The organism is Neobacillus ginsengisoli, from assembly GCF_030813055.1.
The window spans coordinates 115344-576716 of the sequence record NZ_JAUSTW010000004.1; the positions used below are offsets into that span (position 1 = coordinate 115344).

Below are 461373 nucleotides of genomic sequence, written 5' to 3' on the forward strand. Positions count from 1 at the left end.
AAACATATTCTAATGTATTTGCTACTTTTTTTGACCTTGATTCCGTAAAAAATGAGGATGTAGGTTGTCTTTCTCAGTTTTATATAAGAGAGGAATATCGAAATAGTGGAATTGGTTCCGTTTTGTTTAATAGGTCTATGGATTGGTTAAGTTCATTTAAGTCAATAAAAGATTTGTTTATCTTTGTATCAAACGGGAACGATAATGCGTTAAAATTCTATCAAGGTAAAGGCTTCAAAGTTAGTCACCAGATACTTGATGGGTTTATTACAGTGTTAAGGAATACTTAATCCCTGAATAAATATATGAGGATCATTTCTCTACTCAAATACAATAGTCCATTCCATTGTGGAATGGACTATTGTATCTGTTTTTACCTACCATGCATTCTTTTACTTACCTCTTCCCCTTTAAATTCAAGATATTAAATCCTATTGATGGTTTCCCACTACCTTTTTGATCTTAAGGGAACGTATAAATTGCTCCATTCTATCTAAAGCTATTTTTAGCTTTTCCATAGAAGTTGCATATGAAATTCTCACAAAACCTTCCCCAAATTCAGAAAATCCATCACCCGGCACAACTGCAACTTTAGCTTCTTGTAATAGGTTCACGGTAAAATCAAACGAATTCATGTTTGTACTTTTAATGGAAGGAAAAACATAAAAGGCCCCTTCTGGTTTGACAACATCAAGTCCCATGTTAGTTAATCGTTCACAAACATAATCTCTTCTTTTCCTATATTCGACAACCATATAATTGGCATCATTAATTCCATGTGTGAGAGCTTCAATTGCTGCGTACTGGCTTATCGTGCTTGCACAGACGGAATTATAAAGATGTACTTTCAACATTTCTTCAGATAAATATGCAGGCGCAAAGATAAAACCAATTCTCCACCCTGTCATCGAATGAGACTTAGCCAGGCCGTTAATAACGATCGTTTTTTCCTTCATTCCTGGAACAGAGGCAATGGAATAATGGTTTTTATCAAAAGTCAGTTCACTGTATATTTCATCTGAAACAACGAAAATATCCTTTTCCTTCAAAAGCCTGGAAATTTCAATAATGTCTTCTTGATCTAACACGATCCCTAAAGGATTCGATGGAGAGCAAAGAACCAGACAGCGAGTTTTTTTCGTTATTTTCCTTTTAATTAACTCTGCATTGATCTTGAATCCATTTTGAGTCACATCTATAAATATTGGTACTGCTCCACACAAACTGATAAGCGGTTCGTACCCTGGATAAATAGGGGCTGGGAGAAGAACTTCGTCTCCTTCTCTCAAAATAGTACGAAAGGTTGTATCAATTGCTTCTGTTGCTCCGTTAGTAACAATGGTTTCCTTTTCTGCATCATAGGAAAGACCATATTTCCGGTGCACAAAGTCACTTGCAGCCTGTCTAAGACTGAGTAAACCAGCATTATGTGTATAGGCCGTTTGATTCTGTCTTATTGCTGAAATTCCTGCTTCTTTAATATGCTCCGGAGTAGGAAAATCAGGCTGACCCAGGGTAAGATTAATAGCATCAGGATAAGCGGTAACCATATTGGAAAATTTTCTAATACTGGGAACCTGAATTTTTGTTACTCTTCTATTGATCGAATTTTCCATTTTTCTCTCCTTTTTAGTTTTACATTCTATTAATGGTTTCCTATTTATTTTCCAATGAAACTAACGGACGGTCCGGCTTAATCAAGAACCATAACAAGCCTGCAAATACGACAGGAATAATGTTGATTAAAAGAGTGGTATTCCACCCCATTTCTTGTGCAAACCATCCACAGAGAATTGGAGATGTGATCCCTCCAATGGATCCCCATGTATTCATCCAACCACTGACGGACCCTGAGAATTCTTGACCCAAGTCGTTTGCTAATGCCCATGAAGCAACGATAGGAAGTCCTAGCGCACCGAGTGCAACTGTTAACCAGACAACGTTTGACCAAGGACTACCGGAGTAAGCAGCTAGATATAGTCCTAAAATGAAAAAGATGAACCCGACTATGGCCATACCTCCGCGGGCAATCATTCGCGAGTTTGTTTTTTGTAGGATTTTGTCTGAAACAGCACCACCGATTAGAACTGAAAAACAGATAGCTAACCAAGGAAAACTTGCGGCAAATCCCATTTCTTTTAAGGAAAAATTACGAACTTCAATTAAATAGGTGGGTAACCATGTTAAAAAGAAAGTGTTCATATAAATCACAACAAGATATTGTACACCTACTGCCCAAAATCGGTAATTTCTTAAATACTGCTTCCAAGGCGCTGATTTTTTCTGACTATTCGAAATACTGCGATTTTCAATAATAAGCATTTTTTCACCTTCGGAAATCCATGGGTGTTGTTCCGGCTTGTCCCGTCCGACAAAATACCAAACCAATGCAACGGCAACACCCATAATACCAAAAATATAAAATACTCCGTGCCAACCAAACCATACCATAATGGCTACTGATATCCCGGGTGCAATAACCGGTCCGAAGAATGAACCAGCCAACAACGCACTGGAAGCACGACCCTTTTCATGCTTTTGAAACCAGTAAGAGTTGAAAACAGCATTCCCCGGATACATGGGCCCTTCACCTGCTCCAAAGAAAAATCTTACAATGCACAATACTATATAATTGGAAGTGACAGCTGTTAATGATGTAAATATCGACCACCATGTAACCGCTACGGTTACAATTTTCCGTGCTCCATACTTTTCGGCTAACAGTCCCCCAGGAATTTGCGCAAAACAATACCCTAAATAAAAGAGTGATGATAATAGTCCAAATTCAACTTTATTCATTCCTAATTCTTTCATCATAGGAATAGCTACAATTGAAATATTAGAACGATCCATGTAAGCAATAAAGCCAACGATGAAAAAAATAACAGCAAGTCCCCAACGCAACCCTATTTTCTTTTCTTTTGTTGGTAACATTTCCAATTGTTTTCCATCTGCTAATCTTCCCATAATAGCCACTCCCTTTTTTAGGATAAATCGTAGAAAAACAGTATAAAAAAATAGTAAATCATTATATCTTCTCTTTAATACTAGTTGATTTTTTCTCCATTTTATCCCATAGTGGATCGAAACGGCGTAGATAATTCTCTGCACCTATCTGTTCTAAATCTTGACGGCGTTTTTCATCTGCTTCTTGTTCATTTTTTCCGATTTCCAGATAGGCTATTGCTTCTTTTTTTGGAACCACTAACAAGCCATCATTGCTTCCGACAATAATATCACCGGGGTTTATAATACAACCTGAAATGGAAACTGGAACGTTAACATCTCCACCAAGACTGTAGACTTTGGTTGTTAAAGGGGAAACAGCATAAGAAAAGACTTTAAATTGTAAATCAATGATCATTTTGGTATCGGTAACCGGACCGTTAATAATGGCAGCAATTGCTCCTTTTTCCATAGCTAGTTTAGTTGTAATCTCCCCCCAGCATGCAAAACGTTCCTCTTCATTCATATCAACCACAACAACATCACCAGGTTGCACAAAATCTAAAGCCTTGTTGACTAATAAACCATCATTTGGAGGAATTCTTACCGTAACTGCCGGTCCTGCAAAATTTCCCTCAATTAGAAATAGCGGTTTAATTTTTCTTGCACTAATTAATTGGAAATTGATACTGTGCCCGAAATCACTTGGTGAAATAGCTCCCAATTTCTTGATCACTTGAGGATCTGGTCTTTGAATTTCAGAAATAATCTTCATCGGCTAATTTTTACCCCTTTCTTCTGTTGTATACAAGTACAAATACATTATATATACAAGAAAGATTAATTGTAAATACTATTATGAAAATTTAGTGAAATTTCAGATTTCGACAAAAACCTCTTAAATTCATTATCGAAACCGATGCATAAAATTTCCCATAAATATAACATTTAATTAAATATGGAAGCATACTCTTCAATTTAAGGGGGGTTTATGCAAAAGGAATTTTCAAATAACAATTCCTCAAAAGCTAAATGTATTTATAAAAAAAGCCATCCATGAATCGGATGGCTTTTTCACATGCTGTATGGTTATTTCCCATCCACCACTTCTTTCAATATTTCAAACGAACGTTTTTGTTTTTCAGGATCAAAAATATAAGACACAGCCATGATTTCATCTACAGCATAGATTTCTTGGAACCGTGTTAATTGCTGGCGGATTGTTTCTTTGCTTCCCAACAATGTCACACTTGACATCGATGACGCCATTTCTTTTTCCATTGGGTTCCACAGCTCGTCCATGTTTTCTACAGGCGGCCGTAACGGATTTTGCGAACCGCGTACGACATTCAGGAAGAATTGATGCTTCGTTGTTGATAAATAGTGCGCCTCTTCATCGGTTTCCGCAGCAATGACATTTAAACAAACCATCATATACGGACGGTCCAAGTATTCAGACGGCTGAAACTGTTTACGATAAATCGAAATCGCTTCCTCCATGAATCTTGGTGCAAAATGGGAAGCAAATACATACGGCAGACCCAAACTGGCCGCTAAATAAGCGGAATCTGTGGACGAACCTAGAATATAAACAGGAATATTCGTGCCGACACCGGGATGGGCCTTCACATAGCCTTGTTGCTCCTCCGATCCGAAATACGTAAGCAAGGCCTTGACATCCTCAGGAAATGTATAAACAGAATCAGCTTTTGATCGTCTTAGGGCATTAGCGGTCATCATATCAGTACCGGGAGCGCGGCCAAGACCTAATTCCACACGATCGGGATAAATTGTTGCCATTGTGCCAAATTGTTCGGCGACAACTAAAGGAGAATGGTTTGGCAGCATGATTCCGCCTGAACCGACACGAATCTGGTTAGTATGTTCTAACGTGTGTTTTATTAATATAGATGTTGCTGAGCTGACAAGTGTCGGAGTATTATGATGCTCGGCAATCCAATATCGTTGATACCCCATTTTCTCTGCCGCTTGCGCAAGCTCCACCATTGCCTCAATGGCTTGTTTAGCAGTCTGTCCTTCACGTATTGGGGCTAAATTTAAAACCGATACAGGTATATGAATAGTTGCCATTCTACATTTTTCCTTTCGTGACGAAGATATACTACTATAGTAACAATCGTAATAAAGAAAACAAACTTAAATGACTTGGTGAATTTTTATAGTTTTACAAAAATGCGCAAAAAGAAAGTGCCGTGACTCTCCGAATGAGGATTGGTCCCAGCACTTATTTAATGATCTATTAACTGTTATTATTAGTGGAGCTTCCAGCTTGTCCATTACCTGTCCAAGGTTTTTGCACTCTAATACTTTTAATTGTCTTTCCATCAGTATCATAATAGATTGATAACGTACTGCCGGTTGTTACTTCATTCAAGCTTAAATTACTTTGAGTCATTCCATTTTGTCCCCTAGTCATTGTCGTCAATGTAACACCATCAGGGATTACAATCGTTTTCTCTTCACCGGTATATTTCTTCACTCTCATTCCGCCTCTTCCGGAACCGCCATTACCGCGACCGGTATACCCGCCATTGCCTGAACCATTACCGCCGCTGTTACCTGTCCCGTTGCCTCCGTTGTTACCTGAACCGCTACCTCCGCTATTGCCTCCATTTTGTCCATTCCGTCTGGACATTTGTGGCATTTCCAGAAGCTTTAAGGTAACTTTATTTCCATTAATTGCAGAGACTTCACCGTAAACATCCGGTTTCTGAAAACCATTCCTATTCGCATTTGCTCCGTTTCCGTTAGTATTGGATGCAGTAGCCGTTTGACTTGAGTCTTGAGAATTGGAACAACCCGCAATAACAAAAATCATCAAGATTGAAACTAATGTTGTAAAAATACGTTTCTTTTTCATTTTCAATACTCCTTTTTTATGTGGTTTTTCAGTAACCTATTATCGTAGATTAATCTTAATTTATCCTTAAAAAATGAAAAAAACCTATTAATCTTACAGATTAATAGGTTGATCATTTAAAAAGGAAAGAATTATATGGTTGTTTCAGAATTTTTTCTAAATAAGTGAACAATAAAGGTTCCAAAGAAAATCGTAATGATTACACTGAATAATACCATTTCATCCATATGGAAACCGAATGCCGACACAATCATTTTTACCCCAATAATGGCAATTAGGACAAACCCAGTGGTTTCGAATTCCGGTACTTTTTCAATCAATGCCAGGAATAATTGAGCGACCCCTCGCATCATTAAAATCCCCAGAATTCCTCCTATAAATAACACCCATTCTTGATTTGATACACCAAAGGCCGCCATTACACTGTCAAAGCTAAACGAAATATCCATTAGCTCCACAGTTAAGACAGTTCTCCAGAAGCTCATTATTTGATTTTGAACCTCGTCTTCTTCATCCTTTTTTAGAAATAAGTTTTGAAAGACAATCAAAAGCAGATAGTGACCGCAGACGATTTTTATCCAAGCAATATGAATTAACGAAACCCCTAAACCAATAACAATCAAGCGAAAAAAATAGGCGCCAAATATCCCATAGAATAGTGCTTTCTTTCGTTGGGCGTTTGGCAGATGCTTCACCATCACCGCTAAAACCAAGGCGTTATCTGCTGATAATAATCCCTCAAGAATAATAAGCGTACTAATAACTCCCCAGCTGGCAGGATCATAAACTACATTTTTAAAAGCCTCTAGTGAAAAAAATGTACTGTAATTATTCATTATTCCTTGTAGGAACTCCATCTGGATTTATATCTCCTTTTTCATTGGTTGATTTACTTCCTGCTTTTATAAGCTATTGCAATTGAAAACTATAAATTGTTTTAGTGCTTGTCCCGGTTTCGTCTTAATTGGATTATTGTTCTCCTTAATCTAAATATATGAAAGGCCATTGAATATATGTGCTAAAAATATTTTCTAGAGATTTTCAGTTAGTTTGAAAGTCCCAAAACTTTGGCATTCAGTTTTCCCTTTTTCTTGAAAAGATTAACAAAATAGGTTCAGTCTGCCGTATTACGAAGTGTGGAGGAATTAAAGCTTCTTTTTCCAGATAAAAAAATTACAACCAATGTGGTTTATGAATGGTGTAGGGTGATTGGGTCTAAGAAGATAATATATAGGATTTTACAGAGAAATTTTAAAATTGTAGGGGCTCGAAATTATGCCTTTTACGAGTGAAAGGCGGCCTGTGTGGTAAACAAACTCTGTCTTTGCTGTTTTGAAGGATAGTTCTTTCTTTAGGTATATGAGTTTTGTCCTTCAAATCCATTTTCAAGGACAGCTCTTCCTTTTCCAAGAACAGTTTTGTCCTGCAAATCCATTTTCAAGGACAGTTTTTCCTTTCCTTAAAACAACTTTGGTCTTCAAATCCACTTCACTCATGAAATCCACAAAAACTCTACATTATAATAAAATGTTTTTGGAAAGAATAGAATTAAAATAAGGCATGACCATTTCGCTGAAAAGAGTGATATTAATGAAGGCAATTACCTTTAAAGCATTTGCCATCACGAATGAAATTGATTTAAACAAAATCGCGATTGACTTCGGGATTCCCAAAAAATTCACCTGGGAAGAGCCATTAATCCTGAAAGGCAACATTTTAAAAAAAATCCTTAATCAAGAGATGGACGAATCGCAAATGGTTCTGGTTTTCTCCTTTGGCAGTGTTGTCTTTATTAATCACACGCACACCGATGAGATTACCAACTTTTTAAACTACATCCAATCCTTCGAACCGGACATTGATTTCAAAAATACAGACAGATATACGGATGATTACAGTCTTCACATCAGTGAAACCGAAAACATCGAGTTGACAGATGAATATGTCGTTGTACCTGAATTTGAGATTTTCTACCCTGAATTAATTTCAACTGTGCTTGCTAAATCGGTGGCACTTGAGAAAACGGAAGAACAACTCGGAAAAATTCACGATAAACTCGAAACCATGATCGACCGGCTGGAAAAAGGCAAGCTGAGAATCGGAAATAAGGAATTGGCAAGGACGACTGCAAAAATTGTAAGGCACGAGTATAACACCCTAGCGTATATCATGATTCTGGATAAACCTGATATTACATGGGCCAGCAGTAATGCCAGCGAATTTTACGACAGGATGACGGAATTTTTTGAATTGAACGATCGGTATAAGATCTTGAAAAGCAAAACAGAAATTTTATATAACATAATGGATGGTTTTTCCACAATCAGCCATTCGATCCGAGGGTTATTTGTTGAATGGATCGTCGTGATTCTCATTGTCATAGAGATTGCTTTGACTATTTTACAAATTGTTGGCTGGTTTTCATGAAAACCGTATAGGTTCAAGAGAAATGTTGCTATTTCATACGAAAACGACCCCCGTTTGAATGAATCCGGGAGTCGTTCTGGATTTCTTCTATTCCGCTACTCTGTGTCCCTATCCGGCTTTTCCTGCTAAGATTCGTGATTTGAATATGGACAGACAACTAAATTTTCTTTTTTACGTCCTCGCGAATTGATTCAATCAAATCTACTGATAGGTCTGCCGGAAGTGATGTGCCATCCTGGAAAACCCAGCTATTCATTATTTCAAGGTCTGCTTTTTTAAATGTGATACTATACTCTTTATGATTATGAGTAAAATCAACTGTCACATATTCTTCACTGGCAAAATCATCATCGATAATCAAGTGATTAATATCATATAGCTTCACACTGTTTTCTCCTTTAATCGTTCATTTATAAAGTATAGAATTTACTTTTTATGAAGGTTTATTCACTTTTAAGGAAGGAATCCATTAAAATGTAAAAGAGGTCCAAGCAATGGACCTCCTAATAATAAATGTAGTTCTACAAATCTTTCTGAATATATTGCTATTTAAATAGTTTTTATCAAACAAAAGCTTGGCGAAAAATTTTTACTCCTGCATTTTGACGCTAACCTTCCTATTTCGCTTTCCTTCCATTTCATTTTCTGACTTTCCGTTATTTTTAATAAAAAAGGAAAGGATGAGACCCAGTAACGAAAGAATCGAAACCACCATAAAGGCCACATTGGCTCCGTACATTTCCGGATAGGAAATCTCCGGGCGCTGCTTTGCTGTTTCGGCCGTTGTTGTCATGACCGTGACAAGAATAGCAGTACCCACTGAGGCAGCGATCATTTTCATCGTATTATCCATGGCAGCTCCATGTGGAATTAACCGTTTTGGCAACTGGTTTAATGCAGATGTTGCGACAGGCATCATGACCATTGAAAGACCAAACATTCTGATCCCGTATAAGGCTGTAATGTAGGTCATTGTAGTGGCAGGGCCTAAATTTGTAAAAGCAAACGAAGAAGCTGTTAAAATCGTTAAGCCGATCATCACTAACCATCTTGCGCCGACTTTATCAAACACTCTCCCTATAATAGGTGCCATCAGCCCGCTAATTAGCGCACCGGGTAATAGTGCCAGACCGGCCTCGAATGCAGAAAATCCCCTCATGTGCTGCATAAATAAAGGTATTATCGTCTCTGCCCCAATTAATCCCATAAAGCCAATCATTCCTATGATAATCGCGAAAGGGAAAATTGAGTATTTAAATACTCCAAATTCAAGCATTGGATGGTTCAATCGTAACTGCCTGAAAATAAACAAGACCAGTGACAACCCGCCGATGCCAAGAGAAAGAAGCGTAGACGAATTTGACCAGCCATAATTTCCTGCACATGAGAATCCATAAAGAAGTCCGCCGAAACCAACCGAAGATAAAAGAATGGAAATAACATCGACTTTTGGTTTGGAAACCTCTGTTACATTTTTTAAAGCGAAATAAGCGACAAAAATATCGATTAGTGCAATAGGAAAAATAATAAAAAATAAAACTCTCCATGAATAATGCGACGTTACCCATCCGGACAATGCCGGACCAATTGCCGGGGCAAATGAAATGACAAGGCCGACCAACCCCATGGCTGCTCCGCGTCTGTTCTTAGGAAAAATCATCAAAAATACCGTTTGCATTAAGGGAAGCATGATCCCTGCTCCGCAAGACTGAATGACCCTTCCAAGTAAGAGTATTTCAAAATTGGGAGCAAATCCCCCCACCAATGTACCGACCGCAAAAATACTCATAGCTGATAAAAACAGCTGTCTTGTTGTAAACCGTTCTAATAGAAATGCACTAACAGGAATCATGATTCCGTTCACCAACATAAAAACAGTTGTAAGCCATTGCGCACTATTGGCAGTTATGTTCATTTCATTCATAATCGGAGGTATTGCTGTGATCATCAGTGTTTGATTCAATATCGCAATGAAAGTTCCTGCAAGCAATAGCGCCACAATTGTGGACTGCTTATTACTTGGTATTGCCATACATCCAACCCCCTAATTCTTTTTCATTTTCATTTCTAAAATGAGAACAAGCATCATCCCTAGCCTTCATTGCTATCGTACTTTTACAGATTACTTGATTTTGCCTTTAAATTCCAATTAAATGCTTTGAAACTCATTCCTTATTTTTTCCGGAATCCAGGATAACTTATTCGAAAGTTTCACAACTTCTCCGATTACAATCATCGCCGGATTGGTAATTTGATTGCTTTTTACCACATCTACGATCGTTTCAAGGGTACCGATAACCGTTCGTTGATAATCTGTTGTTCCTTGTTCTATAACAGCGATAGGAGTATGAGCATCCTTTCCGCAGGATTGCAGCTCACTACAAATATAGGGAAGGTGTTTGATTCCCATGTAAACAGCAAGAGTATCCACACCATTAGCTAAATAATCCCAACGGATGTTATTCGGTTCACCGTTCATACAGTGACCTGTGACCATCGCAAATGAACGGCTAAATTCGCGGTGGGTGACAGGAATTCCCGCATAAGCCGGGACGGCAATTCCTGAGGTAATGCCGGGAACGACTTCAAATTCAATTCCATATTGGACCAGCACTTCCGCTTCTTCACCGCCGCGGCCAAAAATAAACGGGTCCCCTCCTTTTAAGCGTACGACTGTTTTTCCTGCCAATGCTTTTTCCACTAATAATTGGTGAATAGCGTCTTGGGAAACACAATGGTCTCCTGGAGTTTTCCCGCAATAAATGACTTCGGTCTTAGATCTCCCGTATTCCAGCAGTACCGGATTAACCAGTCGATCATATAAAATCACGTCTGCCCGGGCGAGACATTTCATGGCTTTAACAGTAATTAACTCCGGATCGCCGGGACCGGCGCCAACAATATATACTTTTCCCTTTTTTTGTTCCATTTCTTTCTCCGCTCCTCGCTGATGATTATTTGGGTAGACTTTTTACGAACTAACAGACCTATTCCGATAGCGCATAAATGATGAAAGGATGCCCAAATGCTCTTGCTTGGACATCCTCTTTTCTTACAACTCTTCAATAAGAAGGTAAACTTCATCTCCATCTATTATTATTTGATAGGTTTTCACGCAGCCTGTATCCGGCTCCTGAACCTTTCCGTCATCCAGACATATCTTCCAATCGTGCATCGGGCAAAAAACAAATTCGCCGCTCACTATTCCTTCGCTCAAGACCCCGCCTTTATGAGGACAGCGGTTTTCAACCGCACGGATGCTTCCGTTTGACAATTTAAATACTGCTACTTCTATATCTCCAACCCGAACGGTTTTTCCGATCCGATCTTGGAACTCATTGATGGTACCGATGGATAATTTTGTTACGCTTTTGTTAATCATCTGCGGATTTCCCCCTTTAAATGGTGTTCCTTATGACATTACAAGACTCTCAAACAACTCTTTTTTCACTTTTTCATCTTCGACAATTTCCTTCCACGGATCTTTTAGAACCGATAAAGCTTCTTCCATACGGGTACTCAATTCTTTGCGTTTTTCCTGATCATCCAGGACAGAACGGACATGTTCTAATCCAACACGCTCTATCCAGGCTGATGTACGCTCTAAATAGTTGGCCGATTCACGATAATATTGCAAGTAGGCTGATGTAATCTCCATTGCTTCTTCTGCAGTTTTCACTTTGTATAATAGGTCTCCGCCACGGACATGCGTTCCGCCGTTTCCGCCAATATAAATCTCCCAGCCGCCGTCAATCCCGATAAAACCAATATCCTTGAATCCTGATTCAGCGCAGCTTCTCGGGCAAGCGGATACTGCCATTTTTACTTTATGCGGAGTTTGCAGCCCTTCAAATTTCTTTTCCAAATCTATTCCAAGTCCCATTGAGTCTTGAGTTCCGAACCTGCAGAACTGTTCACCAACACAGGTTTTGACAGTACGAAGCGATTTTCCGTAAGCAAACCCGGAAGGCATGTCCAAATCCTTCCATACTTTCGGCAAGTCTTCTTTTTTGACACCCAATAAGTCAATCCGTTGTCCTCCTGTTAATTTGACTAACGGAATTTCAAATTTATCGACAACATCGGCAATGCGCCGTAAATCCTGTGAATTGGTCACACCGCCGTACATACGCGGCACAACAGAGTAGGTACCGTCTTTTTGAATATTTGCGTGCATACGCTCATTGACAAATCGGGATTCTCTTTCATCCTCATATTCTGTTGGATTGACCATTCCTAAATAGTAGTTCAGTGCCGGGCGGCATTTTGAACAGCCCTCCTCCGTGCTCCATCCTAGGACATTCATTACTTCTTTTATATGGGTCAAGCCTTTAGCCCTAATTTCTTCGACAACTTCATCCCGCGATAATGTTGTACAGGTACAAATCGCTTCTTTTTGAACGCTACCATCAAACGTTGAGCCGAGGGTAAGCTGTAATACTTCCGCTACTAGCGGCTTACATCCCCCGCAGGACCTGGAAGCACTTGTACATGCCTTAATTTCATCAACGGATGAACAGCCTTTTTGCTGGATTGCCTGGATAATTGCCCCTTTTGATACACCATTACACCCGCAGATAATTTCCTCATCGTCCATGGCTGCAACTAAGCTTCCGCCTGTTTCTTGTCCGAGCGGCTGTAGAATGGAAACCTTCATCGTATCGGAAATATCTGCTTGTTTTTGAATCATCGAGAATAAACGATTTCCATCACTGCTATCACCGAACAGGACAGCACCGACTAGTTTGTTTCCGCGTAAAACCATTTTCTTGTAGATGTTTTCTTGATCATCAAAGACTTTAATGGCTTTTTTGTCTTCTTCCTCCATAAAGTCCCCAGCTGAAAACACCTCAACACCTGAAACTTTCAATTGTGTGGATAAAACGGAGCCTTGATATGGATTCGTCTCAACCCCGCAAATGTATTTCGCTAACACTTTTCCCTGTTCATACAACGGCGCAACCAACCCGTAAGGTATTCCATTATGCTCGGCACACTCTCCTACCGCGTAAATATCAGGAACATTGGTTTGCAGGTAGTCATTCACAACAATCCCGCGATTAACGGTTATGCCGCTTTGTTTTGCCATTTCTACGTTTGGCTTGATCCCGACGGCCATTATTACTAAGTCCGCTTCCAGTTCCGTTCCGTCGCTAAACCGTAATCCTTCTACGCGATCAGCCCCAAAAATTTCCTTCGTTTGTTTTTCTAATAAAAATGCCATCCCTTGTTTCTCTAATTCTGTTTGTAATAGTTTCCCTGCAGTTGGATCCAATTGACGTTCCATCAAATACGGGGCAAGATGAATGACTGTAACCTCCATACCTAAGTTTAATAGACCCCTTGCTGCTTCCAGCCCAAGCAATCCGCCGCCGATCACTGCCGCTTTTTTATAGTTCTTCGAGGCTTCCAGCATCACTTCGGTATCTTGTATATCCCGAAATGCCGTTACTCCATCCTTATCCGCTCCCGGAATCGGAAGAATAAATGGCACAGATCCTGTTGCTAAAATCAACTCATCATACGGTTCCATTCTTCCTAAGTCGGTTACGACCAGTTTCTTCCCTGAATCTATTTTGATTACCGTTTCTTTGGTTTGTAATTGAATGTTGTTCTCCTTATACCAATCAAAGTCATTTAAGGTAATATCTTTTACATCTGTATCACCTTGCAATACCTTTGAAAGCAGAATTCTATTATAATTCGGATGCGGCTCGCTGCCGAAAATAGTAATCTCAAATAACTCTTTAGATATGTTCAATACCTCTTCAATAGCTCTGACACCTGCCATACCATTTCCTACAAGAACCAACTTTTTCTTCTCCACTTGTCGTTCCTCCCTTAGAAAGTTTCTTTAAAAAATATAGCACAGTTCCTCAAATATATTACCTATCACGTTAGGTTTCCTGACACAGTATTTTTCACTATCTTTAAAATGTTTTGAAAGTTTGAAACCGTCTATTTTTCGGTGACGGCTTTATTACCTTTTATTGATTGGGTTTTAACTTTTCTTCATTAAAAATTTAAGTTCTTTTCTAAAAGATTCTTGATTTTTGTAATAGTAAAGGCTATCCGCAAATAAAAGCGGCCTTTTCGCAAATGAAAGCAGCCATAATTTAAAAAGCCTGAATCCAAACGTTTATTGGACCCAGGCCGATTAGAATATGCTTTTTCTATACAGCTTTAATTTGAAGATAAATCCATTACAGGACTCAATTTCACAGCACTCACTTTAAATCCCGGCATTCTGCAGGTAGGATCCAATTCTTTTGATACAAGATTATTGACATTTTGCGAGTCCGCCCAATGGAAAGGAACAAAAACAGTATCCTGGCGGATGGTTTCCGACCATTTGCTTCTAACGGTAATGCTTCCTCTTCTTGATTCAATTTTGACCAACGTATTATCTTGAATACGGTATTTCATTGCTGTTGACGGATGAATTTCCATAAACGATTCAACATTTCTGGCAGCTAATGCAGGGCTTTTTCTCGTTTGCACTCCCGTTAAATAATGTGACATGACTCTTCCGGTTGTTAAATAAAGCGGAAACTCCTCGCACGCCTGCTCCTTTGGAATAACCGGTTTATTTGGGACTGCAACCATAGCCGCCCTTCCATCACGATGGGCAAAGGAGGCTTCAAACAGTCTTACTGTGCCCTTATGGTCTAAGTCCGGACACGGCCATAAAAGCCCTCCCTCTTTTCTCAAACGATCATACGTAATGCCATAATAATCAGCAAATCCACCGCGGCTGGCCACTCGCAATTCATTAAAAATTTCTTCAGCAGAGGAAAAGGAAAAGTACTCTCCCTTTCCAAGGACGCGAGCGATATCACAAATAATTTGCCAATCATGTTTCACTTCTCCCGGGACGGGATAGTTCGCTTCCCTAAGCGTTACCCGTCCCTCTACATTCGTCATCGTCCCTTCATCCTCTAAATAAGAGGAAGTTGGTAAAATTAAATCTGCTAATCTTGCCGTTTCTGAAACAAACAGATCAACCGCCACAAGAAATTTTAATTTTTTCATAGCTTCTCTGACGAATTGAGCGTTCGGATTGGAGACAACCGGATTTGAACACATTAAAAACATACCGGTAATTTCTCCCTCATGGATTTTCTCCATCATCTCATATGCCGACACACCCTTTCCGGGCAATTCGTCCTTATTTACTCCCCACACACTTGCGACATAGGCTCGATGTTCCTCGTTATCAATCGAACGGTATCCGGGAAGCTGGTCTGCTTTTTGGCCGTGCTCCCTTGCTCCTTGGCCATTTCCCTGTCCTGTAATCGCTCCAAAGCCGCAATTCGGCTTTCCAATTTTTCCTGAAGCAATAAGAATATTCAGGAAATTACGGACAGAAATCGAACCATCTGTTTGCTGTTCCACTCCACGCGCCGTAAAAATCATTCCCGTTTCTTCTTTTCCAAACCTTATCGCCGCTTTACGAATTTGCTCTATCGGAACTCCAGTCATTTCTTCAATTTCTTCTAACTTTAGAGACAATACATAGTCTTTAACTTCTTCAAATCCATTTACCCGTTTTTGAAGAAACGCTTCATCTATATAGTTTTCTTCAATGATTACCTTCAATAACCCGTTGGCTAAAGCGGCATCCGTTCCCGGTTTAAGTTTTAAATGCAAATCGGCTATTTTCGTAGTAGCTGTTTCACGAGGATCAATGGCAATAATATAAGCACCATTTTCTTTTGCTTTCTCAAAGTAGGGCATGATTGTCGGCTGGCATTCTGCGATATTTGTTCCTGCTAAAATGATACAACCCGTAAAAGGAATTTCCGCCAAACTGTTTGTAAATCCTCGATCGATTCCAAACGTTTGAATGGCTGCTGAAGCCGCCGCTGACATACATAATCGGCCATTATAATCAATGTATTTGGTTTTTAAGGCAACACGTGCAAATTTACCCAACAAATATGCTTCTTCATTTGTGATAGATGCGCTCCCGTATACGGCTAATGCATTCTGCCCGTCCTTCGATTGGATTTCGACAAAATTTTCTTTGATATGTTCAAATGCTTCCTCCCAGGAAATACGAACAAATTCCCCATTTACTTTTAACAACGGATATTTCAATCGCTCCCTGCTAAAGGCATGCTGGTGTGCATTCATCCCTTTAATGCATAAACGTCCTTCGGTAGTTGGATTATCCTTCCCAATTGTCAGATATTTTTTTCTTGTTACAAACGACTGTTCAATCAATTGCATTTTACATTGCATGCTACAATATGGACATTGCGTATCATACGTTTTTTCCAATTGCACTTTTTGCTGCTGTGTACGGTAATACTTTAAAAACAACTCAGTCAAGTACCTCACCTATTCTCATTCATTTTTGTGTCCTTTTTCACCCTTAGCAAAAATGTTTAGCAAGTCAATTCATTTCGAGTAGTATTCTCCAAAAAATTCATGCTCAACGACACATCCGAATCCAATCTCTCCAGCAATTGCTGGCGAAGCTCTTGATCAAAAACTACCTCTCTTACATGCACTAAGCCAACTCGTTCCATCCATTGCCAAGTCCGCTCAAGGTAATTGGCTGTCTCGCGATAATATTGAATAAAGCCGCCGATAATCTCGATCGCTTCCTCTGCTGTTGGTGCTATACATAATAACTCCCCTGCGCGCACATTACGTCCGCTGCTGCCACAGACATAAATTTCCCAGCCTCTTTCCATCCCAATGACTCCAATATCTTTTGTAGTTGAGCCTGCAGCGTTATGAATACATGCGGATACACCTATTTTTATACGATAGGGTGTTGTGAGAAATTCCAAACTTTTTTCGAGATTAACAGCAAGCTGTAGAGAGGGTTGTTTATTGCATTGACAGATATGTTCCCCAATACATGTTTTGACGTTTTGAACCACATTCCCATACGTTGAGCTTAACGGCATATTCAAATCGGCCCAAACACCTGATAGATCTTCTTTTTTAACACCCATCAAATGAATTCTTTGTTCACTTGTTACAGCCATATCCGCTATCCCGTATTTATCGGCCACCTCGGCGATTTTTCGTAATTGTTCCGCAGTCGTTTTGCCGCCGTACATTTGCGGAATAACAGTGTACGTCCCGTCATTTTGAACCGTCGCATTCATTCGTTCGCTTACGAAAAGAGTTTCTTGCTTGCTTTCATATTCCGGATAGATCATTCCTAAATAATAGTTAATCGCAGGACGACAGGTTGAACAGCCTTGCTTGTTCTTCCAATTAAGCATTTCCATTACACCTTGTGTAGTCGTCGATGCGTGCAGCTGCATTTCATTAACTACTTCATCTTCCGTTAACGTTGTACAGGAGCACATTGATTTATGTTCAATCACTTCATCAAATTCATCACTTTGGATATATAATAGAAGATCCTCCACTAACGGCTTACAACCTCCGCAAGAACCTGACGCCTTTGTGCATTTTTTTATTTGTTCAACGGTTGTCAGTCCTTGCTTTTGAACCGCCTCGATGATGGCACCTTTTGTCACGCCGTTACAGTTGCAAACCATCTCACCGGAAGAAATGGAAGCAACCGAATGACCGCTCTCATTTTGAGATTGAAACAGCGTAACTTTTTCCATGTCCGACACATCTTGTTGCTTCAAAATCATATCTAGCAATTTTGTACCTTGTTTCGTATCACCAAACAACACCGCACCAATCATTTTATGATTTTGAAAGACGACCTTTTTATAAACGCCATCTAATTCATCATAGATTTTAATGGACTTCGCCGTTTCAGATTCATCGAACCTACCCACCGAAAACACATCAACACCTGATATTTTTAATTGGGTCGAAAGAACAGAGCCTTCATAACCTTTACAGTCCAAGCCGCAAATCCGTTTAGCCAGCACCTTTCCTTGTTCATATAGAGGCTTTACCAATCCATATACGGAACCTCGATGTTCGACACATTCTCCGACAGCGTAAATATTCGGGATGTTTGTTTCCATATAGTCATTAACGAGAATCGCACGGTTTGTGTCGATTCCGCTTTCCTTGGCTAGCTGGACATTCGGCCTAACCCCTACAGCCATCACAACCAAATCAGCTTCTACTTCTGTTCCGTCGTTAAAACGTAAACCTTCTACCCGATTGTTTCCGATAATCTCTTGTGTCCCTTTTTCTAAAAGAAATTTCATACCTTGATCTTCCAGCTCTTTTTGCAGCATTTTCGCCGCTGTTTCATCAAGTTGTCTTTCCATTAAGAAACTAGCAATATGAACAATGCTCACTTCCATCCCAAGATTGAGCAGCCCCCTCGCGGCTTCTAAACCTAATAATCCGCCGCCAATCACTGCTGCTTTTTTATAGTGCTTGGAGGTTTCAATCATTTTCTGACAATCTTCTATTGTCCGGAATGTGATCACTCCATCCTTATCAGCCCCCGGAAGCGGTAGCAAAAACGGGACCGAACCCGTAGCTAAAATGAGTTGATCATATGAAACTTCTCGATTTTTATCTGTTTTTACAACTTTATTCTCTTTATCAATTTGGATAACCGTTTCCCCTGTAAACAACTGAATATGATGTTCCTCATACCAATCACGATCATTGATCGTAATATCTTCAATCTTTGTACCGCCCTGCAGCACGCTCGACAAAAGAATTCGATTATAGTTTAGGTGTGGTTCACTGCCGAAAATAGTAATCTCAAATCTCTCAGGATCATTCTTTACTATTTCCTCAAGGCAACGTACCCCTGCCATACCGTTCCCTATCAATATAAGTTTTTGTTTCTCCATTCTAAAACCTCCAGCTAGAAATAAAGGATATTACTCAACCTTGAATAACATCAATTATTACATAAGACTTATAAAAAGAAATTAATCATGTCATGTTTTCTCACATAGGAATTTGTATAGGATATAAAAATTTCCATGTGAGAACACCTGACATAGTTTGTGACAAAATTATGAACAACAAATTATTCTTAGACATAGCAAAGGAATTCTTAAAATCCTTAAACGTTATGGAGGTATAGTGATGAAACAAACGATTAATTTGTTTTCATTTTTGTTTTTACTTGTAAAAGTAATTTTTTCAAAATCCCCTAATATCGGCTGGTAAACAAGGGAATGCATACTTAAATACTGTCAAGCGTTAAAGCAAGCCTACACATTAAGTAAAAATTGGTTTCTAGGAAGGAGCAATATCATTATGAAGTTATCAAATTTAAGAAAAAGCGGTCATGCGCCGTCATTATTTGCCTCATTTTTATACTTTGATGTCAGTTTCATGATTTGGGTTATGTTGGGAGCACTTGGGGTATATATTACAAAGGATTTTGGTCTTTCACCCTCTCAAAAGGGTTTCATTGTCGCTGTTCCAATTCTCAGTGGGTCGTTTTTCCGTCTTATCCTCGGTGTCTTAACGGATCGGATTGGTCCTCGGAAAACAGCCATCAGCGGTATGCTGGTCACGATGGTCCCCCTGTTATGGGGATGGTTATTCGGTAAGACGTTAACTGAGCTATACTGTATCGGGATCCTTCTCGGCGTAGCGGGTGCAAGCTTTGCAGCTGCCATACCACTGGCAAGCCGCTGGTATCCGCCTCAACTACAAGGATTGGCGATGGGAATTGCAGGGGCAGGTAACAGCGGAACGCTATTTGCTACTTTATTCGGCCCGCGTATTGCAGAACAGATTGGCTGGCATAATGTGATAGGACTTGCACTTATTCCTCTTTCAATTGTTTTTATCATTTATGTCCTGATTGCAAAAGATGCCCCATCACAACCTTCGGCAAAACCGGTTATGGAGTATTTCAATGTGTTTAAACAAAAGGATACATGGTATTTCTGTTTGCTTTACAGTGTCACTTTCGGAGGTTTTGTTGGTTTATCAAGCTTTTTAAGCATCTTTTTTGTTGATCAATATAATTTATCAAAAGTAGGAGCAGGTGATATTGTTACGCTTTGTGTGGCAGCAGGAAGCTTTTTCCGTCCTGTCGGTGGATACATAGCTGATAAAATCGGCGGCGTCCGCCTTCTAACCTTTTTATTTATCGGGGTGGCACTCAGCATGTTCGGTGTGAGTCAACTTCCAATTTTACCGGTTGTAACTACCTTATTGTTCATCGGAATGCTTTTTCTTGGGATGGGAAATGGAGCGGTCTTTCAATTAGTTCCGCAACGATTCCAAGAGGAGATTGGCATGATTACCGGTATTGTCGGGGCAGCGGGCGGGGTTGGCGGATTTTTTGTCCCAAATATACTGGGAACACTTAAACAAATAACCGGAACTTATTCTACAGGCTTTATGGTTTATGCAGGGATTGGAGCAGCGGCGCTATTAGTGTTGGCATTGGCACAACTTTCATGGAGAAAAGCTTGGTCGTCAAAGCAAACTTCCGTTAAAATTTAATAGGAAGTGAAACTATCCATGTAAAGTATTCCGTGGAAAAAAAGTCTTTTCTTTAACTGGGAGGATAGTAGTTGGAATGCAAGGAGGTTGTCAAGAAAAGCACTTGACAACCTCTTCAACCAACTAAATAAAATTTTCGTCCCATGGATAATTCGTTGTTAAAAACTCTGCTAGTTCTTTACTTTTTTGTTTTCTTTCTTTACGCATTTTTGCCCGGTCAGGTGCTGTTTCATGTAATTTTTTCTCTTCCAGTGTTTCTGGAATGATTTGTGGAACACGCGCCGGGCGTTTATTTTCATCAAGTGCGACAAAAGTTAAAAGAGCTGTTGCTGCCACTTTACGGTCACCGCTTTTTAAATTTTCAGCAATAATCTTTACGAAAACTTCCATTGATGACGTGCCTGTCCATGTTACATATGATTCAAAATGGACGGAATCAGTTGTTCGGATAGGATGTAAAAAGTCAACAGAATCAGTTGAAGCTGTAACACACTCACTTCGACTATGGCGTCCAGCAGAAGTTGAAGCAACTTGATCCAGATGGTCCATTAACCGGCCGCCAAATAACGTATTATGATTATTAACATCGTTCGGGAAAACACGACTTGTGCGTATTACACGTGAATCTCTACAAAATTTTGCTTCCATTTAAACACATCCTCAAATAAATGAATCCGTTCTATTTTTATCTCCATCCCCTTAATGCTTTTAACCTTCTAATAATAAGGTTTCAGGGTCCTCTAAAAGCTCTTTAACTGTAGCCAGAAAGCTTACTGCTTCTTTTCCATCAACGATTCGATGATCATAAGACAAGGCGATATACATCATTGGACGGTTTTCCATTCGTTCTTCATCAATAGCTATTGGTCTTGTTTGAATTTTATGCATGCCTAGAATTCCTACCTGAGGACTATTTAGAATTGGCGTTGACATTAAAGAACCAAAGACTCCGCCGTTTGTAATCGTAAATGTACCACCTTGTAGCTCTTTTAAAGTGAGTTCATTGTCACGTGCTTTTTTGCCAAGGTCGCTTATTTCTCCTTCAATTTCAGCAAAACTTTTTTGATTTGCATCGCGGACAACCGGAACGACTAACCCCCCGGGAGCAGCAACCGCGATTCCGATATCATAAAACTTTTTAACAAGCACTTCATCATCTTGAATCTCCGCATTTAATAGCGGGTATTGTTTTAAGGCTGCGACCACGGCTTTTGTAAAAAAGGACATAAAACCGAGACGTACCTCATGTTTTTCGAAAAACGCATCTTTCCTCTTTTTCCGTAAGTTCATAACTGCTGACATATCGACTTCGTTAAACGTAGTTAACATTGCGGCAGTATGCTGGACTTCCACTAGGCGTTTTGCTATGGTTTGACGGCGGCGAGACATCTTCACACGTTCTACAGGCTTTTCGAACTCTGATTGAACTTGAGCTGAGGCCGTACTAGGAACCGCCTTTTCCATTTTTGGCTCATCCGTTTTCGCAGGAGCTTGAGTGTGTGCTTTTACGTCATGTGGTCTGATTCTTCCAAGCGGATCGCTGCTGCCTACTTGTTGTAAATCGATTCCTAGTTCTCTTGCTAGTTTTCTTGCAGCCGGAGAAGCAATCGGGCGTTCTGCTTTTGGAAGCTCGGATGTTGCTTGGATTGTTGGCTGGGTAGACGTTTCTTCTGCTTTTCTTTCCGGAACTTCTGTTGAAACAGTTGTGGCAGCTGCCGCTGTCTCATTTTCTTCCAGTATCGCGATTACTTCACCTACTTCGACCGTATCACCCGGTTCTTTTAAAACCTTTGTTAACACACCTGTGAATTCTGCACCCACTTCTAAGTTAACCTTATCTGTTTCCAGTTCAACTACGCCTTCGCCTTTGTTTACTTTATCGCCAATGTTTACGAGCCATTGTAAAACAGTTCCTTCTGAAATTGATTCTGCCAGTTCCGGTACTTTAAGTTCAATCATCCTCGATATCCTCCCTGTTCTATTAAAACTTTCCATAAAATGATTTCTTGTAATTGTTTTTAGCTATGCACGAAAACTTTCTCATATTTTTCTTTATCTAGTAATTGATTAAAATTCAACGCTTGTTGAACAATTTGTTCTTGCTCTTTCTTATGAATAGTCGGGTCGCCGCCTGCCGGACTGGAACGATCCGGACGACCAATATAAGAGACTATTAGTCTACCAGCAGCAATTTCAGACAGGATCGGCAAGACAAAATGCCATGCTCCCATATTCTTTGGTTCTTCTTGAACCCAGACAATCTCTTCTAAGTTCGGATACCGCTGTACGATCACTTCCACTTTTTCCTTAGGAAATGGATATAATTGTTCAATGCGAATGATGTGTACCCCACTCAAGTCTTGATCTTCTTTTCTTGATTCGACTTCTGCTGCTAAATCAATCGCCATTTTACCAGTTGTTAAGACTAAACGCTTCACTTTGTCTGCAGCTTTTCTAAGCTGCGGCTGTTCCACCACTGTATGGAAATGACCCTCGCTAAGATCTGTGCCAATAGAAGCAGTCAGCGGATGACGCAACAAACTCTTTGGTGTCATGATGACTAAAGGTCGTATAAACTCTGTTCCCAGAGCTGCAGCTTGGCGGCGTAAGATATGAAAATATTGGGCTGCGCTTGTTAAGTTCGCCACCGTCCAATTGTTCTCAGCTGCCAGTTGTAAAAAGCGTTCCGGGCGGGCACTTGAGTGCTCCGGACCTTGTCCTTCATAACCGTGAGGCAGAAGGAGTACAAGCCCGGATTTTTGCCCCCATTTGGCTCTTCCGGCTGAAACAAACTGATCAAATAGCGCTTGAGCGGTATTTGCGAAGTCACCGTATTGTGCTTCCCATATCACAAGTGTTTCAGGAGCAAAGACATTATACCCATACTCAAAGCCGACAACCGCAGCTTCAGAGAGCGGGCTATTATGAACAGCAAACGAAGCACTGGCTTGCGGAAGACCTTGCAAAGGTGAAAAGGTATCATTCGTTTCCGCATCATGAAGGACAATATGGCGGTGCGCAAACGTTCCACGCTCAGAATCTTGTCCTGTTAGTCGAATCGGTGTGCCTTCTTTTAACATTGTAGCGAAGGCTAAACTTTCAGCTAACGCCCATTCTACTTTTCCGTTTTCATCCAATGCATTTTTCCGGCGCTCAAGAATGCGCTTTAATTTCGGATAAACATGAAAACCTTCCGGCCATTTAAGTAATTCGAAGTTTAATTCACGAAGTGTATCGAGTGATACACTTGTGTCAATTTTTGGAATACCTTTAGCAATAACTTCAGGTACCTCAACCTCATTGGCCGGAGCATCCTTCTTATCGGATACACTGTCATACTCGGATTGTAATGTCACTTGTACACTAAGAGTGATTTGTTCGATTTCTGCTTGACTAAGAATACCTTTAATTTGTAATTGATCCGCATAAATTGCTCTGACAGTTGGATGATGTGCCACTTTTTTATACACTTTCGGCTGGGTAACCGCAGGATCATCCATTTCATTGTGTCCAAAGCGCCTGTAACCGACTAAGTCAATTAAAAAGTCCTTTTGGAAACGAACCCGGTATTGGTAGGCAAGAAGGACAGCTGCCAGGCAGGCTTCCGGGTCATCTGCATTCACGTGCACAATCGGGATTTCGTATCCTTTCGCCAGGTCACTAGCATATCTCGTAGAACGAGAATCTTGGCTGTCCGTTGTAAAACCAACCATATTATTTGTAATAATATGAATAGTGCCCCCTGTTTGGTATCCTTTTAATCCCCCTAAGTTCAAGGTTTCAGAGACAATTCCTTGGCCGGGAAATGCAGCATCACCGTGGATTAAAATCGCAAACGCTTTCGAAGCATCTCTTTTTGGGAAGCCAGGTTTATTTCGATCTTCCTGGGCGGCTCTTGTAAATCCTTCAACCACCGGATCGACAAATTCAAGATGGCTTGGGTTATTTGCTAATGTAATACGAGTACGATTTGCCCCAGTGCTTTCGATGAATCGATCATAGCCTAAGTGATATTTCACATCGCCTGACCAGCCCTCACTTAACTCGACAAGACCACTCGGTTCGCCCTGCTGTTTTGTAGAAGCGTGTAAAAACTCAGCGAAAATCTTGTTGTATGGCTTTTCTAAAACATGTGCCAGCACACTTAAGCGTCCGCGATGTGCCATTCCAATCATTACATTTTGTGCACCATCCCCGACACTTTTACGAATTGCTTCATCAAGCATTGGGACAAGCATGTCTACTCCTTCAATGGAGAACCTTTTTTGACCAACAAATGTTTTATGTAAAAACTGTTCAAAACCTTCAACCTCTGTCAGCCGTTTTAAAAGAGTGGACCGCTCTTCCTTTGAAAGTGCACGATGTAGAGAACTCGTTTCTACCATCTGACGTAACCATGTTCGTTCTTCAGTATGATGAACATGGTCAAATTCATAGGCTAAGGAAGAGGTGTACATTGCATTTAATTGATTTACCGCATCCCATGCCGTTTGGATTTCAGTTGGCGCCTCTTTCCAAACTAATTTGGCAGGAATCGCTTTCAAATCTTCATCACTTAATCCATATTTCTCCAGATTAAGTAAATCATGGTCTTTTTCTTTCTCCGCTAAAGGAGTGATTTTAGCTGATAAGTGACCGTATGAGCGCAAGTCGCCCAGCAGTTCAGCTGTTTTAAGGACTTTTTCCATATTTAGTATATTAATAGGACTGGTTTTTAACGAATCACTCGTTTCTTCCGTATGATTGATTTCGAAAGGAAGAGGTGAGCCCCATTTTAAAAAAAGCTCTTTTAATTCTGAATCAATTGGATCTATACCATTCAAGTACAGTTCATATTGTTCCATCACATAGCCAAGGTTTGGACCAATGAAATTTTCCCAAGGCTTTTGTTGGTTATTTTGATTTCCCATTCACCATTCCTCCATGATTGTGTTTCATCCTAGGTCTTGTGTCCTCAATTTATTGATTTTTAGATTGCTTACGGATAAGGATAATGTAATAATGGTAATAAATAAAATGCCAATAAATTATATTTACTTATAAGAAACTTTTATATGGAAAAAATAGGGTGAAAACAATGGATTACCGTGATTGGGAAATATTGAAAGTGCTTCATAGTCAAAAAAATTTAACGAAAGCAGCTAAGCTTTTGTTTATTACACAACCTGCATTAACCAATCGTTTAAAGCATATACAAGAGGAATTAGGTACTGCAATTGTTACCCGTGAAAGCCGGGGAATTCATTTTACCCCGCAAGGAGAATATCTTGTCCATTGTGCGGAGGAGGCCCTTGCGCATTATCAAAAAATAAAAGAGAATATTTTCAATATGAGTCATAACAAAGATAATGAAGTGGTTGGAACGTTGAAGTTGGGGGTATCCAACTTTTTTGCTAATTATAAACTTGCTCAAATTTTGAAATTATTTAAAATGCAGTATCCTCATGTGGAATTCAAAGTGATCACAGGATGGAGCAAAGATGTTTCGCAGCTTATTCACAACAAAGATGTTCATATCAGCTTTGTTCGAGGAGATTATAGTTGGCGGGGATTATTGAAACATCTATTATTCGAAGAAACCATTTGTGTCACGTCCAAAAATGAAATTGACATCACTGATCTACCCCACCTCCCGAGAATCGATTATAGAGGGGATTACTTATTAAAATCAATAATCGATAGTTGGTGGACCGAAAACTACACACAACCACCTTTTATCAGTATTGAAGTCGATCAAGTTGATACTTGTAAGGAAATGGTTAAAAATGGTTTAGGTTATGGTATCTTGTCCAGCAGGACACTTACCGGAATAGAAGATTTATATAAAATTGATTTAATTGATGAACAAGGGAATCCTATATTGCGACGAACGTGGATTTATTATCATGAGGAATCTCTGGAATTGAATGTCGTGCGAGCCTTCGTACAATTTATCAAAAGTTTGAATTGGAAAGACATTTAAATAATAGTGTAAAGGACAAAGCGCTTAAGCCTTGTCCTTTTTGCATCGTCGGATCAATGGTTTTTTAATACACAAAATTTTATAAGGTTAAGGCAATCTCTTCTTTCTTTTTAAACTCCGGGAGCCATTCTCCATGTGCCTCGATTAAATCATCACAAAGAGAAACAATTTCATCCAGCGACAATTCTGCAGCTGTATGCGGATCGAGCATTGCAGCCTGATAAATATATTCACGCTTACGGGTAATCGCTGCCTCAATCGTTAACAGCTGTGTATTGATATTGGTGCGGTTCAAGGCAGCAAGCTGCTCAGGAAGGTCTCCTACATAGGTTGGCGTAATGCCGGTTCGGTCTGCTATACAAGGAACCTCGACACATGCTTTTTCAGGTAAGTTACTGATCAGTCTGCCGGTATTCAGGACATTTCCGCCAAATATAAATGGGATATCGGTCTCAATCGCTTCAATAATTCGGGAACCGTATTCTTTTGAACGTATATGGTCTAATGCCTTATTATTGACTAATTCCTCCCGCATGGTTTCCCAATTCTTGATTTGCTGCTCACAGCGGCGCGGATATTCATCCAGCGGAATATTGTATTTCTCGATTAATTCAGGATATCTGGATTTGATAAAGTATGGATGATATTCAGCGTTATGTTCAGACGATTCCGTGACATAATAGCCAAACTTATCCATCAATTCAAATCTTACCATATCATGATGTTTCGTTTTTTGCTTTTCTCTTGCCCTTCTTTTAATCTCAGGATAGAGATCTTCACCATTTCTTTTTACTTCAAGCAGCCAAGCCATATGGTTGATGCCTGCAATCTTTTCTTGAATCCCTTCAGGATCCATATCCAATGATTTAAATAATTCTTTTGTACAAACTTGTACGCTGTGGCAGAGACCAACGGTTTTTATCGGTGTAAAACGATTCATCACGCCTGTTAACACGGCCATCGGGTTTGTATAGTTTAAGAACAGTGCGTCCGGGCAAACCTCTTCCATGTCCTTTGCAAAATCAACCATCACAGGAATCGTTCGCAGGTTTCGAAAGATCCCGCCGATTCCCACCGTATCGGCAATGGTCTGCCGTAAACCAAATTTCTTGGGAATTTCAAAATCAATTACCGTGCTTGGCTTATAACCGCCCACTTGAATGGCATTAATGACGTATTTAGCATCCTTAAGGGCTTCCTTTCGATCTAAATAGGCATGGATTTTAATATTTTTATTCAAGCTTTCTTTCAAATTGGTCAACATATTCTCGGAATCTTTTAATCTTTGTTCATCAATGTCATATAGTGCGAATTCAAAGCCTTCCAACGTTGGGACGAGCATACAATCCCCAAGGACATTTTTGGCGAATACCGTGCTGCCGGCACCTAAAAATGTTATTTTTGACATCTTACATCCTCCTCATACACTTTTTTTATCGTTTGAATTAGCAACTACGATAGGCTTTTTAGTTTAAATATCTGTGAAGTAAAGTCGCCCCATTGCAGTGATCCTGAAACAGCTTGATCCAGCTGAATCCCTGCATTCATTAACTCATCACCGTAAAACGAGCACGCCATTCCTTCAATTTCGTATTTGTGCTCTTCATTTAGACCTTTTAACAGCAACCGTTTATAGCCTGCATTCGGTTTTCCTAAAACTTGATAGCGCCCGGCAATTGCTTCCTTTTGATCCTCCGAAACAACCATCCAGCTGGTTACATTCCCTTCATTTTCAAACGGGCTTTGTAGTCTGAAAAACGTACCCTTTTGCAAAAGCTTACGATTTTCTTTGTAAAACGCTATTTGTTTCAAAACTGACTCTTTTTCTTGCTCAGTCATTTTTGTCACATCAAGCTCATAGCCAAATGCACCAAAATAAGCGACATTTGCTCTTGTATCGATGCTGGTGATCCTACCAACTTGATGATTCGGTATGGCAGAGACATGAGCACCGATTGAACTTAACGGATAAACAAATGTTGTTCCATACTGAATTTTTAATCGCTCGATTGCATCGGTATCATCACTCGTCCAAGCTTGCGGTGCATAATAAAGCATACCCGGGTCAAAGCGGCAGCCACCGCTCGCGCAGGATTCAAAAAGGATTTCAGGAAATTCGGTGGTCAGCCTTTCGTATAAGTCGTAGACACCTAGAATGTAACGATGTGCCACCTCACGCTGCCGGTCTACAGATAATTTAGCCGATCCGATTTCGGTCATATATCGGTTCATATCCCATTTCACATACGAAATCGGTGCATCACGAAGGATTTTTGCCATCAACCCGTGTATGTAATCCACGACGTCATTGCGCGAAAAATCTAGGACATATTGATTTCTACCGTGGGAGGACATGCGATTCGGAACATGAATGATCCAATCAGGATGATTTTTGTATAGCTCGCTTACTTTTGAAACCATCTCCGGTTCAAACCATAGACCGAACTCTAAGCCTAACTCCTTGATTTTTTCCACAAGACCTGTAATTCCATTCGGTAGCTTGCGTTCGTCCACGAACCAATCACCGAGTGAGGTTGTATCATCATCACGCCGGCCAAACCAGCCATCATCTAAAACAAACAACTCTGCACCTAATTCTTTCGATGCGCTCGCCATTTCAAGAATCTTCTCTTCATTAAAATCAAAATACGTACCTTCCCAGTTATTGATTAAAACCGGTCTCTCCCGATCGCGCCATTTCCCTCTCGCCAGTCTCGTCCGATAAAGCGTATGGTAGGTTTGGCTCATATCATTTAATCCTTTTTCGGAATAAACCATGACCACTTCCGGCGTTTGGAAAGTCTGGCCGTTTTCAAGCAACCAATTAAAATCAAACGGGTTGATTCCCATCGTGAGACGGGCAACATCATATTGGTCGACCTCCACCTGGGCGAGAAAATTGCCGCTATAAACCAGACTAAAACCATATACTTCCCCTTGATGTTCATTTGTACCGGGGCGTTTTAATGCAATAAACGGATTTTGCTGTCCGCTTGCTCCTCTTGTACTGGAAATACTTTGAATTCCTGTCTCAAGCAATCTTGTTTTCACATGCCGTTCTCTTGCCCAAGAACCGGATAAATGAACCATTTCAAAATCAGAATCAACGAAGTCTACACACGCACTCATCGCTCTTGTAAGATTAAGCGGTTCGTTTCCACGGTTCATAAACTTTGCCGTGCGGGTGATGACATTTAACTGTTCATAAATGGTATATTGCAAAATAATTTCTGCATCAAGTAACTCATCGACTAATGAAATTTCCACGGTGGCAGCTTCATGAGCCCGCTCAACGTAGGTGGCAGGAAGTCCTTCCAGCTTCGGCTTCCCTTTAAAAATGTGGTGGCCTTTATAGACAAAATTAGTGATACGGCTTCCATTTTCCTGCAGAATTTGAAAGGCCGGCTCCCGAAAATCTGTTGTCCCGTAAGCGGGGAATTCTTGTTTGGATGTATCAAGTGAAAAAGTTAAATCACCTTCAAACACACAAGCGACGTTAGACTTCGCCTCAGATGTGTACAAGTGAGAAAAGGATTCTCTGTGCCGAAGCTTTTTCCCATAATATAAATGTCCAAGTTGATTGTTTTTTAAAATAGTAAAGATATAACTGGTGTTTTTTGACTGAAGATGAAATTCATTTGATTCCTTATTAAAAAAAATAGGCATTGGTGACGACTCCTTCAACGTTTATTAACCTTTAACAGAACCTGAAGCTAGACCCTGAATGAAGTGCTTTTGTAAAAATAAGAAAAGGATCACCATTGGTGCTACTGCCATAATGGCTGCAGAGGCAACCAGATTTAGGTTGTTTGCATTTTGGCCAAAGAATCCTGACAAGGCAACCGTAAGCGTTTTTACTTCATCTGCCTGGAGGAAGAAGATCGCAAATTGATAATCATTCCAGATAAAGACACAAGAAATAATGAGAATGGATGCTGTGATTGGTTTCAATAATGGAAACACAATTCTAAAGAAGATTCCGATTGTACTGGCTCCGTCAATCTTTGCCGCTTCCTCCAGTTCCTTTGGAATCGTAGAACGAATAAAGCCTGTGTACAAGAAGATGGTTAACGGCATAAAGGCCGCCACATTATTGAAGATTGCAATCGCATGAGTATTCATCATCCCGATATTCACAACCAGTTTGTACAAAGGTACTAAAGCGGTTAACGGGGGAATCACCATAACGGCGATAAAAACCATATAAACAATCTTATTTAATTTTGTTTGCCGTCTGGCAAGCGGGTACGCTGCCATCGATCCAAGGAAAATTAGCAACAACGCCGAAAAAAACGTGATAATCGCCGTATTGATAAAGGCGTGACCTAAATTCGCCTGTTCCCATGCCTCTTTGAAATTTGCGAATGTAAAATAGTTTGGAAATACCCACTTGGAGCTGAAATCACCTCTTATTTTCAATGAAGTGGTAATTAAAATATAGAATGGTATTAAATGAAATAATGCGATTATGACAGCGGTAATAGTTAATACCGTTTTCTTTCGTTTATTCATGTAATCCATTAGGCTTCGACCTCCTTGCGTTTAAAGAACAATAATGCTCCAAGGCTGATGACTAAGATAATTACCGCCATTAAAATACCTTGAGTAGCGGCATAACCAGCATCCTGTCTATTAAAATATAAGTCATACATATAAGTAGACATTGATTGAGAGGAATTACCCGGTCCCCCGCCTGTAAGTGCGATAATCACATCGAATAATTTCAAACCGCCGATAATATTCAGAACCATATTGATGGTAATCGAAGGCATTAATAATGGTAAGGTGATATTTTTAAACTGTTGAAGAGCTGAAGCACCGTCAATTTGTGCCGCTTCATAATAGTCTTTTGAAATACTTTGCAGACCCGCCAGGTAAATAATCATGGCGATCCCGACAAATTGATACGTATTAACAAAAACGATCAGCCATTTATTCATGGTTGGATCCCCTAAAGCGTTTACTTTATGTAAACCTAAAAACAGCAATACATCATTTAATGCGCCGCCTTGAAAGGCAAAGAAGAAATACCAGATGTAACCCATGATTAATGGACTGATGATAACCGGCAGATAGACAATCGTCCGTGTAATGGCCCGCATTTTAATACTCTGATTCAGTAATAGCGCATAAAGCAACCCGACAATATTTTGAAAAAGTGTACTTCCGATTCCGTAAAGCAGGGTATTCCTTACGACAAGCCATGTGTCCGGGTCTTTTAGTAATCTCGTATATTGTTTAAGTCCGACATAATCAAAGGTTTGTGAAAAACCGTCCCAGTTTGTAAAAGAAATTTTTAACCCATTAAGGAATGGGTATAAAATGAAAAAACAGACAGCAGCGAGGGCCGGAAGATACATCCACCATAGAGATGACTCTTGCCATTTCCCAAGTTTACTTCTTTTTCCCTTCGTTTTTACGAGTGTATTTTTTGCAGTTTCGGCTCCAATCATCTGCATTCAACTCCCTAATATCATCTATTAGCGTTAAGAGAATACGGGGCAGCCAAGTTACCTGCCCCAATTATCGGTTGCATTTTTACTAAATTATTTCTGATTACTTAAACGTTTGAATTCTGCGCCTACTTTTTTCGATACTTGATCCGGAGTCATTGAACCTGATAACAATTCTTGTCCGGTTGACCCTAGCACATCCCACATGCCGCTTGGCAAATAGAGACGGTCAAAATACGGCTGGACTTTCGAATCCTTAAATTTTTCATAATCCTTAGAATAGTAGTTTTTCGCATCCGTGTTGGTTAACCCTGAAGGTAAAGATGTTCCTTCGGCAATTTCTTTGACCATATCCGGCTGTGAAATAAACTCAATAAACTTTTCGGCTTCTTTCTTATGCTTGGAATCCTTCCACACAGCAAGGGTATGGCGCTCTCCGCCGATCCAAACCGGTTTGTCACCTTTTTGGATCACCGGCATTGGGATGATCCCGAGATGAACATTTGGATTTAATTGTTCAACAGATGGGCCGAGCATACCGCCGCCGATAATGAAACCGATTTTATTTTGAGCCATTAAATCGGTCATTTGCGGAACTTGGGCTGTTAATACATCTTCATTTAACAAGCCCTTGTCTTTCATTTCCTTAAGCTTTTCAGGTAAAAACGTATAATTTGACCAATCGAATGTTCCATCCAATAGTTGTTTTTCGTAATTTTGTTTTGGATCTGTGACTAATAAAGGTGTTAAAAATTGGTCAAAATATTGGCCGAATGAAGATTTATCCGAACCGGCAAACCATAACGGTGTCACTTCTCCTTTGCTTTTCTTTTTAATCGTTTCCAGTGCTGTCATAAATTCTTCAAAGGTTGTCGGCGGCTCGATATCGTATTTCTTCAATAGTGTTGCATTGTATGTAATCCCGTCTTTAGCCTGATTTAAAGGATATGCATATACCTTCCCTTTATCGTCTTTAAGGATCGGATCCATAGCAGGATCAAGATTTTTAACCCAATCCATTTTACTTAAGTCTTCCACATAGGCTCCGTACCGTTTTTTCGCCCATCCATGGGTATCAAATAAATCCGGCATATCATTTGCGGCCATTTTGACACGTAGCATTCCTTCATATTTATCAGCGGGATAATTATATTTAATATCAATCGTTGGATTTTTCTTTTCGAATTTTTGGATCACATCTGTCAGAGTTTTCTGATCAGCTTCATTGGTTACTGTTGAAAAAAGTATAAGTGTTACTTTGCCCCCGGCACCATTGGTTGATGCCGCATTGCTTCCGCACCCCGTTGCAATGGTCGTTAAAGCAGCCGTAATGACTAAAGTTTTGAATAACTTCTTCATAAAATATCCCCCTCAATTTCCAGTAGTAGTTGATCGATAAACTAACAAAAACAAATTTAATAGATAAGGAAGTTTAAAGACATTTCTTATTGACACAAGGAGGAGGTGCTATATAATTTATAGGTACTCCTTCTTATTTGGGGAGTCAGGGGTTTATTCGTCCTATGTAAAAGTGATTAGCCGTCACATCTCTTTACCTATAAAACAATATAGGTAGATTACAAGGCGAATAGGCCTTCCCTATCATCCTCTCTAAAAAATCGGAAACGATTTTGATGCAACCTGGTTATGTTTTATCCGTGAATCACCTCCTTCAAGTTTTGAAAATGCCGTTATTCAACAGCCGCTGCTTTGTCTCACGACCAATTTAGTAGGAACGGTTACTTTTATGGGCAGCTTCCTTCCGTTAATCCGTTCGACCAATAGTTTAACCCCGGCATGGCCCATCTCTTTTGTATACACTCTTATCGTAGTTAAAGGTGTACTAGCAAACTTTGCCATCTCAATATCATCAAAACCTACTATCGCTACATCATTTGGGACGGTAAGCTTCGCTTCCTGCAGAGCTCTTAATGCCCCGATTGCCATTGGATCACTTGCGATAAAGAAAGCTTCCGGTAAATCATTTTCTTGAAGCGCTTTCTTCATCAATTCATACCCTTGAGTCATCGTATATTCGCCAATAAATGTGTAATTTGGGTTGAATAATCCCTCTTTTTCCATTATCCGTTCAAAGGTGGTAAGGCGCTCATCCTCAATGACCATTTTTTGATTATTTAAATGTTCCCGTTCAATTCCGCCGATGTATCCAATCCGTTTGTAACCCTTTTCCAGCAAATGACCCACTACTTTTTCTGTCGATTTCACAAAATCAATGACTACCGAGTCGTAAAGATCGTCATTTGGAGAATGGTTAATATAAACAACATTTTCAACGTGACCACTCACCGTTTTTAGTGCCTTTTCACTAATTCTTCCAATTACGATTAACCCCTCTAAATCTCGAACCAGTTGATTTTGACCGGTATCATGCAGCCTAAACATACCAGTTGATGTAATCCCTTGATTCAGTAATTCTTCCTCGACTCCTTGACGAATAGACAGGAAGTAGGGGTCGCTCAACTCTTCCTCTACGGTCTGACAAAGTAAAATCCCCACACCCGGTATAGCTTTGCTTGATTCGAACTGTTGTTCAACCCGGCGCTCCAGAATCGTCTTATAACCTAATTCCTTTGCAGCTTGGAAGATTCGATCACGGGTTTCTTCTAATACCGATATTGTCTGGTCATTATTTAAAACTCTTGAAACGGTAGCCGGTGATACTTTAGTCAATGCTGCTATATCCTTGATTGTTGCCATCTTCAATACCTCACCACTAATTTATTTACTTACTTCTTTTATTTATTTACTAAAATATTTACTTGCTTAAACGTATCTTAACAGGTTTTGAAAGTGTTTTCAACAATATATTTGATTTTTCTAAAAATTTTAGTAAAAATATTACCTTTTATAATCCAATAATATTCTTCCAAACCAATCTAACTGCCAATAGAAAACCGCCCGGTTAAGAGGCGGTTGATCTTACATAACATAGAGGTGCACCCCAAAGCGGCACACTTTTTGAGTACCAAAATCTAACGGAATAGTCAAACGGAGCTTACAATCCGATTATCTTCTAAAGAATTTTCCAAAAATCTAATGAGCAGTTATTGAAAGATTTGTTTAAAGGGAATTTTATTCGAAAAAGGAGGAATCAATCTTTATTCTTAAAATCAGTGAAGGACATTGTAGGTTAAAAAATTTTTTCAAGCAACAGTAAACATACAATTAAACAACGATCTCTTTAATTGATTTAATAATCGCCGTCCGGAATACCCAGATGATATCTGACAAAATATCAATATCAACCATAATTTCTTTAAGGTCCCAATAAAGTTCATTTTTTCGATGGTAAAAATAGTTTCCATTTTGAGACTTCATAATCGTAAGTGTCCCTTTCGGATTTTCGGTTTCTAAAGTGAGATAAAATTTTTCACCATTCCAATAAGCGAATGTTTCAAAGTTTGTAAGAAAATCTGATACTTCCAATCTGCTCTTAATCATTGTATTCCTCCTTTTTTTAGTGAGTGTATAAAGTGTATGATAAGAGATTCTAAATCATTACCTAATATCGAAATAATATTGGTTTAATTATAGGAAGAAGACGATTTCAATTCAATCTTGTTGTTAGTAAAACTAACTTGGTTTCGAAATAAACGCTGAGCTTTGATTTAACCTCTTAGAAAACCAAAATGAGTACCCATTCAATGACTGAGTACTCTTTCTGTTTGATTCATTAATTTAATAGCCTTTATTCACATCCACCTTATTAGGAAGCGGTTTATTTTCTTCAATATTTTTCAGTGTTTCAAGAAAACACGCAACACCCTCATCCGGTGTGGTCACAGCTGAAATATGGGGGGTGATATGGACATTGGGATGTTCCCAAAATGGGTGCTCCTCCGGAAGCGGTTCTTGTGAAAATACATCAAGTACAGCAAATCTTACATGGTTATCACTTAATGCCCGCAGTAATGCTTCTTCATTAAGTGAGGCCCCTCTCCCTACATTGAAAAATCCTGCGCTTGATAAATGTCGAAAGATACTCCCATCAAATAAATCAGCTGTTTGTTCCGTTAACGGTAAAGTATTGATGATATAATTCATTCCACTTAATCGTGAAAAATGCAAATCAACTGTCATGACTTCTTTAAAAAATTCTTTTTCTTTCCCGCTTAAGGATACCCCGTAAACATCTACTCCCAATCCGGTGAGAATCTTAGCCGTTGTTTGGCCAATTTCACCTGTTCCATAGATCATGACCTTTTGTTCATTTAATAATTTAGGGGTATTGGGCCGCCATGTTTTTTGGTGTTTTAATTCTTGAAATTGCTCATGAAATTGTAAGTCTTTAAGGATGTAACTCAAACAATACTCTGCAATTCTTTGACCAAAAGAACAAATAGTCCTTGTCAGTAAAATATCCTCATTCCAGTCCTTCTTAAATAAAAACCTGTCAACTCCCGCACCCAGTGAGTGAACCCATTTTACATGACTGTAGTCATAAGTTGATTTTATATTAAAAGAAACGAAAGCATCGGCCCATCCTAAATCCTCCTGAGTCATCTCCTCTCCAGACATAAAGCGAAAATTTTTATGTAATTCTTCCTTCCCAATTAACGTTTTGAGTTCTAGATAGATGGGGCTGGCAACCAGAATATTATTTATTATCATTTTTTCTCACCTCTTATTTTAGTTAGAGTTAACTTAGGTCATATATTTCTCTTATAATCATACCTTAAATAAAGTTGTAGGTTAATTTTAACTAAATTAATATTTTTTTAAATTGGCCAAATCCCCTTGAACCAAAAGGAATTATCTGTTATATTTACATTCAATTAAATATTTTCTTACTTCAAACTTTTTGAAGTGAGGATAGAGGCGCAAAAACCATTAGTACACAATGGGAGGATAATGAGATCCAATGACAATTGTGGAAAGGGGAATTTGCCGAAGCTTCAATGTTTCTCATTGATCTTGAAGCTGGTTCTGCTATTGAAAAAATACAGAACTGTCATATAGGAAACTATATGGAGGGCTATCTTCGCATAGGAACTAGTTTTTATAAATGTTTCTATTGCAACAGCGAACCCTCGTTGTTGCTTTTTTGCGTTGATTTTTGAATGGCCTTAACCACACCTCTTATTTTTTAAAAAACTATTAAAAGGGTGAGAAATGATGAATTTTGGCCAAGTCTTAACTGCAATGGTAACGCCATTTGATCAAAATGGTGAGGTTGATTTTAACGCTACGAGATCATTAGTCAATCATTTAATTGCGAATGGAACGGATGGATTAGTGGTGGCCGGTACAACCGGAGAATCTCCTACACTAACAACCGAAGAAAAAGTAGCTTTATTTAAATTCGTTGTCGAGGTTGTCGATGGAAGAATTCCCGTAATTGCCGGAACCGGATCAAACAACACGAGAGCCTCCATCAGCTTAACTAAGCTTGCTGAAGAGGTTGGCGTTGATGGGATTATGCTCGTTACCCCATACTATAACAAACCATCTCAAGAAGGACTATACCAACACTTTAAAGCGATTGCCGATTCAACACGATTACCTGTTATGCTTTATAATATCCCGGGCCGCAGTGTTGTCAACATGACTGTCGAGACCATTGTCCGTCTCGCTAAGATTACGAATATCGTGTCAATAAAAGATGCAAGCGGCAACTTAGATGCCATGGCTGACATCATAAGCCAAACTCCTAGTGACTTTTCCTTGTATAGCGGAGATGATGGATTAACTTTACCGAGTATAGCCATCGGCGGCGCAGGAGTTATTTCCGTTGCTTCCCATATCATTGGCAATGAAATGCAAGATATGATTAATAGCTTTAAAAATGGTAATCTACAGGCTGCTGCTTCGGCGCACCGCAGCCTTCTCCCGATTATGAGAGCCTTATTTGCTGCACCGAGCCCATCACCGGTAAAAGCCGCATTAAATATGAACGGGATCCATGTTGGCGGTGTCCGCTTACCATTGGTACCATTAAACAGTGAAGAAAAAGATGCACTGGAAAGTATTTTAGCAGCTAACAAAACAGTTGTGTTGAACTAACCTAAAACTAAAAAAGCGGGCGTCCCCCGCTTTTTTAGTTTTAGCAATGTTCTAAAATTACTGCTATTCAAATTTCTTTCTATATTATATTTATCTTTCAGAATTTTATAGGTTGATATTTTTTCCCCTATGAATTTTAATTCGAGTTAACATAATATTATTATAGTAATACTGATATATATAACTTTTGGGTTTATTTAAAAAAATAACCAGGCGAATACTTTAGTGGTATTTACACCGTTTTACTAAATTCACTATTAACCTTATTTCCTTATCCTTTTTTTGCTGCCAGTTGATAAGCAATTAACTAAAAAGAAGGAAACCTATATGATAAGTTCCCTCTCGGTAATTCTTCACTGTTTCATTTGTCATCTACTTTCCCTTTTTACATGATGAATTTTCCTTTTCATTTCTTTTTCCGCTTCTTCGAAAAATTTCTCCAAACTCTTGTTAGCTCCACCCTCTAAAACACGCTTACCAACAAATGCAATCTTACCGGTTACCTCTACTTCACCCAAAAATGTTACCTCGGAAGTCCCCTGTACGTCATTGATAAAAAGGTCCGCGTTACCCTCTATCTCACCAAGCTTTCCTTTACCTTTCAAAACTAAGTGATAAAAGGAAGGTGACTTTTCTTTTTCCCGCTTTAGTTCAAGTGCAATCAAATCTTTTATTGGACCTAGGCTAATTTCTATTTCGGCTTGGTAAATTCCACCTGAGCTTTCAATGAATGTTTTGCAGCCTGGCAATGAGTTTTTAAGGACCGTTTCATCCTTTATGTATCTCCATACAATGTTCCTTGGTAATCCGAAAGAATAATTGTATTCGATTTTCAAAGCTGTACCTCCTATGGTTTCCCCTATTTTGAAAATGATTTTATTGGATATTCATATTCATATTCATTTTTCCAACTAATTGTACCCACTTTTTATTCAAAAATTTTCATAACCACTTTGAGCTAGATATGTTGAAGCGGAGTGATTCTTTATTAAGTGTAAATTTCATATTAAAAAAGTCTTATTTGATTGATTCTTGTATGTGCATGGTTTATCTTGGATTTATTGGAAATAAAAAGAAGGCAAAATGACAGGATTTTTTGGAGCTGTTTTCGGGTTATCGAGCATCTTCATTTACGAAAAATTAGCTTCTATTTACGAAAACACCACTTTCATTTGCGGATAGCTGTTTTCTATTTCAAAAGCCACAATCATGAAGAAAAGAGCCATTATAAAAAAGCTTGTAGCATCAGTCCTGGCAAGACTTTGTCTACAAGCTAAAAAACAATTTTATAAAAGCTTTATTTGCTAGTTTGATTGATTTAACGCAGGTACCAAAATATCTGCTTTAGGTGAACCGATACCCGTAACCAAATCATATCCCGCTTTTGAAGTAAATCCCCCGTTGCTACCAGTAATAATATCGTGATAATTAGTTGAGTATCCAGTAGAGTTTGTCGTCCCTGCAATCGTAAACAGCTGGGTAATTGTATTAAAACTAGTCAAATGAGTCTGACGTCCTTGGTCAGCAAGGGCAATCAGGGCTGCCCAGCTTGGAGAGCCGAAGCTCGTACCACCAACTTGGAACCATCCTTTTTGGCCGCTGTCGAGCGTACTGCTATAAACAGCTACACCGGTGTTTGGATCGGCATTCCAGGATACATCCGGTGCTCCGCGATGTGTTCCGACAACGCTTTGCCAACTATTTTCGTAACTTGGTCTTGATTCATAGGTACTCGTACCGCCACCCGAACCGGACCAAGCGCTCTCGCCAAGGTAGTTCCCACTCGAATCGAGTTGGAGATTTGTTCCGCCGACGGACAGGACATATGGAGACGAAGCCGGCCAGGACATACCGGAGCCATTATCACCGGAAGAAGCGACGTAGACTACACCTGTATGTTGAAAATGGGAATCATAACTTGCCTCGGTGGAAAACTCAGAACCGCCCCAGCTGTTGGAAACAACCTGAGCACCATGAGATGTTGCATAGTCCACTGCCGATAGCAAATTGGAAATAGATGCTGACTTTGCAACGACCAGCAAAATGTTTGCCTGAGGTGCTATCGCATGTGCCCATTCCACATCCAGAGCAGTTTCCAGCGCCCAGCCGCCATCTGTTTTTGCCGGTTTTCCGTTTGGATAGGCAATGGTTAAGTTTGCTGCAGGGAGCCCGAACTGATTACTAAATACTTGGAGATCGTTTGCAATTGTCGGGCTTCCAAACGCATCAACGATCGCAATCGTTTGTCCCGCACCGGTGGATGTAATCCGATCTAACCCGTATGCTTTTTTAATTTGATAAGGATTGTAGCCGTTTAGATAGGTTGGAGTCGCGCCGTTATTTTTAATGTGAATGGGCGGATGCGCATCCTTAAGCTTTTCCTGCGGTGAAAAACCGGCAGCAGGGATAAGACAGAGAACAGCGGTAAACATGAATAACAGATTACGGATCATCTTCTTCATTTTTGACCCCCTTTTTTAAATTTACTATTACCATACCAGTCTATTCTCTCAAGCTATAAAAATCCCTATTTCATCTTCAAAACAGGATTATTTAACAGCCAATTTTTCCATTTCAATTATTCTCTTTAAATATTCATATTCTTTCTGATCGAGAATATCAATTTCCTTGTTCGTTGCCACTAGGATTTGATCTCTGCATTTGGAAATTCGTTGGATCATTGGGTGGATTGTCAGACTTGATAGATTAACAAAGTCATACAAGTCAGTTAAACTTGCAGGTAATTTATAGCCTTTATTGCTGCTTGATATTAATAGCCCCTGATCACGCAACTTGGAAACAATCGTTGACCGAAAGTAATGTTGATTGATTTTGATCTCGCGAATCGCATTAAGATTATCTAAGATTTCTTGCGTAAAGACATATTCATCAGGGTTTTCCTTCAAATTAAACAAGAGAAACTTCAGAAAATCAATTCGGATTTTCTCATCCTCTTCATCGCTTTTTCTATTTTTATCAATATATTGATAGGCCAAGTTTACAGCTTGTTTGATAATAACCTCGTCGTACTTAGCGTCAGGCTTTTCTGATTTGTATTCGTATAGAAAGTGTTTATAGTCGTAAGGCCAGAGATGGATGCCGATCATTTTATCTTTTATGATTTGATAAAAAGAGCGGTACTGCTCAGAAAACAATGTTCGATCATAGCCTTGGGCAATCGTCGCTGCGAAAAGATTAGCTAATTGAAGAAGGAGATTGGATTGACTTTGATTGAAGCCAAATGAGGAATAATTAAATAAATCCGGGATACTCGTTGTCTTAACGTAATTTTTAAATTCATCCATAAACTCTTTTGATCCGTGTTCGTCCATCACCAGATCAAGCTGATCAAAGGTACGATATAGGTCATCATACACCAATCTATTTACATATTTAATAAACGTCTTTTTAAACGTAATGCCGCTATCTTCTCTTATTTTTCTTTTATCGATAACATATGCGTAAACGGTAAAAGGCAAATCCTTTAGTTCATTTAATAGTTGTATTCTCAGATGATCCTCTACTTCGCCTGATATCATTTCTCCGCTGTGAAAGTATTTTTGTCTTATTTTCTCTACTTCTTGTTCCAAAAACTCTTTATTCGATTCTTTTACGAGAATGGAAACGATTATAAAGTGGGTCGAAACTCCCTGCTGCTCAAAATCAAAACCGTAATTACCATACTCTTCAATAAAAGCACATTGTATTTCGTTCAACTCTCCCACCTCATTCAAAGAAAGAAATTTTATATACTTAATTCGTCAGCAATTTAACAAAACCTCTAAAAGTTACTATTTTCCTTATTAAATAGGCTTATTACATAAAATATATGATAAAAAATAGAGGGACCATCCATGATTGGAATGGCCCCTCTTTATTTTTTTCTTCAAAAACTATTCCGGATTTACCTCTGGTAATTCTTGACGATTGTCGCCATTCAGTTGTTCATATAGGTCCTCAATCTCCTCACCCGTTAGATCGCCCCGAATCAACAATTCCTTAGCAATCGAGTGAACGAAGTCTGAGTTGTCGAGTACGAGCTTCTTTACTTTCGTCATCTCATCCTTAAGCAATACGTTGATCTTTGAACGGAGTGCTCTGAGACCATCTGCCTGAGAGCCGATCGAAAGCCAACTAAATAGCTCATCGCCCATGCCGACAGCACCGAGGTAAGCACCTGCTAACAGCGTCGCCTGCCTCAGATCGGAGGTGACCCCGTTTAATTTCTTCCCGAGGAACTCTTCTTCGACCGCCCTGGCAGCCAAGCAGACTTGGATTTCCGCTAAAATCTCACTGTCGCTTCGATTATAGCGCTCATGCGTCGGCTTAGTAGCGGCGAGACCAAGTGCACCCCCCCTTCGGATAATTGTCACCTTCCAAACCCGTTCGTGCGGTTTCAGCAGGTACTGGGCCACCGCATGACCGGCCTCATGGTAGGCAACGTTCCGCTTCTCATCCTCGCTCATGGAACGAAGCGGCTGTTTAAGTCCCCATTCATACGTCTCCATGGCGGCCCGGAAGTCCTCGTAGTTAGACACCTGAGCTCCCCGCTGGTGAGCAATAACAACCGATTCATTAACAATGTGTTTAATTTGCGCCGGGCTGTAGCCGATCGTGTCGAGTGCCGCCTTTTCCGGCGTCAATGTAGAGTCCCGCTTGACTTTCTTGAGGTAGTATTGGAAGACGTCCACCCGGCCATCATAATCGGGGGTATCGACCCATAGCTTCCTGTCGAAACGGCCCGGTCGGAGCAGCGCTTGGTCAAGTACGTCCGGCAGATTGGTCGCGCCGATCGTCAGAACAGCAGGACGATCGGCCTTCTTCTTCCTCAGCCCGAGCGAGCGAAGCAGCTTGGTAAACCAGTGGTTGTCGATGTTCGGCGGGTCCATCTGCAAGAGCAGCTCGTTGAGGAGCCCGGAGCCGCCCATGCCCATTAGTCCTCCCATCATTCCTCCACCGGCTCCACCTGCTTGCCGGCTCATCCCGATGGCGTCAATCTCATCAATGAAAATGATACAGGCGCCGTATACATTCGCCAGCTTCCTAGCCTTCTTATAAATGCCCATTACCTTTAGATTGCCGACACCGAAGAACATGTTTTGAAAGCTTGGGGCAGAAGCATATGCAAAGGGTACCTGTGCTTCATTAGCAATTACCTGGGCGAGGTAGGACTTACCCGTGCCGGGGGGGCCGCAGAGCAGCAATCCTCGGATAGCCTCCCCTCCCATTTCTTTAAACTCTTTAACGCCCTTAAGCAGGGTCACGATTCGCTCGGCATTTTCAACGATTTCGGGATTCCCCCTGTAATCGTCCCAGGTGGAGCCGGTTTCACCCGGCAAAATCCAATAGGTACGCCCCCGGGCTAGGAACCAAAAAAGTGCAACGAACTGAATGATCATGAACAACATCGCGAAGAGCAGCTGCAGCAAAAGACTGGCAATACTCAATGCAATATTCCAAGCTGTCGGTCCACCTGTCCACAACAGCACGCCGAGAAAGACGATTACCGCCACCCAGAGAAGGAATTTACGCCACTTGATCCACCGATATGCCCTCATGGACTCACTCCCTTTATACTATTCTAATGAATATCACGAATTTAACCTTAGTAAGAATACACTTAAAAGGAGAGGAAAAGCCTTTTGATAATAAAAAAGAAGTTTTTTTTACCTTTGAGGAGATCAAATGAGGAAGCGGAAACTATTTTTTTTAAGCCTTCCTAATTAAAATTACCTTTTCATAATTTTTATTCACGGTTTCACATTTTAGAACTGATTAATAGGAAATCTAACCTATTTTTAATTTTCGTTCGGTCAAACGCGTTAACGAAAAAAGAGAGCCTACGCTCTCCATTTAGTTATGATTCCGCTTATATAATTCCAAATTACAGCTAAACCGCCAATATAGTAAAATATTAATAATATCCAGCCTGTAGGATCAATTGCCATGATGTTCAAAATGAATACTAATGGGAATACATAATATAAAATATCTTTCAAATAATCTAATACCATTTTCGGTGAGAAAGACTTTGTCACCAGTGACTTAAATAGACCAACAATAAAATCAAGCATCATGAGCCCCAAAACAGCCCACATCGTATAAAGAATCCAACCGTCTATGTTGTTCCCCCCCTTTCTTTTCGTACTTTATTTTATGCTGTAGGTGACCATTTTGCTTGTTCTTTTTAATTGAATTTTCATTTTATTTTGACATTTCTATAATAAAAATTAATCTTAAATTCTTCCCCGTACATCGAATACGTTGTCATAAAAACAGAGGGAAGTTCCCCTGACTAAAAAAGGGCAGAAATCTTAAGAAAAGATTTCTACCCTATCCATTATTTATTTCAATTTGAAAAATTTATAAAAGTGATTGAAAAAATAGATGTTATAAACAATTATTTAAATGCATTTTTTTCTTATTAGCTTAATCCATACTCTTTAATCTTATTATAGAGTGTTCCTCTTGATATACCGAGTAAATTTGCTGCTGCACTCTTGTTTCCATATGTTTTACGTAAAGCCTCTTCAATCATCTCTGCCTCTTCAATTTTAGGACCCATTTCCTTATGTGAGGTTTCGTTTCGGCTTTGGTCATCGTCATGATGGACGGAATAAGCGTCAAGAATGTTTTTTGGAAGATGATTGAGTGTAATACTATTTTCATTATTTAGAAGGATAAAGCGTTCTACGATATTTCGGAGCTCACGGACATTTCCCGGCCAATTATAGTTCATTAATGCATTCATTACACTCGAATTAATTTTTGGAATCGGTTTCTTATACTTAGAACTGAATTCTTGCACAAATTGTTGAACGAGTTTAATAATATCCTCTTTTCTTTTATGTAAAGGGGGAATATCAATATTTATTACAGTTAACTGGTAATAAAGGTTTTCGTTAAATTTCCCTTCCTTGACTATTGCTTCTAATGACCTAGAAGTAGAGGCAATAACACGCACCTGTGTTGTAATCAATTCAGTTCCGCCTACACGATAAAATGATTGGTGTTCCAAGAAGTTTAGGAATTTTTCTTGAATTTCGAGTGCCATTTTGTCAATTTCTTCGACAAACAACGTTCCATTAGACGCTTGTTCAATTTTCCCCGCTTGTCCAATCTTCTTATCAGATGTAAAAACTCCTTCATGGTATCCGAATAATTCAGCCTCTAAAAGGCCTGAAGGAATCGTTGAACAATTAATAGATACAAAAGGTCCGGTGTTTTTTGAACCGCCATAATGGATAGCCTGTCCCAGCATCTCTTTTCCTGAACCGGGCTCACCGGTTAATAGAACAGGAATATCAGCATAGGCGACTTTTTGTGCAATTTGTAATGCTTGTTGAATTTCTGAACTTACTCCAATGATAGAAGCAAAAGGTTTTTCATGATGAATAAGTAATGGTAACGATGAGTCAAGTTCTTCATTTAATCGAACAATTCCAGTAATATCGCGTTCAGTTGCGATACCCCCTATAATTTTATTATCTTTTAAAATTGGTGAAGCATTGATCAGTACGTGAGTATCGTTATTAGGGCGATGATAAGCCCCGCGAACGCTGCGACCCTCATTTAAAATACGGTGCAATATAATAGAGTCTGTATGAAAATGCTCTCCAATTTTTTGACCTAGGATATTCTCGCGTTGAATCTTATAGGTTCCCTCAGCTACAGTATTCCAGTAAATAACATGACCTTCTTGATCTACTGCTGTAACTGCATCATTTATCGTTTCTGCTAATGTATAAAAGTAAGCGGAAAGCTTCTTATTTTCCTTATCTAGTTGCTGAATCCATTGATTGGCAGTTATAATCCCGATAATATCTTCTTTTTCTTTATTCTTAATCAAGACTGGCCGAATCCAATCAGTTTTTGATGCAGAGAGTTCTACGATTGTAGAGACAAAAGAAGAATGCCAATTTACCTTTTCAATCCATTTGATTATAGGCAGTGAATCATCATCTAATTGTACCAAGTTGCATTCACTATTTGCGATAATATAGTAGGTTCTCCCTGCAACAACAACAAAATCATATTCTAAAAGTTTGTTTTTTATATGCATTATAGGTGTAAGGGGTTCAACTAAGGTAAAGGAGCTATTAAAATGAATCTGCTCATGTTGCATAAAGTAACCCCCTTCCACACTTTTACTTTATTGTATCATATTCTATACAGTATCATCTAGAGAATTAAACAAATGTGTTTAATAAAAATGAACAGTTTTAATACAATTCAAAAAGTGATCGTTTTCTCCATCATACCTTCAATAATGACTGGCTATTTCCAGCTTTTACTTGGAGAATAGTCCTTTAAGAGCAAAAGCAACATTTTGTGGTCTTTCTGCCAACCTGCGCATAAAATAGCCAAACCAATCATTGCCAAAAGGAATGTAAACACGCATTTTGTACCCTTCTTGAACCAAACTTAGTTGTATGTCTGTTCTAAATCCATATAACATCTGAAATTCAAATTGATCACGTGGTATATTATTTTTTTGCGTAAATTCTTTTACCTTTTTAATAATATGGTGATCATGGGATGCAATCGCCGTGTAGCTTCCGCTCAGCAGATGCTCTTCAATGATTCTTATATAATTTTCATCTACCTTCTCTTTCTCTTGATAAGCGACTTCAGAAGATTCTTTATAAGCTCCTTTGACTAAGCGAAGAGGAATCCCTTTTAACTCTTTCACGTCCTGGTGAGCTCGAAATAAATAGGCCTGAATAACGGTTCCTACATTATCATAGGTTTGGCGTAATTCACTCAGGATATCTAACGTGATTTGACAATGGGCGTGATCTTCCATATCGATTCGGACAAAATTGTTGTGTTTTTTGGCTGTATCAAGAATTCGACACATATTTCTCACGCAAAAATCCCTGTCAATATCCAGCCCCAGTTGGGTCATTTTAACAGATAAATTACTATTTAACCCGGCTTTTGCGATGGCTTCTAACGTTTTTACATTATATTCAGTTGCTTCCGTCGCTTCTTCTCTGCTTGAAACGAATTCCCCTAAATGATCCAGTGTACAAACCAAACCTTTTTTATTTAATTCTTGAACTTTTTTAACGGCACTCTCGATCGTATCTCCTGCCACCACTTGGGAAGCTCCAAATCGAAGGCCCCATTTTTTCGCAGCCTTATTTAACCCTTTACTTTGGGAAGCGAAAAGAAAAACATTTTTTGAAACCTCTGCTAACATTGATTATCCCCTCCTGAATGATATGTTCTTGTTTCTGAATTTTATAATGGGCAACTGAAAAAAGTTGCCCACCTTTTTTTAAAGTGTTTTGCTAGTTGTTTTCGCTTGCATGTGAAGAAGAAGGTAATCGGGGCCTCCTGCCTTCGAGTCCGTTCCTGACATATTAAACCCGCCAAACGGTTGGTACCCGACAATCGCTCCCGTACAACCGCGATTGAAATAAAGATTTCCTACATGGAATTCTTCTTGTGCACGCTCAATATGATCACTATTGTTAGTAAGTAACGCACCGGTTAAGCCATAATCCGTGTTGTTTGCAATTTCCAGCATATGATCAAAATTCCGAGCCTTGCAAACAGCGAGAACCGGTCCAAAGATTTCTTCCTGCATGAGACGTGCTTTTTCATCCACATCAGCAATGATGGTTGGTTGAATAAAGTACCCTTTGGAGTCGTCCCCTTCTCCGCCTGTCATCAATTTGCCTTCTTCTTTACCAATTTCGATATAATTCATGATTTTATTGTAAGACGCCTGGCTGATCACCGGTCCCATATAGGTATTAACATCTTCAGGACAGCCAACCCTTAATGTTTTGGTTAATGCGACTGCCTTTTCTACTACTTCATCATAAACATCTTGGTGGATCACTGCGCGGGAACCGGCCGAACACTTTTGTCCAGAGAATCCAAAAGCAGAGTAAACAATCGAAGAGGCCGCTAAATCCAAATCCGCGTCTTTATCGACGACAACTGTATCTTTTCCGCCCATCTCGGCGATCACACGCTTTAACCAAATTTGACCTGGATGTACTTTCGCTGCCCGTTCATAAATGCGGCAGCCGACTTCACGGGAACCTGTGAAGGAGATGAAGCGAGTTTTCGGATGGTCAACAAGGTAATCACCTATTTCCGCACCTTCTCCCGGAATATAGTTCAGCACACCTTGAGGAAGACCTGCTTCTTCCATGACTTCCACAAACTTTGCTGCCACTACCGGCGTATTATCAGATGGTTTTAGAAGGACAGTGTTTCCCGCCACGATAGCGGCCGTTACCGTTCCTGCCATGATTGCTAACGGGAAGTTAAACGGTGAAATTATGACGCCTACGCCAAGTGGTATGTATGAAAACTTGTTACTTTCCCCCTCCCGGCTTTTTACCGGTACTCCATCCTTTAATTGCACCATCTGACGGGCATAAAATTCAAGAAAGTCAATGGCTTCTGCTGTATCCGCATCAGCTTCTTTCCAAGGTTTCCCCGCTTCTTTGACAAGGTAGCCGGAGAATTCATGTTTGCGGCGGCGAATGATTGCCGCTGCACGGAATAAAATGTTTGCCCGTTCTTCCGGATCTTGCTTTTTCCACGTTTCGAAGGTAGAAAGTGCGACTTGCATCGCTTTTTCAGCTAATTCTTTATTTGCTTTGGAAACCGTACCAATGACTTCTGCCTTATCACTCGGGTTAATCGAGATCGTTTGTTTATCTGTTTTAATGCGGTCGCCTCCAATGATAAGCGGATACTCCCCGCCTATTTGTGACTGGACTAACTTTAATGCTTCTTCAAATGCGTGTTTGTTTTCTTCGATTGTAAAATCGGTAAATGGCTCATGTTGATATGGTTTAATTGTGTTCTTAAATTCTGTGATCATGTGAATCTCTCCCTTTTCACTATAATTCGAAAATTTTCAATATATATAATTTTCGGAGTTGATATAAATATATTATAAATGATTTTTAACACTTTTGTATATTATTTTATTTTATTTACAACAAATTTGTTCAACGAATCTATTAAATGAACAAATTTGCTCATAATGTAAATCAATTTTACAATTTTGAGAAATCGATTTACAGGATAGGTAGACTTTGATCGATCTCTCTTTTAAAGATGTGCATAAAAAAACCTCGAATTCTAAATTCGAGGTTTTTTAAACAATATACAGATATATAATTTTTTACGCCCTTTCGTTGTATTGAAGATTTATTTCTTTCTTTTTCTCTTGTAATAAATTAGTTGATCTTTTATTCCTGATGACAAAGAATGAACCGACAACAAACACAGCAATGAGTAGCGTTAAAAAGAATTGTGAACGCATTGAATCAATAAATGCCATCATGATAAAAAGAGTAATAATAACAAGTATAGTAGCGTATGTCAAATAAGGAAATAACCACATTTTTATTTTCAGTGCTTCAGGTTTTTCTTTTTCATATTTTCTTCTCAGGCGCAGTTGGGAGAAGGCAATCACTAGATAAACAAGAAGCGCTACACCTCCGGAGGCATTGACTAAAAAGAGAAATATTTTATCAGGAGATAGGTAATTAAAACCAACGCTAATATAAGAAATAACAGTACATCCTAAGATAGCATATAATGGTACTCCCTTCTTGCTTACCTTTAAAAATAAACGGGGCGCGTCACCACTTTGGGCCATAGAGAACAACATACGCGAGCTCGTATAAAGACCTGAATTCAAGCAAGAAAGTACGGCTGTCAAAACAATAAAGTTCATGATTTGAGCCGCAGCCGGTATGTTTAAAACATTAAGAACGGAAACAAAGGGATTTTTTAATAGAGTATGAGAATCCCATGGAAGAATAGTAACTAGAACTAAAATGGATCCAAGATAAAAAATGATGATCCGATAAATAACACTGTTTGTCGCAACAGTAATGGCTTTTTCAGGATGTGCGGTTTCTCCAGCTGCGATTGCTACAATTTCGCTTCCCATAAAAGAGAACATAACAACAGCAATCCCTAAAAATATCGAGCTTACTCCATTGGGCATAAATCCTCCTCTATGAAGAAGATTAGTTGTCCCTGGCGAATGTACACCTGGTATAAGGCCGAATATAATGGCCCCTCCAAGAATCAAAAATAAGACAATACTTACAACTTTGATAAGTGAAAACCAATACTCAAACTCACCATATGATTTAACAGAATATAAGTTAGTAAGAGTTAATAAAAAAGTGAGGGCGAGGCTGACAGACCAAGATGGCAGAGAAGGAAACCAGTATTGAATGATGTTTGCACCCCCAATCGCTTCAACAGCAATGACGATTACCCAAAAAAACCAGTATAACCAGCCAATTGTATAGCCAGCCCACGGCCCCAATGCTTCTCGGGCATACGTAGCGAAGGAACCACTGGTAGGATTGACGATTGACATTTCTCCCAGCATCCGCATCACCAAAACCACAAGAAGTCCTGCGAATACATACGAGAAAATGGACGCCGGTCCAGCTACGTTAATAAGAGAGCCACTCCCCACAAATAAACCGGCTCCTATGATTCCTCCCAGAGAAATCATGGTAATATGACGAATTTTCAAGTCTTTCTTTAACTCAGTTGGTTGATGATTCATATCCTACTCCTCCTCTATAAAATACATGCTATCCAGAAATAAATAAAAATCCTCTTATTATTGGAAACGTTTTCATTCATAACTAGAAAATGTAAGTCTATCACGCCCTTTGTCTGATTCGCTTTTTGGATAATCCTAAAAAAACCAATTGAAACGCTATGCTAACCATCAAATATTCTAAAAATTTTACATATATATATAATTCATAATTATATATATACATATTTTATTCATTCTTGTACACGTTTGTCAATTAGATTTAAAAAACTTTAAACATTTAAACAATTCTGTTCATTTTATAATAATGGGTATTATTTTTAAAAGAATCAATTCGATTCTTCACTAAATTGTATTTTGGACATGAAAAATCAAATCTAGCTAATTGAATGAAAATCAATGACTAAAAATAAAAATGCATTGAGGAACTAATCCTCAATGCATTTTTCATACTATGTTATTAAAATGGAACCTTTTTATATTATCTTCTCTTTGTTAACGGGTGGTTTCTTTGCTCTTCCAATGGCAGCTTATTCTCTCAAGCAAGGTAGTATATTAATCGAGAATGGTGAAAATTGTAAATAGAGTCATAGTATAAAATATGGAAATTTTATTCGGCAGTATCTCCAGAAAAATCTGCTTTTTAAAAATTAACGTTAATTAATTTACAATAAATTTACAACTACACTATACAGACTAAATAAAAAACTTATATTATTATGGTATTAAATCAATTCCAAAAGGAGTTGTTTCCATGCTAGAGTGGTTAACTAGACTAGTTATTTTGACACCTCTGTGCACTCTACTATGTCCTTAAACCTTTAAAAGAATATATTTTGGCCATTCAACATCCTTTGGATGTTTTTTTATTTGGCTTTTTTCAGCCTCAACCGCCATTTACAATTAATTGACCAACTGCATAAGCCAGGTTATTTAGAAATTGTACTCGTATTTTTTCGTCATGTAGAAAATGATCATAAGAAATTTCATTCTCTAAAATGGAGTAAATGAACGAAATATCTTCTTCCAATTTTTTCTTTTGATTCTTTGCTAGATAGTCTGATATTTGTCTTTCATAGTATTCGACAGTTCCATACAAAACAGCCACTAATCCTCGTCCCTTCGATCGTCCTAACGTAGTATTTTCCAAAAATCCCTTTATTTACAAAGATACTTTTTACACTTAGTCAAGATGATAATAAAATGTTGAAGTACATATCTCAACAAATTCCAACAATTTTAATAAAAAAGTTAGATTCGTTATGATTGAAATTAATTTTTAATATAAATTAAATAGTCTGGTAAAACTGTAAAGTTTTATCTATGATAAATTGAAATTAGTATTGTTAAAAGGAGATATCCACGATATATAGAGTGAGTTGAGCATATGTTAAATGTTAAAGAAGTTACAGAACAACTGAAGTCGGAGGGCATAACTGATAGTGAAAATACAGTCATACGCTGGATTTTGGAAGGGAAAATAAAGGCGAAGAGGACCAAACATTTAAATATTGACTACCTGATCACCCCTAGTGATTTAGCAGTATTTATACTGGAAAAGAAAATAGAAGAAAAAAGTAAACATTTCGGTGTTGATTTTCTGCAATGGGAAAAAACATTTCATGACAATCAGAAATTAAAAGAGGAAATCGAAGAATTAAAAACTTCGATTCGCATTGAACAAGCAAAAGTCCGTTCATTAAAGAGAATGCTGCAAGCAGAATATGCTCTTGCAGATTCAAATCCCCTAACCTATAACTCTTTATTAGGCTTAGATGCTGCAGCTGATCAAGAATTAATTAAAAAAGAGTTTAAAAAGCTGCTCAAAGCCCTTCATCCTGATCGAGGCGGAGATGAACGACTTTTTAAAGTGTTTTATGAACATTACAAAATGACAAATTGAGATTATGATAGGATTGATACTGTCGAGTTCATTTTATGTACTTACTTAAGAAGCCTAAAGCTTTGGTACTAATTTTTCTACAATTAAATTTAAACCCCTTCCAGTTTGCTGTCGTTATTTGTAAGAAAAAGAAAAATTACTACTATTCCTTAAATAATCTAGGGAGAAATGTAGATAAGTTTTTTACAGTGATGGCAGGAAAAAATCAACTCTTTTTAAAATTATTAAGAAAGACGCTACAGATGTCTACGAAAAAGTTGAAAGGTGGTCATTGGCTTGAGCATGGAATTAACCCTACAACAAATCGTCGAAGGTATACCAAAATCCTTATTAAATGCATCTGATAGAGATTTGGAAGGATTCCAAAAAATCCTCGAAGAAACAATTAGATTACGGGAAGCTCATAGAAATTTGCAGAAAATGGTTAAAAACTTCTCTTCTTCTGCGATTCAACGATCTTAAAAATGGAAATGGGAAGGTGAAATCACCTTCCCTTTATTTTTAAAAGATTAAAAGAACAGCTAAGAGGCTATCACTTTTTTAGTTGAAAAGGTTTTGTATGCAATGAAGCATAAACAACCGGCAAAAGAAAAATAGCTTAAGAGTCTATATAAAATGACACCGCCAAATATGGATATAGCAAATGGTTAACACCAATACGCGACAGGATTTGTCCGCCTAATAATGATGTTAGTGCAAAACCAATTGACCCCCACATTCTTATTCTGCCAAACGAAGTTCCGACTAATTGTGATGTGTTTAACGCTAAGCTGTCCCCTAATGCTCCGACTGGCAACATAAAGGAAAAAAAGATCGCGCACAGTAGTAAGAGTATCCAAAAAGAATTCACTTGAAATAATACAATGCTGCTAATCAATACACCTAGTAACAGATCATCATCACTTTTTTTATCGTTTTGTATTTATCGCTGATGTAACCCCAAAAAGGTTGTGACAACAGCGAAGAGAATGGTCCAACTGCCATTAATCAACCGATTTTTGTACCTGATAGGTCATGTCCCTGAAAATATAATGGTAGAAAAGTAGATATAACTGTTCCAGATGATTGAAAGAAAAAAAGAAAAATACATAAATACATGAATGTCCTTTTATTCAACACATTAATCCCTCTTTAGCAAATAAAATTGTCGACCATTTGTATGATGAAGTTCTTTATAGTTAAACTAATACAATGGACAGAAAAGCACAAATTACTTTTTCAGGTGTATATGAATAAAAAATAGATTAATACAAATAATATATATCGGGTTAAAAGAAGAATATGATAACAATTATCTTTTTAGATGGGATGGTTACATTGGGGCAGCAAATTGATTATCTTCTAGGGCGATTCGGGTACTTCGGAATCATTTTGGCATTAATAGGCGGAATTATTGGACTCCCTATACCTGATGAGGTTCTTCTTACGTATGTTGGGTTTAACGTTTACCTTGGAAAAATGGCGTATATCCCATCTTTAGTCAGTGCCTATACTGGAGCGATAGGGGGCATTTCGCTTAGTTATTTTTTGGGAATCAAATTAGGGTTACCATTTTTAAAGAAATATGGTCCAAAATTGCATATTAATGAAGCAAAAATCAATAGAACTAAAAACTTGTTTAACAAATTAGGACCTTTTTTGCTTATAATCGGTTACTTTATCCCAGGTGTCCGTCATATCACAGCTTATCTAGCCGGGATCAACAATTATTCCTATAAAAAGTTTGCTTTATTCGCCTATATTGGCGCCCTAATATGGAGTTCCACTTTTATTACATTAGGAAATACACTTGGGGATAAATGGAGTAACGTAATATATTATATTGAAAGGTATAGAATGTTTGTTATTCCCTTGGTTGTTCTTATTGTAATTGTTGGTGTTTTTGTTTTTTGGAGAAAAAGAAAGAGTACTTCTGAAACTAATGAGGTTTATGAATGACATTTCAGGTAATTCCATGACTCAATTTTAAGTAAAGCCGAAGATTATTCTTCGGCTTTCTTACTTATTAGTCTTAAGATAGTGTTTACTTTGTCACCCCATACTCAGTAATCTTTATTTTCACATTCGTTTTAATTGGTATCTCACGATAATAACTTTTATATTTATTGATATTAAATGAACGATCTTGACTTTTTATGATATCGCCTAAACCAATTGGGTCTACATTTAGTTCTTGCATTGTAGTGATAATCTTTTTGTAATCTTTCGTGATTTGCTTTTCCATCTCTTTCTCAAGAACCTGTACCATTTTTTGATTATTTATCGTTCCTTTATATTCTCTTATCACACCATCGATTGAGATATCAATGTTAACTTTGGGAACTGATCTTGATGTGTCCACTGTATAATGCCTTTTTGCCCTAACATTCTCAACAACTGCAGATTTATCCCCATTATGGATTGGGAAAATACCTGAATCAAAGTTTTCTACGAGCGTTTTAAATGCAAAGGTTTGCTTAAAAGGAATTTTTCCAACATATTTATCGTCTTTAAATAAGGCAATGCCATCTATTTTTACTTTTTTATTTTTCATCTTTAATAAGGGAAGAAATGGATCCCCGCCTTTTGAGAAATACATATACATCATTTGATGAAGATTCGTCTTAGGAATCGTCCCTTTTTTAATGTGTTTCTCCAATAGACTTGAATAGTAGAGACCAGTGTCTGTTGTGGAAAATTTTTTTTTGATTAAATCTTTTGCATTGCCTTCGACCACAGCAATGAGAACCCGTGAACCTACACTTGGTTCTCGATTGAGATAATCAATAAATTGATAAATTCCATGCTGCGCCAGCTCTTTACTGTACAATGCAACTTCCAACTTTCCACTAAATAAAGGTTTATCGGCCTCGGAATCAAGTTTTGCCCGGTTCTCCCGAATAAGGCTGGAAACGTCTGAAAACGTTTCAGTACTAATAGATTTATCTGGTCTAAATACAGGTATAGAAACCGTCCCCATTACATTATGGCCATCTACATAATCATAGCCTACAGCAGTAACAAGATCGATATCATCAATAATTTTTTCTTCTGAGGCACATCCTGCTAATAAAAGGATGAAACCAATATTGGTAAATCTTACTCGTAGTTTTTTCATTTGTTTTTTTTCACCTTACTGTAAATAAAATGGCTGATAAAGATGAAAGGAATGTAACCAAAAAAGACAAAATATCCTGCGAAAGAAAGTGATTTTTCTAATAGTTGTATTTGGTTGTGGGTTTTAATAAACGGAACAACAAGCAACGTAACGAAAAGCGAAAACAACAAGGCTTTTCGCTGCTTTACTCCAAACACTCGTTTCGCCCCTCTCATAAATGCCCAGAATGCTAATGTAATGTTAGGTAAGATAACTAATGCCCAGGAGCTAATCCCTATATACTCAAATCTTTCAACAAAGGGCATTTCGATAATCTTCCATAAATCTAAAGTTGGCCAAAGTGTTGTTTTCAGCTGCTCCTCACTATAGAATACGATGGATACACTATAAGTGGCGAGATAGAGAAAAATACTAAAAGCAACTCCAACTTGTGCCCATTTTTGTGATTTCTCCGGATTCTTAATAAATGGATAATAGATAAACAAGGTGGAGAATCCTATATAACTAAGTGACATTTGTTTCGCCGACAACATGATTTCATTTATTGAGTGGTGAAAAATCGGTAGTAAATTGTCATAATGAGCAAATTCTAGTGGAAAAAGTAAAGTTAGAATTAAATAAAGCGGGAGCATTACTCCGAAAAAGCAAATTCCTGTTACAATTCTGAATCCACCTTCTACGATATAATAAAACAAAGGAATAAATATAATACATAACGAAAGTAGACTGACTTTCGGAAACATCCATACATGAATAACTTCAAAATATGAGCTTATGACAACTATTGATATTAATAGGAAATACACTAGAAGAAAAATATTAAAAATATTCCCAAGCCACTTCCCAAATATGTTTTTGTTTATCGAAATGATATCTGTCTTTTCCTTGTTTAACACACGATACATCATCCAAATTAAAATATTAATATACAGGCCTGATATTATGATCGAAATCCAAGCGTCATTCCCAGCCCATTTGACGATTTCAGCTTGAAAAGTAAGAACACCAACCCCCATTTGGATTTTATGTATTAAGAAAAAAACAAGATAAGGAGAAATTTTAAATCTTTCCTCAACTGTAGATTGCATCACTTCACACACCAATCACTCATCAACATCTTTTTTTTCCTTTGCTTTTTTAGGATTAAAACGCAGTGAATTTCCCGTTTGCAGTTTTATTGGTCTATTGGGGTTAGCTGAAAACGAAAACCTAAAAAATGCGTCTTTTAAATCTTGCAAACGGGCTGGATAAATCGGTTCTAAAAATGGTCTTCCTAAAGAGGTCAACCTCAGTAAATGAGCAATCATATAACAAAAACAAACAACGACTCCTAACATGCCGTAAAAGTTTGCAAATAAAAGAAATGGAAAACGTAATAAACGGATCGTGTTACCCATTTGATAAACAGGAGTTGTAAAGGAAGCCAGCGCCGCCAAAGCTACAATAATCAGTAACACATTACTTGTTAGACCAGCTTCAACTGACGCCGTTCCGATAACAATCCCTCCCACGATACCAATAGTTTGTCCTACCTTTGTCGGCAGCCTGGCACCCGCTTCTCTTAACAGCTCAATCGTTAATTCAAGAAAAATCGCTTCTAAAATCGGCGGAAGCGGAACCTCACGTCTGGATGTAATGAGCGTTCCCATTAAATCCTTGGGAATTAATTCATAATGATATGTTAACGTCGCAACGTAAATTGGTGTTACAAGGATCGAAAAACTTACGGCAAATAAACGAATGATTCGAAAAGCTGAAGCGATAATTGGGTTTAAAAAATAATCTTCAAAGGCTGCAAAAAATTCAATCAGAGATGTTGGCCCAATTAAAGCATGGGGAGAACCATTTACTAATACCACTACCTTCCCTTCTGAAAGAACGGCAGCAACACGATCCGGTCTTTCCGTATCCACTAACTGTGGGAATAAGGATAAATGATTATCGGAAATCATTTGAGTTATATATGAACTGTCAATGACTTGGTCAAAATCAATATCTTTTACACGTTGAAGAACCGTGTTTACATTTTCTTCATTTGCGATGCCTTCAATAAAAACAACAGATATAGATGTTTTCGATAAACTGCCAATTTCAAATTGTTTTACAGTTAACTCAGGGATGGGTATCCTTTTTCGGATTAAATTTAAATTAATCGACATAGACTCCACGAAGGATTCTTTAGGCCCTACGACAGAAAATTCAACTTCAGGCAGTGAAATGGCACGTGATTGATGGGATTCTGCCTGCACTAATAAACATATTTCATCGAATTCATGTAATTGAATGACGACATTACCTGTATGAATTTTTGAATTAATAATATTAACATCGCTTGTAATAATAATATTTTCAATTGGTAAAACAGATTTTATATTCTCTAAGGTAGTACCTCGAGCCTTATCTAAATGACACATTATGTCCTTATGTAAAACATCAGCATCTACAAGGGACTGATTGTACGAAATCCAATACTCATGCTCTAATATCGGATAACAGTAGTGAATGAAATCATCCGATTTCATCGATTTCTTAATTAATTCAAAAAGATTATTAAATGAAGTTAATTCATTTTGTTCCTGTGATGTACTATCCCTCAGCTTAAATTTAGGTTTTCTGAACATATTTTTGCGTCCTTTTGTAAGTACCTTTTGTAGGATTCATTGTTATTATTTTCTACAAATAAGCTTATTTGTAAACTAATAAAGTGATATTGAAATTTAATTTCTTAAAGAAGCTTTCCCCGGTATTACTCATGGAAAAAATTAGTAAAAAAAAGGCTAGCTCAATAGGTTTTTTTAATCACCATTTGAGTTAGCCTCATTGCATTAATACTTTTAAAAGACTTTAAATAAACAAATCTATCCATTTACAATTGCTTTAGCAGCGACATTACATTTTGAACAGACTCAACTGACCTATCCAATGCCTTTTTTTCTTGATCGCTCAAAGGAATCTCGATTATTTTTTCAATTCCTTCTCCCCCGATTACAGTAGGAACGCCCAAATATAGATTTTTATATCCATATTCTCCTTCCAAGTATGCTATGGCAGGCAAAATTCTCTTTTTGTCTTTTAGTAGGGCTTCAGCCATTTGAACAAGGGAAGCAGCAGGAGCATAATAGGCGCTGCCATTTCCAAGGAGATTGACAATCTCGCCCCCGCCCTTTCGAGTTCGTTCCACTATCACATCTAACCGTTCTTTAGGAATCAGCTTTTCAAGCGGTATGCCTCCTGCATATGAGTATTGAACCAATGGGACCATATCATCACCATGACCACCTAGCACGAATCCAGACACATCTTCAACGGAAACGTTTAATTCTTGGGCAACAAACGTGTTAAAACGTGCAGTATCCAATACCCCCGATTGTCCCAATATACGATGTTTAGGGAAACCAGTAGTCGTAAAACACACATAGGTCATAGCATCCACTGGATTGCTGAGGACAATAATATAACTGTTGGGAGCATATCGCTTAATATTTTCTGATACATCCTTGATAATGCCTGCATTAATACTTACCAAATCATCACGGCTCATTCCTGGTTTTCTAGCTATACCTGCCGTTATGATCACTAAGTCGGCATCTTGAATATCCTTGTAATCCGATGTTCCAATGATGTTCACATCGAATTTTTGCACTGGTCCTGCTTCGAGCAGATCTAAAGCTTTTCCAAGGGTTGGGTTTGTTTGATTCGGAATATCAAGAAGGATGACATCCCCTAATTCTTTCTGTGCCAGCATTAACGCAGTGGTAGCACCGGTAAAACCGGCACCGATGACAGCAATTTTTCTCCTTTTAAAGCCCATAGATATTCTCTCCTATACAGTTTCATTTGCCTCTATTTGGACGTCTCTATTATTAAGCCGGTTGTTTACATGAGCATACGTTCCTAAATGAGGACCTTGGTAAGAACGCCGTGCAAAGGAATAATACAATAAGACAATTAACACTATAATGATTAAAAATGCTTTCCCGGTTGTGTAATGCATTGTATAACTACCAAAAGTCACGTCATTTGGAGCGACGACAAACAAAATATCGAAAAAGACAATCCACAATAGTGCGATGACGTTAACAGGAACACTCCACTTTCCTAAATGCCAAGGTCCGTTATCTTCTTCTGTCCAAACTTTTCGAGAGATTGCACGCAGCTTATAGAAAATTGGTAATAAGTAGGAAGTGTGTAAGCCCATTACGGAAATTGCCGTAACAGCTGCATAAACACCAGGTTGAAGTCCTAACAAAAGCGCCACTACCACTGAAAGATAGATTGCCGGAGCAGGTGTCCGGAATTTCTGTGATACTTTTCCCCATATTTTCGAAATAGGAAGTCCATTATCACGCGAAAAAGCGTAAATCATCCGCGATGTTGAAGTCGCAGATGCGAGACCGCAGAACCACATTGCTACAGAAACCATCCAGGAGAGGAAAGATCCAAATTTGGTTCCCAACCCTTGTTGAACGGCTGTGAGGAACGCATTAGGGGCAGCAGCAACCGCAGTTTGATTTGTGATTGAAACCGTAACCATAGCAAGCATTAAGAATCCAAAAATTCCAGAAACCACTACGGACATATAAACACCCCAAGGAGCTCTTATACGGGGATCGAGGGTCTCCTCACTAATATGTGCGGAAGCATCATACCCCGTAATGGTCCATTGCGCTTGTAGAAGCCCAAACATAAAAGCAACTCCGTATGGGATATGAAGACTATTGGATTGGGTAGAGAAGTTTGTATCAAATAGGTATGAAATAGAATGATGACTAGGTGCAAAGAAAGCTAATGCCGAGACAATTATGGCAACACCGACCATATGATAAATAGCTGAAACATCGTTTAGCTTAGCGACAAGATGAATGCCAAAATGATTAAGTAGTGCATGACTTAACAGGATTCCTGCACAAAGAAGATTTACCTCAGTTGGTGAAGGATTCGACCAAATTAATGCAGCTACAAAACCGGCCAAACCATAGTCGATTCCAGCTAATGTTGCAATTTGTCCTATCGTATTAAGGACAGCAGAAAACCAGCCAGTTGTACGATTACCAAGGATAGATGCCCAATGATAGACACCTCCGGATGTCGGAATCGCAGAAGTTAATTCCGCTAACGATGCAGACATAAACAAACAGAATAAAGTTACCAGCACCCATCCAATTCCGATTATTGCCGGTCCACCATTACTAAAACCTAAACCATAAAGAGTGACCCCTCCGGTAAGAATTGAGATTACAGAAAACGAAACAGCAAAGTTTGAAAAACCACCCATATCGCGTAATAATTCTTGCTTATACCCAAACGCATTTAAATCGTCCCCGGTATTCCCCTTTTTACGAGCTTTCTTGATTCCCTGATTGGCTTTCATAAAGATTCCAAACATAAACAACAAGGTAACGATAATTAATATAATCCCGATTGCCATTCATCCCTGCCCCCTATGGTAAATATTTTGAAAACGCATTCATTTCATCTGAACTGCTTAATCTTTCTCACGATCTCGTTTTTGAGAATATTGAACTCCACTACACTTCAATTTTAACATGTCCTCTAGTAGGTCTGATAGATAGGCTCCCGCTTCAACAGAAGACAGCCCGCCTCTATGAATATTAGAGATAACGGTTCGATCGGCTTCAACGGTTTTTACATTTGGACGATATACCATGTACGCGCTTAGGCTTTCATCTGTAGCTAAACCAGGCCGCTCACCAATAAGTGAAATAACCAGATCGCAATTTAGAATAGAAGCGACATGATCCTGAACCCAGACGCGTGCCCGTTTAACGAATAAAGGTGAACCGACGCGAATATTTTTGAGCTGAAGTCCCTGCATCAATGCCGGTAAAAGGTCGGGCAGATTAGCTTCTATAGCGGAAGAACTTAACCCATCACATACAAGAATCTGAACCTGATTGTCTTTTTCTCCATTCCGCTCAAGCCAGTCAATTGAGGAAGGGCTAAGCCTCCTTCCGGCATCCAGACTCATTAGGTAGGTATTCATATCATCTGCAGCTGTTTTCAAGATTGGTAGATTTAATTGATTTAAAATTTCACCGCTCACATCTTTTCTAACGGCATCCTGTGCAGCAGCATGATCAATCCGAAAGCGGAGATAGCTGGATGTACGCATCCGTGTGCCTGCTCTTCCAATCCCAATTCGAGCAGGAGTAGCTGCTTGTGCCCGTTCTATAGAAACACGGTTGCGAGGATTGATTACACCTATACCTTGATTTTCAGAGAACGTAATGATTTTTTCATCTGAAGGAATGACCGTGTCTCCTTCGGTAAACAAAAACTTCTGATCTTCAATTGCTTTGATCACAAGCGCAGCGATTTTATCTGTAGATAACGATTTCATCCGTTCACCCTCTTAATCGAAGATACTAAGATCACCGGCAATATCTGTGAGTTTGCCGTTTTCCATGATTCCCATTCGTTCCAGCCATTGTTCAAATTCACGCAATGGCCTTAATCCGAATAGTTCACGCAAACTCGCATCGTCATGGAAGCTAGTGTCCTGGTAATTTAACATCACATCATCCCCTCCAGGAACACCCATGTAAAAGTTCGCACCAGCTAATGTGGTAAGCATTCCTGCGATTTCTTGATCGTTTTGATCTGCAAGCATATGATTTGTATAGGTAGGAGCAATTCCCATTGGTAAACCATGCATTTTCCCCATAAATAAATCCTCTAAGTCCGCCCGAATCATTTGCCTGCCATCGTATAACGTTTCAGGACCAATAAATCCTGATACGTTGTTGACCATGAACGGTTTCCAATGCCTGGCGAACCCGTATGTGCGGGCTTCAAGTGTCTGCATATCAACCCTGAGATGCGCATTCAACGAAACCTCGGACCCTTGTCCTGTTTCAAAGTACAAAAGATTCGGTCCAGCTGCGGTTCCATATCGTTTCATTAACTCGTGTCCTTCATCTAATAAGCTTTTTGATACGCCAAACGCCTCATTTCCTTTTTGCGTACCTGCTAAGCTTTGAAACATTAACGCTAGTGGGGCCCCTTGCTTTAAAGCTTCAATTTGAGTTGTAATATGGGCTAAAACACAGTTTTGCGTGGGAATCTTCCATTTTTCCATAAAATCATGTGTCATATGAAGCAGACGCGTTACCGATTCAACCGTATCGACATTCGGATTGATACCAATCACTGCATCCCCCGATCCATACGATAATCCCTCTTTCAAAGAATATAGGATCCCTTCAGGGTTGTCGGTCGGATGGTTTGGCTGACAGCGAAAAGCCAACCTTCCCACCTCACCGATCACAGTATTGCATCGGGCTTGATATCTTATTTTTTGTGCTGCCATAACAAGGTCGATGCTGGACATCAACTTTGCGGCACCTGAAATCATTTCACTCGTCAATCCCTGAGAAATCCTTGATAGTTCATGAAGACCATTCGGCTTTGAGAGAATATACTCACGAAGTTCACCAACCGTCCATTCACAGATTTCCCGATATATGGACTGATTCAGGTCATCGTATATGACACGAGTGACTTCATCTTTTTCATAAGGGATAATAGGATTTTCATAGATTGTTTTTAACTGGATTTCACTCAGAACAACTTTTGCTGCCATTCGTTCCATGGAAGATTCTGCTGAGATTCCGGCCATTATGTCCCCGGATTTTTCCTCACTCGATTTAGCAAGCACTTCATTTAATGAAGAAAATTGAAAATGTCGATTTTTAAGGGTTAAGGACCAATTCATCGATTATTCCTCCCCTTTAGCTTCTGTTATTCCCTCTCCCTCTTGGATTAGAGGATGAACACCTGCATCGTTTTGAACATGTGTTTCAGCTTTTTTATCTGCTATTGACTCTTGGTTCATTTTTTTTTTAAACACGGTACTAACCTCATCATAAGGCCGGGGAATTACGTGGGCTGATATCAACTGCCCAACACGCCGCGCCGCTGCTTTTCCAGCATCAACAGCTGCTTGAACAGCACCAACATCGCCCTCGACGAGGACTGTTACCAATCCCCCATCAATTTTTTCTTGATTCACTAATTGGACGTCTGCGGCCTTTATCATCGCATCGGCTGCTTCGATGGAACCGATTAATCCTCTTGTTTCAATCATGCCTAGCGCTTTTCCCATCCTTATCGCCTACCTTCCACATCAATTGAATCTATAATCCCGATTATCACTGCATCAATCGGCAAATCCTCACTTTTAAAAATAAAACGGGCTGCACTTCCTCTTGTAACCATTACTCGGTCCCCAATCCCAGCACCGATGCGGTCAGCAGCAATTAAAGGAGTTTCCACAGGCACTCCTTGTGGATTTTCTAGCTGTACAAATAAAAATTTAAGTCCAGTCAAGCCATCCTCTTTACGTGTGGCCCAAACATTTCCAGTAACTTTACCGATTTGCATTATATTTGCTCCTCGTGATCGACTCGAAATTGGATTCCTTTTTCTTTTGCGGCATCCCGAGCTAAATTAGTAATAATGGTAGTTGATGCTACCCAAATTTCAGAAGTATTTATTTTCTGGATGTCTCTTTCCGTTAGCAACTTACGATCATAAACATGCTGGGACGGTCGCAAGTATTCTACGAATCCAAACCAAACCCCAAATTCATGCAATTTTTTCTTATACTTAAGTAATTGTGCCTGGTAACGCTTGACTCGTTCGGGTATCGAAGACTGATCCCGCTTTTCCAAGAGCCATTGTAAATCTTTCGCAGGCTCAAAAAAGATTGACTGTCCATGCAGCAAGGCTTTCGCGAGCAGCGAGCTTGAAAGGGTATCCGTTAATCCCATTGCACCTCTGGCAAGTAAATCCTGGTTTACATCCAAAAAAACAAGCTGCTGATAGTCGGATTGCTCTTTGAGGCGGGCATCGTCAGCGTTAAATACCTCTACCCGCCAATGTTCCTTAAACTTCGAGGTGAGATATTCGATTTTTTCTGTCGTTGTTGTAGTTTCGTAGACTAATAAAAGTTTTGGTTTTTCAGTTAACCTGCCAGCAACTTCGAGAATAATTTGTTCTAACAGCTGTTGATCAATTTTCATACTGGTACACTCGGATTAAGAAGAATCGCATTGTCACCTGTCATGGACAATGAAGCATTGGCCTCATCGGTGTCAATGTGCATTTCTAATTGATAACGTGGAGAAACTCGGATGAGAACCCGGTCAAACAGAACCGGACGCTGTCCTTGTATTTTGACTTTTACATATTGGCCATTTTCTACGTTAAATTGCTCGGCATCCTTCGGTGTCATATGAATGTGGTTTTGAGCAATAATCAGTCCTTCCGATAAAAAAACACTCCCTTTTGGACCTACAATCGTTGCTGCAGCTGATCCCTTAATATCGCCAGATTCACGTAAGGGCGGGTTTAATCCTAATTTTACTGAATCGGTTTTACTTATTTCGATCTGTGTTGCCCCCCTAATGGGTCCAAGGATGCGGACTCTTTCGAGACTTCCTTTCGAACTAACTACAGTTACCGTTTCGGTGGCAGCAAATTGACCAGGCTGAGAAAGGTTAGCTTTTTTTGTTAGCTGATAATTTTTTCCAAACAACATCTCGAGATGCTCTTTACTTAAATGGATGTGCCTGGCGGAAACGCCGATCGGAATCGATGGCGTTTCCATTTCCTGTTGTAATTTTCTAAGCACTTTTTCAACAATTGATTGAATAGCATGGGAATTCATCCCTTACCCCTCACTTCCTTACTCTGCTTGAATTTTCGGCAAAATGCTTTCCAATTCGTTATGTGGACGTGGGATGACATGAGTGGATAATAGCTCTCCAATTCGTTCTGCAGCAGCAGCACCGGCGTCGACAGCCGCTTTTACAGCTCCAACATCTCCTCTTACAAGGACTGTTACCAGACCGCCTCCGACATGAACTTTCCCAACTAAGTGTACATTTGCTGCCTTCACCATTGCATCTGCAGCCTCAACGGATGCTACCAACCCTTTTGTTTCGATCATTCCTAATGCTGTAAGTTCTCTTGACATGTTTTATTCCTCCCAATATTTTAATTTTAGAAATATATATTTTTATTTAGCTTTTAAAGCTGAGCTAATACCTTGCTGACCATTTGCGTAATGGTCTGTTGATTTACTGAAGCTCCACTGCCGACCCCGGCAAGAACCTTTTCTACTACCAATTGGATTTGGTCCGGGGAAAAAGAAGTGTTTTCCAATTGTTCAGTCTTTCGTGTCATCGGAACTTCAATGTCTTTTATCCCATATGCGACGCGTTTGATATTCATTAAGTGTTCGGCACTAATGTTATCGCTCGTGATATTTCCGCCAAAGGAACCGCATCCAAGCGTTAATGAAGGCTTTAACGCTGTTGTTCCGCCCACCGCACCGATAGAAGATGGTGTGTTTATCAGTAATCTTGAAACCGGCATTTTGAGTGAAAAGGTACGAATTACTTGTTCATCTTCCGAATGAAGCGCTAATGTATGCCCTCGACCGCCGATTGCCAATAACTGCTCGCAAATTGATAAAGCTTGGCCTGCCCCATCAACTGTATAGAATGGAAACACGGGTGCCAGCTTTTCAATCGAGAGCGATACTTCTTTTCCAACCTTTGTTTCTTCCGCAATCAGAATCCGGGTATCCGCCGGAACAACAATTTCAGCCATTTTTGCAATTACTTGTGCATGCCTGCCGACAATTTTCGAGTTTAATTTTCCCGGCACCGGTGATACAACCTGTTCAAGCTTTCGTTTTTCCTCTTCATTAAGGAAATAAGCGCCATTTTTCTTGAATTCACGGATTACGTTCTCCCGAATGCTTCGATCGACCACCAATGCTTGTTCCGTCGCACAAATCGTTCCATTATCGAAGGTTTTACTATCGACGATACGTTTAACCGCTTTAGTAATATCAGCTGACTTCTCGATATAGCAAGGGACGTTTCCAGGACCTACTCCATACGCAGGTTTACCAGAAGAATATGCGGCCCGGACTAAAGCTCCTCCCCCGGTTGCCAGGATTAAGTTCACATCGCGGTGATGCATTAATTCTTGTGTTGCGGCCATTGTCGGCTTCTTGATCCACCCAATGATTCCCTCAGGTGCACCTGCACGAATAGCGGCTTCCAGACATATTCTTGCGGCTTCCACAGTGCATTTGGCAGCAGATGGATGGGGGCTGAAAACAATCGCATTTCTTGTTTTAAGAGCAATTAAACTTTTAAAAATTGCCGTTGAAGTCGGATTGGTCGTTGGCACAATCCCTGCAATGATTCCGAAAGGACTGGCCACTTCTACGACCTTTTCTTTTTTGTTTTCCCGAATGACTCCAACCGTTTTCAAGTCGCGGATTGAATCATACACACCTATGGAGGCCACTTCGTTTTTAATGGCCTTATGCTCAAAGACTCCCATTCCGGTTTCATCTACAGCCATTTGAGCAAGCTCATCCTTTTTGCTAAAGGCTGCTTTAGCTGCGGCTTGCACGATCCGATCGACAGATTCCTGAGAAAATTCTTCATATTGTTTTTGTGCTTCTTTTGCTTCATTGACTGCATCTCTCATCTCTTGAAGTGAGAGTAAGTCCTGATCGAGCTGCATTTGTGTCGCTCCTTTCTGAGTTAATATGCGATAGGATTCCTGGCGATATCGAGAATGCTTTTTCGAAAAGCATCAGCTGCCGAACGACAGGCGGACTGGGTTCCTGTTACTAGTCCGCCACCAAAGTTAGTTTCAGATGGCGGACCGTAAAAAGCAGCTAATTGAACATCTGCTGCTTTTAACGCTGCATCTAGGCCATACATCGCTTCTAATGGAGGTGCAATTAAGTAAGCTAGAGGGGCACCTTCGTCGATGTTTGCAAGTTTTGATAAATAACTTCCTGTTCTTGCTACGACATGGGCGTACATAGTATGCGTCTCCTCTGGATTAATCGCTTCAAAATAGGCTTCATTTTCGATGACATTTCTTATAGCATCAACACCGCTGATCACCTCATCTGGAGAAGGTCCGGCAATAATACCGATAAACTCTCCTGACAATGGACCCGAGGCATGACTTGCTCCTGCATAAAATGACCTTGCATATACAACCTCTACATCAGCTCTTTTGGTCGCTTCATCTATTGCTGTATAGCCTACGTCATCAATGGTGCAGGTGATGATTGCCAGGCTGCGCTGATGAAACTTTAGTTGAAACTGATCTGCGAGTGCCTGGTCTGCATTCGGGATGATTCGAACGGCTAGTATCTCCGCCTTAACGGGCCGAAACTCCATAGGTTCCATCCTCCTAACTTTCTTTGCTGACCAGCGAGACACCGCTCGCTTGGTACTTTAGAATCTTTTGGACAACACTGCCAAGGTAAGCTCCTGCTTCCACTGGTGGTATCCCGCCAGTATGAATGTTGGAAATAACCATGCGATCCGCTTCAATTGTCCCTTTTCTCGGTTTATAGCATAGATAGGCGCTAAGAGATTCGGAGCTGACGAGTCCGGGACGTTCGCCGATAAACAAAACCACCACTTCAGGCTGTAAAATCTCTCCGACTTCATCCATTGATGCGACCCGTCCCTTCTCTATGTAAAAAGGATTCCCATACTCAATCCCTAAATGGTCAAGAGATTGTAAGAATGATAGATAAGCATCTTCCAAATTTTTTTCAATAGCTTGCGAGCTGAGACCGTCTGAAGCAATTATTTGCACCCTTGGTTTAAGCTGACATTTTTCACGGATCTTGATTTTCGCTTCCTCACTTAACTTTCTTCCTAGGTCAGGCCGGCGGATATATTCCTCTTTATGTTCAACCATTGTACTAACGGAAAAAAGTTTAAGAGCGTCAAGCAGCTTTTCAGGAACCGTTCCATATACGGCATCTACAGCTGCTCCGTGATCCAGCCGAAATCTTAGCCATGTTTCAGTTTTAGGACGAAGACCAGCTCTTCCTACTCCAACTCTTGCTGGTGTTTTGTTTGCCCACTCCTGTAATGCATCTGGATGATTCGGGGAGGTGACACCAATCCGAGTTTGTAGTTCTGGAAGAATTGAATCCTCGTAATTCAAAGGGCTGCATGGAATGGATTCCTTTGAATTCCCTACATGGTCCCATAATTTCACCGGCTTTTCATCATCCAGTGCAGGAACCGAATCTGCCTGCTGTTCCGAACCTGCTACCATAAACTGCGGGGTGGTTGATAAATGGTCCCATAGCTTGACCATTCCGCTGCTTGATGCTGTTGGTTTAGTTATTGTTGCTTTTTCGACCGAAGGCTCCCGAATCTGTTCTAAAATCAGGTTGGTAATTGTCTCAATGAGTTCTTTGTTCATCCTCTCACCTCCTTACTTATGGAACACGGTTAAGTCGCCGGCAAGGGCAGTAAGTTTACCGTTTTGCATTATCCCGACATCTTCAAGCCATTCTTCAAACAGAGGAGCCGGCCTGCGGTTCAGCGTTTGCCGTAATGTTGCAACATCGTGGTAACTCAATGATTGATAATTTAACATACAGTCATCCCCCATCGGAGCAGCAATGATAAAGTTAACTCCAGCGGCGGTCAAAAGCACTCCCAAATCTTCAATATCATTCTGATCTGCCTTAATATGATTGGTATAACAGATATCGACCCCCATTGGGATACCATGCATTTTGCCCATAAAGTGGTCTTCCAGCCCGGCGCGAACCACCTGCTTGCAGTCATATAAATACTCCGGTCCGATAAACCCGACGACCGTATTCAAGATATATGGATCATACCGCCTGGCAAAACCGTAATTTCTGGATTCCATCGTTAATTGATCGATTCCGAAATGCGCTTCAGCAGATAGTTCTGAGCCCTGGCCTGTTTCAAAATACAAACGCTGCGGACCCGCAGATGTTCCCAGCTCACGAATCATCACGTTCGCCTCATCTAATAATGAAGCATTGATGCCGAATGATTTATTGGCAGCCTCGGTTCCAGCAATACTTTGAAAAATCATATCCGCTGGTGCTCCTTGCTCAATCGCCTTCATTTGCGTCGTGACATGTGCGAGCACACAATTTTGTGTTGGGATTTTCCATTCCTGGATGAAATCATGTGTTGCATGGAGCAGGCGTTTCACACTTTCCACAGAGTCATCAACCGGATTAATTCCAATCACCGCATCGCCAATTCCGTATGAGAGTCCCTCTTTTAAAGAGGCTAGCATTCCATTTACACTGTCTGTAGGGTGATTGGGCTGTAGACGGGATGCAAGCGTACCCTTGTGACCGATGGCAATATTGCATTTCGTCACAATCTCCAATTTGTTAGCAGCGTGAATCAAATCCAAATTAGACATGAGCTTTGTAACTGCCGCAATCATTTCACTTGTAAGCCCCCGGCATAACCGTAAAAGGTCTTCTCCAGTCGTAGTGTCATCGAGGATGTATTCCCTTAATTCTGCAATCGTCCAGTTTTGGATCTTACGATACGTTGGTTCATTTATTTGTTCTTCAATGATCCGCGAGACTTCATCTTCCTCTGCTGGTATCAATGGATGATTGCGAATATCACTGACTTTGAGGGAAGCTAATACTTGTTTTGCAGCAATTCTTTCTTGTACTGATTCTGCTGAGATTCCTGCCAGCCGGTCTCCAGACTTTTCTTCATTGGCTTTAGCAAATAGATCTTTCAGATGTTTAAATTGGTATACCTGACCTAACAAACGAGTCTTCATTATCACAATGCCTTTCCCCCTTTCCTACGAATGAAATGCAAGTGTTTTGATTACTACTGGTACTACCTCCGATTTCAGCTTATTGCCGATATCCAAGTAATCACCTTGTTCAACAAGAATCTGATCGATACAGATAACATCCCGCTCAGGCTGTAATGTCTGAAGAGTTTGCCCGAGTACCTTCGCCACGTCATCAGCCAGGACGATCACAATTGGATCATCTGAGTTTGGTTGTAGTCTGTAAGCATCAAGCAACCATTTCCCCAAATGATGGACATCCTTAAAGCGAAGGGATGGGATCTCAGTTATGTAAAGGGCGAAGTTTCTTCCTTCAAGCCCTGGGTCATATACTTGAATCGCTTGCTGGACAGCGTCCCTCACTTTTTGGGCTCCGTCGTTGAGTGTTCCATTCAATCGAAGTTGATAAACCGGCAAATTTTTCAACGGCAGACGAGCAGGATCTACCTGGATAGTAGCACCACTGATATGTGTGGTTTGTGTTCCCGCACCTAGCACCGTTGCCCGGACTGTTTCAGCTGGTGGAATCCATTCCCAGCTTTTCAGTTCAGGATTATCCTGGAGCGCTTTTGCCAGATAGACGCCAATATCAGGATAATTAATAGAGGAGAATTCCTGAGCATATATGCATTCGCTCACCCCGCCTGAAAACATGATTTGATCAATTGGAACATCCCAATCCGGCAGATGTCCAAGTAGCAATACCTCGTCTTCAGCAGTGACATTCCGCTGCAAAACATGAACTAATATCCTCGACATGGCCTGTGTAACAAGTCGTATGCAGTCCGAATCTCGCGGATCGCCAACCGATAAAGCAACTCCTAATTGCTTCAATAATTCACGGACTGGAGGCGAAATATTCTTCACCTTATCTTTATTAAATTCGATTAGTCGTCCACCGATATGAAGGGTGCAGGTTCCCTGCAATTGCCCCCTTTGGAAAACTGCGATATTCGCTGTTCCACCGCCAATATCGATATTGGCGATTGTTTTCCCTGTATCCTTGGAACGCTGGTACGCACCAGAGCCTTTTGCTGCAATAATCCCTTCTAAATCAGGACCAGCAGTTGCGACTAAAAATTCACCCGCTTGGTCGGACAAATGATGAAGCATTTCTTCAGCATTTTCCTTTGTTGCTGTTTCACCTGTTATAATGATTGCACCCGTTTGAATATCCTGCGGACGAACACCTGCTTTTTTGTACTCTTGCTCCACCAACGCGAGAACGGATTCCATATCAATCAACGTCTCACCTCGAAGTGGAGTCCGATAAATCGAACTTTTATAGAGAATTTCTTTTTCGGTAATCTCAATTCGCGGCACATGGGTTGAACCAGCTGTATTCACCAGCGTAAATCGGCTCAAAATCAACTTGGTGGTACTTGTGCCTATATCGATTCCAGCACTTAGAATGTGTTCCTTCCTTTGCAACAGTTTCACCCCCTATAAAAACAAAACGGCGCTTAAACAACGATTGATATAATCGTTATTTAGGCGCCGTTGCCCTATTTTATTCTTTTATTAGTTAGCCGACTGAAGCATTAGAGTCTAATTCTCTGTGGAGAATAATGTAATCAGCCACTGACTTCAGGGTCTTTCCATGGTTCATACTATAGGATCTCAACATTTTAAATGCTTGCTCTTCACTAACCTGATATACTTCCATTAGGATTCCTTTTGCCCGCTGGATCGTTTTCTGGTCTTCTATTTTTTCTTCCATTTTCTTTATATCATTTGTCAAAGCTTTCAAGCGATTTGCTTGTGCCATCGCAATCTCAACCGCAGGAATTAGATCCCTCTCAGAAATGGGTTTTACCAGATAACCGAGAATATGAGCATTCTTTGCTTCTTCTACCAAATCACGCTCACTATATGCTGTCAAAAGGAGGACTGGAATTTGGTAAGCTTGATAGATGATTCGGCCCGCCTTAATGCCATTCATCTTCGGCATTTTGACATCCATAACAATCAAATCAGGTTTATGTAGAGCGGCTAACTCTATCGCAGTATCGCCTGAATTCGCCTCCGCAACAACATCAAAGCCTGCTTCTTTTAACATTTCTTTGATGTCCATGCGTAGAATAGATTCATCTTCCACAACCATAATTCTGGATTTACCCATGTCCAATCATTCCTCTCTGTCCGGGAACGTTACCCAAGCCATTGTCCCTTGCCCGTTTTTTGGCAAATATCCAAATTTCCCATTTAGGTCATAACTCGTGAGATTTTTTACAATCTCAATCCCTAAGTGATTCGTATCGATGTAATCATCCAACCCATTTCCATCATCAAAGACACCTAGTTCAATCATTTGACCATTTCGCTTGAAATGAATCGTTATATTCCCTTTAGAACGCCCAATAAAGGCATGTTTCATACAATTTTGTATCAATTCTGTCACGATTAAGGCTAATGACACTGCTTGTGCAGAGTTTAACTCGATATCCTCTTCCGTATGTATATCAATCGAAACTGAACAATCCGGTTGGTAGGGAAAGAAAACCTGCCCAGTCGTAATTTTCTTGATAATATTGACCATGTTTACCTTTTCGATCCCGCTGTTAGAAAGCACATCATGTACGGCAGCAATACTCGCTATTCGATTGAGGCTTTCTTGATATAATTGTTTCGTTTCCTCCGGCACACCCCGTCTCATCTGCATCCGAAGCAGACTAGCTACCGTTTGCAGATTGTTTTTGACCCGGTGGTGAATCTCCTTAATTACGACCTGATTTACCATTAGCTGACGCTCCTTATCCCTTAAATCTGTTATATCACGGATATAGAGCAGCATACGTTTGGAATCCGCCTTCTTATCGAGTAAACAGATTGACCTAAGAATAAAAACCTTATCCATACTTCTCACTTCACGTTGAGCGATCCCTCGATGGGAAAAATCTGTTTCGTCTACGAACGGCAGGACCTGCAGAATGTCTCGATTCGTTAAATTTTGGGTTTGATTCAGGCTGTGTTCTCTTATTAGTCCAATTGCAAAGTTATTGGCATACTGGATTGCACCGTCTTCCCCTAAAAGAATTAAAGCTTCTTCAAGATAATCAGGTATCATTTGGTCTTTTAGAACGATATCCCATGTTCGCCCAAATTCTGCGGTTGTTTCAGACAAGATGGCAAGCTCCTGTTCCTGCTCCACTTGGGGGGTAATGTCTGTTTCCAAAATCAATAGTCCAATCGTAAGCCCTTCTTGATTTTGAATTGGAGTTACATTCTGACAAACATGTGACCCTTCGTGCGTTAAAGCCCGGTTCATCATAACAGGTCTACCTGTTCGATAGGCTTTGAAAACAGCAGGTTCATAGGATGCTAGGATCTTCTTCTCCACCACCCGATATCTGTATAGCGACGGAGCCGTAGATGGTACTGCCTCCGCTATAACTACAGCTGTTTGAGGATCTTCTGTTACACAGTCAATAAAAACATTCCCTTGGGCGAGATCTGCAATCATCTGCAGCGACTTGCTTTTCTCCACTAAAATCTCAATATCTTTCACAGTTAATGAAGTATGCAGCTTGCAAAGTCTGTTAATCTGTTGTTTAACATCGGTCATTTTTGGTGCCCCTTTAGATAAAAAAAGCACCAATCTACATAGACCATCTATGTGGATAGGCGCCTTTGCCTATATTCCTATTAATTTGTTAAAACAATTATATAAAAAAATCTATTATTTGAAAAGGCTCTCATGATAAAAAAGTTTTGAATTTTTTTTCAATTCTAAAAATTCCTTCATCTCGTTATAAGTCGAACAGGTTACCAATTCCCTTAACTCTTCAATACCATCGTTTTTAATAGATGATGTGACAACGATAGGCCCCTGAACGATTGCCCTCTTTAATTGAGAGATGGCATGTCCAATATCTGCATGGTCAGCATCCGCTTTGGTGACCACTCCAATTGTCAACTTTGGCATTCCCGAAGAAAAGCTGGGAGGAAACGTAATTTTTCGATTTGTGGCGTCTTGAATAAACAAGACATGCGTTACCTCTAATACTGTAGCCATGATTGATTTATAGAAGTAGGGATTTTCTACGTATTCACCTGGTGTATCGACAATCCAATCATAATAATGAAGAGATTGTGTTTTCACGGCCTCAACATTGCGCCCTAATAATGCATTTGTCAACGTCGACTTCCCTGCTCCAATTGATCCAATGAGCATCGCCCGATTCGATGTGGTAAACATTAAGATACTCCTTCCTAAGATTTTGTAATAGCAGCAGGGGTATAGCCAAGATTTTCAGATAAAAAGGTATTAATCCTTTGCATTGCCATATCCACTTCAGATACGCTGCCTACTAAAACTAGGCTTCCAGTAAATCGATCAAGGAATCCAAGCGAAACATTGGCAGCCTTGGTTGCTAAATCACCAGCTATAATGACGGTTTCACTTGGGGTCAACGTTAATATCCCGATAGACCCCGACCTTTGTATCCCTAACTTATCAAATAACTCTTCATCTGGATTGGCAATCAAATGGCTTAGGGTAACTTGTTTTCCAGGGACAAATTCTTGAATAAATCGCTTTTTTTCATCAGCCATGTACAATACCTCCTAAAAAATAAAGCCCACTTCCAAAAGGAAATGGGCTTCGCTGCCTAGATTATTTTTGTAATTATTATATCATAGGTATTTCGAATTTGCTTAATTTTTAAAATATTTTTTATTACATTTAGCTGAAAACATTTTTAGAATTTATTTCTTAACATGCCATAAATCTGATTATTCACTACTCCAAGTGATTTCACCCCGTTTTGGACATTGGAAAGCAACACGACGAATTCATTTCCGTTTTTGCTGAAGCTATTGAGCGCGTTCCAACCTGGAAGGACGCCGTGATCAGAATAGCTTCCAGGATCCCGATATAAACCAAGACCATAATTATGCTTAAATGGCGTGAAAAACTGCTTTAAGCTTTCCTGAGTTAATAATTTTCCAGAATACAACGCTTTATCGAATAAATACATATCATATGGAGTTGTATAGATATCACCGCAGCCAAATAACTCGGACATATCGGGAAGTGCGGGTGAAATCATTTCATTTTCTTTTTGCTTGTATCCTTTTGAGGGAAACGGTTGGTCGTAATATGAATCTCCAAACCCTGTATGTTTCATGCCTGCTTTCGTAAAAATATGTCCATTTACATAGCTTTCGAGCGGTTCTTTCGTTATTTTTTCAACGATGTAAGCAAGGATGGAATAGTTAGAATCACTATAATACCAGTTTGTTCCGGGTTGAAATTTTAATTTCCCTTTTTCAATCTTCTTTATTAAATCTTCGTGGGAAATTTTCTGTACTGTTTCCGAATGTTCAGGTATTCCCGAAGTGTGCGTTAATAAATGATAAAGCTTGATTTGATTCCCATTTGGAAAATCAGGAATATATTCGGATAAAAAATCATTGATATTCAGCTTCCCTTGTTCTTGCAGCTGCATGATAGCTGTAGAAATAAACACTTTTGTAATCGACCCAATATAAAAAACTGTTTCCGAATTATTCGGAAGTTTGTTTTCAAAGTCAGCTAACCCATATCCCTTATTTAGAACAACCTTATTATCCTTTACAACCAGCGCGGTACCGTTAAAGTTTAAACTCTTTAAATATTCGTCAACTGCTGAGTCGTTATTCACATCTACTACCTTGGGAACCACAGCCTTATCCCGTGGCGGATCTTTTTTCAAAACGCGATGGACAATTTTGTTGATCTTAGCAGTTTTAGGAGCCTGTAAAAAATGGTGGGTAATATTCGTAATAAAAGTGATCATTGCAGCAGAAATAAATAAAAGTAAAAATCGCTTTATAGAACGTTTTAACTTCCTTTTCGGCCACACTTTCGATCGCGTATTCAATTCATCTGGTCGGAACTCCGCCATATTCATCACCTTTCCATTACATTCACATTATTAAATCCAAAAACCATACCTACTTGATTCGTGATGAATCGAAAAAATTCCTCCATAAATTAGGTGCCTGTCACCGTTCGTGGACATTTTTCGGACTTTGTCCTCTCCAAGTGGACACTCTCAACATTCACGATTATCGGCATATTTTCCATGAAATAAATATATAACAACATTTATCGTTTATAAATAAATATTTTTTGAATATCATTGAAAAAATATTGTTTAAAATAAAAAACAACCAAATTAAAGACAAATAAAAGAGCCCGATCAGCTTTCTAAAACCAGCTAATCGGGCTTCATCTTGCATTACATTCAGAGTTCTTTATTTTTGACCTTGAAGAGCCAATTGGAGCCCTAGTCCAATATAGATGGATCCTACTACCTTTCCTTGCCAACGGGAGAGTTTGCCGGTCTTTGGTTTGAATCGATTTCCTATTGAGCTTACTATAAACGCAAGTAAGGTTGTATATAAAATACTCATTAACACGAACGTGAGGCCAAGGGTCAAGAGCTGAAATACTACGGGAGTCCCGCCGTTGTGGACAAATTGCGGTAAAAACGCCAAGAAAAACAGAGCCGTTTTCGGATTAAGCAATTCAATTAATAATGCCTGGCGAAATGACACAGCAGGTTTTGCATTACTCTCAACAGGTTTATCTTGTTTTTTCGATTTTTCCAGGAGGGATTTAATGCCTAAAAAAATTAAATAGGCAGCTCCTAAATATTTAACAATTTCAAAAGCGAGTGCTGATGTCATTAAAATAGCTGAAAGTCCAAGGACAGCTGCCACAGTATGGATTAAGTCACCAACGGCAATTCCAACGCCCGTAATAATCCCACCTTTCCTTCCCCCTCTTACCGTTTGAGATATTGTTAATAATACAGCCGGTCCCGGGATTAGAAATAACACCAATACCACCAATATAAATGCCGCCATTTTCTTCTCTCCTATTTACCTTTTATTTTTGTAGTTCCATGAACATTTCTTTAAGCTATTTTATCATACTATTACAAATATTCCCTCTGAAAATCCCACTATAAAGATTTTGTCTTTTGAGTTATATACCGTGGTATGAATTTATTTATATAGAAATAGTTACACTATATAAAAAATGGAGCGTATCTGGATGGAGAAAAAAATAGCAATATTAACCGATATTCATGGGAATCATTCTGCATTAAAAACAGTTTTGGAGCAAATCGATAAAGCCAAGGAAGTAGAACACATCTATTGCTTAGGTGATTTAGTAGGAATTGGCTATGAAACAAATGAGGTACTTGAGCTGCTGTTTTCCCATGACAATATTTCTTTCGTTTTGGGGAACCACGATGAAGCAATCCTGGATATTATCGCAGGCCGCCAACCATACAGCAAGGGGAAGGAAAAAGCGCATCATGAGTGGATCGCATCACATTTAAACCCAAAATTTATCTCTTACCTATCTGAAATTCCAACAACATTGAATGCCAAATACAACGGAAAAGAATTACATTTTACACACTATCATTTAAACGGACAAAATGAATTTTATTCAGTTGATAAAGAACCAACAGAGATGAAACTTGACGAGTTATACCGAACATCAACCGCTGATATTGTTTGTTTTGGTCATCATCATGTCATTCATCATTTTAAAACAAAGGAACGACTTTATCTAAATCCGGGCTCTTTAGGCTGTAACCTCAAGCCTCTGGCACCATTTGCGATTTTGAGCATTGGTGAGTGTGGAGAAATAAATGTATCTTTCCTGGAAATACCATATGATAATAAAGAGTTTTTACTGGGGTACAAAACACTTAATGTACCTGATTCTGATTATATTTTGAAAATTTTTCATGGGAATCAGCATTTAAAATATCTGTAAAATTAATAAAAGCCCTTCTCTATTGAGACGGGCTTATTCATTATTTTAGAATTTGTACTTTAACTGTTTTTCTTCCCCAATTAAGCGCTTCCTTTTGTGTAGGAACGAATACATCTATTTTATTCCCCTTCATGGCGCCGCCTGTATCAGCCGCAATCGCATAACCATAGCCTTCTACATAAACCTTTGAGCCTAATGGAATCACTTTAGGATCAACAGAGATTACTTTTTGATTTGGATTTTTCTTTAGGTTGATACCGGTTGCTGTTATACCGGAACATCTTGTGCAATTCATGGTATAAGCAGAGGCACTTACCGTGATTTCCTTAACAACACTAGAATTTTTAGAAACTGCTGCAGTCGCCGGTTTAGAGATAGATAAAGATTGCTTCGGATGAATGTTATCAGATTTAAGATTATTCCATTGTTTTAATTGAGTTACTGTTATATGGTATGTTTTCGCGATTCGTGACAGTGTATCACCACTTTTAACCGTATATGTATTGGATGCTGCAAACACTCCACTGGAACTACCAAATAGCAAGGCAGCGGCTGTACCAAAAGTTATCAGTAATTTCTTCAAAATACAAAACTCCCCTCTATCGATATATTTAAAATACCACAGAAATATTACAGGAGTATTTCAAGAGATTACTAGTTTCGTTACAAATTGTCGGATAATTGTTTTTGTTGGATTAATTTAGGTTAAATCGCAAATATTGTTATTTTTTGGAACAAGAAAAATGCATAAAGGTCATTTAAAAAAATGAGGGCTAGTCCGATGTTGACTCGGACCAACCCTTTATTGGTGTTATCCTCTACGGGACTGTTATTTTTCCAAAATGTCCTTTATCTTCTTAAGGTCTTTATTGTTTGCTTTTTTCATCATAGAGGAAATAAACGGAGTAAATAGCTTTGAAAAACCTGTCGGGTTACCCTTATTACGTAAGGTCATTCTCGTATTATATTCGTCAATGGCTTTCCAAGTATAGGTGGTCTCCATTGGAAACGGTCCATCTGCTGTTCTCATTACCATTTTTTGACCCGGAATAAATTCGACAATTTTGTATACATACGCAAGTTCTCTTCCCAAAAATTTTGCTTTAAATGCGATTCGTAAACCAACGGTCAACGGTTTATCAGTTTTCCACTCAGCTGAATTAATATTTACATACCATTTAGGAGCATTGTCAGGGTTTGCTGCATAGGTAGAAACCTTGTCAACCGGACACTTAATTTTTATTTCCGTAAAAACGTCAACCATATCATATCCTCCGAATTTTTCAGCAGATTTCAGTTTTCCTGTAGATAAATTAATGGGAGTATACCATAAATTATTACCATTTTAACCTTTTTCTATAATAATGGAGAATTTATCTGACGTAAACAAAAGGGGCCTGACTCCCAAAGCGTTAATGGGAGTCAAGACCCTTTTTTCAATAAAAAAAAGACTCTGAGTAAGAGTCTTTTTTATTAACGTAGGTTATTATTAAGCTTTACGAACGTTAGTAGCTTGGGGTCCGCGTTGACCTTGTTCTACTTCAAAAGTAACTGCTTGACCTTCGTCTAAAGATTTGAAGCCTTCGCTTTGGATAGCTGAGAAATGTACGAATACGTCGTCTCCAGCTTCGCGTTCGATGAATCCAAAACCTTTTTCTGCATTAAACCATTTTACTTTACCTTGTTCCATTTGTGTTTCCTCCTGTTGTGTGCTGTGCACACATTGTGTTACTATCCTTGCTCAAATCTTCAAGACAAAAAGCAGAATCACTTTTAACATCCTTACCGAACAAACAAAAATAATTCTCCTTTAATATAACAGAATAAATTTGGAAAAGCAAGCGACCGGAAAATATCTATTTAAATGCTATTATTCTTTTGGAGTAAAATAGTTCCTACTTTTTACCGCCGGCCAATTCCATTAGCTCTTTCAATTCATTTGTAAAGCCTTTTACCGCTCGATTTTCTACAACGGTGACAGGAAGCCCCAAATAGCCGAACTTCTCCACTTCCTTTCGATAATTTTCGTTCGTCGAAACATCCCTGACTTCAAATGGAATCCCCTCTTCAGTCAATACTTTTTTTACTAACGTGCATTCTATGCAATCGTTTGTCGTATAAACAATAATTTGTTTGATCATTAGTGATTTCTCCTCTTTCATATTTCTTTCATTTTAATCAAGATTATTCTTCTATTCTACATGAAAGAAGCGGATAGAATGCGAATTAACCTATTGGTAGAGAAAATTCCAAAAGAAACTCGACAGGATTGTATTACAACCTGATTCAATGGTATGCTTTAGATCCAATATCTGTTCGAAAATGAGCACCATTAAAAGAGATCTTTTCTACAGCAAGGTAAGCTAAATCCCTTGCTTCTTTCAGATTGTCACCGATAGCGGTAATTCCTAGAACACGGCCGCCATTTGTAATGGTATTTCCATCCTTTTCCGTAGTACCGGCCTGGAATACAAAAGTCGGATATTTGACTTCGTCCAACCCTTGAATTACTTTGCCAGTTTCGTATGGACCCGGATATCCAGCGGAAGACATTATCACGCAAACTGCAGACTTATCTTTCCATTTCACCTCTAGTTTTTTTAATTCTCCTGAAAGACTTGCCATCAATATATCAAGCAAATCCGTTTCTAAAAGGGGCAGCACTACTTGTGTTTCCGGATCGCCAAAGCGGGCATTATATTCAATCACCTTTGGACCGTCCTTCGTCAGCATCAAGCCTGTATAGAGAATCCCCTCAAAAGGACAACCTTCTATTACCATGGCCTCAGCCGTTGGTTCGACTATTTCCTTCATAATCCTTTCGACCATAGAAGAATTAATTTGCGGCAAAGGTGCATAGGTTCCCATTCCTCCTGTGTTTGGCCCTAGGTCGCCATTAAACACGGGCTTATGGTCTTGTGCAGGAATCATTGGCTTCACAGTCGACCCCATCACAAAAGAGAGCAGAGTCATCTCTTCTCCTTCCAAATATTCCTCGACAACTACTCTTGACCCTGCCGAACCAAACTTGACTTCCATCAGCATATTTTTAAGAGCCTCTTCAGCTTCCGTTTCGGTTTTTGCGATAACCACACCTTTACCTGCAGCTAACCCATCTGCTTTTATAACAATGGGTGCTCCATTCAAACGAACATAGGCTAGCGCTTCCTCAAAGTTGGTAAACGTAGCATATTTCGCTGTGGGAATGTGATACTTTATCATTAATTCTTTGGCGAACGCTTTACTTCCCTCAATCATGGCCGCTTCCTTTGAAGGTCCAAATATCTGTAATCCCTGCTGTTTAAAATAATTGACAATGCCCTTCGAGAGAGGCTCTTCTGGCCCCACAAAAGTAAGATCAATTTGCTCTTTTTTGGCAAAATCGGCTAATTTCTCGATTTCTGTTACAGAAATCGATACGCATTCCGCTACTTCAGCGATCCCAGGATTGCCAGGTGCACAATATAGATGATTGATTTTCGGACTTTGAGCTAATTTCCAAACAATTGCATGCTCGCGGCCGCCTCCCCCTACGACTAAAACCTTCATTTTGCTGCCTCCTTATTCGCAAGACTTTGTATCACTTCCGGCAATAATCTGTGTTCCTGCTCTTGGATCTTTTTTATTAATGTGTCTCTTGTCTCACCTGATACAATTTCAACAGTCTGCTGGGCAATGATTGGACCTGTATCCATCCCTTCATCCACAAAATGTACCGTAACACCGGTTACCTTTACACCATAATCGAGCGCTTGTCCAATCGCATCTTTTCCTTTAAAAGCTGGCAGCAAAGATGGATGTACATTGATGATTTTTCCATCATACGCATGTAGCAACACCTGCCCTAGCAGTCTCATATATCCAGCTAACACGATAAAATCTACTTGTTTTTGTGATAATTTTTCAAGAATCAATTCTTCATAGGCTTGTTTGTTTGAAAAATCTTTTACCCTAAAAGTAAACACCGGGATGGAAACATCCTTTGCTTTTTGTACTGCAAGGGCTTCAGGATTGTCACTGACGAGTATAACTATTTCTACATCTGTGATTTGTTTTGATTTGATGGATTCCAGAATCGCTGCAAAATTACTACCTGTTCCAGAAGCAAAAACGGCAATTTTCATGCTTACTCCTTCTTGATCACGACGTCATTGTTGCCTTTTTGAACCGTTCCGATCACGTATGAATCTTCCTCTAACGATTGAAGGTGCTCTATAATAGCCCTGGAATTAGCGGAATCAGCAATTATAATCATACCAATTCCCATATTAAATGTACGAAACATATCATAATCTGAGATTTTTCCTACTTGTTGGATAAATGAAAAAATCTTATGTTTTTTCCATGATTCATCGTTAATTTCAGCCTGTAAGCCTTTCGGAAGAATACGTGGAATGTTATCGTAAAAGCCACCACCTGTCACATGTACCAACCCATAGACAGGAAATTGCTTCAATACAGAAAGAATTGATTTAACATAAATTTTTGTTGGCTCCAATAACACTGCACCCAGTTCAGCACCCAATTCATCCACATATTCACGTAATGAAAGTCCAGTATCCTCCAATAGAACTTTACGCACAAGTGAAAACCCGTTGCTATGTACCCCACTCGAAGCTAGACCAATCAGTACATGACCTTCTTTTACTTTCGTTCCATCAATAAGGTGTTTTTGATCCACCATGCCTACTGTAAATCCAGCGATATCATATTCTTCATCCTGATACATACTAGGCATCTCAGCGGTTTCACCGCCAATTAGTGCACATCCTGCCTGTAGACAGCCATCAGCAATTCCTTTTACAATGGCTTCAATTTTCTCTGGTATAATCTTACCGCAGGCAAGATAATCTAGAAAAAAAAGCGGCTCTGCCCCTTGGACAATTACATCATTAACACACATAGCAACTGCATCGATTCCAATGGTATCGTGTTTGTCCATTGCAAAGGCAATTTTCAATTTGGTTCCAACACCATCTGTACCCGACACAAAAACGGGTTCCTCCATCTCCGTTAAATTTGGTTTGAAAAGTGCCCCAAACCCACCTAATCCGGTTAATACCTCCGGACGGAAGGTTTTTTTTACATGTTTTTTCATTCGTTCAACAGCTTCATTTCCCGCATCTATATCGACTCCAGCTTGACGGTACGCATCGCTCATTAGTTTCCACTCCTTTACTGTAAATTTGCAGTGATTTCCTTCATGTTTAACTTTTCATATACTTTCGAACGCATAATGTCTGGAATGGCCTTCCGCCAAGCTGTTTCCAATGCGGAAACCGGTTGAGAAATCACGGTTTTTCCATTATGTTCAATAGACAGTTCTTTACTTTTAACATGGCCAATTTCCTTTATTGGGACCTGAAGTTGGTTCGCATATTCCTTTACCTTCACTAAGTGTTCTGAGGACACAGAAAGAATAATTCGTGATTGGGATTCACTAAATAGATTAAAGTCCGTTCTTAGTTCTTCAGTAAGATGGATTTCCGCTCCCAGATTTCCACCTATACAGCATTCAGCTATAGCAACAGCTAAACCACCTTCTGCAGTATCATGGGCTGACTGTACCAATCCCTCTTGAATCACTTTTAGCGTAAAAGCCTGGACATTTCGTTCTAAATCAAGACTTAACTGTGGTGGACGGCCTTCAATTCTACCTGTCATTAATTTTTGATATTCAGAACCGCCGATTTCTGCTTTGGTTTCACCAATCAAAAAGATTGAATCTCCTTCTTTTTTAAAGTCTTGAGTTGTGATATGTTCGACATCTTTTATTAACCCGACCATTCCAATTGTTGGAGTTGGAAAAATGGCTTCCCCTTTTGTTTCGTTATACAGACTGACATTTCCACCAATAACAGGAGTATTCAGCTGACGGCATGCTTCGCTAATCCCCTCTGCCGCTTTTTCAAACTGCCAGAAGATTTCAGGTTTTTCCGGGCTCCCAAAGTTTAAATTATCAGTTATTGCAAGTGGCTCCGCACCAGAACAAACAACGTTACGTGCCGCTTCAGATACAGCAATGGCTCCACCCATGAACGGGTCAAGATAGACATATCTTCCGTTGCAATCCGTCGTCATCGCCAATGCCTTTCGTGTACCCCGGATGGCAACAACAGCAGCATCCGATCCTGGTATGACCGCAGTATTCGTTCGAACCATATAGTCGTACTGCTGATAAACCCATTCTTTGCTTGCAATCGTTGGTGATGCTAACAGTTGCTGCAAAATGGAATTATAATCCTTTGGCTCTTCAATGGCTGAAGCAGTATCCAATGATGAATATTGTTCATAATATGGAGCTTCTTTAGATGGCTTACAATACACAGGCGCATCTTCTGCCAGCTTATCTGCAGGGATTTCAGCTACTACTTCGCCTTTATGAAGTAGGCGAAGTTGGTTATCATTTGTAACCCGTCCAATAACAGCCGAATGGAGTCCCCATTTGTCAAAAATCCTTTTTACTTCTTCTTCTTTTCCTTTTTTCGCTACCACCAGCATTCGTTCTTGTGATTCCGAAAGCATCATTTCGTAGGCACTCATCCCTTTTTCTCGTTGCGGAACAAGGTCAAGATCCAATTCAACGCCATTTCCTGCTTTACTTGCCATTTCAGAGCTGGAGCTAGTTAATCCTGCTGCCCCCATATCTTGAATCCCAACAACATGACCAGAGGCAATTAATTCAAGGGTCGCTTCGAGTAACAATTTTTCCATAAACGGATCGCCTACTTGTACAGCTGGTCGTTTAGCCTCCGAGTTTTCACTCAACTCTTCTGAAGCGAATGTCGCACCATGAATACCGTCTCTTCCTGTGGCAGCACCGACATATATGACAGGATTATCAATCCCTTTTGCTAAGCCTTTTTGAATTTCATCGTGATTGATTAAACCGACACACATCGCATTCACAAGGGGATTTCCTTCATAGGAAGAATCAAAATAAATCTCTCCTCCGACAGTTGGAATCCCCATACAATTTCCATATCCAGCGATTCCCGCAACCACATTTTCAAAAATATATTTGGTTTTTGGGTTATCTAATTCTCCAAAACGCAGTGAGTTCAATAGGGCAATTGGTCGGGCACCCATGGAGAAGACATCACGAATAATTCCTCCAACACCCGTAGCCGCACCTTGATAAGGCTCAATCGCAGATGGATGATTGTGACTTTCAATTTTAAAAACAACCGCTTGATTATCCCCGATATCCACAATACCTGCCCCTTCTCCCGGTCCTTGCAGAACGCGGGAACCAGAGGTAGGAAAGCGCTTGAGGACTACCTTCGAATTTTTATAACTGCAATGCTCAGACCACATCACACTAAAAATACCAGTTTCCGTATAATTAGGTTTTCGCCCAAGTATTTCAATTACCTTTTCAAATTCTTCATCCGTCAATCCCATTTCCCGGTATACCTTCTGGTCGACGATTTGTTGAGGAGTCGGTTCTTTATACTGTTCCATTTTGTTCCCTCCAGAAACGTATAATAGATGAAAACATCCGTTTCCCATCATCTGTTCCAAGCCATTTATGTACAGCGCGTTCAGGATGGGGCATTAATCCTAAAACATTTCCTCTCTCATTGATAACCCCTGCAATCTCAGAAATCGAACCATTTGGATTCGTTCCTTTATACCTGAAAACAATCTGATTGTTCTTTTCTAATTGATTTAATGTCTCTGGATCACAATAATAGTTTCCGTCGCCATGGGCGATAGGAATACGAATTGTTTCGCCTTCCTGATAGTCTAATGTAAACGGTGTTAGGTTATTTTCTACTTTTAAATCAACCGTTTCACAATGGAACTTTAAGCGTTGATTTCTTCTTAATGCACCTGGCAAAAGATTAGCTTCGGTCAATATTTGAAATCCATTGCAAACCCCAAGAATCAATTTTCCCGCTTCTGATGCTAGTTTGACTTCCTCCATAACGGGAGACAAACTTGCTACAGCACCTGGCCGCAAATAATCTCCATAGGAAAAACCGCCAGGTACAAGAATAGCATCATATTTTGATAAATCTGATTCTAGGTGCCATACATACTCGACAGGCTGTTCAATTGTATCTAACACAGCTTTATACATATCTACATCGCAGTTTGAACCAGGAAATACTAGAACAGCAACGTTCAATTTATTTCTCTCCCTTCCTTCAATACTTGTTTAGGTCAAACCTATAGTCCTCAATTACGGTGTTGGCTAACAGTTTCTCACACATGTCCTTCACTCGTTCTTCTGCATTTTTTTGATCATTACTATTTATTTCAAGCTCCATGTATTTACCGATTCGAACTTCTCCCACCTCGTCATACCCAAGTGAATGTAACGACTCGTGCACAGCATTCCCTTGAGGATCTAAAACACTTTCTCTTAAGGTTACATATACTATTGCTTTAAACATCTACTCTACCCCCAATTCTACGTAAAATTTCATGATAGGCTTCTTCCACGTTTCCTAAATCTCGTCTAAACCGATCTTTATCTAATTTTTCCTTTGTACGTAAATCCCAGAAACGACAAGTATCAGGGGAAATTTCATCAGCTAAAATAATATCGCCCGCTGGTGTTTTACCGAACTCCAATTTAAAATCAACTAAAATGATCCCTTTTCTCAAAAGAAAATCCTTTAGGATTTCATTGATTGTTAGAGCTTGCTTACGGATGTAAACTAAATCTGATTCGGTTGCAAGCCCAAGTATTTCAATGTGATCATTATTAATAAAAGGGTCACCCAGCTCATCATTTTTATAGTAGAATTCCACTAACGTACAGGGGAGCGCCTTCCCTTCCTCCCACCCCAACCTTTTCGTAAGCGAACCGGCTGCTATATTTCGAACAACCACCTCAATGGGGATAATAGCCACTTGCTTTACAACCTGTTCCGTGGCAGAAATTCTATTAATAAAATGGTTTTCTACCCCTTTTTCCTTCAACAAACTAAGTAAAATGGCACTAATCTCGTTATTTAGTGTTCCTTTTCCAGCAATTTTTCCCTTTTTTTCGCCATTAAAGGCAGTGGCATCATCTTTATACTCAATCCAATATGTTTCAGGTTCTGATGTTTTGAACACTTTTTTAGCTTTACCTTCATACAGTTGATCTAATTTCTCCATATTTTTTCTCCTTTACTAAAGAAGATCTGAACATAGCTCTTCATGCAGACATGTTTAAAAATATATATCAAAAAGCTATTCGTTATCTATCCCCTCTTATTTCCAAATTTGAAGATTATTGATTTGTTGGAGCACTTGCTCGTGAGTTGAACCTAAAAAATTAATATGCCCCATTTTCCTATTTTCAACTGATTCCTTTTTACCGTACAAATGAAGTTTGGCTGTAGGTGGAAGCTGATCTATTTTATCTAACACTTTGCTCAAATGCTGACCTAAAATATTGACCATGATAATCGGACTTAAAAGAGAAGTATCTCCTAAGGGTAGACCACATATTGCTTTAATATGTTGTTCAAATTGTGATGTTACACATGCATCCATGGAAAAATGACCGGAATTATGTGGTCTTGGTGCTAACTCATTCACGATCATTTCACCATCATTCGTAAGGAACATTTCAATTGCCATTAATCCAACTGCTTGTATGGATTCTGCAATTTTCAATGCGATGGTTTCCGCCTGCGCCCATTGTTCCTTGCTAATTCTTGCAGGAACGATGGATTGATGGAGGATATTATTAACATGGATATTTTCAGCTATTGGAAAGGTCTTTGATTGACCAAGTATATTTCGTGCAACAATGACTGATAATTCTTTGCTGAACGAAATAAATTTTTCAATGATCATTTCCACACCGGTCTTATTCCAAGCCACTATAGCCATTGATATATGGTCTTTGCTGCGGATAACCCATTGTCCTTTTCCATCGTAGCCTCCTGCTGCTGTTTTCATTACACAGGGTAGACCAAAACGATCAATAGCGATATGAATGTCATTTTCAGATTGGATCTCCATGAAAGGAGCAACAGGCACAAAGTAAGATTGTAAGGTGGATTTCTCATGGATTCGATTTTGTGTTATTTTAAGGAGCTCGCTTCCTTGTGGAACAAAGGATGTTGTTTCTAAGATGGAGGCTATATTAGAATCAACATTTTCAAACTCATAAGTTATAACATCCGAGGAATCTGCTAAATCTTTAGCAGCAGTGAGATCAGAAAAGGGAGCGGTGATTTGGCGATCCGCTACTTGTCCACATGGAGAATCAGGTGTTGGATCCAAAGTAATGAAGCGGTATCCCATATTTCTCCCAGCAATTGAAATCATTCTCCCCAGCTGCCCTCCCCCTAAGATGCCAATTGTTGAGCCGGGTTTAATTACTGTCATTGTGTTTTCCTCCTTCAAACAGACAATAGGGTTTTATCGATTTAATATCACTTTAGGTTATCCCGTATTACTCTGATTTACTTTTAAGAACTCCAGAAACTTTTTGTTAATGTCACCATTAACCAACACTGCAATTAAAAAGGATAGAAATTCTTCTTTCGCCAAAAATAATATGGGAATATCAAGGGGAGGCGGACATAAATGGATTCAGAAATGCAGGAAAAATGCGGTGTATTTGGGGTGTTTAATCACCCACAAGCAGCCGACTTAACTTACTATGGACTTCATGCACTTCAACATCGCGGCCAGGAGAGTGCAGGAATCGTAGCTAGTGATGGGAATACATTCAGACATCACAGGGGAATGGGATTAGTTACTCAAGTATTTTCACGTAAAATTCTTGATGGATTAAGAGGAAATATGGCAATTGGCCATGTGCGATATTCTACTTCTGGTGAAAGTTTACTACAAAACGCACAACCCCTCGTTTTTAAATATAGCGAAGGGGACTTGGCTGTTGCTCATAATGGCAACCTCGTTAATGCAAGGATTGAAAGAGATGTGTTGCAACAGCAAGGAAGTATATTTCAAACTACCACTGATACCGAAATTATTGCTCACCTAATAGCCCGTTCAAGTAAAAAGCATTTTGCTGAAGCGGCACCTGATGTTCTAACCCGCATCGATGGTTCATTTGCCTTGGTTATTATGACGGCAAAACAAATGCTAATAGCCCTGGATCGTCATGGGTTACGTCCACTTAGCCTTGGGAAAATTGGTGAATCCATCATCGCCGCTTCAGAAACATGCGCTTTAAATGCTGTTGATGCTACTTTCTGGCGTGACGTTGAACCTGGTGAATGGCTGATTGTCGACGAACGTGGAATTCAAACGGGAAGATTTGCCGCAAAAGGTGAAGTTTCTCTTTGTTCCTTTGAATTTGTTTATTTTGCCCGTCCAGATAGTGTTATTCAAGGAAGAAGCGTCTTAGCAATCCGGAAAGAATTAGGTCAAATTCTGGCGAAAGAAAATCCAACACAAGCAGATGTTGTCGTGGCCGTTCCAGAATCGAGCGTCCCTGCTGCCATTGGCTTTTCCCAACAATCAAAAATTCCATATGAAATGGGGATTATCAAAAATCCATATGCCGGTCGCTCATTTATTGAGCCTACTCAAGAATTGCGCGATTTGGCTGTACGACTGAAATTAAGCGCTGTACAAGAAGTTCTTGAAGGAAAAAGGGTAGTGTTAGTTGATGATTCGATTGTCCGGGGAACGACAAGCAAGCGAATCGTTCAATTGATACGTCAAGCAGGTGCCAAGGAAGTTCATGTACGTATTAGCTCTCCTATGGTAAGAAATCCTTGTTTTTATGGAGTGGATATGCCAACAAAAGAAGAACTATTTGCCAACAAACATGAACATGAACGAGCAATGGGACAAGTCATCGGTGCAGATTCATTAGCCTTTTTAAGTACCAAGGGATTATTGGAGGCAGTAGATTTAGACCTTGCGGAGACAAGCAGTCGCTGTATAGCTTGCTTTAGTGGGGCTTACCCGACTAAGTTGTATTTGAAGTGATCCAGAGATAGGCACCACACTAAAGATGTTTTTTGTGTGATGCCTTTACCTTATTACCTAATATTGAACCTTTTGGATTTTGTTATCAATGTTATATACTAATATGGTTTTTCCGGCAAGTTCTTCTCCGATCTCCTCCCCTTTTTAATTTTTAAAAAAATTTTATGTTTTTATAAAATAAAAAGTATTTTGTAGAATTTCGGATTTCGAATTATAATATCATTAAATAAAAAAATGAAAACGGTGGAACCTCATGCGTACCTATAACGAAAAAATTAGTATTTATCACGGGATGGTTTCGACAATCGCTGTAAACCTTGCAAGTAACTTTTTTCCCATCTTTGCCATTTCGATACTTGGTGCTACCAATTATCAGGTAGGCTTAATCAGTTCCCTGCCGCCCTTGGTTGCGCTCATCATGACGATTCCCGCAGCCATTATGTTAAATCGCCTCGAGCTGCAAAAGAAAACGGTCGCCATGTCTGTGTTATGGGCCCGGGTTTTATTCTTATTGATCATAGGTGTGGTATATCTTACTTCAACCTATCAAACTTGGACATTCTTAATTATTATTGCCCTAATGAATGTGCCAGGAACCATTTCAACTATTGGCTGGCAAACCCTTATTAGCGGAATGATTACGGATGAGCGAAGAGGAACATTTTTCAGCGACCGGAATCGGCTATTAACAGTGGTCGGAATGATCACAACCCTTTTAATCGGTATAATTATGAAAAATCAGACAAACAACCCAGCCGCCTACCAGTGGTTGTTTTTTAGCGCATTTGGTTTTGGATTATTAGAAGTGTTTTTCTTATTGAAACATAAGGAAACCGTTCAACCGAAAACGAACACACAAAATAAAAACTCGTTTATGAATTGGTCTATTTTTAAGGATAATGGATATAGATGGTTTCTCATTGCAGCTTTATGCTTCAATTTCACATGGCAGATGGCATGGGGAATATTCAACATTTATAATGTAAAATATGCCCATGCCACCATCCTTTGGATTAGTATTTTTTCCGTTGGAAATCAATTAGTGCAAATTTTCACCTTTCCATTATGGAAAAAATGGGCGGAGCACAAGTCAAACACATTAATGCTTGTTTGGGCAGCAATGGGCATGGCACTTGCACCCGTTTTAACGATTTTGTCTACTAATCTGGTATACTTAGCTTTTACACAAATGCTTTCAGGATTTTTTGTATCCGGTATCGTCCTTCTTTTGTTTAATTTATTGCTAGAGCAATCTCCTCAGGAAACTAGAACTTATTGCATTACAACCTATAATGTCCTTTTATCGTTTGTTGCCTTTATCGCACCGCAAATAGGGATCTGGCTGTTAGATGCTACAGGTATACAAAGATCGATGGAAATAAATTCCTTTTTGAGGTTTATAAGTGCCTTCGGCTTCCTTCTTATGTATGCTAAGTGTTTTAAAAATAATAAAACTGCTTTATTGAAAAGCTAGGCGTTTGCCTAGCTTTTTGTTTTGGATGAACTTTTTGTCTTCGGGCGGATTAATTTGTTATTTATGATAATTGATTTCTCCATAAATTCAAGTTATCTTGATGCCGCCTCTTAAAAACGGTTATAAAGTGATAATTTTTTTCAGTCAAAAACTCATTAAATCGCACATCACTTGGTTCATTTTTAAGAAGATGTAAGTAATCTATGGAATCATCGATTCGTTTTTGGATGTCAGTCGCTTCATCTGTCACACTGCCGTGACTTGTCACCAGGATGAGATTCTTGTTCACATTTGCCAGCTTCTGTAACGTATTTAATGTTTTTTCGTATTCACTAAAACTGTAATAAATAAATGGGAATTCGATATCAGAAAGGTAATCACCTGCAATTAATAAATTCATTGATTCGATCACCGCTAATAGACCGTCATTATTGTGGCCAAAAGCATGATAAAACGTAATAACAGTCTCGCCAATGACGATCTGTTGCCCATCACGTGTAATCACATGATTGATTTCAGGATATTTAATGGCATATGACCGGTTTAAATAAAACTCATCGTCATACTTAATTAAATCTTTAATTTGTGTTTCCATTAATGGACTTTCAACAAACTCCTTACTTGCAATGGTTTTGGCATCAGGGAAAGCCCCATAACCCGCAATATGATCATAATCAGAATGAGTAAAATAGAGATAAATTGGCCGGTCTCCCCTGATTTTGTCTACGAAGAGACGAATTTCATCGACCTCAAGAGGAAGATAACCCGGGTCCACAACAAGAACCAAATCTTTAGTAGCTACAACAGTAGTATTCAATTGAAACATCGCACTCTGAAAAACCGTGACATCTTTCGTTTTATAAATGATCATTACAAGACTCCTTTTTTCCGACACTTTTTTGGTGACAGGCACCGTTTGTGGACATTTACCCAAAAATGTCCTTACCAGATGGACAAATAGTCACCATTACTAATTTTCACAAGGAATATTCTTCCAGGTTTTTCTTTTTGCTCGTTAATTTTTCTACAGTTTTCTTGTATTCTTGCAGGTTCGTTTCCAGTGTTTGCTTTCTTTCTCCTATCATTCTTTTGACCTCTTTTGGACTTGGACCGCCTAGAATGCTTCTAATATCAACGAAATACTCTGGAGAAATGATTTTCTTCCATTCTTTTTCATTCAACGACACATCGACAAATTCGCGGATCATGGTGTTTATTTCTTCGATTTCCCACTCATATAATTCTTTTTGAGCCAGAATGGACTTTTTAGAGATATAACTTGAAATGGAATGAGCTTTTCTAAAGGAAACGTTATATTCCCTTACTAGAGTATCTGCCAGTTCGGTAATTGTAGTGCACGATTTTCGGGCCATTTTTTTAGTATGGTCCTTGTTAACCTTTAAAGTGGCTATCACTGCATACATAAGTTTCATTACCCGGTTTGCATTCGTAAACGCCCGGTATAAATGGGGCTGCAAATCGTCTTCTGTGTCCACAATATCGCCAAAGGGTGTATTATGAATCATATTTATGGCGGCCAATGCATCACCAGTGGCACTGCTTGCAATTGAACGTGAATGTTCAATCGATACCGGATTTCTTTTTTGTGGCATAATGCTGCTAATTTGAACATAAGGGTCTGCAACATTAAATGAACCGAATTCTCTGGTCACGTGCAAGAGGAAATCCTGTATCCACCTACCAGTGTTCACCATACAGGTCATCAGGGCTGTGGCCGTTTCCAGTAAATAATCCGCTCCGCCGATAGAGTCATAGGAATTTTCAATTACTTTATCAAAACCTAAAAGCTCACAGGTACGTGACCTGCTGATTGGGAATCCTGTCGTTGTCAGCGCTGCTGCCCCGAGCGGCGATTGATTTACTGTGTCATAAGCAGACCATAAACGCTTCAGGTCCCGTTGCACGACGTCATAGATTGCCAAAAAATAGTGACCTAACGTAGTTGGCTGTGCAGGCTGTGTATGTGTATAGCCAGTAATATAGGTTTCGGTATGTTTTTCCGACTGCTCTAATAACGCCTCACTTAAGTGATAAATATTTTTAAGCAGCTGTAAAAGATGCCTCCTCAGCGCCAATCGGTACATCGCTACGCCCATATCATTTCGACTGCGTCCGATATGGATTTTCCCTGCAAGATCCTCACCGATTTCCTCCCCTATTTTTGCCTCCATCATGAAAAATAGATCTTCAAATTGCGGGTCGTAAGAAATAGTGGAAATATCCGTTTTCGCTACCTTATTTAAACCCTCCAGCATTACTTTCGCTTCATCGTGCTTAATAATTTGCTGTTCATTGAGCATGATAACATGGGCACGATGTATATCAAACATACTTTCAAATAAGAAATCCCTTTGATCATTAAAAACAGGCTTTAACAGCTCTTCTACATAGGTTTTCCCGGGAAAATCCGTACCTTCCTCTTTTATAAATTCTTCTCGTTTGTTCATATTTTCAACTCCGTTTTGTTGACCATTTCCATTTAAGTAATGGATCGGGAACCCGTTTCTTATCTGACTGTCCTCACTTCTAATAAAATTCTTGAAGTGTGATATTTTTATTCAAAATAGGTTTATTTATTTCCTGTTTTTATACATTTTCCAATAGAACATACTTATCATGATAATGCAAATAAAAGGTAGCGCGGTTTTTCATTTTGTAATGTCCACACAGAACGGACAAATCCAACAAAATGTCCATAAACGGTGCCTGTCACCAATTTTCGCCGGGTTTAATAAGTTAGTAGTATGTATTTTAATGTGAAGGCTTGGAAGGAGTTTTATAGGAATGACGGTTAAATTTTGGAAGTTTATTTCTCGAAAATGCCAGCGCCTATAGCAGTAAAAATCTTTCTCTTTGTAAAAACATACAAATTCTATCTGGAATTTTTACAAACGGAAAACGGTTGGATTGAGGATGAAATAACGGCCTATGGAAGAATTGCAGATTGCTATGTTCAATTAGGTAACATCAATCATGCGATTGAAATTGCCTTAAAATCATGCATGATTGGGGAGGCCACGGCATAAAACAGTTAAAGCACTCCCAAAAATCATGGAGCATCTCAAACAAAAAGGCTATTCTTGGCGATTACCATAAAGCATATTCCCACATTGAAATTGCACAATCTTTTTGCCCGAAACACGAATTAATTTTAAAAAATAAATACTTATTTTTCAGTAAATCACAAATCCATGCGGTAAACCTTGAGAAAATATTCCTGTATTGTCAAAAAGTCTATGAAATATTGGGGTCCGGAGGATTTTTAATAACTTCCAATACCCCGGGAGTAAAGAAATTATTCCAACCAGGTGAAGACTTGATTGTCATTCAAACCCTATTGGATGAAGGGATTTTGTGAATGGTGGTGACAGGCACCGTTCGTGGACAAACCTCTAAAACTGTCCATGTGGGAGGGACAGATCAGTAAAACGACAGTTTAGGATTTGCATATAAATTGAAGGAGTTTCATATTTTTTATGAAGCATTCATGTTTCAATCAGGAGGCAGAACATGATTAAAATTAATGATCGAATTGTCAAACCTGAGGAACTCTTTCATAAGATATCAAAAAACGAACAGAAAACCATCCTTAAACAAATGGCTGCCTTTAAAGTCATTTTCCAGTATGAAACGCTAAAGCAATTGAAATTCGAACTTATGTTTAGAACCAACACGCTAAAAGCTGCAACTGAACTTAACAAAAGTGGTGCTAAGTTTACAACATTTCAATATGCATTTTGCAATCCAAAGTATTGGTATCGGTTGGGTAATGGGGGATTTCTGCTTAAAAATAATGTGAAACCTTCTGCAGCGATTTTAGACATTCTTAAGAGTGGATCCCTATATGCATTTGAGTGTTCCACTGCTATTGCCATAGTTTTATATATTTCATCTCTTTACTCGATCGGTTCCAGACTATTCGATGCTTATTTCGATAAGCTTTATTTAATGGATTGGCAATTTGATGAGGATTTGCCTGTCTACCAAAAAGAAAGTAACGATTTTTTACCAGGTGATGTTTTACATTTCAAGAATCCTGATTTTGACCCTAAACAGCCACATTGGCGCGCAGAGAATGTCATCTATTTTGGTAATGACAAGTACTACGGCCATGGTGTGGGCATAAGAAATGCGAGTACGATTATTAAATTTCTTAACTCGAAAAGAAAACCAAAACCCGTCGAATCAGCCTACCTAATGAGACTTATATCTAGGCCTAATTATCAAACGATTTTCTCGTTAATGAATGAAGGGACAATTTGAAAAAGTTTGGTTTCAGCAAATCTGGGCAAACTTAATATTAAAAGGTATGTTATAATGGAGCGTCAGATTAAGGGTAAAAATATTTTACCGAAAACAGGAGCGATTCTTCATGATAAAAATTGAAACACCAACCCCGGATGTTGTTATTACCAAGCAAAAGAAATTAGGAGAGCCGGTAGAGGCCGAGATAAGCAGTGTTTACGGGTTTACCGACTACCATCGAATACCACGCGATAAAGGTGGTTTAATTCTTTTTTACAACAATAATGATGAACTTTTATATGTCGGGAAAGCACGAAAATTAAGACCGAGAATTAAAAAGCATTTTGAAGATAATGTTTCACCGATTAAATTGCATCGAGACGAAGTTTACAAAATTTCAGTATGTGTTGTTGAAGATCCAATGGAAAGAGAAATTTATGAAACTTTTCTGGTAAATAAGCTTCAAGCAAAATACAATATTGACAAAGTGTTCTATAAATAAGCTACTATCCAATTTACCGATTCATTCACATGAAAACGCCTCATTAAAGGCGTTTTCTTTTATTCCAAGAAAAGATATGTCAAAAGAAGGTGCCTTGCACCCTCCGCGGACAAATCAACGAAACTGTCTTTTAATGGTGCCTGACACCACCGTGCTCATGTGATACGACGAACGATTTATGAACTCGAAAAAACGTATTCCCTCATTGAGGTAATACGTTTTCGTCCGCTAACACAGGGGGTTAGGCTTGCTTTTTTGTTTGAGTGTCCAACCAGTTCAATAAATCATCCAAAAACTGTGCACGTTCCAAGTCATCGAAAGGTCGGTGTCTTGCCGTTTCGTATTCTAATTTCTGTTTCTCTTGTGAGCCAACCGAAAGAAAGAATTCCCTAAGTTTCTCTGGGGGTGTAATCTCATCCGCTAGCCCATACTGTAACAGAAATGGCATCTGGATTGATTGAGACTGGTTCATTATGCGCTGTATAGCTCTCATTAACCCACTACCTAATCCGGGAGTTACCGTATTGTGACGTAAGGGATCTGAATCCAGTTTCTTTATTATTTCATGATCCTGTGTTAATAACTCAGGATTACCTGGTTTATTAATGGTGTAATCCGGTTTTACTTTACTCATCAAAGTAATCAGGATTTTCTCTGTAGGTGTTACTTCATAGGAAATCGCAGGAGAAATGGACACTACACCAGAAATGCCGCTGCCATGAAATAAACTATAGTCCAGGCATATTACCCCTCCGAGGCTATGACCTAAAATATATAAGGGCTGCCCGGGATTCAGAGTGCAAACTAATTCTCGAAATGCATGCAAATCACCTCGATACTCCTCCCACTTCCGAATATGCCCCCTTACTCCGGGACTTTTTCCATGACCGCGCAAGTCAAAGGTATACGCAAGATAATCATGTTCTAATAAGCGTTCTGAAATATTTTGCAGGCCACCGCTATGATCCCCATGGCCATGTACCAAAATAACTACCGCTCTCGGCTCTGATGGCTTGAAAACTCGATAAAACAATTCACGGCCCCCCAGGCCACAAAACGTCCCCTCTCCCTTGATCAAGAACATCTCTCCTTTTTTGGTCTGAATAACCTAATTAAACCAGAAAAAAGCACTTCTGATAAGAGCGCTTTATCCGTAATATAAATAACTGATCTTAGTTAAACTGCACTATACTGTCCGCCTGTAGTGGACAAAACGACCAAAATGTCTTTTAACGGTGCCTGACACCAATTGTTCTTTCGTACCCCGAAATACCGTGTTATAATAAATTATGTTCTAGCATAAAACATCTTAGGATTGTGGAAAGGTTTGTGTTTATCCTTATGTCAGGTAGTAATACTAAGGCTTTAATTAGCTTATTTTTGGTGTCGGTTTTATGGGGCTGTAATTATCCCGTGAGTTCTTATTTGCTTCAAGGCTTCTCTCCTGTCTTTTTATCAACAGTCAGGATTTGTTTTACTTCACTTTTTCTAATCATTGTCGCTGTTGTCCATAAAGGAATGAAGCGGCCAACAACCTCGGAATGGAAATACCTTGTTGGTGTTGGTATCTTTGGTACGCTCTTAAACCAAACTTTTTATTTTACAGGTCTTCACCATACAACACCTGCGAATGCATCTTTGATCATTGCGATGTCACCTATTGCCACGATTCTATTGGAACGGATTATTTTTAAAGTGAAATTCACGATGAAAAAAGCTTCCGGAGCCATTATCAGCTTTATCGGTGTATTTTCGATCATTGGCGTTGCAAATGGCTCCTTTGGGATATCCTGGGGAGATTTTAATATCTTGATCGCGATGCTTTGTCTGTCGATTAGTCTATTATTTATTCGCGGCTTAGCGAAAACCATGCCATCCTTTGTGATTACGATTTATGCCACGGTCCTGGGAAGCGTCCTGATGATCCCAGCTGCGGGAGTGGAAAGAATCGTTAGTGGTACGGTTGTAAGTCATTCTCTTTTCATGTGGATATTGTTAATTTGCGCAGGGGTCCTCGCACAGGGAGTGGCCGGATTTTGGTGGAATGGCGGTGTGGCAAAAGTAGGTGCCGGAACAGCCTCCATGTTCATGAATATCCAACCATTCGTCGCCATCCTTGCTTCTCATTTTATATTAGGAAATCATATCATGTTAACTCAAATAATCGGCGGAATGCTCGTATTACTTGGCGTTTTTATAGCCAATATGCCTACTGTTAAGCCAATTATGTCCACCGGAGCCAATAAGAGTGCCTAAAAGTCAAAATCGAAGAGTCCTCAAAAAATGAGGACTCTTTTTATGTACCTGAAATACTCCCTTCCACAATAGCATTTTATTATCTGATTTAAAGGGGCAATGAATATATAAGTACCAAGTAAATAGTAATTTTAATATTCTAAAAAAATATTGTACGAAAACTTTCATGTTATAATCCCAATAACGCAGGTTTAAAAATACATATGTACACGGGGGATGGACATGAAAAATGAAGCACATTTGAAGAAAAATATTGGCTTTGCTGTTGCTACATCTTTAGTCGTTGGTACAGTGATTGGGTCGGGAATCTTTATGAAACCCGGAATCGTAATATCAGACACGGGAAATTCTACCCTTGCTCTTTGGGCGTGGATTATTGGCGGAATTATTACATTAGCTAGCGGGTTAACCATTGCAGAGGTAAGTGTTAAAATTCCAAAAACAGGCGGTCTGTATGCTTATATTGAAGAAGTATATGGCAAGTTTTGGGGATTTTTGTGCGGTTGGGTTCAAACACTCATATACGGACCCGCAATTATGGGTGCTCTTGGGCTATATTTTGGCTCGCTTGTAGCCGGTTTTTTTGGAATATCAGAGAGTTATAAGATTTTAATAGGGATTGGCACGATTCTCTTTCTAGGCTTTATGAATTTATTAGGCACTCAGTATGGCGGGTTAATCCAAAATATCTCAACGATAGGAAAATTAATCCCAATTATACTCATTGCTTTTTTTGGAATTTTTAAAGGTGATGTATCTGTTCTCGATATGGGCAGTGGAGTTACTCATTCTTTTAGCATGGGCGCTGCTGTATTAGCAACTCTTTGGGCATATGATGGTTTTATGAACGTCGGTTATATGGCTGGAGAAATGAAAAATCCCGGCAAAACACTACCGAGAGCGATCATTTCCGGAATCCTCATTGTCATTGTTGCCTATTTAACCGTAAATATTGCAATGCTCCATGTCTTACCTGCCAGTAAAATTGTCGAATTAGGGCCGAATGCAGCCAGCACAGCTGCTTCGCATCTTTTCGGAAGCATGGGTGGAAAATTGATCACGATCGGTATTCTCATTTCAATTTTTGGCTGCTTAAATGGAAAAGTGTTGACATTCCCTAGAATCCCATTCGCGATGGCAAAGGACGGTTTCCTACCGGGAGCAAAAGCATTATCATGCATCCATCCAAAATATAAGACACCTGTTGGGGCCACTTTGGTGCAGCTTGCCATTGCGATCATCATGATGCTTGTCGGAAATCCTGATAGACTTTCGGATATTGCTATTTTTACAGTTTTCACATTTTATGGGTTATCGTTTTTAGCTGTTTTTATACTACGTAAAAAAACAGTGGAAAATAAAAATATGTATCGGGTGCCTTTATATCCGATCACTCCGCTTGTCGCTGTTCTTGGAGCAATCTACATCATTGGAAGCACATTAATCAATTCTCCACTGGACGCATTATTTTCTATTGGTATAACAATTATTGGTATACCGGTATACGCAAAACTTAACGCAAACAAAAAAAGGGAATCTCTTTTAAAAGCCAGCTAGATATATAAGTTGAACTTCTTGACGGGGTTCCGTCCTCCCTTGCTTTGACGCAAAACTGACCAGATGCAAGTCCCTCAGTTAAAAAGGTAAAAAAGACAAGAAGGTAACTAAATTCCTTCTTGTCTTTTTTTGCAATGCACCTTTTTACCCTACCTGTAATCCAAAATCGGTAGCGATGCGGCCTAGCCCGCCTTGATAGCCGGAACCGATCGCTGAGAATTTCCACTCGCCATTGTGTCGATAAAGTTCTCCCACAACAATCGCCGTTTCAATTGAGAAATCTTCGCCTAAATCATAACGAATAATTTCTTGGTTTGTTTCCTCGTTCACGATTCGGCAGAATGCATTAGACACTTGTCCGAAATTCTGACCGCGCGCTTCGGCATCATGAATCGTAATAACAAAGGTAACTTTCTGAACTTGAGACGGAACAGCAGTTAAATTTACTTTCACTTGCTCGTCATCACCATCCCCCTCACCTGTCCGATTATCACCTGTATGTACAACGGAACCATTTCCGCCTTCAAGTTGGTTATAGAATATGAAATCCTTTTCAGATGCACACTTGCCATTAGCATCCAATAAAAAAACGCTGGCATCTAAATCAAAATCATGCCCTCCGTCATAGCGGTTCGTATCCCATCCCAAACCAACTACAACTTTTGATAAACCCGGATTTGTTTTCGTAAGGTCAATTTTTTGACCTTTTGATAATGAAATAGCCATATTAACACCCTTTCAAATAGAATAGAAAGCTATTAATTTTTGTACCATCATTTAAATTATATCGCAATCGTTAAATAATGACTAAATTTAACCAAAAAAAATTGATTTGATTACTGCTGTAGAGTTTTTTAAACTATTGCATGGGGTTCTTCAAATCATTAATCAAAATTCGCACTTCATCCCCTTCAAAAATTTCACCGGGCCGCTCAACTGCACAGACAATCCCTCGGCGCTTATAACCAGAGCGGACAAAGTTTGCGGCTAGTTTCGGTTTCGTTTCATAATGCTTCTGAATTTCCTCACCCGGGAAAATGCAAGGTTGATTTTCTCCCATACAGATTAATCCTGTACCATTTGGAAACAGGATTCGGGATCCCATCGGCAGCTTCGTTAGTTCAGGGTAACCGTTCAGAAGTATATTCGCACCCAGCCATTCAGGTAAAATATATTCTACCCGCAGCTCGTCCGCAATTTGTTGACACTCTTCTTCTGAAACAATCGTGATCTGCCGGCGATTTAAAATCTCCGTCCCTTTTGGATACATGGGCTGCCGTGAATCAGAAGGATATGTCATCCCAAAGTGCCGATCACCTTTCATTCCGCCAAATTCAAGTCGCACTTCGGGAATTCTTCTTGTTACAAATGTTTCATGAGTGTCGGCTATTAGGATGGCGTTAATTTTGGCATTCGCATTTTTCATAAAAAACCTCTTTCTTTTTTCATGGTTAAAAAAATTTAATATCAGCTTGTGTCCGTAAATCAACCAAACTGCTTCGGTGAAACCATTAACTTCTGTCAGCAAGTAATTATGGGGACAGAGAGGATTACCCATACTCTGTTATGGACATTCACCTATATCAATTATCCTTCATATCCTATTGCGATGGGAGGAGCGGTAAAGATGTTGTATACAGAAGAATCCATTATTAATAGTGTTCTTGAACAATGGAAAGTGGACGCAGTTGCTAGATTCTCGGCAAAGCTGACCGATAAAAACTTCCTATTTCCCTGTATACCCGCTACTCAAGGGTATAGACTAAATCAATTCCGTTATGGATTTGTATCTGATCCGAGAAATATCTCCTCTGCTGATGAACTTGCCAAAATCCTAGAAGCGTATTCAAACTGCTTTCGAAACCTCGGAAATTACACCTCCTTGATTATATTTTACGACACATCCGAAGAATTAAAAGATCGTACGTGTGTGGAAACATTTGAACAATTGTTTTGGAAACAAGTCAATCGCCTAACAGAGATCGATTATAAAGAATGGCCGCGACAGATCCACATAATCCGCTCTGGGAATTCTGTTTTCACGGGGAACAATATTTCATTTATTGCGCCACCCCTGCTCATAAAAAGAAAATGAGCAGGCATTTTCCTTATTTTATGCTTGCCATTACCCCAAGATCTGTATTAGTGGAATTCCACTCATCCCACGACTATGCTGCAAAAATTAAATCAAACATCCGCAAACGATTGGCGGACTATGATACTATCAGAATTCACCCGGACTTGAATAGCTATGGAAATGAGGATAACTTCGAGTGGAAACAATATTTTTTACATGATGACAACTCCGCTATTTCAAATTGCCCCTTTCATAAAACAATTAAACAAATAGATGAAAATATTAACAATAAAGGGCATTTATACAAATCACAAAACTGACCATCGAGCATGGCCAGTTTTCTCTTTTAATAATAGAAATAATTTCAACAATTCCCTTTTTCTTATAGTACAATTAATATGAACAAAACCTTTGTCAGGAGGTAAAACATGGATCGTCTCACAGACCATTTAATTGTCATTTCCTTTGATTGCCTTTCTGCTTTAGATTTGCCTTTACTTGAAACTCTCCCCTACTTCCGGACACTTCTTCAACAGGGTGCAATTGCCCCGAATGTCGAATCTATTTATCCTTCAATTACCTATCCTTGTCACGCAACGATTGTAACAGGAAATTATCCGAATCGTCATGGAGTGATTAATAATACGCTTTTGCAACCCGGTAGGCTTTCTCCCGATTGGCATTGGTTTCGTGACTCTATCAAGTGGACCACTTTATATGATGAAGTAAAAAAGGCAGGCATGACGACAGCGGCCTTACTATGGCCTGTAACAGGAAAAGCGAATATCGACTACAATATGCCGGAAATTTTTGCGAATCGGCCTTGGCAAAATCAAATTGTTGTTTCCCTCTTAAGCGGAAGCCCTCTTTTTCAATGGGACTTAAATAAACGGTATGGTCATATCCGCAAGGGTCTGAACCAGCCTGAATTGGATAACTTTGTACTGGAGTCAACAGTTGATACGATAAAAACTAAGAAACCGAATTTATTATTAGTTCACTTTACCGACTTAGATACACAGCGACATTATCACGGTTTTTCTTCCGAGGAAGCAACCGCTGCGATTCACCGCCACAACGAACGGCTCAGAAGGATTATCGAAGCCCTTAAAGACAGTGGAATCTATGAAAATTCAACCATAGTGGCCTTAGGTGATCATAGTGCATTAGATGAAAACAAAGTCTTAAATCTTAATGTTCTTCTACATAAGCATAATTTTATTACGACTAACTCAAAAGGAAAGCTGAATAATTGGAAAGCCTATTGTAAAAGTTGTGATGGGTCTGCATATATTTATCTAAAAGATCCACACGATTCCGCAACATTTAATGAAATTGCCCAACTTTTACATTCATTAAAAGATAATCCTGAATCAGGAATCGAACAGGTGCTATCAGGAGAAAAGGCTGCTGAAAAAGGCGCTGACGGAACGTGTGCTTTTATGGTGGAAGCGCAAAAAGGCTATTACTTTTTGGAGGATTTTCAAGGAGATTACCTGAAGACGATTACCCAAGAGGATGTTACAGCAGACAAAAAGTATACGTTAGCAACTCATGGTTATTCGCCGGAAAAAGCGGCCTATTCAACCATTTTTATCGCAAGTGGTAAAGGGATTCACCCCATCACTCTCCCTTCAATCCGCCTGATTGACGAGGGGCCGACGCTGGCGAGGCTTTTAGGTGTTAGCCTGGGTGAAACGGATGGAAGGGTTTTGGAAGAGATTTTAACAATATAAAAAAAAGGGGGAAAACGGATGAACAAGTTGTCTAAACCGGAAAAAAGCTGGGTCTTTTATGATTGGGCTAACTCAGCATACTCCTTACTGATCACCACGGCCATCTTTCCATTGTATTTTAAAGCGGCCGCTAATAATGCCGGACTTGCCGCGACGACATCTACTGCCTATTGGGGTTATGCTAATTCGATTGCCACACTGCTTGTTTCCATTTGTGCGCCGATCCTCGGTACAATTGCGGATTATCAAGGATTCAAGAAAAAATTCTTCACTTTTTTCTTCACACTCGGCATTGTGTTCACGACCTTTCTGGCAGTTGTGCCCAATAGTCAATGGTCTATTTTGCTAATTTGTTATATGTTTACCGTCATCGGTTTTGCCGGGGCCAATATCTTTTATGATGCCTTCCTTGTTGATATAACCACGGAAGAACGGATGAATCGGATTTCATCCAGAGGATTTGCCATGGGTTATATTGGCAGTACCATCCCCTTCATCATTAGTATCGCGCTTATTATTTTATCCCAGCAACATGTTATTCCGCTTTCTGTTACAGTAGCGAGTCAAGCCGCTTTTGTCATTACAGCACTATGGTGGGGGCTATTCACAATCCCGATGCTTAAAAATGTCCAGCAGGTTTATTATATTGAACGGGTGCCGAACCCGGTTACCAGCAGCTTCAAACGTATGTATGCAACCTTTAAACATATTAAGTCATACCGTCCGCTTTTCCTATTTCTACTTGCCTATTTCTTCTACATTGATGGGGTTGATACGATTATTACCATGTCCACCACCTATGGAACAGATTTAGGCATCAGTTCCACCAATCTTCTGATTATTTTATTTGCCACACAAGTTGTGGCCGCTCCGTTCTCCATTTTATATGGCAAACTTGCCGAGAAATTCAGAGGGAAAACGATGCTAATTGTAGGGATTTTCGTTTATATCATCATATGTACCTATGCATATTTCATGAAAACCACGTTGGATTTTTGGATTTTGGCGATGCTGGTTGCATCCTCCCAAGGTGGGATTCAAGCATTAAGCCGTGCCTACTTTGCACGACTTGTCCCAAAAGAAAATGCAAACGAGTTTTTTGGCTTTTATAATATCTTTTACAAATTTGCAGCCATTTTAGGACCTTCCTTAGTCGGCCTTACTGCATACATGACAAAAAACACCAATAGCGGTGTATTCAGTCTCATCATTTTGTTCGTCATCGGAGGCGTTATTCTCCTACGGGTTCCCGAAGCGACCAAGAGCTCTCAAATAAAAGAAGTCTAACACATAAAAGCGTCAGGGGAAGGATCCTCTGACGCTTTATTTCTCTACAATTTTTCCATCCTCGGTTAGAAAATAGACCTTCTCATTAAGGTGCATTTCTTTTTCAAAATATCTGATTTCTACTAAAATAGGAAAATGCTCCTCTTTTAAATAGCTGCTAAGGTCGTGGATTTTTTGTTTTTCAACCTTCATGTTCATTTTTTCCCAATTGGCTTTCATATTGATCGTTAAGGAGCATCCCAGCTGTGAAGCATGAACCTCTTCGTAGGTTGGGATATTCGGACCATAGAATTCACCCCTTTCAACAATTCGCAGGGCTTTGAATGTTGGTACATCCAGGTTGGGAAAAATCTGTTTTATTTTCGCTTTCATTTTGCTTGACCCATCACTTTCCCACAATACTTTTGGATACGTGTCGGAATAACCCGCATAGGCATCCTGATCCTGTTCGACACTAAATAATAGGTCCGGATTCTCTTTCGGAAATGCATAGGATTGATAGGTTTCACTTAAATGGTTATATTTTGTTTTCATAATAACAAAATCGGTTCTGTATTTTTTTGTTAAGTAGGATTGGATATTGGCTTCTTGTGCTGCTTTCTCCCACGGTGTGCCAAAAAGACTAGCATAAACATAAAAGCAAATAAATAGAATGAGTACAGCTAACAACCATAAAATTACTTTCGTTGCTTTCAGACTCCCTCACCCCCAAAAATTGAACATTTCAGGTGTATTTATCTACCGGTTCCCATTTGGTTTTGAGATTAATCGATTGTTCCCACAGCTAAAATTTCAGAATATTTATACTATTTTATTCGACATCTTCTCAATGTATTCCTTTAGCGACTGCAAGAAAAAATGGTAGAATCAGTGAATGATTCTACCATTTAATAAATTTATATTTTATTTAATCCATTCACCATTTTTGCTAATTTTGTATCCATTGATGGTTGTGTTAGCGGCCATGCTGCCATCCTTGTTATACCATCCAACATGTTTAACATCAAGCTGTGGTAAACCGGAGATGTAACCGACACCACCTTTTTGATCAATACCAATGCCGTCTTGCATCGCTTTTTCTAAAGCTGCTTTATCTACTGCTGTCCCTTGCCAATTTTGAAGTTCATCTCCGGGATGCTGATAGTTACTCAATATATAAGAGAAGCCGTTAAAGTTATCGATAACACGTAAACCCGTGGCTTCTGCACCTGCAGGAACGGAAAGGACACGTGAAAGCTCTTTTGTATCAACATTAAATGCCCAAACAAAGTTATTGGTATGCTCGGCGCCATCCTCACCAATAAATAATGTTCTCATTTTCTCAGAATAGCTTAGATTATCCGGCTTGGATACTTTATCTGGATTTGCTTTATTACCATAAGCATCAGGTGTTGCAAGATCTTCTCCCACAACTAGTGCTTTCATGGAAGAAGCTACATAGGTACTTGCAATTTCGTCTCCCTCTAAATCTATTTGATTACCCGTTAATCTTAATTCAAACGTAGCACCTGCTAGGATTTGAGGCAATCGAATATCATCCACCGGATCTGCACCCTTAGAATCTAACATACCTTTTCCAAGTTCAGAAATAGCCATATACACTTTTTTATCTTTTGCGTTTACAGTAATTCCTTCCATTTTACGGAATTCTGCTGTTGCACCTTTTAAGGCTGCATAGCGACGTGATTCTAAGAATGCCGCTGCCAGCTCCATTCCAGGTTTAACTTTTAAATATTCAATTTTTGCAGCACTAGAATCGGTTTTTATGGCTGTAAAACCTTCTGTTGGCTTGCTTGCTGTTTCAAAAATATCGCTAAATTTCGTTCCTTTGTCGATAATGGTTCTAATTTCTTTGTCAGTTGCATGGCCCAGCTTGATCCATACAAGATTACCTGCCCCGCCATTTTTTGTGCTTGTTTGAACGAATTTTGCTGCATATAAAGTACCCGCAGATAAGTCTTTTTCTTTATCAGCAACATACATAAAAGAGACTGTATAGTTACCATCATCACCGAAAAATGCTGTTTTATTATCCGGCATAACCGTCATCAATTCATGAGAAAAACGACCCGTACTATAGTGTTTGACAACGGAAGCATCACCATTAGGTTTAACTGTTACTTCAGGAATCCACCCGTAATTATATGGATTTGCCTTTGACTCATCACCAAAATAGAGCTTGGCAAAAGCTTTTACATTTGTAGTATCTTGATTCGTACCCATTTCAGCCTCAAATTGACGTGCATTGGGTTCATATTCTTCAGAGCCTAAATGAGTTCCCCAAGGTGTCGTAGAGCCATTACACGGAATCCATAAGCCATTTACACTTGAAAAATCAATTTTTTTCGCGCTTTTAACAGATAATTCACCAGTCTTTTTATTTTGATTTAATGATGTTAATGTCATGGAAGCAGGAACTTTCCCATATGCAGACTGACCTGAATTATCAAGCGTATCATATTCAAAATGAGATACCATATAAGGATTTCCGCCAACATTCATTAAGCTATTAGAATCTGGAGCATCAGAAATAAAGTATGATTCCTTTCCGGGAACACTTTTATCGACAATCGGATTTCCGTTAACATCAATCGGAGTGCCTGCAGGAATTTTAATTCCTTTGTTTGTGACGATTTTTTCATCCGAAAGAAATAATTGCTTGTATGTAAGTGGGAAGTTTTTCTTTGAACCGTTGTTGTAGGTAACATCCATTGATGCACCGGTATAAGTTTTCACCATTTCTTCAATACTAGTCGGTGCTTTCATTGAGTTAAATTTAAAAGAATTGATAGTGGTACCCTTCCCTGCCGCAGCTGCCGGCGTTACCGCCGGAATCATCAATCCAAGTACTAATGCCATGGTCAATCTCTTTTTCATGTTTTACCCCCTAGTAATTTTTATACAAACTCTATTAAACATGAAAAATGTTAAGTTATCATGAAGAAAGCATTTAGATACTATTAAGATTAAAAATGAATGAGAATTGAATTAGAACTGAATTAAAAAAAGACATCTCTATTGAGACACCCTTTTTAAGAACATATGCTTCAGCGAACAGTGCAGGCACTGTTCGCTTTTTATGTTGAAATTCATTTTACATCGTAGCCCTGGTCATCGATGGTTTCCTTAATTGTGCTTAAAGTGACCAATTTGTCGTCGAATTCTACATCAACTTTGCCATTAGAAAGATCCACTGCAACTTTTTTTACACCATTGAGTTCGCCAACGCTGCCTTCTACTGCTTTCACACAGTGTCCGCATGACATGCCGCTTACCGTTAATGTTACTTTTTCCATGATAAAACCCCCATTACTTTTTCATTAATTTTTGTATAGTGACAAGAACTTCATCCAAAACTTCAAAATCGCCCTCTTTAATTCGATCTACTACACAGGTCTTCAGATGACCCTCTAATAAAACCTTCGCTACACTATTTAATGCCGATTGAGTCGCGGAAATTTGGTTGATCACGTCATCACAATATGTATCCCGTTCGATTAAACCTTTTAACCCGCGGACTTGACCTTCTATTCGGTTTAGGCGAGCGACTAAGTTGCTTTTAATTCGTTCCGAATGATGGCTTTTCCGCACATTTCCTTCATCAAAACAACAGGATTCATCGATTAATTCATCCTCAGGTTTTTTATCAAAAGACATGTCAACACCTCCATATAATCTATTATATAATACCCCCGTATCGTAAACGATGGTCAAATCTTTTTGTAAAAAAAGTTCACATCTATGTTCAGCTTCGATTCTATTTCACTTCATTATACGCGGTTTTATAGCAATCGCATGTCATGATATGGTCATTCACCATCCCGGTAGCTTGCATAAAGGCATAACAAATGGTGGAACCGACAAATTTAAATCCGCGTTTCTTAAGATCCTTACTTAATTTATCACTTATTTCTGTTGTCGCGGGAACATCTTTTAGCTCTTTGAAGTGATTTTGAATGGGCTGTCCGCCGACAAATGACCATATATATTTATTAAAGGAGCCAAACTCCTCCACCACTTTTAAAAATGCTTTTGCATTTGTCATGACCGCATTAATTTTCAGCTTATTTCTAACGATACCTTCATTATGTAACAATTCTTCCACTTTTTCTTCATCATAGCGGATGATTTTCTCAGGTTCAAAGTTATCAAACGCAGCCCTGTAGTTCTCCCTTTTCTTAAGAATCGTATACCAGCTTAAACCTGCCTGGGCCCCTTCGAGATTTAAATACTCAAAAAGCAAGCGGTCATCATGGACAGGCACACCCCATTCTTCATCATGATAGCTTATATACAACGGATCCTGATTTACCCACCCGCACCTATTCATCTTAAATAACCTCCATTTTAAAACAAAAATAAGGGGTTTCTACCATTTCTTTAACGGATTCACGCCTCTGAGGTCAGTTCCTCTCCCCCTTAAAGTGTTACCTAAACTGAACCTCTTTACGTTAAATTGTAAAAGAATTTTGTATTTCGAATTAATATTCCAGCCACTTCATCATTAGATCGTTTTTTTAGTTTTGCGATCATTTTTATTGATTCCATCATCATGTTTGGATTTGTCATTTGTCCTTGAAATGGTCCTCCGAAGGGCCATGGGCCATCTGTTTCAACCATCATTTGCTCTAATGGATATCTCCGAACTAATTGTTGGATTTCTTCTTCGTAAACCACGTCAGGGGTAACCGAAATAAAGTATCCTTTTCCCGCCATTCTCTCGACTGTTTTATCGTCACCTTTAAACCAGTGAAAATGCGCCTTCCTTACAGAATGTTTTTCTAAGAGGTCACATACGATTGGTGCATCATCATAAACAGCATGGAGAACTATCGGTTTCTCCCAAATTTTAGCTTTTAGAATAAAACTCTCTAACAGCTTCATATATTGACAATAATCCTGTTTAGATACTTTTTGATCAAGTCGCTGGTAGTAGGGAAGGCCAACCTCTCCAATCGCAAACATCTCTTCACGATGCTTCTCCATCCAAACAAGTAGTTCGTTCAGATCTTCCCCTGTAGGCAGAGGCTGCTCGGGGTGGAAACCGAAAGCTGGTTTTACCCTAGAAAATCTTCTAGATAAATAAAGATTTCTTTTACACGATTCTAGATCAAAAGAAACTGACACCAATATTTCAATTTGAGATGAACCACCCATCAGACTATTAATTTCTTCATCTTTATAATGATCTAAATGAATATGAGCATCAATCATTTTCAAAAAACCCCCTCCTTTCCTGAGGCCGACCAAACAACAGATAATAATAGAACGAACCACTTTTTCATTTTTAAAGCCCCTATATGTAAAAAAATAATATCTCTTCCTGATAACATCCGGATGTAATTATACCAGAAGCGTTTAAAGATGCTAGCCTAGTATAGAATTCAAAAAATATTTTTCTAAGATACAAGAGGGATAAGCAGGAATTAAAGATCATTTTTCCGAATTATATTGTGTAAAAAGGAAGGTGAATAGGTAATAAATTGGTTCCGAAAAAAGAAACATTTCTCAAGTTAGTATCATAAGATGAATTATTACTATTTTTTGCGAATACGTATTTCTTTAATTATTTGTTTTTCATCCTTTTATAATATGGTCATATCTAACTTTGGAAGGTGTGAATAATTTGACAACCAATTCTGAAACGAAAAAAATTGATGTTAATTCAACCATTTCATTAAAAGGAATCGTGAAAGCCATATTTAATGATACCATCCATGTGCAAATTGGTGGAAAGATTATTACCTTGCCCAAAGGGGATTTTTTCCTAGACAAACCAATGAATTAAATTGTATGGCTACTAGAACGAGCCAATCTTATATTTACACGTTACTAAAACCCACCTCTAAAATGGCGGGTTTTCTTTTGTTACTAAAGCTATAAAACTATCTCTTTTTCATTGATTGCTAAAATTTTTTTCCGATATATTCTTCAAGAAAGTCGGCCACCTTCGTATACGTAAAAATTTTATTTTTTCGTTTTTCGAAGGAATGGCCTTCATCTTCAAAACGGAAGTACTTTACCGGATGGTTTCTTTCCTTTAATTTATATACGATTTGTTCGGATTCTTCAATTGGGACACGCGGATCGTTTGCACCATGAAAAACCATAAGAGGGCTTATAATTTTATCCGTATGGTTTAATGGGTCAATCTGATCGAAAAACTCTCCATCCTTTTCAATCGTTCCATATTCAAACTCACGAAGTTTTTGTCTCCATGGGTTCGTATTTTTAAGAAAGGTTCTAAAACTTGAAATTCCTACAATATCAATCGCTGCGGACCATAAATGCGGATAGTGGCTGATTGCTGCAAGAACCATAAATCCTCCATAACTGCCGCCCATTAACGCAATTTTACGTTGATCAACGCTCCCTTCTGCCTTTAGCCACTCTACTAACGAAACCAAATCTTTAACGGAATCCATTCTTTTTCTAACATCATCAAGATGGGTATACGTCTTTCCATATCCAGTACTGCCGCGAACATTCGGAGTACAAACAGCAAAGCCGATGCTTAGTAAGTATTGCAGGATAGGATTATAAACGGCACGAATTTGACTTTCTGGACCACCATGAATATAAACGACAACAGGATGTTTTTTTGAAGTATTTACAGGCTTGTAAAAAAATGCAGGCACATGAAGGTTGTCAAAAGATTTATAGGTTATAAGCTCCGGCTTAACCAATTTATTTTTCCCACCCGGTGACCGAGAAGAGTAGGTAAGACGTTCTGTGTGTATTGTCTTTATGTCAAGCTCCCAAATATCAGAAGGATTTTCGGGCCCATTGAAAACATAGGCCAATTTTTGATTATTAGGTGAAAAAGTAAGATCAGATATCACTCCCATCGGTGTTTTCCATGAATAAAGATTACTATTTTTTAAGTCAACAATAACACCACTTGAAATCCCTCCCTCGTTCATTGAATATGCTAACATGTTTTTTTCCTTGTTCATCGTGAGTTCCTCGAAATCCCAATCTCTCCTTTCCAGCCAAGTGAGATCTTTTGAATAAAGATTTATCATCGCTAATCCAAAGTGCTCTCTATCTTTGTTTGTTAATAAATAGAGATGATCCCCATCCTTATTGTAGTAAGGATCCTTAAAGCTCGCTTCTCCAATATGAGGTGTTACCCAGTCCACATCACCTGTGTTAATCTGCAATATACCCAAATCATTGTCCTGATGTGTATTTGTTTTTCGAATTAATAAAGACTGCCCATCAGGAGACCACTTTATCGAAGAATACATACCATCATCTGAAAATAAGCGGCGTATTTCAAGTGTTTCTAAGTTTTGGATATAGATATCAAAAAAGGCAAGATTACGGCGATTACTTGACCAGGCAATCCATTTTCCGTTAGGAGAGCTGCCACCATAATGATGGATATGGTTTGGAGAATCGGTCAGCCTAATTATGTCATGATCACGTTTTAATAAAAATAGTTGCTGCTTTTCATTACCAGCAACATCCATGCTTATGATGCGTGTCGAGGTATGTTTTATATATTTAACGACTTTTATACTCTCATTTGTAAAGGAAGCTTGTAGGACAGACCTCCCTCCCCCAAGATTCAACTCCCAGACCTGTGGCAAGCCGGAATAGTCAGCAATAAAGCTTAATTTATGACCATCAGGCTGATAAACGGGTTTTCTCGCTGACCGAACGTCCAAAAAAGGCTTAATTCCGAAATTCTCCATAATCAATCCCCTTTAGTTGCTAACATTATCGATGAAATATAATTGGATCTAGGTATCAATCTTAATATAATTTAATCCTCATTAACTTCCACATCCTATCTAAATGTTGTTCCTCCAATTAATTAATATGTAATTCTTCTATTCATATGCACATCCATCCACCATCAGAAAATGACCCAAAAAGAATTAATAATCACAAAATTTGAAAAATACTCTTTTATTCCGTATTTAATTATGTTAATGTAAAAACAATAAAGAAGTTTTTAATGCATCATAAATAATAAATGAAGGATTTACTTCTCCAAAGGAAGGATGATGGAATGGAACCACTTCCTTTTCAACAGTTAGTAAAAGAAAAATTCCCCGTTTTATCAGCAGGTCAAAAAAAAGTGGCCAATTATCTGATTGAAAATCTCAATCAAGCTGCCTTTAAAACGGCCTTTCAAATCGGCCGGCAAGCAGCAGTTAGTGAAACCACCGTGATTCGCCTTTCGTATGCATTGGGATTTGAAAGCTTTAGTGAAATGCAAACGATCATTCAAGAAGAACTGCTCCAGCAAAGCAAGCCAGAGTACAGAAATTTCAGTATGAAGCAATACCGTTCCGCCGATCCATTTAAGAGAGTCATATTAAATGAGATTCAACTATTAAAACAATTAATTAACCAAAGCAACGTTCAGGAAATTTGGAAAGCAGTCGATTGCCTGATAAAAGCAGATCAAATTTTAATTGCGGGCCATATGCTTTCTCACGCGGCCGCTTACTGGTTTTCCTATATGCTTAGTTCAATTAGGGATAATGTAACACTTTGCTCCCCCACCGGAGAATTTTTCGAAAAATTTTGCAATCTTACCGAAAACTCTGTTGTCGTTGTTTTTTCCTTACCGCGCTATTCAAACGATACAATCAAGCTGGCGGAGTGTGTTGCAGAGCATGGGATTTGTCTAATTACCGTTACAGATCGGCTGCTTTCCCCTGTTGGAAGGATTTCAGATATTGTCCTTACGACTGAAGAAAATGCCCAAACAGGCTCCAATTCCATCGCTTCTGTTATAAGTTTAGTAGATTTGATTATAGAAGGGATTCATGAAAAGGACCAAGAGCGCATCCAGTCCCATCAACAAAAATTAGAAAAGCTGTATTCAAGCTTTGATGTATTTAATGAATAAAAAGAAGGTGTACCGTTATGAACCCGCTTCAATTTATTGAACAAAACAAAGAAATAGTGCAAAACACCTACCATGAACTCCACGCGATTGCCGAGCCAAGCTGGGAAGAGAAGAAAACATCAAACTTTATTGCAGAACGTCTTAAAAATGCCGGTTTAACCGTTAAAACCTTCCCTGGCCACTATGGAATCATTGCAGAAATCCCCGGCTATTCTGACAAAGTTGTAGCCTTAAGGGCTGATATGGATGCCCTAGTCCAGGAAGTTGATGGAATCGTAATGCCGAATCATTCGTGTGGCCACGATGCCCATAGTACGATGGTTTTATATTCAGCGCTGGCGCTCGCTGCCGCTGGAAACCGGCCGAAACAGACCTTGCGTTTTATTTTTCAACCTGCCGAAGAAAAAGGTGAAGGTGCCCTGCAAATGATGAAAGATGGCGCACTGGAAAATGTTTCTTATTTATTTGGTGTTCATCTTAGACCGGCTATCGAGGTCCCTTATATGAAGGCCTCCCCTGTTATTGTCCACGGATCAGCGGGAACGTTTAGAGGTACGATTAAAGGTGTACAAGCCCATGCTTCCCGTCCTCAAGATGGGCTGAATACGATTGATGCGGCGGCATTATTAGTTCAAAAATTAAAACAGATCCGATTAGAAAGCGAGATGCCCTATTCGATTAAAATGACGCAGCTTCAAACAGAAAATGGCGCTTCGAATGTAATCCCGGAAACCGCCAATTTTGCAATCGATGCCAGGGCCCAATCCAATGAAGTTATGAATGAACTTAGAAAATTAACACAGGAAATTATCGAAGAAACAATGGAGGAAACAGGAACGACTATTCACTGGTTTGTGGAAGAATTAGTACCTGCAGCCACTTTACATAAAAAAGCAATGGAAATAGTTGTAAGCGCTATCACGGATATTCTTGCTGAAGAAAATGTTCTGTCTACCTGTGTCTCTCAAGGGGGTGAGGATTTTCACTTTTATACGGCTAAGAATCAAGGATTAGCTGCAACCATGGTTGGATTAGGCTGCGGTCTCTCCCCAGGTTTGCATCATCCGCAAATGAAATTTAATTTGGATGCACTTATTTATGGTACTAAAATTTTAACTCGCACTCTGTTACTGGCATCAGAGGAGTAAAATTTTTCAAAAATAAAAAAAGAGGTGTTTTATGCAAAATACTGCTCAAAAATCCGAAGTTACCTTAAAAGTAAATGCTCCTACTGAAGAACATCTGGAACGAAAGCTTAAAACCAGACATTTAACGATGATTGCCATCGGCGGGACGATCGGCACAGGGCTATTTTTGGCGAGTGGAACCACGATTCATGATGCCGGTCCCGGTGGTGCACTTGCCGCCTATCTCATTGCCGGAATCATGGTGTATTTCCTAATGACAAGTCTTGCAGAAATGGCTGCCTTTATCCCGATTTCCGGTTCTTTCAGCACTTATACATCAAGGTTTGTTGATCCTTCCTTAGGTTTTGCTGTCGGCTGGAACTATTGGTACAACAATGCGATTATCCTTGCCCTGGAACTATCGTCATCATCATTAATTATGAAATATTGGCTTCCACATGTTCCGGGTATTGTTTGGAGTGCAAGCTTTCTTGTAATCATTTTTGCCTTAAATATTTTATCCGTTAAGGGATACGGAGAAGCAGAATTCTGGTTCTCAATTATCAAAGTCGTGACGATTGTTGTTTTCATCGTAGTCGGATTATTAATGATCTTCGGAATTATGAGCGGTCATACCGGCGGATTTGCGAACCTGACAAAAGGTGAAGCGCCTTTCAAAGGAGGACTCTTATCCATTTTCAGTGTTTTTATGGTGGTCGGTTTTGCCTTCCAAGGAACGGAAATGGTTGGTGTCGCTGCCGGTGAAAGTGAAAATCCTAGTAAGGACATGCCTAGATCGATCAGACAAATCTTTTGGCGAATTCTACTATTTTATGTTTTAGCGATTTTCATCATTGGTTGTTTAATCAGCTATAAAGATCCGAATTTACTAAGCTCAGATGTATCGAATGTTGCAGTGAGTCCGTTTACCTTAGTTTTTAAACATGCAGGTTTTGCTTTTGCAGCAGCTGCAATGAATGCGGTTATTCTTACATCCGTTTTATCTGCAGGAAACTCATCTTTATACGTTGGTTCTCGTGTCCTTTGGACATTGGCAGAAGAAGGTAAAGCACCGGCGTTCTTGAAAAAAGTTAGTAAAGGCGGAGTTCCGGTTAATGCAGTTTACTTAACTACAGCAATAGGAATGCTTTGCTTCCTTACCTCTCTTTTCGGTGACGGAACAGTTTATTCTTGGTTATTAAATGCTGCCGGTTTAGCTGGTTATATCTCTTGGTTAAGTATTTCGGTTACACACTTTCGCTTCCGTAAAGCATATGTTGCCCAGGGAAGAGATTTTAAAGATTTGCCATATGTAGCAAAATGGTTCCCATTAGGGCCAATTTTGGCAACAGTCCTATGTTTAGTCGCCACACTTGGAACAAATTATGGAGCATTTATTGGATCAAAGATTGATTGGTATGGAATCGCCGTATCCTATATTGGATTGCCATTATTCATAATCGGTTACTTAGGCCATAAGTTTGTCAAGAAAACAAAAATGGTAACCATCCAAGAGGCTGATTTCAGCCGCGAATAAGGTTATTTTTTAAGGGGGAATTGACTTATGACTTATACCAAAGAGATTAAAATTCGTTCTCTTCTGCATATCGAAGAGCTAGAGGATGTAAGAAGGCTCGAATGTAAAGTTTGGGGTGAAAACGACTCAATTCCTACCCATCAAACCATTACCGCCGTCAAAAACGGCGGTTTGGTTTTGGGTGCTTATTACGAAGGACAATTAGTTGGATTCCAATACAGCTTCCCAGGATTCAACGGGAAATCGGTCTATCTTTGCTCCCATGTTTTAGCTACCGATGCTGATTTTCGTAATAAAGGAATTGGTGAGAAATTAAAACTGGCTCAACGTGAGGAAGCACTAAAACTTGGATATTCACTCATTACCTGGACGTACGACCCATTAGAGAGTGTAAATGGGTACTTAAATATCGCAAAACTTGGCGGTGTTAGCTCTACATATATTGCCAATTGCTACGGAGAAATGGACGACCTGTTAAACAGCGGGATCCCAACTGATCGCTTTCTGGTCGAATGGCACCTTGAGCAGGAAAAAAGTGAGAGTAAAAAGGAGATCGAGATCGATTTTGCCATTGCAAACTCACTCGTACAATGGGATTTGAATAGGGAAGGATTCCCTATCCCTTCATCTACCCTTCCCCTTCCTAATCAAGATGTCAAACTTACCTTTGTGGCAGTTCCAAAGGCTTTCAGGGCAATAAGAAAAACAAATATCGAGGCAGCCGTTGAATGGCGCATGAAAACAAGAGAGATATTTATACAACTGTTTCAACAAGGATGGGAGGTTACCGGTTTTATAAAGAATACTCAGCCTGACAGTCCCGTTCATTTCTATGTCTTGACGAAAAAATGAACCTAACGTGGAAAAGGAGAATTGTTACATGAAAATTAAGCAAGTTGTTTTACGGCATATGAAGATGGATCTGCTTCACCCTTTTACGACGAGCTTTGGCACGGAATATGATCGGGATTTTATTCTTGTTGAAGTGATTAACGAAGATGGTGTTTCGGGCTGGGCAGAAAATGTGGCCATGCCTACCCCTTATTATAATGAAGAAACAGTTAAAACTAACTGGCATATGCTGGAAGATTTTTTAATTCCGATTTTATTAAACAATGAAATTCAGCATCCCGATGAACTTACAGAAAAACATTTCTCCCATATCCGCGGGAATTATATGGCGAAGGCTTCCTTGGAAATGGCTGTTTGGGATCTGTATGCAAGAGAGCAAAACGCTTCACTCTCAAGCATACTTGGCGGGACAAAACAGACAATTGATGTCGGCGTCAGTATCGGCATTAAAGATTCCATCGATGAGACGTTGGAAACAATTGAAGACCGTCGTTTAGAAGGCTATAAACGTTTTAAATTAAAGATTAGGCCGGGCTGGGATGTTGAATTAATCGACAAAGTCCGGAAAGTATATCCGGATATTCCGCTCATGGCCGATGCCAATTCCGCCTATACGTTAGAAGACATGGACATGTTGACGGCTCTCGATGATTATAACTTAATGATGATTGAACAGCCTCTGGCTTACAACGATATTATTGATCACGCCGATCTCCAGGCCAGATTAAAAACACCGATTTGCTTGGATGAAAGCATCCATTCATTAGAGGATGCCAGAAAAGCACTTAAATTAGGAAGCTGTAAGATTATCAATATTAAAATTGGCCGTGTGGGCGGTTTGACGCAAGCTAAGAAAATCCATGATTTTTGTCAGGAACGGAACGTGCCGCTTTGGTGCGGCGGCATGCTCGAGTCAGGCATCGGCAGAGCCCACAACATTGCGATCACTACCCTTCCTAACTTTACTCTCCCGGGTGATACGGCAAGCTCCGCTCTCTATTGGGCAGAGGATATTATTGAACCTGAAGTAACAGTTGAAAAAGGGATCATTACTGTTCCTACCTCACAGGGAATGGGGTACGAACCAAGTTTAGAAAAAATCAAAAAGTATACAGTATACAGTAAATCTTATAATCTATAATAAAAGCCAGGTTTCCTTTTTGGAGCCTGGCTTTATCGTCTTCCTACATGACCCACTTTAATTCCTTCCGATTATGATTTATGAGTTATATGAAGGAATCTAATGAAAAACCATTTGTTTCAAAAGTTTGCCGCATGCGGAGAATCGCTTTGGAATGGATTTGAGAAATCCTTCCTTTAGTAAGATTCATGACTTCAGCTATTTCTACCTGAGAAAGTCCCTCGTTATAAAATAACGAGATAACCAGCCTTTCTTTTTCAGACATCTTATCAATACATGAAGCGATCATTTTCCGAAATTCTACCATTTGAATTTGTCTTTCCAGCGTTATTAATTTATCATCTGTAATCAGATCGAGTCTGCTTTCCTTTTTCCCTTCATCTTCATTTGCATTCAATGGTTCATTCAGAGAGAGCAAAGTTGACATTGACAAAGCAGATATTGCTTGATCTACTTCTTCCAGCGGCAAATTTAAAAAATGACTAAGTTCTTCTTCGGTAGGTGATCTCATCAAAGTTTGTTCCAAACTGCGAAAGGCATTATTTAATTTTTTGGCTTTCTCTCTTACCCCGCGCGGTATCCAATCCATCTGGCGAATTCCATCCAACATCGCTCCTTTTATCCGCCACAGTCCATAGGTTTCGAATTGAAACCCTTTCTGATAGTCGAATTTTTGAATCGCCTCGATTAAACCAATATAACCTAATCCAATCAAGTCCTCCTTAGGAATTATCCGGTGTGGGATACTTAGGCTCAGCCGTCTGGCCATTTGCTCTACCAAATGTACATATTGTTTTACGAGATTTTCCTGTGATTTTAAATCGTGGTTCTCCCGATACGTCCTCCATAAAAAATAATGCGGAATAGTCTCTTTGATAGCAGGTCTCAAGTGTTATCCCTCCTGGTTTTCCGATGTCCATGTTTGGATGGCTTTTGCGATTTTTTCAGGTCCTAATGTACGGTCGCCATTATGTAACAAGTCTAGAGGGAGTGATTGGAATGATTGTTCGCCCAATTCCACTTTCTCAATTGGGGATTTCCCATCTCCCACTTTGCTTGTTTCTACTTCATTTTGTTGTTGAACTAAATCGGAGTTTTTCTTTGTTACCATATGCTGCAAAACCAATTGCAGCATATTGCCCACTATAAAGAAGAGGAGAAAACCTATACCCGCTCTGATCAAGGACGTTAGCAAAGTATTGTTCATAAACGAAAAAATGTAGGTTAACAAAAATGCGATGAAACCTAATATTGCATTAACTCCCCAATTCGCTTTCATATGGACCTCCAAATATCACGATTTACCCAAAAACAAAATTTTTTCAAAAAACCCTCGAATCCCTTTTGTAGCAATAGAAGAAGTTTCGTCAATATCAGGCAGATAAGAACACACAATTTGTTTGATGTTTTTTGATGCTTCACAGTAAGGATAGGAAACGATAAATGGGATTTGCAATTTTACGGACTGCCTTACATGGACATCCTCCATTAGAAACCCGATTGTTTTCAACTTCAAATTTAAAAAATTACTACATGCATTTTTTAAAGCTCTAGAAGTTTCTACCGCTTCTCGGTAGGTATGAGAGCGATTAACTACCAAACGGAATATTGGCGCTTGTTTGCTAACCTGAAATACAGTCTTCATCACGGCGTAAGAATCGGCAATGGCAGTTGGCTCTGGTGTGGTGACCATAATGGTTTCGTCTGAAGCTACAATAATATCAACAAGCTCCTTTGAGATTCCTGCACCAGTGTCAAGTAATATATAGTCAACATAAGATTGAAGCTCTTGAATCTGAGCCCAAAAAAAGGAGATCGTTTCTTGATCTAATTTCACTAGATCTTGAATCTCGATTCCTCCGGATATATATTCAATACCCTCGGTGCCTTTTTCCAAAACACCCCATATTGATTTCTTCTTATATAGGACATCTGCTAGACTGCTTCTCGGTGAATTTCCCATGAGAATATTTATATTGGCGGTTGACAAATCTAAATCCAACACGATGACTTTCTTGCCAACGGCTTTTAAGCCTAAAGCAAAGTTAAGGGTAAAATTTGATTTGCCAACTCCCCCTTTTCCACTCGTAATCGTAATCACTCGAGAGGAATGAATTTCTTGCTGTTGAACATTAAATCGATGCATATATTCTCTTAGACTTTGTGCTTGATCCATTTTCTTATTCCTCTCCTACTAGGTATCTCGCAAGCAATGCAGCATCGATTAATGTGATATCCTCTGGAACACTTTGTCCATTGGTGATATACGCTATTTGATAGGGATATTTATAAGCAATATTGAGAATTGAACCATAACTAGTAGTTTCATCAATTTTAGTCAAAATAAGTTTTTTGATAGGGCTATCCAAAAACTCATTCAACATAATTTGCATATCTTCAAACTTTGTGGTCAAGCTTAAAACCAAATAATTATCACTCTTAAGTGGATGATTTAAAAATTCATTAATGGATTCGCGGTTTTTTGCTTCTTTGTAATTTCGCCCTGTCGTATCCATATAGATTAGATCGTAGTTTACTAGTTTATTTAGTGCCTTCTCTAGTTCATCCGCAGAACGAACCACTTCAATTGGCACATTCAAAATCCCTGCATACGTTTTTAGTTGTTCAACCGCAGCAATTCGATAAACATCAGTAGTAATCATCGCTACTTTGCGCTTTTGTTTTAACACTTGTTCTGTAGCAAGTTTAGCGATTGATGTGGTTTTTCCGACACCAGTAGGTCCAATCACATTGATCATTCGCGTGAGCTCGTGGACCGTGTTTGAAACAGGAATTCGCTTTTCAATAATTCCTTGAATAATAGAGTAAATTTCTTTTTTTATCACGTCATCTTGTAAATTGGTCAACGACTCATATTTTTTTATTACCTCGCCGATAATATGTTCGATAACTTCATCATCAACACCCTGTTTTTTCATACGGTTCACGCTAGATGCTAATCCAGAAGGCAGAGCATTTTCCTGTTTAGATTCCATCATAAATGTCATCATTATTTTCCGCATATGCTGTAGTTCATCAAGTAATACATTTTCGTTTTCCTTTTCCTTGGTCACAGATGTTGAAGAAACGGTTTTTTCCGTTACTCCTGACGATTTAGAATAATAATTATAAAGGTTTTGATGCTTCTTATGAAAAACAGATGGATTATTCTCAATCTCTTTGGTAATCCTCGTATTATTCTTTAGCTCATGGAAGTTATTTCTATCATTCTCTTTTTGTTCTAATCCAAAAGTAGTTCCCTTTTGAGAACCTCCATTTTCAATTGAATAGGCTGTAACTTCATATTTTTGTTTCGTAAATAACCCAAACACCCCGCCTGTTTTTATCGCTCTGGTGTTCACGATAATGGCATTCTCCCCTAATTGCTGCCGCACCATTTTTAAAGCATGGGGCATGGTATCGCCAATGATTTTTTTTGTTTTCATATGTTCACCACTCCTATACTTTGGATCTCAATATCAGGCTCCAGCTCTGTATATGCAAGAACTGGTACAGATGGCATGATTTTATCCACAAACTGTTTCAAATACATCCGAATCGATGGCGAGGTTAGAAAAATAGGCTGACTACCAGCTTTAACAACCCGCTCAATTTGTTCTTTCAATACCTCTGTAATCTTCCTAGACATTTGTGGATCCATCGAAAGATAATAAACCCCTGCTTCGGTTTGTTGAATAGAATCGGAAATACCTTTCTCCAAAGTGGCACCCGCTGTTAAAACATTAATAACGCCTTCCTCGACATATTGCTCCGTAATTTGCCGAGTTAGAGACTGTCGCACATATTCGGTTAAAACTCTCGGTTCCTTTGTATAGACTGCGAAGTCTGCCAATGTTTCAAAAATTGCCGCTAAATCCCGAATCGAGATCTGTTCACGAAGAAGATTCTGAAGAACCTTCTGGATTTCACCTACTGACAATAAGTTTGGAACGAGCTCATCCACTAAATTAGGATGGGTTTCTTTTAGGTTATCAACTAATTCCTTTGTTTCCTCTCTGCGCAACAGCTGGTAGGTATATCGTTTTAATACCTCTGTTAGATGAGTCGCAATTACGGATGGCGGGTCAACAATCATATATCCTAAAAGCTCTGCTCTCTGTTTCACCTCTATGCTCACCCAAATTGCAGGAAGTCCAAAGGCAGGCTCAACCACCTGAATCCCCTCGATACCTTCATCATCAACACCTTGATTCATGGCAAGGAAATGATCGAGATAGACTTCTCCGGAAGCGATTTTGTTGCCCCGGAATTTTAAAACATACTGATTTGGTGGTAATTGTAAATTATCCCTAATCCGGATAGTGGGGATGACTATACCTAATTCAATGGCAAATTGCCTGCGGATCATCACAATACGATCGAGAATATCTCCGCCTTGTTTTTGATCAGCCAATGGAATTAACCCATACCCTATCTCCAATTCCAACGTATCAAGTTGAAGTAAGTTAACCACTTTTTCTGGGTTACGAATATCTTCTTCCACATTCTCCATTTCTACTTGTTCCTTGCGGAGATCCTCTTGTTTCATATTCCTTTGCATGGTATAGGAACTAAACACTAGCACACCGGCCACAGGCAGCGTCAGGAAAATTCCAATCGGTGTAAATATACCAAGCAGCATGATCATTCCTGCAACGATATATAGCAGCATAGGGTTATTAAAGAGTTGCTTCGTAATGTCTGAACCCAAATTACCATCAGAAGCGGCACGGGTAACCGTAATCCCTGTCGCGGTCGAAATGAGTAAAGCTGGGACTTGGCTAACCAGTCCATCCCCTACAGATAAAAGCGTGAAGGTACTTGCAGATTCAGCAAAACTCATACCATGAATAACGATGCCGATTGCGAATCCACCAATTACATTGATTAGAAGGATAATAATCCCAGCAACGGCATCCCCTTTAACAAATTTACTGGCTCCATCCATCGCTCCGTAAAAATCGGATTCCTGCTCGATTTTTTTGCGGCGTTCACGGGCCTCTTGCTCACTTAGTAATCCAGCGTTCATATCGGCATCAATACTCATTTGCTTTCCTGGCATTGCATCCAATGTAAAACGGGCAGCCACTTCCGCTACCCTTTCCGACCCTTTGGTTATTACAATGAATTGAATAACAACAAGAATCAAGAAAACGACAAAACCAACAACTGGGTTTCCTCCAATTACAAATGAACCAAACGTCTCGATTACTTTTCCCCCATCCGCTTTTGATAGGATGGAACGAGTCGTAGACACATTTAGGGCTAAACGAAATAAGGTTGTAAGTAATATTGCTGTTGGAAAAATAGAGAAATCCAACGGTTCTTTTGTATTCATGGCTACCAACAAGATCATCATTGATACACTTATGTTAATAATTAATAGAAAATCCAATAGTATTGTTGGCAGAGGAATGATCATCATAGAAACAATTAATATAACAACAATAAGTACGGAAAAATCCTTTGTTTTCATGCCATCATCCCCTTATACCGACCTTCTTGATAGTAAACATACGCCAAAATCTCTCCTATCGCATTGAACATCTCTTCAGGAATCGGCTCCCCGATTTCCACTGCTGCAAACAGTGTACGAGCCAACGGTCGATTTTCTACCGTCATGATTTTATGTTCTTTTGCGATTTCTTTTATTTTTAAGGCTATATGGTCTTTTCCTTTTGCGATTACTTCTGGAGCATCCATCGTATCAAAATCATAGCGAATCGCGACTGCAAAATGGGTAGGATTGGTAATTACCACATCAGCCTTTGGCACCTCTTGGATCATTCGATTCATGGCCAATTGCCGTTGTTTCGCTCTCCTTTTTCCTTTGATTACGGGATCTCCTTCCATTTTTTTATGTTCATCTTTGATTTCCTGTTTAGACATTCTGAGTTTTTTTTCGTAATCAAACCTTTGATATAAATAATCTGCTACCGCTAGAACAAACAAACAGCTGGATACTACGATTCCTATTTGAATTAGAAGAGAGCCTATAAGTCTAGAAGAATCCCAAATGTTTTTTTCGCCTAGCAAAAACAATTCGTTTTTCTGGTTCCAAATCATCAAACCAGCGATGCTGGAAGTAATCACAATTTTCAATATTGATTTAATTAATTCAACCACTGACCGAAGGGAAAATAGGTTTTGTGCACCTTTTAGTGGATTAATTTTATCAAAATTTATTTTCAAGCTTCCGAGATTGAAGATAAATCCAACTTGCGCAAAATTTGCAATAAGACCAGCTGCCAGTACTACAGCAAAAATAGGTGCAATCAGCTTAGTAACATCCCATAATAATTGATTAAATAGGAGCTGGGTGCTTGAAATTGAAATATTCCATAGCAAATATTCCTGAAAACAATGACGATATATATTCATGCACCCTTCTATTAGATTTTTTCCACCGATCAATAAAAAAGAGAAACATAACAGCAATGTTAGAGAAGATGAAACCTCCGAACTCTTTGCGATTTGCCCTTTTTTTCTTGCCTCTCTCCGTTTGTGGGGGGTTGCTTTTTCCGTTTTTTCTCCAGACATGTTTACACCCCCATAATTTTCAAAATTGAAGACATAGATCCAAACATGTTTTCAAAAAGTACGTTTAGCAAGTAAAAAAAACTAGGCAAAATTAATATATATATCAAAAAATGGATCAAAATTTTTACCGGCGGCGAAATAGCAAAAATATTCATTTGAGGCACGGTCCTAGCAATAATACCTAAGGCAATATCCACTACGAAGAGTGTGCCAATAATAGGTGTTGCCATCATGAAGCCAATAATGAACATCTGCTTGATACATTCAAGCAGAAAAGTGGACAACCTGCCATCCATCCACGAGGGCACTGACGCTTGCAAAGATACCCAATCAAAACTAGCTAATATCCCCTGGATTAGTAAATGGTGACCATCTGTAGTAAATAAAACAAGAATGGCTAAAATATTTTTTAAACGACCAGTTAGTTGGGTATTCGCTCCAAAGGTAGGATCAAAAAGGCTGGCCATCGAAAAGCCAATTTGGACGTCTATCAATGTCCCTGCTAGCTGGACGGAGTAAAGAATGATAGTAGCTGCCAAGCCCAACGCAATACCCACAATAAACTCTTTGAGTATTAATAGAACAGTGAAGCCCAATGACATAGATTGGATAGGTTCTTTTACTACACTGGCGCATAGGATACTAAGCAAAATACTAAAACCGATTTTGTAGATGACTGGTATTTGACGGCCTGAAAATAATGGAGCCGTTAGAAGAAATGAAGTTATTCGAACAAAAATAAGTAAAAAAGTCCACCAAGAATAAGCATAAATAGCCATCGCTTACCCCACATATTGAGAAAGATTACCTAACAAATGTTGGGTGAAATCTACCACGCGCTGTAACATCCACGCTCCGAAAATGAGAATCGTTAAAAATACCGCTACAATTTTAGGGACAAACGCAAGCGTTTGTTCTTGAATTTGCGTTGTCGCTTGGAAAATACTAACCAATAAGCCAACCACTAAGGCTACACCGGCCACTGGCGCTATGACAATAAGTATTGTATACACAGAATCTTGTGAAATCTTTAAGATCATTTCAGTGATCATGGTCAACACTCCTTTCTTAGAAACTCATGAGCAATGATTTGACAATTAAATGCCAACCATCGACCAAAATAAATAACAGGATTTTAAATGGCAGCGAAATCATAACCGGTGGAAGCATCATCATCCCCATGGACATTAAGACACTTGAAACTATCATGTCGATGACAAGAAAAGGAATGAAAATTATAAAACCCATTTGAAAGGCTGTTTTTAATTCGCTAATGGCATAGGCAGGAACTAGGGCGGTTAAAGGTATATCCTTTACCAGTTCAGGTCTTTTTTGGCCTGAATAGTCCAAAAACAGCTCTAAATCTTTCTCTCGTGTATGTTTACTCATGAATTCCTTTAAGGGCACACTAGCAGATTGGAAGGCTTCATCCTGGGTGATTTTTCCAGACATCAACGGCTGCAGTGCATTCTGATTTATTTGTGAAAAAGTCGGACCCATGATGAAAAATGTCATAAAAAGAGCTATCCCGATCAAAATTTGATTTGGCGGCATTTGCTGAGTTCCTAGGGCATTACGAACAAATCCAAGCACCACGATAATTCGAGTGAAACATGTCATTAAAACAAGAATGGAAGGTGCGATTGATAGCACGGTAATCATTAAAATAATTCGCAGCGTATTTGATACATTCCCTGGATTGCTGGAACCCAAATCAATTCCTGGGAGAATTGTATCGGTAGGACTCGCGGCATGTGCAATCGTAAAGATTCCTAGGGAAAGTAAAGGAACTAGTAATGCCAATTTTCGTAACATTGTTCCTACTCCCCTCCATTTTCTTTCTGCATCTTTTCGATATGTTTTCGAAAAACAGAATTCCACATTTTTTTTGGATCCTGAGGAATCCACTTTGATGAAAGCCCTTCCGCTTGATTTTCATAGCTTTCTAGTAAATGCTGATATTCTTCACCTTGGGATATTGAACGAATCAATGAAATGGTTTCACCAACCCCGATAATATAAATTGTCTGACCAATGAGGACAACCTGCAGAGAACGGTTATTCCCCAAAACGTGACCTCCTAAAGGAAGAATGGGGCCATTGGATTGCATTAAACGATTTTTTTTTGATAGGAATCGTAATAACACAACTATTAAGACAATGACCAAGGCAAATGAAACAATAAATTTTATCAATAAGGGAAATAATGAAGGCGACTGACTATCCACGACTTTTTGTGAGTGGGGTGACGTTTTTTCCGTACTTTTATTTATCGTGTCATAGACAGAATGATCGCCGGAAGATGTGGTACCTGCGGCAAAAATTGTGGTTTGAAAAGAAAAAAGGGAAAAGAACGCTAGTAAAAAAAATAGGGAGTATTTCATGATTTTCTCCTTCCTTGGAGTTATTTCTAGTTGTTTAAGTTGGTCGTTATTTGGGCGGCTAGTTTAGCATCGATTTTCGCTATTTCCGTTAAAATCTGGACACGATTTCCAGTGCTGATATTTTTCATAACATTCATTGCTACTTGAGAGTTCGTTCCCATCATGGATTGAATAATACCAGCAGACTGTGCCGGCGGCATTCCTGAAATCGTATCGGCTAAGGTTTGGGTTGGATTTTCCTGATTTTGGATTAGATCATGTATCTGCCCTTTTAAAGAAGTTGGATCGGTTTCATTAAGCGCTGGTATTTCACTGAGAATCATGGTAATTTGAGCGGCTTTTTTGGCGTCTTTCATGCTCCCAAGGATATTGCTTTGAAGGTTCTGGTCTAGTTGAGAAAATGTTAATGCAGCATCCTCTAAGCTCATCGATTCAATCATTACAGCAGCTTTAGATGGATCCAGGTTCGAATAAATAGCCGCTATTTTCTTCATCCGATCTTGATATTCTTGGGATAGCTTTTTATCCTGCTGTTTCTGCATTTCTTGATTGCTTTTTTTAAAATTATCAAAATCTTTTTGATTAGAACTTAGTTGTTTGTTCAATTCTGATATTTTTTGGTCTTTCTCTTTTAGCTGTGCATCGATTTTTAGATATTGCTGTTTCCAGACGTCCTGATTATCATTGCTTGTTGTTTGAACTGGTTCTGGAGCATGAATAATTTGGTTAATAACAGGAACTTTACTTCCCCATTCTTGAAATGTTTTCCACACGGGAATATCTAAGAAATTTACAATGATAACGACAAGTATGACGGTAAAAATTATTGGAATACCCCAAAAAAAAATGGATCCCAGTTTTCTATCTTGTTTCTCTTCCATCTGTTTCTCTCCTCATATCCTTCGAGAATATCGCAAGACCGCCATTTCATCCAACATGCCTTGTTCTTTGCGCTCAAGCTGCTTTTGAAAAGAGTCCTTGGACTTCACTTTCCATTGCTTCCACATTTTAGCTTCTTGTGTTTTTTCAATAAGCACCTGATGTTTTTGTTCTACTTCCTGAAAGATTTTCTTTGATTGGTTCTCCAACCGTTTTTTTTGCACGGATACATGATCAATCTCTTGTTGTAACTGCAATATCTCCCATATTGACTTTCGGTCAACTTCATCATATTGGTTAAAAAACTTGTCTTTAACCGATTCTAACTCTTCTATTTGCTCCTGAAGTTCCAATTGTTGAAGTTTGATCGTGCCAAATTCTTCTTGTGCCAGATCTTTTTCTTTTTCTTTGAAATCAAGGACTTTTTGAAAGGAAAACTGAAATTTCATCGCATCATTGCTCCAAACTGTGATATTAAGAAGGATCTCGTATCCTCTAGCTGTGCAGTTTCAAAAATACCTTGACGTAGGAAGTGATCCATTTGGGGCTTGAGGCGCATGGCTGTATCGATGTCACGATTCGAGCCTTTTTTATAAGCCCCAATATTGATTAAGTCTTCAGTCTCGTTATAAGAGGCCAGAATTTTCTTGAAGTTTCGCGCCGCGTTTAGATGTTCATCAGAGGTAATTTCCGTCATAACCCTGCTTGTACTATTTAAAACATCTATGGCCGGGAAAATTCCTTTCCCTGCAATGGAACGGTTTAGGACAATATGTCCATCTAAAATACCTCTAACTGCATCTGCAATTGGTTCGTTCATGTCATCTCCATCTACCAAGACCGTATAAATGGCCGAAATGGACCCTTTAGGCCCAGTCCCTGCCCGCTCCAATAGCTGTGGAAGCATAGCAAACACTGATGGAGTATACCCTTTAGTTGTAGGAGGTTCACCAATGGCTAATCCAATTTCCCTTTGCGCCATCGCAAAACGGGTTACTGAATCCATTACAAGTAATACATCCTTTCCTTGATCACGGAAATACTCAGCTATAGAAGTAGCAGTCAGGGCACCTTTAATACGGATTAAAGCAGGTTGATCCGATGTTGCTACAATGACAACTGATTTTTTCAGCCCTTCTTCACCTAAATTTTGTTCAATAAAATCAAGGACTTCGCGTCCTCTCTCTCCAACTAAGGCGATAACATTTACTTCTGCAGTCGTATTTCGAGAGATCATTCCTAGAAGTGTGCTTTTACCCACTCCACTACCGGCAAAAATCCCCATCCGCTGCCCCTTCCCCATTGTTAATAACCCATCAATTGTGCGAACTCCTACACCCAAGGGGGAATGGATTCTTGGTCTGCTGAGCGGGTTAGGCGGTGGAGAATAAGTAGGCACTTCATCCAAACCGAACGGCAATGGTTTTCCATCAATAGGCTGACCCAAACCATCTAAAATACGGCCAAGCAATTGGTGACCAGCCTTTACCATCATCGGTTTGCCACTAGCGACCACGTCACATCCCGGTCCTATAGCCTGGACCTCACCGAGAGGCATTAGTAATACCTTGTTTTCCCTAATACCTACTACTTCAGCTTGAATAGGGGTGTGAGATTTAGATGGGTATATCGAACATAATTCGCCAATTCGTACATCCGGACCTTGAGATTCAAGGGTAAGTCCGATAATTTGGGTAATTTTCCCATTTACTCTTACTGGGTCAATGCTGCGAATGATTTGCACATATTTATCAGCTGCTAATACCACTTCCGGTCTCCCTTCTCGCCTCTAAAATAGCGGTTTTGATTTCCTCGATTTGTGTATCGATTCTTGCATCAACACTTCCATATGCAGTTCGTATGATACAACCCTTCGAGGAAACGGAATGGTCGGGTATAATTTTGATTTCCGTTTCTCCATTAACTACAGCCACAAGGTGAGCACGCTGTGATTGAATAAAACTAAAATCATCAGGATGTACACAAACTATTATTCTCTCTTTCTCTTTAAAGCGGAGAATATGCTGTTTTATTAACTCTACAAATTTCTGAGGATAACTTTCTAATTCCTGTTTGACAATTTGCGAAGCAATAGCAGTGCTTAACTCGAGCAAAAACGGTTCAGCTTCTGAGATTATCTCTTCCTTTTGTTCATATGCTAGTTGTAATAAATGCTTAACTTGATCTAATTTACCTTGATACTCATCTTCCAGCTTGGACTGCGCTTCAAGTTTCCCCTTTGTAAACCCTTCTTCAAAGCCTTGCTGTTGGGCTTCAAGAGACATAGAATCTAACTGCAATTTGTTCTCTTCCCACCATTTGTTGATTTTTTCAGCGGCAGTGGATTCTATCAAACTGGCGTTTTGCTCCGCCCTATTGATAATCGCTAGAGCTTGCTCTTTTGCCTCCTCAATCAATTGCTGGATAGGGGGAGCCATGACCCCCTCAATTGATTCTTGACAGGCATCTAGATTCGATTCGTCTGCCTCTTTGTAAATTGAAATAGGTGGCTGGGTGATTACTTTTACTTCCTCTACTAAAGAAAGATGGGATGATTTAAAAACTTTAGAGTAAGATTTCATCATTTCCACCTCGGGCAATGACAATTTCACCTGCATCCTCTAAGCGGCGAATGACAGACACAATTCTTCCTTGAGATTCCTCAACATCTTTGACTCTTACTGGTCCCAGATATTTCATTTCTTCTTCAAATGATTCGACCATCCGTTGAGACATATTCTCAAATATAACCTTTTTGACTTCTGGACTGGCAGCTTTCAATGAAAGTAATAAATCTTGATTTTCCACTTCTTGAATAACACGCTGGATTGCACGTCGATCCAGATTGATGATATCTTCAAAGACAAACATCCGCTTTTTGATTTCTTCCACCAATTCTCGGTCTTTCATGCCTAGCTGCTCTAAAATACTTTTCTCTGTGCTTCGGTCCACACCATTAAGGATACCGACAATTGATTCTATTCCCCCTACCACACTATAATCTTGACGGATGGTAGACGATAATTTTTGTTCTAAAATAAGCTCCACTTCTTTAATCACTTCTGGTGAAGTTTGTTCTAACAATGCTATTCGTCTAGATACGTCCGATTGAAGTTCATCAGGCAAGGACGAGAGTATTGTCGACGCTTGTTGTTGCTCTAAATGAGCTAATACGAGAGCGATTGTTTGGGGATGCTCATTTTGTAAGAAATGATAGATTTGCATAGCATCAACTCGGCGTGCAAAATCAAAAGGTTTAACTTGAAGCTGTGTTGTTAATCTTTGAATGATTTGTCTAGCACGGTCTTTCCCTAGAGCCGATTCCAAAACATCCTGTGCAAAACTGATCCCACCTGTAGCTAAATAATCCTGTGCGATGCACATTTCATGAAATTCTTTCAAAACTTCCTCTTTTTCCTTGGAATCAACTTTATGAATATTGGCAATTGAAAGAGTAAGCTGATCAATCTCATCCTCTGGCAAATAATTGAATATTTTAGAGGAAGTCTCCTTCCCCATCGAAATGAGTAAAATTGCTGCTTTTTGTCTTCCATTCAATCTTAGTGCAGTAGCCATGGGAACTATGCCTCCTCCTCATTCAGCCATGTTCTGATAACTTTAGCAAAGTCTTCAGGCCTTTGATCAAGCAATTTTTTCAATTGACTTTCGACAGTCATATCTTGCTCAACAAAATAGTCTTCTTCTAAAACTGACGATGTTTCTTTTAAGTCCTGTTCCATATTCAGGCGATTTTGGTTTCTACGGCGTACCAGCAGCCATATTAAACCGCCAACTAAAAGCGTACCTAAAGCTGAAGCCACACCAATATATAGTCCGTTGTTTTTTGATTGGCTTGCCATTGATGTGCTAGTCGCGAACGAATGGGGGAAAATGGTAATCCGTTGATCAATTTCTTTTTGAGATAAATTCGGATGTCCCAGAGCAGTTCGAACAGTATTGGAAACAATATTACGAATACTATCCTGTGTTGCCTTTGGCAACGAATTAGGATTTGATGGGCTGCCTTCCACACCAACATTGATCGTGATATCATCAATTTGATAAGGGCTTTTAATGATCTCGTTATTAATTCGATTAACCTCATAGTTTACTTTATTTTGACTTTCATCGTAATTACTATCCCCACTTGAGTTAGCACCCACATAACCAGGAACATCTGTAGACCCAGTTCCCACAACCCCACCAGGGCTTGTTCCCTTCCCAGTGTATGTTTTGGTATCCTTTTCAGAGCTTATTACGATTCCGTTATTATTCTTATCCGTCGGTTTCACTAATTTTTCTTCCGTTTTGACCTGATCAAAATTCATTTTGATAAACGTATTGACGTATACTTTATCTGTTCCAAGAATGTTACCTAGCAAACTTTGTAGATTCTGTTGGATATCACGTTGAATATTTTGTTGGATTTTTTGCTGTTGGTCATATTTATCAAGAGCCTGATCCCCATTGTTTGAATCTTGCAACGCTAAGGTCTCACTGTACTGATTCATGATGGTGATATTTTCTACTGGAAGATTCGGAACACTACGTGATACTAACGTATAAAGTGCCCGAATTTGCTGAGGGTTCAGTTGTGTCCCCGGCTCCACTTCTACCATCACGGAAGCACTGGCTTTTTGCTGTTGATCCTGTTTAACAAACACAGAATTTTCAGGTAATGTCAAAATAACATCAGCATTCTTAATCCCATCAACATTCTTAAGAACTTCTGCCACTTGATTTTGCATGGCTTCACGTTCAAGTATGTTATATTGACGGTCTGTAGCTCCGAAAGAAAGATTTTGACCAAAAACATCGTAATTAATTTTGTTGTCTTTTGGATAGCCTTTTGAAGCAAGACTAACGACTAAACTGGGTGCATCCTTTCGCGGCACAAGCAACATCGTCCCATTTTGGGAAATTTGATAATTTGTAAATCCTTGTTTGTCCAATTCTGCTTTTATGTCTCCTACTTCCCGCTGGCTCAATTGACCCGTATACAATGGTACATATTGAGGGCGTGACGCAAAAAAAATAAACGTAGAAATGGCAATGAAAAGAAATAAGAATGTACCAATGATGAACCATTTTTGTTTCGAGCTTCGTGCACCCCAGTATTTATTAAAACTCTCTCTTGATTGTTTGATTTGATCTATCCATGATCGATTCATTTCTCACCCTGCTCAACTTTCCTAATTCTTAAAATTGCATCCTCATGATTTCTGAATAGGATTCCACGGCCTTGTCCCTCACCGCAACCGTCATTTCCAGTGCTAACTTCGCTTTTTCCGAAGCAATCGTAACATTATGTATATTATCAACCTCACCAGCAGCTGCTTTCGTAGTGAGATCCTCAGCCTGCTTTACTGTTGAATCTACATTTTGCAAATATCCTTGGAGCACGTCAGCAAACGAAGATTTTGATTCTGTTTTTTGAATAGAATTTTGATTGAAATTGATTGAGCTACTACTTACACTTGAAACATTCATCTATATTCCTCCTAACGACCTATTTCTAGAGATTTTAACATCATCGATTTCCCTGAATTAAATGCTGTGACATTCGCTTCATATGCTCTTGACGCAGCGAGTAAATCGACCATTTCCTTAGATAAATCGACATTGGGCATCATCACATATCCATCCGTATTAGCATCAGGGTTTGAGGGATCGTAAACCATTTTAAATGGTGTCTGATCATCAACAATTCCTGTTACCCTTACACCTTGTAGGTTGGATTGAGACTGTGTTTGTTTTTGAATTTCACTTTGTAATACCTGATCAAACGCTTTTTCCCTTGGTTCCATTTCAACCATTTTGCGGCGATATGGTTCCCATTTTCCATTTACCAATGTTGCACGAGTTGTGGAGGCATTGGCAATATTTGAAGAGATGACATCCATCCTTAAACGCTGTGCAGATAAGGCGGATGCATTTATATTTAATGAATCAAACATCGCCCTTAACCCCTTCCAGTAATCGCAATCGATAATTGTTGAAATTCACTGTTCAGCTGCTGCGTTAGTGTATAGTACCACAAAGCATTATTTGACATGCTGGTCATCTCTTGATCGACATCAACATTGTTTCCGTTGTTTTGCATAACAGTTTCCGTATTTTCCATGGTTTGTGCAGTGGGTATGTCAACTGTATTACCAATCACTAAATGTCGAGAGTCTGTTCGGTTTCCAACAAAATTTGTTTGATTGGATAAGTGTTGTTTTAAAATATCCTCAAAAGCTACTTGTTTTGCTTTATATCCAGGGGTTTCTGCATTCGCTAAATTATTGGATATGACTTGTTGGCGTAAACTTGAGGCATCTAATGCCGATTGTAAAAGGCTAATATTGTTCAAAATAATCCTCACCTTTCAGACTATTTATTTGATTTTTTTTGATAAGCATCAAAATAAAAATCATACTAAATCAATATACTAAATAAAGGGTTTTTTATCCATAATTTTTTTAAATAATATATGAATTCATCCTACACTCGAAGTTGATCAAAATACTTAGTCACACCGGTTACCCAATGATTATTTAAACCAATAGGATCATTTTCTGCACCAATTGGTGCATACTTGGAACCAATCATCGATATTGTATGTAAGCCAGAGCCGAGATAATTTTTACTTATATTATGAGCCATATCCATTATGCTTTGTTCAATCGAGGAATATGATTTCAAACCATTAACACCCATCATGCCCGCAATATTGTTTTTTTGTCTTGCAGCATTGGACTGACCATTACCGGTTTCATGTTGTGCGATAGCAGCAAGAAGGGCAGGATCGATATTAAATTGCTGTCCAGCTTGAACAAAGGTCTTTCCCATACCTTTTAATTTGCCATTTAACACTTGATCAATTTTATCAGGATTTATAGACTGGTAGCTTAACGGTTTGCCAGATTTTATGAGCAAATTTTGATTACTGTTACCGATCAATGGATTTATTTGATTGAGGTTCATGGATTGGAAGCTTAGCGGGTCATTAATATCCATGCTTTGACCACTCAAAGAGGAGTTATTTCCTAAATCTATATTTGGATCAAGGGTATCAGTACTAGTGTCTTCGGCCATTTGTGATTCCAATTGCATCAATAATTGATTTAAAACTTCGGCAAAAGGATTGCTGCCCTTTGAAGGGGTAATTCCTTGCTGGCTTTGGAGATTTTCATTTTTAGATAGTGTATTTACAAGCATTGTTTTAGTAAACCAATTATCTCCTGTTATCAATGGATAGCATCCTTTCTTATTATGTATTCTAAAATTAATAAAATTTATTTTACCTTTATCTTATTTTAAATTCGATCTCTAATTGGCATTTAGCATTCCTTCAAACATCCAGCTGATGCCTCCGATAAAATCATCTGGGAGCCGAGATATTTTGATAAGTTGACCGTCTTCGATTTTTGCCTCTACCAAAACAATCATGTTAGAATCTTGTTCTTTTTTTAAGGCAAGAATCTGCTTCTCATTGTATACAATATTTTTCAACATATAATAGGTATCATTTAATGGGTTCCCTATCGTTATTTTAATTGGATTTTTAAAGAAAGGTTTTTTCTTTTTAAATTCCATAAAATTATAGAGCATGCCTTGTATAGGCTCGTCTGACAATAGATGCTGGTAGATCATGATATCTTCCTCTCGGTCAACTTAAAATTTAAGAGTAAATTTGTTTTTCTTTTGCAAAAATAAAAAGTTTACTACTATAATAAATAGTCTAAATTTTAAGAATAGAATATTGCACCGCTGGACAAAAAAAATTAACCCCGCATTTATCGAATGCGGGGTTAAAATCATAAATCATTCACGAAGGCTTTGATGCCAAATGAAAATATAGATTATTTAAAACACCCTTATCATTCGGCAGCTGGCTGACATAGTGCAAAAGCACCTTAGCCCCTTTAGCTTTGTGTCACTGATTTTCATCAGTTTTACCCTTATCGAGACTTTTAGAGGTTCCTTTTGCACTGGTCTCTAACTCTCATGATAGAATGTTTTAACAATGTCGAATATCCTACTAATTAATCATTTGTTGTCGAAATTAATGGGTAATTTGACCTAATTTTATTTTCTACCCCAATATTTCTTATGTCAATAACGAATATAATAATTTTATGTAAAAATAATTAGGTCCTTTCCATTATTTTTTTGAATCTATAAATACTCCATCAGTTTGTTTCAGATAAGGTTGATAAATTTTAGCATACTGTTTATTCTTCTTAATTTGATTTAGAATGGTTTGGATTTTCGTCATTTTTTCTTTTAATTGAAGTTCTATACACTGATCTAATTGTAAAGTATCTTTCAATAAATTTGTTTCTTTAGTAGTATATTGATAGCTCGGGTAATCTGCTTTAAAGGTATCAATTCTTTTCATCGCTGTATGTCGAGCTAAAAGCAGTTTTTCAAATTCCTCAAAATCTCCGTCATTAAGTACGTGCTGCATTGCGGCTGTGATTTTATAAATGGTTTCTGCCATTTCTTCTATGATAAAAACAGATTTAGTCATTGGCTTTTTGTTTGATAGCAGTCGCCCAGGTTTCAGATAGTTCAACAGCAAACCCTTCTACTTCATCTAGAATTTCGACATTTTTTCTCATATTCGCTTCAATTAAACGGGAATTCATATAATTGTATAATGAGAGTAGAGAATCTGACATCGCATAGCCTGGTTTCAATGTGACGATTAACTCACTAAGAATATCTTGAGCTTTTAGATTATAACTGTGGGAATCCGCTAATTTGTTAGTTTGCAAAGCCATTTTGGACATGCGGATGAATTTAACCATTCCTTGGTATAACATATTAGTCAACTCTTCCGGCTTCGAAGTGGTGACTGCTTGTCTTTGATAGGCTTGATAAGGATTACTTAAAGTCATACTGATATTACCTCTTTCCATTTCCTAAGATTCATTAGTAAAAAAATTCAATTCTTATATATTTTTATCAACTAGTAAACCTAAAAATTTTTTCATTTCCGAAAAATAATCTAACATTTTTTTTGAAGGAATTTCACGGATGACTTCATTGGTTTTTGAATCAATCATCTTTACATAATATTCTCCCGATTTATCATGCAATTTAAATTCTAAGAAGACTTGTGATTGTTCGGCCATTATATTTAGCTGTCGCACCGAATCCTGTATCTGTTTGTCTGTTTGTTCAGATCTGCGTTTAATTGGTGTTTGATCACGGGTTGGATTATTCTGGCGTTGATCTGAAGCAGTTTGATTTTGAATTGAAGGGATTTTTGAAATCTCCATCGCCATCCTCCATTTCCTGCTTTTTTATATTTATCGGATGGAAAGAAAATAAGTTAAGGAAAAATTAGAAAAAAACTAAAAAAAGCTATTCAAAGGAATAGCTTTTAACTGCCGACTTGAAGGACAAGACCAGACCCATCAATTATATAGTTTAGTCTTTGATTATGTTTCTTTAGATTTTGAATTTTTGCAGCATCGCCTAACTGGTTAAAGGCAGAAATTTCATTTACAATCTTTGCAATTTCTAATTGCAATTCATCATTGCGTTTCTTCTCCTGCATCAATTGCTGATCTTTTTTCCTTAATTTTTCTTGCAAAACTTCTTTCTCAAGATTGGTTTCAGTTTTTATACTCTCCAACTGTTGAACGGCATCCTGATTCTGAAGGGCCAAATTGGTAAGTTGATATAAACTTTTTAAAAGTTCATTTAAATTGATCCCTGGAAGTTGTTGAACGTTTGTAATTAAGCCTGACAAAATGTCTAATAAATCATCATTTTGAGCAGAATTACTTGGATTCAATTGAGGAGCTTGTGTTGTTTCACTAATTGGCTCAACTGAAATAACCGGAATCTCTGCCTCTTTGATCGTAGTAAAAATAAACTCATTTTGATTAGCTTGTTGTTTTTTTTCTTTTGACTTTACAAGGGTATAATATTTATAGTTAACTGATTGATAGCCACGGTTTAATAATTGGGCAATTTCATTCAATATCTCTGTAATATTTAGGGCACCTTCATCTTGGCGTTCCTTAATATATTGAAACATAAAATCAATCTCATTTTTGCTCCATTTTCGATTGACTTTTTTTGAATCATCAGAAGTTTGGTTTTCATGGTCAGAGTTATTTATGCCTAACAACATCAAATTATTAAAATAATAAACCAATGTTCCTGCACTTAAATGATTTTTTGCTTCCAACTCATGAAAATAATTCTCATCTAACCGTACAGCTCCACTGCTTACCAACTCATCTCTCATCTCAAATAGTGCTGATTTTAAACTCACATAAATCCCTCCAATCTGATTTAATTATAAAAAACTTGATTTTAATACCGAAGTAATTTTAAACTATCTATCTTTCCCTACTATAGGTTACGTTCAAATGTGGTTTTTTTAGGTTATATTATCAAAATAAATCATTAATTTTTTTATTTGATTAAGGATAACCTCAAAAAGTAATGGATATCCCTTTATCATTTAATTATATATAATCTGTTAAGATTTGTACATGTTAATGTATGGTATTCAATACAAATCTCATGTATATGTTATAAATAAACCCTCTTAATTTAAAGAGGGTCAGCAATAAAATCTTGTTATTTTGATAGTTAACTATCGTTCCTTCAATCGATTTTGTCTTTGTTTTTCAAAAGAAAATTGGATAATTTTGTTTTGATTCCGTTCATCAATCTGATTAAATTCAAGGGCAACGTTTTTTCGTTCAGCATTGATTATGTCGATTCGGTTGATTAGTCCAAGAAAAGTGATCATTTCAGTTGTCTTCTTTAACATGTTAGGTATATACAAAGTCCCTGAAACCTTTTCCCCTTCTTTTAATTGACAATCTATTTTACTAGAAAATAAGATCCCACCTGCACTAATATTGAGCGTATTTGTTTCGAAATCGTTTATGACAAGACGTAAATTTGCATTCACACGAAAATTATTCCTAAGTTGAATCCTTTTAATCTCATTTGTTTGCGGTTTCGCAACTCGAATTAAAGGTATTTTATCTTCAGTTCTTCCAATAATCTCAGTTTGGAATAGGTACTTATTTTCACCTGAAATAAAGGAAACATCCAATAATGTTCCAACTGTTAACATCCCAACAATATTTCCGTCCATTGGCAAACTAAGAAGAATTTCTTTGGTGCCCACTTCCGCTACAATAGATCGAGATATTTTGTCGTGTTCCTTCATTTCAATGATAATGTTCTGATTTACTTTTGGATACATAGGCTCCTCCCAGCACTTTTTTATGATTGATAAAAATGTCTACTATAGCTAACAATTAGTTAGATGGATAGGATTTATAAAGAAATAAACTGCATAGAATATACGCAGTTTCTCATCGATGTATTAAAAAAAAAAATTAACGTAAAAAATCAAGTAAGCTAGGCTGGATAATTTTAGCACCAACAGACAATGCTGAGCGATAGACATTTTGTTGTGCTGAAAAATCGGTCATGGCCTTAGCAATATCCACATCGGCTTCCTCTGACAATAAATTGTTTGTGGAAAGCTCCAGATCATCTAAACGGGAACTGCTTAAATCCATCCTGTTCACTCGTGCTCCTAATTCTGAACGGTGTGTCAAAACATTATCAAGTTGTTCATCTAAATTGTTCAATTGACTGTTGGGATTAATTCCTCCCTGTATATCACCTACAATGGTATCAATTAACTTAAAAACACCACCGTTATGATTAAACACATCCACTCCACTCACATTGATCTGAACAGAGGAACTCTTTCCAACCTGGTAATTGATTGGTTGTTGATTTGTATTGGTAAATTGCTTTTGAGACGTATCATATGGTGGGGTCTTTGTGTCAGTTCCGGCAAAAATAAATTTACCGCCGATCTCAGAATTTGCCACCTCCCCAAGATGGTCTTTTAATTGTGACATTTCTGCTGCGATGGCATTACGCGCATTTTGATCATTCGTATCATTTGAAGCTTGGACCGTCAATTCTCGAACCCTTTGTAATACCTGCGTGACCTGGTCTAATCCTTCGTCTGTTGTCTGCATCCAACTTGACCCATCACTGGCATTACGTTTATATTGATCAATTTCATTTAACGAGCTTTGATAGTACATGGATCGTACAGCTGTCACAGGATTATCTGAAGGCTTATCTATTTTCTTACCTGAAGATAATTGTTTTTGGGTTTGATCCAACGCCCGATAGTTTGATTGTAAATTTGATAACATCGTTTGATTCATCATATTTTGTGTAATACGAAAACTCATTTTGCACCTCGCATTAACTTATTCATCCTTAATGGCCTGCTCCCATGCCATTAATGACCTTATCCAACACTTCATCCATGACTGTCACCACACGTGCTGCGGCATTATATGCTTGCTGAAAGCGAATCATATTGGACATTTCTTCATCTAATGATACGCCCGAAACGGACTGGCGACGATTATCAACCTGGTTAACAATTGATTGCGTGTTATCCTGCATCCGCTGAGCCTGTTGTGAATCTACACCCAGCTGCCCAATAATGTTACGATAATAATCATCTACAGTTGAATTTGAATTGTTAAAATTAATAATAGCTGTACCAATATTAGCAATCGCCTGCGCATTGGTTCCATCTCCGACAGAAGCTTGGGTGGCCGCTGCAATTTTATTAAGGGATTGCATAATCTCTGGATTCACTACCCAATTTCCAGCATTTTGAGTAAAAAACGGCAATTTTTCGGTAGTGACAGCTGGATTGTTTGTAGAATTGGAAATATCGTCTAAATTCCACCCTTGCTGATGGATGGTATTGACTTGATTTACAAATCCATCAGCTAGTTGATTGATACTGTTTTGCAAGTCAGGGATGATTTTTGTTGCTGCTTCGATCCTTCCCAGTAATTCTCCTGATTGTAAGCTAACTGGGTTATTGCCTGTAGTCGAAGGATTTTGACCGGCGTCAATGGAAATTTGATTTGACCCACCGTTTTGTAAATATGTAACAGTATTAGCTGTTTTCCCTTGTACCAAAGCTTGTCCACTAACAAAAATATCCACCATTCCATTGTCTGAAGGCTTGGTATCTACATTGACCAGTTTAGATAGTTGGTCAATAAGTAGATCCCGTTTATCATACAAGTCATTGGGTTGATAATTGTTTGGCACCAATCGAGATATTTGATCGTTTACATCCCCAATTTGCTTAGCAAGGGAATTCACATCACTAACATTAACGGAAATAACATTGTTAAGATCCGTTTTCATTTGATTTAAGGAATCATTAACATATTGAAAAGATTCGGTTACAGCAACCCCTCTTTGACGAACCACTGCTCGTGTGGCAGCACTGTCAGGATTCTTGGAAAGTTCCTGCAAACTTTGCCAAAATTGATCCATTGTCGAAGCAATCCCTGTATCAGATGGCTCTTTAAGCAGTTCCTCAATTTTTGTATACGTGTCAGATTTTGCTTCATAATATCCTAAATCTTTGTTTTGCCCACGGAATTGAACGTCCAAATAATCTTCACGTAAGCGTACTAATTTATTAACCTCGACTCCTGTTCCTAATTGAGCAGGGGAAACATCTGTGTTTATTCCCGGATAAGGCATTGCCGGGGTAGCCTGCATCTCTGCCCGTTGACGGGTGTATCCCGCTGTGTTAGAATTCGCGATGTTTTGACCTGTTGTATTTAAAGCGGCTTGTTGGGCAAAAAGGGCTCTCTTTCCCAATTCCAAGCCATGAAACGTGGAACTCATAATCTCCCCTCCGTTTATATAAAAATATCAAAATTAAACTTTTGCATCCAAAAACTTGATAGAACGAACCGATGATTTCATTCCGTAACCTATTACCGGCTCTTTAGGCATAAGAATGTTAACAGAGTACTGAATATATGATAAAGCCATTTCAATAAGATGCTGATTATTCTTATTCAACTGGCTGACCTCATGAACGATTCCCCTAAGCTGTCCCGTAAGCTTGGTGAGAAATGATCTCTCCAGTGGATCATCTACCAGTTTAATTAGTTGATCCATGGTAACCGAATGAATAGTAAGGCCAATCTCCGACAAAAATTCTCTAACTTCCTGCTCTCTTTGTTCTTCGAGATGGCGAATAAGATCCGTATATTTACTTTCTTTACCAATGGCAATTTGGAGTTTAGGAACCTTTCCTTCAACTAGAATCGCTCTTTTTTCTTGAGCTAATTGCAGTAACTGTTGATGCACATCTACCATGTTCGATAATGTTTGTTTGATTTTAGCTAAAGCGTTCACATTTATCCACCTTTGAAATCAAATTACTTTTTCCAGAAATCAAGCATTTTATTCGCAATTTGCTGACTATCAACATGATAGGTTCCGTCAGCTATTTGTTGCTTTAATTTTTCGATTTTATTCTGGCGCTCCACTTGATCCGATTTCAATGCTTGAGAAATTTCCAGCCCTTTGGATGAAATCGTTACAGTATCTGCGTTAGATGGTTTACTTGCATTTGGCTTTGTACGATTCGTTTGATTTTGGTACATATATAAACCGTATTTCACGTCATTTATTCTCATAAAAGGTCTCCTTTTTTCCGTCCTTTTTATATGTTATCGGTTAAGCTGAAAAAAAGTTTAATAAATTCGCCATAAGTAAAATTATACATTAAAAACCAGCACAGAATTATGCTGGTTTTTAGGTTGATATATTTTTTTATTTATTTAAAAAGCACTAGTTTAAAATTAACACTATCATTGAATGTCTACTTTCCTCCCATGCCCAGTTGTTGAGCCAGCCAGGAACTTTGAGAATTAAATTTAGATACTGCTGTTTCCATTGCGGCAAATTGATTATAATATTGCGTTTCTTTTTGGTTTAGTCTGTCATTTTGAGTATTAATTTCTGTCTGGATACTTCCCAATAACTTTCCAATCACACTTTGATCATAAGGGGAATTACCTATTATCCCTGCTTTTACAGTTAAACTTTGAATCCCTTGCTGAAGATCATCACTAAGATGATTTAGTAATCCATTTGTTCCAGCAGCTGTACTTCCTATTTGGGTAAACAAATTCCGTACTCCATCTGGATCAGTTTGAATGGCGGCTCTTAACTTTGTTTCATCTACATAGAGCTTTCCCTTATCCTGATAACTCTTTGACGCGATACCAATAGAAGCCAATGAATTATATTTACTTCCGGTATTCACAGTGGAACCCATATCATTCCTCAAATTATTAATCAAACCATTTATAATGCTGTCTCCATGTAATAAACCGCTCTTTGCTTTTATTTCCCATTGTTGAATTTGTGTATCTGACATAGCACTTCGTTGATCATCAGTAAGTGGCTGATAATCTTTATAAACCGGCTCATTGTTAGCGCTATTTAGTTTATTCAAAATGTCGTTATATTTACTAATGAAATCTTCGATATTTTTAACTTCTAAGTCTATATTCTGGGAAACATTAACACTTGTTGTTGTTGGGTTACCAGTGACATCCACTGTTGGGCTCTTTAAAGTCCAATTGATGCCCATTAGTGTCACATTGTTAGAAGATAAAGTATTAATTTCATTACCGTTAAAGATTATGTCTGCATTTTGTCCACTCGCTGTTAAAGTTCCAATTGTACCTGTACCCGTAGATGGCGCATTTAAACCTAAGGAAGAAGTTCCATTACCATTAACAGTTATAGAACTTTGTGTCCCAGTTGTGCCGGATGCTAGCGTGATTTTTCCAGTGGCATCTAAAGAAGCACTAACTTTAGTTGCCAATGTCAAGTTCTTTCCTATTTGATTATTGATTTCCTGAACTAACGATTGTGGTGTAGAGTATGTCCCTTGGGTCAAGTTTATATTAGAGCTGATACCCCCACCAAGATCGATTGAAAGACTATTACTCGATCCAATCGTTACTGGGTTTGTAATCGCAGTTCCTGTTACAGATGCATTCGTTCCTACTCCTAGTGTATTGCTTAAGAACGATTGACTTAACGTATCCGTATTTGAACTTAGATCAATTCTTGCTGCTGTTCCAGTTCCCTTTGTCTTTAAAATAAATTGCTGTAGGTTTGAATCATACATAGCCTGTAAACCTAAACTTTTGCCGGAGGAATCGGTAGCACTATTAATCCTAGTAATAACGTCATTAATAGTATCTGTCGTGTTGATAGCAATGGGCGCTGACGTTTGGGCCGCTGACGGATTCTGCGGATCGTTATAAACGGTAATGGAAATAGATGTATTGGCAGTGAGTTGACGCGCACCTTGAGCTGTATCACCTAGAGTTTTTGTTGGATCTAACACTACTTTATTTCCAGTAAAGCTTGCAGATTGAGCCAACTGTTTTACTGCAATATTATATGTTCCTGCTACCGCGCCACCCCCAGCGGTTCCTGAAACCGAACTTGGTTGAGTTGATGTTACATCAAATGTATTGAACGTTGAAGAAAGCTTCGTGTTTAATAAAGTAGTTGTTTTAAAGGAATATAAATCTGAATTCCATTGACGGTAGCTATCACTTAGCCACGTTTCTTTTTGTTGTTTTTGTTTTAATTGATTAAGTGGAATCTTCTCCGCATCCATTAATTTTTTGACTAGAGAATCCGTATCCATGCCTGTAGCAAGTCCCGTAAGCCTTGGTAAAGATGATGCATTCATTACCATACTCATTTCCTCCATTCTAAGATTTTCCTTTACCGTACTGTCTTAAAAAATTCAATGTGCTTAAGAAAATGATTAGTTGAATCATGGTCAGTGCTGATTATTATTGGATAAAGTGTAAAAAAGTTAAGCCAACACGAATTGAAATGGTTTACTATCTTTATTAATTTAGGAAAGAAGAAGACCCAAATCCTAGCAACCGTGGATTCGTTTCGTTCAGTATATAAATATAAACGTAAGCAGCACACTAGAAAAAGAAACGTATCACGGTTAGGATTAAAATTTGTGTTGTTTCACCATTTACTCACTCAGTATCCAATCATTATTTCATTAATCTACTAATTCTTAATTAATATAGACATGTAAGCCATCGTTGTATATCCGTTATCTTTAAGAAGATTAAATACACCTCGAAGAAATAGACTGTTATGCTCTATGGTTTTCGCAAAGGATTGAATGAGTTTTATTACTAGCTGAGTTGTTAATTGTTTGTGAAAGCTAGCCATACCGATCAGGTGAAGCTTGATCATTGCATAATGAACAATCATCATTACATAGTCGTCAAATACAGATTGAAACCCACCGAATGGGAATAAATTCTTGTACACATAATTTACAAGATAATTCTCTAAAATATAGTCATGTTCGTTCATAAAAGGCTGATAGTATTCATTAAACGCATCCATATAATATTTGATGGTATCATCAGTAATAACATCTGATGAATATTGAAGACCTTGCATCATTTCAATATAACATTCCATGAAACGATGGTTACTTATACCCTTGTTATACCGTGCATCCGCCAATTGCTTCGCTAATTTCATTTGAATCTCATATCGTACCGGAATGTTAGCTAAGTTTACTCGTAAAGAACCGTCTTGAATAACATTCATATAAGAAGCGATATGATGAGGAATGAGATCCAACTGTTGAGATTGAACGATCTCTTCAACTCTTTGGTAGAACATCCCCAAAATTATTAATCTGTCCCCTAAGGTGTAAGTTCGATTTTGTAGGATTTGTATAGTAAAAATACGAAGTTCCCAAAAATACTTTTCTATTCCTTCCATATGTTTTGATTTCAAGCTTTTTGCAATAACGGTATTGATGCCTACTTCCTCTTCAACTTCATCAAATTGAATTCCATCTAGGTTAAGTAATGCTAAACGCGCCGCCTCAGGACAAGACAACGTAGCTGATCGCTCAAAGATGCCATTTACTTGATTTAGGATTCTTGGATATGAATTACAGGTTTCAGATAAATATCCCTCCCCTAATTTCAATTGGATGTTACACAGTTTTTCTTCAGATAGAAAAGGGCAACATTCATTTTTGTTCATGCTAATTTTCCCAAAGTTATTTGGATTGCTACTGGATCGGACACGAGTAATATTTTTTTGAAAAAGTGGGGATAGGTCTTGGTTACGAACCCGTTTATACTTCTTAAATGTTTTTTCATCTATGCTTACTTGCCAGCCAACACAACAACTATCTTCACATTCTGATCCTATACAAGTAAATGTTCTCATATACTGTGGTACAAGCATGGTTCTTTTCAACGTTGTAGACTGCAAATTCATGGTTGATTTCCTTCTTTCGATGAATTTTGGAAAATTGGGGAGGTAAGTGAAAATTTTAGGAATTTTAACATCAATAGATGCTGATTAATCTATTTTGTTATAGAAGAATTTATATGTATATGAATACAACTACAATTATTCCTTGATATATTCGGTTTGAGTAACCTAAAAGTATGGATTAAATGATCATTTCAGCATATAAAATTGGTTTCAAACAACTACCGATTAATTTATCAATTGATACATAATTTGTATTAAACCGCCCATTGCTATTTTCCAGTAATTGCGAAAAAATAGACCTTGAAAAAAATCCAAGGTCTATATGAGTTACTTCTAGAAAAATTAACGTAATAATTGAAGAACCTGTTGTGGCTGTTGGTTTGCTTGAGCAAGCATAGCTTGAGCAGCCTGAGCAAGGATACCATTCTTTGTATTTTCCATAACACCTTTTGCCATATCAACGTCACGTATACGTGATTCAGCACCAGAAATATTTTCAGAAGCTGTGCCTAAGTTGTTAATTGTGTGCTCCAAACGGTTTTGGTATGCACCAAGGTTAGATCGCTCTAACGAAACAGTATTGATTGCACTATCAATGGTAGTAATCGCTGCTGTAGCTTTTGCAGAAGTAGATAAATCAATACCTGCTTTTGCTACTGCATCTCCACCGTTATTTGCGACAGACCCAGTACCATCGTCTACACCGAGAGATTTAGCATCCATCGCATGAATGGTTAATTGGATAGTTTGGTTTTCATTTGCGCCAATTTGGAAAGTTAAATCTGCAGCATTTTTCACAAGAGACTTAGAATCTTGAGATCCATCAAGTAATTTCTTAGTGTTAAACTCAGTAGTGTTGGAGATACGAGTGATCTCTTTTGCAAGTTGATCAGTTTCACCCTGGATTGCAGTACGATCTGTAGCAGTGTTTGTATCGTTCGAAGATTGAACAGCCAATTCACGCATACGTTGTAGAATATCGTGAGTCTCATTCAACGCACCTTCAGCTGTTTGAATAAGAGAGATACCATCTTGAGAATTACGGCTAGCTTGATCCAAACCACGAATTTGTCCACGCATTTTTTCAGAGATTGCTAGACCTGCAGCATCGTCACCAGCACGGTTGATGCGAAGACCAGATGAAAGTTTTTCCGTAGATTTTGCTTGATTGGCAGTGTTTACACCTAACTGACGAAGTGAGTTTGCAGCCATAGAATTGTAGTTAATAATCATAATGTAATTTCCTCCTTGATTTTTTGTGAACATAAAAGTTCACTTATTATTATTTATATAAAAAGCCTAAGGCTCTTTAAGCGAAGTCAGTATTGCTCTTTACATTTGAATTACACTGATAATGTTTTGATTATTGCAATCAAATGCCATAAAATTTTGGTTCTCAATTTGATTTAAACCACGTTTTTTGTTTTGATAAATCTCTTCACGAAAGACATTAATTTCTTTAGGTGCATCGATCGCAAAGCGGAGCAATCCAGATTCTGTTTGAAGAATGCTGACTTTTATCACGTCTCCAATTAACATCGTCGTCCCAACTTTTCGTGCGCCATTTTTTAAGTTACCAATCTCGTTTTGACTCTGTTTTACTCTTTTAATTTTAGTGTTCATTGGTGAATCGATAACTAAGCGGGGTTTTGAACCTACTTGCAGAACGGTAACTTTTATTTCCTCACCTATAATTACAGACTGACCTATCTCTCTGCCCACAATCAGCATGGTTACCATCCTCCTATGGTTCAAATTGTTTTCCTTGATTACTATTATCGGAATATCAAACAAATGGTTTAGCAATTCAATCAAATTTAACCAATAATTCTTTTTTACACCAATTGAGGATTTCATTGGTAGTAACTATTATCGGTGAATCAAAATTTTTGTTTAGCATCTTCTGAAAAAATTTGATAAAGATAGATAATCTTTTTCTAAATTGCTATCAAGAAATCCTTTGTACTATTTATTATCGGTTAGGCCATTTATAGGTTTAGTCTTTTTTACAAAATTCATCGAAATTTCTAACAGTCAATTAGGAAATAAAAAAAGAGACGCAATGCGCCTCAAAAACTCAAATTCATTATTTTAATATGCTATTCGCTATCCCCATCATCTGATCCGCATAGGAAACTGCTTTTGCATTCATTTGAAAGCCCCTTTGAGAGGTCATCAAATCCGTCATTTCTTTCGTCAAATCCACATTTGAACCTTCTAAAACACCGGAAGAAACCTGAGCCTCACCAGGCTGCATGTTTCTTACATAGTTCGCAGCAGTGGTACCATTAGGTAAAACAGTAGTATCAAAAGTAAATTCATTATCACCGACATCTTTTAATAGATGGGGATTTTGGATATCAACCACACCAACCCGCTGTGGTGAAAGGAAAGCAGTCCCCTGGACGTTTTTATTTTTCAGTTGAATTTGCCCTGTAGAATCAATGTTTACATCAAGATTTCCATCCAATTCTATCGGAGCGCCATTTTGGTCCAGCAATAATCCCCCATTTGGATTTACTAGATTATAGCTTCCCGGTTTAAGAGGATCAGGACTAAGATGGAAATTTCCGTCCCTTGTGTACCTAACATTTCTTGCTGCCCCTGGATTTCCAGAAGGATCGCTGACCTGAAAAAATCCCTTACCTTGGATCATTATGTCAAAAGGATTACCTGTTTGGATGGCTTGCCCCTGTTCCATATCGAGCTGGGTTAGTCCTGTACGTGTACCATAACTTACCCGAATCCCATTGGGAGTGAGCCTGCCGATTTCCTGATCAGTACGGCCCTGGTTATTAATTTGAGAAGCTAAAATTTCCGAAAAGCTTTGGTCCTTGCGTTTAAAACCATTTGTGTTCACATTGGCAACATTGTTTGCTGAAGTATCAATTTTCTGTTGGAACGCTTGTAAAGCACCGGAAGAAATATATAATGATGTGTTCAAATCCATGTTCTCCTTTTAGTGATGAATTAGCCGTTAAGCTTACCAACAGAGTATAGTTGTTGTAATGATTGATCATATACACCTAATACCTTTTGATTTGCCTCGTATCCCCGCACCGTCATCATCATGTCCGACATTGTTTGCCCTGGATCGACATTTGACTGTTCAATAAATCCTTGTTGCAGTGAAATTCCAGGATTTATAGCTCCCGTGTTTTGGATGAACGGCAGAGGATTTGCAGACTGATATACATTTCCTCCAAGCCGGCGAAGTTCAAATGGATTTTTTTCCAAAGCTAATCCAACCTGACCAATATTCTTGGTTTTGGCAGGATCACTAGGATAAGCAATGATTTTGCCATCCGAGTTAATTTGCAAATCCTCTTTGCTAATACTATTGGTAATTTTGATAGGTTGGTGATCAGCGCCAAGCACAAGATAACCCTCTGAAGTCACTACATGTCCATTAGCATCTAAATCCCATTTCCCATTTCTCGTGTATCCAACCGTTCCGTTTGCGAGCTGAACGGCAAAAAATGCGGACGGCTTTACTTGTTTGCCATTGATTACCTGAGAAGGAATCGCTTGATCATCTATAGCAATGTCCAGTGGATTATCAGTTTGGACTAGAGTCCCTTGATTGAAGCTTGGAATATTTTCCTGCGCATAGACACCATTATAGAGATTCCCGATTGTTGTAACTTGTCCCGGTAATAGCGGTGCACCAGCTACAGGTATTGTTCCATTTTCATTAAAATCCTGGATTCTTTGGATTAATAATTTTGGGAATGCTCGAAGGACCGTATCATCCTTCTTATATCCCGGTGTTTGAACATTGGCGAGATTATCAGCTAGCGTTTCTTGTCTTCGCTCCAGTGAAAACATTCCTGAAGCTGCAGAGTACAACCCTCTTAACATATTAAACCCCCATTCTTAGTTCCGGGCTTTGGCTGCTAATTGTAAAATGAACGATATTTCGCCACAGCCTTTTTCTAATTTTTTAGCAATTTGTTCAGCAGATAGACCCTTTTTCTGCAAATCAAAAATCTCTTTGTAACGGTCATTTAAAAACAATTCTTGCTCTCGCTTCGAATTTGTTACAGTTTGAACGGATGCTTCAAAAACTTGTCGCTCTGCCCTCTGGCGTTCGGACTCCTGCAAAAATATAGTTTGATAATCTTCAATTGTCCGTTTTAATACAGTCATTTCTCGGGATAATTTTTTTTGGTCGTCAATTATTTTCAGCTGCAGTTCCTGACCAAAAGAATTTTTCCGCTCGAATGTACCACGAACAACCAAAATAACCACCCCAAGCAAATTAAGGCCTAAAAGTGTTGCATTTAAATAGTTAAGCACCTGATTCTTCCTTTCACGTATAGAGGTTAATCAACAATCCTTTGATTTCTCCGACTCGTTCCAATATCGACAATCTATCATTTTGTTGGTTTAGTAAGTGATCGGTTAATTCTATTAATTTACGGTCGAGCACCTGGGTAGTCTTTAAGGTCTTGCTACCGCTATAAGGGTCCCAGTTTTCTGTTTGATACAAACCTAATCCGTTCTTTGTTACTTCACCCATAAATTGTTTAACCAAGTCCTTGTACTTGCGTAATTCAAGTAATGTTCGATTCTCGCTTAACTTTTGCCCTTGTTGATCAATTCCTTGCAACATCTGTTCGAGGAGATCCTGACTAAGCTCTTTGGAATATGAGTTAATAATTTTTTGAAAAGATGCTGAGTTGACATACGTCCTGTCGGTTGTTGATAAACGTGGATCCATATTAATTCTGATCGGGTCCTGTATTTTCAAATGGATTCACCTCCACATTTTTGATTAAACTAAATCAATCAAAATCAATCAAAATATGTAGTCATTATACCCCAATTTTTCCTAAATTCCCTTAAATCCCTCTGCCTATTTCGGCAAAATCGTCTTATCCTTAAAATTCATTATTTTAATTTAATAATTTGTTTATTTACGTCAGTAATAGCCTGTGCCACCTCTCCTACTTCCTTGGTTTGAGTTTCTATACTGGTATTTAATTCTTCAGTTTGTTTAAGAACATTTTCAACTTCAAGTGCAATTTCTGTCCCATATTTTGCTTGGTCACTCGTAGCAATTGTCATTTGTTGGACCATATCTTTAATACTGGTGATATTACGAACAATTTCTTCAGCTGTAAGGGATTGTTCCTTTGCTGCGTTAGACACTGAACCTGATTGGTTTGTTACGTTTTCAACTGCTGATACGATTGCATGACTGCCCTTTGCTTGTTCTGCCGTTGCAATCGAGATTTGCTGTACCTGTCCTTTTATAGTAGTGATTCCTGTTAAGATTTCTTCAGCTGTGATTGATTGTTCTTTTGTAGAATGAGTCATTTCAGTTGCTTGCTTTGATACATTCTCAACCGCTTCTGCGAAAAATTCACTATTCTTTTTTTGTTCTTCCGTTGCCTTGGCAATTTGATCCATTTCCTCTGTCACTTGGGCGATACCTTCAGTTATTTTCTTGATGGCTTGGTTCGTTTTATCCGCTAATTGATTACCAACTTTCACTTTAATGGCTCCGTCTTTAATAGAGGTTACAGCAACAGCTGTTTCGTTTTGAATTCCTTTTATCAGGCCGGATATTTCTTTGGTAGCTTTAGCAGATCGTTCTGCTAATTTACGCACCTCATCAGCAACTACCGCAAAGCCTTTTCCATGCTCACCAGCACGTGCAGCTTCAATAGCAGCATTGAGTGCCAATAGATTGGTCTGTTCAGCAATATCATCAATGACTTCAATAATACTGCCGATTTCTTCAGAGCTTTTTCCCAAGGTTTCCATAACATAACTTGCTTGATTGATAACCTGAGAAATTTCTTTCATGCCATTCAATGTTTCATTAAGTGCCAAAGTTCCTTCAAGAGCATCATCCTTAACCGAGTTGCTAAGCTGGTTGACTGTTTGAGCGCTATCTGCAATTTGCTTAATCGACATAACCATTTCTTCTACGGAATTAGAAGTTTGACCAGCTTGATCAGTTAAACTTTCTGCATGTTCATTAACACCTTTAATGGACGTACTCATTTCTTCAATTGCAGCTGAGATTTGTTCTACACTTGCCCCCGCATTCCCAACGCTAACTGCTACTTGTTCGATAGAAACCATCATTTCCTGAATAGCTGAAGAAGTTTCTTCAGCAGAAGCGTCTAAATGATCTGCACTTGCCGAAACCATATTAATAGAAGCGCTCATTTGTTCAACGGCCGCGGAAATTTCATCCACTCCAGAAGCAGCAATTGTTGTATTTCCTGCCACCTGTTGAATAGATATAACCAGTTCACTTACAGAATCGTTTGCTTTGTTCATGGAAGCATCTAATTCAAGTGCACTATTCGCTGTTTTGTCAATCGATTTTTTAATTTCAGAAACAGAATTAGTCGTGATGTCAACGTTTTTTACAACCTTTGAAACAGAACGACCAATGAGCCTTGTCATTAAGATTGAGATTAAGATGCTAAATAGAGCAGTAACAACGGAAACAATAATAATTTCATTGGTGGAACGAGTTGAATTTTGCACAGAATCACTTATTGTGGCATTGGTGTTTTTCATTATATTACTATCAAGTTTTTTAAGGGAAAGAACGGTAGTATTGCCAAGCGTTTCCAAAGCCCCCATCTCTCCGTTTAAAGCATTATAATTATTAGCTGAAGAATCTGCAATAAACATTGGAATAATCCCTACGTAGTCCTCAAAGTTTTTGCTGAATTCTGCCAATAATTTTTTGTTATCAATCGAATTGGTTTGTTTTCCTAATTCTTTGATATTATCTCTTACATTTCTAATATCTTGAGTAATCAACGTTGCCACTTTTGATTTTTCATCTGAGTCCTGCTCGAACGCGTGCTTGGTTGTATATAAACGGAGAAGTGCGACCTCCTCTTTTACGTTACCTATTAATTGTATCTGCGGCATTTGAGTTTGTCCTAATTGTAGTAATTGATTTTTTAAGTTATTGATATCCTTGTAGGAAACAAACGTTATCGATCCAAATAATAAAATAACGAGCATATAACTGCCCCATAGTTTCCAAGCCATTGAAAATTTACTGGATGATTTATTTGTTTTTTTACTTGATGGTTTTTTTACCAGTTTATCAAACATCTTTTAAACTCTCCTTTTTTGAAATAGTTAAATTCCAACTATGATTCTTCATTTTTGAAGGAATCTATCATATCTTTTAATGCATCTAAATTGGTTGTGTCTTGAAGTAATTCTTCAATATCCAATAAAATTAACAAGCGGTCGCCAATTTTAGATATGCCCTGCAAAAAGGTTACATCCTTTGTTTCCAATAGATTTGGATGTTGAATCATATCAGGTGCAATATCCAACACTTCCGTAGCTGTATCAACCACTAGTCCAATTTCTCGTTCTCTAACATTAACGAGAATAAGTCTTGTTGTTTCAGTTGGTGGCAAGAGTTTCCCAGTAAGGGCTGAACGCAAGTCCACGACAGGCATCACTATATTTCGGATAGAAGTTACTCCTAACACATGCGGAGGCATATTAGGGTAAATCGAAATCGAGTTCATCCGTTCTATGGAAACTACATTACTGATTTGAATCCCATACTCTTCCCTACCTACTTTAAAAACGAGCATTTTGAAATCCTGAAACTTCAGATTGTCCATTAAAGGTTCCTCTCTCCTTCTTACAAAATGGTATATGTATAACGATGGGAAAAAAATTAGTTGCTAGTAACACCCACCAACTCCGCTAATTTTATTAGACTGATCAATCGTCCCTGGACTTTGGCAATTCCACCAATATAATTAGAATCGATACCACCAGCAGAAGGTGCTTCAATATCTTGAGGATCTATATCGATAACATTACTCGTTTGATCGACAATCAACCCCAATTCAATGTCATCAAATTTCGTGATGATCACTCTTGAATTTTCAGTATAATTTGCCTCTCCTTGGCTCAACATACTGCGAAGGTCAATAATTGGTGTGACATTTCCCCGAAGATTAATAACACCTTTAACATATTCTGGTGCATTGGGAACCCTTGTTACCTGATGGATTCGTTCAATAGACTTTACATATTCTATCTCTAATCCATATTCTTCTTCTCCTAATTTAAAGGCTACTATTTTGAATAATTCCATTAAGAAAGTTCACCCTTCCTAGTTAAAAAATTTATTTGAATCTATAATTAACGCTACTTCACCATTACCAAGGATGGTCGCTCCAGAAATTGCAAATAAATTCTTTAAAAAACCTCCCAATGATTTCAATACAACCTCTTGTTGTCCGAGAACCATTGAAACCAGTAAGCCAGCAATCTTATTTTCTTTTCGAACGATGACAAGATATTGCTGTTTAGTAGTAGTCACCGCTTTGACCTGTGGCGTGTTAAAAACCTTTTTTAAATAAACTAACGGCACGACCTGTCCACGAAATTGAATTACCTTTTTTCCTTGAAGGGTATACACCTGATCCTCAGATACCATCGTAATTTCCACAATCGAACTGAACGGAATTGCGTAGGTTTCCTCTTCTACTTTTACGAGCATGGTATGAATAATAGATAATGTTAATGGAAGCTGGATGCGAAAAATCGAACCTTTTCCTAAGGTTGAATCGATACTTATTCCACCACCCAGAGATTCGATTTTAGTCTTAACAACGTCAAGGCCCACGCCGCGACCAGAAATATCCGAAATTTTATCTGCTGTACTAAAACCAGAAGAGAAAATAAGTGCATTTACTTGCTGATCTGTAAGAGTTTTAGCTTCCTCTAATGTAACTACTCCACGTTCAATCGCCTTATTCAGTACTTTTTCACGGTTAATGCCCTTTCCATCGTCAACCACTTCGATAAACACATGATTTCCACTATGGTAAGCTTTCAACAAAATTTTGCCTTCTACAGGTTTATTGCTGAATGCTCTTTCTTCCATGGACTCAAGCCCATGATCTAAGGCATTTCGCAGAAGGTGCACTAGGGGATCACCGATTTCGTCAATAACGGTACGATCTAATTCAGTTTCTTCGCCTTCTACCACCAATTGAACTTTTTTATTAAGATCCTTTGCCAGGTCTCGGATCATCCTGGGAAACCGGTTAAATACCTGGTCTACCTGTACCATTCTCATATTCAAAATGAGTTCTTGCAGATCGGTAGATATCCGTGTCATATGTTCAACGGTCTCCCTTAGTTCAGAAAGTTGAAATTTTCTTGCAATCTGCTCTAGTCTACCTCGATCAATAATTATTTCACTGAATAGGTTCATTAACTGATCAAGTTTTTCACTGTCTACCCGAATTGATTTTGAACGTGTTTTTTTCTTTTGTGCACCAGAATTTTCTTTTTCTGTCGGTATGTTGGTTTGTTCATCTATTGTTTCGTTTGAGAAGCTGGTACTTCCTGAGCTCTCTTGATTCATACTCTCAAACACTTTCACATTTATTACTTCTGAGATATTGCCTATCTGTCTATGTATTTCTTGAGCGTTTTGATTAGACAATAGCAAAAGGGTAAAAGAATCTCCAAATTTCTCTTCTTCTATTTGTTCGATAGTTGGATCGGTTTGTATGATTTCTCCTAATTCTTCAGCAGTTTGAAAGATCAAGTAGGCACGAACCGATTTCATTACACATTTTTCATCCAGCGTAACCGTGATTTGATATACCTTATTTCCTAGCTTTTTCGCCTCATTGATAACGGACAATTGAAACTCGTCAATCACAAATTCCGCAGTAACAGCTACTTCACGAGACGCATCCAAAAATTCCGATTGAAATGAAAGGGAGGGATTTTGTATCCGTACTAGCTGAGCAACGATGTCAGTAACATTTACTTTACCATCACCGCCTTGCTCGATGTTGTCTACCATTTTTTCAATGAGGTCTACACACTTAAAAATAACATCCATAATTTCTGGAGTAATCGTTAATTTAGAATTACGAAGAAGATCCAATACATTTTCCATTTCATGAGTCAATGAGGCTAGGTCTTCAAAGCCCATTGAACCAGCCATTCCTTTAAGTGTGTGTGCCGAACGAAAGATTTCGTTAACAATAGCTGTATTTTCTGGTTCCGTTTCTAGTTTTAAAAGTTCGACGTTTATTGCTTGCAAATGTTCTTTTGATTCTTCAATAAACATCTCTATGTAATTACTTAAGTCCATTACAAACTCCCCTCGCTAAATAGCATACAAAAGACTTATATATATTCTTCATATTAGCATAGTTTTTGATTTTTCACTCAAAACTTTTTGATAGTTTTTTAGTTTTTGATATATTTTTATATCCTTATTAGGTCAAGACAATAAAATAAACCATTTGATTTCATATGGAAAAATAAAAACGCCTTCCCATAGTTTGCGAAAGCGTTTCATTCCAAAGCCAATTACTTTAATTTTTTAATTTGTATATTTACATCAGTGATAGCCTGCACTACCTCTTCCACTTCTTTGGTTTGAATATCAATACTGGTATTCAACTCTTCGGTTTGTTTATGAACATTTTCGACCTCTAAAGCTATTTCTTGACCATATCTTACTTGATCACTTGCAGCAATCGTCATTTGTTGGACCATTTCCTTAATGCTGTTAATATTGCGAACAATTTCTTCGGCTGTTAGGGCTTGTTCCTTAGCTGCATAGTTCACAGATCCTGATTGGTTTGTTACGTTTTCTACTGCAGTTACGATAGCATGACTACCTTTCGCTTGTTCAGCCGTTGCTACAGAGATTTGTTGAACCTGTTCTTTAATCGTAATAATACCACTTAAGATTTCTTCAGCAGTAATCGATTGTTCTTTTGTTGAATGGGTCATTTCAGTTGCTTGCTTTGCTACATTCTCAACTGCCTTTGCGAAGAATTCACTATTCTTTGTTTGTTCTTCCGTTGCTTTTGCAATTTGACTCATTTCGTTTGTCACTTGGGCGATACCATCAGTTATTTTTTTGATGGCTTGATTGGTTTTATCCGCCAATTGATTTCCAACCTGTACTTTTTTAGCCCCCTCTGTGATAGAGGTGACAGCAACAGCAGTTTCATTTTGAATCCCTTTGATTAGGACAGCTATTTCTTTCGTTGCTCTTGCTGAACGTTCTGCTAATTTACGCACTTCATCTGCTACAACTGCAAATCCTCTTCCTTGCTCTCCAGCACGTGCAGCTTCGATAGCAGCATTTAGTGCCAATAGGTTAGTTTGATCAGCAATATCATCTATAACTTTAATAATCGATCCGATTTCTTCAGAACTTTTTCCTAAGGTTACCATAACATTACTTGCTTGGTTTATAACCTGAGAAAGTTCTTGCATTCCATTTAAGGTTTCTTTTAGTGATAGAGTTCCTTCAAGGGCATCATTTTTAACAGAGTTACTAAGCTGGTTAACAGTTTGAGCACTGTCTGCTATTTGCTTAATAGACATAACCATTTCTTCAACGGTATCAGTAGTTTGTCCAGCTTTATCGGTTAAACTTTCTGCATGATTGTTAACCCCTTTAATTGACTTGCTCATTTCTTCAATTGCTGCCGAAATTTGTTCGACACTTGCTCCAGCATAACCAACATTTACAGCCACTTGTTCGATTGAAGTCATCATTTCCTGAATTGCAGCTGATGTTTCATCAGCTGATTCATCTAACTGATCAGCACTTGCCGCAACCAGATTAATAGAAGCGCTCATTTGTTCAACAGCTGCAGAGATTTCATCTACTCCCGAAGCCGTTACATTGGTGCTCCCTGCTACCTGTTGAATAGAGGTAACCAATTCGCTAACCGCAACGTTTGCCTTGTTCATCGATGCATCTAATTCGTTTGCACTCAAAGCAGTTATATCAATTGATTTTTTAATTTCTGTAACAGAATTCGTAGTAATGTCTACATTTTTTACAACTCTTGTAACAGAGCGTCCAATCAGTCTGGTGATCATGAAAGCAATTAGAATACTAAAGATAAGAGCAACTATGGACACGATCATGATTTGATTCGTAGAATTGGCTGAATCCTGCTCTGATACTTTGATGATTGCATCGTTGTTTTTTTGAATACCGTTTGCAAAATAATCAAGAGATACGTTGGTTTTACCACCCATAATAGCCAAAAACACCAATTGTGAATGCACTGAGTCATAATTGTTACCTCTTGATTCTTTAAAGAAAAATGGAATGATATGAACATATTTATCAAAGTTGTTGCTAAACACCTCTAATAATTTCTTATTTCCATCAGATTCGTTTAATTTTTCCATTTCTTTTATATTTGTTCTTATTTTAGTAATGTCCTGATTAATAAGTTTCTCCATTTTTTGTTTCTCTGCCCCGTCGCGCTCGAATGCGTGGTTGGCGGCATAAAGACGAACACTTGTTAACTCTTCTTTCAAATTTCCTATTATATCAATCTTTGTCACCTGAGTTTTCCCTATGTAGTCCATTTGATCAATTAAATGCCTGATATTTTTATAGGAAATAAACGATATTGACACTAAGAAAATAAGGATAAGGATAAAACTACCCCATTGTTTAACCCCCATCGACATTTTACTTGAAGTATTCTTGAACAATCTACTTAATGTGTAAGCTGACTCTTTATCCAACATTATTATTGCTCCCCTTTTCAATTAATAGATATCTGTGGATTGAGGCATATATAACATATCTTAGCATAGTTTTTGATTGTATTTCAAAATTTTTTGATAGTTTGTACTATTAATTAGTGCATTTTAATAAATCTTAACTGTCTTTTTGATGGAATTGATTGATTATCAAAAAAATCAGATAGAATACCTTTAATCATTTTCAAACAAAAAAAACGAGAGTAAAAGGAAACAACCAAATTGTTCCTTACATCTCTCGCTCCTATTTCTTACAAATAGTTTTTTATATAGCCGCCCGTTTTCCCATTCCGTTCCTGATTGATTTCATTTTTTTCATTATTAATCTGAGAAGCCAGTTTATTTAGTGTCTCGATGCAGGTTGAGCATGTCCTTCCAGCTCGTATCATATTCCCGCATGTTTCGCAGGGGTAAGATAAGTTTGGTAAATCACTGACTAGAATACGGCCATCCCAGATAAATTGACGAATTTGAGCAACGGTAACTTTTGTGGCTTCATTTACTTCTTGAATCGTACTTCCAGGAAAGTCACGAAGGAAAGCTGCTGCCTTCAAAAAATCATCTTCTTGTTTCTGATAACATTCGTCACAAAAATTTCTGATGCGTAAGAATAGCTTTCCGCATCTGGAACAATTCCCTAATTTAGGAGTACCCAACCGTTTCCCTCCTTTATTAGCTAAATTTTATAGTCTATTAATAAGATTAATCCGTATATCTATATTCCCAAAACTTTTTTAATAGATTCCATAACTCGATCTGGTTGGAAAGGTTTCACAACAAAATCTTTCGCACCCGCTTGAATCGCCTCTAATACCATTGGCTGCTGCCCCATTGCAGAACACATAATGATTTTAGCCTGGGGATGTATGGCTCTAATTTCCTTAACGGCCGAGATCCCATCCATTTCAGGCATAGTAATATCCATCGTCACTACATCGGGCTGTATTTCACGGTACTTTTCAATAGCATCGGCACCATTCACGGCTTCACCAGCAACTTCAAGTCCATTTTTAGTCAAAATATCTTTTAACATCATTCGCATAAATGCTGCATCATCTACAATTAATACTTTAGCCATACGATTCTCCTCCTATATGCTGTTGAAAATTATGTGGTCATTTTTGTTAATCGATCAATTTGGCTCATGATGTCTGTAATTCGAACACCAAAGTTTTCTTCAATTACGACCACTTCTCCTTTAGCTATCAGCTTGTGGTTAGCTAAAATATCCACTGGTTCACCCGCTAATTTTTCTAGTTGAATAACAGCACCTGGTCCTAATTCAAGGATATTTCGAATTTGCATTTCCGTACGACCGAGCTCTACGGAAATTTCCAACGGAATATCATATAACAGGTTAATATTACCTAGACCTGTACTGACCACAGGAGGTTCAGTAAAAGTGGTATATTCGACCTTTTGGACATTGGCATTTGCCGAAGTATGTGTGGAACTTTGTTTATTTTCTTTTCCATCAACCGGCGAAACTTGTACTGTTTGGGTAACAACTTTCTCCGTTGGCATTACCAAGAATTCCTTCGTTGCTGTCCCACTTGATGTTGAATTTCCTGTAAGCAGGGAATGAATCATTTCCTTACCAAAAGAAAGTGGAATAAACTGTTTCATATTTGAATCAATGAGGTTTCCTACCTTTAAACGGAATGACACACCGATTATTATTTCGTCCTCGAGATCTTCCAATTTTTTTGGAGGAAATCCAAGAATGTCAATAGATGGCGGAGAAATGTCTACTTTTTGATTAAACATTGTCGACATTGAAGTGGCCGCCGAGCCCATCATTTGATTCATGGCTTCTTGAACAGCGCTTAGGTGTAATTCCGATAATTCAGAGTCCAACTCAGTGCCATCACCGCCCATCATCAAATTAGCAATGATTTTAGCATCCACTTCTTTAATCATTAACAGGTTTTTCCCTCGGATACCTGTCGTATAATCTACGTGCACGGCTACATGTTTTTCTTGTATCAATTCTTCCATTCGTTCCTGCTCAATTACTGATAGAGTCGGTGTCGTAATTTCCACCCGTTGGTTCAGCAGCGTAGAAAGAGCAGTAGTAGAACTTCCTAAAGAGATATTTCCAATCTCCCCTAATGCATCCTGTTCTATAGAGCTCAAAAAATCATCGATATCTAAAGTGCGTTTTACTTCTGCTTGATTGAACAGTGCGTTGATCTCTTCTTGAGAAAGTGAACCCTCACTCATTTTATAGTTCATCTCCTTCGGTGTGGATTACTTGGTCAATTTGGACTGCATAACGTCCTTTTTGAAGACCCGGGTTTCCAAGAAACCTTGTCAATTGCCCTATTTTTACCTCTAGTTTACCTGTTTCAATTCCAATGACATCTCCTATTTGCAGGTTCAGAAGATCAGAAACGGGTAAGGTAGCCCTACCTAATTCCGCAATCACAGGAATATGGACAGTATCCAGATTGTGTTTTAAATGATCCTGTTGAGGGATGTTACTTTTCGTCATAGCAGAAAGCCATTGATGTGTAGATAATTTAGGCATTACTGGTTCCACGATTAAATGTGGCAGACAAAGTGTCATCGTTCCCGTAACCTCTCCGATAGTTGTACGGAGTACAATGACAATAACAGTGTCATTTTGGGGGGCAATTTGAATAAATTGTGGATTAGATTCGATTGCTTCCCATTTCACTTTAATATTTTCAATGTTCTTCCATGCATCTTGATACATGTCAAATGCGCGGGTAAACACCTTTTGCATTAGCACTGTTTCAATTTCCGTCAGTGTTCCGTTACGTGCTGACGGATCCCCTTGCCCTCCTAATAAACGTTCAATGACTGCGTATGCCACTTGGGGATTAATTTCCATGACCATTTTTCCATCCATCGGTTTAACCTCAAAGACGTTCAAAATTGTTCGCGAGGGGATTGACGCGATAAATTCATGGTAGGTAACTTGATCTACCAAATCGATATCAATTTGAACGAACGTTCTAAGTTGCGCTGAAAGATAGGAAGTCATAAGCCGAGTAAAATTTTCATGAATTCTGGTGATACTGCGTAATTGTTCCTTGGAATACCGCATCGCCCGTTTGAAATCATATACTTTTACTTTTTCCTGCTTCTCCACTACATCGGCTGCTTGCAGTTCACCGTTATTTAAGGCTGATAAAAGGGCATCGATTTCTTGTTGAGATAATACATCTGCCAATTGAAATCCCCCTAATTCTTCCTTTTTTTATTGAATCATGTAACTTTTCAAATAAAGTTGCACCAATACCGTTATAAGGATTTAAACGTTTCTCTCGCTTTTACGAAGTGGTTGAGACTAATTATCAAAATATAGCTTTACTATCTTTTCAAATTGACAATCTCATCTAAAATTGAATCAGATGTTGTGATCGTTTTCGCATTTGCCTGGAAACCACGCTGTGCCACAATCATTTCGGTAAATTCATCAGTTAAATCAACATTCGACATTTCAAGAACACCCGTGTCAATTTGACCTCCCTTGTTATCTAGTATGCGTCCAGTATTAGCAAGTCCAGAGTTTCCAGTTTCCTCAAACAAGGTATTTCCTACCTTTTTTAATCCACCTGGATTAGGTACGACGGAGGTAGCCAAAGAAATGTTTTCATTTTGATTCGCGGTCGTCGAATTGTTCAGATAATATTGGTTGGTAGTAAGATCCATTGCTAATTTTCCGCTTTTTCCATCTTCACGGACCACATTAATATAACCATTTGAGTCGATTGAATAGGAGGTGAATTTCTGATTACTCTTTTGGTCATCTGATATAGTAATCGGAATCTGATGTTGTACGCCATTGTTATCCACTGCAACTCCAGCAACATAATATCCATTGGAGTTGACTAGACTCCCATTTGCATCAAGCGTGAAATTACCAGCTCTTGTCAAGTAGCTTACACCTCCGCCAGTTTGTGGAGTCACGACAAAAAATGCATCTCCATCAATGGCTAAATCCGTCCCTACATTGGTTGTCATTGGACTGCCTGGGGTATGTATCGTATCAATGGAAGCTACTTTTGATCCAAGACCAATTTGCTTAGAATTCACACCTCCGCTTATACTAGTTGGTGCGGTTGCACCTGAGATATTTTGATTGATAATATCTTGGAACATGACACGGCTTTTCTTGAATCCTACTGTATTGACATTAGCAATATTATTTCCGATGACATCAAGTTTCGTTTGAAACCCCTTCATTCCTGAAACCCCTGAGTAAAGAGACTTTAACATCTTTGAGTTCCTCCTTATTTTCATGTCTATTTGATTGAGTTAGTTTAATTATGGTGTAGTTTGCTTAATTTCGGTAACTTGTTCCATTGGGACTTTATCATCCCCAACCATATAAAAATAATTTCCATCCTGAGAAGAAACACCATTTACCACACCTGTTTCTGGGGATATCGCTCCTTCTGGTGTCCAGCTAATCTCTTTTCCAATCGAACCAGCATACTGACTCATTTGAAGGTTAGCAAATTTATCAAATGAATTATTTAGATTCGTCATTTGTTCTAACGAACTAAAAGTAGCCATCTGCGCAATAAAGTCTTTATCCTGAAGAGGACTAGAGGGATCTTGGTGTGACAATTGTGTCGTCAGAATTCGAAGAAAATCATCTTTTCCAAGAATGTTTTTTTGTACAGAAGTCTTACTATTTTTATAGGTTGAGTTATTTGCAGAAACATTGTTTACATCCACCCAATTACTCATTTACCTCAGTTCCTTTCTATGCAGTGAAATCGATACTTGATGTTGTCTTAGAAGTGGTTCCGTATGTATTTGCTAACTGCTCTATCTCTATGTCATTTTGATCAGACTCATTCTGTTTTTTTGATAGATTCTGAGCTGAAGAAAAGGGTCGTTGTTCATAGGAGGAACTGGATCCACCACCATTTGAAAATGACAAACTTGCTGGATTGGAATCCACAGATACTGGCGTTTGCTGTACTATATCTAGCTCTTGAACTATTAAACCATGCTGTTGAAGTGAATGCTTCAACTGCTGAAGCTGGCCTTCTAACGCATCTTTTGCCATTGAAGTTGCCGTCACAATTTGTGCTGATATGAATCCTTCCAGGGAAGTAATTTTGATTTCAACTTTGCCCAAATGTTCCGGATTTAAAAAGAATCTGGCCTCGGCTTCTCCTGATTGATGATTTGTCATCATTATATTGCGGCCGATCCACTCTCTCATTTCTGGAACAAATTCAGAAATTGAAAGGACGGGTGGCAATTGTCCTGCCTCTAAATCATTTGATCCGTTAGATGATTGCATGTGGTGATTAACGATATTTATCATCCCATTGGATGTTGTTTGATCAATCACCTTTTGTGAAAATGGAACTCGTTCCACCCCTGCTCCTTCGCGTATACTCGTTGCCGGATTGGGTTGGACCATAAAAACAACTTGAGATTTGTCCATACTTAATAGAGGTTTCGATCCAAGACTACCAACTTGCGTTTTTCCTTTTGATAAATCCTGATTTTCATTTTTTTGTTTTTCAACCATTGTTCTATCACTAAGATTTTTTTCCATTTTTAGTTCATTAAAAATTATTTGAATTTTATCTTTAATATCATTGGGAACTTCAAATGACTTTTGTTCTCCATTTGACTCTAAATCACCGATTAACTTTGCTAACCCATCCAATAACTGATTTTGGTCTCCAGTTATTGATTGTTGAATTCCTTGTGCTGTTTGTAGCCACTTGGTCAATTCCTTGCTTATGTTTATTGAAGTCTTTTGAAGTTGTGGATTTATGAAATTAGACATAATTGGTTGTGTAGACCCTCCTCCTGAAGAAGGGTTTACTGTTAAATGTTCTGTTTGTTGAATTCCTGAAAACCATGAGGACAGAATAGAGTTTAACTGTGACAAGTCTACTGGTGTCGGATCTGGTTGGTCATTGTCCATCTTTTCGGACATCTTTTTCAATGATGTCACATTTGTCTGCCCGTCTGATTCCGAAGATTGACCTAATAAATTAACTATCGCTAATAATTGATTAGTGAAATTAACTGATGGTTCGGTTTGTGATGAGGCTGACATCTTCTTTTCTCTGTCCGAGAAAGTTTTTTGATTTATTTTGATATCAATTCGTGTGACATCCAAACAGCTTCCCCCTCTCATTTGGAAACTATCACAATTACTATACATTATAACTCATGCACCTGTTTTCGTCATGAGATTTTTTGATTACAAACAAAATTTTATTTCGATTTTCCGGATAATATTTTGATAGTTTTTGCTACATCATTTATATAAAAGACATGATTTTCTGATACATTTGTGAAAGCTCAAATTGTCCATCTGCATATCCAGCTTCCATAACCGCTTTTGGCATTCCATAGACAATACAGGATTTCTCCGCTTCAACCAATACACTTCCCCGGTATTTTTTCACTGACCCACACCCTTGCATCCCATCTACCCCCATACCTGTTAAAATTACAGATAAAAGCCTGTCTGTAAAGATTGGTGCAGCAGAATGGAGCGATATATCTATGGAAGGCCTATATAAAGCTTGGGCCGAATTATCGATATCAACTTTGAAAATCACATCACCCTCTTGGTCTTTTTCAAACGTTGTTTGATATCCAGAAGGAGCGATATAAATTGTCCCAGCCTTCACTTTTTGACCATTTTGGGCTTCTTTTACTTTCAATTGACACAAGGTATCAAACCGTTCTGCCAAAGGCTTAGTAAATCCAGGCGGCATATGTTGAGCAACGACAATAGGCAATGGTAAATCCATAGGGAATCGCGGCAATATTGCTTGTAGGGCTGACGGACCGCCTGTTGAACATCCTATGAAAATAAGATCGGCATGACTGTAATTGCAGCTTATTTTTTTTTCAGGAGTGTACTCTACTGGATAGGTGCATGGAATTTTAGCTTCCACACTACTCTTTAACCGATGTAAAAATTCTTGAGTTTGATCTGAACTTACTTGATTCCTAATTAAATTTTCTTTTAAAAAGAAATCAACAGCACCGTACTGAAGAGACTGAAAGGATTCCTCAGCACCTTCCCGAGTATGGGAGCTTAACATTACCACAGGCACTGGTGAAAGTTTCATAATTTCTTCCAATGCTCTCAGACCATTCATTTCGGGCATTTCCACATCCATTGTAACTAGATCAGGTTGAAGTCTTTGAACCTTTTCAACAGCTTCAATGCCATTCCTTGCGATACCAACTACATATAACTGTGGGTCATTTTCCAGTATTAAGCTAATTGCCCTCCTCATAAAGGCGGAGTCATCAACCACTAATACACCGTACTGTTTCATCCTTATCTGGTTCCTTTCGATAGTAAAAAGTCTTTCCTGAGTCCACTTTTTGAAACCCTAAAGCCATATCAGTAATAGATTCAGCATGACCAAGAAACAAGAAGCCGCCAGGTGTTAAATTCCGATGTAAATGATGGATTACCTTTTTGGTCGTATCCTGATCAAAATAGATCAAAACATTTCTACAGAAAATTACGTCAACCTTACCAATTTGTTCTACCGTTTCATGATTTAAAAGGTTCAAATGCTGAAACTGTACCATTTTTTTAGTTGTATGATTGATTTGGTAACCACCATTTTGGTCTGAGAAATATTTCTTCAAAAGGTTTTCAGGGATTCTCCGAAATGCAAACGATCCATGATGGTACCAGCCATTTTTGGCTTTTTGGAGAACCTTTTTATTTATATCCGTTGCAATGATCTCGACTGAACCTGGTGGAAATACCCCTGTTTCTTGTATCAGCATTGCCAGTGTATAAGGTTCCTCTCCAGTCGAACAGGCTGCACTCCAAATCCGTAGAGGACGATCACTTTTTTTCTCTTTTATCTTGGGCAGGACAAGCGAACAACACTCATTTAATTGGTTTTCCTCCCGATAAAAATACGTTTCATTAATCGTTAATAACTCTACAAGAACCTCCCATTCCAGAGGCTTCATATTCAAGTATCTGCAATATTCCCAATACGTGAGACCGAGTTCGGTAAGCCGTTTTGAAATTTTTTCTTTTAACATTGGAAGTCGATCAGTGTAACTCAGTCCGCAATAATCATGAATAATTTGGCTTAATTTTACTAGTCCGTTTTCTTGCAAGATCATCACCTTTTATCTCATCTCCGCTTCTTAACAAAACTTGTCCTAATTTTATAGCTGGCAGTTTCTAAATTATTTGTTTTTTATTTATCGCATCCCTTCAAACGTACATTCATTTTTTTGTTTTAGTGGAAATATCCAAAATAAGGTTAGGATCGTTCTCTTTTGTATAAAACTACTGGATAATTAGATTCAGGTCAAACAAAAATTAATCATTTTTTGAATCAAAAATTATCAAAAAAACTTTATTGTTCATTTCTACTGTTTAACGTACAATGAATTTATAAAACTATTTTTTGATTATAAGGAGAAAAAGATGTCTAGTATTTTTGGAATATTGTTAGCACTCCTAGCGATAGGTATTGGGATGGTTTTAAAAGGGGCTTCTTTATCTGCATTAATCAATCCAGCTGCATATCTGATTATATTTGGAGGTACAGCAGCAGCAATTTTGATCGCCTTCCCATTTAGTGAAATTAAAAAGATTCATATTCTACTAAAAATTGCCTTGTTTGAACCAAAATTACCTTCTAAAGCTGAACAAATTTCCAGTTTAGTATTATGTGCAGAGATTTCAAGAAAAGAAGGAATTCTTGCACTTGAGGAATTTGCAGTTGATACAAAGGATCTTTTCTTCAAAAATGGACTTGAAATGATCATTGATGGGCATGACATTGAGTTCGTCGAAGAAGTACTATTAGACGAGGTCGCTGCGATTGATAAACGCCATAAAACAGGGGCACTTATTTTTACACAAGCAGGAACATACGCTCCAACTTTGGGTGTCCTTGGTGCTGTAATCGGCCTTATAGCCTCACTTGGAAATTTAAATAATGTCGAAAAACTTGGACATTCAATTTCAGCTGCATTTATTGCTACCCTGCTGGGGATCTTTTCTGGATATGTATTGTGGCATCCAATAGCCAATAAATTAAAACGAATTTCTAAGAAAGAACAGGAATTGAAGCTTCTTACGATTGATGGATTACTCGGAGTCTATCAAGGGCTTTCTCCTAGCGCACTAGAAAAGAAATTATCAGTCTACATTGCACCTTCAGATCGTAAAAAGTTTGAGAAAAAAACAGAGGACAAAGTTCATGAGAAATCAGCGTAAAAAGTTTGAAGAAGAGCATGAAGAGCATATTGACGAATCATGGTTAATCCCTTATGCAGACATTCTAACTCTTTTATTAGCCTTATTTATAGTTTTATTTGCATCAAGCAGCATCAATAAATATAAGTATGAAGGACTCATGAATGCTCTAAAAGCGGAATTGACAGGTGCCAAAATAGAAAACCATCAATCCGGTCCAACAACCTCAGTAAAGAATAAGCAAATTAAAATTCAACAACAGCCACAACAGCAACCTAACAGCAGTTCAAATGTTGTCGTTAAAACCACAGAAGACATCGAGCTGGACCAACTAAAACAAAAACTAGAGAAATATATCATTGACAACCACTTACAAACAGTTGTAACGCTTCAGGATTCAAAACGAGGAGTGGAGGTTACCTTAAAGGAAGTCATCCTATTTGATTCTGGAAGTGCTGTCTTAAAGGAACGTTCTTTTCAAACATTAGACGGGTTAGTTGGATTAATCAATACTGTTTCGAATCCTATCAGCATTGAAGGACATACTGATAATGTGCCAATTATTTCAACTACATATCCTTCAAACTGGGAGTTGTCCTCTGCAAGAGCTGCTAGTGTTCTTCATTATTTTCAATCCAAAAATATTGCAGCAAACCGCTTGCAATTTACTGGATACGGCGAGTACAAGCCACTCTTTCCAAATGATAACAATGCTCACCGCCAAGCAAATCGGAGGGTGACAATCGTTATTTTACGTAATAGCTAAGCCTTATGAAAAATTATTTTTCATAAGGCTTTTTTCCAAATAAAAAGGCCGTTGAATTTAATAATAGGCCTTAAGGGAGGAGTTAAATAGTTAAATTCGTCCTAATCGAGATAAATGACGGCAATGACTTCAATTATTAAAGAAACAATACCATATACTCGTCATCAAAGTAGCGACCATCGATTTTTAATGCTTTTTGCTCAATCCCGAAGGTTTTAAAGCCCAATGATGTATATAATTTTTTGGCTGACATATTTGTTGACACTACACATAGGTTAATCTGCTCGATTTCTTCAGCGTCTTTTGCCTTTTGAATGGCGGCTTGCATTATTGACTTTCCGATACCCATTCCCCGTTTCAGAGGAGAAACATACATCGCCACGATATTGGCCCGATGCTTGAGTTTCGATTTTTGTTCTTTTAGCAAGGTACCAACGCCAATCAATTGTTCTTTTTCAAATACACCAAAAGTGAACGAAACCTCTGATTGTAATCTACTCTCATAGTTTTCAACAGGAAACTCTTTTTCCTCTTCAAAACTCGAAGAGAATGCTTCAGGATTGTTTTTTAAAGCTTCTAATCTAATTTTTCGGTATTCCTTAGCATCTTCTTGATTTAAAAGTCTGATATCCATGTTTTCCCCCTATTTATTTAATTTTTCTGATATTGAATTAAAAATATTTTATCATATCAACCTATTAAAAATGTAGAAAGCAGTAAACTTCCATAACCGGAATTTACTGCTTTCTTATTATTACTTATGTATCGGCAAGTTTTTCTCGATCATCAAATGCCTTCTAGTAAAATCTTCCATGCCCCTTTTTTTATCTAAAGACCTATTTTTCCAACAACATCGGCTATTTTAAAAAACATAAATTTAAACAGCTCACTCCAAAGATAATAAATTATTTTTTAATCCTAAAAGCCCTTCTTTCTGCATACTGCGAGCAGGGGATACAAATCTTTACAGTCTCCCCTTTATCATTAATATATTTTCGAAGAGGTTTGACCTTTCTTTTGCAAATTGCACATTTATTATTAAAAAAACCAAAAATAGACATGTTTCTCACCCTCAATACCTAGTAATTTAGCTATATTGCTGTTAGCTAATAAAATTCTTTTCCTTTATAATATGTCAAATATTACTAATATTGCAGGAAACCAAAAAGAAAAGACCATCCACTGATGATCTTATACTATTGATAATAAAAAATTAATTTGTTTGGATTGGGGGGATGATTTTGATAGTCTTAGCTGGTGATAAAATCCTCCAAGCGGAAGAAGGCAATTTTATAAATTTGGTTAAGCGATTCTTTTAATTCGTTATCAGGAGAATTGTTCACACGCTCCTTCAAACTTGCACGAATGGACTCTTTATTTTGACCTTTAACTGCCATGATAAAAGGGAAACCGAATTTCCTAGTGTACGTCTCGTTGAGGGATAAAAATTCTTCATGTTCTTCTTTGGAGAGTCGATCAAGACCTGCCCCGGCTTGTTCCTTGATCGAGGCATCGGCCATTTGGACACGGCCGGCTAAATCAGGGTGCGCTCTTAGTAAAGCTAGTTTTTCCTCAATCGAAGACTGTTCGACCACATTCTTCATTACGTGATGAAGATCGTTAACTGTAAGAAATGGCTGTTTTACCCATGCTCTTTCTGCAACCCAGGGCGAATGTTCAAACACCCAGCCAAGAGCTTTAGTAAATTCAGCTTGGTTCAGCTTATAAAGTTCCAATAATGGGAAACTCATGGCATCACTCATTTCTACTCGGGAGATATTTATTAAGGTTTTTGTATTCATTGAAGCCTATTTTTCAACAAATTGTTCTCAGCTGGCAAACTATTTTTTGTATTGTTTCAATCTTCGAGTTTTGAATAAATTATCCATCCGTGAAGACAATGGAACCTTTCACAATCGTTGTTACATTCTTCCCTCTAAAAACCTTACCAATATAGGGTGAATGTGGATGACGGTAAAATAGGTCTTCTTTTTTCAATGTGAATCGCTGATTTAAATGTATAATTGCTAAATCTGCATCGCTCCCCACAGAAATCGAACCCTTAGTTGGAAACAATCCAAATCGTTTCGCCGGATTAGTAGACACAGTTTGCACAATTCTTTGTAAAGGTATATTTCTTTTCCAATACCCTTCCTCTAAGAGCACAGATAAGGTGGACTGTGCTCCGCTGATTCCTCCCCACGCTCTAAATAAATTGCCGTTTAAGGCTTGCTTCATATTAGGCGGAGCCGGGGAATGGTCAGAGCCGATGACATCAATTTCACCATTAGCAAATGCTGCCCATAAGAATTCAACCTCTTCCGTGTCTCTTAAAGGTGGTGCACATTTAGCAATTGGGCCCAGTTCGGTAAAATCCTCAACGGTTAATGACAAGTAATGAGGACAAGTTTCAACCGAAACATCGATTCCTCTTTGCTTTGCTTCAGTTACGAGTTTAACAACCTTACTGCTGCTTGCATGAACAATATGAAGCTTACAACCAGTTGCTTCTGCGTAAGAAAGGACCCTTCTTACTGCTTCCAATTCTGAGATGATAGGTCGTGATTCACAAAAGTCTTTTGCTGAAACCTTTCCCTCATTTTGCTTTTGGCAAGCCAATTGGTCTGTAATTACGGTGCTTTCGGCATGAACAGCCAAAATGGAACCGAGTCTTGCAATTTCATTCATCCCCTTAAAAAGGGTAACATCATCAGAATGATGAAATTCATCAATCCCGCTTGGTGACATAAATGCTTTAAATCCGATGACACCACAATGATGTAATTCTTCTAAATTACTTACGTTTTCAGGGACAAGCCCGCCCCATAGCCGATAATCGGTAACCGATTTCATATGAGCTTGTTCTTGTTTTAATTCAAATCCTACCTTATTAATTGTAGGGGGATTGCTATTCAATGGCATATCAAAAAAAGTAGTGACCCCGCCTGCTGCTAAACTTTTACTGCCAGTAGAAAACCCCTCCCATTCTGTTCTGCCTGGTTCATTAAGATGGACGTGAGTGTCAATCAATCCAGGAAGAATATGGTAACCAACTGCATCTATTTCCTTTTCTGCTTTATCTTTAATAGGAGCTTGAGCTGTTATTTCAATTATTTTTCCTTCTTTTATCCCAATATCACCTTTAAAGCAATTGTCAGAGGTTACTATGATCCCATTTCGGATTATTAGATCATAATCAGACATACTATGCTCCTTTTGCTCTTAATATGAGCGGCCCTTTTAGATTTGTTTATGCAAAAGATCGTAAAGTGCTAAAGCAACTATTTTAGTAGATTTTACTAAATCATCAATCTTTACATGTTCATCCGCACGGTGTCCATTTGCTTCTAATAATGTCCGTGGACCGGCTCCAAATAAAACAACAGGAATACCGGCCTCGGCAAAATGGCGTGCATCTGTATACAATGGTGATCCCCCAACCGGCAGCTCTCCTCCGATAATTTCTGTCCAGTTAGCTGAAATCGATTGTACCAATGGAGAGTCAACAGGTACCGGTCCAAAACTGCGTGCCAGTAAAACCTGTTTGATTTCTGCTTCAACGCCCGGATAATTTTCAAGCGCTTCAGCAATCACATTTCGAATTTCTGTTTCTGCAACCTCCGGATTTTCTTCTGGAATCAAACGTCTGTCAAGTCTGATAACAGCTGTATCCGGTACCACATTTGTATTAATACCACCGGAAATTAAGCCGACAACTAAACTAGGGGATTCAATTCCAGGCACTTCTGATTTCACTTTTGTAAATCCTTTTCTGTATTCATAAAGAGCACTCAAGACTCCTGTCATAGCTTCCAGAGCATCATGTCCATATTGCGGTTCAGCAGCATGTGCAGACTTCCCTTTCAGTTTTACTTCCAAATGAAGGCATCCGTTATGGGCATTTACAAGGGAATAGGTAAAACCGGGGCAAATCGCCATATCGGGATTAATTAAGCCTTTTTCAAGTAACCATTTTGGACCAATACCACCGCCAGTTTCTTCATCAAAGGTAAAGGCTAATGAAATTTTACCGTTTAATTTAGCTTGTATCTGTCTTAAAGCCAATACCGCGAATGTATAGGAAGCAATATCAGATTTTGATACGGCCGCTCCACGGCCATATAGTTTTCCATCTAAAACCTTTCCACCGTAAGGTTCTTGCGTCCAGCCAAGCCCCGGAGGGACCACATCTCCATGAGAATTCAAAGTTATCTCAGGACCTTGCCCGTTGCCAAAGGTAGTGAAGCCAATAACGTTTGATGCTTTAATCATTCCCGTTGCTTTCACTTTTTCATCTTCGACTTCATTAATTGAAACGTTTTCAAATCCAAATTCATCAAGACGTTTAAAAATATGTTCAGCGATTTTTTGGCAATCCCCCGGAGGGTTATCAGAAGGGATCGAGACGAGCTCTTTTAAGAACGTAATCAATTGTTCCTGTTGCTGTTCAATATTATTGATTAATTGCTGTTTTTCATGGCTTAATGTTTTTGCCGTCAAATTACTCTCTCCTTCAATATATTTTTATCCTTAACGATTAATTGAATAACTGTATCCAGTAAGACTTTAGCGCCAATTTCCATATCTTTAACGGAAGCGAATTCCTCTGGATTATGACTAATTCCCTCTTTGCAGCGAACAAAAATCATTCCTATTTTTGTTAAAGCAGCCATTGCCATTGCATCATGACCGGCACCGCTAACTAAAAAGATTGGTTTTATTCCATTTGCTAGAATAGCAGATTCTATCGCAGCCGTAATTCCGTTATTACAAAGGGTTGGAGCTGTTTCCATCATTTTTTCTACGTGAAAAGTTAATTTGCGTTTTTCACAAATTTCTTCTGCTGCCCGAAAGATTGATTTAATTACTTCATTTTTCCTCTGTACATCTGTATCACGAATATCTAATGTACCATTCACTTCACCCGGTATAACATTGCTTGCTCCGGGAACAACCTGCAACTTTCCAACAGTGGCCACAATCGGAACGTTTTCTTTTGCTAATCGTTCAATTTCAATGATCCATTCTGCGGTGCCTGCAAGAGCATCTTTGCGGAGTGTAACAGGGACAGTCCCTGCATGGCCTGCAAATCCCGTAATTTTAAATGAATACCTTGAAGCTCCGGCTATTCCTGATACAATTCCGCAAGGGAGACCTTCTGCTTCTAGAACCGGGCCTTGTTCAATATGTAGCTCTAAATATCCCAGTACGTTTTTGGGGTCCAGTGCAGCTGATTGATAGTTATGCGGCGCTAATCCCAATTGTTGGAGAGCACCGGCCAAAGATACACCCTGTTCATCCTTTACTGCCAAAGTTTCTTCTGAAAAAGTACCAGCTATCGCCTTACTGCCTAAGAAAGTTGAATGAAATCTGACGCCCTCTTCATCACAGAAACCAATAATCTCGATCGGATTTTCCAATCTGGTATCATTTTCAAAGAGTACGTTAACAATTTCAATTCCGGAGATTACCCCCAACATTCCATCAAATTTCCCGCCATTAATTACGGTATCAAGATGTGATCCTATTAGGATTACGGGTGCATCAGGTTTTGAGCCTTCATATCTTCCAATAATATTATTGAGGTTATCGATTCGTACAGTCATTCCCGCGTCAATCATCCATTTTTCAACCAGTTTTTGACCTGATTGAAATTCTTTTGTAAATGATAACCGTGTCACCCCTTTTGACGGCTCGGAGCAACTTGCCAGCTCCTCAATTCTCCTTGCAATTCTTTGGCCATTGATTTGCAGTTTGCAGTCAGCCAACTGACATCCTCCTTGTCGCAATTGTTAAGGTAAACTTGTGATATCTGTACTATTTAAAATTTAAAGATTTTTCTGATAATATTTTACCATAAAAAACCTCTATATTAATCTATATGTGTTCATACGGATACAATTATAATAAGTTTTTTCGTAAGTTTTATAGTATGATGGTAGTTATAAATTTGAATTGAAAGGAATCATCGGAAATGACATATAAAATGATTGTACTAGATTTAGATGATACATTATTAACGGACGATCTTACCATTTCACCGCGTACCAAGCAAGCATTAATGGATGCACAAGCTTCGGGAGTCAAAGTGGTGTTAGCATCCGGCCGCCCTACCTTTGCCATGTATTCTATTGCTGAAGAGCTCCGATTAAAGGATTACGGTAGTTTTATCCTTTCGTATAATGGTGCAAAAATTACAAACTGCCAAACAGGTGAAGAGCTTTTTAGCAGCACATTACCGCCTGAAACGGTACATCGCTTATATGACCTAAGTCGACGGGAGAATGTATGGATCCACACATATATCGGGGATACCATTATTACAGAGTCTGCAAACCAATATACAAATATTGAAGGTGAGATTACCGGTCTTGAGATCGTTAAAGTTGACAGTTTTGTAGATTCAGTTACAGATCCTGTTGTCAAAGTGTTAATGGTAGAGACGTCTGCAAAGCTCGAAGCAGTTGAAAAGAAACTGCAACAAGAACTGGCAGGAGAATTAAGTATCATGCGTTCTAAGCCTTTTTTCTTGGAATTTTTAGAAAAAGGTGTAACAAAAGGGTCAAGCCTGCATCATTTAATCGGAAAGCTGGGAATTAAACGTGAGGAAGTCATTGCAATGGGAGATAGTTACAATGATCTGGCAATGATCGAGTTTGCCGGCCTTGGAGTTGCTATGGGTAACGCACCTGACGACATTAAGCAAAAAGCAGATTACGTAACTGACACGAATATGAATGATGGAGTAGCAAAAGTAGTTGAAAAATTTGTATTGAAATCAAAGGTCATTATATAATAAGAAAACTCGCCGCTTGGCGAGTTTTCTTTCTTTTATTATAGTCCTTTGTTAAAAATGTCTGTTAACACTGGGACAATTTGTTTTTTACGTGATACAACGCCTTTTAAGGTTGCAGTATTATTAGAAAGAGTAACATTATAAGCTTTTTCAACAGCAATGGTTTTATTTCCTAATGCCAAAGCGATTGAATCATTTGTTAGAATGTCAGTAACAACAAATAAGAATAGGTCCAGGTTCTTATCGGCAATCACTTTAGAAATCGTTGCTTCCAATTCTTCTTTACGGGACAGCACATCATTTGTATCTACTGCATTCACCTGTGCAATTTCAACTTTGCTAGAACCCATTTCAAATTCTTTTGCATCAAGGGAGATAAGCTGTTGTACTGTTTTATCACTTAAATCCGCACCGGCTTTGAGCATTTCCAAACCATATGTATCTGCATCAACACCGGCAATGGCTGCTAATTCACGTGCAGCAGCCACATCTTCTGCAGTACATGTTGGGGATTTAAATAGCAAGGAGTCAGAAATGATGGCAGATAGCATCAGACCGGCAATTTCTTTCTTAATTTGTTTGCCATTTTCTTTATACATTTTATTTAAAATTGTTGCTGTACATCCAACTGGCTCGCAGCGGTAATATAAAGGATCGCTTGTTTCAAAATTAGCAATACGGTGATGGTCGATTACTTCTAAAACACGTACATCCGCAATGTCATTCGCGCTTTGTTGACGCTCATTGTGGTCTACCAAAATGACAGAATTCACTTCACTCGCAACTGCTTCAACCAAACGCGGAACTTCTGCATTGAAATGGCTAAGAGCATATTCCGTTTCGCCATTAATTTCTCCAAGCCTAACAGGTTCAACATCCAAGCCTAATTGTTTTTTCAGGTCTGCATAGGCAATCGCAGAACAAATCGTATCTGTGTCGGGATTCTTATGACCAAAAATAAGTACTTTTTCCATTTGAATGACTCCTTAATCGAATAAAATATACGGACCTACCCATAAATGTGAATGACCCTATGGCAAATTATATATTAATCCGATAAAGGTTTCAAAAAAAACTTATCAATTATCATCTTTTTACCATCTGCACCTGTTCGGTTGTTTTCGTAAAGCCATTGTTTAGTAAGTATTGGGTTGCAACGTTTTTCATAGAAGCATTGATTGTGATAACGTTTACCGGATTGTTTTCCCAATCGGTTATTTTTGCAAAAATTGCTTGTATCGTTTCTTCTTTAAAATCTTGAATTAGCTCAAGTTGATATAAAAGTACTTTTTCAATATTGCCTTCCTGATCCCAAACTCGTTTAAATAAAGCATAACCTAATGGATTATGGTCATGATCAAAGTAGATTTGCGCTTCTCCTGATTTAACGCTTTGCCACTGACATTGCCACGCTACGTTTCCATTATAAAACGGCAATGCCGGAAGCTGTTCAGGACGAATTGTCCGGGAAAGGATACCATCGCCGCTATCGCTTTGGATTTCCGGAGTTCCGCTTAAATAAACGAGGGAGTCAACGACTTGATAACCGAACTGTTCATATAAACGGATCGCTCGTTCATTTTCTTTAATGGCTTCAAGTGTAGCGACCTCCGCTTCCTCTTCTTGATAAATTTTTAAAATCTCCTCCATTAGAAGTTTAGAAACCCCTTTTCCGCGATGCTCTGTTGCTACTCCTGTTCCGCCATTCCAGGAAATTTTTTTGCCGTCAACAATCCGAAATCCGTTTAAGACAATCCCAACCGGATTCTCTTGATCAAATGCAATGATGGAATGGTTCATCGATAAGCCCTCGTTTACCAACCGATTGAAAAAAGTTTCAGGGGTCATTTCCAATTTTACAAAATAGCCTTCAAACCCTTTATTCCAGGCTGTAACCGCTTCGTTAATTGTGCAATCAGTTAATTTTTTAATCGTAATGTTCATTGGAATTCTCCTCACTTAACAATAATTAGTTTTAACAACTGGCAAGCTGTTTTTTTAATGAAGTAGATAAATAAATGGTTCCTAATGATAGGAATACTGTAAATAGGACCGTACCATGCATGATCAACACCATTAGATTTAACGGAAACACTTTAATTAACAGCGGTGTAAAAATAAATCCTACGGTAAATCCTAGTCTATTGACCAGCGTGGAAACGCCAAATACTCTTCCACGAATCCGATTCTCACTCTTTTGAAAGATAGAAGAATTTAGGATACCAACAACGCCATCTAAAACGCCTGTAACAAAGCCAACTGGAAAAATAACAGGATAACTGGTTGTTGATAACAGAAGGATAAAGGAAAGTGATAGGAAAAAGGAAAGATAGAAGTAAAGATGCTCCATCCTATTTTTCAAAAATGGCAGCTTTGGCAGTACAAAAGTTGTCAGGACATTACCGCATGCCCAGCTTCCCCAAATTAATCCTTGAAGGAGTGTAGTTTCTTTCGGATTTAAGGTCGATGCCAAAATAGGTATTCCGACATTTTGGGAGCTTGCAGCAAACGTTTGCACAAGAAATAGTACAAAAATGATGAACAAAATGGGTCTTGTAGATAAGTATGCTTTTATTTCCTTTAAATCGATTACCCAATTTTGTAATTCTTTAAGCATACTTAATTTCCTTTCCTTTTTAATTGCACTAATTTGCCTTTCCCATTTCAACATTATTAAAGTAACTCCACATATAAAGTACGAAATGGCATCAAGCAATAAGATAAATTTATATTCAACAAACGAAGATAAAATACCGCTTCCAATAAAGCCAACAACCATACATATCGAAGTTATTCGCGTAATGAGTGAATTTATTTTAATAATTGATTCTTCCTTAAAAAGTTGAGGTAATTCGGAACTAAAACTGACCTGAAAGAAACTGGAAAACAGCCCCAAGGAAGAAAGAGATAACTAGAAACATAATTGGTTCCGGGTCAATCAATAAGAATACGAGTGTCGTCCCGCGAAGGAGATCACTAATCACCATTAATTTCTTCCGATCATATCGATCAGCAACCACTCCTGCTATTAGACTTGAAAGGACTCCCCCAAAGACACGTGCTCCTAATACAGCAGATAGCCATGTTGGACTATTCGTCATCGATAAGATTACTGTATTCATGATCATCATATCCATCATCGAGCCAAGTTCAGAAAAACCTTTAATGTAAAGGAATAGTTTTTTTGACAAATCGACCTCCACTTTTTCAAAAAAACTGACTGTTTAGTCAATTTAATTAAATCAAAATTCTGTTTTTTTATCAATAGGTTTTTTGAAATAAAAAACCATTTTGATTTTGTAAAGTACAATGATCAAAATGGGTCCTTTTTATGAGCACTCTATTTTACAACTTCCTTCGTCTCTTGCAACGGCCAGGACGGTAGTTTTTTAGACAATGGCTTGTCCTCCCGGTAGACTAAGACATACTCCCCTCATATCATTAGGTTATTCCACAATCAAGACCCCAGCCAGCCAACAATGAACCGGCTGGGGTTTATTCCTACTTAACTTTCAAAGGTACGACCTTTTGCCCAATTGCAGCGATCAATTCTTTTGGCATTGGGAAGCTCAATGCAGCAGGATCTTTCATAACTGCCGGAATCGTAAGCTGCAATTGTTCTTCCGATATGTTGTAGGCTGTAAAATCAGCAGGCAATCCAACCCTTTGCTGCAGCAAGCGAATTTTCCCAACGACTTTTGCCAAAGCCGTTTGTGCTGAATCATCCTTTGTATCAACATCTACCGCAGCCGCTAGCTCATAAACTTTGGGTAGATATAGATTCGGAACACATTCCATTACTACCGGTAAAAAGACAGCATTAGCCAAACCATGTGGGATCCGGAACAATGCTCCATAGGCATGCGCCAAATTATGGACAGGAATCGCATTCAACGCAAAACTGAAGGCAGTGATTCCCATCAAACTGGCATGAAGTAAATCCATTCTTGCCGCTAAATTCGAACCATCGCTTACCGCAACAGGCAGATTTTTTTCAATTAAACGAATGGCATGAAGCGCCTGAGCGTCTGTTAAGGCGGTTGCTGTAGGTGAAGCTAGAGCTTCAATCGCATGGGTTAATGCATCAAATCCGGTAAAGGCGGTGATGGCAGGCGGAAGACCCACTGTTAAATCGGGATCCAAGACAGCCATATCAGCATTAATAAACGGATGAATAATATTTGTTTTCATTTGAATGTCTTCATTAAAAATAACTGCAATAGGTGATACCTCAGAACCTGTTCCCGCAGTTGTCGGGATGGCGATATGCGGAATCGGAATAAAGCCTGCCTTTGGAAATGCTTCATATAAAAGCCCTCCAGGAATCGCTTCTTTAATATCGGATAAGCCCTTGTGAAGTGCGTATTTCACCCCTTTGACCGTATCAAGAACGCTTCCTCCCCCTACAGCTAATAGCGCATCCGCTCCAACCTCTCGTGCATAACGAACCGCATCATTAATGCATTTGCTTTCAGCATCCTGGGCAATATCAAGGTACTTTCCCACTAGTTCCGGTCCGCTGCCATGTCCTGTCAATGCAAAAATCTCCGCAACCTTTGCCACCACTCCGGCTTCTTCTAATCCTCTGTCACTAAAAAGGACCACCCGTTTGGCACCAAGCCCTTGAAACAAATTTGGCACCATTGCCCTTGAGTTCGAACCACTGTAGATTCCCGTACGAAGCATAAACTGTGATAAAGAAGTTTTCATCATCTTCACCTCATTATTAGTTTTGGCCAAACAGAATTCCATACCAGTTCCTTCTCTCTAGCTCCGGAACCATCGAAGTGTGAACATGCTTTACCTGTGTATAAACATCAAGAGAATGACGACTCATTTCTCTGCCGATTCCGCTTTGCTTATAACCGCCGAATGGTGTATCACTTCGGAGCATATGCCAGTCATTAATCCACACCACTCCTGCTTGGAGCTTTCTTGCGACATCATACGCTTTATTGACATCACGAGTCTTTCGGATTCATAGATTTCCAGCCACTATTATCAAACGCATCCCTAGCAGCCTTAACTGCCCTATCGACATCTGCCTTTGTTCCTTTTGCTACCTTTGCAACCAGCTGACCGTTTGCGGGATTAAACACATCAAATGTTTCACCGCTGCAGGCCTGCTCCCATTTTCCATTAATAAAGAGCGGAAATGTTTGCACATCAACATTTACTATCATCGTAAATCCTCCCTTTTATAAAACCTTATAAGACACCTAACTCACTTTCTGTAAATCTATAAATCTCTTCAATTTTTTTCCCTTTTGCCCTAGCTAAAATTTCCATCCGGACAGATAGCTGTTTCATGGTAAAATTCCTAATATCCTCCGGGTTTCCGCCGAATGAGCTTACCTCCCTTCCTGCAATTCCTTCTTCATTTAACCTGAGGGCTAACGGAGTTAGTTCAGCCATTCTTGCGGCAACAAAATCAAAGAGATGCGGATGTTCGCAAATTAATCGTTGAAGCAGGAATGTGCCATAACCGATATGTCTTGATTCATCCCTTTTTAAGTTACCGACACCCTCTAAGAGCCCCGGCATAATTCCGGCTTTTTCTAATGCTTGATAGAATGAATAATATCCCGTTTCTGCCAATACTCCTTCGACAAACATGTTGTAAACGACTGAAGCTTCAGCAATCGCCTCCGGGGATTGATCCGTCACGAGGTGCTGCATCGTTGTTGGAAGAATTTCATAGAATATCTTCTTATACGTTGGAGTATGACAGTAGGATAAATCTCCTCTCTCGCCAATCGCATTTAATACTAGACGGAAAAATTCTGTATGTTTGGCTTCTTCGTACAAGAACGTTGTTAAAAACATTTCTTCTTCTATTCGTCCTTCTTTTGCAATCGCCATAATTAGCGGAAGAAGATCAAGGGTTACTGCTTCTTCACCTGCCTGAAATTGTGAGATCAAACGCAAAATATCGGCTTGTTGCTCTGAATTTAATGTTTTCCAATCCCGTTGATCCTTACTGAAATCGATATCTGCCGGATTCCAGGTTCCAACCCGCTTTGCCTTTTGGTATAAGCGATACGGAAAAGAATCTTCGAGTAGGCCTCTCGTGCTTGTCGTTAAAATCTTTCGTGTTTCCATAATCATTCTCCCTTCGAATTTTCTTTACGTTAAAGAATTCCTAATTCAGTTGCCGTCTTCCGTAAATGTGTTTTTAATATTTTGCCAACCCCATTTCTTGGCAGTGCATCAAGAAAGACAATTCTTCTGGGTGTTTTGTTTTTTGCTAACTGGTCTTGGCAATAGCGAATTAACTCTTCTTCCGTCACTTCGGTGTCGGGTTTCTTCACTACACAAGCAACCAATTCTTCTCCCATCCGCTCATCGGGAACACCGACAACTGCGGCTTCGAAAACAACTTCATGGGCATTAAGAATTTCTTCTATATCACGTGGATAGACATTAAAGCCGCCGCGTATAATCAAATCCTTCTTGCGATCGACAATATAAATATAGCCTTCATCATCGACCCGGGCCATATCGCCTGTAAATAACCAGGAATTTTTTATTACTCGGTTCGTTTCCTCCGGGTTTTGGTAATATCCGGATGTTACATTTTCACCGTAGATAATTAGCTCTCCAACCTCCCCTTTAGGAACTTCATGACCAAGATCATCAACTATTTTTACCGTTACCCCGGGTATCGGAAATCCGACAGAACCCGGTTTAATTGGGAATCCTTTACGGTGCGCGGTTACAACAGGGGCCGCTTCAGATAACCCGTATCCCTCATACACCTTCGCCGCAAATTTTTGTTCAAACGCCTTCAGCAATGCAACCGGTAATGGAGCAGAACCTGATCCGACAGACTCAAGGCTTGCCGTATTATAGTTGTCTGCATAGGGATACGAAACTAGCGCATGAATCATTGCAGGCACGGCTGAAAAAGATTTTACCTGATACTTTTCAATCGTCTCAAAAACTTCTTTTACATCAAATTTTGGAAATACAACAATCGAACTCCCCGTTAGAAAGCAAACATTAGATACCGTAAGCCCATAGACATGGGCAAGCGGCAGGACCCCAAGTGTAGTCCCGCGTTCATACTCGTTATGTTTAGCTGAGTTTGCGGCATTTGAATAGAGATTTTTATGGGTTAATAGCACGCCTTTTGGACTCCCTGTTGTCCCGGAAGTGTATAAAATAACTGCGGTGTCCCCCGCCTTCACATCTCTTTCATCCAAATGAAGATCATTATCTTTTGACAAGACATCATAAAAGTTCCTCATATTATCACTAGTTGGCTGATCCACTGTAATCACTAATGGTTTGCCCGGTAATCCTTCAAGTGCTTTTTCGACAGTTTGGCAAACATGAGAAGAGGTAATCACTGCTTTTGCCCCTGAATTTAAGGCAATATAATGGATCTCTTTTGGGTGAAGCGTGAACATAACTGGCACAATGACTGCTCCCGCACCGGTTATTCCCTGATAGGTAAAAATGACTTCGGGACAATTGGGCATACATACGATAATGCGATCACCAATCGAAATTCCAAGGCGCCGAAGTCCATCGGCAAATTGATCTGCAAACTCCTTCGTCTCTACATTGGTGTATTGTTTCTCTTTGAAAAATAAAAAAGGATATTCACCATACAGGTCAATATTTGTTTCAAGCAGTTCCTTAAGCTTCAAAAAATCACCCCTTTTCATTCATTCATCAAACGATACATCAGAATCGAACCCCGTTTTTCAGAAGCCAACAGATTTCTGGTTTCCAGCAAATCGATATGGCCTTGAATTTGCGATAACCCTAAAAATATCATCCTATCTTTTAAACGCGGATACATCTCTGTGCAAATCTCAAAAACACTTTTTGCACCTCTTGATAAGATATTTACAATTTGCTCACAGCGATTCTCCTGTTCTAGTAATCTTTGTTGAATTAACGATAGATGGTCGCTAAAGGATTCTCCATGACCGGGATAGACCCTTTTTAGCGGCAAGCGGCTAATTTTACTAAGTGACCGGCGGTACTGTAATAATGGCATTGTGCGGGTAATAGTACCAGGAATCGGTGGCTCGATGAACGCATTTACGGAAAAAGCCTTCACTAAATGGTCACCGGCAAATGTATCCCCTGTTTCCTTATCCCAAAGCAAAATATCAGTCTGGCTGTGCCCGGGAACATAAACAACCTCAAAATTTTGCCCCCCTATTTGAATCATATCCCCCTCCTTTAAATAGGAAACATTCCGCCACTTTTCCTCTTTAAAGCTGCGCTTCACGATATGATTCAATGGATCTGCTCCACATTGTTCCATGAATTGACGAAAGAAAGACATATCCCGCTCAAAGTCACCGAAACTAGCGTTTAACGTGCACCTTGCCATCTCATGAACATAAATAGGGACATCCACCTCGTTCTGAATTAAGGGGACTCCACCGGCATGATCAATATGGATATGGGTAAGAATAATTTGATCAATATCTTTAAAGTCAATATTATTCTTATGTAGTTTTGTTTTAAGTTGTTGAAAGGATTCTTTGCCAGGGTTTCCCGTATCAATTAAGGTGATGGTTTCACCAATCACCAGAAATGCGTTAACGGTCCCTTCGGCAAAATGTGTTTCCAGTTCAATAGGCACAATCTCAACCATATCCAAACACTCCCTTCTTTACTAATTCACGCTTAACCATGTTTGACCAACTTCTAACAAAACTATATTTCAGTAAAACAATGAATATGTATAAGTTCTTTCCAATAATTGAAAATACCTGGTAAAAAATTTAAAAATTTCTGACAAATAATGACAACTAGAGGATATATACTACCAATGGTCAGTCCGTTAAAAAGCTACTGGATCAAAATCTCCATCTCTTCCCCCCTTTGACTAAAAGCCCCAGCGTCTAAGGAATACCCTTGGGCGCTGGAACCGGACTCTTTTTGACTAATTGTCCTACTTAACCTTATTTTCAGCTTTTTCCTTTTCCTCCTCCTGAAGCGTACGCCAAAGGATCTTTCCGCTGCTAGTCATTGGGAATTGTTTGCGGAACTCAATTAATCGGGGATATTTATAGGCAGCCATATGCTCCTTTGACCACTCGATAATCTCTTCCTTACTTACCTTTCCTTCGTAACCTTCATTTAAAATAACAAATGCCTTTACTGTTTCCCCTCTCCTTGGATCAGGAGCCCCAACGACACAGGCTTGTTGAATAGCAGGATGCTTATAAAGATATGATTCCACCTCGGTCGGCCAAACTTTAAATCCTGATGCATTGATCATTCGTTTCACACGGTCGACCATAAAGAAATACCCTTCTTCATCATACCGACCGATATCACCTGTTCTAAAAAACTTTTTACCGTCAATTTCCATGAAAGAATTACGGTTTTCATCATCACGATTATAATAACCAACCATGACCTGTGGACCATTAACAATGATTTCTCCCACTTCTCCGATACCAAGTTCTTTGCCTGTTGCAGGTTCAATAATCCTAGCATCGACATCAAAAGAAGGTACACCAAGGCATTGCATTTTCGGGCGTTCTGCCGGATTGAAATGTGTCTGGGCAATGGTTTCTGATAATCCGTAGCCCTCCACGAATCGCAAGCCTGAAATGTTAAATAATTTTTCACCAACTGCTTCAGGCAGTGTAGCTCCTCCCCCGGAAATCGAAGTTAAGGATGCAATATCGTCAGCCTTTAAAGCCGGATTGGCTAAGAAGTCAACGATCATAGTGGCAATTGTGACCCAGTGGGTACATCTTTGATTTTTTATGTGCTCCACTGCGGCTTCTCGATTCCATCTTGTCATGATAACAATGGTACTTCCGCTATAAATCGGCATATGCATGCTGTGAACCATACCCGTAACATGGAAAAGCGGCAAAGTCATCAGATGAACTGCATTCGGAGTAGTATTTGACCAATGGTAGCAGCCAACCGTGTTCGCATTGACAGTCCGATTTGTATGCATACAGCCTTTTGGAAGTCCTGTTGTCCCTGACGTATAGGGTAATATGGCAAGATCATCACCCTTTGCCGTATGTTCACTCGGAGGATAGTTAGCCTGTAGCGCCTCACTCCAAAGGTAATGGCCAGATTCGGATAAAATTACCCTGGGAGCTTTTGCTTCTACCGGAATTGATCCTTCGAACTTACTGCCAATATAGTCGGAATAGGCTGCTATAACCAGATTATCAAGTGTCGTTGTTCCAATTAATGGTTGGACTCTCTCATACAATTCCTGACCCACAAAGGCAGTCTTAATTCCACAATCGCGAATGTAAAACTCCAATTCATTCGCTGTAAACATTGGATTTATTGGAACGACAACGGCATTTGCCCTTAAAATCGCATAATAGCCAATGATAAATTGCGGGGAATTTTGCATGAACAGCAATACTTTATCACCGGAAGACACCCCAAGCTTATGTTGCAGATATCCTGCCAATGCAATTACTTCATCATCTAATTGTCGGTAGGAGATTTTATTTCCATAATAGTAAATAGCATCTTGATCAGGATAACGGGTGGCACTAACTTTCAGGTTGTCATATAACGATGTAGCTGGAACTTTAAGTGACTTGGATATTTTTGGTCAATATGGATAATGAAGAGTTAGCATCGTATATCTCTCCTAAAGTTTGATTTCGAATGTAACCGCTGTCATTTTTCGACATAATGAAGAAATTTCCTCTATTCACGTTCAATAATGGTAGCGATTCCTTGTCCTCCGCCAATACATGCTGTAATAAGAGCAAATCTCCCGCCTGACCGTATTAATTCATAAGCTGCCTTCGTCACAAGAATGGCACCTGTGGCTCCAAGCGGATGCCCGTGGGCAATGGCGCCGCCGTTTACATTAATTTTTTCAAGACCAATTTCAAGCTCCCGATTACAGGCAAGAACCTGAGCGGCAAATGCTTCATTGATTTCAATGAGATCTATTTCCTCCAAAGATAGTCCTGACTTTTCCAGCACTTTCCTAACCGCCGGAACAGGTCCTATACCCATAATGTTCGGATCAACACCGGCTACAGCATACCCCCGAATCACTGCTAACGGGGTTAGGTTTAGTTCCTCTGCTTTTTCACGGGACATAACCACAACTGCCGATGCCGCATCATTTAAACCTGAACTGTTTCCTGCTGTAACTGTACCGCCCTTTAAAAATGCCGGCTGAAGCTTTGCTAATGCATCGATAGTCGTTTGTGGACGTGGATGCTCATCTGTTTTAAAAACGATTGGATCCCCTTTTTTAACTGGAATTGTAATTGGGACAATTTGCTCATCGAAGCGTCCCTTTTCCATAGCAGCCGCCATTCTCTGCTGACTGCGCAAAGAAAATTCATCCTGCTCAACTCTTGTAATCTTATATTTTTCAACAAGATTTTCAGCGGTAATTCCCATTAGCGGATCGCCGATTTCTTTAGGAGATAACTGCGATTTTCTAAAACTTGGAGGTGTTGGGCTAAACGATTTTTCCGGTCGGTCCATCAAATAAGGAGCACGGCTCATACTTTCAGTACCGCCCGCTATGTAGACATCTCCATCACCGGCTAGAATGGCCTGTGCTGCAAGATTAATGGCATTGATTCCTGAACCGCACTGGCGGTCTACGGTAAAACCCGGTATTTCAAGTGATAAACCGGTTTGCAATGCTGTTAATCTGGCAATATTTCCGCCACCTGATAAAACGTTTCCAAAAATGACATCGTCGATCATGTCCGGTGTAATTTTTGCTCTCTTTACCGCTTCTTTAATGACTTCTGCTCCCAACACATGTGCCGGAACAGTTGCTAGAGCACTTCCTTGTCTGCCAATAGCTGTCCGTACCGCTGAAACAATGACTGCATCTCTTTTCATTGTTCATCCTCCCGGAAATTTGGGTTATTTGGAAAATTACATTGCATGTGCCCCGCCGTCAACAACGACAACATCACCTGTTACAAAATCAGAAGCGGGTGCTGCTAAGAATAATGCAACCCCTTTTAGGTCATCGTCAGAGCCAAATTTCCGTAAAGGAGTACCCTCTAATATTCCTTCACCGCCTTGTTCCAGCAAGCCTTTTGACATTTTCGTCGGAAAAAATCCCGGTGCAATTGCATTAACATAGATTCCTTGCGGCCCCCATTTTACAGCCAAATCCTTTGTAAAGGTGATAACTGCACCCTTACTAGAGTTGTAGCCAATTGCGTTCATGTATTTTGGATTCGAACCTTTTAAACCGGCAACAGAGGCTATATTAATGATTTTTCCGGATTTTTGCTCCAGCATTACTTTACCCACTGCCTGCGACATTAAAAACGTGCCAGTCACATTGACATTCATGACCTTTTGCCATGCTTCAAGCGGCATTTCCTCTACCGGAGCACCCCATGAAGCACCGCTATTGTTGACAAGAATGTCAATTCTTCCAAACCTTTCGATCGTCCGTTCAACGACATTTTTTACATCCTCAGGATTGGTAACATCACATTTTAACGCAATGGAGTCCACACCGATTTTCTTTAGGCATACACTTACTTCCTCACAAGCTTCAAGCTTTCTGGAACAGACCACAACATTCGCGCCTGCCTCGGCAAATCCTTCTGCAATTTGCTGCCCAAGTCCCCTACCACCGCCTGTAACAATAGCAACCTTACCTGTTAAATCGAATAAATCTTTGATATGCAAGATACATTCCTCCCAAATTAATCGGCTTTACATACTAACTAGTTGGTATGTGACTTAAAATAATAGTATACGTAATTTTTTGAATATTCAACCTAAATTTTATCCATACTCGTACGTAACACCGGCATGTTCTTCAGCTATTAATACAGGCGTCCCTGCTGACTCTGCGAGTAATTGTGCTTGGCAGGATCGCTCCATGGTAATAAACCACCAAGCCGCTTCATCCACGGATTTCCCCACTGTCAGCAGTCCATGATTGCGTAATATACACGCTTTATGATTTCCCAGGGCTTTGCCGATGCGTTTTCCTTCCTCGATGTCTAATACAACTCCAGTGTAGTCATTGAAAAGTGTGTGATCATTATAAAAGGAGCAAGCATCTTGGGTGATTGGATCAAGGAGGCGGCCAAGTGATGACCATGATTTACCATATACAGAGTGGGAATGTGCAGCGGCAATGACCTCTGGCCGCGCCGCATGAACTTGGGAGTGAATGGCAAAGGCAGCCCGATTAACTGGGTAATTCCCTTCAACAACAACACCTTCATGGTTACAAAGAATTAAGTCAGAGGCTTTAATTTGACTAAAATGCATCCCAAATGGGTTCACCCAGAAGTGATCCTTTTTTTCGGGGTCACGGGCCGTAATATGACCGGCAACACCTTCATCAAAGCCAAATTTTGAAAAAAGGCGAAAGGCAGCAGCTAATTTTTGTTTTAAATGAAGCCTTTCTTCTTCCACTTTTGAGAACACCGGCGGATTATAGCTTAACACCATTTTTACGGACATTTACCCATCACCTTCATTTCCTTTTTTTTAAATAAGGAGTTAAGATAGTAATAAACCCAGCCCTAGGAACGGAATCTTCTCTTGTGCCGGGTAAATATATTTCATCTGTAATTAGTATTGGTGATACAAAACTTCCCCCTTTAAAACTTCAACTCCCTGTTGATTAACTGCCTTAACATTGAAACGAAGGTTTTGATCCTTTTTTTCAATCAATGTTCCCTTCAGTGTAATCACATCATTCAAAAATACCATTCCTTTAAAGCGAATGGAGTAATCCTGAATAAAGCCTTCTTCATAATAAGGAGTAAACAGTTTCGCTAGATTGCCCATCGTCCACATACCATGTGCAATAATTCCTGGTAAGCCCGCTTTAGTTGCTTCCTCATCGATCGTGTGGATAGGATTAAAATCACCTGATGCACCTGCATACTTGATTAAGTCAAGCCTTGTAACAGGCTCTAATTGAATTTCTTTTAGCGATTCACCGGCTTGCAACTCTAAAATTTCACTCATCGTGACAACACCTTCCTTACTGCTTCAGAGATGACAACAGTTGATGTTGAACTGAAGATTATATTTCCTGTGATATCCTCTCCATAATTTTCAAGCAACAGGAAGCCCATTTCACCAAAGTTGCCTTTTTTCTCAAAGTAATTCTTCACTTTTGTATAGCAGTAAATTTCTTCACCAACCAACAATGGCCGCACGTAGTGAAATGTTTGTTCTCCGTGAATCAAACCCTTATTAGGCAGGTTTAAACCTTCGATCACGCCATATTCAAATGTCCTTGGAAATGTTGGCGGGGCAATATTGTTCTTATATCTAGAAAGATGGCCTGTTTCCTCATCAAAATAAATTGGATGAAGGTCCCCGATAGCTTCAGCAAATTTCTTTACCGCCCCTCGTTCAACGACATTTTTTACCTTTCCCGATTGTTTGCCAATTTGTTCTTTGAACAATTCCTCATCACCTCATTACAATTAATTTTTTGGTCCGCCTGCAACGTAAATTACTTGACCATTAACGAATGATGATTTTTCATCAGCAAAAAAGGCAACAGCATTGGCGATATCAGCAGGCTTACCGCTTCTTCCGACAGGGATATTCGCTACGCTTGCTTGAATCATTTGGTCGAAAGTAATGCCGAGTCTGGCAGCCGTTTCTTTGGTCATTTCGGTTTCAATAAAACCAGGGGCTACCGAATTAGCAGTAACACCATACCTGCCAAGCTCAATGGCAAGTGTTTTCGTAAAGCCCTGCAAGCCCGCTTTTGCTGCAGCATAGTTAGCCTGACCGCGATTTCCAAGGGCTGAAGTGGATGAAATATTGATAATACGGCCATATTTATTTTCTACCATGTATTTTTGAACAGCACGGGCCGAATTAAAAGAGCCTTTTAAATGGACATCCATTACCGTTTGCCAATCTGAATCAGTCATTTTGAATAATAGATTATCACGGATAACACCGGCATTATTGACAAGAATATCCACTGAACCAAATGTTTCATATACCTCTTTAACAGAAGCTTCAACTTGCTCGGCATCTGTGACATTGGCAACCTTGGAAAATACTTCATAGCCTTTTTCTTTTAATTCGCTCGTTGTTGCACTCAATGCTTCTTCATTTAAATCGATTAAAGCAACTTTTGCACCTTCTTCTGCAAAAAGCTCGACAATCCCCTTCCCAATTCCGCGGCTTCCGCCCGTTACAAAAGCGACTCTTCCTTCAAATCTCCCTGCCATTCTATTTCCTCCAAACATTTTATAGTAGTTTATCATTTTAGTTAACGCTTACAAATAATTTTATACGAATTGACCAACCTTTACATGCCCTTTAATTAAGTTTCGAGAAATAATCATACGCTGAATTTCATCTGTACCATCATATATTCTCCAAAGTCTTGCTTCCCGGTACCAGCGTTCAATCGGCAATTCTCTTGTATACCCCATTCCACCATGAATCTGCATGACACGGTCAACGACACGATTACCCATATTTGCTCCATATAATTTTGCCATGGAAGCCAGGTGGCGGTTATCTTCACCGGTATCAAGTGTAAAGGCGGCGTTTAATACTAACCATCTAGCTGCTTCGATTTCAACTGCTGAATCTGCTATTTGCCACTGAATGGCTTGTCTTTCTGCAATTGGTTTACCAAAGGTAATCCGTTCCTTGGAATAATCAATCGCCATCTGCAACAAGCGTTCAGCTGCTCCAACAGCTCTTGCTCCGACTACCCATCTTGCAAAACCTATCCATTCAAGTCCAAGATTATAGCCTTTGTGTAATTCACCAAGAATATTTTCCTCAGGAACTCTGACATTATCAAACACTAATCCGGCCGGACCCCATTCTCCCATTGTATGGATATACTCAGATTTCCAGCCCATATCACGGTCTACGATAAAGCAGGTAACTCCTTCACGACCTTGTGTAGATTGATGTCTTTCCTTATCAGTGATTGCAATCGCCATAACAAAGTCCGCTTCGTTTCCTCCAGTGATAAATGTTTTTTCGCCATTTAAGACCCATTCACTGCCATCTTTAATAGCCGTCATTTTAATATTTCTTGTATCAGAACCTGCCCCCGGCTCAGTCATCGCAAAGCAAGATTTCTTCTCACCATTAATGGTTGGGATCAGATATTTTTTCTTTTGTTCTTCGTTACCATAATATAGGATATTATCTGCTCCACCGCCAAATGAAAATGGTACAAAAGTTTTAGAAACTTCCATTAACACAATCGCCATCATCATTTGCCCAAGGTTAGCACCACCGTATTCCTCCGGTGTGTTAATTCCCCAGAAACCCGCTTCCTTTGCTTTTAATTGAAGTTCTTTAAGCTTACCCTCGGGTAAACTCGGTTTGCCTTCTCTTTCATTTCTAAGAACATCATTTTCTAATGGAATCAATTCTTTTTCTACAAACCTTCTAATTGTTTTTTGCGCCATTTTTTGTTCAACTGTTAAACGCAAATACATACCATTCACTCCAATCTTATTCTTGTAATCTAGTTATTTTTTCCGCTCCAAAAAAAAATGCATCTATTTCAGCTAACATACCAACCGGTAGGTACGTTACTTCTATTTTATTCTGAACTTTCAGATAAAACAAGTTTTTGTTTAAGAAAAGATTATATTAAAAATAAAAAAGTCCTTTGCTTTCATACCAAAGGACTTTTTTATTATATATGACGAATTGCTTTGTTTAATGCACGCTCTTTTAAAGAAGAAATGGCAATTGAACTGCCAAGCCATGCGATAAGGCCGATTACAATACTAAAGATCCAATTATTTGATGCTTCCAGAACAAGTAATACGGTTGTCACACAAACCATGCCGCCGATCATCCCATAGACTGAGCCCTTCGCAATATTTGTTGCTTTCTTTGTCCCTGCAGCAATACCGACCATAATCACGGCTGTTAGCATAACAGCCGGAAATGCCGCAAATATACCGGCCAGAATCTTCCATGGTGAAATGATTGTTATAAGATAACTTAGTGAGACAGCTGTCCCTCCAAGTAAAAATCGAATAAATAAGTCCTTTTTATTCACGTAGTTCACCTTTTTCTTTAATGAGATGTAATAAATACAACCACAATTGATACAACAAACCAGCAGGCCATTGAATGGATAATTCCACGTTTCCACCCAATTTTCGGAAGCAGATATCCGGCAATAATGGCAACCAGAATATTAATCGCCATACCAAAAATTGCTCCTTTTGAGATGATGATTGAATGTGTAATTAGTTCACCGCCGTGGAAATCAAGACCGATCGTTAGCAAGGCTGCTAGATAAACTGCCGGAAATGCCGCAAATATTCCTCCTGCCTTTTCCCCCAGCTTCCTCGCAACTAAGGTACAAGCAAGTACTGCTGAGCCTCCCATTAGAAATCGAATGATTAGGGCGCTTAAAGATAAATGCATAGTTTGTTCGCCTCTTTTTTCTAAAGTTTGTGCTTTTATTCACAAATTATTTTATATAGGTATTATACCTCTAATTGACATGGACACCTGTGAACTTTTTATTAAGGTTTTTGAAGCGGTTTCAGAAAATCGGGATTTCTTTTTAAAAAACCTTAGCAAAGGCCAGACCAATTCCCGAAGCACCACCGGTAATTAAGATTGTGTTTCCTGACGTTTTCATACGTTTTATACCTGTCCTAAAATTTTAAATCCTTTGTCTTATTTTAAACAAGCTTCCTAAAAGCTACAATTTTGAAATAATGATTCAATCTATTATTGAAATTATTTGAATTGAAAGTTAAGATGAAAGCTAGCGAACTAACGATTAAAAAGGATGTCGAAAAAACATGTATGAAGATATTACTATTAGAGATGCCGTATTAAATGATTTACCAACCATTGTTGACATTTACAATTCAACCATAGCAAGCAGAATGGTGACCGCCGATACAGAGCCTGTTTCTGTTGAAAGCCGCGAGCAATGGTTTAACATCCATTCTTCCTCGGCCCGTCCATTATGGGTTGTTGAAAATCAAGGGGAAATTTGCGCTTGGGTAAGTTTTCAATCCTTCTATGGACGACCGGCTTATAATGCTACTGCCGAAATCAGTATTTATATTCATCAGGATTCCAGAGGTAAGAGACTTGGAAAATATCTCATTCAAAAAGCGATCGATGCATGCCCCCAACTTCAAATTAAAACATTGCTAGGGTTTATTTTTGGTCATAATGAACCCAGTATTAACCTTTTCAATAGTTTTGGGTTTGAAAAATGGGCCCACCTTCCAAATATAGCCGAATTAGATGGAATCGAAAGAGATTTACTAATCCTTGGAAAAAGAATTTGGTAATGATCAGGATAATGAAAGTCATATTTTTATGATAAAATAGTAGAAAAGCATTCAACAATGAAAAGGAGCACTGACCATGAGCGTACATAAAGCAATTACCCAACATGTTAATAAACAAAATCATAGAATCAATGACTTTTTAGCACTGGATCAACAAAGAGAATATTATATTGAAGAAGCATTGGAATTATGTAAGCAAGGAAAAGCTTTTTCTACCGATAAAATTAATGAAGTGACCAAACGAATAAACGAGCTTGCAAAACAAGGGATTATTCCATCCCGTAAGCAAGTGACCAATGAGATGATCCAAGAATATGCCTCTAAATTAAAAGAATCTAACTAAAACAACTAACAAAGCAGCGGAATCCCGCTGCTTTTTCCTTATTTCTTCAAATGATAGGGAACTGTCGTTATAACCATATCCTTATGTGTTAACACCCAAAAGCGAAGTAATAATGCATAATAAATTATGCCACCTGCATTCATAGAAAAGGTATAATGTCTACATGGACAAACCCGTATTGTTGCTTTTGTTCTTTCCGTATACCATCGGTAATCCACAATATACAAAACCAATCCCTGTTAACAAAGCACCAATTGCCTCGAACCACAATTGCGCAGCTCCAACAAAACTGGCAATTACAAATAGTAACGTACCCAAAATCAAAAATAAACCGCCACGTCCAGATAGTTTTTTCGTTAGAATTGTTGAAATACCCATAATAAGCATTCCGATAACAAAGAGTATTGGACCTATTGAAAAAATCAGATTGGAAACAGGTGCATGGAACACCAAGTCAGTATTTACCCCTGAAAAACCGGCAATCTCAACAAAAACGATTCCGGAAACGAATGAAGTTCCTAAGACACTCAGAACCAATCCGATCAAACCGAGAGATTTTGATTCGGCAGCCTGAAAAACATATATCGCAAAAAGAGCAAATATTAGAATTACATGAGCTGCTAACACTATACTACTTCCAAGAATAGTGCCTTCATTGGATTCTCCGAAAAGGTTTACAAAATGGGCAATAAAAAGTAACAGACCTGAAAGAATACATGACCAGCCACCTAAAGTTCTGAATGAATTTGGTAACATTTATTCCCCTCCAAAAGATCAACTTCTTCTTTGGATGACAGTCCTGATGCAATTTTATTTTACCGGATTTCCCATAACTTTATATAATATTTTGAATATTAAATATTTTTTCAAAAAACATGAATGTAAAGTAAACTATTTTTAAACAGCCTGATCGTTTCCCCGGGCAGCAACCATAAGATTCTTTAAATGCTTAATTGCACGGTGCTGTGTCGTTTTAACCTTACTGTCTTTCCATCCTAATACCTCCGCTGTTTCAACAATGGAAAGTTCCTGAATATAGCGAAGGATTATCACACATCTTTGGTCAAACGTGCAACTTTCGAGACATTGGTACATCAATTTTATCTCTTCCCTCAGATAAATAATTTCTTCAGGCAAAGGTGATTCGTCTTTCATTTGTAGGGCTGGATTTTCAAATGAATCGACAACCCGTTTTTTCCAACTATTTTGTTTTCGAAAAAAATCAATCGCCACATTTCTAGCAATGGCAAATAGCCATGTTTTCTCACTGCATTCTCCCTTAAAATGCTGATATGATTTTAAAACCCGTATATATACCTCCTGTGCAAGGTCTTCTGCATGTTCACGGTCATGAACCATATAGTAGATAAAATTAAATAGATCGCGATGATATTTTTTATATAACTCATTAAACATCTGTTCCACTTACTTTTTTCACCTCTTAAATATTCATCACGAGATTACACGAAGGTATTTACTCCCTATTTCTATCATATGAGTCTTAATTCTTCCTTAAATTTAGTCGAATTTAAGATTTCCAGTAAAGCATTATTCCAAAAGTATGCAATATCTTGTACTATATGTATTGGAATGTATTTTTTATGTTAATAATTATGGAAAGATCAATTTCTTAAATAGAGCAGGAGATATCATATGAATAAAAAAAAGCTAGTATTCCTGTACTTTATTGCTAGTTTAGTTTGGATATATGGAACAAATTTTTTGATAGAGCAGTTTATCCCTTCATCGCTAATTTACATAGTTGAGCGGTTGAAGGAGATTTTCTATTTGTTAGTTACCGGCGGAGTCATTTATTTTTTCCTTAACAAAACAGAAGAATTACATGCTTCTCAAAAAGATGAAAAACGGCTTTCTACTTTAATCAATTCCATGGTTGATTTTGTTAATTTCAAAGATGGTGAGGGCAGATGGATTGAAGCGAATGAGTTCGGGTTACAATTGTTCCAGCTAGAGGGAGTTGATTTCAGAGGAAAAAAAGACTCCGAATTAGCCGAGTATACCGATTTTTATGCTGATGCACTCCGTTACTGCGAAATATCAGATGAAGAAACATGGAAAAACGGAAAGGTCACACACTGTGAAGAAATCTTACCTGTACCTGATGGATCAACAAGAATATTTGACACGATTAAAGTGCCACTTTTTCATGATGATGGCAGCCGTCAAGGTTTAGTCATCATTGGAAGGGATATTACTGATAGAAAAAATATGGCAAGGCAATTAGCGGAAAGCCAGCAGCAATACAAATCTTTATTTGAATTCAATCCGGATATCGTCTATATGCTCGATTTAAATGGTGTGATTACCAATTTGAACCCTCAATTCGAATTGACTACAGGGTATAAACCTGATGTGTTTATTGGTAAAAACATTGCAGGATTTATTCCCGAAAATCGAAAAAAAGAAGTTTTAAAGGTAATTTCAACGGTCCTTACAGATAAAAAAACGTGCATTTATGAAATCGATTTTCCGCACGCTAATGGAAGCTTCATCACCATTCACTGTACTTCACTCCCAATTGTTGTGGATGGACAAATTGCTGGAATAATTGGTTATGGAAGAGATGTAACAACCTTAAGGCAAACGGAAGAGCGATTGAGAAGGACTGAAAAGCTCTCAGTCGTCGGAGAACTTTCCGCTAGTGTAGCCCATGAAATTCGGAACCCGCTAACCTCTTTAAAAGGTTTTGTCCAGATTTTGCAGGTCGAAGATGAAAAGCACCAATATTATTATCAAATCATGTTAGATGAGTTAAATCGGATAAATCATATTGTCGGTGAACTTTTACTATTAGCTAAACCCCAGCATTTAAAATATATAAAAGCAGATATACAAAAAATACTGTTCGATGTCATTTCATTGTTGAGCACAGAAGCAAGCCTTTATAATGTGCAAATTAATTACAGTTTTCCTAATAAAGAATTGTGGATTGAATGTGAACCAAATCAACTCAAGCAACTCTTTATTAATTTAATAAAAAACGCCATTGAGGCATCCAATAAAGGAGGATCCATTTGGATTACCCTTGGTCCATTAGATACTGATCGGATCTCGATAACTGTCAAAGACAACGGCTGCGGGATTTCGAAAGAACGATTAACAAGAATTGGCGAACCTTTTTACTCGTCAAAAGAAAAAGGTACAGGCTTAGGTTTAACGGTCAGTTTCAAAATCGTTGAATCCCATAACGGAACGATCCAATTTGACAGTGAAATAAATCAAGGAACATCTGTTCATATTGAATTACCTGTACAACAAGGCCGCACGACTGCTGATGTTCATTCAAAAAAATATGCTGTTTAATTAAGAAATGCTCCAGCGCCTGTTTAGCAGCGCTGGAGCTAGACCGTTATCGAAGTTCAAAGATATAAATTCTGTTATTACGAGAAAAAACCTGCATTTATTTATAATGCAGGTTTTTCCATTGTTCCCGGCATGATATCCTCCGTGACCCCTACAGGAACTACAATTTTCCAGGTACGAGATTGCACCCTTGCTTTATCACTATCTAACAGTTGCAAATGGGCTGCACGAAAAAATAGCCCGTCTCAAGACGAGCTTGATTGCTTTTTTCGATTGCGAAAAAAAGCAATCATCAGCAAAATACAGGGAATAATAATTTGAAAAGGCCAATGTAAATAAACCGTAACAAATTTCAAACCTTCTTTAATATGCTCCGCATAACTAGAGGCTATTGTCATTGAAGCAAATAGGATGATAACTCCAATTGGAAAACCCAGTTTACGTTGGTTTTTGAAGTTAAAGATATCTGCTGCACCGGCTACAGCAGCATAATATAAAATCGCCACTTTAAAAAACCCGCCAATTATTAAATAAAGCATAAATAATACATCGAGCCGCTCAATAAAACCCAACTGAATTTTGCCAATTGTGGTTAACAAGGGGAAATTAGACCGTACAAAAAGATCTACGCCTAATGCAGTAATATTAATTACTGCCGTAATGGTTATATTAACACCGCTTAAAATCATCCCGCCTAGGCAGACGACCTTAACTTTTTTGGGATCGTTTATGAACGGAAGCAGCATCGTAAAGACTATCATTTCTCCAAACGGAAAGGTGATCGTGTCGCGTAAAAAGGTTTTCATTACAGGCTTCCATCCATTTTCTAAGATAGGTAGAATATTTTCCAGGTGAATTAACCCTGAAAAAATCACCAATAGCATTCCTAATAACGCCAAAAAATAGACAATACCAAAATATACTTGAGCGACTCTTGCAATCACTTCAATCCCCTTATGTATGGCATAGATTATCGTTAGAATCATCAAGGTATTAATGACAAACATCGGGGTACTGGAATATATGGTAGTTGTTAATAATTCACCAAAATCACGTAAAACCCTCGTGGCACCATACATAAAATAAACAATATATAATAAACCAGTAAATCTTCCCAACCACTTCCCTAAAATTTTTTGAAGATAACTTGTAAGGGGTAAATCCGGATAGTATTTATACAGTTGGTAATAAACGAAAAAGAGACAAAGACCTGCCGACATCCCTAACAAGATTGCAATCCAAGCATCCTGTTTAGCATCTGCCCCAAGTCCTACAAGGATAGCACTGCCCATTTCAAACAATACTACCAAGACAAACAGCTGGGAAGGGTTAATTTTTGCCTGTTCCATATCCTTCACTCCCCTTTACACTAGGGTCATTTATTTATGTTTGACCAAAATGGTTTCGTCCTGACCCCTTCCCTGCGTGTATAAGAGTCAACCTTGACATTTACTTGAAGACTGGCGAATTCGTTATCCCAATTCCCTTTTATTTTTTTCCAGAGCTTAGGATCTGCCCGATGAACCCTTTCACCAAATCCGAAAATATCGCTCTTTTGCTTTTGAGCAGCCTTTATCGAAGATACTACTTGTTTTTTTATTTCTTTTTCAACAACCTTGTCAATTTTTTCGATTATATCCGGATCCGTTAAATCAATAGCCGTATTTGCTTCACTGAGCCAGCCTTCGTCTGCTATGAGGATATTGATAATCGGTTTTCCATTTTTTACATTGGCAGAGACTTTGGTCTTTGATCTGATTGTGACGAAGTTAAGAACATTTTTTTTTCCATTCCAACTCACGTTAATATCCGTGCCTTTCACTTTATTTAGGATCCAAACCACTCCACGGGCTTTTTCATGATCAATCCAACCGGTTAATTTACCATTTCTAAAAACTGCCAAACCATCCGCTTCAAGTACCGCGTCCGTTACCGTTTTTTGCAGAAATGATGCATTTTTAGACTCGCTTATTTTTCCTTTCATCATATAGCCGCTCAAAACAGATTCCTTCCCCGTGCTAATCACACCGCTTATAAAATCATCGATATTTACGCTTAAATTTTCACCTAGCATATTTTCTGTTGTCTTTATCTCTTTGGTAATTTTATTTACAGGCAGTTTATCTAAAAGTGACAAGGAGCTAACCACTTCTTCTGCTTTTGTATCTCTACTTATTACAACTTCCGTGGTCGTTCTAAATTCAGGATCCCTTTCTAGGGAATCAAAGATCTTAAGCATATCTTTTTTTGCAATTTCTTCACTGATTACCAATAAATTCGTATGAGCGTAGTATAGACGCCGTGATACTTTTTTCGTAGTTAATCGGGCTGCCTCCGTTATCGTATCACCGGAGCTTTTAAAAACAGCTATTGGTAACCCTTGGCCTCCTCCGGTTTGTCCTGCCGATACATTCCCCGGATTCACGATTTGAAACGATACATCAAACTTTTTTGTTTTTCCCTTGTCAATTCCCATTGCCATTATAAATGCTAAGTCAGTAAGTTCCTTTTGGTTCCAACAGGCACTTAAGATTGGCAAAAACAGGACCGCAATCATCATTCCTAAAAGGCATTTTTTCATCACTGCTCACCGTTTGTAGGTTGATTATCTTCTTGTTTAGGGGGTTCCGGTTTTTGATTTTCACCTGTTCTGGCCATATTCCCTTTACTAATAAACATCGGCCGATTTTTCATCGCCCATATTGGAAAACGAACAAATATATCTTGTTGATTTCGAATATTAAATGGGGCTAAAGGCGACATATAGGGAATTCCAAATGAACGTAACGAACATAAATGGATGGTCATAAACATAAGACCTAGCATAATACCATAAAAGCCCAATATTGTAGCCAATCCCATTAAAACAAAGCGAAGTAGTCTTGCAGCAATGGCCATGGCAAATACAGGCGTCGAAAAATTCGCTATTGCTGTTATCGAAACAACGATAACCATTACTGGAGATACGAAACCAGCTTGGACTGCTGCCTGTCCGATTACGAGTGCACCAACGATAGAAACCGCCTGACCAACCGCTCTTGGCAGTCTTAATCCCGCCTCCCTTAAAATTTCGAATGTAACTTCCATTATTAGCGCCTCCACAAAAGCAGGGAACGGAACACTTTCACGTTGTGCTGCGATGGCGATTGCCATCGTCGTTGGGATCATTTCCTGATGGAAGGTTGTTGCCGCAATATAGGTAGACGGTCCGATCAAAGCGATAAAAAATGCTAAAATCCTTAATAAACGAATGCCGGTTGAAATATCAAAGCGTGAATAATAATCATCCGCGGCCTGGAAAAATTGAATAAAGATTGCCGGGGCCGTCAGTACAAACGGTGTCCCATCCACGATAATCGCAATTCTTCCCTCGAGCAAATGAGATACCACTACATCCGGTCTTTCCGAATGAAAAGTAGTCGGAAATGTTGTCCATGTTTGATCTTCAATTAATTGCTCAATGAATCCCGAAGCAATGATGGAATCGATTTCGATCCGATTTAACCTTTCTTTTACTTCTTTAACGATTTTTTCGTTTGCAATCCCTTTAATGTACATTAAACCGATATCGGTTTGTGAAACCGTACCAATTTTCATCGTCTCAAGCCACAGATTCGGGCTTTTTATCCGGCGGCGTATTAACGCAGTATTCGTTCGGAGTGTTTCTGTAAATGAATCCTTCGGACCACGGATAGATAATTGGGTAGTTGGTTCAGAAATCGCACGCTTTTCCCATCCCTTTGTTTCTACGTTAATCGCTTTATTATAACCGTCTAAAAAAATAACCGTATTTCCTGATAGGATGGCATCATAGACGTCATTCCAATTTTTAATGGTCTTAACGCTGCCTAAACCCGTAGCCATATTAAGCATCCATTGAAAAGAATCTACTTCTTCTATTTTTGTATCTTCGGTTAAGGTTTCAAGAAAAAATTCACTAATCATTTGATTATCAGCTAATCCATCTACATAAACAATCGTTCCTCGATCTTTCGAAAATCCTATTTCCCTGAACACGATATCTGTACTGCTGCCAAACTCTTCCTTTATCCTGGAGATATTCTCTTGATAATCGCGCAGAATTGGCAATTCCTCCGGTTTTTGCGGATCTTGCTGCTGCCTTAAATTATCATTTTGTCGCTTTTTTTGTTTCTTTTTTAACATATTTGACAAAATCGACACAATCTCCGCCTCACTTGTAAAAATAATAATTATTTTTTATCCAATCTTGGGTATTTTACCCAATACAATTGGTCTTATCCCTTCCATGAATAAGATGTTATGATAAAACGAACAATAAAGGAAATGTCGATTGAAGGTGAAACTGGTGAAGATATTTTTTGTGACGCTTTTATTGGCTTTTATTTTATTTCTCTTAAATAGTTCAATTGACCTTATAATGGGAGTTAATTTTCATGGGTTAATATGGAAAGAATTGAATCCTTTTCGGGTGATGGAACCTGCAGAATATATTATTTTAATATTTTTTACGCTTTTTTTCATCTTCGATTCCATTGGAGCTTACCTCAATAAGAAGAAAGGAAATAATCCCTCCTCCAATTGATAAGTTATTTCAGAGTAATATCTCCCCTTCGTTTTTCAATCTAATGGGTTATTTTTCTTGTAAAACCAAATTGTAGACATGGATTAAGAATTGTAGTATTTTTATTTTGGATTACGAAGTTTTCAGGGAGGGATTTTGATGGAATATCGGCGCTTAGGAAAAACAGGATTAAAGGTTAGTGAAATCAGTTTAGGCAGCTGGCTTACATATGGGGGCTATGTGGAAGAGCAAAATGCCGCCGCTTCTATTGATAAAGCCTACGATTTAGGAATTAACTTTTTCGATACGGCCAATGTTTACATGCGTGGAGAAGCTGAAATTGTTGTGGGTAAAGCATTAAAGAACTATGCACGTGACTCTTATGTTCTTGCAACGAAGGTATTTTGGCCGATGGGAGATGGTCCCAATGATCGAGGCCTTTCACGTAAACATGTAATCGAACAATGCCATGCCAGTCTAAAACGCCTTAACACGGATTATGTGGATATCTATTATTGCCACCGTTTTGACCCTGAAACACCTCTTGAAGAAACATTACGTGCCCTTGATGATCTTGTCCGCCAAGGAAAAGTCCTATATGTGGGTGTAAGTGAATGGACCGCTGAACAAATTACCGAAGCTGTTCATCTTGCAGATAAAAAGCTTTTGGACCGCATTGTTGTCAACCAGCCGCAATATAGCATGCTTCAGCGTTATATAGAAAAAGAGGTCCTTCCGGTCAGTGAAAAACATGGCATCGGTCAAGTCGTTTGGTCTCCGCTTGCACAAGGTGTCCTAACAGGTAAATACCAAAAAGGAGAACAAGCTCCCGCGGGCAGCCGTGCATCACAGGAAAAATTCAGTAATCTTTTTGGATTGTTAACAGAGGAAAATCTCGATAAAGTGGAACTTTTAAAAGAAGTTGCAAAGGAAAATGAACTTTCTTTGGCGAATCTTGCCCTAGCTTGGATCTTAAGACAACCAAATGTTGCAAGTGCCCTTGTCGGAGCAAGCCGCCCTGAGCAGGTTGAAGAAAATGTGAAAGCTTCCGGAGTAAAGTTAAATGAAGAAACTCTCGGTCGAATTGAAGATATATTAAGATAAGAAAAGCGGAAGCGCCCGTTTAGCGCACGACAGGACTAGAGCGCTTCGACTGAAATAAAGAAAACACGAATCGCGTTTTTGGCGATTCGATGTTGACTTATCGTAGTAAGAAGAGCGAAGTACACTAGCCGCTGGGCGCAGGAGCTGGACAATTCTCAAAGATTAAAATTTAATATTTTCTTATTCTTAAAAAATGCCTCCGGTAGAAAATACGGGAGGCATTTTTATACAAAGTTACAAAACTTTTTCCACACCTGGCAATTTCATCTTAATAAACGCTTGGTTTCCAATTTGGAAGAAAAAGATTCCGCCAAGTGTAACGATACTAATCGTCCAAAACATGATTTGTCCATGAAAATGACTTAAAAGATAGCCTCCAAAAATTGGCCCAAAGAAATTTCCAATTTTACGAAACTGACCTGCACCAAAATAGGTGCCTCGTAAGTGTTCAGGGGCTAGTTGATCGATCACCAAACTGCTTGAAGGGAAAATTAATATTTCTCCCAACGTTAAAAAAATCATCGAGATAATGGCGATTAACCAGCCATTGATAAAGCTGCATGAGAATAATCCGGCCGCCATTAAAAGAGCGCCAATAACCATCGCTTGCATCGGCTTAAACCTTTCAGCAAAATGACTAATCGGCATTTGTAAAACGACTACCATTACCGCATTTACCGTAAGGAGAACAGAGAATATGACAACACCATTTTCAAGCTTCCCTTGTAAAAATTGTGGTAAATTGGAGTCCATTTGGACATACCCCATATTAACGATAATTCCCCCTAATATGAGATAACGAAGCGCACGATCTGTTTTGATAATCCTAAACGCAGAACCAACTGAAACCGACTTTTTATTCGTTTGTTCCACTTGCGGTACAACTAGCTTACTCAAAAAGAATACTAAGACGAAGGCATAAAGCAAATAGGTAGTACCTGTTAATGTGAACGATAATTTTGCCGATGCAGTAGCAAGATAAGCACCTACTAATGGTCCTACCGAAGCACCGATGTTGATGGCTGTATACCGTAGAGAGTACGCTTTCATTCGATTTTTCTTTTCCGTTAAATCTGCCATTAGTGCCTGTGAGGTTGGCTCAAAGAAAGAATTGCAAAGTCCATTCAAAGCATTTAAAAGGATAAACCATCCTTGGCTCTGGGCTATCGTGAAGCCGTAATAGACAAATGCCAAGGTGAACAAGGAAATTAGCATCACCCGCTTACGGCCAAAGCGATCCGACAGGTGGCCGCCGACAAATCCACCTACTGTTCCCATTAACGGACTCATCCCGACAGTTATTCCGATAATGAGAGGTGGAAGGTCCATGTGTCTGGATAAATAAATTGATAAAAACGGAAGTGTCATGAATGCAGAGCCTCTTGATAAAACCGTCCCAATCAATAATACCCATATAATGGTATGGAACTGCCCGATATAATTTTTAATTTTGTTCATAAATTTGCCTCATTTGTGTTAGATTTCTTTCTATAGTAAACCAATTTGTTGAAGGAATGTAAAGAATTTACCTATTCTTCTATTATAAAAAAAACCATCCTGACAGTATGAACAGGATGGTTTTTTTACTAAATATTTCCTTTTAAGTTTTGGGCTGCTTCCTTAATGTTTGCAGCATGACTGATTGCGGTAATGACCGCTACGCCATCCGCCCCTGCATCTACTACTGATCTGGCATTCTCAACCGTTATCCCGCCAATTCCAACAATCGGGATATCCATCCCTTTTGTTCTTAGCTCCTTAATAAGAGTAGTTCCGCGGACCTCTTTTGCATCTTTCTTTGTTTTTGTAGGAAAAATAGGCCCTAAACCCAGGTAATCTGCCCCGCATGCTGCAGCGAGCTGTGCCTCATCATATGAATGAACAGACACACCAAGAATTTTGTCCCCGATTTTTTCGCGGATATTTTCTATCGGCTCATCATCCTGGCCAATATGAATGCCGTCCGCATCCAATTCGATTGCCAGCTCTATATCATCATTAACAATAAAAAGAATCCCGTTTGTTTTACATACCTGTTGAATTTCCTTTGCTAATTGATATTTTTCCTGACCAATTAAAGCTTTTTCCCCCTTTTCGCGGAATTGGAAAATGGTAATGCCGCCTTCAATTGCTTCTTCTACAACTTCCAGGGGATTTTTCAGACAATTATTGCTGCCAACAATAAAATAAACCTTTAACGCATCTCTTATTTTCTTACTATCGATTCTTGCCATTTAAGAACGACCCCTTTTTCGATTGAACGCCCAGTGGTTTGTCGGTCCGTGGCCCGCACCGATGGTTAATTCCTCTTCAATTGCAGCTTGAATAAAGCTTTTTGCAGTGGTTACAGCATCATAAATAGAGGATCCTTTTGCCATTTCAGCTGTAATTGCTGCTGAGAACGTACAGCCGGTCCCATGGGTGTTTTTTGTCAAAATTCGTTTACTATTAAAATAGTAGAATTCCGCGCCATCATAGAGAAGGTCAACCGATTCATTTGTATCTTCATCGTGCCCTCCCTTAATCACCACATTCTGTACACCTAAATCAAGAAGTCTTTTAGCGGCTTCCTGCTTATCATCCATAGTAGTAATCGAAAGTCCCGTTAACACTTCTGCTTCAGGAATATTAGGTGTAACCACCATTGAAATTGGTAAAAGGTATTGCTTTAATGCGGAAATTGCTTCCTGTTGCAATAACGAAGCGCCTCCTTTTGCGATCATTACCGGGTCGACTACTACTTTCTTCCAGTTGTAATCCTTTATTTTCTCAGAAACCACCTGAATGATTTCTGCATTAAAAAGCATTCCCGTTTTCAATGCATCTGCCCCGATATCCTCCCCAATGGATTCCATTTGCTTTATAACGGCTTCAGGTCCCATCGGATAAACAGCCTGGACACCCAAGGTATTTTGGGCGGTAATCGCTGTAAGAGCCGACATCCCGAATATCCCCAGTTCTTGAAATGTTTTTAAATCAGCCTGAATCCCGGCACCGCCCCCTGAATCAGACCCGGCGATCGTTAATGCTTTTTTTATACTCAAAGCAAATCACTCCTTACACTTGCTCGATTTTTTCAACATTACTGTATTTGTTTATTTGATCATTTGAAACAAGAGCCAGTTGATTAAGCAATTCAATTTGGAAACTGCCTGGTCCTCGCTGTGCTGTCTTTTCAGCGGCCATTTCTGCTGCAACACCATAGAAAACCAGTGCTGATGTTGCTGCAAGGACTAAATCTTTTTCAATTGCTGCAAATGCTCCAATCACCGATGTCAACAAACACCCAGTACCCGTTACTTTTGTCAATAATGGATGCCCATTATGAACCACATAGGTGGTATGTCCATCTGAAATCACATCGTCCTTACCCGTAATCACGACGACTGTTTTTAATTTTTTTGCTGTCAGAATGGCGAGTTCCACGGTATTCCCGTTTGCTTCTCCCGCATCGACACCTTTGATATTCCATTGATATCCGGCGACATTGGCGATTTCTGCTGCATTTCCCCGCAAAACAGAAACCTTAACTTCATTCATAATACGCTTCGATGTTTCGGTACGGAAGAGGGTCGCACCTGCACCTACCGGGTCAAAAATAACTGGTACGCCATGCTCGTTGGCAGATTTTCCGGCAATGATCATCGATTCAATTTCGGTCGAGTTTAATGTTCCAATATTTAAAACAAGTGCTCCGGCAATTTTCGCCATATCAGCGACTTCTTCGGCCGCATAGGCCATTACCGGCGATGCACCAAGTGCAAGCAGCCCATTGGCTGTAAAATTTGTGACCACAACATTTGTAATATTATGTATCAGTGGATTTACCTCTCTTACTTTTTTCAACAATGTGCTTATGAAATCTTGATTCATTTTCTTTTCCTCCTATTATTAAGCCTCCATTGACAGCTTATCCTTTAAAAGAATAAAAGTCAGATCCATAACGGACCTGACTAAAGAGGTAAGCGAGGAGAAAAAAGTATATTTCCGCTACTTTCCTACGCTGGTACGATCCAGATCAGGTCCAAAGGGTCGACAACGGAATTGTTTTTCTCTCAGCCCTTTCCCGGGCACCCCTAGTAGTTATTAATCCTATTCTTTTAAAATAATAATATCGCTTCAGAACCGTTTCGTAAATAGAAATGTATGGCTATTCGTTTCTTTATTTTGGTTCCTCGTATTTTAATGCGTGGTCACTGTCCCTATATCCTTTTGTAGTTGGATCCTGTACGATACCAAGTAATGAAAGGATTACAAAGACTCCATTTATAAAGGTTAATATAGAATTTTGAATTGCACCTGTAAGTTGAAAATGTGTTACTCCCAATGTATTTAATCCTGATAAAATGAGTTCGGCAACAATCATAATTTGTGATATAAATGCAACGACCCACTTCTTGTTTTTTAAGCGGACCTTCCAGTTAATCATCATCTCATCCCCTTCATATGTTGTGATTTCTTTTTATTAACATATGCATGAGTATTAAAATGATTGTCCACGAATATCATGAGTGAATCTTCAATTTGGTAATTTTTATTATTAATGGGGATATTAGTATGAAAAAGAGCTATTATTGGTCTTTTTCAAGAAGAAAAATTATAATTGATAAAATAAAATTCCCTTTTGAAAGTAAGGAGAGAAAATGAAACTATTTAAACCCATTTGGGAAATGTTCGTTCGATTTTGGAAAAAGAAACATTTAACTCAAATTTTCTTATTAATTATTCTTGTTTTAGTACTCGGAACCATCCTGTATTTTGCCTGGCTCGCAACAAGAGCCAATGTTCAGTCATTGCAGGAAGGCCTAAGCCAGCCAACAGTAATCTATGATAAAGATGGAAAAATAGCCAGCAATGTCTCGACCAATCGAACGAAAGGCGTTCAAATTAAAGAGCTTCCGAAATATGTTCCGAATGCTGTGGTTGCCATCGAGGATGAGCGTTTTTATGAACACGGCGGCTTTGATATTAAAGGGATTGCCCGCGCCTTCTTCGGTAATTTGTTAAAAGGACACATCACGGCCGGAGGAAGTACACTTACTCAACAGCTTGCCAAAAATGCGTTGCTTTCTCCTGAAAGAACCTATACCCGCAAGGCAGAGGAATTATTTCTGGCAGTTAAAATGGAGCAGGTTTATACGAAAGAAGAAATCCTGCAAATGTATTTAAATCAAGTTTATTTCGGAAGCGGTGCCTGGGGAATCGGCAATGCCTCGAAGAAATATTTTAATAAGAATATCAGTAATATTTCGATTAGTGAGGCGGCAATGCTTGCGGGACTTTTACATGCGCCGAATTACCTGGACCCATATAGAAACTATGATCTTGCCATGAAGCGAAGAGATACTGTTTTAGCAAAAATGAAAGAGCTTAACATGATTAATGCAGCACAGTATAACACGGCGATAAAGGAAAAAATAAAACTTCAAGATGGCGGCGGCAGTTATGTCGACCGAAAATATCCTTATTATGTCGATGCCGTTTTGAACGAGGCAATATCCAAATATGGCTTAACACAGGATGAAATTATGACAAGAGGATACAGGATTTATACGGAAATGGACCAAGGTATTCAAACTGGTCTCGAAAGGGTATATAGCAGAAATTACCTATTTCCAAGAGGAATGAGTAATACACTTGTTCAAAGCGGAGCTGTATTGATGGACCCTGCATCAGGCGGAGTAAGGGCTCTTGTTGGCGGTCGTGGAGAACATGTTTTCCGCGGATTTAATCGGGCCACACAACTTCAGGCACAGCCCGGCTCGACAATGAAGCCGCTCGCGGTATACACACCTGCACTTGAAAAAGGTTATGATTATTCGTCACAGCTTATCGATCAACCTATTTCGTTTGGAAATTACAAGCCGGAAAACTTCTCTAAAACCTATTCGGGCCAAGTACCTATGTATAAAGCGGTAGAAGAATCGTTAAACATTCCCGCTGTTTGGCTATTAAACCAAATTGGTTTAGATAACGGAATCGCGTCATTGAAGCGCTTTGGGATTCCTGTTGAAAAGGCTGATAAGAACCTTGCGATTGCCCTGGGAGGGATGAGCAAAGGGATTTCCCCATTACAATTGGCTGAAGCCTATACTGCTTTTCCAAATGGCGGAAAGCGAGAAGACAGTCATTTGATTACAAAAATTGTTGGACCTACAGGTAATATTATTGCCGAACGAAAACCGGCGACGACAAAGGTTACTTCTAAAAAGGTAACAGACGAGATGACCTCAATGCTTTTAAATGTAGTCGAATCGGGTACAGGTAAGCTGGCCCGAACTCCCGGAGTCGAGATTGCCGGGAAAACAGGTTCGACCCAGCTGCCATTTACAGTAAATGGAACAAAAGACCAGTGGATGGTAGGTTATACAACGGATATAGTTGGGGCCATTTGGATTGGCTACGACCAAACCGACCAGCAGCATTATCTGCCTAGCAGCAGTTCGACAAATGTTGTTCCGCTTTTTAAAGAAATAATGAAGGCTTCACTTCCATACACGAAGCACGCTGACTTTAGTGTTGATTCCATCAATACACAGCTGGCTCAGCAAGGACAGGCACAGAAAAATTTTCAGGAAAAGGCGAAACAAATCAGTAAAGAATTAAATGATAATGCCCAAAAACTCGGGGCAACGATTAAAGAGCATGCACCTGCTTGGAAAAAAGGCTTTGAACAGGCTGTAAATGCCATTGGCGGAGCGGTAAATTCACTTGTAGAAAAGCTTCAAGGCTTAAAGCATTAATAATTTCACGTAAAAAACCAAAATTGATGTTTAAAATAAATGGTTCCGTTTCAGGGTGCAAAATAGTTAAATGACATAGAAAATGGCGTGTAAACTACTTTAAGTTTTAACACGCCATTTTCAATATTATATGGACTAAATGACAATCAAATTAAAGTTCCTCCTAATCCACCAAAGCACCCGTTGTGCATTAAGAAAAAACAGCTGATAACTAGCCAATCATTATGTAGATTTGTCTGTTGACAGTCTGAATGCGGAGCTTATTCGGACAGGACTGTACAATAAGTATTGTCATTGTAAAAAAGTGTGAAATTTCTAATGCCAATTAACCTTAAAAACTGGAATATTCTTTTGTTTAAAAGAAAGGCTCTGTTAAAGGTAAATGTTGATAATTGAGGACACAAGTTGTTGATCGCTCTTAAAAAAATGGATTTTGAGCGTTTTGAGGGTATAGTCGAGGTCGACGAGACCTATTTCTTATACTCCCACAAAGGTCAACGTGGCATTTTTGGGCGAAAACCTCGTAAATGAGGAGGCAGCTCCAAACACAGAGGAATAAGCCACGAGCAATTTTGCATTCTTGTTGCAAGAGATCGTACAAAAGCTACTGTCTCCAAAGTTGCTTGTATGGGGCGTGTTGTTAAAACCAGAGTAATCTATATTAAAGGAAAATGGAAATCAAATACATATCTGATTAATCTAATAAACGGACAATTAGAAAAATCATTTAAATATCATAAGGAGTGTATTACTATGAACAAAATTTTAGAAAACAATCTTAATTTAGAGTGCAAAAAAAATCTTTTAGAAAATCACATTAATTTTCTATCAAAACATAGAGGAATAAAAGAGTGTCTTGAATATGCTAAATATATTCACAGCGATAATCCAGATTTCAATATCTTTTTTCCTTTTTCAAATGAAAGTTTAGAGAAAATGAACAAGGAATACACTATTTACTTGCCTCAATGGATTTTAATGAATGAACAAATGAAATTAAAATATAATAAAATTGGTAGTCTTACCTATATGGTTTTAGCCAATGAAAAAGCAAGATGGGAAATTAACAAGAAAATTATTATAAAAAGAGCAAATTCTCTTTCTGACATAGAAGATTTTAGCGTTACACAGACATGGGGATTTTGTGAAACCGAAGAAAAATTTAACCAAGCGTATTCATGGATGATGCAAAAAAATATAGAAAATCTTGATGACAACACTCAAAATTTTTATGTTGCTTATGATAATGAGAAGCCTATTGGTGTTACATTGTGCATATATTATAAGAATATAGCAGGAATTTATGCTGTTGCCACACTACCAGAATATAGAAAAAAAGGGATTAGCACTACTCTAATACAAAGAGCTGTTGATGATGCCAATATTAATAATATGGCAGCAATTACTTTACAAACATATTCTGAATCATATGCACATTCTTTTTACAAAAAACTTGGGTTTGAGGATGTATTTGATTGCGGTATTCTTAAACCTATAAATTAAATTTTTATAACCCTGTGAAGCTTGACATATAATACTCACAGGTTTTTTTTAGCTCAACATAATCTAAATTTTGTTGTTTTTATTCTCTATAAGTAGTTGGACAATCGGATTATTGCTTTTTTATTTGTTGAGATATATTCGCAAAATGTCAATTCAGGAACTCCTAAAAGTAGTTTCTTAAAAAATGGTGCACTATCAACACTTATCTTTAACATAACCAAAAGAAAATAGCGTGAGTCAATTCTCGCGCTATTTTATGTGTCATTTTATACTTATGCACCCGAAAACGCTCAGGTCGCTTAACACTCTACTATCCGCATAGGTTTGGTGTGCAAAAAACAGGCAGGTTTCCTGGCTCATGGTCATGGCTCCCTATGTCTTCCCATCGATTTGACAGTGACATCTTATAGGTTGCTATTTACAGTGGCGGGACCGCGTTGGCTTTTACCAAACTTCCCTATTAAGCTAAGAATCTTTATTAAAGACTCCAGCACCTATTAGCAATCTATTTTTTTATGATATTACTTATTAAATAAACAGGAAATTTTGAATATACTTTTTCAATCCGTGAGCATTTATCTTTCTATTTGCACTGAGTGGAAAAACCTCCCCGCAAACTTCTTTACTACTCCATCCTGATCTGGAGGGTAAGCAACAATTATACACGTCGCTGGGCCAGATGATTTTAACAAATCTACGTTAGTTGTAACGAATTCTGGTGAAAATCTTACGTTTTGAAACATTTGATTCATCTCAAATAAAATTCCTTTTGAGCCAACAGGCCAAATCATTATATCCTTTATCTTGGTGATTTCCTGAAAAATGGATAGAGGTACGATGTTGTTTTTGTTTTCTATTACACCCATTCCAACCAGCGGCAAACCGATTACTGCGTATTTCAGTTGTTCAGAGAATTTTATCTCAGTTATTTTATTCAAAGGCTTTTTGCCCAAAACAATTACACCAACAGCAGATTGCAATAAAGAAAAATTACTTTCTGTACTACCGGTAATAGAAACATCCTTCAAACCAAGTTCATCTAACCCCGTTTGGATTCCTCTAACTAATTCTTCCCATGGTCCATTTCCACAAAAGTTTTGTAGAATTACGGACATGGGTTGCCCGCCGGCTGCTATACATTCCATGACCGCAACTCTAAATGAATAATAGGCAACCGTATCGTACGGTACTGCAACAAGGTCATGATCCTTCAATCCTATGGCTCCGCTATTATCACTAGCGATAATCAGAGAATTGTCTTTATCAAAAGGAATGGTTAGTACGTCTCTCATGGCTTTACCTCTTTTTTGGATATTCCCTGTTTAACCAGAAAGGATAGACGTGGAATGACAAACAAAGCAATTCCTGTATTGAGGATGGAACCAATTAGCAGTGACGGAACAATTGAGAAATAAAAAGCTTTATTTATTAAAAAAATAAATGGCACTGGTGCAGCAAAAGAATTGCCAAGGATAAACACTGCAATAGCTGCAATCTTTTGGTTATTTTTATTAAAAACTCCAAAAATCCATACAAGTAAAGCCATTTCCACAGCAATTAAAAAATGCATAGGTCCTAATGGAAAACCACCCAACAACGCCGATATCAAATGACCGAATGCTGCAACCATTGCCCCGCCCCGGCTGTTAATTAATGCAGCTGCGAGCAGTGCCGGAAACACATCCAAAGCTACACTTCCAACGATAGCGGGTATCTTTATCGAAGCACCGACAACAGACAATGCTGTGAACATGGCCAGCCAGCTTATTATTTTTCCATTCATTTTATTTTTCATCATTACGTTTTCCTTCCCTGAATACTTTCGCACTGCGTAAGTATTCCACGTCTTTTACATTTAGCCGGTGGTTAATAACCCTGGCTAAAGCAAAAAAATAGTCAGATAAACGATTTAAATATTGCAGCGCTAATTCAGATGTTTTTGAGTCTGCCTTCAATAGCTTGACTACTAATCTTTCCGCTCTTCTTGTTACAGTTCTAGCAATGTGAATCGATGCCGATGGCTTTGTCCCCCCTGGTAATATAAACCGTTCGAGCTCTGGTGACTCCGAAATGAATTCATCGATTCTCTTTTCCAAGTAGTCAATTGATTCTTTTTGAAGCTTTAACTCCCGCTTTTCTGATACATTTGCAAGATCGCCGCCACAATCGAATAATTCATGCTGAATTTTTTCAAGATCATCCAGTACATCCTTGAATATTTCCGTATCTAGTTCCGTGATCGCCTGACCGACAAAACAATTTACTTCATCAATTGTTCCATAAGCTTCTACCCTTGTGTCATCTTTGTCCACTCTGCCGCCAATAATACTTGTTTTTCCCTTATCACCTGTTCGCGTATAAATTCTCATTGAGTTTTCCCCTTTATTTAATAGTTTGATTGATTCCATACCAAATTAGGTTTACTTTTTCTGCTTTTGCCGCACTATCTTGATAGGCCCATCCAGTTACATCCCGCCACAACCTATTTGCCTTCTCCAATGGAACAATCCCTTTTGTAATATCCGTTCCAATTACCACTACTTTTCTAGTTAATTTTGCTTTTTCCCAACTAAGCCAATTATCTAGGCAGCTATTCCAGATAGTGCGGCATTTGTCCGAATCAAATTCTTCCGTTAAACCTTTCAGCCATGTTTCTACTCCTTCAAGGATGATCAATTCTTGGTTAATTTTATTTAAATCTGTTGGGAGGGGACAGTTTTCATAAGCTGATAACCAACGGTAATCCACTGTTCCCATGTATCTGTTCTTTACCCATGATCTTTTCCCGTTAAAGGCACCTCCAATAATAAAGTGCACCGTTTACCCCTCCTTAACGCGTCTTTATCAAACATAAGTTCAAGCCCTTGATCATGAGGGGTCTGCCAGCTCCAAAAATCTTTCTGTTCTGGTGCTAATTCCGATAATAAATATCTTATTACCCCGCCATGTGTCATCACCGCACAACGTTGAATGCTATGAGAATGCATCTCTTGAATTATCCTTTGCCATCCAGCTTGAACTCTTTTGGTGAATCGGTAAAAAGATTCTCCCTCTGGCGGACAAATATGAAAAGGATCTGATAACCAGCGTTGATAAAGAAGATCTGCCTTAAGCTCGTCGTATGTTTTCCCTTCCCATTTACCGAAATGCATTTCTCTTAATTCTTCTATCAGAAATGGGTTAGTATTCGGAAATAAAAGTTGAACTGTAGAAATACATCTTTGTAAATCACTTGAAAAATAGTATTCGTACCTCGTACTTATTGAAAGATCTTTTGTTTCAGGACATAAGGGAGAATCATTCCACCCTAAATATGCTTTTCGTTTATTTTCTACTGTTAAGCCATGGCGAAATAATGCAATAACCACACGGTCATCCATAGAATTAACTCAGTCCCTTCTACAGAAGCTCCTAAGACGTCTCCGGTAATCCCGCCAAACCATTTCACGGCTTTACGTTTACAAAAATACAAACAACCAGCAGCTACGATAATCACTATTCCTGCTAGTAACATATCTTTATTTACTAGAAATAGAAAACCAATTATGTACACTAGGTAGATCCATAATGCTCCAGGTGAAGCTGCACTTTGAAACAATGAACCGAGCCCTTCATTTTTAGCTGACTTAACGGTTAACAGAAGGACGCCCATCACACTTTTACTCAAAAAAGGAATCGCTGTAATAAAGATGTAGGATAAAGCTTCAACATTCAATGTGCTTTCATAAATAAAAAGAAATCGACAGCTTAATAAAACAATAATCGATAGAACGCCAAACGCTCCTGTTCGAGGATCCTTCATAATTTCGAGTCGTTTTTCTTGATCCCGATATGAAAAATAAGCATCGCACGTATCCATCCAGCCATCTAAATGGATTCCACCTGTTAGAAGAATCGTTGCCAGCCATAGTATAAATGCTATAGCTAGATGGGAAAAAGGAGTCCATAGCAGTAATCCCCAAAAAAGGGATGAATAAATGATCCCTTGAAATAATCCTAATAGAGGAAAGGTTTGAATTGCCTTTCTAAGATGATCCTTATCCATTGGTATCTCTAGCGCAATTGGAATCGCCGTAAAAAATTGCAGGTTAATCAGAAAACCTTTGATGAACTTCATTATTTTGAACTCCATTGATTTATTATGTTTTTAAGATTCCCGTCAATCGTTACATAGGAGTTATTAGACATGTTTTGCGATTTAAATGGTACGACCTTTACACCTTCCTTAAAAAGAATTCGGCATAGTGCGGTAGCGATTAAACTTTTTCCAACATCTGAAGCTATCCCCTGAATCATTAATCCCTTCATCGGCTCACTCCCTTCATCACGAGTGGAATCCCTGCTTCCACTAAAAAGGCTTGATCTGCTTCTTTCACCAACTGCTGATGGATTTGTCCCAGTAATCTTCCATAAGTAAAAACCAGCTGATTTCCATGCAACGGCTCGTATAACACTTCATTACTTACTACAATCATAACGCTGACTCGATTTTTTATCTCAAATATACCTGTCACAACACTTTCTCTAACCTTATCTAAAAAGGGCTGATCCCATTTTTGTTCAGAAGAAAACAGTTCATTATTTAATAGCGTTGTGACACAATCAAGCAGAATAATATCCTCGTGGCTGAAATGATCAGCAAGCATTCCGATTTGAACAGGCTTCTCGACCGTTTTCCACCCATACATGCCTTCGACTCGATCCCGTTGGTGTATATTGATTCGTTCCATCATCTCTCTATCAGAAGGAACACCAGTTGCAAGGTAGTGAAGTTGTCCCCCTGTTTCGTTTGAAATCTGTTCTGCTTTCTTTTCAGCAAAGCTGCTTTTCCCGCTTCTTACCCCGCCGGTTATAAAGATGAGTGATGATGCTGCCTCCACAGGGCCAACACCTCCATTAATTGATTGTTTTCCTCATAGGACTTAATGGCAAAGCGGAGCCATCTTCCTTCCAAGCCGGGGAAATTAAACGTATGGCGAGGTATAATTCCCGAGTGCAGAAGAAACTCAAATAAAGCAAACTGATCTTTCAAATAAGGATCCCGCAATAAATAGAAATTTACAGTCGAAGCCGTCACAACAAAGTCTTCTTTTTTACAAAAATCAAAAAGCCTTGTTCGTTCGTTAAAAATATAATTCTGAGTCTCTTTTATAAAAGATTCATTTTGTATGCATAGCTCTCCTGCTAATAAGGCAATCGTGTTGGTACTCCAATGTGATTGCAATTGACTAAGCTCAGTAATAATCTCCGGCTGAGCGGCTAAATAGCCTAAACGAATACCCGGAATCGCAAACATTTTGGTCATCGACCGAATAATGATTAAATTTGAAAATCTATTTATGTATGGAATAAAAGAATCATATTTTACTAAAAAATCATAAAAGGCTTCATCCAAGATGACTAAGCAATTTTGCTTTTCACATTCTTCAATGATAGAAATAACCGTAGATTCAGGATACTCTAAACCCGTTGGATTGTTTGGATTACACAAAAACAAGGCATCCGCCTCAACTAGACTAGAGCGTAATTCTACAATATTTAATTCAAAGTCAGGTTCGTGCAATTGGTGATAGAAAATTTCACATTTGTTGGCTCGACAGGTTTTTTCATATTCTGAAAAGCCTGGCTGGATGATGACGACTTTTTTGCCTGTGAGCATACGCGCAGCCAATGTAATCAGCTCTGCGCCGCCATTTCCAATCAAAATCGACTCCATTGAGATCTGTTCCTTTTTTGCAATCCTTTCCTTGAGTTTGACAGCATATGGATCGGGATAAACGTTAATTTCTTGATAAAAGTCAGCCCACTTTTCTTTTAAATCTGGCGGGGGACCCATCGGATTAATATTCGCACTAAAATCAACATACTCCCTTGGGAGTGATAGCCCCATTGCCTCATATAAATAACGAGGATTGGATCCATGTGAAGGCCAAATCAATGATCATTCCTCCTATCCATAATAATAGTAAAAATAAAAAGACTGTTCTTGCTAATATGGAATTCACCTTTTTTATTTGTTCTGCATCGATAGGATATAGAGGATCACCCATTTTTGCCCGGTTCGAAACCATTCCTTTGTAATAGTTAATCCCGCCTAGTTGAATCCCTATAATAGCGGCAACAGCCGCTTCACCCCAGCCGCTGTTTGGACTTGGATGCTTTTTAGCATCACGGAATAAAATCATCCATGCCTTTCGGTAACTCCTTTTATCCGGTCTGTTTCCTAAAAGCATGATCATTCCCGTCAGCCGGCTCGGAATCCAGTTCATGACATCATCCCATTTTGCAGAAGCCCAGCCGAATTCTTCAAATCGATCATTTATATGACCCACCATCGAATCACATGTATTCGCTGCCCTGTAGACCATTGCAAGGGGCGCGCCGCCAATAAGTGCCCAAAATAGTGGAGCTGTTACCCCGTCACTCGTATTTTCTGCGACTGTTTCTATCACTCCGCGGGCAATTTCGCCCTCATCTAAGGAATCAGTATCCCGGCCAACAATATAGGATAATTTTTCTCTTGCTTTTACCAGATGTCCTGCTCTTAATGGGTGGTACACCTCAAGGGCTGCTTCCTTCAAACTCTTTTGGGCAATCGTAGTAGCTATCATGATGCTTTCTAGTAAAATTCCCACAAAAGGATGAATCTTATATCCTATTAATACGATTATGAAAACAATGGAAAAGACAATGAGTAAAACAAAAAGGAGCATTGCGACCCCTTTCCTCTTTTTAGACTCACCATTATTCCATCGCTTTTCCAAAAATGAAATCATCGCTCCCATCCATTTAACAGGATGGGGCCACTCAGGAGGGTCTCCTACAAGCAGATCAATGATATAAGCAAGGGTAATCGAGATTAAGTGATAGACAATCACGGTTGTTTCCTCTTTTGTGATTTTTTAATCGCTTCTGTGGTGCACTGATAAACGGCTTTACTAATAAGTTTTCCTAAAGGAGTTATCGTCCCGGCATATTCCAATACTTTTCCGGTTTGTGTAGCAGCAATTAATATACTATCAGTTGAAGTACCCGTCGCAATAGTTCCCGTAACTGAGTCCAAAACCTTTAAGTCATGTATCGCCTTTACCTTTGCCTCAGTAGCAGTCATGATACTTTGAATAAAAGCCTCCTCCGTCAGCTCACCGCTGACAAAAACCCAGGTATTGATGGTGCCTGGTGTCATTTCATATGAATGCAGTTCACTTTTTGATGCATCAATTGCATTTCCAACCCCTGCTGTTACGACAACAAATAGGGAAAAGTCACTCTGTTCAAACCTTTGATACACCACATCCTCAAGTACGACAGCGGTCATCATTCCGACTGTTTCTGAGGGTTCAAATCCCTTTGAACGTAAAAATGAAGCCATTTCTAATCGATGATCACTACAATCATAATTCTTATGAACATGTCGATTCACAAATGTATGATGCCATCCCGTTCCTGAACCAATCACACCAGAAGACATCGTCCTTAATGGAGTGGGTGTTTGTAACTCAATAATCTCATTTGAAACAATTAACATCGATTCATTAATAACATAATGATTTACTTCCCTATTCACTTCCGGCAGCAAAACCATTTGCGGTGCTGCGACTTTCGGATGGGGGTGTTTCTGAATGTCTGTATGATACACCTCCCTTATTCTTTCTTCCCTCAGCACCTCATTCGGAATATGATTAATATTAATCGTTCCTTTTTCAAGCAGAAGCAATCGATCACAATATAGCCCTGCAAGGTTTAAATCATGAAAAATAGAAATAACGGTCAAACCATTTTCTGATGTCCATTGTTTTAGTAAATCCAATAATTCTTTCTGATACGATAAATCCAAGTGGTTGGTTGGCTCATCTAAAAGAAGAATTTCAGGCTCTTGGGCCAAAGCTTGGGCAAGAAATACTCTTTGTTTCTCGCCGCCCGATAACTCCTGAATATTTTTATTTTGAAAGGGGGAGATTCCAGTCTGGTTCATTACTCGTTGGACGATCTCCTCATCCTCTTTAGACCATGACTGAAACCAACCCTTTTGATGAGCATACCGTCCTAGCGAGACTGTTTCTCTTACATTGTAAGAAAAAGATTGCGAAGAGTGCTGCGAAAGGACGGCAACAATTTGGGCAAGCTGTTTTACCACGTATTCCTGAATTCTTTTTCCCCTGATCAAAATTTCACCTTGTTGAATCGGCAGGATTCCACTAAGCATTTTTAAAAGGGTTGTCTTACCGCTTCCATTCGGTCCCAAAATGCCGAATAATTCCCCTCGTTCAACTTCAAAGGAAATGTCTGTCAGAACCGTTTCACCTGAATAACCACCTGAAACTTTTTGAACGCTAAGCATTCGTTAACCACTTCTTTCCATCCTTTTTCTCTGCAGCAGGATTATTGCAAACACGGGTGCACCAATTAAAGCAGTAATGACACCAATCGGTAATTCGGTAGGAGAAATAATTGTTCTAGAAACAAGATCAGCAAGAATTAGAAATCCGCTTCCGGTTAAAATCGATAAGGGGAGAAGATGCTTATGATCGGGCCCCCATAGTAATCTCGATAGATGCGGAATCACCAGCCCGACAAAACCAATCGTGCCTGATACCGCAACCGCTGCTCCTGTTAAAATAGAACCGGCTGTTAAGATGATCAACTTTCTTCTTTGAACGTTGACCCCTAAGTGGTGTGCTCTTTCTTCCCCAAACGACATAGCATTTAATTCTTTCGCATTAAAAATAAGGATGGCAGATCCAATAATAAAAAAAGGCAAAATAATCTTTATGTATTCCCAGCCTCTCATTGAGACACTACCTAAGAGCCAGCCAATAATCTGTCTTAATTCATCCCCTGTCAGGGCAATCATCAGGGAAATGAGTGCTCCCAGAAAGGAACTAAAAATAATCCCTGTTAAAATAATTGTTTCTACTCTCATCGACCGCTCTATTTTCCGAGCGAACGAAAGCACTAAAAAGATGGTAATAAATGAAAACAGGATACTTAGTAATGGTAATGTGAAGGAACCTATATAGGGAAGGGAAAGTTGAAAAAATAATGTAAGGACCGCCCCCACTGATGCTCCTGAGGATACTCCTAAAGTATATGGATCTGCTAACGGGTTTCGTAATAGACCTTGAAAGGCCGCTCCCGCAATCGCAAGAGCTGCCCCTACAAGACCTGATAAGATTACTCGAGGTAAGCGAATGTCAAAGACAATACTCGAATACATTGGATCGATAGACCCAATTGTCGATCCAGATAGTTTTGCGCCTATCAGTTGAATGATCGTAAGCATTGGAACAGAAACAGTTCCAATCGAAATACCTAATAAAATAGAAAGTACAAGGAAAATTCCTGCTAGTATATACGCAAAATACTTATTATTTAAAAACTTCTGGATAAACGGCCTTTGCAAGATCTTCTACTCCTTCAACAATCCTAGGACCTGGGCGAGTTACACGATCAGAATTTATATCGATAACTTGCTTATTTTTTACAGCGGTAACATTTTCCCAGCCTTTTCTGCTTAACACTTGCTGAGCTGGATTTTTCACATAGTATCCATATGTAGTAACAATAACATCTGGATTTCGTTTAATCATTGCTTCTTGATCAATCTTAACCCATCCTTCTTGGTCACTTGCGATATTTTCAGCGTTAATAGAACGAATCATTTCATCCATAAAGGTATTTTTTCCAGGTGTATAAATTTCTGGAGCTGGTGATACTTCTACAAACACCTTTTTCTTGTCTTTTATTTCTGCTGCCTTTGCTTTTATATCAGCTAATTTGTCCTTCATACCTTTGACGATCTCGTTCGCTTTCTTTGTTTCACCAGTAGCTTTTCCAACCATATTAATCGAATCATATACTTGGTCAAAATTTTCTGCATCATTAACCACCAAAACTGTGATGCCTGCATCCCTTAATTGTTGAAGCCCTTCTTTTGAATTATGGGCTGAAGAGGCTTGTGCTAACACTAAATTTGGCTTTAATGAAATGATTTTTTCCAGATTAATTTGTTGCCCGCCAATTTTCTCTTTTTTCGTGACATCTTCCGGATAGTTATCAAAATCAGAAACACCGACAACTTCCTTTCCAAGACCTAACGAATAGGCAATTTCTGTATTACTTGGAATCAGTGACACAATCTTATCAGGTTTCTTCTCTATAATAACCTTTTTGCCTAAAGCATCTTTAATCGTGACTGGAAATGCACCTTCCGATTTCTTTTCGACACTTGCTTTATTGTCCTCTTTAACCTGTTCTTTCTTCTCAGCACAACCTGCTAATGCCGCTATTGTTAATAGTACTACTAATAATAGCGAATATAATTTCTTCATTTTTGTTTCCCCCTGCTTTTTTATGTAGATAGATTTTTGTAACAAAAAATAATTTCTGCTTGTGCAAAACAAAAAAACATCTCCAAATGACGTGGAGATGTTGGTAAGATTAGATTCATTTACTATCATAAAGTAAAAGGTGTCTAGCCCTCCACACCTCCCTATCCTCGTAGGTTTTTTTGGCGCGCGAGAATAGGCAGGTTTCCTGGCTCATGATCATCACTTCCTATGTCTTCCCATCAAATCGACAGTGACATTTTATAGGTTGCTCCCATTTACAGTGGCGGGACCGCGTTGGCTTTTCACCAAACTTCCCTTTTAAGCTCAAAATCTTTTTTTAAAGATTTTAGCACCTAATTTCTTCAACTATTTTTCATTAATTTAATTATAGAAAAGTTAGAACGATTTGTATATGTTTTTTTACGATAATAGTCCCTAAAGTAACCAGGCCTTAAATTCTTTAATAAATGAAGAACTTTATTGTTCTATAGTTCTGCATAAATTAGCCATTTCAATGGCTGCTGTTGCTGAATCCCATCCTTTATTTCCTGCCTTTGTTCCTGCCCGTTCTATCGCCTGCTCTATGGAATCAGTAGTTAATACACCAAAAATAACCGGAATTCCACTATTCAGAGCAGTAACCGATACCCCTTTTGCTGCTTCATTGCAGACATAGTCAAAATGTGGAGTAGCACCGCGAATTACTGTTCCGAGTGTAATAACGGCATCATATTTTTTGCTATTCGCCATCTTTTGGGCGATTAATGGGAGTTCAAACGCACCGGGTACCCAAGCAATATCAACATCTGACTCGCTTACCCCGTGTCTTTTAAGCGCATCCTGCGCACCGTCTAATAATTTTCCGGTAATAAACTCATTAAAGCGTCCTACCACAATACCTACTTTTAACCCTGATCCAACTAAATTACCTTCAAAAATGTGTCCCATGATAAATCCTCCATATTGTTAATAATTTTATTATTCCTCTTTCGAAGTTTTTGAAAAGAGCCTAATTAATAATGCAAAAGATGCCCCAGTTTGTCATGCTTTGTTCGTAAATAATTTTCATTTTCTGTTCGCATTTCCATTTGTAGCGGCACCCGCTCGATGACCTCAAGATCATATCCTTTAAGTCCCTTAATTTTTCGAGGGTTATTGGTTAATAGCCTCATTTTTTTAACGCCTAAATCCCTTAATATCTGTGCCCCTATCCCATATTCTCTTAAATCTGCTCCAAAACCGAGCTTTTCATTTGCCTCAACGGTATCATAGCCGTCTTCTTGGAGCTTATAAGCCTTCAATTTATTTAGGAGACCAATTCCACGCCCTTCCTGGCGCATGTATAATAGAACCCCGTGGCCCTCTTGATCAATCTGTTTTAAAGCTGCATGCAATTGCGGTCCACAATCACAGCGATAGGAGCCAAAGACATCCCCTGTTAAACACTCCGAATGAACCCTGACAAGGACAGGTTTTTCAGGGTCAAGATCTCCCTTCACCAATGCAACATGCTCTTTATGATCGACAATGTTCGAATACCCTACCGCTTTGAAAGTCCCAAATTCGGTTGGTAAGTTAATTTCCACTTCACGTTTGACCAGTTTATCCTTCTTGTTGCGATATTCAATAAGATCTTTTATGGTAATCATTTTCACATTTAAATCATCGGCGATTTTCCGCAATTGCGGGACACGGGCCATTGTCCCATCTTCGTTCATGATTTCGCAAATAACCCCGGCCGGCTTCGCCCCGCATAATCGAGCTAAATCCACCGCTGCTTCCGTATGACCTGTTCTTCTTAGGACCCCTCCTTTTTTCGCAATTAAAGGAAAAACGTGTCCGGGTCTTTTAAAATCATCCGGCTTTGATTCGGGATCGAGCATGCTTAATACCGTTGCCGAACGTTCAAAAGCAGATATTCCCGTTGAAGAATATTTATGGTCAATACTTACGGTAAAAGCCGTTCCATGTGAATCGGTGTTTTTTGATACCATCGGGAATAAATCAAGCTTTTGAGCCAATTCTTCCTCAACGGGAACGCATATTAAACCTCTGCCATGTGTCGCCATCAAATTAATTACATCCGGTGTTGCTTTTTCGGCTAAAGCAATAAAGTCACCTTCATTTTCTCGATCCTCATCATCACAAACAATAACGACTTTGCCTTTCTTTAACTCATTAAGGGCTTCTTCAATAAGATTAAACATGCTGCATCTCTCCTTACATTTTGAAAAACCTTTTTATTACTTGATACCGGTGAAAATAAGCTTTTCCTAGGCAAAGCCATTATCTTGTAAAAATTGCGAGGTGATCCCGGATGGAATCTTATTGTTAGAATTACCTGAAACACCGGTTAGAAAATGCCCGACATATTTCCCAATCATATCGCATTCTAAATTGACCGTGTCACCCTGTCCTTTCAATCCTAAAATCGATTCAGACAGCGTGTGGGGAATCAGAGATAAAGTAAAACTTTTTTCTCCCGTTCCAAAAACTGTAAGGCTTGTCCCGTCAACAGCAACAGATCCCCTTACTATTACATACCTTAAAATTTCGGGACTCGCTTCTATTTCATAGTAAATGGCATTTTCGAATTGCTTTTTACTTTTGATGATCCCTGTCCCATCAATGTGGCCGGAAACAAAATGGCCGCCAAATCTGCCGCCTGCTGCCATGGCCCTCTCAAGATTCACTTTGGAGCCACGTTTAACATCATTTAAACTGGTTGCTCTTACTGTCTCCGGCATAACATCTACAGTAAAATACGTTTTCGTAAATGATGTAACTGTAAGGCACACCCCATTAACCGCAATACTATCCCCAAGATGAACATCTTCAAGAATTTTTTTAGCTTCAATAGTCAGAACAATTGATTCACCAGTCCGGCCAATATTTGATATCTGTCCTATCTCTTCAATAATACCTGTGAACATGATTTAATTCTCCTTACCCGGATACCTATGATTTGATATCATTTCCAGATCAACTTCTTTAATTGCTTCTACTTTAAAAAGAAAATAAAAGGACCCTAAAGAAATTCAATCTTCAGGGTCCTTTAAAAGGCAATAAGAAATTAAGGCTTAAAAATAAGTGTATTTTTCACCTATCTCTAATCCTGTTATTTCCTTCTCCCATCCAGACTTTAACTGTCGGCTCTGGAGTTTCACCAGATCCACCGTTAAACTTAACAAGTAAGTTAAACGGGTCACGGACTAAGAAGCTTATCGCTTCATCACCGCCGGTTAGGAATTTCACCTGACCCCGAAGGAATTATTCAAATATATTAATGAGTACATTATACTTTATGATTAAAGTAAAGTGAAATTTATTGAATCGAAATCTTCAATTAAATTTCTTTATACTTCTTCACAGGCAAATAAATATCATAATGAAGATGCCCGGTAGAATTAAACGGTTTATGTTCTTCTTTATAAATTTCTAAGCTTAAAGCATGTTGGTCCAATTCATAACCATACTCTTTCATCCATTTGAACATTTGGAGATATGTATTTTCAACTTCCTCCGACCGTCCTTTATGGGTAGCGAAAACGTAATTTTTACGGGGAATCGTGAAACCGATCATACCTTCAGGAACATCTTCAATTTTTTCAACAGGCGTTGTTACGTAATAGGTAAACTCTGTTTCCCTGCTATGAAAAGGTGCAATCAAAACTGATTCCCTTGTCTGGTTTGCTACTTCATTAATTCGTGCTTCCATTTCTGTAAAGATTTCAGGAATGGAGTTCGTTTGTGCATAAGTTCCATTCCATGAAATCCCCACTACTTTTATCTCATTCTTTTCAACCACTTGAACATCCATACAAATTCCCCCTTTTACAACAATCTTATTTCTATTATTCTGGTTTTATCCCTTAAATTCCTGTAAAAATAAATAGATTTATTAATAAAAAAGCAACCTTTTGCAAAAGGTTGCGAATTTCGGTGTTATTTTAAAATACTTTGCGAAATACCAAAAATATTCCATAAAAAAGTGGCAAATATTGCTGACAGGACCCAAGCCAATAAAGGATATTTATAGTGAATAGCTAGAACGGTAAACATAACAAAGCTAAAAAGTGCAGACCATCCAAGATGCCATCCATGTTTATGGATCATTGAACCGATTTTTAAATCAAAATATTCGTTCAGTACATAACCCAGTGTCCATGCAAGGATATACATTAATTTTTTCCAGTGAACCTTTGGTAAATGGCCAAGGAAAATAAGGATAGTTGCCGGATATTTTATTAGCATAATCAAGAAAGCTATATGGGTGTGCTTCGCCCAGCTCTTATCACTGCCAACGGGTACATACTCCCACATACTGTATTTATAAAATAAAAATTGGTATACAAGGTCCCCAAGCATTAAAAATAGAAATGTTGGGTAGTAGGCTTTCCAGTTTTTCCAATCTCCCCATTTAATTGCGGAAAAAATAAAAATAGCTGCGTACAATACATTCAGGTTCACTTGAAGTAGACCCCTTTGCGCTTATCTATTTTTATTATTTTCCTTTAATTGTAAAAAAATAACAATTCGTTCAAAATATTAAACGACAATTTTTGTCGTTTTTTGTCAAATAATCACAGTTTCCATTATTTCTACACCGTTTACCCGATAAGACAATTTTCTGCCTTTAGAGTAATAAAAAACAGATTCCTGCAATGGGAATCTGCTTTTTTTCATAAAATTCCAGACTATTATTTTACTTCTTGCGGTAGTGCTAAGCCTAAGCCTTTGGCGATGCGCTCACCAAATTCTGCATCAGCTTTATAGAAAATTAGTGTTGCCCGAAGCTTAATATCTTCTCTTTCAACAGGCTTCATTGCCCCAACGATATTTTCAACTGTACGGGTCTTTTCACCGTCATCCATTAAACGATAAAGATCTCCTGCTTGTGTATAATGATCAGCTTGATCATATGAAACCTGTTCAGCTACACCGGAAACCTGGAATGGTGTTTGTTTATGTTCCGGTGTTTCTTTTGGGCCGTCAAAGCTGTTTGGTTCGTAATATACTGAACCTCCGCCGTTACCATCAAAACGCATTTGACCATCACGTTGATAGTTATTTACATCAACTTTTGGACGGTTGATCGGTAATGCAGCATGGTTTGCACCAACACGATAGCGATGGGCATCGGAATAGGCGAAAATTCGGCCTTGAAGCATTTTATCCGGTGAAGCCTCAACACCGGGCACCATTGTTCCAGGTGAAAATGTTGCTTGCTCCACTTCTGCAAAATAGTTTTCAGGATTACGATCCAATTCCATCGTACCTACTTCTACTAAAGGATAATCTTTGTGAGACCAAATTTTTGTTACATCGAATGGATCAAAGCGGTACGTATTGGCATCTTCAAATGGCATAATTTGTACATAAAGCTTCCATTTAGGAAAGTCGCCATTTTCAATAGCATTAAATAGATCTTCAGTATGATAGTCCGGGTTTTCACCGGCAAGCTTTGCAGCAACTTCATTAGTCATGTTTTTAACGCCTTGCTCAGCTTTGAAGTGATATTTCACCCAAACAGCTTCGCCTTCAGCGTTTACCCATTTGAATGTATGGCTTCCATATCCATTCATATGACGAAGTGTTGCCGGAATACCGCGGTCACCCATTAGATATGTAACTTGGTGAAGTGATTCCGGAGAATGAGACCAGAAATCCCAGATCGCTGTAGGGTTTTTTAAATGTGTTTTCGGATCTCTTTTTTGTGTATGGATGAAATCAGGGAATTTGATAGCATCGCGAATAAAGAAGATCGGTGTATTGTTACCAACGATATCATAGTTTCCTTCTTCAGTATAAAATTTAACAGCAAAACCGCGTGGGTCACGTACAGTATCAGCTGATCCAAGCTCACCAGCTACAGTTGAGAAACGAATAAAAAGTGGAGTACGCTTTCCAACACCGTTAAATAATTTAGCCTTTGTATATTTTGATAAATCATTTGTTACTTCAAAATAGCCATGTGCACCGGCACCTTTAGCATGGACTACACGCTCAGGTACACGTTCGCGGTTAAAATGTGCTAATTTCTCAATTAGATGGAAATCTTGAAGCAATGTCGGACCGCGGGAACCAACTGTCATTGAATTTTGATTGTCGCCAACCGGGGCTCCGTGGCTGGTTGTCAAGTGTTTGTTTTCGTTTTTCATGTGATCACCTCTTAAACTATTTTTCTAACATTAAGTAAATTATAATATAAATATATTTAAAATCAATATTTATTTATAATCATTTTAAATAAGTATTGATTTTATATAAATATTTAATCCAATTTTACTTGGTTTAAAAAAATGTACTTTCGGTGGAATTGTTTAAGGCGACTCATCTATCTTAATACTAACATTATTCATTATTGATAGGAAATTTAAAATGTTTTGAATAACGAGAATTTATAGACATATTTCGACGATTATCTTTTGGTTTTCCTAATAAATCTTCTCAATCGGAGCAGCGATCGATTTCTAATATGAAGAAAAATAGATTATACTGTAGATATGTTATCAATTAGTTAGGAGGATTTTTTATGACGGAAACAAATGAAGAATTGGGTAAAAAGAAAATGAGTCTGCAAGATGCAATTAAAAAACAGCTTGAAAATAAAAAAAATCAAGCAGCAGCTGGTAATTCAATTTCAAACAATGCGCAATCAACAAAAAAGATGAAAAGTCAGCAAACTAAAAAAGTAAGTAACTCCCGCCGTAAAATGGGTGTATAATGAATGGACAAAACAGAAAGGAACTCATCCCGGGTACAGCAGTTGATATTGTCCTTAAATCTGACCAGAGAACCGGTAAACTCACCAGCGGCATTGTAAAAGATATTTTAACTAAATCGAGCTTCCATCCACATGGCATTAAAGTTAGGCTGACGGATGGTCAGGTTGGAAGAGTCAAGGAAATAAGGGGTAAATAGTTCTTTTATAATAATTATTAACCATTATGTCCTTTGTTTAATTAAAATGTTTTAATCATTCATGAATTATGGTATTTTTTTCCGGTATTTACCCTATACTACTACTAACCATTTTACTTTTCACATATTTATGAGACTGACACGATACATCTTGTCAGTCTTTTTTTTTCACAAAAAAACAGACTCCCGAAATTGGAGTCTGTTTTACTCGAAGGTAACTTATGCTTTTCGAACGTTTACCGCTTGTGGTCCACGTTGACCATTTTCGATTTCAAACGTAACTTCTTGACCTTCATCTAAAGTTTTGTACCCTTCGCTTTGAATGGCAGAGAAGTGAACGAATACATCTTCGCCGCCTTCACGCTCAATAAACCCAAAGCCTTTTTCACTGTTAAACCATTTTACTTTACCTTGTTCCAATTTGAAAGCCTCCTAGCATGTAACAATACATGAAATTGCAATTTATACTTGCCCAATTATTTTTACCAATAAAAATTTTTTTAATACCTATTTCATAAAAAACATCTCTTTTTTTAAGTAAATAAGAAAATTTCTTAATATGTATTCGCGATATTACCAATGTACTTTATTTATACTTTTTGATCTTCAATTTTTCAATACCCATTTACGGATTGCTTTTGCAACTCCGTCTTCATTGTTCGTTGCGGTAACCCAGTCTGCTGCTTCCTTTAGAACTTCCTGGGCATTTCCCATGGCCACACCGATTCCTGCTTCCTTAATCATTGCCATATCATTTAGACTGTCCCCGACGGCCATAACATTTTCCATATCAATGCCAAGTTTCCTACAAACGATTTTAAGTCCATTTGCTTTGTTGATTCCAATCGGGTTTACTTCAATATTTTTTAAACTGGAATTGCTAAGTTCAAATTCTCCTTTTTCCTGGAGTTCCTTTAAAATAATCTCTCTGACATCATCATCATCTATATCAAACCCGAATTTCAACCATTCCCGATCATGGATGTCGCCCGGCATTTCATCAAACCACATTTTGTCGGTACTGATTGCCCAAAATCTTGTCTCATGCCGTTGAGATAACTCCCACATCCATTGAATAAACTCAGATTTCACGATATTTCTTTCAACAAGGTCTCTTTTTTCATCCCAAATCTCACTGCCATTAACCGTAACTAAATAGGAAGTCAGCTCGAGTGAATCGGCATGCTCACCGCAAGTCATAATGGACCTTCCGGTACTAAGGACTACAAATATTCCTCTTTCTTGTACTTCTTTAATGGCTTCCCGATTACCAATCGAAATCTGGCGATCATCATTAAATAATGTTCCGTCCATATCCAGTGCAATTAATTTGATTTCATGATCATTTACAAAATTGTCCATATGCCATTCCTTTCTCCCATCTTTTTTTCTTTTTAGATTAACATCTTCTATATTAATTAATCAAAAAAGATGTTTATATATACATTAATATGCACTTAATGGGGTTTTGAGGAAAAATCGTTTGCATTTTCAATAATTTTAAGCCGCTTTAAAAATAAAAACGCTTAGATACAAATCCGAGCGTTTAATAGTTGGTTTAATGATGATCCCATTATAATTCAAATTTAGAAACTTAACGATAATACGGATTGAAGTCGCTTCATTTCAATGGACTTATTTTATCATGAAGCTATTTCCAAGGTTTTCTATATTTAGATTTTAAAACCTTAACAAATTTGTCACAAATATTTTCAAAAACCTATATTAACATCATCGCCATGTTGTTAATATAGGTTTAGGATGAACGAATCTATTTTTAATTTTGAACAGGTATTTTAAAAATTACTTATTTGTTCACATCTTTGAAGAATTATAGTATTATACTTTGGTTGAGTTTGTGAACGAATTCACGAACAATTATGGTGAAAAACAAACATTTAAAAAGGAGAGGAGCAGGAGAAATGTCCAAAAAGGGCTTTTTAATTCCACTATTAGCAGTATTACCTGTTTTACTATTGAGCGGCTGCGATACCCACATGGTTGTTTTTGAACCGAAAGGGCCTGCTGCACGAGACATTCTTCACTTAATTAACTGGTCATTGATTTTCATGGCTCTTGTAGTCGTAGTGGTGTTTGGTCTATTTGGTTATATTGTTTGGAAATACCGCGCTACTAAGGAAAATAAAGATTATGAGCCACCTGAAGAGCACGGCAGTACCAAATTAGAAATTATTTGGACTGTTATTCCTATTATTATTGTAATTGCTTTAACTATTCCTACAATCAAAACAATCTACAGCCTTGAAAAGGTACCAGCTGGTTATAAAGATAAGAAACCAATCACCATTAACGTTACTTCAGCTGATTGGAAGTGGATTTTCAGTTATCCGGATCAAGGAGTTGAGACGGTTAACTACCTTAACATCCCTGTAGGTACACCAGTTAAATTTAAGTTAACATCTGCCGGTACAATGAATTCATTTTGGATTCCTGCATTAGGCGGTCAAAAATATACAATGGCTAAAATGGAAACTCAATTGTACCTAGTTGCTGATCAGACAGGTGAATATATTGGAAAAAATACAAACTTTAACGGTAAAGGCTATGCCGATATGGAATTCACGGTTGAAGCTCAATCACCTCAAGCATTTGCAAAATGGGTAAAAGATGTAAAAAACAAAGCACCAAAGTTAACAGAAAAGAGCTATATCAACCTTTTAAAGCCATCTAATCTTGGCAGGGAAACATTTTCGAACACGCATTTAGCTTTTGTTAATCATGCTGACATGAATTCGAAAACCTACACCTTCCCTGAATTGTACAGAAACCATGACTATCCGGGTCAGATTTTTAAAGAACCGGATAACCAAAACCATACAATGAAAATGGACGGTCAGGCTGAAGGCAAATCAATGGATATGAGTAAAATGAATATGAAAAACATGGATATGAAAAACATGAATATGAGCGGAAAATCTACTGGAGGTGAAAACAATGGGAATTAAATGGGATAAGATTTTAATTACTGGCGACCCTCTAATCTTAGGATCACAAATAGCCATTCTCTTAACAATGATTGGAATTGTTGTTGGGGTAACCCTTTTAAAAAAATGGAAATATCTTTGGACAGAATGGTTTACAACCGTTGATCATAAACGAATCGGGATTATGTATATTATCGTTGGTGTGTTAATGTTTTTCCGCGGTGGTATCGACGGATTATTGATGAAAGCACAAACGGCAACACCGAATGAAAAGTTCCTTGATGCACAGCATTATAACGAAGTATTTACGACTCATGGTGTCATAATGATCTTGTTCATGGCTATGCCATTATTAATTGGTTTAATGAACGTTGTTGTACCACTGCAAATTGGTGCACGAGATGTTGCCTTTCCGCAATTGAACGCAGTTAGCTTTTGGCTTACTTTTGCAGGCGCGATGCTGTTTAATATTTCGTTTGTCATGGGTGGTTCGCCTGATGCGGGTTGGACTGCTTACTTCCCTCTTGCCGGTAAAGAATTTACGCCGGGTATTGGGAATAACTTCTACGCGGTAGCGATTCAGATTGCCGGGATTGGTACCTTAATGACCGGGATCAACTTTATCGTAACGGTTTTAAAAATGAGAGCACCCGGCATGACGCTAATGAGAATGCCGATGTTCACATGGACGTCCTTTATTGCTTCAGTAATTATCTGGGCATCATTCCCAATTTTTACTGTTGCCCTTGCTCTAATGACATTTGACCGTATCTTTGGAACTCACTTCTTTACTGTCGGCGGCGATGGTAACCCAATGATGTGGGCGAACCTTTTCTGGCTATGGGGCCATCCAGAGGTATATATAGTTGTTCTTCCGGCATTTGGGATGTTCTCTGAGATAATTTCTACCTTTTCCCGAAAAATGCTTTATGGGTACAAATCAATGGTATTCTCCATTGTCGGAATTGCGTTTTTAAGTATGCTTGTTTGGGTTCACCACTTCTTTACAATGGGGGCTGGACCTGCAGTAAACTCTATTTTCTCCATTACTACCATGATGATTGCGATCCCAACGGGTGTTAAAATCTTTAACTGGTTATTTACGATGCGAAAAGGACGAATCGAGTTTACAACTGCAATGCTTTGGGCACTTGCATTCGTACCTTGCTTTATTATCGGTGGTGTTACCGGAGTAATGTTAGCGATGGGTGCAGCTGATTACCAATATCACAATACCCTATTCCTTGTAGCCCATTTCCATTATGTATTAATTCCAGGTGTTGTGTTCGCTGTATTTGGAGGACTTTACTATTGGTGGCCAAAAATGTTTGGCCATATGTTAAACGAAAAACTTGGAAAACTTCATTTCTGGTTCTTTGTTATTGGTTTCAATATGACGTTCTTGCCAATGTTCTTCCTTGGCCTAGATGGTGCGGTTAGACGTGCTTACACCTACTCCGCATCAACAGGATTTGGTCCATTAATGCTTGTTTCTGCCATTGGTGCAGGAATTTTGGCCATCGGTTTTGGTTTCTTATGCTATAACATTTATTGGAGCGCGCGCTATGCTGATCGCAATATTTCTAGCGATCCTTGGGATGCAAGAACACTTGAATGGGCAACTGCTTCACCGGTTCAGTTTTACAACTTTGCAAAAGTACCTGAAGTGAAATCAATTGATGCTTTCTGGTACATGAAGAAGCATAACGAAGGATTAGAGTTAAACGAAGATGAGCTTGAAGAAATTCACATGCCTAACAATTCAGGACTTCCATTTGTTATGGCTGTAGTAATGGGCATTGCCGGCTTCTTCTTAATTTTCGAATGGAAAATTGCCGCTCTTGTTGCTTTATTAGGAATCTTTGCATGCTTGATTGCTCGCTCCTTCGATACTAAGGATGGATTCCATGTGCACATTGATGAAATTAAAAAGATCGAAAAAGCATGGAGAACAGTAGATAAAGAGGTGAAAAATCATGTCAGCTAATGTGAATACAGCATTGCCACTTGAGTATCAAACAGAACAAAGCAGAATGAATATCTTTGGTTTCTGGATTTTCTTAGGTGCGGAAATCATTCTTTTTGCGACGCTCTTTGCTACTTATTCGGTTATGAGTCACCGATTTGCCGGTGGCCCTACCCAACATGATCTATTTGAAATAAAAGGTGTAATGATTGAAACGATCCTCCTGTTAACGAGTAGTTTCACTTGCGGTTTAGCCATATATGAAATGCACCGCTATAATAAAAAAGGGCTGTTAGCTTGGATGGTTATCACTCTTTTACTAGGTGCAGGCTTTGTCGGAATGGAGATTACGGAATTTATTAACTATGTCCATGATGGAGCAACTATGCAAACCAGCGGATTTCTTTCAAGCTTCTTTGTCCTATTAGGTACACATGGATTGCACGTTAGTATGGGGATTGGCTGGGCTATAATGGTTATGATCCAGATTGCTAAAAGAGGACTTACTCCTGTTACAGCTCGAAAAGCCTTTATTATCGGTTTATATTGGCACTTCCTTGATGTTGTTTGGATCTTTATCTTCACATTTGTCTACTTAAAAGGGATGGTGTCTTGATATGGATAAACATTCACACGGAACTCCAATGACACAGGTATTTGGATTTGTCTTGTCATTGGTATTAACCTTCGCAGCTCTTTTTGTTGCATTAAAAACATCAATGTCATTTAACGTAATTATGTGGATCATTGGTATACTTGCAGTCGTTCAAGCTGCTCTTCAACTCTTTATGTTCATGCACTTAAGAGACGGTGAAGATAGTAAAGCCCAAACAATTAACGTTGTTTACGGAGTGTTTATTGCTGCAGTTACAGTTTTTGGTTCTATCTGGGTTATGAATTTCAGTGGTATGTAAAATAGAAAAGCCAGTCCACCCTTTCAAATAAGGTGGCTGGCTTTTTTTATTTTTATGATTAATTCTACAGCTTTATGGGCACATTAACTAATTGATGAAATCACTCAAAAAGGATGTAGACAATGCAAATATATTATACTTTACTACTAAACGCTTTTTATCTCCTTTTCAGTATGATTGGCGGTCTTATTCTTTCATTTTCAAGAATTCCAATTGCCTGGATGCTTGGAAGCCTAATCTTTGCTGTACTTTTATCCTCATTCCCTAAAAAATGGTTGAAATCAAAATATGAGATGAACGGCATCCATCCTTATTGGCGGCAAATTGGCCAAGCTATTTTAGGAATTGAATTAGGTCAAAGCTTCAGTGTTTCGATAATGGTTACTTTTGAAGATTATTTTTTTATTATTATCGTAATGGTTATTTTTTCAATAGCTATTGCTTTTCTTTCCGGGATAATGTTATGGCGTTTTAGTAATGCAAATATGATGACCAGCCTTTTTGGCACCACACCGGGCGGCATTTCAGCGATGCCGACAATTGCTGAAGAAGTAGGGGCAAATGCCTTTGTTGTGAGCATAATTCAAACCCTTCGTATATTACTTGTTATAGGTGTTATTCCCTTTGTAGCAGGGAAGCTTAATTCAACTACTGTACCGATATCTTTAGAAATCCATCCAATAACCCTTGATCATTTAACTTTGATTTTTACTGGAATTCTCATAATCGGTGCACTGGCCGGAGCGAATGTTTGCAAAAGAATCAAAATGCCAGCACCTTGGCTCGTTGGAAGCATGCTGGGAGCAGTAATTACTCAAATGTTCTTCCCTCTTTTGTTTGGCCATATCGGTAAAGCCTATTGGCCTCATGGGCTCATCATTTTTGCGCAAATATTGATAGGAACGAGTATTGGTTCTCGTGTAAATAAGGACATGTTCACTGGTTTAGGGAGAATTGTAGGAGCCGGATTACTTTGCTCTCTTTGCCTGGTAATCTCCATGCTTGTCTGCTCCTTCCTAATCGCTGATATTACGCATATTCCACTTGTCACCTGTATACTCGCCTTTGCACCCGGAGGAGTGGCTGAAATGGCAACGGCGGCGATCGCCCTGCATGCTGATTCTACTTTTGTCGTTGCTGTACAATCATTAAGGTTAATTACAATCTTAATACTATTACCACCATTATTCCGCTTTTTAAACAGGCGTGAACTGTTTCAACCAATTCAATTAAGGAAATAAAAAAGAAAGAAACTTTTTTCAGTTTCTTTCTTTTTTATTAACTGCTGTTAGTTATCTTTTATTTATTGCTTTTCTTTTTGCTCCTCACTAATTGATATCCGATAAAGGAAACATATAATGGTATCGCAACATAAATAAAATAAGGAAATCTGTGGTGCTCTTTGCGAAAAACAATATATATGGCATAGCCTAAAAAGGCGGTTATGAGAATTCCATATTTCGGAAGCGGAATTTCTTTCAAGCTTGGAATTTTCACTTTACTGACCATTAAAAAGCAAATGACAAAAAAGGCTATTGGGAGAATGATATGCGGCATTCTGCCATGAAACAAAGTTAAAAGAGTTAATAGGCCGCCGCCTGCAGTGATCGGTACGCCAGTAAAATAATGTAGAGACGATTTCACTGCATTTATGTTAAATCGGGCTAAACGATAAGCACCGAATAACGGAAAGAGACCGGCTATTGCCATTCCTGCTACCCCCAATTTAGAAAAATAGGAATAATAGGCCATCATCGCAGGTGCAACGCCAAAGGTAACAATATCAGCTAGCGAATCCAGTTCTTTCCCAAGGTCACTTTCCACATGTAACATCCTGGCAATCCGGCCATCCATACTATCAAGCATCATCCCAATTAATATTAATATGGCCGCATTCTTGTAATCCCCTAAAGCAGAATACATCACAGATAAAAACCCAAAAAATAAATTTAAAAGCGTAAAAAGGTTAGGAATACTGTTCTTTATAATATGTATCACTCCAATTTCCAAAAAGCGAATCGTTCTATTTTTCATGTAACTGGCAATTACTCAACCGGTTTTTTATTTTTATTATACCGTTTTTCTTTGTAAAACTGAAAAACCCAAATAGCTATTACCAGCCAAAAACCACTTGCAAAATACCCTCCGATAATATCGCTTGGATAATGAACTCCAAGATATATCCTGCTGATTCCAATCGCAAGAATCATTAAGATGCTCAAGAATACTAATATGCTTCTACCCAATTTACCGGGAATATGCCGCCATAGTAAGAAAGAAAGAATAACATATACGGTAAAAGCATTCATTGCGTGACCGCTTGGAAAGCTGTAGCCTGATACATCTATTAGCCTATGTAAATTTGGACGGACCCTGTGAAAAATACTTTTTAACACTTGATTGATGACGGAAGAACCTGCAATTGTAGCAATAAATAAAATAAGTTCTAAGCGATGATGTAATACCTTATAAAGGAAAAATAAAAGCAATAAGCTAAGAATGATAACAAATGGTGCAGAACCGATAAAGGTAAAAAATTTCATCACATTAGTTAACATCGGTGATTCTTGCCCTTGAATACTTGCGATTATCTTACTATCAAAACTGATAATTTTATGGTCACTGATTAGCAGTGATATAAAACTAAACCCTATTATGCATACAAGTGTTAAGATGAATGCAATAACAAGGTTACTTTTTAAATTCATAAACAAAATCCTTTCAATTTGAAAATTTATCCACTATAAAACTTACCATAAAATCGCATCATAAAACAAAAAAATAACGAAAAATCATGGAGCAGACAAACTTTTTTATGCACTATAATAGCGGATGACTATAAAAAAGAAGTCATCCGCTAATTATTCATACCTATTCTAATTAAGCACAGCCTCTTTTTGATGCTGTTCCTTAACATGTGATGAATATAAGTCTTTTTCAATCGCATATCTTGGACGTCTTTTTACTTCTTGATAAATTTTCCCTATATATTCTCCAATAATACCAATCCCCATTAATTGTAATCCTCCAACAAACCAAATGGAAACAATCAATGATGTCCAGCCTGAAACAGTGTGCCCTAATAATTCCTGTATAAGAGCATATCCGCCGGCTATAAGGCTTATAACTAAAGCAAGAAATCCTATCAATGTAACCAAGCGAATAGGGGCAACACTAAAGGAAGTAATTCCATCAAAAGCAAATGCCAGCATTTTTTTTAAAGGATATTTCGATTCACCTGCGGTCCTTTCTTTTCGATCATAGTAGATTTTCGTTGACTTGAATCCTACAAGAGGAACAAGTCCTCTCAGAAATAGATTAGTCTCTTGATATTTAAACAGTTCCATAAGGGCACGATTACTCATTAGCCGGAAATCAGCATGGTTAGGAACGAGTTTAATTCCGATTCTATTCATAAATCGATAGAATCCCAAAGCAGTTGTCCGCTTGAAATAAGTATCCGTTTCACGGCTGCCTCTTACTCCGTAGACAATTTCGAATCCTTCCCAATACTTTTCAATAAATGAAGGGATAGCATTTATGTCATCCTGCAGGTCAGCATCAATGGAAATTACACAATCTGATTGTTTCGAGGCCGTTTCAAGTCCTGCGATGAGAGCATTTTGATGACCTACATTCTTAGCCAGCTTTAAACCTTTGACAAATGGTCTTTTTTCACATTCTATCTCAATGATTTCCCAAGTCAGGTCCTTACTACCATCATCCACAAAAAGGATGGTACTACCCTTGGAAACGAGTGCATCATCGATTAAATTGTTTAACAGATTTGATAATTGTATTGAGGTGTCCGGTAAAACCTCTTCCTCATTAAAACAGGGAACTACAATTGTTAAAACAGGTTTATTCATATGGAACGACTCCTTTAACACGTTATTTTACTTGATAAAGGTAAACTCTCCAGGCAGAATCTTTTTGGTCGAATGCCTTTTTAAATTCCAAACCATTTTCCGCGGCATTGATTATTGGAACTGCTGAGAAGATATATCGTCCTCCCATGCTTTTAAATACCTTCGTATTAAGTTGTAAATGATGAATCTTTACCTTTGACGTTTTTTTAAATTCATAATTTTGACCGAGCTCAGCGACAAATATATAGCATCTTCCTCCCCATTGATCAAAATACTTTTTCAATGAAGGGCTTTTGTTTAATTCCTTTGCAATGATTTTCCTAAACTCATGCTTATAAGATAATGGATAGAAATTATTGTACGTATCCAGCGTGTAAAATCCATTATATTGGGCGATTGCAGGGTGTAAACCAATACTTGCGACTCGATAACTGTTTTTTGGTTTCCCAATATATTTCGCAATCTCTTTAAATTGCTCTGTAGCATAAAATTGTTTAAATGTCGGAGTTTTTGCATCCCGATAATAAATTTCATTATTGGCAATAAAAACGACAACTAATTGAGCAACCAGACATACTTTAACGAGATGCTTCCAGCCCTTGCCCCTTCGCCATAGAATGTATGAACCCACTGCAAACATCAAATAGATAATTAATGGTCTGAGAAAATGAAATCTGGAAAAATTAAATGTATTTAATAAAGAAACTTTTTCTTTTAAAGGCTCCCAGCCTTTAAAGAACCAAAATGCATACCAGACAGATAAAACAAAATTCAAGATAAATAGATATAAATATCTTTTTTCGAGTGATCCCCTCTTTTTATAATTTATAGCCAAAAAGACGATAAAGGAAAGCGGGACAATGATGTATGTGTGCAAGGTCATTACATGGGTATGACCTATGAAATAATTTTTAAATACTAATTTTACCGTGCTCCGAAGTCCAAGATTAGATTCGACAAACTCATTCCTGTTTGTCGGTGCTTCAGGAAAAATCAATGAGTAAACTAATCGATACTCTATCAAAAGGAAAATAAAGGTCATCAGGGCAATGCTGCCAAGGAAAATCCAATTATATTTCTTTTTAACAAGTAAATCCCGTAGCCATAAAAGGCCCATGGCAACCAAAAAGAAGAAAAATCCTAATACAAAACTTGAATAAAGCGGCAGTAAAATGAGTGTAACCCACTCTTTCCATTTATGGTGTCCATTTCTAATATTCAAAAAAGCCCAAAGTGCAAGCGGCATACCCAATGTACTTAACATACCTGAAGGCCAAAAAGGCGTTAGTGCAAAAGCTAATGATACCCAGACTCTTATTAGGTATGCATCTTCAGATTTAACAAAGTGGTTTTTGAGCAGTAAGTACATTCCTATAAAGGCAAAAATCCTTGTTATCGTTTGGCTTATTGAAAAAGCAAGCATCGATGGTAAAAGGGTATGTAACCACTGTATCCCGCTGAATTCTGTTCCAAATGCATTTCGTTCCAGTTGGCCATTGATAATTTGCGGGATACTGGAATTTACACTACCAAATAATTGACCGCTATCCTTTAATACTTTATACCAGGCAATGTTTGAATCCAGGTTATCATGAACCCGTATATGGGCATTTTCCCCAAGGATAAAAAGGGGAGAAACAAATAGCACCAATAAAATGGATGCAAAGCATAAGTGCTTTTTTTCTTTATTCCAAGATTTCCACAAATTTTTCATTTGTACACCACACGAAATTCATTAAATTAGCTAAAAAATAGCTGTTCCATAAAATGTAATGGTACCAATATATTATTGGTACCTTCAAACCTTTTTATAAGGGTATATGGATTTATTTAAAAGCTTTATACAAATTTAAACCAACATTTCATCAATTCTTACACAGGTATAACTTTTGGCAGTCAGTTCTTTTATTACATCATGCAATGCATTAATCGTATTCAATGGTGCATCTTCATCTGCTCCAAATGTTTCTCCGCTATCATGTAAAAGAATGACATCGCCATGATTAATTTTGTTCAGAAGCTTCTTCTTTACTTTTTCACTTCCGCCTTTACTTTTCCAGTCCTCGGCCATAACAGACCAAAGGATAATCTTATAAGGTTTAATAATGAAAAAATCAAACAAATTCAGTAATCCCCATGGTGGACGGTAGTAGATCGGTCTAACACCCGTAATTCCTTCTACAACTGAAGCGCTATAATCCAATTCACGTCGAATGGTCCACGGAAGCATAATCCAATTGGATCGATGGACATAATTGTGAATTCCGATTAAATGTCCCTCATTATGCATCCGAAGGATCAATTCGGGATTCTTTTCTGCCTTCGATCCCAAAACAAAAAACGTAGCCTTAATATTGTGTTTCTTCAATAAATCTAAAAGTGTGGGTGTATACTTCGGATCAGGGCCATCATCAAAGGTAAAGGCAATTTTTGAGGGATCGTCACTGCGTCGAAATACCCCCTTGCCTAATCCAGCCGTAAGTAGAAAAGGTATAATCGTATAGATTACATACAATAGAATCATTCCTGCTATAATCTTAAACATTATTTATTTTCACCTCAACACGATCCGTCCAACCTTTACAAAGGTTTAACAATCCATTTACCTACATTACATGCTTTGTTTCATTTCCATTGGTAAAAACGCATGGTCTTGTTTTTTTACACGGTTGATTGTACGAATAATTACCTCAAGAGCATCGATTGATGAAGTCTTGGATTGATATTGCTTGGATCTTTGTTTCATATAAGCTAATGGTTTCGAATCCTTCATAACACTCTGAATTTTACTAATTAAATCACGATTATTTTCAGCTAAAATTGCTAAACCGGATTCCAATAAAAAATTTGCATTATCTTCTTCTTGTCCGGGAAGAGGATTAAAGATAAAAATTGGCAGTTCCATCGCCAATGCTTCTGATGTCGTAACTCCTCCCGGCTTTGAAATCATTAAGTCGGAAACAGCCATCAATTCATGGACATGTTCGCAAAATCCCAAAAGAAGAATATCATGCTTCGAGTCCTTAAGCTCCTCCGCTAACTGTTTGTGCAATTTCTTATTCCGTCCACAAATGATAATTAATTGCATGGATGTTGGTACCGATTCAAGTGCATGAAAAGTTGATAATCCTTTCCCGATAAAACCGTCACCTCCACCCATAATTAATAAGGTGAATTTTTTTGGATCCAGATCATATTTTTTTGCTAACATCTCGCGGGAATGATGCAGCATGAATTTCCGACGGATAGGAATTCCTGTATATTTAATTTTGAAGCTTTCAATTCCGAGGGCAATTAGTCGATCTCGTACCTGCTTTGATCCAACAACATATTGGTCAGTATATGGATGGATCCAATATGAGTGATCGGTATAATCGGTAATAACAGTAACAGCCGGGATATCAACTAAACCTTGTTCTTTCAATTGCGACATAATTCCTGCTGCAAAAGGATAAGTGCTAACAACCACCGATGGTTTCAGCTCTTGTAGAATCTCAAGCAATGACCGCATTCCGAGTGAAAATAAGGCATTTAACTTTATCGAGAAGGAGCTTTTTTCACGTGTCTTTCTATATATATAGCTATACAGTTGCGGAAACTTTTTAAGACTCCGTTTATAAACGTAATTGCTAATTGGATATAAGTAGGGATGAATCCATTCCATGATATCTACAATAATGGGTTCTGCGTCAGGAAGAGTATAATCAACGGCTTCACTTATTGCATTTGCCACTTGCTTATGTCCATCCCCATATGTGGCTGAAAGAATAAGAATTTTATCCTTGTTTTTAAAGTTCATACCTTCATTAACTCCTCATTCTTGGTTTGTATGTTTCGCCAATCACCTTCATTATTTGATCATAACAATGTTTATTAAACCATTTCCCTTTGGATCACATTGTATTTGTTTTATTCATTATTTTATTTTCTGCCTTTTCATACTGTTCAATTAAATAATTTAATGGACGGTTGATAAATTTTAAACGTGTTAAGAATCTATGGGTTACAAATGCAATCGTAACACCTATGAACATCCCGCCAATTACGTCCAAAGGATAGTGTACCCCGGTCCAAACACGTGAGAAGGCAACTACAGCAGCTAAAACTAACCACAGCCATCCATCACGCTTTCTCCACATCCAAATTGTTGTTGCTATGACAAAAGCAGCTGTAGCATGGTCACTTGGGAAGGATGCGTTTTTTGCATGTGAGATTAACAAATGGACATGATGGGCAACGAATGGTCGATCACGATAAAACGCAAGACCAATTACCATATTGATCAACATCGCGACACAAGCAGCTAAAACAGCTTCAACAACCATTTGTCGATTAGTAGGTTTTTTATAAAACCAATAAAAAATGATGGCAGCAAAGAATAGGTATTCTGCCCTTTGAGCTATAATTTCCATAAAAGAATTTAAAAAACTGTCACTCACTGCCAAGTGATTGATCGTTTGAAATAGTGAATAATCAAAGTTAGACATCATTAACCTCCAAAATTTTCTGTTGAATATACGTACGTTTCACTTTTTTATCGTTCTATTTAAAAACAAAATATAACATAAAAAATCCTACCTTAAAAGCAATTCCAATCGGGAGCCTACCCTTTAAAACGGTATCCGGCGCCCCAAACGGTCTCGATATATTGAGGATTGGATGGATCCATTTCAATCTTTTCTCTTATTTTTCGGATATGGACGGTTACGGTTGAAATATCTCCTAGAGAATCCAAACCCCATAAGCGTTCAAATAACTGTTCTTTGCTGAAAACATGGTTAGGGTGAAGGGCAAAAAAGGTTAATAGGTCAAACTCTTTTGCGGTGAAAATTACCTCATGGTTGTTAACAAAAACCCGTCTTGAGCCTTTGTCTATTCGCAACCCCCGAACCATAATGCCATCGCTTTGGGATTCTTTCCCGATTAAACGCTGATAACGAGAAATGTGTGCTTTCACTCTTGCTACTAATTCGCTAGGACTGAATGGTTTCACGATATAATCATCTGCACCCAAACCCAATCCACGAATTTTGTCAATATCCTCTTTTTTAGCAGAGACCATTAGAATCGGGATATCTTTTTCGATTCTAATTGCTTTGCATATTTGAAAACCATCTATTCCGGGAAGCATCAGATCAAGTAACACTAAATCTACTTCTTCCTTTAATGCCGTGTTTAAACCAGCATTCCCTGATAAAGCAATCACAACCGAAAAACCTTCAATTTCCAAATAATCACGTTCAAGTTCCGCAATACTTTTATCATCTTCAATGATTAATATTCTTTTCATGATTCCTCACCTGCTTTTTTTAACGTAAAGAGAATCGTGGTCCCTTGACCTTGCTTACTTTCAGCCCAAATGGCCCCTTTATGGCCTTCAATAATTCTTTTGGCAATAGACAACCCTAGGCCGCTTCCGCCTTTTTCTGTTCCTCTTGCTAAATCAGCACGGTAAAAACGACCAAAAATCAATGGGAGATTTTCTTCCGCAATGCCCGGTCCGTTATCCTCCATCTTAAAAAGAACATATGAATCTGATGATGAAAGATGAAAGGAAAGCTTTTTGACTTCTTTATCAATATATTTCAAGGAATTATCGACAATGTTCGTTATCACTCGTTTCAAATGTTCACGGTCGCCTGTTATCAAATAATCCCCGTTTTTTTCAATATTTAGGTTTATTTCTACCTTCATTTCCTCTAAATCAAAACGTAGCTCTTCGACAAAATCCCGGAGGTAATGTTCAAAATTAATCCGTTCAAAATAAAAAGGAAGACGTTGTAGATCTAATTTCGAATATAAAAAGAGCTCATCAATCATCCGGTCCAAATTTATGGATTTTGTATAAATCGTCTGGATATACCGATCCATTTTTTCAGGACTATTTGCTACTCCATCTCGAATTCCTTCCACGTAGCCTTTGATTGTCGTGATCGGTGTCTTTAAATCATGTGAAATATTCGCAATTAATTCCTTGCGGTTTTCTTCATACGCTAATTGTGTTTCAATTGATTCTTTTAACCTTATTCGCATTTCATCAAACCCTTGAGCTAATTGACCCAATTCATCCTTTGACATCGCTTCAATCGGAATATTTAAGTTTCCTTCCTTCATTTGGTTTGCAGCCTTTTGCAATTCTCTAATCGGACGGATAATACTCTTCGAAACAAAATAGGTTAGCAATCCATTGGTTACAATTAAAATGAGTATCAATCCGATAAATAAAATCGGGTAGGAAGAACGGACAAAGTTTGCTAAGCTATTCGCATTTGTCACGAAAAATAACGAACCCTCCGAATTATCAGGATAGAAAAAATCCAATTTTTTTATCGAAATAAATTGATTGTTATTCCGTTCTAGGGGATCCACTTCACTGTAAAAACCAAACGCAGGCAGGTCTTCCAAATCCAAGCCTTGTAGAAATGATGAACGATAAATAATCTTGTTTCCTTTTCGAACTAAAAGAGCTGTTTTTGACTTGCTTAATTGGCTATCAAGTTTTTTTAGAAAGGATTGATCCGCAAGCTGTCCCGGATTTTTCAGCGACCTCCGTTGCAGGTCAATGAATAGTTGATCTTTTTCCGATAGTGTGTGTTGATGTTCAGGCGGCAAATAGATGTTTCGCAATTCTTTAATATCCCCTCTATAGAGCAATGCCACCAATAGTGCTGAAACTACCACGAAAAAAATGGGAACAAGGACCATTGCGAGATAGGATATTAAAAGTCTTAAACGAATTGACATCTATTTCACTACTTTCTTCTTTAATATTCTTTCCGGGTAAACCTATAGTAGCCCAAAGTGAAGAACAATGCACAAAAAGATAAAAGATAAATCGATCTACCCATGATCACAATGTTAAACCCGCTATTAATCCATCGTTGATACCAATTGCTATCATATGCAGGCAGCCACTGCGCGATTGTTGGGAACAGATAAGTTAATACAACCATAACAACGTATAGGAGAATGGAAAAGGTTAAAGCTTTGCTGCTGGAACCAAACCATTGAACAAGAAAGACCAATAGAACACCAATTGCCATTAATGGAAACCATGATAATAAAAATGCTGAGATACCAAGTAAAAGCCCATGGAAAGTAAAATTCTCTAACCAGATAGCTCCTGTTATAAGTGAAGATATCCATACGATTAGTAAAAGAACAAGTAAATAAATACCGGTACATGCAATTTTAGAGGTAAATAGTTTAAACCTTGAAATCGGACGAACGAGAAAATAGGAAAGGGTTTTTTGTTCTTGTTCTCCCGCAAACATATCACTGACACCTAAAGCCAATAATAATGGTAAATAAAAGGAAACAGCTAAACTTAAAATGACAAGCGGAAAGCTTTCACCATCGAATGCCGTAAAACCAAATCTATTTTGCATCATTTGAACAGTCGGACCAACAATTAATGGAAACAACGCTGAGAGGCAAAACAGGACGATAGTCGAGCGTTTACGTAATAATTTATTCCATTCATTTTTTAAGTTCAGCAACTTTGTTCACTTCCTTCCCTTTACGAGTACAATCAATATAAAAGGATTCAAACGATTGACCCTCGGCTAATTCATTTTTTGCTACTTCCCCGATGATTTTCCCCTTTGAAAGAATGGCAATCCGATCACATAGACGCTCTACCTCATCAATCAAATGGGTAGAAAGTATGAACGTGACGCCCTCGTTTTTAGCTAAACGGTTTATAAGTTCTAGAAAATCCAGTTTCCCTTCAATATCAAGTCCGTTTGTCGGCTCATCTAAAATGACAAAGTTAGGTTTCGAAAGTAATGCGGCTGCTAAATATAACCGCTGGCGCATTCCGGTTGAAAAAGATTTTACTTTTTCATTCTTATGGGCTTCCATACCAACCCACTCGAGCACTTCGTCAATCCTTGACATCTCAAGTCCTGGATAAATCCTTGCCGCAAGCATTAGGTTATCATAAGCAGTAAGATAATCAAAGGCTTCTACCCCGCTAATTAGAGTTCCGACTGATTCCATCGCTTGTTCAAAATGTTCCCTGACATTATGCCCGTTAATATAAATTTTTCCATTTTCAGGTCGACATAGGGCGACAATACATTTCATTAACGTTGTTTTCCCCGCTCCATTTGGACCTAATAATCCAAAAATCTCACCCTTTTTTACGGAAAAACTAATATTCTCCACGCCTCTGCCGTTTTTATACCGCTTTGTCACGTTTTGAATCTCAAGAACATTCACACATATTCACTCCATTCTTGACCCAAACTTGATTGGGGTTACGTGGGTTTATTGCTTGCTTCTATGCCGTTTATCAAGCGAAAGGCAGAGAAACTTCTCTGCCTTATTTGATTGATAATCTCTCAATCGAATTATTGAGATTGGCTGAACTAAACTTAATTAATCTTCATGACGTTTATGGTTGTCCTGAACAGTAACAACCTTTTTACCTTTTAAGTCAATTGTGTTTACTTTTGAATTATTGATATTATCAAATTGGTTTTTAATCGATAAAACAAGACTGTGTGTTGTACCCTTTACATCGGTACCTGTTACATGGATGGTTGCATCTTGTTCCATTAAGTAATTGTTTTTATCCACGATTCCGTTAAGGACTACTTTATCAACGGAAATGCCGCTTGTAAGCTGTGGAAGCACCGGTTTTAAGTCGGCAATATTTAACGAGCCGAATTCACGATTTCCAAAATGCTCCTTATTTTGGTCGATATTCTTCAAAAAGAATGAGACAACCGCTTGACCAACTGCCGGTACTTGGTCTTTTGTAAGTTCAAACGATAAACCGGTATTACCATTACCTAAGTCTGAAGAATTGATTTTATCCTGATAATTTGTTGTTATCGCATCAAATATAGCTTCAACATCCTTTTGCATTTGCGGAGAAAGCTTGTGACCATTATGATTTTCATTTTTTTGCTGCTCATTTTTTTCTACATGTCCCTGACGAACATAATAGTTAGTATCATTACTGCTCTTAACGATTGTCTGATGATTTTTGGAATAGTAGTTTAAATTTGTGGTTTTTCCGCCCTTTGTTACATTTACATTACTACTTGCTGCTTGGGCTGTTAAATTTTCAGAGCTTAAGGAATTAACCGAGTAAAGCTTTTTACCATTATCCGTTAATGATGCTTCTACATGTGAAGTAAAGTTGGTTAACGTTTGCGTTTTTTTGACAGAATCTTTGAAAAGTTGATATCCGTTTCCTGAAGCTGAAGCTGAAGCTGATAAAACACCACCAGCCATTAACAAACCACTAATTCCAACAGCTGCCAGAACTTTCTTTTTCATCATCTTTCCTCCTTCAAACCTAATTATGTAACAAGATAAGAATAGACAACCAGCCTAAACATTATCTTAATGAATTATTAATTATTTATTAAATTTTTGAGGTAAAAATTTGAACGATAATAAAAGATAAAAAAAAAGAGAAAGGCTTCAGCCCTCCCCTCCAATTAACTTATAACCCGTATACCTCGGAATATTTTTTCTCTAGATACTGGACTAAATATTCGGCATTTAATTCTTCGCCTGTTACTTTAACAATTAATTCATTCGGAGTATATAGCTTACCGTACTGATGAATCTTTTCCTTTAACCATGCTTGAATGAGATCAAATCTGCCATTCGCGATTATTTTATAGAAATCAGGGATATCCTTTTGGATGGTCCGTAATATTTGCGCTGCATAAAGATTTCCCAATGAATAGGAAGGAAAATAACCAATCCCGCCAAAGGACCAGTGGACATCCTGTAGGACTCCTTCAGTATCAGAGCTTGGAGTTATCCCAAGATAATCTTGCATTTTTTGATTCCAAATAGCCGGAAGGTCCTTCGCTTCAAACTCTCCCGCCATGAGTCCTTTTTCAATTTCATAACGGATCATAATGTGCAGATTATAGGTCAATTCATCTGCTTCCACGCGGATAAACGAAGGTTTAATCGTATTTACTGCACGGTAAAACTCATCGACTTCAACATTTTCAAGTTGCTTAGGAAAATATTTTTTCAAATGAGGATAAAAATAATGCCAGAATTCCTTGCTTCGTCCGACCATATTTTCTAAAAATCTGGATTGGGATTCGTGAATTCCAAATGATGCGCCGCTTTGCAATACAGATTCCTCAAATTCCGGATTAACATGCTGCTCATAAATTCCGTGCCCGGCTTCATGAATGGTTCCAAACATCGCGGAGCGGACATTATTTTCCAAATACCTAGTGGTTAACCTCACATCTCCGGTATTCACAGACTGGGCAAAAGGATGAACCGTTTCATCCAGGCGGCCGGCTTCCATATCAAAGCCAATGATCGGCAGGATAAAGCGATTAAATTCCTTTTGTTTCTCGATTTCAAAAGATTGGTTAAAAATTTCATCAGGAGTTCGTTTACCCGCCTGTTGAATTCTATCTAAAAGATTAACACTTGATTCTCTTAATTTAGCAAATAACGGATCAAGTTTTTTAACCGTTAAGCCCGGTTCAAATTCGTCCAATAAGGCATCATATGGATGTTCCTCATAGCCATAGATTTCGGCAAATTTTCGCTTGAAATCAATGATTTTTTCTAAATATGGCAGGAAACGAGCGAAATCGTTGTTTGCCCTTGCTTCTTCCCATGCATCATTTGCTTGTGCGGTCAAGATTGAGTATTCCTGAAAAAGATCTGCAGGAATGCTTTTAGATTTTTGATAATAGGCTTGATACTCTCTAATCTTTGCTTTTGATACTTCGTCCAATGCACCAACATTTTCCCGGGATGTTAAAACGGCTAAAAGATTGCCCATTTCCTGTGATACCGATAACTTAAATACTTCTGTACGCAATGTTCCGGTTGCTTTGGCAAAGACACTTCTACCTTTTTTCGGCGCCATGACTTTTTGATCCCAATCGACTAAACCGATTACACTTGAAAAATGGGTGATTTTTTCATCTAATGCTTTAAATTGTACTAATGCCTTTTGAACGGTTGGATCCAATACCTTTTGTTCCATAATATGTAGACCTCCTAATTCTTTTTCTATAAAGATGTTCGGTTATGAAACTACCACATCCCTCACCTATTATAGAGTAAAAATTCCAATTAATGAAAGAATTCATAATTTTTTCGATTGACAAAATTCTCAGGATTTAAAAAAAATGTCGATAACCCGAGTTTTATAAAACTGTAAAGGTGAAAATTTACAGTTATGTAATTCTAATCGTAAAAATTAAATAATTAACTAAATTTCCAGCAAATTATAGGGGTATAATAAAAAAATAGTTCATGGTTTGGTGAAAAGGATGTGTGTAAAGGTTGGAAAAGAAGAAAAAGTCTCATTTCCCCATTCGCCTAAATTTACTTTTTTTCAGTATCTTTTTGTTATTTTCTTTACTCATTTTAAGATTAGGTTTTGTACAGATAGTTTATGGAGAGAATTTCAAACGGGAATTAGAGAGAAAAGAAAATATTACCATTAATAATCCGGTTCCAAGGGGAAAAATACTCGACCGTGATTTAAAAATCATTGTGGACAATGTACCGAAATCTGCCATTACCTATATGAATTCAGGGGCCAGCCAAAAGGAAATGCTGGAAACGGCAAAAAAATTGGCCACATTAATTGATATAAAGCCCGAAAAAGTTACAATTAGGGACAAAAAGGATTATTGGCTCTTCAAATATCCTAAAATAGCTGATGGCAAAATCACAAAAAAAGAAAAAGACTTATATAAGGCAAAAAATTTGGATGATAAGGATTTATATAAGCTAAAACTAGATCGGATCTCGAATAAAGAATTAAAGCAATTAAATAATGATGACCTCGAAGTGATTGCGATTTACCGGGAATTTACGAGTGCTTATAAACACGCTCCGGAAATCGTGAAGAATGACAACGTTTCACAAGAGGAATTTGCCATTGTCAGTGAAAACCTTCAATCTTTACCGGGAGTAGATACTACCACTGATTGGGAACGTATGTATGCTTTTAATCAAACATTAAAGTCCGTTTTAGGCAATGTAACAAACTCAGACGAGGGACTTCCGGCAAATCAACTCAATTATTTTTTATCAAGGGGTTATAGCCGGGACGATCGCGTTGGCAAAAGCTATCTGGAATGGCAATATGAAGATATCCTGCATGGTCAAAAATCGAAAGTCCAAAATGTTACTGATAAAACAGGAAGTGTTCTGGATAGGAAAGTGATTTCAAATGGTCAAAGAGGTAAAGATCTTGTATTAAGCGTGAATATGGATTTGCAAATAGCCGTTGAAAAAATCATTGAGGAAGAGTTATGGGCAGCTAAACGATCTCCCGGAACAACACTTTTGGACCGTGCATATGTTGTTTTAATGGACCCTCATACCGGTGAAGTATTGACAATGGCAGGCAAGCAAATCGTTCGAAACAAAGAAACAGGGAAAAAAGAAATAGAAGATGATGCTCTCGGAACTTTTACCACTTCATACAATGTCGGTTCGACTGTTAAAGGAGCCACCGTACTTACCGGTTATAAAACAGGAGCCATCACTACGGGTACGGTTTTTGATGATACAGGAATTAAAATTAAAGGAACGCCTTTAAAAAAATCTTATGCCTATTTAGGGAAATTAAATGAAATTAATGCGTTAAAAAAATCTTCAAATGTCTATATGTTTCATACAGCGATAAAAATTGGAAAAGGGCAATATGAATATAATCAGCCGTTAAACTTTAATCATAATGCATTTGAAACGATCAGAAATTCATTTGCCAGCTTCGGTCTCGGAACTAGAACAGGTATTGATCTTCCAAACGAACAAACCGGGTTTAAAGGACCGAGCAAATTGCCGGGTTTTTTACTCGACCTTGTTATCGGTCAGTACGATACCTACTCACCTATGCAGCTGGCACAATATGTTTCAACCATCGCAAATGGCGGATACCGGATGCAGCCTCATTTGGTAAAAGAAATTCGTGAACCAATGAAGGATACGACTGAGATTGGGCCTGTTTTTAAAGCTATTAAACCAACTGTCTTAAATAGTATTGATGTAAAAAAAGAATGGATGCGTCGGGTACATCTTGGGTTCCGAAAGGTCATGCAGGAAGATGGCGGAACGGCCTATAAGTTTTTTGGAGATGCACCTTATTCTCCGGCAGGAAAAACAGGAACTGCAGAGGCCTTTTATGATGGACCTGAACGAAGCAAATATGGACATGAGCCCCCTCCAGTTATGAATTTAAGCTTGGTTAGCTATGCACCAAGTTCGAATCCGGAAGTTGCCATGGCTGTACTGGTTCCATGGGCCTATCAAGGAAAAGAAGATACTAAAACAAATCTTAAAATTGGCCGCCGGGTTATGGATACTTATTTTGCGATGAAGAAACACTAACTTTTCCTTTGTATAAATTTGAAAAGGGCTCTCGCTGTGCGGAACCCTTTTTTTGCTTCTTAAACGCGACCAAGTCTTTTCAGTGCTTCTCTAACACTGATTTTACTGCCCTCTCTATTTCGGCATACCCTGTACAGCGACAAATATTCGATGAGAGCCACTCGCGAATGGTTTCATCATCGGCATCAGGATGCTGCTCGATTAGCGAATGGCAATTCATGATAAAACCAGGTGTGCAGTATCCGCATTGAAAGGAAAAATTTTCTATAAACGCCTTTTGTATGGCTGTATCCTTCAATCCCTCGATGGTCGTGATTTTTTTTCCAATGGCTTCAACCGCAAGCATTAAACAGGATTTCATCGGCCAGCCATCGATATTCACTGTACAGGCACCGCAGTCACCGTTTAAACAACCGGGCTTTGCACCGGTTAAGCCAAGCTTACCCCTTATTGCATATAGAAGGGTATCAGCTGACCTTACCGTTAACATCCTAATTTCACCATTAACATTTAGGACAATTGTGCGGGATTTCAAGTTTCACTTCCCCCTTTTAAACTCATACTCTATCAAACCTCGGCTCCTTCTAATGCCTCCAGAACATCGGGCAGTAAATTCCGTAAGACAAATTTTCGATACTCAGCCGATCCTTCGACATCATCTAAGATAGAACTAGGCAATTCCTCAAGAGCACGACCCACCCTTTGTGAAATTGGTATGTCCCAATTATTCAAAGACGCCTCTACGCTTTTTGACCTGAATGGAAATGGACATAGTCCGCTTAATGCAAGACGTATTTCATTATCTTTTTTTAGCGCAGCAACAGTGATCAATGGATAACCGGTATCCCATTGCTGGCGGCGTTTTATGCTAACATATGGAGCTTCAAGATAGTGCCTTTCCGTTGCAATTTGAACGAGAAACTCACCTCTTTTAAGGAGAAGTTTTTCGCGAAAAATGTCATTTATCGATACTACTTTTATTCCTTCGGGACCGATAATCACAACTTGGCTGTCAGCTAACAAAAAGGGTAAAACCGTTTCCCGATAAAAAATTTGTGCGCATATATTCCCCCCGAGGGTAATTTTTTCACGAGCTGTATGATCCGCTACCTCTCTTGAGGTTTGAGTTAATAAAGGGAACAGGTTAGCCTCTTCGATTTTTGTAAGTGGTAATGCACTGCCAAGGACAAGGTGCTCTCCACTCATTTGCATTACCTTGCATTCGGCAATATCCTTCAAATCAATTACAGCTTCGGTATAGGCAAGATTAATACGACCTAGCGTGATTAATTCTGTTCCACCGGAAATAAACATCGGCTGTGTCCTTTGACGGTCCAACGTTTGATATAAATCCACAGCCTCTTTCAGTGTTACAGGCTTATAATAATCAAAATCAAATGGTAGCACTCCCTCTCCCCTCCTTTGTTTTCCAAATTAGCTCTGGAATTAGAGGAAGATGATGGAGCGAAACACCTGAGGCAACTGATAAAGCATTACCTAGTGCTCCCGGCATTCCCATAAGACCATGTTCCCCTACCCCTCTCGCGCCATATGCTGCTTGGAGATCGGGAGTATAAACAAAATCGACGAGGTATTCGGGATTTTCACCATAACGAAGAGGACGATAGGTTCTTAGCTGCGGATTTAACACCCGCCCAAGCTCATCAAAATAAAACGTTTCTCTTCCAGCGAAGGCAATTCCCATACTCATTGCCCCCATCACCTGTCCGCGTGCCGCTTTTTCATTTATTACAGTACCGATATCAACAACCGTTGCCGCCTTCACAACTCGATACGTATAATCGCGGCGGTCAAATTCAACTTCAACCCCATATGCTGCAACCGTCCACTCAGGACCAGGATTCCCTGCCCCGGTTTCCGGGTCCAGCCCTGTTAGATGACGTAAAATAAAGTTTCCTCTGCCAATAATTTGACCGCCAATCGCGTTCCCATTGGGATACTTATAGCCATAACAAATATCTTTAAAATGAACCCCAAAGGAGGGATTATCACGGAAAAATACACGGCTATGAGCAACAGTCAGATCTTCCTTTGGAGCCCTTAATACAGTTGAGGCAACCTCTATCAGCTGATTGATGACATCTTCTGCAGCTGCTAATAAAGCTCTGCCGGCCATATAGATTCCCCTGCTTGCCACAGTCTTCCAATGTTCAGGTGTTGTTTGGGTATCCACATCCATCCGTACATGGATTTTATCTACATCCATCTTTAGCCTCTCAGCCAGGATTTGCGCAAGTGCTGTTTTTGTCCCTGTTCCGATTTCAACAACCCCGGACATTAAATTAATACTTCCATCGCGATTAAAAGTTAAAATCACTCCCGAGGGTGCGTTCGGGTCAATCGTTGACGTTTTCCAGCTGCAGCTTACTCCTTTCACCCGAATGTATCGCTCATTCAACTCTTTAATCGGCCCTTCATCCCAACGGAATAAACCTCTTAATTTCTCGATACATTTTTGTAAGTTTCCTATATTGCTATTATTTAATAGCACCCTTGTTGGCGTGGTATGTCCAGGCATAAGGGCATTTCGATAGCGCAACTCCAGCGGGTCCATCTCTAATTTCCCAGCCAACAAATCCATTGTCCTTTCAATAGCAAAAGACAGTTCTGAATGGCTAAACCCCCTAAAAGGTGAAGCATAAGGGTGATTTGTGTACATGCAGTACGAATCACACCAGAGATTTTCAATATTATAGGGACCTGTACAATCAACAGCCCCTGCTCTTGTCAAATCAATTGCCTTATCCGAAAAAGCGCCTCCATCCCATAAATAGCGAATTTCTGCTACATGGATTTTGCCGCTTCGGTCGGCGCCAAGTTTAATTTTGGCATCCAAGCCGATATGACATGGCGACATTAGAATATCTTCTTCTCTAGAATTTAGGACCTTCACCGGCAAACCGCCAACTGCCTTCGATCCCAAATAGGCAAGAATTTCAAGATGGACCGGTGCCTTGCCCCCATATGCCCCTCCAACAAGCGGCGTCTCGACAATGATTTTCCCTATATCCTCATTAAAATAATCGGAGATAAGCTTTTTAACCATAAAAGGTGCTTGCGAGGATGTGGTTATCTTAATCGTGCCCTCAGGCAAAATTTCGGCGATTGAGCATCTGGTCTCCATCGCCACATGATCGGAAGGTGCCAAGGAAAAACTTGCTTCGACAACCGTATCACTTTCAGCCCAGCCTTTTTCCATATTGCCTTTACGGATTTTCACATGTGTAGCAATATTGGTGCCTGGAACCGGATAAACATCGGATTCTTTTTTATATTCTCCCAACCGCTCATGTACTAGTGGGGCACCTTTTTGAAACGCCTGTGTGGGTGAGTTGACAACCGGTAGCAATTCATATTGGACTTTGATTTTGTCTGCGGCTGCTTTGGCCTGTGTCGGTGTATCAGCAACCACAAGGGCAACCGCTTCACCATGGTGACGAACCTTATCTACTGCAATGGGCGGTTTGTCGCGGATCGCTTCCCCTGTAAGCGGAAAATGTTCTCCCGCAAGGATGGCCCTTACCCCCGGCATTTTTGCCGCTTCTGTAGTATCAATCGCGACAATTTTAGCGTGACCGTATGGACTAATGACCACTTTGCCCGATAGCATCGTCACAGAATGATGGTCATGCGTGTATCTCGCCTTGCCTGTGACTTTTTCAAACGCATCTTTACGAATAATGCTTTTTCCGATTATCTCCAAGTTCATCCCTCCAGTCGCAAAAGAGTTTTTTGGAACTTTTCAACCGTTTTGAAACAGCCTTTTCCATTCTCCTGTTTTTTCTATCTTCCAAACAATTGCAATTAATCGGGAATGGCCCTTAATTTTTCCACAGGTTCTCGGGAAAAATTACGCCAAACTTCGATCATTTGAGCGACAATACTAACGGCGATTTCCTCCGGCCCTTTTGCTCCAATTGATGCACCAATTGGTGAAGAAATCCAATCCGGAATACTTTCAACCTTAAGCAACCTTTTCGTTCTAGCCCGTGGACCTAAAACACCTAAATACCTTAGGTCTTTTTGCAGCAATGACAGGAGGATTTCTTGGTCCCTCTGAAAATGATGCGACATGATAACAGCAAAATCATTGGGAGAAAACGATATTTTCTTTAAAAACTCATTTGGAAAGCCTATTATAAGCCGATCAGCGGACGGGAAATTCTTTTTCCGGCAAAACTCTTCACGCCAATCACATACGGTCACCGAGAAGCCTATATTCGCAGCCAATGAGACAACCGGCATTGCATCAGGCCCGGCACCGAAGACAAACAAACGGGGTTTCGCTTGAAATAACTGTTGGAAAATGGGCAAATCGGGCATCATACCACATCTCGTTTCGAAAAGAAAAGTTGGCACTTCTCCTTTCCATTGCCCAAATGGACCGCCTTCACTCGGGATAAAAAGGTACTCTCCTGTATTTCCAAGTTTTTTTAATGCTTTTACTTGGAGATTAGATTCTAGTAACCTCTTAATTTTTAATAAATCATCCTGAAGGGTTTCTGTCACCGGTTCGAGTAAAATATCAATCGTTCCATTACACCCTGCCCCCTGCCCCCATGCTAAGTCCGTTTCCTCGCGCATATCATATTGCAGAGTTTTTACCTTCCATTTTTGAAAAACTTCTTGAGCTTGTAATGCCAAATCTGATTCTAAGCAGCCTGCACTCAACATCCCGATTCGGGACTCATCTTCGAATAATAACATCATGGAACCTTCTTTTTTATATGCCGATCCTGCAACGGCAATAATCGTTGCTAACACTTTTTTCCCCGGTTGTTCAAGACATTCAAGAATTCGATATATATCCTCCATTCCGATCCCCACCTTAGACACAAAAAATTCCTACTCTATTTATATTTATGATGAGGCTATTCCTAGAAGAGATAATTATTTTTTACCGGCAATCATATTTATATTGAAAATGAATGTTGTAAGGGGCGGTAACGATGAAGTTGACAAAATTTAAAGACCCGCTGCCTATTCCACCTGTTTTAAAGTCGAAGTGGCGAACAGAGGAATACACCTATTATGAAGTATTTATGCAGGAAACAAAGCAGTCATTTCATAGTGAATTACCGAAAACAACTATTTGGGGATATGAAGGGATTTATCCCGGCCCTACAATTGAAGCAGAGATGGGGGAAAGGGTATTTGTCAAGTGGATGAATGACCTACCGGAAAGGCATCTTTTTCCGATAGACCATACTGTTCATGGTGCCGAAAAGGAAAAGTCTACTGTCAGAACCGTTGTCCATTTACATGGCGGCCGAACAGAGCCGGCCAGTGATGGCTATCCTGATGCGTGGTTCACAAAAGGGTTCGCATCACAAGGTCCCTTTTTCGAAAAAATGATTTATGAATATCAGAATAGGCAAAGTTCCCGTACTCTTTGGTATCATGACCACGCCATTGGGGTGACCCGGCTGAATATTTATGCCGGCTTGGCAGGATTTTACCTTATTAGGGATTCTCAAGAACGTTCCTTAAATCTGCCAACCAGCAAGCATGAAATTCCGTTAATGATTCAGGATCGTTCCTTCCATGAGGATGGTTCTTTGTTTTATCCGGAGCAGCCTGAGGATAATAAGTCCGGAATAACCCCTTCTATCATTCCATCTTTTTTTGGTGACACAATTGTGGTGAATGGGAAGGTTTGGCCCTATCTCGAAGTTGAACCGAGAAAGTACCGTTTCCGGATGTTAAATGGTGCAAATGCCCGCTTTTTTCGGTTGAACATGGATTCGGGGCAGCTGTTTTTTCAGATTGGGAGTGATAGTGGTTTTCTTGAACAGCCTGTGGGTGTAAAATCGTTGCTGCTTGCTCCTGCTGAGCGTGCTGATGTCATTATTGATTTTTCTAATCTTGGAGGAAAATCCATCACATTAAAAAATGATGCACCAACACATTTTCCGATTGGTGACCCAGTTGATCCTCAAACTACGGGGATTGTCATGCAGTTTCGCGTGACAAAGCTACTTTCTAGTATTGATACGAGCGTAATTCCAGCCAACATGGGAACCATTAATCGTCTACCTGTTCAATCTGCAGGCCAACACCGATTTTTAGAATTAAGCGAGGAGAAGGACTTGTACGGAAGATCCTTTTTTCTCTTAGATAAAAAGAAATGGGATGACCCGATTACAGAAAATCCCTGGCTTGGTTCAACTGAGATTTGGAATTTTGTTAATACAAATGGGGATGATCATCCGATCCATGTTCACCTTGTCCAATTTCAAATTCTCTTGAGACAGCCCTTTGATGTGGATCATTATAAAAATACAAGACAAATCAAATACACCGGGCCACCGGTTCTTCCTGAATTTGGTGAGCGCGGCTGGAAGGATACGGTTAAATGTCCCCCATCCCATGTAACAAGTATCATCATTCCGTTTTTCCCTTTTACAGGTCAGTATGTTTGGCATTGCCATATGCTTGAACATGAGGATTATGAAATGATGCGCCCTTATCAGGTACTGCCTCCGAGCTAATCTTTGTTTCTCGGAAGTTCATTCATTTTTTTCAATAAACTAATGGTTTCATGATATAAAGCGACTTGAAATTGTTGTTTCTCGAGTTCCTTTTCAAGGGACACCAGTAATGTTTCACCTGGCGGATTAAGCTCTGCCGGGTTTTTTTTGTATAAAAAAATGGACTCAATGCTTTAAGCTGCTTTGCCCATTGTGTTTGCTGAAACGGTGTCATGGTCCCGGCATTGGACCATGACATTAAAATGTCTACTATCGAAGATAGGTAGGAATACCCCTGTGTTAGGAAATAAATTCGTTGTTTGCATTCCTGCAGCTCTTTTTCGCTCCTAGTTGCCCACGGGTTATATTTTAGACTATCCGTTGCATCCATAATATAATTTTTCACTTGATGAAGTTCCTGAAGCAGCTTCTTCGTTTCAATTTGAAGATTGTAACCTTCGTTTTTTTCAAGACCGGATTGGACCCATTCTGAGACTTGGTTGAAGGTTTTTGTTAAATGAGTGCAGAAATGTTGAATACTTTTTGAAGCCTGTTTTGTAAAATTAGGCGGAGAGAGGAGCATATGAATAAGGACAGCAATGATAGCACCAATTAAGGTATCACGAAAGCGGTCGATTGGGTATTCACCTGATTTATGCCCCATGACAAACACAAGCAAAACGGTTAATGCAACCTGATGAATCGCTGTTTCATCGCGTTTTAACCATTTTGCGATAAAGCTGCCTATGAGGATTAATAAGCCAAGTGTCCAACCATTTACTTTTAATTGTGGAGCAAGTAGTACGACCACCGCAATGCCAATAATGGTTCCGACCATCCGGTGATAAGAAAATCGAATCGAGCTATTTACGGTTGTTTGTAAGCAGAGAATGACAGAAATTGGTGCTAAATAAGGATGGTGTGACCCCGCCAACCTCGCTATTTCCCATGACAGGGCAGAGGCAATGGCAATCTTCCATATTAAAATTGTTTTATTTTCCATTTGTTTTTTTAGTTGGTTATTTTTTTTCACTAATTACCATCCCCATGATAAAAATTCAGCACTTTTTACCTAGCTTTACCCTTCCCGTCAAGAATATCCGAAATGTACGAGAGAAATCCATTAAACCCTTTTTGACTAGACCTTTTCAATCAATCGGCAGCAGTGCTATTTACCCTTCAAGAATAGCTTTTCGGGATTCAAATTTTTAAAAATGGAGCGCGGGTAGACCCGCGCTCCAAAAATTTAGTTGTTTTTATGTCTGTCTGGGTGCCCACAACATAACGGTAACTCCTATTAAACAAATGATTGCACCTATCCAGTCATATAGGTCAGGTGTTTTTTTATCGACTCCCCAGCCCCATAGAACCGCTAAAATGATAAATACACCGCCGTAAGCAGCATACACTCTTCCGAACGATGGGAAGGTTTGCAGGGTCGGGATAATCCCATAAATTATTAAGATAATGCTTCCCAAAATGCCGTACCAAAAAGGCTTACTCTCACGGAGCCAAAGCCACACCAAATACCCGCCGCCAATTTCAGCAATACCGGCCAAAATAAAAAATACCATTGCTTTAAACATAATCATCACTCTTTAAATTAAATTAAAAATGTCCACCGACGGTGACTGTCACCGCATTAGTTTTTTAATGTTTTCTTTTGGGTCCCAACAATTGAATTTGTAGTTGGTTTTTGTTTCGTAGCCTAAACGGCTGCAAAAATAAGACATTCCTTGCGGTTTTTTCTCTATGGTGAAGTGCTTGCATGTTGCACAGCAATGGAAATTTTTCATCGTAATCCCCATTTCTATTTTCTTAAACTATTAAATGTTCTTTCATAAATTGTTCATATTTTTTCGTTAAGCTAAAGACAGGTTCAGCAACGAGCCTCACTTCCACCCCCTTTTAATATAGATATTGTTGGACCCGGCAGGTTGCCGGGTAATTTTTTTGTTCCCCAAACTTTTTATCTTTATGTCTCCTAATCTTTCTTCTCCATATAAATTTCCGGATTATCGATCACTTTAAAACCAAACTGAGCATAAAGTCCATGAGCATCATTTGTACATAACAGCATTTTCTCTACATTTATAAGCTCAGATTGCTCTGTCACTATTCCCATCATCCATTTCGATAATCCCTTTCCACGATATTCATTGACAATAAAAACGTCCATAATATACGCAAAACGGACAAAATCGCTAGCAGCACGAACAAACCTCACTTGCTTTGCCTTCCCGCTTTCCGGATTCCCCTCGTACACGCCAAAACAAATGGAAGAATGATCAATTGATTTTCTGACAGACTCTACTGAAATCCCTTTGGCCCAGTATGAGTCCACACTCAGGAATTGATGAATGACATCAATATCCAAGTATTGTTTATCCGTACTAATTGTAAAACCATCCTTCTCCCAAAAAGACATGATTTTATCACCTTTCTATTTTAAAAAATAAAATATATAAATTTTTGACTTTGAGAATTGTCCTGCTCCACAAGAGTAAGCTTCTGAAACGCTCCAGTCCTGTCGTTCGCTAAACAGGCGCTACCGCTTTTCTTTGTATACTTCTCGTCAACCATGTCAATAACAATACCATATCACGATGAAGGCCGGTGTTTATCATAAAGGGTATTTATTTTATCAATGAACGTATTTGCCTAAATGAATTATCCAAGGAAGAAAGTTTTTCCATCCAAGCACAATCCATCCAACATTATATTCAAGCTCAAAACATTCAAGTCGTAAAACTTAATCCGTATCAACTAAAAGACTATTACACCATCCCTCATGCACTTTTATATGATTTAAAACAGACTAAAGTACAACTTGATTGTTTAATTTTCCACTCTACAGAAGTAATTGAGGATTTTATCTATTCCTATCCAGCAAAATGGATTATTTTAAAAAGTTATTTTACAGAAGTAATTACACTAATTAATGATCATGCAAGAAGAGTGGTCTAACTGGTTTTAGACATTCTCCGATAAACGATGACAAAATTAATCAGGAAGACAATGACTAAATAAAGACCGTATAAACCGACAGAGTAAAGCTTGTTGCTGCTAAATGAAGCTCCCACATAGGATAAAAGGAGAATATTTGGAATTTTCCCAATAGTAGAGGCGGTAAAGAATGTCAACCATCTGACCTTACTTAAACCGCAAATTGTATTAACAACAGGTGCCGGAATCACAGGAATTAAACGCGATGTTATAATCGCAATAAAGGAATTCCGGTTGAAAAAGCCTTCGTACTCCTGGACTTTTGGGTATTTCAGCAGTTTTTCCCTGGCAAAATCCCGAAAACCATACCTGCTTAAAAAGAAGAAACCCATCGTACCAATCATTGCACCTGCCAAAGATACAACCGCCCCTTGAGTTGTCCCAAATACTGCGCCAATGATTCCTGCTAAAACCGTAAATGGAATGATTGGAAAAAAAACACAGATTGCGACGAGGAGCATACTAATAAAAATTGATAAGGTTCCTCCTTCTTTGATAATGTGTAATAGTTCATCCTTTTGGAGGAATCCAATGGCAATTATTAATATTAAAATACATATACTTGCTATTCTTTTAAGCATTGTTGTTTCCTTTCCACTTCTTTTTATTTGATTTAATATATCCATAATACTACATTAATAAAATTAAAATAGGGAAATCCCCCCCTAAAAATAACACCATTTATCTAATATTTTAAAAAAAGATTAGGCCCTTAATCGATTGATAAAAGGGCCTAATCTTTTTGCCTATTAAAAAGCTGTTCTTGCACCTAAATAAATTGGTTTCCAGTAGGTTGTGGATATGTCAGCAATTGTAATTCCTTTAGAACCGGCATGAATCATTTGGTTATTGCCTAAATAGATTCCGACATGTGATACTCCAGTTCCACTTGTATTAAAAAATACAAGGTCGCCTGGATTCGGGGTGGTAATAGATTTCATCCCTGCCCATTGAGTAGATGTTGTCCGCGGTATGGACACCCCCACTTTTGCATACACGTATTGGGCAAAGCCGCTGCAATCAAAACCAGACGGGGTGCTGCCTCCCCATAAATACGGTGTACCTATGTATTTTTTTGCTTCTGTGATGATTGCCTGTCTTTTTGCAGCAGTTGGCGCTACCAATGAAAGGTTCTGATTTACATAGATTGTATCACTTGTTAGATGATTCCATAGTTTTAGATTAGCAATGGACACTTTGGTTGTTTGCGAGATTTTCCAGAGTGTGTCCCCGGATTGGACCGTGTAGGCAGTTCCTTGTGCACTTACTTGTGCACCAAAAGCAGTAAACAAGATACCAGCAGTTGCAACAGCTGTTAGTAGATGTTTTTTCATTGAAGAGCTCCTTTAATATCGTGGTGTAACTTCATCTTAATGGAGGTTGCCCTATGAAAAAAACATCCAATATGTGGTTACGATGGAAGTACATTCCTCATCAGGTAACGAAAGCCCTTAATGTAACAAACAATAGAAAAGTGACCAGCCCTTGTAACAAAAGGGAAAACTAATAATTATTTTGATAAATATTTGATAGTTTGTAATGTTACCGTAATATAATTGTAATAATCTATCTTAAAGTAGTTTTTACCAAATGATTAAAGGCACTTGAATGGAATGTAGAAATATTGTAACAACCCCTCCAAGCACCAGAGGCAGGCAAAATTATAATTAACCTATAGAAACAATTTTAATGGTTTTAAAAATAATAACGAATCATGGTGATGAAGATGCAAGGAATAAGTAAAGGGCATCCACATGGAATGGGCCACCCACACGGACATGGAAAAGTAATTGATTATGATGTAAACCCTTTTATTGTCATTTGGGAGGTTACAAGAGCCTGCCAATTAAAATGTGTACACTGCAGGGCAGATGCACAAATCACTCCTGATCCACGGGAATTAACGCATGAAGAAGGAATTAATTTAATCGATCAAATCTATGAAATGGATAATCCGATGCTCGTTTTCACCGGCGGGGATTGCATGTTGAGAGAGGACCTTTTCGAGCTTGCTGATTATGCCGTTAAAAAAGGAATGCGGGTCTCGATGACACCGAGTGCAACTGCAAATGTAACAAAAGAGAAAATGGAACGAGCTAAGGAAGTGGGGCTTTCTCGCTGGGGCTTTAGTTTGGACGGTCCAACACCGGAAATTCATGACCATTTCCGTGGAACTCCAGGTTCATTTAATCTTACACTCGAAAAAATTAAATACTTAAACGAATTAGATATGCCGCTTCAAATCAATACAGTTATTTCCCGTTATAACTATGATCACCTTGAGGAAATGGCAAAATTGGTAGGAGAACTGAAAGCCGTCATGTGGTACATTTTCTTGCTAGTACCAACAGGTAGAGGCCAATTAGATGCTTGTATTAGCCCTGCCGATCATGAAAAAGTGTTTCGCTGGTTGTACGATTTAAGCAAAACTGCACCGTACGACATAAAAACTACTGCAGCACAGCATTATCGCCGTATTGTTTTGCAACAAAAAACACGTGATCATTTAATTGAAAAAGGCGAAATTCGTTACGAAGATTCCATTACAACTGATTTTGCCTCCTTGCATGACGGCCTGAAACGCGCTCCAAAAGGAGTGAATGATGGAAATGGCTTTGCCTTCGTTACTCATATTGGCGATGTTGTGCCAAGCGGATTGCTCCCGATTGTCGGCGGAAACGTTCGAGATACCCCACTGGCAGAGATCTATCGTGAAGCAAAAGTTTTTAAGGATTTACGTCAGCCTGAAAACTATAAAGGAAAATGCGGTGTATGTGAATATAACAAAATGTGCGGCGGTTCCCGATCACGAACCTATGCAGTAACGGGTGATTATATGGAAAGCGAGCCTTTCTGCGTTTATATTCCACAATCGATGCGGAATAAAGAAACTGCGCCAAGCGTGTAATTTTTATATTTTTCCTATAATTTTATAAAATTAAAGAGGCTGAATTTTCTCAGCCTCTTTTTAATGAAGGAAATGATCCAATCGTTTATCAATATACAATGAACCATCCTTTTGAAGTTCAGCATAAAAAACTTCTGAAAGTGTCGTACCTGATTGGCTTAACTGGTCATCTAACCAGCTTCTGTTTAAGTTTATTTGAGTTAAATTTTCCTCAAAGACTTTTCCATATTCCCCTTATCAACTGTTTTTTATTCCCTTTTAAATAAAAATCTCCTACGTATACACAGCAGAATTTACTACATTTCTAGTTATCCGTTTTTGTTTAAGTATTAAGTAAAACGGGAATCTTGTTTTTAGACATTATTTATCTATGAAAGGAAATTTTTTTTATGGAGAGAATTGAGCTTAAAGAAAAAACAGTATCTACAGCCATTTTTCAATTTATTTTTCCTTTTTTTATTAAAGATGATAGCGACCGGAATATATCATCCTTTTTAAAGAAGCAACACTTTTCCGCTTTTCGTTTAGGCCGTATTGAAGATGAATCCGCCTACTACGGAAAATATCAAATTTCCCATCGCGACCTAGAAGCCTTCTTTCCGCCTTTTACAAATAGAATTCTTTTCCCGCTTTCTGAGAAGGATAAAGGTTTTCAAAGGTTTTCTAAAGCACTTAAACTAAATGGGAAGTTAACAACGGTGCATTTCCACCATCCTTTCCAAATCCATTCAATTGATATTACTTTATGCCCTTTTCAACTGGGTTTTCTAACCATCCGAACTGAAATAATGTGCCCCGAATCCCTTTCATTTTCCCAGGCACTTGAGTTTGCTGCATGTTTTCGAGAACTTGGTTTCCAAAACTTTAAACAAAAGCAGCTGCAAATTGAGATGGACGGCAATACAATCACTCATTTAGAGAAATTATTGTTTGAAGTGTTAGTTCCGGATTTGACTCGGTTCATAAACAAGGAGCATGTACGTGGAGCTTATTTTAATACGATTCCATTTATTGAAAAGGAACGAATGTATGTTCAATCATTAATAGCTTTTACTGAAAAAGAATCCATTGAGCTAGTAGATGTATATCGTTCAGCGAATCTCTCCGGGTTAACCCCAGATGGAAAACCGTTTGTAACGGCAAATAATCCCGATTATATTCAGCAAAAATTTAAGCAACATGGGTATGACCGCTTAGCACCGAATACGTATTATTTTATAGAAGAGAATTGTTTTTCCTGTATCACCAATAAGAATAGGGATTTAAATAATGAGTTAACAAAGCAACTATTTGGGGAATTTTATTATCTACTCCTATTAAACCTCTTTCATAAATTTGTGTTTTTTAAAGTTGCCAATGTTTATTCGAAAGTTATTATTGAACAGGATTCTAAGGAAATTAAGGAGTTGATTTATACGATTAACTCCTTTACCTCCAATTATTTCTTTTCGGTATTTCCTGCACAGTCACAAGGCAAAGAACTTTTCACCCTATTAAGAACTGCTTTTTCTATTGACTTCTTCTATAATGAAACGAAAGAAACACTGTTTAGTTTATTTAAATATGAAGAAAACACCGTAACCAAAAGAGACAGCTTTTTATTGCTTATTTTGACTATGTACACAGTCATCTGTGGAATTTTTAGTATGAACCTATTTACTGATGATTTAAAAGGGAAAATTAAATGGCAACACATGTTGTCTTACAATCCATTTGAATACTTTGCCGTTTTTGTTGCTTTTAGTGGATTAATCGTATCTATTATCCTTGGGATTCAAAGTTTCATCCAAGGAATGAAAGATCGAAAAAACAAGAAAAAATGGGTTCGGCAAACCGTTTTATCAAAAAAGAAATAATCGGTATTTCAAACTGTTTTTTCTCTTCCAAATCGTTTATATTTTATTTTATGATTGATTTGTGAATTAAGGAGTAACTATGATACGAACGATTGCTGTAAGTAAAGATTATAAACTAATAAAAGATGTTAAAATCCCTGATTTGGTCGCCGGAGACTATCAATGGTACTGGGTTGATTTCTATCAACCTGAAGAAAGTGAAATTGAGTTTTTAACAGAACCACTTCATTTTCACCCTTTAGCAATTGAGGATTGTATCTATCATTTACAACGTCCAAAACTTGATTACTATGAAGGTTATGCTTTTTTAGTTACCCAAGCATTGAATCCAAAAACGATTACAAGAGAAGAAGTTGATTTTTTCCTTAGCCGGAACTTTATTGTAACTTTCCATCACCAACCTTCAACTGAAATTGATGCAGTTTGGCAACGATTAAGCGAAGCTGAAAAAGTTAATAAATGGGATCCTTCTCATGTGTTATACGCTTGTATGGACAAAATGGTGGACAATTATTTTCCGCTTGTTTATCAAATTGAAGATACGTTAGATGAAATTGATTCCAACTCCAAAGGAAGATCGATGGAGGCTTTGCTTAAAGATTTATTTGATACCAGGCATGATCTTTTATCCCTAAGACATACGATTACCCCTATGAGAGACCTATTATATAGGATTCTTAATTCTCAACGGCTGACAAGTCTTGAAGGGAAAATTGCTTACTTCTCTGATATATATGACCACTTACTAAAATTAACAGAAATGATTGAGGCCAACCGGGAACTGACCACTGATATACGTGATAGTTACATATCCATCAATTCCCATGAGGCTAATCATGTTATGAAGGTGTTGACTGTCATCACAACCATCTTCATGCCTCTGACATTCATAGTCGGTGTTTATGGAATGAATTTCCATTTTATACCCGAGCTGACATGGAAATATGGCTATTTCGGCGCACTCTTACTCATGTTTATCATTGCTCTGTGGATGACACTATGGTTTAAGAAAAAGGGATGGTTTAAATAAGAAAAAGCGGAAGCGTCCGTTTAGCGCACGACAGGACTGGAGCGCTTCGACTGAGATAAAGTCAACACGAATCGCGTTTTTGGCTTTTTCGTGTTGACTTATCGTAGGGAGAAGAGCGAAGTACACTAGTCGCTGGGCGCTGGAGCTGGACAATTCTCAAAGATAATTATTATACACGCTTATCTATAATAAAAGACTAGCATTGGCTAGTCTTTATTTATTTCCAATTTTTATATTCAATGGTTCCGCCTGTTAAATCAATCGTATTGGATTCCCCTTTATAATAGGTCTTTCCATCTTTTTCATAAATCAAATTTTCATACGTATAAACCTTTTGATCATTTGGAAGCAGAATTACAACTTTACGTCCCAAATTTTCTGAAGGTGCCTCAATCCGAATTGTATTTTGGTAATAATAACGAAAAACAAAGAAACCTACTGTTATCAAAATGCATGCCAATATGAAAAAAAATGGACCCTTCCAGGAAAATTGCTTTGGTTTGTCGCGGTATAGTTCTAATCTGGTCATCTTTCTTCTCCCATTTGTCTGTAAGTCACTAATTGTTAATTTCCCCTCACTTTTTTAAATAGTTAGAATAGTTCCATTTATGCCCAAATTTTCACAAATTATCCTTGAAACTTACTAAAATTTCATCATTAGATAGACTATGCCGGACCAATGAAAAAGTTGACCGGAAATGCAAAAAACGTTTTTACACATGGTATTTAAGATTAGATGTATAATAAAAAAAGATGAAAATTTGAGAGGAGAATTCATGTTGAGTTACCCAAATACCGGTGAAACGATTGAATTAATTGCGGATTTGGTATCCATTCCCAGTCCATCAGGTAATACCAATGAAGTAATTTCCTTTGTAGAAAAATTTCTAGCTGAACTTCAAATTGAAACAAAAAGAAACCGGAAAGGTGGATTAATCGCTACTATAATAGGGAAAGATTCAGCCCGACATAGGATGCTTACCGCACATGTAGACACATTAGGTGCAATGGTGAAGGAAATTAAAGCAAATGGCAGACTCAAGATAGACTTAATTGGAGGATTTAAATACAATTCCATTGAAGGTGAGTACTGCCAAATTGAAACGAGCAGCGGAACGAAATATACAGGAACGATTCTTATGCACCAAACATCCGTTCATGTTTATAAGGATGCCGGAAAAGCGGAACGAAATCAGGAAAACATGGAAATCCGCTTAGATGCAAAAGTACATAACGCAGAAGATATTAGAGCACTGGGAATTAAAGTAGGAGATTTTGTATCATTTAATCCACGGGTGGAAATAACTCCGAGTGGATATATTAAATCCCGCCATTTAGATGACAAAGCAAGTGTCGCGATTCTCCTTCAATTAATCAAGCAAATAAAAACTGAAAATATCCTTTTGCCGTATACGACCCACTTTTTGATTTCAAACAACGAAGAAATCGGCTATGGCGGCAACTCAAATATTACACCTGAAACCGTTGAATATCTGGCAGTTGACATGGGAGCAATGGGAGATGGGCAGTCAACAGACGAATACACTGTCTCTATTTGTGTAAAGGATGCTAGCGGGCCCTACCATTATGAATTGCGGAAAAAATTAGTGCTGCTGGCTGAGGAAAATAAAATCGATTATAAATTAGATATATACCCATACTATGGTTCAGACGCTTCCGCAGCCATTCGATCCGGGCACGACATTGTCCATGGATTAATCGGGCCTGGAATTGACTCTTCCCATGCTTTTGAACGAACGCACCAATTATCCATAGAAAACACTGCAAAGCTTTTATTTCATTATGTACAAACGGAACTAGTATGTTAAAACCGGGCAGCGCCTGGTTTTTTCATGTCCGAATCTGTTGAATTTTATTCCACCAACTTAAAATAGTTCTTGCCCTTGTTTTATTCCTCTATTATCCTATTAAGAGAAAGAAAACAAGTAATAAAATTTAATAATTTTCTCATCATTTTTTAATGCAAAGATTGGTAAACGGCATTATGATAATTAAGTCAGTTAAACTAGGGGAAGAATAAGTGTGAATTCAGCACTTCAATGCCCTCTCTAAATGAGTGATTTTTATATTCCTTTACTGGGACACTTAATCTTTTAATGATAAGTTCAAAATTTAGACAAAATTATTTTTGCGGGGTTAAAAACCATGATTGAAAAAATAAAGGCTTTTTATTCTAACCAAAAGGTTAAATGGTTTAGCAGATTTTTGTATTATTTGTTAATCCTCCTTTTTTTATTTTTTATGTATGGATTTAATGATGCAAGTGCGGGGACCTATATTTATAATGATTTTTAATGACGGAGGTAGCCTCAAATGAAATTGATATCTGCTATTAAAGACTTAGCAAATACAAAACCGGAAACATTAGCATATATTTCACCTGATAAAGAAATATCTTACGGGGAATTATGGAAGCAATCGGAACGCATCGCTTCGTATCTTTTAAACCAAAATTTTCAGCCTAAATCACCGATTTTGGTTTACGGGCATATGGAGCCCGAAATGCTCATCTCCTTCTTAGGCTGTGTGAAGTCGGGGCATCCATATATACCCGTTGATACGTCCATTCCTTTGGAAAGAGTGGCAAAAATCATTGATAGTGCTAAAACTGAATTGATCATCAATGTGTCTGATAAACCTTTATTGCTCGAAAATCAAGTGATTCCAGTGATGTCAACAGATGAAATCATACTTTCGCATGCAGCTGAAGTAGTGGTTGACTCTTCCAACTGGGTTGAAGATAATGATAATTTCTATATTATTTATACGTCAGGCAGTACTGGTAATCCAAAAGGTGTGCAAATTTCCGCAAATAATTTGCAAAGCTTCGTCGATTGGATGGTAAAGGACTTTCCGATTAACGGTCAGTTGCGTTTTTTAAACCAGGCACCTTATTCCTTCGACCTTTCTGTTATGGACCTTTATCCTGCCCTAGCAAGCGGTGGGAATGTTTTTGCGATTACGAAAGAAATGATTGCCAGACCGAAAATTTTATTTGAAGCATTAAAAAATTCTAAAACACAAGTATGGACGTCTACTCCTTCTTTTGTGCAGATGTGTTTAATGGATCCATCATTTAATGAGCAATTGCTGCCGGAAGTATCCGTATTTCTTTTTTGCGGTGAGATTTTACCCGTTTCAATTTCCCGGCAGTTAATGGAGAGATTCCCAAAAGCATCTATTTTTAACACCTATGGTCCAACTGAAGCTACGGTGGCTATTACAATTGTTGAAGTTACCCCTGAGATAGCCGATACCTATCAAAGCCTTCCTGTTGGAAAGCCGAAGGAAGACACCAAACTTTTACTGGTTGATGAAGATGGTAATGAAGTACCAGAAGGAGAAAAAGGAGAAATCATTATAGTTGGCCCCAGTGTTAGCAAAGGTTATTTAGGCCAACTGGAGCTGACGAATAAAGCTTTCTTCCAACTTAACGGACAACAGGCTTATCGAACAGGTGATGCCGGCTATATGGAGAAAGGTCTCCTCTTTTATAAAGGCCGAATTGATTTCCAAATTAAACTGCATGGCTATCGAATGGAATTGGAAGAGATTGAACATCATATTGCAAAATCAAAATATGTAAAAGCAGCAGTTGTCATTCCAATTTATCAAAATGAAAAAATTGAGTATTTATCTGCCTCCATCGTCCCGACGGAACATACATTTGAAAAAGAATATCAATTAACAAGTGCAATTAAAAATGAGCTTGGTGAGGTGCTTCCAGCATATATGATTCCAAGGAAATTTACCTATCATGAGGAACTGCCAATGACACCTAACGGCAAGGTTGACCGAAAACAAATTAGAGATAAGGTATTGCTATGACACCATATGGTTCTTTTACATTCTTTTTTATAATCGCTCTTTTATTAGTACCAACGGTTATCCTAGGTTTGCGAGGGAAAAGATTTCATACCTATAACATGATTGTAACGGTCATTGTGCTTGCAATCATTTTTTCTACCAAGTTAAATGGAGCTATCGCCCTCATTCTATTTACGATTTGGCAAGTACTTTTAATCAAGGGGTATCTTGCTTATCGAAAAAAAGCTAACAAGGATTTAGTTTTTTATACAGCTGTAATTATGTCCATTCTTCCTTTGGTCATATCTAAATTGTTACCTTATTTTCATCAAATCAACTTTGTTGGATTTTTAGGTATTTCCTATTTGACCTTCAAAGGAACGCAATTAATCATGGAAACAAGGGATGGATTAATTAAACAGGATATCCCGATTGCCCGTTTACTCTATTTTATCTTGTTTTTTCCGACGATTTCTTCCGGTCCGATCGATCGGTACCGCCGGTTTGATAAAGATTTACAAGCTGAAGTAACTCCGGAGCAATATAAGCTGTTCCTTTATGATGGGATTAATAAAATTTTTCTTGGTTTTTTATACAAATATATCATTGGCTATTCGATCAACCACTTTTTTATTGCAAATATAGGGTTTATTGCCAACAGTTATTTTGAAAACCATCTTTATTACATGTATGCCTATAGTCTGTACTTATTTTTCGATTTTGCAGGATATAGTAATTTTGCAATTGGCGTTAGTTACATTATGGGCGTCAAATCACCGGAAAACTTTAATAAGCCTTTTATCAGCCGCAATATTAAAGACTTCTGGAATCGCTGGCATATGAGTCTCTCCTTCTGGTTTAGAGATTATGTATACATGCGCTTTGTCTTTTGGATGACAAAGAAAAAATATATAAAAAATCGCAATATTGTATCCAATCTTGGTTATATTTTACTATTTTTATTAATGGGACTATGGCACGGATTGGAAATTCAATATATAATTTATGGTGTATACCATGCCCTGTTAATGGTAGCCTACAATTCATTTGAACGTTTTAATAAAAAACATAAATGGTGGCCGCAAAATAAATTTACACATGTTGCAGCAGTTATTATTACGTTCCATTTTATTTGTTTTGGGTTTTATATTTTTTCAGGACAACTAATTCATAAAGGAGTTTAACTACAATGGAATTTAGAAATGAAGTAATCAACTTATTAGCAGAAATTTGCCAGGATGATGTCGTAAAGGAAAATCCGGATATTGATCTATTTGATAATGGTCTTTTAGATTCTTTTGGAACAGTAGAACTTCTTGTTCAAGTTGAAGAGCGATTTGGCATTACCGTTCCAATCACCGAATTTGACCGCGATGTATGGAATACTCCTAATAACATCGCTATGCAGTTGGCTGATTTGAAATGAAAAAACCTTTATTTTCGCCGATAATTATGGCATTTGTCGCTCTTTTTATTTTGGCGATTATACCGAATAAATGGATTGAGAATTTTATTCCAAAAAGCAGAATCAGTCAGTCCGCAACAGAATTAAATCCATTCATGTTTCAAGGTAAATATGTACAAGAAAAAATGCTTGAAGATGCTCATTACTTGCCGATGTATGGTTCGTCTGAACTAGCTAGGCTTGACCGCTTCCACCCTTCTAACTATTTTCAGGTAACAAAAGCCGGATTTACTCCGTTTCTTGTTGGACGAGGGGGAACGGAATCATTGATCCACTTTATGAATTTTTCGGAACATATTGATTCGCTTAAAGGGAAAAAAATAGTTTTTGTTTTGTCACCTCAATGGTTTCAACCCAGAGGTACCGATGAATCACATTTTGTACCGAATTATTCATCCTTACAGGGGTATGATCTTGCTTTTAACAATAAGGTTAATCCGGAAGTAAAAAAACTGGCTATAAAACGGTTATTACTATTTACACCAGTTAAAAATGATCCAATCCTTTCTGCTCTCTATAGAGCAGAAATTACTAACGATCCATTGACAAAACAGAAAGCATCCTTAGTTCGCCCTTTTGCATTTGCTTATCGAAATTTATTAGAAAAGAAGGATCTTTTTTACACCTTTGCCGGCGGTGTGCCGCGCAGCCGTGAGATTAGCCCCCTTGTTAAGCATCAATCATGGGATCAATTAGCTAAACAGGCTGATCAAGTCGGCGCAAAAAGTGCTACAAACAATCAGTTTTATGTAATAAATTCACAGTACAATAAATTCAAGAAAGATCTGCCTTCCTTAAGAAATTATCGACCTCATGCCACATATAAAAATTCCCCTGAATATCAAGATTTTCAACTGGTACTTGATGTTCTTAAACAAGCCGGAGCAAAACCATTATTCATTTCAGTTCCGGTAAATGGGAAATTTTATGATTATACTGGCTTTCCAAGATCAGGCAGAATGGTTTATTATCAAAAAATTAAAAACCAAATTGAAGCAGAAGGCTTTCAGGTTGCCGATTTCTCCAATCATGAATATGATCCATATTTTATGAAGGATACAATTCATATCGGATGGAAAGGCTGGGTATACACTGATAAAGCCATTGAAGATTTTTTGAAGGAAAGCAAAAACAAAAACAAAGATGAAGTCGTTCGGGCTAAATAACCCGAACGATTTTTGTTTTATAAACTGTTAGTTACTCTCTGTTTTCATCATTCTATATTACTTACCTTAAATTTTCCTTAATTTTTTCTTAAATGGCAATTTAGGGGTACTTGTTTCTCTTTTTTGCGAATTTGTTAACATATAGGCAAGAGAATGCATAGAAGAAACGTAATAGATGGTATATAATCAATAGGGTAACTTAACCGAATAATATTCGTTGTTAAAGAGGTGTACATCTTGTCTGAAAAAGAACTTAATTTGATTGAGCACATGGATGAACTAAGAAAGAGACTTATCATTACCGCAGTCGCTTTCATTGTCTTTCTTGCAGTTGGCCTTATTTATGTAAAAGAAATATATAACTATTTTATGGGCGGTCTGGGTTATAAATTAATGGTTTTAGGGCCGAGTGATATCATCTGGATTTATTTTCATATTGCTACTATTTTTGCGGCAGCCGGGACGATTCCGGTGGCAGCATGGCAATTATGGATATTTGTGAAACCTGCTTTAAAACCAATGGAAAGAAAAATAACCCTAGCATATATCCCAGCGTTGTTTTTCCTTTTTATCGGTGGTTTGGCGTTCGGTTATTTTTTCATTTTTCCAAACATCATGCGGTTTCTTGTGAATTTAGGTAAGGATTTAATGACCACTTCGTTTACCGCAGATAAATATTTCAGTTTTTTAATTAACATGACCTTGCCTTTTGGCTTTGCTTTTGAATTACCGCTTGTGATGATGTTTTTAACCACTTTAGGAATTGTTAATCCATTTAAAATTGTGAAGCTTAGAAAATATGCCTATTTGCTTCTGGTGATAATTGCTTCCATGATCTCACCGCCTGAATTAATGTCACATATTTCAGTAGCTATACCGCTGATTCTAATTTTTGAAATTAGTGTCTTATTGTCAAAAATCGTTTATAAAAAGAAACAAAGAAACGATCAGCTTTTATATGCAGAAGAAGAAAATGCAAATTAAAATTAAAAGGAACTCATTCAAGAGTTCCTTTTAATTTTAATAGTCTTATTATCAGAATGAAATGATAGAACGGTTACTATTCCATCCTTCTACCTGGATTTGCATGAAAGGCATTTCCGAAAAAACTAGAACAATTTTAGAGAAAAAGTTATAATAGATGTGCCATGAAATTATCACTCATCGCTAGGAGATGAAATTATGTTTTCAAATATTGGATTTCCAGGTTTAATATTAATTCTCATTGTTGCCTTAGTAATCTTTGGTCCTAATAAACTCCCTGAAATTGGTCGTGCATTCGGCAAATCACTTCGTGAATTTAAGAAAGCTACTGAAGGAATAGCAGATGATATAAAGCAAGAAATTAAGGAAGATATCAGCGAGGCAAAACAAGAAAAGATCGACTTAAAAAAATAGTTCTCCGATCAAAAGGAAATGCAAGATGCCTCATTCATCTTGCATTTTTTTTATTATTGTTTTATCTTTTTAATCCAAACTTCCAAAGGAGCCAAAAAATTCGTAATGGATGTGTTCTTCCGAAATTCCCCATTGCTTTAACGCTTTATTAATCACCTTCATGAACGGTTCCGGTCCACAAAAATAGAAATCAGCACCTTTTGTTGGTAAAATCTCTTTAAGCCACTCCAGGTTAATAAATCCATCCTTATCGTAGCTTTTCATTTCTATATCCTCTGCCGACGGCTTTTCATAAACTACCAAGGATTTAACAGTTTTATGATCTTCAGCAAGGTTATTTACATGCTTTTTAAAGGCATGGAGTTTACTATTGACCGCCGCATGTATATAGTATACCTTTCGGTCGGGTCTTTCCTGCACCGTTGTGTTAAGCATGCACATCATTGGCGTAAGCCCAACCCCTCCACTAATTAAAACTAATGGAAGATCAGAGTCCATATCCAAATAAAAATCGCCTGCAGGTGCAGTTATTTGAATCATATCTCCTTCATTTATATTAGCGTGTAAAAAGGAAGAAACTACTCCTGCCGGAATTTCTCCTTCCTTTTCTTCTTCTCGTTTAACACTAATACGATAGTAGTCCAATCCTGGGCGATCCGATAAACTATATTGCCGTAAATGGGTAAACTTTTCACTGCCAATGTCCATTTTAATCGTAATATATTGCCCCGGAATAAAATCTGCAATTTGCTTCCCATCTTTGGGTTTTAAATAAAAGGAAGTAATAACCTCACTTTCTTTCACTTTTTTATCAACGACAAAATCCCGAAAACCTGCCCAGCCCCCCGGCTTGGCTTCGGTCGTTTTATACATACGGTCTTCCATTCTTATAAATACATCGGATATCACGCCATAGGCGTCCGCCCAGGCATCAATAATTTCATTTGTTGCCGCATCACCCAATACTTCTTTAATAGCAGCTAACAAATTTTCTCCAACAATCGGGTAATGCTCAGGCTTTATTTGCAGACTTCGGTGCTTTTCACCGATTCTCTCTAATACAGGCATTATTTGGCTGAAATCTTCAATATTCGCTGCAGCACCATAGACGGCATCAGCTAATGCTTTAGGTTGATGGCCGGTTATTTGATGAGTCTGATTAAAGATATTTAAAAGTTCAGGATGCTGTTTAAACATTCGCTTATAGAAATGTTTCGTGATAGCTTCACCGTGCTCTTTCACAATTGGTAACGTGGCTTTAATAATTTCCAATTTTTGTGGATCCAGTGCTTTTACTGTTTCCAGAACTTCTTGCCATGTTTGTTGTTCACTTACTTTCGTAACTGTCATTTTTAAAATTTCCTCCTCTTCTCTTACAAATAAAGTATGTCCTCCACAAGAAAGGACTAATGGAGGTAATTTCTGTTATCCATTCCATTTTTAAATTCCAATTGAAATAGGCATTTGAATAAAAAAAACGCCAACCCTTTTTAGAATTGGCGATTTTACTTTACTTTTTCATCATGTCAGTCATCATTTGGTTATGCTGTTTGTAATGAGCTAAGAGTAAATTTAAATTTTCCGCTGCTTTCTTTTTATCCCCTGAATCAACAGCTGTTTTTAAGTCATGGAAGGTTTTCCAGTGCCCAAAATCTTTATCCCCATGAATCTTTTTAAAAAATTCCTCTTTCGTTAATTTACCGGCATCATACTGCTTCTTAAGCGCCTGCATTTTTGCCAATTTTTGTTTTTTCCATTCCTCATGTTTTTTAGCAAATTCAGGACTATGCCATTTTTCGTGAAGTGCCTTTTTTTCCGCCAATACTTTCGTCCACTCAGCCTTTTTCTCAGGGGTGTACTTATCGACCCATGTAAGTAATTTTTGCTCCCTCTCCGCCATTTTTGCCTGCCAATCGCGGTGCATATCATGTCCATCATGACAGTCACAAGGAGCCTTTTCTGCTTGTCCCTTACTAGGATCCGGCGTGGTTCCGGTTGCAGAAGCAAAGCCCGGGATCGATAGAAATAACCCTAAGGCTAAAATCATCATTTTCATTTTCATTATTCATTTCTCCTTTCAAAATTTACCTAGAATATTTTGTTAAACAAATTGGCACGAATTTAGCATGCCCGGTTTTTCAAAAAAAAATTTACCAATTTGTCAAAAATTTAGTTTTAAAATACTTGAGAAACATAGCAATTTATCGTAAGCTAAATACATAAAATATTTGTAAAATATTTCACAAATATTTTACAGTCAAACTAAACAGAAAACAAGTTAATCCATGGTCGGTAGGAATTCCCCTCCCATAACCGTCTAGGGATTAGAATATCCAACAATGTATTAGCCTTAATTCCCCCTTTTTTTAAGGCGCAAGCCCCCTTCCGTTTTGGAAAGGGGCTTATTTCTGCCTCTTTTTTTACACCCACTCGAGTAATTCCAAGCGGTTTCCAAAGGGATCGTCCACAAAAATACGAGTTGCCCCAGGAAGATTATCATCTTCTTTATAGGTAATATTTTTTTCTATTAGGTGTGATTTTAATTCTTCAATGTTTTCAACAACAAATGCGGGATGCGCTTTTTTAGCAGGAGTAAATGGATCGTCCACTCCGATATGAAGTTGAAAGGTACCAAATTCAAACCACACCCCGCCACGTTTTTTTAATTCCTCCGGCTTTTCAACTTCTGTCAACCCCAGGATTCCATTAAAAAATTCCCTCGCATCTTCCTCACAGCCCTTAGGTGCAGCAAGCTGAATATGATCGATTTTTCTAATTGTAAAAGCCATTAATATCCCCCCATCAATTAAATTTGATTTACAATTCTATTTTATAAAAATTATAATTTTCAATCAAATTTAATTCTTCCTTTCTTTTTTGTACAAAAAACAATCAATGATTTTCACTAATGCCAAATTCGCTAAAATAACAATAAACCTTAATAAACTACAAAATGACGTGTACCAATTCACACGTCATATTTTTAGTATATTTTTTCAACAAGGAAGAGCTATTCCTCAAATTTCAGGAATAGCTCAACATATTATTTACCTATAAACATTTGCGACCAGTAATTTCCACTTTGAGTAAAGCCTACACCAATATTGGTATAGTTAGGACTTAGAATATTTTTTCTATGTCCTTCGCTGTTCATCCAGGCCGTTACTACTTGCTGGGCAGTAGTTTGTCCCATCGCGATATTTTCACCAGCTGATTTATAAGTAACACCAAAGTCTCTCATCATGTCGAATGGTGAGCCATATGTTGGGCTTGTATGAGAGAAATAATGTTTAGCTTGCATATCATTTGATTTGACCTGTGCCACTTTACTTAGAGATGAATCTGCTTTTAAAGCGGGCAGACCATTTTTTCTTCTTTCATTATTCGTTAGTTCAATCACCTGTAAAGCCATCTGACTAATACCTGCTGTTGATGGGGCGGCAGGTGCTGAAGGCTGAGTTGCTTTTGGAACTGCAGGTGTCGTTATTCTTGGTGCAGTCGGATTGACAGGTGCTGCCTGTTGACCTGTTTGTGGAGTAATTGATTGCTGAGGCGTTTTAGCTCCAGACTGTCCAGTTGCAGGCCCAAATGTGTAATACCAGTAATTCCCCTGTTGTACCCGCTTGCTATGAGGATACATGTGACTTGGTGTTGCCGTACTATATGAATTCGGGTCAATCGTTATAAACCCATAATTCATTGGTTGAATTTCAGAAGTTGAAAAATCAAAGTCGTTTGAAACGTTTTTTGTGTTCAATGTACTATTGTTCAATGAACCCAAGTGCCCTGATGTATTGTTTCTGTTGGTCCCAAGGTTGTTACCATACTGATAATTCGTCGTATCGCTGCCATATAGACTCCAATTGTCCCTCGTACCGACGTCCCCTGTGGATACATTCATGTTGTTCAATCGGTTTGTATCACGGTAGGACACGTTATTCAACCGATTCATATCACGATAGGAAACATTTCGATAGTCCGGCGTTCTTAAGTCCCCTGTGGAAACATTTCTTGTACCTGTATAATCAACATTGCTTTTGTTTGTGGCACATGCCGTTAACGAAGCTAACATTAGTGATGCTACAGCAATTTTTGTTTTTTTGAAGCCCATCTTGTCATACCCCCTTCTTGAATTAGAAGATACGTTAATTATCTTCTCCGTTAAAAATGAAAGTATTGATGGGAAATTACGTGAAAGATGGATGGAAAAACTTTTAATACACATCCTTTTTAGTAAAAACAAAAAAGGAAACCACTAAGGCAATAGCCCACCAAACTAAAAGAACCATTAATGAAAACGACAAAGTCATTCCTTGTATTGGCGGAGCATTCCCTCTTATATAATCGGTTAACGTCAAATTTACCATAAAAAAGTATTTTGCTGATTCCCAAGATGAAACCATATTATTTAAAATTGCCCCAGATATTAATGCCGCGAGCATAACACCCATTCCTGCGGCAGTACTTCGAATTAATACTGAAAGCATAAACGATAACGTTCCGACTACAACTGCTACAAACCAAACGAGTCCAAAATCCATTAACAAATACTGCCATAGCTTAAGAAGCTTTACACCCGAAGTGTTTAATCCTGATTCCGTTACATTAAATCCAGTTAGAATCGGTGTTCCCCAACCTTTGTAGCCAAAAACAAGCCCTGAAATTAAGTAGGAAAGAATCCCCGCTATCGCGATAATTAATGATATCGCTAAGCAAAGTGTAAAGTATTTGCTTAAAAGAACTTTCCACCTTTTTACCGGCCTCGTTAAAAGGAGTTTTATCGAGCCCAGGCTATGCTCAGACGATACTAAATCACTTGCAATGACCATAACCATTAATGGGATAAATAAATCAATTGAGTTTTCAAAAAATACTCTTATAAATGTTGGCGCACCGGGTTCTGACGGATTAATATCATGATCAAGGTAATACTGTTCCTGCTGTAAGGTGATTTGCAGCTGCTTTTTCCATTCGTCCTGCATCCGGCTGCTGCTTAGGCGATTTTGCGTATCAATGATTTGCTGCTGTAAAATTGTCCTCCAGTCATTGGTGCCTAATTTTTCTCTTTGGGTTTGTACGGTTTTATACTGGGCATATGTAAATAGTACAACGAGAACGCCAATTATGATGGCAATAACAATAAGCCGTTTTTTTGCAATAAGCTTCATCATTTCATTTTGGACCAGTTTATTCAATCGTGTCACCCCCCGTCAATTCGAGGAACAAATCTTCTAATGCAGGTAATTTGCGGTTCATTTCAATAACAGAAACACCCGCTTCCACCAGCTGTTTATTCCATTCAGCGGTTTTCATTTCATCAAATTCAGTTAGAATTGTACCGTCCTCTTTTTCCTCAATTGCGGTTAACGCACTCAAGATTTCTTTCCCCTTATTAAATGGCTGGAAATGCCAAACCACTCTTTCACGATTGGAAAGTAACTGATGAACAGTATCAATTCGGATGATTGTACCTTTGGAAATAATCGCTACTCGGTCGCAAAGAAGCTGAATTTCACTTAATAAATGGCTTGATACGAGGACACTTAGGCCCTCTTCGACAGCAAGGAAACGAATAAATTGGCGCATCTCACGAATTCCGGCAGGATCCAATCCATTCGTTGGTTCATCGAGGATTAGCACTTTTGGTTTTCCCAGTAAAGCTTGTGCAATCCCGAGACGCTGCCGCATCCCTAGGGAATACGTTTTTACTTTATCATGAATCCTTTCTGTTAATCCGACAAGTTCCGTGACTTCTCGAATCCGTTCCTCGCCAATTCCATCAAGCATGCTGGCGAAATGGAGCAAGTTGTCATAGCCTGATAAATAAGGATACAACTCCGGATTTTCTACAATACATCCAAGATTCTTCATGGCATCCTGAAAATGATCGGAAATATTGTAGCCGCAAATCTGAATCGTACCTGATGTAGGTTTGATTAAGCCAACGAGCATACGGATGGTGGTGGTTTTCCCTGCACCATTTGGTCCGAGGAAGCCGAATACCTCGCCTTCTTTTAATTCAAAGCTTAAACCTTTAATAATTTCTCGTTTCCCAATAATCTTTTTAAGATTTTGAACAGATAAAGTTATTCTTTCCATTAATTCTTCTCCTTACCAGGTGAGCAACGAGGCAACTCGTTCAGCAATTAAACGATACCCTTTTGTATTTGGATGAAATTTATCTGAATACAAATAATCGTTTACCTTTAATTCAAATAAATCGAACGTTGGAACAAACACAATTTTCGGGAATTCTGCACTTATTTCCGCACTATCATAATTCCAGTGGCGGATCAGCTTGGAAATATCCTTTCCCTGATTTAAATCAATAAAAGGGTTATATAAGCCAATGAAAAAAACAGTTGCATTGCTATTAACCTGCCGAATTTGTTGAAAGACGAATTTTAAGTTATCCAAGTATTTCTTCTCGATGACCGGAATGTCTCCTGCTTGAAAATCTTCTAATCCTTGTCCGCCACGAAACAAATCGTTTCCGCCAATTGTCACCAACACCATGTCAGCTTTTTGAATTTGCCGCTGCACTTCGCTTTGGCGCACCTGCTGACGTAATTGGGCTGAGCGTTGTCCGTTAATACCAAGATTCGTAAGCTGAATCTGACGCTTTGTTTTTGTTTTGATTTCATCAATCAAATCACCTACATACCCTTTTCCGGTCTCATCTCCCGTTCCCCTAGTCAAAGAATCACCTAATGCAACAATCGTTAATCCTTTTTTAGATTCTACCTTTGATGTAACAGTCGTTTTTTGCGGTATTTTTTCTGGTTTGCCTGCATAATATTCTTTCACAGTCCAGCCGAGACCTATTAACCAGAGAAGACAAAATAGAACTCCTGTGACAGTAATAAAGCGTATGATATCCTTATTCAAAAATCTCATCCTTTCTGGCTTACTCTCTTTCAATTTAATCACAATAACATATAGATTCAAACTTTCCCTTCTTATAAAATAAGGTGGACAAAGCAAGGTTCGATAATTCTTAACATTTATTTATAAGATTCTCTTTTAGAAAAATTAAGAGGCTAGCTCAATTTTTGAACTAACCTTTTACGTTCTATTTATTCAGTCCTAACACGGGATTTCCTTTTAGGAGCATCCATATTCGTTAGCACTCGGAATATTTCCAGTAATAAAGTGGTTAGACCTAACCAAACCCCGCCAAACACATATCCTGCTGCCACTTGGCTCGGATCCTGGATATGGAAGTAAATCCGGCTTATACCTAGAAACAAGAGAATAATCACCCAACTAAAAATTAGCAATGTATGTACTCGGATGTATTTGCTATGACGCACCAAAATAAAAAAGAAAAATCCATAAATGACAAACGCCATTAACGATTGTTCGCTTGGAAAGCTATATGGAAAACGTTCTAATAATGAAGGTTCATTCGGTGATAGTCTATGAAAAATATTCCGTAGCAATTCCTCATAAAATTCTCCACCTCCAACCGCGAGAAATAGAAACGATAATTCAAGAAACTTATCCTTCCCTTTCCATATAATCCAAATGAGTGTGTAAAAAATAATCCCAAGAAGAAATGTTGCAGTCCCGAGGTTTAAAAAAGCATGCATCAATAAATCGGTCCGACCTTTAAATACAACTGAGACCAATAAATTGGTTACCTCATCAAAGTCCTGAATTTCATGCGTAAGGTAGTCTTGTATGAATCCAATCATCAGAATAATAAAACCCAACGTTATAAGTGAAAGTGTTGCCAGGAAGATTTCAGCCCTTCCGCGGGATCGAAAAATTTCAAATGTTTTTTTACCGAATTTTGTTCCTAATTGAATGATTTTATACTTGAATTTTTTAATCAGAAAAACAACAATCAGGACAATTGTAAGGATAATACTTCCAACAACTAAATATTTTTTTATTAATTCTTGAAAAATATTCCATCGGGGTCCAAGCATTTTTCCTAATATGATAAAGGTAGAAACCCAAATGACCGACCCGATACTAGAGTAAAGAGAAAAGATTTTAAATGGCAATCGGGTAACCCCGGAAAAATAACCTGTAATATGCCTGACGCCCGGTATGAAAAATGCCACAATCAAAAGCTTGTTTCCATATTTTTTAAACCACAGTGTGGTAGAATTCAGTCGTTCCGGTCCTAAATGAAAACGCGCCCCATATTTTTCAAAAAAGGGCATTCCTAGCCTAAATCCTATTCCATAAGCGAATATCATGCCAAGTGTACATCCTGCTGCAGAAGAAAGAATACTGCCAATCCAGCTTATGTGACCTTGAAATGACATTAAACCGGCATATCCCAATAAAGCTTCTACGGGAATTGGAAGTGCCATGATCCCTAAAGTTAATGAAAGAAATAAGACTAGATAACCGTAATCATTCATGAAAGCTGTTAAATAATGCAATTCGTTTCACCTCTCTCCACGATGCACGATTCGTCTGATTGTTTAAGGTTTAACCCTTGATGTAATTTGTATTTATAGGGTATATTGTCATAGTGATATTTATCCGTTTATCTTAACGATAGTAATTCTTTTAATTTTATTCAAAATTAATTTTCCAACACAGAGTAGAAAAAAACCGATTTCCAGTGTAGAAATCAGTTTTTGGAACTACATTATTTTTCTTGGCTACAGTTTTTTATTCACTGATAAATTTCCTTCCTTCATGATTCCAGATTGTAATAACGCGAATAGTGTTTTAAGTTGGTTTGTCCATTAATGTCTTAGAAATGTGTGGACATCAACTCTAAATAGTATCGTTTATTAGTGTAATTGTGGTATCGTCATATTTTATTAAAATATATTTTCTTGCAAAGCTACTTCTCTTTAAGAAGTATACTCACCGTTTATTTTCACATAGTCATATGTTAAATCACACCCCCATACTGTTGCATGAGCATTCCCTAAACCAAGAGAGACATTAATATTTATATCTTTGAGTCCTAAGTAGCTTCTAAGTTTTAGTAAATCTAATGTTTCATGTTGTTGTCCATCTTTAAAAACGATTAAGTTATTAAAAGCAATACTTATTTTTGCCGGGTCAATACTTGGGTCTTCTGTTTTTCCAATTGCCATGGCTATTCTTCCCCAGTTCGGGTCAGTGCCAAAAATAGCTGTTTTCACTAAAGGCGAATTAACAATTGATTTTGCTACTTTTTTTGCCTGAAGAAAATCGCTTGCTTCATTTACATTAACCTCTATTAGCTTGGTTGCTCCTTCGCCGTCACGTGCAATCTCTTTAGCTAACTCTATTGCCATAGATTTTAAACTTTGTTCAAATTGTTGTAAATCAACAGTACCCGCAAGACCATTTGCCATAATGGCGACAGTGTCACTTGTGCTAGTATCTGTATCAACGCTTATCATGTTGAAAGAAAGATCAACTGCTCCTTTCAGAATTTTATATATAGAGTCTTGAGGTATATGAGCGTCCGTTACAAAATAACAAAGCATTGTAGCCATATTAGGTTCAATCATGCCGGATCCTTTAGCGATACCAAGAAGTGTTGCATCACCTATCTTGCACGATTGTATTTTACACTTTGTATCGGTGGTTAAAATCGCTTTGGCTGCTGTGTGAAATCCACCATCCACCATCTCATCTTTTAGATTTGCAATTCCATATAATATTTTTTCCATTGGAAGTTGATAACCAATCACACCTGTGGATGATGGCAAAATATCAGTTGCACTGATATTCAACTCCTTGCTTAATACTTCAATTATTTTTTTAGCATTCTTTAACCCCTGTTCTCCTGTTGCTACATTCGAGTTCCCGCTATTGATAACAAACGCTTGTAATATATTATTTTCTATGTTTTGTTTCCCGATTTGCACTGGTGCAGAGCAAAACCTATTCTTAGTAAACACTGCTGCCGCTGTTGCAGGTATTATTGATTGTATTACAGTAAAATCCAAATCAACTTCTTTAATACCTATATTTTTAGAAGTAGTTTTAAAACCTTTTGGTTCGTAAATTTCCATTTTACTCAGCTCCCCGTGCAAGGAGAAATGCGCTATCTACCCCTACGGAAAATGCCACTAGGACCATTCCCATTTCTTTCAACACATTTCCAAGCACCTTATTTTTTTGCCTCATTTGTTGTTCCATTTCCCTCAACTCCCTTTTAAAAAAATCGAACCATTCAGACTTTCTCTATGAAAAGCTGTGCAACTGTCGTTCCATTCCTTACGTCCTTAATGCGCAACCCGTCTGTTTAACGTTTGCAGGTTGATGGCATACGGCTGTGTAATGACACCCTTTTCGGTGATAATTCCCGACAGGTAACCGTTTGGTGTAATATCAAAAGACGGATATAACGCCTCCACTCCCATCGGTGCAAGGCGTTGTGCATTCAGAGAGGTCACTTCTTGAGCGTCCCGGAATTCCACTTCAATACCGGCCCCGCCCTGAATGGAAAAGTCGATCGTATGACTGGAGGTTGCTGTATAAAATGGGATATTATGCTCTTTAGCCGCGAGGGCGTGCATATATGTTCCGATTTTATTGGCCAAATCTCCATTTGCGGCCACCCTGTCGGAACCGACGACAACCTTTTGCACCATTCCTTTGCTCATGCAATAACCCGACATATTATCGGTAATTAATGTAACCGGTATTCCGAACTTTTGAAGCTCATAAGCGGTTATTCTCGCACCCTGTAAATAGGGCCTTGTTTCACAAGCAATCACTCGAATGTTTTTCCCTTGCTCATAAGCCTTGCGAATCACCGACAGCGCTCTTCCTCCATAACCGGAACCCGCCAATGCCCCGGAATGGCAATGGGTGAGCACCGTTTCACCATCATCAATCAAATTGGCACCATAGCTTCCAAGGGAATGCTCGAATTGCAGTTGCCGCTCTAAAATCTCGATTAGCTTCGCTTCCATTCTGTCAATCGGCATCTTTTCGACGCCATTTACACCACTCAACATTTCGTCAATCGTTTTCATCAAATTTACTGCTGTCGGGCGAGTGCTTTTGAGCAATCTTGCCGCCCGTTGCATTTCTTCCCGCGTTCCACCGGAATTTAGGGCCGCCAGATACAGGCCCCACGCTCCTGCTATCCCGATCGCCCCCGACCCTCTAATGGTCATATTCCTAATCGCTTCGGCCAGATTCTCCACTTTCTTAATCGTGAGAATCTCTTCTTTGTGCGGCAGTTCTTTCTGATTGATCAGTTTTAGGGCTCCCTTTTCAAACCAAATTGGAAGTAAAAGCTGCTGATCTTTTAAATTCTGAACAAATTGTTCGAGCTTACTCATTGTATGGCCTCCCTTTTATTCATCTGAGATAGGGCTCTTTGAATTTGCATTTTTATAAAAGCCTGCTTCGCTGTATCCTCCACAAGTGTGGCAATGTTATACGCAGCTTCGAGTGAAGGACCCACGGCGCATATCCCATGATCTTTCATTAAGGCCGCTTTAATATTGGGGTACTTTTCAAACACTTCCGTTACATAATAAGCTAACTCTTGGGATCCTGAAGGAGCTGCTTCCGTAACCGGAACGTGACCAAGAATTTTTTGAGCCGTTACAGTGGGAAGCGGGAGCTCGATCCCTAAACAGGCATAGCCGATCGCATAATTTGGATGACAGTGAACCACCGCCTGTACATCAGGCCGTGTCCTGTAAATTCCTAAATGGAAGCGGTACTCTTTAGAAGGAGTTCCATATCCTTCTAATATGTCTCCTTCCCTTGATAAAAGCAATGCGTCCTCTTTCGTGACTTCTCCAAGGCTGATTCCCGACCTTTTTATGAGAATCGCATCTCGGCCTGGAACTCGAACACTGATATTTCCGCCTGTTGCTTGTGTCAATCCCCGTTTGTATACTTTATGAGAAATATGAACCAATTCTTTTTTCAAAAGCTCCTCATTCACACACCATTCCCCCTATGTTAAATGATAGTCTAATAGAATCGTTTCAAAGTGCGGTCGAAGCCGTTCTGCCCGCTTTAATGGTTCCTGCCATTTTTCCAGCAAACCTTCCCGTCTTTTTCTCACCTCAAGAAAGACTTTTTCTTCATCGATCGTTACCGTTGTCCCCTGTCTCAACGTCCACTGGCCATTCACGAGTACCGAATCGACTGACGACCCATTTTCCTGATGAACCAATTGAGACATTGGGTCGTTTAATGGGGCCCAAAACGTATTTTTCGTCTTCAACAACACGAAGTCTGCTTTTTGGCCTGAAGCGATCCTGCCCAATTCGCGCTCCATCCCTAACACTTTTGCACCTGATGTTGTTGCCATGTTAAACACCGCTTCCGGCGTCATCCAATTGGAATAGTTGCTTTCTTGAGGACGATGTATCATCGCCGTCAGGCGCATGGCTTCAAATAAATTGTGAATCGTTCCACAGTTAGAGCCATCCGTTCCAAGCGCCACATTCGCCCCCTTTTTCCAAAAGGATGGAATGGGTGCAATGCCGCTTCCGAGCAGCAAATTGCTCGCCGGGTTATGAACGATCGATACGTTTCGATCTACTAATAGTTGGATTTCTTCATCATCCAGCCAGACGGCATGGACGCATGATATTTTTTCATTCAATAAACCTAAACGGTCGAGATGACGGACAAGGCCGCCTGGAAAGTTCTTCTGGCATTGTTGATATTGTGCTTTTGTTTCAAGCAGGTGCGTATGAATCCGCAAATTTCCCTTTTCACTGAGTTCTTTGCATAATTGAAGTATGTGTTCTGAACATCGCTGCGGGGCATTCGGGCCAAGTTGGATAGAGATTCGCCCGTCTTTTTGATGCCAGATTGAGATAATCGATTGATAAAAGGATTTCATTTCTTCGATTGAAGTAGCAGTTTTTTTTGGCCTTTGTTTCTGAATGGATGGTGGAAAAGCGATTTGAAAAAATTGTTCGTCTGGCACATCATGCAGCATCGGGGCAAAGGCCACTCTCATTCCGGCTTGGTCATAGGCTTTTAGCGCCGCCTCAGATGTCCAAATATGCGGAAAGTGGTCTACGCAGCTTGTCACACCTGCTTTCATCATCTCGATACAGCCTAGAAGGACAGCATAATAAATATCCTCGTCTTCAAGAGCATAACCATATGCCATGGTATATAGCGCCCAAATCTCAAGCGGTAGATTGTTGACCGTACCCTTTAGTAAATTCGTATAGGAATGGTAGTGACTATTAACCATTCCTGGAATTAAAACCATGTTTTCAGCGTCGATGATTTCATCTGCATGGGATTCAAGATCCTTTAGAAGATTCTCTTGGTGATAAAACACATCCGTGATGGTCTGCCCTTCTACAAGTACAGTACCCTTCTTATTTCCAACAGAAGGCACATTCGAAACAATGAGAGGGTTTTTAATGAGTGTTTTCTTAGCAATCATGTCCTTGCCAGTACAGCCCGTTCATAAGCCTCATGGCACAAGCAGGTTTTCCTTTCATCGGCTAGCTTAATCGCTTCCAGCATAAGAGTTCTCACCGTTTCCCGTTTGCGTTCCCCTACTTCTTTATGTGCTTTTAAGGAAGGTTTGTGGTCAGTTACGCCTGGAGCCATGTTTGTCGCAAGTGTGACCACGGAATAGCACATCCCTAGCTCTCGTGCAAGCGCCGCTTCTGTTGCATTTGTCATCCCGACAACATCCATTCCCCATTTTGAAAACAGTTGTACTTCCGCTTTTGTTTCATAACGTGGACCTTCCACACATACTAATGTTGTTTTTTCTCTGAGCGGTTCATTGATTTCCGTAGCCGCCTGCACAAAAACTTCTTGTAATTCCGGACAAAACGGTTCTGTGATGTCAACGGAATATTTTCCATATGTTTTCACCCGGGTAGTCAGATCGACAAATTGATCGAGCAATGAAAGGCTGCCGACTTCAATTTCAGGATTAATAGCGCCAACCGCCGACACTGACATGATTCGTGTAACCTCTAACTCTTTTAATGCCATTATATTGGCACGATAGTTGACAAACGGCGCGAGCGTGTCATGATGCTTTCCATGCCTTGGAAGAAAATACACTTCCTTACCTTCGGATACTGCATGAAGGACAGTGACATCGCCATATTCCGTATGAACTGTTTTTTCAACCATTTGTTCAAACAGCTGATAGAATCCCGTTCCACCAATAATTCCTATTTTCATATTTCCACCCCAAATAATCAGTTATTTTTTTAGAAACATATAGTCGTTATACGACTTGGCACATTGACAGCTCTTTTGTTTTGGAAGGAGAGAAAGAGCTTTTTCTACAAGCGCTTTCACTTTCTCTTTGTTTTCTGCTGCTACCTTTTTATGGGTCGCCAAGTCAGGAGGTATAGAAGCAAATCCTGTCGCCAAATCTGTGGAAAGCGTGACGACCGAAAAACAGATTCCAAGCTCTCTTGCAAGGGCCGCTTCCGTTGCGTTCGTCATGCCTACGATATCCATTCCCCATGAAGAAAACAGCTGCAGCTCATTGCGCGTTTCATAGATTGGTCCATCCACACAGATAAGTGTTGTATTTTCATATAGTTTCTGGCCATTTTCTTGTGCTGCCGATCTCACTGCCTGTTGAAGATCCGGGCAAAATGGAAGGGTCATATCAGCTGAAAATTTTCCGTATGTATTCTCCCTTCTTCGTGTGAAATCCACTAACTGATCAGGCAATGTTAATCCGCTAATCGGAATGTCCGGATTGACTGAACCAACGGCGGATACGGCGATGATTTGATCAACCCCGGCTTTTTTCAGGGCCATCAAATTCGCTTTATAATTCACATAAGGGGCCAGCACCCCATGTACGGTTCCATGCCTTGGCAAAAAATAAACTTTCTTTCCCTCATACTCCCCCTTTAGGAGGGGAACTTGCCCGTATTCCGTTTCGATACATTGCTCGGTAAGCAGGTGAAACAGATCATACAATCCTGTTCCGCCTATCAATCCGATCTTCAAAGGCGTTTCCCCCTTTATCCGAATATTGTTTCAAGTTCAGGACGTAAAAAGTCAAAGTCACATCCTTCATCCGCCTGCAGCACATGCTGACGGAACAACCAGCCATAGCCGCGTTGGTAATCGGAAAACTGGGGCGGATTCCACTCTTTTCTCCTCTTTTCCATCTCAGCTTCTGAAATCAGCAGCTCCAGCGAACGTTTTTCAACATCCAGCTCAATCCAATCACCGTCTTTAATTAAGGCGATTGCCCCGCCGACTGCAGCTTCCGGAGAAGCGTGAAGAACCACGGTCCCAAATGCGGTCCCGCTCATTCGGCAATCCGATAAACGGACCATATCGCGAACCCCTTGCTTCAAAAGCTTATTCGGAATGGGAATCATCCCGGCTTCCGGCATCCCCGGCGCTCCGATCGGACCCGCATTTTGCAGAACAAGGACATTGTCCCGATTGACCTCAAGATTCGGGTCGTTCACCCGCTTCTCCATATCTGAAATAGACGTGAACACAACCGCTTTCCCGCGGTGTTTAAGCAAGGTTTTGTCAATGGCTGCTTTCGGTTTCATAATCGCGCCATTCGGAGCCAGGTTGCCGCGTAAAACCGCGATGCCTCCTTCTGGATGCAACGGTTCTTCAATTGGCCTAATAATATCTCGATACACCTCGTCCACTTCAATCCTGCTCAAATTCTCGCCAATCGTTTTGCCATTAACCGTTCGCTCTCCAAGGTTCAGTAGCGGGGACAGTTCTTTTAGAACGGCAGGGATGCCGCCTGCATGGTATAAGTCTTCCATTTGATATTGGCCTGCAGGTCTTATATTGGCAATGAACGGGGTGGTTCTGCTGAGTCTCTCAAAGTCTTCTAACGTAAGCTTGATTCCCAACCTTCTGGCGATGGCAATCAGATGGATCACAGCATTCGTCGATCCCCCTACAGCCATCAAGGTGCGAACTGCATTTTCAAAAGCTCCCCTTGTCATGATGTCCGAGGGACGAATATTGTTTTCCACCATTTGCACAATGGCTTTTCCGGTTTCCCTTGCCAGACACATCCGTTCATTCACGGTCGCAGGTGCTGCGCAAGCGCCCGGAAGCATCATTCCTAACGCCTCTGCGCAAGCGGCAATTGTGCTTGCAGAGCCCATTACCATACAATGACCGGCAGTCGGTGCCAATTGCGCATTAATGTTTTTAATTTCTTCCTCGCTCACGGTTCCAGCCTTATACTCTTGCCAAAAAAAGCGGCAGTCAGAGCACGCTCCCAGCGTTTGTCCTTTATATTTGCCGTTGTTCATCGGCCCGCCCGTGAAAGCAATAGCCGGCTTGTTCGCGCTTGCTGCTCCCATCAGCTGGGCAGGCAGCACTTTGTCGCAGCCCCCGATTAATACCACACCATCAATCGGCTGGGCAGTAATCATTTCCTCCGTATCCATCGCTGCCAAATTGCGGTATAGCATGGTGGTAGGGCTTGTAAACATCTCTCCAAGAGAAATAGTCGGAAACTCAAGCGGTGTTCCACCCGCCATAATAACCCCTTGTTTAATAGCCTCCACAATCGGTTTTAAGTGGCTGTGGCAACGGTTCACTTCGCTATAAGTATTACAAATTCCAATGACCGGCTTTTCAAAATCGGCTTCTTCATGGCCAAGATGACGCTGAAATGCCATGCGGAGAAATTGGCTGAAACCGGCATCCCCGTAGGAAGTTTGTGTTTTTTTCATCTTCTTCCCCCTCTCAATGAACTTTTGTGTCGAGATTAAGCGCACCATCATTCGTGAATGGTATATCAAAAGGTGCTGACTGAATGTCAGCCTTGTCCTTGACCTCGTCCACCATGTTTTCCGATACATACAAATGTTCAAGCTCAAGTGTATTTTCGATCACCGCAACCCGTAAAGATGCCGGGTTGTCGATCCCAAGACTTTGGACTGCCGCTGCAATCGCTTCCTGATCACTTGGCAAGACAAGCGGAATCATTCCTCTTTGGACGTACGTACTCGTCAGACAATTCAAGTATGTTTTTTGCTTATCCAGTTTTTGATATAGTCTTTCTGTTGTTAGATCGGCCAGTCCAATACCTGTCGCATTTCCGTGTGAAGCTTCATCAAGATCAAGCACAACAATTCTTTTATAAGAAGGTTTCTCTGGCTCTGGTGACCCGAATATTTTGTTACGGCCGATTACGTTTGTGTCCATACCCGTGCCGCTGTAATTTTTGCCCATTGTTTTAATGACGAGGAGATCAAGTTCTTCAATAGGAATTCTTGGAAAATACGACTTTGCTATTTCTAATAGCTTTTGCTCTTGCTCAATGACCTCATCAGGAAGAATAACCTCCAGATTGGCCGCTTCATCAAAGCTGTTTTCCACAATCCCGATTCCTGCAATCACTTTCCCGGTTTTAAGAAAGTCTCCACCCACTTCACGAATCGTTTTAGACATGTTGGAAGGCCCTTGACGATGCAGCTGGTTTGCGCCTTTCACCTTTCCCAAACCAACTGTTATCATTTTTAACAAGCCACTTTCATTCGGTCCGCGAAATGCCGTATGCAGTTTAATGCGATTCATAACGATAATCCCATCTGCTTCCCAGGCATATTTGTCACAATACAGCGTAAAGCCGTTTTTTGTTTTACCGACTTCAAGAACTTCAGAAGAAGTAACGATTGGACAGCCGACCGTTTCCTCAGTAAAACCAAGACTGTGTAATACATCCAGCTGCCCTTCCGGCGTACCCCCTCCATGGCTTCCCATTGCGCCAATGATAAAGGGAGAACATTCCATTTCTTTTAAGTGATCAACGACCGTTTTCACGATTAAAACCCGGTCGCTGATTCCTCTACTTCCAACGGTTATGGCGATCGATTTCCCCTTAGGAATGGGAGGTAAATTCCGTTTTAGCTCTTCCTTTAAATGAAGTTCAATATTTTCTAATTTGGTTTGCGGAAATCGTTGCTTCACATGGACCAGTTTCGGTAAATTCATATCATCGGCCTCATTTGTTCCTTATAATTCTTTAATGGCAAGGGAAACATATTTCATCTCAATGAATTCCTGAATGCCCTCATGTCCGCCTTCACGGCCGAGACCTGACTCTTTCATACCGCCAAACGGAGCTTCCGCAGTTCCAGGGAACACATCATTGATGCCGATAATGCCATACTCTAGCTTTTCCATTATGTTAATGGCCTTCGATAGGTCATTGGTAAATAAAAATGCTGCTAGCCCGTAATCCGTATCATTTGCTGCTTTAATGGCTTCATCAATACTTGTAAACGGCACAATCGGTACAACAGGTCCAAACGTTTCTTCTTTCATAATTTTCATATCATTTGATACATTTGTAAGAATGGTAGGTTCATAGTAATATCCGCCCGGGCCATTCCATTCCTTTCCTCCTGCTGTAACAACGGCTCCTTTCGAAACGGAGTCCTCTACTTGTCTTTTCACTTTCTCCAGTCCGCCTTTATCAATAAGCGGACCAATCGTTACCCCTTCCTCTAACCCATTGCCCAAGTGTAACTGTCTCACTTTTTCCTGCAGTTTTTGTGTAAATGTGTCCTTTACATTCTCGTGAACGAAAATCCTGTTTGTACAAATACATGTCTGACCGCAATTTCGATACTTGCTTGCGGCAGCCTGTTCTGCTGCAAGATCCAGATCTGCATCGTCCAATACTAGCAACGGGGCATGGCCGCCTAATTCCAACGACAATTTTTTAACGTTTTGCGCGCTTCCTTTCATTAGAAGCTTGCCGACTTCCGTCGATCCTGTAAAGGTAATCGAGCGAACATCAGAGCTTTCCATCAACACCTTGCCGATTTGGACCGGATCTCCCGTCACAAGGTTAATGACGCCTTTTGGCAAACCCACTTCTTCGAATACTCTGACAATTTTAATCGCACTAAGCGGTGTCTGTTCCGCCGGCTTCAGGACAACCGTGCATCCCGCGGCAATCGCTGGCGCGACCTTTCGTGTAACCATCGCGGAAGGAAAATTCCATGGTGTGATGGCCGCCACTACTCCAATCGGTTTTGGGACAACCCATAAACGCTTGCCTTTTTTGGCAGCAGGAATCATCTCGCCATACACTCGATTGGCCTCTTCGGCATACCACAGTAGGAAACTGGCCGCAAATTCGATTTCACCACGCGCTTCTTGAAGTGGCTTTCCTTGCTCCATTGTCAATAATCTTGCCAGCTCTTCTTTTCGTTCGATCATTTTGTGATACGCTTTATATAAAAAACTGGAACGTTCTCTTGCCGTTACATTCGCCCATGCCTCAAAAGCAGCCTGTGCTGATTGAACAGCCAGTTCCGCTTCTTCCTTTGAACAGCTGGGGACCTCTGCAATTTTTTCACGTGTCGCCGGATTGAATACTTCAATAACCTCGCCTGTGGCAGCGCTTAGCCATTCTCCGTTAATGTACATGCCATGTTTGGTACCCACTAACATCTAAATCACTCCTATTATTATTTTGCGGTAATTTTCCCTGCTTTCGTAAGAGACGGGAACCAATATTTTTTCCCCTGAGCCTTCTTAATTTCGTCCCATTCCGCCAGGATTTGAGTAGCTAAATTCGCAACATGTACGCTTTTTTCGATGCCCCCATAAGTAAACTCATCTGTGATCCGGTTTGCGACAACCGTACATACAGAACCAGTCCGAAGCCCGTAAAGTCCTCCCAAGGTAAAGACAGTTGCTGCTTCCATTTCGAAATTCAACACATTCGCTTTCCTTAAATCTTCTACTTTATTAGCAAAAAAAGATTGATCATACCCTTTAAATCCTTTTCTCCCTTGCCCGCAGTACCAGGAAGCAGATGAGCAGGATACTCCTATGTGGTAAGTATATTGAAGCTGTTCGGCAGCCTCTACAAGTGCCGCTGTCACTTCATAATGAGCACTGGCCGGATAGCGTTCATCCACATAAAATGGGCTTGTTCCATCATGGCGCACAGCACCCGAAGAAATAATTAAATCTCCCGGCTGGATATAGTCTTGAATCGCTGCCGTTGTGCCGACCCGGATAAAGGTTTCCCCGCCGAGCTCCGCAAGTTCTTCAAATGCGCTGGCAGTAGAACCACCCCCGGCACCCGTTGAACAAGCGGTAATATCTATTTCGCCGATTTTTCCGGAAAATGTACGATGCTCACGATAATTCGCCACTTTTCTGCACTCATCCCACTCTTCGCCAATCATATCCACACGTTCCGGATCACCAGGGAGCAGCACAAATTTTGCAATATCACCTTCCTTGCAGCGGATATGATACTGAAGTCCCTTATCCATTACCGGTTTTGATGCGTTCGATTTCCACTCTGTCATTTAGAGATCACCTCATTAGAATTTTTTACTTTAAGCCCATCCTCTTTTGAAAAATATATTTCAGGCACACATCTTGAGATGTTTTCTTCTGTGCTAAGCTTGATATCTTCCCTGCAATTTATCCTTCTCATTGTCTCTCCACTACCGGAATCTTCAAAAGCCAAGAGAGTATTTGAATAAACGGAAAGTAAATGGTGACTAATTTTAGCCGAATCCTTCAACAAAGGGACCAAATTTTGAGCCTTTGCCGCTTTCTCTCCGTATCGTAAAAGCACCCCTGCACAATAGGCATCATCCAGTGCCGCGATTTGACCGTTTTCCCTTCCCGCGCACACAATGGTAACGCTTCCATTTAATTCTTTTGCCTTACTGACTGCTTTTTCCATAACTGCTTTTGCGTTATGAAGAGATCCAATCAAAATTTCTTTTATACCGGAATTCCAAAGCGTCAAGCCAGCAAGTGTACCGTTTGTCGTACGCATGACGACTCTTTTCCCTGTAATCCCAACAGAACGAATTGAGCTAAGTGACGGACTAAGTTGCGCATGCGGAGAAATTTTCCCATCATGGTCCTCTGCACATACAAGTGTCCCATCATGAACATAATCGATACGCTCATTTATCGTTTTCTCTTCATCATCTGTTAAAACGATTTCAGTACAACCTTTTTCAAACATTGTGACTATAGCCGATGTAGCTCTAAGCACATCCACTAGCACACACACTTGCAATTGTGTCGTTTTAATTTCTTTCGGCATAAATGCAACCTCAAACTTCATCTCATTCATTCCATTCCCCCCGCTTATTTACATAAACTTCAAAACTATTAAATAAACTGTGAGCGCCATCCAAAGCGCAACAAATCCAATTCCTTTTTTACTAATCTTGATCGACCTAATGTATGTTCTGTCGGAGTAAGCCCCATATCCTTTCGCTTCCATAGTGTTTGCAGTAATCCGAACCCTTCGAAGTGCGCCCATTAATAGCGGCAAGCTGAAGCGCTTTATGTTTTCCACTTTATTTTTTAGCCCTTTTTGTTTGCCAACACCGCGAATTGTTTGTGCTGCTTCAATGACTCTAGCTTCACTTTCAAGCGTAGGGACAAAACGAAGTGCGACAAAAATAGAGTAGGCGTACCTGTACGGAATTTTTAGTTGCTTCGTCAATGAAATGACAATATCTCTCGGGTCACTTGTCGCTACAAATACGAGAGAAGTTGTAAAGATCGTCAAAATTCTGAATGTAATGGCTGTAGCAAAGTCGACTGATTCCATGTAAATTCGTAAAGGCCCAAGCGAAAAAAGTTGTGTCCTCCCCGGAACGAATAATACTTGAAGGATAAAGAATCCGATGCTAAAAAGGAGCATAATCCAAATACCGCGTAACACAAATTTTGGACTGAGCCTTGCTAAAATGAATGCAGTAGCCAATGTAATTACGAACAATACCAATTGTGGTATAGCTGTTTCATAGATGAAAACGAGTATTGAAATGCATATCATCCAGACGATTTTTGTGATTGGATCTACGTCATGCATGAACGATTTTTTTTCCTGATATTGAAAGGCCATGCTCATAGCGTCTGTTTTACCCCCTCTCTTGTCTGAATGAATTGTTCAATTGTAATGATACCTTGCTCAAGATTGTCACCTGCCAATCGTTTCGCTAGCTTTGAAATCGGTGGTTCAATCAAGGAAGCCTTCTTTAAGATGTCTTCCTGTAAAAAGAGATCACTTGTATCACCGTAATAAATTTTTTCTCCATTATGCATAACAATTGCAATGTTTGCCCATTTACACATGAGACGAATATCATGTGTAATCATAATGACGGTTTTTCCTAGCTGCTGTAAGCGATGGCACAATTCAAGAAGCTTTGTGGCACTGGCATAGTCTTGCCCTGTTGTCGGTTCGTCAAGAATGACAATATCTTGACCGAGAATTAAAGATGCCACAACACTTAGCCTTCGCTTCTCACCACCACTCAAAACGAATGGGTGCTTATCTTTTGCTTCGAGTAGGTTAATACTTTTAAGAGATTTGATACCTTGTTGAACAATTTCCTGGGGGATGTCATCATCTTTTCCAATACCATGCTGTACTTTTAGACTGTAAATTGTTTCCTCAAACACATTATCCGTCACAAATTGATGCTCTGGATTTTGAAACACATATCCAATATGTTCTGTCATATCAAGCAATTGTTTATAATGGATGTCCTCCCCATTTAAGAAAATGGTATTTTTAGGAGACCTGATAATTCCCATAAGATGCTTAACTAAAGTGGTTTTTCCGGAACCATTCGTTCCAAGAATTGCGACAAAATCTCCTTTTTTAATTGAAAAACTGACATCTTTCAACGCATACGTGCCATTTGGATAGTGATAATTTAAATTTTTCACAGTAATACAGTCAGGTAATTCGGATTCATAACGGAAAGAACGACTTGACTGCAAGAAAGCTTGATTCCACTTTCCTTGCAATTCTTCAGTAGCTTCTTCTACGGTGATGGGAAACTTTTCAAATGAAAAGCCTATTTGTTGAAGTTTGACCGCTAATTCCGAGATTTCAGGGACCCATAGTCCCATATTTATCAAGTGGTCAAAAGAATGTTTAAGAATTTCTCGAGGAGTACCTTGTGAGACAACCTGCCCATCTTCAATTACAATGACACGATCGGCTAAATGCATTAAATCATCAATTTTATTTTCGACCACCACGATGGTATGACCATATTCGGTATGAAGCAGCTGCAGTAAATCAAAAATATCTTTCGTGGCTTGAGGATCAAGATTTGCTGTTGCATTATCCAAGACAAGAATTTTAGGCTTCATTGAAAGCACGGAAGCGATTCCGACTTTTTGCTTCTGTCCTCCGGAAAGTTCAAAAACCTTTCTTGCTTCAAATCCCTGCATCCCCACTTTTTCTAATGAATCTTTAATACGAAGACGGATTTCGTTAGGATCGACCTTTAAGTTTTCAGGAGCAAAAGCGATTTCATCTTCGACATAAATATTACATAGCTGAGCGTCCGGATCTTGAAATACTAATCCCATACTGGTTGCTAAATCTTTCAACTCAAGCTTAAGCACATCTTTACTATCAACGATGATTTCTCCTTCGATTTCCCCTTCAAGGACATTTGGTATAATTCCATTAAAGGTTTGACAGATTGTGCTTTTTCCTGATCCGCTTGGTCCTACTAGTAAAACGAATTCGCCTTCAAATATTTCAAGAGATAGATTTTTTAAGACTGGCTCTATTTCATCTTCGTACGTATAAGTCACATTTTTAAGCTGAATGATTGGTGCCACTTGTTTTCATCCTTTCCGCTTTACGATCTTTCGCAATCATAAAGCCTTTTAAAATCTCTGTTTTAACAAGTAAATCACCAATTACCTTGCTCAGCCATCCAGATAAAACAATTCCGCTTACACATCGTACGGCAAAAGCGATGAATAAAATCGTCCAGCCCCACTTATAATATCCGAACCAAAATGCCGCGATCACAAACCATACCGGTACGGCAAATAACCCCGAGAATGCTGTACTAAGCCAGTTCCAGCGCTTATAACGGAACAATGCAAATCCTATTTCTGCCCCTAGTCCATCCGATAATGCAGCAATAATTGAAATCAATCCATTCGGGTTTCCAGACAATATTTGCACAACCCCCGCAAGTGTTAAGGTAAAAAATGCAGCTCCGGGTTTCCGAATAATATAAGCTGCCAGTACCCCGGAAATACTGTAAAGCCCTAGTGTAATTGATGTTAATACTGGACCGCCGAGCGCAGTTAACATTTGATTTAACATCGCCAAATACGTCATTGCAACCCCGTTCACAATTGCCAAAATACACATTAAGACAATATCAACCGTTGTAAGCCTTTTTGTTTTTTCTTTTACCATACTGCATTCCTCCCTTTTTTAGTTATTTCTATCTTTAAATCTAAACTCTCCCCTTCCTCACCTCCTTAATAAGGTTCATGTCCCTATGCTCTTTTTCGAACAACATTAAATTCAAACTTATCACTCAAATAATAGCTGTCCGAATAAAGAACCGGCACGCCTACAGTAGAATAGTGAATTTGTTTAAGTAACAGAAGAGCACTTTTTTCATTCAAATCAAGTTTCTTTTCTGTTTTCTCGTCGCTTATGACGGCTTTAAGAGTACAGATCGAAAAAGACACCTTGTAATCGAACTTCTCTAAAAATTCCAATAAGGATTCATGGTACGTTTCTTTGTATTCAAACTCCATGCCGCTTTGATAAGGAATATAATCTTCTACATAAACAACAGCTTCCCCATCAGCTGTACGAACACGCTCGATATAAAATACATCTTTATTGTCTTCAATCAAGAGTTGAGCTTTCACATCTTCTGGAATTTCTATCACTTTAGACACAACATTTTTTGTCCCTGGGATATAACCATGAGCCTTAATAATGTTGGTTGAACTTTCCAAGGTGGTGATAGCCGTTTTCAAACTTTTCTTAGAACCGATTACAAAATTCCCCACTCCATGCCGGCTTAGTAATACACCTTCCTGTTCCAGTGTCCTAATAGCTTCCCTAACTGTATTTCTGCTCACACCCAGCTGCTCAGATAGCTTTTGTTCTGATGGAATTTTCTGCATTGGTTCAAATTCGTTATTGATTAATTCATAAATCTTATCCCTCACCTGAATATATAAACTTCTATGCTCCAACTTCACCTGTCAGTTCCCTACCTTCTGTTATTTTTTGGATGAACACCTACGTTGGTCGTCCAATGACTTAAGTTGATTTTATCCGGTAGCACTTAAAATATCAAGAGTTATTTTCATATTTTTTAAAATTTTCTGTTAATGAAATTTGACCACCTAGTTTAAAAAATTCTATGTCCCTTGTTATAAGGACTGCGTAATATAAAGGAATCTCTTAAACTCTCATATCCTAGCTCGCTCTTAAAATGCCCATAGCAAACTAACACCACTGGTTTGAAGAACAGGCCTGGTACACAAAAAAACCGACCTCCAGATTTGGAAATCGGTTTTTAAAGCAATTATGCCTCAATGGATGCCTTTGGTCCAAAGAATTCAAAGTGAATGCGTTCTTCATTTATTCCTAAATCTTTTAACGAACGGTTGATGGCTCTCATAAATGGAACAGGGCCACAGAAATAGAAATCTGTATCTAGTGTTGTGACATTTTCTTTCAGCCATTCGCCTGTAACATAACCTTCAACGTCAAAGTTATTGTTCAGGCGGTCTTCCTCAGTTGGAGAATCATAAAAGAAAAAGGATGTTATATTTTCAAGTGCTGATAACTCCTCAACTTCTTCTCTTAATGCATGAACATTACCATTTTGAGCCGCATGAATAAAGGTTACCTTTCGTTCAGGCTGAATTTCACCAACTGTTTTTAACATACTCATCATTGGAGTTAATCCTACACCGCCACTTAAAAGGACAATCGGTGTTTCTTTTTTCGTATCCAGGACAAAATCGCCCGCAGGAGCACTCACATTAAGAATGTCTCCTTCTTTCACATCATCATGCAAATAATTAGATACCATACCGTCCGGATTAGCGGTCCCTGCTTCACGTTTAACACTAATACGGTAATAATCCTTCCCTACTGCATCGGATAGGCTGTATTGGCGAATATGTGTATAATGTTCACTTTCAATTTCCAGCTTAATACTAATATACTGACCCGGAATAAACTCAGCAATCCCTCTATTATCTACAGGTTTTAAGTAGAAGGATGTTATGACATCACTTTCGACTACCTTTCGATCCACTATAAAGCTGCGGAATCCATCCCAGCCGCCTTTTTGGTTAGCTGCTTCTTCATACATTTCGGATTCAACACTGATAAAGGCATCAGCAATTACGCCATAAGCCTGTGCCCATGCATCAATAATTTCATCCGTTGCCCCGTCGCCTAATACATCTTTAATCGCAAGTAAAAGATGTTTTCCGACAATCGGATAATGCTCAGGCTTAATACCAAGGCTTCTATGTTTGTGAGCAATTTGGTTCACTACCGGGAGAATCGCTTCTAAATTATCAATATACATGGCTGCCGCATATACCGTTCCCGCAAGCGCTTTTTGCTGTCTCCCTTGTTTTTGGTTCGCATGGTTAAAAATATTTAATAATTCAGGATGGTTTCCAAACATTAATTGATAAAAACGTGTTGTAATTTTTTCTCCATGTTTTTCTAATACCGGTACGGTTGATTTAATAATGTCAATAGTTTTTTGATCTAACAATATAAACACTCCCTATACATTTTCAATCTCTGCATAGTGATTATATGAAAAAACGCATAAAGAGATAGTGATTTAAATCACGCTTTCTTTTATTCGTAAAAATCAGAATAATCAGTCAAAATAACGATTTTAACTATGTTAATCCCTTTATTTCAATAAAGAGTGAAGAACATGAAATAGTATCAGATTTTCATCCGACACTCTTTCAGTTAGGCTTTGGCATTATTTTTCCGCTTTCAGCTGTCAAAATTGATAACCCATAACAAAGGAGCATGAAAAGACAAATGGCACAAACGAGGCCGAGCCAATGAAAATCAATCCAAACAAAGCCGCCTGCCCATCCAATTACACTGGAACCCATATAATAAAACAGCAAATAAAGTGATGATGCCGTTGCTTTTCGATTCGTAGGCGCCGCTACTCCTACCCATCCGCTGGCTGTTGTATGGGCACCGAAAAAGCCAAAAACAAAAACAGTGATTCCCATGATCTTTATCCATATACTTGGAATAAGTGTTAGCAATGCGCCCAACACAAAAATTCCACATGACACCCCCATTAACCTTTGGCGGGAATGCTGATCGGCCAACCTTCCAAACATCATCGAACTCCAAGTGCCGATTAGGTTGACAACAAACAAAAATCCAAGAACGGTTTGACTCAAGTTATATGGCGGTTCAGTTAATGGGTAACCAATGTAATTAAAAAGCATGATATACGATCCCATAACTAAAAAGCCCATACAGTACAAAAGAAATAACCGTTTGCTTTTAAGGCCTGCACCTAATGCTTTCATATACTCAAAAACCGAAATTTTTTCAGATTCGAAATTCCGCGATTGAGGAAGGTAAAACCAAAAGTATAGACTGCATAAAAAGCAAAGAAACCCTAAGACAAAAAAAGCAACCTGCCATGAAAACAAGTCGGTAAGCGGGCCAATTGCCACGCGGCCAACAAATCCACCTACAGCGGTTCCGGCAACATACGCCCCCATTGTTCCGCCGATACTGGCTGGTGAGATTTCTTCGTTTAAATAGGCAATTGCAATTGCGGGAAAGCCTGATACACTGATTCCTTCAAGTAATCGTATGAATAGAAAAAATCCAAAATTGTGACTAAATGCAGAGATCACGGCAAGAACAGATGTAGCGAACAATGAAATTCCCATGATTCTTTTCCGACCGATACGCCTGGATATTAGAGGGATAAATAATAGACTTACAGCGAGGGCAAGTGTAGGTAACGATATGGAAGCACTCGCGGTCGCGGGGGATACGTGGTATTGCTTTGAAAAAACATTAATTAATGGCTGGGGTGCGTACAATACCGCAAACGTAACAATGCTGCCAAGCAGCATGCATGTTAATACACGACGGTAAGCTTTGTCTTTTTTTTCAATATACTCCATCTCTCTCATTTCCTTTCGTAAATACTTTAGTACTATAAAGAGAGAAAGTCAAAATAATAATACTTTATGTAAAAAAGCGAAAACGAGCATTGAAGTTTCCGACGCTCGTTTTTTAATATTAAATATTATTCAATTTTTGCATAGACACATGTATCTCGTAAACTACTTCCATCGGCAGAAATTCCTTCATTCTTTAGGATTCCTTCCAAGCTGTAGCCTAATTTTTCTGGAATAGCCCTGCTTTTTGTATTGGCAGTGTCACAGCGAATTTCCACTCGCTTTGCCTTCAGCTCATGAAAGGCAAAATTCGTAATAGCCGTGACCGCTTCGGTAATATAGCCTTTTCCGCTGTAGCGGGTATCAATCCAATAGCCAATCTCAAACTTAGGAAGATCCCAGTTAATCCTATGCAAGCCGGACGAAGCAATAAATTCCCCTGTATCTTTTTTAAAAATATGAAGTCTTAAATCCTCGCGGGTTAAAAACTTTGCATAGGCTTCACGAATAATAGCTTCCGTTTCCTCATTCGTTTGCTCTTTTTGTGCCCAAGGCATCCATGCCTTCAGTTCCATTACTGATGCCCGCATTGCATCATTTACCGCTTTCCCATCTCCCGGCATCGGCTTACGGATGAGCAATCTTTCTGTGAAAAATTCATCGGGAAAATCGATTAATATTGGTTTCATTTTTTAGACCTCCTCCTTCCTAAAAAAATTCGCTTCAATCCTTAGAAATCCTTTTTTAAAATATAAAAGAGACTCTTCCAGAATGGAAGAGCCTCCTCGGATAAAATATTTTTAGTAAGCTTTTGCCCAATAAACCATTTTTTCCGCCTTTTCACCGCAGCAGACACATTTGTTTGAAATCTGCTCTTGTTCAAATGGGATACAACGGGAGGTTGCCCCTATTTCTTCTTTAATTTTTTCCTCGCAGGACAATTCCCCGCACCACATCGCTTTAATAAACCCGCCCTTAGCTTCAAGCGTTTGTTTAAATTCAGCAAATGTTTCGGCAACAGATGTTCTTTCTTCACGATGATTACGTGCTTTGTTATATAAATTTGCTTGAATATCATCAAGTAACTCAACAAGCTTGGTCTCAAGCTGATCCACTGGAACAATCACTTTCTCCAGGGTATCTCTTCTTACTAATACGACTTGCTTGTTCTCAATATCCTTTGGACCTACCTCGAGGCGGACTGGGATACCTTTCATTTCATACTCATTGAATTTCCAGCCCGGCTTTTTATCACTGGCATCAATTTCGACACGAGCAACTGATGAAAGAGATTTTTTCAAATCATAGGCAAAATCAAGGACGCCTTCCTTATGTTGGGCAATTGGGACAATCATCACTTGGGTTGGCGCCGCTTTTGGCGGAATGACAAGACCGCGGTCGTCGCCGTGTACCATGATTAACGCACCGATAATTCTTGTTGTGAAGCCCCATGATGTTTGATGGACATATTGAAGCTTTCCTTCTTGGTCGGTGTATTGAATTCCAAACGCTTCAGCAAAACCTGTACCAAAGTGGTGGGAAGTTCCGGATTGTAATGCTTTTCCATCATGCATTAAGCTTTCAATTGTATAAGTAGCTTTAGCACCTGCAAACTTTTCCTTTTCAGTCTTTTGCCCTTTCACAACCGGGATTGCAAGGATTTCTTCGCAAATGGTCGCATATACATTCAGCATTTTAATGGTTTCCTCAAGGGCATCTTCATCTGTTGCATGTGCAGTGTGACCTTCCTGCCATAAAAACTCTAAAGTTCTTAAGAATGGACGGGTTGTTTTTTCCCAGCGGACCACATTTGCCCATTGGTTATAAAGCTTTGGTAAATCCCGATACGAATGAATAATGTTTTTATAATGCTCGCAAAACAATACTTCAGATGTAGGGCGAACAACTAATCTTTCTGTTAACTCTTCAGAACCGCCGTGTGTTACCCATGCCACTTCAGGAGCAAACCCTTCAACGTGATCTTTCTCCTTTTGAAGTAAGCTCTCCGGAATGAACAACGGCATATAGACATTTTCATGCCCCGTCTCTTTAATACGGCGGTCTAGCTCATTTTTTATATTATCCCATAGGGCATATCCATATGGTCGAATAATCATTGAACCGCGAACACTTGAATAATCAATTAAGTCTGCTTTTGTTACGACATCTGTATACCACTGAGCGAAATCCTCGTCCATTGCGGTTACATCTTTTACAAATTCCTTTGCCATTTTGACACCTCATTATTTTTTAAAATATAAAAAGGCCCTAATCCCTAAAAAGGGACCAAGGCCTGGCGGTACCACCCTAAATTCATAAAGCAAATGCTTTAGCTCTTTCCATGATAACGGATTTTATCCGCATGTATCTTCAAAAGATCCGATACAGAACTCAGAGGCAGGTTCAAATGATTATCTTAAGAAACCTTCCACCAAATGGTTTCCTCTCTTGGTAAGACACATTCATTTTACTAATCCCCGTCATCGTTTCAAATGTGTTTTTTGAAAATTATATATTTCTATAGAATAAAAGTCAATTCTTACTTTGGCATATTTTTCTTAGCTTAATTCTATATTAAAGAAAAACCACAGTAAATGCAAATTCCCTTTTATTATTGATTGGAATTCGGGTACAATCATTTAAAGTATATACTGAGGTGATGTCAATGAAAAATGAGGAAAAGGATGATTTAACTTTAGAGGAGGAAGAAAAAAAAGCTTTGCTTGAGTTAATAAAAATGCAAAATGAAGCATTAAAAAGAGTTTATAATAATACGCTTAATAAGGAAAAAGAAGATTAAACCTCCCCTCCTAACAATCACCACTTCGGACGTTGCCAACGTCTTTTTTATTGTGCCCGCTTCCATGTTAACTTTTCTGAAACGTTCATAAAAACTACCCAATTCGAAAGCCGGAATGCAGTCTTTACATTTATAATATCAATATATTGCTTAGTTATGATGGATCACAACCTATGTTTAAACCATTTTTGAGGAGACAAAAAAATGAATATTTTATCAATTATTTCAATTGCAGTTGTTGCCTTAATGACTGGAGCCTCCCTTTTCCTTGTTCACAAAGACAAAAACAAATTCTCCCGAATGTCAGGAATGATGGTGGCTATGGCCGTAGCAATGATGGCAGGTCTTCTTTCGGGATATATAATCGGAGTATCTTCCGGTGATATGTTCCTTTCCTCCGGTCTCAGTTTGATTATTGGCTTTATCATTGGATTCATAGCAGGACAGCCAATCGGGATTATGGCCATTCTTGATGGTGCCATTGCCGGATTAATGAGCGGCCTTATGGGAGCGATGCTTGGGGTTATGCTCCAAATTGAAAATCCATCTGTCATGCTGGGAATTTTATTGGGCTTATATGTAATCATTCAGGGTCTGGTAATTTTATTTATCTTTGTAGAAACAAATGAAAAAATCACCCTTGATACACAGGCCATTTCACCGTTTGCTATTTTATCAGCAGGTGTAGTTCTTGTTACCTTGTTTTTATTTCTGTACAGTAGTGATATCGTCAAAATTCCCGGGAATACGGCTTCTGCCGAGGCACCAACTGGTCAGAATACAAGTAATCCAAGTACTGTCAAGACTGAAATTGATGTGACAAAGGTGAGTTCTCCAAAAATTAAGATGGAAGTAACGCAAACTGGATATTCACCCAATGTTATTCGCGTAAAAAAAGGCGTACCTATTGAGTTGCAAATTGAGAATCCACTTGAAAATAGCTGTTTATCAACCTTTACCATGCCTGAATTTAACATTAATAACGTCAACTTAAAAGTTGGTACAACAAATTTATCCTTCACTCCTGACAAAACAGGCGAATACACTTTTAGTTGCGGTATGGGGATGTTTAAAGGAACGGTTATTGTTGAATAAAAAATACATGAAGCCCACTGATGATTAATGAAGTGGGCGTTTTGTTTTTCCCCTTTAAATAAGGCGAATAATAAAAAAATAGCAACCCACTAAATAATGCAGGGTGCTATTTTTATGAATGGGCTTCCTTAAGATTTTCTTAACTTTTTTGCGCATGTGGAAAAATAAGTTCAATCATTGTCCCTTTACCCAATGTACTCTCAACTTTTGTTTTCCCATGATGCTTTTCAATAATCCATTTAGCGATGGACAACCCTAATCCCATGCCTTCAGCTTCAGTCCGGGCCCTATCGCTTTGGTAAAAACGATCAAAGATTTTTGGAATATCCTGTTCAGCAATTCCTATTCCATTATCTTTTACCCGAAGGATAATCGAGGAGCTGGTCTTTTGGCAGCAAAGCCAAATTTCGCCGCCTTCCTTCGTATATTTCATCGCATTGTCCAATAAAATAACGATTAGCTGATGGATTCTTTCTTTATCGGCCATAAATTTAACCGACTCGGGCGCATCCAAATGAATTGATTTTCCTTGATAGGATACAATCTCCTCATAATGCTGGGTTATTTCTTTCAAAAGCTCATCCAGGCGAAATGCCTGTTTCTTCATTTCAATTTGGTCGGAATCTGACCTTGCAAGTGTTAGTAAATTAGCAACTAATTTCGATAGGCGCCTTGATTCCGTTGAAATCGTGGAAACGTCATGAATCTTATCCTTTATTGTTGCCGATGGGGCCCGAAAAAGTAAATCGGTTTTTGCTTGGATTACTGCTAATGGGGTTCTTAACTCGTGTGAAGCGTCAGAGACAAACTGCTGCTGCTTTTGCCAGGCTTTTTTGATTGGAACAAGGGACCTTCCTGCCAGGAAATACCCCGAAGCTATCGCACAAAGCACGCCAATTCCACAGCCAATTGCCATAATCAATAAGAGTCTGTTCAGCAATTCTTTTTCCGAATTTACATTCCGAATGACTTGAACGGTAAATTGACCATAACCGGGAATATCTACATGTGTAGCCAAATAGCGAAATGAAAAGTCATTAACAACAACATCCTGTAAGGTATCCAATTTTTGGGGACGAATAAGCTTTTCATTCCCATTAAACAGTTCAGATTCCCGATTTTGCTCCCTCAAAAGATTATTCTTACTATCCCAAACCAAAGTTAGAATCCGCGGGTCCCGGTGCATAAATCTTAGGCCGGTACCATTATTTATAGGCCCTGGTTTTTGCTGCTGTTCCGACTTTTGCTGTTGCTGTAGCGGTTGATTTTCAAAATGATTAACGGCATCAAGTAAGGATAGATTAACATCCTTGTATAATTGATTTTGGGTATAAAAATAGATGATGCCTCCCAGAATACTTATCAAAATGATAAATACCAATGAATTTAAGACGGTAAGCCGTATATGTGTTTGCCGAAACATAAGCTGACCCCTCTATTCGTCATTTAGCATATAACCGACACCACGAATGGTTTTTATATCCGTTTGATAACCAAAGGGTTCGAGTTTTTTTCGAAGATGATGCATAAAAACTTCAACAATGGCAATCGTCGTATCAGAATCAAACCCCCATACACGATCATAAATTTGTTCTTTTGTTAAAATAGCTCCCTTGTTTTGAATCATGTATTCCAACAGTTCATATTGTTTCGATGTCATCTTAACATGTTCCCCGTCTACGTTGATTTCCCGTTCTTTTCCTAACATCTCGATACCGCGATATTGAATCGTTTGATTGGTTGTTAAGCTTCCGCTTCTGCGGAGTAAAGCACGAATCCTTGCCTTTAATTCAGCAGCTTGAAAGGGTTTAACCAAATAATCATCGCCGCCGCTATCCAAACCCTTTACACGGTCTTCCAAGGAATCCCTCGCTGTCAAAAAAAGGACAGGTGTTTTGGAACCTTCCTTTCTGAGGGTCTTAAGTACTTCAAATCCGTCAATTTCCGGAATCATCACATCCAGCACAATAGCGTCATGAATATTTTGTAATCCTAAAAACAAAGCATCCTCACCATTTGTTGCTTGATCGACTTCAAATTCATCCGATAACAGCTGAACTATTGACTCCAGTAAAGAGATATTATCCTCCACTACTAACAACCGCAACTAAACCCGCTCCTTTTTCTAAAAAAATCCAAGTCTTAGATCTCTAACCATCATTATATAGCAATTAAGGCGGATGCAGTAGGTGATGGTAGTTGAAATCCAAAAATCAAAAATGTTTTAATCATCTATTATGAAATCTAAATATTATTTTCGAATTAATAAAACCGTTTATAAGTTATCCGGTAAACTAAAATATGTTTGATATATAATGTTTCAACATTTTTAGTTTAAGCATTTTTGGTGTCTTTTGCCTTAAAAAGTCAAGATTTTTCATCATTTGCTTTCTAACATCCTTGAGTGGCTTCCCTTTTAAAAATCTATTTATAGAAACGTTTAAATCAGGATATCTATCAAATAGAATTTGAGCAGACTCGCATTTTAACTTTTCCTTTTCCAGTCCTCTCGAGGTGCCGCCCATAATGTGAAGATACGTATCCTTAGTGATAACAAGTTTAAACCCTTTTTGTTTTGCTCTTAAGAACCAGTCAGTTTCATCTCCATACCCTCTTTTAAAGGATTCATCAAAGATCCCAACAGAATTTAATGCATTCCTCTTTAAATACATGCAAAATCCTAATAATACGGGTGCATCAACTACCCCATGCTGTTTAGACTTATTAAATGCATCTGTGTATTCTTCAAATGTGAATAAATCATTGATTTGGGAATTGCTTGTAGGAATACCTGAAATAAAACCAAAATTACTCATTGGATTGACTGCAGCAATTATCTCTTCCTGGTAAGCTGCTTTTCTTAAGGCAGTTAACCATGAGTGTGTAACTAATGTATCACTATTAATAATAACCACGTCATTTTCACTCATGGATAACCCTTTATTAATATTTCCTATTAATCCACATTGTTTTTCTTTTCTTAACAAGCCAATATTGGAATATTTATTGACATAAAAATTCATTAACTCTTCTATTCGAGAGTCCTGACTACCTTCATCTAACAAATATAAATTCATTAAGTCCATATCTGTATTTTGTAATATGCTAACAATACAATTTCTCGTTTCTTCGAAGGAACTATTAATTGGTAGCAATATATCGACTTTTTCCATACTACCGACTCCCGACTGCTGTTACTTGAACAAACCTTACTATATGAATTAAAATCTTATAAAACAAAGCGACCGAAAAACACGGCCGCTTCTCTTTGGCTACTCATAGCGGAGAGCTTGAATTGGATTTAATTTAGATGCTTTATTTGCCGGGAACACTCCGAATACAACACCGACTACAACTGAGAATAGGAATGACATGACGATTACAGACGTCGAATTAGTGACTGTCATACTCAAAGCAGAAGATAGAACTTTTCCTAATCCAAGTCCTACTAAAATTCCGATAATACCGCCCATTGAGCTTAAGACAGCAGCTTCAATTAGGAACTGAAGTAAAACATCCCGTCGTTTGGCACCAATCGCTTTGCGGATACCAATTTCCTTTGTTCTTTCTGAAACGGATACAAGCATGATATTCATGATTCCAATTCCGCCAACAAGTAGGGAAATACCAGCGATTCCACCTAACATCATCGTCATTGTATTGGTAACCGAACTCATAGTGTCCATTAAATCCTTCTGATTCATGACAGTATAGGAATCAGTTTTATTCGGAAACATGGATGCCATTTGAGCTTCCACCTCAGCCATCACAAAATCCAGTTGATCTTGGCTTTTTCCTTGAAGATATACTTGATTAATATTGATATTTTTCACTAACCGTTCTCCGGTACTAAGTGGAACGATGACCACATCGTCGCCGCTTGAGCCAAGCGAGCTTCCTTTCGATGCCAATACACCAACTACTTTAAAGGAAGTACCATTAACCTGTATATATTGGCCTACAGGATTATCCGTACCAAAAAACGTTTGAGCAGTAGTTGCCCCTAGAACGGCAATCTTTTGCCTGTATTCGCTATCAAGGTCTGTTAAAAACCGCCCCTGACTAACACTGGCATTACGAACAGTTGAATAATCTGCATTTGTTGCTGCTAAGGAAACCTGAGCCGAGGTTCGGTCCCTTTTTACACTGACACGTCCAGATACAACAGGAGAAACTGCTTTCACGCCATTTAATTTACTCAGTTTAGCAATCTTATCCTCTGTTAACGCTAAATCTGTGCCAAAGGTATTCACAGTTAATAGGTTTGTTCCTAATTGATTGATTTGGTTGGTTACGTTAGTGGTAGATCCCTGGGCCATTGATACCAAAACAATGACCGAGGAAACACCGATAATAATTCCAAGCATCGTTAAGACCGAACGAAGCTTATTACTTTTTATACTGCGGAGCGCCATTTTAATAGATTGAAAGATGCCCAACCAGCTCACCCCCATTCTCTAACAACTGCCCATCTTGGATGCTGACCATTCTGCCTGCCTGCTTAGCAATCTCTAAATCATGGGTAATTAAGATGATCGTATGACCTAATTCATTTAATTGCTTCATTACCTGAAGGATTTCCTTGCTTGTTTTACTGTCTAAGGCTCCGGTTGGTTCGTCAGCCAGTAGGATCGCGGGATTTCCAACAAGTGCTCTGGCAATCGCTACCCGCTGCTGTTGTCCACCTGAAAGCTGGGAAGGCAAGTGACCTGCACGTTCTGCTAGCCCAACTTTTTTTAAGCCTTCCAGTGACATTTCCCTACGGGCTTTTGCAGAAACTCCGCCATATAACAGCGGCAGCTCCACATTCTCAAGTGCAGTTAGTTTCGTTAATAGGTTAAAATTTTGAAAAATAAAACCTATTTTTTGGTTTCGGATCGTTGCTAACTGGTTATCATTCATTTTTCCAATTTCTTTCCCGTCCAGCAAATACTCTCCCGATTCCGGCCGATCAAGACAGCCAATCATATTCATTAGGGTCGATTTCCCGGACCCGGAAGGGCCAATGATTGCTAAAAATTCGCCCTTCTTTATTTCAAGTGAAACATTATTTAATGCATGAACGGTTTCTCCGCCCAGCTTATAGGTTTTCATCAGGTTTTTGATTTGAATAATCGGTGTGCTCATTAGTTACCACCCTTTCCGCTAGATGACTTGTTTCCACCCCCATTTCCATTTCGGAATTGACGGCCCATGCCACCACCCATGCCTCCAAATCCGCCAAATCCACCTTGCATCATTTTTGAATTTGTTGATGAGTTTCCGATGACTAAGTTAGGTAAACGAACAGTTTCACCTTCTGTTAAGCCCTCTGTGATTTCTACATAATCTTCATTGGCAAGCCCTGTTTTTACAAATTTACGTGAATTTGCACCCCATTGATTACCTTGTTTATTTTGATTACCTTGATTACCTTGATTATTTTGGTTGTTTTGATAACCTTGATTGTTTTGGTTTGTTTGATCCGCACTTGTAACCATAACGAATTTTTGACCATTCATCGTATGGACTGCATCCACCGGTACAAATAGAGCATTATCCTTACTTGCTGTTAGAATACTAGATTCTGTACTCATACCTACTTTTAAGCCGGTAGGTTGGTTAATATGGATGGTAACATCAAATGTAGAAACACCGTTTGTTGATGTTCCTTCATTGGCAATCGCAGTTACAGCTCCAGTAAATGTTTGATCAGGAAGAGCATTTACCTTAACTGTTACCGTTTGACCAATACTAATTTTTGGAATATCCAGTTCATCGACTTGAGCTACTGTCTGTAAATCTGTGTAATTGGTTAAATGGGCAACAGCTTGTCCGATAGATACACGCTCTCCTGCTTGAACAGCAATTGTGGTAATTACCCCGTCTGCAGGTGCAGTTATCGGATCACTGCCATCGGTAAATGTAATAATGCTTTCCCCTTTTTTTACAGTTTCACCGGCAGAAACTAAAACTTCTGAAATACTGTTATTATTAATCGTTGACTTAATATCCTCTGTGGTAACTGGTTGAACCGTACCAGACCCACTAACTTTTACTTCAAATTTACCTTTTTGAACGATCGCCGTTCGCATTTGAGTTGCTGTTCCCTGTTGTGCAGCACTCGTTTTTGAGCCATACCATTGATAGCCGACAAAACCTACTACAATGACAATAATGATAGTAATAATCCATTTCTTCATTTGCACTTTCTCCCTTTCTGACTCTGGTTTTTCAGTAATTTGCCAACCATAAAAAAATTTGTGCAACAAGCCTATTATTATGTTCTTTCCTTAACTTTTCCTTAAAAAAATTAAGGCAGGTTAGAAATTATTATTTTTTTGTTACAAATTTAGCACGATTAGATGCTTCATAGGAGACCGGTTTCTCTTTTTCTTGCCTGTTCGGTCGCTTACAAACCATGATGAAAGCTTTTTTTCCGTTTACGTGGGACTATCCCTTTCCTTTTGTAAATTCCTAGAAAACAATAAAAAAGAAACTAGACCCCGTATGCTGATCTAGCATCTTTTGATAGATTAATAAATTTCCTAAATTTCCCCTTCAGTCTCCACCCAATAACGCCTAACAGCACAAAATTCACGTTCATAAACCGTTCCTCTTAAAGGAATAATCTCAATCGTCATACCGGTTTTCGGTGCATGCAGCATTCTTCCATTCCCATAATAAATCCCTACGTGGTGTACCCGTCCTTTGCCTTCCTCATGGGCAAAAAACAGCAAATCACCTGGTTTAATTTCTGTTAAATTTACTGCGACACCGGCAAGAGCCTGGTCACGTGCATCCCGCGGAATCAAATAGCCATTTGCTTTACACATCATATAGCAAAAACCTGAACAATCAAAACCATAGCTGCTCAATCCACCCCATAAGTATGGTAGATAAAGAAACTGTACTCCTGTGGATACAATGTCACACCCGTTACCTTTTGGATTTGCTGACTCTGATTCAAGTACCACAACATCCTCCAATTCCAACATACCTGTCCCAATAGGCGTTTTGACATAAACTTTCCCGTCATGATCATTTAAAAATGGTAAGGTAGTTTGAAAGGACAATTCCATAAGAAACTGATTAGTCTCTGAGAATAAATTTGCTTTCGGACTCGTTACGACGGCAACAGGGCACTTTAGAAAACTCCAATTATCTTCACATTTCACCAGCTGAGACTTAGGTACCCAGCCGGGATATCCGCGTTCGTCCTTGGATGTTGGTTGATTAGGAATGATAATATGGAGCCAATCCGCCTTTTCTTCAATTATCCAAACCTCTTGTCCGAATAAAACTTGAGTTTGAATAAGGTTTTGGGCAAATAAGCCAAGCCTGGTTTGATAGGTCAATCCCTCTAACCACGATTCTATATGAGCTGGATTGGAAACGGCCTCCATGTCAATTTCTCTGGCTGAATCATAAGATGTCCAAACAGTCGCAACCGGGACATTTACAAGCCATCTATCCAACAGAAAATCCCCCCTCAATTTATCCCCGAAAACACAGCTTCTAACGTGATTTTTAAATAATGCCACTTTCAACCTTCAGTTTTTTTTCAAAAGTATTAATGATGGCCGGTACACCAAGTGGTACTGAAAAATGCGGATTACAATGGCCGATTAAGAATCCTTTTAATGCAGGTTTATTGGCAAGCTTAACATAATGATTGATTACTTCATCTAACGATAAAGATAACCCCTTTTTTGGCGTACAATCACAAAAGTCGCCTATTAGAATTCCACTTACCGTTTCAAGCTTTCCCGCTATATAAAGCTGATTTAACATCCGGTCCACTGCCCGCGGTTCTTCCCCGATATCTTCAATCAATAACAGCTTGCCTTTGGTGTCGATTTCGTAAGGGGTCCCAAGCGTGCTAACTAAAAGAGACAAGTTACCTCCAACAAGCGGACCGCTTGCCACACCCTCGACCAATGTTTCAAGCGGTGAGATTTCCTCTGTATAGGTCAAATTGGTTGGTTCGAATAATTGTTTATATCCTTCTTTTGATAAAGGGTGAGTATCTGCTTTACCAATGTCTGAAGCCAGCATTGGACCGTGGAAGGTTACGAGGTCTGTTTCTTGGCGGATGGAGGTATGTAAAAAAGTAATATCGCTGTACCCCCAAATGATTTTCGGATTTGATTTAATCATTTGATAGTCAATTTGCGAAGCAATTCTCCCCGTTCCATATCCGCCGCAAGCAAAAAATATGGCTTTAACTATAGGATCAAAAAACATTTTCTGTAAATCTTCTAGTCTCTCATTATCGGTTCCAGCCAAATAGCCAAATGTTCTCGTTACATTTTTACCAACCTTTACTTTAAGTCCTAACTCCCGTAAAAATTCAATCCCGCGATCCAGGTTTTCTTGATTGGGCGGACTGGCCGGAGCAATCACACTGACAGTATCTCCCGGTTGAAGCCGCTTGGGTTTAATTGTACTCATACACTTTCCTCCAAAATAATCTTCTGTTACCACTCTATGTTTGTTGGACAATAGTAATGTTCAAACAGTTTAACCTAAATAAAAAAAGAAGCTGGACCAGGTGATCAAGCTTCTTTTTTATATACTTTTTTTATTAAGGTAAATTTTCTTTAACATTGTTGTTTTTACAAATTTTCAGGTCGATAGAATGGATTAATTGCCGTATATCCTGCCGTTACTTGCGGATATTCCGATTTCATTTGTGAAAAAGCCACTTTTATTTGCGAAAATACCGATTTCATTTGCGAAGAAGCCAATTTTATATTGCGGATAGGAGTTTTCTAATTCTAAAAGCTACAATCTTTAAGTAAAGAGCCTTTAATGAATAGTAGATTTTAAAGTTTCGGATAAAGGATCTCATCAATGATCCCATATTCTTTGGCTTCTTCTGCGCTCATAAAGTAATCCCGGTCTGTATCTTTCTCAACCTTTTCAACTGGCTGCCCTGTTCGCTCGGCAATGATTTGATTAATATGCTCCCTTAATTTTAGAATTCTTCGTGCGGATATTTCAATTTCAGTCGCCTGTCCCCGCGCTCCTCCCAATGGTTGATGGATCATGATTTCACTATTCGGCAGGGCATACCGTTTTCCTTTTGTTCCCGCTAACAATAACATGGCCCCAAAGGATGCTGCCATTCCGGTACAAATAGTTCTAATATCGGGCTTAATATATTGCATCGTATCAAAAATGGCGAATCCTGCAGAAGTAGAACCTCCCGGGCTATTAATATAGAGGGAAATTTCTTTATCAGGTGCATCCGCTGCTAGAAATAGTAATTGGGCAACAACGCTGTTTGCTGTATTGTCATTAATTTCATCACCAATAATAATAATTCTGTCTTTTAAAAGCCGAGAGTAAATATCATATGAACGTTCACCACGGTTGGATTGTTCAATAACATACGGAATCGTGCTCATTATAAAAATCCTCCTTAAAAGCGATATTTGGCTATGCTGCCATACAGAGAGTGCTTGAAGGAGTGTGCGTTTTAAGCGATCGTAAATTACCCATGATGGGCTTAGGAAGTTCAGCAACAGATTTTAATGAAGGAATCCAATCGATCAGGACAGTTGGATCTTGGTCTTTTAATGCATGATAAAAAAGATCCGCCAGTAACTCCCGTTCTTCCTCATCCCAGAAAAATTCTAAAGAAAATGCTTGCTCCTCTTGGTCATTTTTTTCCAGGCGTTTTTTTGCTCGATGTAAAATTGACTTTACAGCCATTTCAGTAGTACAAAAAATTCCTGCTATTTCCTTCGCCTGATATTGAAACGCTTCTTTGAGTAAGAAGATGATCGCTTGCTTTGGTGTAAATAGCTTTAGTACTAACAGAGCGGTATCATTAATACCACCAAGCTGATTCATTGACTTATTACTTGCTACTTCAAGATCTGCTTCTACCTGTTCCATTCGTCTTTTTCGAAGGATATCGATCCAGTGATTGTAGGCAATCTTATTCAATAAGGCAGAGGTCAATTGGTGCTTATGATCGGCATATTTTTTTGCTTTTAGAAATGCTTCTTGTGCAATATCGTCTCCATCCCATTTATTTTGGGTAAGAAAGTGACAGTATCGCTGTAACTTGGGATAATATTCCATCCAAAAGGAATCCTCAGACCTTTCATCCTGCAGAATGCTTTCTGAGGTGTGCCTGCTAAGTTTGTAAGACATTTTGTTCACTCCTTTGGCAACTCTCTACACTTTAAACGATTTAAAAGGGATAAAAAGATACGGGGTCAATAAAATTTTTTAAAATTAATTATTTCATTTATATTAATTCAAATATAATTGATTCGTTGAAACTTTTCATTCAGTTAGCCGTACTTATAACTGGAGAAAATACTTTTTAAACCATCTAGAAATTTTTCCCTTTTATTAATTAGATTTATACTAAAGTATACGAAGATAAAAATGAGGAGTGAAAAACGTGGGTGTAACGCTTAGTAAAGGGCAAAAGGTGGATTTAACTAAATCCCACCCGGGCCTGCAAAATGTCGTGGTCGGATTAGGATGGAATGTGAGTAATCTTGGCTCTAATTTTGATTTAGATGCTTCAGCCTTTCTTTTAGATGAGACAGGGAAAGTGCAAAGTGATTTGGATTTTGTCTTTTACAACAACCCTTCCGGCGGAAATGGCTCGATAGTTTACAGCGGTGACAACCGTGTCGGTTCCGGTGTGTGTGACGACGAACAAATTAGGATTGATTTAAACAAGGTTCCTGCCCACATCCACCGGATTGCCTTTACAATTACGATTCATGATGCACAAGTGAAACGGCAAAATTTCGGACAAGTCTCTGACTCCTATGTGCGAATTTTCAAAGAAGGAACCAATGAGGAACTGATAAGATTCGACCTGGGAAAAGATTTTACGGTTGAAACAGCGATTGTGGCAGCCGAACTTTACCGACACAATGGGGAATGGAAATTTAATGCGATTGCCAGCGGCTTTCAAGGCGGGTTGGCAGCTTTATGCAGTAACTTCGGGGTTAGAGTGGATGATGTCCCGGCAAGCGCTCTATCACCCACACCAACACACCAGCAGCAATACCAAAGTTCTTATAATCCATATCAACAAAATCAGCCATATTCGCAGTCGCCCGTCACATCTTATCAACAGCCGTCAGCTACCTATCGGCAGCCTGCCTATGGTTATCCAACACAAACCTATCCATCCTCACCGAACGCCGGTCGTACATATGGAGGGGAAGAAATTATTTGTCCACGCTGTCATTCATCCAATGTCCAAACAGGTCAAAAGGGCTTCGGCCTCGGGAAAGCAGCTATTGGCGGCTTGATTCTAGGTCCGGTCGGCTTGCTTGGTGGGTTTATTGGGAAAAATCAACTTAAGTTTATCTGTAATAGTTGTGGAAACTCCTGGTCCCCATCACAAACGGATTATGCCGAATGGGCAAGCAATCAAAAAAGGCGTGCTCAAGAGTTATTTCAGCGGTATAAAGGCCAAGATACATTGGATGCCGTGGTGGCGGGCTGTGCATTGGTTTCAATGGCTGATGGCTATTTGGATGCAGCTGAACGCCAAAAGATGCTTGAATTTGTTAACCATAGTGAAGAATTACGGGTATTTGACTCTCAAAAAGTGATTCAGAAATTTAATTTATTTGTATCCCGGATTGAACATGATTCAATTATGGGCCGTGCCGAAGCATTTAGGGCTCTTGGAAAAATGAGAACAAAGCCTGAGATTGCTAGATTAATCGCCCGTTATTGCGTTGCAATCGGATATGCTGATGGCAATTTTGACCCTGGGGAAAAGCAAATGGTAAGCGATATTTGTCGTGAACTTGGCTTAAACCCGACTGAATTTTTATCATAACAAAATAAAACCTCAATCCGAGCCGAGGATTGAGGTTTTTCTATTATTGCCAAACCCGTTTATTTTCTAAACGTTTTGTAAGCCCTAATGCATCCAATTGTTCTAAAAACGGAATCATGTATTTTCGTGAGAGGCCGAGGGTTTCTTTAGCTGCTCCCACTTCAAACTCAGCTCCGGTATGACTGCGGAGTTTTTCGATTGCTGCGTTAAATACCTTGCCATGGTAGGCAAACTGTTCGTCTAACAATACAATTAGTTCTTGATCTTTGAGAAAACGTTTTAAGTCGGTCTCCAGATTGCCCGGAATGCCTGCTTCTATAAAATAATCCTTTAAAGACCGGACTTTTAGGCCGTCAGCGTTGATTTTTTCGAGCATATTTTCAGTCCGTTTTTGCCAGCTTTCCGGAACATGGGGAACAAAACCCGCCAAAGAAACAAATTGGTCTTTCCGTTTAAAAATTCTTTTGGTAATTCCATTTTCAAGAACAAATTCAAGCAGTGATTTTGGAAATCTTTTTTGCAATAGTTGTAAAAGCTCTGCTTTGTTAACGCCGATTTTCATTGGGTGAAATTGATGAAATCCTTGTAAGCGGTCATAAATGTCTTCTTCAATTGAATGAATGAGCACCGGAAGTGTATATTCTTTACCATTATAGAAAACAACATCTTCCTCCGTTAGATGCTCTTTTAAGGTAGATTCATCAAGTGCCGTCCGCTTAATCAACTCAACTAACGGCAGACTTTTAGCTTCAATTAAAGCCGCAGTAATCCGTTCCTTTGGTGAACCAGCCTTTTTCTTTTCAAGCTCTTCAATTGTTTGGTCACCAAATCGATACTTATTTCCGCGAGGATCTATTACCCAGCCCCCGCCAATCGTTTTTTGCGGACTTGGGCGCCTTAAAATAAAACGATCGCCTCGTTTCGTGAGGACTTCCTCCTCAAGTCTAAGCTGACAAAGAATTTCATCATTTTCTACTTTAAGCTCATTGCGGTCAAAGAAAACGATACGACCCATTACCTCAGCTGTTCCGATATGGAGCTTTATTGGCATCCGCTGTTTGACTAAGTGATCTAAATCTTCAACAACCCGAACTGCGACATCCAGCGTCTTCGTCACAATGAAATGTTCTGACGAAACAAGAACTTCACCGCGCTCTAAATCCTCTTTTGCGACCCCTGAGAGGTTAATGGCCGCACGCTGTCCCGCAAAGGCTTTTTGTGCAGGACTATGGTGAATCTGTATTTGCCGCGCACGTACCTCGTGGCCTTTTGGCATAATTTTAAGCGTTTGGCCTTCCTCAACTGATCCCTCATAAACAGTTCCTCTAACAACCGTCCCCTGCCCCTTCACTGTAAACACTTGGTCAATCGGCAGACGAAAAGCACCTTTGGCATCACGCATTTCTTGCTCTTTCAGGGTCTTGATAATTAAATTTTTAATTTTATCGATCCCTTTATGTGAAAGGCTGTCAACTAACACAAAGGGGGCATCTTCAAAAACTGTCCCAGTTAACTCTTCTAAAATATCATCTTTGACCAGTTCGATAAATTCTTCGTCCACCCGGTCAATTTTTGATATGGCGATTATGCCGGTTTTTACACCGAGAAATTTAAGGATATCCAAATGTTCTCTTGTTTGCGGCATGACACCTTCATCGGCGGCAACGACTAACACAACCAAGTCAATTCCGGCAACACCGGCAATCATTTGCCGGATAAATCGTTCGTGTCCCGGCACATCAATGACAGAAATTTGAATTTCATGATCTTCATATAAGGGAGCAAATCCGAGTTCAATAGAGATTTGTCGTTCCTTTTCTTCCTTTAACCGGTCAGTATCAACGTTGGTAAGCGCTTTTGTTAATGACGTTTTCCCATGATCGATATGTCCTGCCATTCCTATGGTAAAATATCTTTTTTCCAAGATTGCCACCTACTTTATTGTCTTCCATTTAAATGTAGCTTGAATGGAATAAATGTTCAAGGAAACATTTTTAGACAGAAAAACAAGCACCCGCTGCCCCGCAGAACTCTCCATTTTGTAAAAACCTTGAAGTTAAGCCGAACATACCGGTATATAACTCTAGGTTTTTCTTTAATGACTGATTGCCAACCAGTGTGCTTCCAATATAAATTACATTGTTGATCCGGTGAATAGCTCCTGCCTGCAATGTAAGCAAAACGACAGTCTCGGCAATCATATTCGTAAGTGACGCCATCCGGTCGGAATCCGTATGCTTTACGTTTCTTCCTTTCGCAAAATTGGCTGCGGTTAAATTGCCATCGATTGGCGGTTCTGCCATTTCATAAATATCGCGAACGAGTAAATCAACATTGCCCTTTTCTCCTTCATTCGCAAGGATGGTCAGCTGATGAAAATCCTCTTCCTCCGTTAAGATAGTTCCAAGCCCGGTGAATGTTCCTCCACCTACCCCGCTGCCAAGAATCCGTTCATACGTATCACCGTTGACCACATGCCATGACGTACCGGTGCCGATGTTAACGAGTAAAAAGGGATTTTCAATTTTCTTGTTTTCCTCGAGCAAGAATAACCGTGCACCATCACACGTTGCTTGGAATTCAGGAATGATGACGCCTCTTGGAAAATATTTTTTTTGAATGATATGGGATTTCCCTCCGGTTAACGCAACAGTTACACTAGGGGCAACTAGTTTCAACCAGGAAATAGCAGTGTCCAACTCCTCGATCGAAAACTTTTTATAATGCATCTGATGATTTTCCAGATAAGCTATTTTAATTAATGTACCTCCGGCATCAATTCCCGCTTTCATTCATTCCACTCCTTTCGATAACAACCAGGTTTTCCTTATGTATTTGACAGTCAGCTATTTTTTCCTGCATATCTTTTCATGATTCCTCATGAAAAGAGCGTCGCTCGGCTACCCGATTTGCTCTTTTTATATAAAACCGATTTTATTTTAAAAATAAATATCAACTTTTTTAAGCAAAAATGTACACAAATACTCGGAAATTTAATATAATGAATTTATAAATTTGCATTAAGGAAACATTTATTGACGAACGAACAAAGCTTGCTTATACGAAAGTATTAACAAGAAAGGATGGTGTCTTATGAGCCAAGCGAATTCAATGGCTGTTGAACGGTCTATAGCAGCAGAACACCGGACAGTTTCGGCGGCTAGAGATGCCATTAACGGGAAAGTTAAAGGCATCCGTGCACTACTTCCATTTCTCGGACCTGCATTTATTGCCTCAATTGCTTATATAGATCCAGGAAATTTTGCAACTAACATTCAAAGCGGCGCCCGTTTCGGCTATAAAATGCTTTGGGTGATCGTTTTAGCCAATTTGATGGCAATGCTACTTCAAAACATGTCTGCTAAACTCGGAATTGCAACAGGAAAAAGCCTACCGGAGGTTTGCAGAGATAATATGCCGAAATGGCTTACCATCACAATGTGGGTGGTATCTGAGCTGGCGGCGATGGCAACTGATCTTGCCGAATTTTTAGGGGCTACACTCGCCTTAAATTTACTTGCAGGTATTCCGATGTTGTATGCCACAATCATTACTGGTATCGTTACCTATCTGATTTTAATGTTAGAAAAATACGGATTCCGACCGTTGGAAAAATTTATTGCGGCGTTCGCAGTCCTAATCGGCTTATGTTACTTGGTTGAAACGGTTCTTTCAAAACCAAATCTATCACTTGTCGCTTATCACAGTGTCGTGCCATGGCTTGGAAACAATGAAAGCATTATTCTCGCCGTCGGGGTAATTGGTGCAACTGTAATGCCGCATGCCATCTATCTGCACTCAAGCTTGACGCAAGGACGGATCATTCCACGTAATGATATGGAAAAAATCAAAATTCAAAAATTCAGTACAAAAGAGATTCTGATTGCAATGACGCTCGCCGGATTTGTCAATCTTGCTATGATGTATATGGCAGCATCTGTTTTTAATACATCAGGTCATAGTCAAATCGCAGATATTACATCTGCCTATCATACGCTAACACCACTGCTTGGATCTGCGGCAGCAAGTGTATTCTTGATTTCTTTACTCGCATCAGGAGTTTCAAGCTCAGTGGTTGGAACGATGGCGGGGCAAGTTATTATGCAAGGCTTTGTAGGCTTCACGATTCCATTATGGATTCGCCGTTTAGTAACGATGCTTCCAACTGTTATCATCGTCGCAATGGGTGTCGATCCAACCAGAACACTCGTTATCAGCCAAGTGGTGCTAAGTATCGTGCTACCATTTCCGGTCATTGCGTTAATCTATTTCACGCAAAAGAAAGACTTAATGGGGGTTCTCACAAATAAGCGGATTACAACCCTAACCTCCACCCTATTTGCCATCTTAATACTAGGCTTAAATCTTTGGTTAATTTTCCAAACGTTCTTTGGATAAAATTGGGGCTATTACCACAGTCTTTGATTAAGACTGTGGTATTTTTTTATCATTTGGGTGGAATTTTCTGAGATTTTATCTACAAATTCTCGATTTCAGTTCTTCCTTTCTTTTTCAAAAAGACTAATAAATAAGCCCGGCACGACCTCCACGTTACGAGCTAATCGAAAGCCATTTTTTAAATAAAGCCTCTTGGCAGGAGTATTGTCCTTTCCTGTTGATACTTTTAAAACCGTTATTTCAGGATGAATTTCTTCTAATGCACTCAACAATTTTTGCGCAAATCCCTTGCGAAAATGCTTCGGGTGAACGACCATGCGGCAAATCGCGAGCTCCTTATTTTCAATTTTATAAGCAAGCGCACCGGCAAGATCTTCCCCTTCAAAATAGCCCAGGAAGGTTTCACCGCACTCCTTTAGCTCCTCCAAGGACTCTTTAAGTGGCGGAATATCAAAAAAACGAATCAAATTTGCTTCAACGAGATAGGAGGCCTTCTGTAATTTAAACAATTCTAGAACTAACCTCGTATTTTGAAAATCTATTATTTTAATCAAGATCAAATTTCCCCTTTGATTATTTGAACGACCAATTTTATCCCATTTGAATCAGTTTTTTTCAATAAGAACATAATAAATGCAAATATGAAATGAAGGCTCAGAAGAACTGGAGTTGTTAATTTGAAAAAGTTGCTATCATATATTTTGAGGATACTTTCATTAATTGCCATAGTAATCTTAACAATAGCTTTTTATGTATTAATTGGATTTGTTCAAGAAAAGCTCTTTGCACCTAAAGAATATTTACTATGGATTTTTAAATATCCTGTTTCGAGGTTGGTATTTATATATGAATTGTTTATTGGATTTGGTTTTTTCTACCTTTTTAATAAGGGATTTAGGGAGTCATTTTCAAATAATGTCTTTTTTAAGCGGCATCGAGTATCCTTACTCTCTGCATTTGTACTGTTTAATATAATTCTTTTATACACCATAATCACGGATGTTACAGTTATTACAAATAAAAAAATAATTGACTATTCATTTCTCTCCCCTCAGGGCAAGGAACACAGTTACCATGATGTTGCGGGGATAAACACAGGGGTGTATGGAAAGAAATTTTATGTACCATTTACACATTCCAAAGGTGATTTTTATTACATAATAAAATTAAATGACGGAACTAGGATTGATTTAACTGAAATGGGCGGGGCAAAAAATGATATCGACGAACGTTTTATTATTGAGAAACTTGACATTCAATTTGTAAATATGGGAATTCCAAAAACATCAAGTATGGCTAATTTCAAGTACAGTACCTTAGGTAAAATTTATAACGATAAGATACGAAATATATTACAAAATACCAAGTGATTCCTAACAAAAGCAATCCCATAAGTTCTATGTTTCCCATAAAAAAAATAACCTTTAGGTGAGAATATCACTTTTTCCTTAAAGCTAATTTCCATTCACCAAGAACCTAAAGTTATGTAAAAATTTTATAATGAAAACATTTACTACATAAGTTATTACTTGAAATGAAATGATAATAGCAAAAACAATGAGGGTTATATTGTGAGAAAACTATTGATCAGTTTATCTGTACTAATTCTTCTTTGCTTAAATTGTATAAATCCCGTGATTTTATTTAGCACGGCATATGCCCAACAGAAACCGATCCCTCCATATGCTAAGTGGGGTGCTTTAGCAATGAAGATGACTAAGGAAAAATATCCGAATGCCCGGATCATTGATTACCTTCATATCGGTAGGATAAGCGGACCAAATTCCTCAACAGAGAAATTCAAATTATGGTTAAAAGATAACAGCAAAGAATTCGGTGTATTCGTAAATATTGAATTTAACAACGAGACAGAAAAAGTCATTAAAGTGACTTTTACGGAGACAGCAAAATAAACCTTTTCCCTCATCATAATTTTTAGATAACGTAAATTAAATTTCAAAAAAATTATCTCTTTCAACTTTACAAACTCTAAGAGAGAATTTTTTGTACCATATTCTTTTCCCTTTATCTTGTGCAATTTTATGGGCAGCATTTTCCTTCCATTCCTTTATTGAATCTAAAGAATCCCAATAAGAAACAGTAATTCCTAATCCCTCATCACGGGCAGATTCTACACCTAAAAAACCCTTCTGTTGTGAAGCTAACTCTACCATTTTGTCTGCCATCATCCCGTACCCATTTTCACCGTTTGTTCGCTGTGAAGTAAATATAACGGCATAATAGGGCGGACGAGGAGTTTTTGCTAGACCGCTCATTTTATACATCCTCCCTTTTAGTTCTAGCGCCCGGCGACGTGACGGATTCGCTAAACGGGCGCTTCCGCTTTTCTAAGTCTTAATTCGTAAAAACAAACTCCGTCCTGCTTCCTGTTTGACCGGCAATAACCTCAAGTCTCACATCAATTCGTTCTTTTAGTTCAGGGACGTGTGAGATGATTCCAACTAAACGGCCGCTGCTTTGAATGTCCATTAACGCTTCAATTGCCTGGTCCAGAGATTCAGGATCAAGTGTGCCAAAGCCCTCATCAATGAACATCGTTTCCAAAGATACGCCACCGGCATAATTTTGCACCACATCAGCCAAACCTAAAGCTAGAGACAATGCTGCTTTAAAGCTTTCACCGCCCGATAACGTTTTGACATGACGCTCCTGTCCGGTGTACTGGTCAAAAACGAGGAGCTCCAAACCACTTTGGACATTCCCTTTTGAACGATCAGTTTTTCGAAGAAGTTGGAAGCGACCCGAGGTCATTTTCCTCAAGCGGCCATTCGCTTCACGTAAAATATCGTCCAAAAACGCAGCAAGTACAAAACGTTCAAAAGTAATCCGATACGTATTCTGTCCTCTCGAAATATCATACAGATGGCCGATGAGGTTATATCTTTCTTCGAGCACCTTCATCTGCTCATTCAATCGTTCCACTAGATGATAAATATCTTCATTGTCCCGCTTTTTTACAAAAACATCCGTACGCTCCTGATTTAAGGTCTCAATTTCTGATGCCAGGATACCAAGTAAAGACTTCAATCCATCCACATCAGGCGTTTTCACATCTGCTAAAAGCTCTGTTAACTCTTTCAGGCGGTCCGAAACTGAGCGTAAATCCTCGTGATATTTGCGGATTTCTTTTTCTAGCGAAAGGATTTCCTCTTCCGATTGCTTCGAAGCATGGTACACTCCGTAGTTTTCAAAGCCCTTCTCCGAAAGCTGCTGTTTAAAAACTTCCCGCTCTGTATCAAGTTCACTTTGTTTATCCAAATGGTGTTTCTCAGCATCAATTACTCTAGCTGTTTCCGCTGAAAGCTTTTCTTTTACGGTCTGTATACGTTGCTGAATTTCCTCCAGCTGTTTTACTAAGATTTCATGCTCCCTTTTTGCAGCCGCGTATGCTTTTTCGAATTCTGCTTCCGAACGGAGATTTTCGGGAATCAGATTGATCATTCTCGTCAAATTCGTTTTCTTTTCAGTAAAATGAACCATTAATTCGTTTACTTCACCCATATACAGTTGAGTGGCTTTTTGTACCGCCTCTTTTTCAGTTTCTATTTTCTCTAATTGGAGTTTAACGGTATCAAGCTGTTTATTTTGTTCCAAAAGTTTTCGTTGCCATTGCACAAGATGATTTCTTGCTGTTAACACCTCTGATTTCACATCACCCAATTCGGTTACACTAAAATCTTCGCGCTGAATGCGAATTTCATTTAATACTTCAACCATCACTTCCCTCTGCCTTTTCTCAGCAGATTGGCCATCGTAATAAGCGGATTCGGTTTTGGACTTTTCTTTTTCCAACTGTTCAAGTTGATTCTTAGCGGCTTTCAAGTCCTCCTCATTCGGAATCGCACCTTCATTAAATGGCGCCGGAGAAGGATGGTGCTCGGAACCGCAAACCGGGCAAGCCGCTCCCGTTTCAAGCCTTGCTGCAAGAAGTGCTGCTTGACCATGAAGCCATTTCTTTTCCAGGTTTTCATTTATCGCTTTCGCATCCAAGTATCTTGCAACCGTAGATTCGTAGCGACCTTTAATTAAATTAAGGTTTTGCTCAGCTTTTTGATGCTGCTCAAGCAATGATTCCAATTTTTGAAAACGATCATACTCAACCTGAAGTTTTTCCACTTGTCGCTCATTTTCTAAGAAGGTTAACTGACCCTGTTCAATTTCCGCCTTTTGTTGAAAAAGAATTTTTTGTTTTTCTTCCATTAATAGTTGATTTTTTTCGGCAGAGCGATGTTTTTCCCTTGCACAATTAAGGGTAGATTCAACAGTTGCAGTTGCTTTTACCAGTGCTGCAAATGAATAGACATCTTCTTTCATATTGGAAAGACGATTGATACGCTCGAGAGCAGCTTCACGTTCTCCTTCTCGCTCAAGTTCTCTTTGCAGCTGCTGCTGAAGCTGCCTCAAAAGTCCGTCCAATTTTTCGATTTCCGCTTTGATTGCCGTAACATTTGCTTGTAATTGGTCAACTTCCCGCTTTAAGCGGTGGCAGAGCTCCTCCTGTTTTGCGAGGAGGGCAGCTTTTTGAGCCATTTGCACCTGCTTTTCTTTTTCCGAAAACAAATCCTTCTCTCGATCAAGCCCGGCTTTTTGCAGCTTCAGCTCTTCTTTTAATTGAAGCTGCTTGAGGATTGCCTCGGCCTCAAAAAGCTGCCCTTTCAGTCGATCCTGCTCTCGTTCCTTTTCTTTTATTTGGCTGTTCAAATGGTCAAGTAATTCTGACATGCCGGCTATTTCAGCTTTTAATAACGGCATGACAATTGTATCATTGACGCTGCCGGCATCGAGGTAACCCGCAAGTTCTTCGTTCGTCATCGTCTGTATTCGGCGAATCGCTTCACTTCTCGCTTGCACTTGATCCTCAACTGATTTTTTCAACTCTGATGCTTCTGCCTTCAGTTTATCTTCTACAAATTTATAGATTTGTGTATGGAACAGTCGCTGCAAAATGACTTCCTTATCTTTGCTATCAGACGTTAATAGCTTGCGGAATTCACCCTGCGGAATCATTAAGATTTGTCGGAATTGATTGCTGTCGATGAGCATGATTTCTTTAATTTTTTCCTCAACTTCGTTGACCTTAGAGGCAATCAGTTTTTTTTCACCATTTTCATCCCATATATATAATTCTGCTTTAGCACCAATTTGGGTATAACCCTCACCTTTTTCTTTCCTTTTTTGTTGCTGTGGTGACCTTGTGATGGAATAAACTTTATTTCGAAGTGAAAAATCAAGCGAAACCTCTGTTAACAATTCTTCCTTGGCAAATTGGCTTCGGAGTTCGGGACCATTCCGATCCTCACCGCTCGCTTTTCCGTATATCGCGTAGCTGATGGCGTCGAAAATCGTGGTCTTTCCAGAGCCTGTTTTTCCGGAAATCACAAACATCGTGCGGTTTCCAAGGTTAGAGAAGTCAATCGTCTCACTTCCTGCATAAGGTCCGAATGCTTGCATCGTTAATTTTAACGGCTTCATTTAATCCCCTCCTCATTCAGCACTTTTTCGATCACAGTAACCATCGCATCCTTTTTCTCAGCGTTGAATTCCGAGGTAGTCATTTCTGTGTAAAATTGTTCAAACAGCTCAATTTCCGATTTTTTCTCACTTTGGGAAGCATTAAAGGACTGCTTTTTCTTCATGTCGTTGATATCGATTTTCCGTTCAAGGTGAAGAACATTCGGATATACCTGGCGCAGCTTATTGATGGGATCGATTAATGCTCCTTCATCAAGCAAGGTAATTTTCAAATAATCATGCAATCTTTCTTTTTCATAAAAAGTTGGGTCAAGTAATTCTTGAAGATGTCCTTCTAACTCACGCATATCATGAGTCGGGGTAAGTGATCGGTACCGATGCGTAAACTGACCTTTCTGATCCATTTCAATGATGGAGATGGATTTTTTTTGCTTTGCTTCGGAAAAAGAATATTTTAAAAGCGAACCGGAGTATTTTACCTTTTCATGGTTAATGGCATCAGGGCTATGCAAGTGACCGAGCGCTGTATAAGAAAAAGGTTCAAACAGCTCGGCACCGACGCATCCGGAACCCCCAACCGATAGTATTCGTTCAGAATCTGAAGTTTGCCCACCCAGTACAAAGGCATGTCCAACCAAAACGTTCGGCTCATTTGGTTTTAACGTTTCTTCCATTTTCCCAATTAATGCTTTCATTGCATCCTGATGGGAATGAATCGAGTCATCCCCTAGCAGTTGACGAACAATCCCCGGTTCCGCATACGGTACAAGATAAAAATTGACTCCGTTAATCTGTACGGGCTTGAAGCTATTATCAAGCTTCCCTGAAAGATAGAATTGGCTGTGTTTATACCACGAGCTGCCGAAAGAAAGCCGTTCGGCACTATCATGGTTTCCCGCGATGGCAACAATCGGCGTTTTCAACTCAATATTAATTCTAAACAGAATTTCATCTAACAACTCAACGGCATCCGTTGGCGGTACAGAACGGTCATAAAGGTCCCCTGCAATTACAACTGCATCCGGCTGTTCTTCAGCAACAATGGAAACAAATTGCTCAAGCGCTTCCCGCTGATTCTCCGTCATATAGACACCATGAACTAATTTGCCTAAGTGCCAATCTGCTGTATGGATAAACTTCATATTCTTCACCTCTTCATTTATAAACTTTCGTTTTACAATAATACTATTATAGCAAAATACTATTGATTAAGGCCTTGGAAAACCAAGAAATTACAGGGAGTATAAATGAATTTATTCCAGTTGGAGGATTAGACAACAAAAAACAGCCCGGCAATTAACCGGACTGTTATCATTAGTTTCGTCAAATTACTTTTTAGTTACGTTAGCAGCTTGTGGTCCACGAGCTCCTTCAACTACTTCGAAAGATACTTCTTGACCTTCTTCTAAAGTTTTGAAACCTTCTGTTTGGATAGCAGAATAATGAACGAATACGTCGTTTCCATCTTCAGCTTCGATAAATCCGAAACCTTTTTCTGAGTTAAACCATTTAACTTTACCGTTTTTCATGTAAAAAAATCCTCCTATTGGCTTGACCATAAGCCATGTGTAAAATTCACCAAATCACAACGTAGATAGCTTTACTTTCATTTCCTCATCCAAACTTCGGTTAAAACTTTGAACAAAGCGTGTAACATAAATCTAATCTCGTGCAACGGCTGCTTAAAATTTAACATTTATTATCTATTCTGTCAAGAAAGCCAAGACGACAGAAAACGACAAAATTCATGTTCTTTCCCTCATTCGCTCGGGCATATTCTGTATCGATTGAACCACCATATCAAGCTTTGTTTCAATCCGATAAAGCAAGTAAAAGGACACAACAATTGGGGAATCCTACCTGGCTGATGAGAGGTATGAGCTCATCCACGGATCTATCTACTTTTCAGCTGTAATAAATTCCTATAAAAAGAAAGACCGGCTTCAAGGTGAACCCGGTCTTCCCTCTATTTATTAAGCAAGTTCATAATCTGTTATATTACGCACTACGATTCTAGCACCTTGAGGGGAGACTAAATTGCCATTTGCTGTATTAATTATTCCCGATGCGATAATTTCTGCCATCGATTGCTTGACAACCGCTTCATCCACTGGTTCTTTTGGATTAACAACAGTCAAGCGGGCAGTTTTCCAAAAAGGACATGGCAGTTAAAAATCTTTTTTACCATTCAGCAGAAAATAATTACCCCCATTTATCCGGGCTTGTCTTATTTTGTAGAAAAATTTAGGGGTAAATTTTTAAAAAATCCGAAAAAGAATTGGTACTAACAAACCAGAAAAAATGGAGCATTGGTATTGCCAAAGTACAGCAATAAAACGGAAAAGAAAAAGCCGAAGACATTAATTCTTCGACAGAGTAGTTATTTCATCTTCTTCATCTTTAAACTTATCCAATATCGTTATCGTATCTACAAGATGATTATTAAAGATTTGCCGAGCAACGGCTAAAAGTCCAATAATCATAGGATCTTTAAGTGTGTAAACGACTTTATTCCCATCCTTTGTGCCGGAAACGATATTCTTAGCACGTAACACCGTTAGTTGCTGCGAAACGGCAGATCCTTCACTACCAACGAGGGTTTGAATTTCATTTACATTTTTATCTCCTTCTGCTAATAGTTCCAGAATACGGATTCTCAAAGGATGTGCAAGAGCTTTGAAAAATTCCGCTTTAAATTGCTGTATTTCAAGATTCAATTTGGCCTCTCCTTTACTGTTAAAAAGTAGGCGAAAGCTTCTGTTGTTTATCCGCCGTCTCCGAAACAGAAAGCTTTTGACATTCTCTAAAAGCAAAATGTTTGCACCCCAGGCATTTATTATTATCCAGTTGGGAAAGCGCATATTGAATTGCTTCGCCTGTGTGTTCAAAAAAATGTTCATCGCCGATAATTTGATATAAGCCTGTTTTTTTCAAAACATTTTCCGGTTGTACATTAAGTCCCGATATGATTACTATACCATTTTTCGAAAAATGTCGTACAATACTTGCTAAATTAGCTTCACCTGTTGTGTCCATTAAAGGAACCTTACTCATACGCAATAACAGAATCTTAGGCCGATAGTTAATGGTATTCATAATGGTTTTCTCAAAGGTTTGCGCGGCTCCGAAAAACAATGGACCTTCAACATTATAAATACTTATTTGCGGGCAATCATGGGTGTCCGTCACCATTTGGGTTTCCACTTTTTCATGTTTATGACTCCTATTAGGCAAGGCCTTCGCCGTCACCATGACGTCACTCATCCGTTTAGTAAATAGAATGGCCGACATTACTAAACCGACTTCAACAGCTGTTGTTAAATTCACAAACACCGTTAATAAGAACGTTACCAATAGTACAAGAGAATCCGTCGATTTTGTTTTTAAAATATGGGAAAATACTTTTCTTTCACTCATATTCCAGGCAACCACCATTAAGATCGGTGCCATACTTGCGAGCGGTATATACGATGCATATGGAGCAAAAAACAGTAAAACAAGCAGGACCACAATGCCGTGAATAATTCCCGAAAAGGGAGAAACAGCACCATTTTTAATATTCGTCGCTGTCCGGGCAATCGCACCTGTTGCCGGAATCCCGCCAAATAATGGGGTAACCATATTGGCGATCCCCTGTCCGATTAGTTCTCTGTTACTATTATGGCGGCTATTCGTCATCCCATCTGCCACCACTGCGGAAAGAAGCGATTCTATCCCGCCAAGCATGGCTATGACGAATGCCGGTCTCAACAACTTAACAATCACATCAAAATTTACATTTGGTATACGTAGTTGAGGCAACGAGCTCGATATTTGCCCATAGCTGGTTCCGATTGTCGCCACATGAGTTGGGTAAAAAAATGTGGCAATGAGTGACGATATCACTAAACCAATTAATGGGCCGGGTACTCTCGGTGCCACTTTAGGAGTCAGGATGACCGTCACTAAACAAATTACAGCCGTTAATAGGCTAAAAATATTTACTGAACCAAGATGTACGAAGATTTCTTTAAGGTTTAAAATGAACTCCTCATGCTTTTTTAAACCTTCCAATCCTAAGAAACTAGCCATTTGACCTGCGAAAATTGTGATTGCAATTCCCGTGGTAAAGCCAATTGTAACAGGTCTGGGAATATACTTAATCAAAGAGCCTAAGTTAAAAATTCCCATCAACAAAAGCATAACACCTGCTAAAAATCCTGCTATAAGGAGGTTTTCATAGCCGTATGTCATCACAATTCCAAACAAAATTGGGATAAATGCCCCTGTAGGACCCCCAATTTGATATTTCGACCCGCCGCATAGAGAGATAAGAATTCCTGCAACAATGGTTGTGTAAATCCCATACTCAGGTTTAACCCCTGAAGCAATTGCGAATGCCATCCCAAGCGGAATCGCGATAACACCAACAATCAATCCTGAAAGCAGATCCTTTTGTACGTTTTTTACAGAATAATGATGAAATCTCTGGTCAATAAGCATATGAACCCTTCTCACTTTATATTTTTGTATATCTGATTATTTGAATATAGAATAATAGCAATTAATAATCAATACTTTTCTTCAAAAAAATTCACTTGTTTCATATTATATAAAGTGATATAATAATTGAGCGATGAGCTGAGTTGTGTAAGCCGAGAAACATTCCTTTTTGGAACGCACTATGTGGAGTGTGGTTTCTCGCCTCAATACGCAAAGAGACGCCTGTGTATACAGGCGTCTCTTTTTTTGTAATCTTTTCCAATTAGTATTAGCACTTTTCATTCGAATCTTTTAAAATGAAGGTAGAGAGACATTGATTTTAAACATATGGAGGGGACCCGTGATGAATAACCACGATATCGATTATAAAATCTATGGCGATGATATGCAGTTCGTTGAGATTGAGCTTGATCCTCAGGAAACAGTAGTAGCTGAAGCAGGCGGCTTTATGATGATGGAAGATGACATACATATGGAAACCATTTTTGGTGATGGATCCGGCGGAGGCGGCGGTCTGATGGGCAAACTGTTCAGTGCCGGTAAGCGCGTTCTTACAGGAGAAAGCTTGTTCATGACCACCTTTACCAATCAAGGTGTTGGTAAGAAGCGGGTTTCTTTTGCAGCTCCATATCCAGGGAAAATCATTCCGTTGGATTTAAGCGAATTAGGCGGTAAAATCATCTGTCAAAAGGATGCCTTCCTTGCTGCAGCCAAAGGCGTTTCGATCGGAATTGAATTCCAAAGGAAAATCGGTGCCGGTTTCTTCGGCGGTGAGGGATTCATCATGCAAAAACTTGAAGGCGATGGCCTCACTTTTGTTCATGCGGGTGGTACCATTACAAAAAAAGAACTTCTTCCCGGACAAAAGCTACGAGTGGATACAGGCTGTCTTGTTGCCATGACTAGTAATGTCAGTTACGATATTGAATTTGTAAAAGGAATAAAAACGGCAATGTTCGGCGGCGAGGGCTTATTTTTTGCTACATTAAGGGGCCCTGGAACTGTCTGGATTCAATCACTCCCATTTAGCCGACTAGCAAGCCGGGTATTTGCCGCTGCACCATCTCGCGGAGGAGCAAAGGATGAAGGCAGTATTGCTAAAGGGATATTTGATATGTTAAGCGGGGATTGATAGGTTGGCCGTTTTCGGTTAAGGCTAATTATAGCAAGCGGGATCATTGTGATCCGGCTTTTTTTAATTGGCTATTTTCGTAAACATTCCCCCTGATAAATCAGTAAAACCGGGCTAAGCCCGGTTTATCCTTACCTTATCCATGTTTCCTGCGAATTTTTTCAATCACATTCTCAACATCATCTGGCCGTAAAAATTCAATCGGTGAAAATCCTTTTTCAAAAACAACTGAATCTGCTTCCACCATTAATAGATACTTTCCATTTACCTTCGCCAAATGAATAGTATCGCCAAAATCAGCAAGCAGCCCTTTTACTGAAACATGGTCCAACTTCATTTTCAATTCCAGCTCCGGGGTGTGCTCGATAATTTGTGCCGCGGCTTCGATAACTTGCTCGGTTTCAAAATGTTCCTGAAGCTCCCGTTTTTCGCTTGCAGCCCAAATCTCCATTGCTCCCTCAAATTGCTGCCGTTCTTCACTCTCCGGCTCAAATACTTCCTCCACATGACCTCTGACCATCTCTAGTACCTGCGTTTTTACAATTTCAGGCATCGATTGCGCATATTCCACATACTTGAGGAAATCCTCAAAATAACGGGCATGTGAGGACTGATTAATTTTCAATTCATTTTCCTCTAAAATCCCTTCTTCCGGCATATAAGGATATTGAATCGATTTCATATTTTTTGTCGTTATTGCCATTTCCACGTGCCGAATGAGAGTTGACTCATCTGAAATGGATGCCACCTTCGGCTCAAAATCACATTTTAAAATAAACACAAACGGATCATCAAAATAGCGGGCTAGCTTTGCTGTTGCTACTAAAAAAACCCCGCCACGTACCGCACTTGTGTTTAAATAAGTATTCACAAACTTTTCAGCCTCTTCTTGAAAGGCTCCCTTGGATTCTGCAAAACGGGTACGATAAAAGAGATTAAAATTCGGGTTCGATGTTAAATCATGCCCTTCTTCTACAACAAAATAACCGATTTTAGTCGGAACTTCTTCTGCCTTCGGATGTCGTTCTACCTTTCTTTTAACAATCTTGGCAAATTCACCGTCAAGAAATTCCTTCAAAGGACTATTTTCATATTCCACTTCATCCATTGTTTGAAAATGTTTGTAGTGTTTATCCGCCTGTTCGCCTTTACCCTCCACTTGGATCACAAAAAAAGATAAGTATTGTATTTGAAAATCCATCACATTCACCTTGTTTCTATAAATAGATTTCACAAGTATAAATGAAAATGCGTCGATTAGCGAGCCCCTATAGGGCGAAGACAGATGCGCAGTTAAATAGTTAAAAATCTAACTTCCTTAATTTTTCATATGCCTGGGCTTTTTTCCAATTGTAAGACTGCCACGGTCGGTAGACCTTCAATGCTTCCTCTTTCCGTAATAGTAAAATCCCTTTCAAATCCATTACATGCGGATTTTTTTCATATAGGTCTATTAATCCAAGGACACCTGAATAAGACAAATTATTAAGGTAATGAAGATCAATTTTTCCACTTGTCTCAAATCGGTTTATATTTTCTTTCACAACTATTTTGTCCAAGTCAATTACTGTAATAGCCGAGTAATAAATTAATGATGCAATAAAATAAAAATGGAAAAGTGACAGCTTTTCAACCCAAATTTTCACCAAGGTGTACGCAAAGATAATACAAAGAAAAATCATAAACGAATGAACAAGTACCCTTAGGAATGTAAATCCATAGGCTTCCTCATACATGCCCATACGCAAAAATGCCGAGAAGAGCATAATGGCACTTGAAAGGACCAGGATGGTCAACATAAATTGCGTTAATCGCTTTAAAACACCGGTTACACGTTCAACAAAAGTTAATACCAAAACAGTAATCGATAAATTGATTAACGTAACAAACAAAAGCTCAAAAAATCCTTTTCTTGCATATTGAGCATAGGTAAAATCCCCTTGCAATGTACCGCTAAAGAAATATTTGAATTGTACTATCGTAAATAAGATATACACCGCATTAATAATGACAAGAACAGTTAAGGAAATAATCGAATCAATTTGCGGGATATTAAAATTGATATTCGTTTGATTGGCCTTTAACTGTTTATGCAGTAGTGTCTGCATAAAACCGAAAAAAGCAAAAGTATAGATTAAAATGATAATTATTCTAAAAACACTTACAGCATTAATCACACGGAACCATTGCGGAATTCCGCCAATTAATCGGTCAAATTGACTGTCTGCAGACATGAGCAAATTAAGTACAACCGCAAGGACAGGAACGGAAATCAAAATTCCGATGAATATTTTTTTCCATAGCAGGGACTTATTTTGATCCACCCCCTGATTGAATATTTTTCCAAAAATCATAGTGAAGGCTGCATTATATTTCACCGAATCTACCAGCCTTGAGAGCAAATAAGAAAGAAAAACCGGGCGATTCCACTGCCAGCTTTTTGGACTCGTTACCAAAACAAGGTGGAAAATAACCAACCCTGGAATCACTAGTAAATTTAGGACGTAAAATAGCTGACTATTATTAATAAAATAACCGGCTGAAAGGAGCCAAATACACATTAATACTAGGTACCCTAATCTTTGATGTGAAAAAGGATAATGACGATATCTCCAAAAAAACACAGAATAAAATGCAGCAATAAATATGAAATATGAAATTCCAATTTCACCGCCGAAGAAAAAAGCTTCCTCGGCTAAAATCCCGAGAAGTAAACATAAGAGTAAAAAGAGCCAATCTGATTTACCAATTTTCGTTTCCATCTTCATCCCTCTTTTGCACAGATTTTCTATATACATAGTTTTACTAGGTAAAAAAGCAAAAAAAACTGCTTATATCGAAGCTTTTTTCCCCCACCGATATCCAAGCAAACTTACGGGATATAGAATGATGGTAAAAATGATACAAGCGATTATAAACTGCTTTGTTAATAATGGTTCAAACCATTCGTGTGGAATGATCCGAAAAACCGTTAAGACCATTAACAGGATATTAGGTATCAGCGAAAGTAGGAAGGTCTTTTTTAAAAGCCTTCTGCCACTATGACCAAAACCTTTGCCAATTTCATATCCAAGTAAAGCCCAGAAGAACATATATAAAATGGCAATTATGGTTGGAATGGCTGTTAAGTGACCCCAGATCGCCGATAACCAATCCCATTGATAAAGATTATGTGCCAAGGTTAGCAGGCTGCCTCCACCAAAAAAGAGGATATTGAGGAGGATAAACAGCCATTTCATATTACTGGGAGTAACCGATAATTCTTCCCGCCACAATTCAGCGATTTCTTCCGGACTGCCAAGTCTGGAGATGATGAGTTCCATAAGGTCATCCTCATGTTGACAATCAAAGGATTCAATCAGGATTTCATCAATATGCGTCTCATATTCAGCTATAATATTCTCTTTATCTTGGTGGCTTCCAAGTCCTTTAGCCAGTCGTTCAAGAAACCTATTCTTTGGCCGTTCCATGCTTCGATCTCCCTATCACCTTGTTCATAACTTGAACAAAATCCTGCCACTCACTCACTTTTTCGTCCAACAATTCTTTCCCGGCATGCGTAATTCGATAATACTTACGTGCAGGGCCTTTTTCCTGCTCCTGCCAATAACATTCAATGTACTCCTGCTTTTCCAGCTTGTGGAGTGCAGGGTACAAAGTCCCCTCTTTAACGCTTAAGCCATTATCACTCCGTTTTTCTAACTCTTTTACCAACTCATAGCCGTACATATCTTTTTCGGTTAATAATTGAAGCAGAATCAGGGACGTACTGCCTTTGACCAATTCGCGATTAAACATTTTATCACCTACCTAGTTTTATTAGGTATATAGAAAGTCTACACCATTTAATTTCCATTGTAAACTATTAGCAAAAAAATAGTGACGATTTTCTTTCGTCACCGGGAAATAACACTATTTATTTTTCGAATCATTCCGTTGCCGCTGAATAGAACGATCACGTTCTCCGCCATCTGCCAGTTCTTCTGAAAATTCATGGTTGGCCTTCTTTCCTATTAACATTTCAGAGGATCTGATTGTACTCGAAGGTAAATTATTATTTGGCGCTGCCTGCTCATTCCATTTTCCCATTAAGATCAACTCCTTAAGATTTCTTACTGTTATTGTTTCCTTTCAAATTTCTATAAATGCAAAAAAACGCCTGGAAACCCAAGCGTTATTTAGAAACTAAATGATCATTTTCTTATTAGATTGTAATTGCAGTTCTTGTTCATTGTCTCCATCCTGCTCACGATTCTTTTTGATTCTGAAATGATAAATTAAGTAGCAGGCAACAACAAATGGTACTCCGCAATATAGGGCAATCCGTTGATCAGGGTCAAAGGCTAAACTTAAAAGAACGATACAGTTTAACGTTAATCCTAAAATCGGCAGGAATGGGAATAGCGGAGTTTTAAATTTAAGTTCCGATACCTTTCCTCCTTCACGGATGAATTTCCGACGGAAGGCGATTTGCGATGCCGTAATTGAAATCCACCCTACTTGAGCACCTAATCCCGCAACTGAAATCAGCCATACAAAAACGGTTTTAGCAGCTACAACACTTGATAATAGTGATAATAAAGCAATTCCGATTGTTAAAACAAGGGCATTTAACGGAACCCCACTTTTTGTAACCTTCGTTAACATTGGACTGGCCATTTTCTCTTTAGACATTGCGTATAACATCCGGGTTGCTGCATAAAGCCCGGAGTTTGCGACGGAAAGTAACGCAGTTAGGACTACAAAGTTCATAATATCAGCTGCGTAAGGAATTCCGATATTATCAAATACAACAACAAACGGACTTTCAATTACTCCTGCTTTCGACATTGGAATTAAGCCGGATAAAACAAAGATTGCTAAAACAAAGAAGAAAAGGGTACGCCAAACCGTTTGGCGGATTGATTTTGGAATTGTCTTTTCAGGATCCTCACTTTCACCGGCAGCAATCCCGATTAACTCAGTACCTTGGAACGAAAAGTTAACCGTAATCATTGTCATCAATAACGCGGTAATTCCGTTTGGTAAAAGACCGTGTGCTGTAAAATTTGAGAAAAACGGTGCTGCTTGTCCACCTTTCATATGGATCATTCCAAACATGGCAGCTCCGCCTAGTAAAATGAATGCTAAGATTGCGAAAATTTTAATACTGGAAAACCAAAATTCTGTTTCTCCAAAAGCTCGAGCTGAAAGTGCATTCAGCGAAAACAAGACGGCTGCAAAAATCAGACACCAGATCCAAACAGGTGAATGCGGAAACCATCTTTGCATTGACTGGCCTGCAGACAAGAGCTCCAATGCAACCGTTACGGCCCAACCTAACCAATAAAGCCATCCAAGGGCAAATCCGGTTCCGGGACCAATAAATTTGGTTGTATACGTTTGGAAAGAGCCGGAAATTGGCATGGCTACGGACAATTCCCCGAGACAAAGCATTGTTAAAAACATGATAAAGCCGCCAACAATATAGGAAAGAATTGCTCCAGCCGGTCCCGCCTGGTGAATGGTGTAACCAGAACCTAAAAATAGGCCAGATCCAATTACCCCTCCAAGTGAAATCATAAATAAATGCCTAGTCTTCATCGTTCTTTGTAATTCATTGTTATTCCCAGGTAACTGCATTTAATTTCCCCCTTCATACCCCTTTGAATTGAAGACGCTTCCAAAAAGATGAAATAATACTATTATGATAATTTTTTTGCTAAAAGGTACAGTTTATACTGATAATAGCAAAAAGAAGAACTAAATGGTATACCAAATAATGGCGTCAGTCAATACTTCATAAATTATCATTATTTTCACTAATTTTATATGCAATTTCCATGCCAAAGTGCAAATGCCTATTTGTGAACATTTTTTGAATTTTTACTGCCAAAATTTTTTGCGCAATAATAAAAAATTTTGCAGGTGTTGTGCAAAAAAATTTTATCCAAAAAAGAAAAAGGCCTAACCCTCGATTGCAACTTAAAGTTTGAATCAAAAGGGAAAGACCTTTTTATCCTTACTATTTTGTTTTAATCGCTTCCAGTTATTAATAAATCATCTTGGATGGTAGCTAATATGGTCTCTGAATTTACTTTTTGACCTGTCTCTACACGTAAAGACCTAATATATCCGCTTATGCCGATCGAAATCTCTTCAATCCTACCGCTGTTTGTTTTAATTAAAAACAATTTCTCCCATTCATATACATGGTTGTTTTCCCTCGTTAAAACTACCTCGACGGTGCCGGACCAAGGACTATAAATCGTTTCTTCCTTTACTAGCAAGTTCTCCACTCCTTTATAATGATTTCAAACAGTCATAAACGGTTAACCTTAAATGTGATTGAAATTGGATTTCAACCCATACTGCCATCTATTAGGCACTTTATACCCAACCACGGAAACGGGAAGCTTCAGCGACTTTCCTGATTCCAACCATATAAGCTGCTAAGCGCATATCCACATGATGGGCCTCAGCAGTTTGATAAATGTTTTCAAATGATTGAACCATAACTTTCGCTAATTTTTCTTCTACTTCTTCTTCAGACCAGTAATACCCTTGATTATTTTGTACCCACTCAAAATAAGAAACCGTTACCCCGCCGGCACTGGCAAGAATATCCGGAACAAGAAGAACTCCGCGTTCTGTTAAAATGCCTGTTGCTTCAAGTGTAGTTGGTCCATTCGCCGCTTCGACGATAATCGCCGCCTTGATATTAGCCGCATTTTGGACCGTAATTTGGTTTGAAATAGCAGCGGGAACAAGAATGTCACATTCTAATTCAAGCAATTCTTCATTCGTTATTGTATTTTTGAAAAGTTGCGAAAATGTTCCGAAACTATCTCTTCTGTCTAATAAGTGGTCAATATCCAGTCCGTTTGGATCATAAACACCACCGTAAACATCAGAAACAGCGACAACCTTTGCGCCTGCATCATGCATGAATTTAGCTAAATAGCTTCCTGCGTTTCCAAAGCCTTGAATGACAACACGCGCACCTATAAGATCGATTCCTTTTTTCTTTACTGCTTCTTCAATACAAATGGTAACTCCGCGTGCAGTTGCTGTTTCACGTCCCTGAGAGCCACCTAAAACAAGTGGTTTCCCTGTAATAAATCCCGGTGAATCAAATTCACGTAAACGGCTGTATTCATCCATCATCCAGGCCATAATTTGCGAATTAGTATACACATCTGGTGCGGGAATATCCTTTGAAGGGCCAACAATTTGACTGATGGCACGAACATATCCGCGACTTAAACGCTCCAGTTCTCTAAAGGACATTTTCTTAGGATCACAGATGATACCGCCCTTTCCTCCGCCATAAGGAAGATTGGTAATCCCGCACTTTAAGCTCATCCAAATAGACAGTGCTTTTACTTCTTCTTCATTTACTTCAGGATGAAAGCGGACGCCGCCTTTTGTAGGACCAACTGCATCATTATGCTGGGACCGGTAGCCGGTAAAAACTTGGACAGTACCATCATCCATTCTTACAGGGATGCGAACTGTTAACAGCCTAATCGGATCCTTTAAAAGTTCATACATTTCATTTGTATATCCTAATTTTGATAACGCCTTTTGAATGACCGTTTGAGTCGAATAAAAAAGATTCAATGACTCTTTTTCTTCTTTTTGTTCTTTTGTCATAGTATCAAGCGCAGTGTTACCGGACATGACAGACACCTCGTCAAATTAGTAGATTTGTTGTTTATTAATGAATTCTTAAGATAAAACTTTTTGAATTTTTTCGAAAGCCCAATCAATTTCTTCCTTTGAAATGATTAATGGCGGTGCAAAACGAATTACGGTATCATGTGTTTCTTTGCATAGTAAGCCTTTTTCTTTTAATTGCTCACAATATGGCCTTGCTGCTTCTGTCAATTCAACCCCGATAAACAGGCCTCTTCCTCTTACTTCTTTTATCATTGGATTATCAATTGTTTTTAATTGATCGATGAAATATTTACCCAACTCAAGAGAGCGCTCTGAAAGTTTTTCTTCCTCGATTACATCTAAAGCCGCAAGAGATACGGCACAAGCAAGTGGATTTCCACCGAAAGTCGAACCGTGAGATCCTGGATTAAATACTCCTAAAACATCGGAATTAGCGACAACACATGAAATAGGGAATACTCCACCGCCAAGTGCTTTACCCAAAATGAGCATATCAGGTGTTACTTCTTCCCAGTCACATGCAAACATTTTACCGGTACGTGCTAAGCCGGCTTGGATTTCATCAGCAATAAACAAAACATTATTTTCTTTACACAATTCAGAAGCTGCTTTTAAGAACCCTTCCGGCGGAATAATAATTCCTGCTTCACCTTGAATAGGCTCGATTAAAAACGCTGCTGTATTCGGAGTAATCGCTGCTTTTAACGCTTCAAGGTCACCGTAAGGAATTAAATTAATTCCAGGTAACATTGGCCCAAAGCCACGCTTATATTCAGGATCAGATGATAAAGAAACGGCACCCATTGTCCGGCCATGGAAGTTTCCTATGCATGCAATAATTTCGGCTTGATTTTCTGCAATTCCTTTTACATCATAGCCCCAGCGGCGAGCTGCTTTAAGTGCTGTTTCAACGGCTTCTGCACCCGTATTCATTGGAAGCACCATATTTTTATTTGTTAACTTACTAACTTTCTCATACCATGGACCAAGTTGATCACTATGAAAAGCACGGGAAGTTAACGTTACTTTATCGGCTTGGTCTTTTAATGCCTGAATGATTTTGGGATGACGGTGCCCTTGGTTAACAGCTGAATAGGCACTAAGCATATCCATATAGCGATTTCCTTCAGGACTTTCTACCCAAACACCTTCCGCCTTCGCAATAACGATTGGCAGTGGATGGTAGTTGTTCGCACCAAATTTCTGTGTTTGTTCAATAATAGTAGTGGATTTTGTTGTTGTTCCATTCATTGGTGATTTCCTCCTTTAGTTAATTACATACTTTTTCGGATATTAGAGCATTTCCGATGTTGTTTTAGCTTGCATATGCAGTAATAAATAATCAGGGCCGCCTGCTTTTGAATCTGTACCTGACATATTAAAGCCGCCAAATGGCTGGTAGCCCACAATTGCACCTGTACATGTACGGTTAAAATAAAGATTTCCTACATGAAATTCTTGACGGGCACGCTCAATATGCTCGCGGCTATTGGAAATAAGTGCTCCTGTAAGACCGTAATCAGTGTTATTAGCGATTTCCATCATGTGGTCAAAATCACGTGCTTTACAGAATGCAACAACCGGTCCAAAAATTTCTTCCTGCATCAGGCGGGATTTTTCATCCAAATCGGCGAAAATCGTTGGTTGAATGAAGTAACCCTTCGAATCGTCTCCTTCTCCGCCTGTGACGAGTCTGCCCTCTTGTTTACCGACCTCAATATAATTCATGATTTTTTTGAATGATTTTTCATCAATCACCGGTCCCATATATGTGTCAACATCTTCAGGGTTACCGAGTGATAGTGTTTTCGTTAATGCCGCTGCTTTTTCAAGTACTTCCTCATAAACGTCCTGATGAACAACTGCACGGGAACCTGCTGAACATTTTTGACCCGAGAAACCAAACGCTGAATAAACAATGGAAGAAGCTGCTAAATCTAAATCTGCATCCTTATCGACAACCACAGTATCTTTTCCGCCCATTTCAGCAATTACACGCTTCAGCCAAATTTGGCCCGGCTGAACTTTTGCCGCACGTTCATTGATTCGGCAGCCGACTTCACGTGAACCAGTGAAGGATACGAAACGAGTTTTTGGATGATCAACTAAATAGTCACCGATTTCCGCTCCGCTGCCCGGAACAAAGTTTAATACTCCTTTTGGAAGCCCAGCTTCATGCATAAGTTCGACAAACTTCGCTGCAATGATAGGCGTTGAGTTTGCAGGTTTTAAAAGAACGGTATTTCCTGAAACGATAGCTGCAACAGTTGTTCCAGCCATAATCGCTAATGGGAAGTTAAATGGTGAAATAATTATCCCTACTCCCAGTGGAATGTAATGGAATTGATTGAATTCCCCAACCCGACTTTGAACTGGCATACCATCTTTGATTTTCATCATTTGGCGACCATAATACTCGATGAAGTCGATTGCTTCCGCTGTATCAGCATCGGCCTCTTTCCATGGCTTTCCTGCCTCTTTTACGAGGTAGCCTGAAAATTCATGCTTCCGACGTCTAAGAATAGCAGCTGCACGGAATAAAATATTAGCACGGTGTTCCGGTTTCCAATTTTTCCATGTTTCAAACGTAGTTAGTGCAGCCTGCATTGCTTTTTCCGCTAATTCTTGACTTGCCATTGAAACAGTTCCAATTATTTCATCTTTATTTGCTGGATTAATAGATACGATTTTTTTATCCGTAGTAATCTCTTCTCCGCCAATGACTACCGGATAATCCTTCCCTAGCTGTGATTGAACGAATGATAATGAATCTTGAAAAGCTTTTTTATTATTTTCATCTGAAAAATTTGTAAATGGTTCATGAGTGTAGGTTAGCAATCTTCTTACCTCCTAAATTTGAATACACCATTTACTATGCAATTAACGTGCCAACTTTAAATATATGAATATTTTGCGGTTTTTTATGGTGATAACGGTTTCATCGCATAATTATTTTGCGCCAAATTTTTTATTTTTTTGTTTAACGCAAAATTTTTTTGCAGTATTTTGGTTTTAATGATTAAATAGTAGTGAATCATTTTGAACAAGGAAGAAGGTAAACTAAATGGAACAACCCAAAGATGTTCACTATTTACAATATATAAACCAAATATATGAACGGATTTTAGACGAGGTGGATGTAGGAGTCCATGCCGTTGATGAAACGGGCAAAACAATTATCTACAATAAAAAAATGATGCAAATGGAATCCATGGATATTCAGGATGTACTAAATAAAAATCTCTTGGAAGTGTTTATGTTCAAGGACGATCAAACTAGTACGTTAGTAAAAGCGTTACAAGAAGGTAAAGAAACCAAAAATGTTAAACAAACATATTTTAATAATAAAGGTCGGGAAATTACGACAATTAATAATACCATTCCTATTTTTGAAGAAAATAAAATTAATGGTGCCGTGGAAATTGCCAAAGATGTTACGAAACTTGAAAGACTCATGAAAGGAAATATAACCAGTAAAGGTACGACTAGATTTACCTTTGATAACATTACCGGTAGCAGTCCTGCGATAAAGGAAGTGATTGAAGCGGCAAAACGTGCAACAAGAACCTCCTCCTATGTATTAATTGTCGGAGAAACCGGCACCGGCAAAGAGCTTTTTGCTCAAAGCATTCACAACGCCAGCAACCGTCTTTCAGGTCCATTCATTTCACAGAACTGTGCTGCACTGCCGGATAACTTGATTGAGAGCCTTCTTTTCGGTACAAAACGAGGGGCTTTTACAGGTGCAGTTGATCACCCGGGTTTATTTGAACAGGCAGAAGGCGGTACCTTATTGTTAGATGAAATCAACTCGTTAAATTTGAGTCTCCAAGCCAAGCTGCTCAGAGTGCTTCAAGAAAAAACTATAAGGCGGATTGGTGATACGAAGGATACACCTGTTGATGTCAGGGTCATCGCCAATATGAACGAGGACCCCATTGATGCGATAGCCAATAATCATATGCGGAAAGACTTGTACTACCGCCTTGGAGTTGTCACTGTTTTTATTCCTCCATTAAGGGAGCGTAAACAAGATATTCCCCTTTTAGTCCAGGATTTTATTAAAAAGTATAATGAGCGGTTCAATATGCAGGTAAAAGGGTTGAGTGATGAGGTCAAACAGTCCTTCCTTGAGTATGATTGGCATGGAAATGTCCGTGAGCTTGAACATATTATCGAGGCTGCGATGAACAATATGTTGGACGAAGAAGTGATTATGTACACACATCTGCCCTTCCAATATCGAAATAAAATGCAATTGAAAGAGCGTATGATTCCAATTTCCTCCGTTGAATCGTTCATTAATGAGAGTGTTGAGGTCGCTGTTCCGCTTAAGGATCAATTGGAGATATTTGAAAAATCCTATATTGAGCATGTCCTGAAAAAGAACGATTCTAATATTTCCAGAACAGCTAAATTACTCGGTTTAAGCCGCCAAAGTTTACAATATCGAATGAAAAAGTTAAATATTGATTTAAAATAAGAGGGTCTTCACTGGTACCTTCCAAAACCTGCTTATATCGAAATCTATCTTTTTTTGTTTGTACAAAAACGCTTCGGAGCGTCCGGCGAAGACGAAAGTCTTGCCGGATTTCTTATTTTTTTAATAATAACGTTTTGAAAAAAAGCCCAAATTTTTTTCACAAACTCCAGCAATTTTACATAAAATATTACATAGATGGATTATATTCTAATCGAAAAAAACTATTTTAAAAAAGCAATATAGCGAATGAATGGGACCGGATTTTCTTATAGATTCCCTTTTTTAAAAGAAAGATACCAGCATAAAAATTCCATTTTTTCTCCATACTAAGAAGAAAAGATGAGGTGATTGAAATGGGATTACTCAACTCTTATAACCAATGGAAAGAGACAAGATATCAAAATCATATTTCCAATATGAAAGATCAAGGCAAATGCCCGGATTGTCAAGGCCGTGGATACACTGTTTATCCCTACAATGAATTTGCCTATTTTAATTCGTTTGAATGTCCCGGCTGTCAAGGCAGCGGTTCCTATACTGACTGGGAAGAAACCCAATAATCCTTTTGAAAAAATAACCCCTTCATATAGCTGGTAAACCATGCTAAATGAAGGGGTTTTTGTTGTGCTTCTCGTTTTAACCGTTTATAGTATTAGTAAGCTATGAAAGTGGGGGTGACTTGTATTGAAGAAACTCGTCTTTCTCTTTTTATGTATTGTTGGATTTTCTTATCTTTCTAAGCAAAACATGCTTCCTTCGGTAGAACAACTAAAAAGTTATCTAAACCTTAATGGCAGCCAAGAAACGGGGCTTACAGCTACTCCGGCACAACAGGTTCCTTCGCCGCAGCTAACTGCAAATATCAATTCAAATAAAACCACTAATGCCGCCCTGTCTTCATCCAATGAAAAGTATACACCTACAGACATTCAGACCTATCGGGTCTCGGTGGAAAATGGGAAATTAGCGGTAACCGGAGAACCGACACCATATGGCAAGTACAATCACGCTAACGGTGTTATTTTATATATCCAAGAACCGCGGGCCAATAAGACAACAACAGTGAAGGTTCCCTTTACCAACGGGACTATCCATTATGTGTTCCCTCTTCAGTACACAGTTGGGGACGTTGTCCTCAACCTTGATGAATATTACAATGGGAAAGCTAATGACCCAAATACGGTATTAGGCTATGCGCAATATCACTTAACAGACGGAGATCCATACTTACTCCCAAGTTTTATGGTCCAAAGCGATAACCCTATTCTTAAACTACTTGCTCAAGAAATAACGAATGGGAAACATACGGATGTAGAAAAATCCCGGGCCATTTTCCAGTGGGTTGCAAAAAACATTGCCTACAATGCACCATTGGTAAATAGTACAAATCCGCCTTTGTATTCTGCCCTCCAAACCTATCAAACCCGTGTCGTATTATGTTCGGGTTATGCTGATTTAAGTGCTGCCCTTCACCGCGCAGTGGGGATAGAAGCCAAAGTGGATTATGGGGAAAATCATGCATGGAATGAAATTAAACTAAATGGTGTGTGGCAATCAGAAGATCCCACTTATGGTTCAGGATTCATAAATTTAAACACTAATAAATTTGTTCGCAGTTATCATCCCGCTTACTTTGCTAAAACGGATAAACATAAAGAAGGAGAATATAATTGGTAAAGCTGCCTCTCCCCTGTCGAATTAACAGGGGAGTTTTTCTTACCGTTTTTACCGAATTAAAGACAAGGGACTTCCCGACGCTTTAATAATCTAAAACGTCGGGAAGTCCCAACTAAACGAACTATTTCAGTGCCCCCGGCATTAATGCCCTTTCTTAATAAGGCTATGATATGCTGCCGATGTTCTTACTTCAACTGTGATTGTCCCTTTTACTACTATTGCTTTAAGGAGCAAAGGTACGCCCGTTGTATTTTGAAATCTAAAGTCGACACCTCCATATGAAACCGTTGCATCTCTTCCTGTCGGCACATATCCTACATGAATGGAATGATGATGCTTTTCTACATATGTAACTCCTAATTGATCAACGGCATTATATAATGTTGAGGATGTCTGACAAATACCGCCGCCAATCCCGGGGACCAGCTTCCCTTCTACCGCTTCCGGGGCAGATTGGTATCCATGCGCTGCGTCACTCGGACCGACAGTCGTATTAAAAGAGAATATATCCCCTGTTCCGACGATTACATTATTAATGGCTTGAGCTGATAGTTCGATATTTTTCGTTCTTCCTATCACCCCGCTATTAAAATGTGTGGAATAGGTAGCGACTACCACTTCTGCTAAATAAGCAACGTCTACAGGCTTATATCCGCTTGGCGAAACTTGTAGTGGTAACTCCACATCTCCACCTTTTGCGGAAGCAAGAATTACTTTTTGAGATAACTGGGTCTCGTCTAAGATAATTCTCGGTGTTCCCTTTATAAGCTGACCATTGGCAGCGATCCGATCAGGATTTATTCTTTGGTCATATCCCGGAGTAGTTTGTGTACCCCTTGCAAGGTCCTTCGCCCATTTCTCAATATCCTCTTTATATTTTGCATCATTCGTACCATACCCCATATCTTTCGGAGTAAAGGTTTTAATAACTTTCTTCGTGTTTGGATCTATCACATTTACCACTATTGGTTTTTGTTCTTCTGCTTTCTTTTGTTCTGCTGCTTTCTTTGCTTCATCTTGTGCTTTCTGGTCAATCATTTGAGTGGTTACTTTTTTCTCTACAGGAATTTCCTTCGTTGTTTTTTCTGCACATCCCGCTAATCCTATTAAACTACCAACTAATAATACTGAAATTACCCAAGTTCGCATCTTTATTTTTCCCCATCTTTTCTATGTAGTTTTCTAAAATCTTGTCCTCGACACTTAGATTCTTTTCTTCGATTCCTAAGGAATCATAATCATTCTCCTATTCTATTCCATTTTTTATTCCATATTCCTCCAAAAATGAAACTTGAATTTTTTAAAAAAATAATCAATTCATAAAATACAAAGATTTATTTATCTTAATATTATGACTTCTACAATAACGTAGAAGTGACACTTTTTAAGTAAATATTTTTACAAAAAAAACAACATTTTTTTACAAATTTATACAAAAAAAGAAATCACCTTGAAAGATGAATCCTTTTTTGGCTTTGTTATTCTAAAATGTCGTTTTATCATTAAAAGAAGGTATTTAGCAATAATGCTCCCCCAAAAGCGATAAAGGAAAGAAGCGTTTCTAATACCGTCCAGGTTTTAAATGTTTCGGGAACAGAAAGCCCTAAATATTCCTTTACCATCCAGAAGCCGGCATCGTTAACGTGGGAAAACATCAAGGATCCTGCACCCGTTGCAATGACAAGCAATTCCAAATTAACGCCTGACATGTGTTGAATAACCGGTGACACGATACCTGCAGCTGTTGTTAAGGCAACTGTTGCTGAACCTGTCGCAATTCGAATTAGACCGGCGATTAAAAAGGCCAGCACCAGAGGCGATAGCGATAAATTTTGGGCCATTTGTGCAATGGTATTCCCAACTCCACTTTCAATTAGGATTTGTTTAAATCCTCCGCCGGCACCGATAATTAAGGCAATAGAACCTACCGGAAGCAAACATGATTCCGTTAATTTTTTAACAGCGTTTCTATCCATCCCTTTTCGGAAACCAAGAAGGTAATAGGCCACGAAAACGGAGATAAGAAGAGCAATCAACGGACTGCCAATTAATGTTAGAAATTTTAATAAACCCTTGGAAAGCGAAAGATATGGTGCAACAGCTGATAAAATCATGAGTAAGACCGGGAGTAAAATAACAAAAAATGAAACGCCCGTCCCTGGCAAGAATTTTGCCTTTGTCGTTATTCGGATTAATTCCGGCTCACCTTTAGGAATAACTCGTTTATGAACCCACATGGCGAACAATGGACCTGCGATAATCGATGCAGGTATGGCAATAATAAGTGAATACAAGAGAACTTTTCCAAGGTTGGCCTTGTAAATGCTGATTGCAGCCAGTGCCCCTGGATGTGGCGGTACAAGACCATGAACGATAGACAACCCGGCAATAAGCGGTAAGGCAATTAATAAAATATTTTGTTTTGATGATTTATGAACGGAAATCACTAGCGGTAATAAAATTAATATTCCAACTTCAAAGAATACGGGAATACCGACAATAAAACCTGATAGCAACATTGCCCATGGTAAATTTTTAACACCAAAAGCCCTCATGAAGAATTCTGCAATTTGCATCCCTGCTCCTGAGTCTGCCATCATTTTACCTAGAATTGTACCCAATGCCAAAATCCCGATTAAATGCCCTAAAACACCTCCAACCCCTGTTTCATATGCAACCACAATTTTTTCTAATGATAATCCCGAAACGATCGCTAAAAACAAACTTGCTACAAGCAAACTAATAAATGCATGCCACTTGAACAAAGATACACCCAAAACGACTAATACGATTGCTATTAAGGTCATAAATAATAAGTACGTATTCATTTTTCATTCACCATCCAATCATGCTCTGAAGTTACTTAAATCCGTGAAATCAAACGGCAAAGACACTTAGATTTAAGTGTATTGTTTACCAACACTTCAATTGGAATGCAAAGATTATCAATTTATGTATTTCATCGCTATTTATTTTGTTGATGAAGATGTCATGTTTTGGGAAAGTATAAAAAAGATAATCCAGGAATGATATATCTTTATGGGGGTGCAAAGGATGCCTGTTATTGTTTATCAAACGTTTGAAGTGAGGCAAGATAAATTTAAAGAGGGTATCGAAAATTTAAGGGATATTAAAAAATTCAGAAACGAAAATTATGACCATAAGGTTGAAATTCTAACGCCAATATCAGGAGAAGACCACAGGTATTCACTTCTTTCAACCTACGAAGGATTAGCAGAAATGGAATTACAAAATAAAAAAATGTTTGATGATGAGGATTATTTAAAACTGATAGGGGATTTCTTTTTACAAAATATTATCCAAGGCAGTATGAATACACAAATTTTTCGGACATTAAGTGAAAAGAAACAAGCTTCGAAATAAGAATACATATTGCCCCGCCGAGAACCTGCTCAAAGCTTAAAAGCCAGTCTGCAGACTGGCTTGAGTAAGGTGTTTTTTTTAGCATATATGGCGTAACAGAAAGGTCCACTTACCTTTCCAGGAAAGACCGATTGTATTTTTTCAAAAGTTGTCCAAATAATTGACGTTCTTCATCCGACCAACCTTTTAGAATATCTGCAATTTTTTCAAATCGGATCTGTTGATATTCATTAAATTCTTTTGTTCCCAATTCCGTGATTTGCAGGGAATATGCTCGCCCATCCAATGGATCAGGTATTCTGAACACATATCCCTTTTGCTCCAATGAGCCCACTTGCCTGCTTACTGTAGATATATCCAATTGCAATGCATCCGCAAGAGCCTTAACTCCTGTAGGGCCATGAGAGGTTATCTGATGGAGTAAAAGATATGCGGACCGATCTAGATTGCCGAGTTTTTTTGTTGACATTGACGTAATTCTCCTTACCAGAATTGCCAATTCAAGATCAATCGTTTCCAAGGAAAGTTCATCCATGTTCTTACTACCTCACTTTATCCAAACTTCTATGACCAATCGTACCACACTGAAATCAATTTTAGAATGAATGTTAAACAAATTGATAATACAGAAGTAAACTCAATTTATTGTATCCTTATCTTAATGATCGTTATTATATAGAATAAAACTCTTGACACATCGGAATTTGGTTGTATAATACAATTATATACTTTCACAATACAACTTTAGGAGAATCAGGAGGGTAATTATGCAAGCACATGAAGTTATGATTAACCAGGTGCATAAAGTTAAAGAAACTGACACGGTACGATCTGTTATTGAAAAATTCATAAACTATCGAATTAGCGGACTTCCTGTAGTAAACGACAGAAATGAAATTGTCGGTTTTGTAAGTGATGGGGATATCTTACGTTTTATCGGCAAGAACGAGGATCGTGTGGTCGATTCTTTCTACTTTGCATTTGTAATCAAGGGTGATGATGAAGAATTTGAAGATAGAGAAAAAAGATTGCTCGATTTAAATGTTCTCGAAATCGCCAAGAAAAAGGTCTATAAAGTTTCATGGGATGAAGAAATGGAGAACATTGCTGCTATTTTAGGAAAAAAACAAATTAAAAAAGTTCCCGTTGAACGTAATGGGGTATTGGTTGGAATCATCAGCCGCGGAGATGTGATAAGGAACTCTTTTAAAGAGATATTATAATAAATTTTTATAAAACGAACAAAGGGGAATGAGAATGTCATCGACACCACAATCTGTGGCAACATCGTCATCAAAAACAGCTTCGTCTTCAGAAGAAAAAAAAGGTTTATTAAGTCAACCCAGATCTGTCTGGGCCGTCTTTTTCGCGTGTATCATTGCTTTCATGGGTCTTGGCCTGGTAGACCCCATTTTACCGGCTATAGCGAAACAATTGCATGCCACACCCAGTCAAGTAAGCCTGCTTTTCACCAGCTATAATGCTGTAATGGCAGTTGCAATGCTCATTACAGGTGCAATTTCGTCAAGGCTCGGCATCAAGTGGACATTGCTAACCGGTATCATTATTATTGCATTATTTTCGGCATTAGGAGGATTTTCTAACAGTATTTGGTCTCTCGTAGGCCTTCGCGGCGGATGGGGTCTCGGAAACGCACTCTTCGTTGCAACTTCCTTAGCCGCAATTGTATCACTTTCCAATAGCGGTACCGCAAAAGCTATCATACTTTATGAGGCGGCAATTGGATTGGGGATTTCAGTTGGCCCTCTGCTTGGCGGCTGGCTGGGAGGTATGTCGTGGAGAGGACCATTCCTTGGAGTTGCGACTTTAATGGTAGTTGCCTTTATTGGTTTAATTACATTAATGCCGAAAGCCAACAAAAAAAATACTCTAAAAGCTAAAACATCTTTACTTGACCCGTTTCGGGCTTTAAAGCATCGTTCCCTGCTCGTTTTCGGGATTACGGCTTCACTCTACAACTTTGGATTTTTCACCTTACTGGCATACGCCCCATTTGTAATGGGATTAGATGAACACGGACTGGGTTTTGTCTTCCTCGGTTGGGGTATATTACTGGCGATAACATCCGTTTTCATGGCTCCAAAACTTCAACAAAGGTTTGGAACGATAAAATCTATGTCCGTAATGCTGTTCTTATTTGCACTTCTTCTACTTGTTATGGGGATCTGGACATCAACACAATGGGTAATTATTGCTGCAGTTATTTTAGCAGGTGCCATGTTAGGGAATAATAATACATTGATTACAACAGCAGTTATGAATGCTGCCCCTGTTGAACGCTCAACCGCTTCAGCCGCTTACAGCTTCCTTCGGTTCATCGGTGGTGCTATTGCTCCATATCTTGCAGGAAAATTGGCAGAGTGGTACAATCCACAAGTTCCATTCATTGTCGGAGCCGGATTTGTATTTGTCTCTGTTTTGTTTATCTGGATCAATTACAAGCATGTAAATCATGTCGATCATGCTGGATCAGGGCATTGATTTTAAGTGGAGATTTGTCAATTGGTAACAAACAAATAACCGCACAAGTGATTAGTTCACTGTGCGGTTATTTGTTATCCTCTTAAAAAAAATGAGAAAAGAAGCCGGTTTTCGTTTCAACCGGCTTCCTTTCAATCATTTTATTAAACTAAAATATATTTCAAAACCATTTCTTCCGTTACACTAAAATGTTCTTTGTAGGCATAATCTTCCCATAGGACCGAATAGTGAAGACAAATACCATCAATCATTGACCAAAATAGGCTGGCGACGATATCCACTTGGACTTCTGGTTTAAATTCACCGTCAGTCTTTCCTTGTTCAATAATTCCTGCTAAAAAATCGCGGAATTGACTTTTATATCTGGTGTTCATAAATTCCCGTAAGTATTCTTGCCTGGAAGAATAAATCCAAAACTCCAAATGAACACGGATAAAACTCCGCCACTCTTCAGTTAATGCTGCTTCCCGATAGATTCGAAAAAATTCTTTTACTTTTTCTTTGGCGGTGGGGATTTGTTTAAACCGGTTACTTAGATGTTCAAGTGTGTTCTTACTGCGCTCATCCATTAAAGAAATATATAGTTCTTCTTTACTTTTAAAATAGTTATAAATTAATCCTTTGCTCATATTTGAATAAGCGACGATATCATCCATTGTCGTTAAATGATATCCTTTTTCCCCAAAGCATTTCAAAGCACTTTCCATGATCGTTACTCTTTTGCGCTCTTTATATTCTTCTGAAACCTTAGGCATCAAAACAGCTCCTCTTAGGTAAATACAGACTAAACTGACTATTTAGTTTAGCAAAATTTCATATGTTCATCAAGAGCTGCTGTTCATATAAACCATACTGGAGCATACACTCAAGCTGTTTTCGATTAATTTACTGCATTACTTAAATTGGGTTTACCTAATTTTCCTTCTTTAAACACCTTTCCAAGTTTTTCTTCGCCCTGTGCAAACGTTGCATTCGCTTTATCAAGAGATGGTGTATCCTTTTTTAGCTCCTCTGCAATGGCTTGATAGGAATCAGCAAAATCTTTAATCGCCGCTCCAATTTCCGTTTTTTGATTTTTTAGGTCACTTGGAATTTGAATTTGATTGAGTTGTTCGGAAACAGCAGCTGCTGCCAGACTAGCTTTGGCCTTCATTTCAGGAGTCGGTTGATCTTTTGATTCGTATACATTAAGGTCAGCATCTTTTTCATTGATTTTGTTTGAGAGATCCATAAAGAACTTAACCAGTGGCCGCTTTAAATCGGTTTGTACAGCAGCGGAAGCATCTTTTCTCTCCTTCTTTTCTGAATTTCCTTGACTGGTTGAACAAGCAGTTAACCCAATAGCCAAAGTTACAAATGGAATTAAAATCATATTTTTTCTCATTTTTATTCCCCCATTTTCTTTTAAAAAAACTGACTAGATAGTTTATATGAAAATTATAGCCTCTAATTTTTAAAATGTAAAGTTAAATAATTCATATTTTTGTTTATTGATTATTGTTTAACACAAAAAAGCGAACCGTGCCGGGCACGGTTCGATAAAAGCCAAGTTCTACAATTTGATCGCGGCTTCATTTATACTTTGAAAGCATTTTAAGTGAATGGTATAGTCATAATTTTGATACTTTATCTAACTAAATATTTGAATAAGTAAAACAATGACACCAATTATTATCGCTAACCATGCTAGAACCTTTTGAGGGCTAGCCAAGCTTATTAATCCTAGAACCACAGCAATAATACCTAGCCATATAGGGGCAAAGAAAAATCCAACTACACCTACAACGATCCCTAACCAGCCAAGTAATTTACCTGTCATATCGCTCATTCTTAACAGCTCCTTATTGTTCAGTTTAGAAACTGCACCGAAACCTTCAGAATCAAATTAACCCTACCACTATAATGAAAATGAATGCATGGGAAATTATAATTCATTGAACACCTCCTTGTATCCTCAGGAAATAATAAACCTGCATTGATATTTCCTGTATACAATTTTTTAATGCTCACAATATATCCTATGCAGAGTTTCAAAAGAATAACACAATCAGTAAGGTCTTGAATGAACATTTGTTAAATTAATGTAGTATTTTGATGACATATTTTTAAATAAGCAATATTTACTACCGAACGACTAAAATTTTATCATTTATTTTCTCCGCACTAGCCTAGACCGATTTTGTAAACTTGGCATAAGGTAAACTAACCCATTTGAAAGGTGGTGTAATTATGTACGGTTATGGTGGTTTTGGAGGCTGTTGCGGTTATGGTTACGGCGGTTATGGCGCCGGTTGTGGAGGGTTTGCTTTAATCATTGTACTATTCATTCTATTGATCATTATCGGCTCGGTAATTTGTTTCTAATTCAAATTAACAAGCCATACCCTAGATTTCCTAATTAATTTACTACCGGGCTAGTCTCATGCTCAAATTAGTAGTACACCTATAAAGGACGCTGGGGCAGAAATTCTGTCCCAGCAAAATATTAATCCGGAACCCAATCTTTTTCGCTCTTTAAGATGCCTTATTGTTTTTTTAATTTTTCTATTTCTGTATTAATAAAAAACTAGCGCCATTCTCCACTTTGATAAAGATATTCTTAATCTAATAAGAGAGACATATAATAATTGAAAAAGATAAACAGACAGGTGATGGGTATTTTTCAAAAATTAATCGCTACTCTCGTTGGCAGCTTATTGTTAGGAATCGGAATTAATGGGTTTTTAATACCGAATCATTTAATAGACGGCGGTATAATCGGAATAGCTCTAATTCTTCACTATTTCTTCGAATTTCAAACAGGAATGATTATGCTGTTATTAAGTCTACCTATATGCATCTTTGCCTCTATAAATGAACGAGGGTATTTTTTTAGCAGCATTCAGGGACTCTTAATCTCTTCATTATTTATTGACTTACTTTCTCCACTAAGAACACAATTTTCAGTTTCCCACTTAATGGGGGCTTTAATTGGAGGAACTTTAATTGGAACAGGAGTAGCGCTTATGCTTCAATATGAGACAAGCACCGGGGGAACTGACTTGCTCGCCAAAATAATTTCAAAGGCTATTTCATTAGATATAGCACTTGTAATCATAATGATCGATGGACTGATAGTTGTGGCTGGATTTGCTGTATTGGAGCTACAGAGCTTTTTATATTCTTGTATTGCAATAGTTATTATAGGTCTAACAACCTCCCTTCTAGGAAAAGCATTAAAATAATTGAGATTCAAAAAGAGCTGCCACAAGACAGCTCCTATTTATTTCACTATACACTTTATTCTACACCATTATTTTACAGATATTATTAGTAAACTCGACAGGGTCTTGGATTGGCAAACCTTCAATCAGAAGTGCTTGATTATACAATAGGTTTGTATATAGATTTAATTTGTTTTTATCATTCTCAAAAGAATCTTTTAACGATTGGAATACCTCATGATTGATATTAATCTCTAACACTTTATCAGCCTTAATATTTTGGTTGCCCGGCATAGCTTTCAGTATTTTTTCCATTTCAATGGTTACTTCGCCATCAGTCGTTAAACATACAGGATGGGACTTTAATCTTTTTGACACTCTGACATCTTTAACTTTGTCTGAAAGAATCCCTTTCATATATTCAAAGAGGTCTTTGTTTTCAGTCACTTCGGAAGCAGTATCATTTTGCTTTTCATCAGCTTCAATCCCTAAATCACCGCTTGATACAGACTTGAATTCCTTATCTTTATATGTCATTAACATTCTTATAGCGAATTCATCGATTTCATCTGTGAAATATAAAATTTCATAACCTTTTTCTGATACTAATTCTGTTTGTGGCAGCTTATCAATTCGGTCATATGATTCGCCGGATGCATAATAAATATATTTTTGCTCCTCTGGCATTCTTGAAACATATTCGTCAAAGCTAACCATCTTCTTCTCTTTAGAAGAATAGAACATTAATAAGCCCTGTAATTCTTCTTTATGCATTCCGTAGTCACTATAAACGCCATATTTTAACTGTCTGCCAAAGGACTTATAGAATTCCTCGTACTTTTCTCTTTCATTTTTCAACAAATTTTCCAGTTCGCTTTTGATTTTTTTGTTAATATTTTTAGCGATTAATTTCAATTGACGATCATGCTGCAGCATTTCTCTTGAAATGTTAAGCGATAAATCCTCCGAGTCGACCATACCTTTTACAAAGCTAAAATAGTCAGGAAGTAAGTCAGAGCATTTGTTCATAATTAATACACCATTGGAATATAGCTCTAATCCTTTTTCATATTCCTGTGAATAATAATCAAAAGGTATTTTTTCCGGGATATAAAGAATCGCATTATATCTTACGGCACCATCAACGCTGATATGGATATGTTTAATCGGTTCGTCAAAACCGTAACGTTTTTCCGCATAAAAATTGTTATAATCTTCCGGAGTTAGCTCACTTTTATTCTTTCTCCAAATTGGAACCATGCTATTAATGATCTGTTCTTCCTGATTTTCCTCGTATTCGTTTTCGCTGCCTTCTTTAAGTCTTCTTTTGATAACATCCATTTTAATTGGGTAGCGAATGAAGTCAGAGTATTTTTTAATAATCCCTTTCAAGCGATATTCATCTAAATATTCATCATAATTCTCTTCTTCTGTGTTCTCTTTGATTTTCAGAATGATTTCCGTTCCTACTGAATCTTTCTCAGATGGGACAATTGTGTATCCATCAGCTCCCATGGATTCCCACTTGTAAGCATCTTCACTGCCTAAGGATTTACTGATAACAGTCACAACATCAGCTACCATAAAAGCTGCGTAAAAACCGACCCCAAATTGACCGATGATTTCATGTCCATCCTTTAGCTCATTCTCATTCTTGAATGCTAATGAACCACTTTTAGCAATCGTTCCAAGATTATTCTCAAGTTCATCTTTGCTCATACCAATCCCGGTGTCGGTGATTTTTAATGCTCTGTTTTCCTTGTCAACCTCCACTTTTATGTAGTAACTATCTTTATCAAAACTTAAAGAGTCATCAGATAATGCTTTATAATATAGTTTGTCAATGGCATCACTGGCATTGGAAATTAACTCTCTTAAGAATATTTCCCGATGCGTATAAATTGAGTTAATCATCATGTCTAATAATCTTTTTGATTCGGCTTTAAACTGTTTTGTTTCCATAAAAATCTCTCCTTTCAATCTAAAACAACATTACATAGGATTACAGAAAATATAACGTTAAAGATGTTTCTAATATTACTTAATGCAGAGATTAGCACTCGATAGATTTGAGTGCTAACAATATCTTAAATAACATATAAAGTAGTTTCTCGTCAATACCTAACAGACCTTTATTACAGTTTAAATATTTATTTGCTGGAAATTAGGAGATTCACAAATTATATGATACACTTTGCTTACCATTTGATTTACTGTTTTCATGTTCCCTACTCATTCGTGAGTAGGGTTTTTTTGTGTTTTGTAAATAAAAAACAGACTCCAAAAAAGAGTCTGTCAATTTTCGAACATATAATTTAAGCTTTACGAACGTTAGCAGCTTGTGCTCCGCGTTGACCTTGCTCAACGTCAAAAGTCACTTCTTGGCCTTCTTCTAATGTTTTGTACCCTTCGCCTTGAATCGCTGAGAAATGAACGAATACGTCCTCTCCACCTTCACGTTCGATGAATCCGAAGCCTTTTTCGCCGTTAAACCATTTTACTTTACCTTTTTCCATGTTTGTTGCCTCCTAATGTGTTAACACACATATATTTCTATCCTTGCTCTCAGTGATCATCAAGACGAAAAGTTGATACTTATACTATCCTTTACACCGAACAAAAATAATTCTACATTAGAATAGCATTATCTGAATGTGTTTGCAAGAATGCTTAATAGTAAGTTGAATTTCCCTTTAACATGTTTTTTCCATAATACTAAAAAAGGATTTGACATTGTGGAAAATCCGATATAAAACAAGATTAATAAGCCGCTCATGAAAATAAAATATCATTAAATAAGGGAGACTGAGTTATGACAATTTATCCTTTTCAAGTAAAAACGATAGATGGAGAAGAAATCTCTCTCAGACAATTTGCAGGAAAAGTTCTGCTCATTGTTAATACTGCCAGCAAATGTGGCTTTACACCTCAATATAAGGACCTTCAAGAACTTTATGAATCCCATAAGGAAAAAGGGCTTGAGATTCTGGGATTTCCTTGCAATCAATTTATGAGTCAAGAACCGGGAAATGAAGAAGATATTAAAACGTTTTGTGAATTAAATTACGGTGTAACCTTCCCGATGTTTGCCAAAGTGGATGTTAACGGAGTCTATGCCCATCCTTTATTTGTCTATCTTCGGAAGCAAACACCCGGTTTATTAGGCTTTAACACGATAAAATGGAATTTTACCAAGTTTTTAGTTGATTCAAAAGGGAATGTCGTTAAACGGTACAGTCCTACTACGAAACCATATGAAATTTTGAAAGATATTGAGGCTTTACTGGATGTGACAAACCCAATTAAATAAAAAGAAGAGCATTCTGAATAAGGAATGCTCTTCTTTTTATTTAATTGGAAAATTAAGATCTTTTATATTGGTTAATGCCAGTTAATGAGAAAAGTTAAGGATTGAGATAAAATTTAAGAAAATGTTAAGGTTCTAATTCTACAATATAAAAGTTCATTCACCTATTAAGAATTTTTAAGCCTGAATGGCTTTAATAACGAGTTAAAATCAATACATTTGGTGTTTAAATCACAATTTGAAATAGTTTTAATTAGTAATAATCCAGTATTTTAGAAAAACATCATTTAATTTGAAAAGCAAAACTAAACATATAAAACATATATATTAAGAATGGGGATTTAAAATGAAAAAAGTAATTACTTACGGAACATTCGATTTATTGCATTACGGGCATATCAACCTTTTAAAAAGAGCAAAGTCTTTAGGTGACTATTTAATTGTCGGACTTTCTACTGATGAATTTAATAAAACAAAAGCAAAAAGGTCATATTTTTCCTATGAGGAAAGAAAAGTACTTTTAGAATCCATTATTTATGTCGACGAAGTTATTCCAGAAAAAACCTGGGAACAAAAAAAAGAAGACATTGTCCTTAAAAATGTGGACACCTTTGTAATGGGGAATGATTGGGAAGGGAAATTTGACAGTCTATCTAATTTTTGTAAAGTGGTTTATTTACCTAGAACAAAGGGTATCTCAACAACAAAAGTTAAAAAAGATTTATATAAACTTAAAGCCGCGTCTCACTAAACCACTAAGAGAAGACAAAAAAAGACTAATCGAAAATTTTTCAGCGTTGGCGATTTTACAACTTTTAAACTATGGGTTGCCGTTGGTTTCACTTCCTTACCTAGTAAGAGTGCTAAATTCAAAGGGTTATGGTTATGAAAAAATTTAATCATGTTCCTGTAACGGATGTATAAAAGAGAATGGCTCTTGATCATGGAGGATTTTGGATAATGGATTTAAAAAATAAAATGAAACAGTCTGTTAATTTTTTCTTTTTTCTTATTAGCCTGATGGTAAAAAAGAAGAATAATCGTATTGTTTTTGGATCTTGGTTTGGTGACAGGTATGGTGATAATCCCAGATTTCTAATTGAGTGGTTGGCAGAGCATCATCCAAACGAATTTGAATTAATCTGGATTGGGAATACCTCTGTTTTGGACCAAATAGATATAACTGATAGAATAAAGTTTTTAAAAAAGAATTCCTTACTCGGGCTGTACTATTCTATAACGGCTAAATATGCTTTCTTTTCTCACTCACATACGGATATTTCTAATTTAAATATTTTCGGAAATTGTATCACAGTTCAGCTTTGGCACGGCATTCCATTAAAACAGATAGGTGACGACGCGATTGGCCACGAAAGTCAGGATGATCTCTTTAGCAACATTAAAAAAGAAACTATGGACAACTATACTTTTTATGTTTCTTCTTCATTAGAAAATGCAAAAAAACTGTTAAGCGCATTTCAAAGTTTTGGAATTACGGAGGAAAAAATTTTGACGATCGGCCAACCGCGAAATGATTTTCTATTAGTACAAAAAGAGCATTCAATTATTTATAAAAATAAACTTTATGATCTTTTTCCTAAAATTAAAGGTAAAAAAATCATTACGTATATGCCCACTTTTCGTGATAAAACAGGGAATAATTTTTCATTTAAATCAGTAAAGGGACAAGAACAAGAAAAGTTAGTGATGACCCTAAAAAAACACAATGCTGTAATACTGGAAAAAAACCATTATGCGGAGCCCGATTCGGACCATGATGAACTAACGAGTTCTCAATTTATTATTTCGCTAACTGATGTCCCTTTTGATACACAGGAATTGTTGCTTGCCACTGATATTCTCATAACCGACTATTCCAGCTGCTATTTTGATTTCTTATTACTGGATAGGCCGATTATCCATTATACCTATGACTACCAATCGTATGGAAGTATTGATAGGGGATTTTATTATCAGTTGGAGGATGTTTGCGGAGGATCACTTGTTAACACAAAGGAAGAACTCATTGAATCGATAAATGATAATTTTAATACCCCTGAATTACACAGGAATGAACGGTTAAATACCCTTGCTTTTCTTTTAAACGATGAAAAGGGAATAAGTAATCAGGAGATATACAAGCGTATTTTGAAGAAAAAAAATTATATCTAAAATACCATTCATATCAGCTAAAAAAAATCAAAAGGCCTTTCTTTTCGGAAGGGCCTTTTTCACATGAGATTTTATAACTAATTTCATTAAGTGATGGGCATATTTTTACGCTGCGATTCTTTATTACGTCTTTTATTTAATCTTCTGGTTTTTTCTTTTTCATATAAATAATGAACAATAAAGTAAGCAATAATGCCAAATACAATCCCGAAAATAGTCATACCAATTAAAACATGCACTCCCCCGTGAAGGATGCTCAATAAACTGTGGAAATCACCGTGCATTAGATTTTGAAAAGAAAAAGGTGTACCATGTGCTACATTAACTTTCATTGGAAAAATTATTTTCCCAATTTTTCTTGCAAACGGCAAAAGAATTACCGGGAGAAAGGTTAGTTTTCCAATAACGTTCCCAATTATTGAAGCTGGTAATGAGCCTTTAGCTAAGCGCACTATCGGCACAAACAATATATAAATTAGAGAGGCTGTTGATATTACTAACATTTCTAAGCCGAATCCAATTGCAAAACCTAATGATACCTTTTTTGCTCCCCCTGGAGAACGAAGAAGTTTAACAAAATTAAACTTAAACGTCCGTCCGATTTTCTGAAAAAAATTGTACTTTTTATGTTTGATACCCATTTTGCACCTCATAATGACAACAGATATTATAATTATATTCTATTTATGGAATAACTTCTAAACTTTCTGTTACTTTTATTTCTTAAAAAATCATTAAATCTGAAAAATGTTTCATTTGAGCTTAGTGGAAAACAAAAACCCCTTCCATAATTAGCTTACGGAAGGGATTGAAAGGATATTTCAATTTGATTAAAAATTTTTTCAGAAAGAAAAAAAGGATGATAAATTCACCCTTTAATCACGTTCCATTCATAAAGATCTTCAATCGTACAATTTAATTCTTTAGATATTGTCATTGCATTATTTAAAGTCATAACCTTCTTACTTAGATAGTCATTTAAGGTGGATTTTTCGATTCCGGTGTTAGTAGCTAACACATCAAGCTCAGTGTTATTTTTTGATAAAAGTATTTCAAGATTACTTTTTTTTGCTTTGTAATTAGTCAAAGTGACACCTCGCTTTTATAATACCTTAACATATTCCATTGGAAAAATAAAGAAGGACACTCACCAAGCATTAATGTTGCGCAGTGGCCCCTTTTCACTTCAGTCCGGGAAAATAATCACACTAGTATGTATAGGTATAAACTATCAGTTCCACTTATTATTTAAAATAAACATAAGGATCACGAAGTCTTGGAACCTTTTCAATTTTTACTATTTTTAAGGAAGGTAACACACTGCCTTGATAGGTTGATTTTTCAATTATACCGTCTACTTTTACCCATTCATCCTCAATAACATTACTTACACTTCCAGAAGACAGCATTCCTACAATATCTGAATCCGCTACGCAGCATGTAACTCCGAATCTTGCGATAACAATTTGATTTTTAGGTACCCCCTGTTTATATACAAATCCTTTTAACTCAATTTCTTTTCCTATAAACTTATCCAATTTTTGCTCAATCGTGTTCATCGTAAAGATAAAATTGTCATCATTGACAATAATTTTTTTACTAGATAACAATTCTTTCTCTAAAAGATCATATTTACTTAGTGAATTATTCGTATTTCCCGTGGGTTTCACATTCCGGGGTGTCTGATTACCATTTAGATTTGGATCATTCGGATTGCTTTGATTAGTTGAAGAATTAAGTTGTTGATTTGCAGTGTTACTATTTTGGGTTGTATTTAAAGAATTATCATTTATGTTACTAGTCTTTTCTCCAAAGTTTACCCCTCTTTTCCCTGCTACGGCACTATCAAGCGTATTGGTCGAAAAAAACATTCCTGTTAAAATTGGAATGATAAACATTGAATAAGTTAAGATAGACTTCTTTCGAGAAAAGGAGGTCCCATGATCACTCCCGCAATCACAATCAACTTCATCATTTTTATTTCTATTTCTCCAGAATTGACCGATGCCCATTAATAGAAATGCAGCCAATGAAAAATAGGATAAAGGAGCCATTTTAGGAGCAATAAAATACTTTAAATCCCCGGCAATAATCAGCCGCACTAACAATAAAGTAAAGCCTATTAAAATTACCCCTCTAATAAAGATATGATTGATTTTCCCCTTTTCTTGTTCCATCCTATCACCCCCAAACGAAAGATTGAAAAATATAAACAGCACTTAAAACCACAATAGTAGTAATTAGCATAAAAACAAGGACAAACTTTGTTTTAAAGTAGCCGAAAAGCATCAATGTATTTTTAAAGTCCACCATTGGACCAAATAGAAGAAACGCCAAAATAGATCCCTTTGAAAAGGTATGCAAAAAGGATGCAGCAACAAAAGCATCTGCTTCGGAACACAATGATAAGATATAGGCGAATCCCATCATAACAGGCGGCGATGTCAAATTATTCGAACCTAAATGAAGGAGAATACTTCGATCAAAATAGGTTTGAAATAAACTGGCGATAAAAGCACCGAAGATTAAATACTTCCCCATTTGGAAAAACTCATCACTTGCATGATAAAGAACCATTTTTAGACTTTTAGATTGGACAATTGGTTCTTTTAAGGTGGAAACGACAAGGTCTTCTTTTGTCCATTTTAGCTGATCCTTGTTTTCAAATAATAAATAGATTAATAATCCAATAATCATGATGATCAAAAAAGCTAGTCCAAGCCGCACATAGGCCATTTGAACATCCATACGAAAAGCAACGTATGTTGATAAAAACACGATGGGATTTAATATGGGTGCACCGACAAGTAAAACCATCCCGACATGCAATGGCATTCCTTTTTTAATCAATCTTCTGACAACCGGCACAATTGCACATTCACAAACAGGGAATAAAACACCCAAAAGGGCGGCCGGAATAAGCGCAAGGAATGGATTCTTCGGAATTAATTTCTGAATTCTTTCTTCAGATACATACATTTGAATAAGAGATGAAACGAAGACACCGATTAACACAAATGGAATTGCCTCTAGTAAAATACTTATAAAAATCGTATTTAAGTTACTAACCATTTTGGGAAGATGGAAAGTAAAACTGCCGGAGTTAATAAACGCAAACAATTGGAATAATATTACTAATAATACTAAACCAATAGTAAACCACATTATTTCTTTCATAAAATGATGCATTGCTCTCATCTATTCACCTGCTTTACTAATTCAGTACATATTTCTAAACAATACCTTAAATAATATCATATTTTTTTGATTAATTAATCATTGTTTAGGTGTAAGGTAAAATTTGAAAAAAGTTATTATCCCTTGTTTATTTGGGATATTTATTCTATATTTTAAAAGTGTTTAGAGCTTTCTCACCATTCGATTATTGGCGTGGTGGATGCTAGTAACTATTTAGATCATGATCAAATACAAGCTATAAGATTGAAAAACATACCGATGGTAGATCGAAGAATGTTTGAAGATTGGTTGAAAGGTATGCCTAGGAATATTGTAAGAGGAAAAGGAAATAGTTCATATTAAAGATGATGGTTTATTTTATGATTTTCAGTATTCTCCCAATCAATTACTCTTTAATGAAATAAAATCTGATAGGAATACTGAAACATCTCTAATCCTAATAGGACATGCATTAGACAAAAAACTAATCCAAAATTATTATGAGTCTTCCCAACTTTTCAAAGTAAATGTGTAATGGTGTGTATCTCTATAAAAAGAATGCACCCGAATAAAGGGATCCTTTATTCGGGTGCATTCTTTTGTTCATAACTTTCAAGTAAAAACCTATTATTTTATTAAACTAAACAATAATCATTAAAGTAAATTATCTCAGTAAGGATTTTACAGCCTTGAATTTTTCCGAAAGCTTCTTTTGCTTCTTTTTCAGTGTCAAACTCAAACATGTTAAGGTTGTTTTTTGAATGGACAGTGATGATCCACACGAAAATTGACTCCTTCCATAAAGTAATAGAAAATCTTATATTTTATACCCAGCCCCGGTAATGCGAAGCTTCTGCCACTTTTCTGATTCCAACCATATATGCTGCTAAACGCATATTAACCTGATGGGACTGTGCTGTTTGATAAATAGTTTCAAAAGAACCGACCATTACTTTTCGTAATTTTTCAGCAACCTCTTCCTCTGACCAATAATATCCTTGATTATTTTGAACCCATTCAAAGTATGATACGGTGACACCACCGGCACTTGCCAGTATATCCGGAACAAGGAGGACGCCTTTTTCATCCAAAATTTTTGTTGCTTCAAGAGTTGTAGGCCCATTTGCTGCCTCTACTATAATCGAAGCTTTTATTCGATCGGCGTTTTGTGCCGTAATTTGGTTTGAAATGGCAGCAGGTACAAGAATGTCACATTCTTTTTCAAGTAATTCTTGATTCGTAATAACATTCTTAAATAAAGGGGTTACTGTGCCAAAACTATCACGTCGATCTAGTAAATAATCAATATCAAGCCCTTCTGAATCATAAAGTGCACCATGAGCATCCGAAATACCAACCACTTTCGCTCCAGCATCATGCATGAATTTGGCCAAAAAGCTTCCTGCATTCCCAAAACCTTGAATCACAATACGAGCATCTTGTAAGTTAATGTTTTTTTTCTTTACCGCTTCTTCGATACATATTGTTACACCGCGAGCTGTTGCCGTTTCACGGCCTTGTGACCCTCCTAAAACAAGGGGTTTCCCCGTAATGAAACCGGGAGAATCGAATTCACGAAGGCGGCTGTACTCATCCATCATCCATGCCATGATTTGAGAGTTTGTATACACATCAGGTGCCGGTATATCTTTTGTAGGGCCGACAATTTGGCTGATGGCACGAACATAACCACGACTCAATCTTTCCAATTCTCCAAACGACATGTTTCTTGGGTCACACCTTATGCCGCCTTTTCCACCGCCGAAAGGAAGATTTGCAATCCCGCACTTTAAACTCATCCAAACTGACAAGGCTTTTACCTCTTCTTCATCCACATCAGGATGGAAGCGTACGCCTCCTTTTGTCGGACCTACTGAATCATTATGTTGGGAACGATAACCGGTAAATACTTTTACCGTACCGTCATCCATTTTAACTGGTATACGAACAGTCAGCATTCGGAGAGGCTCTTTTAATAATTCAAATAATTCATTTGAAAAATCTAATTTATTCAACGCCTCTTTTATGACTGTTTGTGTTGAAAGAAATAAATCCAATGATTCCTTTTCTTTTTTTTGTTTCTCGGATAAGCTCTCTATAGTCTTTGTCAATGACATTATATCACCCCATAATTAGAATTATAATAGTATCCTATCCATCGGTTTATGAGTGGATTTTTTAATCACCCTATAAAATCACAATGGAGGAATCATATTTTTACAGAATTCGAAGATTACATTCAATCTGATTTTTATACAGCTGTTTCTTTATATGGTTCTGATGTAATTTCTTCCTCTCTTACTCTCATTTCTTCATTCACCTTGCAGGCTTCTTGCAGATATTCTGTTTCAAACCCGCTTTTTAAACCCCAAACATAAAATACAAGAGAAAGACCTGAAATGATGAGCATATCCCAACCATATGGAATGATGTTTTTTCCGCCAAACTTTTCACTTCCTAAGTACGAAACTAGCATCATACATAATAAGTAAATAACCATCCAAAGCCCTGCTCGGAAGTTCTTTCGGAATCCCTTCCATTTCACTTTTGCTTGATAATAAAAGTAAATAGGTAGACCGCCCATAATAATGAATAATACCTCTCCAGTTAGAGGCCATCGCGCCCAATATAGAGTTAAAGAAGCGAAGACAAACCCGCATGGTGCAATGATACTTAGTCCTTTTAAACGTAATGGCCGATACAAAAGCTTACCGGTACGTCTTAAGGTCATAACAGTAACAGGCCCGGTAATATAGGATATTAGGGTAGCAACTGAAATAACCTCTGCCAATGTTCCCCATCCTCTAAATATGAACAAAAATAGTAAAGATACAGCTAAGTTTAGAAACATGGCTGGACGCGGGATACCATAAATAGGATGAAGTTTTCCGAACACTTTTGGCAAATATTCATTTTTTTGCATCCCATATATCATCCGTGATGTTGTAGCTGTATAGGTTATTGCTGTACCGGAAGGAGAAATAAAAGCATCGGAATATAATATAATAACCAGCCAATTTAGATTTAGAGCGATTGCCAAGTCAGCAAACGGGGAATTGAAATTTAACTGATGCCAGCCGTGAACAAGCAGTGAAGGATCCACAGATCCAATAAAAGCAACCTGCAATAAAACGTAAATAACGGTTGCAATCAGAACGGATCCGATTACAGCAATAGGGATAGAACGACTTGGATTCTTTACCTCACCAGCCATATTTATCGGACTTTGAAAACCATTAAATGCAAAAATAATACCTGAAGTTGCTACAGCAGTAAATACACTCGCCCAACCATTGGGTGCTACGCTATGATGGTACGTAAAGTTCCCACTATGGAAACCGGCAAATAGAAGTGCGCCAATCGTAAGTCCAGGGATAATAATCTTGAATATGGTAATGAAAGAGTTCGCTTTTGAAAAAAAGCTAACCGTCCAGAAATTGATGAAAAAATAAATAATTAGTAATAAAGAAGCAATACCTAAGCCTTTTCCTGTTAGACTTCCGTTTAACACTAGACCATGTGTCCACTGGGCCCATTTCCAAGGAAGTGAACTCATATATTGAACAGAAGCGATTGCCTCAACCGGAATTACAGAGACAATTGCAATCCAGTTTGCCCATCCTGCAAGAAACCCGATAAAAGAACCATGGGAGTACTGTGTATATTTAACCATCCCCCCGGCTTCAGGGAACATGGAGCCTAATTCACTATAAGATAGTGCAATAAATAAAATGACTATCATACCGATAATCCAGGAGAAAATAGCAGCCGGTCCAGCAATTTGTGCAGCTCTCCATGCTCCGAATAACCACCCTGATCCAATAATAGACCCCATCCCTACCATTGTTAATGCAAACGTACCCATCCGTCTTTGCAATTTATTCATCTATTCAACCTCTTTCATGTAAGACGTTTTAGAAAATACTTAGATCCCATTCTTTTGCTATATGTTTCAATAACATAACACCCGTCAGACTATTACCATACTCATCAATAGCCGGTCCATAAATACCGATACCACATCCATCTTGAAAAGGCAGTTCTCTTTTAATTCCCGGGGGAACTAATGTTAAAATTCCTCCAGACACTCCACTTTTGGCTGGCACCCCAACAAACGCTGCAAATTTACCTGAAGCATTGTACATTCCACACGTAAGCATTAAGGCTTTGGTAAGCCTAGCCACATTTTTAGGAAAAACTTGTTCTTTTTGAATCGGATGATATCCATCGGACGCAAGAATCATTCCAATCAAAGCTATATCTTCTGTGTTTACTTCTATAGAACATAGCTTTAGATAAACCTCTAATGCTTCTTCCACCTCCGATTCCAAAAAACCCGTCTCTTTTAAATAGTAAGCTAAAGCTCTATTTCGATGGGCCGTCTTCCATTCTGATTGGAACACTTCCTCATTGATTCTCGGACGTTTCCCTATCATTTTTTCAATTAATTCGTAAACAAACTCTAATTTAGCCCGTGATGATTCTCCTGGGAGCAGTGAAGCGATGGTAATTGCTCCAGCATTGATCATGGGGTTAAACGGCTTTCCCGGTTTATGCATTTCTAACCGAATAATGGAGTTGAAGGCATCCCCGGTTGGTTCCACATCGACCCGATCTAACACATAGGGAATCCCACGACTTATACAAGCAGCTATAAAGCTGATCACTTTTGAGATACTTTGCAAAGTAAAAGGGACTTGCCAATCCCCTGACTTTATCACTGATCCCTTTGGTCCTACTATACAAATACCTAACTGTGATGGGTCTGCCTTTCCCAAAGCAGGAATATAGCTGGCACATCGTCCTTCAGTGGCATAGGAACGATAATGTCTCACCCATTCATCTACGCAATCCATTCTTGGATACTGGATTTGATCTTTATCTTCTTTTTTAATCCCTTGAACCAAACTCTTCTAATCCTCCTTCACTATTTTCAATTTATTACAAAAGAGCATTTTGGCATTTGAGTCCCAATTTGGTAACTTCAGATTAATACTATCTTTTCAATTAATGCCTTAAAAACTACAGACTATTTCAAAAACTTTTCCTAGGTTTACCTAACCCTCTCTTTCTAAAAAATTGTTTAATGAAACGATACATAATAAGAACTAAGAAAACGCTTTCTTTTTTAAAAAGAAAGCTAAAATTAATTCTATATTCTGAACTACAAAAGAAAACAAAAAACTACAGAAAATTTTTAATTTTTCTTATAATTTTTTTTTAACAAGGTCGGATATAAGATAAAGTAAGGATTGTGTTAAGACGAATCTAACTGTATACTGTTTTTCAGACAAATTAGGAAGTGACATTCATGATCATCAACCCTTTAATGAAAAAAGACATCTTCATTCTTATTTTGATGATGGTAACGGTCCCAATAGCAGGTGAATTAAACTTTTATCCGATTAATGAAACCTTTCGGATCAGTTTTGCTGTACCGACATTTCTATTCTTTTTGTTATTGTTCCGAAAAATCCCAGTAGTTTTGCCTGGTTTATTGACAGCTATACTTGTTGTCGGATTTCGTATTCTAATTGAATGGATCAAACAGGAGAATTTTAATTGGAACGCCTCTTTTGAATCCAATTTTTCTAGTTTTTTCTTTTATTTGGCATATTCCTGTTTCTTTTATTTGGCAAAGGTCTCCCGTTTTAATAACCGACTTATTATAATTGGATTTATCGGCATCACAATCGAAATATTGTCTGATATAGTAGAGTTAACAATGCAATATTTCGTACTAGGAACAACAATTAAGTTAGCAGCACTGAGCGATATACTGATTATTGCAATTTCTCACAGCTTTATTGTTCTCAGCTTTTTCACTATGATCAAACTGTATGAAGCGCAGGCAAGAGAAAGACAAATTAGAAAACAAAATGAACACATGCTCATGCTAATTTCCAATTTATATGAAGAATCCATACATTTAAAAAAAACGCTGGTAAATGCTGAAAACATCACAAAAAAATCATACGATCTATACAAAAGCCTAAACGGTTTGAAAAACGAATGGATGACTGCCGATTCTATCGAGGAAATCCGTAAAAAGGCATTGAAAATCGCCGGGGAAGTTCATGAAATAAAAAAGGATAACCAACGTATTTTTGCAGGACTTTCAAAACTCATATCCGTTGAAAGTTTTACAGATTATATGAACCTGCACGAACTTGTTTCCATTATTAAACGTACAAATGAGAAATATTCCAGTTTACTAGGAAAAGATATTCAAATTTTGTATTCAATTAAAGGAGATCATCCTCATTACCATGTTTTTACCCTTTTATCGATCATAAATAATATCGTTACAAACGCAGTAGAAGCAATAAATGATGTGGGAACCATTACGATTAACATTGAAAGGAAACAGAAATCGATTGAATTCCGAATAGGAGATAACGGCCCAGGTGTTGCGCCGAAGCATAAAAATTTAATTTTCAAACCTGGGTTTACTTCTAAATACGATCGTTCCGGAAATCCATCAACTGGTATGGGATTATCCTTTATAAAAGATATAGTCAAACAACTTGAAGGTGATATTACCGTAGAGGATAGGATAGGCGGACCAGGATCGATTTTCATTATTACATTGCTAGTTGATCATTTAATTGAGAAAGGGTGATTCGATGCTTTTTTATTTAACAGACGATGATGAAGCAGTTCGTTCGATGTTGGCCCAAATCATCGAGGACGGTGGGTTAGGAGAAGTTGCCGGGGAAGCAGAAGATGGCTCATTATTAGATGGAAACATGCTAAACATGCTAAACATAGATATTTTATTAATAGATTTGTTAATGCCAATTCAAGACGGGCTTGAAACGATTCGTCAAATTAAACCCTTATTCAATGGGAAAATCATCATGATATCTCAAGTAGAATCGAAAGAGTTGATTGGTGAAGCCTATTCACTCGGCAGTGAGTACTATATAACAAAACCGATCAACAGGATCGAAGTAATGGCTGTTATTCAAAAAGTCATTGAACGAATCCGATTAGAAAAATCGATACAAGATATTCACAAATCACTCAATTCCGTGCTTAACTTAGATAACCCGCAAGATAAGCAACAAAAATCCTTCAACGGAAAAAATATAAGAATTTCCGGCCATGTTTTATTATCTGAATTAGGGATTGCCGGTGAAAACGGGAGTAAAGATTTATTAGATATGTTGGATTATTTATATCAAAATGAACAAGTTCAGGCGTTAAATCAAGGGATTCCTACCCTTAAAGAAATTTTTGTCTATCTGGCTCAAAAACGACTTGGAAATTCCGCAACAGAGTCAGAGTTAAAAAAAGAAATAAAAGCTTCTGAACAACGGGTGCGCCGAGCTATTTATCAATCATTGAATCATTTGGCGTCCCTCGGGCTTGCAGATTTTTCAAATTGGAAGTTTGAAACTTATGCTTCAAAGTTTTTTGATTTTACATCCGTGAGGAAAAAGATGACGGAAATAAAAAATGGCTCAACACCATCCACCTCACTTACTCGCATTAATACGAAAAAATTCATTCAAGTTCTTTATTTTGAAGCTCAACGTGTTCATTCAGATTCTCAATAACTAATCTCGAAGCGGTTATTATAAATGACGTAACCGCCCCAAAAGCCCCAATCGAAAGCAACCGGAGGAATTAACCAAAGAAGTGCATGAGATCTTTTTAGTATCCAGGGAGCTATATTTGCGATTGGGGCAAATATTTATTTAATTGAATAATCGTTTCTTTTATATTTTGAGGAATTTTGGAATGTAAGAATAAATAAATCGCATTTGTAGTAAAAAATTCGGAGGGATGCCAGACATCAAATAGGATGTTTGAGGGCACCCTCCTTTTTAGTATTTCGCAAAAAAGATGCTGCAATAGCAAATAAGGTTAGGAACAACATCATCAAAAATGCAATCCGATACCCAGTTACAATCAGGTGGGTATCTTCCTGTACAAGGTGCGCACCTGCCCCAGAGTAGATAGCCTTTTTTAAATGCAATGGCAATACACTTGTAACAATCATTAAGGATAATGCAGTACTAATGACAGCGCCCATATTTTGCAGCATAGAACGAATTCCGTTTGCCACCCCGCGTCTTTCGTGTGGAACAGTCAACATAATGGACTGCGTATTTGGCGTCTGGAACACACCTGTACCTATTCCGATTAGTAATTGTCCTAGACTTATCCAAAATAGTGATGCATGAATACCAATTTTCCATGTAAGTATAAGCATTCCAATACAAGTACCGAATAGACCTAAGGTTGACAACAACCGTGCACTGTATTTAGCAGTTAACATGCCGACAATGAGGGAACCAATCATCACCCCAATTGTGATAGGAACGACTTTGAGTCCTGCTGTAAATGGGTTTTCAAGGTCAACCACCTGATAAAAAAGAGCGATTAACAATACCACTGAGGAACGAGCCAGTGAATTAAAAAACGTGGCCAAATTGGCCATCGCGTACGGTCGATCATAAAAAAGAGAAAAATCTATCATAGGAAATTTTGCGTGCTTTTCTATCTGGAAAAAAAAGATTGCAAGAACCACAAATAAAATAACACCGGCAACCACCGGAAAGCTTAACCAACCGGCAACCCCCACTTCAGACAGAGCAAGTATTAACCCGCCCAGGCCAAAAAATGCTGTAATATTTCCCAGCCAATCCACTTTTTCTCCTTTTGCTTCTCCAGGAACAGCCCTTAATGTGAAGAACCCCCAGATTACTCCAACAATACCGACCGGAACATTGAACCAAAAAACCCAGCGCCAGCCTAAATGGTAAACCAAAAATCCCCCTACTACCGGTCCAATCAACGAAGCAATGGAAGCAACCAAAATATTAATACTTAATCCGGTACCAAGTTTCTTTGCAGGAAATGCATCCGTAATCAAAGGTGTTGTGTTTGTAATAATAAGAGCTCCCCCGAGTGCTTGTAAAGCACGCAATAGGATTAGTACCCAAACATTTGGTGCAAATCCACACAAAAAGCTAACAATGGTGAATTCACTCAATCCGAAAAGGTACATACCGCGCCGGCCAAATATATCAGCAATTTTTCCAAATACCAGTATGAATATCGTATTGACCAACATATATGAAAGCAAGATCCAATTGGATGCGACTCCGCTAGCATGAAAATGGTTCACTACCTCCGGTAAGGCAACATTCAAAGTGCTTAAGTTTAAAGTTGCCAGAAGAACGCCTAGACTCGTTACAGAGAGAAGGAGCCAAGGATAATATTTTTCTTTCATAAAACTTCTCCTTTGTCTAAGAACCGTATTGGTTTCCTATTTCTAGTTGATTTATATTTGATTGTTACTTACATTTTCCTATTAGGACTCACGTTGATATGATAACAACTTTTTTACCTATATAATTGATGGACTCGGGGAATCCAGTCCCCAACATTCAAAACACGGAAACAAAAGCAAATAAAATTAATAAAGGAGCCCACTGTTAACTTGGAGGCTCCCTAAAGAATTAATGTTAAGATTATATAAACAAAGAGTATTCTTTAATTGAATTCGCTAGAAAAGCTACGTAAAAAAAACGCAATTAAAGAGTGTTTAGGAATTCTCTTACTTGGTCTTCAGTTTTGGCGTTCGCACTATGCAAATGAGCCAATTTTTCACCATTTTTAAATACTAATAATGAAGGAATTCCCATTACATTTTGTTCCTCAGAAATTTCCGGAAACTCATCCCGGTCAATTTTAAACCATTGTTTATCTTGATTTTCTTCTACAATTTCGTCAATGAACATCCCTAATCGTTTGCAATCCGGACACCAATTAGTTGTAAATATACCAACGGTAAGATCATCTTTAGTGATTTGCTCACGATATTCCTGCTCAGTTTTAATTTGATTCATGTTCATTCTCCCTTATTTCATTGTAAAGTATTTACCTTCTTTATTGCGATTTTTGAAGATTGTGTCTTCCTCCTCTTATTCTTTCACCCAATGTTGGTTTTTATAAAAGGATTAAATTTAGCTTAACAAAATTTGTTCCTGAAGTCTGTTAATTTGCTTTCATCGTTGATAAATCCCTATGGAATATACTTGATTTAATTTCCAAGTATAAAAAAGCCGCCATGAAATATGAGCAGCTAATAAAATACAGATTTTATTTATCCAAAACGGTTGTAACCAAAATTTTCAGGCCGATTAATTTATTCCCCTTTAATACTATTTCTAAAAAAATCATAGTCGGTTTTAACGTAATGAAAAGCTGTTGCGTTTCCTCCGTGATCGGGGTGTGTTATTTTTAATAGGTTTTTATATCCTGCTAAAACTTCTTTATGGCTCGCCGCTTTTGAAAGTCCTAATTTTTGTCGATAATCAATCTTTTTAGGAGGAGATGAGGCCTGAGTCTTTTCAGGGTTACTTGTGTTTCCTTTAGAAAATTCTTCTTTTAATTTTAATAATTCATTGTGTAAATCAATATTCTCTTTTAGTAACTTTTTAGTTTCTCTTTGTAATTCACTTACCTCATTTTCTAGGATGACAATTTCTCTATTTAATTTATCTCTTTGCTGGGTTAAGGTATTTATTGAAGTCCTATGAAGCTGCTCGATCCCTTTTATATGCTCATCCTGTGCTTTTATTCTCACTTTTAATTGACAGATGATTTTATCCTGATCGGTTGAATTATTTAAAAGGCGCTTTGATGTTGTTTCAATTGGTCTATATTCGGGTTTTTGATTCCCTGTCCCAACGTTTTGAATCTTACCTTCACTCAGCCAGCGTTGGACAATTTGAACACCAAAACTTTCGGCTACACCTGCGTCCTTTAACATGTTATAAGCTTGATCTGTATCATCAAGTATGTAACCTGTTTTCTGAGGCCCTGTTCCCTCATAGTTAATCTTTCTTTCTCGCAGCCAACGTCTAACCGTTTGAATACTACTATCTTCTGTAAGTCCTGCTTCCTTTAACAATTCAAAAGCCTGATCTGTGTTCACAATGTTCCTCCTATCCCTCTTAATATCGGCTCACAGGATAGATAATCCCATTATTTTTTATTATTATAATATATGAGTTAAGGAATTAAGTGAATGGATAAAAAAGACTATCAGGGTATTCTTCTACTTACTATCGTTTTTGAAATTCAGAGAATTACTATCCGAGTTTAAAATTGGAAAATTCTATTTTCACGATATAAAAAACGCACTTGTGAAAATCACTGTGCGTTTTTGGATTTCTATATAATCTTTTTTAAAGAGACTGTTTGGCAATTGAAAACCATGGCCCTGACACGTATGTTCTAAAGAATCCCAAATCATGGTCCATAATTTCCTTAATTATTTAATTCCCAGGGCTTTTTTTGTTGCCGTTCCAACAATGCCGTCTATTGATAATTTACGAGCTTTTTGAAAATTACGGACTGCAATATCTGTGTTTAATCCAAAGATTCCATCTATCCCTTTTGTATTGTATCCAAGGGAGGTCAGCTTGCGCTGAAGCTCTTGAACAGCAGGACCCCGGCTTCCTCTTTTAAGGATTTCTCCACCTCCAGCAACAGGAACTGCAGGTGTACCAGGCCCCCCCGTTACTCTTAATCCATATGCTATTGCAATTGAGTTGAAGGATTTCCCCGAAGAAGTGATTATAACCGGAGTATTAATTGACACTTGATTGAATAGCCACTCTACCTCATTATCATACATTCGAATACAGCCACTGCTCACATACCCGCCAATTGAGCCGGGGTTGTTGTTCCCATGAATCGCATACGTTGTCCCCCATGTTCCACGGGCATTCAAACCAAGCCAGCGGTTACCGAGAGGATTGCGAGGGTCTCCTCCAGGGATGTGTCCCGTGTAGTAAGGTCTGTTCACAATTTTATTCACAATCTTAAACTTTCCTTCAGGTGTTAACGATTGACTTCTCCCTGTTCCGACCTTAAACTCTCTTTTCAACTGTCCGTTTTCATAGTAAGCAAGCCGGTTGTTTTCCTTGTTGATGATAATAAATTTGTCTCCTGAAGCCGCAAATCCTGACGGTACACCTAAAATAAAACTAGAAAGCATAAGAAAAGCAAAAACAAAAAGAATAAACCATTTTCTTGGCAATCTAATCCCTCCAAGGTGACATTCAAATCACTGACGATGTATCCTATGTTGGAGAGGATTGTCCACATTACAATTTTATTAAAAGGCATTTTGTAAACATTGTTATTTTAATTATTTTCAGGTCGATAGAATCGATTAATTGACGTATAGCCTGCCTTTACTTGCGGATATGCCGAGTTTGATATGTTTAGGGCAGTAAAAAAAGCTATTTCAAATAATATCCCCTTTCCTGCCCATAAAAAAAAGAAACTATCACATGATAGTTCCACTATTTATTATCTCATACTTCATAGTTTTGTATTAAACTGTTATACAGGAATGGATATAATAAAAGTGGTTCCATTCCCTTTTTCACTCTCTACTTCAATTTTTCCATTTACTTTATTAATCGTACTATAAACCATGAGCATTCCAAGACCCGTTCCTTCTTTTTTTGTAGAATAATAGGGTCTCCCTAATTGTAAAACTTCTTCCCTTGTCATTCCGACCCCAGTATCTTTTATTTTAATCACGATGTCTTTCTTTTGTTCCGAAACATCGATAGAAAGGATACCACCTTTTTCCTTCATCGCTTCAATTGCGTTTTTATATATATTGATTAAACACTGCTGTATTTGGTTTTTATCATACTGAATATTTAAAGTGTTATTAAAACTAAATTGAACGTCGACTTGATGTATGTTTGCATATGGAGTAATAATGTTTTTTACATACTCTGTTTCATCTTTTAGATTGGAATAAATCATGTTTTTACATTGAGGCTTTGCGAAAGCTAGAAAGTCACTAACTATCTTTTCGGCTCGATTTAATTCTAATAATGAAAACTCAATATACCTTTTATCTTCTTCCGTTAATGACTCTGATTTTTTTAATAGCTGTAGAAATCCGTTGGTTACGGTAAGCGGATTTCTGATTTCATGTGAAACACTAGCTGATAAATCACTCATAACATTTAATCTTTCCGACTGTAAAAAAGTTTCACGGGTATTAATATTAGCAATAATTTGTTCTATTAAAATCATAATGATTGCCATTGCGATTGTGTAAGTAATTAAAGCATTGATTGTTAATATCCAGAATTCCTTGTTTAATGCAGGTAATTGCAAGCCGAGGCTGGAAAGGTAGAGTATAATTGTTAGAAAAGAAACAAATACTGCACTCAAGATTTGTTTCTTAGAATTCTGTTTCAAAAATATTTTACTTAATAAAGGCACCAAAATGAAAATAACGGTAGAGAAAATAAGCGATTGAAAAATGCCATGTCCACCAATAAAAAACCGGTAGACATTTAACACGATATATAGCGGGAAGGTATATTTGTATCCCCCGTATAGTGCAACAATAAGAAAAGGAATATATCGTAAATCAAAAATAAATCCGATTTCCAATTTTATCGGAAATGCCATACAAAGAACCATTGAAATAGAAGAAAGGAATATATGTATGTAACTGTTATTTGTATGTAGTCTGTTTTCAAAGAATATTAGAAAAATCAAAACTGGAAAAAGAAGGAAAAGGAAATTCAATAGTAACGATTCTATCAATGCGGGACTCCTCTCGTAGCGTTTGTAAACTTAAAAAATAAACAGTTTAGCAATAATAGTCTAGATTAATAGTGTACTACACTATTGGATCTTCATACAATGACCGATCTGCTAACCTTCAGTCAGACGTGAATGTTCCCTTATTACTTTTCCCTCGGTATTACGCCAATAAAACAATTTTACCATTTTAAATCCTTTGTTATGTCTCTCCAGAGATGGGACGAATATTATGTCCGTATATAATTCAGAAAAAGAAAAAACACCTCCCACAATTTATAACTGAACCAACAGTTATACGGAAGACGCCCCTCTTTCAAAAATTTATTGAAAACACTCTTGATATTATAGTTTGGGATGCTTTTGTATACAATTTATTTCTTTTGCTATTAATAAGCGCAGAACCATAAATATGCCGATTTATTTTCGCAAAAAACTCTCTATAATGGAGATTTGTTCTTCTGTATTTAGTGCCGGAGCATGGCCTAAATTTGGAATCGTTACCATTTGACAGTTTGGTTTTTGCTCCATTTTTGCCGCTACATCAAGGGGCAAAACGTCTGATATTTCCCCTCGAATGAGGAGTATTTTCGATTGAATCGCTTCCCAATGATTCCATAAGTTTAAATCTTCTGTGTGCTGAAATTGCAAAGCAATTTTCGGGTCATAATCAGGACTAATCCCCCCCTCATCTCTTCTTCTGCAAGAATATCGGGTAAAATCATTCCATTCATCTTCATTAGTAAGTCCAAATGTGGCATAAATGGTCTTAAAATAATTCTTTAATTCAGTAAAGGTATTGAATTGTGGAGGATTCCCGACATAACTAATAATTCGTTTAATACCTTCAATATTTTGAACAGCATTGTCAGACGCTCCTGCTCCAATGTCATTTAATAGTAAATGGGTAATGCGATTTTGGTGAATCGGTGTTCCCGCAATGCGGATACCAATGGCTCCTCCCATTGAGGTTCCAACCCAACGGACTTGCTTTTTTCCTAAATGGTCTAATAATCCCATGGCTAAGTTACAGTAGTTTTCAAAACAATATTCCTTTTCAGGGGAAGTACTCCATTGGCTACTCCCCCGCCCAATCGTATCAGGACAAAGGATATGATATTCTCGGGCTAAATGGCGGGCTAAAATATCAAAGTCCCGCCCGTTCCGAGTCAAACCGTGCCAACAAACAACAGTTGGGTTCTGTGGATCTCCCCATTCTGTAAAATGAATTTCCATTCCATGAATTGTTTCAAATCTTGATTTAGGAGAAAACATAAAAACACCCCATTCAATGGATAAAATTTGTCTTTCCTTCTTGAGTGTTATCAGAAAATTGAATATAATTATCCATACCACTATTTTTATCTTCTTTTCTTGGAAAGAATCTTTAGTGTGCATGTATGGCACGGTAAGATAAATATACATAAAATAAAAATAAGTGCTCCAAACGGAATCGTATTGGAGCACTCACAAAGTATGAAAGGAATCATCACTAATTTATACTTATTTTTTTAATTAGACCGTTCAGCCAACCATTCGCTTATGGTTGGATATGTTATTTTTGAAGCTTGACTGCCAAATGTAATCGAGGTGTGACCAACTGGTAAATTTTTAAATTCTTTATCTTTACTGGATATAGCATCCATCAATGCTTCTACCATATGGGGTTGGGCAATAAGGTCGTTTTTTCCTGCTAAGTTGAGCACATTGGCTGTGATATTCTCTAGCTTGACCTTCTGACCGCGAATAACCAGTTCCCCTTTAATCAGCTTATTTTTTTGATAAAAATCTCTAATCCACTGACGGTACGCTTCACCCGGGAATGGAATACCGTCGTTTAACCATTTTTGCAGCAGTTTAAAGCTCTTTACGAATTTTTCATTATCAGCACGATCAACGAGACTAACAAATGGACCAAAGGTGTTTGCCATCGGTTTAATCATTTTGTTTCCAAAGTCTATCATTTCAGGTGGAATAACACCAAGTGTATCTACTACTTTATCAATATTAAAATAACGCTCATCCAACATAGCTCCGTATGAGCCCGTATTTTCAAAATCAAAAGGACTGGTCATAAAAATAAGATTGCGAATCGGAAGTTCAGGGTGTAGTGCAGCAAATATAGACGTCATTGTACCGCCCATGCAATAACCCAGGATAGACACTTCGTCAACATTCGATTTTTTCTTTACTTTTTGAACAGCACGCGGGATATAGTCCATGACAAAATCATCTAGTTTCATATTCCTATCTTCGTAACCCGGTGTACCCCAATCAAGGAGATAGACGTCAAAACCCTGATTAACCAGATACTCAATTAAACTCCCACCCTTTGTTAAATCTAATATGTAGGGTTTATTAATCAGAGCATAAATCAAAAGAAGCGGAATTTTATGTTTTCTTGGTTGTTCGGATATATACCGATACAGCTTCGTTTTATTCCTTGTCCAAACAACTTCTTTCGGTGTTGGTCCTACTTCCGGCTCGGCATCGGTCGTTAGTACTTGTGTTGCCTTGATTACACGATTAAAGGTCTGTTGATACTCCTGCGGAACTGAGTCGGCAAACTCTTTCCATTCTTTTTCCATAAGTATACTAATGACTGCTCACTCCTTACAAAATTTATTCATTCTTTACTTTATTTAGAGTCATGTACTTTCATGACATTTACATGTAAAGTCCGCCGTTAATATTTAATTGCTGACCGGTAATATAGTCACCATCTTTACATAAGTAAACAACACCACGTGCTACTTCTTCCGGTTTTCCTAAACGTTTTTGTGGAACCTTCGCTACAATTCCATCAAGGACTTTTTCAGGAATAGCCATGACCATTTCAGTTCCAATAAATCCAGGGCAAATTGCATTAACGGTTACATTACTTTTAGCAAGTTCAAGAGCCAGTGATTTTGTGTAACCAATCAATCCCGCTTTTGCTGCTGCATAGTTGGTTTGGCCAAACCCTCCAGCTTGTCCAATTATTGACGAAATGTTGATGATACGGCCTGCATCTGATTCAAGAAGGCTAGGTAAAGCAACAGAAGTAGTATTGAATACACTGTTTAAATTGACATCGATTACTTTTCTCCAGTCTTCTTCGCTTAGCTTTTTGAATGTGCTGTCTCTTGTAATTCCTGCATTATTGATTAGAATATCTAATCTACCGAAATGATTGACTGCTTCTTGTACAAGTTTTGCTGCATCTTCACTTTTTGAAACATCGGCTTGAACTGCATAAGCTTCCCCGCCAATTTCGTTTATTTCTGCAACCATTTTTTCTGCATGCTCTTTGCGGCTAACATAGTTAAGTACGATTTTCACGCCGTTTTTAGCTAATTCCATTGAAATAGCTGCACCAATTCCTCTGCTTCCACCTGTTACAATTGCTACTTTGTCTTTTAATTCAGTCATTTTTGCACACCTCATCTAATGTAGTTTTAAAAATAATGTAAATTTAGTATCGTCAATTTGTTTCACTCTGACTTTTTGTGTAAAACGATTCTATTTGGTACCTTCTGAAGATTTCAGCATAGTAAGAATTTGATTCATTTTATTATCTAAATTTTTCATATCCTTTTTTAAATCGTTCAATTCACGTTGAAATGATCCCGGATTTCCTTGCTTATCCTTTGTTTCTTCTAATAATTCTTCTAAACTATCAACTTTTGCATCGATATCGACAAGCTGCGAAGAAAGGTTAGCAATGTCATTTCGAGATGGAACATTCGCAAATTGTAAATAACGTTCAGTTGTTTCATCCATCAGTTTTTTAACTTGTAGATTCATGTCCAACATCTGCCCAAGCCCTTGGGAAGGAAAGGACTCAATCATTTTCTCATCAAAAAAATTACTGGACTGTGAATAAAAATCTTTCCAAATTTCCATTAAGTTATAGTCTTTGCTCACTTTTTTTTCCTCCTAGATTTCTTTATCACCTTTTTTATCATACTAACAACCAAGGAACATTAAAAGAATAAACATTAAAAATTATCAAAAAATATTATTGCAATTTTCGACAAATCTCTACCTTTCCTGTAATTTACACTTATAGACTTTCCAGATAGAATGCGGGTTTATACCATGAGCATCGCTATCAAAAGCAATTGAAAAACAAAATTTTTGAATCGTTTATCTTTCCAAAGTTCTTTTTTTGTTATCTATAGAATAGTATTAGATAGCAAATGGATAACACTTGTTTTGAAGAATGGTTGTTTGTTTGGTTGGATTCTGTGCTGCAAAAAAATCTTTATCGATTATCCTACAAAACTCGACAATTTGTGATTCCTTGAGATGGTTCTTTCGTTCAAAAATTAGACAAATATTTGTCTGAATGCTGATCCACTTATGTGTTCTGGATGAATGGATTTCAAAAAGAGGTGAGAATTTTGAGGTTTTCTGAAAAAGTTGTTTTAATTACAGGCGGTGCACAAGGGATTGGAAAAGCGACAGCTAAAAAATTTCTCCAAGAAGGGGCAAGTGTTGTTATATGCGATTATGATGAATCTGCCGGTAAGGCTGCATTAAAAGAATTGAATAATGAAAAAGTAGACTTCTTTAAAGTTAATGTAACGGAAAGCTCCCAAATAGAAGAAATGATTCAATTAATTGTCGAAAAGCACGGCAGACTTGATATATTAATTAACAATGCCGGTATTACACTTGATGGTTTTCTAACAAAGATGCAGGAATCTGATTGGGAAAAAGTCATTTCCGTAAACCTATCAGGTGTTTTTAAATGCACAAAGGCTGTAGCACCACTTATGTTAAAACAGGGGTCGGGTGTTATTCTTAACGCATCTTCCGTAATCGGTTTATACGGGAATATCGGGCAAACGAATTATGCTGCGACAAAGGCCGGAGTAATTGGACTGACAAAAAGTTGGGCGAAGGAATTTGGGCCTAAGGGGATCAGGGTCAATGCAGTTGCCCCTGGTTTCATTGAAACCGGCATGACTGCAGCGGTACCGGAAAAGGTCTTAAATTTGATGAAGGAAAAAACCCCACTTAAGAGACTTGGAAAACCGGAAGATATTGCTTCTGCCTACCTATTTTTAGCTTCAGAGGATGCAAATTATATAAACGGTACTGTTTTAAGTGTGGATGGCGGGTTAGTTATTTAGATTAGAATGGTACCAGTACCTTGATTCCAATTGAAAGTGTTATTCCCGACAGACACATCCAGCCAAAAAAAATCGATTATGGGAGAAAACATCAATAATTGATGATTTTCTCCTTTTTTCTTTTGGCTGTTTTCGAAAACATTGTTGTTTTACAAAACTAAAATAAGTTCAGGTCGAGAGGAAGGATTAATTGAGATATAGCCAGCCTTTACTGGCGGATATGCCGATTTCATTTGCGGATAGCTGCTTTCTATTTCAAAAAGCCATAATCTTTAAGAATAGAGCCTTTCTTTTTAAGGAAAATCACTATTTGTATATTACCATTTCCTCCTGTTGAATTGCTTTCAGGGATGGTAGAAAAAGGTATCCTAAAATAAAGATATTCGTTCCCCAAGAACTTTTTCTACAAATTTCGCTAAAATATTATAAAATTTAACAAAAACCATTTTTACATTTTATGGATAAAATTTAGTTATTAATTGTTATCCAAAGGTCGAAATCATTATTGAATTTACACTTACTTTCCTTTACAGCCGTAGATTTTCCAACTCGAAGTATTAAACAGAAAAAATACACCTCTCCTTTCATTTGAAAAAACAAATGAATTTTATAACACAATAAACTATTAAAGCAATAAAGCGAAAACTCCGAATTTGTCGAATTATCGCTAAAAAAAAAGCCTCAAAATGTAGTATCATATGTGAGGAATTATTCATAATTTAATAAATCATTTTGGAGGAGATTCAAATGACAGTGAACGAAATTGTAATTGTTAGTGCGGTTAGAACACCGATTGGAAGTTTTCTAGGTAGTTTACAAAATGTTTCAGCAACAGATCTAGGGGCTACTGTAATAAAAGAGGCTATTCAAAGAGCCGGAATCACTCCTAATGATGTAGATGAAGTTATTATGGGGAACGTTTTACAAGCAGGAGCAGGACAAAATCCGGCAAGACAAGCTTCCCTTGCAGCAGGTGTGCCTCAAGAAGCACCGGCTATGACGATTAATAAGGTCTGTGGATCAGGGTTAAAAGCTGTACACTTAGCAACCCAAGCTATTCTTGCAGGGGAAGCAGAAGTTGTTGTTGCAGGCGGAATGGAAAATATGAGTCAAGCTCCTTATTTGCTAAAAGGCGGCCGTAATGGATTTAAGATGGGAGATCAAAAAATATTAGATAGCATGATTCAGGACGGATTATGGTGTGCAGAAAATGACTATCATATGGGAATTACAGCTGAAAATCTTGCTGAAAAATATGAAATCTCACGTGATGAACAAGATGAATTTTCTGCATGGAGCCAACAAAAGGCTCAAGCTGCGATTGAATCAAATCGCTTTGCTGAAGAAATTGTCCCTGTAGAAGTACCTGGGCGAAAAGGACAAGTAACAGTGTTCAGCCAAGATGAATTCCCACGTTTTGGAACTACAGCAGAGGGCTTAGGAAAACTTCGTCCTTCATTTAAAAAGGATGGGACTGTTACAGCTGGTAATGCTTCAGGAATTAACGATGGTGCTGCTGCTTTTGTCGTTATGAGTCGTAAAAAAGCAGAGGAATTAAACATTAAACCATTAGTAATCATTAAAGCAAACGCGACAGCCGGTGTGGACCCAAGTATTATGGGAATTGGTCCTGTCCCAGCTGTAAAAAAAGCTCTTAAAACTGCTTCACTATCATTAGAAGACATTGATTTAATTGAGGCTAACGAGGCATTTGCCGCCCAATCGATTGCAGTAGACCGCGAACTGCATTTTAATAAGGAAAAGTTAAATGTAAATGGCGGTGCAATTGCTCTAGGTCACCCAATTGGTGCCAGTGGAGCAAGAATTTTGGTGACTTTAATTCATGAAATGAAGAAAAGAGAAAACCGCTATGGTTTAGCTACGTTATGTGTCGGCGGAGGACAAGGTGTAGCAACGATTATTGAAAATGCCTAATTTCCCAATTAAAAATTAAAAATTAAATAAAAAAACGAGGCCTTTTAATTCAATAGGTCTCGTTTTTTCTATTTCAGCCCTCTTCTCTAATTATCGTAAAATTTAAAAAAATGTCACTAATATCACTTCTATTTGGAAATGTTCGACTTATACTAATATTAAAGGGAGGATTTAATATTTTAACCCCCCTAACATTCAGAAGGGAGGTCCTTATTCATGTCATTCACTGATTTTCATGATATCTATCGGATATGTAGTGATTATGATGAAGCTGGGCTATCAGGAGACATGATAAAATTTGGAATCGATAAGTTATCTAGTGATTCGGTTACGGATTCGCTAATAACACGTTCCAATCGTTGGTGGGAATATGTAGAGAAAGAAATTCTAAAAGAAAATAAAGAAAGTGTCCGTATATAAATATCCCTTAGAAAAGCAGGTAAATTGAATGAATCAGCCCTTGTTTGTGCCATAGCTAGAGTAAACAAGGGCTTTTAATTCATGAACTAAAAAAATTGGAGAACATTTTGACAACAATCAAATCTTTTACAATAATCCATAGGGTCCTATTCCTTTCCAGGTGCCCCATTCCCCGTTACTGATTTATTCAAAATCATTCCACTCCTACCAATAAAAAAATAATACATATTTCTACAAAAACTGAAATAAAATTATTTTTCACTTCATTTATTAAGGGTTTTACATTTTCTCATATAAGAATGTTTTGGTGATTAAAAAAAATTTAGGGAATTTTGTTTTTTTTTGAAGAAAAATATTTTCACTCTTTTTTATTAAAAAAGTTAATATGTATTTGAATAGATTAGTAGTATTTTGGAGGGAAAACTATGAAAATTAATGAATCTGAATTTAACAGGGACTGTAATAAGCTACTAGACATTACAAGTTATTTAGTAGAAAAGGAAGCTGAATGTCCTGAATACCTATTTAATGTATATAAAAGGTACTATGAATCGAAAAGATATTCCGAAGCGTTAGAATATCTTTCTCAATCGTTAAATAAAGGTTTTCCTATTTCGGAGTTCGAAATGGGACAACATTACTATTTCGGGAGCGCACAGTTAGAACTACCTAAAAACCACTTTAATGCTTTCCAATGCTATTCTATTGCAGCAGATCTGGGACATGCGGGTGCTCAATTTTCCCTAGGATATATGTATCTTAAGGGTGAAGGTGTTGTTTCGGATGTTAAACAAGCTATTTTATTGTTAGATAATGCTGCAAATCAAGGTTTAAACGAAGCATTAGATTTATTAGGCAAGATTTATCAACATGGATACTATGAAATTACACCTGATTTTAAAAAAGCCGAAAGGTACTATAAGTTCGCCGTAAACCAAGATTATTCCCCTTCGATTTTTCATCTTGCCTTATTGCTTGAAAATCTACATAGGTATGAAGAGGCTTATGAGCTATTTATCCATTCAGCTAAAATGGGTGTTATCGAAGCAATTAATTATAATATGAGTACATACAAATAAAGAGTAAGTTAAAAGCCGGTACAGGAGAATCATTCCTTCCCGGCTTTTTCAATTTTTTATGTTGCATGCTAGCCTGCCTCGGTAAATAATCTAAGGGCTAGCACCCTAGCAATACACAAACAGCTAGAGCTCGATAACAAAAGAAAGTTATTCCTTTTTGCTAAATGATAAGCTGAGGTTCTTTAAAGTGTATAGTCTAGCAGAAAAAATAAATAAATCATTGTAGTTATTTTCTACGTATTCATCAATAATGTTTAACCCTTTTTTAAATCTATCAACTAATAAATAAGTGTACTTTTCATCCCAGGTAAACTTATTTATTCTCATAAGTTCATCTGCTATTATTTGAAACTTAAACTCCTCAATAAGAAGTTTTATTTGATACACTTTATCTGTATTTAAAATAAAGCTGTTTTTGCTATTTTCATGACTTTTATGAACAAATTTTATAAAACCATTTATATTTTCAACCAACATATTCGCTTTTTGCATCTCGAAGTTCATTTCTCCATCTCCTAAATGTCTAAAATCTAATACATTTCTAAGAAGAGTGTATGTTTTGAGACGCTATAATAACACCAACAATACAATTAAGTTATATACTAATTTTCATATCATGATAGCTAATATCACTATTAACTGAGAAAATCCCCCATTGATGTTTTTTCATATTAAACATACGTGTACTAAAGGCAACTATATCATTCACATAGAAAACGACAACTGAATAATCTGTAAGAATCTTCAAGTCTATTTTCCTATATTTTGGAATTTTAATTTCTACAGTTAATAGATTCATTGTTTTATATCCTTAATTAACTTCCAATGATCTCATCTCTTCAAAAACTGTATCTTCATATGTGTGTTTTTTATGATTAAGGATGTCTTGAACTTTTACCGGCTGGCCGATCGTAGCAGATTCTAGTGCAGCAAATACAACACCTAAAGCTTCCAGGCCTCTCTCAGCACTAGAAATAGGTGTCTTATTTTTAGCGATTGCCTCCCATAATTCCACATACGAGTGGGCAAATGGATGTTTAACTATATCCGGTGCATAACGATCAATCAATTCAGGCATTAAAATACTTTTTCCATCCTCAAGGATTACATGTTTTCCTGGACGAAAGCATCCCTTATGCCCATAAATCCAAACACCACCCGTCCTTTCACCATGGGCTGATGTTGCGCACATCCAATGTCCGAGTCCCCCATTTTTAAATTTGAAAACTGTAACTGCTGTATCTTCACCAGTAGGGTTTATTGTCACATCACTATTACTCAACTCTTTTTCAAAAATTTCCGTATAGGCAAAAACCTCATCAATAGGACCATTTATTTCTGTAAAGAAGTGAGTTCTATGAACACCATGATCATTGATCCAGCCCGCACCAGCCCTACCTTTCAGATGCCTCCATGGGGTACCAGCGAAAAAACCGCGATTTAATGTTACTGTTGCATAATCAATAATTAAAGATAAAGAGCCTATCACACCTTCTTTTATGGCTCTAGCCGTCGCAACATTTTCTGCCCCTAAAACACTAGGTTCAGATAATGTTAAAACACGATTAAACTTTTTTGCATCAGCAATCATTTTTACACCAAAGGAAGGAGAAATTGCCAACGGCTTTTGCATTTGTACATGAACCCCCGAAGCAAAGCAATCTTCAGCTACTGTATGATGTAAGTCATGAGTAATCAAAACAGAAACGGCATCTAATTGTTCTTTTTCTAACATCAAACGATAATCTGTATATATGGCCGGACGTTTTCCTAACCGTTTTTTCACCACTGTAGCAAAATTTTCAGCTCTTTCTTGCTCAATATCACAAATTGCGGTCAATTCAAATGTCTCAAGCCTTCTTCTATTTAACACCTCTAATCCTTCAACATGTGCAATTGAAATAACACCACAACCGATGAAACCTAGTTTCATATAAACCTCTCCCTGATAGTGAATTAATGGTTAATTTTTTTTATAAATAATAGAATTAGGGGCTACCATCTAAATTTCACAATAGTTGTGCAAACATAGCAGGTGCCCCCATTACAGGTACTAATTAAAGTGATTTATAAATTGAATCTACTTGAAAAATATCTAAGGATATTAATTCTACCTCTCCATCTTTTGTATATAGTTCGATTCCTTTACTCGCAGGATCAGGAAAGATTTGATCAGTTATTACCAATTCTCCTTCGTTTGCAAAAATCTCCACTGAAGAACTATCTACAAAAATTTGCAATTTTACTCCCTTATTTTTCGCAGACAATAGTGCTCCGTGTTTACAAGGGAAGTACTCGTTGAAATCTGTTACCCCAGAGTTAACACGATTCACAAATAAGAAATTCTCGACAGCATTATACCCGATAATAGTTTCCTCAGAATCAGACTTGCGAATTTTAATACCAAATTCGGTTGATGAATGAGGTTCAAATTCAGCGATAATTTCTAATTGATTACCTGAAACATCCGATACTATATTTTCATTTGGTAAAAGCATCAGATTATTCCACGTATATTTTTCCTGTCTAATTTTTTCAAGCTCAGCTACTGGAGTTTGAAAGAGTCTTACTCCATCAAATGTTTTTTTTAAAGTTAATTCACGTGGAAGTGTCATGGCGCTTCTCCATGCAAGGGTTGGAGTTTCATTTGCATATTTCCAATTACTCATCCAGCCAATAAAGATTCTACGGCCATCCTCAGTAGGAATATCCGACCATGTGACTCCAGCATAATTATCTCTTCCGTGGTCAAGCCAAAGTACTGTTTCGTCTGAGTTCTCATTTGCAAACGTGGAACCATCAAAATCCCCTATAAAGTACTGAGTTCTAGAACCTTCTGCGTATGTTGATTCGTCTCCAATACTAACAACCATTACCCACTTGTTATTATGGTTATTTCCGTCAACCGGTAATTTAAACAAGTCAGGACATTCCCAGACACCTGCATGGGAACCAACTTCAGTACCAAATTCACTTGTAAAGTTCCAAGTTTTTAGGTTGTGTGAAGTATAAAACCTTACATGATTGCCCGCAGAAAGAATCATGATCCATATTTTCGTTTCTTCATGCCAAAATACTTTCGGATCGCGGAAATCTGTGATACTTTCTTCTACTAATACAGGGTTTCCTTCATACTTATTCCAAGTTCGTCCTTGATCGGTACTATAAGCAAGACTTTGCCTTTGTCTAGGGCGGTTAGAACCCGGATATTGGTCAGCATGTGTAAAAATAGCAACTAGCCCCGAGCCGCCATTAAAAAATCCAGTTGAATCATTCCAATCTACTACAGCACTTCCAGAAAAAATGGCCCCATGCTCATCCGGGGTGAGAGCGATTGGGAGATGGTCCCAATAAATTAAATCCTTGCTCACAGCATGTCCCCAATGCATCGGTCCCCATGTTGTTCCGAATGGATGATATTGATAAAATAGATGGTACTCACCGTCAAAATAAACCATACCATTTGGATCATTCATCCAGTTGGATTTAGGTGAAAAATGAAATTGCGGACGAAACTTTTCTTTAACATTAATTATATTCATTGAGACTAATCCCCTTTTTAACACAATTTGTCTTATTATAAAGTTCATGTATTTCTTCGATAGATGGCATTGCAGGAATAGCGCCTTTTTTCATTGTTGCAAGTGCACCCACGGCATTAGCAAAAGACACCATTTGGTTGACATCGTCCAAAGATAAATCAGAAAGCAGATAATCTTTTTCGATAATTTGATATAAAATCCCCGCTAAAAAAGCATCTCCCGCACCGGTGGTATCGATAGCCTCAACCTCATAGCCACTGCATTTCCCAACATTAAAACCTAACCGATAAAAACACCCATCGGATCCTAACGTAACTAAGATAAGTTTTGTATGAAATCGTTCATAAATATATTCGGAACCCATATTAAGGTCTATCGTTCCAGTAATAAACTCAAGTTCTTCTTCAGATATTTTTAAAACATCAGCAAATTTCAAACCAACCTCAATTATGCTCTTTGCGTGATTCAAATCTTCCCAGAGGCTTAGTCTTAAATTAGGATCATAAGAGATTAGAAGACCATTTTCTTTGGCAAAAGATACCGCCTTTAAAGTTGCAGAAGCACTGGGCTCCTGTGTCATCGAAATCGATCCGAAATGGAAAATTCGTGAATGATCTATCATCTTCAAATCTATTTCTCTTTCATTTAACATCATATCTGCTCCAGGATTACGATAAAAACTAAAGGAACGATCCCCTTGATCATCTAAATGAACAAATGCTAATGTAGTATTCGTCTCCTTAGAGAAAACTACGCCTTTAGTGTTAACGTTATTATTCTGCAATACTGAGTTTAAAAAATGACCAAACTGATCACTTCCTACTTTGCCTATAAAAGCTGTTTTCTTACCTAGCTTGGCCAGTGCTGAAAGTACGTTTGCTGGAGCCCCGCCCGGATTCTGTTCAAATTGAACTTCCCTATTCTCTGATTTTCCTGCAGGCGTGAAATCAATTAATACTTCACCCAGTGCTATCACATCATACATATTATCCCCACCTACATTCCCAGTTAATCTACTATCTGTTTGTTCCCGGATATTGAAAAACAAGCCGAACAGAAAACCTATTCTGTTCAGTCTTGTAAGGTTTTCTATAATATTTATTCCTACAACTTATTTTTCTGAGTTATACTTATCATAAGCTTGTTGTTTGATAGTAAGAATTTTTGAAAGACCATCCTTGTCCAAAGTTTTTACGTAATCATCCCATTGTGATTCAATGCCGCCTTTTAGTATCCATTCCGCTTTCTTTCTTTCAACATATGGTTTAACCACTGCCTCAAGTTGTGTTAATTGATCTTGATCATCCTTATTTAGGAAAATAGGCGGATAATTATAAGTGGCTTTCATAGAAGGTACATAAGTTTTATGCAACACATCAAGTCTCCAAGCTGCATCATCCGGCTTAGTCGTTACGGTGCCATAGTATTCATTCAATACAGCCAAAGGTCCGTCTACATTGGTTTTCTGCCTTAAATCCCAAGGAGAGGTTGTTCCAAGTGGCAAATGTTTTAAAGTACCTTGGGTTGTAAGTTCGAAAATATTTTGTTGTTTTTTATCTCCATACGTACCCCAGTTATTTTGTACGGATTGGATTGGCTCATATAATTTATCAATCCATTTAGCGGTTAATTTAAGATTCTGATTTGCACTTGTAATGACCATTCTGCCTCTGTCAAAGCCATAACCATTTGTCCGTGGGACATTTACTTGACCATCTGGCCCTTTTAATGGTGGCAGTGGAACATAGTCCTCATTATTCCCAGAAATATTGGCTCTGTCCCAAGTAAAGTATAATCCATAACGGTAATCCTTACCTTTTGCGACATACGTATTCCAATCTTGTGTAAATGCTTCTTTATCAATTAGTCCTTCTTGTTGAAGTTTATGAAGCCACTCGATTCCCTTTTTATATCCTTCTTGGTTTGCTGTGTAAACTACCTTCTTATCTTCAGATACCTCATAATGGTCATCGTTATCACCTAATCCAAAGGCTCCTAAGATCATGGCAGGATCTTCACCGCCATGGTTGATCATGAATGACATTGGAATGACATCTTTTCCATCTGGTTTCTTTTCTTTAAAGGCAAGAAGTACTTTTTCCAACTCATCTGTAGTGGTTGGCATTTTTAAGCCTAACTCATCCAGCCATTTCTTATTAATCCAAGGAATGTCATCTAGTGCTTGAATCGCCTCTTTCCCTGTTCCAAGTTCCTCAATCCACGGAAATGAATAAATATGTCCATCTGAAGCTGTTATCAATTTTTTATATTCTGGATGGGAATCGAGGATTTTTTTCAAATTTGGCATATATTTATCGATTAAACTTTCTACAGGAACAATAACTCCTTGCTTCGCATACCTCAAGATATCATTATCACTTAATCCTGCCTGAAAGATTGCATCTGGTAGATCCCCACTCGCTAGCTCTAAATTTCGTTTATCACTGAATTGATCCCATGTGTAATTAGTCCAGTCAATATGGAGATTTGTATCCTTTTCAAACCTTTGCCAAATTAATTTATCATTCGGATTTTTTGTTGCAATTGGTGAGCTCTGCGTAAGGAATTTTAAAGATACCTTCTTATTTAATGGAAAATTTATGTTTTTAATAGCATATTTAGGTGATGAATTTGCTCCTTTTTCACTACCCGCTGAAGTTGAAGATGAATTAGAACATCCCGCCACCAGTAAACTTGTAGCCAGTGCCGCAGTTACTAAACAACTCATTTTTTTCGTCTTTTTCATTTTTAAACCACCCCTAAAAATAGTTTTTTGACTCTATTATTTATCCTTTGATAGATCCTACCATTACTCCTTTTTCAAAGTACTTTTGGAAAAATGGATAGATAATAATTAAAGGTAAACTTGAAATAACAATACTAGAATACTTGACCATTTCAGTGATCAGTTGCAATTGTGCTGTATTTTGTGCATCCTGCATCATTCCTGGTCTAGGCTGCATCTGAACCAGAATGGACCTTAGGATAATCTGTAATGGCTGCAAATTATCACTTTTTAAATAAATCATTGCATCGAAATAAGAGTTCCATTGGCCAACAAATTGATATAGTACTAAAACGGCTATGATTGGTTTACTTAGCGGCAGTAATATCCTAAAGAAATACTGTATTTCAGAAGTTCCATCTACTATTGCTGCTTCTCTTATTTCACTTGGTATCCCCTGAAAATAAGCTCTTGCTAGTATAATGTTCCATACGTTAACAGCACCAGGAATTAAAATGGCCCAAATTGTATCCAACATATGTAAATTTTTCACTAATAGATAGGTTGGAATTAATCCCCCCCCGAAGAACATCGTAATGATGAAAATTGTCATAATAACTTTTCTGCCGAAAAAATCCTTTCTTGCTAATGGATAGGCAGCAAATAAAGTTAGAGTAACTGAAATAATAGAAAAAGCAGTTGAATAAAATAATGAATTTCTAAAGCCAGTTAAGATGGAACCATCTTTAAAAACTCGCAAATAACCTTGAAATGTCCATTTAGATGGATTTAGACTTAATCCTTTACTTAATAAAGTATTAGGATCTGTAAACGATGCCATCACTACATAGAGTAATGGTCCCAAAATGGCTAGAACGATTAATGTCATGAAAATACCGTTTGTAGTTAATATCACTTTATCTGTCTTCGTTTGGTGCTTAAACATTCTCCCCACCCCTTTTTCTTGAATTTAAAGGCCTTCTCCTTCGTTTAACCGTTTTACTATTTGGTTAACGCTTACAAGTAAAAATACATTAATAACAGCGTTAAATAGTCCAATGGCTGTTGAATATCCATAATCACCCATTTGTAAACCAATTTTAAAAACATAGGTTGGTAGGATTTCTGAAGTAGGAAGATTCATCGAAGTTTGCAATAAATATGCTTTTTCAAAGCCTAAACTCATAATATTCCCCGCTGCTAAAATAAATTGAATAACCATGAGCGGTTTAATCGTTGGCAAATCGATAGTGATAATTTGCCGAATGATATTTGCACCGTCTATTTTTGCTGCGTCAATTAGGTCTTGACTGACGTTTGAAAGTGCCGCTAGATAGACAACTGATGCCCATCCTGCAAATTGCCAAATATCGCTTACTATATATATCGACCTAAAATAACCAGGTTCTGTCATGAAATCTATATTCTTACCACCGAAAAAACTGATTATATGATTAATCGGTCCGACAGGGGATAAGAAAATAAAGACGATCCCTACCACAACTACTACAGATATAAAATTCGGTGCATATAAAACTAGTTGAATGTTTTTCTTTAATGAAACATTTTTAATTCTATGAAGCATTAATGCTATGATGATTGGTATTGGAAAGCCAAATAACAAACCGTAAACACTTAGTTTCAATGTATTGCCTAATAGATTCATAAAATCCGGGGTACTCATAAATTTCTCAAAATTCTTCAGTCCAATCCAAGGACTTCCCATAATACCTTGTAATGGATTAAAATCCTTGAAAGCAATAATAGCGCCGTACATTGGTACATATTTAAAAATAATGATAAGAACTAGCGCTGGTAGAACAAAAAGGTATAATTGATAATTGTCTCTCATATACTTTAGTTTTTTTGAACTCTTAGTACCCAATGCTTCTTTCCTTACTTCGCTTTGATTATTCTCCAACTTTTGGTATGCCTGCTCCACATCGGATCCTCCTTTTTATGCCATTAGAAATCGGTTACATTTATCATTACATATTCCTTATTTTTTCCCCTCACATTCTTGTTGTTTATCTGGTTTTACTATAACAAAGTACCTTAAGTTAAGATTTCAATATCTTTGGAAAGGGATATTTAAAATTTTCGGTAAATTGAAATCGCCTTCCAACGGATAAATCACGTTCACACAAATAACTATTTTTCATTTACCAAGAAATGATAAGTGTTTATTAAAGTTTATATAAAAAAATCCCCTAGTTTATTTAACTAGAGGATTTCCTATCGAATATCTAAGGTTTCAGTATTTGTTTTAGACCCGTATTGATTTTCTCCACTGCTTCCTCTGCTGAAGTCCTTACATCCTTCCCGCCAATTCCAACCTCTTCAAATAATGTCTTAATTGCATCGCTTACAACAGGGTAGGCTGGGGTAACCGGTCGGTTCATTGAATATTTTTGTGCTTGCTGCAAAAATATATCTTTAGGATATTGATTCAAGTCAGGGAAGTCTTTTGCAACAGAGTATCTTGCAGGGATATCACCTGTTTCTTTTACATATTTTTTTATCCCTTCATAACTTGTAACATATTTGATAAACTCCCAAGCATCTTTTGGATATTTAGTCTTTGATGAGATTCCAAGCGACCATCCACCATTTGGAACAACCTGATATTTTTCCTTTGGCAAAGGAGCAACACCAAAATCCTCTCCCAGTTTAAATTTCGGATAATTTTTTTCCAAATCAGCTAAAGTCCAGGAGCCAAGCACCGTCATCGCAAGCTTACCCGAAACAAAAGAATCTGGTGGCAATTCAACGGCAGCTACTCCATATTTATGATATAAGTCTTGGTAAAATTGAAGTGCCTCTACCGATTCTTTTGAATCCAAATATCCACTTGCAGTAGTTCCATCAGCACTTATAGCTTCCGCTCCAAACTGCCAAAGAAGGGGCATTTTAAAATAGGCTGGTGATTCACCATCGTTAAATCCCTGTGCTGGATCAATCCCATACACTCCCTTTTCCGGCTTATTTATTTTTTTAGCAATATTTAGTACCTGATCCCATGTTAAAGGTTTGTTGGGATCATCTGACGGAAAAGGAATAGCGGCCTCTTCGAATAGATGTTTATTGTAAAAAAGGGCAATACCGGACTCTACAATAGGAGCAAGGTATATTTCACCATTAAAAGTTAATCCATTTAAAGTTGATTTAGGAATATCCTCAATCCGTCCCTCTTTTCGCATGTAATAATCTATCGATAAAAGCGAGCCGGTATTTGCATAAAGAGCTAAGTTAGGACTATCTATGGCCATAATATCAGGTGGTTTTTCATCAGCAATTTGAGTTCGCAACCTTATTTCATAATCACTATATGGGATAGATTGCATTTCTATCATAATATTGGGGTGAGATTTTTCAAAAGCAGAAACTAATTCTTTATAAGACTTATTTTCTGCTTGGTTACCAAAATTTCGCCAAAATGTCAGTTTTATTGGATTTAAAATTTTCCTTTCATTTCCTTGATCTTTTTGGTTGCTCGAGGAGGTGTAAAAGAAAGAAGTCGCATACCCTGCGAATATGATTAGAATAATTGCAAAAATGATGATTGGTAACCATTTTTTCATTTACAATCCCTTTCTTTCGTGCCAATTAATGCTTAAGCTACTCTATGGATTCTATGGAATTACGAAATTCTACAGGTGTTTGATCAAAGTGTTTTTTGAATACTGTACTGAAATACCCAGAATTAGAGAAGCCAACTAAGTTTGCTATATCAATGATTTTGAGCTGTTTATCTTTAAGGAAATGTAGCGCTTTCTCCATTCGTAAGTTAACAAGATAATCACTAAAATTCTGCCCTATTTGATTTTTAAATGTTTCGGATAAATAAGCACTGTTAATATGAAATATTTCAGATAAAGAGGTAAGAGAAATTTCACTTGCATAATGCTGGTCGAGATAATAACGGACACTATCAACTATTAATTTTCCGTTCGAAAAACGTGTTATTCGTACTCTTTCTATAATTAATTTCGCTAATTGAATAAGTTGCTCTATTACTTTACGTTGAGAATTGAGCTCCCAGATACTCTGTTGGCAATTCCACAAAGTTGATTGTATATCCATCGTTTCAATACTGTATTTCCTGGCAAGTGAGCCTAAGAGAAACAACACTCGATTGGCATCAAATGAAAAGGACAATACCGATTGGGTTTCAGTCCATCCCAATACTTTGTTTATATTTTCCTTAAACGCATTGAAATCTACATTTTCAATCGCATTTGTTAGCCTTCTCTCCACATTTGGTGAGAGTAGAACAATTTCTTTCTTTGTTACTGTCCCATCGATTACCTGGGATTGTGAACCTAGTTGACTTTGACTCCATGAAAGCAAACTTGAAATATAACCAAGCTTTAATTCAGTAAAACCCGTAACAATATTTCCAATCCCTATGACTGTTTCTAAATTCAAGAAAGTTTTTACATGTTGTTGAACTAATAAAGCCAAGCTGGAAGTACTATTTTGCTTTCCTAAATCTATAAGATGTAAAAAGTGCACCATATTTGCATAGCTTGGGTCATAAAATGTATATGTACCAGCATGCTTTTTAGCGATTTCCTTACAAAGCATCTGAAATGGAAGCCAAAGTTCCTTTACTCTATTCGGATTGCCATCGGACTCTCTAATTTCCACAGTAATGAACTGAACTACAGCATCCTCATTTGTAAGATCTTCAAATTGCAGCTGATGTAGCCTTTCTTTCACCAGATTTGGCTGTAACCATTCCTCTTTAACTAATTGCAGCAAATATTGTTCTTGAACTTCTTGCATTTGTGTGTGAACAAGTTGTCTTATCCTGGCAGATTCAACTTGTTTTCTTTTCTCCTCCTCCACTTCTTTTCGAATTTTTCTTAATACCTCTACTAATTCATCTGGGGCTACTGGTTTTAATAAATAGTCTTTAACCCCTTCCTTCATCGAACCTCTTACATACTCAAAATCGGAATAGCCCGATAATACTATCACTCTTACTTTTGGAAATTCTTGAAACACGCGTTTAGCTAGTTCAATGCCATCCATAATTGGCATTCTCATATCCGTAATCAGTACATCAACATCCTTGATTTTGAGAAGTTCTAGAGCTTCTTGACCATTAGAAGCCTCTCCTACAATTTGAAATTCCTCTTCTTCCCAATCCACTTTCATTCGTAAACCTTTCCGAATTTGAATCTCATCATCCGTTATTAACACCTTCATCATGTATACCCCCCCTATAAAAATTTATACATAATGTTATCTTTGTACCAACATACTTTTCAGACTTAACCTGATAGGAAAAGTTATTGCCATAGTAAAGTTTCAACCTTCCAATTACATTCCTAAGCCCAATACTGTTGCCATCGCTCTCTAAAACACTATTTGTTTCATTATTCTCTTCTTGTTTTAATAAGTCTGCTATCACTTCTTCTGACATTCCGATACCATTATCTTCTACGACCATAAAAACATGATTTCGAACCTTTTTTGTTTCAATATATATTTCGGCATTGTTTTTTTCTATAAAACTATATTTTACAGCATTTTCCACCAGTGGTTGTAAAATGAATTTTATTATTGTAAGATTTTTTGTTTCTGGGTCTTCATCAATTTTAACAGTAATGGAATCTTCATACCTCACCTTTAATATATCTGTGTAACTACGGATATAGCTTATTTCTTCACCTAATTTCACCATATTACTTTGTGTGTTCAACGAGTATCGCATCATACGGCCTAAATAAATACTTACATTCATTACCTCTTTATTTTTCCCTTGAACAGCTAACCCTCCTATGATTTCAAGCGTATTGTTCATAAAGTGAGGATTAATTTGTAATAACAAAGCTTTGTATTCGGCATCCTTTCGACGTATATTTGCTTCATACTCGTTTTCTATTAAGTTTTTTAACCGTTCATTGGTATGACCGAACACTTTTATGACATAACCAACCTCGTGATTATAATTTTTAATCGTTGGCATAAAACGTTTAGCGCCAGAAAAGTCACCGCGTTCAAGAAATCCCATGGCCTTTGCAAGCTTTCCTAGAGGACTAACTATAGTAGAAGAAAGCATATAAGATGCTACAATAGTTACCATAAAAACAATTACACTAGTCCATAATAGGTTATGTTGCAAATGGTTAACTTTGGAGAACAAGTCAGACTTATTCACTTCACTTATAAGAATCCAATCTCCCACTGATAACTTTTGAAAAAAAACAAGGTATTTCTCTTTTTTATAATCCGTTTCGATTAAACCTTTTTCAATTTTACCATGGTTTATTTTGGACAAACTTTGTTTTAAAACCATTTTAGGAATTTGCGTTTGCCCCTGTAAAACATTCGCGCCCTGCTTATCTAACAAATACGCATGGCCATTTTTTCCAATTTTTATTTTATTTAAAGCATCTTCTAGCAATGAAGAAGGAAAATTAGCCTTTATAATCCCATAGGATACAAACGTATTCATATCAAAGAGCGGCAAAATATAGCTATTGATTTTACCTTGGGTTTGTTGAAAGGGATCTATATGTGACTTTACAAACCGTTGGTCTTTTTCTGTAAAGTCTTTAAACCACTCCATTTTGTGAAGCGAAGGGTTATTTCCCCAAGTTCCGGTGCCATCATTTAAAAATACTGCAACTGACATGCCATTTGAATTGTTAACCATCATGGAGGAAAGGAGCATTTTTAGTTGATTTTTCATTAACAAACTCTGTTCTTTCTTTGTATTAGAATACTCCTTTTCCAACTTCAACCACTGTTGGGTGGTTTGATTAACGAGAACCTGCTTCCCTAGATCTTCTGCCTGAGTAGTGATAGAATTTATATAAAGAGAATACTGATCCATCGCTCCTACGGTTAATGCTTGGGTTTGTCCTTCAATAATACCTGTAAACCAACTTGGAATAATAATTGATAAAATGATGAATGGAATGGTCAACAAACACGTAAAAACAAGAAATAAGCGATTCCGTAAGGAAAAAAACATATAACCCCTCCAGAAAATAAGAAAACCCTTACATTTAATGATTATTTAACATTAAGATTTTATCTTTAATATATGAAGCTAGTTAATATTTTCCTACACACGTGTATATTCAGAGTACTTTGCTATATACTTAGCAAAAAATTATATTAGACAATTTAAAATTTTGGTAAAATACTCTTATTCAATTTAGCATATCCTATACACTCTTACCAATAGGAATTTATTTTAAAATAGTTCCCAATTTAGAATCGGTTCTTGTCAGGTAGACCCTCCCATTTGTATACCCATAGTTTAATACTTAAAATAATCTTTCCTAGTTTAGGATTAATAATTAAAACAACTCCTTTGTTTTCTTGGAAATTAGGAATTTAAATAAAAAATCATCCTAATTAAAACATCACCCGTTAATCTGATGATGGTTGTCGTTATTTATAAAATCGGAATTCAACAAAGCGTGCTAATGCTGTAGGGTAACTATGTTAGCGAATAGGTCATTCAACGGATACCGCTTGTAACATTATAGAATTCAAAGCTAAGAAATCAAATCTATCGAAAGAGAGGGATCCAATATGAGTGAGATCCGAAATATTTATTGTGTTGGTCGAAATTATCTAGCTCATGCAAGAGAATTAAACAATGAGGTACCTACTTCCCCATTTCTATTTTCTAAGCCTACTCATGCCTTTGTGGAAGCCAATGGCCAGGAGATTCACCTGCCTGGAAATCGTGGCTCTGTCCATTTTGAAACTGAACTCGTAATACGGATTGGAAGAAAATATGAAAAAGGCCTGAAAGTAGATGAAGTTATAGACAGTATGGGAATTGGTATCGATTTTACTTTACGAGATGTTCAAAGTGAACTAAAGAAAAAAGGGTATCCATGGCTGCTTGCAAAAGGATTCCCTAATTCGGCTGTTGTGAGTAATTTCATTGTTTTTCCTGGAATCGACGAAATAAAAAAAAGGGACTTCACGCTAATTAAAAATGGAGAGAAGGTTCAGCAAGGAAATATTAAAAATATGATTTTTGATTTGCAGACAATCGTTGATTTCACCTCCATTCACTTTGGATTAGGTGAAGGTGACCTCATCTATACTGGAACACCAGAAGGAGTTGAACAAGTTTTTGACGGAGATCATTTGTCATTAGAATGGGATAACAAAGTTCTCGGTGATTGTATTATTAAATTGACTTAATTCCATAAAGCCTTTGATACTTTGTCTTGCTTTGTGTATTTTCCACTAGAAAAGTAAGTTGGATTAATGCGGTATTAACCACACCATGTTAAAATAAGGGAAATAGAAAAAGTGGGTGTGTTTCTATGAAAAAATGGGTTTCATCCATTGAAAAAGGCAATTTCCTAAAATGGTTCTTAGAGAATAATCGACTGAAACGTACGGATGCTCGCAGAATAATAGAATATATCATTAATCATTTTCCTATTATTGAAAATGTTACCTTTACTGAAAAAGTAATACAAGGTGAAAAAAACATTGTTATTTCCAGTGTTAATTCAGATGAACCGGCATTTGTTTATTACTATAAACGAGGTAAAACGGAGGATGTATCGATGGTATTAAATCAATTTATGATGAACCCATCAGAGAAAGTCAATATTATTATTCATTTTAGTGGTAAAATGTTAAATCATCAATATTTACAATTAATCGAAAAAGACCTGTCAAGTAATATTCGAAAATATGAACAAAGTCAGCGTGATGCAAATGAAGTGGATAAATTAATCGGAAAAGTCATTCAAGAAAGCGAGAAAGAGCTATTAAGAAAGCAGATTGATGTAGCTCTTGATCAAAAAAATGAGGAGTTATTTATAAAATTGGTGAAAAAGCTGAAAGAGCAAGATCATTAAAGGACGATTTTCCATTGGAATATCGTCCTTTTATGTATTTTTTTCAACGGTTTGTTTTTAATTTGAACTCTTATCTCGCATTGCTAAAAATAAAGCGCATCCCTTATTCATATTGGAGGTGCGCTACTAATGTTTTACTCTCTGTAATGGCTTAAAATTCTTCATACCGAGCAGGATCTTGATTGTTAAGCCTGCCATCAGAACGAGTTAATCCTGTAATAATGCTCATTTCTGGATCATCTAGGGAAAAGTCAAAAATTGATATATTTTCAAGTTGACGTGCAGGAGATGCAGACTTAGGAATTGAAATTGCCCCGAGTTGATAATGCCAACGTAAAATAATTTGTGAAACAGACTTGTTATGATGGTCTGCAATCTTTTGAATCGTGTCATTTTGTAACAATTCACTTGCTCGAGCTAATGGGCTCCAAGATTCAGTTATAATGTTATTCTCTTCATGCCACTTTCTTTGTTGTGCTTGATTGAAAAATGGATGTAATTCTATTTGATTGATGCTTGGCTTAACGCCCGTTTCCTTTTCTAAACGCTCAATATGTTCAGGTAGGAAATTACAAACACCAATAGAACGAATAAGACCACTTCTTTTAGCGTCAATTAATGCCTGCCAAGCTTCCACATATTTATCCTGTTTAGGGTTTGGCCAATGAATTAGATATACATCATAATAATCTAGGTTGGCACGATATAAGGACTCTTGAATGGCAGCAACAGCTTTCTCATACTCTTGATATCGCCCTGGTAACTTGGATGTAATTCTTAATTCTTCTCTGGGTACAGAACTGCGTCTAACGGCTTCACCAACAGTTCCTTCGTTTTCATAATTATAAGCAGAATCAAGTAGTCGATAGCCAATATCAATTGCACTTTGAATAGAATTAACACCATCATTCCCCTTAAGTTTATATGTACCTAAACCGATAACTGGCAAAGTACCCCCGTCATTAAGTGTGATCTCTGGAATTGATTTGCTAATTACTATTCACTCCTTTCAACAATGCGCATCTCTAACGCAATACTCTTGAAGCACTTGAAAAAGAAGACGGATTATAAGAAGAAATTTTCACAACATCACCCGTTTCCGGGGCTTGTATCCATTTCCCACCTCCAATGTACATACCGACATGGTAAGCAGGATCACCTTGGAATACTAAATCGCCTGGCTGTACTTGACTCGGAGAAATTATTGTTCCAACATTTTGCTGATCTTCTGCCACTCTTGGAAGATTGACACCTACAGAATGGAAAACATATTGCATTAATCCTGAACAATCAAATCCGCTTGGCGTTGTCCCACCCCAAACGTAAGGAACGCCCAAAAATTGTTCAGCATACGCAATGACCCTATTTGCCTTTTCTGAGTCTGTTAGATTGGCTCCAACAGTCGATGGGGTTGATATTGAAGCGTTGTTTACTGAAGATTGCGGTTGAGACTTTTGCTGAGACTGTTGTTGTGCTTGTTGTTGTGCCAGCTGCTTTGCCTGCTGTTGTGCCAGCTGCTGTGCCTGTTGTTGTGCCTGTTGCTTTGCCTGTTGTTGTGCCAGTTGCTGTGCCTGCTGTTGTGCCAGTTGCTGTGCCTGTTGTTGTGCCTGTTGCTGTGCCTGTTGTTGTGCCTGTTGTTGTGCTTGTTGTTGTGCCAGTTGTTGTGCTTGTTGTTGTGCCAGTTGAGACTGTTGTTGTTGTAAAGTGTATTTCGAAGCTGCCAATTCTTTTTGAACTTCTTGTTTATCGGATTCAATTTTTTTTTGTTCAGAAGCCAATTGATCCTGACTTTTTTTTAATTTGTCTAATTCGTTATGTAATTGTTGCTCTGCATCTTTTAACGTTTGTTCTTTTTCATTTAAAGAAGTCATTAATTCGGAGTCACTTTGAAGAAATTGCATAACAGCAGTAGAGCGAGTTAAAAACTCGGATATATCCTTAGATGAAAGCAAAAGTTCTCCGTAGGTGATAATTGGCAGTTGTCCTTGTTCCTGAATGCTTTTTAGTCGTTCTGAATAGAGCTCTTTGTGAGTTTCAAAGTCTTTTTTGGCTGTTTCAATTTCAGTCTTTGTTTCTCCAATTTGTCCTTGTTGTTTTTTAATAGCATCGTTTAGTTTTTGGCTTTTATCCATTCCTATGATAATTTGGTTGTCTAATTTTTGAATCTTTGTTTCAAGGTCATCAATTTGTCCTTGTGTCGCTTTGATTTGTCCTTGTACCGGTGAATCTACCGGACTTGCAAAAGTAGGGGTTGCTTGCATCATAGTGGCTAAAACGGCAACCGATACCGAATATTTTAATGCTTTCCCGTTCATAATATAATCACCTTTTCTTACCTAAAATTATTCGGACTCATATATAGTTTAAATTCAGAATTGATCAAAGACAACGAAACGGTGTGTAATGTAATATATTTGTAATATTATGTAGAATATTCCTATAAAGAGTCGAATGTATTAAAATGCAATGATACCTTTTTGTGAAATAATTAAAAAACTTACCCTATAAAGGAAGTAATCGTGATGGGGTGCCTGGCTTGCCTTATATAAAGTTTAGAAAAAAGCCGAAATAAAAGAAAAAATTAAAGGAAATAAAAACATCCTGAAAAACGGAAAAGGTGGACGGATGCCAGCAGGTCTTGTGAAAGACGAAGATAATCCGGCAATGGCAAAATGGGTATTATCACTGAAATAAAAAAGGCGCGAGGCGCCTTTTTTTCAATTATTGTTGCTAGCTGTGTGATCTGTTGTCGTTTGATTGTGATTTAAGATATAAATTATTAAAACAGAAGAAAAGCTAGACCCCTAAAATGGTTTTTAACAACCTTTGGGCCAGCTTCATTGCGTTTATTTAATAGTAGAGTCGCTCTCCATTTGTTGCGATAACATCTTTATACCAGAAAAAGGATTTTTTCCTCATGCGCTTTAATGAACCACTGCCATCGTCATGTTTATCTACATAAATGAAACCATAACGTTTAGAGAACTCACCTGTCGACATACTTACCATATCAATACAGCCCCAGCTTGTATACCCTATTAATTCAACCCCATCTTCAATGGCTTCACTCATTGCTTTAATGTGATCACGAAGATAGTCAATTCGATAGGTATCATTGATCGTGCCGTCTTCTTCTACTTTGTCATAGGCTCCTAACCCATTTTCTACAACAAATAGCGGTTTCTGGTAGCGATCATATAATTTGTTTAAACTGATGCGTAATCCTTCCGGGTCAATTTCCCAGCCCCAGTCGCTCGCTTTTAAGAACGGATTTCTTATGCCGCCAATAAGATTCCCTTGTGCACTTTCAGCATCTGTCTTCACTTTCTTCTCAGTGCGGGACATGTAATAACTAAAGCCAATATAGTCAACAGTGCCTTCCTTTATTAATTCTAAGTCACCCTCTTGAATCTCCAATTCGATATGATGTTCTTTAAAGTATCTCTTTATGAAAGATGGATACTCACCCCGTACTTGCACATCTGCACAAAAGTAATTGAAAAGCTGTTCTTCTTGAAGAGCATACATGACATTTTCTGGGTTGCAATCAAAGGAATATACAGGTGCAAAGAGAATCATACAGCCAATTTTAGAGTTCGGAATGATCTCATGGCATGCTTTGACCGCAATGGAGCTTGCAACAAATTGATGATGGTATGCCTGGAAGGTGGGCTGGTATTTATCCTCTTCTTTTTGAATTGAAAAACCAAGACCTTGAATCGGCATCACCAAGCTGCTATTGATTTCATTAAAAGTCATCCAGAACTTTACTTTATTTTTATAACGATTGAAAATTGCTTTTACATATCTTTCAAAGAACGTCACCACTTGACGGTTTCTCCAGCCGCCATATTCTTTAACCAAATGCAGGGGCATTTCATAGTGAGAAAGGGTTACTACTGGTTGAATACCATGTTTATGCAATTCATCAAACACACCATCGTAAAAAGCCAACCCCTCTTCATTTGCCTCTAACTCATCGCCGTTTGGAAAAATTCTTGTCCAGGCAATCGACATACGGAATGCCTTAAAACCCATTTCCGCAAAAAACCCAATATCTTCTTTATACCGATGATAGAAGTCAATCGCTTCATGATTTGGATAGTAGTATTGATCTCGATGGATTTTAAAATCAAAACCTGGATTCATTAATATTTTATACCGCTCTTTTCCACCCGGAAGAACATCGGCAATATTTAGCCCTTTATTCCCTTCATAAAATCCGCCTTCTATTTGGTTGGCTGCAGTAGCCCCTCCCCATAAAAAACCTTCAGGGAATTGATATTTTCTCATTTGATTACCTCCCGAAATTTATATTAATTAATATTTGTTTGTTGTGTAAATTTATAATTTTCTCTTCTTATAAAGAAAAGAAAAAGACTACAAAGGAATATTAACCACCTTTAGCAAGATAGTAAATAAGTGAAGAGTATCTAGTATTTAATAACGAAGGAAGTTATTCGTTACATAAATGTAACACTATGTTTCATATGGAATAGTTATGTTAAAATGAGGTTATTGAGGTTTTTTAGCAGGATAAAGGTATTTTATTTATTATAGAAGGAGAATCCCACATAAATGTTTTCAAACGACATAATCGCTTCTTTCAATGAGTTAGAAACTTCTTTATACAACTATATTTGTCAAAATCGTGATAAAGTGGCTTATATGAGAATTCGCGAACTAGCAGATGAAACCCATGTATCAACAGCAACGATTTTACGTTTTTGTAGAAAACTAAATTGTGAGGGTTTTTCCGAATTTAAAATAAAGCTAAAAATGCATATAGAAGAGAATAAAAAGACTATTATAAAAAGTTCCCAACATTCGGTAGTAGAGTTTTTTGAGCGGACGTTAAAAGGTGATATAGAAGAAAAAATTAGGGAAGCTGCAAGTCTTGTTACCAAAGCAGATAATGTTATTTTTATTGGGATAGGAAGCTCAGGCATTCTTGCTGAATATGGTGCGAGATATTTTTCAAGTTTAGGTAAATTTTCAATGTATATTAAAGACCCTCATTTTCCGATTCACTCCAAACTCATGCTTAATAGCGTAACCATTGCTTTATCTGTCTCAGGAGAAAATAATTTTACAGTCACTCATCTTAATATACTTAAACAAGAAGGAAGTAAAATTATTAGTATTACAAACAATAAACTCTCAACCATCGCAAAAATCTCTGATATAAACATTCCGTATTATGTAACTGAGGAATTTTTTGAAGAAGCAAATATTACTACACAAGTACCTGTTGTTTACATTTTAGAATCAATGGCTCGTGAAATACATAAACTTAATCAATAGGCAGATATTCCGAATGAACTAAAGTTTATTGTAAAAAGGTATATAAAATTTAGAAAACGAGTGTCAGAATGCATGCGTTGAAACGCTTACTTCTTGACCAAGCCAACATTACACCATAACCATCATATGAACCCCTGATGGATCACTTATATAATAAAAAGTTGATAAAAATTAAGCAAAAAGAAGCGGGTATCCTCCGCTTCTTTTTTTATCCATCCACCCAACATTTTGTAAGGCATATATGGTTATAATAACCTCCTTTTTATCCTATTATGACAGTAGATTTAAACTGTAAAAATGACCCTTATGCCCCGTACTTTTAATAATACTGAAGAGAAATAATCTTCCAACTATTTCCGACTTATTAATAGGAACAGTTTTGTTTAATGGTACGCACATAGCAATATACTATAACTATCCGGCTTAGGTAGATGCTTTTTTCCTAGCCTTAAAAAATTTAATTGTATTTAAGACAATAGTTTTAAAAACTGCATAAGTTGGTACGGCTAAAACCATTCCTAAGACACCAGCAAGATTTCCAGCCGCAAGGAGTATTATGATGATTGTAGCAGGATGGATATCAAGACTTTTACCAAGAATAAGGGGTGATATCACATTTGATTCAACTTGTTGTGAAATTATAAGCACGATCATTACAAACAGGACCTTGGTCGGTGAATCGAATAAAGCTACGATTACTGCAGGTATTGCTCCAAGAATCAGACCAATATAAGGAATAAAGTATGTAACTGCCACTACTAAAGCCATTACCAGTGCAAATGGTAAGTTGATTATAAGATATCCAATAAGCGTCATTGTTCCAACCGCAATGGCAACAGCTATTTGTCCATGTATATAGGTCGAAAGAGTTTCACCTGTCTCTTTTAAAATTGTCATACCCTCTTCCCTGAAAGCAGCAGGGAATAATTTAGACAGTGCTTTTGGCAATTTATAACCGTCCTTTAACATGTAAAACAGCAAAAAAGGCACTGTGGCAAGAATAACTGCTATATTTGCAATCACACCAATTATATTGGTAATACTATAAGTAATCCTCTCCGGCATAGTATTGGCGAAGCTAATAAGCTTTTGTTCAAAAGATTGAAAAAGATTTTTTTGTGCGTTTATGGCCCATTTAAATTCGGATGTTTGAGCTAGCTTGTTAAAATAATCAATGGTTTTATTAGCATATTCGGGGAGTGCCATGGCAAGAGCAGTAATCTGCTTACTAATAGATGGAACTATGTTCCCAATTATTAAAACCAAGATTCCAACAACCACTATATAAATAATTAGAATCGCTATGAATCTTGGTACTCTTTTACGATGGAGAAAATTAACCACTGGATTTAACAGGAAAAACAGAAATCCTGCGATGAGAATCGGAAAGAATAATGTTGAAATAAAGATACCTATAGGCTGGAATAAGAAAGAGACCTTTGAAGAAACAAAAATAATAGATAAAACCAACAGGATCTGGACTAACCAGTATTGAGATTTACTTTTCAACTTGATGTCCCTCAATTTCTAACTTAGTTTTGTTACTCTCAGATAATATTAGACCATTTAGCCGGTTTTAAATCAAGGATACATTCTTCTGTAGTAATAAAACCACTTAAGCTTTGTATGGCATACCTAATCTTTTTCTTTATTTCCTCATCCTTTAACTGTTTTTCAGGGAGGCACTCTTGTCGTCCAATCCACTTGTAATAACCTTTTGGATACGTAGGCAATCCCGCATTTTCTTCAATTACATTGACTCCTTCAACTTCAAATTGTTTAACCCAACGTCGTACCTCTGAATTGTCGATTCCTAATTCTTTAGCAACATTTCTAAACCCCTTACCCTCCTTAAGATAGAGGTCAACAGCCTTTTTTTATACGTAAAAAAGGGTAAAAAAAAGAGTGACTCCTTTGGCCACTAATCGCGGAAGAAAGTCACTCTTAAAAAAAAGAATTTGAAAGTTCTATTAATACACATCGCGCTGATAGCGCCCTTGCTTTTTCATATCGTTTAGATACGCTTCGGCATCTTCCCGGCTCATGGAGCCTTCTTTTTCAATCACGTCAATTAGTGCGTTGTGGACATCCTTTGCCATAAGATCTTTATCCCCGCATACATAGAAGTAGGATCCATTTTCGAGCCACGCATATAATTCTTTGCTATTTTCAAGCATTTTATGCTGTACATAAACTTTTTGCGCAGTATCGCGGGAGAAAGCTGTTTCTAATCGTGTTAGAACCCCATCTTTCTGGAATTGGTCTAATTCGTCTTTGTAAAGGAAATCCGTTGTTGCATGCCGGTCTCCAAAGAACAGCCAACTTCTTCCCGCAGCCTGATTTACGGCGCGCTCCTCGATAAAAGAACGGAAGGGGGCGATTCCTGTTCCCGGACCGACCATGATAATATCTTTTTCATGGGATTCCGGAAGATGAAAGTGCTTATTTGCTTGAATGAATACAGGAAGCATATTTCCTTCTATTGTGCGCTCCGCACATTGAACCGAGCAAACGCCTTTGCGTTCTCTTCCGTGGGAAGAGTAACGAACCGCACCAATTGTCAAATGCACTTCATCAGGATGGGCGGTTAAACTGCTGGCAATAGAGTAGAGCCTTGGCGGCATTTTTCTTAGTATAGAGACAATCTCCTGTGCATCTGCGTTCCAAGGGCCGAAATCATGTAACAAATCAAGCAAATCACGCCCATTGATATATTCTTTCAGTTGATTTATATTTTCAGCCGATACAAGCTTTTGTAACTCTTCGTTTTCTGTAAATCCTGCTGCCTGCTGCATAATTTTTTTTGTCAATAATGTAATTTCAAATTGTGTTATTAGCGCTTCCTTTAATGGGAGTGTATCACCCTGCTTATTAATGGTCACAGTCACTTCTGGATCCCATTTCATTTCCTCGAGAAGAGAAGCGACTAGTTCTGAATCATTTGAAGGGATAATACCAAGGGCATCACCAGGTACATAGGAAAGGTCAGATCCTTTTAATGATAACTCGATATGCCTCGTTTCTTTACAAGAATCAGCTCCATTTAAATTTACATTTTTGAGAACTTTCGCTTGAAATGGATTTGTTCTTGAAAATGTTGTTGACCTTTTGTCTTCTATTTTATTTTTCGGGTTTACTAAAGTCAGTTGCATAATCTTCACCTCAAAAGTTTTCATTTTTCTATATATTAATTGCCTTCTTTACATTCTATTACTTTAAGGGAGTTGTTGTCCAAAAATATGTGTTTAATGTGCTTCAACTAGCTTTTTCTTACTCGAAAGCAACATTCCGGCCATAATAATGAGTGGAGCTAAATTAACGACTGCCAAAATCGTTCCTTGGAAGTCCGTACCACTCATTATACCGTGTAAAGTTACTAAAATATAGAGTATTGGATTAAGAGCATGCAATTTCCGCCACCTTTGATAACCAATTTTCTTCCGGAATTTTGATGTGAGAATCGTTATGATTAAGAAATAAAAGCCAATCGTCCCCATTGCCATTGAAATAGTTTCATAGCCGCTGGCAAATGGGATCAGCACTTCAGACAGTTTAAATGGGAAGTAGGAATCAATCAGCAAAATCCCTAAGTGTCCGCATGTAAGAATTAATGACCAATCCGAAAGAACTTCATGGAGATAAAGGATGTTGGTTATTTTCTTTTTCCGTTTCTTCTGAACCATAGAATAAAGTCCAGTTAATACTGCCAGATATAATAATAGATAGGCTACTGTTCCTGTTGCTCGAATAGAGTACCATTCAAGTGATTCCATTTTATTCACCTCCCCTCCAAATTTCTTTCGCTTGATTAATGATGATCGCTTTATTCTTTTTGCTGGAAACCCAGGATTTCCCGTCCTCTTCCCCCAATAAAAGAGTGACTTTTGCAAATACGTCTGCTTCTAAAGCAGTTGGAGCCGTAACGGTTGAAGAGATAATGGTACTCGCGGATGGTTCTCCTGTTATTGCATCAATAAGGTGATGCTTACTTCTGCCATTCATCTTCCATCTTCTTTTCATGGAGGTAGAAGTTGCTACTGCCCCATCGGAAACTTGGATGGAGGAGACCATTTTTGTCGGATCATATGGATCTTCAATTCCAATATTTAAAGGTCTTGGTAAACTTCCAAAAATCCGAATATCTCCGCCGACATTAATAAAACCATAGCCATATTTTGTAAATACATCTGCTGCACGGTCAATAACCCAGCCCTTGGCGATCCCGCCTAAATCAATACGAGTTTGCAAGACAACTGTCTGTTTATCCTCATTTAATTGATAAGGTTGAATTTTGCTAACCTCCAGGGCTGAAAGGGAGGAAGCTCCCAATTCCCGCCCCTTTATAAACTCAATGGATTTTGTATAGCCGCTGCTTTCAATTGCCGACATTATACCAGGATTAAATACTCCCTTTGTTTCCTTATAAAATTTTAATGCGTCTTTTAGAATGATAAAAAATTGATTCGATACTTCGACTTCTTTCCAAATTTGTTGATTTAACCGGGATAATTCACTATCTTCTTTAAACCTGCTGCATGTGTCTTCAACAGATGAAAATAATTTGTAAACGGGCATAAGATCATTTGCAAACATTTCATGGTTTATCGATATTTGTACAATCGTACTCATTGAATTGAAATGATATTTATACATCATCAAGTTCCTCCTGAGTGGTATCAAAATTATAGCGTTGAATTTCAACGGAATTATCGTAGAAATATTTGAAAAATATGTGTTGAAAAAATCTTAATAAAAACCATTTATTATTCGTTACGTATTGACTTTTTTCTTCTAGTAATTTATTAGTTATCATGCATTTTGAGGATGGGCTTTTCTTGATTTTCTTTTATTCCTTAAGATTCGCTTTTCCAGATAATAAGTAGGAATTATAATTGCTGCCCAAATCGCAAAATAGTTAAGCACAACGAGGAATGGGCTGCCACCACTACCATGTACATCTTTCCCATGAAAATCTCCATTAGGCGGTCCTTGATGTATATTGCTTATATTCCCTGTGTTCCTATTAATAGATGACTGCCCCCCGCCGCTTTGCTGCATTTGTTTCTGATTAATAAGACCATTGTTTGAAGTAGCTGTTGAGGAAAACCATTGAATTCCTCCTGCCAAAATGGCGATTGATAGTGCCACTGATGCAATAACACCCTTCCTAAGTTTTCCTTCCTTCGATTTAAACGCTCTTTTACAACTACTCATTACCCATTGCCAATGTACCCCAATATGAAGTCCAACTAACGCAAGTGTTGCATCAGCAGAGAAACTATGGATACCACGAATCGAGTGTCCCCCTTGAATTGCAAGATTTGGAAAAACTACCCTCGAAATTAATATACCCGTTATAATGACCGTTGCCATCGAAATTAATAGCAGTACATTTAACAGAAAACTAAATCGGGTTTTTTTGGGGAGTTTAGGGTCAAAAATCTTTTTGGTTGTATTGATTACCCAGCGATAGTTCAATCCAATGTGTATCAGAATAGCTACTCCTATTACCAGACCTGCAATTTCGTGAAACGGCAAACCATTTAATACCCTTGGATTCATTAGCAGCACAAAAGTTACTGCCATCAGTAAATCTAGCACAATTTTTATATAATTCTTTTTCAAATTAATTCCTCCTAAAACCTTGTTTCTTTCTATTCATGAGTATAGAGAGGAATTTCCTTGGAATTATCGAAGAAATGTGTGAAAAATATGTGATAAAATAAAACCTGCTAACTTGGCACAAAAGACTAGGCTATTGTTTTAAAATATTACTTGATGCTAATTCATCCTTTTGCTTTTTGAGTTAACTTTGTTTCACTAGCGATAGGACCCATGCCGAGTACAATTTAAAAGGTCTGACTTCCCATTGATTATCAGAGCCAAACCTTAATAGAATTTTATCCGTTTACTCAACAGGATTCAGTTTCTATCTTATAGTGCAGTTCTAACGGCAAATAAAAAAGCACCCATTTTGGATGCCCTAAATTCATAAAGATTTAATTGAACTTAATTGGCTGATACAAGGTTGATTATAAAAAAGAATGGATTAAAAATAGAACGGCAAATGCCACTCCAGACCGCAAATGCCACTTTCGATCCAGCCTCTGATATCGAAATAGTCCCGAAAAGGGAACTGGAAGAAGTACAAGCAAGGCAAGCAGCCCACTTAAATTGTTAAAATCAAATTTAAAGCCATGCATAAAGACAGCTACCGCATGCAAGATAATAAAAGCAATCGCGATAATCGCTATCGGAGTATGCCATCTTCGGGCAAAGCGCAGCAAAGTGGCCAACCATTTTTTCACATTGCCAAGACTATTCAATGTACGAAGCCTTATAACACGGAGAAGCACATAATAAGCCAGTACAAAAAATAAGCCAATTCTTGCATTGGAGCCAAAATCTTTAAAAGTATGTTCGAACTGCCTGCTGTGTAAAGTGGCTGATGAAAGCTGTAATAGCCCCTTAAGTTCCCAAAGCATAAACGTGGCAGCTATAACAATTGCCACGATTACCCATATACGTTCCTTTTTGGGAATCCATCCATGTTTCGGGGCCCTGATTTCCCGTGCATTCATTTCTTTTCCCCCTTTAAATAAGGATAGTATAGACTACATTTCTTAAAATTATATTAAATTACAACGAGCGAAAAAAAGATTATATTTCCATCTGGGGATTTTCCTGATAGATGGACATGTTCTTGGTACTTCTTCTATTTTTCACGATAATGTACTACTTTAACAACAACACTTTCGACTTCAATCATTCCATGATTGAGCTTCAACAATCCTCTTGGCAATAGATAATCCAAGTCCTGCATTTCCTTCCTTTTTAAAAAGTTTAGTATTAACACATATTTTTCACATATTTCTACGATAATTTCACAGAAATTCTTATCTATACTCATGAATAGAAAGCAACAAGGGTTTTAGGAGGGGAAATAGAATAAATAAATTTAAGTTTTGGTTTGATATAGCAATGAAAGTAATATTATGCTTATTGTTTAATCCATATTCAATGCAGTTCCATACTAAGATGGTTAAGGGGGTTTGCAAATGGTTACAATCTATTTGGTTGAAGATGAAGAACATCTCAATCATTTAATTAAAAAATACTTAGAAAAAGAAGGATACAATGTGGTATCCTTCTTTGACGGTGAATCAGCATTTCAAAAGGTTCACGACCTACCCGAACTCTGGATTTTAGATATTATGCTGCCAGATATTGATGGGTACCAACTAATAAAAGCAATAAAGGAGTATAATCCTCAAACGCCCGTCATCTTTATGTCGGCAAGGAATCAGGAACTGGATCGAGTAGTAGGGTTAGAATTAGGCAGTGACGATTATTTATCAAAGCCCTTTTTGCCAAGGGAGTTAGTGATCAGAACGAATAAATTAATAGAACGATTGTACAGCAATAAAGAAGAACATTCCGCTGATTCCCAATTAGAAGACTACCTTGTTGATCGAAAGCAGCGGACAATCTTTGATGATGGTCAGGAAATCATATTGACCAATAAAGAATTCACCCTGCTGCTTTATTTTATTGAAAACAGCAATACGGTGGTGTCGAGGGAGCAAATACTCGAAAAAGTATGGGGCGATAATTATTTCGGATCTGACCGTGTGGTAGATGATACGATAAGAAGATTAAGAAAGAAATTAGCCAGAATGAACATTGAAACCATCTATGGGTTTGGCTACAAATTGGTAGGTAAATGATGAAATTTAAATCACTTACGTTGAGAATTTGGTTTATTATATCGGTCATTATTTTTACGATTGTGTTCATTATTTCTCTTGCATTTACTTTTATTATTAAACATAACGATGAAGATAAAGCAACGCATTCGCTGCATCTTACACATCAACTTGTATTGAATTCGTTGACACAAAACCAGTTCAATAAGGAAATAATCGGATTTGTTAATCACCAAGGTACCTATCATTTTGTTTTTGATAAACAGAATAAGCAAATCACTTTTATTACTGGTAACGAAAAAAAATCCGATAATCCTTTAATGATAAAGATGGGTGATTTAATCACCAATAACGATCATCAAAGTCTTAAGGAAACCATTAATGATCAACCTTATTTGATTGAAATTAGTCATATAACAGACCAATCGTTTTTAATTTCATATCTACCACTCGATAACAAGCAAAATTTGCTTCAAGTTATCATGATTGGGATCTTAGTTATTCTATTGAGTTTACCTTTGTCAAAGGTCATTGCAAACAATATTGCTAAACCGCTAAAACAATTAGAAGGCTACACAAAACGAATAGCCAATAAAGAGTGGGATCATGACCTTGATTTAAAAAGTGAGGATGAAATCGGACGATTAGCAAAAGCCATGAAGGAAATGAAAGATGCATTAAAATTAGCGGATGAAGAAGAAAAAAAATTTCTGCAAAGCATTTCGCACGATTTAAAAACACCTGTAATGGTCATTATGAGCTATGCTCAAGCGATTATTGATGGAATGTATGAAGATTCTGCCGAAGAATCAGCTTCCATTATTAAAAATGAAGCCGTCCGTCTTGAGAAAAAAATTAAACAGGTTTTGTATTTAAATACACTTGATTATGTTTTAGACAATGACAAAGAAAGAGAGGATGTATATCTCGATAAGTTATTAACCTATCTTATTGCTAATTTTCAGGCAGTGAATCCAGATTTATCTTGGATATTGAATATTGAATCAAAACCAGCCGTTTTGTTAGGAAACCCAGATCGTATCCGAGTCTCTATTGAAAATATTTTAGAAAATCAACTTAGGTATGCACAGAATATTATTCAAGTATCATTAAAGGATTCTGGTTCATCCTGGATGATTGAAATAAGGAATGATGGTCCTTTAATTTCTGAAAAAGATTTAAATCAAATCTTCAAATCCCTTTATAAAGGGGATAAGGGAAATTTTGGGCTAGGTTTAAGTATCTCTCACAAAATTGTTAATTTTTATCATGGAAATATTAAGGTCGAAAATCGAAATGGACAGGTTTGCTTTACAATTTGTTACCCTAAAAAATAATGGATTATGGGTATTTATTGTTAATCAAACAACCCTTTAAGTTAAATTCCCCTTTTCGAGGGGATTTTTTGTTTGGGGGAACATGCCTTGTTCCGATAACTATTAAATCTAATAAGGTTAATAGCCCTTAACAAAAATTTAACAAATTATTAATAGGTTTAAAATAAAAAATTAAGAACATAACATTATAATTGTTTTGGTGTAAAGGCAATTATTTAAAATAGGAGGGCTTTTTTTGACGCAAAATTTAGCCAAAGCAGAAAAAACAAATATTGGCATGCAAGCGAACCAATATAAATTGAAAATTTTACATAACAAGGTACCCGAGGTTACTATTTTCTTCTGGATAATCAAAGTTTTATGTACAACTGTCGGTGAAACATTTGCTGATTTCTTAAATTTCAACCTTGGATTCGGTTTAACCCTCACTACCATCATTATGGGAATAGCTTTTTTCATCGTATTGTTTTTTCAATTCAGAGCAACGAAATACGTTCCGGGTATTTACTGGGTAACAGTTGTTCTTATAAGCGTATTTGGAACATTGGTAACTGACAATCTGACAGACGGAATTGGAGTTCCTCTTGAGGTTAGTACAGTCGTTTTCTCCGTGCTTTTAGGATTAACTTTTCTTTTTTGGTATCTTAGTGAAAAAACACTCTCGATACACTCGATTTTTACAAGAAAAAGAGAAGTTTTCTATTGGCTTACTATTCTTTTCACATTTGCACTTGGAACAGCAGTCGGCGATTTATATTCCGAACAACTTGGTTTTGGTTATCTTAAAACAGGAATAACAGTCATTATTATAATAGCTTGTGTATTTTTGGCATATAAAATGAAACTTGATGGGATATTAGCGTTTTGGGTTGCGTATATTCTTACTCGTCCACTTGGAGCATCATTAGGAGATTACCTATCTCAACCAAAAGTTAATGGTGCATTAGGTTTAGGGACAACCGTTACAAGTGTAATTTTTCTTATAGCTATTTTAGCGATAATCGTTTTTCTTGCCGTTACAAAAATTGATATAACGGGAAAAAGTGAAACAGCAGAAACAAATCAGACAAATGGAAACAAGAAAAATGTTTTGACACAAACTGTTGCGGTGCTGTGTATTTTCTTAGTTGTTGGCATAGGCGGTTACATTTGGCGCAGTAATAATATTGCATCGCAATCCACTGCTTCACAAGCTACATTAGGTGGGCAATTAACTGATTTTATTAAAATTGAAAATGATATGCTAAATAATGTAAACTCAAATAACTTTACACTGGCTAAAAAAAGTGCTGACGATTTGGAACATCAATGGGATACATCAGAGCCTAAACTTAGAAAAATAGATGGCACAACATGGACAAAAATCGATGGAACGATTGACGTTGTATTATCATCAGTTCGTTCATCAAATCCTGATGCCAGCAAGTCCAAATCTGCACTTAACAATTCACTTGGTGTCCTAAACGGAGCAAATAAATTAGCATCGAAAACCGATTCTTCACAAGCTACATTAGTTGGACAATTAACAGATTTTGTTAAGATTGAAAGTGATATGCTAAACCATGTAAACTCAAATAACTTCACTTCGGCGAAAAAAAGTGCTGATGATTTGGAACATCAATGGGATACATCAGAACCTAAACTTAGAAAAATAGATGGCACAACATGGACAAAAATTGATGGAACGATTGACGTTGTATTATCCGCAGTTCGTTCATCAAATCCTAATGTCAGCAAGTCCAAATCTGCACTTAACAATTCGCTTAGTATCATTAACGGAGCAAATAAATAAAAATCTTAGGAATCGCAAATCGCGGTTCCTTTTTTGCGTTGAAGATTGAACCTTTTCGCTGAGTTTTCCTTACGGTTTACATAAAAAAATCCACCCTTCATACAGAATTTGGTGGAGTTGACACACTAGTACACCTAAAATCAGTCGCACTAGTATTATGTAATTTTCAGAAAAAACATTGGTGACGTTTCACCTTCAAATAACGGTTCAAACCGCTTGAAAAGTATAGTCAAAAATCAGTAAAAACCGTTGATATGACTGAGTTTTGTTGGCGGGACAGCGAGGGATGTGACCAAACAAAATGTATAATCAGAGCTAACCGCTTTTGTTACCGGCAATATTTGCAGATCCTCCTTTAAAGGATCTGCAGATTATTTTTATTGTCAAGAATCATAAAGACTATTAAAGTAATAACCAAAATCAAACTAAAACTGGTTGATTTTCTCCTGTCAACGCAAATAAGTACTCTTTCATTTGTTGTGCGTTAAAAGGTTTTTGGGAAACACCAGTATTCATTGCAGCTTGAGCAACAGCTGCCGCTACATGAGGCGCTATTCTACGATCAAATGGATCTGGAATAACATAATCGGCGTGAAGATCTTCCTCTGCAATTAATCCAGCAATCGCGTATACAGATGCCAGTTTCATTTCTTCGTTAATTTCTTTCGCTTGCACATCCAAAGCACCACGGAAAATACCCGGAAATGCGAGTACGTTATTGACCTGATTAGGAAAGTCGGATCTGCCTGTCCCGACTACGAGTGCCCCTGCTTCCTTTGCATCTTTCGGTAAAATTTCAGGAACCGGATTGGCCATCGCAAAAATAATCGGATTAACATTCATAGAACGAACCATCTCTTTCGTTAAGGCACCTGCAGCTGATACGCCAATAAACACATCCGCTCCAACAAGCGCATCGCCTAATGTACCTTTCTTTTTCTCCTTATTAGTAATCTGGGCCATTTCCTCTTTAAATGGATTCATTCCTACTGTGCGGCCATTATAGATGATTCCTTTAGTATCACATAAAATCACATCTTTTACACCAATATGAATCAATAGTTTGACAATGGCTACTCCTGCAGCCCCTGAGCCGTTTACCACAACACGAATTTCATCAATTCTCTTGTCGGCTAATTTCAGTGCGTTGATTAAGCCAGCAACTGTTACAATAGCAGTGCCATGCTGGTCATCATGGAAAACAGGAATATCACACTCTTTCCGTAAGCGGGTCTCAATTTCAAAGCAATTAGGTGCTGAAATGTCTTCTAAATTCACTCCACCAAAAGTAGGTGCCAATAGTTTGACGACTTCGACAATTTTATCTGGATCGGTCGTATCCAAACAAATTGGGAAAGCATCAACATTCGCAAACGATTTAAATAACAACGCTTTTCCTTCCATAACCGGCATTGCAGCTTTGGGACCAATATTTCCAAGCCCTAATACAGCAGATCCATCTGAAATTACTGCGACGAGATTCCCTTTTATCGTGTAATCATACACTTTGCGTTCGTCTTTCTGGATATCCAGGCAAGGCTCGGCTACCCCAGGCGAATAAGCAAGGCTCAAATCTTTTGCATCGCGTAATTCTACCTTTGAGTGAACACCAAGTTTTCCTTTCTTTTCCTTATGCAACTTTAAAGCTTCTACACGTAAATTTGTCATACATTTATCTCTCCTAGAATTAAATAGATTGCACGAAACTTTGTGAGTTATCAAATCCAACATCCATCGTCTTCATAATGGTTCTTAGGCGATCTGAAACTATTTTTTCTAAATTTAGTTGAGTGGATGCTATTATTAGAAAATAGACTTTCAGGTACCACAGTAGTTGTTAAAACTATATAGCAGCTTTTCCTAAGTTCTTTTAGTGAAGTGTAGGATGGTCCCTTTCATTGGGCATTTCATGTGCCAATTCAAAAGAATTTACTTGTGTATTAAAAATAATGTGATTAATTGAGCAAAATTTTCTTAAGTAATATGAAAAGTTGAGAGAAGGGATAAAAATCTCTCATTTTTTCAAAATATATAAAACTATGATATTTTAACTTTATCCTCTTGAAACGCTTAGGGAAAAGGAAATCCAAAGTAAACGTCCAAAATCTTAAACATAACTCATATAACATGAGTTATGTTTAATTAACTAAATAATCATCATTAAAGTAAATCACTTGGCTAAGGATTTTACAGCCTTGCATTGTTTCAAAAATTGCTCTTGCTTCTTTTTCTGTGTCAAACTCAAACATTTTAATGTTTTTCTTGGAATGGATAGTAATAATCCACATGAAAAAGTTCCTCCAATTCAAAAGATTATTTGCAATTTTTCCATGAAATCTATTTATAATATTCCACGAAATAAGTCTATTTATCTTAAAGGCTCTTTTCTTATCGATACTTCTAATCACTATTTTTAGCTTTTTTTTGAGAGCCAGATTTGTTAAGAGAATTCATTTCTACCAAACTCATGTTCTTTGTTTCTTGATCCACTATTAAGAAATCATAGATCTTCATGAAACCGTACTGTTGGTACCCCCTCCCAAACTACTCTAGAAGGAATTGCTTTTAATCATCTACGCAAAATCCAAATTTCTCTATATTCAGAAAATTTTGATTTTTATTATACTACTCTGTTTGGACCAATGAAATTTTCCCAAGGCTTTTGTTAGTTTTTCTGAATTCTCATTCCCAATACCTCCATGATTTTGTTTCTTCGTATTACTTTTATCCTTAATTAATTGAATTATAGATTCCTTATATATTAGGATAATGTATTAATGGAAATAAATAAAATTCCAAAAAATTATAATTATTTATAAGAAATTTTAATATGGAAAAAACAGGGTGAAGAAATGGATTACCGTGATTGGGCATCTCCTTCAGACAACACCTCCGGTATTTGGAATTGCAGCATAAGACCCGATTCCATTAGCAAACTACACTCTTCTTTCAAACTAATACAGTCTTTGCACCAGAACCCAAAAAAAGACTGTCGATAAACTCGATTTTCTTCGAATTTTTCGACGGTTTGTATCCTCGTATATTTACGAGGATTTTTGGTTTTAACATTTTTTTCCTATATGATACCATTCACCTTGTCTTTTATCATCTGAATAGAATATTCTATAGAACCACTAAATGAAAGTAAGGTGAATTGAATATAATGGATTCTTCCCCTGATAAACTCCTCGTTTGCTTCCATTCCCATGTGTCTAATCAGCGACGTCTACAAATCCATCAACATATAGGGGCAACTTTAATTGACAAAATTCCAGAATTGAATGTCCATGTTGTCTCTATTAAACCCGATCAAATGGAAGTGAGTCTAGATCGTTATTCAGCTTGGAATGAAGTTGAATATGCAGAACCCAACAGGATAGCGAAAGCAACCTTTAACCCTGATCCAAATATCTCGAATGACCCTCTTTTTCCTCTACAATGGGGACAATTTAAAATTCAGACTCCCCAAGCATGGAGTGAAATATCTCTTAAAGTCCTCAATTCCAATCTTTCACATAATCGGGAGGTACCATCCAAAACCAAATCTTCCGTTGTTATAGCAGTATTGGATTCGGGCATAGATATAAACCATCCTGCCTTGTCCAAGAAAATTGTACTGAATAAAAACTTTTCGGATTCTCCTACAGTGGATGACTTGAATGGACATGGCACTCATGTTGCTGGAATCATTAATGCCATTGCGACCAATGGAAATTGGGGTGCCGTGGGTACCTTTAATACTGTCGAATTAATGAACGTGAAAGTGTTGGGTGATAATGGACAAGGTTCCTTTTATGACACTGCGAAAGGAATCATCTATGCCACTAATAACGGAGCAAAAGTAATTAATATGAGTCTTTCTACGACGAAAGCAAATGAGACTATACACCGAGCTGTACAATATGCTTCGAAAAAAAGAGTGGTGTTGGTTGCATCAGCAGGAAACTACAATACCACTAGGAAGCACTATCCATCGGCTTTTCGTGAAGTAATTAGTGTGGCTGCAACCGACCAAAACGATCAACGAGCAGGTTTCTCCAACTATGGGAAGTCATGGGTGGACGTTACTGCCCCAGGGGTTTCGATTTGGTCCACACTTCCTATGCATTCCAATTCAACGAGAAGAAGGAATTATGGTGCTCTTAGCGGAACATCCCAGTCATCTGCATTTGTCAGCGGACTGGCTGGATTAATCTTGGCAATTACTCCAAATACAAAGGTAAATATAAGGTATATCATAGAGTCAAATACAGACCCAATCAGTGGACTTGGCACATTATTTAGATATGGACGAATTAATGCATTTAAAGCGGCTAAATGGGTAACTACTCAGCAAAAAAGAAAATAAAAAACCCTCAATTTAAGGAAAGACTCATTAAATCCTATAAATGTTTTTGGGATATACAAAAAAGCTGCAACAAGGAGGTATGGAATGGACATCACGCAATTGTACTACTTTGTCGTTGCTGCAGAGCAAGAACATATGACAAAAGCTTCAGAAATTTTAACCCTAGCTCAGTCTGCTTAAAGTCGTTCCATCACATCGCTAGAAAATGAGTTAGGGGTGCCTTTATTCGATCGAAAAAATAGAAAAATTTTGTTAAATAGATATGGAAAGGTTTTTTTAGAGGATGCAAAAAAATTGTCAGTCAAATAGAAATTTCAAAAGCAAATTTATCCCAACTTATCCATCCTGATATTGGAAATATTTCCGTTTCATTTGTCCATAGCCTTGGATTAAACTATATTCCGTCTTTACTCAAGGAATTTCAATTTTCCAATCCAGGTCATACACTAACATTAAATGAAAGTAAAGCACCATTAATCGTTAAAGATTTATTAACTAATGAGACTGATTTAGGGTTCGCCACACAGTACCAATCATTTTCCGATTTAGTCTACAACCCTATTTTCAAAGAAAAAATAGGGTTAATTGCTTCTAGCCAACATCGGTTCTCACAAATGGAAAATATTAAACTTGAAGATATTACGAAAGAGAAATTTATTCACTTCAATGCTGATACTGAATTAAGGAATTTAATCGACTCTCTTTTCTTAAAAAACAATATTCATATTAATGTTGCTTATGATGGATTAGAAATAAACAGTATTATTGGGTTAGTTACAGCCAATATGGGCATCGCACTCGTCCCAGAGTCTATCATTCAAAATATTAACCTTGATTTTGTTTACCTGGTTTTACAAAAATCATAGCAATCATCCCTATAATGGTTGCAACAGCTGCGGCGATAAACATCGCACTATAACCACTGCTCGTCACTAGTGCTCCTGTTAATGTAGGAGCTACGATTGTTGCTATATTGATAATGAAGTGGGTCACACCACTGAAACTGCCTGCCTTTCCAGGCTTTGTATCAACAATGATAGTCCAATAGATGGAATTTGGCAGGAAGTTGAATGCGTTACCAACTTTCGGATGTTCTTCAGGACGATTCGTAAACAATTTCGCCCAAATAATAACCCATACTAATCCAGCAACGCCAAGGATAACAAACTGTATTTTTGAAAAAGTTACGAATGATGACAATAACCAGCATTAACAACGGAATAATCATAAGAAAAGGAATGTGAAGATAATAGCCTGTAATAATTAAGCCTTCTTCCCTATGTTCGGCCCAATTAGAGGCAATCACCATTGACAAATAAATGAGAATAACCCCAACTGGTAAAACCATTTGTTGATGATTTTTTAACTTGAACAAGTCGACCATTCCGATTACCGCCTTTTAACACTTATGATTAATATGCAGTATGCCCAGGTTTGGCGGTTAGTCTACTTGACCTTAATTTTTTTGTCCAGTTAAGTGTAGCCGATTCAACATATTCAATATAAATAGAGAGGTATTCATTCTTTATAAATTAAAAAGCACCTCGAAGGATCCTCTAAAATGAACTAATACATAAATACTTTTATTTAACTCATACTAATTTACAAATATGAATTTTGTGTGAGTTGGTTATATTGAAGAAGAAAACAATTATAATTTTAAGTATTGTTTTTGTTTTATTATTTACAGGTTTTTTCATCTTTTACTTAATAAAGGGTGATTCATCTAGTTGGCAAGTAGCGCTTGGAGGAATGATGGTTAGTCCAATTCCAGCGTCTTTATTATTTTTCAAGAAGAATCCTTTTAATTTACTGATCATTATCGGATATTATTTTACCCTTGTCTATTCTGCAATTTTGGGGTCAATTGCAAATTTTTATTATCGTTACACCTGGTGGGACACGTCACTCCATGCGTACAAGGGGATGTATATGGCTTTTGTAAGTATTGCAATTTATAAGCATTTCATCCCTAATAATATACAAAAGAATATTTCGCGATGGGTTATTTTTCTTTTTGTTCTGTCACTTCCAGTGATGGTAAGTGTATTATGGGAAATCTATGAGTTCGTAGGTGATCAGACTTTTACCCATACCATGCAAGAAGGCGGTAATAAAGATACCATGATTGACTTAATCTCAAGTACAGTTAGTGCTCTTCTTGTTGCCATTTATTCTGTTTGTATTAAAAGAAGATTTTAATATATCAATATTTATTTTCACACTCTCCTCCGCGTTTTCTGTGAAACGTGGGCATTCGCTTTCCCATCACCTCTTCATAATCTCTAAATCTAAGTTTTTCAACGTTCCTCTTTTCAATTTTAGGCGCATTCGATGATTTCTTTTTCCGATTCTTCTTAGCTTCCTTAATATTATTCAGCTGCTGTTTCTGCTTTTTGGATAAATGATCAGCAATTTTCATAACATCACCATTCTTAGGCAAAATAAAAAGCCACTCATTTGAGTGACCATTGATTTTTATCTCAGTAAAACAAGAGACAAAAAGGCTGCAAAGCGCTTCTTCAAGAAAGCTTTGCGGTCTTTTCATGTTTCTAAGCCTCAAGTTATTACAGTCGATAAGAATCCGGCTTATCCTATAGCCATTGAAGAGTTGAAAAAAGAGAAAAGCATACCTAATGGTATGCAACTTAGATAACAGAAGTACTTGAATAACATAGTCGAACAAGATCATCGCTTTATAAAGAAGCGAGTTCGTTCTATGCTAAATCATATTTGCACCAGAACCCCTATTTATAACGTATGCTTATACTCTCGTAAAAAATAGATAGAAGTTAAACCTATTAAAATAATCAATGCCATAAAATAAGGGATCGCTGCTTCAGGATTTTTACTTAGAAAATAGATCAGCATTACACATCCCACACTCGGAATGCGACCCGCGCTTAACGCTAGTTCTCTTGATACGACCATCTCGATTCTCAACTTACCATTCTCATCAAATTTTGAAATTGAATTTAATGACAAAGTGTTAAATGGAATCTGAAACAATGGAATACAGATAGCAGAGGTTAAGCCGTAAACAAGTAAAGTAATATAATTCACTTTGTAAACGAGTATAAAAATAGATAAACTCAGAAAAACGCTTCCCCAGACAATGAAACTCCATTTTTGTTCTTGTCTTCCAAATCGTCCGATTAGATAAAAAGTAATAATAGAAAAACCTGTAGTAATAAAAGCATAGTTCCCAAGCTGCCCTTCGCTTTTCGTAACCATATAAACCCAAATCCAAATAATAAAAGACAAAACTCCGTCTCGGAATGCTAAGCTGCTGAAAACATACGCTATATATCTCCATTCTTTATGGCCATACATAGCAAACATAGATTTATAATCAAAAGAACTTTTTTCTGTTGTGTTTGGCAAAAAGAAGGTGAAAAACATAGATGCAAGAAAAAATAAAAAAGATAAAGCGAAGATTGTTTTATATCCCATAAACCCTGGAAACATCACAACAATCCAACCCGCTGTCAATGGTCCGATCATTTGAGAGATGGAATGAAAAATTCCATTTAAAGCATTAAACCAATCTCTATTGTTATCATTTGTGTAATCTACTGTCAGCACATTAACCGATAGCCAATAAAACCCGGATCCAATTCCAAAAATCAGTCCAAGCGGAATTAGCATATCAACGGACGTTTTTCCTAAACCGATGATACAAAGATAAAATACTAACTGTAATACACTGCCTATAATAATACATAGCTTCCGCTCTATTTTTTTGCTTAAAATGCCCGCAAATAAAAAAGCCGGCATCCAAACAACATAAGATACGAAGTTAAACAATGCAACTTCATATAAGTTTTGAGAAACTTTAAATAAGAAGATGTTTACAAAAATATTAGATAAACTGTTGGCAATACCGTTTAAACAAAGGATGATTAAAAAGGTTCTTGTAGAGTTCGAGAGTAAAGAAGTATGTCCTGCTTTGTTCCTAACTTGTAAATATGTCAATTCTTTTACTCTCCTTGCTGAATATATATCGGGTTACTTAATGCTGCCATCAAATAGCCCTCTACTTCTAGGAAATATCTCCATATCTCCACTCTATAAAATGTTTTGCCTTCACTATGCCATGATTGATACAGTCCCTGCTCGTTTGCCATTTTAAATTCTTGTTCTATTCCTTTGTTTGAGATGATCTTTACAATATCCCCCTCTTGAAGTTTATTTACCTTCAGCTTCATTTTCTCCTGTGTCTTTATTGTATCCCCTATAGTAGCTAGCCCACATGTAAATTCCATTTGCGGTCCCATAGGATCATACGTGAGATATACATGACCTTTATGGATTGCATCTAAGATACTACTCACAGATTTTGAATGACTATATACCCATGTCGTAGGCATTCCTTGCTTGACATATGGATGTGGTCTGTGACAGTCGCTTCCGCCAACAACTACTAATTTTCTCCCTTGCACGAGCTGTTCCTGCCACCAGTGTATGGCCCGTTCATTTCCTTCTGTCCAAGGACCGTTCCACACTTCTACCCAATCATAATCCACATCCCAGTCCCACTCCCACGGGCAATATTGATCGAACGGATGATTAATCGAAATTTTGCAGCCATTGTTTCTCGCCTCTTGCAGACGATTTTTTATTTCCTCCCTATTTGTTGCACGAAAATCCTTTATCGGATCTTTGACCCCATAAAGGTTACAATGTCCCTTGTAGGTAGTCAGCTCCATGCCCGGAATAAACAAAACATCACCATAAGATTCATGCATATAGTTCTGACTGATTGTATTGTGGTCTGTTAACGCGATAAAATCCAATCCTTTTTCCTTTGCAATTTTTGCGTTTTCTTCTATTGTATAAGAACCATCACTGTGAACACTGTGAAGATGCAAATCGCCTTTTAACCAACATGCCTCTTCACTTTCACTCTCCAGCGAAACTGTAATAATTACTTGACAGCCTTCTATCGGAATCTTATAAGCCCCAAGAAGAATGGACCACTCTCCTTCAAACAACGGCCCGCTAACGTAACCTGGAGTCGCTTGGTTCTTACCAATGTAAAATTCTCTTCGTGCTCCACCGCTCCAACCGCGAACACGAATAAAATCTTTTATGCCTAAGTCTACTACACATTGGCTTTGTCCAAGACTTTTTACTTCATAGTTTACAAGAATTTTTTGGATACTCTTCGGCATATGAAAAGGAACTTCAATATATTGTAATTCTTCTTCACGAGCAATAATACGGGTTAGAACTAATGTTTTCATAAAATAACTCCCTTCAATGGTTTAACGATTAGTCTTTCGTAGAACCTAAAGTAACACCTTTTACAAAATATTTTTGTACAAACGGATAAATGATAAGCAGCGGAATTAAAGCGATGATAATACCCGCCATCGAGACATTGGGTGTAATTAAATTGGTGCTTGAAGACGAATCGCTTCCAACGACCAATGATTGAAGAGCAAGCTGCAATGTATACTTGCTTGTATCATTAATGTATAGAAGGGCTGGCGTAAATTGATTCCAGCGGCTAACAAACTCAAAAAGGACAACGGTTGCTAATCCCGACTTTGCTAACGGCAAATATAGCTTCGTAAAAATCGTAAAATCACTTGCTCCATCCATTCTTGCCGATTCCGCGATATCATAGGGAACAGACAAAAAGAAGTTCCGCATAAGCAAAATACTGAATCCGGACACAAGCCCAGAGATGATAAGAGCGGACAGTGTGTTGAGTAAACCAAGCTCTTTATTGACGATATATAGAGGAATCATAATCGCTTCTTGCGGGACAGCCATTGTAATCATAATGAGAGTAACGATGATTTTCTTTCCTGGCAGCTCTCGTTGAATGAGCACATATCCTGCCATGGCAGCAAATAACACATGAAGAAAGGTACCGACTAACGTCACAATCACATTGTTTAAAAATGGACGCCATAGGTGCAGTTTAGACCAAATTGTCTTGTAGCCGATCAAACTGAATTCACTTGGCCATAGCTTTATACCAGGGTGCATCGATGATAGATTAGAAGAAATAGAAACTACAAAAGTATTCCAAAGTGGAATAATCATCGTCAAAACAAGAACACTTAAAAACATATAATTAAAAACCTGAAATAATTTTTCTCCTGGTGATACCCTTCTTTTTTTATTCATTTTCTCACTCCATGTCATACTTAGTGATCTTTGCAGAAATCATTACTAATAGTAGTGTTGCTATAATTACTAAGAAAGACGCTGCTGACGCAATTCCCATCTTGAAATTTAAAATTCCTTGTTCGTAGGTATACACCATCAAAACATCAACGTTTCGGGCAATTGCATTGTTCTCCATCACAAAAATTTGATCAAAAATTCGAAGGATTCCCATCATGTTAAGTAAAAGTACAACTTTCATCGTTGGAAACAATTGCGGAATGGTAATTTGACGAATCTCATCCCAACGGCCCGCACCATCGACACGGGCTGCTTCATATAAGGCAGGATTAATCGCTACAATAGCTGCCAGATAGATGATACAGTTATACCCCATATCCTTCCAGACTGCCGACAAAACCATAATATTTCTTGCATATTCGGGACTAGCTAAGAAAGTAATTTGTTTATGGCCCACGAGTTTCAATAATTCGTTAACAAGACCACCGTCTGGAGACAGCATAAATATCCAAATCCCTCCGACAACTACCCATGAGAATAAATGAGGGAGATAGATGATTGTTTGAGTAAGCTTTTTAAACGTTGCACGAAGAACTTCATTAAGTGAAATAGCTACAATAAGAGGTGCGATAAAACCAATAGCTAGTATTCCGCTCCCAATGATTAGAGTATTTTTTAAAGCCTGCCAAAACAAAGGATCTTTCAAAACAGTCATATAGTTATCTAGTCCAACAAATGGACGATCTCCAATTAAACGAAAATCCTGAAGACTAATCATAAACCCTCGAATAAGCGGGTAAAAGGTAAAAATGGCGAAGTATAACAATATTGGAAGCATCATTAAGTATAGAGTAAAATGCTTGCGAATAACTCGCAAAATGGACACCGAAGAATAGCTCTGCCTAACGGTAATATCGTTCACAGCCTTGCGAATAACTTGCAAAAAGAACACCCCTGACATTTATATGGTTAGAGCCTATCTTGTAAAAAAAGAGAGGCAGGAATATGGAATTCACTCCCTCTCTTTTGGTTATCATTGGTCAATCAAGTTAGCTGCTTTTAATTCATCATGCATTTGTTTGACCGCTTCTGTTGCAGGCATTGTACCCATAATGGCTTTAAATGCGTAATTATATACAATTTTTTGAGCATTCGGCCAATCTTTTGTAGCAATTTGATTTGTAGCGTTATTGTCCGTAACCACCTTATGCGCCTCTGCAACACCAGGCAAAAAGCCAATAGGATTCTTGAAGTGGCTGTTGTTCGGGAAGATAACACCGTGATCCATGCCTGCTGCCTTTCCTGCTTCAGTTAGTTCATACTTTCCATTTTTTACGGTGTAGTCATAGCCTTCAACACCTAAAGTGCTTAATAAATTACCAGCCTGGGAATGCCAGAATTCAAGGAACTTGATAGCACCTTCTTTATTTTTTGCATTAGCAGGAATTGCCCAAAGGCTAGGGTCACCTAAAGTCAGCATAATGCCGTTTGGACCGTTGACGCCTGGAATACCTTCCGCCTGGAATGCGGTATTAGGATCTCGTTGCTTAAGCGTATTATTATATAATCCCACCCAAGCATCCCAATCTGTGTCCATTCCAACACGGTTTGACATAAATAAATTACGCATTTTTGTTGTATCATTTGTTAAAAAGTTCGGGTCTAGAATTCCTTCCTTATATAGTTTTGCGAGCCATTCATATACAGGTACGGCCGCTTCTGTTGCATAAGGAATGGTACGTTTTCCATTCTTATCTATTACATACTCGGCCTTAACACCGACTGCACTCATAAATGGCTGAATATCAAATAAACCAGCAAGAGATAAGCCATATGTATCATTTTTCCCGTCACCATCCGGGTCTTTTTCTTTAAATGCTTTTAATACTGTGTAAAACTCATCCAATGTTTTCGGCTCTTTCAAACCTAGCTTGTCCAACCAGTCTTTACGAAGAACTGGCATAGTTCCTTGGTCTGCTTTATTATATACACCGTAAATGGAACCACCCTTATAGGTAATGGCTTTCCAATCGCTGTTCGAGATAATGGAAGTATCAGAAAGAACTTTTGATTTTTTAATATCATCGTTCAGTTTTGTTAAGGCTCCTTGATTCACTAGTACATCCATATCAGGTGTGTTTAAATAGACAAGATCATATTGGTCGCCGGAAGACATAGATGTCAACAGTTTTTGATCATAGTTTGCAGGAGGTTTCACCATATCAACCTTTAAACCCGTCTTTTTTTCAATTTCTTGTACAAATAGTTTTTGCTCTTCATCATTTTTTCCGCCAACAACGCCCGCTAAAATCCGGATCTCGTTATTTGGTTTTGCTTTCGTTCCTGCTACACTTTGTTTCTGTTCCGTGGAACAAGCAGATAGAAGTACGGATGAAATGGATAATGCCATAATCGCTTTGGTTAACTTTGATTTTTTTAGTGAAATAGCCATAGTAGCCTCCTAAAGTCATTTGATTTACTCGTTGGCTTTTCTACAAGAACCGCGTTCTACAAATTCAGAAGGTATAATGATTCGTTTTACTATAGAGTTTTTGTCCTCCAGATTTTCTAGAAGTAATTTAGTCGCTTCTTTTCCAAGCATTTCTGCATTTAGATCAATACATGTTAATGGAGGGTTTAAAATGTTAGCGTACGACGATTCATTACTAAACGAAATTACGGATAAATCTTCAGGTATGCGATATCCAAGCTCTTCCGCTGCGCGATATACACCTGAAGCCATCTTATTCGAATCAGCGATAATTGCTGTTACATTCGAACCGGATTCTAATACAGCTTTTGTTCGCTCGTAACCAAACTCCGCGGATGTTTTCCTCTCATCCAAAAACGATACCAACAATGAATCATTTGACAATCCTGCAGAAGTCAAAGCATATTTATATCCTTGATAACGATCTTTGCTCACCGTTCTGTATTCTGGAGCATTTAGAAAAAGTATTCTTACATGTCCAAGAGATAATAAATAGTTGGTTACTTGTGTACCGATGGCAAAGTTATCGTTGTCAACGTAAGAAATGGCGGTTTCAAAAATCTTAGGGGGTTTTCCTACGATAACAAAGGGTATACCTTGATTCATTCTGTCTTCCACTCTCTTGTCATTCTCTTCCGTTGGGTCAAGAATTATCTCTCCATCCACCGGATCAGAAGCAATAAACTCAACTTTTTCCTTAAAGTCGGCAGACAACGTATTGACTAGCAGCCGATATCCCTTTTCATAACATTCGCTTAATACTCCGTTTAACAGAGAAAGATGAAATTGACTGAATTTCGCCCTTTCTCCCGGCATGTTAATACCGATAATTCTCGTTTGCTTTACCGCTAAACTTCTTGCCATATAATTTGGTTTATAATTCAATTCTCTTGCAGCCTGCAGGACTCGTTCGCTCACCTCCTTGCTGATTGGTCTTTTTTGACTGAATACATTTGATACGGTGCTTTTGGAAACACCAGCCAGTTTGGCAACTTCATTAATTGAGGACATTGACCTTACCTCCACCTATAATATTAAACCGGTTTTATTAATACTCCGTTTTGTTAGAGTAAAAGAATCGTAAAAAATGTTGAATAATTGTAAATTCATCTTTATATTCCTTTTAAATATCTATTTTTATTAATATTTATTTGTTATAAAATGGGGAAAATCAATAAAACCGGTTTTATTGATTTTCAGCTGATACAAATTGATTCGAAATTTTTTATTAGACTTCTCTACAAACAAAGCAAATAACACATCAATTTAATGAAAAATATGCATAAATTCTTATGTTCGAGCATTCTAAAATGAGTACCTCCAAAACTATTTTTGGATCCAATATAAAAAAGGGTTATTAAGGAGGGTTATATCATGATTCTCAAAAAGAACCGTTATCTTATTTAGACCAATCGTCAAGATAAACTTGGTGATCCTGGTACTAAAATTATCAAAAAACTTAGAACCAATCTTATGATTTTAAAGAAGCTTTTGAAGAATCTATTCGAGTCCAAACTATAAAAAAAGGACCGAAAAAAACAATTGAGGACCATGAATCAATAGGTTTAACAGTGTTCTAATTTTTATTTTTTGTTCGAATCTTTTAGATCAGTTCGATTATTATTCTTAATAAAAGCATTCCAGCCTTACCGCTTTTAAACTTCTCAGGCACTCATTTTTTTCATCGAATTAATAATGGTAGGGGCTTCCCCAATCCATTTAAAACCCCTCCTCTTCTAATTTTTTCGGAAACTAATTCTATTTTCTATTTCCGTTTTATTCAAGTTAAAAAGCCCCTTATTTTTTATAAAGGGCTTTTGAGAGAACTTGAATCCATTAATTTTAAATTTATAACAAATTATTGATGCCTGAACGTATGCGACGAAACACGTACATTATCAATATATGCCTTGCCATATGCTTTTATTCTAAATCTGACTTCAGCTGAGGTCGAATCTCCTCCATAAATCGAAAGAAAAATATATTTCAGTATCTTCAAATATACTGTTTTCTGTTATTAAAGTATTAAGCGCTTTTGGTGTGTTTTTTCGATAACATCTGTTGTAATCTCACATGCTGATTGAATATTAGGATATTTTTACTATAAAAAAGCTAAAAAATACTTAAATGTTACCCTATGTTCCTTTAAAGTCCTCGGTCGTAAAACCACAAGCTCTTTGCCTCGCATAAATGCTTAAATAGATCAGTAAGACTTTTTCCGAGCTCCATTTTGTTGTTTTCATTTTCAAGGAATAACCTGCTACCGACGGTCCTTTTTCCTTTTCTTTTACTTTGTTCTGCCATAAAAAAGCCTCCTTCGCTTCATTGGGTTCCCAACATAGCAAAAGAGGCTCCACAGTTTGTTTGATATTACCCTACACAGTCTTAGTGTAAAACATTTCATCCAACCAAATTATTCCAAATACTAAAAAACCTTTTCATTTCAATACTTTTGGCGGGACTGCGTGGGAATCGAACCCACCAGACCACACACGGTGGTCTCAAGCAGTTTTGAAGTTAGAGGGAAGGTATCATGTTTGATTACATTTAGTTTTATATAATACCGTAAAGTCTTGATTTAATGAACTTTTTATCAAGTCATATATCATTTAATTTTATCTAATTAATTATAAAAACATCTAATCTGTGACCAAGTTGTGACCAAAAGTGTGATCAGTTTTCTTATTTTATTAATGGGTTTAAACAAGTAATTGAGGAGGTTTAAACATACCTCCTCTTCTTCCATTTGTCATCCAAAGGGACAATGAGCTTATTGATCCAAGTGATACAACCCTCTCAAGGTCGTCAGGTGTATTCGATTATAACAGTTTTAATTTGAAGTTGTTGATTATTTTCCGTCTGGTCATTTGTTTTGATGTAGCGATTTGCTTAGTGCACAAAAAGGCTTCGCTATTTATTACGCGAAACCTCTCATTTTTATATTTTAAACATAACTTGTTTATTTTTATAGTTGTGGTACGTCTTGCGTTGAAAGATATAACCTTTAATTAATGCTTACTTATAACTGTTGCACCAGGCTTAATAGGTTGTTTTTGTGTTTTTACTTCTTGTGCTGCACCCGCTGCTATTCTTTCTTCTTGTGCATAACGAATAAGTGCCAAATAACGATAAACGAAATGAGCAAATTTAGTATATGGAGCTGTAAAGAATAGAGCTGCAACACTTCCTAAATGGATTGCCAATAAAATTCCCATTGCAGCAGTATCACGAGCCAGTAACAAGATCATCCCAGTTACCGCAACAGTCAATAATACAACTGCAAAAGAAGTTCCTGACTGTTGAGCACCTTTATCATGGACTTCAGAGTCACTTTTGGCTTTAAGAGCCAATAGTCCAACAACCCCAATAATGATTCCTAGTCCACCCAGGATCCCTAGAATTACTACTGGATGGTACAGAGGATAGGGAGCCGGAATGTGTAAAACGTGTGCATAAAATGCGCCTAATGCTGTTGAAGCTAAATCTAGCATAAATCCATAAGATACAAAATGGTGAAGCTTACGGCGAGTAGTCGAAGGTTCGTCAGTTGGATACGTACAGCCTGATCCTTCTCCACCAAGATAGCGAAGGCTTAACGCATATTTTGTACCAGTAACAAAATCTTTTCCAATAACTTTCTCTGATTTTGGTGACTTAATATCTTGCCAGAATCTGCTCATTCCTATAATCCAGCCACCAACCATCCAAATTCCTAATACCAAGAAAACAACAATCATTATAACTTCAGAAAGAGACTCATAGAATGCACCTGTTCCTAGATGCGTCTTCAAAAGTCCTGAAGTTCCGTTGGTTCCTATAATTAATGCGACCATTAAAATGATTCCAAAGAAAAATGTGATCCAAAAGCCGCTGCGCTTTTCTCCGAGTGCTTTGGCAAATACTCTTGGGCTTGCATATTTTCGGTATGTTTCTTCGCGCAATTGAGCAAACAACTTTGGCGGGTTAATGCCAAACTCGTGCGGTGTCGTAAATGGACAGGCATAATAGCAGTCCCGGCAATCATGGCACAAATTAGCCAAATAAGTCATGTCATTATCAGTAAAATTCCGGCGCAACTCTATCGATTGCCATACAGCACAGTATCCTTCGCAATAACGGCAGGCATTACATAATTTCATTTGACGTTTTCCATCATCTAGTAGCTCTTTTGACTGCATTTGCTGCTTCCTCCCCTGCAATTCTCCCTAAAACTGCGCCCATCGTGAGTCCAAAACCAGCCAGATACCCACGGCGCAGTACATTACCTGCTGCCATTTCTCCTGCTGCAAACATATTGTTACAGAGGCGTCTATCCTTCCACTTGATCCTTGCCTGTTCGTTTACTTCTACCGCAAGGTAGGTAAATGTAATCCCAGTCTTCAGTGGATAGGCATAAAATGGAGGCTTATCGATCCGTACCGCCCAATGGCTTTTTACCGGTGTTAATCCTTCTGTTTTACAGTTGTCTAGCTCAGCTGGATTAAATGTTCCTGGGCGAACGGCCTTGTTAAAGTCATTAACGGTCTTAGCCACTACTTTAGGATTAAGACCAAGTTTTTCAGCCAATTCCTCGATTGATCCGGCAGAAATTGGTTCGAATACCGAAGGCATGAATTTTCCAAGTGCCTTACTGTCAATAATCGAGTATGCAACTTGATTGGGCTGCCGGGCAATGAGTCCACCCCAAATAGCATATCGTTTTGGCCAAAAATCTTCTCCCTCGTCGTAGAACCGCTGACCATTCTTATTTACCACAATCCCAAATGGTACACTGTCAAGACGGGTAACAATTCCTCCGTCAAACTTTGGTGCCCTACCATCAACCGCAACGGCGTGAAACGCGTCTGGTTCTCCTACCTGGGCTGCACCTTTATTAAGAAGCATTTCAAGAACATTACCTTGATTATATGGGGTACCACGAATGATAAAATTCTCAGCAGCCTCTCCCCAGTAACGTTTGTGCCATTCTATATTTGCTTCAAAACCGCCCGAAGCAAATATAATAGCTTTCGCTTTGATCGTCTCGATCCCGTTATTCCTGCGAACTTTAGCAGCCTTGAACTCAGTGCCATTCATTTCTATATCTTCAAGCATTGAATCGTACCAGACTTCTACCCCTTTTACCTTGGCGGTTTGATAGTATGAATTTATCACAGCCTTGCCGCCGCCAAGTTGAAAAATATTCGTTCTTCCTAAATGAAGGGTTCCGGACAGTGCCGGCTGCCATTGAATCCCCTGCTTGTTAAGCCAGTCCGGGAGTTCTTCGGATTTACGAACAACTAATCTTGCAATTGATTCATTTATTTCCCCTCCTGCAACACGCCTTAAATCCTCCATAAATTCTTCCTCAGGATAAGTGCCTGTCATATACTTGTTCTCACGTGTATTCATCACCCTATAATCCCGGGTGAGTCGGCTATTTCCGCCGCGATAAAATTTAGGAGCCCGTTCAATGATCAGCACCTTTACCCCTCGATCACGAGCTGACAGAGCAGCACTTAGGGCAGCGTTCCCGCCGCCGACTACTAAAACATCAGTCTCCATATTTTAAAACTCCTTTCAAATTAACCTTTTAGCTAACTAATTGGTTAAGCGATTACAAGAGAAAAAGAGATTACTAATTTACTTGTCAAAAAAAGAAAAGAAGGGATACTCCTTTTCTTAATATGAAAACTGATCAAGCCATCATGGCATCTTTCTTACCAACAAAAATGGAGGTAGGTACGTAGGCGTAGCCTTCCATTAGCCTTCTTGCAGTCCGGCCATTGCCAGCCTGTGCCACTAACCATTCTTCTCCCATTTTTTCTACGGATGCATCAGCATATAAAGTTCCCGAAGGATGCCCTACACTAATACCGGTATGGGTATTTAGAACAATTTGATTAGGGATCGTTCCATTAATTTTTGCAGCTGCTGCAAGAGCCATCGCCCCACTTACTGCATGTGCGCTATGAAGAGATCCCATCGTAATATAGCGTGAAAGAATATCAACCTCTTCTTGTTTAACGAGCTGTTGATTGACTGTTTTATATTCTTTAGGCTTCGAAACCATGGCAATTTTCGGCAATGCATGGGTTGAAGGAGAGATATGTTCGCCTTCTTTAATCAGGCCGATCTTAATCCCGGCTTTAACACGAATTTTCTCTAAGGTATTAAGCAATACAGTATTCCCGTTAACTTCATTGGGAAGCTCTGTTCCTGTTTGCCCGACATCTTCTGCCCGAACAAACACAAGCGTATTAACACAATCAACAATACTTACCTCATACTCCTGGCCATTCTCCAACTTGATGATATCTGTTGGGCTATTGGTAGGGAGTGTTTTTCCTGTAAAGGTTCCGCCCGCATCTAAAAAGTTAAGCATGATTCTGGACGATGAACCAGGAACACCGGCAATCGAAAATCCCCCCTCATATTGAATTTGCCCATTTTTTACAGGTATTTCTGCAACAATAATTTTTTTTGTATTTGTGTTGTATATTTTTACGGAAGTAATGGGTTCAGTTAATGGAACATATCCTTCTTCGACGGCATACAAACCTACTGCAGTGACAAAATTTCCGCAGGTTACATTATAGTCAACTACTTGGCGATCTAGGCTCACCTGGCCAAAAGTATAATCAATATGCGCATCAGGAAGAGAGGATGGACCGACAATTGCTAATTTACTAGTTGTTGAGGTTCCTCCTCCCAAACCATCAATTTGGCTGTTGTCAGGACTGCCATAAATCCTTAAGATGACCCCATCCCTTAATGTTTCGTCTGCAGGGAGGTCTGATCTTCTTAGTATGAGCCCCTTACTTGTCCCCCCTCTCATAATAACAGTTGGTATCTTGTGTAATTGACCATAATCAAACATACTTTAACCTCCATTGTTTTTCTTTTTTAAAACTATAATATAGAAAAATATTTAGTTTAGGTTTCGACTAATTCATCTCAAACGACTCAAAGGATGAAATGATTCTGGCTACTTAATACTGTTTTTTAAGTATTAGAGATTTTGTGCTGCTGAATAAGGATTATCTGACTTGGTTCAATTGATTTCTTCCTAGCTTCTTTTAGAGGTTCGAGGTCCAAAGAATATGGCTAATCCTGATACAATCCAAACAAGTGAAATCAAAATAAATACATTTAAATATCCAAAACCAGTGTAAACAAAACTAATAATGAATGGTCTTAAAACATTAGAAAATCTGCCAATTCCGTATGTTATCCCCTGTCCAAAAGAACGAACTTCCGTTCCATAAAGTTCTGATGTATAACTGTAAAGATTGGAAGAAAAGTTCTTTCAATAAAATTTATGAGAAAACCAAATACAACAATTAGTACAGGATTTAGTGTTGCCCCGAATAAAAATACTACAATTGCAATGACGAAGTCGCCATTCCGTTAATAAATCTGGAAATTGCCAGGGACCAGGCGTCCCACGAAAACACATTCACTACTCAGAAAAAAGATAATAATAGAAGAGAAATAATTATAGATTTCTTTCTTCCTACCTTATCACCGAGCCATCCCCTGCAGAGGCTCCCAAAAACATCCCAAAGAAGGCAATGGAGTTGATTGTTGCTATAACACTTAATGGCAAGTGCCACTGTTTTACCAAAGCCGGAGATGCATATGAAAACGTATTTAAATCGGCGTACTCAAAAAATAGGCAATAGACAAAGCAATACGAACCTTTTTGTGAATCGAAGAAAAAGGCAACCGATCCATCAGATTTTCTATATTAAGCCTGTTGGATCAATTGATAATTAAAAGTTATCATAATATAAAAAATAAAAAAAATATTGATTGTTTATTAACTATCATAAAAACCTTTTATGATAGAGAGAAAAAGTTTATATTTGTTTCAAATAAAAGGATTCTTGAATTTTAAATAAAATTAGTGTAAATCAAATTTGGAAGACTGAAGAATTTACAAGGATATGTACATGTTTTTCGGGGGCAGTTATATAGTACTTTTTTATTTATACCACACAATTTCGCTGGATACTTGAACCAGAAAAAGGTAATCCCTCTAACAGAAGGTCCAACATAACGGTTACTGCCAGAAGGTCTGCTGACCCTCCCGGACTGATGTTTCTTCCAATGAATTCCTTGTCCATTTCAAACACCATCTCCATACCTTTTGGTGTTAACATACCTCCTAAATCCAGTACCTGTTGGGCATAACGTTGAACATATTCCAAAGTTTTTAAATCATGTCTTGCAACGATATTGGTATCCTCGTTTACCGCCATTAAATGAAGGAGTACCTGCACCAGAATATCGTTGATATGAAAGGATTTTAAAGATTTTAATTTCCTTATTACAGGAAGAGAGTAATTGCGCACGGTAGCAAAGCCGCTTTCTACTTCTCCACGTATACCCCTCAGACCATATTTCAGAAAAAGTTTTTCCCCGTAAGTAAGACCTTCGGACTTGTTCAAGAAAGTTAGTTCCCTTAAACATAAACCCTTAGTCATTAGAGAAACCTTCTCACAGATTATCTCGATATCCACATTTTTGGATTCACTTTCCATCATGCTGCAAGAAGCTGCCGCACAAATGACACCTAAGGAAAAAATTAGACCTTTATGAGTATTTACACCGTCAGTTGCCTCAAACATCACTTTTTCAGCATTAATCCCAAGGCCTCTTAAGGCTTGAAACAGTTCTTCAGGATTTTTCCCTGAGTACTTTACGCCTTCAACAACACAGTAAGAGAAATAGTTACTCAGTGCAGAGCTGCTGTCTATAAACGTAAAGAAATCCATATCGGTATGTGCCCCTTGGTTGAATCTGTCAACAAGCCCAGGTTTGGGGCTAGCGGAAACCTCATAAAGTAAAGCACGCAGCGCTTTTTGCGGAATGGTTTGCATCCAGGATTCCTCCATGTTTGATCTTTTTCTCCTTTCAAGCTTGCTAACATATTAAAAATATGACCAAACCCCATAATTCCCTGGGCTTATCGGAGTTTGGCCTTCATAGCTAACTTAGGGTATAATTTTTATATAAGAATCAACCATACTATGGATCTTCTCAATGAGGGTTTCTACTGTATGTTCTCTGTTCCGAGCGCAAAAATGGGCATCCTGTTCACAGAGCAGGCATTTACGTTTTGAATTACCTAAGGTTTCTCTAGAAATAGGCTTTCCATCAACCCCTATGACATCTAAATCAAACAGACGGCCAAGTGGATGCTCATTCTCAATCTCAAGCATAAGTGCTTTTAAAGACCGTTCAGCAGTTTTCACCACAAAGAACGCCTCAAATCCAGTATCTGGATTTTTGGAATCATAATACTCCAATCCACAAATGGTCTCCTTGAGTTTTTTAACCAGTGCATTGCAGCCCTCACGAAAAATGATGGAACTGTCTGGCGTTTTCTTGCTCTCACCTGGCATATTCACTGTGAATGATACCAATGGCAATCTGTATTTCTCGATTAATTCCTTCTGATGGGCTGCCCTAAGCTCACGAGCCTCTAATAATTGCTCAAGCGTTATTAGTTGGGTTCCAGTCATCTTCAAGAATCCTTCTTTACCTGGTGAATCACATCAATCACTGATCCATCCCGATACTTAACCACACCGACAATCTTATCTTCTACCTTGATTGGTTCCGGAATTCCGACTATTTGGCTAGCTTTTGCCATGAGTGCTTCAATGGACATAACCGGCAGATTTGCTTTTTTTAGGTTATGATACAAATCCTGCCTACGAGGATTCACAGCAATACCTTGGTCTGTAACCAATACATCAATTGAGCAGCCCGGGGTGACTATCGTATGCACCCTGTCGAGAATAGTTGGCATCCTGCCCCTAATGAGTGGAGCGACAATAATTGCGCAGGCTGCACCTGCAGCTGAATCACAGTGTCCGCCTGAGGCGCCGCGAATGACTCCGTCAGAACCGGTAATGACGTTCACATTAAAATCAAGATCGATTTCTAATGCGCTTAATACTGTTACATCTAATTGATTAACTGCACTTCCCGGATTATCCGGACTTGCATAATACTCAGCATCAATCTGTTGGTGAAACCGATTATTTTTAAGTGATTCATCTGCTTTAAGATCAAAGCCTTGTACATCTAGTAATCTTTTAATAAGGCCTTCCTCATGGAGAGCAACCATCTGACCTGTAATACCGCCCAACGCGAAGCTCGCCTTGATATTTCTCTCAATCATCTTTTCTCTTAAAAACCTAGTTGCCGCCAGGGAAGCTCCTCCTGACCCTGTTTGCAGCGAAAAACCGTCTATGAAATAGCCTGAAGCCTCAATAACTTCGGCAACATTCTGAGCGATTAGCAAATCTTTCGGATTCTTGGTAAACCGGGTTGCTCCCGACATAATTCCTTTTGGATCACCGATTGCATCCACAACCACGATATAATCTACCTGAGACTCAGGAATAGCGAAAGGTGTATTAGGATATTCCACCAAATGATCCGTGATTAAAACTACTTTTTTGGCATGTTGGGCATCAACCTTGGCATATCCCAATGAACCGCATTCTGACGCCGCTGAATGATCCCTGGCATATCCATTGGCATTGCCGGCAGGGTCACAGGATGGCACACCTAAAAAGGCAACATCAATTGGCAGTTCTCCTGAGGCGATTGCCCTGGCTCTGCCGCCATGAGAATTGATCACAATTGGTATGTCCATCAAGCCGTTCGAAATAGCATCAGCTAATTCACCTCGCAGTCCGCTTGTCTCAATCCTCCGAATTACTCCGCTTTTGATATGATTAATCAATGGTGCATGGATGCAGGAAAGAGAGCTTGGTGCTAAAACAAGGTCCTTAATTCCCATACGTGAAATGGCATTGAGAACCATATTAATGATATAATCACCATTTCGGAAATGATGATGGAAGGAAATCGTCATTCCATCTTTTAAGCCTGTATTACGAATCGCTGTTTCAATAGAATCAAGGATTTTATTTCGATCAGAATTCTTAAGGCGGTCTTTAGAACGCTGTGTATTTTTCACCAATTCATTTGAATCAAACAGTGGTAATGCTCCGAGTCCAAAAATCTCTTCCGGTATATTTCGTCCAACTCTATTAAACATTATTGCCACACCTCCTCAATACTTTCTGTATATACAGCATCAGCCAGTTCAAGGAGACGGTATGCTCTTTCGATGATCGGCTTGTCAACCATTTTACCGTCCATGCTTATAACACCCGACCCTCTTTTCTCCGCTTCTTTCGCTGCTTCGATAACCCGAATGGATTTCTGAATTTCATCTTCCGTTGGCGTAAAGATATTATGCAAAATATTAATTTGGCGTGGATTAATAAGGGATTTTCCATCAAACCCTAGTTGTTTGATAAGTTTAGCTTCGCGGATAAATCCTTCTTCATCATTCACATCAGAAAAAACAGTATCCAAAGCATCAATCCCGGCTGCCCGTGCCGCAAAGAGGATTTGGCTCCTTGCAGCGAGTAATTCAATCCCATCTGGGGACCTTGTTGTTTTTAGGTCAGTTACAAAATCCTCAGCTCCAAGCGCAATACCAATTAGCCGCGAACTCGCCGTTGCAATTTTATAAGCATTAATGACCCCCGAAGCGCTTTCAACAGCCGCCATGAGTTTGATGGTTCCCAGTTCGATACCATTTTCCTTTTCAATCTGTGTTATTAATTGATCAGCTTCCACTACATCTTCTGGTGTCTCGGTTTTAGGCAACCGGATTGCATCTGGCTTTGCTCTGACCATAGCTTCAAAATCACCTCTGCCATAAGGTGTATTTAAACCATTTACACGGACAACAACTTCCGTTCGTCCATAATCACAAGTTCTTAGCGCTTCATAGACTAAAAGTCTCGCCGCGTCTTTTTCATAAAGGCAAACTGAATCTTCCAAGTCAAACATGATGGCGTCCGATCCATAGATATGAGCGTCTCTAATCATGCCTGGATTGTTTCCTGGTACATACAACATACTCCTTCTCAGTCGCCCCACTTATTTCCCCCCCCAGGGAAAACAATTATGATGGGCAGCCCTGCTTACTGCCGTCCTTACTCTAGCCCGGATGGTGCAATCTAAAGCCCCTTTATCATTCGCAAAGACTAATGCATTCTCTACCCCTAACTCTAATAATGTCTCTAAAATCACCTTTTTGATTTGTTTGCCAAACTGATTTGCGACAGTACTTTTGAGTTCAAGTTCAATTCCTTTACCTTCACTCTTTTCAATTTGAATGGTGATATCGCTTGACTCAAGCGTCCCTGCAATTCCTACATTCAAAATTTTTATTCTTTCTGGCAACATCAACATTTTTCATCCACCTCTCAATAATGTCTTTGTATGCTTTGCCTGAATACGCTGGATAATTCCCTTAGCCTCAGATGAGAGGAGAAATTGATAGGTTGTTTCAGGAACCAGCTTCTTCACTTCGTGTAGCTTACCTGCATGAATTAGATCCCTTACTCTGGAAGCACTAATCGGTTGCGTTTCTGACAACACCCTTGGAATTACCTGTACATCTATTTCACGGGCAGAGAGAATTTCCTGCATGACCGAGTTATACGTTGATGTAACCTTGCAGCAGGGTTCCTCACCAACAAATCTTTTTTTAATTCCAAGTGCCGGAGCAATATAGTTCGCAAATATGTCTATGTCCAGCATCGCATGGGTCTCGACCACATCGTGGAACTCTTTGATAAAGTAGGATGGGAAAGTTGCATCCGATATGATATAATCCTTTCCAGAATGAACAACAACATTATCCAAGTGTTTAACTCCTTCTTTTACAAGCCTGTATCTGACTGCAGAAGGAAAACTTGACTTGTCCTCCCGGAGAACAAAAATATGGAGCGCTTCGCATTTCGACGCTGCATACTCGATTAGGTACTGATGCCCTAAAGTAAACGGATTACAATTTACTATGACGGCCCCTGCACGATTCTTACCCCTTTTATCAGGGATAACTTGTTCTTTCTCTTGGATGATTTGTTTCAGGTAGTTTTTAATCCCTGCCGAGCGGTTTTCCATTAGAATGACCTTTGAAGGAACTTCGGCGACTGGATAAAACCCCAAGTCAGAGAATATGCTCTTGTTTTTCGGCTTTGTATAGATAAAAAGATGCGTGTTTCCTCTTGAATAGGCCTCATGGACAAGATGGGTGACAAGTTTTGCTGACAGCCCCATGTTCTGATATTCCTCATCCACAGCAATGCATTTTAGAATTCTACCGCCAAGGGAACCTGTAGCCACGATATTTTGACCATCAAATATAGCAATTGTATATTCAACATCCGCATCCAGAGATAAATTCTGCTTTTTGAGAAATTCCTTCAGCTGACTCATTTCTGCGTTTGATTTAAGGGTTAGAATCTTTTCAGTCAATTTCACATAACACATTGCATGTTCACCTTTTTTTGTTAGATTGCAACTAACTTCGCAATTCCAGTCGACTCGGCTACCATTTTCACAGCATTAGCGACAACCTGGCTCACTCTCTTATCAAAAGCATCCGGTATAATATAGTTTTCGTTAAGTTCTTTTTCGGTAACAAGATCAGCAATTGCTCTTGCCGCCGCTAACTTCATTTCATCGGTAATATCTTGGGCTCTCACTTTCAACGCTCCTTTAAAGATTCCCGGAAAAACCAACAAATTATTGATTTGATTAGGGAAATCCGAACGACCGGTTGCAATGATTCTTGCGCCGCCAGCTTTCGCATCATCCGGCAATATCTCTGGAGTTGGGTTTGCCAGTGCAAAAATAATATTATTTTGATTCATCGTATGTACCATTTCTTTAGTTAAAACATTTTCTACCGAGACACCGATAAACACATCTTTATTTTGGATGATGTCTTGAAGGTTGCCTGTTTCAAATTCCCGGTTAGTCAATTTAGCAATTTCCTTTTGGGCATCATTAATCGTTGGATCTCCTGCAACAATAGCTCCGTTGATATCACATAATACGATATGCTCTGCCCCTGCAGCCAAAAGGATTCTAGCAATGGCAATGCCTGAGGCGCCTGCGCCGTTTATCACAATCTTAAGTTCTTTTAAGGTCTTATTAAGAAATTTAACGGCATTATATAATCCTGCTAACACAGCAACTGCTGTTCCATGCTGGTCATCATGGTAAACGGGGATATCCAATATTTCTTTTAATTGTTTTTCAATATAAAAACATTCCGGTGCTTTAATATCCTCAAGATGGATTCCGCCGAACCCTGACGCAATTATTTGGATGGTTTTCACAATTTCATCAGGATCATTACTGTCTATACAAATTGGAAAAGCATTCACATTACCAAATTCCTTGAGTAGCAAGGCTTTCCCTTCCAATACGGGTAATCCTGCAAGCGGACTGATACTTCCCAGACCTAAAACAGCCGTACCATTGGTGATCATAGCAATGGTTGTTCCTTTGATTGTATAATCATAAGCATTATTCTTATCTTTATTAATCTCTTTGCAAGCTTCGGCTACTCCTGGAGTATAAATGAGAGATAAGTCTTCCTTACTTTTTAACTCTATTTTTGATTTAATCTCTAATTTTCCGTTATATTCCCTATGCAAGTGCAATGACTTTTCTTTAAGGTTCAATATACTTACCTCCATCTAAAGTTTTGTAAATTAATCTTGATTATCTTTTGACATCCCGGCATCAAGAACAGCCTTTCCGCTCCCGGCTACAAAATGATCATATTATAATTTTTGTAATAAAAAAAATATTAGAAATTTATATAAGTTCATTAAAAAAATTTATGGTAAATACTTTTTAATCTTTACAAAAGACAAAAAAACTTTAGGGATTCCCCCTAAAGCTTTCTACGCAACTATTAGTTTGAAGGCGCCATATATTTTCCAAAAAATATTAAACTGCTACTAAAGCAGGAGATTGTTCACTTAAATAAATAATCTCTGAAAGAATTTTACAACCCTGAACATCCTGTAATGCTTCTCTTGCTTCCTTCTCGCTATCAAACTCATACATTGTAATGCCTTTTTCGCTTGAATAAACAGTGATAATCCACATTAAAATCACCTCCATGAAATCGGTCTTTTTATGATAAAAATCTTTAATATAAGCATATTATAATTTTTGTAATAAAAAAAATATCAATAATTTATAAAAGTCCATTGAAAATTTTTATGATAATAAGGAATCTATCAAATTCGGACGGCTAGAAAAAAAAGAGAAAAGAAGCTAAAAACTAATTAGCTCCTTTTCGTGGAATTGTGATATTAGTAAAATATTTATATTAGAGATTGGATGATGCTGAGTAGGTATTTAACGACTGGGTTCCATTGATTTCTTCCAGACTTCGCTTAGATGTACGTGGCCCAAAGAATATTGCTACTGCTGTGGCAGCCCACACAATTGAAATCAGAAGAAATACATTTAAATATCCGTACCCAGTGTAAATAAAACTAATAATGAATGGTCCAATTATATTAGATGCTCTTCCAATGCCGTAAGTTAAACCTTGTCCGAAGGAACGTACTTCGGTTCCATAAAGTTCTGATGTATACGTATAAAGATTTGATGAGAAGGTTCTTTCTATATAGTTAATAAGGAAGCCAAATACAACAATCATTACAGGATTTAGTGTGGCTCCGAATAAAAATACTGCAATTGCAATGAAGAAACAAGAGACAATAATATTTGTTTTTCTCTCGAAGCGGTCTGAGATCATTGCACCAGTTAATGATCCTAATGGAGCACCTAAAGTAATTAAAGTACTGTAAAGTAAAGAGTGGGAAATTCCAATCCCTTGTTTTACTAATAATGTTGGGACCCAGGACCCAAAGCCATAAAAGGCTATAGTTTGAAGGATCCAAACGCAAATAAGTATAATCGTACGTTTAAGGTAAATCCCTTTGAAAATATCTGACATTCTCCCTGTAGTAACTGGAGCAATCATTACTTCAGGCTCCGGTTTAGCAAGGGGCCCTTTTTCACCTGCCACAATTTTTTCTATTTGTTCCAAGGTTTCTTTTGCTTTGCTTACTTGTCCTTTCATTTCATACCAACGGGGTAATTCAAACAATTTAACTATTCCGAATAACGCAAAGATCCCCAGTGCCCCCCATACAAACACGAGCCGCCATCCATAATCCGTCATAGGTATTAACCAAGTGGAAACATAACCAGTAATCGGAATACCCGTGATTCCAATCGCAACAGCCAGGCCTTGATATTTACCGCGAACAGCTTTTGGAAAGAATTCGATAATATACGTATTCGCATTAACTAATAAAGACGAAGATGCCATCCCTGTTACAAATCTGAAGATTGCAAGCGACCAAATATCCCACGAAAGCGCATTCAAAGCAGAGAATAAAGATAACAGTACAAGCGAAATAATGAGCGATTTCTTTCTTCCCGCCTTATCTCCAAGCCATCCCCCTGCAGTAGCTCCTATAAACATTCCGAAAAAGGCACTGGAGTTAATAATTGCGATAGTATTTAAAGGTAAATGCCATTGTTTTACTAATGCAGGTGCAGCGTATGAAAACGTATTCAAGTCTGCGAATTCAAAAAAGTAGGCAACAGCTAAAGCAATAATTATTTTCTTGTGAACAGACGAAATAGGTAACCGATCCATTCGATTTGCTATGTTAAGTCCCGATTTATACATGACAATTCCTCCCCTTTTGTCTCATGTTTTTTTCATTCCTCCCCTTTCTGTCTTTGTCATTGACTTGTCTATCAAAGTTGTTAAATAAAAATTATCATAATTCAAAAAATAAAAAAAATATCGATTATTTATTAACATCCATAAAATCTCTTTATGATAAAGAAATTGGAGAAATTTAAAAATTATTTTATCGCTTTTTATTTATTTTAGAGAAATAAACAGTAAACTACTAATTGTTTATGTATAAAAAAAGTAAAATGTAATTCTATATTTTCATATTTATATTTTTAGTATAGTATTAATTATTGAAATAATTTGTATATTTACAAAAAAAATATAAATATAATTTATGGTTAAGGAGGTAAGTGCTTCAATGGATGAAAAAGATTGGGTTATTCTCCAAACCATCTTTCAGGAGAGAAATATTTCTAAAGCCGCAGAAAAACTGTATATTTCTCAACCGGCATTAACCTATCGCTTACAGCAATTAGAAAGAGAATTTGGTACAATGATTGTTGCGAGAGGAAAAAGAGGTGTAGAATTCACGGCACAAGGTGAATATATAGCCCAATATGCAAGAAATATGATCTTGCAGCTTCGAAACACGAAAGAATTTGTACAGAACATGGATAAGGAAATCAGAGGGGTATTAAGAATTGGAGTTTCCGGTATTTTTGCAAGATACGAACTTCCAGCCATTTTAAAAGAATTCATTAATCATTATCCAAATGTTGAAGTTAACGTTAAAACTGGTTGGAGTGCTGAAATAAACCATCTGCTTCATAAAGAAGAGGTTCATGTTGGTATTGTCCGCGGAAATTATATCTGGCAGGAAGAAAAATATTTATTTCGTGAAGAACCTATGTTAATAGTATCGCAAAAACAAATAAAAAATATAAAGGAATTACCTAGCCTGCCCAGAGTTAATTATGAAACGGACCAAACCCAAAAAACATTAATTGATAATTGGTGGCAGGAGACCTTTGACCATCCTCCTACCGTCACAATGGAGGTAGACCGCATCGATACTTGTAAAGAAATGGTTCTTATGGGTTTAGGGTATGCCATTCTTCCATCAATTTGCTTAAAAAAAGAAGACGATGTTCACAAAATAATATTAACCAAGAAGAATAAAGAGCCTTTAAAAAGAAATACATGGCTGCTGTACCGGGAAAGGTCACTTTCACTGTCGGCTGTTCACGCATTTGTCGACTTTTTAAAAGAGTACGATAATATGAAATAGATGCTAAAGATCTTATAAGGCAAAAATTTGCAAAAATTTGAATAACCTTTTAGAAGGATTAAGGAAGAGAGTTGAGGTGGGATTGTACGACCATACGTAGGTTCCACCCTAATTTTCAATTGATTTCGCTAAACAAACAGACTGAAGAAACTAATATTTATTTTTTATTAAAAAATAGCTACGCACACAGTACTTCGTTTATATTTTAATTCTTATTTTAAATACCCCTTTTAATTAATAAAAGGGAAAAATCTCTCACTAAGCTTCCATATTAATTTCATTTTTCATTTGTTCTTGCCTCCATTTTGTTATGGAAGAAATAGTATAAACCGCAAGAGCACACCATATAAAGACAAAGGCGATAAAATGTGCGTTTGTCAGAACTTCGTGATAAAGAAACACTCCCCCTATTAGAGATATAGTCGGCGATATATACTGAAGAATACCAAGCATAGTTAATGAAACTTTTTTGGCACTCTTTGTAAATAATAAAAGTTGTAAAGCTGTTACGATGCCACTGTCTATTAATAGTAAACTTGTTGAAATAGAATCAAAAGATTGTATTTGAGATTGAAATATTGAATAAACCAAATATGCTAACGCAATAGGAGAAATCACCATTGTTTTAAGTGTTAATCCAATTGTTGAATCGGCTTTAATCTTTTTCTTAGACAAGCCATAAAATCCAAAGGTTAGAGCCAGACTAAGCAAAATCCTCACAATCTTATACTTGATTTAAAAAGCACTATTACTAGTGCCTTCCTGATTCATATTCCTTCATGATTTTATAAAACGAATTTTTCTTTAAATCCATTTTATTCATAAATTCAACTGCCGTTATTTTGTTCTTTTTCCATGATTCATATTTAGTTTTTAAAATTGCCTTCTGTTTCTCATTTAATGATTCTAGGCTTATTTTCGGTCTGCCTAGATGTTTACCTTTTGCTTTGGCCGATTCAATTCCTTCTCGCTGCCTCCTATTAATATCCTCTCTTTCTTTTTCGGCAACAAACGAAAGAACTTGCAATACTAATTCGGAAACAAAGGTCCCTAGAGTGTCCTTGTATTGGGTTGTGTCCAGCAATGGCATATCAATTACCCTAATGTCAGCTTTTATTTCGGAAGTAATAATTTCCCATTCTTTTTTAATCTCTTTGGAATTTCGGCCAAAACGATCAATCGACTTTATATAAAGTAAGTCACCTTCACGGAAGCACTGTTTTAATGCTTTCTATTGTGGGCGATTAAAATTTTTCCCGCTTTCTTTATCTATAAATATATCCCTTTCATTTATACCTAGTTTAAGCATTTCGTTAAGTTGACGATCAATATTTTGGTCTTTACTGCTTACTCGTATATAACCGAATATTATCCCAGTAAGATTAGCCACTTCATGTAATCTAGTTCTCCAAGTGTTAGAAACCATTTCCCTACCGTCGTAAGTCAAGAAAAGGAGGTCTTCTCCAAAATCCTCTGATTCAATAAAATACTCCTTGAGAAGCTTCATGGTCTTACTCGAAAGAGGAACTTCACGTGCTTTCCTTGTTTTGGTATTCATAGCTTCTAACTTAATTACTCCAGCTTTGAAATCAACGTTGCTCCGCTTCATTGATAATAGTTCAGAGATACGAACCATCGAATCAAGGAGAACCATGACCATAACTTTATCTCTAAAACCAACGAAAGTTGATTCATCAAAAGCGTTTAACAAAGTCTTTATTTCAGAAACAGATAAAGCTTCAATAGTATCTTCTGCTGTTTTTATTGGTTTGAACCGTTCGTGAATAGGAGTGTCAATAAGGTTCTCCAGATAACACCATCGTAGGAACGCTCTCATTGTTCTTACACGAATGTTTACAGTAGTTGGTTGAAGACCCTTATCATTCAACATGAAATCAGCCCAACCAAGAAAGACATCAAGTGTCATTTGCTCCCTTGATAAGTCTTCTTCAAGATAGTCTAGTAACCATTGAAAGTGAATCCTATACTCCTCGATAGTACGAGGTGCTAAACCCTCAGATTGTTTAAACCACATAAACCGCTCAAACATCTCACACATTGTAAAGCTTTCAGTAACCTTTATCGATGTCATAGTTCTTCCATGTTTCCTAACACTTTTACGCATACAAAAAACCTCCAAATATAATATTTGAAGGCTCTGAACACACACAGTTTTAGCTTCTCGGTCGCACACAGTGTCGTTCAAAATGAACAAAAGACTGTGTAGGTGAGAAGTTCATTGATTGATTGAAAAGTCAACGTTGGCGGGACTGCGTGGGAATCGAACCCACCAGACCACACACGGTGGTCTCAAGCAGTGTTGAAGACTGTGGAGGACACCAGTACCCCATTCAGCCCCATTTTGATAGCAAGATTATTATACTAATAAAACCAACTTGCTTACAATACTTTTCACATAATCGTAAACTTTACTACGAATACTTGTTTTATTTGGCAAAAACAGACTATAATAAGAGGAAAAAATGTTTTTGTAGGTGAATGAGAATGCTTCATGGTTGGTTTTTATGGTTTATCCTTTTTTGGATTTTCATATTGGTTTATTCTTTCGCCGTTGGCGGATTCTTTATGTTCCGAAAGTTCTTGAAAAAAATGCCCAAAGCAGACGGTAAATCCGTGATGGATTGGGAAGAACATTATGTAAACGAATCACGTCACCTGTGGAGCGAGCAGGAAAAAGTTCTCCTGGAAGACTTAGTCAGCCCGGTACCCGAGCTTTTCCGCGACGTTGCAAGACATAAAATCGCCGGGAAAATCGGTGAAATTGCACTTAAAGAAAATGCTCCAAAAATTACTGAAGAACTTGTAATCCGCGGTTATATTCAAGCAACGCCAAAAAGAGATCATAAATTTTTACGTAAAAAGCTTTTTGAAAATAGGATTGACGTCGCACCATATGAACATTTATTCTAAACCGTCCAGCAGTGTGGATGGTTTTTATTTTTCAAAAAAGTGTCAAATTGAACATAAAAACACTGATCCTCATAGAGAACCAGTGCTATCTTAATAAACAAATTTAATTTTTCACACTATGCAACTGATTAAAGAGCCTTTTATAATCTCTAAACATCGCAAGACGCCAAGGGACAATCATGCTGAAGGCAAGAAGGAAGAACATTCCGCCTAATTGGGTGTAGACGATCGTTGCACTTAATACTGCTTTCATAATAATCCTGACAATCAATAATCCGATCAAAATAAAGATAAAAGCTTTTGAGCGCTTCAAATAAATATCATTATCACGAATCTCGAACTTTGAGGTCTTGATTAGTAAAATGGAAAAAAGCATCCCCACTATGATAGCTTCGATGATTTCCATCGGAGTTAATTGAAATTGCGGGAACAAATACATCAGTGCCCCCGTACTCATGAAAAATGGCGGCAAAATAATTTTTTTCGCATTCGTCGGTTTTTTTGCGGCTTTTAAACGGATGAACAAGACGAAAACGGCCATAAAAGCCGCGCCAATCGAAGAAGCAACAACCATGTTCATTGGAACTCATTCCTTATCTAATTATTTTCATACTCATTATATATCAAACAAAAGAAATAAGAAAAAAATATCTACATATTATTTATCTTTTTTTGTTACCAAAAATGGATAACTACCAAAAAAAGATAAAAAACAAAAACCATTTCAGGAGTCCCGTAAATGGTTACTATTTTAATGCTCTGTTGATGGCATCAAGAACTCGGCAATCATCAAATGGTTTCACAATAAAGTCTTTAGCGCCGGATTCAATCGCTTCGACGATGATTTTTTGCTGACCCATGGATGAGCACATAATAATTTTTGCATTAGGAAATTCATTTCGAATAATTCTGACTGCTTCAAGACCGCTCATTTCCGGCATCGTAATATCCATGGTCACAATATCCGGCTTTAATTCGCGAAATAACTGAATTGCCACCTTCCCGTTTTCCGCTTCCCCTACCACTGTATGGTCAGTTTGATTTAAGATTTTAGTTAATGTCACTCGCATCAGTTTTTTATCATCCACAATTAATATTCTTGCCAACACAGCTCCCCCTTGAGTCACCAAGGATGCTCATATCAGAATCTAGCATCCTCGAAATCAAAGTATCCAATATTAGACTATTTACTATAAAATATAAAGAATCTTAGCAAGAATATCAAATCATTTCCAGAAGAATTAAAATCCTGAGAAGTTACCAAACAATCCTTGGAAAATGGTTATGATTTTGGTCATCCAATCGAAAAAGAGGACAATCCCCATGACAATCATGATGTAACCGCCAATTTTCACAATCTTCCCACTGTGCTTCCGAATCCATTTCATCCGTCCAACAAAGAAAGATAGGATGAGAAATGGTACGGCGAAACCAAGCGAATAAGCAATCATGTATAAAACACCTGATCCCGGATTTGATGCAGCCAGAAGGATTACCGATGATAGAATTGGACCTGTACAAGGCGTCCAGCCTGCAGCAAATGCCATCCCAATAAGGATTGAGCCAATATAACCTGAAGGACGATTTTTAAATTCGAAACGACGATCCTTCATCATAAATTCCGGATTTAATATCCCAACAATCATTAATCCAAAGAAAACGATAAAGATTCCGCCCAATTGTCGGATCAAGGTTTGGTATTCAAGGAAAAAACGGCCAATAAAGGATGTACCGAAACCGATTGCTATAAAAATGATGGAAAACCCTAATAGGAAAAACAACGTATGAAACAGGCTTCGCTTTTGAAGCATCGCATTTTCACTTTTTAACTCTCCGACTGACATTCCGGTGATATACGATAAAAACGCCGGATATAAGGGTAGGCAGCAAGGTGAAATAAAACTCAAAAATCCCGCTCCCACTGCTAAGAATATATTTACGTCATGCATATTAACACTCCCACTATAGTCGATACTCATTCATTCTAACAAAACTTTAAACCAAAAGATAATGGGTATCATGAATATTTTGTGACTCAATCAAAAAATTTCCATTAACTTTCATAAATCTATCAAAATTTGAAATAATTACCTTTGTTTATGGATATTTTTTTACAAATCTCCTTTGAATTTATTCCCATCATAGGTTATACTAGTAAAACAAAATGATAGTTTCTTGTAAATTTCATTTTGTCGCAAATTTTTGGAGTTTCTCCAGAAAGGACATCGGCCGTGATCAAACAAGATTTAATCACATTAATTGAAAAAAAGCGGGCTGAATTAATTCAAGTCGCGATCACTAACGGCTTAAGTTCCTCCATTGCTATACGCTACAGTCAGGAACTTGACAATCTATTAAATGAATATAATCGAATTTACATAAAAAAGGTCCAAACTGCAGGCTTCTAAGACTGCACAAAAATCCCGGGTTAAACCGGGATTTTTCCTTTTATTGGGCAACGTCCTCTAAGCGTTCAACAGCTCCATTTTGTAATAAGAACATTTTATGATATAAACCGCCAAGTGCAAGAAGATCTTGATGTGTTCCTCGTTCGATAATTTCACCATGGTGAAGAACAAGAATTAAATCAGCATCCTGTATCGTTGATAAACGATGCGCGATCGCAATTGTCGTCCGTCCTTTGCGCATTTTCGCTAAAGCTGTTTGAATTGCCTCTTCTGTTTCGGTGTCAATATTAGCGGTTGCCTCATCAAGAACAAGAATTTTCGGATTGGCTGCAATGGTCCTTGCAAAGGCAATTAATTGCCTTTGTCCGCTAGAAAACGCAGCACCCCTTTCCACGACCCTATGATGATACCGATCTTCCAGTTTTTCAATAAACGAATGAGCTTGAACAAATGTTGCCGCTTCCTCCACCTCTTCGTCTGTTAATTCTGTATTATGGAGACGAATATTATCCTTCACTGTTCCATAAAACAAAAATGGATCCTGTAGGACGAGACCCATTTTGTCTCGAAGTTCATTTTTGGTGAAGTTTCGTATGGATTCACCATCAATTAAAATTTCCCCGCGCTCAAATTCATAAAATCGCATCAATAAATTGATAATCGAGCTTTTTCCACTACCTGTATGACCAACAAGTGCCACCGTTTCTCCGGGATTGGCGGTATAGGAAATATGTTTTAATACATCACGTTTTCCATCGTAGGAAAAGCTTAAATTCTTAAATTCAATTTTTCCTTTTTCAATCGATTTCGTTTTTTCTGCATTTTGCGATGGTGCCAATTCCCGCTCGTCTAACAGTTTAAAAACTCTTGATCCCGCTACAATGGCTTGTTGGTATAAAGAAAGCCTCATCATCATTTGGTTGACCGGTTCAAAAAATCGGTCCAAATAACTGAAAAACGCGTATAATACCCCGATTTGGACAGTGTGCTGAAATGAGGCAATTCCGAAATAACTGATGACGATAATTAGACCGAATATATAAATTAAATCAATCGCCGGCCTTAATAACAGGCTATCGATTTTAATATTCCTCATACCTGCCTTGAAATGCTGCTCATTGATCTCGCCGAACTCCTTTCGCAGCCGTTTTTCCTGGCGAAATACCTGGATGATTGCCATTCCCTGCAAGGATTCACTTAGCTTGGCATTCAACTGGCTAAGTCTTTCCCGCATATCAGAATAAAAGCGCGAACTTAATTTCCTGTATAAGTTCATGACAAACAATAGAATCGGAATGATGAACAAGCATAAAAACGCAAGCTTCACATTTAAAATAAACATCGCAATGAATATGCCAGTCAGTAAAAATCCGCTCTGGATAAACGTTGCTAAGACGGTCACAAACATATCTTTAATGGCTTCCGTATCATTCGTGACCCTGGAAACAATGCTCCCTGCAGGTGTGGTGTCAAAATACTTTAGGCCCAGTGACTGTACCTTCGAAAAAACATCAATGCGAAGCTGTTGAATAATTTTTAAGGCAATTTCCTGAAATTTCACCAATTGAAAAAACATAATGACGGATTTAGCAATTTGAATCCCCATATATAGTGATCCAAGAATTAGCAAAGGCTGAAAAGCGAGCTTCCCGGGTGTTAAATAATCATCGATGAAATTTTTGACTAAAAGCGGTCCGACGATGTCTCCCAATGTGGTCAAAAGCAGCAGACTAAAGGCCCAGGTTAATGATTTTTTATACGGCTTTGTATAGGAAAGAAGGCGATATAATACCCCTCGTTGCTCCTTCTCTGTCAACAATACAGGCTTTTCCATGTTAATGTCCTCCATGCTCTACTAACTCTTCTAACTGCTGACGCAAATACATCTCCTTGTACCACCCTCCACTATTCATTAGAACTTCATGCGTACCTCTTTCGATTATCTTGCCGTCCTCTAGGATAAGTATCAATGTTGCGTGTTGGATAGCGCTTAAACGGTGAGAAGTAATAATGGTGGTCTTCCCCTCCCGCTCTTCCCTGAGAGCCGAAAGTATCGCTTCTTCTGTTTTAGCATCTACTGCCGATAAGGAATCATCTAGGATTAAAACTTCCGGATTCATCAGTATGGCACGGGATATGGAAATACGCTGTTTCTGCCCTCCCGATAATGAGACGCCCCGTTCGCCAACCACCGTCTGATAACCATCGGTAAATTGCAGAATATCCTGATGGATACTTGCTAATTTGGCAGCGCCTTCAATTTCATCATGCTTTGCGTGCGGATTTGTAAACGCAATGTTTTCGGCCACTGTTGCTGAGAATAAAAAATGGTCCTGAGGAACATAGCCAATAGCTTCACGTAATTTTTCAAGCTTATATTCCTGAATGGTTTTTCCGCCAAAAGTGATTTCGCCTTTATACCTCTCATACTCCCGAATAAGAAGCTTTAACAGAGTTGTCTTTCCTGACCCGGTTTTACCAACGATTCCAAGTGTTTCTCCTGATTTTAATGAAAAGGAAATATCCTTCAAAATCGCCTCTTTTTCACCCGGATAAATAAATTCAGCTATCTTATATTCGATATCGCCGCTTGGCATGATTGCTAATACCCTTTCATTGTCAGTAATCTCTACTGATTCACTTAGTAGAGCAGTAACCCGGTCATAAGAAGCGCGGCCCCGCTCAACAATATTAAACAACCAGCCAAATGCCAGCATCGGCCAAATGAGTAAACCTAAATAAGTAGTAAACGATATTAATTGTCCAATTGTTAATTCGCCAGCCAACACATATTTTGCTCCAAACACAATGGATAAAAAAAAGGAGATTCCAACAATAATCGAAATCGTCGGGTCATAAAGAGAATCAATTTTGGCCACTATGATATTTTTTTGGACAACATCCTCTGATTGCTTTCGGAAATCTTCAATATCCTCCTGTTCCTGGCCGAAGGTTTTGATGACTTTAATACCGGTAATACTTTCTTGTGTTTTATCATTTAAGGATGAAAATGCTTCTTGCGCCTTATGGAAGGTCCGATGCAGCATCGTCCCAAACCAGCTTGTCAACATCGCCATAAATGGCATGGGAATCAAACAAATCAGTGTCAATTTCCAGCTGATTGTGACTGCCATGGTGATAATGACAAATCCACCCGTGGAGAGAGAATCAACTAAGGTTAACACCCCCGCCCCGGCAGTTTGCTGAATGGCCTGTAAGTCATTAGTTGCATGGGCCATTAGGTCGCCAATCCTTCGTTTTTGGTAGAATGCCGGTGACATATTCGTAAAATGCTGATACAAACGATTTCTTAATATTTTGCTAAGCTTTACCGATGAACCAAAAATCATGATTCGCCAATAGTATCTCAGGATATAGGTCGCCAGTCCCACCATTGTAAGGACAATCACCCATTTCACGATTAGCCCTTTTGTCATCGTTCCATTTTTTATATGGTCCGCAATGATACCAATGACCTTGGGCGGCACCAACTGAAGCAGTGCCACAAACAACAGGAGCAGAATTCCTGATATGTACGCTTTTTTCTCTTGTTTAAAAAACCAACCCAGGTCTAAAAAAACCTTCATGTTCACACCCCCGAAAGCTTATATGTATCTATCTTTTCGAAAAAATCAAACATGCGTAGAGTTTTAATTTTAACAAAAATTCTCAAAATAATAAATATTTAGAAACAATATTCAAGCTAAAGATATGAAAAAAGCACCCATACGATATGAGTGCTTGTCCATTTATTATTTTGATTGCTTATTCATGGCGGCCATCATTTGGTTGATCTTCTTTTGAGAAGGCTTCATACCCATTTGCATCATCATCATTTTTAGCATTTGTTCGTTAATTGGTGGATTTTTCTTTAAATAGCTCATCATATATTTACGAGCAATGAAAAATCCTAGTGCTACACCAGCTGCTAAGCATAGTATACCTACTAGAATGTACATACCCATTAAACTTCCTCCTTCATGTTGTCTACCATACAGTGTACTAAATAAAATGGGAATACACAATATCAACTCAGCTTTAAATTAGACAAATTTACGTTCTTTTATCGGCTTTAACCAGCCAAAACGCTGATGTTCAAAATCTATGGCTAAAAAAGAAGATTCGCACTTTCTCAATACTTCAAAAAATGCTGTTTCTGCTTCATAGCTTCCACTTGCTTCTACTGTAATTAATTCTTGATAAACTTCCAGCTTTGCCGTGCTTAGCTTACCGCTTAGTTCAATTGAGTATGTACCATGATCTGCACGAAAGCCTTTAATTTTCCTTAATTGTTTTTGAATAAGCTGATGAATTTTTAAAACTTCCAGCGTTTTTGTTATATAGTTAATTTGTTTTTGTGTAATAAATTTAAGCTCGCCGTTTGCTTTTTCATGTTCCTGAAAAAGTTGAAAAAACATGAGCTCTCTTCCGAAGTAATGGGCGGCAAATTCATCTTCTATTAAATATAGCTGATATTTTCTCACACCGTTCTCTCCTTCGTTGAAACCCTTTTTCCTATTATAAAAAAACAAATTCAAAACATTTGTCTTTCGGCGGCAAAAACTTTCACTATTTTTGTCGATTGTACAGAATTAAATTAAAAACTATTATTTTTGTCAATACCTTTTAGAAATTTAATCCAATTAAATTATAACGATAAAAACTTGTTTTTTGTATAAATTTTGTGAAATTTTTAATAATATACATAAAAAAGAGAACGACCGATTAGCCGTTCCCTTGTTTATTATTGTTATTATTTATAAAAGAGCTTTTACGCGAGCAACAACATTAGCGACGCTAAAGCCGTATTCTTCCATAATCTTCTCACCTGGTGCAGAGGCTCCGAATTTGTCAATGGCCAATACATCACCTTCATCACCGGTATATTTATGCCAACCAAAAGAAGAACCTACTTCAATACCAAGACGTTTCTTTACATTTTTCGGAAGGACAGTTTCTTTATATTCTTTTGATTGTGCTTCGAAGCGATCCCAAGAAGGCATGCTGACAACTGAAACTTGAACACCTTCGTTTGCCAGCGCTTTTTGTGCCTCAATCGCAAGACCAACTTCTGAACCAGTGGCAAGGATTAAGGCATCAGGAGTTTCTTTTTCAGCAGCAGAAATGACATAAGCTCCTTTGGAAACTCCTTCGTAAGCATTTATATCCGTACCTTTAATTGTCGGTAAATCTTGACGAGTCAATACGAGTGCTGTTGGCTTGTTGGTTGACTCTACAGCTAGCTTCCACGCAGCTGCAGTTTCATTTCCGTCTGCAGGACGGATAATAGATAGATTCGGCATTGCTCTTAATGCAGCTAGTTGTTCGATTGGCTCATGTGTTGGTCCATCTTCACCGACTGCAATACTATCATGAGTAAATACATAGGTTACAGGTAATCCCATTAAAGCTGCAAGACGGATTGCCGGGCGTAAATAATCAGAGAATACAAAGAATGTTCCTCCAAATACTTGGACACCGCCGTGCAATGCAATACCATTCAGAGCAGCACCCATTGCAAATTCACGGACACCAAACCAGAAGTTCCGACCTTCGTACGCACCTGGCATATAATCTTTTGAACCCTTGATCATGGTTTTATTTGAACCCGCAAGGTCCGCAGATCCGCCAATAAAAGTTGGTAAATTCTTAGCAATTGCATTTAGTACTTCTCCTGAAGATGCACGGCTTGCAAGGCTTTTTCCTTCATTGTAAACAGGAATATCTTTGTCCCAACCCTGCGGCAATTCTTTATTCAATGCTTGTTCAAGCTGAGTGGCCAATTCAGGATACT

The 461373-nt window shown here is 38.1% G+C and carries 437 protein-coding genes, 1 tRNA gene, 10 pseudogenes, 6 riboswitches and 1 other annotated feature (2 of these 455 running past the window's edge); of the genes and pseudogenes, 95 read left to right on the top strand and 353 right to left on the bottom strand.

Annotated features, from left to right (window positions below; genetic code table 11):
- On the top strand, positions 1 to 290 hold the 3' portion of the coding sequence (locus J2S10_RS12950) for a GNAT family N-acetyltransferase (RefSeq protein WP_307408331.1). 238 nt of this gene lie to the left of the window's left edge; the window shows 290 of its 528 coding nt (coding positions 239-528); the start codon falls outside the window, past its left edge; its stop codon occupies positions 288 to 290.
- 141 nt (positions 291 to 431) lie between these two features.
- Here J2S10_RS12950 and J2S10_RS12955 read toward each other — a convergent pair whose 3' ends face one another.
- The 6 genes from J2S10_RS12955 to J2S10_RS12980 form a co-directional block, all read right to left on the bottom strand.
- Positions 432 to 1616, bottom strand: coding sequence for an aminotransferase A (locus J2S10_RS12955; protein ID WP_307408333.1), 1185 nt, complete (start codon positions 1614 to 1616; stop codon positions 432 to 434).
- 40 nt (positions 1617 to 1656) lie between these two features.
- A complete protein-coding gene (locus tag J2S10_RS12960; protein WP_307408335.1) occupies positions 1657 to 2967 on the bottom strand; it encodes an MFS transporter in 1311 nt (436 codons plus the stop codon).
- 61 nt (positions 2968 to 3028) lie between these two features.
- Complete coding sequence (locus J2S10_RS12965) at positions 3029 to 3721, bottom strand: RraA family protein (RefSeq protein ID WP_307408337.1); 693 nt, start codon at positions 3719 to 3721, stop codon at positions 3029 to 3031.
- A 314-nt stretch (positions 3722 to 4035) separates the two neighbouring features.
- Positions 4036 to 5037: an LLM class flavin-dependent oxidoreductase gene (locus J2S10_RS12970; protein WP_307408339.1), complete on the bottom strand. Its 1002-nt coding sequence runs from the start codon at positions 5035 to 5037 to the stop codon at positions 4036 to 4038.
- Between the two features lie 169 nt (positions 5038 to 5206).
- On the bottom strand, positions 5207 to 5827 hold the full coding sequence (locus tag J2S10_RS12975; RefSeq protein WP_307408341.1) for a hypothetical protein: 621 nt from the start codon (positions 5825 to 5827) through the stop codon (positions 5207 to 5209).
- A gap of 131 nt (positions 5828 to 5958) precedes the next feature.
- A complete protein-coding gene (locus J2S10_RS12980) occupies positions 5959 to 6684 on the bottom strand; it encodes a TerC family protein (RefSeq protein WP_307408343.1) in 726 nt (241 codons plus the stop codon).
- Between the two features lie 733 nt (positions 6685 to 7417).
- On the opposite strand from J2S10_RS12980, the gene J2S10_RS12985 reads away from it, so the two are divergent.
- Positions 7418 to 8254: an RMD1 family protein gene (locus tag J2S10_RS12985; protein ID WP_307408346.1), complete on the top strand. Its 837-nt coding sequence runs from the start codon at positions 7418 to 7420 to the stop codon at positions 8252 to 8254.
- A gap of 157 nt (positions 8255 to 8411) precedes the next feature.
- Here the strand turns inward: J2S10_RS12985 and J2S10_RS12990 are convergent, their stop codons facing one another.
- The 7 genes from J2S10_RS12990 to nirB (J2S10_RS13020) form a co-directional block, all read right to left on the bottom strand.
- Positions 8412 to 8639, bottom strand: a complete 228-nt coding sequence (locus J2S10_RS12990; protein WP_307408348.1) for a hypothetical protein — start codon at positions 8637 to 8639, stop codon at positions 8412 to 8414.
- A gap of 204 nt (positions 8640 to 8843) precedes the next feature.
- Complete coding sequence (locus J2S10_RS12995) at positions 8844 to 10286, bottom strand: DHA2 family efflux MFS transporter permease subunit (protein ID WP_307408350.1); 1443 nt, start codon at positions 10284 to 10286, stop codon at positions 8844 to 8846.
- A gap of 117 nt (positions 10287 to 10403) precedes the next feature.
- Positions 10404 to 11183, bottom strand: coding sequence for a uroporphyrinogen-III C-methyltransferase (cobA, locus tag J2S10_RS13000; protein WP_307408352.1), 780 nt, complete (start codon positions 11181 to 11183; stop codon positions 10404 to 10406).
- Between the two features lie 123 nt (positions 11184 to 11306).
- The gene (nirD, locus tag J2S10_RS13005) at positions 11307 to 11636 is read right to left on the bottom strand and encodes a nitrite reductase small subunit NirD (protein ID WP_307408354.1); all 330 of its coding nucleotides are present in this window, start codon (positions 11634 to 11636) and stop codon (positions 11307 to 11309) included.
- 30 nt (positions 11637 to 11666) lie between these two features.
- Positions 11667 to 14081: a nitrite reductase large subunit NirB gene (nirB, locus tag J2S10_RS13010; protein ID WP_307408356.1), complete on the bottom strand. Its 2415-nt coding sequence runs from the start codon at positions 14079 to 14081 to the stop codon at positions 11667 to 11669.
- Positions 14082 to 14437: 356 nt separating this feature from the next.
- Complete coding sequence (gene nasC / locus J2S10_RS13015; RefSeq protein ID WP_307408358.1) at positions 14438 to 16588, bottom strand: assimilatory nitrate reductase catalytic subunit NasC; 2151 nt, start codon at positions 16586 to 16588, stop codon at positions 14438 to 14440.
- A 56-nt stretch (positions 16589 to 16644) separates the two neighbouring features.
- Positions 16645 to 19020 (bottom strand): nitrite reductase large subunit NirB, encoded by a 2376-nt coding sequence (gene nirB, locus J2S10_RS13020; protein WP_307408360.1) that lies wholly within the window; start codon positions 19018 to 19020, stop codon positions 16645 to 16647.
- Positions 19021 to 19435: 415 nt separating this feature from the next.
- On the opposite strand from nirB (J2S10_RS13020), the gene J2S10_RS13025 reads away from it, so the two are divergent.
- Positions 19436 to 20641, top strand: a complete 1206-nt coding sequence (locus J2S10_RS13025) for an MFS transporter (protein WP_307408362.1) — start codon at positions 19436 to 19438, stop codon at positions 20639 to 20641.
- 123 nt (positions 20642 to 20764) lie between these two features.
- On the opposite strand, the gene J2S10_RS13030 is transcribed toward J2S10_RS13025, so the two are convergent.
- From J2S10_RS13030 to J2S10_RS13040, 3 genes are read right to left on the bottom strand one after another with little or no spacing between them, the layout of a single operon-like run.
- Positions 20765 to 21289: an acyl-CoA thioesterase gene (locus J2S10_RS13030; protein WP_307408364.1), complete on the bottom strand. Its 525-nt coding sequence runs from the start codon at positions 21287 to 21289 to the stop codon at positions 20765 to 20767.
- A 60-nt stretch (positions 21290 to 21349) separates the two neighbouring features.
- Positions 21350 to 22600 (bottom strand): 2-oxoglutarate dehydrogenase complex dihydrolipoyllysine-residue succinyltransferase, encoded by a 1251-nt coding sequence (odhB, locus tag J2S10_RS13035; RefSeq protein ID WP_307408366.1) that lies wholly within the window; start codon positions 22598 to 22600, stop codon positions 21350 to 21352.
- A 59-nt stretch (positions 22601 to 22659) separates the two neighbouring features.
- A complete protein-coding gene (locus tag J2S10_RS13040) occupies positions 22660 to 25551 on the bottom strand; it encodes a 2-oxoglutarate dehydrogenase E1 component (protein WP_307408368.1) in 2892 nt (963 codons plus the stop codon).
- Between the two features lie 167 nt (positions 25552 to 25718).
- On the opposite strand from J2S10_RS13040, the gene J2S10_RS13045 reads away from it, so the two are divergent.
- Entirely contained in the window at positions 25719 to 26603 is an 885-nt protein-coding gene (locus J2S10_RS13045; protein ID WP_307408370.1) for a LysR family transcriptional regulator, read from the top strand.
- Between the two features lie 79 nt (positions 26604 to 26682).
- On the opposite strand, the gene melA is transcribed toward J2S10_RS13045, so the two are convergent.
- The 8 genes from melA to J2S10_RS13085 all read right to left on the bottom strand — a co-directional run bounded on the left by melA (position 26683) and on the right by J2S10_RS13085 (position 36688).
- A complete protein-coding gene (gene melA / locus J2S10_RS13050) occupies positions 26683 to 28011 on the bottom strand; it encodes an alpha-glucosidase/alpha-galactosidase (RefSeq protein ID WP_307408372.1) in 1329 nt (442 codons plus the stop codon).
- A 44-nt stretch (positions 28012 to 28055) separates the two neighbouring features.
- Positions 28056 to 30269 carry an alpha-galactosidase gene (locus J2S10_RS13055; RefSeq protein ID WP_307408374.1) on the bottom strand — a complete coding sequence of 738 codons (2214 nt, stop codon included), beginning with the start codon at positions 30267 to 30269 and terminating at the stop codon, positions 28056 to 28058.
- Positions 30270 to 30293: 24 nt separating this feature from the next.
- Positions 30294 to 31124, bottom strand: a complete 831-nt coding sequence (locus J2S10_RS13060) for a carbohydrate ABC transporter permease (protein ID WP_307408376.1) — start codon at positions 31122 to 31124, stop codon at positions 30294 to 30296.
- The gene (locus J2S10_RS13065; protein ID WP_307409239.1) at positions 31124 to 31963 is read right to left on the bottom strand and encodes a carbohydrate ABC transporter permease; all 840 of its coding nucleotides are present in this window, start codon (positions 31961 to 31963) and stop codon (positions 31124 to 31126) included. Before J2S10_RS13065 ends, J2S10_RS13060 begins: the two co-directional genes overlap by 1 nt.
- Positions 31964 to 32149: 186 nt before the next feature.
- Positions 32150 to 33415 (bottom strand): ABC transporter substrate-binding protein, encoded by a 1266-nt coding sequence (locus tag J2S10_RS13070; protein WP_307408379.1) that lies wholly within the window; start codon positions 33413 to 33415, stop codon positions 32150 to 32152.
- A gap of 336 nt (positions 33416 to 33751) precedes the next feature.
- Positions 33752 to 34774 carry a LacI family DNA-binding transcriptional regulator gene (locus J2S10_RS13075; RefSeq protein ID WP_307408381.1) on the bottom strand — a complete coding sequence of 341 codons (1023 nt, stop codon included), beginning with the start codon at positions 34772 to 34774 and terminating at the stop codon, positions 33752 to 33754.
- Between the two features lie 468 nt (positions 34775 to 35242).
- Entirely contained in the window at positions 35243 to 35518 is a 276-nt protein-coding gene (locus J2S10_RS13080; protein ID WP_307408383.1) for a hypothetical protein, read from the bottom strand.
- 237 nt (positions 35519 to 35755) lie between these two features.
- Positions 35756 to 36688: a D-2-hydroxyacid dehydrogenase gene (locus tag J2S10_RS13085; protein ID WP_307408385.1), complete on the bottom strand. Its 933-nt coding sequence runs from the start codon at positions 36686 to 36688 to the stop codon at positions 35756 to 35758.
- Positions 36689 to 36882: 194 nt separating this feature from the next.
- A riboswitch (Lysine riboswitch) is annotated at positions 36883 to 37063 on the top strand.
- A gap of 129 nt (positions 37064 to 37192) precedes the next feature.
- On the opposite strand from J2S10_RS13085, the gene dapA reads away from it, so the two are divergent.
- Entirely contained in the window at positions 37193 to 38080 is an 888-nt protein-coding gene (dapA, locus tag J2S10_RS13090) for a 4-hydroxy-tetrahydrodipicolinate synthase (RefSeq protein ID WP_307408387.1), read from the top strand.
- A gap of 368 nt (positions 38081 to 38448) precedes the next feature.
- On the opposite strand, the gene J2S10_RS13095 is transcribed toward dapA, so the two are convergent.
- From J2S10_RS13095 to J2S10_RS13140, 10 genes are all read right to left on the bottom strand, one after another.
- The gene (locus tag J2S10_RS13095) at positions 38449 to 38916 is read right to left on the bottom strand and encodes a CoxG family protein (protein WP_307408388.1); all 468 of its coding nucleotides are present in this window, start codon (positions 38914 to 38916) and stop codon (positions 38449 to 38451) included.
- A 468-nt stretch (positions 38917 to 39384) separates the two neighbouring features.
- Entirely contained in the window at positions 39385 to 40542 is a 1158-nt protein-coding gene (locus J2S10_RS13100) for a S53 family peptidase (RefSeq protein ID WP_307408390.1), read from the bottom strand.
- 87 nt (positions 40543 to 40629) lie between these two features.
- Complete coding sequence (locus J2S10_RS13105; RefSeq protein ID WP_307408392.1) at positions 40630 to 41796, bottom strand: DUF3800 domain-containing protein; 1167 nt, start codon at positions 41794 to 41796, stop codon at positions 40630 to 40632.
- Between the two features lie 177 nt (positions 41797 to 41973).
- Positions 41974 to 43638: an AAA family ATPase gene (locus J2S10_RS13110; protein WP_307408394.1), complete on the bottom strand. Its 1665-nt coding sequence runs from the start codon at positions 43636 to 43638 to the stop codon at positions 41974 to 41976.
- 282 nt (positions 43639 to 43920) lie between these two features.
- Positions 43921 to 44178 carry a hypothetical protein gene (locus J2S10_RS13115; protein WP_307408396.1) on the bottom strand — a complete coding sequence of 86 codons (258 nt, stop codon included), beginning with the start codon at positions 44176 to 44178 and terminating at the stop codon, positions 43921 to 43923.
- Between the two features lie 326 nt (positions 44179 to 44504).
- Positions 44505 to 46205 (bottom strand): sigma-54 interaction domain-containing protein, encoded by a 1701-nt coding sequence (locus J2S10_RS13120; protein ID WP_307408398.1) that lies wholly within the window; start codon positions 46203 to 46205, stop codon positions 44505 to 44507.
- 165 nt (positions 46206 to 46370) lie between these two features.
- Positions 46371 to 47285 carry a proline dehydrogenase gene (locus J2S10_RS13125; protein ID WP_307408400.1) on the bottom strand — a complete coding sequence of 305 codons (915 nt, stop codon included), beginning with the start codon at positions 47283 to 47285 and terminating at the stop codon, positions 46371 to 46373.
- Between the two features lie 78 nt (positions 47286 to 47363).
- Entirely contained in the window at positions 47364 to 48932 is a 1569-nt protein-coding gene (gene pruA, locus J2S10_RS13130; protein ID WP_307408402.1) for an L-glutamate gamma-semialdehyde dehydrogenase, read from the bottom strand.
- A gap of 306 nt (positions 48933 to 49238) precedes the next feature.
- Positions 49239 to 50651: an amino acid permease gene (locus J2S10_RS13135; protein WP_307408404.1), complete on the bottom strand. Its 1413-nt coding sequence runs from the start codon at positions 50649 to 50651 to the stop codon at positions 49239 to 49241.
- Positions 50652 to 51534: 883 nt separating this feature from the next.
- A complete protein-coding gene (locus tag J2S10_RS13140) occupies positions 51535 to 51756 on the bottom strand; it encodes a hypothetical protein (RefSeq protein WP_307408406.1) in 222 nt (73 codons plus the stop codon).
- A gap of 279 nt (positions 51757 to 52035) precedes the next feature.
- On the opposite strand from J2S10_RS13140, the gene J2S10_RS13145 reads away from it, so the two are divergent.
- Together J2S10_RS13145 and J2S10_RS13150 are read left to right on the top strand one after the other, a co-directional pair.
- Entirely contained in the window at positions 52036 to 52551 is a 516-nt protein-coding gene (locus J2S10_RS13145) for a J domain-containing protein (protein ID WP_307408408.1), read from the top strand.
- Between the two features lie 276 nt (positions 52552 to 52827).
- Entirely contained in the window at positions 52828 to 53013 is a 186-nt protein-coding gene (locus J2S10_RS13150) for a hypothetical protein (protein WP_307408410.1), read from the top strand.
- 136 nt (positions 53014 to 53149) lie between these two features.
- On the opposite strand, the gene J2S10_RS27440 is transcribed toward J2S10_RS13150, so the two are convergent.
- Entirely contained in the window at positions 53150 to 53428 is a 279-nt protein-coding gene (locus J2S10_RS27440; RefSeq protein ID WP_370876199.1) for an MFS transporter, read from the bottom strand.
- A gap of 404 nt (positions 53429 to 53832) precedes the next feature.
- On the opposite strand from J2S10_RS27440, the gene J2S10_RS13155 reads away from it, so the two are divergent.
- Positions 53833 to 54489, top strand: coding sequence for a DedA family protein (locus J2S10_RS13155; RefSeq protein ID WP_307408412.1), 657 nt, complete (start codon positions 53833 to 53835; stop codon positions 54487 to 54489).
- A gap of 85 nt (positions 54490 to 54574) precedes the next feature.
- Here J2S10_RS13155 and J2S10_RS13160 read toward each other — a convergent pair whose 3' ends face one another.
- The 23 genes from J2S10_RS13160 to J2S10_RS13270 form a co-directional block, all read right to left on the bottom strand.
- Positions 54575 to 55648, bottom strand: coding sequence for a Ger(x)C family spore germination protein (locus J2S10_RS13160; protein ID WP_307408414.1), 1074 nt, complete (start codon positions 55646 to 55648; stop codon positions 54575 to 54577).
- Positions 55645 to 56736: a GerAB/ArcD/ProY family transporter gene (locus J2S10_RS13165; RefSeq protein ID WP_307408416.1), complete on the bottom strand. Its 1092-nt coding sequence runs from the start codon at positions 56734 to 56736 to the stop codon at positions 55645 to 55647. The genes J2S10_RS13160 and J2S10_RS13165 overlap by 4 nt, the downstream gene beginning before the upstream one ends.
- 15 nt (positions 56737 to 56751) lie before the next feature.
- Positions 56752 to 58269, bottom strand: a complete 1518-nt coding sequence (locus J2S10_RS13170) for a spore germination protein (protein ID WP_370876200.1) — start codon at positions 58267 to 58269, stop codon at positions 56752 to 56754.
- A 245-nt stretch (positions 58270 to 58514) separates the two neighbouring features.
- The gene (mdh, locus tag J2S10_RS13175) at positions 58515 to 59459 is read right to left on the bottom strand and encodes a malate dehydrogenase (RefSeq protein ID WP_307408419.1); all 945 of its coding nucleotides are present in this window, start codon (positions 59457 to 59459) and stop codon (positions 58515 to 58517) included.
- Between the two features lie 12 nt (positions 59460 to 59471).
- Entirely contained in the window at positions 59472 to 61076 is a 1605-nt protein-coding gene (locus J2S10_RS13180; protein ID WP_307408422.1) for an amino acid permease, read from the bottom strand.
- A gap of 57 nt (positions 61077 to 61133) precedes the next feature.
- Positions 61134 to 62009 (bottom strand): ethanolamine ammonia-lyase subunit EutC, encoded by an 876-nt coding sequence (gene eutC, locus J2S10_RS13185; RefSeq protein ID WP_307408425.1) that lies wholly within the window; start codon positions 62007 to 62009, stop codon positions 61134 to 61136.
- Positions 62010 to 62021: 12 nt separating this feature from the next.
- A complete protein-coding gene (locus J2S10_RS13190; protein WP_307408427.1) occupies positions 62022 to 63383 on the bottom strand; it encodes an ethanolamine ammonia-lyase subunit EutB in 1362 nt (453 codons plus the stop codon).
- Positions 63384 to 63386: 3 nt separating this feature from the next.
- Positions 63387 to 63773, bottom strand: coding sequence for a BMC domain-containing protein (locus J2S10_RS13195; protein ID WP_307408429.1), 387 nt, complete (start codon positions 63771 to 63773; stop codon positions 63387 to 63389).
- 2 nt (positions 63774 to 63775) lie between these two features.
- Positions 63776 to 64051, bottom strand: a complete 276-nt coding sequence (locus tag J2S10_RS13200) for a EutN/CcmL family microcompartment protein (RefSeq protein WP_307408431.1) — start codon at positions 64049 to 64051, stop codon at positions 63776 to 63778.
- On the bottom strand, positions 64051 to 64692 hold the full coding sequence (locus tag J2S10_RS13205) for a hypothetical protein (RefSeq protein WP_307408433.1): 642 nt from the start codon (positions 64690 to 64692) through the stop codon (positions 64051 to 64053). The genes J2S10_RS13200 and J2S10_RS13205 overlap by 1 nt, the downstream gene beginning before the upstream one ends.
- Positions 64689 to 65339: a phosphate propanoyltransferase gene (gene pduL, locus J2S10_RS13210; RefSeq protein ID WP_307408435.1), complete on the bottom strand. Its 651-nt coding sequence runs from the start codon at positions 65337 to 65339 to the stop codon at positions 64689 to 64691. The genes J2S10_RS13205 and pduL overlap by 4 nt, the downstream gene beginning before the upstream one ends.
- Before the next feature lie 18 nt (positions 65340 to 65357).
- Positions 65358 to 65648 (bottom strand): BMC domain-containing protein, encoded by a 291-nt coding sequence (locus J2S10_RS13215; protein WP_307408437.1) that lies wholly within the window; start codon positions 65646 to 65648, stop codon positions 65358 to 65360.
- Positions 65649 to 65701: 53 nt separating this feature from the next.
- Positions 65702 to 67219 (bottom strand): acetaldehyde dehydrogenase (acetylating), encoded by a 1518-nt coding sequence (locus tag J2S10_RS13220; protein ID WP_307408440.1) that lies wholly within the window; start codon positions 67217 to 67219, stop codon positions 65702 to 65704.
- Between the two features lie 20 nt (positions 67220 to 67239).
- A complete protein-coding gene (gene eutL, locus J2S10_RS13225; protein ID WP_307408442.1) occupies positions 67240 to 67893 on the bottom strand; it encodes an ethanolamine utilization microcompartment protein EutL in 654 nt (217 codons plus the stop codon).
- 13 nt (positions 67894 to 67906) lie between these two features.
- Positions 67907 to 68941, bottom strand: a complete 1035-nt coding sequence (gene eutC / locus J2S10_RS13230) for an ethanolamine ammonia-lyase subunit EutC (RefSeq protein ID WP_307408444.1) — start codon at positions 68939 to 68941, stop codon at positions 67907 to 67909.
- Positions 68942 to 68953: 12 nt separating this feature from the next.
- On the bottom strand, positions 68954 to 70312 hold the full coding sequence (locus J2S10_RS13235) for an ethanolamine ammonia-lyase subunit EutB (protein ID WP_307409244.1): 1359 nt from the start codon (positions 70310 to 70312) through the stop codon (positions 68954 to 68956).
- 24 nt (positions 70313 to 70336) lie between these two features.
- On the bottom strand, positions 70337 to 71770 hold the full coding sequence (locus tag J2S10_RS13240) for an ethanolamine ammonia-lyase reactivating factor EutA (RefSeq protein WP_370876202.1): 1434 nt from the start codon (positions 71768 to 71770) through the stop codon (positions 70337 to 70339).
- Positions 71771 to 71855: 85 nt separating this feature from the next.
- On the bottom strand, positions 71856 to 72452 hold the full coding sequence (locus tag J2S10_RS13245) for an ANTAR domain-containing response regulator (RefSeq protein WP_307408446.1): 597 nt from the start codon (positions 72450 to 72452) through the stop codon (positions 71856 to 71858).
- A 6-nt stretch (positions 72453 to 72458) separates the two neighbouring features.
- Positions 72459 to 73895 (bottom strand): sensor histidine kinase, encoded by a 1437-nt coding sequence (locus J2S10_RS13250; protein WP_307408448.1) that lies wholly within the window; start codon positions 73893 to 73895, stop codon positions 72459 to 72461.
- Positions 73896 to 74009: 114 nt separating this feature from the next.
- Complete coding sequence (locus tag J2S10_RS13255; RefSeq protein WP_307408450.1) at positions 74010 to 74528, bottom strand: EutP/PduV family microcompartment system protein; 519 nt, start codon at positions 74526 to 74528, stop codon at positions 74010 to 74012.
- A 14-nt stretch (positions 74529 to 74542) separates the two neighbouring features.
- A complete protein-coding gene (locus J2S10_RS13260) occupies positions 74543 to 74884 on the bottom strand; it encodes a BMC domain-containing protein (protein ID WP_307408452.1) in 342 nt (113 codons plus the stop codon).
- Between the two features lie 146 nt (positions 74885 to 75030).
- A complete protein-coding gene (locus tag J2S10_RS13265) occupies positions 75031 to 76218 on the bottom strand; it encodes a serine hydrolase domain-containing protein (RefSeq protein ID WP_307408454.1) in 1188 nt (395 codons plus the stop codon).
- A 352-nt stretch (positions 76219 to 76570) separates the two neighbouring features.
- Positions 76571 to 77185 carry a LysE family translocator gene (locus J2S10_RS13270; RefSeq protein WP_307408457.1) on the bottom strand — a complete coding sequence of 205 codons (615 nt, stop codon included), beginning with the start codon at positions 77183 to 77185 and terminating at the stop codon, positions 76571 to 76573.
- A 190-nt stretch (positions 77186 to 77375) separates the two neighbouring features.
- Between J2S10_RS13270 and J2S10_RS13275 the strand changes: the two genes are divergently transcribed.
- Positions 77376 to 78113 carry a metallophosphoesterase family protein gene (locus tag J2S10_RS13275; protein WP_307408459.1) on the top strand — a complete coding sequence of 246 codons (738 nt, stop codon included), beginning with the start codon at positions 77376 to 77378 and terminating at the stop codon, positions 78111 to 78113.
- Positions 78114 to 78153: 40 nt separating this feature from the next.
- Here the strand turns inward: J2S10_RS13275 and J2S10_RS13280 are convergent, their stop codons facing one another.
- From J2S10_RS13280 to purK, 12 genes are all read right to left on the bottom strand, one after another.
- A complete protein-coding gene (locus J2S10_RS13280) occupies positions 78154 to 78696 on the bottom strand; it encodes a 3D domain-containing protein (protein WP_307408461.1) in 543 nt (180 codons plus the stop codon).
- Between the two features lie 246 nt (positions 78697 to 78942).
- On the bottom strand, positions 78943 to 79377 hold the full coding sequence (locus J2S10_RS13285) for an SRPBCC family protein (RefSeq protein WP_307408463.1): 435 nt from the start codon (positions 79375 to 79377) through the stop codon (positions 78943 to 78945).
- 225 nt (positions 79378 to 79602) lie between these two features.
- Entirely contained in the window at positions 79603 to 79803 is a 201-nt protein-coding gene (locus J2S10_RS13290; protein WP_007083691.1) for a cold-shock protein, read from the bottom strand.
- 205 nt (positions 79804 to 80008) lie between these two features.
- Complete coding sequence (locus tag J2S10_RS13295) at positions 80009 to 80254, bottom strand: glutaredoxin family protein (RefSeq protein WP_307408476.1); 246 nt, start codon at positions 80252 to 80254, stop codon at positions 80009 to 80011.
- Between the two features lie 145 nt (positions 80255 to 80399).
- On the bottom strand, positions 80400 to 81662 hold the full coding sequence (gene purD / locus J2S10_RS13300) for a phosphoribosylamine--glycine ligase (protein ID WP_307408478.1): 1263 nt from the start codon (positions 81660 to 81662) through the stop codon (positions 80400 to 80402).
- The gene (gene purN / locus J2S10_RS13305; protein ID WP_307408481.1) at positions 81659 to 82237 is read right to left on the bottom strand and encodes a phosphoribosylglycinamide formyltransferase; all 579 of its coding nucleotides are present in this window, start codon (positions 82235 to 82237) and stop codon (positions 81659 to 81661) included. The genes purD and purN overlap by 4 nt, the downstream gene beginning before the upstream one ends.
- A 2-nt stretch (positions 82238 to 82239) precedes the next feature.
- Positions 82240 to 83274, bottom strand: a complete 1035-nt coding sequence (gene purM, locus J2S10_RS13310) for a phosphoribosylformylglycinamidine cyclo-ligase (RefSeq protein WP_307408483.1) — start codon at positions 83272 to 83274, stop codon at positions 82240 to 82242.
- Between the two features lie 14 nt (positions 83275 to 83288).
- Positions 83289 to 85577 (bottom strand): phosphoribosylformylglycinamidine synthase subunit PurL, encoded by a 2289-nt coding sequence (gene purL / locus J2S10_RS13315; RefSeq protein WP_307408485.1) that lies wholly within the window; start codon positions 85575 to 85577, stop codon positions 83289 to 83291.
- Complete coding sequence (gene purQ / locus J2S10_RS13320; protein WP_307408487.1) at positions 85564 to 86247, bottom strand: phosphoribosylformylglycinamidine synthase subunit PurQ; 684 nt, start codon at positions 86245 to 86247, stop codon at positions 85564 to 85566. The genes purL and purQ overlap by 14 nt, the downstream gene beginning before the upstream one ends.
- Positions 86248 to 86266: 19 nt before the next feature.
- Positions 86267 to 86515, bottom strand: coding sequence for a phosphoribosylformylglycinamidine synthase subunit PurS (gene purS, locus J2S10_RS13325; protein WP_307408489.1), 249 nt, complete (start codon positions 86513 to 86515; stop codon positions 86267 to 86269).
- Positions 86508 to 87227: a phosphoribosylaminoimidazolesuccinocarboxamide synthase gene (gene purC / locus J2S10_RS13330; protein ID WP_307408491.1), complete on the bottom strand. Its 720-nt coding sequence runs from the start codon at positions 87225 to 87227 to the stop codon at positions 86508 to 86510. The genes purS and purC overlap by 8 nt, the downstream gene beginning before the upstream one ends.
- Before the next feature lie 96 nt (positions 87228 to 87323).
- Positions 87324 to 88451, bottom strand: coding sequence for a 5-(carboxyamino)imidazole ribonucleotide synthase (purK, locus tag J2S10_RS13335; protein WP_307408493.1), 1128 nt, complete (start codon positions 88449 to 88451; stop codon positions 87324 to 87326).
- 201 nt (positions 88452 to 88652) lie between these two features.
- Here purK and purF point away from each other — a divergent pair, with 201 nt between their 5' ends.
- Both purF and J2S10_RS13345 read left to right on the top strand, forming a co-directional pair.
- Positions 88653 to 90032, top strand: coding sequence for an amidophosphoribosyltransferase (purF, locus tag J2S10_RS13340; protein WP_307408495.1), 1380 nt, complete (start codon positions 88653 to 88655; stop codon positions 90030 to 90032).
- 253 nt (positions 90033 to 90285) lie between these two features.
- Positions 90286 to 91506 (top strand): MFS transporter, encoded by a 1221-nt coding sequence (locus J2S10_RS13345; RefSeq protein ID WP_307408499.1) that lies wholly within the window; start codon positions 90286 to 90288, stop codon positions 91504 to 91506.
- Between the two features lie 61 nt (positions 91507 to 91567).
- Here J2S10_RS13345 and J2S10_RS13350 read toward each other — a convergent pair whose 3' ends face one another.
- Both J2S10_RS13350 and argH read right to left on the bottom strand, forming a co-directional pair.
- Positions 91568 to 92377: an MBL fold metallo-hydrolase gene (locus tag J2S10_RS13350; RefSeq protein WP_307408501.1), complete on the bottom strand. Its 810-nt coding sequence runs from the start codon at positions 92375 to 92377 to the stop codon at positions 91568 to 91570.
- A 106-nt stretch (positions 92378 to 92483) separates the two neighbouring features.
- Positions 92484 to 93974, bottom strand: coding sequence for an argininosuccinate lyase (argH, locus tag J2S10_RS13355; protein ID WP_307408503.1), 1491 nt, complete (start codon positions 93972 to 93974; stop codon positions 92484 to 92486).
- A gap of 372 nt (positions 93975 to 94346) precedes the next feature.
- Between argH and J2S10_RS13360 the strand changes: the two genes are divergently transcribed.
- The 4 genes and pseudogenes from J2S10_RS13360 to J2S10_RS13375 all read left to right on the top strand — a co-directional run bounded on the left by J2S10_RS13360 (position 94347) and on the right by J2S10_RS13375 (position 96274).
- Entirely contained in the window at positions 94347 to 94553 is a 207-nt protein-coding gene (locus J2S10_RS13360; protein WP_307408505.1) for a hypothetical protein, read from the top strand.
- Positions 94554 to 94753: 200 nt separating this feature from the next.
- Positions 94754 to 94852, top strand: a pseudogene (locus J2S10_RS13365) (glycosyltransferase family protein); the annotation flags it as partial.
- A gap of 185 nt (positions 94853 to 95037) precedes the next feature.
- Positions 95038 to 95790: a protein-glutamine gamma-glutamyltransferase gene (locus J2S10_RS13370; RefSeq protein WP_307408508.1), complete on the top strand. Its 753-nt coding sequence runs from the start codon at positions 95038 to 95040 to the stop codon at positions 95788 to 95790.
- Positions 95791 to 95899: 109 nt separating this feature from the next.
- Positions 95900 to 96274, top strand: a complete 375-nt coding sequence (locus J2S10_RS13375; RefSeq protein WP_307408510.1) for a nucleotide excision repair endonuclease — start codon at positions 95900 to 95902, stop codon at positions 96272 to 96274.
- A 241-nt stretch (positions 96275 to 96515) separates the two neighbouring features.
- Here J2S10_RS13375 and J2S10_RS13380 read toward each other — a convergent pair whose 3' ends face one another.
- Positions 96516 to 97307 carry an alpha/beta hydrolase gene (locus tag J2S10_RS13380; RefSeq protein ID WP_307408512.1) on the bottom strand — a complete coding sequence of 264 codons (792 nt, stop codon included), beginning with the start codon at positions 97305 to 97307 and terminating at the stop codon, positions 96516 to 96518.
- A 308-nt stretch (positions 97308 to 97615) separates the two neighbouring features.
- Between J2S10_RS13380 and J2S10_RS13385 the strand changes: the two genes are divergently transcribed.
- Entirely contained in the window at positions 97616 to 98530 is a 915-nt protein-coding gene (locus J2S10_RS13385) for a DMT family transporter (protein ID WP_307408514.1), read from the top strand.
- Between the two features lie 222 nt (positions 98531 to 98752).
- Entirely contained in the window at positions 98753 to 100087 is a 1335-nt protein-coding gene (locus J2S10_RS13390) for an APC family permease (RefSeq protein ID WP_307408518.1), read from the top strand.
- A gap of 144 nt (positions 100088 to 100231) precedes the next feature.
- On the opposite strand, the gene J2S10_RS13395 is transcribed toward J2S10_RS13390, so the two are convergent.
- The gene (locus J2S10_RS13395; protein ID WP_307408520.1) at positions 100232 to 100813 is read right to left on the bottom strand and encodes a TerD family protein; all 582 of its coding nucleotides are present in this window, start codon (positions 100811 to 100813) and stop codon (positions 100232 to 100234) included.
- 133 nt (positions 100814 to 100946) lie between these two features.
- A complete protein-coding gene (locus tag J2S10_RS13400) occupies positions 100947 to 101513 on the bottom strand; it encodes an MOSC domain-containing protein (RefSeq protein WP_307408522.1) in 567 nt (188 codons plus the stop codon).
- A gap of 201 nt (positions 101514 to 101714) precedes the next feature.
- On the opposite strand from J2S10_RS13400, the pseudogene J2S10_RS13405 reads away from it, so the two are divergent.
- The 3 genes and pseudogenes from J2S10_RS13405 (at position 101715) to J2S10_RS13415 (ending at position 105187) form a co-directional block, all read left to right on the top strand.
- A pseudogene (locus tag J2S10_RS13405) lies at positions 101715 to 102484 on the top strand (YqcI/YcgG family protein).
- Positions 102485 to 102592: 108 nt separating this feature from the next.
- Positions 102593 to 103900, top strand: a complete 1308-nt coding sequence (locus J2S10_RS13410) for an alkaline phosphatase family protein (RefSeq protein ID WP_307408524.1) — start codon at positions 102593 to 102595, stop codon at positions 103898 to 103900.
- An 18-nt stretch (positions 103901 to 103918) separates the two neighbouring features.
- Complete coding sequence (locus tag J2S10_RS13415) at positions 103919 to 105187, top strand: MFS transporter (RefSeq protein ID WP_307408526.1); 1269 nt, start codon at positions 103919 to 103921, stop codon at positions 105185 to 105187.
- A 36-nt stretch (positions 105188 to 105223) separates the two neighbouring features.
- On the opposite strand, the gene J2S10_RS13420 is transcribed toward J2S10_RS13415, so the two are convergent.
- The 6 genes from J2S10_RS13420 to J2S10_RS13445 all read right to left on the bottom strand — a co-directional run bounded on the left by J2S10_RS13420 (position 105224) and on the right by J2S10_RS13445 (position 110401).
- Positions 105224 to 105883 (bottom strand): YfjL-like protein, encoded by a 660-nt coding sequence (locus J2S10_RS13420; protein ID WP_442417890.1) that lies wholly within the window; start codon positions 105881 to 105883, stop codon positions 105224 to 105226.
- Between the two features lie 207 nt (positions 105884 to 106090).
- Positions 106091 to 108064, bottom strand: a complete 1974-nt coding sequence (locus J2S10_RS13425; protein ID WP_307408530.1) for a PhoX family protein — start codon at positions 108062 to 108064, stop codon at positions 106091 to 106093.
- 212 nt (positions 108065 to 108276) lie between these two features.
- Entirely contained in the window at positions 108277 to 108483 is a 207-nt protein-coding gene (gene copZ, locus J2S10_RS13430) for a copper chaperone CopZ (protein ID WP_307408532.1), read from the bottom strand.
- A gap of 13 nt (positions 108484 to 108496) precedes the next feature.
- Entirely contained in the window at positions 108497 to 108844 is a 348-nt protein-coding gene (locus tag J2S10_RS13435; RefSeq protein ID WP_307408534.1) for a metal-sensitive transcriptional regulator, read from the bottom strand.
- 100 nt (positions 108845 to 108944) lie between these two features.
- Positions 108945 to 109517, bottom strand: coding sequence for a DNA-3-methyladenine glycosylase I (locus J2S10_RS13440; RefSeq protein ID WP_307408536.1), 573 nt, complete (start codon positions 109515 to 109517; stop codon positions 108945 to 108947).
- Between the two features lie 116 nt (positions 109518 to 109633).
- On the bottom strand, positions 109634 to 110401 hold the full coding sequence (locus J2S10_RS13445; protein WP_307409248.1) for a TatD family hydrolase: 768 nt from the start codon (positions 110399 to 110401) through the stop codon (positions 109634 to 109636).
- 412 nt (positions 110402 to 110813) lie between these two features.
- Here J2S10_RS13445 and J2S10_RS13450 point away from each other — a divergent pair, with 412 nt between their 5' ends.
- Positions 110814 to 110975 (top strand): hypothetical protein, encoded by a 162-nt coding sequence (locus tag J2S10_RS13450; RefSeq protein ID WP_307408538.1) that lies wholly within the window; start codon positions 110814 to 110816, stop codon positions 110973 to 110975.
- A 118-nt stretch (positions 110976 to 111093) separates the two neighbouring features.
- Here J2S10_RS13450 and J2S10_RS13455 read toward each other — a convergent pair whose 3' ends face one another.
- Positions 111094 to 112887: a S9 family peptidase gene (locus J2S10_RS13455; RefSeq protein WP_307408539.1), complete on the bottom strand. Its 1794-nt coding sequence runs from the start codon at positions 112885 to 112887 to the stop codon at positions 111094 to 111096.
- Between the two features lie 320 nt (positions 112888 to 113207).
- On the opposite strand from J2S10_RS13455, the gene J2S10_RS13460 reads away from it, so the two are divergent.
- The 5 genes from J2S10_RS13460 to menC are packed head-to-tail and all read left to right on the top strand — an operon-like array spanning position 113208 to position 118713.
- The gene (locus J2S10_RS13460) at positions 113208 to 114056 is read left to right on the top strand and encodes a MurR/RpiR family transcriptional regulator (protein WP_307408541.1); all 849 of its coding nucleotides are present in this window, start codon (positions 113208 to 113210) and stop codon (positions 114054 to 114056) included.
- A 17-nt stretch (positions 114057 to 114073) separates the two neighbouring features.
- On the top strand, positions 114074 to 115204 hold the full coding sequence (locus J2S10_RS13465) for an amidohydrolase (RefSeq protein ID WP_307408544.1): 1131 nt from the start codon (positions 114074 to 114076) through the stop codon (positions 115202 to 115204).
- A gap of 31 nt (positions 115205 to 115235) precedes the next feature.
- Positions 115236 to 116720: an amino acid permease gene (locus J2S10_RS13470; RefSeq protein WP_307408546.1), complete on the top strand. Its 1485-nt coding sequence runs from the start codon at positions 115236 to 115238 to the stop codon at positions 116718 to 116720.
- A 27-nt stretch (positions 116721 to 116747) separates the two neighbouring features.
- Complete coding sequence (locus tag J2S10_RS13475; RefSeq protein ID WP_307408547.1) at positions 116748 to 117572, top strand: GNAT family N-acetyltransferase; 825 nt, start codon at positions 116748 to 116750, stop codon at positions 117570 to 117572.
- A gap of 28 nt (positions 117573 to 117600) precedes the next feature.
- Entirely contained in the window at positions 117601 to 118713 is a 1113-nt protein-coding gene (menC, locus tag J2S10_RS13480) for an o-succinylbenzoate synthase (protein WP_307408549.1), read from the top strand.
- A gap of 85 nt (positions 118714 to 118798) precedes the next feature.
- Here menC and J2S10_RS13485 read toward each other — a convergent pair whose 3' ends face one another.
- The 52 genes from J2S10_RS13485 to J2S10_RS13740 all read right to left on the bottom strand — a co-directional run bounded on the left by J2S10_RS13485 (position 118799) and on the right by J2S10_RS13740 (position 167408).
- A complete protein-coding gene (locus J2S10_RS13485; protein WP_307408551.1) occupies positions 118799 to 119602 on the bottom strand; it encodes a sigma-70 family RNA polymerase sigma factor in 804 nt (267 codons plus the stop codon).
- A 3-nt stretch (positions 119603 to 119605) separates the two neighbouring features.
- Positions 119606 to 119992 (bottom strand): hypothetical protein, encoded by a 387-nt coding sequence (locus tag J2S10_RS13490; RefSeq protein WP_307408553.1) that lies wholly within the window; start codon positions 119990 to 119992, stop codon positions 119606 to 119608.
- A gap of 15 nt (positions 119993 to 120007) precedes the next feature.
- The gene (locus tag J2S10_RS13495; protein WP_307408555.1) at positions 120008 to 120889 is read right to left on the bottom strand and encodes a MinD/ParA family protein; all 882 of its coding nucleotides are present in this window, start codon (positions 120887 to 120889) and stop codon (positions 120008 to 120010) included.
- A 4-nt stretch (positions 120890 to 120893) separates the two neighbouring features.
- On the bottom strand, positions 120894 to 122159 hold the full coding sequence (flhF, locus tag J2S10_RS13500) for a flagellar biosynthesis protein FlhF (protein ID WP_307408557.1): 1266 nt from the start codon (positions 122157 to 122159) through the stop codon (positions 120894 to 120896).
- A complete protein-coding gene (gene flhA / locus J2S10_RS13505; protein ID WP_307408559.1) occupies positions 122156 to 124189 on the bottom strand; it encodes a flagellar biosynthesis protein FlhA in 2034 nt (677 codons plus the stop codon). Before flhA ends, flhF begins: the two co-directional genes overlap by 4 nt.
- Positions 124186 to 125253, bottom strand: coding sequence for a flagellar biosynthesis protein FlhB (flhB, locus tag J2S10_RS13510; protein ID WP_307408561.1), 1068 nt, complete (start codon positions 125251 to 125253; stop codon positions 124186 to 124188). Before flhB ends, flhA begins: the two co-directional genes overlap by 4 nt.
- 2 nt (positions 125254 to 125255) lie before the next feature.
- On the bottom strand, positions 125256 to 126032 hold the full coding sequence (fliR, locus tag J2S10_RS13515; RefSeq protein WP_307408563.1) for a flagellar biosynthetic protein FliR: 777 nt from the start codon (positions 126030 to 126032) through the stop codon (positions 125256 to 125258).
- Positions 126033 to 126035: 3 nt separating this feature from the next.
- On the bottom strand, positions 126036 to 126305 hold the full coding sequence (fliQ, locus tag J2S10_RS13520) for a flagellar biosynthesis protein FliQ (RefSeq protein WP_307408565.1): 270 nt from the start codon (positions 126303 to 126305) through the stop codon (positions 126036 to 126038).
- A gap of 16 nt (positions 126306 to 126321) precedes the next feature.
- On the bottom strand, positions 126322 to 127068 hold the full coding sequence (fliP, locus tag J2S10_RS13525) for a flagellar type III secretion system pore protein FliP (RefSeq protein ID WP_307408567.1): 747 nt from the start codon (positions 127066 to 127068) through the stop codon (positions 126322 to 126324).
- Between the two features lie 5 nt (positions 127069 to 127073).
- Positions 127074 to 127637 carry a flagellar biosynthetic protein FliO gene (locus tag J2S10_RS13530; RefSeq protein WP_307408569.1) on the bottom strand — a complete coding sequence of 188 codons (564 nt, stop codon included), beginning with the start codon at positions 127635 to 127637 and terminating at the stop codon, positions 127074 to 127076.
- Between the two features lie 26 nt (positions 127638 to 127663).
- Positions 127664 to 128518: a MotE family protein gene (locus tag J2S10_RS13535; RefSeq protein ID WP_307408570.1), complete on the bottom strand. Its 855-nt coding sequence runs from the start codon at positions 128516 to 128518 to the stop codon at positions 127664 to 127666.
- Positions 128519 to 128530: 12 nt separating this feature from the next.
- Positions 128531 to 128965 (bottom strand): flagellar export protein FliJ, encoded by a 435-nt coding sequence (locus J2S10_RS13540; protein WP_307408572.1) that lies wholly within the window; start codon positions 128963 to 128965, stop codon positions 128531 to 128533.
- Entirely contained in the window at positions 128962 to 130284 is a 1323-nt protein-coding gene (fliI, locus tag J2S10_RS13545) for a flagellar protein export ATPase FliI (RefSeq protein ID WP_307408574.1), read from the bottom strand. Before fliI ends, J2S10_RS13540 begins: the two co-directional genes overlap by 4 nt.
- On the bottom strand, positions 130268 to 131098 hold the full coding sequence (locus tag J2S10_RS13550) for a FliH/SctL family protein (protein ID WP_307408576.1): 831 nt from the start codon (positions 131096 to 131098) through the stop codon (positions 130268 to 130270). The genes fliI and J2S10_RS13550 overlap by 17 nt, the downstream gene beginning before the upstream one ends.
- The gene (gene fliG, locus J2S10_RS13555) at positions 131082 to 132092 is read right to left on the bottom strand and encodes a flagellar motor switch protein FliG (protein ID WP_307408579.1); all 1011 of its coding nucleotides are present in this window, start codon (positions 132090 to 132092) and stop codon (positions 131082 to 131084) included. The genes J2S10_RS13550 and fliG overlap by 17 nt, the downstream gene beginning before the upstream one ends.
- A gap of 5 nt (positions 132093 to 132097) precedes the next feature.
- Complete coding sequence (gene fliF, locus J2S10_RS13560; protein WP_307408582.1) at positions 132098 to 133687, bottom strand: flagellar basal-body MS-ring/collar protein FliF; 1590 nt, start codon at positions 133685 to 133687, stop codon at positions 132098 to 132100.
- Positions 133688 to 133715: 28 nt separating this feature from the next.
- Positions 133716 to 134006 (bottom strand): flagellar hook-basal body complex protein FliE, encoded by a 291-nt coding sequence (gene fliE, locus J2S10_RS13565; RefSeq protein ID WP_307408584.1) that lies wholly within the window; start codon positions 134004 to 134006, stop codon positions 133716 to 133718.
- Positions 134007 to 134017: 11 nt separating this feature from the next.
- Complete coding sequence (gene flgC, locus J2S10_RS13570) at positions 134018 to 134473, bottom strand: flagellar basal body rod protein FlgC (protein WP_307408586.1); 456 nt, start codon at positions 134471 to 134473, stop codon at positions 134018 to 134020.
- 5 nt (positions 134474 to 134478) lie between these two features.
- Positions 134479 to 134871: a flagellar basal body rod protein FlgB gene (flgB, locus tag J2S10_RS13575; RefSeq protein ID WP_307408588.1), complete on the bottom strand. Its 393-nt coding sequence runs from the start codon at positions 134869 to 134871 to the stop codon at positions 134479 to 134481.
- 131 nt (positions 134872 to 135002) lie between these two features.
- Positions 135003 to 135752: a glucosaminidase domain-containing protein gene (locus J2S10_RS13580; RefSeq protein ID WP_307408590.1), complete on the bottom strand. Its 750-nt coding sequence runs from the start codon at positions 135750 to 135752 to the stop codon at positions 135003 to 135005.
- 78 nt (positions 135753 to 135830) lie between these two features.
- A complete protein-coding gene (locus tag J2S10_RS13585; protein ID WP_307408591.1) occupies positions 135831 to 136154 on the bottom strand; it encodes a hypothetical protein in 324 nt (107 codons plus the stop codon).
- Positions 136155 to 136384: 230 nt separating this feature from the next.
- Positions 136385 to 136471: riboswitch (cyclic di-GMP riboswitch) on the bottom strand.
- A 194-nt stretch (positions 136472 to 136665) separates the two neighbouring features.
- Entirely contained in the window at positions 136666 to 137079 is a 414-nt protein-coding gene (locus tag J2S10_RS13590; RefSeq protein WP_307408593.1) for a hypothetical protein, read from the bottom strand.
- Complete coding sequence (gene fliS / locus J2S10_RS13595; protein WP_307408595.1) at positions 137027 to 137404, bottom strand: flagellar export chaperone FliS; 378 nt, start codon at positions 137402 to 137404, stop codon at positions 137027 to 137029. The genes J2S10_RS13590 and fliS overlap by 53 nt, the downstream gene beginning before the upstream one ends.
- A gap of 54 nt (positions 137405 to 137458) precedes the next feature.
- Positions 137459 to 137788 carry a flagellar protein FlaG gene (locus J2S10_RS13600; RefSeq protein ID WP_307408597.1) on the bottom strand — a complete coding sequence of 110 codons (330 nt, stop codon included), beginning with the start codon at positions 137786 to 137788 and terminating at the stop codon, positions 137459 to 137461.
- A 104-nt stretch (positions 137789 to 137892) separates the two neighbouring features.
- On the bottom strand, positions 137893 to 138795 hold the full coding sequence (locus tag J2S10_RS13605; RefSeq protein WP_307408599.1) for a hypothetical protein: 903 nt from the start codon (positions 138793 to 138795) through the stop codon (positions 137893 to 137895).
- 327 nt (positions 138796 to 139122) lie between these two features.
- A complete protein-coding gene (locus J2S10_RS13610) occupies positions 139123 to 139746 on the bottom strand; it encodes a flagellar brake protein (RefSeq protein ID WP_307408601.1) in 624 nt (207 codons plus the stop codon).
- A 136-nt stretch (positions 139747 to 139882) separates the two neighbouring features.
- Positions 139883 to 140764, bottom strand: a complete 882-nt coding sequence (gene flgL / locus J2S10_RS13615; protein WP_307408604.1) for a flagellar hook-associated protein FlgL — start codon at positions 140762 to 140764, stop codon at positions 139883 to 139885.
- Positions 140765 to 140792: 28 nt separating this feature from the next.
- Positions 140793 to 142241, bottom strand: a complete 1449-nt coding sequence (gene flgK / locus J2S10_RS13620; RefSeq protein ID WP_307408606.1) for a flagellar hook-associated protein FlgK — start codon at positions 142239 to 142241, stop codon at positions 140793 to 140795.
- Between the two features lie 33 nt (positions 142242 to 142274).
- Positions 142275 to 142760 carry a flagellar protein FlgN gene (locus tag J2S10_RS13625; RefSeq protein ID WP_307408608.1) on the bottom strand — a complete coding sequence of 162 codons (486 nt, stop codon included), beginning with the start codon at positions 142758 to 142760 and terminating at the stop codon, positions 142275 to 142277.
- A 23-nt stretch (positions 142761 to 142783) separates the two neighbouring features.
- On the bottom strand, positions 142784 to 143044 hold the full coding sequence (gene flgM, locus J2S10_RS13630) for a flagellar biosynthesis anti-sigma factor FlgM (protein ID WP_307408610.1): 261 nt from the start codon (positions 143042 to 143044) through the stop codon (positions 142784 to 142786).
- A gap of 185 nt (positions 143045 to 143229) precedes the next feature.
- Positions 143230 to 145134, bottom strand: a complete 1905-nt coding sequence (fliD, locus tag J2S10_RS13635; RefSeq protein WP_307408612.1) for a flagellar filament capping protein FliD — start codon at positions 145132 to 145134, stop codon at positions 143230 to 143232.
- 335 nt (positions 145135 to 145469) lie between these two features.
- Entirely contained in the window at positions 145470 to 146708 is a 1239-nt protein-coding gene (fliB, locus tag J2S10_RS13640) for a flagellin lysine-N-methylase (RefSeq protein WP_307408614.1), read from the bottom strand.
- A gap of 348 nt (positions 146709 to 147056) precedes the next feature.
- Entirely contained in the window at positions 147057 to 147947 is an 891-nt protein-coding gene (gene hag / locus J2S10_RS13645) for a flagellin Hag (RefSeq protein ID WP_307408616.1), read from the bottom strand.
- 99 nt (positions 147948 to 148046) lie between these two features.
- Positions 148047 to 148445: a carbon storage regulator gene (locus J2S10_RS13650; RefSeq protein ID WP_307408618.1), complete on the bottom strand. Its 399-nt coding sequence runs from the start codon at positions 148443 to 148445 to the stop codon at positions 148047 to 148049.
- Between the two features lie 355 nt (positions 148446 to 148800).
- On the bottom strand, positions 148801 to 149658 hold the full coding sequence (locus J2S10_RS13655) for a flagellar hook-basal body protein (protein WP_307408620.1): 858 nt from the start codon (positions 149656 to 149658) through the stop codon (positions 148801 to 148803).
- A 26-nt stretch (positions 149659 to 149684) separates the two neighbouring features.
- Positions 149685 to 150575, bottom strand: a complete 891-nt coding sequence (locus J2S10_RS13660) for a flagellar hook-basal body protein (RefSeq protein ID WP_307408622.1) — start codon at positions 150573 to 150575, stop codon at positions 149685 to 149687.
- A gap of 15 nt (positions 150576 to 150590) precedes the next feature.
- Positions 150591 to 151013 carry a DUF6115 domain-containing protein gene (locus J2S10_RS13665; RefSeq protein ID WP_307408624.1) on the bottom strand — a complete coding sequence of 141 codons (423 nt, stop codon included), beginning with the start codon at positions 151011 to 151013 and terminating at the stop codon, positions 150591 to 150593.
- A 13-nt stretch (positions 151014 to 151026) separates the two neighbouring features.
- Positions 151027 to 151467 (bottom strand): YaaR family protein, encoded by a 441-nt coding sequence (locus tag J2S10_RS13670; RefSeq protein WP_307408626.1) that lies wholly within the window; start codon positions 151465 to 151467, stop codon positions 151027 to 151029.
- A gap of 140 nt (positions 151468 to 151607) precedes the next feature.
- A complete protein-coding gene (locus J2S10_RS13675; RefSeq protein WP_307408628.1) occupies positions 151608 to 153809 on the bottom strand; it encodes a methyl-accepting chemotaxis protein in 2202 nt (733 codons plus the stop codon).
- 38 nt (positions 153810 to 153847) lie between these two features.
- A complete protein-coding gene (locus J2S10_RS13680; protein WP_307408630.1) occupies positions 153848 to 154339 on the bottom strand; it encodes a chemotaxis protein CheW in 492 nt (163 codons plus the stop codon).
- A 56-nt stretch (positions 154340 to 154395) separates the two neighbouring features.
- Entirely contained in the window at positions 154396 to 154821 is a 426-nt protein-coding gene (locus tag J2S10_RS13685) for a chemotaxis protein CheW (RefSeq protein WP_307408632.1), read from the bottom strand.
- 18 nt (positions 154822 to 154839) lie between these two features.
- Positions 154840 to 156846, bottom strand: a complete 2007-nt coding sequence (locus J2S10_RS13690) for a chemotaxis protein CheA (protein WP_307408634.1) — start codon at positions 156844 to 156846, stop codon at positions 154840 to 154842.
- A gap of 221 nt (positions 156847 to 157067) precedes the next feature.
- Entirely contained in the window at positions 157068 to 159269 is a 2202-nt protein-coding gene (locus tag J2S10_RS13695; protein WP_307408635.1) for a methyl-accepting chemotaxis protein, read from the bottom strand.
- A 266-nt stretch (positions 159270 to 159535) separates the two neighbouring features.
- Complete coding sequence (locus J2S10_RS13700) at positions 159536 to 159940, bottom strand: flagellar protein (RefSeq protein ID WP_307408637.1); 405 nt, start codon at positions 159938 to 159940, stop codon at positions 159536 to 159538.
- A gap of 59 nt (positions 159941 to 159999) precedes the next feature.
- A complete protein-coding gene (locus J2S10_RS13705; RefSeq protein ID WP_307408638.1) occupies positions 160000 to 160362 on the bottom strand; it encodes a response regulator in 363 nt (120 codons plus the stop codon).
- Positions 160363 to 160391: 29 nt separating this feature from the next.
- Complete coding sequence (gene fliY / locus J2S10_RS13710) at positions 160392 to 161507, bottom strand: flagellar motor switch phosphatase FliY (RefSeq protein ID WP_307408640.1); 1116 nt, start codon at positions 161505 to 161507, stop codon at positions 160392 to 160394.
- A gap of 1 nt (position 161508) precedes the next feature.
- Positions 161509 to 162483 carry a flagellar motor switch protein FliM gene (fliM, locus tag J2S10_RS13715; RefSeq protein WP_307408642.1) on the bottom strand — a complete coding sequence of 325 codons (975 nt, stop codon included), beginning with the start codon at positions 162481 to 162483 and terminating at the stop codon, positions 161509 to 161511.
- Between the two features lie 140 nt (positions 162484 to 162623).
- Positions 162624 to 163532, bottom strand: coding sequence for a flagellar hook-basal body complex protein (locus J2S10_RS13720; RefSeq protein WP_307408644.1), 909 nt, complete (start codon positions 163530 to 163532; stop codon positions 162624 to 162626).
- Positions 163533 to 163580: 48 nt separating this feature from the next.
- Complete coding sequence (gene flgD, locus J2S10_RS13725) at positions 163581 to 164009, bottom strand: flagellar hook assembly protein FlgD (RefSeq protein WP_307408646.1); 429 nt, start codon at positions 164007 to 164009, stop codon at positions 163581 to 163583.
- Between the two features lie 16 nt (positions 164010 to 164025).
- On the bottom strand, positions 164026 to 165411 hold the full coding sequence (locus J2S10_RS13730) for a flagellar hook-length control protein FliK (protein WP_307408648.1): 1386 nt from the start codon (positions 165409 to 165411) through the stop codon (positions 164026 to 164028).
- Between the two features lie 145 nt (positions 165412 to 165556).
- Complete coding sequence (locus J2S10_RS13735; RefSeq protein WP_307408650.1) at positions 165557 to 166591, bottom strand: protein-glutamate methylesterase/protein-glutamine glutaminase; 1035 nt, start codon at positions 166589 to 166591, stop codon at positions 165557 to 165559.
- Complete coding sequence (locus tag J2S10_RS13740; RefSeq protein WP_307408652.1) at positions 166563 to 167408, bottom strand: CheR family methyltransferase; 846 nt, start codon at positions 167406 to 167408, stop codon at positions 166563 to 166565. Before J2S10_RS13740 ends, J2S10_RS13735 begins: the two co-directional genes overlap by 29 nt.
- 310 nt (positions 167409 to 167718) lie before the next feature.
- Here J2S10_RS13740 and motA point away from each other — a divergent pair, with 310 nt between their 5' ends.
- Positions 167719 to 168516 (top strand): flagellar motor stator protein MotA, encoded by a 798-nt coding sequence (motA, locus tag J2S10_RS13745; RefSeq protein WP_307408653.1) that lies wholly within the window; start codon positions 167719 to 167721, stop codon positions 168514 to 168516.
- A complete protein-coding gene (locus J2S10_RS13750; RefSeq protein ID WP_307408656.1) occupies positions 168500 to 169261 on the top strand; it encodes a flagellar motor protein MotB in 762 nt (253 codons plus the stop codon). Before motA ends, J2S10_RS13750 begins: the two co-directional genes overlap by 17 nt.
- A 136-nt stretch (positions 169262 to 169397) precedes the next feature.
- Here the strand turns inward: J2S10_RS13750 and J2S10_RS13755 are convergent, their stop codons facing one another.
- From J2S10_RS13755 to J2S10_RS13775, 5 genes are all read right to left on the bottom strand, one after another.
- On the bottom strand, positions 169398 to 169895 hold the full coding sequence (locus J2S10_RS13755; RefSeq protein ID WP_307408658.1) for a GNAT family N-acetyltransferase: 498 nt from the start codon (positions 169893 to 169895) through the stop codon (positions 169398 to 169400).
- A gap of 616 nt (positions 169896 to 170511) precedes the next feature.
- Entirely contained in the window at positions 170512 to 171063 is a 552-nt protein-coding gene (gene uraD / locus J2S10_RS13760) for a 2-oxo-4-hydroxy-4-carboxy-5-ureidoimidazoline decarboxylase (RefSeq protein WP_307408660.1), read from the bottom strand.
- 79 nt (positions 171064 to 171142) lie between these two features.
- Entirely contained in the window at positions 171143 to 172465 is a 1323-nt protein-coding gene (locus J2S10_RS13765; protein WP_307408662.1) for an allantoinase, read from the bottom strand.
- A gap of 36 nt (positions 172466 to 172501) precedes the next feature.
- Positions 172502 to 173761, bottom strand: a complete 1260-nt coding sequence (locus J2S10_RS13770; RefSeq protein WP_307408664.1) for an ArgE/DapE family deacylase — start codon at positions 173759 to 173761, stop codon at positions 172502 to 172504.
- Positions 173758 to 175029, bottom strand: a complete 1272-nt coding sequence (locus J2S10_RS13775; protein ID WP_307408667.1) for an allantoate amidohydrolase — start codon at positions 175027 to 175029, stop codon at positions 173758 to 173760. The genes J2S10_RS13770 and J2S10_RS13775 overlap by 4 nt, the downstream gene beginning before the upstream one ends.
- A 206-nt stretch (positions 175030 to 175235) precedes the next feature.
- Between J2S10_RS13775 and J2S10_RS13780 the strand changes: the two genes are divergently transcribed.
- Entirely contained in the window at positions 175236 to 176057 is an 822-nt protein-coding gene (locus J2S10_RS13780; RefSeq protein ID WP_307408669.1) for a Cof-type HAD-IIB family hydrolase, read from the top strand.
- Between the two features lie 38 nt (positions 176058 to 176095).
- Here J2S10_RS13780 and J2S10_RS13785 read toward each other — a convergent pair whose 3' ends face one another.
- From J2S10_RS13785 to J2S10_RS13880, 20 genes are all read right to left on the bottom strand, one after another.
- The gene (locus J2S10_RS13785; RefSeq protein WP_307408672.1) at positions 176096 to 177031 is read right to left on the bottom strand and encodes a manganese-dependent inorganic pyrophosphatase; all 936 of its coding nucleotides are present in this window, start codon (positions 177029 to 177031) and stop codon (positions 176096 to 176098) included.
- A gap of 112 nt (positions 177032 to 177143) precedes the next feature.
- The gene (locus J2S10_RS13790; protein ID WP_307408674.1) at positions 177144 to 178001 is read right to left on the bottom strand and encodes a GNAT family N-acetyltransferase; all 858 of its coding nucleotides are present in this window, start codon (positions 177999 to 178001) and stop codon (positions 177144 to 177146) included.
- 31 nt (positions 178002 to 178032) lie between these two features.
- Positions 178033 to 178953 carry an MFS transporter gene (locus J2S10_RS13795; RefSeq protein WP_307408676.1) on the bottom strand — a complete coding sequence of 307 codons (921 nt, stop codon included), beginning with the start codon at positions 178951 to 178953 and terminating at the stop codon, positions 178033 to 178035.
- The gene (locus J2S10_RS13800) at positions 178916 to 179248 is read right to left on the bottom strand and encodes an MFS transporter (protein WP_307408679.1); all 333 of its coding nucleotides are present in this window, start codon (positions 179246 to 179248) and stop codon (positions 178916 to 178918) included. Before J2S10_RS13800 ends, J2S10_RS13795 begins: the two co-directional genes overlap by 38 nt.
- A gap of 310 nt (positions 179249 to 179558) precedes the next feature.
- Complete coding sequence (locus J2S10_RS13805; RefSeq protein ID WP_307408681.1) at positions 179559 to 180809, bottom strand: iron-containing alcohol dehydrogenase; 1251 nt, start codon at positions 180807 to 180809, stop codon at positions 179559 to 179561.
- Positions 180784 to 180972, bottom strand: coding sequence for an aldehyde dehydrogenase family protein (locus J2S10_RS13810; protein WP_307408683.1), 189 nt, complete (start codon positions 180970 to 180972; stop codon positions 180784 to 180786). The genes J2S10_RS13805 and J2S10_RS13810 overlap by 26 nt, the downstream gene beginning before the upstream one ends.
- 46 nt (positions 180973 to 181018) lie before the next feature.
- Positions 181019 to 181240, bottom strand: coding sequence for an aldehyde dehydrogenase family protein (locus tag J2S10_RS13815; RefSeq protein ID WP_307408685.1), 222 nt, complete (start codon positions 181238 to 181240; stop codon positions 181019 to 181021).
- 25 nt (positions 181241 to 181265) lie between these two features.
- Entirely contained in the window at positions 181266 to 182159 is an 894-nt protein-coding gene (locus tag J2S10_RS13820; RefSeq protein ID WP_307408687.1) for a R2-like ligand-binding oxidase, read from the bottom strand.
- Positions 182160 to 182188: 29 nt separating this feature from the next.
- Positions 182189 to 183712, bottom strand: a complete 1524-nt coding sequence (locus J2S10_RS13825; RefSeq protein ID WP_307408689.1) for a long-chain-fatty-acid--CoA ligase — start codon at positions 183710 to 183712, stop codon at positions 182189 to 182191.
- A 14-nt stretch (positions 183713 to 183726) separates the two neighbouring features.
- The gene (locus J2S10_RS13830) at positions 183727 to 184677 is read right to left on the bottom strand and encodes an MBL fold metallo-hydrolase (RefSeq protein ID WP_307408690.1); all 951 of its coding nucleotides are present in this window, start codon (positions 184675 to 184677) and stop codon (positions 183727 to 183729) included.
- 300 nt (positions 184678 to 184977) lie between these two features.
- A complete protein-coding gene (locus J2S10_RS13835) occupies positions 184978 to 186621 on the bottom strand; it encodes a long-chain fatty acid--CoA ligase (RefSeq protein WP_307409250.1) in 1644 nt (547 codons plus the stop codon).
- Positions 186622 to 186725: 104 nt separating this feature from the next.
- On the bottom strand, positions 186726 to 187895 hold the full coding sequence (locus J2S10_RS13840) for a thiolase family protein (protein ID WP_307408692.1): 1170 nt from the start codon (positions 187893 to 187895) through the stop codon (positions 186726 to 186728).
- A gap of 36 nt (positions 187896 to 187931) precedes the next feature.
- Positions 187932 to 188705, bottom strand: a complete 774-nt coding sequence (locus tag J2S10_RS13845) for an SDR family oxidoreductase (RefSeq protein ID WP_307408693.1) — start codon at positions 188703 to 188705, stop codon at positions 187932 to 187934.
- Between the two features lie 99 nt (positions 188706 to 188804).
- Positions 188805 to 189494: a class II aldolase/adducin family protein gene (locus J2S10_RS13850; RefSeq protein ID WP_307408695.1), complete on the bottom strand. Its 690-nt coding sequence runs from the start codon at positions 189492 to 189494 to the stop codon at positions 188805 to 188807.
- Between the two features lie 111 nt (positions 189495 to 189605).
- On the bottom strand, positions 189606 to 190007 hold the full coding sequence (locus J2S10_RS13855; protein ID WP_307408697.1) for a MaoC/PaaZ C-terminal domain-containing protein: 402 nt from the start codon (positions 190005 to 190007) through the stop codon (positions 189606 to 189608).
- Positions 190004 to 190453, bottom strand: a complete 450-nt coding sequence (locus J2S10_RS13860) for a MaoC family dehydratase N-terminal domain-containing protein (RefSeq protein WP_307408699.1) — start codon at positions 190451 to 190453, stop codon at positions 190004 to 190006. The genes J2S10_RS13855 and J2S10_RS13860 overlap by 4 nt, the downstream gene beginning before the upstream one ends.
- Before the next feature lie 21 nt (positions 190454 to 190474).
- A complete protein-coding gene (gene fabG / locus J2S10_RS13865) occupies positions 190475 to 191239 on the bottom strand; it encodes a 3-oxoacyl-ACP reductase FabG (protein WP_307408701.1) in 765 nt (254 codons plus the stop codon).
- Between the two features lie 60 nt (positions 191240 to 191299).
- Positions 191300 to 192478, bottom strand: coding sequence for an acyl-CoA dehydrogenase family protein (locus J2S10_RS13870; RefSeq protein WP_307408703.1), 1179 nt, complete (start codon positions 192476 to 192478; stop codon positions 191300 to 191302).
- 203 nt (positions 192479 to 192681) lie between these two features.
- Positions 192682 to 193053 carry a DUF3147 family protein gene (locus tag J2S10_RS13875; RefSeq protein WP_307408705.1) on the bottom strand — a complete coding sequence of 124 codons (372 nt, stop codon included), beginning with the start codon at positions 193051 to 193053 and terminating at the stop codon, positions 192682 to 192684.
- Positions 193054 to 193070: 17 nt separating this feature from the next.
- Positions 193071 to 193427 carry a DUF3147 family protein gene (locus J2S10_RS13880; RefSeq protein ID WP_307408706.1) on the bottom strand — a complete coding sequence of 119 codons (357 nt, stop codon included), beginning with the start codon at positions 193425 to 193427 and terminating at the stop codon, positions 193071 to 193073.
- A gap of 386 nt (positions 193428 to 193813) precedes the next feature.
- Here J2S10_RS13880 and J2S10_RS13885 point away from each other — a divergent pair, with 386 nt between their 5' ends.
- A complete protein-coding gene (locus J2S10_RS13885) occupies positions 193814 to 194317 on the top strand; it encodes a GNAT family N-acetyltransferase (RefSeq protein ID WP_307408708.1) in 504 nt (167 codons plus the stop codon).
- A 76-nt stretch (positions 194318 to 194393) separates the two neighbouring features.
- Complete coding sequence (locus tag J2S10_RS13890) at positions 194394 to 194660, top strand: YpbS family protein (protein WP_307408710.1); 267 nt, start codon at positions 194394 to 194396, stop codon at positions 194658 to 194660.
- A 159-nt stretch (positions 194661 to 194819) separates the two neighbouring features.
- On the opposite strand, the gene J2S10_RS13895 is transcribed toward J2S10_RS13890, so the two are convergent.
- Entirely contained in the window at positions 194820 to 195416 is a 597-nt protein-coding gene (locus tag J2S10_RS13895) for a hypothetical protein (protein WP_307408712.1), read from the bottom strand.
- A gap of 141 nt (positions 195417 to 195557) precedes the next feature.
- Entirely contained in the window at positions 195558 to 196085 is a 528-nt protein-coding gene (sigX, locus tag J2S10_RS13900; RefSeq protein WP_307408713.1) for an RNA polymerase sigma factor SigX, read from the bottom strand.
- Positions 196086 to 196313: 228 nt separating this feature from the next.
- On the opposite strand from sigX, the gene J2S10_RS13905 reads away from it, so the two are divergent.
- Positions 196314 to 197984: a PAS domain-containing sensor histidine kinase gene (locus J2S10_RS13905; RefSeq protein WP_307408715.1), complete on the top strand. Its 1671-nt coding sequence runs from the start codon at positions 196314 to 196316 to the stop codon at positions 197982 to 197984.
- A 245-nt stretch (positions 197985 to 198229) separates the two neighbouring features.
- Here the strand turns inward: J2S10_RS13905 and J2S10_RS13910 are convergent, their stop codons facing one another.
- From J2S10_RS13910 to J2S10_RS13920, 3 genes are read right to left on the bottom strand one after another with little or no spacing between them, the layout of a single operon-like run.
- Positions 198230 to 199333 carry a GerAB/ArcD/ProY family transporter gene (locus J2S10_RS13910; RefSeq protein ID WP_307408717.1) on the bottom strand — a complete coding sequence of 368 codons (1104 nt, stop codon included), beginning with the start codon at positions 199331 to 199333 and terminating at the stop codon, positions 198230 to 198232.
- Positions 199334 to 199359: 26 nt separating this feature from the next.
- Positions 199360 to 200565, bottom strand: a complete 1206-nt coding sequence (locus tag J2S10_RS13915; protein WP_307408719.1) for a Ger(x)C family spore germination protein — start codon at positions 200563 to 200565, stop codon at positions 199360 to 199362.
- Complete coding sequence (locus tag J2S10_RS13920; RefSeq protein ID WP_307409252.1) at positions 200565 to 202148, bottom strand: spore germination protein; 1584 nt, start codon at positions 202146 to 202148, stop codon at positions 200565 to 200567. The genes J2S10_RS13915 and J2S10_RS13920 overlap by 1 nt, the downstream gene beginning before the upstream one ends.
- A gap of 538 nt (positions 202149 to 202686) precedes the next feature.
- Here J2S10_RS13920 and J2S10_RS13925 point away from each other — a divergent pair.
- On the top strand, positions 202687 to 203631 hold the full coding sequence (locus J2S10_RS13925) for an aldo/keto reductase family protein (RefSeq protein ID WP_307408721.1): 945 nt from the start codon (positions 202687 to 202689) through the stop codon (positions 203629 to 203631).
- A 234-nt stretch (positions 203632 to 203865) separates the two neighbouring features.
- Here the strand turns inward: J2S10_RS13925 and J2S10_RS13930 are convergent, their stop codons facing one another.
- From J2S10_RS13930 to J2S10_RS13950, 5 genes are all read right to left on the bottom strand, one after another.
- Positions 203866 to 205089 carry an MDR family MFS transporter gene (locus J2S10_RS13930; RefSeq protein ID WP_307408723.1) on the bottom strand — a complete coding sequence of 408 codons (1224 nt, stop codon included), beginning with the start codon at positions 205087 to 205089 and terminating at the stop codon, positions 203866 to 203868.
- Between the two features lie 128 nt (positions 205090 to 205217).
- Positions 205218 to 205865, bottom strand: coding sequence for a thiamine phosphate synthase (gene thiE / locus J2S10_RS13935; protein ID WP_307408725.1), 648 nt, complete (start codon positions 205863 to 205865; stop codon positions 205218 to 205220).
- On the bottom strand, positions 205866 to 206675 hold the full coding sequence (thiD, locus tag J2S10_RS13940; protein WP_307408727.1) for a bifunctional hydroxymethylpyrimidine kinase/phosphomethylpyrimidine kinase: 810 nt from the start codon (positions 206673 to 206675) through the stop codon (positions 205866 to 205868).
- Between the two features lie 13 nt (positions 206676 to 206688).
- The gene (gene thiM, locus J2S10_RS13945; protein ID WP_307408729.1) at positions 206689 to 207504 is read right to left on the bottom strand and encodes a hydroxyethylthiazole kinase; all 816 of its coding nucleotides are present in this window, start codon (positions 207502 to 207504) and stop codon (positions 206689 to 206691) included.
- A 105-nt stretch (positions 207505 to 207609) separates the two neighbouring features.
- A riboswitch (TPP riboswitch) is annotated at positions 207610 to 207719 on the bottom strand.
- 74 nt (positions 207720 to 207793) lie between these two features.
- Positions 207794 to 208060, bottom strand: a complete 267-nt coding sequence (locus tag J2S10_RS13950) for a phage holin (RefSeq protein WP_307408731.1) — start codon at positions 208058 to 208060, stop codon at positions 207794 to 207796.
- A 214-nt stretch (positions 208061 to 208274) separates the two neighbouring features.
- Here J2S10_RS13950 and J2S10_RS13955 point away from each other — a divergent pair, with 214 nt between their 5' ends.
- The 3 genes and pseudogenes from J2S10_RS13955 to J2S10_RS13965 all read left to right on the top strand — a co-directional run bounded on the left by J2S10_RS13955 (position 208275) and on the right by J2S10_RS13965 (position 211877).
- Complete coding sequence (locus J2S10_RS13955; protein WP_307408733.1) at positions 208275 to 210374, top strand: transglycosylase domain-containing protein; 2100 nt, start codon at positions 208275 to 208277, stop codon at positions 210372 to 210374.
- Positions 210375 to 210773: 399 nt separating this feature from the next.
- Positions 210774 to 211028, top strand: a pseudogene (locus J2S10_RS13960) (IS1595 family transposase); the annotation flags it as partial.
- Between the two features lie 99 nt (positions 211029 to 211127).
- Positions 211128 to 211877: a GNAT family N-acetyltransferase gene (locus tag J2S10_RS13965; RefSeq protein WP_307408735.1), complete on the top strand. Its 750-nt coding sequence runs from the start codon at positions 211128 to 211130 to the stop codon at positions 211875 to 211877.
- Positions 211878 to 212201: 324 nt separating this feature from the next.
- Positions 212202 to 212390: riboswitch (cobalamin riboswitch) on the bottom strand.
- Between the two features lie 62 nt (positions 212391 to 212452).
- Here J2S10_RS13965 and J2S10_RS13970 read toward each other — a convergent pair.
- The 19 genes and pseudogenes from J2S10_RS13970 to katA all read right to left on the bottom strand — a co-directional run bounded on the left by J2S10_RS13970 (position 212453) and on the right by katA (position 228369).
- Positions 212453 to 213169, bottom strand: coding sequence for an ATP-binding protein (locus J2S10_RS13970; protein ID WP_307408737.1), 717 nt, complete (start codon positions 213167 to 213169; stop codon positions 212453 to 212455).
- Entirely contained in the window at positions 213166 to 213675 is a 510-nt protein-coding gene (locus J2S10_RS13975) for an ECF transporter S component (RefSeq protein ID WP_307408739.1), read from the bottom strand. The genes J2S10_RS13970 and J2S10_RS13975 overlap by 4 nt, the downstream gene beginning before the upstream one ends.
- Positions 213662 to 214246 carry a cob(I)yrinic acid a,c-diamide adenosyltransferase gene (locus J2S10_RS13980; RefSeq protein WP_307408742.1) on the bottom strand — a complete coding sequence of 195 codons (585 nt, stop codon included), beginning with the start codon at positions 214244 to 214246 and terminating at the stop codon, positions 213662 to 213664. The genes J2S10_RS13975 and J2S10_RS13980 overlap by 14 nt, the downstream gene beginning before the upstream one ends.
- Positions 214247 to 214259: 13 nt before the next feature.
- On the bottom strand, positions 214260 to 214694 hold the full coding sequence (locus J2S10_RS13985; protein ID WP_307408744.1) for a bifunctional adenosylcobinamide kinase/adenosylcobinamide-phosphate guanylyltransferase: 435 nt from the start codon (positions 214692 to 214694) through the stop codon (positions 214260 to 214262).
- Positions 214646 to 215257, bottom strand: coding sequence for a histidine phosphatase family protein (locus tag J2S10_RS13990; RefSeq protein ID WP_307408746.1), 612 nt, complete (start codon positions 215255 to 215257; stop codon positions 214646 to 214648). Before J2S10_RS13990 ends, J2S10_RS13985 begins: the two co-directional genes overlap by 49 nt.
- Entirely contained in the window at positions 215215 to 215994 is a 780-nt protein-coding gene (gene cobS / locus J2S10_RS13995) for an adenosylcobinamide-GDP ribazoletransferase (RefSeq protein ID WP_307408749.1), read from the bottom strand. The genes J2S10_RS13990 and cobS overlap by 43 nt, the downstream gene beginning before the upstream one ends.
- 38 nt (positions 215995 to 216032) lie before the next feature.
- Positions 216033 to 216185: pseudogene (locus J2S10_RS14000) on the bottom strand (nucleotide-binding protein); the annotation flags it as partial.
- Positions 216182 to 216757, bottom strand: coding sequence for a bifunctional adenosylcobinamide kinase/adenosylcobinamide-phosphate guanylyltransferase (locus J2S10_RS14005; RefSeq protein WP_307408751.1), 576 nt, complete (start codon positions 216755 to 216757; stop codon positions 216182 to 216184). The pseudogene J2S10_RS14000 and the gene J2S10_RS14005, both read right to left, overlap by 4 nt.
- Positions 216727 to 217815: a threonine-phosphate decarboxylase CobD gene (gene cobD / locus J2S10_RS14010; protein ID WP_307408753.1), complete on the bottom strand. Its 1089-nt coding sequence runs from the start codon at positions 217813 to 217815 to the stop codon at positions 216727 to 216729. The genes J2S10_RS14005 and cobD overlap by 31 nt, the downstream gene beginning before the upstream one ends.
- Positions 217772 to 218755, bottom strand: coding sequence for an adenosylcobinamide-phosphate synthase CbiB (gene cbiB, locus J2S10_RS14015; RefSeq protein WP_307408755.1), 984 nt, complete (start codon positions 218753 to 218755; stop codon positions 217772 to 217774). Before cbiB ends, cobD begins: the two co-directional genes overlap by 44 nt.
- Entirely contained in the window at positions 218752 to 220218 is a 1467-nt protein-coding gene (locus J2S10_RS14020; RefSeq protein WP_307408757.1) for a heme ABC transporter ATP-binding protein, read from the bottom strand. Before J2S10_RS14020 ends, cbiB begins: the two co-directional genes overlap by 4 nt.
- Before the next feature lie 3 nt (positions 220219 to 220221).
- Complete coding sequence (locus J2S10_RS14025; protein ID WP_307408759.1) at positions 220222 to 221280, bottom strand: FecCD family ABC transporter permease; 1059 nt, start codon at positions 221278 to 221280, stop codon at positions 220222 to 220224.
- Positions 221246 to 222208, bottom strand: coding sequence for an ABC transporter substrate-binding protein (locus J2S10_RS14030; protein WP_307408761.1), 963 nt, complete (start codon positions 222206 to 222208; stop codon positions 221246 to 221248). The genes J2S10_RS14025 and J2S10_RS14030 overlap by 35 nt, the downstream gene beginning before the upstream one ends.
- A 178-nt stretch (positions 222209 to 222386) precedes the next feature.
- Positions 222387 to 222580, bottom strand: a riboswitch (cobalamin riboswitch).
- A 105-nt stretch (positions 222581 to 222685) separates the two neighbouring features.
- Positions 222686 to 223156, bottom strand: coding sequence for a 6,7-dimethyl-8-ribityllumazine synthase (gene ribH / locus J2S10_RS14035; protein ID WP_307408763.1), 471 nt, complete (start codon positions 223154 to 223156; stop codon positions 222686 to 222688).
- A gap of 65 nt (positions 223157 to 223221) precedes the next feature.
- Positions 223222 to 224415, bottom strand: a complete 1194-nt coding sequence (locus J2S10_RS14040; RefSeq protein WP_307408765.1) for a bifunctional 3,4-dihydroxy-2-butanone-4-phosphate synthase/GTP cyclohydrolase II — start codon at positions 224413 to 224415, stop codon at positions 223222 to 223224.
- Positions 224416 to 224481: 66 nt separating this feature from the next.
- Positions 224482 to 225141: a riboflavin synthase gene (gene ribE, locus J2S10_RS14045; protein WP_307408767.1), complete on the bottom strand. Its 660-nt coding sequence runs from the start codon at positions 225139 to 225141 to the stop codon at positions 224482 to 224484.
- 186 nt (positions 225142 to 225327) lie between these two features.
- Positions 225328 to 225481: riboswitch (FMN riboswitch) on the bottom strand.
- A 73-nt stretch (positions 225482 to 225554) separates the two neighbouring features.
- Positions 225555 to 226028: a GyrI-like domain-containing protein gene (locus J2S10_RS14050; protein ID WP_307408769.1), complete on the bottom strand. Its 474-nt coding sequence runs from the start codon at positions 226026 to 226028 to the stop codon at positions 225555 to 225557.
- A 125-nt stretch (positions 226029 to 226153) separates the two neighbouring features.
- Positions 226154 to 226678, bottom strand: a complete 525-nt coding sequence (locus J2S10_RS14055; RefSeq protein WP_307408771.1) for a CBO0543 family protein — start codon at positions 226676 to 226678, stop codon at positions 226154 to 226156.
- A 230-nt stretch (positions 226679 to 226908) separates the two neighbouring features.
- Complete coding sequence (katA, locus tag J2S10_RS14060) at positions 226909 to 228369, bottom strand: catalase KatA (RefSeq protein WP_307408773.1); 1461 nt, start codon at positions 228367 to 228369, stop codon at positions 226909 to 226911.
- Positions 228370 to 228743: 374 nt separating this feature from the next.
- On the opposite strand from katA, the gene J2S10_RS14065 reads away from it, so the two are divergent.
- Complete coding sequence (locus tag J2S10_RS14065; RefSeq protein WP_307408775.1) at positions 228744 to 228935, top strand: hypothetical protein; 192 nt, start codon at positions 228744 to 228746, stop codon at positions 228933 to 228935.
- Complete coding sequence (locus J2S10_RS14070; RefSeq protein WP_307408778.1) at positions 228935 to 229132, top strand: YwbE family protein; 198 nt, start codon at positions 228935 to 228937, stop codon at positions 229130 to 229132. Before J2S10_RS14065 ends, J2S10_RS14070 begins: the two co-directional genes overlap by 1 nt.
- A 219-nt stretch (positions 229133 to 229351) precedes the next feature.
- Here J2S10_RS14070 and J2S10_RS14075 read toward each other — a convergent pair whose 3' ends face one another.
- Positions 229352 to 229552 carry a cold-shock protein gene (locus J2S10_RS14075; protein WP_307408780.1) on the bottom strand — a complete coding sequence of 67 codons (201 nt, stop codon included), beginning with the start codon at positions 229550 to 229552 and terminating at the stop codon, positions 229352 to 229354.
- Positions 229553 to 229738: 186 nt separating this feature from the next.
- Entirely contained in the window at positions 229739 to 230494 is a 756-nt protein-coding gene (locus J2S10_RS14080; protein ID WP_307408781.1) for a Cof-type HAD-IIB family hydrolase, read from the bottom strand.
- 560 nt (positions 230495 to 231054) lie between these two features.
- Here J2S10_RS14080 and qoxA point away from each other — a divergent pair.
- The 5 genes from qoxA to J2S10_RS14105 all read left to right on the top strand — a co-directional run bounded on the left by qoxA (position 231055) and on the right by J2S10_RS14105 (position 236198).
- A complete protein-coding gene (gene qoxA, locus J2S10_RS14085) occupies positions 231055 to 232098 on the top strand; it encodes a cytochrome aa3 quinol oxidase subunit II (RefSeq protein ID WP_307408783.1) in 1044 nt (347 codons plus the stop codon).
- A complete protein-coding gene (gene qoxB, locus J2S10_RS14090; RefSeq protein ID WP_307408785.1) occupies positions 232088 to 234064 on the top strand; it encodes a cytochrome aa3 quinol oxidase subunit I in 1977 nt (658 codons plus the stop codon). Before qoxA ends, qoxB begins: the two co-directional genes overlap by 11 nt.
- Positions 234054 to 234659: a cytochrome aa3 quinol oxidase subunit III gene (qoxC, locus tag J2S10_RS14095; protein WP_307408787.1), complete on the top strand. Its 606-nt coding sequence runs from the start codon at positions 234054 to 234056 to the stop codon at positions 234657 to 234659. The genes qoxB and qoxC overlap by 11 nt, the downstream gene beginning before the upstream one ends.
- Before the next feature lies 1 nt (position 234660).
- Entirely contained in the window at positions 234661 to 234957 is a 297-nt protein-coding gene (qoxD, locus tag J2S10_RS14100; RefSeq protein WP_307408789.1) for a cytochrome aa3 quinol oxidase subunit IV, read from the top strand.
- A 122-nt stretch (positions 234958 to 235079) separates the two neighbouring features.
- Positions 235080 to 236198, top strand: coding sequence for an AbrB family transcriptional regulator (locus J2S10_RS14105; RefSeq protein WP_307408791.1), 1119 nt, complete (start codon positions 235080 to 235082; stop codon positions 236196 to 236198).
- A 58-nt stretch (positions 236199 to 236256) separates the two neighbouring features.
- On the opposite strand, the gene pssA is transcribed toward J2S10_RS14105, so the two are convergent.
- The 13 genes from pssA to J2S10_RS14170 form a co-directional block, all read right to left on the bottom strand.
- Complete coding sequence (gene pssA / locus J2S10_RS14110; protein ID WP_307408794.1) at positions 236257 to 236991, bottom strand: CDP-diacylglycerol--serine O-phosphatidyltransferase; 735 nt, start codon at positions 236989 to 236991, stop codon at positions 236257 to 236259.
- An 11-nt stretch (positions 236992 to 237002) separates the two neighbouring features.
- The gene (locus J2S10_RS14115) at positions 237003 to 237665 is read right to left on the bottom strand and encodes a phosphatase PAP2 family protein (protein ID WP_307408796.1); all 663 of its coding nucleotides are present in this window, start codon (positions 237663 to 237665) and stop codon (positions 237003 to 237005) included.
- Between the two features lie 168 nt (positions 237666 to 237833).
- The gene (locus J2S10_RS14120) at positions 237834 to 238826 is read right to left on the bottom strand and encodes a glycosyltransferase family 2 protein (RefSeq protein ID WP_307408798.1); all 993 of its coding nucleotides are present in this window, start codon (positions 238824 to 238826) and stop codon (positions 237834 to 237836) included.
- Between the two features lie 22 nt (positions 238827 to 238848).
- Complete coding sequence (locus J2S10_RS14125) at positions 238849 to 240540, bottom strand: DUF6044 family protein (RefSeq protein ID WP_307408800.1); 1692 nt, start codon at positions 240538 to 240540, stop codon at positions 238849 to 238851.
- Positions 240541 to 240675: 135 nt separating this feature from the next.
- Positions 240676 to 241371, bottom strand: a complete 696-nt coding sequence (locus J2S10_RS14130; RefSeq protein ID WP_307408802.1) for a polysaccharide deacetylase family protein — start codon at positions 241369 to 241371, stop codon at positions 240676 to 240678.
- 66 nt (positions 241372 to 241437) lie between these two features.
- Positions 241438 to 242625, bottom strand: coding sequence for an MGDG synthase family glycosyltransferase (locus J2S10_RS14135; RefSeq protein WP_307408804.1), 1188 nt, complete (start codon positions 242623 to 242625; stop codon positions 241438 to 241440).
- Between the two features lie 94 nt (positions 242626 to 242719).
- A complete protein-coding gene (locus J2S10_RS14140; protein WP_307408806.1) occupies positions 242720 to 243313 on the bottom strand; it encodes an undecaprenyl-diphosphatase in 594 nt (197 codons plus the stop codon).
- A 116-nt stretch (positions 243314 to 243429) separates the two neighbouring features.
- Positions 243430 to 244116 carry a response regulator transcription factor gene (locus J2S10_RS14145; RefSeq protein WP_307408808.1) on the bottom strand — a complete coding sequence of 229 codons (687 nt, stop codon included), beginning with the start codon at positions 244114 to 244116 and terminating at the stop codon, positions 243430 to 243432.
- Complete coding sequence (locus J2S10_RS14150; RefSeq protein ID WP_307408810.1) at positions 244113 to 245570, bottom strand: sensor histidine kinase; 1458 nt, start codon at positions 245568 to 245570, stop codon at positions 244113 to 244115. The genes J2S10_RS14145 and J2S10_RS14150 overlap by 4 nt, the downstream gene beginning before the upstream one ends.
- Positions 245571 to 245590: 20 nt before the next feature.
- The gene (locus J2S10_RS14155) at positions 245591 to 246325 is read right to left on the bottom strand and encodes an ABC transporter permease (RefSeq protein WP_307408812.1); all 735 of its coding nucleotides are present in this window, start codon (positions 246323 to 246325) and stop codon (positions 245591 to 245593) included.
- Positions 246306 to 247049: an ABC transporter ATP-binding protein gene (locus J2S10_RS14160; protein ID WP_307408814.1), complete on the bottom strand. Its 744-nt coding sequence runs from the start codon at positions 247047 to 247049 to the stop codon at positions 246306 to 246308. Before J2S10_RS14160 ends, J2S10_RS14155 begins: the two co-directional genes overlap by 20 nt.
- A 159-nt stretch (positions 247050 to 247208) precedes the next feature.
- Entirely contained in the window at positions 247209 to 248117 is a 909-nt protein-coding gene (locus J2S10_RS14165) for a hypothetical protein (RefSeq protein WP_307408816.1), read from the bottom strand.
- 169 nt (positions 248118 to 248286) lie between these two features.
- Positions 248287 to 249819: a carboxypeptidase M32 gene (locus tag J2S10_RS14170; protein ID WP_307408818.1), complete on the bottom strand. Its 1533-nt coding sequence runs from the start codon at positions 249817 to 249819 to the stop codon at positions 248287 to 248289.
- Positions 249820 to 250121: 302 nt separating this feature from the next.
- On the opposite strand from J2S10_RS14170, the gene J2S10_RS14175 reads away from it, so the two are divergent.
- Positions 250122 to 252182: a peptidoglycan D,D-transpeptidase FtsI family protein gene (locus tag J2S10_RS14175; protein ID WP_307408820.1), complete on the top strand. Its 2061-nt coding sequence runs from the start codon at positions 250122 to 250124 to the stop codon at positions 252180 to 252182.
- 79 nt (positions 252183 to 252261) lie between these two features.
- On the opposite strand, the gene J2S10_RS14180 is transcribed toward J2S10_RS14175, so the two are convergent.
- The 4 genes from J2S10_RS14180 to J2S10_RS14195 form a co-directional block, all read right to left on the bottom strand.
- Positions 252262 to 252717 carry a (2Fe-2S)-binding protein gene (locus tag J2S10_RS14180; protein WP_370876206.1) on the bottom strand — a complete coding sequence of 152 codons (456 nt, stop codon included), beginning with the start codon at positions 252715 to 252717 and terminating at the stop codon, positions 252262 to 252264.
- 32 nt (positions 252718 to 252749) lie between these two features.
- A complete protein-coding gene (locus tag J2S10_RS14185; protein ID WP_307408822.1) occupies positions 252750 to 253589 on the bottom strand; it encodes an FAD binding domain-containing protein in 840 nt (279 codons plus the stop codon).
- Positions 253576 to 255906: a xanthine dehydrogenase family protein molybdopterin-binding subunit gene (locus J2S10_RS14190; protein WP_307408823.1), complete on the bottom strand. Its 2331-nt coding sequence runs from the start codon at positions 255904 to 255906 to the stop codon at positions 253576 to 253578. The genes J2S10_RS14185 and J2S10_RS14190 overlap by 14 nt, the downstream gene beginning before the upstream one ends.
- A 101-nt stretch (positions 255907 to 256007) precedes the next feature.
- Positions 256008 to 257018, bottom strand: a complete 1011-nt coding sequence (locus tag J2S10_RS14195) for an XdhC family protein (protein ID WP_307408825.1) — start codon at positions 257016 to 257018, stop codon at positions 256008 to 256010.
- A 134-nt stretch (positions 257019 to 257152) separates the two neighbouring features.
- Between J2S10_RS14195 and J2S10_RS14200 the strand changes: the two genes are divergently transcribed.
- Positions 257153 to 258694 (top strand): multicopper oxidase family protein, encoded by a 1542-nt coding sequence (locus tag J2S10_RS14200; protein WP_307408827.1) that lies wholly within the window; start codon positions 257153 to 257155, stop codon positions 258692 to 258694.
- 31 nt (positions 258695 to 258725) lie between these two features.
- Here J2S10_RS14200 and J2S10_RS14205 read toward each other — a convergent pair whose 3' ends face one another.
- The 3 genes from J2S10_RS14205 to J2S10_RS14215 form a co-directional block, all read right to left on the bottom strand.
- Entirely contained in the window at positions 258726 to 259706 is a 981-nt protein-coding gene (locus J2S10_RS14205) for an FUSC family protein (protein ID WP_307408829.1), read from the bottom strand.
- Between the two features lie 223 nt (positions 259707 to 259929).
- Positions 259930 to 260259, bottom strand: coding sequence for a YnfA family protein (locus J2S10_RS14210; protein ID WP_307408831.1), 330 nt, complete (start codon positions 260257 to 260259; stop codon positions 259930 to 259932).
- A gap of 398 nt (positions 260260 to 260657) precedes the next feature.
- A complete protein-coding gene (locus tag J2S10_RS14215) occupies positions 260658 to 261101 on the bottom strand; it encodes a GNAT family N-acetyltransferase (protein WP_307408833.1) in 444 nt (147 codons plus the stop codon).
- A gap of 188 nt (positions 261102 to 261289) precedes the next feature.
- Between J2S10_RS14215 and J2S10_RS14220 the strand changes: the two genes are divergently transcribed.
- On the top strand, positions 261290 to 261640 hold the full coding sequence (locus J2S10_RS14220; RefSeq protein ID WP_307408835.1) for a hypothetical protein: 351 nt from the start codon (positions 261290 to 261292) through the stop codon (positions 261638 to 261640).
- Here J2S10_RS14220 and J2S10_RS14225 read toward each other — a convergent pair.
- Positions 261637 to 262260: a TVP38/TMEM64 family protein gene (locus J2S10_RS14225; RefSeq protein ID WP_307408837.1), complete on the bottom strand. Its 624-nt coding sequence runs from the start codon at positions 262258 to 262260 to the stop codon at positions 261637 to 261639. The genes J2S10_RS14220 and J2S10_RS14225 overlap by 4 nt on opposite strands.
- 168 nt (positions 262261 to 262428) lie before the next feature.
- Entirely contained in the window at positions 262429 to 263013 is a 585-nt protein-coding gene (locus J2S10_RS14230; RefSeq protein ID WP_307408839.1) for a C40 family peptidase, read from the bottom strand.
- A gap of 425 nt (positions 263014 to 263438) precedes the next feature.
- On the opposite strand from J2S10_RS14230, the gene J2S10_RS14235 reads away from it, so the two are divergent.
- Positions 263439 to 264587 (top strand): TIGR04053 family radical SAM/SPASM domain-containing protein, encoded by a 1149-nt coding sequence (locus J2S10_RS14235; protein ID WP_307409256.1) that lies wholly within the window; start codon positions 263439 to 263441, stop codon positions 264585 to 264587.
- Positions 264588 to 264647: 60 nt separating this feature from the next.
- Here the strand turns inward: J2S10_RS14235 and J2S10_RS27445 are convergent.
- A pseudogene (locus J2S10_RS27445) lies at positions 264648 to 264800 on the bottom strand (YetF domain-containing protein); the annotation flags it as partial.
- Positions 264801 to 264976: 176 nt separating this feature from the next.
- Here J2S10_RS27445 and J2S10_RS14240 point away from each other — a divergent pair.
- Positions 264977 to 266443 carry a hypothetical protein gene (locus tag J2S10_RS14240; RefSeq protein WP_307408842.1) on the top strand — a complete coding sequence of 489 codons (1467 nt, stop codon included), beginning with the start codon at positions 264977 to 264979 and terminating at the stop codon, positions 266441 to 266443.
- Between the two features lie 79 nt (positions 266444 to 266522).
- Positions 266523 to 267473, top strand: coding sequence for a magnesium/cobalt transporter CorA (gene corA / locus J2S10_RS14245; protein WP_307408844.1), 951 nt, complete (start codon positions 266523 to 266525; stop codon positions 267471 to 267473).
- Between the two features lie 217 nt (positions 267474 to 267690).
- On the opposite strand, the gene J2S10_RS14250 is transcribed toward corA, so the two are convergent.
- The gene (locus tag J2S10_RS14250; RefSeq protein WP_307408845.1) at positions 267691 to 268002 is read right to left on the bottom strand and encodes a hypothetical protein; all 312 of its coding nucleotides are present in this window, start codon (positions 268000 to 268002) and stop codon (positions 267691 to 267693) included.
- Positions 268003 to 268249: 247 nt separating this feature from the next.
- Here J2S10_RS14250 and J2S10_RS14255 point away from each other — a divergent pair, with 247 nt between their 5' ends.
- From J2S10_RS14255 to J2S10_RS14290, 8 genes are all read left to right on the top strand, one after another.
- Positions 268250 to 269302 (top strand): M42 family metallopeptidase, encoded by a 1053-nt coding sequence (locus J2S10_RS14255; RefSeq protein WP_307408847.1) that lies wholly within the window; start codon positions 268250 to 268252, stop codon positions 269300 to 269302.
- Between the two features lie 337 nt (positions 269303 to 269639).
- The gene (gene dltX / locus J2S10_RS14260) at positions 269640 to 269789 is read left to right on the top strand and encodes a teichoic acid D-Ala incorporation-associated protein DltX (protein ID WP_307408849.1); all 150 of its coding nucleotides are present in this window, start codon (positions 269640 to 269642) and stop codon (positions 269787 to 269789) included.
- Between the two features lie 18 nt (positions 269790 to 269807).
- Positions 269808 to 271322 (top strand): D-alanine--poly(phosphoribitol) ligase subunit DltA, encoded by a 1515-nt coding sequence (gene dltA, locus J2S10_RS14265; protein WP_307408851.1) that lies wholly within the window; start codon positions 269808 to 269810, stop codon positions 271320 to 271322.
- Complete coding sequence (gene dltB / locus J2S10_RS14270; RefSeq protein ID WP_307408854.1) at positions 271319 to 272485, top strand: D-alanyl-lipoteichoic acid biosynthesis protein DltB; 1167 nt, start codon at positions 271319 to 271321, stop codon at positions 272483 to 272485. Before dltA ends, dltB begins: the two co-directional genes overlap by 4 nt.
- 5 nt (positions 272486 to 272490) lie before the next feature.
- Positions 272491 to 272727 (top strand): D-alanine--poly(phosphoribitol) ligase subunit 2, encoded by a 237-nt coding sequence (gene dltC / locus J2S10_RS14275; RefSeq protein WP_307408855.1) that lies wholly within the window; start codon positions 272491 to 272493, stop codon positions 272725 to 272727.
- Positions 272724 to 273932 carry a D-alanyl-lipoteichoic acid biosynthesis protein DltD gene (gene dltD / locus J2S10_RS14280; protein ID WP_307408857.1) on the top strand — a complete coding sequence of 403 codons (1209 nt, stop codon included), beginning with the start codon at positions 272724 to 272726 and terminating at the stop codon, positions 273930 to 273932. The genes dltC and dltD overlap by 4 nt, the downstream gene beginning before the upstream one ends.
- 237 nt (positions 273933 to 274169) lie before the next feature.
- Complete coding sequence (gene tatC, locus J2S10_RS14285) at positions 274170 to 274916, top strand: twin-arginine translocase subunit TatC (protein WP_307408860.1); 747 nt, start codon at positions 274170 to 274172, stop codon at positions 274914 to 274916.
- Between the two features lie 198 nt (positions 274917 to 275114).
- Entirely contained in the window at positions 275115 to 275330 is a 216-nt protein-coding gene (locus J2S10_RS14290; RefSeq protein ID WP_307408863.1) for a twin-arginine translocase TatA/TatE family subunit, read from the top strand.
- Positions 275331 to 275399: 69 nt separating this feature from the next.
- Here the strand turns inward: J2S10_RS14290 and hmpA (J2S10_RS14295) are convergent, their stop codons facing one another.
- From hmpA (J2S10_RS14295) to proS, 28 genes are all read right to left on the bottom strand, one after another.
- The gene (hmpA, locus tag J2S10_RS14295; RefSeq protein WP_307408866.1) at positions 275400 to 276680 is read right to left on the bottom strand and encodes an NO-inducible flavohemoprotein; all 1281 of its coding nucleotides are present in this window, start codon (positions 276678 to 276680) and stop codon (positions 275400 to 275402) included.
- A 160-nt stretch (positions 276681 to 276840) separates the two neighbouring features.
- Positions 276841 to 277392 carry a hypothetical protein gene (locus J2S10_RS14300; protein WP_307408868.1) on the bottom strand — a complete coding sequence of 184 codons (552 nt, stop codon included), beginning with the start codon at positions 277390 to 277392 and terminating at the stop codon, positions 276841 to 276843.
- A gap of 358 nt (positions 277393 to 277750) precedes the next feature.
- Positions 277751 to 278119, bottom strand: coding sequence for a VOC family protein (locus J2S10_RS14305; RefSeq protein WP_307408871.1), 369 nt, complete (start codon positions 278117 to 278119; stop codon positions 277751 to 277753).
- Between the two features lie 254 nt (positions 278120 to 278373).
- Positions 278374 to 279030: a CAP domain-containing protein gene (locus J2S10_RS27450; RefSeq protein ID WP_370876214.1), complete on the bottom strand. Its 657-nt coding sequence runs from the start codon at positions 279028 to 279030 to the stop codon at positions 278374 to 278376.
- Between the two features lie 514 nt (positions 279031 to 279544).
- A complete protein-coding gene (locus tag J2S10_RS14315) occupies positions 279545 to 280525 on the bottom strand; it encodes an ABC transporter permease (RefSeq protein ID WP_307408873.1) in 981 nt (326 codons plus the stop codon).
- Positions 280518 to 281429 carry an ABC transporter ATP-binding protein gene (locus tag J2S10_RS14320; RefSeq protein ID WP_307408875.1) on the bottom strand — a complete coding sequence of 304 codons (912 nt, stop codon included), beginning with the start codon at positions 281427 to 281429 and terminating at the stop codon, positions 280518 to 280520. The genes J2S10_RS14315 and J2S10_RS14320 overlap by 8 nt, the downstream gene beginning before the upstream one ends.
- Before the next feature lie 12 nt (positions 281430 to 281441).
- Positions 281442 to 282218: an SGNH/GDSL hydrolase family protein gene (locus tag J2S10_RS14325; RefSeq protein ID WP_370876208.1), complete on the bottom strand. Its 777-nt coding sequence runs from the start codon at positions 282216 to 282218 to the stop codon at positions 281442 to 281444.
- Positions 282219 to 282406: 188 nt separating this feature from the next.
- Positions 282407 to 283729, bottom strand: coding sequence for a VTT domain-containing protein (locus J2S10_RS14330; protein WP_307408877.1), 1323 nt, complete (start codon positions 283727 to 283729; stop codon positions 282407 to 282409).
- A 423-nt stretch (positions 283730 to 284152) separates the two neighbouring features.
- Positions 284153 to 285310 (bottom strand): bifunctional glutamate N-acetyltransferase/amino-acid acetyltransferase ArgJ, encoded by a 1158-nt coding sequence (argJ, locus tag J2S10_RS14335; RefSeq protein ID WP_307408879.1) that lies wholly within the window; start codon positions 285308 to 285310, stop codon positions 284153 to 284155.
- A gap of 1 nt (position 285311) precedes the next feature.
- Positions 285312 to 285437 (bottom strand): hypothetical protein, encoded by a 126-nt coding sequence (locus tag J2S10_RS14340; RefSeq protein WP_307408881.1) that lies wholly within the window; start codon positions 285435 to 285437, stop codon positions 285312 to 285314.
- An 86-nt stretch (positions 285438 to 285523) separates the two neighbouring features.
- Positions 285524 to 286591: an S-methyl-5-thioribose-1-phosphate isomerase gene (gene mtnA / locus J2S10_RS14345; RefSeq protein WP_307408884.1), complete on the bottom strand. Its 1068-nt coding sequence runs from the start codon at positions 286589 to 286591 to the stop codon at positions 285524 to 285526.
- Positions 286588 to 287208, bottom strand: coding sequence for a class II aldolase/adducin family protein (locus J2S10_RS14350; RefSeq protein WP_307408886.1), 621 nt, complete (start codon positions 287206 to 287208; stop codon positions 286588 to 286590). Before J2S10_RS14350 ends, mtnA begins: the two co-directional genes overlap by 4 nt.
- A 12-nt stretch (positions 287209 to 287220) precedes the next feature.
- On the bottom strand, positions 287221 to 288681 hold the full coding sequence (locus J2S10_RS14355; RefSeq protein ID WP_307408888.1) for an amidohydrolase family protein: 1461 nt from the start codon (positions 288679 to 288681) through the stop codon (positions 287221 to 287223).
- Complete coding sequence (locus tag J2S10_RS14360; RefSeq protein WP_307408890.1) at positions 288678 to 289442, bottom strand: MTAP family purine nucleoside phosphorylase; 765 nt, start codon at positions 289440 to 289442, stop codon at positions 288678 to 288680. The genes J2S10_RS14355 and J2S10_RS14360 overlap by 4 nt, the downstream gene beginning before the upstream one ends.
- Before the next feature lie 21 nt (positions 289443 to 289463).
- Positions 289464 to 290231, bottom strand: coding sequence for an MTAP family purine nucleoside phosphorylase (locus tag J2S10_RS14365; protein WP_307408891.1), 768 nt, complete (start codon positions 290229 to 290231; stop codon positions 289464 to 289466).
- A gap of 14 nt (positions 290232 to 290245) precedes the next feature.
- Positions 290246 to 292018, bottom strand: a complete 1773-nt coding sequence (locus J2S10_RS14370; RefSeq protein ID WP_307408893.1) for an IlvD/Edd family dehydratase — start codon at positions 292016 to 292018, stop codon at positions 290246 to 290248.
- Positions 291963 to 293213 carry a nickel pincer cofactor-dependent isomerase, group 22 gene (locus tag J2S10_RS14375; protein WP_307408895.1) on the bottom strand — a complete coding sequence of 417 codons (1251 nt, stop codon included), beginning with the start codon at positions 293211 to 293213 and terminating at the stop codon, positions 291963 to 291965. The genes J2S10_RS14370 and J2S10_RS14375 overlap by 56 nt, the downstream gene beginning before the upstream one ends.
- Before the next feature lie 21 nt (positions 293214 to 293234).
- Entirely contained in the window at positions 293235 to 294683 is a 1449-nt protein-coding gene (locus J2S10_RS14380) for an NAD-dependent succinate-semialdehyde dehydrogenase (RefSeq protein WP_307408897.1), read from the bottom strand.
- Between the two features lie 17 nt (positions 294684 to 294700).
- The gene (locus J2S10_RS14385) at positions 294701 to 295555 is read right to left on the bottom strand and encodes a nucleoside phosphorylase (RefSeq protein WP_307408899.1); all 855 of its coding nucleotides are present in this window, start codon (positions 295553 to 295555) and stop codon (positions 294701 to 294703) included.
- On the bottom strand, positions 295552 to 296343 hold the full coding sequence (locus J2S10_RS14390; RefSeq protein ID WP_307408901.1) for a 2-phosphosulfolactate phosphatase: 792 nt from the start codon (positions 296341 to 296343) through the stop codon (positions 295552 to 295554). Before J2S10_RS14390 ends, J2S10_RS14385 begins: the two co-directional genes overlap by 4 nt.
- A gap of 18 nt (positions 296344 to 296361) precedes the next feature.
- A complete protein-coding gene (locus J2S10_RS14395; RefSeq protein ID WP_307408903.1) occupies positions 296362 to 297132 on the bottom strand; it encodes an energy-coupling factor transporter transmembrane component T family protein in 771 nt (256 codons plus the stop codon).
- Positions 297129 to 298868 carry an ABC transporter ATP-binding protein gene (locus tag J2S10_RS14400; RefSeq protein ID WP_307408905.1) on the bottom strand — a complete coding sequence of 580 codons (1740 nt, stop codon included), beginning with the start codon at positions 298866 to 298868 and terminating at the stop codon, positions 297129 to 297131. Before J2S10_RS14400 ends, J2S10_RS14395 begins: the two co-directional genes overlap by 4 nt.
- Complete coding sequence (locus J2S10_RS14405) at positions 298846 to 299463, bottom strand: ECF transporter S component (protein WP_307408907.1); 618 nt, start codon at positions 299461 to 299463, stop codon at positions 298846 to 298848. The genes J2S10_RS14400 and J2S10_RS14405 overlap by 23 nt, the downstream gene beginning before the upstream one ends.
- Before the next feature lie 83 nt (positions 299464 to 299546).
- The gene (locus tag J2S10_RS14410) at positions 299547 to 300269 is read right to left on the bottom strand and encodes a GntR family transcriptional regulator (protein WP_307408909.1); all 723 of its coding nucleotides are present in this window, start codon (positions 300267 to 300269) and stop codon (positions 299547 to 299549) included.
- Positions 300270 to 300598: 329 nt separating this feature from the next.
- Complete coding sequence (gene hmpA / locus J2S10_RS14415; RefSeq protein ID WP_307408912.1) at positions 300599 to 301813, bottom strand: NO-inducible flavohemoprotein; 1215 nt, start codon at positions 301811 to 301813, stop codon at positions 300599 to 300601.
- 205 nt (positions 301814 to 302018) lie between these two features.
- Positions 302019 to 303221, bottom strand: coding sequence for an MFS transporter (locus J2S10_RS14420; RefSeq protein ID WP_307408914.1), 1203 nt, complete (start codon positions 303219 to 303221; stop codon positions 302019 to 302021).
- A 125-nt stretch (positions 303222 to 303346) separates the two neighbouring features.
- Positions 303347 to 303907, bottom strand: a complete 561-nt coding sequence (locus tag J2S10_RS14425) for a GNAT family N-acetyltransferase (RefSeq protein WP_307408916.1) — start codon at positions 303905 to 303907, stop codon at positions 303347 to 303349.
- Between the two features lie 111 nt (positions 303908 to 304018).
- Positions 304019 to 305449, bottom strand: coding sequence for a proline--tRNA ligase (gene proS, locus J2S10_RS14430; protein WP_307408918.1), 1431 nt, complete (start codon positions 305447 to 305449; stop codon positions 304019 to 304021).
- 47 nt (positions 305450 to 305496) lie between these two features.
- Positions 305497 to 305711: a binding site (T-box leader), on the bottom strand.
- Between the two features lie 172 nt (positions 305712 to 305883).
- On the opposite strand from proS, the gene J2S10_RS14435 reads away from it, so the two are divergent.
- Positions 305884 to 306018, top strand: a complete 135-nt coding sequence (locus J2S10_RS14435) for a hypothetical protein (RefSeq protein WP_307408920.1) — start codon at positions 305884 to 305886, stop codon at positions 306016 to 306018.
- Positions 306019 to 306222: 204 nt separating this feature from the next.
- Entirely contained in the window at positions 306223 to 307113 is an 891-nt protein-coding gene (locus J2S10_RS14440) for a cupredoxin domain-containing protein (RefSeq protein WP_307408922.1), read from the top strand.
- 139 nt (positions 307114 to 307252) lie between these two features.
- On the opposite strand, the gene J2S10_RS14445 is transcribed toward J2S10_RS14440, so the two are convergent.
- The 10 genes from J2S10_RS14445 to J2S10_RS14490 form a co-directional block, all read right to left on the bottom strand.
- Complete coding sequence (locus J2S10_RS14445) at positions 307253 to 308536, bottom strand: sensor histidine kinase (protein ID WP_307408924.1); 1284 nt, start codon at positions 308534 to 308536, stop codon at positions 307253 to 307255.
- Between the two features lie 12 nt (positions 308537 to 308548).
- On the bottom strand, positions 308549 to 309220 hold the full coding sequence (locus J2S10_RS14450) for a response regulator transcription factor (protein ID WP_307408926.1): 672 nt from the start codon (positions 309218 to 309220) through the stop codon (positions 308549 to 308551).
- Positions 309221 to 309407: 187 nt separating this feature from the next.
- Positions 309408 to 310286, bottom strand: a complete 879-nt coding sequence (locus J2S10_RS14455; RefSeq protein ID WP_307408930.1) for a glycosyltransferase family 2 protein — start codon at positions 310284 to 310286, stop codon at positions 309408 to 309410.
- Positions 310287 to 310385: 99 nt separating this feature from the next.
- The gene (locus tag J2S10_RS14460) at positions 310386 to 311552 is read right to left on the bottom strand and encodes an ABC transporter permease (protein WP_307408932.1); all 1167 of its coding nucleotides are present in this window, start codon (positions 311550 to 311552) and stop codon (positions 310386 to 310388) included.
- Entirely contained in the window at positions 311530 to 312240 is a 711-nt protein-coding gene (locus tag J2S10_RS14465; protein ID WP_307408935.1) for an ABC transporter ATP-binding protein, read from the bottom strand. Before J2S10_RS14465 ends, J2S10_RS14460 begins: the two co-directional genes overlap by 23 nt.
- Positions 312240 to 313295: an efflux RND transporter periplasmic adaptor subunit gene (locus tag J2S10_RS14470; protein ID WP_307408937.1), complete on the bottom strand. Its 1056-nt coding sequence runs from the start codon at positions 313293 to 313295 to the stop codon at positions 312240 to 312242. Before J2S10_RS14470 ends, J2S10_RS14465 begins: the two co-directional genes overlap by 1 nt.
- A gap of 345 nt (positions 313296 to 313640) precedes the next feature.
- A complete protein-coding gene (locus J2S10_RS14475) occupies positions 313641 to 314570 on the bottom strand; it encodes a C40 family peptidase (protein ID WP_307408939.1) in 930 nt (309 codons plus the stop codon).
- A gap of 52 nt (positions 314571 to 314622) precedes the next feature.
- Positions 314623 to 315546 carry a S66 peptidase family protein gene (locus J2S10_RS14480; RefSeq protein WP_307408941.1) on the bottom strand — a complete coding sequence of 308 codons (924 nt, stop codon included), beginning with the start codon at positions 315544 to 315546 and terminating at the stop codon, positions 314623 to 314625.
- Between the two features lie 374 nt (positions 315547 to 315920).
- Positions 315921 to 316505, bottom strand: coding sequence for an ATP-dependent Clp endopeptidase proteolytic subunit ClpP (clpP, locus tag J2S10_RS14485; RefSeq protein ID WP_307408943.1), 585 nt, complete (start codon positions 316503 to 316505; stop codon positions 315921 to 315923).
- 31 nt (positions 316506 to 316536) lie between these two features.
- Positions 316537 to 317259, bottom strand: coding sequence for a sigma-70 family RNA polymerase sigma factor (locus tag J2S10_RS14490; protein ID WP_307408945.1), 723 nt, complete (start codon positions 317257 to 317259; stop codon positions 316537 to 316539).
- 256 nt (positions 317260 to 317515) lie between these two features.
- Between J2S10_RS14490 and J2S10_RS14495 the strand changes: the two genes are divergently transcribed.
- Positions 317516 to 318925, top strand: coding sequence for a TerD family protein (locus J2S10_RS14495; RefSeq protein WP_307408948.1), 1410 nt, complete (start codon positions 317516 to 317518; stop codon positions 318923 to 318925).
- 43 nt (positions 318926 to 318968) lie between these two features.
- Here J2S10_RS14495 and selB read toward each other — a convergent pair whose 3' ends face one another.
- Together selB and coaW are read right to left on the bottom strand one after the other, a co-directional pair.
- Positions 318969 to 320822, bottom strand: coding sequence for a selenocysteine-specific translation elongation factor (gene selB, locus J2S10_RS14500; protein WP_370876215.1), 1854 nt, complete (start codon positions 320820 to 320822; stop codon positions 318969 to 318971).
- Positions 320823 to 320919: 97 nt separating this feature from the next.
- Positions 320920 to 321717, bottom strand: coding sequence for a type II pantothenate kinase (coaW, locus tag J2S10_RS14505; RefSeq protein ID WP_307408953.1), 798 nt, complete (start codon positions 321715 to 321717; stop codon positions 320920 to 320922).
- 301 nt (positions 321718 to 322018) lie between these two features.
- Between coaW and J2S10_RS14510 the strand changes: the two genes are divergently transcribed.
- Complete coding sequence (locus tag J2S10_RS14510) at positions 322019 to 323323, top strand: Nramp family divalent metal transporter (RefSeq protein ID WP_307408955.1); 1305 nt, start codon at positions 322019 to 322021, stop codon at positions 323321 to 323323.
- A gap of 95 nt (positions 323324 to 323418) precedes the next feature.
- Here J2S10_RS14510 and J2S10_RS14515 read toward each other — a convergent pair whose 3' ends face one another.
- Positions 323419 to 323877, bottom strand: a complete 459-nt coding sequence (locus J2S10_RS14515; RefSeq protein WP_307408957.1) for a GNAT family N-acetyltransferase — start codon at positions 323875 to 323877, stop codon at positions 323419 to 323421.
- Between the two features lie 123 nt (positions 323878 to 324000).
- On the opposite strand from J2S10_RS14515, the gene J2S10_RS14520 reads away from it, so the two are divergent.
- Positions 324001 to 324693 carry a hypothetical protein gene (locus J2S10_RS14520; protein ID WP_307408960.1) on the top strand — a complete coding sequence of 231 codons (693 nt, stop codon included), beginning with the start codon at positions 324001 to 324003 and terminating at the stop codon, positions 324691 to 324693.
- Between the two features lie 201 nt (positions 324694 to 324894).
- Complete coding sequence (locus tag J2S10_RS14525; protein ID WP_307408962.1) at positions 324895 to 325236, top strand: YqzG/YhdC family protein; 342 nt, start codon at positions 324895 to 324897, stop codon at positions 325234 to 325236.
- Positions 325237 to 325272: 36 nt separating this feature from the next.
- Here the strand turns inward: J2S10_RS14525 and J2S10_RS14530 are convergent, their stop codons facing one another.
- The 8 genes and pseudogenes from J2S10_RS14530 to J2S10_RS14565 all read right to left on the bottom strand — a co-directional run bounded on the left by J2S10_RS14530 (position 325273) and on the right by J2S10_RS14565 (position 333298).
- On the bottom strand, positions 325273 to 325599 hold the full coding sequence (locus J2S10_RS14530; protein WP_307408964.1) for an antibiotic biosynthesis monooxygenase family protein: 327 nt from the start codon (positions 325597 to 325599) through the stop codon (positions 325273 to 325275).
- A gap of 79 nt (positions 325600 to 325678) precedes the next feature.
- Positions 325679 to 328816 carry an SbcC/MukB-like Walker B domain-containing protein gene (locus J2S10_RS14535; protein WP_307408966.1) on the bottom strand — a complete coding sequence of 1046 codons (3138 nt, stop codon included), beginning with the start codon at positions 328814 to 328816 and terminating at the stop codon, positions 325679 to 325681.
- Positions 328813 to 329958 carry an exonuclease SbcCD subunit D gene (locus J2S10_RS14540; RefSeq protein ID WP_307408968.1) on the bottom strand — a complete coding sequence of 382 codons (1146 nt, stop codon included), beginning with the start codon at positions 329956 to 329958 and terminating at the stop codon, positions 328813 to 328815. Before J2S10_RS14540 ends, J2S10_RS14535 begins: the two co-directional genes overlap by 4 nt.
- Positions 329959 to 330144: 186 nt before the next feature.
- Complete coding sequence (locus tag J2S10_RS14545; protein ID WP_007083969.1) at positions 330145 to 330345, bottom strand: cold-shock protein; 201 nt, start codon at positions 330343 to 330345, stop codon at positions 330145 to 330147.
- Positions 330346 to 330561: 216 nt separating this feature from the next.
- Positions 330562 to 330706, bottom strand: a pseudogene (locus J2S10_RS14550) (YvrJ family protein).
- A gap of 83 nt (positions 330707 to 330789) precedes the next feature.
- A complete protein-coding gene (locus J2S10_RS14555; protein ID WP_307409260.1) occupies positions 330790 to 330927 on the bottom strand; it encodes a DUF2922 domain-containing protein in 138 nt (45 codons plus the stop codon).
- 249 nt (positions 330928 to 331176) lie between these two features.
- Positions 331177 to 331533 carry an ArsR/SmtB family transcription factor gene (locus J2S10_RS14560; protein ID WP_307408970.1) on the bottom strand — a complete coding sequence of 119 codons (357 nt, stop codon included), beginning with the start codon at positions 331531 to 331533 and terminating at the stop codon, positions 331177 to 331179.
- Between the two features lie 19 nt (positions 331534 to 331552).
- The gene (locus J2S10_RS14565; RefSeq protein ID WP_307408972.1) at positions 331553 to 333298 is read right to left on the bottom strand and encodes a SulP family inorganic anion transporter; all 1746 of its coding nucleotides are present in this window, start codon (positions 333296 to 333298) and stop codon (positions 331553 to 331555) included.
- Between the two features lie 343 nt (positions 333299 to 333641).
- On the opposite strand from J2S10_RS14565, the gene J2S10_RS14570 reads away from it, so the two are divergent.
- The gene (locus tag J2S10_RS14570; protein ID WP_307408974.1) at positions 333642 to 334430 is read left to right on the top strand and encodes a TIGR00266 family protein; all 789 of its coding nucleotides are present in this window, start codon (positions 333642 to 333644) and stop codon (positions 334428 to 334430) included.
- Between the two features lie 136 nt (positions 334431 to 334566).
- Here J2S10_RS14570 and J2S10_RS14575 read toward each other — a convergent pair whose 3' ends face one another.
- From J2S10_RS14575 to pruA (J2S10_RS14620), 10 genes are all read right to left on the bottom strand, one after another.
- On the bottom strand, positions 334567 to 335631 hold the full coding sequence (locus J2S10_RS14575; protein WP_307408976.1) for a DUF3900 domain-containing protein: 1065 nt from the start codon (positions 335629 to 335631) through the stop codon (positions 334567 to 334569).
- A gap of 100 nt (positions 335632 to 335731) precedes the next feature.
- Entirely contained in the window at positions 335732 to 337192 is a 1461-nt protein-coding gene (locus J2S10_RS14580) for a DUF4153 domain-containing protein (RefSeq protein WP_307408978.1), read from the bottom strand.
- A gap of 69 nt (positions 337193 to 337261) precedes the next feature.
- Complete coding sequence (locus J2S10_RS14585) at positions 337262 to 337900, bottom strand: HAAS signaling domain-containing protein (RefSeq protein WP_307408980.1); 639 nt, start codon at positions 337898 to 337900, stop codon at positions 337262 to 337264.
- A complete protein-coding gene (locus J2S10_RS14590) occupies positions 337881 to 338228 on the bottom strand; it encodes a PadR family transcriptional regulator (protein WP_307408982.1) in 348 nt (115 codons plus the stop codon). The genes J2S10_RS14585 and J2S10_RS14590 overlap by 20 nt, the downstream gene beginning before the upstream one ends.
- A gap of 114 nt (positions 338229 to 338342) precedes the next feature.
- Positions 338343 to 338519, bottom strand: a complete 177-nt coding sequence (locus tag J2S10_RS14595) for a hypothetical protein (protein WP_307408984.1) — start codon at positions 338517 to 338519, stop codon at positions 338343 to 338345.
- 96 nt (positions 338520 to 338615) lie between these two features.
- Positions 338616 to 340052, bottom strand: a complete 1437-nt coding sequence (locus J2S10_RS14600; RefSeq protein WP_307408987.1) for an amino acid permease — start codon at positions 340050 to 340052, stop codon at positions 338616 to 338618.
- Between the two features lie 392 nt (positions 340053 to 340444).
- Positions 340445 to 340699 carry a biotin/lipoyl attachment domain-containing protein gene (locus tag J2S10_RS14605; protein WP_307408990.1) on the bottom strand — a complete coding sequence of 85 codons (255 nt, stop codon included), beginning with the start codon at positions 340697 to 340699 and terminating at the stop codon, positions 340445 to 340447.
- Between the two features lie 100 nt (positions 340700 to 340799).
- Positions 340800 to 342065 carry a Glu/Leu/Phe/Val family dehydrogenase gene (locus tag J2S10_RS14610; RefSeq protein ID WP_307409262.1) on the bottom strand — a complete coding sequence of 422 codons (1266 nt, stop codon included), beginning with the start codon at positions 342063 to 342065 and terminating at the stop codon, positions 340800 to 340802.
- A gap of 75 nt (positions 342066 to 342140) precedes the next feature.
- Positions 342141 to 343343, bottom strand: a complete 1203-nt coding sequence (locus J2S10_RS14615) for an ornithine--oxo-acid transaminase (RefSeq protein ID WP_307408992.1) — start codon at positions 343341 to 343343, stop codon at positions 342141 to 342143.
- A gap of 42 nt (positions 343344 to 343385) precedes the next feature.
- Positions 343386 to 344930 (bottom strand): L-glutamate gamma-semialdehyde dehydrogenase, encoded by a 1545-nt coding sequence (pruA, locus tag J2S10_RS14620; protein ID WP_307408994.1) that lies wholly within the window; start codon positions 344928 to 344930, stop codon positions 343386 to 343388.
- Positions 344931 to 345156: 226 nt separating this feature from the next.
- Between pruA (J2S10_RS14620) and J2S10_RS14625 the strand changes: the two genes are divergently transcribed.
- From J2S10_RS14625 to J2S10_RS14635, 3 genes are all read left to right on the top strand, one after another.
- Positions 345157 to 346575 (top strand): sigma-54 interaction domain-containing protein, encoded by a 1419-nt coding sequence (locus J2S10_RS14625; protein ID WP_307408996.1) that lies wholly within the window; start codon positions 345157 to 345159, stop codon positions 346573 to 346575.
- A 353-nt stretch (positions 346576 to 346928) separates the two neighbouring features.
- A complete protein-coding gene (locus tag J2S10_RS14630) occupies positions 346929 to 347135 on the top strand; it encodes a methionine aminopeptidase (RefSeq protein WP_307408998.1) in 207 nt (68 codons plus the stop codon).
- Positions 347136 to 347259: 124 nt separating this feature from the next.
- Positions 347260 to 348252 (top strand): transglutaminase domain-containing protein, encoded by a 993-nt coding sequence (locus J2S10_RS14635; protein ID WP_307409000.1) that lies wholly within the window; start codon positions 347260 to 347262, stop codon positions 348250 to 348252.
- Between the two features lie 141 nt (positions 348253 to 348393).
- Here J2S10_RS14635 and J2S10_RS14640 read toward each other — a convergent pair whose 3' ends face one another.
- On the bottom strand, positions 348394 to 349401 hold the full coding sequence (locus tag J2S10_RS14640) for a VanW family protein (RefSeq protein WP_307409002.1): 1008 nt from the start codon (positions 349399 to 349401) through the stop codon (positions 348394 to 348396).
- Positions 349402 to 349754: 353 nt separating this feature from the next.
- Positions 349755 to 351080: a GntP family permease gene (locus J2S10_RS14645; RefSeq protein ID WP_307409004.1), complete on the bottom strand. Its 1326-nt coding sequence runs from the start codon at positions 351078 to 351080 to the stop codon at positions 349755 to 349757.
- 226 nt (positions 351081 to 351306) lie between these two features.
- On the opposite strand from J2S10_RS14645, the gene J2S10_RS14650 reads away from it, so the two are divergent.
- Complete coding sequence (locus tag J2S10_RS14650; RefSeq protein WP_307409005.1) at positions 351307 to 351636, top strand: hypothetical protein; 330 nt, start codon at positions 351307 to 351309, stop codon at positions 351634 to 351636.
- A gap of 109 nt (positions 351637 to 351745) precedes the next feature.
- Here the strand turns inward: J2S10_RS14650 and J2S10_RS14655 are convergent, their stop codons facing one another.
- Positions 351746 to 352105 (bottom strand): MarR family winged helix-turn-helix transcriptional regulator, encoded by a 360-nt coding sequence (locus tag J2S10_RS14655; RefSeq protein ID WP_307409006.1) that lies wholly within the window; start codon positions 352103 to 352105, stop codon positions 351746 to 351748.
- A 298-nt stretch (positions 352106 to 352403) separates the two neighbouring features.
- On the opposite strand from J2S10_RS14655, the gene J2S10_RS14660 reads away from it, so the two are divergent.
- Both J2S10_RS14660 and J2S10_RS14665 read left to right on the top strand, forming a co-directional pair.
- On the top strand, positions 352404 to 352859 hold the full coding sequence (locus J2S10_RS14660) for a CBS domain-containing protein (RefSeq protein ID WP_307409008.1): 456 nt from the start codon (positions 352404 to 352406) through the stop codon (positions 352857 to 352859).
- Between the two features lie 34 nt (positions 352860 to 352893).
- Positions 352894 to 354138 carry an MFS transporter gene (locus tag J2S10_RS14665; protein WP_307409011.1) on the top strand — a complete coding sequence of 415 codons (1245 nt, stop codon included), beginning with the start codon at positions 352894 to 352896 and terminating at the stop codon, positions 354136 to 354138.
- 143 nt (positions 354139 to 354281) lie between these two features.
- Here J2S10_RS14665 and J2S10_RS14670 read toward each other — a convergent pair whose 3' ends face one another.
- From J2S10_RS14670 to J2S10_RS14680, 3 genes are all read right to left on the bottom strand, one after another.
- Positions 354282 to 354893 carry a TetR/AcrR family transcriptional regulator gene (locus J2S10_RS14670; RefSeq protein ID WP_307409013.1) on the bottom strand — a complete coding sequence of 204 codons (612 nt, stop codon included), beginning with the start codon at positions 354891 to 354893 and terminating at the stop codon, positions 354282 to 354284.
- Between the two features lie 125 nt (positions 354894 to 355018).
- The gene (locus J2S10_RS14675; protein ID WP_307409015.1) at positions 355019 to 355522 is read right to left on the bottom strand and encodes a hypothetical protein; all 504 of its coding nucleotides are present in this window, start codon (positions 355520 to 355522) and stop codon (positions 355019 to 355021) included.
- A gap of 246 nt (positions 355523 to 355768) precedes the next feature.
- Positions 355769 to 355966 (bottom strand): hypothetical protein, encoded by a 198-nt coding sequence (locus J2S10_RS14680; protein ID WP_307409016.1) that lies wholly within the window; start codon positions 355964 to 355966, stop codon positions 355769 to 355771.
- Positions 355967 to 356367: 401 nt separating this feature from the next.
- Between J2S10_RS14680 and J2S10_RS14685 the strand changes: the two genes are divergently transcribed.
- Both J2S10_RS14685 and J2S10_RS14690 read left to right on the top strand, forming a co-directional pair.
- The gene (locus J2S10_RS14685) at positions 356368 to 356502 is read left to right on the top strand and encodes a YjcZ family sporulation protein (RefSeq protein WP_307409018.1); all 135 of its coding nucleotides are present in this window, start codon (positions 356368 to 356370) and stop codon (positions 356500 to 356502) included.
- Between the two features lie 263 nt (positions 356503 to 356765).
- On the top strand, positions 356766 to 357362 hold the full coding sequence (locus J2S10_RS14690; RefSeq protein ID WP_307409020.1) for a YitT family protein: 597 nt from the start codon (positions 356766 to 356768) through the stop codon (positions 357360 to 357362).
- A 60-nt stretch (positions 357363 to 357422) separates the two neighbouring features.
- Here J2S10_RS14690 and htpG read toward each other — a convergent pair whose 3' ends face one another.
- Together htpG and J2S10_RS14700 are read right to left on the bottom strand one after the other, a co-directional pair.
- Positions 357423 to 359303 (bottom strand): molecular chaperone HtpG, encoded by a 1881-nt coding sequence (gene htpG / locus J2S10_RS14695; protein WP_307409022.1) that lies wholly within the window; start codon positions 359301 to 359303, stop codon positions 357423 to 357425.
- Positions 359304 to 359656: 353 nt separating this feature from the next.
- Positions 359657 to 359857, bottom strand: a complete 201-nt coding sequence (locus J2S10_RS14700; RefSeq protein ID WP_027322326.1) for a cold-shock protein — start codon at positions 359855 to 359857, stop codon at positions 359657 to 359659.
- Between the two features lie 296 nt (positions 359858 to 360153).
- On the opposite strand from J2S10_RS14700, the gene J2S10_RS14705 reads away from it, so the two are divergent.
- The 3 genes from J2S10_RS14705 (at position 360154) to J2S10_RS14715 (ending at position 362820) form a co-directional block, all read left to right on the top strand.
- Positions 360154 to 360651 carry a glutathione peroxidase gene (locus tag J2S10_RS14705; RefSeq protein ID WP_307409027.1) on the top strand — a complete coding sequence of 166 codons (498 nt, stop codon included), beginning with the start codon at positions 360154 to 360156 and terminating at the stop codon, positions 360649 to 360651.
- A 343-nt stretch (positions 360652 to 360994) separates the two neighbouring features.
- A complete protein-coding gene (gene tagD / locus J2S10_RS14710; RefSeq protein ID WP_307409029.1) occupies positions 360995 to 361399 on the top strand; it encodes a glycerol-3-phosphate cytidylyltransferase in 405 nt (134 codons plus the stop codon).
- 209 nt (positions 361400 to 361608) lie between these two features.
- On the top strand, positions 361609 to 362820 hold the full coding sequence (locus J2S10_RS14715) for a CDP-glycerol glycerophosphotransferase family protein (RefSeq protein ID WP_307409031.1): 1212 nt from the start codon (positions 361609 to 361611) through the stop codon (positions 362818 to 362820).
- 86 nt (positions 362821 to 362906) lie between these two features.
- Here the strand turns inward: J2S10_RS14715 and J2S10_RS14720 are convergent, their stop codons facing one another.
- The 7 genes from J2S10_RS14720 to J2S10_RS14750 form a co-directional block, all read right to left on the bottom strand.
- A complete protein-coding gene (locus J2S10_RS14720; protein ID WP_307409033.1) occupies positions 362907 to 363461 on the bottom strand; it encodes a DUF2062 domain-containing protein in 555 nt (184 codons plus the stop codon).
- Between the two features lie 227 nt (positions 363462 to 363688).
- Positions 363689 to 363907, bottom strand: coding sequence for a helix-turn-helix domain-containing protein (locus J2S10_RS14725; protein ID WP_307409036.1), 219 nt, complete (start codon positions 363905 to 363907; stop codon positions 363689 to 363691).
- Positions 363908 to 364064: 157 nt separating this feature from the next.
- Entirely contained in the window at positions 364065 to 364997 is a 933-nt protein-coding gene (locus J2S10_RS14730; protein WP_307409037.1) for a TIGR03943 family putative permease subunit, read from the bottom strand.
- A gap of 4 nt (positions 364998 to 365001) precedes the next feature.
- Positions 365002 to 366018, bottom strand: a complete 1017-nt coding sequence (locus tag J2S10_RS14735; protein ID WP_307409039.1) for a permease — start codon at positions 366016 to 366018, stop codon at positions 365002 to 365004.
- Positions 366019 to 366821: 803 nt separating this feature from the next.
- On the bottom strand, positions 366822 to 368114 hold the full coding sequence (locus J2S10_RS14740) for a Glu/Leu/Phe/Val family dehydrogenase (protein ID WP_307409042.1): 1293 nt from the start codon (positions 368112 to 368114) through the stop codon (positions 366822 to 366824).
- 134 nt (positions 368115 to 368248) lie between these two features.
- Positions 368249 to 369883 (bottom strand): APC family permease, encoded by a 1635-nt coding sequence (locus J2S10_RS14745; RefSeq protein ID WP_307409044.1) that lies wholly within the window; start codon positions 369881 to 369883, stop codon positions 368249 to 368251.
- 28 nt (positions 369884 to 369911) lie between these two features.
- Positions 369912 to 370892: a glutaminase gene (locus tag J2S10_RS14750; RefSeq protein ID WP_307409264.1), complete on the bottom strand. Its 981-nt coding sequence runs from the start codon at positions 370890 to 370892 to the stop codon at positions 369912 to 369914.
- 407 nt (positions 370893 to 371299) lie between these two features.
- On the opposite strand from J2S10_RS14750, the gene J2S10_RS14755 reads away from it, so the two are divergent.
- Both J2S10_RS14755 and J2S10_RS14760 read left to right on the top strand, forming a co-directional pair.
- A complete protein-coding gene (locus J2S10_RS14755) occupies positions 371300 to 372619 on the top strand; it encodes a sensor histidine kinase (RefSeq protein ID WP_307409045.1) in 1320 nt (439 codons plus the stop codon).
- Positions 372620 to 372623: 4 nt separating this feature from the next.
- The gene (locus tag J2S10_RS14760) at positions 372624 to 373559 is read left to right on the top strand and encodes a response regulator (RefSeq protein WP_307409047.1); all 936 of its coding nucleotides are present in this window, start codon (positions 372624 to 372626) and stop codon (positions 373557 to 373559) included.
- A gap of 239 nt (positions 373560 to 373798) precedes the next feature.
- On the opposite strand, the pseudogene J2S10_RS14765 reads toward J2S10_RS14760, so the two are convergent.
- The 9 genes and pseudogenes from J2S10_RS14765 to J2S10_RS14805 all read right to left on the bottom strand — a co-directional run.
- A pseudogene (locus tag J2S10_RS14765) lies at positions 373799 to 375253 on the bottom strand (MFS transporter); the annotation flags it as partial.
- A gap of 292 nt (positions 375254 to 375545) precedes the next feature.
- Entirely contained in the window at positions 375546 to 375860 is a 315-nt protein-coding gene (locus tag J2S10_RS14770) for a thioredoxin family protein (protein ID WP_307409049.1), read from the bottom strand.
- Positions 375861 to 376159: 299 nt separating this feature from the next.
- Positions 376160 to 376951 (bottom strand): J domain-containing protein, encoded by a 792-nt coding sequence (locus J2S10_RS14775; RefSeq protein ID WP_307409051.1) that lies wholly within the window; start codon positions 376949 to 376951, stop codon positions 376160 to 376162.
- Between the two features lie 339 nt (positions 376952 to 377290).
- Positions 377291 to 378061, bottom strand: coding sequence for a L,D-transpeptidase family protein (locus J2S10_RS14780; RefSeq protein WP_307409053.1), 771 nt, complete (start codon positions 378059 to 378061; stop codon positions 377291 to 377293).
- Positions 378062 to 378369: 308 nt separating this feature from the next.
- Entirely contained in the window at positions 378370 to 379605 is a 1236-nt protein-coding gene (locus J2S10_RS14785) for an ATP-binding protein (protein WP_307409055.1), read from the bottom strand.
- A 417-nt stretch (positions 379606 to 380022) separates the two neighbouring features.
- Entirely contained in the window at positions 380023 to 380877 is an 855-nt protein-coding gene (locus tag J2S10_RS14790; protein WP_307409057.1) for an alpha/beta fold hydrolase, read from the bottom strand.
- Positions 380878 to 381113: 236 nt separating this feature from the next.
- Positions 381114 to 382190 carry a class III poly(R)-hydroxyalkanoic acid synthase subunit PhaC gene (gene phaC, locus J2S10_RS14795; protein ID WP_307409059.1) on the bottom strand — a complete coding sequence of 359 codons (1077 nt, stop codon included), beginning with the start codon at positions 382188 to 382190 and terminating at the stop codon, positions 381114 to 381116.
- Between the two features lie 79 nt (positions 382191 to 382269).
- A complete protein-coding gene (gene phbB, locus J2S10_RS14800; RefSeq protein ID WP_307409062.1) occupies positions 382270 to 383013 on the bottom strand; it encodes an acetoacetyl-CoA reductase in 744 nt (247 codons plus the stop codon).
- Positions 383014 to 383103: 90 nt separating this feature from the next.
- The gene (locus J2S10_RS14805; RefSeq protein ID WP_307409064.1) at positions 383104 to 383508 is read right to left on the bottom strand and encodes a hypothetical protein; all 405 of its coding nucleotides are present in this window, start codon (positions 383506 to 383508) and stop codon (positions 383104 to 383106) included.
- Positions 383509 to 383987: 479 nt separating this feature from the next.
- Between J2S10_RS14805 and fabG (J2S10_RS14810) the strand changes: the two genes are divergently transcribed.
- The 4 genes from fabG (J2S10_RS14810) (at position 383988) to J2S10_RS14825 (ending at position 388156) form a co-directional block, all read left to right on the top strand.
- Positions 383988 to 384722 carry a 3-oxoacyl-ACP reductase FabG gene (fabG, locus tag J2S10_RS14810; RefSeq protein ID WP_307409065.1) on the top strand — a complete coding sequence of 245 codons (735 nt, stop codon included), beginning with the start codon at positions 383988 to 383990 and terminating at the stop codon, positions 384720 to 384722.
- Positions 384723 to 385469: 747 nt separating this feature from the next.
- Complete coding sequence (locus J2S10_RS14815) at positions 385470 to 386657, top strand: acetyl-CoA C-acetyltransferase (RefSeq protein ID WP_307409067.1); 1188 nt, start codon at positions 385470 to 385472, stop codon at positions 386655 to 386657.
- A gap of 216 nt (positions 386658 to 386873) precedes the next feature.
- Positions 386874 to 387077, top strand: a complete 204-nt coding sequence (locus J2S10_RS14820) for a hypothetical protein (protein ID WP_307409069.1) — start codon at positions 386874 to 386876, stop codon at positions 387075 to 387077.
- A 425-nt stretch (positions 387078 to 387502) separates the two neighbouring features.
- The gene (locus J2S10_RS14825) at positions 387503 to 388156 is read left to right on the top strand and encodes a tetratricopeptide repeat protein (protein ID WP_307409071.1); all 654 of its coding nucleotides are present in this window, start codon (positions 387503 to 387505) and stop codon (positions 388154 to 388156) included.
- Positions 388157 to 388303: 147 nt separating this feature from the next.
- Here the strand turns inward: J2S10_RS14825 and J2S10_RS14830 are convergent, their stop codons facing one another.
- The 11 genes from J2S10_RS14830 to J2S10_RS14875 form a co-directional block, all read right to left on the bottom strand.
- A complete protein-coding gene (locus J2S10_RS14830; RefSeq protein ID WP_307409072.1) occupies positions 388304 to 388660 on the bottom strand; it encodes a hypothetical protein in 357 nt (118 codons plus the stop codon).
- 91 nt (positions 388661 to 388751) lie between these two features.
- Positions 388752 to 388955 carry a glycoside hydrolase domain-containing protein gene (locus J2S10_RS27455; protein WP_370876211.1) on the bottom strand — a complete coding sequence of 68 codons (204 nt, stop codon included), beginning with the start codon at positions 388953 to 388955 and terminating at the stop codon, positions 388752 to 388754.
- Positions 388956 to 388967: 12 nt separating this feature from the next.
- On the bottom strand, positions 388968 to 390089 hold the full coding sequence (locus J2S10_RS14835; protein WP_307409074.1) for a Gfo/Idh/MocA family protein: 1122 nt from the start codon (positions 390087 to 390089) through the stop codon (positions 388968 to 388970).
- Between the two features lie 124 nt (positions 390090 to 390213).
- Positions 390214 to 391698 carry a glycoside hydrolase family 32 protein gene (locus tag J2S10_RS14840; protein ID WP_307409076.1) on the bottom strand — a complete coding sequence of 495 codons (1485 nt, stop codon included), beginning with the start codon at positions 391696 to 391698 and terminating at the stop codon, positions 390214 to 390216.
- Positions 391685 to 392683: a carbohydrate kinase family protein gene (locus tag J2S10_RS14845; RefSeq protein WP_307409078.1), complete on the bottom strand. Its 999-nt coding sequence runs from the start codon at positions 392681 to 392683 to the stop codon at positions 391685 to 391687. The genes J2S10_RS14840 and J2S10_RS14845 overlap by 14 nt, the downstream gene beginning before the upstream one ends.
- A 126-nt stretch (positions 392684 to 392809) precedes the next feature.
- Entirely contained in the window at positions 392810 to 394444 is a 1635-nt protein-coding gene (locus J2S10_RS14850) for an ABC transporter substrate-binding protein (protein ID WP_307409080.1), read from the bottom strand.
- A gap of 40 nt (positions 394445 to 394484) precedes the next feature.
- Positions 394485 to 395369: a carbohydrate ABC transporter permease gene (locus J2S10_RS14855; protein WP_307409082.1), complete on the bottom strand. Its 885-nt coding sequence runs from the start codon at positions 395367 to 395369 to the stop codon at positions 394485 to 394487.
- Positions 395370 to 395393: 24 nt separating this feature from the next.
- The gene (locus J2S10_RS14860) at positions 395394 to 396275 is read right to left on the bottom strand and encodes an ABC transporter permease (RefSeq protein ID WP_307409267.1); all 882 of its coding nucleotides are present in this window, start codon (positions 396273 to 396275) and stop codon (positions 395394 to 395396) included.
- A 394-nt stretch (positions 396276 to 396669) separates the two neighbouring features.
- Positions 396670 to 398004, bottom strand: a complete 1335-nt coding sequence (locus tag J2S10_RS14865; RefSeq protein WP_307409084.1) for an ABC transporter substrate-binding protein — start codon at positions 398002 to 398004, stop codon at positions 396670 to 396672.
- Positions 398005 to 398041: 37 nt separating this feature from the next.
- On the bottom strand, positions 398042 to 399640 hold the full coding sequence (locus J2S10_RS14870; protein WP_307409086.1) for a response regulator transcription factor: 1599 nt from the start codon (positions 399638 to 399640) through the stop codon (positions 398042 to 398044).
- The gene (locus J2S10_RS14875; protein ID WP_307409088.1) at positions 399615 to 401411 is read right to left on the bottom strand and encodes a sensor histidine kinase; all 1797 of its coding nucleotides are present in this window, start codon (positions 401409 to 401411) and stop codon (positions 399615 to 399617) included. The genes J2S10_RS14870 and J2S10_RS14875 overlap by 26 nt, the downstream gene beginning before the upstream one ends.
- A 569-nt stretch (positions 401412 to 401980) precedes the next feature.
- Here J2S10_RS14875 and J2S10_RS14880 point away from each other — a divergent pair.
- Both J2S10_RS14880 and J2S10_RS14885 read left to right on the top strand, forming a co-directional pair.
- Complete coding sequence (locus tag J2S10_RS14880) at positions 401981 to 402607, top strand: fumarylacetoacetate hydrolase family protein (protein WP_307409090.1); 627 nt, start codon at positions 401981 to 401983, stop codon at positions 402605 to 402607.
- Between the two features lie 125 nt (positions 402608 to 402732).
- A complete protein-coding gene (locus J2S10_RS14885) occupies positions 402733 to 403278 on the top strand; it encodes a YpiB family protein (RefSeq protein WP_307409092.1) in 546 nt (181 codons plus the stop codon).
- A gap of 151 nt (positions 403279 to 403429) precedes the next feature.
- On the opposite strand, the gene J2S10_RS14890 is transcribed toward J2S10_RS14885, so the two are convergent.
- From J2S10_RS14890 to J2S10_RS14900, 3 genes are all read right to left on the bottom strand, one after another.
- Entirely contained in the window at positions 403430 to 404272 is an 843-nt protein-coding gene (locus J2S10_RS14890) for an aldo/keto reductase (protein ID WP_307409269.1), read from the bottom strand.
- 31 nt (positions 404273 to 404303) lie between these two features.
- The gene (locus J2S10_RS14895; protein ID WP_307409094.1) at positions 404304 to 405593 is read right to left on the bottom strand and encodes a C40 family peptidase; all 1290 of its coding nucleotides are present in this window, start codon (positions 405591 to 405593) and stop codon (positions 404304 to 404306) included.
- Positions 405594 to 406128: 535 nt separating this feature from the next.
- Positions 406129 to 407571 (bottom strand): glycoside hydrolase family 1 protein, encoded by a 1443-nt coding sequence (locus J2S10_RS14900; RefSeq protein WP_307409095.1) that lies wholly within the window; start codon positions 407569 to 407571, stop codon positions 406129 to 406131.
- A 285-nt stretch (positions 407572 to 407856) separates the two neighbouring features.
- Between J2S10_RS14900 and J2S10_RS14905 the strand changes: the two genes are divergently transcribed.
- Positions 407857 to 408582 (top strand): MurR/RpiR family transcriptional regulator, encoded by a 726-nt coding sequence (locus J2S10_RS14905; protein WP_307409097.1) that lies wholly within the window; start codon positions 407857 to 407859, stop codon positions 408580 to 408582.
- Between the two features lie 423 nt (positions 408583 to 409005).
- Here J2S10_RS14905 and J2S10_RS14910 read toward each other — a convergent pair whose 3' ends face one another.
- The 7 genes and pseudogenes from J2S10_RS14910 to J2S10_RS14940 form a co-directional block, all read right to left on the bottom strand.
- A complete protein-coding gene (locus J2S10_RS14910) occupies positions 409006 to 410091 on the bottom strand; it encodes an AI-2E family transporter (protein ID WP_307409099.1) in 1086 nt (361 codons plus the stop codon).
- Between the two features lie 38 nt (positions 410092 to 410129).
- Positions 410130 to 410444: pseudogene (locus J2S10_RS14915) on the bottom strand (hypothetical protein); the annotation flags it as partial.
- A gap of 108 nt (positions 410445 to 410552) precedes the next feature.
- The gene (locus J2S10_RS14920) at positions 410553 to 411734 is read right to left on the bottom strand and encodes a sulfite reductase subunit alpha (protein WP_307409101.1); all 1182 of its coding nucleotides are present in this window, start codon (positions 411732 to 411734) and stop codon (positions 410553 to 410555) included.
- A 93-nt stretch (positions 411735 to 411827) separates the two neighbouring features.
- Positions 411828 to 412355 carry a ferric reductase-like transmembrane domain-containing protein gene (locus J2S10_RS14925; RefSeq protein WP_307409103.1) on the bottom strand — a complete coding sequence of 176 codons (528 nt, stop codon included), beginning with the start codon at positions 412353 to 412355 and terminating at the stop codon, positions 411828 to 411830.
- Position 412356: 1 nt separating this feature from the next.
- Positions 412357 to 413238: an FAD:protein FMN transferase gene (locus J2S10_RS14930; RefSeq protein WP_307409105.1), complete on the bottom strand. Its 882-nt coding sequence runs from the start codon at positions 413236 to 413238 to the stop codon at positions 412357 to 412359.
- A 153-nt stretch (positions 413239 to 413391) separates the two neighbouring features.
- Positions 413392 to 414207 carry a DUF4405 domain-containing protein gene (locus J2S10_RS14935; protein ID WP_307409107.1) on the bottom strand — a complete coding sequence of 272 codons (816 nt, stop codon included), beginning with the start codon at positions 414205 to 414207 and terminating at the stop codon, positions 413392 to 413394.
- A gap of 407 nt (positions 414208 to 414614) precedes the next feature.
- Positions 414615 to 415163, bottom strand: a complete 549-nt coding sequence (locus tag J2S10_RS14940; protein ID WP_307409110.1) for a hypothetical protein — start codon at positions 415161 to 415163, stop codon at positions 414615 to 414617.
- A gap of 477 nt (positions 415164 to 415640) precedes the next feature.
- On the opposite strand from J2S10_RS14940, the gene J2S10_RS14945 reads away from it, so the two are divergent.
- The 3 genes from J2S10_RS14945 (at position 415641) to J2S10_RS14955 (ending at position 419417) form a co-directional block, all read left to right on the top strand.
- Complete coding sequence (locus J2S10_RS14945) at positions 415641 to 416309, top strand: response regulator transcription factor (protein ID WP_307409112.1); 669 nt, start codon at positions 415641 to 415643, stop codon at positions 416307 to 416309.
- Positions 416309 to 417625, top strand: coding sequence for a sensor histidine kinase (locus J2S10_RS14950; protein WP_307409114.1), 1317 nt, complete (start codon positions 416309 to 416311; stop codon positions 417623 to 417625). The genes J2S10_RS14945 and J2S10_RS14950 overlap by 1 nt, the downstream gene beginning before the upstream one ends.
- Positions 417626 to 417860: 235 nt before the next feature.
- Entirely contained in the window at positions 417861 to 419417 is a 1557-nt protein-coding gene (locus J2S10_RS14955) for a COG4705 family protein (RefSeq protein WP_307409116.1), read from the top strand.
- Between the two features lie 420 nt (positions 419418 to 419837).
- On the opposite strand, the gene J2S10_RS14960 is transcribed toward J2S10_RS14955, so the two are convergent.
- Together J2S10_RS14960 and J2S10_RS14965 are read right to left on the bottom strand one after the other, a co-directional pair.
- Complete coding sequence (locus tag J2S10_RS14960) at positions 419838 to 421085, bottom strand: NAD(P)-dependent malic enzyme (protein ID WP_307409118.1); 1248 nt, start codon at positions 421083 to 421085, stop codon at positions 419838 to 419840.
- A gap of 470 nt (positions 421086 to 421555) precedes the next feature.
- Positions 421556 to 421705, bottom strand: coding sequence for a hypothetical protein (locus J2S10_RS14965; protein ID WP_307409120.1), 150 nt, complete (start codon positions 421703 to 421705; stop codon positions 421556 to 421558).
- 875 nt (positions 421706 to 422580) lie between these two features.
- Here J2S10_RS14965 and J2S10_RS14970 point away from each other — a divergent pair.
- The 3 genes from J2S10_RS14970 (at position 422581) to J2S10_RS27465 (ending at position 424631) form a co-directional block, all read left to right on the top strand.
- Positions 422581 to 423765 carry a S8 family serine peptidase gene (locus J2S10_RS14970; RefSeq protein WP_307409122.1) on the top strand — a complete coding sequence of 395 codons (1185 nt, stop codon included), beginning with the start codon at positions 422581 to 422583 and terminating at the stop codon, positions 423763 to 423765.
- 189 nt (positions 423766 to 423954) lie between these two features.
- A complete protein-coding gene (locus J2S10_RS27460) occupies positions 423955 to 424074 on the top strand; it encodes a hypothetical protein (protein ID WP_370876216.1) in 120 nt (39 codons plus the stop codon).
- A gap of 50 nt (positions 424075 to 424124) precedes the next feature.
- Positions 424125 to 424631: a LysR substrate-binding domain-containing protein gene (locus tag J2S10_RS27465; RefSeq protein ID WP_370876217.1), complete on the top strand. Its 507-nt coding sequence runs from the start codon at positions 424125 to 424127 to the stop codon at positions 424629 to 424631.
- Here J2S10_RS27465 and J2S10_RS14975 read toward each other — a convergent pair.
- Positions 424591 to 424881, bottom strand: coding sequence for an MFS transporter (locus J2S10_RS14975; protein WP_370876212.1), 291 nt, complete (start codon positions 424879 to 424881; stop codon positions 424591 to 424593). The two genes, J2S10_RS27465 and J2S10_RS14975, sit on opposite strands and share 41 nt — an antisense overlap.
- Complete coding sequence (locus J2S10_RS14980; RefSeq protein ID WP_307409124.1) at positions 424862 to 425149, bottom strand: hypothetical protein; 288 nt, start codon at positions 425147 to 425149, stop codon at positions 424862 to 424864. The genes J2S10_RS14975 and J2S10_RS14980 overlap by 20 nt, the downstream gene beginning before the upstream one ends.
- 251 nt (positions 425150 to 425400) lie before the next feature.
- Here J2S10_RS14980 and J2S10_RS14985 point away from each other — a divergent pair, with 251 nt between their 5' ends.
- The gene (locus J2S10_RS14985; protein ID WP_307409127.1) at positions 425401 to 425967 is read left to right on the top strand and encodes a membrane-spanning protein; all 567 of its coding nucleotides are present in this window, start codon (positions 425401 to 425403) and stop codon (positions 425965 to 425967) included.
- Positions 425968 to 425971: 4 nt separating this feature from the next.
- Here J2S10_RS14985 and J2S10_RS14990 read toward each other — a convergent pair whose 3' ends face one another.
- Entirely contained in the window at positions 425972 to 426313 is a 342-nt protein-coding gene (locus J2S10_RS14990) for a hypothetical protein (RefSeq protein ID WP_307409278.1), read from the bottom strand.
- On the opposite strand from J2S10_RS14990, the pseudogene J2S10_RS14995 reads away from it, so the two are divergent.
- Positions 426233 to 426511: pseudogene (locus tag J2S10_RS14995) on the top strand (DDE-type integrase/transposase/recombinase); the annotation flags it as partial. The gene J2S10_RS14990 and the pseudogene J2S10_RS14995 overlap by 81 nt on opposite strands.
- A 5-nt stretch (positions 426512 to 426516) precedes the next feature.
- Here J2S10_RS14995 and J2S10_RS15000 read toward each other — a convergent pair.
- From J2S10_RS15000 to J2S10_RS15090, 19 genes are all read right to left on the bottom strand, one after another.
- Positions 426517 to 427740 (bottom strand): MFS transporter, encoded by a 1224-nt coding sequence (locus tag J2S10_RS15000; protein ID WP_307409129.1) that lies wholly within the window; start codon positions 427738 to 427740, stop codon positions 426517 to 426519.
- A gap of 5 nt (positions 427741 to 427745) precedes the next feature.
- On the bottom strand, positions 427746 to 429011 hold the full coding sequence (locus J2S10_RS15005) for a CehA/McbA family metallohydrolase (protein WP_307409131.1): 1266 nt from the start codon (positions 429009 to 429011) through the stop codon (positions 427746 to 427748).
- A gap of 28 nt (positions 429012 to 429039) precedes the next feature.
- Positions 429040 to 429906 (bottom strand): carbohydrate ABC transporter permease, encoded by an 867-nt coding sequence (locus J2S10_RS15010; RefSeq protein ID WP_307409133.1) that lies wholly within the window; start codon positions 429904 to 429906, stop codon positions 429040 to 429042.
- A gap of 4 nt (positions 429907 to 429910) precedes the next feature.
- Positions 429911 to 430849 carry an ABC transporter permease subunit gene (locus tag J2S10_RS15015; protein ID WP_307409135.1) on the bottom strand — a complete coding sequence of 313 codons (939 nt, stop codon included), beginning with the start codon at positions 430847 to 430849 and terminating at the stop codon, positions 429911 to 429913.
- A 90-nt stretch (positions 430850 to 430939) separates the two neighbouring features.
- Positions 430940 to 432358, bottom strand: a complete 1419-nt coding sequence (locus J2S10_RS15020; protein ID WP_307409137.1) for an extracellular solute-binding protein — start codon at positions 432356 to 432358, stop codon at positions 430940 to 430942.
- A gap of 24 nt (positions 432359 to 432382) precedes the next feature.
- A complete protein-coding gene (locus J2S10_RS15025) occupies positions 432383 to 433408 on the bottom strand; it encodes a LacI family DNA-binding transcriptional regulator (RefSeq protein ID WP_307409140.1) in 1026 nt (341 codons plus the stop codon).
- Positions 433409 to 434542: 1134 nt separating this feature from the next.
- On the bottom strand, positions 434543 to 434701 hold the full coding sequence (locus J2S10_RS15030) for a hypothetical protein (RefSeq protein ID WP_307409142.1): 159 nt from the start codon (positions 434699 to 434701) through the stop codon (positions 434543 to 434545).
- Between the two features lie 704 nt (positions 434702 to 435405).
- Positions 435406 to 436575: a tricarballylate utilization 4Fe-4S protein TcuB gene (tcuB, locus tag J2S10_RS15035; RefSeq protein ID WP_307409144.1), complete on the bottom strand. Its 1170-nt coding sequence runs from the start codon at positions 436573 to 436575 to the stop codon at positions 435406 to 435408.
- On the bottom strand, positions 436550 to 437941 hold the full coding sequence (tcuA, locus tag J2S10_RS15040) for an FAD-dependent tricarballylate dehydrogenase TcuA (RefSeq protein WP_307409146.1): 1392 nt from the start codon (positions 437939 to 437941) through the stop codon (positions 436550 to 436552). The genes tcuB and tcuA overlap by 26 nt, the downstream gene beginning before the upstream one ends.
- A gap of 133 nt (positions 437942 to 438074) precedes the next feature.
- Positions 438075 to 439256 (bottom strand): 2-methylaconitate cis-trans isomerase PrpF family protein, encoded by a 1182-nt coding sequence (locus J2S10_RS15045; protein ID WP_307409148.1) that lies wholly within the window; start codon positions 439254 to 439256, stop codon positions 438075 to 438077.
- Positions 439257 to 440367: 1111 nt separating this feature from the next.
- A complete protein-coding gene (citG, locus tag J2S10_RS15050; protein WP_098530521.1) occupies positions 440368 to 441276 on the bottom strand; it encodes a triphosphoribosyl-dephospho-CoA synthase CitG in 909 nt (302 codons plus the stop codon).
- Positions 441277 to 441375: 99 nt separating this feature from the next.
- Positions 441376 to 441906 carry a citrate lyase holo-[acyl-carrier protein] synthase gene (citX, locus tag J2S10_RS15055; protein ID WP_307409151.1) on the bottom strand — a complete coding sequence of 177 codons (531 nt, stop codon included), beginning with the start codon at positions 441904 to 441906 and terminating at the stop codon, positions 441376 to 441378.
- A gap of 2 nt (positions 441907 to 441908) precedes the next feature.
- The gene (gene citF, locus J2S10_RS15060) at positions 441909 to 443459 is read right to left on the bottom strand and encodes a citrate lyase subunit alpha (protein ID WP_307409153.1); all 1551 of its coding nucleotides are present in this window, start codon (positions 443457 to 443459) and stop codon (positions 441909 to 441911) included.
- Positions 443459 to 444355, bottom strand: coding sequence for a citrate (pro-3S)-lyase subunit beta (citE, locus tag J2S10_RS15065; RefSeq protein ID WP_307409155.1), 897 nt, complete (start codon positions 444353 to 444355; stop codon positions 443459 to 443461). Before citE ends, citF begins: the two co-directional genes overlap by 1 nt.
- A complete protein-coding gene (gene citD / locus J2S10_RS15070) occupies positions 444356 to 444670 on the bottom strand; it encodes a citrate lyase acyl carrier protein (RefSeq protein WP_307409157.1) in 315 nt (104 codons plus the stop codon).
- Positions 444671 to 444673: 3 nt separating this feature from the next.
- Positions 444674 to 445756 (bottom strand): [citrate (pro-3S)-lyase] ligase, encoded by a 1083-nt coding sequence (gene citC, locus J2S10_RS15075; RefSeq protein WP_307409159.1) that lies wholly within the window; start codon positions 445754 to 445756, stop codon positions 444674 to 444676.
- Between the two features lie 20 nt (positions 445757 to 445776).
- Positions 445777 to 446958, bottom strand: a complete 1182-nt coding sequence (locus J2S10_RS15080; protein WP_307409161.1) for an NAD(P)-dependent malic enzyme — start codon at positions 446956 to 446958, stop codon at positions 445777 to 445779.
- A 271-nt stretch (positions 446959 to 447229) separates the two neighbouring features.
- The gene (locus J2S10_RS15085; RefSeq protein ID WP_307409163.1) at positions 447230 to 447391 is read right to left on the bottom strand and encodes an RNA-binding protein; all 162 of its coding nucleotides are present in this window, start codon (positions 447389 to 447391) and stop codon (positions 447230 to 447232) included.
- 226 nt (positions 447392 to 447617) lie between these two features.
- Positions 447618 to 448997, bottom strand: a complete 1380-nt coding sequence (locus J2S10_RS15090; protein ID WP_307409165.1) for an MFS transporter — start codon at positions 448995 to 448997, stop codon at positions 447618 to 447620.
- A gap of 373 nt (positions 448998 to 449370) precedes the next feature.
- On the opposite strand from J2S10_RS15090, the gene J2S10_RS15095 reads away from it, so the two are divergent.
- Positions 449371 to 450240, top strand: a complete 870-nt coding sequence (locus J2S10_RS15095; protein ID WP_307409167.1) for a LysR family transcriptional regulator — start codon at positions 449371 to 449373, stop codon at positions 450238 to 450240.
- A 258-nt stretch (positions 450241 to 450498) separates the two neighbouring features.
- Here J2S10_RS15095 and J2S10_RS15100 read toward each other — a convergent pair whose 3' ends face one another.
- The 3 genes and pseudogenes from J2S10_RS15100 to J2S10_RS15110 all read right to left on the bottom strand — a co-directional run bounded on the left by J2S10_RS15100 (position 450499) and on the right by J2S10_RS15110 (position 452599).
- On the bottom strand, positions 450499 to 450960 hold the full coding sequence (locus J2S10_RS15100) for an EamA family transporter (RefSeq protein WP_307409170.1): 462 nt from the start codon (positions 450958 to 450960) through the stop codon (positions 450499 to 450501).
- Between the two features lie 31 nt (positions 450961 to 450991).
- Positions 450992 to 452365, bottom strand: a pseudogene (locus tag J2S10_RS15105) (recombinase family protein).
- A gap of 137 nt (positions 452366 to 452502) precedes the next feature.
- Positions 452503 to 452599, bottom strand: a tRNA-Sec gene (locus J2S10_RS15110).
- 146 nt (positions 452600 to 452745) lie between these two features.
- Between J2S10_RS15110 and J2S10_RS15115 the strand changes: the two genes are divergently transcribed.
- Positions 452746 to 453171: a DUF2621 domain-containing protein gene (locus tag J2S10_RS15115; protein WP_307409172.1), complete on the top strand. Its 426-nt coding sequence runs from the start codon at positions 452746 to 452748 to the stop codon at positions 453169 to 453171.
- Between the two features lie 103 nt (positions 453172 to 453274).
- On the opposite strand, the gene J2S10_RS15120 is transcribed toward J2S10_RS15115, so the two are convergent.
- From J2S10_RS15120 to J2S10_RS15130, 3 genes are all read right to left on the bottom strand, one after another.
- Complete coding sequence (locus tag J2S10_RS15120) at positions 453275 to 453751, bottom strand: CcdC family protein (protein WP_307409174.1); 477 nt, start codon at positions 453749 to 453751, stop codon at positions 453275 to 453277.
- 166 nt (positions 453752 to 453917) lie between these two features.
- Positions 453918 to 454277 carry a response regulator gene (locus J2S10_RS15125; protein ID WP_307409176.1) on the bottom strand — a complete coding sequence of 120 codons (360 nt, stop codon included), beginning with the start codon at positions 454275 to 454277 and terminating at the stop codon, positions 453918 to 453920.
- 135 nt (positions 454278 to 454412) lie between these two features.
- A complete protein-coding gene (locus J2S10_RS15130) occupies positions 454413 to 455120 on the bottom strand; it encodes a cytochrome c biogenesis CcdA family protein (RefSeq protein ID WP_307409177.1) in 708 nt (235 codons plus the stop codon).
- 282 nt (positions 455121 to 455402) lie between these two features.
- Here J2S10_RS15130 and J2S10_RS15135 point away from each other — a divergent pair, with 282 nt between their 5' ends.
- Positions 455403 to 455579, top strand: a complete 177-nt coding sequence (locus J2S10_RS15135; protein ID WP_307409180.1) for an aspartyl-phosphate phosphatase Spo0E family protein — start codon at positions 455403 to 455405, stop codon at positions 455577 to 455579.
- A 40-nt stretch (positions 455580 to 455619) separates the two neighbouring features.
- Here the strand turns inward: J2S10_RS15135 and J2S10_RS15140 are convergent, their stop codons facing one another.
- From J2S10_RS15140 to tkt, 5 genes are all read right to left on the bottom strand, one after another.
- A complete protein-coding gene (locus J2S10_RS15140; RefSeq protein ID WP_307409184.1) occupies positions 455620 to 457413 on the bottom strand; it encodes an ABC transporter ATP-binding protein in 1794 nt (597 codons plus the stop codon).
- A gap of 1 nt (position 457414) precedes the next feature.
- On the bottom strand, positions 457415 to 459166 hold the full coding sequence (locus tag J2S10_RS15145) for an ABC transporter transmembrane domain-containing protein (protein WP_307409186.1): 1752 nt from the start codon (positions 459164 to 459166) through the stop codon (positions 457415 to 457417).
- A 165-nt stretch (positions 459167 to 459331) separates the two neighbouring features.
- Positions 459332 to 459544, bottom strand: a complete 213-nt coding sequence (locus tag J2S10_RS15150; RefSeq protein ID WP_307409188.1) for a YneF family protein — start codon at positions 459542 to 459544, stop codon at positions 459332 to 459334.
- A 78-nt stretch (positions 459545 to 459622) separates the two neighbouring features.
- A complete protein-coding gene (gene sirA, locus J2S10_RS15155) occupies positions 459623 to 460063 on the bottom strand; it encodes a sporulation inhibitor of replication protein SirA (RefSeq protein WP_307409190.1) in 441 nt (146 codons plus the stop codon).
- 273 nt (positions 460064 to 460336) lie between these two features.
- On the bottom strand, positions 460337 to 461373 hold the 3' portion of the coding sequence (gene tkt, locus J2S10_RS15160) for a transketolase (protein WP_307409192.1). 964 nt of this gene lie beyond the right edge of the window; only the last 1037 of its 2001 coding nucleotides appear in the window; its start codon lies beyond the right edge, outside the window; the stop codon is at positions 460337 to 460339.

Bases quoted from the DNA above. Each gene is read 5' to 3' on its own strand.
- J2S10_RS13385 (WP_307408514.1), top strand. From the start codon at position 97,616: ATGTCAGGTAGTAATACTAAGGCTTTAATTAGCTTATTTTTGGTGTCG.
- J2S10_RS13195 (WP_307408429.1), bottom strand. From the start codon at position 63,773: ATGGGAAAAGCGCTAGGCATGATTGAAACAAGAGGATTAATCGGTTCC.
- J2S10_RS13445 (WP_307409248.1), bottom strand. From the start codon at position 110,401: ATGATTGATGCTCATATTCATTTAGATCATTATAAAGATGAAGAAATT.
- J2S10_RS13260 (WP_307408452.1), bottom strand. From the start codon at position 74,884: ATGGCTGATGAAAAAAAGCGATTTATTCAAGAATTTGTCCCTGGAAAA.
- J2S10_RS13460 (WP_307408541.1), top strand. From the start codon at position 113,208: ATGGAACCACTTCCTTTTCAACAGTTAGTAAAAGAAAAATTCCCCGTT.
- J2S10_RS14225 (WP_307408837.1), bottom strand. From the start codon at position 262,260: ATGCTTAAAAGAATAGCAAGTATATGTATTTTAATATTAATAATTGCC.
- eutC (WP_307408425.1), bottom strand. From the start codon at position 62,009: ATGAAATCGTTATCTACAGATAAAATCGCTGCGCTTGTGATCAAAGCA.
- pruA (WP_307408402.1), bottom strand. From the start codon at position 48,932: ATGATCACAGAATTTAAGAACACAATTAAACCATATCAACATGAGCCA.
- J2S10_RS14770 (WP_307409049.1), bottom strand. From the start codon at position 375,860: ATGAATCAAATTAAAACTGAGCAGGAATATCGTGAGCAAATCACTAAA.
- J2S10_RS13235 (WP_307409244.1), bottom strand. From the start codon at position 70,312: ATGAAGACTCGTTTGTTAGGTCAGGTATACCAATTTAAACATCTGAAA.
- J2S10_RS13245 (WP_307408446.1), bottom strand. From the start codon at position 72,452: ATGGGTAAATCCAGAATTATGGTTGTGGAAGATGAATCTATTCTACGC.
- J2S10_RS13370 (WP_307408508.1), top strand. From the start codon at position 95,038: ATGATTAAAATTAATGATCGAATTGTCAAACCTGAGGAACTCTTTCAT.
- J2S10_RS14300 (WP_307408868.1), bottom strand. From the start codon at position 277,392: ATGAAAATGAAAATGATGATTTTAGCCTTAGGGTTATTTCTATCGATC.
- J2S10_RS12995 (WP_307408350.1), bottom strand. From the start codon at position 10,286: ATGGCAATACCAAGTAATAAGCAGTCCACAATTGTGGCGCTATTGCTT.
- J2S10_RS14030 (WP_307408761.1), bottom strand. From the start codon at position 222,208: ATGAAGAAATTATATTCGCTATTATTAGTAGTACTATTAACAATAGCG.
- J2S10_RS13045 (WP_307408370.1), top strand. From the start codon at position 25,719: ATGGATTACCGTGATTGGGAAATATTGAAAGTGCTTCATAGTCAAAAA.
- J2S10_RS13025 (WP_307408362.1), top strand. From the start codon at position 19,436: ATGAAGTTATCAAATTTAAGAAAAAGCGGTCATGCGCCGTCATTATTT.
- ribE (WP_307408767.1), bottom strand. From the start codon at position 225,141: ATGTTCACAGGTATTATTGAAGAGATAGGACAGATATCAAATATTGGC.
- J2S10_RS13070 (WP_307408379.1), bottom strand. From the start codon at position 33,415: ATGAAGAAGTTATTCAAAACTTTAGTCATTACGGCTGCTTTAACGACC.
- J2S10_RS13180 (WP_307408422.1), bottom strand. From the start codon at position 61,076: ATGGCAATCGGGATTATATTAATTATCGTTACCTTGTTGTTTATGTTT.
- J2S10_RS13910 (WP_307408717.1), bottom strand. From the start codon at position 199,333: ATGGAACAGGCAAAAATTAACCCTTCCCAGCTGTTTGTCTTGGTAGTA.
- J2S10_RS14855 (WP_307409082.1), bottom strand. From the start codon at position 395,369: ATGTTTAAGCACCAAACGAAGACAGATAAAGTGATATTAACTACAAAC.
- J2S10_RS13205 (WP_307408433.1), bottom strand. From the start codon at position 64,692: ATGAAAATTGATCAACAGCTGTTAGAACAAATTATTCTCGAAGTTGCT.
- J2S10_RS13040 (WP_307408368.1), bottom strand. From the start codon at position 25,551: ATGGGAAATCAAAATAACCAACAAAAGCCTTGGGAAAATTTCATTGGT.
- J2S10_RS13765 (WP_307408662.1), bottom strand. From the start codon at position 172,465: ATGTCTGATTATGATCTAATAATCCGAAATGGGATCATAGTAACCTCT.
- phbB (WP_307409062.1), bottom strand. From the start codon at position 383,013: ATGACTGAATTAAAAGACAAAGTAGCAATTGTAACAGGTGGAAGCAGA.
- J2S10_RS15090 (WP_307409165.1), bottom strand. From the start codon at position 448,997: ATGTATAAATCGGGACTTAACATAGCAAATCGAATGGATCGGTTACCT.
- J2S10_RS13855 (WP_307408697.1), bottom strand. From the start codon at position 190,007: ATGAGTGAAATTTTAGAGTTGCAAGCCGGTGAATCGCTAAAAGAAATT.
- J2S10_RS14240 (WP_307408842.1), top strand. From the start codon at position 264,977: ATGGAGAGAATTGAGCTTAAAGAAAAAACAGTATCTACAGCCATTTTT.
- J2S10_RS13610 (WP_307408601.1), bottom strand. From the start codon at position 139,746: ATGTATCCAAAAGTAAATCAGAACATTATCATTGAAATGAAGGAACAC.
- J2S10_RS14885 (WP_307409092.1), top strand. From the start codon at position 402,733: ATGAAAAAATGGGTTTCATCCATTGAAAAAGGCAATTTCCTAAAATGG.
- J2S10_RS13685 (WP_307408632.1), bottom strand. From the start codon at position 154,821: ATGGAATTATTCAAAATAGTAGCCTTTAAATTAGGAGAAGAAGAATAT.
- J2S10_RS13975 (WP_307408739.1), bottom strand. From the start codon at position 213,675: ATGATGAAAAATAAAATGAATGGAAAAATAATAAGCTGGCTGGCCATG.
- J2S10_RS14195 (WP_307408825.1), bottom strand. From the start codon at position 257,018: ATGGAGGATATATATCGAATTCTTGAATGTCTTGAACAACCGGGGAAA.
- J2S10_RS13350 (WP_307408501.1), bottom strand. From the start codon at position 92,377: ATGATCATTTATAAAACGAAAGATGTCACGGTTTTTCAGAGTGCGATG.
- J2S10_RS14375 (WP_307408895.1), bottom strand. From the start codon at position 293,213: ATGAATTTACCGAAACTGGTCCATGTGAAGCAACGATTTCCGCAAACC.
- J2S10_RS12960 (WP_307408335.1), bottom strand. From the start codon at position 2,967: ATGGGAAGATTAGCAGATGGAAAACAATTGGAAATGTTACCAACAAAA.
- clpP (WP_307408943.1), bottom strand. From the start codon at position 316,505: ATGAGCACGATTCCGTATGTTATTGAACAATCCAACCGTGGTGAACGT.
- J2S10_RS14420 (WP_307408914.1), bottom strand. From the start codon at position 303,221: ATGGAGTATATTGAAAAAAAAGACAAAGCTTACCGTCGTGTATTAACA.
- mtnA (WP_307408884.1), bottom strand. From the start codon at position 286,591: ATGAGTAAGCTCGAACAATTTGTTCAGAATTTAAAAGATCAGCAGCTT.
- J2S10_RS13200 (WP_307408431.1), bottom strand. From the start codon at position 64,051: ATGCAAATCGGTAAAGTTACTGGAAATGTTTGGGCCACACGTAAAGAG.
- J2S10_RS14065 (WP_307408775.1), top strand. From the start codon at position 228,744: ATGACGGAAACAAATGAAGAATTGGGTAAAAAGAAAATGAGTCTGCAA.
- J2S10_RS14510 (WP_307408955.1), top strand. From the start codon at position 322,019: ATGAGCCAAGCGAATTCAATGGCTGTTGAACGGTCTATAGCAGCAGAA.
- fabG (WP_307408701.1), bottom strand. From the start codon at position 191,239: ATGGCAGGGAGATTTGAAGGAAGAGTCGCTTTTGTAACGGGCGGAAGC.
- J2S10_RS13410 (WP_307408524.1), top strand. From the start codon at position 102,593: ATGGATCGTCTCACAGACCATTTAATTGTCATTTCCTTTGATTGCCTT.
- dltB (WP_307408854.1), top strand. From the start codon at position 271,319: ATGACACCATATGGTTCTTTTACATTCTTTTTTATAATCGCTCTTTTA.
- fliE (WP_307408584.1), bottom strand. From the start codon at position 134,006: ATGAATGTTTCAAGTGTAAGTAGTAGCTCAATCAATTTCAATCAAAAT.
- J2S10_RS14390 (WP_307408901.1), bottom strand. From the start codon at position 296,343: ATGAATGAGATGAAGTTTGAGGTTGCATTTATGCCGAAAGAAATTAAA.
- J2S10_RS14105 (WP_307408791.1), top strand. From the start codon at position 235,080: ATGCAAATATATTATACTTTACTACTAAACGCTTTTTATCTCCTTTTC.
- thiM (WP_307408729.1), bottom strand. From the start codon at position 207,504: ATGAATCAAGATTTCATAAGCACATTGTTGAAAAAAGTAAGAGAGGTA.
- J2S10_RS13870 (WP_307408703.1), bottom strand. From the start codon at position 192,478: ATGTATTTGCGTTTAACAGTTGAACAAAAAATGGCGCAAAAAACAATT.
- J2S10_RS14020 (WP_307408757.1), bottom strand. From the start codon at position 220,218: ATGCTTAGCGTTCAAAAAGTTTCAGGTGGTTATTCAGGTGAAACGGTT.
- J2S10_RS14595 (WP_307408984.1), bottom strand. From the start codon at position 338,519: ATGGGAAAATGGAATGAGCAGGCAGCGCCAAATAATAATTTACCTTCG.
- selB (WP_370876215.1), bottom strand. From the start codon at position 320,822: ATGGCAGGACATATCGATCATGGGAAAACGTCATTAACAAAAGCGCTT.
- J2S10_RS13470 (WP_307408546.1), top strand. From the start codon at position 115,236: ATGCAAAATACTGCTCAAAAATCCGAAGTTACCTTAAAAGTAAATGCT.
- tagD (WP_307409029.1), top strand. From the start codon at position 360,995: ATGAAAAAAGTAATTACTTACGGAACATTCGATTTATTGCATTACGGG.
- J2S10_RS13100 (WP_307408390.1), bottom strand. From the start codon at position 40,542: ATGAAGAAGATGATCCGTAATCTGTTATTCATGTTTACCGCTGTTCTC.
- J2S10_RS12975 (WP_307408341.1), bottom strand. From the start codon at position 5,827: ATGAAAAAGAAACGTATTTTTACAACATTAGTTTCAATCTTGATGATT.
- flgL (WP_307408604.1), bottom strand. From the start codon at position 140,764: ATGAGTTTTCGTATTACACAAAATATGATGAATCAAACGATGTTATCA.
- J2S10_RS14145 (WP_307408808.1), bottom strand. From the start codon at position 244,116: ATGAAAAGAATATTAATCATTGAAGATGATAAAAGTATTGCGGAACTT.
- J2S10_RS15005 (WP_307409131.1), bottom strand. From the start codon at position 429,011: ATGAAAACATTAGTTCTAACCCGTATTATTGCTCGTGAAGAAGAATTA.
- pduL (WP_307408435.1), bottom strand. From the start codon at position 65,339: ATGAATTCCCATGCTATTCAATCAATTGTTGAAAAAGTGCTTAGAAAA.
- J2S10_RS14040 (WP_307408765.1), bottom strand. From the start codon at position 224,415: ATGTTTAATCTTATTGAAGAAGCCCTTAATGAGTTAAAGAAAGGCAAA.
- J2S10_RS14870 (WP_307409086.1), bottom strand. From the start codon at position 399,640: ATGATGAAGGTGTTAATAACGGATGATGAGATTCAAATTCGGAAAGGT.
- fliF (WP_307408582.1), bottom strand. From the start codon at position 133,687: ATGAATCGATCATGGATAGATCAAATCAAACAATCAAGAGAGAGTTTT.
- J2S10_RS14970 (WP_307409122.1), top strand. From the start codon at position 422,581: ATGGATTCTTCCCCTGATAAACTCCTCGTTTGCTTCCATTCCCATGTG.
- J2S10_RS13295 (WP_307408476.1), bottom strand. From the start codon at position 80,254: ATGATCAAACAAATTATTGTTTATACGACAAACGATTGCATAGAATGC.
- J2S10_RS14790 (WP_307409057.1), bottom strand. From the start codon at position 380,877: ATGTTTTCTCCTAAATCAAGATTTGAAACAATTCATGGAATGGAAATT.
- J2S10_RS14470 (WP_307408937.1), bottom strand. From the start codon at position 313,295: ATGAAGAAATGGATTATTACTATCATTATTGTCATTGTAGTAGGTTTT.
- J2S10_RS12955 (WP_307408333.1), bottom strand. From the start codon at position 1,616: ATGGAAAATTCGATCAATAGAAGAGTAACAAAAATTCAGGTTCCCAGT.
- J2S10_RS14235 (WP_307409256.1), top strand. From the start codon at position 263,439: ATGGGCCACCCACACGGACATGGAAAAGTAATTGATTATGATGTAAAC.
- J2S10_RS13990 (WP_307408746.1), bottom strand. From the start codon at position 215,257: ATGGATGACCGTGTGGTTATTGCATTATTTCGCCATGGCTTAACAGTA.
- J2S10_RS13890 (WP_307408710.1), top strand. From the start codon at position 194,394: ATGAGCGTACATAAAGCAATTACCCAACATGTTAATAAACAAAATCAT.
- J2S10_RS14860 (WP_307409267.1), bottom strand. From the start codon at position 396,275: ATGAGAGACAATTATCAATTATACCTTTTTGTTCTACCAGCGCTAGTT.
- motA (WP_307408653.1), top strand. From the start codon at position 167,719: ATGTCTAGTATTTTTGGAATATTGTTAGCACTCCTAGCGATAGGTATT.
- J2S10_RS14255 (WP_307408847.1), top strand. From the start codon at position 268,250: ATGTTGAGTTACCCAAATACCGGTGAAACGATTGAATTAATTGCGGAT.
- flgM (WP_307408610.1), bottom strand. From the start codon at position 143,044: ATGAGAATAAATGACGTGAAATACGGTTTATATATGTACCAAAATCAA.
- J2S10_RS13215 (WP_307408437.1), bottom strand. From the start codon at position 65,648: ATGTCAAGAGAACTTACAGCATTAGGAATGATCGAAACAAAAGGGTTG.
- mdh (WP_307408419.1), bottom strand. From the start codon at position 59,459: ATGGGCTTTAAAAGGAGAAAAATTGCTGTCATCGGTGCCGGTTTTACC.
- J2S10_RS13905 (WP_307408715.1), top strand. From the start codon at position 196,314: ATGAATAAAAAAAAGCTAGTATTCCTGTACTTTATTGCTAGTTTAGTT.
- J2S10_RS15150 (WP_307409188.1), bottom strand. From the start codon at position 459,544: ATGGGTATGTACATTCTAGTAGGTATACTATGCTTAGCAGCTGGTGTA.
- J2S10_RS14115 (WP_307408796.1), bottom strand. From the start codon at position 237,665: ATGAATTTAAAAAGTAACCTTGTTATTGCATTCATCTTAACACTTGTA.
- J2S10_RS13925 (WP_307408721.1), top strand. From the start codon at position 202,687: ATGGAATATCGGCGCTTAGGAAAAACAGGATTAAAGGTTAGTGAAATC.
- J2S10_RS13950 (WP_307408731.1), bottom strand. From the start codon at position 208,060: ATGATTAACTGGAAGGTCCGCTTAAAAAACAAGAAGTGGGTCGTTGCA.
- J2S10_RS14980 (WP_307409124.1), bottom strand. From the start codon at position 425,149: ATGGTCGACTTGTTCAAGTTAAAAAATCATCAACAAATGGTTTTACCA.
- J2S10_RS13690 (WP_307408634.1), bottom strand. From the start codon at position 156,846: ATGGACTTAAGTAATTACATAGAGATGTTTATTGAAGAATCAAAAGAA.
- J2S10_RS13125 (WP_307408400.1), bottom strand. From the start codon at position 47,285: ATGTTAGCAGAGGTTTCAAAAAATGTTTTTCTTTTCGCTTCCCAAAGT.
- J2S10_RS12980 (WP_307408343.1), bottom strand. From the start codon at position 6,684: ATGGAGTTCCTACAAGGAATAATGAATAATTACAGTACATTTTTTTCA.
- J2S10_RS14655 (WP_307409006.1), bottom strand. From the start codon at position 352,105: ATGTCAACAAAAAAACTCGGCAATCTAGATCGGTCCGCATATCTTTTA.
- J2S10_RS13060 (WP_307408376.1), bottom strand. From the start codon at position 31,124: ATGGATTACATGAATAAACGAAAGAAAACGGTATTAACTATTACCGCT.
- J2S10_RS13270 (WP_307408457.1), bottom strand. From the start codon at position 77,185: ATGGCGGCATTTATATTGGTGGTATTGGTGTTATTTCTAATCCCGGGA.
- J2S10_RS14630 (WP_307408998.1), top strand. From the start codon at position 346,929: ATGGGATTACTCAACTCTTATAACCAATGGAAAGAGACAAGATATCAA.
- J2S10_RS14845 (WP_307409078.1), bottom strand. From the start codon at position 392,683: ATGTATGATGTGATAGCACTGGGTGAAGTATTAATTGATTTCACGCCT.
- J2S10_RS13600 (WP_307408597.1), bottom strand. From the start codon at position 137,788: ATGGAGATTTCAAAAATCCCTTCAATTCAAAATCAAACTGCTTCAGAT.
- J2S10_RS13110 (WP_307408394.1), bottom strand. From the start codon at position 43,638: ATGAGGGCATATCGGTGGATCAAGTGGCGTAAATTCCTTCTCTGGGTG.
- J2S10_RS14760 (WP_307409047.1), top strand. From the start codon at position 372,624: ATGCTTTTTTATTTAACAGACGATGATGAAGCAGTTCGTTCGATGTTG.
- J2S10_RS15095 (WP_307409167.1), top strand. From the start codon at position 449,371: ATGGATGAAAAAGATTGGGTTATTCTCCAAACCATCTTTCAGGAGAGA.
- J2S10_RS13190 (WP_307408427.1), bottom strand. From the start codon at position 63,383: ATGAATTGGTCCTTAACCCTTAAAAATCGACATTTTCAATTTTCTTCA.
- J2S10_RS15130 (WP_307409177.1), bottom strand. From the start codon at position 455,120: ATGCATGACGTAAATATATTCTTAGCAGTGGGAGCGGGATTTTTGAGT.
- J2S10_RS14840 (WP_307409076.1), bottom strand. From the start codon at position 391,698: ATGAATATAATTAATGTTAAAGAAAAGTTTCGTCCGCAATTTCATTTT.
- purF (WP_307408495.1), top strand. From the start codon at position 88,653: ATGGATTCAGAAATGCAGGAAAAATGCGGTGTATTTGGGGTGTTTAAT.
- J2S10_RS15115 (WP_307409172.1), top strand. From the start codon at position 452,746: ATGCTTCATGGTTGGTTTTTATGGTTTATCCTTTTTTGGATTTTCATA.
- J2S10_RS14830 (WP_307409072.1), bottom strand. From the start codon at position 388,660: ATGAACTTCGAGATGCAAAAAGCGAATATGTTGGTTGAAAATATAAAT.
- J2S10_RS14340 (WP_307408881.1), bottom strand. From the start codon at position 285,437: ATGGAACAACAAATGAGGCAAAAAAATAAGGTGCTTGGAAATGTGTTG.
- J2S10_RS13920 (WP_307409252.1), bottom strand. From the start codon at position 202,148: ATGTTAAAAAAGAAACAAAAAAAGCGACAAAATGATAATTTAAGGCAG.
- J2S10_RS12965 (WP_307408337.1), bottom strand. From the start codon at position 3,721: ATGAAGATTATTTCTGAAATTCAAAGACCAGATCCTCAAGTGATCAAG.
- J2S10_RS14825 (WP_307409071.1), top strand. From the start codon at position 387,503: ATGAAAATTAATGAATCTGAATTTAACAGGGACTGTAATAAGCTACTA.
- fliS (WP_307408595.1), bottom strand. From the start codon at position 137,404: ATGACTTTAAGTAATCCTTATCAAGCCTATCAAAGACAAGCAGTCACC.
- flhB (WP_307408561.1), bottom strand. From the start codon at position 125,253: ATGTCTGGAGAAAAAACGGAAAAAGCAACCCCCCACAAACGGAGAGAG.
- J2S10_RS14865 (WP_307409084.1), bottom strand. From the start codon at position 398,004: ATGAAAAAATGGTTACCAATCATCATTTTTGCAATTATTCTAATCATA.
- eutC (WP_307408444.1), bottom strand. From the start codon at position 68,941: ATGAACAAAGAACTCATTGAGACAATTACCAACCTGATTTTAGAACAG.
- J2S10_RS14435 (WP_307408920.1), top strand. From the start codon at position 305,884: ATGAAAAATGAGGAAAAGGATGATTTAACTTTAGAGGAGGAAGAAAAA.
- J2S10_RS14990 (WP_307409278.1), bottom strand. From the start codon at position 426,313: ATGAAAAGACCGCAAAGCTTTCTTGAAGAAGCGCTTTGCAGCCTTTTT.
- J2S10_RS13785 (WP_307408672.1), bottom strand. From the start codon at position 177,031: ATGGAAAAAGTACTTATTTTTGGTCATAAGAATCCCGACACAGATACG.
- odhB (WP_307408366.1), bottom strand. From the start codon at position 22,600: ATGATTGAACTTAAAGTACCGGAACTGGCAGAATCAATTTCAGAAGGA.
- J2S10_RS14140 (WP_307408806.1), bottom strand. From the start codon at position 243,313: ATGTCTAACTTTGATTATTCACTATTTCAAACGATCAATCACTTGGCA.
- uraD (WP_307408660.1), bottom strand. From the start codon at position 171,063: ATGAATACAAAAACCTTAATAAATATCTCCCGAGTAGAAATGAGTGAT.
- J2S10_RS14050 (WP_307408769.1), bottom strand. From the start codon at position 226,028: ATGGATGTTCAAGTGGTTGAAAAGAATGAGATAAAAGTAGTGGGGATT.
- J2S10_RS14730 (WP_307409037.1), bottom strand. From the start codon at position 364,997: ATGGAACAAGAAAAGGGGAAAATCAATCATATCTTTATTAGAGGGGTA.
- J2S10_RS14930 (WP_307409105.1), bottom strand. From the start codon at position 413,238: ATGATGTATAAATATCATTTCAATTCAATGAGTACGATTGTACAAATA.
- menC (WP_307408549.1), top strand. From the start codon at position 117,601: ATGAAAATTAAGCAAGTTGTTTTACGGCATATGAAGATGGATCTGCTT.
- J2S10_RS14170 (WP_307408818.1), bottom strand. From the start codon at position 249,819: ATGGAACAAAAGGTATTGGATCCAACCGTTCAAAAGGCATTAGTACAA.
- J2S10_RS12970 (WP_307408339.1), bottom strand. From the start codon at position 5,037: ATGGCAACTATTCATATACCTGTATCGGTTTTAAATTTAGCCCCAATA.
- J2S10_RS13915 (WP_307408719.1), bottom strand. From the start codon at position 200,565: ATGAAAAAATGCCTTTTAGGAATGATGATTGCGGTCCTGTTTTTGCCA.
- J2S10_RS13255 (WP_307408450.1), bottom strand. From the start codon at position 74,528: ATGTTTACCACATCGAATCGGGCGATGCTCATTGGATCAATTGGAGCA.
- J2S10_RS14125 (WP_307408800.1), bottom strand. From the start codon at position 240,540: ATGAAAAATTTGTGGAAATCTTGGAATAAAGAAAAAAAGCACTTATGC.
- J2S10_RS13495 (WP_307408555.1), bottom strand. From the start codon at position 120,889: ATGGATCAAGCACAAAGTCTAAGAGAATATATGCATCGATTTAATGTT.
- J2S10_RS13415 (WP_307408526.1), top strand. From the start codon at position 103,919: ATGAACAAGTTGTCTAAACCGGAAAAAAGCTGGGTCTTTTATGATTGG.
- J2S10_RS14615 (WP_307408992.1), bottom strand. From the start codon at position 343,343: ATGAATGGAACAACAACAAAATCCACTACTATTATTGAACAAACACAG.
- J2S10_RS14685 (WP_307409018.1), top strand. From the start codon at position 356,368: ATGTACGGTTATGGTGGTTTTGGAGGCTGTTGCGGTTATGGTTACGGC.
- J2S10_RS14675 (WP_307409015.1), bottom strand. From the start codon at position 355,522: ATGAGAAAAAATATGATTTTAATTCCATTTGTAACTTTGGCTATTGGG.
- J2S10_RS13720 (WP_307408644.1), bottom strand. From the start codon at position 163,532: ATGTTAAAGTCTCTTTACTCAGGGGTTTCAGGAATGAAGGGGTTTCAA.
- J2S10_RS14660 (WP_307409008.1), top strand. From the start codon at position 352,404: ATGCAAGCACATGAAGTTATGATTAACCAGGTGCATAAAGTTAAAGAA.
- qoxA (WP_307408783.1), top strand. From the start codon at position 231,055: ATGTCCAAAAAGGGCTTTTTAATTCCACTATTAGCAGTATTACCTGTT.
- hmpA (WP_307408866.1), bottom strand. From the start codon at position 276,680: ATGACAGTTACGAAAGTAAGTGAACAACAAACATGGCAAGAAGTTCTG.
- J2S10_RS14950 (WP_307409114.1), top strand. From the start codon at position 416,309: ATGAAATTTAAATCACTTACGTTGAGAATTTGGTTTATTATATCGGTC.
- J2S10_RS27450 (WP_370876214.1), bottom strand. From the start codon at position 279,030: ATGAATTATGGGTTTATAACGATTGACCCGAATTCATATAGTACGGCA.
- J2S10_RS14530 (WP_307408964.1), bottom strand. From the start codon at position 325,599: ATGAGCGGTCTAGCAAAAACTCCTCGTCCGCCCTATTATGCCGTTATA.
- argH (WP_307408503.1), bottom strand. From the start codon at position 93,974: ATGAACAAACGAGAAGAATTTATAAAAGAGGAAGGTACGGATTTTCCC.
- J2S10_RS14445 (WP_307408924.1), bottom strand. From the start codon at position 308,536: ATGTTTCGGCAAACACATATACGGCTTACCGTCTTAAATTCATTGGTA.
- J2S10_RS14940 (WP_307409110.1), bottom strand. From the start codon at position 415,163: ATGAATGCACGGGAAATCAGGGCCCCGAAACATGGATGGATTCCCAAA.
- fliD (WP_307408612.1), bottom strand. From the start codon at position 145,134: ATGGTAATGAATGCATCATCTTTACCAAGGCTTACGGGACTTGCTACA.
- J2S10_RS13550 (WP_307408576.1), bottom strand. From the start codon at position 131,098: ATGAAATCTTACTCTAAAGTTTTTAAATCATCCCATCTTTCTTTAGTA.
- purM (WP_307408483.1), bottom strand. From the start codon at position 83,274: ATGAGCGATGCGTACCGTCAAGCTGGAGTCGATATAGATGCGGGAAAT.
- purS (WP_307408489.1), bottom strand. From the start codon at position 86,515: ATGTTTAAAGCAATAGTATATGTAACCTTAAGAGAAAGTGTTTTAGAT.
- J2S10_RS13815 (WP_307408685.1), bottom strand. From the start codon at position 181,240: ATGATAGTAAATGTTGATGTGCAAACATTTCCGCTCTTTATTAATGGA.
- purK (WP_307408493.1), bottom strand. From the start codon at position 88,451: ATGACAGTAATTAAACCCGGCTCAACAATTGGCATCTTAGGGGGAGGG.
- J2S10_RS14835 (WP_307409074.1), bottom strand. From the start codon at position 390,089: ATGAAACTAGGTTTCATCGGTTGTGGTGTTATTTCAATTGCACATGTT.
- dapA (WP_307408387.1), top strand. From the start codon at position 37,193: ATGAATTTTGGCCAAGTCTTAACTGCAATGGTAACGCCATTTGATCAA.
- J2S10_RS13440 (WP_307408536.1), bottom strand. From the start codon at position 109,517: ATGAATAGGTGCGGGTGGGTAAATCAGGATCCGTTGTATATAAGCTAT.
- qoxD (WP_307408789.1), top strand. From the start codon at position 234,661: ATGGATAAACATTCACACGGAACTCCAATGACACAGGTATTTGGATTT.
- J2S10_RS13530 (WP_307408569.1), bottom strand. From the start codon at position 127,637: ATGAAATACTCCCTATTTTTTTTACTAGCGTTCTTTTCCCTTTTTTCT.
- J2S10_RS13250 (WP_307408448.1), bottom strand. From the start codon at position 73,895: ATGACCGATGTTAAACAACAGATTAACAGACTTTGCAAGCTGCATACT.
- J2S10_RS13885 (WP_307408708.1), top strand. From the start codon at position 193,814: ATGTATGAAGATATTACTATTAGAGATGCCGTATTAAATGATTTACCA.
- J2S10_RS14900 (WP_307409095.1), bottom strand. From the start codon at position 407,571: ATGAGAAAATATCAATTCCCTGAAGGTTTTTTATGGGGAGGGGCTACT.
- J2S10_RS13285 (WP_307408463.1), bottom strand. From the start codon at position 79,377: ATGGTTGACGTTTTTACGGAAATAAAAATTAAGTGTCCGGTTGACAAG.
- flgK (WP_307408606.1), bottom strand. From the start codon at position 142,241: ATGAGTTCCACGTTTCATGGCTTGGAATTGGGAAAGAGAGCCCTTTTT.
- cobA (WP_307408352.1), bottom strand. From the start codon at position 11,183: ATGGAACAAAAAAAGGGAAAAGTATATATTGTTGGCGCCGGTCCCGGC.
- J2S10_RS14215 (WP_307408833.1), bottom strand. From the start codon at position 261,101: ATGTCTTTTTGGGAGAAGGATGGTTTTACAATTAGTACGGATAAACAA.
- tcuA (WP_307409146.1), bottom strand. From the start codon at position 437,941: ATGGAGACTGATGTTTTAGTAGTCGGCGGCGGGAACGCTGCCCTAAGT.
- J2S10_RS14135 (WP_307408804.1), bottom strand. From the start codon at position 242,625: ATGAACTTTAAAAACAAGGATAAAATTCTTATTCTTTCAGCCACATAT.
- J2S10_RS14680 (WP_307409016.1), bottom strand. From the start codon at position 355,966: ATGAGCGATATGACAGGTAAATTACTTGGCTGGTTAGGGATCGTTGTA.
- J2S10_RS14920 (WP_307409101.1), bottom strand. From the start codon at position 411,734: ATGCAACTGACTTTAGTAAACCCGAAAAATAAAATAGAAGACAAAAGG.
- J2S10_RS14960 (WP_307409118.1), bottom strand. From the start codon at position 421,085: ATGACAAATTTACGTGTAGAAGCTTTAAAGTTGCATAAGGAAAAGAAA.
- thiE (WP_307408725.1), bottom strand. From the start codon at position 205,865: ATGGCAAGAATCGATAGTAAGAAAATAAGAGATGCGTTAAAGGTTTAT.
- J2S10_RS13965 (WP_307408735.1), top strand. From the start codon at position 211,128: ATGAACAAAATTTTAGAAAACAATCTTAATTTAGAGTGCAAAAAAAAT.
- J2S10_RS14540 (WP_307408968.1), bottom strand. From the start codon at position 329,958: ATGAAGTTTATCCATACAGCAGATTGGCACTTAGGCAAATTAGTTCAT.
- J2S10_RS13880 (WP_307408706.1), bottom strand. From the start codon at position 193,427: ATGCATTTATCTTTAAGCGCCCTAATCATTCGATTTCTAATGGGAGGC.
- J2S10_RS13695 (WP_307408635.1), bottom strand. From the start codon at position 159,269: ATGTTGGATAAAGAGTCAGCTTACACATTAAGTAGATTGTTCAAGAAT.
- J2S10_RS14490 (WP_307408945.1), bottom strand. From the start codon at position 317,259: ATGTCTTACAAACTTAGCAGGCACACCTCAGAAAGCATTCTGCAGGAT.
- J2S10_RS13585 (WP_307408591.1), bottom strand. From the start codon at position 136,154: ATGATCTACCAGCATCTATTGTCAGACGAGCCTATACAAGGCATGCTC.
- fliP (WP_307408567.1), bottom strand. From the start codon at position 127,068: ATGTTACGAAAATTGGCATTACTAGTTCCTTTACTTTCCCTAGGAATC.
- J2S10_RS14355 (WP_307408888.1), bottom strand. From the start codon at position 288,681: ATGATTGCTAAGAAAACACTCATTAAAAACCCTCTCATTGTTTCGAAT.
- J2S10_RS13475 (WP_307408547.1), top strand. From the start codon at position 116,748: ATGACTTATACCAAAGAGATTAAAATTCGTTCTCTTCTGCATATCGAA.
- J2S10_RS13830 (WP_307408690.1), bottom strand. From the start codon at position 184,677: ATGGTTGAGATTGTGCCTATTGAACTGGAAACACATTTTGCCGAAGGG.
- J2S10_RS13705 (WP_307408638.1), bottom strand. From the start codon at position 160,362: ATGGCTAAAGTATTAATTGTAGATGATGCAGCATTTATGCGAATGATG.
- ribH (WP_307408763.1), bottom strand. From the start codon at position 223,156: ATGGGACACATTTTTGAAGGTAATTTAGTTGGATCAGGGTTAAAAGTA.
- J2S10_RS15025 (WP_307409140.1), bottom strand. From the start codon at position 433,408: ATGTCCTCAATTAATGAAGTTGCCAAACTGGCTGGTGTTTCCAAAAGC.
- J2S10_RS14665 (WP_307409011.1), top strand. From the start codon at position 352,894: ATGTCATCGACACCACAATCTGTGGCAACATCGTCATCAAAAACAGCT.
- J2S10_RS13755 (WP_307408658.1), bottom strand. From the start codon at position 169,895: ATGGATATCAGACTTTTAAATCAAGAAGATGCTAAGGAATACCGAAAA.
- flhA (WP_307408559.1), bottom strand. From the start codon at position 124,189: ATGAAAACAAAGGATTTTTCCGTACTTATTGTTGTTATATTAATTGTT.
- purN (WP_307408481.1), bottom strand. From the start codon at position 82,237: ATGAAAATTGCCGTTTTTGCTTCTGGAACAGGTAGTAATTTTGCAGCG.
- J2S10_RS12985 (WP_307408346.1), top strand. From the start codon at position 7,418: ATGAAGGCAATTACCTTTAAAGCATTTGCCATCACGAATGAAATTGAT.
- fliG (WP_307408579.1), bottom strand. From the start codon at position 132,092: ATGGCTACTGCACTAAGATTGAATGGAAGACAAAAAGCAGCAATTTTA.
- citD (WP_307409157.1), bottom strand. From the start codon at position 444,670: ATGTTGATGTTGCCAGAAAGAATAAAAATTTTGAATGTAGGAATTGCA.
- J2S10_RS13155 (WP_307408412.1), top strand. From the start codon at position 53,833: ATGATAACAATTATCTTTTTAGATGGGATGGTTACATTGGGGCAGCAA.
- J2S10_RS14585 (WP_307408980.1), bottom strand. From the start codon at position 337,900: ATGGAACGGCCAAAGAATAGGTTTCTTGAACGACTGGCTAAAGGACTT.
- J2S10_RS13895 (WP_307408712.1), bottom strand. From the start codon at position 195,416: ATGTTACCAAATTCATTCAGAACTTTAGGTGGCTGGTCATGTATTCTT.
- J2S10_RS13135 (WP_307408404.1), bottom strand. From the start codon at position 50,651: ATGAATCATCAACCAACTGAGTTAAAGAAAGACTTGAAAATTCGTCAT.
- phaC (WP_307409059.1), bottom strand. From the start codon at position 382,190: ATGGAAAAAGAATGGAAAGAGTTTGCCGACTCAGTTCCGCAGGAGTAT.
- J2S10_RS14380 (WP_307408897.1), bottom strand. From the start codon at position 294,683: ATGTTAGTGGGTACCAAACATGGCATGTACATTAACGGAGAATGGCTA.
- J2S10_RS15085 (WP_307409163.1), bottom strand. From the start codon at position 447,391: ATGTGGATTATCACTGTTTATTCAAGCGAAAAAGGCATTACAATGTAT.
- citX (WP_307409151.1), bottom strand. From the start codon at position 441,906: ATGACTGGAACCCAACTAATAACGCTTGAGCAATTATTAGAGGCTCGT.
- J2S10_RS14405 (WP_307408907.1), bottom strand. From the start codon at position 299,463: ATGGTAAAAGAAAAAACAAAAAGGCTTACAACGGTTGATATTGTCTTA.
- J2S10_RS15140 (WP_307409184.1), bottom strand. From the start codon at position 457,413: ATGGAAAAGCCTGTATTGTTGACAGAGAAGGAGCAACGAGGGGTATTA.
- citF (WP_307409153.1), bottom strand. From the start codon at position 443,459: ATGTTTAATAGAGTTGGACGAAATATACCGGAAGAGATTTTTGGACTC.
- copZ (WP_307408532.1), bottom strand. From the start codon at position 108,483: ATGGAAAAAGTAACATTAACGGTAAGCGGCATGTCATGCGGACACTGT.
- dltX (WP_307408849.1), top strand. From the start codon at position 269,640: ATGATTGAAAAAATAAAGGCTTTTTATTCTAACCAAAAGGTTAAATGG.
- J2S10_RS14875 (WP_307409088.1), bottom strand. From the start codon at position 401,411: ATGTTTTTTTCCTTACGGAATCGCTTATTTCTTGTTTTTACGTGTTTG.
- J2S10_RS13735 (WP_307408650.1), bottom strand. From the start codon at position 166,591: ATGAAACAGTACGGTGTATTAGTGGTTGATGACTCCGCCTTTATGAGG.
- J2S10_RS14565 (WP_307408972.1), bottom strand. From the start codon at position 333,298: ATGCTTATTGACCAGAGATTTCATCATTATTCTGTAAAAAACGTACAA.
- corA (WP_307408844.1), top strand. From the start codon at position 266,523: ATGATACGAACGATTGCTGTAAGTAAAGATTATAAACTAATAAAAGAT.
- J2S10_RS14820 (WP_307409069.1), top strand. From the start codon at position 386,874: ATGTCATTCACTGATTTTCATGATATCTATCGGATATGTAGTGATTAT.
- J2S10_RS13085 (WP_307408385.1), bottom strand. From the start codon at position 36,688: ATGATAATAAATAATATTCTGGTTGCCAGCCCCATCTATCTAGAACTC.
- J2S10_RS14670 (WP_307409013.1), bottom strand. From the start codon at position 354,893: ATGCCTAAGGTTTCAGAAGAATATAAAGAGCGCAAAAGAGTAACGATC.
- J2S10_RS13075 (WP_307408381.1), bottom strand. From the start codon at position 34,774: ATGGCAACAATCAAGGATATAGCAGCATTGACTAAAGTATCACCGGCT.
- J2S10_RS15010 (WP_307409133.1), bottom strand. From the start codon at position 429,906: ATGAATAAAAAAAGAAGGGTATCACCAGGAGAAAAATTATTTCAGGTT.
- J2S10_RS15020 (WP_307409137.1), bottom strand. From the start codon at position 432,358: ATGGCTATTTCACTAAAAAAATCAAAGTTAACCAAAGCGATTATGGCA.
- J2S10_RS14395 (WP_307408903.1), bottom strand. From the start codon at position 297,132: ATGAGCATGGCCTTTCAATATCAGGAAAAAAAATCGTTCATGCATGAC.
- J2S10_RS14070 (WP_307408778.1), top strand. From the start codon at position 228,935: ATGAATGGACAAAACAGAAAGGAACTCATCCCGGGTACAGCAGTTGAT.
- nirD (WP_307408354.1), bottom strand. From the start codon at position 11,636: ATGATTAACAAAAGCGTAACAAAATTATCCATCGGTACCATCAATGAG.
- J2S10_RS13290 (WP_007083691.1), bottom strand. From the start codon at position 79,803: ATGGAACAAGGTAAAGTAAAATGGTTTAATGCAGAAAAAGGTTTTGGA.
- citC (WP_307409159.1), bottom strand. From the start codon at position 445,756: ATGTGTTATGTGAAATTGACTGAAAAGATTCTAACCCTTAAATCAAAC.
- J2S10_RS14905 (WP_307409097.1), top strand. From the start codon at position 407,857: ATGTTTTCAAACGACATAATCGCTTCTTTCAATGAGTTAGAAACTTCT.
- J2S10_RS13680 (WP_307408630.1), bottom strand. From the start codon at position 154,339: ATGGACAATCTGAAGTTTCAGGATTTCAAAATGCTCGTTTTTAAAGTA.
- J2S10_RS14715 (WP_307409031.1), top strand. From the start codon at position 361,609: ATGGATTTAAAAAATAAAATGAAACAGTCTGTTAATTTTTTCTTTTTT.
- J2S10_RS14705 (WP_307409027.1), top strand. From the start codon at position 360,154: ATGACAATTTATCCTTTTCAAGTAAAAACGATAGATGGAGAAGAAATC.
- htpG (WP_307409022.1), bottom strand. From the start codon at position 359,303: ATGGAAACAAAACAGTTTAAAGCCGAATCAAAAAGATTATTAGACATG.
- flgC (WP_307408586.1), bottom strand. From the start codon at position 134,473: ATGTTTGATTCATTAAATATAAATGCATCCGCCTTATCTGCACAGCGT.
- fliQ (WP_307408565.1), bottom strand. From the start codon at position 126,305: ATGATCACTGAAATGATCTTAAAGATTTCACAAGATTCTGTGTATACA.
- J2S10_RS13540 (WP_307408572.1), bottom strand. From the start codon at position 128,965: ATGAAATTTCAGTTTTCCTTTCAAAAAGTCCTTGATTTCAAAGAAAAA.
- J2S10_RS14640 (WP_307409002.1), bottom strand. From the start codon at position 349,401: ATGCGAACTTGGGTAATTTCAGTATTATTAGTTGGTAGTTTAATAGGA.
- fliY (WP_307408640.1), bottom strand. From the start codon at position 161,507: ATGAGTGAGGGTTCACTTTCTCAAGAAGAGATCAACGCACTGTTCAAT.
- J2S10_RS14080 (WP_307408781.1), bottom strand. From the start codon at position 230,494: ATGGACAATTTTGTAAATGATCATGAAATCAAATTAATTGCACTGGAT.
- J2S10_RS13780 (WP_307408669.1), top strand. From the start codon at position 175,236: ATGACATATAAAATGATTGTACTAGATTTAGATGATACATTATTAACG.
- J2S10_RS13160 (WP_307408414.1), bottom strand. From the start codon at position 55,648: ATGAAAAAACTACGAGTAAGATTTACCAATATTGGTTTCATCCTTTTA.
- purL (WP_307408485.1), bottom strand. From the start codon at position 85,577: ATGGAACAGTATAAAGAACCGACTCCTCAACAAATCGTCGACCAGAAG.
- purD (WP_307408478.1), bottom strand. From the start codon at position 81,662: ATGAAGGTTTTAGTCGTAGGGGGAGGCGGCCGCGAGCATGCAATTGTT.
- J2S10_RS14850 (WP_307409080.1), bottom strand. From the start codon at position 394,444: ATGAAAAAGACGAAAAAAATGAGTTGTTTAGTAACTGCGGCACTGGCT.
- J2S10_RS14320 (WP_307408875.1), bottom strand. From the start codon at position 281,429: ATGGAAAGAATAACTTTATCTGTTCAAAATCTTAAAAAGATTATTGGG.
- citG (WP_098530521.1), bottom strand. From the start codon at position 441,276: ATGGAGGAATCCTGGATGCAAACCATTCCGCAAAAAGCGCTGCGTGCT.
- fliR (WP_307408563.1), bottom strand. From the start codon at position 126,032: ATGGCTATTTATGCTTATTCTTGGTGGACTTTTTTACTTATTTTTGTT.
- J2S10_RS13275 (WP_307408459.1), top strand. From the start codon at position 77,376: ATGGAGAAAAAAATAGCAATATTAACCGATATTCATGGGAATCATTCT.
- J2S10_RS14745 (WP_307409044.1), bottom strand. From the start codon at position 369,883: ATGAATAAATTGCAAAGACGGATGGGTACGTTTGCATTAACAATGGTA.
- J2S10_RS14945 (WP_307409112.1), top strand. From the start codon at position 415,641: ATGGTTACAATCTATTTGGTTGAAGATGAAGAACATCTCAATCATTTA.
- J2S10_RS14700 (WP_027322326.1), bottom strand. From the start codon at position 359,857: ATGGAAAAAGGTAAAGTAAAATGGTTTAACGGCGAAAAAGGCTTCGGA.
- dltD (WP_307408857.1), top strand. From the start codon at position 272,724: ATGAAAAAACCTTTATTTTCGCCGATAATTATGGCATTTGTCGCTCTT.
- J2S10_RS13955 (WP_307408733.1), top strand. From the start codon at position 208,275: ATGAAACTATTTAAACCCATTTGGGAAATGTTCGTTCGATTTTGGAAA.
- J2S10_RS14895 (WP_307409094.1), bottom strand. From the start codon at position 405,593: ATGAACGGGAAAGCATTAAAATATTCGGTATCGGTTGCCGTTTTAGCC.
- J2S10_RS13465 (WP_307408544.1), top strand. From the start codon at position 114,074: ATGAACCCGCTTCAATTTATTGAACAAAACAAAGAAATAGTGCAAAAC.
- argJ (WP_307408879.1), bottom strand. From the start codon at position 285,310: ATGGAAATTTACGAACCAAAAGGTTTTAAAACTACTTCTAAAAATATA.
- J2S10_RS13650 (WP_307408618.1), bottom strand. From the start codon at position 148,445: ATGCTGATTGTGGGCAGAGAGATAGGTCAGTCTGTAATTATAGGTGAG.
- J2S10_RS14250 (WP_307408845.1), bottom strand. From the start codon at position 268,002: ATGACCAGATTAGAACTATACCGCGACAAACCAAAGCAATTTTCCTGG.
- J2S10_RS15145 (WP_307409186.1), bottom strand. From the start codon at position 459,166: ATGAAGGTTTTTTTAGACCTGGGTTGGTTTTTTAAACAAGAGAAAAAA.
- J2S10_RS14720 (WP_307409033.1), bottom strand. From the start codon at position 363,461: ATGGGTATCAAACATAAAAAGTACAATTTTTTTCAGAAAATCGGACGG.
- J2S10_RS13375 (WP_307408510.1), top strand. From the start codon at position 95,900: ATGATAAAAATTGAAACACCAACCCCGGATGTTGTTATTACCAAGCAA.
- cobS (WP_307408749.1), bottom strand. From the start codon at position 215,994: ATGAAGTTCATCAAAGGTTTTCTGATTAACCTGCAATTTTTTACGGCG.
- J2S10_RS13390 (WP_307408518.1), top strand. From the start codon at position 98,753: ATGAAAAATGAAGCACATTTGAAGAAAAATATTGGCTTTGCTGTTGCT.
- J2S10_RS14575 (WP_307408976.1), bottom strand. From the start codon at position 335,631: ATGGATTTTCAAATACAATACTTATCTTTTTTTGTGATCCAAGTGGAG.
- tcuB (WP_307409144.1), bottom strand. From the start codon at position 436,575: ATGCAGTCAAAAGAGCTACTAGATGATGGAAAACGTCAAATGAAATTA.
- dltC (WP_307408855.1), top strand. From the start codon at position 272,491: ATGGAATTTAGAAATGAAGTAATCAACTTATTAGCAGAAATTTGCCAG.
- J2S10_RS14440 (WP_307408922.1), top strand. From the start codon at position 306,223: ATGAATATTTTATCAATTATTTCAATTGCAGTTGTTGCCTTAATGACT.
- J2S10_RS14625 (WP_307408996.1), top strand. From the start codon at position 345,157: ATGGAACAACCCAAAGATGTTCACTATTTACAATATATAAACCAAATA.
- J2S10_RS14925 (WP_307409103.1), bottom strand. From the start codon at position 412,355: ATGGAATCACTTGAATGGTACTCTATTCGAGCAACAGGAACAGTAGCC.
- J2S10_RS13055 (WP_307408374.1), bottom strand. From the start codon at position 30,269: ATGCCTATTTTTTTTAATAAGGAATCAAATGAATTTCATCTTCAGTCA.
- J2S10_RS14815 (WP_307409067.1), top strand. From the start codon at position 385,470: ATGACAGTGAACGAAATTGTAATTGTTAGTGCGGTTAGAACACCGATT.
- J2S10_RS13740 (WP_307408652.1), bottom strand. From the start codon at position 167,408: ATGATCTTGCAAGAAAACGGACTAGTAAAATTAAGCCAAATTATTCAT.
- J2S10_RS13345 (WP_307408499.1), top strand. From the start codon at position 90,286: ATGCGTACCTATAACGAAAAAATTAGTATTTATCACGGGATGGTTTCG.
- J2S10_RS13970 (WP_307408737.1), bottom strand. From the start codon at position 213,169: ATGAGAGACGTACTAACCATTCCTTTTGATAAAGACAATTCTCTGATT.
- pssA (WP_307408794.1), bottom strand. From the start codon at position 236,991: ATGAAAAATAGAACGATTCGCTTTTTGGAAATTGGAGTGATACATATT.
- J2S10_RS13535 (WP_307408570.1), bottom strand. From the start codon at position 128,518: ATGGAAGAGAAACAAGATAGAAAACTGGGATCCATTTTTTTTTGGGGT.
- J2S10_RS13170 (WP_370876200.1), bottom strand. From the start codon at position 58,269: ATGTTCAGAAAACCTAAATTTAAGCTGAGGGATAGTACATCACAGGAA.
- J2S10_RS14965 (WP_307409120.1), bottom strand. From the start codon at position 421,705: ATGTGGATTATTACTATCCATTCCAAGAAAAACATTAAAATGTTTGAG.
- J2S10_RS13980 (WP_307408742.1), bottom strand. From the start codon at position 214,246: ATGAGAATTTATACGCGAACAGGTGATAAGGGAAAAACAAGTATTATT.
- J2S10_RS13145 (WP_307408408.1), top strand. From the start codon at position 52,036: ATGTTAAATGTTAAAGAAGTTACAGAACAACTGAAGTCGGAGGGCATA.
- J2S10_RS14210 (WP_307408831.1), bottom strand. From the start codon at position 260,259: ATGTTTAAAGCAATGGTATTTTTTATTTTGGCCGGTATTGCTGAAATT.
- J2S10_RS13265 (WP_307408454.1), bottom strand. From the start codon at position 76,218: ATGGCGGAGTTCCGACCAGATGAATTGAATACGCGATCGAAAGTGTGG.
- eutL (WP_307408442.1), bottom strand. From the start codon at position 67,893: ATGGAGTTTCGGCCCGTTAAGGCGGAGATACTAGCCGTTCGAATCATC.
- J2S10_RS13790 (WP_307408674.1), bottom strand. From the start codon at position 178,001: ATGAACATTACGATTAAAAAATTAACTGATTGCACAATTAACGAAGCG.
- J2S10_RS13435 (WP_307408534.1), bottom strand. From the start codon at position 108,844: ATGTCTTTTGATAAAAAACCTGAGGATGAATTAATCGATGAATCCTGT.
- J2S10_RS13675 (WP_307408628.1), bottom strand. From the start codon at position 153,809: ATGTTTGATAAACTGGTAAAAAAACCATCAAGTAAAAAAACAAATAAA.
- J2S10_RS13400 (WP_307408522.1), bottom strand. From the start codon at position 101,513: ATGAAAAATGCGAATGCCAAAATTAACGCCATCCTAATAGCCGACACT.
- dltA (WP_307408851.1), top strand. From the start codon at position 269,808: ATGAAATTGATATCTGCTATTAAAGACTTAGCAAATACAAAACCGGAA.
- J2S10_RS14650 (WP_307409005.1), top strand. From the start codon at position 351,307: ATGCCTGTTATTGTTTATCAAACGTTTGAAGTGAGGCAAGATAAATTT.
- J2S10_RS14740 (WP_307409042.1), bottom strand. From the start codon at position 368,114: ATGTCATTGACAAAGACTATAGAGAGCTTATCCGAGAAACAAAAAAAA.
- J2S10_RS14880 (WP_307409090.1), top strand. From the start codon at position 401,981: ATGAGTGAGATCCGAAATATTTATTGTGTTGGTCGAAATTATCTAGCT.
- J2S10_RS15030 (WP_307409142.1), bottom strand. From the start codon at position 434,701: ATGGCAGAACAAAGTAAAAGAAAAGGAAAAAGGACCGTCGGTAGCAGG.
- hag (WP_307408616.1), bottom strand. From the start codon at position 147,947: ATGATTATTAACTACAATTCTATGGCTGCAAACTCACTTCGTCAGTTA.
- J2S10_RS27455 (WP_370876211.1), bottom strand. From the start codon at position 388,955: ATGAATCTATTAACTGTAGAAATTAAAATTCCAAAATATAGGAAAATA.
- J2S10_RS14230 (WP_307408839.1), bottom strand. From the start codon at position 263,013: ATGAAAAAACATCTACTAACAGCTGTTGCAACTGCTGGTATCTTGTTT.
- J2S10_RS14600 (WP_307408987.1), bottom strand. From the start codon at position 340,052: ATGCAGTTACCTGGGAATAACAATGAATTACAAAGAACGATGAAGACT.
- J2S10_RS13490 (WP_307408553.1), bottom strand. From the start codon at position 119,992: ATGAAAGCGAATTGGGGAGTTAATGCAATATTAGGTTTCATCGCATTT.
- J2S10_RS13820 (WP_307408687.1), bottom strand. From the start codon at position 182,159: ATGGAAACACGAAAGATTTTAACGACAAGCACGAGAGGCCTACTCGAA.
- J2S10_RS14385 (WP_307408899.1), bottom strand. From the start codon at position 295,555: ATGACAGAGTGGAAATCGAACGCATCAAAACCGGTAATGGATAAGGGA.
- J2S10_RS13395 (WP_307408520.1), bottom strand. From the start codon at position 100,813: ATGGCTATTTCATTATCAAAAGGTCAAAAAATTGACCTTACGAAAACA.
- J2S10_RS13080 (WP_307408383.1), bottom strand. From the start codon at position 35,518: ATGATTAAGAGCAGATTGGAAGTATCAGATTTTCTTACAAACTTTGAA.
- J2S10_RS14120 (WP_307408798.1), bottom strand. From the start codon at position 238,826: ATGAATAAACCTGTTTTAACAATTGTAGTTCCCTGTTTTAATGAGGAA.
- qoxC (WP_307408787.1), top strand. From the start codon at position 234,054: ATGTCAGCTAATGTGAATACAGCATTGCCACTTGAGTATCAAACAGAA.
- flgD (WP_307408646.1), bottom strand. From the start codon at position 164,009: ATGAGTAATTGGGTGGATGTAAACAATGTTTCTGCAAATAACTCAACC.
- J2S10_RS14425 (WP_307408916.1), bottom strand. From the start codon at position 303,907: ATGAAACCAATATTAATCGATTTTCCCGATGAATTTTTCACAGAAAGA.
- J2S10_RS13120 (WP_307408398.1), bottom strand. From the start codon at position 46,205: ATGCAACATGAGCAGATTCATTTTAATAGCTCCTTTACCTTAGTTGAA.
- J2S10_RS14610 (WP_307409262.1), bottom strand. From the start codon at position 342,065: ATGACAAAAGAACAAAAAGAAGAAAAAGAGTCATTGAATCTTTTTTAT.
- J2S10_RS14455 (WP_307408930.1), bottom strand. From the start codon at position 310,286: ATGGAAAAAGTCGATATATTGCTACCAATTAATAGTTCCTTCGAAGAA.
- J2S10_RS14590 (WP_307408982.1), bottom strand. From the start codon at position 338,228: ATGTTTAATCGCGAATTGGTCAAAGGCAGTACGTCCCTGATTCTGCTT.
- coaW (WP_307408953.1), bottom strand. From the start codon at position 321,717: ATGAAAGCGGGAATTGATGCCGGAGGTACATTAATTAAAATAGCTTAT.
- J2S10_RS13660 (WP_307408622.1), bottom strand. From the start codon at position 150,575: ATGTTAAGAGGGTTGTACTCTGCAGCTTCAGGAATGTTTTCACTGGAG.
- flhF (WP_307408557.1), bottom strand. From the start codon at position 122,159: ATGAAAACAAAAAAAATCATTGGCGATACCATGCCCCATGCTTTAAAA.
- J2S10_RS13165 (WP_307408416.1), bottom strand. From the start codon at position 56,736: ATGCAATCTACAGTTGAGGAAAGATTTAAAATTTCTCCTTATCTTGTT.
- nirB (WP_307408360.1), bottom strand. From the start codon at position 19,020: ATGGAGAAACAAAAACTTATATTGATAGGGAACGGTATGGCAGGGGTA.
- J2S10_RS14130 (WP_307408802.1), bottom strand. From the start codon at position 241,371: ATGTTTAAGATTATAGCAGGAATGATTCTATTGTATGTAATCTATACG.
- J2S10_RS13455 (WP_307408539.1), bottom strand. From the start codon at position 112,887: ATGGAGAATTTCGGAATTAAGCCTTTTTTGGACGTTCGGTCAGCGAGA.
- J2S10_RS14290 (WP_307408863.1), top strand. From the start codon at position 275,115: ATGTTTTCAAATATTGGATTTCCAGGTTTAATATTAATTCTCATTGTT.
- J2S10_RS14735 (WP_307409039.1), bottom strand. From the start codon at position 366,018: ATGAGAGCAATGCATCATTTTATGAAAGAAATAATGTGGTTTACTATT.
- J2S10_RS14580 (WP_307408978.1), bottom strand. From the start codon at position 337,192: ATGGAAACGAAAATTGGTAAATCAGATTGGCTCTTTTTACTCTTATGT.
- J2S10_RS14150 (WP_307408810.1), bottom strand. From the start codon at position 245,570: ATGTCAATTCGTTTAAGACTTTTAATATCCTATCTCGCAATGGTCCTT.
- J2S10_RS14535 (WP_307408966.1), bottom strand. From the start codon at position 328,816: ATGAAGCCGTTAAAATTAACGATGCAAGCATTCGGACCTTATGCAGGA.
- J2S10_RS13425 (WP_307408530.1), bottom strand. From the start codon at position 108,064: ATGAAAAAGAGATTGACCATGGCATTAGTACTTGGATTGATGATTCCG.
- J2S10_RS14360 (WP_307408890.1), bottom strand. From the start codon at position 289,442: ATGAAAATAGGAATTATTGGTGGAACGGGATTCTATCAGCTGTTTGAA.
- J2S10_RS14570 (WP_307408974.1), top strand. From the start codon at position 333,642: ATGAATAACCACGATATCGATTATAAAATCTATGGCGATGATATGCAG.
- J2S10_RS13065 (WP_307409239.1), bottom strand. From the start codon at position 31,963: ATGTATCTTCCGGCCCTCGCTGCTGTCTGTTTTTTCATTTTATACCCA.
- J2S10_RS15045 (WP_307409148.1), bottom strand. From the start codon at position 439,256: ATGTTTGATTATGGTCAATTACACAAGATACCAACTGTTATTATGAGA.
- J2S10_RS14465 (WP_307408935.1), bottom strand. From the start codon at position 312,240: ATGAGCACACCGATTATTCAAATCAAAAACCTGATGAAAACCTATAAG.
- J2S10_RS14200 (WP_307408827.1), top strand. From the start codon at position 257,153: ATGAAGTTGACAAAATTTAAAGACCCGCTGCCTATTCCACCTGTTTTA.
- J2S10_RS13805 (WP_307408681.1), bottom strand. From the start codon at position 180,809: ATGGAATTCTGTTTGGCCAAAACTAATAATGAGGTGAAGATGATGAAA.
- J2S10_RS13850 (WP_307408695.1), bottom strand. From the start codon at position 189,494: ATGTCCGTAAAAATGGTGTTAAGCTATAATCCGCCGGTGTTCTCAAAA.
- J2S10_RS14480 (WP_307408941.1), bottom strand. From the start codon at position 315,546: ATGAGTACAATTAAACCCAAGCGGCTTCAACCGGGAGATACTGTCAGT.
- J2S10_RS13220 (WP_307408440.1), bottom strand. From the start codon at position 67,219: ATGCAGCTCGATCAGGACTTACTCTCACTTCAAGAGATGAGAGATGCA.
- J2S10_RS13750 (WP_307408656.1), top strand. From the start codon at position 168,500: ATGAGAAATCAGCGTAAAAAGTTTGAAGAAGAGCATGAAGAGCATATT.
- J2S10_RS13360 (WP_307408505.1), top strand. From the start codon at position 94,347: ATGCCAGCGCCTATAGCAGTAAAAATCTTTCTCTTTGTAAAAACATAC.
- J2S10_RS14645 (WP_307409004.1), bottom strand. From the start codon at position 351,080: ATGAATACGTACTTATTATTTATGACCTTAATAGCAATCGTATTAGTC.
- J2S10_RS14545 (WP_007083969.1), bottom strand. From the start codon at position 330,345: ATGAAAAACGGTAAAGTTAAATGGTTTAACTCAGAAAAAGGTTTCGGA.
- qoxB (WP_307408785.1), top strand. From the start codon at position 232,088: ATGGGAATTAAATGGGATAAGATTTTAATTACTGGCGACCCTCTAATC.
- J2S10_RS13115 (WP_307408396.1), bottom strand. From the start codon at position 44,178: ATGTGGGCTGTTTTGGGGCTCATGATGCTTGATTTTATTGTTGGTCTA.
- J2S10_RS14305 (WP_307408871.1), bottom strand. From the start codon at position 278,119: ATGGCTTTTACAATTAGAAAAATCGATCATATTCAGCTTGCTGCACCT.
- J2S10_RS13930 (WP_307408723.1), bottom strand. From the start codon at position 205,089: ATGAACAAAATTAAAAATTATATCGGGCAGTTCCATACCATTATATGG.
- melA (WP_307408372.1), bottom strand. From the start codon at position 28,011: ATGTCAAAAATAACATTTTTAGGTGCCGGCAGCACGGTATTCGCCAAA.
- katA (WP_307408773.1), bottom strand. From the start codon at position 228,369: ATGAAAAACGAAAACAAACACTTGACAACCAGCCACGGAGCCCCGGTT.
- proS (WP_307408918.1), bottom strand. From the start codon at position 305,449: ATGGCAAAGGAATTTGTAAAAGATGTAACCGCAATGGACGAGGATTTC.
- J2S10_RS13840 (WP_307408692.1), bottom strand. From the start codon at position 187,895: ATGAAAAGAGATGCAGTCATTGTTTCAGCGGTACGGACAGCTATTGGC.
- J2S10_RS14165 (WP_307408816.1), bottom strand. From the start codon at position 248,117: ATGAAAAAGAAAGTTCTGGCAGCTGTTGGAATTAGTGGTTTGTTAATG.
- J2S10_RS15120 (WP_307409174.1), bottom strand. From the start codon at position 453,751: ATGAACATGGTTGTTGCTTCTTCGATTGGCGCGGCTTTTATGGCCGTT.
- purC (WP_307408491.1), bottom strand. From the start codon at position 87,227: ATGGAGAAATTAGATCAACTGTATGAAGGTAAAGCTAAAAAAGTGTTC.
- J2S10_RS13030 (WP_307408364.1), bottom strand. From the start codon at position 21,289: ATGGAAGCAAAATTTTGTAGAGATTCACGTGTAATACGCACAAGTCGT.